Raw genomic sequence first — 461,373 nt, forward strand, 5'->3', positions numbered from 1 at the left:
TGCAAGAGGAGCTTCGGAAAGGAAAGCTAATACCATGAACATGCATTTGCGCACGCTGACCATCCGGCTTGCATTAAGCCAGTATGGCGACGCTTTAATATACGGAATGAATGAAAGAGAAGATCTCTTGCCCGGTTTGCAGCTTAAACAGCGGTTATTCGCCTGGCATGAGGCGTCTTTTTATGGAACGGAGTTAACGGTTCAATCAGCTGGCGAAGGTGTAGAGCTAGTGATTCTACCTGCAGAGCAGGTCATCCCTTTCTTTACAGAGCAGAAGCTGCTGGCGCATATCGAATGGAACTGGGAGGGCGATGCGGCTCACCTGACTGAACTGGCGCCACTTCTGACTATATGTCTGGAGAACAAACAGTATATTCCAGATATCTCCGCTTATCGCGCCGGGAGGCTGCAATGGACCTGGGATGAGGGCGCTTTGGCGCAGGTGGCAGTGGAGAATGACACTGCCAAAGGGGCTCTTGAGGCGCTAAATGGCGGCAGCGAATTTAGCCGTGGGCTATGCGCGGCGTTCTCCGCCGCCGTATCGCAGAGGTATTACAGCACGGAGGCCGAGGCAGGCGACCTCCGGAGCGAATTCCCGCTTCTATTCGATAGAAGCGGGGCCCTTGCAGCGGGCATGGATACCGCTGCATGGCTTATCGCCATTGGCTGGAAGGCGGATACCGCGCCTTTCCGGCCTGCACTTCAGCTGCTGGAGCCGGAAGGGGATGAATCCCCTTGGCGGCTCCAGCTGATCCTTCAGGACAAGCGCGATGAATCCGCGCTTGTTCCCATCAGGCTCGCCGATGATGGCGAGCCGCACGGCTTGTGGCCAACAGCATGGTCGGCCCACGTGCACGAACGCGCCGCGGGATGGCTGGAGCGCCTCCGCGGCAGTCTGCCGCCCGAGCGCTTCGCGGCGGGCGGCGACGTGCTGGCCGAACCGCTCAGCGATGCCATCGCTTGGCGGTTCTTAACCGCCGAGAGCCAGCGGCTGCTGGAAGCAGGCTGGCAAGTGCTGCTGCCGGCGTGGTGGGAAGCCGCCAGCCGGAAAAAACCGCGCCTCCGCGCCAAGATCAGCTCCGGCGAGGACAAACGCAGCGGCGGCGAGTCGCTGTTCGGCCTCGATTCGATCATCGATTTCGATTGGCGAATCTCCATCGGCGACGTCGACCTCACCGAAGCTGAATTTGCCGAGCTGGTCGCAAGAGGGGAACGACTCGTCCGCTTCAAAGGCAAATGGGTCTCGCTCGATCCCGCGCTGCTGGCGCAAATCCAAAGAGCCATGGCTGGTATGGACAAGTCGCAAGGCTTGTCTTTCCAAGATGTGCTTCAGCTTCATTTGCTGCAAGCGAGTGAGGAAGCTGATGCTGAGGCTACAGAAGAGCAGCTTCAAGAGGATGCGGCGCGCCTGCGGCTCGAGGTAGAGCTAAACGAGCATTTGATCAGTCTCATTGGTCAGCTCGGCCAGCGCTCACAGTGGCCGAAGCCTCCAGTGCCCGCAGGACTCCAGGCAGAGCTACGCACCTATCAGCATGAAGGATATGCTTGGCTGACTTTCCTGCGTCAATTCGGCTTGGGGGCTTGTCTAGCCGACGATATGGGGCTTGGCAAGACCGTCCAACTCATCGCATATTTACTTCATATCAAAGAAAATACCGATCCTAGCTCATCCCGTCGCCAGACCGACCCTCCGGGTTGGCCTGCTCTGATCATCTGCCCTACCTCCGTGCTGGGCAACTGGCAGAAGGAATTGCAGCGCTTCGCGCCTTCTTTGAATGTGATGCTGCACTACGGAAGTCGCCGTTTGGACGCAGGATTCTTCTATGGCGCTGCGTCGCAAGCTGACGTGGTACTCACCTCTTATGCGACTGCAGCGCTTGATCAGGAGTTGCTGAAGGAATTCACTTGGGCGGCGATTTGCCTGGACGAAGCACAGAACATCAAGAATGCTCAAACGAAGCAGTCGGTAGCTGTGCGCAGCTTCCCGGCTTTACACCGGATTGCGCTGACAGGAACACCTATAGAGAACAGATTATCCGAGCTGTGGTCCATTTATGATTTTATAACCCCAGGTTATCTGGGTAGTGCCAAAGCCTTTAACGACCGATTCAGTAATGCCATTGAGAAGGAACGTGACGAGAAACGTACAGCGGACCTACAGAATCTCGTGAAGCCGTTCATGCTACGCCGTAAGAAAAAGGATCCTAACATTCAGCTCGATCTTCCAGATAAAAACGAGATGAAGACCTATGTCCATCTGACAGCTGAACAAGCTGCGCTCTATGACCAGACCGTAAACGGACTGCTCGACCGTATGCAGAAGTTGGAAGGTATTGAGCGTAAGGGCGCCATTCTTGGGGCTTTGACCGGACTTAAGCAGCTATGTGATCACCCGATGCTTGTGACTAAGGAGGCCCTCCCTGAAACGGATTCGGACAACAAACTGGATACCAGTCTACTCATTAACCGTTCCTCTAAACTTGAAAGACTGCTGGATATGGTTAAGGAACTGCGTGCAGAGGATGAGCGCTGTCTCATCTTTACGCAATATGTCGGGATGGGAAAAATGCTTCAGGCTGTTCTACAGCAGGAGCTGGGAGAGCCTGTCCTTTATTTGAACGGAAGCACCTCCAAACAGGCGCGTGACCGAATGATTGAGCGATTCCAGACGCCTGCACCTTCCGCGGACGAAGGGTCCAGACGTCCAGATGCACCACCGTCTGATCAGCCGAATGTATTCATCCTTTCTCTCAAAGCCGGAGGTGTCGGTCTGAACTTAACCGCAGCCAATCACGTATTCCACTTCGATCGCTGGTGGAATCCGGCCGTTGAGAATCAGGCGACAGACCGAGCCTATCGGATGGGCCAGACGCGTGATGTACAGGTGCATAAGTTCATCGCTCTTGGGACGCTCGAAGAAAAGATTGATGAGATGCTGGAGAGTAAGCAGCAGCTAAGCGATAATGTCATCTCCAGCTCCGAAGGCTGGATTACCGAGCTGTCTACTGAGGCTTTGAAAGACCTCTTTACATTACGGCGAGGCTTAACAGACTAATCTTAACGCTTGCAACAACCATCAAAAGGAACATTCGCATCTACGCGGATGTTCCTTTTTTCAATCACTAGAATTTATCTTCAGTACTGGATTAAAGAACGCTCACCATTGCTCGGACATCTTAAAGGTGACTGCGAGATCATCATCACCTGAAAGTGAGTTAACCACCAGAGTAACCGGCTCATTCTGAAGCTCATAAGAGAGTCGCTCGTTAAGCAAATTAACAGCCAAATTCGCATAAGCACCGGAGATTCCCGATCCTGTACCTTGCATAATCACCTTTCCACCCGTGACCGTAGTGCAGGTGTAATTCACCAGCAGTGCCGTGTCCGTGACAGGAATATCCGTAGTTGGCGTTGGGAAATTTTCGAATGTCCCATCCAGAGTGCCACCTGCGACGACCATATATCGCACAGGTCTTTTGGATAGAATATCTAAAGCCGCCGGTCTAATCTCAGCCGCAAGTCCTTGTGGAATAGTAAAGGCAGAACTCCTCATAAAGCTGATTGCCGCGAAGTCAGTCGATGTAACGGATACGTTATCACGAATTTCCGAGGTTATACGGCTTACTTGAAACACTTCCAGATTAACAGCCGTCCAGACACCGTTCACATCCACAAGAAAAACCTGAATCTTCAATTGGTCCTGTGAATACACAAAATTAAATTGGAATAAATCCTCTACAATAGTGTAGGTCTTGCTTGACGTTTCCCGATATTGCAGCTCAAATAATTCTTCAATAAAGACTGTCTGAGGACTTGCACTATTGGCTAAACCCGTTAAATAACAAGCCGCGCCAGCTGATCCATTGTTAACCACTTTGATCACAACTTGATCTATTGGACGAGTACCGTCGACAGGTAAATTAATGATGGTGTTTGTAGAGAGGACAGGCAATGTCTTCACACCTCCTATTCATATCAAATTATATATATATGGTATGCAATCATTTTTTAGAATTCTTGGATTGATATTAAAATAGAGATGTGCTTCACCGAGCATAAAATACAGATTTGCCACCAAATAAAGGATGTGGTAAACTCGACTTAACTTTTAATGAACGGAGGGTTACGTGTGATAGACTTTATCCGAGTTAGAACTTTGCGCGGCTAATTGAATAGCGCTAAAGCTCTGCCCATGTGCAGAGGACTCAGGATAGGTCTACCCATTTAACTCCATAGAAGCCAATAAACCAACTGCTGCTCGTAAGGGATTAGGTTATCATTTCCCTACGCCCCAGCCGTTGTTTAATTCGATATATCTATGGAAGACCCTAATGTCGTAACGGAGATTTCTCCTTACACATTTGTTCTGACGTCCTCTAACGAACCGTAAGCACAGGCAGATGTCCTGTGTTTTTTTGCGTTTACTATTTACTATTGGAGGATGAATAAATATATGGAACAACTACGAGAAAAAGCTATTATAGTCGGTGTTCAGCTACAAAACGAAACAAACTTCGATTATTCGATGGAAGAACTCACTAATCTGGCAGCTGCCTGTGACCTAGAAGTTGTCGGAGAACTTAGTCAGAAGGCAAGCCGGATCAACCCTTCCCACTATATCGGCACAGGCAAAATCCAAGAATTATCTGCGCTCTTAGAAGCGCATGATGCTCCTATTGTTATTTTTAATGATGAGCTGTCTCCTTCACAGATTCGCAATTTGGAGTCTTCTCTAGGCCGTCAGGTCATTGATCGAACGATTCTGATCTTGAATATTTTCGCAGAAAGAGCGAAGACCAAAGAAGCACAGCTGCAAGTAGAAGTAGCCAAGCTGCAGTATATGCTGCCCCGCCTGACAGGTCTCCGAGAATCCCTCGGAAGACAAGGCGGTGGTGCTGGGCTGAAGAACAGAGGCGCTGGTGAAACGAAGCTGGAGCTGGATCGCAGAAGAATAGAAGAACGTATTTCAGCGTTACAAGTTGAGCTTCAACAGCAAGTAGCAAGGCGCCAAATTCAGCGGAAGCAGCGGCATAAGAATGAGGTTCCAGTCGTCTGTCTCGTCGGCTATACGAATACCGGCAAGTCCAGCTTAATGAATGTGATCGTGGAGACGTATCATCCCGGCTCTAATAAGCAAGTGTTCGCCAAGGATATGTTATTCGCTACGCTGGAGACATCCGTTCGGAGCATTGAGCTACCGGATCACAAAACCTTTTTATTAACAGATACCGTTGGATTCGTCAGCCAGCTTCCCCATCATCTGGTCAAAGCCTTCCGCTCCACGCTCGAAGAGGTGACCGAAGCTGACTTATTGATTCACGTAGTCGATATTTCCGATCCGCAGCATGAGCAGCATATGGCCGTCACTGATGAGACTTTGAAAGCGCTCGGCGCGGACCAAATTCCAACGGTTTATGCCTACAACAAGGCTGACCTAACTGACTTGCCTTACCCTCACCTTGAGGGTGACAATGTCTATCTCTCTGCCAAACAAAATAGCGGGATAGCTGAACTTACAGATCTGATTCGCAGCCATGTGTTTACGGATTATGTACAGTGTGAAATTCTGATTCCATTTGATCGCGGCAATGTGGTCTCCTATTTCAACGAGCATGCCCATGTTCAATCCACTAGCTATGAAGAAACAGGCACACGGCTTGCGCTAGAATGTAGAAAATCTGATTTCGAGAAATTCCGCAACGACTTTGTTGAGCTTTAGGCTATTAGACACAGCAAAGGGGCTGTCCCATAAGTCATAAATGACTCAGGGATAGCCCCTTCTTTTTCTTATTGGTGGAGCTGAATCCGGTTAACTACCCGAAACATTTCACTTAGTGTGCAAGTAATTTATCCAACAAACGAATGATCATCGCAACCGACTCCGCACGGGATGCAGCATCATTTGGTTTGAACAATTCGTTGCCTTTACCAGTTACTATGCCAGCAGTTGCAAAAGCATTGATTTGTTCTGAAGCCCAGTTCGTAGCTACATCCAAAAATAGATTGGATGCGTTAGGAACATAGTTTGTCAGACGAGCAAGCATTGCAACGATCTCAGCGCGGGAAATTTCTTGATTCGGATGGAAAGAACCATCACTGTAACCCGTAATTACCCCTTTAGCTTGTAATGCTGCAATCGATTCTGAAGCCCAATGCCCTTGCGTGTCAGAGAAAGATGAACCGCTTGAATTCGGTAGACCAAAAGCTTTTGCTAACATTGTGGCGAACTCGGCGCGAGTTACCTTTTGATTCGGATGGTAAGAACCATCACTATATCCCGTTACAATCCCCATCTTAGCTGCACGCTCCACTACAGAGGCACTCCACGATGATACCGGAACATCAGTAAAGTTTATAGCGGGAGCAGACTTCTCTTTTTCCACGATAGCTTTAACTGCATCTACATTTACCTTGTCGTTGAATACCGGCTTCGACGCTGTTGGCTTCGATGTCGATGTTGGCGGTGTTGGCATCGCTGTTGGCTTCGATGTTGGTATTGGTGGTGTTAGCGTTGCTGTTGGCGTTGATGTTGAATTCGGTGTTGGTGGCGTTGATGTTGGTGTTGGTGTTGGTGGCGATGTTGGTGGCGTTGATGTTGGTGTTGGTGTTGGTGTTGGTGTTGGTGTCGGCGTTGGTGTCTCAGTTTCCGTTGTTTTCTTGACAGAAAACTCATCGATTAATGTACCCGCACTTGTACGTGCCTCCACATGAATCGCATCCGCAGTAATTTTAATAGCGGAGTATACAGGAACGTCTTCATCAAAAATATAATTCAAATAATTATATTGGGTGCCATCATAGAATTTCCAGCCTGAAGCACCACCATCAAGGTATACAGTACCCTCATTGGTAGCTTTATTTGGCTTTCCATCCATCATTGGATAGGTACGCGCATATACATGATCATGACCAACCAGAACCAAATCGACTTTTTTCTTTTCTAATATGGGTGCAAAATAGGTTTGGGTGTACTCAACAAGGGATTCTCGGCCATTCTCTGTATGATAAGCTGGACGGTGGAACATAACGACAGTCCATTTTTTATCATTCTGATCCAAATCGTCCTTTAACCATGCTGCTTGATCAACCATCTGTTCCTCTGTGCCTTCTGAGTTCAATACGACAAAATGAGTATCATCGACTTCATAGGAGTAAGCATATTGCAGTTGGGATTCTGGTCCGTTTTCCGGGAAATTCGCACCTTTGGTGAACACATCCTTCCCTTCACTCTTCACATCATGGTTGCCCAGTGTTAGTGCAGTCGGGAGTTTTGTTGCATAAACAGAAGATGCTAGCCAGAACTTTTGCCATTCTTCGAATGCGCCGCCCACATCAACCATATCTCCACCATGCATAATAAACTGTGTTGATGGATATTGTGTCAAAGCGTTAGTCATTAGCTCTTGATAGATTTGTAATCCTGGCAGTTGATTCGTATGGGAATCCGTAATAAACAAGAATGAGGTCGGTGTTGATTTATCCTGATCGACAGTAGAATATTCATGCCACTCCGACCATTTGTCTTCATCGCCTACACGATATTTGTAAGTGGTATCTGCTTTCAAGCCCTTAACCAGGACATTATGAAACCGGATTTCACCCTTCGTTCCATTTTCCTTCATACTAAGCACCTGCAGCTCACTTTCAGCTTGCTGCTGCTTTACTTTATTGTTGTCTGGGCTTGCACCTGCTCCCCATTCACCAGTTTCGATGTATTGAATATACGTAGAGGTTTGATCTGGTTTTGTTTGCCAGGCAGCACTCAGTTGTGAAGACATATCCTCTGCGACATAGGTTTGAATATATTGCGGTTCATTCATACCATACTGCTCTACAACTTCATAATTGACAACCTTACTGTTCTGATCACCGATGACTGCTTGTACCTGATAGGTTCCAAGTGCCAATGTAGTGAGGTCTGTTATTAACTGTCCTTTAGCATCTGTTTTACCAAGGCTGCCGCTCAATAACTGACTACTAACATCAGCTTCAGAGATATAACCTGTTGTTTGTCCGTCTGCGAGAATAACCTCGTAAAATCCATTCTTAGCTGCTGTTGAAGCATAGTAACGTTCACCATCATTTGCAACCATGATTACATTAGAAGATGTATCATCATCCTCATATACACTAGACGTAACAGTGTTAACTGTAACGACTGAGCTTTGCTTTAATAATCCAGTGAAAACAATATCCGCACCTTCATACGGATTGCCTCCATGGTCTAACACTGTAAAGGTAGAAGGTGTACCCAAACCAACTCCCGTCATTTTTAGCTGATAAGGGAAACCGATTGTATAATGAATAGGCGCAGCTAATGGTGTACTCGTCTGAACGCCGCCAGCAGTAAGACTCGCATTACTCATTGTTATGGTTTTGTACGCTTCACCACGCTCTAAGACGGCATGAGAGCTCACTCTGAAGTTAACAGTAACGACATTTTGAGCTGCTACTATTACGTTATCAAGTGCTACTTGAACCATGCCGTGCTCATTATCAATATCTGAGGTTAGGGAGACTCCAGCCGCCTGAGTAATGCTTTCAACTTGAAGGGTGCTTGCATCATAATTCAAGGTGAATTTTGCCTGCTCTGCTTTCAAGTAATCTTTAATATTAATATGAACAGGATAGATTTCATTACTTACTGCTTCTTCGTCTGCAGTCATGAACAAACGCTCTCCTGCATTTATTGTGAAGGTGAGTTTTTTGGTTGCCGGGTTACCATTCTTGTCCTTCACTTCAATCACAAGCTCATGATAACCGCCATCTACATATTCTCCTGGGTAAGTTAATACATTTGTATCTGGAGAATAGTGCACTTCATCCGTGATATCCGTTCCATCTAACTGAACAGATAAGGTACCCAAATCCAGACCTGATCCGTTATCTGTCAGCTCAACCTTCAATTCATCAAGTGGAGTGTTTAAGACTTCATTTTCAACAGGGGCTATAGGTTTAATGGCAGGAACGTCCTTATCCTCATCAACTTCATCATAGATAAAGGTAATATCATCTACCCAAATAGAGCCTTTGTTTTTCTTGCTCATATTCGATTGTTTCAATTGGAAAAACAATTCAAGAACAATCGGACCCGGTTTACCCTGCGGAATATCTGCCTCGATATATTTCCAGCCGGACCAGTTGATACCCACTTGATTTACATCATAAAATTCTGCCTGGAAAGAAGATCCGCCTAGATCTCTAAATTTTGTCGTCAGCAAATGTCCTTCATTGTTTGCATAAACCCACATGCCTACTTTAGTAGGGTAACCTGTAACTGGGATATTCCCCGTTTTATACCCGACTTCAATTTGAGAGGGGTTATCTACTATGCCGATCATATCGTAATCAATTCTAGCCGAATATTGCCCATTTCTTACAAGCTTCTTGTTATCTTCCAAATGCAGCGTAGCATTATACATACGTTTAGGATTAAATTTCACATCATTGATTCCATCTTCAAAGTCTTCGACCAGGATGGATGGCGTAGTATCATCTGCTGCGTAGACATAATTATTTTGACTAAAGCCTGTATTAAACCCTCCTCCTAGCAACGTTATCGCTGATGCAATCACTATTGTCTTACGTAATGTATTCATGCGCTTATCCTTCCCCCTTGTTAGTAAAGCATTGATCAATGAGTACTATAACAGTTCAATGTAAAATTAAACCTTTGCTATTATTAAAGATTTAAATTGTATGCATGACGTAATATGCAAGAGTCACAAAGAGGTGGCAATACAGCTACTCAAGCTTTAATGACTACGAACTAGAACTATTGAATCCACACGAAAAAAAGACACCCTAGATGGTGTCTTTACTGAAACTACGTATGACGGACAAACGGATGGTGAAGTGATTTTTCAGGAAGATTACTCTTCTTGGTACCCTCTTAGCTGTTAAATCTTATAAATGTAGCTTCTAGTCCCTATTCTTGAAAACACAGTGCACTCAGAGCCTCTATTTTCCGCCATGGGTAAGACAGAACCTGTAGATAGTCGCTGTAAATAATTAAAATCAGGATGTATCGACTCATTCGTAAGAAAAGCTGAGGTATTGCTTCCGGGCGATCTTTCCTCATTAAGAGAGGCTATGATGACTTCTGCAGTGGTTATCCCAATGCCGTGGCCATAATACAGGTCTTCTTCAAGCTTAACAGCATTCTCACCCTGCCACTCTGGCTTGCTAGGCGCATGATCTGGATTCCTGAAATACACAATATCTCCCCGCAGCATCTGATCCTTATTATAGTTCGTAACTAAGCGCAGATTCTCGTCGTAGTTCCAATCCCATAAGAATAAATCCTTAAAATACCTATTAAAGGCTTCTTCACCTATAGCTTCAATTGTCGCCCTGTACATAACAATGACCATCGCTGTCGCACATTCGAAGGCATATAAATGTCCGTTCTGAAAAATGTCTTTAATCCCCACCGAAGGCGCCACACCAGCGTTCAGCTGTAGTCCTCCAATATCTGTACGCGTCCAAAACTGCGGGTTGCAGCGCGACTCATCAAATGTTGCAAAATCCGCTCCACTGTTATTTAAAGCTTCCGCCGATTCCACGATGCTGTCTCTCATTTTCCGTTCAAAGTCAAGGGCATCGGGTGAACGAACTTCCTTCACCATGCTTAGTCCCTCCAATATTATAGGTTCTAAATATAGGTTATTGTACGTGTTCGCTGCCCAGTTGGTGCTTAATTCATTTATTCCCCTGACTCAACAAACCACTGATTGAGCTGCCTGGTCTCTTCCGTCAAAATATCCAAATATATAGAAGTGCGGTATCCCGTATCCTTTAAGCTTTTTCCCGTAATCTCTGCTATGCGATTTAATCTGTACAGCAATGTGTTGGTATGAATATGTAAAAAAGCGGCGGATTCCTTCAAGTTTCCACTGAGTGATAAATAAACGGCAATCGTTTTTAGAAAATCACTTTTATGCTCGCGATCATGCTCTTTTAGCGGATACAGTAAAGGACTTTTACGGGTCCGACTACGTTTTTGCTCTATAATAGCCGGAACATACGCCCAAAATCCAATATCCTCATACAATAGTAACTCTCGGCCATGAAAAGGCAGCAGCTTCTTGATTTCCAGAATGGAACCCGCTTCCCAGTACGCAATGGCTGCCGACATATATTCAGTGTAATCCAGGCTACAGCCTGCAGCCAGCATACAGCTCTCACTCTTACGCATATCCTCGATAATTTTGTGCATGAACGAATACAGACCACCCGTCCCTTCCATGCGAAAGCTGAATGAAAACAATATAATTAACCGATTGTGCTCAGCAGTCAGAAACAATAATTTCAGCCCCGGATAGGAGGTCATAGTTTGCCGAAACCGAAGTACGAAGTGGTCATTGATGACCTTGTCACTCTCAAACACGCTAATATAATATTTGTCAGGCAAAAGAATCGACCAAACTTCCGCGTCCTGCTTGATATTCGCTTCATTGTCATAATGGGAGGTAAGCAGCTTCCAGAAAAAATCCTCCTGCGTTTTCTCCTGCTTCGTCTTCCAACCCCGTTGCTTCAATATATAACGACCAACGATGGCCGCCGCTTTCTCTACAATATTCTCTGCGTGACCTTCAACTAGATTGCCTGCATCCACTACCCATATGTACCCGAGTATTTCCTTCTGATGTTTGATGCAAATAGCGAGTCGGGGGCCAAGACCTACCTCCATGACCGCAGGAATCCGAATCGGACGTGTAGCGCTCTCAAGCTGCTGCATAATCCCCTTCTTGCGTAAGCCAATAATCACAGCGTTAGGTACACGCTTTCCAATAATGGTCGAAATTCTCGCGGAATCACTCTCAAATTGATGGGAGCTGTATCCGATCACATGATGATTGCTGTCCTCAATCGTAACTTGGGATTGAAGAGATTCACTAATCGCATCCGCCAACGATTCCATACTATCGAAGAAACGATCAAACAATGGATCCTTTTCCGTCACTAGCCCCACCCCTGCCTGAAAAAATAGCCGAACCTTGTACTCTAGAGTGATTTTATTATAGTATGCGTGCTCCCAGCTGACTATAAGATAATGGGATGGGGGCGAGATGGTGGGACCTTGAGATCGCCGGGTGGAGGAGTTACGAGGTTATAGAGTTGCGTGGGGGCGGAGTTGCTGAGTTACGGGTTACGTTGGTTACAGGGTTGCGGGTTTGCATGGGACGGAGTTGCCGGCTACGTTGATGCGGGTTACGGCGTGACGGAGTGGCGCGACAGTACATAAACCGCTACTTGATAGAGCCCCTTTAGAGTTTTTAGGGAATTCCTCCCTAAAATTCTGTATTTTAGGCTTGGTTTACTACTAATCAGGGAAAAACTCCCTAATATTCAACCGATCAGGTTATTATTGGGCATATTCTTCGTATTTTTAGGGAGAAATTCCCTAATTATAGCGTTTCAAGCTATTTTCGCGTAATTTTTAGGGAGGATTTCCCTAAAAATCATCACCAACACACATCCACCCGATCCAACCATCTTCATAACGCAGTCCTACAGCCTTTAACACCGAACTAGTAGATTTCTGCTGGATCTAGCCACACTGAAGCCGCTCCTAGCTACCTCCTAGATCAAACTAACAGACTTCTACCGGATCTCCCCACACCGAACTGAGCCGAAATTATTACTCCCAGAAACAACAAACAGCAAACTCCCATAGCGGGAATTCGCTGTCTATTGTCCCTAAATATCACCACTCATTTGGAACGCATCTATTCATCTCAATTTAGCTCTATTTAGCTCATCGTGAACGTCTGCTCCATAGCTTGTTCTACCGTAAAATGTTTCTCGCCAAGTGCTTCAGCCACGGCTTGGCAGGTGATTTTACCGTTGGCGACATTTACGCCGCTTCTTAGGCCGGCATTATCCTGAATCGCCTTAATCACGCCTTTATTGGCAATTTGCAGGGCGTATGGAACGGTGACATTGGTTAAAGCGATCGTCGAAGTTTTGGCCACAGCGCCCGGCATATTAGCAACAGAATAATGCAGCACGCCGTGCTTGATAAATACAGGATTATCATGTGTTGTCACTCTGTCGATCGTCTCTACGATACCACCTTGGTCAATGGCCACATCGACAATCACTGATCCCGGCTTCATGGTCTTGACCATTTCTTCTGTAACCAGCTTCGGTGCTTTCGCACCCGGAATCAACACCGCACCTACCAGCAGATCTGCCTCAGCTACCACTTTGGCAATATTGTAAGGGTTAGAGATCAGCGTATTGATCTGTGCCCCAAAAATATCATCTAATTGACGCAATCTTTCTGCACTGAGGTCAACAATTGTAACATCAGCACCCAAACCGATAGCCATTTTTGCAGCGTTTGTACCTACTACTCCACCGCCGATAATGCTAACTTTGCCACGACTAACCCCGGGAACACCGGAGAGAAGAATCCCTTGTCCGCCATAGTTTTTTTGCAAGAACTGAGCGCCAAGCTGAACAGACATCCGGCCCGCCACTTCACTCATCGGTGTTAATAACGGCAAGGTACGTTCATGAACAACCGTCTCATACCCGATGGCAAAGACACCTTTGTCTTTGAGCGCAGCGGCCAGAGAAGGTTCAGGCGCAAGATGCAGATACGTGAACAAAATAAGGCCTGGACGGAAATAAGGGTACTCGCTTTCCAGCGGTTCTTTCACTTTCATCACCATTTCGGCAGAGCTCCAGACCGTAGCTGCGTCCTGAATCAGCTTCGCTCCGGCAGAAGCATACTCTTCGTTCGGAAATCCACTTCCCACACCAGCCCCAGCTTCCACCAGCACTTGATGTCCTTCTTTAATAAGGCTAACTACACCCGCAGGCGTTATGGCTACACGATTCTCATTATTTTTAATTTCTTTAGGCACTCCGATAATCATCATTCATCTCTCCCGTCTAATGTAGATCCCTTATGTAAAGAATGATAACATACGTTTAGTATTCCCAATTTGGTAAAAAATTAAAATATTATCTATCATCATTGTGTTTTTACACAAAGGATTCGACTTAAACCGCCCAGTAACTTTATGTCATTTGGTACCCAACACAACCCTAATCATTATCTCATAAAAAAAGACACTGCTTAAAGTGTCTTTTTGACGATTTTGTATGAAATTAAAGCACTACTTCCATAATGGAATGTTATGTTTAGTGACGCGCATTACTTTGACAGTAATAACAACACCGTTTCTAGGATTACATTTACCCCTTTTTCACAGTCTTCATAGGAGGTAAACTCCTCTTCACAATGACTTTTTCCCTTCACACTAGGTACAAACACCATCGCGGATGGCAGAAAGCTGGCTACGAACTGAGCATCATGCCCTGCGCCACTTGCGATCTTCCGTTTAGAATAACCCAAGGTTTGTGCCGCTTGCTCTACTAAATCACATATCCCCCGGTCAAACCAAACAGTCTCTCTACCCCAAAGCTTGGTCTTACTTACTCCGCAGTCCAGTAGCATCTCCGGCAAGCTATGAATAATAGCTTCCACCTCACGAACAATCTCCATATCTTTATGTCTAGCCTCAATGGTGAAGATCACTTTATTGGGAATGACGGTATGAATATTAGGAAACACATTCATTCTGCCCATGGTATACACCAGTTCAGAATCGAGTCCACTAAGCTTGTTTCTAAGCTCCGTGATCAAATCCGTGGCAGCGAACAAGGCATCCTTGCGCATTGCCATAGGCGTGGTGCCCGCATGATCCGATTCCCCCGTCGCCTCAATCTCATAACAGGCCATGCCAACTACACAGTCCACCAGACCAATCGACAGTTCTTCTTGTTCTAGCACGGGACCTTGCTCGATGTGAAGCTCCAAATAAGCAGTGGCTTCGGTAATACGATTGCTCGCGTCTCCCTCATATCCACTCTCCTCCAGCGCTTCGCCAAAGGTAATGCCCTCCAGATCTTTTTTATTCAACATTTCTGCCTTGTCGAACTTACCGGCCAGCACACCAGAAGCCATCATCGAAGGCTCAAAGCGAGCCCCTTCTTCATTTGTGAAATTCATAATGGTCACCGATAGCTTCGGTTTTATCCCGTGATCCACGAGTGTGCGAACTACCTCTAGTCCAGCGATTACCCCAAGGATACCATCGAATCTGCCGCCTTTTTTCACAGTATCCATATGCGAACCAATCACAATAGGAGGCCCAGACTCTACACCCGCAAGCGTAGCGTACATCGTGCCCATATCATCCACCTTCACAGACATCCCCAATTCTTCACAACAGGATCGAAAATAATCCCGAACCTTAAGATCCTCTTCCGTCAGCGATAACCGGGTCACGCCGTTGTTATCTGTACGCCCATAATCCGCAAATGCCTCAATCGTATTCTTTAATCTCTCACCGTTCACGAATATTTTTTGCAGCTGCATCGTAGGTCCCTCCGCTTCGAGCGTTCATGATTTTATAGACTTTCTATATATGTTATACCAATCGATATGATTGTCATTTTACATACTGTAATAATTATTATTCACGTGATGTTACAACGAATTAGAGGTAGCAATAAGTAAACTAAAGTAGTATATACAATCTTTTGATACGAAGGGTAAGCTTAAGATAGCTATTTATCCAGTTCTACCAAGGAAAGGAGCCAGCACATGAATCTAAGCATTGTGGTCCCTGTATACAATATTGAACATTATATAACCCCTATGTTTGATTCACTCCTTACCCAAAGTGGACCGCATTTCGAGGTCATTATCGTGGACGACGGATCTACAGATAACACCTACAACGTGATAGCAAATATTCTCGCACTTCACCCCGATCTTTCTTGCAAAGTCATTCGAACAGAGAATCAGGGAGTTAGTGCGGCTAGAAATAGAGGCTTAACAGAAGCTACAGGGAAATATGTGCTGTTTCTGGATGGTGATGATTATATCTCTACAGACTTAGTACGAACCATTCATACCTATACTCAACCATCTGACCCCGAGATTATTTGCTGGGGATATAGCCATGTCACAGAGGATGGAGTCACTACTTTGAGCTACACCTCCGCTTATAGCCACATAACAGGCAGTGAAGCGCTGACTCATATTTTTGTGAACAAAAGCTTGCGAATATGGACAGGGAGCATAGCGTATAACCGGGAATTATTGCTCCTTCATGGGCTCCAATATACGGAACGCTGTGTGAATGGAGAAGATCAGGAATTTATCTACAAAGCCTTATCCAGAGCCACTACAGTCATCACATTGCCGGATATATTATCGTTTTATTTACAAAGAAACACGTCGATTTCCAACAGCTATAATGTGAAAAAATTTGATGTCGTTGGTGTATTCAAACGGGTAGATGCTTATTTCGAGGCCCATCCCTTTGAGAAGCTGGATATGATATCTCCTTATATAAGAAATCGCGAATTGATCGAGAATTACTTTTTCAACCTAAAAACCTGTCTAAATGGGACAGAAGGCGTAAGCATTCATAAGTTACTTCGCGACATCGATCATACCTATCCGGAACTAAACCAAGAAATGTATGAACTCATAAGACGTTATAGAGGGAATGATCGAAGATTAGCCCTTTATATCCGAGCATTCTTAATCTCCCCGCTTCTATATCACAGATTCATTTCTGTGGAGAGAAGCTTATCCAGGTTCAAGCGAAAGGAATCTAGAATATGAAGAAGATGCTGATCTATGCCTATACCGAATTTAATTTGGGCGATGATTTATTCATAAAGGTGCTATGTGAAAGGTATCCGGATACCGAATTCAGAATCTGTGCTCCACGCCTATACAAGCTATGCTTCAAAGAGATCAGGAACCTCAAAGTGTATCCTTCCGATTCCATTTTCTTAAGAGGCATTGCCTTTATTTGCAGAAGGTTAAAGATACATAATCTGGCGCAAAAATTCATGGCAAATCGTTCCGATGGTGTTGTTCATATCGGCGGCTCGATCTTTATGCAGGCAGAGCATTGGGAGGAGCATTTTAAGAACGCAGAAGCCATCCGGAATAAGAACAAGCCCTACTATTTATTAGGATCGAATTTCGGCCCTTACACAGATAAAGAATATTATGAGGAACACAGGCGGATTTTTAAGGACTATACAGACATCTGCTTTAGAGAAAAGTACTCTTATGATTTATTTGAGGATCTGAATAATGTCCGTTTAGCACCCGATATTATTTTTCAGCTTAACCCGTCAGATCTTCAAACCGAACCAGAGGATTATATCGTCTTATCCGTCATTAAGCCTTCTGTTAAAGGTCTGAACGGTTTTGACAACCTCTATTATGAAAAAATGAAAGAACTCGCAATTTATTTCATTGAAAAAGGCTACGCTGTTCATTTTATGTCATTTTGTGAACACGAAGGCGATCAGCTGGCGATTGAGGAAATCCGGAATCTTATGGGCCACTCCTATGAGGATGCCACCCAAGTGCATTTATATAAAACGAATATGGAAGAGGTCTTGGCCGTTCTAGCCCATTCCAGCTTTATCGTAGCTTCAAGATTCCATGCGATGATCCTCGGCTGGGTTTTGGGTAAACCAGTGTTTCCCGTCGCTTACAGCAAAAAAATGATCAATGTAATGGAAGATGCCCAGTTCAAAGGGCTATATACCGATTTCACTACACTGGAGCAGCTCCAGCCTGCGCAGGTTTTTGAAAGTATGACCACTCACTATATGGATGTCACGCCGCAAGCCAAACATGCCGAAAGGCATTTCGAGCATCTGGATACGTATTTATCGCTTTACGAAAGGAGGATACGTTATGAGAGCCAAGCGGAGCATTCTTAACTTATCTTTTGGACTCGGGAGTCAGCTCATTACGATCATCCTCGGTTTTTTTATCCCCCGACTGATTATGGTCAACTATGGCTCAGAGGCCAATGGTTTAATCGCTTCTATTGTACAAATTATTAGTTATTTGGCACTGCTGGAAGCCGGCGTAGGCGCCGCTTCGATCCAAGCCCTATATAAGCCAGTAGCTTCGGATGATAAGAACCACATCAACTCTATTTTGGCCGCCACCTCTAGCTATTATAAAAAAACAGGCATTTATTATTTCTTCGCCGTTCTTCTAATCGCCACCGTGTATCCATTAGTGATCACTTCTGACATCGATCGATTATCGGTTATGCTCATTATTTTACTTACAGGGATGGGCGGAGCGATCAATTATTATTTCCAAGGGAAATTCAAAGTGCTTCTCGCTGCAGAGGGAAAAAGCTATGTAGAGACTTCTATAGTCACCGTAGCTAATATTCTGAACAATGTAATTCGGATTCTGTTATTACTTCAAGGCGTTAACATCATTGCTGTGCAAGCTTCCTATTTCATATTGACCATACTTCAAATCGTCGTCTTCTATATTTACATCAATAAGCATTACAAATGGATCAACCTAAATCTTAAACCAGACTATGAAGCCATTGGTCAAAAAAATTCTGTCTTAGTCCATGAGATCTCCTACTTAGTGTTTAGAAATACTGACGTGCTAATCCTGACTATATTTACGAACTTAAAGATCGTCAGCATTTATGTCATGTACAACATGATTTTTACGATTGTAGATAACATCGTCCAAACCATAAACGGAAGCGTGAAGGCTGCTCTCGGTCAGAGCTTTCATGAGAGTAAAGAAGCCTTTATTAAATTTTATGATGCTTACGAAGTGTATTTTATGGGGCTCATTTTCTCGATTCTAACGGTAGCTTACATTCTAATTCTACCTTTTATGAAACTGTATACCGCTGGGGTAAATGACGTGAATTATATCGATATGTGGCTGCCGATCCTGTTCGTAGTCATCAAATTATTAACCAATGCCAGAGCTTCTTCTAATAATGTGATTACGATCGCCGGACACTTTAAGAACACACAGAACCGTTCCATACTAGAATCCACTATCAATCTAGTCGCTTCTATTGTCTTCGTTATCTTTATGGGGATTTACGGTGTATTGATGGGGACGATAGCCGCTCTCTTATACCGCTCCATAGATATCGTGATCTACGCTAGCAGACATCTGCTGAATCGGAGTCCTTGGGTCACCTTTAAAAGATGGCTAACGAATGCAGTGGTTTTTGTGGGTATTATTCTGATCTCTAGCGCTATCAATATCCCCATCCATTCCTATGCGGGAATTATGTTGTGGGGTGCACTGCTAGGACTTGTGATCTTGCCTGTCTATTTCGTAATCGCCTCCTTGATGGAACGGGAAGTATTCCTGTATACGTGGGGGCATCTCAAAATATACCGAACTAAGCTCAAAAATAAGGTTATTGCTAGACCTGAGGTAAGTAGTATATCCAAATAACACATCAGGAGGACCCCAAATGGATCATAGCGAGGTTTTGCAGCAAGCCTGTTACGTCTTTCTAAATGACCTTAATGATGAAATCAACCATTCATCTGCACTTCAATTGGATGATCAAGAGATATTCCAACGATGCCGCCTGATCATAGCTAAAGAACAAAATCCGCAAGTTAAAACCTATCTAGAAATCTTATCTGAGGTGATCCGTGCTTATCTCACAGGGAGAGCTTCAGAAGATGCATTAAGGTTCTATCTGTCAGAGCAATTCAGTATTGTGAACGAAGAAATTGACGGGTTAATCCATGGGATCGTTGCAATCAAACATCAGTCCTCCCATACGGATACTTCACACTCAGCACTCCTTTCCTTTGCCGATTATCCCAAGGTTAGTGTCATTATCACTACTTACAATAGAAAGGCATTTCTATATCAAGCGATCCAAAGCATCTTAAAGCAAGACTATCCTTATATAGAGATCACAGTTATTGATGATTGCTCTACAGATGGCACGGAAGAGTTAATGCATCAAAGCTTCGGAAGCGAGTCACGGGTAATATATATGCGGAACGAAAAAAATAGCGGCCCGGGTAATAATCGCCGTAAGGCTTTTGCTGCTCATGGTGATGGGGAGTACGTTCTTTTTCTCGATGATGATGACTATCTGATTGATATGAATTATTTAAGTAAGGCTGTGGACTTTCACAATCACCATCCCGAAATATCATTCGTGGCTGCTAATGTGTTTCTTGAATTTTCAAAGGCCAAGCAACTGAAGATCAGTAGCCTACAGCTAAGCAGGATTATTAAGAAGCAGGATTATTTCATGAATTTCGAGAAAAAAGGATATCCGAAGCCCTCCTCCACCTTAACAACTGTCTTTAAGCGTGAGGCTTTAATGGCTATGGATATCCTGAATATGAACATGGTTAACGATGCTTCTATTTATCTGCGTTCTTTGTTGGTCGGTGATGCTGGCTTCATAGATACCCTTGCCGGTGTGTACAGATTACACGGGGACAACATTACTTTTAATTTGAGTCAGCGATTCTTAATTGAGAATCTGGAGGAGAAGCTGTTAATTAAGAATATGGCCGTTCAGAAATATGGCTATCACGAGCAGGAAATGACGGAATGGTTTAACCATAATGCATATGATACGATCTCATACTATTTATTAAATTCTGCGAAAGACGCCACAGACTTTAAATTCATGTATCATTGGGCCCTTAACCATTGCCCGCCGATCTACAATCAATTAAGAAATGAATTCCGTACAAAGCTTATTAAAAAACAATTATTACGGATCTCGTTACTTCGAACGCTGCTCGGAAGATGATTCACGCATTAGCTTATCGAGCAGCAGTAAGAATCCTTTTACCTCTTCTTTTGGGATGTCTGCGTACTTGTCTCCAATACTGATCTCGCAATAAGAACTATGTTCTCCCGTTGGTCTTATCGCTGCGCTTAAACCGATTCCTGTTGCCTCATATGCAGAAGACAGGATCGGTTCAATGCTCTCCCTAGACATTTGAAAATGCATATGAAACATGTTGGAGACAGGCTCAGCAGGTAACGTAGTCACCGCATGACATTGATTAACTAAAACAGCAAGCTCTTTAGCCCCTTCATAATACTGCTGCATCTTATCTACTCTTTGCTGGTAGTAATAATCAGAGGAAATAATGTATGGATACAGACTGATTAGGTCGCCACCATGCCGCCGTTTCCATATCTTCGATTGCTTCGTAAACTCCTCACCGCCTGCAAGAATCGCTCCAGCAATTCCTCCGATTCCTTTATACAGTGAGATATAGACACTATCAAAGAGGGCGCAGATCTCAGCAGCTGTCTTTCCATAATAGGGAAGCGTCTCAAGCAATCTTGCGCCATCCAAATGCAGCTTAATTCCCCGAGCACGGCAATGTACAGAAATCGCTTCAAGCTCCTGATACTCTGGTAACTGTCCGCCAATCTCACGCTGTGGCAATTCAAGCAGCAGACAAGCAATATCATCCTTCATTTGTAATACATCATCCAAGGTAATTAGTCGATTCTTATCCGCAAGTAGGACAGGCTCGATATGATGCAATTCCTTCAACCCATCCTGCTCATGGATCTCTAAATGACATAAAGGGTGATAGGCGACGCTCTTGAGTCCTTTTTCATCACACCATATTCTTAAAGCAATTTGCTGTGCCATCGTTCCACTCGGAAAGAAGACTGCTGTTTCTTTTCCCAAAAGCTTCGCCATTTCCGACTGGAAATCCTCAATCACCTTTCCCGATCCATAAATATCAGATGGTGTACTATTCTCTACAGCTTCAAAGGCTTCCTTCAAGACTTGAACATCTCGATCCCCATGTCCTACGATTCGATAAGTCGTTTCATTAAACGCCTCTTGCACTGATTTTTTTCCGTTCATTGGTAGAATTGCCCCTTCCGTGTTTGCCTTGTCCCTAATATAGACGAATTTCAAAAAATCCCATCTTAATTTTACCCGATCTAAGGTGAAAAAACATGAGCGCTGTGCTACAATATTGGAATTGCAACGGCAATCTTAGGGAGGGTTATTGAATCACATGCTCATCATTGGTATCGCCGGCGGCACCGGCTCGGGAAAAACAACCGTAGCCCGCTCCGTCATTGACCGTCTTGGAACGGGAAAGGTAACTTTCATATCTCAAGATAACTACTATAAAGATCATTCACACCTCAGCTTCGCTGAACGTGAATCCATCAATTACGATCATCCTTTCGCTTTCGATAACGAGCTGCTTATTGAGCATCTTAAATGTCTGCGAGAAGATAGGGCCGCATATGCACCGGTGTATGACTTCACAGTTCATGCCCGCTCCACTACGGAGACTGTAGAACTGAAACCAAACAATATTGTAATCATCGAGGGACTCCATGTTCTATCCGACGAGAACCTCCGCGATATGCTTGATATCAAAGTCTTTGTTGATGCTGATCCTGATGTACGCATCCTCCGCCGGGTACTCCGAGATATCGAGGAACGTGGTCGGAGCATTCAATCGATCCATCACCAATATTTGAGCACGGTTAAACCAATGCACGAAGCTTTTATTGAGCCATCCAAAAAATACGCCGATTTGATCATCCCTGAAGGTGGCCATAATGAGGTCGGTATCCAGTTGTTGTCCATCCTAACTGAGAAACATTTATATAACGACTGGACGTCCTAAAGTTCTTAAATACCTAGTTCTAGCCCTAGCTGTCGAGATTCTCTCGACGGCTTTTTTTTGCATGCTCATCCCCAAATCTGCAGTTGATTATTCAAAGAATAATCCCACCGCATTTTGGTAATAGCTAATTTCACAGCAGCTTGCGGAAGAGGGATAACAACTATGGGATTTCTAAACAGAACCATAACAAAAATATTCAAAAACCCTACATTAGGGCACCCCAACCCCACTAGAGAATTACCTAAAGAACCTCTCAAAGAAAACCTTCAAGATAATATTGAACATATAAAAAAGGCGCTCGGCAATAGCACAGACCTTGTGATCAGAGATTTCTTCATTGGCTCCAAGCAACAAATGAAAGCCGCTATTTTCTATACGGATGGACTTGCTGACAGTAAAGCTATTCAAGATTTCATTCTGGAGTCCCTTGTCTTAGAAATTCCAGATTTGAGCTTAGAACCTGAGAAAGACAACTATTCCTTATTAAAAAATCACATGCTTACCGTAGGTGATATCAAAGATGCGACGGAGTTCCATTCTTTGTTAACCTCCTTATTATCCGGAGATGTGATCCTCTTACTAGATGGATACGCTAAGGGTTTCACGATTGGCATGCGTGGTTGGAAAGACCGTGGTGTCACGGAAAGTGCTACAGAAACGGTGATCCGTGGACCTAAGGAAGCCTTCACAGAAAGCTTGCGTACCAACACTGCATTAATCCGGCGGAAAATAAAAAATCCAAATCTGTGGTTAGAAACACAACAAATCGGACGTATGACCCAAACCGATGTATCCATTATGTATATCAAAGGAATTGTAGATGATGGGATTGTACAAGAAGTACATACACGTTTAGATCGAATCGACATCGATGGCATCTTGGAGAGTGGTTATATCGAGGAATTAATCGAGGATGAAACCTATACTCCATTTCCAACGATCCATCATACCGAACGACCTGATGTTATTGCAGCTGCGCTAATGGAAGGAAAAGTAGCTATTTTAGTAGATGGAACGCCTATAGTCATGACGGTTCCTACTACATTCGTTTCCTTCATGCAGACCGCTGAGGATTACTACCAACGTGCAGATGTTGGTACCTTAGTTCGGATGCTCCGTTATTTCTGTATATTCATTTCATTATTAGCCCCATCTTTATATGTAGCTATTACTACCTTCCATCAAGAGATGTTGCCCACAACGCTACTCATTAGTTTAGCTGCTCAACGGGAAGGCGTGCCGCTTCCAGCGTTTATTGAAGCCCTCTTAATGGAGCTTGCTTTTGAGATTCTAAGAGAAGCCAGTGTGCGTATGCCTCAAACCATAGCCCAATCTGTCTCTATAGTAGGAACGCTAGTCATTGGAACGGCTGCAGTAGATGCTGGCATTGTTTCTGCCGCCATGCTCATTGTCGTAGCTGTCACGGCAATCTCCAGCTTTGTACTACCAGCCTTTGATCTCGCCTTGACGGTCAGAATGCTTCGTTTCCCAATGATGTTTCTAGCGGCTTCCTTTGGATTGTTCGGGATCATTATCGGGATTATTGCGATTGTTCTGCACATGTGCAGTTTACGTTCCTTTGGAGTTCCTTATATGAGCCCGCTAGCTCCGTTTAATCTTGTTGATCAAAAGGACACCTTTTTTCGAATGCCTCGTTGGGCTATGTTTACCCGTCCTAAGCTAATTAATCAAAAAAATCTCGTTCGGGAAAAGAGTACACCGCCGGAAAAACCGGGAGATCTGACGGAGGAATAAATCTTGAAACGAAAATCTTTGTTAAATTCGCTTGTTTGGGAAAGTAACTAACTCTTTCTTGGAAGAAATGAAGTAATCATTAGGAGTGAACGAAACCATGTTAGAAAAGGGAAAAATAAGTGCCCGTCAGCTAACCATTCTTGTCATGCTCCTTACTATTGGCGATTCTATCCTTATAATTCCCTCTTCCACTACAGAATACGCCAGACAAAATGCCTGGATTTCCACTTTAATTGGGATGGTAGCAGGTTTATTAGCAGTCTATATGTACAGCAAGTTCGCAAAGTCATATCCCAATTTAACGCTTATTCAAGTGATTCAAAAGGCTTTTGGAAAATGGATAGGAACTATTATATCCCTTACATTTTTAATCTATTTTCTTATGGTTTCCGTTGGAAGTATGCGAGAAATCGGTGATTTTGTGACCTCTGAAATGTTACCTGGAACCCCTATTCCGGCCACTCTAATCTTGTTTATACTGATTATGATTATGGCAATACGACTCGGTATTGAGGTTATAGGGAGAGCTAGCGAGCTCTTCATTCCTATGTTCATTGTCTTATTCCTAATCCAGACGATTGCTATTATTCCCCAGATGGAAATTGTCAGAATACTGCCCGTATTGGAGGACGGAATAAAGCCTGTTCTAAGAGGGGCTATCTCCATCACTACTTACACCTTTTTAGAAACAGTTGTCTTTCTCATGATACTTCCTTATGTAAATCAACAAAAAATGATAACAAAGAGTTTCTTACTGGGTACGCTTCTAGGCGGTATTGTAATTTTTATTACGCTCACCGTCTCCATCCTGGTGTTAGGTCCGGATCTGACGACTAGAGATATCTATCCCAGTTATAACATCGCAAGGCGTATATCAGTTGGCGGATTCTTCGAACGGGTTGAAGCCATGATAGCTCTACAATGGATGTTAACTTTGTTTATAAAAGTAACTTTGTACTTCTATGCTTTCGTTCTGGGGTTGTCCCAATTATTAAAATTAAAAGATTATCGCGTGTTATCCTTACCCACAGGGATGATTTTAGTGGCACTCGCTCCAATCATTGCTCCGAATTTCACTTATTATAACGCTATTTTTGATAATTATTGGGTGTACTATGTTATAACCTTCGGTATTTTTGTACCGTTTGTGTTATTAAGTATGGGCATATTTCGTAGAGCACTCAGCAAAGACTTAACATCTCGGAACTAAAGATTGTTTGGGAGGTTGTGAACATTGGGTATAGTAGTGATCCTCATCATTGTAGCCGTTATTATAGCCATCGAAGTGCCTCTTATGCTGAGGAAAAATTTAATCAAGGAATTTTGGGTTTTTTTATTTCTTCTGTTGCTGGGAACTTTTTTTAGTCTGATTTACGTCATGAATATCTCGATCTCAGACCCGTTAGCCTGGATGGTGTTCATCTATAAACCTGTAGCCGACATGGTAAATGCCTGGTTATCTTAAAAATAATGGGACTAAACCCGAGAGATCTAACGGAGGAATACACCATGAAACGAAGATCACTTCTACTTTGTCTTCTTGTTCTCATACAAATTGGGTTAACTGGTTGCTGGAGTCGACAGGAAATGAATGATCTCGCGATTGCCGTAGGGATCGGCATCGATAAGATCGGAGATCAATATCAAGTTTCTGCACAAGTGGTTTTACCCAGTCAAATCGCTGGCTCAAAAGGGGGAAGTCCTCAATCACCCGTTAACCTTTACAAAGAGACAGGAAATACTGTATATGAAGCGCTTAGGAAGATCACAACCATTAGTCCACGTAAAATTTACATCTCTCATCTGCGGATCTTAGTCCTTAGCGAGGCTCTGGCTAAAGAGGGAATCAATGACGTTCTTGATTTCATGTCAAGAGATACCGAAGCGCGAAATGATTACTTTATTGTGGTGGCAAAGGATGCACGGGCAGAAGATACTTTGAAAATATTAACTAGCCTCGAAAAGATTCCTGCTGTGCGATTGTTTTCCAGCCTAGAAACATCGGAGAAAAAATGGGCACCTACATCTACTGTGACATTAGGAACACTGATTACAGAACTTGTAAGTAAGGGTAAGAATCCAGTCTTAACAGGGGTTGTCATCAATGGAAATGTAGATGCAGGAGAAACTCCGAAGAATGTAGAAACCGTAGATTCTCCAACAGAATTGAAATACTCTGGATTGGCCGTATTCAAAGAGGACAAATTGATCGGTTGGCTAAACCAAGAGGAATCAAAAGTGTATAACTATTTAACGAATAAGGTAAAGAGTACGATTTCCTTCATTAATTGTCCCCAAGATAAAGATAAAAAGATATCTCTTGATATATTTAAGGCCGAATCAAAAGTAAAAGGCAGCATGAATGGCAACAACCCAGAAATCAGTATCGAGCAACATATAGAAACAGATTTAGGAGAAGTTCAATGTAGAAATCTAGACCTCACCAATCCAAAGACCATCACCGAATTAGAACAAATCGCTAACGTGAAAGTAGAGCATTTATTCCAGACTACGATTAAAAAAGTACAACAAGAATACAAATCCGATATTTTTGGATTTGGCGAGGTCATCCATCGCTCTAACCCACAGGCGTGGAAAAAACTGAAGGATAATTGGGATCAAACCTTTGTTAACTTACCAGTAAACGTAAAGATGAACATAGAGATTCGCCAGTTAGGGAAAGTAACTAACTCTTTCTTGGAAGAGACGAAGTGATAAATTGGAGGGAACAAAGCCATGCTCGAAAAGGGTAAAATAAGTATTCGTCAACTTACCATTCTTGTTATGCTTCTTACCATTGGGGATTCCATTCTTGTAATCCCCCCTTCCACTACACACTACGCCAAACAAAATGCCTGGATTTCCTCCTTAATTGGAATGATCGTAGGTTTACTAGCCATTTTTTTGTACAGCAAATTCGCAAAGTTATACCCCAACCTAACGCTTATCCAAGTGATTCAAAAGGTTTTTGGAAAATGGATAGGGACTATTATATCTCTTTTGACCTTAATGTATTTTCTCATCGTTACCGTAGGAAGTATGCGGGAAGTCGCTGATTTCGTGACCTCGGAAATGTTACCCGGAACCCCCATTCCGGCCATTCTAATCTTATTTATACTGATTGTCATTATGGCAACACGACTCGGTATTGAGGTTATCGGACGAACGGGTGAGATCTTTACTCCCATGGTTATAATCCTATTTCTAATCCTAACGGTCGCCATTATTCCTCAGATGGAAATAGTCAGAATGCTGCCCATATTGGAGGACGGAATAAAGCCAGTGCTAAGAGGGTCCATCTCCATTTCGGCTTACACCTTCTTAGAACCCGTTGTCTTTCTAATGTTCCTCCCTTATGTAAATCAACAAAAAAAAATAACAAAAGCCTTATTACAGGGCTGTTTCCTAGGTGGGATTATCATCTTCCTGACAGTCACTGTTTCCGTATTAGTACTAGGTCCGGATTTAACGACCAGAGATATATATCCCAGTTATAACATAGCAAGACGCATATCGGTTGGTGGGATCTTTGAGCGGGTTGAAGCCATGATAGCTCTAATGTGGATGTTAACCTTGTTTATAGAAGTAACATTATACTTCTATGCTTTCGTCCTAGGGTTATCCCAATTATTAAACTTAAAAGAGTTTCGGGTGCTAACTCTGCCTACTGGGATGATCCTAATCGCACTAGCACCTCTCATTGCTCCGAATTACACCTATTACAATGCGGTGTTTGATAATTATTGGGTGTACTACATTATAACCTTCGGGTTATTTCTACCCTTGGTATTGTTAAGTGTGGGGATGTTTCGAAGTGCACTGAGCAAAGACTTGAAATTTCGGAATTAAATAGGAGCGGCCTTTTCTACCTAATAACAATCCGAATCCGAGTAGGGTCACCGAATGCGGTGAGAAACCGTGTGATGCTGCTGATATCATTAAGTTTAATCTCTTGCGGTTCTATCTCCCCACCCCGATTCGTAAATAAGCTTAAACATATGAACTTTTTGAAACTACAAAATAGATCTCGTAGATTCTCTAACGATTAATTCTGCAGGGAAAATCTGATGCGCATGATTTACCTTCTTATTAATGAGATCAAATAAAATCTTAATCGACGCTTCCGCAATTTCTACTACTGGCTGTTTGATGGTAGTGATAGAAGGATTATAATAGAAGGAAATATCCAGTCCGTCATAACCTGCCACAGAGTAATCTTCTGGCACTCGCTTGCCTGCTTCAAAAATGGCTTTACAAGCACCGATGGCCATACTATCTGATAAGGTGAAAATAGCGGTAAACTCTTCCCCTGACTCCAGCAGTTCTTTTGTAACCGCATACCCATTTTCCATACTATAGCTATCAATATCTTCTTTCATCCGCCGTACTAGCCGTTCATTATAAGCTATTCCATGATCAGAAAGAGCCTTTTTATATCCTTCATATCTTAATTTACCGATACTCACATCATCTTCAGGCGCGGTAATAACTGCGATTTTCTCATGTCCCAGATTACATAAATAGTCTACAATTTTGTAGCTCTCATTAAAGTCATCTACAGATACAGAAGAATAGTTACTTAGATCAAACTCTTCCGTCATCCCAATCGTGCTGAGGACAAATGGAACCGTCAATTGCTGTAATTTTTCTTGAGAGTGTGAGAATAACCCCCCCAGGAACACAATTCCCTTCAGGCGCTTTTCTTTCTCCAGCTCAATTGCCACTTCAATCTCATCTTGATTCTCATCGACTCGCTGTAGGATAAAGGAGTACTTCTTTCGCTGGATCTCTTTTTCAAATACTTTAATCATCGGGCTGAAAAATGGATTAGATATCCCTTTGATCAATACTGCAATTGTTTTCGAATCGGAACGTTTTAAATTTCTGGCACTGTTATTCGGTACATAATGGTTTTCTTTGATGACCTTCATAACCATCGCTTTTGTTTCTTCATTAATATCCGGATGATTATTTATAGCTCTAGATACTGTAGTCACGCCAACCCCACATAATTTGGCGATATCTATGATAGTCAATCTCTCCATTTCTACCTTTCCTTTACACGTTAAATAAGAAAGTAGGGGATTCTTGAAGAGAAGACTCAACAAGAAAAGCACCCTACTCGCTTCTACATACATATTCTATTTAACCCTTAACGGCTCCTGCAACGACACCTTCGATAATATATTTTTGGCAGGTGAGGTAGAAAATAATGATGGGTACAATAGCTAGAACTAGCATCGCCATCATAGCTCCCATATCAATCGATCCGTATCCACCTTTTAGGTACTGTATCGCAATAGGAATGGTTTTGTATTCAGTACCGATCAACAGGTCAGGCAACAGGAAGTCATTCCATACCCACATTACATTAAGAATCGCTACGGTTACAGCTATAGGCTTAAGGATGGGCAATACCACTTTAAAGAACGCCTGCGGTGGATTACATCCATCAATCATAACCGCCTCTTCAACCTCCAGTGGGATGGACTTCACAAATCCACTAAACATAAATACCGATAGCCCTGATCCAAATCCCAGATAGATCAAGATTATCCCAATCGGATTGTCGAGATGCAGTACATTGGCTGTCTTAGTCATTGTGAACATAACCATTTGGAACGGTACGATCATCGAGAACACAAATGCGTAATACATCAAGTTCGTGAATTTTGATTTCACCCGAGTAATATACCATGCGGTCATGGAAGTGAATAACACGATTACAGCAACCGAACACACCGTGATAAACAAGGACATTCCAAAAGCACTGAAGAAATCAATCTTCGCTATACCGCTAGTATAGTTCTTCAAACCAACAAAAGTAGTTCCATTAGGGAATAAGAAAGGTGTATCACTAATGTAGAACTTACCTTTAAAGGAGTTCATCAGAACAATAAAGATCGGAGATAAGAACGCAATGGCCAAGACCAACAAAATAGTGAATATGGAATAGTCTTTTGCTCTAGTCTGTTGCATTAGTTCTCAACCTCCTTTCTTCTAGTAATGACAAGTTGTACTAAGGCGATTAAGGCTACCAGTGCAAAGAATACGACGGCTTTCGCTTGACCAACACCTTCCCATCCTGTTTTTCCGTAGAAGGTATTGTAGATATCCAGTGCTAACATCGAGGTCTGCTTAGAAGGAGCACCAGCGGTCAACGCTAGGTTTTGGTCAAACAATTTGAATGAATTCGATAACGTTAGGAATAAGCAAATGGTAATGGATGGCATTACGAGTGGAATCGTCACATTACGTAAAATCTTTGAACGTGAAGCTCCATCAATTCTTGCGGCTTCTACTATATCCTTAGGCACATTTTGAATACCTGCAACATAGATAATCATCATGTAACCTATCAATTGCCAATTCATAAGGATGATTAATCCCCAAAATCCATAAGTTGCGTCAGAGGTCAAAGTAACTCCAAACTTATACAGAATTCCATTAAAGATCAGCTGCCAGATGTACCCTAATACGATACCGCCTATCAAGTTAGGCATGAAAAAAATAGTTCTAAATACATTAGTCCCTTTTAGCTTTCTAGTTAACAACATCGCCAGTATGAAGGCGAATACATTAATCGTAAGAACAGATAGAACTGTAAACTTAACAGTAAAGCCTAGTGCATTTAGAAATTCTTGATTTGAAAATGCTTTAATGTAATTTCCAAAACCTATCCATTTTGCATCATTGACGGTAGTAAACTCTGTAAAGGATAAATATATACCTAGAAGAAAAGGTACAACAAATGCGATCCCAAAGGCTATTATGGTCGGTAATGCAAAAAGAGCAAAATATTTTCTTATCGATTTTTCCATGGAGTCTTCTCCTATCTCAGTATGGAAAATGATGAAACAGATGAATTCACTCGAATTGTTGCTTAGTGCCACTGAAATTCCAAAGGGAATCCAGTGGCACTAAGCTTTTATCTTTATAACAACTGAGAGTTATTCAATCATTTTTCCATGCATTTATTATTTTGCCTTTTCAGCCTTCCAAGTGTCCTTAAAGATGGTTACAACTTCATCCCAGGTTTTATTGCCTTGAGCGTATTGCAAGAGCGCATCACCAAAGACATTTTTGAACTCTTCACTTGGGAATGCCGCAAATGTCCAAGCTACAGAAGTCAGATCTTTTTCCATCCAAGCGGATACTTCTTTAGCAAGTGGATCTGCTGGTTTTTCGCTGTCTTCAAACGTATTGAATGGAGCGATGAAACCTAAGTCGTTCGTTACATAAGCTTTACCTTTTTCACTGGAGAACAACCATTCCAAAAATGCGATAGAAGCTTGTTGGTTCTCAGCAGAGGCTTTGCTGTTGATTGCCAAATAGTTTTCTGTACCTACAGCCAGACCTTGTTTTTCTTCGCCTTCCATACCTGTGTAGATAGGCAAGAATTTGATGTCCTCAGCTTTAACTACGTTACCATCTACATCATTGATTTGTGACCAAGCCCAGTTACCGTTTTGAACCATCGCTGCGTTACCCAGTGCGAATTCAGCCATGGAGTCCGCTACAGATTTACTACCCAGAAGGGATTCTTTAGTCACAGAGTTTTTGATATAAAGATCAAAGATGTTTTTGAATTTATCGTTATATTTGAATTCAACTTCCTTAGAAGCCAGACCGGCAAGAACTGTGTTATCAAACTCAGTGTTGTCTTTGAATTCATAGTACAGTGGCAAGTTAGCCAAGTGAGTCTGCCATCTCCATTGTTCACCAGCAGCGAGGGAAGTCGAGGCGAATACACCTTTGATACCCAGTTGATCTTTTTTAGCGGTCATATCTTCTACTACTGCTTTCAAAGTCTCGAAATTATTGATTTCAGTTGTGGAAGAGATCGAAACAGCTTTGTCAGCTAAAGCAAAGTATTTCTTCATAATGGCGTCGTTGTAGATAATACCGTAGCCTTCAACTACGTAAGGGATACCATACACGCCTTCGCCTTCAGTTACAGCCAAGCTTTTGTCGGACAAGTAGCTGTATAGCTTAGTATCTTTCAAATCCAAGGTGTAATCTTTCCAAGCTTGGAAACCAACAGGTCCATTAATTTGGAAGATCGTAGGTGCATCGGACTTAGAAATTTCGGATTTCAATTTGGTTTCGTAAGTACCTGCTGCAGCTGTTACGACTTTTACTTTAACGCCTGTCTCCGCTTCGTAATCCTTAGCGATTTTTTCATATATCTCTGCAATTTCAGGCTTGAAGTTTAAAAAGTAAACCGATCCATTTTTACCAGATGAAGCGTTTCCACCATTGGTTGCTGTATTGTTCTCTTTATTCCCACACCCTGCTGCCAAGACTACAACCATAGACATTACCAACATGAGCCCTAGATATTTTTTAATATTCTTCATTTTTCTTCCCCCTCGAACTTTTTATTAAATTACCTCTCTTAAAGACGTCTCCGAGCTTGCTCACCGAGAATAATGTCAGCGTTTTCATTTCACTTAAATATTCTCCGCTTTTTTTCCGGTATCCTTATCGGTAACGTTTTCAATTGAAATATTAGCACACCGTTTGGAACATTTCAATAACCATTTTATTGCAGAAACTCGCCATTACAAATCTTCAAACGTTATAATAGACAAGTATAAACGCCTTCGACTTTCTTATATTTTTTAAAATAACTATGAATAGGTGATTGCATATCTTATCTCTGATCGAAAAGTATGAGTTACAATTCTCTAATAATAATTATTTTGGCGATATCGGGGTAGAGCCCTCTTACTCCATTGTAAAAGGTACTCTTCCTGTCCTTGTGTCCGCTCCGCATACCATTAACCACTATAGAGAGCATGCAGTAAAACCTGCGGACATGTATACAGGTTCTCTTGCGCTGCTGTTACAAAAGCTTACCAATTGCTACTGTATCTATTCCAATAGCTTCTCCAAAGAAGACCCCAATTACATCCTTGGCGGAGAATATAAGACTGCACTTGGAACAATTGTCAAAGAACATCAAATTAACTTTGTTATAGACTTGCATGGTGCCTCTAAGAATAGGGAATTTGATATTGATCTAGGTACATTACACGGAACTTCCATACAAGAAAATAATATAAATGAAGTCGTACGTATTTTTTTCAATAATGGTATTACCAATGTTCATCAAAACCATACATTTTCTGCATCTCATCCGGGAACGGTCACATCATATTCCGCCAAAGAGCTGTTAGTTCAAAGTATTCAAATTGAAATTAATCGAAATTATCGTAACCCGAAATCATTTGATTTATTCCAAAAAACCATTCATTCCCTCGAACAAATCATCAATCAATTGGGAGGTGCCTAACATAAATATCGAGCAGACCTTCACCCTATTGGACAAACAAAGCTATACTGCCCGGGAAGAACTCACGATGAACCCCGATGAGCTGGCTGAATTAGGCTTAGTCCACCATATCTTTGTCGAGCTTAAAGCAGAGAATGATGCTCAGGTTAGCTGTTTGCTTTTATCTAAAAGTGATATCCCTAGAGGCAGTATTCAATTATCTAAAAGAGCAAAGGACAAGCTAGGAGATTGCCCCATAACAGGATTAACCATTACTAAACCTGAGTACAACACGATCCTTCGGGGAATTCCTAAAGTGGACGAGATTGCCAAACCTTATGTCAAAGCTTGTCCAACGCTCGTCCGCAAATATTCGAACCATGTAGAGCTGATTAATCCTAAGAATGGCTTTCGGGTAAACTTAACGTTAAAAGAGGATGACACAGCCAAGCCGAATGCACTATATTTCAACAGATATATCATGTTGTTACTTGAGACTCATGCCACTGAGGATGATCAACTAATTATTACCCGTGCAAGAACAAGTCCTCAGTCCAAGCCAGGCATACATAAACTTATACATCTGGGAATCAAACGGCCCTTAACCGCATTAGGAAATCTTTTTATTGGCAAAAGAGAGCTTACGCTAAGAGTAGGACATCCCTATCCTTTTGATGAGCACCAAAATCTATGCCGAATTCACCCCAATGTTAGAAAGCTGCTGGGCATGGAAGAGACCGACAAAATCGTCATCACCTATAACAACAAAGAAATCACCGTCCCCATCTTAGATATAGACACTGAGCATATTGCCCAGTTGATCAAGCTAAATGAGGAGGATGATCAGCTCAAATTTATCGACAGCCACTTATTTATCGGAATCACCGCTTTGTCACGAAATGAACTAGAAATCCCCAGTATCGGCACATCGGTTACCGTAAAGAGAAGCATGAACTCCCTATTCTTAAAACACTTAAATAAGCTGGTCTTGCCTGTAATTGCTCTATTGTTTACAGTAGTACAGCTGTATAAGGATTTGAACTGGAGCATCGCTCTGACCGTTGCTATTTCTCTGATACTACTTCCGATAATCATCTACACGACACTATCTGAAGAACGAGCAAAAATTAACTAAATGGAGCGATGATCGTGGAATTCACTTCACAAGCCCAGGTAGAAGATATGATCTACAGCTCTTATCTAAGAGCCATTAACAACATCACAGAAACTTTGGATGGACAAGTTAGACGACCGGAATTAACCAGAGAATTGCTGGAACTAGTCGGAAATCCGGATCGAGATCAACAATACATACTAGTCACAGGCAGTAAAGGTAAGGGCTCCACCTCAAGGTTTATCTCTTCTTTGTTAAGTCACCTAGGCTATAAAGTGGGCTTGTTTACCTCCCCTCATCTGGTGGATTTCAACGAAAGAATACGGATTGACGGGCGGGCCATATCCAAAGAGGATTTTATACGATTAGGAAATGTGGTTCGCGAGGGATTTCAAACGATTGAAGATCAGCTTGCCGCTGATGAGTATCAGGGTCCTGTTGGGGTGGGTCTGGCGATTGCGACGTTGTACTTCAAGGAGAATCATACCGATTTCAATGTAATTGAATGTGGAAGAGGCGGAAGGTTTGATGACACGAATGTCCTGAAGAATGATTGGGCTGTCATTACTCCGATTATGGAGGAACATGTAGCTAATTTGGGACCTGACCTGAACAGCATTACACTACATAAACTGGGCATCGTCAAAAACAAGGCTACTAACGTCTATATCAGCAAACAGAAATCGAGCGTACTTGCGACTATAAAAGCGAACCTCACTTCCAATACTGTCCAGTATTATGAGGAGCAGTTCTGGGCTGACTCTATTGCAATAACACCCGTTGGAACTACTTTTAATGTTCAGACAAATCAAGCGGGTTACCCGTCCTTAACGATTCCGTTATTGGGGCAATTTCAAGCTCTAAATGCAGCCACTGCAGTCGCGCTATGTGAGGATATCACAAGTGGTCCTCTGAATAGGGAACTCGTTCTCAAATGCTTTGCACAATTGCAATGGCCGGGTCGCTGTGAAGTGATCTGCCATGATCCATTAACGATAATTGACGGAGCAATTCATAAAGAGTCGGCAGGCTATTTGGCTGAGCTTATTCAACTTGTGAATCCTGACCGCAGCCGAGCTGTAACTTCAATTATCGGTGTCCCAAAAGATAAAGATTACCCAGGGGTTATCGAAGTGATGAGTTCGGTCTCGGATCAATTAATCATCACAAAGCCCGATATTAGTCATCTTTCTTTTCCTACAGATGCACTCCATGTTGCCAAACGTTTTATCGAACAAAGTTACGAGTTCCCCTATTTAGAGGACGCTCTAATGCACATACAAACTCGCTCGTCTTCCGAGATTATTGTAATTGTTGGCACGCAAACCTTTATCGGAAATGCCAAAAGATTATTCGGGCAATCGCTGCTCGATATCGGCTTATAGCTTCTCAAAGCGCTGGAGAATGACTTCCTGATAAAGATCAGATAGAGCTGGCACTTCACTTGGATTCTGCTTACAATACTCATCTAGCATAACCTTATGATTCACTTCGATCACCCTGAGGCCTTGATCTGTCTCCAAAATATCCACGGAGCAGAAATCAAGGCCCATCGCTTTAGAGGTCTCGGAAGCAAGCGCCGCAAGCGCCGCTCGTTTGGCCTGATCGCTAACCTCAATAGCAACAGCCCCGTTAATCAAATTGTGCTTCCACGAGCGAACTCTTTTTTTGCCAAGGAATACACGCGCCTGGTGATTAAAAGTTACGATTCTATACTCAATCTCCGCTTCATAATAGGGACCTATTGCCCCATTAAGCTGTAAAGAAAATAATAAATCCAGCTTTTCGTGCAGATCGGCTATCTCATTAATTTTGTACACATGATTTCCCTGTGCCCCGTTATCCTGCTTCATAACTACTTCTCCATTGAACGCTTGGAAATAACGTTCAGCCAATGAATAAGGATTCAAGTTGTTAAATTTGGAGTCAGGATGTGGCAAATAAATATGTTCTACCGCGGGGATATTCGCCTTATACAAAACGTCATAAGTTAGAGATTTACTCATAGCAATGATCGTAGAAGCACTGTTGTTTAGTCCGATCTCAGCGTCTACCATCACAAATGATTTCAATCCATCCGTAGCTCTATATACGAAATTCGGTGTAACTTCCTCAAAGGTAATCCCTGAGGTTGTAACAGAATGCTGGATCATTTTTAAGTAAGGTCTAGTCGTCATTCAGTTTCCTCATTTCTCACAAAATATGACCAAACCTAATCATAGCATGAGAAATATCAATCGAAAATAACATTTATATGTTATAATTACTATCACAAAAACCTTAGAAATCTTGTTCGAGGGACTTTCCCAAAAAAATAACAGAGTTAATGTTATGTTTAATGACTGATAGCGCTCTTATAGTTAAAAATAAGTATTGATTATTTAGTGATCATCCTCTATGATAAGCTTATCAAGCGAACCAAAAAGTTAAAGCGGTTAAACTTTAATACCAAGGTATCTATTATTATTGCTACTTAATAGTATTAGCACGACCAAAAGTTAAAGCGCTTATACTTTAAAATGAGAGGTTGGTGTGTCATGATCAATCGCGAGAACAGGCGGCAGACTTTCTACATGTATCTGTTCATTTCTCCTTGGATTATCGGCTTCCTAGTATTCGCCCTTTATCCTATCTTATCATCGCTTTACTTCAGCTTTACTGATTATGACATCATACACCCACCTAAGTTTATCGGGCTCGCTAACTACACAGAGATGTTTCACAATGACCTATTCTGGAAATCGGTGGTTGTCACACTGAGATATACCTTCATCGGTGTACCTATCCAGCTTGTTCTCGGTCTTGGATTTGCGCTATTGCTTCACCAGACCATTCCCCTGCGCGGCTTTTTCCGAACGGCCATGTATTTTCCAAGCATGGTATCCGGCGTGGCCATGTCCCTCCTATGGTACTGGATCTTCAACCCGCAGATCGGGCTCTTCAATTACATCCTTTCCTGGTTCGGTATTCATGGACCGGCTTGGCTGATGAACCCGGACACTGCACTATATGCCTTGATCATCATGACCTTCTGGACAGCAGGCTCAGGAATGATTTTATTCCTCGCAGGTCTGCAAGGCGTACCGGCTAGCTTGATCGAAGCCGCTAACCTTGACGGTGCCGGACGCTTCAGAATTTTCTTGAACATTACCTTACCGATGATCTCTCCCGTGCTGCTTTTTCAACTAATTATGGGACTGATCGATTCCTTCCAAGTCTTTACCCAAGCTTTTGTTATGACTCAAGGAGGTCCAAATTACTCTACCTGGTTCTATGTCTATAATCTCTACACCAGTGCTTTCAAAGAATATCGTGCCGGTTATTCCTCAGCCTTGGCATGGGTGCTCCTCATCGTAGTTATGCTGTGCACCGCACTAATTATGAAATTGTCTAACCGTTATGTTCACTACGAAGGAGGCGGACGCAAATGAGTACAGTCAGAGCGCTAAGCCCCCAGACTAAAGGAACCAAACGCCGTCGAAAAGTGGAGCCTGTTAAGATTTTTAGCTTTATTACTTTAGTAGTTACAACATTTCTGATGCTGCTTCCTTTGTTCTTCATGGTCTCCACTTCACTTAAGTCCAAACGTGAGATGCTGAAGTTCCCACCCACCTTTCTTCCAGAGAGCTGGCAGTGGAGCAATTACACAGAAATATTTGATACCCTGCAGTTCGGTACGCTTTACAAAAATAGTTTAATTATCGCCGGTCTCAGCGTTGTAGGCACCTTGATTTCTTCAGCGCTGGTCGCCTATGGATTCGCCAGATTCAGAGGTAGAGGAAATCAGATATGGTTCATCCTATTGTTGAGCACAATGATGTTGCCTTATCCAGCCATTATGATTCCGCAATTCGTACTCTTTTCACAAATGAACTGGATTGACACCTTCCTACCCTTGATTGTGCCTGCTTTTTTCGGCTCAGCTTATAACATTTTCCTGCTGCGCCAATTCTTCTCCACGTTGCCTGAAGAGCTGTTTGATGCCGGACGCATTGATGGATGCGGCGAAATACGGATGTGGGCTACTATAGCACTCCCACTCTCCAAACCCGCCCTTGCAACTGTAGCTATCTTTGCTTTTATCTACAACTGGAACGATCTGCTTACACCGGTGCTTTACCTAAGCTCGTCAGAGAAGTTCACGCTACCCGTCGGGATGGCTTCTCTCACCTCATCGAGATTCCGCATTCCACCTTGGCATTTGCTGATGGTCGCTTCGGTTCTAGCTATGGTTCCTATCGTTACGCTGTTTGCTGTAGCACAGAAACAGTTCGTCGAAGGGATTGTACTTACAGGGATTAAGTAATAATCCGCCATCCGGGCGGCCAAATATACTTGAAATCATGGAGGGTTTAGCTAATGAACAAGAACAGGAAAAGTAGTGCGCTTTTACTTGCAACAACCATGCTTGTTGTTCTGGCATTGTCAGGCTGTAGTGGCGGCAAATCGGCGGGTAACACTCTATCTGAAGGAACTGGTGGCTCGACTAATTCAGGAGGCAAAGCAGAAACGGTAACCATCACCCATTACACAATAGATTCAGAAGACCGGACTTTTGTTGAGAAATTAATTCCTGATTTCGAAAAGCAGCACCCGAACATTAAAGTAAAAGTGGAAAAAGCACCTTATGAGCAGTTCGACAGCAAGCTGCAAACGCTAATTGCCGGTGGCAAATCACCCGATGTGACAAGTCACTGGGGTTATGGAGGTTTCGCAGAATACTACAACAAAGATATGCTGCTCGATTTAACCGACCTAATAAAAGAGGATGGTTTCAAGGCAGCCGATTACAACATCCCAGAGAACCTGATGAACATTTATAAGGTTAAAGATCACACATATGGTATCCCAGTTAATATGTATGTCACCTTGATGCTCTATAACAAAGACATGTTTGATGCTGCCAAACTGACTTACCCAACAAGCGATTATGAAGATAAGAGCTGGACGTTTGAAAAGATGGTCGACCAGGCTAAACAAATGACTCTCGTCTCCGATGATATTGCCAAAACACAATATGGCGTAGACTTCACCTGGTCTGAACGCGATATGCGGCCATTATATTTTGGAGCGCAGCCTTATTCAGAGGATACATGGACGAATGGCGGCGTGCCTTCCGAGACTTATTTTGATTCCCCTGAAGTGATTGCTGCCTACAACAAACTCTTTGATCTCGTCTTCAAAGATAAAGTCTCTCCTTCCTCCGAGTGGAGCAAAAGCGTAGCTGGACAGAACGGTGATCCCTTTGTTGCAGGCAAAATCGGGATGTCTATCGGTGGCTCATGGAACCTTGCAGGTGCGAATGACTTTCCCTTCAAAATCGGTGTAGCCGCTGTACCATGGGGAGGCAACGATAAGGTACGCAGCACACTTTACGTCGATCCGCTGCTGATCTTGAAGGACTCCAAACATCCGAAGGAAGCTTTGGAATGGATCAAATATTTGATCACTACCGAAGTGCAGGAGAAATCCATTGAGCTTAGTGGCGGTAACCCGCCAGTCAACACCGAAGCTGCTGAAGCATACTATAAACATTTTGACGGCATCGATCCACAAGATATCAAAAATGTCTACGAGGGTGCTGTGAACTATGGCTTCGAATCCTACAACCATTTGATCACCAACTACTCGCAAATTAATGACATGTTCATTAATGAATTGCAGCCAGTAGAAACTGGACATAAGACGGTGGAAGAGGTGATGACGACGATTCAGAAAAAAGTTACGGAGATCATTCATCGTTAATATTTGGCAGATATACCGTCCCTTTAGGGACGGTATACCTGTTTGAAATCATACGTTTAGCGGACAGTCTGCCAACCCTGTATACTAAAGGTAGAAAACAGGATCGGAAAATCTGCCGCGAGGAGAACTAGAGATGAAAGTGAGTATTTTTGATGTAGCCAAAAAATCAGGATTATCGGTTGTAACCGTATCCCGGGTCTTAAATGGGGCCGAATCGGTACGCGAGAATAATCGCCAGAAGGTGCTGGAGGCCATTAAAGAGCTGGATTATCGCCCTAATGCAGCGGCACGCAGTCTGGCAAGCGGTAAGACGGGAATTATCGGGATTATTGTCACGACCCTGCAGGATTCTTTTTTTGACGCAGTGGTCAAAGAGCTGAATGAAGTCTTAGCGATGCATGGTTATTTTTTGGCCATCTCCATCTCAGCAGGCATCGAATCGGATGATAGCCATTATTTAATCCAGGAGGATCGTGTAGACGGTTTGTTTCTACTCTCTCCGATGGAAGAGGATAATTATATTGTGGAATTAAAACGGCGCGGCATCCCCTATGTGCTGATTGATAACCAAAAGCCCGAGAATGACACCTACTCTATCACGATCGACAACTTCAAGGGTGGCTATATGGCTACCAGTCATCTGTTAGCGCTTGGTCATACGTCAATTGCTCATCTATGTGGACAGGAGATGTTCCGTAGTACGCGGGAGCGGCGTGCCGGATTCCTACAAGCGCTTGAGGAAAAAGGTCTTACTCCATTTGAGATTGTACATGGTGATTTCGAAATTGGAATGGGATACGAAACCTGCAAGCGTTGGCTGAACGAAGGACAATTACCTACTGCGGTATTCGCTGGCGATGACAATATCGCCCTTGGCGTCATCAACGCGTTAATGGAAGCTGGCATTCGGGTACCCGAACAAGTAGCTGTGATTGGCTATGATGATCATTATATTGCTTCACAGCTTCATCCATATTTAACAACGATCCGTCAGCCTTCGGACAAAATTGGATTAGCAGCTGCCGAAATGCTCTTAAAACGTATCTCTGGAAAGATGAAGCGCGGAGCTGGAGTAAAGATTGACCCAGAGTTAATTGTACGGGAATCTACTACTTCCAATTAATTAAATCATATAAACAAGGAGTGACAACCATTGACTTACTACTTGGGGATCGATGGTGGAGGCACCAAAACCTATGCTCTGCTATGCGATGAACATGGCAATGTTCTCGGTAAGGGCAGGAGCGGTAACGGCAACCACCAGACAGGCGCACTTGAGGCAGCCAACAGCATTCGAGAGGCCACATTCGGGGCACTAGATGAGGCTGGACTCCGATTGGAGGACATCCAACATACCTATCTTGGGCTTGCCGGTGCTGACCGAGAGGCCGATTATCTCATTCTCCATCCAATGATTCGCGAGATCGGATTTATCAATTACACCATTAACTGTGACACCATGATCGGATTACGTGCAGGGACGACTCGCCCTTATGGAGTTGCACTAATCTGCGGCACAGGCACCAATTCGGCAGGCAGAAACACGCGAGGAGAGCACTATCAGTGTGGTGGCTTTGACTACATGTACGGTGACTTCGGCGGTGGCGGTGCACTCAACATTGAAGTCTTTCGTTCTGTCATAAGAGCTTGGGATGGACGGGAGCAACCTACCCTCTTGACCGGACTTCTACTCAACTTGCTAGGTTATGAGGAAGTTGCAGATATGTTTAATGATTTCCTCAATCATTGGAAAAGGGTCCCTGTTCATGCTGCTCGCTTGCTCTTCGAAGCAGCAGCTGAAGGAGATGCTGTAGCCTTAGAGATTCTAAATCGGCAAGGCGTTGAGTTAGGGAAGTCCGCTGCGGCAGTCATCCACAAGCTTGGGATGGAGCAGGACACCTTCGATGTGGTTCTGGCGGGAAGTCTGCTAACCCGTGGGGATCGCGGCTGGATTCGCGGACCTATTGAGAAAGCTGTACAAGCCGCAGCTCCACAAGCAACTGTGGTGACTCTTGCCACAGAGCCTGTAGTAGGTGCCGTATGGTCCGCGATGGATCAAGATGGTTTGACCCTTAGTAATGAAGCGTATGAGACCATGCGGCAATTTCAAGATTATGAATCGATCCAACAAACAAAAAAGACAGGAGTGGTTGATCTTGGCAACTAATCAAGGATTAAAGATCGCAGTTATCGGTGGGGGTTCTTCGTATACACCCGAATTGGTAGAGGGATTTATTCTTCATTACAAGGAGCTTCCTGTTCGTGAACTATGGCTCGTAGACATCGAACCTGGACTTCGCAAGCTGAATATCGTTGGAAATCTCGCTAAACGCATGGTTGAGAAATCCGGGCTTCCGATTGAAGTTCATCTTACAACAGACCGCCGGAAGGCTATCGAAGGTGCAGACTTCGTCAGCACTCAGATGCGTGTCGGTATGCTTGATGCCCGCGCACGTGATGAATCGATTCCTCTTAAATATGGTGTCATTGGTCAAGAAACGACAGGTCCTGGCGGAATGATGAAAGCACTGCGTACGATCCCTGTCATTCTGGATGTATGCCGGGATATCGAAGAGCTGGCTCCTAACGCATGGCTGCTCAATTTCACCAATCCTGCAGGAATGGTCACTGAGGCTGTTCTGAAATACTCCAAAGTAAAGAGTATCGGTCTCTGTAATGCACCTATCGGTCTGATCAAACAAGTATCCGCCAAATATAACGTAGCTGCCGACCGTGTTTATGCCGAATTCGTTGGTCTGAATCACTTACACTGGATTACTCGAATCGACGTTGAAGGTGAAGATAAGCTGGATGATATGCTCACAGAGGGCTACAGTGCCAAGAACGTGCCAGCCCGAGAGTGGAATCCAGAATTCCTAAAATCTCTTCGCGCCGTGCCTTCCTACTATTTGAAATATTTCTATATGACGGATGCCATGCTCGAAGAGCAGATGGAATCGTTTAAGCAAGGTATCAACCGTGCTGAAGTCGTCAAACGCGTAGAAGAAGAGCTATTTGAGTTATACGCCAACTTAGAGCTGAGCGAGAAACCGAAACAGCTAGAACAACGCGGTGGTGCTTTCTATTCAGAAGCAGCAGTTAATCTCATGAGATCGCTCTATAACGGTTCAAACGACATCCAGACCTTGAATGTTGCTAACCGTGGCATACTGGACTTTTTGCCAGATGATGCAAGCATTGAAGTGAACTGTGTTGTCACCAAGAACGGACCACTACCTCTACCACTGACTAAGATTCCACCGATGGCCAAAGGGCTTATTCATGCTGTCAAAACCTACGAGCAGCTAGCCATTGATGCCGCTGTGACCGGTGATCGTGCGCTTGCCCTTCAGGCAATGGTGCATCATCCACTCGTTCCATCTGTAGATGTGGCGGTTCGTATGCTGGATGAAATGCTGGAAGCAAATAAAGAGTTCTTGCCGAACTTTTTTACTAAATAACCATAGAGATGAGGCGTCAATATGTCAGCTAAAGCGGTTTGGAAAGGCGATGTGAACCAAGCCATCTGCGCGTTTACATTTGATGATGGGCCTTCCCAGCTTCCCGTTGAATTATGGCTTGATGTTTTGGAGGAGGAAGGTGCTGTCGGCACCTTTTTCTTCACTGGGGAATGGATGGATCGCTATCCAGAGAAGGCGAGATTGATCCTGTCCCGTGGTCATGTGCTTGCTCCGCATACGTACCATCATCGGCGAATGGCCCAAGTGCCAAAGGCGGTATTCTTAGAGCAATTGAAGCTGACTGAGCTGGCCTATCAGGACGCAACGGGTCTCCCTTCTCCCAATTTCATGCGTTTTCCATATTGCTCATTCCGGGAAGAAAATCTCGAGTGGCTGACAGAATGGGGCGATTATCTAGATATTGAAGGCGTTGACTGCGGAGATTGGTCTGGTATTTCTGCTGAAGAGATCGTTGCCAGAGTTGAACCTACGCTTGAGAATGGAACCATTGTAGTCATGCATAGTAATGATGTTGCAAAAGGTTCACCGGATGCACTGAGAGCACTTATTCGGATCGCCAAGCAAAGAGGCTTGGAAAGTGTCGGCGTACCTGAGATCCTTGGGTCCATTGGCGTAGAAGTAAACCACAGACCCTGGAAAATAGTCGTAGACGTTCCCGCAGAGTTAGATCATCCCTTGGAAAATTGGATCCCTTTAGAAAATAGTAAGCAGCTTGCCGACCTCGCGACCCAGACAACTGAGTGGAACATTCCGCAATATACACTGCATTTCACTTCTGAAAAGGAGTGGCTGGAGCATCTGGAGAGTCCACTAGAAGAGGTTGGAGTGACAGAGGATCGCGAGTTGTTTACCATACGGCAATTTGATGGCAGCTATTGGGGATATGTACGCGCGGGTGTCATAGACAATACCCTTGTATTATTAGATTATGCGGCTAAAGAAGCGCAGGCTGATACCTTGGTGTACTTGCTTCGCTGGGCTGCGGATACTTCGATCAGATTGGGCTTAACCCGGATCGATGCTAGGCTGAATATTCGCAAAATCAGCGAGATGTGCAGACAGTTAGGCTGGCAGTCAGAGATAGTAGAAGATCAATAAGAGACATCATCTATACTGATAAATAGTTGCGGTAAAAAACAGCGCTCCCCCGTTATTGGTGGATCGCTGTTTTGCGTTATGAGAATGGTAAACATCCCAGCAGTAAACGCCGTAATCCCAGTTTGCTCTACTATCATCCAAATGTAAGCTCTAATTGAAAGCTGTTGTTCCTTTCGGTACAATCAATTGCAACATCGTATTATTCCATCAGAAGGGGTGATTTCTTGCGTAAAGATACCAAAACCATCGGCGAGGTGGCTAAGCTGCTGGGCACAACCATTAAAACCATCCGTTATTATGACGACATTGATCTTTTGAAACCATCGAGTCACAGCGAAGGTGGACACCGGTTATATACTCCCGAAGATATTTCCCGCCTGCGGCTGATCACAACACTGCGTTATTTGGACTTTGGCATTGACGAGATCCGCCAAGTCATCGCTGGAGAGATTCAGCTCAATACAGCACTCAACTGGCAAATCGAAGCACTGGAGACGCAGGTTAATACGCTGACTAATATGATTTCGATTCTGCGCCAAGCCCAAGCGCATGATTCATCAGGCAATTCCATGGATTACATGAATGAGCTGGCTGACTCCTTGTCCATGAATACCGCTAAACGAAACGAGTTCATCTCCAGCAAAATAGAAGAAATACAACCGTTCAGTCAATTGCCATCCGAATGGCAGAATACTTTTTTATATTTGTTCAATAAATATATTATCAATGAAGTCAAAGTGACAGCTGGGCAAACCGTAGCTTGGAATGAGCTACAAGCGCTAATGAATGATGCGCAGTACATGGAGGAGCTTGTCCGATTCGAACTGCCCTTCCTCAATATGGTCAGACACCCTCGTGTTCCCGCTGCGTCCTGGATCAGAACGCTGGAGAGTATCCGAGTCCGGGTGGAAGCAGCCCTGCAACACAAATTATCAGCAGACAGCGCTGTTGTACAGGCTATTGTTGAAGATTTTGTGATGCTGTATGCAGATCCAGAGCAGTTCCGCGATAAAGCTGCCTTTTTCCGTCAATATGCTCAATGCATGCACACTGCTCCTACCGAACGGATAGAACGCTTTAATAAACTGTGCTTGCTTCTCAATCCCAAATGGGATGTTATTGTAGAAGGAAATACCTTGCTGATGCAAGGATTACAATGGAAACTCGGGCAGGAGAACTCTCACTCTGCGCCTTGTTGAAGTGTGAACTTCGGATGGTCTCCCAGGTTGATGTTCAAATATTGCAAGGGCTGCCCTTTTAAATAATGGTCAAAAAAATCAAGCGTGTACTCATTAATCAACTCATGCGTTCCGCTCACATCCACACCCTCCATCCATTTAAACAACGGGGTGAGCAGATATAGATCGGAGAAGCTCATATGAGTGCTTTTTTTGAATGTCATCCAATAGTTTCCACCTGCGGTTACCGGCTCATAACGGGCAAACAGCTCATTATAGTAGGCTGTAATTTCTTCTCTGTTCGTCCCAAGCGCGATGATTTCTGCATCAGTGGTTTGGTCTACTCCTTTTAATGTGTCATCGGCACTCATGAGCAGAAAAGGCTTCTTTAGGCCGTCTGTAGGAATCCGCTTTTCACCGTAAAGTACCCCATCCATATCGATGCCTGCTTGTATTCTCTGATCATCCAGCAGCATTTGCACCGTCGTGGCTCCCCCAAAGGAATGCCCGAACATGCCCATATGTTCAAGATCGATCCGGTCAGTAAACAGACCACTAGGGTCGTTCGCAGACAAGGCCTCCATTCGATCAAGCACAAACTTCGCATCTTCTACCCAAACTTCATTACGCCGATCCATAAAAGAATACTTCATTTGCTCATAGCCCATTTTTCCTTCTGAATCAAACTTCACCACAGGCTTATCTGGAAATACCGAAGCCACGCTGCTATAAGCATGTTCAATCCCTACGACAATATAACCGTGACTTGCCAATTGCTCGACTTGAAACATGTTCTGATTCTTGTAGCCCATAAATCCATGCGAAAATAGAAGCACAGGATATTTAGATTCTGTATCCGCTAATCCGGCATTCGCAATAGCATGGGTGTTGACCAGCTTAAACCCTGAGAATAAAAACTCCGGCAGGTGCAAAAATTCATGTAATCCTTCTATATAGGGAGCAGGATCAGATAAATAGGGCGCCTTTTTTCCAGTAGCCTCCCAACTTGCCGGATACCAGATTTGCACCGCTAATTCGCGGGAATCACCGGATGCTTTCGTAAATCTTTCTTCTCTTGCAGAATCGGTCCAATGGTAGGTAATGGTTCCTATCTTGTAAGGACCTGTGGGCTCCGCAAAAGAAAATACAGGGAATAGGAGCGGCAGCGCAATGGACACAGCAGCATAAACCACTCCAACTCCTCCAATAATTAGTGTCTTCCAGCGCTGTCGCGACTTTCTTTCTATCCTTGCTGTTGATCGGAAGAAAGTTCTTCCCCCTCCTACAATCGCCCATAGTGTGACCAGATACATTGGGATCATCGGCCACCGCAATCCTTCCACGAAAGCGTGGACAAGCAGTAAAACAGCAGAAATTCCGCCGCCTATCAGCCACCCGCGTTGTGATTTAGGGCGTCCTAGCATTAACCCACCCAACATCCATACATTAAATAAGACAAGCATGATCTCAATCCATCTCATAATCTATAATCCTCCTTGGATTTCTCTTCTGGCCGCCGACCTGAACCAAGTATAAAACCTCCTGTTAGAGGAGAATCAAACACCTATTTCATTCACTGAATGGAGGATAGAGAAAAACTATGGGTTACGAGAAATGAGGATTGGGGCATAATTGAGAGGAAGATAACAGCTTGGAGGTCGCCTCTCAACTGATGGATCTTATTAAGATAGAACATTCAAAAGATGCTACTTCAGCGTATTTCTCGAATCACCTGTGCAATGCCAGAAGAAATATCAGGCTCTTTTACACTAGATACATTGAGCTTTAGAATTCTCTCTTTTTTCGCAAAATAGGGAAGGTAACCGCTATCCGCCATCTCCACTCGAATGAACTTTTTTTGCAGCCGTTTGATCATCTGCTCTGCTCTAATACCATCCTCCAATTTCAGATACGTATGCACAACTAGCTGACTAGCTGGACGATAAGAAAAATGATGTGCAGAACCCCCTTCTACTTCCTTCCTAATTGAATCATGGAGAAGCATGGATCTTTTTCCGTAGCAGGAACGCATCTTTTTTCGGTGGCGCTCGAACATTCCACTTTTCAAATACAACTCCAAGGCAGCTTGTGACAGCATAGAACTATCTATATCCATCAGTCTTTTGAATCGGTTAAAGGACTCACAGAGCACCTCAGGAAGTACAGCCACACCAACGCGCAGACCTGGGAATATAATCTTGGAGAAGCTTTTTAAATAGATAACGTGTGATGTATTGTCATAGGCATAAATCGGATCTTGCTTCGTATCCTGCTCCAGATCTGCCATGTAGTCATCCTCAACGATATACACATCGTATTTAGCTGCAAGCTGGGCAATCGCCTTCTTCTGGTTGCGGGTATAGGAAACGCCAAGCGGATTATGAAACCGTGGTACGGTATAGAAGAACTTGAACTGGCCCGTCTTAAATAACTGCTCTAATTCATTCAAATCCACCCCGTCATCCGAACGCTGTATCCCCTCTGTCTCGATGTCGTACGTCTTCAAATACTCCATAAACAGTGGGTAACTCGGCTGTTCAATCAACACACGCTCCCTGCCATTCGGAAAAGGAATACGGGTTAAGAGTCCAAGTGCTTGCTGCACACCAGAGGTGATGAAAATCTGTTTGGAATCAGCAAATACCTGATAAGATGCCAGTTGCCGCTGCATTTCACGGATCAGAGACGGCAGCCCTTGCGGCGTTCCATAGATAAACAAATCCTTACGGTACATATCGATCGCCTTATTAATACAATGTTGAAAATCTAGATACGGAAAAATATCCGGGTCCGGTGCAGATGCTGTAAAATCAATCCAGTGCGCGCCCTCTTCTTTTCGCTCCCCACTGCGTTTCATGACATAATATCCACTCTTTGACGCGGCATAGATTAGATGTTTGTCCTGAAGGTCTTGGAGTGCTCGAATAACCGTGCTCTTATTGCAGTCATAACGTAGCGCTAGCTCTCGAATAGAAGGTAACTTGTCGCCCTCACGATATGTATCTTCAGCGATTTGTAATTCCAGATCGTTGATTAACTCCGAATACTTATATATGCCCTCCACCTACCTCCGAGTCTATTTTGTACCGGTACAGATGAACAATAATTACATTGTAGCACAGCTGTTCTAGCGTTAGAATAAAGAGCATAACAGGACCGGTCCTAAATGCGCGCAACACTTTGGAGGTCTTATAGATGAATACATTTTCTACTCAAAAAGCGATAGTAGCTGCTATCTTGAATGCTATTATTGTCGGGTTTTCTTTTATATTTGTAAAAATGGCTTTAACCGTCTCGGACCCATTCGATACGTTAGCTCACCGCTTCACATTATCTTTCCTTGCCGCTTCATTATTTACTTTTCCAGGATGGGGGCGGGTGAAGTTTGGTATTTCCAAGGCAGCAGTGGTAATCCCACTTGCTCTACTATACCCATCGTTGTACTTTACACTTCAAGCCTTTGGACTTCTGCATACAACATCTGCTGTAGCGGGCATTATTCAGGCGACCATGCCCATCTTCACCATCATTTTAGCAGCGATGTTCTTGAAAGAAACTACGAGCGGTTTCCAGAAGATCTCCACCTTAATATCGGTTGCAGGCATCATTCTTATCTTTGCCATTCCGGGCGTGAGTATTTCTTCCTCTAGTCTGTGGGGCGTCTTACTCATCCTAATCTCAGCGCTATCCCTTGCCGGCTATAATGTTGCGGCCCGAAAGCTGACACGAACTTGGAGTCCTAAAGAGCTCACTTATATGATTACTTTATTTGGATTTATATTTTTTAATGGATTGTCGATCATTAAACATGGTTCAGCAGGAACCTTGAATCAATATTTCACACCTTTTCAGGAGCCAAAATTCATATTCTCCATGATTTATCTCGGTGTGCTATCTTCCCTAGTGACCTCCTTCCTCTCCAACTATGCTTTATCCCGAATGGAGGCTTCACGCGTGAGTATCTTCGGCAGTCTTTCGACAGTTGTCTCTATTCTTGGTGGTGTACTCCTGCTGAATGAACAGCTGGAATGGTATCATTGGACCGGCACGGTGATGATCATTGCCGGGGTAATCGGAGTGAATTGGCGGAAAAGAGCAAGGGTTCAAGCAAAAAGCGAGATTGGGTTGGACTAGATACATTTACGTAACAAAAAGACACCCCTCGAGGTGTCTTTTTGCTTTTACCTTTTCATTCTCTCTATTCTGTATCAAGCTGCGGTTATCACTGTTACTTCGACGTTTCTAACGCCTTGATTTTTTCTTTATATTGATCCAATAGTTTAGTTAAAGCTTCCTTAATCACAGTGGAATCTTTGGTTTTAGCCGCGCTATTCAGATCCTCTTGGGCTTTGAAGAAGGCTTTATCAGCCTCACTAAGTTCTTGAATTGAAATCGTAGCTTCAGTTGATTCTACTGCCGCAATTGCAGCTACACCTTTAATTGAAGTAGAGGCAAAACTCTCCATCTTCTGAGCTTCAGGTAATTGGATATCAACGCTGCGACCCGCTTCAATGTAACTCACGGGCAGAGCTTCAGCTGATCCAATCTCTTTCGATAATTGAACTCCGTCCGCCTGCTCAGAAGGTACAAGCTCAGAAACTGCGGTAATGCTAAATCCAGCAGCCTTATAATATTGATCCAAGGTCTTCTTCCAGTCTTCCAGAGTATTAGGTGCGTATGTTTTAGCCAGTTCCAGGGGATCTACCCAATCAAAGCTTATTAAGCTTGCAGAAAGTGATCCACTATTTGCTGGAGTAACCACGGCTGCTGCTGTTGTCTTCGCACTTTGATCGTTAGCTCCACTTGCTGCGTTCACTGCAGTCGGTGCGGCAACTGCGGACACTAGTAGGGCGGACAACGCTAACTTTTTAAATATCATCTGTTGATTCATAAATACAACACTCCTCGTCGATTTGAATGATCTTACAAGTCCAAGCTTACAAAATGGGTGTGGCATAACATTGGTTAATTTGTGGAAAAACGATGGCAGACCCCTATACCTACCTATGGATTGATATAATTGTAGAAGAATACTCTGGAGGTAACGAAATGAATACCAACTATCTCATTGCCGTAGTAGACGATGATCAGCATATACGTAATCTTGTAGAAGCCTATTTACAAAAAGAAAATTACCGCACGATCGGCCTTGGCAGCGCTGAGGAAGCATGGACCTTATGGCAGACAAGCCCACCCGATATGTGGGTGCTCGACGTAATGTTGCCTGGCATGGACGGGTACGAGTTTTGTCGGCGGATTCGCAATGAAGCCGAGGTACCGATTATTATGATCTCTGCAAGAGATAATGAAGTGGATAAAATATTAGGCTTAGAGCTTGGCAGTGATGATTATCTGGTCAAGCCATTTAGCCCCCGGGAGCTAGTTGCTCGCATTAAACGCCAGTTACAACGCTGGTATAAAATGAGTAATCCCGTGGAACCCGCAATTAGTACCCCACACCCATCGACGCAAATTGAAGTTAGCCACCTACAGTTATTATTGGAGGAAAGACGTGTGTTCTGGCACGGAAATGAGATTGAACTCACCAGCAAAGAATTCACCCTTCTAAAAGTTTTTTCAGCTTCTCCAAACCGCGCATTTACAAGAGATGAGCTGTTAACCTATGTTTGGGGAGATGACTATTTCGGGAGCGACCGCGCCGTGGACCATTTAATTAAACGAATGCGGAAAAAACTAGACCTGCTGCCGATTGAAGCCGTTTGGGGACATGGTTATCGTATGCGTATTGAGGAGGGAATGGAGATCAATGAAGCTAGCACATCAGATTAATATAGCCTTTAGCATCGTATTGGTACTGCTCCTGTCTATTACCGCTGTCGTGATCCACTTTGTACTGCTCAATCATTTTGTCGGTACACAAAAGGCAGAATTGCGAACCATTAGCTCTGCCATGTCAGCCACTATGATTGAGGGGAGCACGTACAAGGGCGACATGGGGACTGAACTCCATGCGTTACCCGTGATCATGCCTTCTACTGTTGGTACTGCAGGCGTCGAGGCCATTCTTAGCGATGAGACAGGAAAAGTATTGTCCACCTCATCGAATATGAGTTCAATCGCGGTAAACTCCAATACGCAGTTTGTCGCAGGTCAAACCTCGGATCTCCAGAACATATGGAATGGAACAGATGCAAGATATATAACGGAAGTGAAGTCCACCCCGATAGGCACGCTAACTCTGCTTACACCTATGAGCGCAGTTACAACAATTGAACAAGCTCTGCTCAAAAGACTTCTAATCGTTTTCGGTGCAGCAGGGGCATTCATGCTCCTATTTGGCCTGTTTATCACGAAAAAGCTAATCCAACCTCTAATGAAGCTGCAGCAAGAGCTGAAAAAGGTAAAGGAACGCCACTTTTCAGCCGTTAAGCTAATCAAAGCTGGCGGAGAGATTGGCGCTGTCGCTAAGTCGGTATATGACATGGCTGGCGAATTGAATCGTTTTAACCACGTACAGAAGCAATTTTTCCAGAATGCCTCACACGAATTAAAGACCCCACTAATGTCTATCTCTGGGTATGCTGAAGGGATTAAGGATGGTATCTTCGAGGGGGAAGGGATCGATAAAGGTCTGGATATTATTATGAGTGAGAGTAGTCGTCTGAAGAAACTCGTTACTGAAATGACCCTGCTTGCAAAGCTAGATAGTGAGGAGGATATATTTAGAACTAGCGAGCTTTCTCTGGACGATTTAGTCGTAGAAACAATTGAACGCATGAACCCCCTTTTGATGAAAAAGGGACTGACCCTACATGTATCCTACGATGACTGTGAGCCACTTACGATCCGGGCCGATAGAGATAAGCTATTGCAGGCGCTGCTTAATGTAGTTTCCAATGCAACTCGTTATGCCAACCAGCATATCTACATTCATGCTTCGGTTAAAGATGATCAGGTTCTGCTCTCCGTTAGTGATGATGGCCCTGGCATATCAGAAGACCTGCTTCCATACCTGTTCCACCGATTTGTAAAAGGAAAAGATGGCGAATCAGGGCTAGGACTAGCCATATCCCGCGCGATCGTTGAGCGCTCCGGAGGTCTGATTTCGGCAGGGAACCGTAAGGATGGCGGTGCAGTGATCACCATGGGATTCCCTACACTCTCCCCTACCTAGACAGTTTTATGTCGAGCGAACACCAAAAAGCGACCCTCCTAAGCACCTCGAACTCAGTTCTTTCATTGTTAAAGAAGGCGGCAATGCACATGCATCTAGAATGAGTTCGATCGAAGAAATGACACAGTAAGATTCCGACTATATTACGGGTCAAACAATCATGATCGATGGCAGATCGATATTTACCATCAAGAGACTCCATTTAGAGGAGATCTCTTTTTCGTCTTCAAATCTCTTTATCGTTCGTTTAATGGCCTTCGGATTTAGGGTAATAATAAAGCAACATGCTATTTAATGCATAATTTAAAACATCCTGTGTGACCCGGAGGTATTAAAATGAACAAGTTCGACGCTATTATTATTGGTTTCGGTAAAGGCGGAAAGACCCTTGCCACAGAACTAGCTAATCGAAAATGGAAAGTAGCCGTGATTGAACGCTCTAAGAAAATGTACGGTGGAACTTGCATTAACATCGCCTGTATCCCTACGAAATCCTTAGCTTATCAAGCCCATCAAGGGGAAGATTATATAGAAGCAGTCCATAATAAGGATCAGCTTATTTCAAGTCTACGCCAAAAAAATTACGATAATCTAAATCAGAACGAGAATATAGAAGTTATCAATGGTGAAGCTTCCTTCTTATCGGATCACGAAGTTCAAGTAAAGGATGCCGGTGAGACGAAAATCTTAACCGCCGATAAAATCTTCATTAATACGGGCGCTGAAACCGTCATTCCTACTATTGATGGGATACAAGATAGTAAGTTCGTATATACCAGCACATCCATTATGGATCTTAAGGAGCTCCCAACTAAACTAGCCATCATTGGTGGTGGTTATATTGGATTGGAATTCGCTTCGATCTACAGTCAATTCGGCTCACAGGTTACGGTGCTGGAGGGTTCCTCGAAATTCATTCCTAAAGAAGACCGCGATGTCGCGGACGCCGTCCTCCAAACCTTTACCAAGAAGAACATTGAGGTCAAACTGAATGCAAAGGTTATAGGAATGAAGGATGTTAAAGATGGAACAGTTATCTCCTTTTCGATAGATGGTGCTATTCAAGAATTGAAAGTCGATGCTGTTCTGGTTGCGACAGGTAGAAAACCAAACATTGAGGGATTAAATTTAGAAGCAGCCGGTGTAGAAGTTACAGATCGGGGAGCTATTAAGGTGGACCCTTCCCTAAAAACCACCGTTCCCCATATATGGGCCCTCGGAGATGTCAAAGGCGGATTACAGTTTACCTACATCTCATTAGATGATTATAGAATTGTACGAAATGATCTCTTCGGCGATCATTCCCATACCACAAATGACCGTGACGTTGTTCCATACAGTGTATTTATTGATCCCCCATTATCCAGAGTAGGAATAAGTGAAGAAGCAGCCGTCGAACAAGGACTTGAAATTAAAGTCGCTAAGTTGCCTGCAGCAGCTATTCCACGTGCTCGCTTAATTAACGAAACCGAGGGCTTCCTAAAAGCAATTGTGGATGCAAAAACTAATAAAATCCTAGGAGCTACATTGTTCTGTGCGGAATCCAGCGAAGTGATTAATATCGTGAGCATGGCAATACAAACAGGGCAAGATTTTACCTTTTTGAGAGATCATATCTTTACTCACCCTACAATGAGTGAAGCTTTGAATGATTTGTTCTCACAGATCAAATAATAATACTACATGCATGGCAAACAAAAAGACACCCACACGGGGTGTCTTTTACTTTTACTATATAACACGATGCTGAACCCACTTCTTACCCATGAAACGCCGTAGAAATATGAATCCTCTTATTCCCCACTCACAGTTCATAGCTAACCAAACCCCAAGTAGACCGAAATCGAGAACAATACCTAAGATGTATCCGAGTACTACACGGAACAACCACATACTTAACATAGACACCATGGATGTGAACTTGGAATCACCCGCCGCTCTAAGCGCTGACGGTGTTATGAAGCTAACAGACCACAACGGTATTTGTACGATTGTATTGATAAGTACAATTATGAAAATATCCCTCACAATCTCCGCAGGTGGATGAAACATCGACACTAGCGGATGGAAGAAAGGCATAACTAACAATCCCATCACCACAAAGGAAAGGGAAGATGCTACGAGAAACGATTTAATAAATTTCCGAGCATCCTTAACATTATTGCTTCCCATACATTGTCCGACCACTGTAATAATCGTCAAAGACAACGCATTACCCGGAATTTGCATAATCCCCGCAAAGGAAGAGGCGATAGCATTTGTAGCAAGCGCGTAAGTACCGAGACTGACGATAAAGACTTGCGTCAGAATCTTACCACCATTAAAGAACATCTGCTCCGCCGCAAACGGCATACCGATGAACATTATTTTTTTGAGCATGGAGAATTGAACCACCAGTAAGTCACGAATTCGAATATGCAGTTCATTGTCCATCCGGAACAGATAATACAGAGCGCATATCGCGCCCAAATATCGAGCTATATTTATAGAAATGGTCATTCCTAGAACGCCCATATGCAAAAGGTTAATAAATACGAGATTCAAGAGGACGTAAACTAAATTCATAATGAGCGATAGCGCAAGCGAGGCTCTCGTCCTTCCGATTCCCCGAAGAGCACCACACACCGCCTCTACCACAGCTATACCAAGATAGGAGATACAGCTCCCAATCAAATAGATTCGGGCGTTGTGCATTACCTCGGGTGAAGCTGCTCCAAATAGTAAGTTCAACAGCGGATTATGAAAAAGAATACCAAACATACCAATAACAAAAGCCATAAGGGAAACCGATGAAGTGGCGCCTGCGGTAGCTTTTGATACCATAAGACTATTACCGCTTCCTTTATACTGCGCTACGACAACCGTACCACCTGTTGATACCGCGATAAACACACTAATGAGAAAAAGATTAAGGGAATCAATCATGTTCACCGCACTGATAGCCGCCACACCAGACGAACTGATCATAGCCGTATTCACTAGATTTAGCCCCACTATAAAGGCTTGATCTACCAGAATAGGGATAAATAAAGCAATCATATGGCGATAATCTAACGATTCTCCTGAAAAATATTTTTCAAGAAACCGCACACTTCGCTTCGTATTGACATTTACATTAGGTTCCATCTTCGCTTCACTTCTTTTACATTAGAGTTATCCAAATCTGAAATATCCTTATAAATAGAAAAAGGCTCTTCAGGTTGAAGAGCAATTCAAAAGTACAGCTAATTTATAAGCACTTAGGTATGCGGTCGAGAGGACTCGAACCTCCACGGGGATTAACCCACACGGACCTGAACCGTGCGCGTCTGCCAATTCCGCCACGACCGCACAAAATATAAAAGAATCATGCAGTGCAGAACTAAATTATCATATATTAGCGCAAAGGGCAATACCTAATGTAAAAAGAAAAAGTGTACCGAGTCCCTATTAGGGATCATCGATACACTTTTTAGAAGAACTATCGGATTATGAAGCTTGTTCAAGCATACGGTAGATAATGACTGCCGCTTGAGCGCGGTTAGCTATGCCCTTAGGTGCAAATTTACCACCCTCAACACCGTTAACAATCCCCAATTGGGTCAGTTGTGCTATAGCGTCCTGTGCGTAAGGAGCAATACTGGACTTGTCTGCAAACTTGCCCAGCGCTGCATTCTTATCAATCGGCTGTAGTTTATCTTTCAATGCATTAGCAATCATAATAGCCATCTCTTCACGAGTCACTTCACGACCCGGTTCAAATTTACCATTTCCAGAGCCTTGTACAAGTCCGGCCTTCACCGCAAGGGCGATAGAATCCGTGTACCAAACTCCTTGCTTAACGTCGCTGAATGAACTGGTTGTTGCCGAACCCGTCAGATTCAGTGCGCGTACCAGCATTGTAATAAATTCTGCTCTAGTCACTGTTTTAGTTGGCGCAAAAGTATTTGCATCCAATCCTTTTATAATGCCCTTAGCAGCCAATGCTTGAATAGCTTCTTGCGCCCAGACTACCTTACCCAGATCTTTGAAGCTTGCTGCTGGGGCAGTAGTTGGTGCTGGAGTAGCCGATGGAGCTGGCGTTGCTGATGGTTTCACGGTTGGAGTAGGTGTTGGAGTTACAACATTAGAACTTCCATCGCCACTGCCCGATCCCGTATCATCAGCCTTCTCTTTGTTAGTAATACGACCTTCAATTGCCGCCCTGATCTCTTTGCGATCAAACGTCTTCACAATGTAATCGTAGAATACGTCCAAATCAATCGGACCAGCCAGAGAATCACTCGCTTCAGTCAGAACCTTGTAGTTATCTCCACCCGCAGCCATAAAGTTATTCACTACTGCCGTATATTTCTGCATAGGATCAATTGGTGTTCCATTAGTCAAAGTAAGATTCGCAACACGATCCTTTACTGGAAGATACATATTCGCTGTATATTTCAGTCCGGAAATTTGCAGCGTTTTGATATCTGGTGTTCCATCAGCTTTCACATTCCATTGCTGTTGCAGTAACGTTTTAATTTGTGCTCCCGTCAGAGTCAGCTTCACAAGCGTGTTGCCGAACGGCTGAATTTTAGCAAGGTCTCCGAAGGTTACAGGACCCTTCGGAAGATCCGCACGGATACCACCCGGATTCATAAAGGCAAAATCAGCAGCCTTTGCACCATCACCAAAATCAGCAGTGCGCATAGAATCAGCAATTAGGTTACCGAGGGCAGCTTCTTTGGTATAAGCATCCGTACGAGTTACGGTTCCATCAGTTGTACCCACTGGTTGGGTAAGTTCAGGATGCTTCTCAAGGTAAGCATTTACCAGTGCCACACTTTCCGGATCTGGTGTTACACCATCATGGAAGGTGGAAGTTACCACAGCAGACTTACTCTTCACATCTCCTGTTTTATGGTCAATGACCAATTTGATATCTTCAAATGCTGTACCGTAAGAGTACGCCTGTACAATCAACTTGCCGTTTACCGTTCCGTTTGCCAGTGCATGGTTATCACCAGCAACGATAACGTCAACAGGGGAGTTCGCAGGGAGCGCATTGGCCAGATCAGCCGCTTCGCCTGTAGTTACTCCATCTTTAGTAGAGGCTGGATCATGTGCAAGCACGATGATTGTTTCTACACCTTTAGATTGAAGCTCCTTCGCATATTTCTCAACAGCCGCTACTTCCTCCTCTGGAGAGAGGAAGTGTACGCCCACTGTTCCAGAAGGTGCAACCTTGCTTGGTGTGGATTTGGTTACAAGACCTATAAAGCCGATCTTCACACCACCGACTTCTTTGATTACATAAGGATTGATAATGGGTTCGCCGTTTTTGGCATACACTGCATTAGCACTCACATAATCAAAATCAGATCCAGCATGGATAATTTTTTTGTTCTTTGGATCAGCACCACCATAAAGCTGTGTCATTAGCGCATCAACACCTTGGTCGAACTCATGGTTACCCAAGGAACCTACATCAAATTTCATCATATTCATCCAAGCATGAGTCGGCTCATCGCGCTCAAGCGAGGATACAGGTGCCGATGCTCCTACGGAGTCACCGTTATGGAAGAGCAAGGAGTTCTCGTACTTTGCACGAGCCTGTTTCAAGTAAGTCGCGAGGTAAGCTGCTGTGCCTACAGACTTATTGCTCACTGTAGAAACTGTGTCTAGTTGACCATGGAAGTCATTGATTCCAATAAGGTGAACTTCAACATCTGCAGTTGGTGCAGGAGTTTTCACACTTAGATCCAGTTCGAAAATTCCGAAGCCTTTATCGTTTTGCTGACCCATATCGTATATGTTCGCCGGAAGTACACTTGCTGCTTTAGGCGTTGTAGTGAACGTTACTTTCACACTACCCTTAATAGGTGCCAATGACCAGTTGCCATCAGCAGTAGGATCAATCGTTCCAGCTTCACTGATATAGTCCATCAAGACCTGACGATTCTCATCTTGAGAGTCCACTACCAACTCTGAGCCTTTAACGCCCGGGAAGTTACCACCACCGCTTGCACGGTAATTGTTAGTGACAACAATAAAATCCTGATCAAGATCTAAAGGCTGATCATTGTAAGTCACTTCCGTCACACGACTCGATGAAGCATCATTAATGGAGCCATCCGGATTGTACTTCGCGTTTTTCGTTACATCAATTTTATATTGGACCCCATCAATCACATCAAAATTAAAGACTTGGAATTCCGGATTCAACAGAGACTGCGGAGTCGAGATTCCAAGTTTGATGCGGTTAAATGCACCCGCGCTCATTTCCAACCACTCTTTAACAACAGAACCCTTAACCTTGATCGCTTTGAGCGTGTTATCGTATAGATAGAGGTCGCTTGCGCTACGGATAGTCAAGTTGCCTTCATCAATACTAGTGTATTCTTCTGGGCCGTTACGTCCTGCTTTAAATGGAGCGCCGACACTCAGAATCGGTAGGTCCTTATATTGAGGAACATTGACATCAATATACTTCTGAACATACCACTTCTGTGCATACGTTACGAGCTGAACCGTAGGATCATCCTGAACCATTGCAAAATAACTGTTCATTGGAGCCGTTGTCACACCCAGCTTCTGTTCAGTATAAACAATAGTAGCGTTATGCGCTGCCGCAGCAGCATCATCTACAGCTGGATCAGGTTCGACCGTTGGATAATTCACTTTATTCTCTGTCTTATAGATAGAACGAGTTAAAGCTTTTGAGCTTTTCTTATCTACTTCCCAGCCTTTATCACCGTATACAATATCCAGATCAATTAGACCTAAATAAGCACCGCCGTAGCCAGCTTGTACAGCAGGCGTACCGTTAATGTGACCATTCGCATTATCGATCACAGCCTTATCGTTATTGTAAGGCTTTTTAGTATCCGGATCTTTGAACATAGCATCCAGTGTGCTGTCGTTTCCCGTTGGGAATACCTTATGGGTATGTGAGAATGTGATCGCATCGATACCCGGAACCTTACTCAAGGCGTTAATGTCATTTTCAGAACCATCACCTATAACAGCGTTGATATCAAACCCAGTATGGGCCATAGCAACAATGACATCTGCTCCTTTAGCTTTCATTTCTGGAACAAACTCCGCAGCCGTTGCGGCAATATCTTTAACGGTGACTTCGTTCTCCAGATTAACCTTATCCCATTCCATGATCTGTGGAGTAACCAGGCCGATCAGTCCAACTTGAATCGTTTGTTCTGTACCATTACTGTCTTTTATTGTTTTAGGTATGATAACAAAAGGATCAAAGGCATTCGTGCCATCCATTTTATATATGTTCGCATTCACATAATCAAAATTTGCACCGGTAGTTGACTTCTTCTTGCCATCGCTACCATTTATAGTACGATCTAAAAATTGCAAACCATAATTGAATTCATGATTGCCAAAAGTCGCAGCATCATATTTCATAACATTCATAGCCGCAATCATCGGATGAATCTCATTTGGATCTTTCAGTTCTGATTTCTTCGCCACGTACGTACCCAGCGGGGTTCCTTGAATCAAGTCCCCATTGTCAAGCAGGAGGTTGTTGGGTTTTTCGGCTCTCGCTTGTTTCACCAGACTTGCTGTGCGGTCAAGACCGACGGTTACAGATGGTGCACCCTTAAAATAATCCCAACCATACACATTAGTGTGCACATCCGTTGTGCTCATCAAACGGAGCTCAACCTTGGCTCCAGAAGCAGGTGTAGCAGGTGCAGCAGCTACTTTGTCCGGACTCCAAACCGTACCCAAAACGACTCCACCTAGTACCTGTGCTGAAAGCACTGCAGTTGCTAGTACAGAAGCGAGAGGCTTGTTCCATCGTGTCTTCCATCCCATAAAGATTTATTCCCCCTAGTATTTTTTACATAATTTCGGTGATATTATATCACACAAACATGACGAAAAAGTATAGGATTGTAAAATTAATATAAATTCGTGTCAAATATATTAACGTGTGAAGAAAGACCTAGGTCACATTGTTATTTTATTAGATCAAGAGTCTCTAGACATACAAAAAAACACACCTTATACAGATACGTCCTAAGAAAGCGCATACATAAGATCAAAACACGTCGAATCTTTATCTGATAATAACTCTCTCAAGACCCACTCATGATGGCAGTAAACCCAAAACAAATTGCCGTGATTAAAGACAAAGGTGTCATCACAAGTCTTTCTTTTCTACTCTTCGATAATATATTCATTACGGTATTGAGAATTAGATAGACTGTAAAAAAGTAACATACGCCTCTATCAAAAGGTAATCCAATAGAAATCACGTTGCCTGCCTGCAACAAGTACAAGATTGCAATCAGTTGTATAACAACTGAGATCGCACACGCAATCCTCATCTGTGAGGGCATGATTCTATGTTTGCCACCCATTGCAAATTCACCATAAGGTAATCCTAAAGACAGTAATATGTAAAGAATCGCCGCTCCCGCAAAAGTAATACTCCCAATCCATGCAGATAACATCCTTCCACCCCCTTCACTAATGGGTATTCGAATCTTATAAGCCGAAGAACACCTTTATAAATGCAATGGGCTTTCACGAGAGATACTTGGAAATCGATATTTATGTATAACGTCGTTTCCTCATCCAATTTTTTGGACTTTCTTTTCATATTAATGATGAACCCGCACAAGCAACACCAGAATATCTGAGTAATATAGAATTAAATAGACCAATGAGGTGATCCACAAATGTCAAACAGAGCAAAAATTCGCAAGCGAGCTGAACAGCTCAAGGGTAGACCTGTGTGCGTTACGCTTCATGATGGACGTACGTATGTAGGATGGATAACTGGCCTCGATAAGGATGGATTGACCCTCTCCAAACCACGTAAAAATAAAAATAAAAACAAAAAATCAAAAAAACACTCTTCTTCCCGCTCCCGGAAAGCGAACGTATCAGGACTCATGCCGTTATTCGGCTCACTTTTTGGAATGGGAGGAGGAGCTGCAGGGGCTACCGAGGCTGCAAGTTCAGGCGCTTCAGGATTCGGTAGAATTATGGGCTTCGTAGGGATGATCCAAAGAACCATGCCGGTTGTGAAAATGGGCTATAATATGATTAAATCTATTTCTCCATTCTTGAATGGACTGAAGGGTTTAATGGGATAGTCAAAAGACACCCCTCAAGGTGTCTTTTTATTTTCCTCATGAACTTATCAGTTTCTTCAGCAGTCTCCCCGCAGATTTTACTCGTGGGCGCTTTAAATGCTCCTGTACATAGCGATAGTCCGTTAATTCAACACTAGCATCACGAATCGCATAGGTAAAATCATCATCAAAGGGTAGACGGTATTCCCAGACTCGCTTCTCCCAATGTGGTATATTTGCAAGCATCCACGGATCGTCGATTCCGGGATGAATATAGGTTTCACTAACACCATCAGGTAGCGAATACATCTTGGCAATAATGGATTGTTTGAAACGATCGTACGTCTCACCCTCTTCCACACCAAAAGGATGCGACAACAAGTAATCAGGAATCGGGACTCCAAGTGTATCGGCCAGCCCGGATCCAAGTGCAACAGGACGTTCAATATTTTTCAGCGATCCCAGAAGAGGATCCTCTGGATGGATGTATCGAAAGAACCGGGATGGCAATCCCCAGCGCGAAATTCTCCACAACGTCTGCGGGAGCAAGCTACGTCCCGTTTCCATGCCATATAAACTTCCCATATGGTTGTCTACATGACTAATCACTATTCCGGATTGTTTCACTCTCTCATACTGCGCAACAATCTCCTTCAGCACAGCTTTTGTCTGCGCCCCCTGCTCAAACTCTTTTACCGTCTTATATTGATGCCCGCCATCGTCATGTAGTGAAGAGTCCCCCGTCAGGCTGCTCCAGCGTAAAGCCTCAAACTCACTAGTCATCGTCAAATGAAGGCCCACATTTTGTTGTTGCCTACGGCTACACCATCTAGCTGCCTCCTCGAATCCAGGGGCCACCGCCATGATCGTCGCTGAAGATACTTTTCCCTCTTCTAATAGATGCATAATCGCCTGATTCATGGCAGGGCTTTGCCCAAAATCATCACAATTGATGATTAATCTTTTGCTCATAGTCAGCATCACCTCTCAATTGCCCCGTAAATGTAAATTTAATAGTAAAAGATATGACAACAGATATCGCTAGCAGACATAACGGCACCACGCTTATTAAATACCTGAACGTTGCTTCTGGATCAGACCCTGGGTCATCGCCACCCTTGTAACCAAAGATCATCCCTACAATGAAAAAAGCCAGCGCCGAGATTAATCCGCTCGAGCGAGTGATGAATCCACTTACCGCGGTATAGATGCCTTCTCTTCTCAGACCTGTCTTCTCCGCATCCTCATCAATAATTTTTCCACCTACGATTGCCGGGGTTACTAGAAATCCTGCTAGTCCGAAACCAACAACAATGCCAGCGGCCACACCACTTACAAGATCATAACCGAACCATAGCGGAATGACAGATAAAGCATATAGGATAAGCGATAGCCGCCATGCCTTGACCCCATCCATCTTACGAATAATCCAATACCACACGAACACTAATGGAATGACCGAGACAAAGACAGCCGCGAGCATAATAGATACCTGTGCTTCTGAAATATGTAGAACATATTTTGCATAAAAGGGAATCATCGAGCTTACAAGTCCATTAACCGTTTGGGCAAAAGAGTTCGAAATATTAAACACCCAGAACTTCTTATTCCGAATCGTTTCCCGAAAAGCCGGGATGAGCTTCAACGGTTCAGTCTTAGTGGTCTCTTTCTTCTCTTGGACATTCATCATACATAAAAACATAAACACGCCGAAGACACAGGCATACACAATAGCCATATTAGAGAAGTTAATTGCTGCGAAAAGTTTTGGCGTTAGAGCCGTACCGATTAACAGAGCAACCACTTGATACCCTTGCTGAATCACCGAGGCTTTTGCCCGAATACGATCTCCACGGAAGAGCTCCGGAAGCAGTGCGCCATAGTTCACCCACAAGACCGTAGCGACAGCCTCATAGAAAATAAGTGTCACTAGAAACCAAGTGAAGAGTCCATTCTCGGATAAACCGCCGGGTGGAGAGAACACCAGCACAAACGCCAGCATAAATAGCGGAATCGAGCCGAACACCCAGGGTCTACGCCGACCATAGCGGGTATTTGTGCGGTCTGACCAGTATCCAAACAGCGGATTATTCACCGCATCCCAGATCAGAAAGATTGTTCTGGCCAGTGTGGCAAGTCCAATGCCCAAGCCCAATTTCTCCACATAAAAATAACTGTAAAAAGAACTAAAAGCCTGACTGGGAACCATCATCGCAAACATCCCTAAAGCAAAGGTGTACGGCGAGTTCATCCATTTATGCTTCACTCACATACCTCCCATATGGTAATCGTCTAATTGTAATATATTACCACAATCTCTGGGAGTGTAGGGATAAAAAGTCTAAGAAATAGCGAAAGGGGATGTCCTAATAGCCATGAACATTGGCTATGGAACATCCCCTTCTGAATACTTAATGGAGCCAGAACAGCAGCTATGCTACGCCGGATATCCTAGTTATAAAAATACGATCATGGACAGGATGAACATAAAGACTACACCCACAAGCATTGGCACAGATGTGCGTTTTACAATCTCAATCGGATTCTTCTTAACGGAGCCAGCTACAATAAGAACAACGGCCGCGACTGGAGAAACTGCTCTAAACAGGTTACCTGCAAGACCCATTGGCACTGTAACTGCAATTGGGTTAATACCCGCAGCGTTAGCAAGAGGAACCAATAAAGGAATCATCGAATAGAAGAGCGCCGTACCGCTACCGCTCAAAATAACGATTAGAGCAGTCAAGGCAACGAGAATGAGTGGAAGAATAAATCCAAGGCTGGAACCGTGAATACCAGTCATCGCTGTTTCCAAGGATTCAATAAGTCCAATTGATTTCAATCCAGTAACGAATACAGAAGCCGCAACCAGCAGAACAACAATTGGAACCGCGCTGCCCATGCCTTTAAAGAAATGCTCTGTACCATCTAACACTTGCTTTGCATTCCTTTTACGGATTAATTCACAAACAATCGCAATAGCGAAAGATAATAAGGCAACTACCTCAACGCTTATATTAATAGTCATACTAGATGCAGATTGAAGTATAAATACTACGATCAAGAACAGGATAGGAAGCACTGGCAACAAAGCGTAAACCGTTGTAAACAGCTTTCCACCTTCCACTAGCTTAACATCCTTTAGTTCAACTTCTGCGTGTTCTGTGTCGACGCCCATCTTTTTATCCATACGTTTTTGCCAGAAATAATGTACAACAGCCATTACTAATAATGTAGGGATGGAGACTAACGCGTGGTAACGGAATACATAATCTGTTACGGTCAAACCTGCATACTCAGCATATTGTGCTAATTCAGTTGCAATTGCCACGTTATCCCCGCCCATTGGCGTTGGTACGATGGTCGCAGATGTAGCAATAATCGCAGCTGCGGATAACGTTGACATTCCAGCTTTTTTCAACACAGGGAATAATGTTGCAAGTAAGATTATAGCCAGGTTTGAGGCACTAGGTATTACAAGAGACAACAAATTTCCTAGCAAAAAGACTACTGGCACAAGAATATATACCGATTTAATTTTACCTAGTGGTTTCGTTAATACATTGACGGTCACATCATTCGCATTAATATAGGACATGTATGCTGTATATCCACCAAGAATAAGAATGATAAAACCAGCAGATGTGAGTGACGATTTAAACTGGTCCGCTATGGCTACCAATGGATCTAACCATACAGCACCCGAAGATTCAAACCCTTTAGCACTTATTCCATTACCCATTAGTATTCCAATGAACATTAGAACAATACCAATGAAGAATAGTGTAATCTTAATATCCATCTGCTTTATTAACATATATACAATAATAACAATCGCCAGAATCGCAGAGCCGTACATGATTATGTCCATCGCGCTGTCCCCCATTTAGTTGGTGTTAGTTCGTTAGTTGCACTTTCTCAAGCTATCTAATAGCCATTCTCGAAATAATTGCTGATCGATATCAAGACACACTTTGGCATTATTAGGTCTACCTAAATATCCTTTCAAATCAACGATTGTAGTTCCTGCTGTCATACTGCCGTTCAGTTCGATATCCACGTGAGTCTCAACCGTTTCAAACATTTCTGGTTTTAACAAATAGGCAATGGCACAGCTATCATACATTTTTAACCCGGTCTTCATGCTGCCGCCACGGTACCGCTGAAAGAGGCTGTGAATCATTTTCCCAACATCGTTCATGTTTTCTAATTGGGCAGAGTCTTCTGGTAATACAAGCGCTTTCCATCCAACGTCTAAACCAGCCATAACAATCGGAAGTCCACTATCAAACACAATTTTTGCAGCTTCCGGATCCACATGAATATTAAATTCAGACATTACCCCCATATTTCCTCTGGAGGCTGATCCCCCCATTAGAACGATATCTTGAATGTTATTCTTTACCTCGGGATAAATTTTCAACAATAATGCAATATTCGTAAGCGGTCCAATCGGAACAAGCGTAATCGGGGTTGTACTTTCTTTAATCACCTTATACATGGCATTAACTGCATTCTCTTCCAGCAAAAGATCATTTGTAGGTTCTTCAAAATCAAAACCTTCCATTCCGCTAACACCATGCACATTACTCGCATCTTGAGGTGTTCTAATCAGCGGGGCAGCCGCACCCATGGCAACGGGAACTTCCTTTTTAAAATATTTCAGCAGCTTTAATGCATTGTTTGTTACTTTGTCTACGCCCACATTCCCAGCTACAGTTGTGATTAGCTTGACATCAAGTTCTTCACTATACAAAGCAATAGCTATAGCTACTGCGTCATCAATCCCAGGATCTGTATCAATTATAATTGGTCTTTTTAACATATTATTTATCCTCCATCGGGTTATCAATTTTATATGATTTATCTACAAATTTAACCATTCCGTGGCCAAAATCCTGATTAGGACGTTGAATAAATCCGAATTTCTCGTAGAATTTCTCTGTATTCGGCGTAGCCATTAAACCTATATATGCGTTCTCGCACGCTTTTTCCTGAATGTAATTCATTAAGGAATGCATAATAGTATATCCAATTGATTGCTTCTGGTATTCAGGATCAACTACTACATCCTTAATGAAGAACACAATTCTATCGTCACCGACAATTCGACCAATACCAATTGGTTTATGATCATCGAATATAACAACTGAAAATAGCGTCTTCTCTAAGGCCTGTGCGACATCTTCTAATGAATATTCTTGAAAATCCACTTTTCGGCGAAGCTCAGCATACATCTGTGGTGTTAATGCGTTTGGTTCTTTTCTTAGCATTAAAGAATCGCCTCCTAGTATACCCTCAGCCCATGAATTGTTTCAGCTCTTTTAATAAAGGCATCCCTCCTTGAGCACCGACCCTGTACCCATGGTATCTACTGTTTGAACCTCTGGCGCTTTGATGAAAATATTTTCTCCATTTTTGTAATAAATAATTCCATCTTTTCCGTTTGTGACAATTAGCTTTTCTTTGTACTTTTCGCGAAAACCAAGGGACTTCATAAGCATTTCTGCTTCTTGCTCGTTTGGAGAAATAATGACGGATGAGACTCCTGTTGAGGTATGTGGAACCGGTTCCACATTCTTAAAAAAAATATGATTCCTCTTTAAGATGCGACAAGTATATGTGATTTTATGATTGTCCAAATCTAGGTAACCGGTTACATATATCATATGAAATCGCATTCATTCTGTCAAAGGTAAAAATTATCATAAAAAGTAAAAGACACCCTAAGATGTCTTTTACTTCACTACACCCGTTACACCATGTTTTTATTTCAGTGGCTTCCACACCCAGTTCTCTATTTCTGGTAAATCATTTCCCTCTTCACGAATGTATTGATGATGTTTCTTAAGGATCGCATCCATTTCATCCAAGATGGTCTTATGTTCATCCGCATCAGGCAAGCTGAGAATAGTCTCCTTCGTCAGGTCAAAGCGATCCATCTGATTCAATACACGCATATCGAATGGAGTTGTAATGTCCCCATTCTCACGGTATCCATGTACATGCAGGTTATGGTTATGACGCTCAAAGAAAAAGTCTCTAATCAGACCTTCATAACCGTGGAAAGCGAAGATAACAGGTTTGTCTTTTGTAAAAAACTGATCAAACTCTTCGTCAGATAAGCCACGAGGATCCTGTTTTCGACTTCTTAGTTTTAATAAGTCCACCACGTTGATATATCGAATCTTAAGTTCAGGCAGTTTCTCATGCAGGATGGAGATTGCTGCCAAGCTTTCAATTGTTGGTTCTGTACCTGCAGAAGCAATGACAACATCCGGCTCTCCACCTTGATCGGTGCTTGCCCAATCAATAATCTTCAGGCCTTTTCCAACCAATTCTTGTGCTTCGTCAGCACTAAACCACTGTAGTCGCGGTTGTTTGGACGTAACGATTAGGTTTATTTTTTGACGGTCGTTTAAGACAGTATCAAAGACAGCCAGCAAGGAGTTCGCATCCGCAGGTAAATACTCACGGATAAATTCAGACTTTTTGTCAGCTAAGTGACCTAATATACCTGGATCTTGGTGAGTGTAACCATTGTGGTCTTGTTGGAATACGGTTGAAGTTGCCACCACATTTAAGGATGGGATATCTGCACGCCAGCTTTGATCCTTTGCCTTACGCAGCCATTTGAAATGTTGAGTAATCATAGAATCGACTACACGCAAGAAAGCTTCATAACTTGCAAAGAAACCATGACGGCCAGTCAACACATACCCTTCAAGAAAACCCTCTGCCTGATGCTCGGACAATTGAGAATCGATAACACGTCCATAAGATGAGAGAAATTCATCATTTGGTTCCTTAATTTGATCCAGCCATTGCCGTTTGGTTACTTCAAAGATAGGTCCCAGACGATTAGACATCGTTTCATCCGGTCCGAAAATTCTGAAATTGCGATTTCCTTCGTTAAGAGAAATAACTTCCTTCAGGTATTTACCCAGAACGGACATATCTTGTGCAATAACTTGACCTGGTACGGAATTGTCAAGCGTAAAGTTGCGGTAATCTGGCAAATGCAGGTCTTTAATCAGGTTGCCGGCGTTAGTTACAGGATTCATAGCCATACGGCTGTCTCCTGAAGGCAGGATCTCGGCAATTTCAGCTTTCAAACGGCCATTGTCGTCGAATAACTCTTCCGGTCTATAGCTGTTCAGCCACTCCAGCAACGCTGGCGCGTATTTCATATTTTTTTGGTCAACCGGAATTGGCACCTGATGGGCACGGAACGAATTTTTAATGGGCACACCTTCCCATTGCTCTGGACCTGTCCAACCCTTAGGAGAGCGGAAGACCAGCATTGGCCAGACCGGACGAGTAAGATTATTGTTCTCACGCGCATTTTTTTGAATCTCTTCAATTCTTTCGACGATAGTATCGAGCACCTTGGCCATTTCTGGATGCATTAGATCAGGATCTTCACCTTCAATAAAGAATGGTTGCCACCCCATACCTTTAAAGTAGGCGGTAATTTCTTCTTTCGATTGACGAGATAAGATCGTTGGGTTACTGATTTTGAATCCATTCAAGTGCAAGATCGGCAGGACCGCACCATCGGTAACTGGGTTGATGAATCTGTTGGAGAACCATGAAGTAGCTAGTGGTCCAGTTTCAGCCTCGCCATCGCCAATCACAACAGCCGATATCAAATCGGGATTATCCAGTATGGCACCGACACCATGAGAAAGAGAATAACCTAATTCACCGCCCTCATGAATAGAACCAGGTGTTTCAGGAGCGGCATGTGAAGCAATCCCACCTGGGAATGAGAATTGTTTGAACAATTTCTTCATACCTGTGATATCTTGCGTAATTTCAGGATAAATTTCCGTGTAACTACCATCCAGATAGGAATTTGAAACCATAACCTGACCACCGTGACCAGGACCTTCAATATAGAACATGTTCAAATCATATTTAGTAATTACACGATTCAAATGGGCATAAATAAAGTTTTGGCCAGGAATAGTGCCCCAGTGTCCGATGGGCTTAATCTTTAAATCTGCATCCTTCATTGGCTCCTTTAACAACGGGTTATCTTTTAAATACAGTTGACCTACGGAAACATAGTTCGTAGCACGCCAATAGGCATTGAGTTTTTCTAAATAAACTTTTGATGAGTAATCACATTCCATGGATAATACCATTTTTCCACTCCCAAAATTTTATTTTTTTGCTTTTACTTTGCCGTATTTAAAATATCATAAAAAATATAGAGACACTTTTTTTCGATAAGGTTATGCTTGATCGCTTAACTCTATTTTGTACAAAACAAAAAAAATAAGACCGAGAAAAATTCCCCAGTCTTACTCTTAGTCACCGATATCTATAATGGAATTAGGGCATAATTTCAACCGGATAAATCGGATTCTAGAAATCTGTTCGTTATTTTCGACGGCGAATGTTCATGCGATTATACATCACTAAACCGGCTATGACCATGCCCAGCGTACCTATACTACTCGCTACTTCAGTCTGCATACCAAACAAAATACATACGTTAGTCACCAGGCTTCTCGTAAGCAACGCGACAATAATTAGCATGATCGGACGCCAAAAGTTATATCTTCTCATTTCAGTAACACTCCTAATCCATTTTTCTTAAGCGCTTAACCTAATTTATCTATATGTATTATAGCATAAGTAAGTAACCGCATACATTTTACGTAATCCTAACAATTATGATCTAATCAGGGTATAATTCAGCACCCACTCTCCTTCTTTGTTCGACTTTAGGTATAGACTTATCATTTTTTACGGATTATAATAACAAACGAACACCAAAAGACGAACATTAAGGCGGAAATCATGACTGAATATATGCAAATATTCCTAGGCACTTCATTTTCAAGCAAATCACCAAAGGAAATTCAAATTTTAAAAGACCATCTCTACTGCATTAATACAGATGGAATGATAGAAAAGATCGTTTCACCAGAAGAACCCGACTATCAAACTTTACTAGCTACTTATCAAGACCAAGACAACTTCCATCGATTAGCTGAAGGTCAGTATTTTTTGCCTGGCTTTATCGACTTGCATGTTCACGCCCCGCAGTGGGCTCAATCTGGAACTGCATTAGATATTCCACTCTATGATTGGTTAAATACGTACACCTTCCCACTGGAGTCTAAGTTTTCGGACCTGGATTTTGCTAAAAAGGTCTACTCTGATGTGGTTGATACTTTACTCGCGAACGGAACTACTACAGCCCTTTATTTTGCAACGGTGCATAAAGAAGCCAGTTTACTATTAGCCCAAATATGTGCGGATAAAGGGCAACGCGGACTCGTTGGAAAAGTGGTCATGGACGACCCTCAAGGAAATCCAGAAAACTATCGCGACACTGACACCGACACCGCACTTAAAGATACAGAAGAATTTATACTAGCGGTAAAAGAACTAGCCAAATCTACTAAGCAAGGCGTTTATCCAGTAGTGACACCTAGGTTCATTCCTAGCTGTACAAATGAGGCTTTGCAAGGTTTAGGAGACTTAGCCGCCAAATATGATACTCATATTCAATCGCACTGTAGTGAAAGTGATTGGGCACATGGTTATGTACAAGAACGATTCCAGAAGAACGATGCTTTTGCCTTGCATGATTTCGGTCTACTCCGTGATAAATCTGTAATGGCACATTGTAATTTTTTAGAAGAAGAGGATGTAGAGTTATTTGCGGAGACAGGAACGGCTATTGCGCATTGTCCGATATCAAACGCTTATTTTGCCAATAGTGTCATCCCTATCGCTCATTTCCACTCCAAAGGTGTAGAGATTGGTTTAGGGTCTGATATTTCTGGAGGTTTTTCACCTAGTCTCTTCGATAACATAAGACAAGCTGTAATGTCTTCAAGAATGCTAGAGGATGGCGTTAATCCTTCCCTTCCTGCACAAGAGCGTGGATTATTAGGATCACGGATTAAGATTGATGAAGCTTTCTATCTTGCTACTGCTGGCGGTGGTAAAAGTTTAAGCTTACCTATCGGTCGGATACTAGAAGGCTATACATGGGATGTTCAAATTATTGATACGAAATTACCATCGGCTAGATTGCCTATTTTTGATGGGAATGAAGATTTAGAGGACGTGTTTCAAAAGATGATGTATTTAGCTCGACCTGAGAATATCCGTGAAGTCTGGGTACAGGGTGAAAAGGTTCATTCACGTTAAGGATCGATAAAACTAGAAAATATAAGGTGGGCATCTGAGTGGAAACACAAGCAAACGTACAAGATCAAGCGCCATTGAAGTCACAACTATTAACCGTTCTACCTGATGAAAAAGTTTCCTTCGGTAAATCCATCATCCTAGGCTTTCAACATGTATTGGCAATGGACGTTTATGTAGTTCCTTTCCTGATTGCAATGTTAATCGGCTTACAACCGAATCAGTCAAGCGCGTTGATTCAATCTACCTTTATTGCTGCTGGACTTGCAACGATTGTGCAGACTTATTTCTGTATGAAGCTTCCTATCGCGCAAGGTCCATCTTATGTTCCGCTTGGTGCGATCGTCAGTATTTATGCCGCTAGTGGCGGCGGGGAGCTGGGTTGGAGTTCCGTATTAGGTGCCAGCTTAATCGGTGCGGTTCTAGTTATTATTTTGGGCTATGTCGGGATCTTTAATAAAATCGTTAAGAACTTTATCCCACCCATTGTAGGTGGTACGATCATATTCATAGTTGGTCTTTCTTTATTACCTGTTGCTATAAGAGACAATATCTATGGAGCTTCAGGCGCTTCAATCAATCAGAACGTTTTGTTAGCCCTTATTTCAGCAGGTACACTCCTTTTATTCGTGATTCTCGGTTCTATGTTCCGTAATAAAGGATCGATCTTCCGAATTATTTCCGTCATGATGGCGTTAGTAGTTGGATGTATCTCTGCTAACATGATGGGTGTGTTAGATTTCTCAGCGATTAGCAAAGCGAACTGGTTTAGCATGCCTCGTATCGCTTTTGTAGATTTCGGATTCTCGTTCAACTTTTCGGCTATTATCACCATGGTTATTATTTATCTCGTACTGCTAGCTGAAACAACAGGTACCTGGTTTGCTGTCAGCAACGTAATCAATAAACCTTTAACAGACGAACATATTAATAAAGGGGTTATCGGTGAGGGGATTGGCTGTCTTATTGCTTCTGCACTCGGTTCAACACCTGTAACAGGCTATTCTACCAATGCGGGCATTATCTCCATCACAGGTGTTGCCTCCCGCCGGGTTTTCCTCGCAGTAGGAGGATGGTTTGTCCTCTTCGGTTGTTCTGGTAAATTAGCTGCTCTGATCTCTTCCATTCCATCCGCTGTAATCGGCGGCGTCTTCGCTATCGTCTGCGGGATCATTGCAATTAATGGTGTACAGGTGATGAAGAACGTAACGATTGGCGAGAAAGAAATGTATATTATCGCAATACCGATGATTATCACGTTAGCTTTGGTACTCATTCCTGGCGACTACTTGCATTCCTTACCTTCATTCGTGCAATATTTATTGGGCTCACCTATCCTAGCGGCTTCATTGGCAGCGATCTTATTGAATAAACTACTGCCAAGTGGAAAATAGAACGTAAAATGCTAGATCTTAAAACGGGCATCAAATGATGTCCGTTTTTTACTTATTTCCTCAGCTTATTGGGTAATGGAATATGCCTAATTGACTCAATGGGATGATACAGTAACATCCATGGACCTGAAAAACGCATAACCCCTTTTATTCTTTGACGATACTCCGGTTTATAACAATGAATAGGGCATTTAGCACAAGCCGTTTTCACTTCCCCGAACTTACAATATGCTAACCTCTTCAGAGCATAATCGTTTAGATCCTGACATTCGTTGCAAAGCCCCTTATGGTGATGTTTTTTCTTACAATATATACGAATCATTTTCGTGACAATATCTTGTTCTTTTTGAATTTTAGGACCTTCATTTAACTGTCGGTTCACCTTTATTGTCATTTATGAGCCCCCTTGTAACTTATACAATAAGATCTCATCTAATTATAGAGGAAAAGCAGTCCTTCTTTTTTTACATTTTTAAGGATTTTTATCATACTACACACCCAAGGCGTTATTTCGTTATACTCATAATTATTTTAGAAAGGCTGTAACGTTTATAGCTTTTTACGGATATATAAAGTGAGGAGGTGAACGGATGCAGGACAAAGAGGAATTATACAGGGAATATTCAACCCAAGTATATAAATTCGTATTTAGCTTTTGTCATAATCACTTACTGGCAGAAGAAATCACCCAAGAAACCTTTTATAGAGCTATAAAGTCCATACACAAATACGATGGAACCTGCAAAGTATATGTATGGCTTTGTCAGATTGCTAAGCATGTGTGGTATCAGGAACTGGACAAGCAGAACAAAAGGAAGACTTGTGAATTAGAAGACCCTCCTTTTTCTAACGCAAACTCAACAGAAACTGAGTTCATTTTAGCTCAAGACAAAATGGAGTTATTTAAACAGCTTCATTTACTTGATCCAAATACCAAGGAAGTATTGTATCTGCGTTTGACCGGAGAATTCAGCTTTCGGGAAATTGGCGAAATTCTCGGAAGGGATGAAACCTGGGCAAGAGTTACCTTTTACCGTGGAAAACAAAAATTAATGAAAGGAAGATCTTCATGAAATGCGAGATCATTCAGGATTTATTGCCCTCCTATATCGAAAAGCTAACCTCTTTACATAGCAACGAAGAAATTGAAAACCATCTGCAAACCTGCGAAAGCTGCCTTCAGTCATATCATGAAATGACCGCAACAGCAAATCTAAACGTGCCTATTGTTGATAAAGAAGAGGTTAACAAACTTAATTATTTTAAAAAGGTGAAATCAAAAAACATAAAGGTAATCGTCCTTTCCATCTTATCGGTAATCATACTGGCTGCAGCTCTTATTGGACTTTTTGTGATTGGCTTCCCTGTGTCCTCTAAAGATGTGACCATCGATTATCAGAAGACAAAGACTCATTTGGAGGTTCATCTGACTTTGGAAAACGGTAAGGACTTGGTGTTCTCAGGAAAAACTAAATTTATCCGCGATGAAAATAATAATGTGATCGGTTCCGAAACTAAATATACCCCTAGAGGCTTGATTCATAATCCCTTTGATGATGTAGGGAAAAAAGTTATGTTGGGGACGGAGATTCAAACCGATCTGGATTTTCCAAACAAATTTATCCTTGAATTCAAAGATAAAACTATGACGTTCATTAATGGTGTTTTGGTGGAGTAGACATTGCCGTTAAAATGAAAAAAGACACCTTTTAAGGTGTCTTTACTGATACTCCATGTGGAACTTAGTATCTGTTCATACCTCTATGATGAGCGAAGGACTTGTCTTCTCATCCACATCGTTGCAACCCACTTTTCGCCTTTGATCACTGGCGTACCTGCATGCAAGGTGGACTCGTTTAATTCATGATTATCGTAAAAATATTCGAAGTAGACCGCCATACCTTTGTTAGGACTCACTGTTAAATTAAGCATAGGGAAAGCTGTTTCTCCACCCTCCTCCACATCATTCAAATACATCACGAGCGTACTAATTCGATTATTGCTACTTGCTCGACTCGTTTGTGTGAAGAAATCATGATGGGGTAAATACTCTTGGCCAGGGATATACAGCAGAACTTGCAAGCCATCACCATGCTCGATAGGAATATTCATAATTTGAGAGAATCGTTTCTCGATTCTTGTAACTGTCTCATTCTCCTCACAGAACACACCACTGCTCGTTCTAATCGGATTGACCGCATGGTCTTCACCAATTCTTGAACGTTGCAATCGTTGCCTGGAATATTCAATTAACTCATTACACTCCTCATCGCTAAGCACATTTCCTAGCAAGACTACCAGCGGTTCCTCATACTTGGCAAGAATTCGAATCTCTCGATCTTCTGTCTTAATCGTATTTCCAGCATGATCAAATATCGTCCGTTCTTTGTCTGTCGCATTCCCTGTCGTATTCCCTATCATCCTTATGCAGCTCCCAAGTTATAACATCCATCGCAAAAAACATACCATAAAATGGTTTTATTTGCTTGATTAACTTCAGAACATCAAAAGGCTTAGAAAATCAGCCTATTGTTTGCTTATATAAATCTACAGACTAATCAAATCCCTTTCGATACACAAAAAACCTTCAACCACATAGCTTGCGGTTGAAGGTTTTCGCTGTCGCTAGCTTAGTTTAGCTGCTTCGAGGAAGCGCTGTAGAATCACGGCCATTTCGGCACGTGTAATGACGTTGTCTGGGGTAAGCTGACCTTGATTGCCTTTAATGATTCCGTATTTAATGTTAAGCGCAGCAGCTGCTCTTGCGGACAAGTTAAGCAAGTGGTGATCTTTGAATGCGCTAAGCTGTTGGGTGGCTTCACGATCGGTAATCGTTGTTTCTAAACCGGCAAGCTTCATGGCTTTCGCCAGCAGCACCATCGCTTCTTCCCGACTTAGCTTCTCGTTGGGAATGTACTGACTGCTATTACTTGTCGTTACTAACCCATAGCCCTCCGCAATGGAGACCGTTTCATAATACCACTGACCACTTTTAATATCAGAAAAGCTTGCAGACTGATCGAATTCATGCAATCCGAGAGCCCGAACCAGCATCGCCGTGAACTCTGCTCGGGTAATTTGCTTGTTCGGCTGGAAGCTCGATTCGGAGATGCCTTGGACAATCAGCTTCGACGCCGCTTGCTCGATCTCTTTCTTCGCCCAATGCTTCTGAATATCGGCAAAGGTTTTAGAATTCTCTATTACGGCATAGGCGCTATTCGTCAGGCTGTAAATAACGGCAAATGTCTTGCCGTTCTCCTTCACTATTCGGGTTGGCACCGGCACGATGTTTCCGTCCTTCGTAATCGTAATGCCCGTCATGATTCTACTGTAGGGATCTGCCGAATTTGGGATAGTGATCGTCCGCTCGACATAGCTGAGAAACTTGTTGAGTTCAATCGTGATACCACCATGCATTGCCGATATGTAGAAATTGATCACCGGCGACAAGAGTCGGGCTTCCCCTAACTTATTGGAAACCTGCTCGATATCACTATCTGGCGCAGTATTAATCTCGACTTGAATCTCCATGTTGCGCAGCGCATCTTCCGATCCGAAGCTCTTCGCGACGAGGCTCCAATCAATCTGATTGGCGGCTAGGAGATAGGAAGCAAGCTCCGTTTGAATTTGAATATCCGCGTTTCGGTCATTTAGTGTTTTGATAATTTGACTGTTTAAGAGTAAAAGAACACGATCCGAATCATTGTGAACCGGTATGAAAATGAATGGTTTATTGGATAAGGAATCAAGGTAACGCGATAATTTTGCTTCGTCGAAGGTTACCGTTGTCACTTTCTTTCCGTTAATAACGGCAGTTGTTACTTTTCCTAAATCCTTCTGTTTCACTCCATTGATTTCAATCTCCAGCTCTGAACCTGAACTTAAGCTTGAAACTAAACTTGAAACTGAATCCGAGCCGGATTGAGCGGTCGGGACATTCAGCGTAAACGTAACACTCGTCTGATTGCCTGCTGCATCGGTGACGACGAGCGTATAGTTGGCGGAAGAAGTAATTGTCGCTCCATTTGTGAACGGCTGGCCGTTTAAGGTAGCCGTACCCTCATTGAATCCAATCGTTAACGGACTCGTATAGTTGCTTATTCCTGCAGTTAGGCCGGTTATCTTCGGGTTTGTTTTATCAATCGTGAAGGATACGGTAGTAATGTTGCCCGCCGCATCCGTGACGACGAGCGTATAGTCGCCTTCGTCTCTGACTTCAGATCCGCTTACAAATGAATCTCCGTTTAAGGTTGCAGTACCCATGTTAAAGGTGATCGTTCTGTCGGTATTATAGCTCGCTCCGTAAACAACACCGATTACGGATGGGCCAGTTTTATTCATCGTAAAGTTGACTGTCGTAACGTTGCCTGCCGCATCCGTCACAATGAGCTTATAGCTGCCTTCTCCGGAAACAGTCGCGCCGCTCGTAAACGAGTCTCCATTCATGGTCGCTGTGCCTTCGTTAAACGCGATCATTCTATCCACATTGTAGCTTTCTCCTTCAGCAACGCCGGTAACCGTTGGGGCAGTTTTATCGATAGTAAAGTTAACCGTCGTAACGTTGCCCGCCGCATCCGTGACGACGAGCGTATAGTCACCTTCTGCGGAAACGGTCGCGCCGCTCACGAATGGATCACCGTTCATACTCGCTGTACCTTCGTTAAATGCAGCTGATTGGTTCGTATTATAGCTAGATCCTTCAGTCACACCACTAACCGCAGGAGCAGTTTTGTCGATGGTGAATTGAATGTTTGTAACGTTGCCCGTCCCGTCCGTTACGATAAGCGTGTAGTTGCCTTCGTCTCTGACTTCAGATCCGCTTACAAATGAATCTCCGTTTAAGGTTGCAGTACCCATGTTAAAGGTGATCGTTCTGTCGGTATTATAACTCGCTCCGTAAACAACACCGATTACGGATGGGCCAGTTTTATTCATCGTAAAGTTGACTGTCGTAACGTTGCCTGCCGCATCCGTCACAATGAACTTATAACTGCCTTCTGCGGAAACCGTCGCGCCGCTCGTGAATGGGCTTCCGTTCAATGTAGCTGTGCCTTCGTTAAATGTGATCGTTCTGTCCACATTGTAACTCTCTCCGTCAGCAGCGCCGGTAACCTTTGGGATGGTCTTATCGATAGTAAAGTTAACCGTCGTAATGTTGCCTGCCGCATTGCTGACGACGAGCGTATAGTCACCTTCTGCGGAAACGGTCGCGCCGCTCGTGAATGGGCTTCCGTTCAATGTAGCTGTGCCTTCATTAAAAGTGACCGTTCTGTCCACATTGTAGCTCGTCCCGTCAGCAACACCGGTAACCGTTGGGGCAGTTTTGTTGATGCTAAAGTTGACTGTCGTAACGTTGCCTGCCGCATCCGTCACAATGAGCTTATAACTGCCTTCTGCAGAAACCGTCGCGCCGCTCGTGAATGGGCTTCCGTTCAATGTAGCTGTGCCTTCATTAAAAGTGACCGTTCTGTCCACATTGTAACTCTCTCCGTCAGCAGCGCCGGTAACCTTTGGGATGGTTTTATCGATAGTAAAGTTAACCGTCGTAATGTTGCCTGCCGCATTGCTGACGACGAGCGTATAGTCGCCTTCTGCGGAAACGGTCGCGCCACTCGTGAATTGGTGGCCATTCATAGTCGCTGTGCCTTCGTTAAACGTGATCGTTCTGTCCACATTGTAGCTCGTCCCGTCAGCAACACCGGTAACCGTTGGGGCGGTTTTGTTGATGCTAAAGTTGACTGTCGTAACGTTGCCTGCCGTATCCGTCACAATGAGCTTATAACTGCCTTCTGCGGAAACCGTCGCGCCGCTCGTGAATGAGCTTCCGTTCAATGTAGCTGCGCCTTCATTAAAAGTGACCGTCATATCTGCTTTATAAATTCCATTATTAATAATGCCATACACGGTAGGCGCGGTTTTGTCGATCTGAAATTCTATTGTCGTTGAGTTGCCAGCAGCATCAACCGCGATGAACGTATATGTTCCTTCCACACTCACGACGGTTCCGCTGGTGAATGGACTGCCGTTCAACATTGCGTAGCCTTCATTAAAGGAAATCGTCCGATTTGAATTATAAAGCCCGTCATTCGTGATGCCGCTCACTACCGGTTTAACGGTATCAAGCGTAATCGTATCACTTAAAGTTATGATATCTTTACCGTCTGTTATTTGATAATAAACGGTTTGGATTCCTTCTGCATTAAACAACGTCCAATTTTTGCTCGACAAAACGTCTTCCCATTTGCTCCATGTTAGCTGATCGTTCGAAAACCTCACTTGCAACACATCTTCAACATCTGGATCGGAAGCCGTTAAATTCAGCTTCACGCTGCTCGAATTCGTGTACAGTGCGCCGTTGTTAATCGCTATCGATCCAGTTGGAGGATCGCTTTGCGCATAGGTGACGATGAGTTTAGGATGATAGGCTGCGGTGAGATACTCTTTTGAGCTGACGAATGCGCGTGCGTTCGTTAAACTTTCATTGCCTTGGAGGATGAATGTAGCCTGCCGATCAACCGCACTCGTGATTTCGGCCACAATAGGCGTAACATCAAAGGTTACGAATCCGTCATTGGGTATCTGGTTATTGGATTTCCGAGTATAGTTAATCGAGGATTTTTGGGGAAAGACGGCTCTGTCCGTATTATCCATATCGTTATTGTCCGAACCGTACGCGTCTAAATAAAAATTGGCAAGATCGCTTCCTTCTTTGAAGTTCACATAAAGCTGAAGCTCATATTTGATCGGCCTACCCGGATGCGGGAGGTTAGAATCCAGATTGAAGCGTAAGGCTCCTCGGGCCGTATAAGCCCCTCCTTCAATACCTTTGCCAATATATATCCTGCCTTGCATGTCATTATTAAACACTCCAAAATCGCTGTCCCATAACAAATCACTTTCTGCCGATAACGATTGGGTCGTTATCGGCGGATCCGCCGCCAAAACCGGACCCGCCGCCGGTGCCAGCAATCCGACGAATAAAACGGCGATAATAAAAAAGATTGGTTTTCTTCCTTTCAATATGGTCTTCCCCCTTTGTAATGGACAAAAAATCTGAAGTTTTCGTTAGCTTCAGGTCGAGAAACGTAAAGGCCCCGTATTTCGTTATTATCGATACGGATATTCTGCGTCAACGTAGATAATGAAGTACATTGGAAAATAAAGTTACATATTATTGTGGGGTTGGCTACCTCCGGCTACCTGAAGCACCGCTAGATTCACTTGTAAGTTTTCTGCGGATCAGGGTCATGCCACCTTCAGTGACTATCTCCAATCTATATAATAAATCTTTTAAAATGCGATAAGTAGTGACGTCAGTCATCAAATTGTCATATGACATTTTCACATTTTATGGTGTAATAATCCATAACCTCATTCAGTTGTGGATCTATATGGTGGAGGTGAGCCGCAGCGATCCCCTGTCCGAAAATAACACATATCTGTATCCCCTTTATACCTGAACACTAATAAAAAAAGCCCCAAACATATTGTTTGGGGCTTCGAGCTCTATATTAGAGTTTTACGACATTCTCAGCTTGTGCTCCGCGATTGCCTTGTACGATATTCCACCGGGTTTAATATCCCACTTTTCCTTTGATACGTAGATAGCATAACTCCTGCTAGAATGAACAAAGACCCTAATATTTCTACACCTGTGATCGGTTTATGCAATAATATCAATCCCATGATCATGGCTACAAAAGGCTCTAAATTAGATAATACAGATGCTTTTGACGCATTGACATGTCGGATATTGTTATTCCAAATCAGTGTGGCTATGCCATGTACAACAACGGCAGTTCCAATCAGCAGAGCCCAATCCGTAATATTCGAGCTCATTCGTAAAGGTGTATCTAACGAGAAGGCAAATGGGATCGATACAATAAAGCCCACCAGATTTGAATATAAAGTTATCATGAGCGGATCTATTCTTTGTGAGAGTACCCTAGTCATAATAATCATAATGGCGAAGGTTATCATCGTTACAACAATCCACAGTAGTCCTTTATCAAAATGCAAAGAGGAGGATCCCCCTTTTACAACGACAAAATAAATGCCTATGATCGCTAGAATAGACCCCATCAACATACGGATCGTTAATCTTTCCTTTAAAAAAACTGCCGCTAACAAACCAGTTAAAATAGGAGTCATAGCTAAAATGATTGCAGATGTTGTTGGATCAGCTGTTTGCAGCCCTTTAAAAAAGGACCATTGATTAATAAACACACCAATAACACCTAGCGATAAAATTAGGAATACATCCGATTTACTCACCAGCTTAAAATTCTTTTTGTAAGCCGTTATTCCTACTAGACATAACACTATAAATAAAAGTCTCAGTGAAGTTAATAGACCGGGGGAGAAGTCCTCAACTAAGATCTTTCCAAACACAAAATTACTGCCCCATACGACTACACAAAAAGTGAGCCAACCATAAGCTTTTAACATTTAAATCACCTTTCAATAATACCGACTCCACAATTTTCCCATTACAGCCTTACGCCAAAAAAAATAGACCCCACCCATCGTAAGATACGGGGTCTATTGTACTGTTGGTTAGCAAACATCGGTTCTTCTTTGTATCTATTATAACCTCCATGGGTTTTTCATGCGCTTAATTTATAGAGGGAATAATATCCATAAGGCGCTGAATGCGGCATATTAAACCTCCATTTTTTTCTTAATACTCATCGACCCGGGAGCACCCGTACCAAACTGATAACGGTAAATCACAACTACCGCAATAATCACTAGGGACATGACGAGAAAAATATTACTATACACATGAGCAGTAGCGTTAGTATTCAAAGGATTGAACTGCACAACAGCAGTACCCTTGTCGAGCATTTTCCCGACTACACTCATGGCCATCGCGCCAGAGATAAAATTGATCATGGAGAGTAGTCCCATACCCACTCCTGTTTCCTGTTTTGGCAGCGTCCGCGAAATCGTATTGGACATCGAGATTTGCATGAAAGTCTGGCCCACGTTCCCTAATATTAAAATAATGGCAATGAAATATGCCGATAATCCAATAAAAGTAGAGAGTAGGGAGAAAGCAAGAAATAACAATACCGAAGCGACGAACACAAGCACGAAATTACCACGATCATCAGCCAACCTGCCTCCCTTGCGTCCCATGATAGCCGAAGCAATAGCAGCCGGTACTAACACGAAACCAATGGTCGAAGGGGACAAACCATTCACTGTCGCTAGAAATTGTGGTGTCATGAATGTCATGCTAAAGCTCATAGCTGTCGTCGTAAAAGCAAGCAACAACCCAATCGAATAGGTTTTGTTACGGAACAAAACGGGTTTAATAAAGGGCTCCTCAGCTTTCCGAATCCGAATGATAAATAAAGCTAGCAAGACAAGGCCCCCGAGGAACAACCACAGTTGCATCTGTGTGATGGCAAGCAAGAAGATTGCGACTGCTGCAGCTAGTAACCCGCCACCAAGGACATCAATACTTCCTGCCTTCCCTCTCGCATTATCTAAATACTTTCGGAAGAAAGGAAGCGTCAGTAGCGGAAGCAAGGAAAGGACGAACATGAGTCTCCAGCTTCCAAAGCTGGTGATGAGGCCTGCAGCGACCGGCCCCAAAGCATTACCAAGCGCTAACCCAACCGCAGAAGTTCCAAGCGCTCTCCCCCTCTTCTCGGGAGCAAAATAACGGATTGGAATGATCATTGCTGTTGCAGGAAGGACGGAAGCACCGGCAGCTTGAATTACACGGCCCAGAATAATAATCCAAAACTCACTAGCAAGCAGACCTATTAATGAACCGAGAGCGAATATAAGCAGTCCATACGTTAACAGATCCTTCAACCGATATTTATCCGCCAATTTCCCCATGACGATGGAACCTACCGCGTAAACCACCATATAACTGGTCATAATCCAACTAACCTGCGAAGGAACGAGATTAAACTCTTTGCCGATCTCAGGAAGAGCTACATTGAACATCGTACCGTTCATAACCGAGAATATTAGGGTAACTACAAGTATTTTCAGCAGCTTATCTGCATTTTGTGATGATGTATCCGCCATAATCTAAACCTCTTTTCTGATTAAATTCATAATGAACTATAAGTAAAAAGATAAATAATGAGTATACTCAGTATTATATATTACTGAGGATACTCATTATTTTCTCACCTGTCAAGTTATATCCTTTACATGGAACTATAGCTGGATACGCCTTATCATAGTATAATATAAAGAGTGTACTCATTAAGAGTACACACATATTCACCGTTGCCATGAAATTGAGAATGAAAAATTGACAATAAAGTCAAGGAGGAACTACATCCATGAACACAGATCATCCCAAGGCGATAGACGTCATTCACATATTAATGAGATCAACCAACTACATTAAAACAGAATTTCAATCCCAGTTATTAGCGCTTAATACGCCTTATCATCTCTCCGGTCCCAGGTTACGTCTGCTTTCAGTCGTTGCCGAAACAGGCAATATCCGTATGAATGAGTTAGCTGTTAAGTTAGGGATCAAAGCACGCACCGTTACCGATTTTGTTGATGCACTTGAGCAGGATAAGCTCCTCGTTCGAATTCCTGATCCAACCGACCGACGAGCTACACTGATCCAGCTTACGGAGCTTGCACAATCCACGATTGAGGAAGTTCTTACTTTCCAGGATACAGTCGCTGACAACATGCTGGAGAATCTTTCAATGGAGCAAAGAAAGCAATTCTATGACCTTCTATTGCAACTAACCAAAAACAAAGCAATCTCCGATTTATGTGAAGAAGCTAAGTGAGTCGCAGCCACATCGAGGAACAGGAACTCACGGCACCCGGAATTCATCCCTCAGCAATCTGCGGTTTCGCCCTTGGCTGTCGATCCGGGAGCAATCGCTGGTTGTTTGTTTCGGAATACGTACGTTTGGCTCGTGAATAGAAATCAATTCTGGTTTTACCCGGTTTCGTAGGACGCACCTCGGTTGCGGGGTTTCAGTGGAGTGGAAGATTTTGGGTCTACACTGGATTGAGCTTGCAATCCATCCAATCCTTCACATGCTTCTAAATAAACACGTAAAAAAGCTCCGTTCCTCTAGGAATGGAGCTTTTGGATCTACGTCAGAGTTAGTTATCATTTAACCCTTAATGCTTGGCCACAGCGTGCACAATAGCGGGTACCCTGAGGAGACAATGACCCGCAGCCTTCACAGTAAAGCTCCTGCGTCATGGGCTTCACTTGATCGTCATGCCTTATCGCCTCATGCGTGGTTGGATTCAACATATTCAATGCATGGAACTCCTCTTTTCTTCCCCTACGAATAAGTGAGAATAATAAATAGAGTCCTATAAACCCGACTACAGCCATAGCTCCCGCCTTCATCAGACCCGATTCAAAGTGATAATTCCATAGTGCATGCATCACGACTGCTGCCAAAAACATCCCCATTGCACGTAGCCCTCTCGTCCACGGTCTACCGTCCGCCAAATTCGAGTGCTTATGCATACTGCTTGCATACCAGATACCCACAGTTGCAATCGCAGTCCATGTTCCATGACCGAATGGCGATAATAATGCTCTCATCCATAGGACGGCGAGCATCCCAAGTGAAGAGGCTTCGTCTATATGCACCCATCCATAAATAATACTTTCCACTGCAGCGAATCCCATTCCTGCTGCGGCACCAAACACCACTGCATCCATCAGAAAATGGATTTTTCGCGTTCGAACGAGCATCACACAGACTAATAATTTTGCAGTTTCTTCTATTAGAGCTACAGACAAAGGCACGTAAAACTGCGAAAAGTCAAAGGAACTTGCTTTGACTTCAAAAAGCCAAATCCGCTCTAAATACCAAGCCAGAGGGATAGCAACAATTGCGGTAGACACAAAAACTAAACCAAGCCTCCTCTGACGAAAGCCTATTAACTGCTGATTTCTCACAAAAGCTACGAATGCTAGGGGACCCACCACACCTCCAACAATTAAGGCGGCGATCTTCCACCATTGGCTATGAAGGAACAGTGCCAAGAAGGATAAGACAAGGAATCCACCGACCAACCAGAGTAATTGCTCCATCCACTTGTCCTTGGCCTTAGGTAGCGATTTATTATCCTCTGCAACAGACTCCCCGCCGAAGGCGATGGTCACTTTCTCCAACATATGGGGGGTTCGCATATTTAGAAACTCAATGAGTTGTTGACGAACCGGAGCGTAATAATCGAGTATAGTTAAGAATTCTAACTTGCCCATGATTAGCAATTCACTATCTTCTATCGCGATCAACGTGTGTGAGGAAGCCGTGTCTGTTAGTAACTCTGTCTCTCCATAAAAATCCCCTTCACGAAGAACAGTCTTGCGCCGCTTTTGACCGTGAAGTTCGATACTCCCGCTACTAATCATGAGAAATTGATCCATTACCGCACCTTCTACGATAATCTCTTCGCCCTTCGTTACTTTCTTGATCATTGTAATCTCTGCAAGACCCCGAAGTTCAGCATCAGGGATGACCGACCAAATTGTCGCTTTGCGAAGCATACTATGGATCATTCGGATCCGTGTATTCACAAGTACACTCTCATAAAATAGCGGACTCAGCTTCGCCAAATATTCGAACGAGGAACGGTCTAGACGCAAAGCTTGTACTGGCCCGATTGCCGTAACACTAGCTGATCTTTGTACGTTCCGAATAAGACCGATCTCTCCTACTAACTCTCCCGGTCCAAGTTCAGCTAAGAGCAGCGCCTTTCCAACTAAGTTCACCGAGGTGACTTGCACTTTCCCTTGCCATATAATGAAACAGTCCTTAGAGGTGGACTCTTCCATAAGAAGTCGTTGTCCATCCTCTAAAGACATAAGTTTTATAGCGTTAATTACATTTCGTAGCTCATCATCAGGAATACCTCGTAATAACGGATGATCACGTAGAAAATCGACTGCAGCACTTGGTATCATAGGTTTAACTCATCACCGCATATTTCCAATAACACTACTTCTGGAATCTTGCATTTTTTTAATAAAATTTGTCATTGTATCAAAAGCTTCGTTACGTTTATTCGTTAGACTTTGCAGGCGCAGCATATCCATTTGCTGACTATTACTTGCACTATCAATCTGTGATTTGATTTGTCCCAACAGATTCTCAAGTTGCCCTTTTGTTTGCGGTATAGCCATACTCATAGCAGTAAACATGGCCCCCTTGTCATCTGCCAGCTTTACAGCAGCGTTGGCCTCGGCACCTGAAGGAAGCTTCGCTAGCTCTTCATTGATCACTCCTAGCAATTGATTCAGTTTTGAGATTGTTTCATTCTTGGCTTGTACGGATGCGATTTGATCTTTCAACTGATCCTCTAACATACTTGCACGACTCGACTGTACAGCCATCATTGCTGCTTCAAGATCCATGCCCTGAATGTTAACCTGTGTCATACCACTCATATCAACGCTACCTACCGAATTTTGCGTGGCATTTCCATTCAGGGCATCCTTAACAGAGTTATACACCGAATTGTTATACAACAAAGCCCCTCCTACAATGATCCCCAGTACAAAAGTACCTGACATAGATAAAACTAATTTTTTCACGCTCATTTCATTTCCTCTTTTCATTTATGGATGATCATTGCGTCATTTCGATTAACAAATCCAAATATGCGCTTTCTTTGTTAATATTGTTATATCATTTTGGATGATTAATGGTCTGTAACCCCAATTACAATTTCCAAATAGTCGGACTCAAATTACATCAAGTATGTTTCTAAGTCTATCTATGTTGCACACGAGTATTTTCCTCTGATCAATACGTATTAACTGCTCATCCTGTAATCCAAGCAATGATTTTGTCACGGTCTCGCGCGCCGTTCCTGTCATATCCGCCAGGTGTTGATGCGTCAGCTTCAAATCGATTAGAACACCCTCATCAGAGGGCACTCCATGCTGTTCTGTTAGACGCAACAACACGCGAGCAATGCGCGTACGCACGTCAATAACGGTCAAGTCTGTTATTAATTTATTGGCATCACGTAGACGATCTAACGCTGTTTCCAAAATGCCGATTAGTATTTCCGGATTACTTTTTAATAAGGGTATGAAATCGCGTTTTTTCAGAATACATAAGGTGGATTTCTCAATGGTTCTTGCAGACGCAGAACGTGCTCTTTCATTTTGCAATAAAGCCATCTCTCCAAAGAAATCACCTTCTCTAAAAATAGAAAGGATTACATCCCTAGAGTGGTTATCTTGATAGATTTGAACAACTCCAGATATAACCAGATAGAGTTCCTCACCCTCTTCACCTTCAAAAAAGATGGACTCTCCCTTTATATAAGTACGCTCGCTACATAACTTGGCAATTTCAGCTAAATATTCATCATCAAGATGTTCGAAGAACGGGAAGTCTCGTAACAGTTGTGGGTTCATCTTCAAGAGCAGCCTCCAGTGTATCATTTTATAATTTCTATTAGGCTTCAACTCTAGCAAAAGTTAAATCTTTAGGAGCATCCTTTATTGTAATACTTTTAAATTAAGATAAATAGTGACTGTAGTCATCAAATTATTATGTGACATTTTTACATTTTCTGGGCATTTAAATAAAAAAGAATCAAACGCATGGATCATCGAAAAGATGCTCATGGCTTGACTCTTATTTTCTACTTAAAAGCTCTTCGTAAGGCCTCAATTCTTCTTGCTACACTCTCCTGCACAATTTCACTTTTTTCCGCTATATCATACCCATGAATGGTCCCCTTGGTATAATACACTTCAACCTCAATCCAGGTTCAATTATCGTTAGCTCGACTGTTCCGTCTTTATAGCCTGCAATAACTTGTTTCGTTACATTCACACCTTCAGGTGAGTTGAATTTATTCACACTTCTCGCAATGAGTTTATTCAAAATTGGTAATAACAAAGGATTTAATGGGAGTGTCGTCTTCGCGTAGGGTTCAAAGTCGCTATGGATATTATATTTATCCATTGGATTCCTCCTCTAATAAGTTATTTACTTAAGTACATATTAGCAAATCGTACTAAACTGTCTAGCAATCGTAAGATCAGCGTTAGCGCATCCGACCACGGCTGCGTCGGCATGATTCAAGTAATAAGATCACAAGAAAAGCGACCCTTTAAGGTCGCTTTTCTAATGCTCCTTTTGAAGCTGAGGCACGTCGAACCGCTGCTTGAAAAGTTTACGAAGCACGGTTTAGAAAAAAACTATCTATTCCAACTTCATATAATACAGATTCGCCGTACTGTCCTTCGTAATGGTATGTGCGCCCGCCGTAAGGGAGACAGTGGCAATGCCATTCGTTATAGGATAATTTGTTCCATCCACTTTTATTTTGGTTCCTTCTGTATTGAACACTAGGGTTAGGGTTGAAGCTTTAGCAGCTGTGAACTGAATACTGGTTGCACTCTCGATTTTTAGACATTGGGTTAGGGTTAAACCCTGATATGTCACATTTCCCTTACTTGTTGAGAGATTTCCTTGGATATTGAAGAAGCTGCTCGTTGTTCCATCAGTGGTAAAGTTATGAACGGTTGCTCCCGCTGTCGGCACTGGCGTTGCCGTCGGTGTCGTTGTCGGTACAGGTGTTGCTGTTGGTGCTATTGTTGGAGATGGAGTCGCTGTTGGCGTTGGTGTCGGACTTGTTGGGTTTGAATTGCCCCCTACAGAGACAAGCCCCGTTGTGTAGCTTCTGATTGCAGACATCAGTGCAGTATTCAGCGCATACGATGCGTCATCCACGGAATCATTAAATGCCCATGTGAAGTCTCCGCCATTCAGACGTCCGGCTTTTGCCGTAACAACCTGTTCCACATTGCTTACGTTGTCAATATTCGATACGTTCACTCCAGTTTGGACGCTCGTGTCGAAGTTATTATAAGCTGTTCCGCCTTTTAATGCTTTGTATGAGCTTGGGACGGTTTCATTTCTCGACGAGACTAAATAGGCATCAAATGAGGTTGCATTTGCCGGAGCTGTCCCTGTATTAGAGTTAGCGTAAATAAGACTTGAAGCATCAACAACTAGATTGTTATAAGCTTTAATCACCCCTCCATTTTCACCCGAGAACGTACCCTCACCTAAAGCATCTGTACCCTGTAAAGAACTAAGCATTGGGTCTTTAGTATTTCTAAAAACATTGGATTCCACAAAAGCCGAAGCTCCGGTTGTAACGCCGACACCATATTTCGAGACTCCATCATAGAAGTTATTATAGACGTGGACAGAGGCCACTCTGATCCGCGGATGACGGGAGTCCGAATGATCGAACCAGTTATGGTGGAAGGTAACAAAGAATTCTGCAGACTCACTAAGTCCGACTAGAGCAGCTTTTCCGGAATCAAAGTAATGGTTGTACGAGATGGTAATGTACGTTGATCCTTTTTTGAGGTCCGTAGATCCGTCGCCTTTGGCTTGGTCCGCATCGCTCCCTGCAGATCCATAAAAAATATCATTATTATGCACCCATACATTCGCATTGCCTGTGTCCATTGAAATGCCATCGTCAGGAAATAACATCACACCCAGATTTCTTACTTCCAAATTACCAACATATCTAAGCAGCAATCCCCAACCGTATGCATAAGCATCTTTTCCGATACCTTCGATTGTAATATTCATTTCCGAATAATTATTTTTACCTTTGACTTCAAGATATCCACTGCTGTTAAGCTGTCCACTCAGGTCAGCAGCTGTAACTTTACCGATAATTCGGATGGCAAGTGGGGTTGTATCATAACCCTTTTGTCTCAGAGCCAAGATGCTACCAAGACCAACGCCTGTTTGTACAGCACCTGAGCTGTTGATTTTCACATCAAGTGTTACGGTTTTCGCATTCTGAGATGTTATATACAGCACTTGAGCACCATTCTTGAGGGTTCCATTCTCATTATAAGCGCCAGAACCCGTACCAAATGGCGAGCTTGCCGAAAAAGCAAACCCAGATCGATCATATGACGTTACGGATAACGTATTTGATACCGAACTTGCCGTTCCTCCCCCTGATAGGGTAGCTTCAACCTTCATTACATAACTTCCAGCTGCAAGCCCTACAGCATCCGCTCTCCAATAGGAAGAATATTTGCGGATCAATTCATTATCAATCTGTTGGTACCCCGAATCTGATGCGCTTGCCTGTTTAACATATACGTTATATCCTGTCGCATTACTTACAGGTGACCATTCCACATATGCCGCTTCATTCCAGCCTCCACTACCTGTTATCGAAAGACCAGCAGCATGCACTACTGTATTTGTCCATCCACCTGCTATCAAAGAAAGTGCAAGAGAAAACAACACACCAATACTGATTACCTTGGCAATACTTTTTTTCATTTTATTCCCTCCTGATTCTAATTTGTTGCAGATAGAATTGTAACCGTTTGCAAGAAGATATAAAGTTTCCTTTTCACCTCCTGAAATATTACATTTTATGGGACTAAAACATCCTCAACATATCAGAACAGAAATCAGTTCCGATACAATCATTTCCTCATATTTTTCACATCTAACAGTATTCTGAGTTAATGATTATAGGACAGAGCATTGATACACCCGTACTTTCAGCAATGTATCCTGTGCTCTTGTGAAAATACAACACGAATAACCACACAGTAGCCAGCACATAATAAAATTCACAACCATTAGATAATCAAGGGAGGAGCTTTCAATTGAGTGCAAATCAACCAGATAAGAATCTAATCAACACAGTAAAAGAACTGGAAGCCACGCCCGTAAACAGCCTGGAGGCCCAACAGCAGCAGCAAGCCCGTAATGATCGCCGCAAACAAGCTCTGCATGACAGCGATGGCAAATTCTCAGAAAATGAATCTGGGAACTTCCATTAGAGTCTTCAGCTATGTCCGCACCCCAATAAATCGCACGTTTTATGATCCTTTCCAAAATGAAAAAAACGTAAAAAAGCGACCACGATGGTCGCTTTTTTACTGATATTAAGAAATGCCTTCTCCTGCAAATCATTCTTATCTTCAGTATCCAGACGAATACTCTTTGCTTTCTTTTAAGCGAGCAATATCATGGCCCGTCGGGTTTTGGAAGACACGAAGCCCAAATATCGGTACAACTGCAAAAATGTGATCAAAGATATCAGCTTGAACCGATTCATACACCACCCAGTTAGTATCATTGCTAAACGCGTAGATTTCTAAGGGCAGTCCATTATCCTCTGGTGCTAGCTGTCTGACGATCAGCGTCATATCCTTATGAATTTTAGGATGATTCCTCAGATATTCATGGATATATTCTCTGAATACACCAACATTCGTGAGATGTCTTCCATTTACTTTACTCTCCGTATTGATTTGATGTTCGATATTATAAATGCTAATTTCATTTAATCTTGCCCTTATAAAATCGGACAGGTAGTGAATCTTCTGGAATTCCTCCATCATTTCTTTTGTACAAAAACATATGCTGCTTGTATCGATATGAACGCTTCGTTTAATCCTTCTGCCTCCAGAAACTTGCATGCCCCTCCAGTTTTTGAACGAATCTGAAATAAGGGCGTAGCTAGGAATCATGGTGATTGTTTTATCGAAATTCATAACCTTTACCGTATTCAATGTAATGTCAATTACATCACCATCCGCATTATATTTAGGCATTTCGATCCAGTCACCTACACGAACCATATCATTAGATGATAATTGAACACCTGCCACCAAACCCAATATAGAATCTTTGAAAATCAGCATAAAAACAGCTGATAATGCACCTAACCCACTAAGTATAATCAGTGGATTCTGACCAATGAGGTTAGAGATCACCACAATAACACCAATGATAAATAGAATAATCTTTGCAACCTGAATGTACCCCTTGATCGGCCTAATCTTGGAGACCTCGAATGAGCGATAAATAGCATCAATGGCATTAAGTAGTGCATTAAACACCGTGATAGTTACGATAATCATATAAGTTAAGGCGGATTTTTCAATAAAGGCCTGATATAGCGGAAAGATAGACGCAGAATAATAGATGATGAAGGCTGGCGCGAGATGCGACAGCTTGTGAAACACTTTTTTCTCCAAAACGATATTATCCCATGCATACCGATCCTTACTAATGAAATGAATAATTATCTTCAGCACGATTTTTTTGGCTATTAAATTGGCCAGTACAGAGAGTAGTGCTATAAATAAGACCATGATTATATTCGAAAGATAACCTGTCATTTGTTCGTTTACACCGTATCCTGCTAGTTGATCTTTTATAAAATTCATCATTTCCTCCTGCTGCGTGTTACTTAAATTGTTTGATGAAATGGTCTAGCACTAACATTCGACGTATCGATCGTTGCGGGTGAACTATTATTGCCTAGTTTCAACTAATTGTATTAACCTGGTTAACGCGCTTGAGTAAATTGTGTCATGTCTATGCACAAACCATACCTGCAAATCTCGATACTCTTCAGGCAAACGGTGGGAAGTGATTATGCCCTGTTCTTCCGCCTTGGCAATCGATGACTGTGGCAGCATAGACACACCAAGTCCAGAGGAAACGCCATCTAGAATAACTGCTAATGTGCCAAATTCCATAATCTGATAAGTGGTCAGGCCAGTGCCTCTCAGAAAACTCTCTGCTTTTGCCCGATGCGTACATCCAACGTCAAAGAACAACATCGGTTTCATAAGTAGCTCATACATTCCGTTTTGTCCCGGCTCAGAGATCAACACCAACTCCTCTTCAAAGGCCGCGATATGTTCTATATCTGGCTCATCAACAGGACCATAGACGAACGCTCCATCAAGCTCGTAATCCAACACCTTTTGTAAGAGCGCATGTGTCACACCCGTAGTGAGCGATAAATTAACATCCGGATATCGTGATTGATACTCGGCCAATAAAGGAGTCAGATGAATGACTGCTGTCGCTTCAATGGACCCTATCCGAAGAGGCCCTGCAGGATGGTCCGAGTATTGTGTTGTTTTCACAGCCTCGTCCATCAGAGTCAGTATTTTATCCGCATATCCCAGTAAATTCTCGCCAGCCAAAGTTAGCGTCATTCCTCGATTGGATCTCCGAAAAAGGGGTGTTTTCAACTGAGCCTCAAGATACTGAATTCGAGTCGTCACATTAGACTGTACATAGTTCAACATTTGCGCAGCCTTGGTTATGCTCCCCTCTCGAGCCACAGCCTGAAATATTCTTAAATCTCCGCTTTCCATTTCTATGTCACCTGCTTGGTATGATCATTTATGATACTCACAATCGGTTTTGTTCATTTTACTGTATGATTCCCACTCTGTACAATTCAATATAGATTCATTGAAATACGAATTACTGGAGGATTAGGATGAAAGCAATCGTACATGCTGGGATGAACGGCTTGAAGAGCCTGACATATGAAGACGTTGTTGATAAACAGCCAGGCTTCGGTGAAGTAAAAGTAAGGCTGAAAACCGCAGGGTTAAATCATCGAGACTTATTTCTCATAGCGGATCGAAAAAATGAGGATGCTCCCCTGATTATGGGCTCTGATGGGGCGGGTATAATTGAAGCGGTAGGTGAAGGCATAACATCACTTACAGTAGGTACCGATGTAATCATTAATCCGTGTATCGGATGGGAAATCACCCACGATGTCCCGAACGTTCCGGCCATAGTGGGCGGCCCTTCAGATGGTACATTTGCCGAGTCTATCGTCATCCCTGCGCAAAATGCCATCAGCAAGCCAGCTTATTTGTCTTGGGAAGAAGCGGGCGTGTTGCCCTTATCTGCCTTGACAGCCTATCGGGCTTTGTTTACGAGAGGCCGCTTACAGCAAGATGAACATATCCTTATTCCGGGTATTGGTGGCGGTGTGGCTACTTATGCCATGCTTATGGCTTCAGCAGCGGGTGCAAGAGTCAGTGTCACATCACGAAGTGAAACAAAAAGGCAAGTTGCTCTTGCACATGGGGCAGATCATGCCTTTGACAGTCATAGTGATTGGAAGGAAAGTATGAAAGGAGAAACAGTGGATCTCATCCTGGATAGTATCGGGCCAGCGACGTTCCAACAGTACTTTGATATCATTAAGCCAAATGGCCGGATCGTTACGTTTGGAGCAAGCTCAGGAGATCGAATGGAAATAGCAGCACGATCCATATTTTACCCCCAAATCAGTATCATCGGCACCTCAATGGGAAGCAGTGAGGAGTTTGTTGCGATGCTTCAATTTATGGAACTCCACTCGATACGCCCTATCATTGATAGTGTGTATCCTTTACAAGACACCCTTCAAGCCTTTCAGCGAATGCAACAGGGGGAGCAGTCTGGGAATATTGGAATAAGAATTGATTGAAAAAAGACACCTCACAAGGTGTCTTTTATTTACTCTATATGGAACCGAGGCGTGGCACAGTAAATCCATTAGCCGCCCTGTGTTCAATGCATGCAAGTATTCCACCGCAACATGCCAAGAGTCAGCAACCATCTATCCTTTTACGTGGCGCTAACACGTCGTTTAGCAAGCGCCATCGCGGCAGCATAGCCGGAGCTCCAGGCCCATTGCAGGTTATAGCCGCCGCAATCTCCATCGACATCCATCACTTCACCTGCCAAATACAGCCCAGGGACTAACTTAGATTCTAACGTTCCTTCGATTAGCTCCGTCGTATCGATGCCACCGGCTGTTGTTTGTGCATTCGTGAAGCTATTGGTATCGGTCACTTTAAATTCCCAACGTTTCAAGATTCGATAAAATATTTTCTTGGTTTTCCATGATAAATCCATACAAAGCAAGTGCGGCTGTTGATCAATTCCAGCCTCCTTCAGCAGAACTGGAATCAGTTTCTTGCTGACGATGCCCACAAAAGAATCGGCAACCGTCCGGTGTCCGAAGATCCCCCAGTGGATCTCCAGAAAATCAATTAACTCTTCCTCCGTGCGCTCCGGCATTAAATCAACCGACAATGTCACCGATTCTCCTATTCCGAGATTATACGCAGCCTTTCTGCTGAGCTGAAGTATGGGCGGGCCCGAGATACCATAGTCCGTAAAAAGAATCTCACCAGACTCAGTGCGGATGACTTCATTGTTTACGATAACATGGGCCTCTCCCTCAAATTTGATGCCCGATAGTTCCTTCAAATACGGATAATCCAGCTTCAATTGTACAATGCCTGGCACCGGGTTGATCAGGGTGTGCCCCAGACGTTGGACAAGCGTATAACCGGAGCCGTCCGTTCCCGTTTTGGGAGCGGTAAGGCCGCCTGCACATAGAAAAAGATAGTCGCTAGTATACACAACCTGTTCCTCTGTCTCCGTCTGGCAGGTTATCGCGAACCGCGGATGTCCCGCCGAAACGGTAACATCCAACACTTTATGTTTATAATATACGGGAACATTCCGATCCTCCAGCGCCAGCTTAAATACACCCGGCACCGAAGCCGCCTGCAGCGACATCGGATACATCCGGCCATTCTCCAAGCTTACAAAAGGAAGCCCGAGCGAGGAGAAAAATTCGATCGTTTGGCGGACACCGAATTGCCGCAATACATGTATTGGGAATCCTTCCTGATTACTGTGATACTTGCGTGATAAAGCGGCCGCTTCATCCGTACCGGTGGCGGTGGATTGGTTCGTAATGTTGCAACGCCCGTTACCCGTCGTTATTATTTTCTTCCCAAGCCGGTCATTGCTTTCAATAATTGCTGTATCAATACCTTGATCCCTCGCTGTAACTGCAGCCATTAGACCTGCAGCACCCCCACCGATAATGAACAGCTCGTGGTGCTTAGAAGTCTGATCCTTATACATGTTAATTGATGCATCCCTTTTCCTAATAAATTTATTGAATTGACTTAGCTAGCGCCATCGCGGCCACATATCCGGAACTCCAGGCCCATTGCAGGTTATAGCCGCCGAAATCTCCGTCGACATCCATCACTTCGCCAGCCAAATACAGCCCAGGCACCAGCTTGGATTCCAGCGTTCCTTCGATGAGTTCCGACGTATCAATGCCGCCGGCTGTCACTTGCGCATTCGTAAAGCCATTGGTATCCGTCACTTTAAATTCCCAACGCTTCAAGATTCGATAAAATTTCCCCTTGGTTTTCATCGATAGATCCTGGCAAAGCAGCTCTGGCTGTTGATCTAAGCCAGTCTCTTTTAGTAGGACAGAAACAAGCTTCTTATTGAAGATGCCAACAAGGCAATCCGCCACAGTCCGGTGTCCAAAGGTCTCCCAGAGCCTTTCTAAAAACTCAACTAACTCTTCCTCCGTGCGGCCCGGCATCAGATCAACCGACAATGTTACCTGTTCTCCTCTTGCAAGATGATACGCAGCCTTCCTGCTTAGCTGAAGAATTGGCGGGCCGGTAATACCATAATCCGTGAAGGCAATTTCACCCTGTTCACTGCAGATGACTTTACCGTTCACAATGATATGGGCTTGTCCCTGAGATTTGATAGTGGACAGTGCCCTCATATTCGGATATTGCAGCTTCAATTGCACAATGGCCGGCAAAGGCTCAATCAGGGTGTGCCCCAGACGTTCGGCAAGTGTATACCCAGGAGGTTCTTTTCCCGCATTTGGACCGGCAAGGCCACCCGCAGATAGAAGTAGATAGTCGCTAGTATAAACAACCTCTTCCTCTGTCTCCGTTTGGCATTTTATCTTGAAGCGCGGATGATTCTTCGAAACAGTAACATCCAACACTTTGTTATTGAGGTATACCGGAACATTCCGATCCTCCAGCGCAAGCTGGAAAATATCCAGCACCGCTGCTGCCTGCAGCGACATTGGATACATCAAGCCCTCCTTCAATCTTGTAAGCGGAAGCCCGAGAAAGGAGAAAAAATCTATGGTCTGACGGATGCCAAATTGCTGCAATACCGCAAGTGGAAATCCGGCCTGATTACTGTGATACTTGTGCGATAAAGCAATTGCTTCATCCGTACCCGTTGCAGTCGATTCATTTGTAATGTTGCAGCGGCCATCACCTGTCATTAATATCTTCTTTCCAATCCGGTCGTTACCTTCCAGAATGGCAGTATCGATACCCATATCACGCGCAGTAACGGCGGCCATTAGTCCGGCAGCACCTGCGCCGATAATAAACAGCTTGTGGTGCATAGAAGTCTGATTCTCATACATGGTTGGTCAATGCATCCTTTATCCAATTTTTCTAAAAGCACAGAGTCACTTTATTAAATTATAGCATAAGTATACTGGTTTTCATTTATATCTCCCTATTAACTCTTCCTATCTTATGTTTGCCTTTTTTATCCCTATATAGAACCTTAAATTTTTCTTCACGCCTTCTTCACTGCAATCTTTAATTCCACATACGAAAGTACTGGATCTAGCAAGATACTCATTTTTTTGAACCGCCACGTATAGTCCAGATCATACTCTGAAAATATGAAAAAAGACACCCTTCATGGTGTCTTCAATAATACTCCATATGGAGCCGAGGGGAGGCGAACCCCTGTCCGAGGATAACGGCACATAAGCTTTCAAATTATAGAATCGTATAAAAATTACTTATCTATGGTTAAAAAAGGAGACTGATCATAGGAATAACTCCTTAGTATAGTGATGCAATTATATAAGTTAATACGCAGAAAGTACCTTTGACGCTACAGATGATGGCTGGATTCGGCTGGATTCTTTTAATTTTTAGAAGTTGCTAATTCCCTGCAGAATCAAGATACGTTTCAGCTTCTTCTATCGATTCGTACAAGTTTGCAATATCTTTAAACATACGATGCATTTGCGTTTTGTAGAACGAGGTAGGCGCAACATACACCCATTTGTGTTTTGTAGAGATTCCAGCTTTTACAGCATCTTCACTAGTTGGAGCAAGAATTGCCAACACTTCTTGCTTAAATACCAGGCCACCAGTAATTACAGTCATACCTGTAAACCCTCGCTTAGTTTTCTTCAGTACTTTCGGAAATTGTTCCGCGTACGCAAGGGCATCCTCAACATCCATACCGTCCGATGTTACAATAATTCTGTTTTTGTTTTTAACATAATCAATAGTAAAACTCATGATAGTAATTCCTCCGAATGTTTTTGTTTTTGGATGCTTAATACTATAATTTTATATCAGTTCGGGCTCTTATAGATATTAATAACTTCAAAGTGAATGATCTAATTTTAGATGTAGACAACATGTCTACAATAATGAACACATTTAGTTCCCACAACTTCTTGTCTACATTCGGTCTACAATCCAACCACTAAACAGCAAAAAACCCGCTATTTTAGCGGGTTTTTCTTATGGAGCCGAGGGGAGTCGAACCCCTGTCCGAAGATAACGGCACATAAGCTTCTACGAGTGTAGTCACAGTTTTGATGTCACCCGAGTATCGCCCCGTAACCGGCTATACGTTGGGTCAGCCTGATTATCTTCTTCCGTTGACCCCAGGCGGAGACCAGACGGCGTATCCCACTACTTGTTAGCCCCTATCCCTGTCACATGGGCGATGCAGGGTAGAAGCACGCGCGCAGTTTCTTAGGCTGCGAAAGCGTAGTTGTTTTGTTGTTTGCCGTTTAATAGGCTTTAGCGTTGATGAAGCGGACGCGTCCCCACTACTCGCTACTCATGCTCGAACTACCCCCGTCGAATCCAAGAACGGCCCCTCATTAAAAAGGGCGCTTCGGATCAAGCGGATCTTCCAAGCAAGAGAGATCCTATCCACAGCTTCTTCTTCAAGAAGTCTGTAACGAAGCAATAATCTTACTTACTCAGTATATCACATTTATCAATACTTTAACACGTAGGTTAAAGGAATTGAAGGTGGAAACTGGTACTCATTTGAATCGTACATTCATCCTAGATTATCTGGCGATCTTTTGCTTTTCACGCAATACACGCTGGATATCACGCTGAGCATCACGCTTAGCAGCAGAGTCACGTTTATCGTACTCTTTCTTACCTTTACCAAGACCAATTAACAGCTTCGCGTAGCCATTTCGCACATAAACCTTGAGTGGCACAATCGTAAATCCATCTCGCTTGGACAAGCCCAGCAGTTTATGAATTTGCTCCTTGTGCATCAGCAATTTACGAGTACGCGTCGGGTCAGTAGGGTTAGCACGATTACCTTGTTCAAAAGGGCTGATATGCATGTTGTGAATGTGAATCTCACCGTTACGGATCGTAGCAAAAGCATCTCCAATATTAGCGCGGCCATTACGCAGCGACTTGATTTCTGTACCTGTCAGCACCAAGCCAGCTTCATAAGTATCCTCGATAAAATAATCATGGGAAGCTTTTTTGTTCTGGGCAAGTACTTTCCCGTCTGCTTTTTTACCCATGAGAATCACTCCTTGAATCATATTCATAAGTTAAAGTAACCATGTCTCTCTAATCTTAAACGACATAGTCATCGAACGTCTGATCTATATTGTAACAAATGGAATCGATTGTGCGCAAGGAAGGATCAGGTATTCCTTTCCCAGCCATTTTGACAACTAGTTGTCAGTAAGTTTACCCAATAGTTAACTTTAATTACATTTTTTATAAAAAAGGTGTTCATGTTTCTATATTCACTCATTCCAGTCAACTCATACCCTTTTCTATTCACTCTCTCCCTCCGACGCTACGCTAAAGCTAGATAAATGCACTTTATACATCTATTTAATATATTTAGACGCTCGATGGTTGTTTAGTTGTACTTTCTGCAGTTAATAACTCAAAATCATGCGGTTTTGAAGATACTGATCAGATTTAGATGTACAAAGTGCAATTAACCTCAATCTCTACTGAATCGCCGGAATTTCAACTGCACATTATGCAATTAAAAAATAAGCATCGTGATAGCACTGGTTACTTTGCTTCAACTCAAGTGTCATAGTTACAAAACGACGCTGTCACATAGCTTCTTCTGATTATTACTCAACAAACTTGCGGCAACCAATAGTCTCGGTCAGAAACGAGAATTTCACACTTGAGCAGCGAAAAAGAATTAAAAAAGCACCGCCCCCAATCAAGGGAGCGGTGCTTTATCTTTCGTCATAGAGCTACGAAACGTAGCCCAATAACGTTATTTATTTCTTCTTTCTCTTACGAGGAGCTCCGTCTGGTGCGTTACCTGTAGTGTCGCTACGTTTAGAAGCGGCTTGTTCCGACGTCTGAACGTTGCCCGGTGTCACGGATTGACCGATGAACACACCGCTTTTGTTCTTCTTTTTCCGGCGACCTTTACCTGTTGGAGCGCCGCTACGGCCTTCTCCACCGCCAAAGTTACCGCCGCGGTCCTCACGGCTACGGAACTTCGTGCTGCCGTCCAGGCCGCGGACTTCGCCGCCGGAAGAGTCAGACGCAGGAGCGCCGTATCCGCCTTTGCCGGAACCAAAGCCAAAGCTGATGCCGCGTCCACCACCGGCACCGCCGTTGTCACCGCCGCGGCCTCGCCCGCCGCTGCGCTCACGTGGCGCGCCTGCGTTGCCGGCTTCGCCCCCGCGCTCTGCGCCGGTGCTTCCGCCCGGCGCCGCAACTACCCGGCTCGCATCCTCGCCGGAATCACGCCCGCGCTTCCGCTTTCCGCGTCCGCCCGGTGCTCCAACACCGGCCGCTTCGCCGGCGCGCACACCAGCGCCCGGCTTGCCCTTGCCCGCACCTACAGCAGCGCCGGGCTTGCCTTTACCGCCGCGGCCCTTACTGCCCGCGCCGCCTTTACCCCCGGCTGGCGTCTTGAAGCCGCCGCTACCTGGACGGCCGCCTTTGCCACCGCGGCTGCCTCCAAAACCACCGCCGCGATGCTCACCTGGCGCGCGTGGTTTCATGTCGACCAACTCGAAATCGATCGTGTGGTCATCCATGTTTACCTTGGCGACTCGAATTTTCACCTCGTCGCCAATACGGAACACCCGTGATGTGCGCTCGCCGATGAGCGCCATATGGGCCTCGTCAAAGTGATAATAATCGTCGCTCATAGCGCTGAGACGAATAAGGCCTTCGACGGTATTGTCCAGCTCGATGAACATTCCGAAGCTGGTCACACTGCTGACCATTGCCTCGAATTCCTCGCCTACTTTATCCTGCATGTATTCAGCTTTCTTCAGCTGCTCTGTATCGCGTTCTGCTTCTACCGCTACACGCTCACGCTCCGAGGACTGCTGAGCAATGTCAGGCATCCTGCCGGCCAAATAATCATGTCGTTTCTGGCTCAGCGCCCCTCCATTCTCAATCACTTCACGCATTACGCGGTGAATGACCAGATCGGGGTAACGGCGAATCGGCGAAGTGAAGTGGGAATAGTATTCCGCAGCCAGTCCGAAATGGCCTGTGCTCTCCGCATCATATTTCGCCTGCTTCATGGAACGCAACATCATTGTGCTAATAACGGTCTGTTCTTTAGTCCCTTGGATTTGCTCCAACAGATCCTGCAAAGCACGTGGATGAACTGAATTGCCACGTCCCTTCACGTGATATCCGAAATTAGCCGCAAAAGCCATAAAATTCTGCAGCTTCTCTGGATCTGGATCTTCGTGAATCCGGTAAAGGAACGGAACCTTCAACCAGTGAAAATGCTCCGCGACTGTTTCATTCGCCGCGAGCATAAATTCCTCGATAATCTGCTCAGCTACAGAACGCTCACGCTTCACAATATCTACAGCCTTGCCGTTCTCATCTACGATGATTTTGCTCTCTTCAAAGTCAAAATCAACCGCGCCCCGCCGCATCCGCGCATCACGCAGCTTCATCGCCAATTCTTTCATGAGACGAAAATCATCAATTAATGGACTATAGCGCTCCAGCAATTCTGGATCTTCATCCTCCAAAATTTTGCGAACATTGGAATAAGTCATTCTTTCCTTGGTGCGAATCACACTTGTAAAGACATCGTGCTTCACGACCTTCATGTGTTCGTTAAATTCCATCTCGCAGGACATCGTTAAGCGGTCGACCTGTGGATTCAAACTACAAATCCCGTTAGACAAACGGTGAGGCAGCATCGGAATCACCCGATCCACCAAGTACACACTACAGCCCCGATCATAGGCTTCTTTATCGAGCTCAGAGCTCTCACGTACGTAATAACCTACATCCGCAATATGCACGCCTAGCTTGTAATGTCCGTTCTCCAGTCGCTGAACATTAACCGCATCATCCAGGTCCTTAGCATCCTCACCATCAATCGTGACAATGTTTAGTCCGCGCAAATCGCGACGTCCCTGCTCAGCAATTTCCTCTTCTGTGATTGAATCCGGAGCGTTGTCCGCTTCGTTCATCACTTCAGCCGGAAAGGCCTCTGGCAGCTGATGCTTACGGATAATAGATAGAATATCGACTCCTGGATCATCCTTATGTCCGAGGATCTCAATAATTTCACCCTCTGCCGCTGATCGGCCTTCTGGATAATTCACGATACGTACAACGACCTTTTGACCGTCTACCGCCCCCATGAAGGATTGCTTCGGAATAAAAATATCGCGATTAATCCGTTTATCATCAGGCAGCACAAAGCCATAGGTCTCCAGATTTTGAAATACGCCAACCGTCTGCAATACTCCCCGTTTTACAATGCGCTCAACTTCGCCTTCCATACGTCCGCCGGACGGACTTTTAGAGGTAATACGGATAAGGACGATGTCACCATTCATAGCTCCCTTAAGATCATTCGCATGGATATATACGTCAGGATGATCACGATCATCCGGGATAAGAAAAGCGAAGCCTTTCGCATGAGCCTGTAACCGGCCTCGCAGTAAATCCATTCGTTCCGGCACGCCATAACGTGCATTACGAGTTAATACAATTCTTCCGTCCTGCTCTAATTCAATTAGTAGTTCCTCGAACTTTTTAAACCCTGTGCTATCTTCTAGAGCAAAATGGCTCACCAGCTCTTCATAAGTCATTGGTTTATATGCAGTTTCCCGCATGAAATCGAGTAATATTTCTTGTGTTATCATGTTCGTCACCCCAGCCCTCCGCGGCTCCAAGCCGCTGGCAAATATGTATGTCTTGTCCTGCTCTGTAGTAATGCCAAGTAAAATTTACCTTTACCTACTTCATACCCTAGTATACACGAAATCAATCCTGCGCATCCCTGTTACTGTCATCCAAAGGTAAACGCAGTACGAAATTTCATTCACATCGAAGGAGAAAGTTTATTTATTAAGGCTTTACCGTATCGAATCTTATTCTTTCTGCTATGCAAAGAAAAGCACCTGCAGGTGCTTTATCCCCTTTTTATTATAACAAAAAAGCCTTCGCTCCATTCCATTCAGAACAGAGCGAGGGCTTACTGTAGGTACTTCAGTCAATGAAAACAGCAGCTAGAATCGCCATAATGAAGAATCCTGCAGCAAGTCCAACTGTTACACGTTGTAGTACGAGTTCCATACCACGAGCTTTTGTTTTACCAAAGAGATGCTCAGCACCACCGGAGATGGCACCGGAAAGACCCGCGCTTTTCCCCTTTTGCAGAAGAACGACCGCAATAAGACCGACGGAAAAAATCAGGAGCACAACTTTCAAAAAGATATCCATTCACTTCCACCTCCTACGCCTAAGCATCACTATCTATGGTAATTGAGGTTATCACGATACATAAACAGTATTCTTATTTTATCATAGCAGTGCCGGTAATACAACCGCCTAGACTGTTAAGTCGTAGCTTTTCTTGAAAGATTAGGATAAACATATATTAAAAAAAGACCCGCCATATGGCGGGTCTTCGTACTCTGCTATAAAAGCAGATTATCTTTTAAGGTTGTAGAAAGATTTCAGGCCGTTGTATTGAGCCAATTCACCCAACTCGTCTTCGATGCGAAGCAATTGGTTGTATTTAGCAACACGGTCTGTACGGGAAGGAGCACCTGTTTTGATTTGACCAGCGTTAGTCGCAACAGCGATGTCAGCGATTGTGCTATCTTCGGATTCACCGGAACGGTGAGAGATAACTGCTGTGTAACCAGCACGTTTAGCCATTTCGATAGCATCGAAAGTTTCAGTCAATGTACCAATTTGGTTAACTTTAACCAAGATGGAGTTACCGATACCTTTTTCGATACCTGTTGCAAGACGCTCAGTGTTTGTAACGAACAAGTCGTCACCAACCAATTGAACTTTGTCTCCCAATTTTTCAGTAAGCAATTTCCAACCATCCCAGTCGTCTTCGGACATACCGTCTTCGATTGTGATGATAGGATATTTTTCAACCCATGAAGCAAGAAGGTCAACATACTCAGCGGAAGTGTAAGATTTACCTTCGCCAGCAAGGGTGTATTTACCGTCTTTGTAGAACTCAGTGGAAGCAACGTCCATACCCAAGAATACGTCAACACCTGGTTTGTAACCAGCTTTTTCAATAGCTTCGATGATTGTAGTGATTGCTTCTTCATTCGAACCAAGGTTCGGTGCGAAACCACCTTCGTCACCAACAGCTGTGTTCAGGCCTTTGGATTGAAGTACGGATTTCAAGTTGTGGAAGATTTCAGCACCTGTACGAAGAGCTTCTTTGAAGCTTGGAGCTCCTACAGGAAGAACCATGAACTCTTGAACGTCGATGTTGTTGTCCGCATGCTCACCACCATTGATGATGTTCATCATTGGTACTGGAAGAGTTTTAGCGTTGAATCCGCCTAGGTATACGTACAAAGGAATATCCAATGCTGCTGCAGCTGCGCGAGCTACGGCCATCGATACAGCTAGGATTGCGTTAGCGCCCAATTTACCTTTGTTATGAGTTCCGTCCAAAGTGATCATCAATTTGTCGATGCCCACTTGGTCAAGAGCGTCCATACCAATAACTTCTGGAGCGATGATTTCATTTACGTTCTCAACAGCTTTCAGAACGCCTTTACCCATGTAACGGGATTTGTCGCCATCACGAAGCTCTACAGCTTCATGAGCGCCAGTGGAAGCGCCGGAAGGAACGATAGCGCGACCTTTAGCACCGGATTCAAGATAAACGTCAACCTCAACAGTAGGGTTACCACGGGAGTCAAGGACTTCGCGAGCATAAACATCAGAAATAATAGTCATTTTAGTTAATCTCCTTTAAACAATGTTTTGGTTTTGATTGTTGAAGCTTAATCTTAGGTATTGTTTCCTTATTTGCGACTAGCGATCATGGATTGACCAGTCATTTCCGCAGGTTGCGGAATTCCCATCAGATCCAGAATGGTTGGTGCTACATCAGCAAGGATACCGCGATCGCGCAATACAACATTTTCATCCGTAAGGATGAACGGAACCGGGTTAGTGGTATGAGCTGTGAACGGACGACCGTTCTCATCAAATACCATGTCTGCATTACCGTGATCGGCGATAATGATCGCAACGCCACCCTTGGCAACTACTGCGTCCACTACTTTACCTACACACTCATCAGTTACCTCTACAGCCTTGATTGTTGGCTCCAACATACCGGAGTGTCCAACCATATCAGGGTTTGCAAAGTTAAGGATAATAGCATCCTGTCTTTCCGCTTCGATTTCTGCTACGCAGGCTGCAGCCACTTCGTAAGCACTCATCTCAGGTTGAAGATCATAGGTTGCCACTTTAGGAGAGTTGATCAAGATACGAGTTTCTCCTGGAAGTTCCTCATCACGTCCACCACTGAAGAAGAACGTTACGTGCGGATACTTCTCAGTTTCCGCGATGCGCAGTTGCTTCTTGTTGTGTTGCACAAGTACTTCACCCAATGTGTTATCCAGGTTCTTCGGTGAATAGGCTACATAACCTTGTACCGTTTCACTGAAAGTAGTCAGGCATACGAAGTGCAAGTCTTGCGGGAACAAAGGACCCCGGTCGAAACCGCGGAAATCTTGATTCGTGAACACTTGTGACAACTGAATAGCACGGTCAGGGCGGAAGTTGAGGAACACGACAGAATCGCCGCTCTCTACTGCCGTTACCGGCTTGCCTTCACTGTCTACAATCACGCTAGGTTCAACGAATTCGTCGAACACGGAATTTGAATAAGATGCAGTGATAGCTTGCAGAGCATCTGTGTATTTCGGTCCTTCGCCATAAACCATAGCACGATAGGCTTTTTCTACACGATCCCAACGTTTGTCACGGTCCATTGCGTAATAACGCCCGGATACCGTTGCAATTGTACCTACTCCAACTTCTTCAATCTTAGCAACCAGATCTTGAACAAACTTCTTACCACTATCTGGAGGTACGTCCCGGCCATCCATGAAAGCATGGATATACACTTCGTGCATATCTTCTTTCTTAGCCAGGTCAAGCATAGCAAACAGGTGATTAATATGGCTATGTACCCCTCCGTCGGATACAAGCGCGTAAAGATGAAGCTTTTTACCTGTGTTCTTAGCATTTCTAACTGCGGCTACCAGTGTTTCATTATCGAAGAATTCGCCCTCACGGATCGATTTATCGATACGAGTCAAATCCTGGTATACAATCCGTCCTGCACCAATATTTAAGTGCCCTACTTCAGAGTTGCCCATTTGGCCTTCTGGAAGACCAACAGCTTCACCACAAGCAGTAAGGGTAGTATTAGGATATTGTTTCAAGTAACGGTCATAGTTAGGTTTGTTAGCTTGAGCAACGGCGTTACCTTCAGATGTTCCACGCAAACCGAAACCATCCATGATGATCAAAGCTACAGGTCTTGGAGCTGACATCTTACTTCGCCCCCTCAACCAATTGAACGAAGGAAGCAGGCTGCAAGCTGGCACCGCCAACAAGCGCACCATCGATGTCGCTTTGGCCCATGTACTCAGTTACATTCTCAGGCTTCACGCTGCCGCCGTATTGAATACGAACAGCTTCAGCTGTTGCAACATCATACAAATCTTTTACAAGACTGCGAATGTAAGCAATAACTTCGTTAGCATCTTGGGAAGTGGAAGATTTACCTGTGCCAATAGCCCAGATAGGTTCGTATGCAATGACAACTTTTGCTGCTTGCTCGGCACTAAGTCCTTGGAATGCAGCTTCAGTTTGTACTTTACATACTGCTTTAGTTTGATCAGCTTCACGCTCTTCGAGCTTTTCGCCAACACATACGATTGGAGTGATACCGTGACGGAATGCAGCATGCATTTTCTTATTCACGATTTCATCTGTTTCGCCAAAATAAGCACGACGCTCTGAGTGACCAATGATTACATAGTCTACGCCAAGATCGCTAAGCATTACACCACTGATTTCTCCTGTGTAAGCACCGTTATCTTCAAAGTGCAGGTTCTGTGCGCCAATCTTGATGTCTGTACCTTTTGCAGCTGCTACAAGTGCAGGCAGGTTAGTAAATGGGGCGCAGATTACAGTCTCAACGCCTTCTACTTCTGCTTTGCCTTTGATGTCAGCAATAAAGCTTTCTGCTTCAGGAACTGTTTTGAACATCTTCCAGTTACCCGCAATAATTGGTGTTCTCATGAATTTAATTGCCTCCTTCTATACGTCTTACTTGTCGTTCAGTGCTTCTACGCCAGGAAGCGCCTTGCCTTCCATGAACTCAAGGGATGCACCGCCACCAGTGGAGATGTGATCCATTTGATCAGCCAGGTGGAATTTTTCTGCTGCTGCTGCGGAATCTCCGCCGCCAATAACAGTGTAACCTTCAGTTGTTGCACAAGCTTTTGCTACTGCAAGTGTACCTTCAGCGAATTTATCGATTTCGAATACGCCCATAGGTCCATTCCAGACAACCAGCTTGGAGTTCTTGATAATATCGGCATAAAGTTCACGAGTCTTAGGTCCGATATCAAGTCCTTCCCAACCTTCTGGGATTTCATTGTAATTAACGATCTTAGTGTTAGCATCAGCACCGAATTTATCAGCAACAACAACATCAACAGGAAGCATGAAGTTTTTGCCAAGTGCTTTAGCTTTTTCGATGAATCCAAGAGCAACGTCAAGTTTGTCGTTGTCTACAAGTGACTTACCGATTTCAAAGCCTTGTGCTTTAGTGAATGTATAAGACAATCCACCGCCGATCAGGACGTTATCAGCCAAAGACAACAAGTTATCAATAACATCAATCTTGTCTTTAACTTTCGAACCACCGATGATCGCAGTGAAAGGACGTTCTGGGTTAGTAAGAGCTTTACCAAGAACGGTCAATTCTTTCTCCATCAAAAGACCGGATACAGCTGGTAGGAAATGAGCGATACCTTCTGTCGATGCATGTGCACGGTGAGCCGCACCAAACGCATCATTGACGAACAAATCAGCCAGTTCAGCGAATTGTTTAGCCAATTCAGGATCGTTCTTTTCTTCGCCTGGGTAGAAACGAACATTCTCAAGTACAAGTACGTCGCCTTCGCCTAGCTCAGCAATTTTTGCTTTGACAGCTTCGCCAACAGCTTCGTCAGCTTTAGCTACTGGTTTGCCGAGAAGCTCGGACAGACGTTCAGCAGCAGTAGTCAAACGCATGGAATCTACGAATTGACCTTTAGGACGACCCATGTGACTCGCAAGAATGATCTTTGCACCGTTCTCAATCAAATATTTAATGGTTGGAAGGGTTTCGCGAATACGAGTATCATCAGTAATCTTACCGTCTTCTACAGGTACGTTGAAATCCACGCGTACAAATACGCGTTTACCCTTTACTTCTACATCACGGACGCTCTTTTTGTTCATGATTAATTCCTCCACACCCAAAGTTGTTTCTAGCAGGAAACAAGAAATACATTTAGAAAGAGCGGAAACAAGGAACTTCTGTTTCCGCTCTATAGATGTTACTTATATCAAGTCAATTACTTAGCGATTTTAGCGAATTTCTCCAAAGTACGAACCAATTGTGCAGTGTAGGACATTTCATTGTCATACCAAGCAACAGTCTTAACGAGTTGTTTGTCGCCAACAGTCAATACTTTAGTTTGTGTAGCATCGAACAGGGATCCGAAAGTCATACCTTTGATATCGGAAGATACGATTTCATCTTCAGTGTAACCATAAGTGTCTGGATCGGAAGCTGCTTTCATTGCTGCGTTGATTTCTTCAACAGTAACGCTCTTATCAAGAACAGTTACAAGCTCAGTCAGGGAACCAGTTGCAACTGGAACACGTTGAGCCGCACCATCCAATTTACCTTTAAGTTCTGGAATAACAAGACCGATTGCTTTAGCAGCACCAGTAGTGTTAGGAATGATGTTTTCAGCTGCTGCACGAGCGCGTCTGAAGTCACCTTTAGCGTGTGGAGCATCCAAAGTGTTTTGGTCACCAGTGTAAGCGTGAATTGTAGTCATCAAGCCTTCAACGATACCGAACTTGTCGTTCAATACTTTTGCCATTGGAGCTAGGCAGTTCGTTGTGCAAGATGCGCCGGAAATAACAGTCTCAGTACCATCAAGAATGTCATCGTTAACGTTGTAAACGACAGTTTTCATGTCGCCAGTAGCTGGAGCGGAGATAACTACTTTCTTAGCTCCACCTTTCAAGTGTTTTTCAGCTGCTTCTTTAGTTGTGAAGAAACCTGTGCACTCAAGTACGATATCAACGCCTAGGTCGCCCCATGGCAATTCTTCAGGGTTGCGGTTAGCAAGAACCTTAACTTCTTTGCCATTGACTTTGAAGAAGCCATCATGCACTTCAACATCACCTTGGAATTTACCTTGAGTTGTATCATATTTAAGCAAATGAGCAAGCATCTTAGCGTCAGTCAAGTCGTTGATTGCTACCACTTCGATACCTTCTACATTTTGAATACGGCGGAAAGCAAGGCGTCCAATACGTCCAAATCCGTTAATTCCAACTTTTACACTCATTGAATAGTTCCTCCTAGAATTCGTTTTATTTATTCAAAACAGACCGTGAAGCCTGTCATGACAACAATGTTAAGTATGATGCAAGATATATGTTCTAGTGAGTTACGAGGATATCTGTAACTGATTATCAATTTCCTTGCCGATTTCCACAGCAGCAGCCTCGTCGGTGACGAGTATATTCTCCTGCCCGAAACGCAGCATGGCATGAATGGCTTTGGCCTTTGGTTTGCCTCCAGCAATACCGATGACTGTCTCCGTCCGAACAATATCTTCTAGACGTAGTCCCATCGTAAGCATCGTATGGACAACCTGACCATCTTCGTTAAAGTAATACCCAAAGGATTCAGCCACGGCTCCCTCACCCTGGATTTCTGAGACAGTTGCCTCATCCAGCTTGCGGCGGCGAGTCATTTCAATGGCATCCCCAATCCCATGTACAATAATACGCGAACTGCGGATGATTTGTACAATCTCTCCAATATTAGAGTCAAGTGCTAGTGACTGGTAGGCATCCCCACTAAGTAAATCAGGTACATGCAGCAACCGGTAATTCGCTCCTACCCGTTTTGCCATTGTTGAGGCAATCGTATTGGCTTGAATCTCCATACTCTCTCCTAATCCACCACGCGCCGGAACAAACCAAGCGTTCTTATAGGAAAGCGATAACGGCGGTGTCAGTTGATCAGCCATATCGGCAAGCGTTGATCCACCTGTGACAGCAACTATATCATCTGTACGAAGTACACTGAGCAGCGCTTTTGCACCCGCTCGGCCAAGCTCACGTTTGGTGAACGGCGATGACTCACAATCACCCGGCACCACAATAACTTTATCCAGACCGTACGTTGCCCGAATTTTCTCTTCCAGCTCATCCAGACCAAACAGGCTCTTAACGACCGGCTCTAGCAAATCAAGCAGTCTACGTCCAGCAGCGCTAATGCGCATGCCAACACTCTCGATCTCAATGAGCCCTTGCGATTTCAGAAGATCCGTCTCGGCACGCAGTACCCGCTCAGTCATATCAAGCGAAGCGGCAAGCGTTCTGCGCCCAATTATATCGGACAGCATGATCTGATGAAGAATCGTGTACCGTCTCTTAAGGGTTTCCATGAGATCAGGCAGAAGCTGCTTTTGGATATCTAATAAATTACGCATACTTTCACTCCTGCAACTTCGTCTTCCTCTATTCCCTTGTTCATGGTCTCAAAATGTCCCGGGTAAACTTTTTAAGTCCCACTCATATTCTAACCAAATATTGCTCGAAGTGCAAGTCTTCCGAGAGTAGAATTCTCAAGCGCTTGTCTTCTTATACATTTATAAGATTGGGAAAGAGGTTCAGCTCCAAAAAACCTGTCATTAACAATCCAGATTCTTACGCTGAGTGAAACACAATGTACGCTTGTCCGCCTTGAAGACTAGGGATAGAGCCTGTGTACAGTATTATTAATTCATTGCAATTGCACAGAAATTGTATTATAATCATTTTTGTTGCGCCCGTGGTCCAATGGATATGACGTAGGCCTCCGAAGCCTGAGATCCAAGTTCGATTCTTGGCGGGCGCGCCATTAATTTCACTTTTGTACATAATTTAGTAGTGCCTATACTACTACTTAACCAAAGAGCCGCGTGTCGGCTCTTTTTTTTGAATATAAGTTTGACTTTCTTTGACTTTTTGTTTGAATTTGTTTATCATGTGGGTAATACGGCAAGAGTAAAAATGAATACATTTGAAGAACCAATATCAAGGAGGTTTTCCACGTGAGTTATATTCCTATGGTAGTAGAACAGAGCAACCGCGGTGAGCGCGCTTATGACATCTATTCCCGCCTGCTGAAGGACCGCATCATTTTCCTTGGAACGGAGGTTAATGACGTGGTAGCCAATTCTATCATCGCACAAATGCTGTTCTTGGCTGCCGAAGATCCGGAGAAGGACATTCACCTTTACGTGAATAGCCCCGGCGGTTCCATTACTGCAGGTATGGCTATTTTTGATACAATGCAGTACATTAAACCGGATGTTTCCACCATCTGTGTAGGTATGGCAGCTTCCATGGGAGCTTTCCTACTTAACGCTGGCGCTAAAGGCAAACGCTTCGCACTGCCTAACAGTGAGATCATGATTCACCAACCTCTGGGTGGTGCTCAAGGTCAAGCAACGGATATCGAAATCCGTGCCCGCCGTATCCTCAAATTGCGTGATAAGTTGAATCGTATTCTTGCAGAACGTACGGGTCAACCGCTAGAACGTATTGAGAAGGATACAGATCGTGATTACTTCATGACTGCTGCAGATGCGGCAACTTACGGTATCGTTGATAAAGTCATCGAGAAAACACTGCCTAGCGGTGTGTAAGCTATAAAACAACACAAAGAGGCTGTGCCCTATCCACTTGATGGTTAGCGCACAGCCTCTTTACTTTTCAGACCACCACTTCATACGAATCTCAGTTAAATCAAACCGCCATATCCAAGCGCATCGAGTTTCTCAGCAATCACACGGTAGCCTCGGCCATTCGGATGTAAGTGGTCAATCGATAATAGCCCTCTCTCATTTCCTGCAAACTCACTATAGATAGAAGCAAACCCACATACTCGGCTACTATACTGTGAGGCATAGCGGTTAAACTGCCGCACCCACTCTGTAGCACCCACTACCTGAGGATAAGGATTATACAGTCCCACAATCCGAATGATAAAAGGTCTACGCGTTCCCGTCTTCAATTGGAAGAGGATACTCATAATTGCAGCAAAATTTTGTTTGCATTCTTGCAATGATCTTCGCAGCTCTTTAGATAAATTTTCAGGTTGTCTAGCTGCAGCCTTCGCAGCATGGATTAAATCGTTGCCACCGATGGATAGAGTGATGATGTCGGCTGCTCGAATGGCTTCGCGAGTCATTGCACTCCCCCGCAGCCGCTGTTCCAGTTCAGAAGTAGTCAATCCATTCACGCCCAAATTCGTAGAGGCTACATTAGAACGCAGTCTCCCTTCCGCCATTCTACGGTACACCGGTACAAAACCGTTCCCTGGCAGAGCGCCAAATCCAGTCGTCAAGGAATCGCCAATTGCAGTGTATTGATAGCTCATAGCTCTCCCCCGTTCATAAACTAGTTACTCCATTTAGCATATGAATTCGAGGTGATTCTGGTAAGGGGGAGATGTCCAGTGGTGACACTAGCGGGTACGACTTCTCTATTTATTTTACAGCAGCAAATGGGCTACCGCCTTCCGGCAACAATTCTTTGAAAGTAAAGGGATATTCCGGGAACCCCGCAGCATAAGCTGTGTATTCATACAATTGGAAGAACAGAACGACCTGATCATCCTTCAGATAAAAATACTTTTCCGTATTCAATCCGTTGAACCCTCCCAAATAACTTTCCTCCGCTTTTACTAGCTTGTTCAACTTAGCATTCAACTCTTTTTTGTAGTTTGGGTTAGCTCCGAACAGGTCGCCCAACAGTAGACGTTTGCCATCCTTGAGCGAAAAGGTAAACGCCTCCCGATTGGTCATACCATGAGCGCCGCCCGTATCGCTATACTGTGACATCACTAAGCTGATCACACCATCCTGATTGTAGGTCACCACATAATCTATATCATAGGTATACTTAGGTTCTGACCCGGATCGATTCGAGATATCCTTCTCTGCGCCTGCAGCGAATTTCATGGCACTTTCTTTCAAAATATCATTCATGGCCTGCTGTTCGTTGGAATTGCTTAATCCACTAAACTTCGGATAATCAAGCTGGATCAAAGCCTCTTTTCGATCCTTAACATAGGTCTCCGTAGTTACTATCAACGCATTCTGTGATCTATTCACCACATTCAACCTACTAGAGCCCCGACTCCAATCCACTTTATAGCCCAAATAATCATTTAACAGACCGGATGGAACATAAAGCCGGTTGTTTATTAGCTTTCCTTCATACTCTCGAATGTAATAATTGTTCACCCAAATTGAAGTACCATAGCTAGATAACAGCAACTTGGCCTTAGTCGTTCCCTTTCCGATCGTGTATGCATTTTCTTTTTTATCATAAGTTAGAGGTAATTGCAGCACATCACGCATAAAGGTAATCGGAATCCAGACCTTCCCTTCCTGCAAAATACCTGTCTGCTGAGAAATTACCCCGTTCGCCTTTAAAGCTATACTTGCAGCAATAGCCTTGCTCTTCGTCTGATCAGACGCTGCATAACCCTTATCACTAGGCAGCAATCCTCCACCAAGCAATAATCCCGCCGACATCAAACCTATGCCCCATTTGCGTACTGTTTCTTTTGAAATATTCATCATCTTGTTTTCCCACTCCTTTCCAGTTTATTAAACCTAATCTTGGAGAATTTACACAAAAAAAGAGGCGCCCCCCACTATTACTAGTGGAAGATCACCTCTCCTCTCTGCAATCATCTTGTTCTGCTACTATTTCAATTCATACATTACGCTCAGCTGTGTTGTAACTTTAACTACTCCCGGTTGAACGGATGTGCTTGCACCAGCATCTGCTGCAGCCATTTCCATTTTTAGATTTTGTTCAAAATAAACCGGAGTGACATTGCCATCATTTTGGCTGACCGTGATTACTTGACCCAAGCTACGTTTAGCTGCCTTAGCAATAGCACCTGCTTTAACATCTGCGTTCGCCATCGCCTTTTCAATCACCTGAGCTTCAAAGGCAGAAGTATCTTCCACGGAAAAACGTGCATTTCCGATATTATTTGCCCCCGCCGCAGATGCAGCGTCTAGCAATTCACCAACCTTGGTCAGATCTCTATAGGACACTAACAGTGTATGATTCGCGTTGTATCCTTTCACTTGCTGTCCTTCTTTTTCGCTATAACTGTAGTTGGGTTGCACATAGAATTGGGTACTTTGAATATCCTTATCTGCGATTTTCCAAGTCCCCTTCAGTAGTGTAGTGATCTTTTGGATTTTAGCAGCATTTGTTTTTTGCGCTTCTTGCGCAGTTGTAGCCGTAGTATCCACACCGATGGACAAGTATACAATATCCGGCTTGATGGACAATTCACCTTTACCTACTACACTAACGACATTTTTCTGCACTTCATCTGCGTAAGCCTTTGCGGGACCTTGGAAGACTCCACTCATGCTAATCCCTCCAATTAACAAACTTCCTACAATCAACACTGAACCAATCTTTTTTACCAAACCTTTCATATTTGCCAGCCCCTTTCATCTTTTGTGATTTGTTATTATCCTCTAGACGAGTCTTTTTGGTAAATGTTGCACAGTTAAAATCTATTTTTTGGTATAAAAAAAAGCCCCTGGGGGCTTTTTAGTCATGCGATAGAAAGTCATTTCAAAAGATTATTGGTTCTCAAGCTCTTCTTTGCTGACGAGACTCGTCAAAGCGTTTACAGCTTGATCCGCGTCTGCACCATCCGCGCTGATATAGATCTCCGTGCCGGAACTGATCGCTAGGCTCATAATACCCATAATACTTTTGGCGTTTACTTTTTTATCGTCTTTTTCCACGAAAATCTCCGACGAAAACTTGTTAGCTTCTTGCACAAACAATGCTGCCGGTCGAGCGTGTAGCCCTGTCTTCAACCGAACAACTACCGGGTGCTTTGTCATGAAACGCTTACCCCCTAATTGAGTTCTCCCCAAAAATTTCACATTAATTTTATATTATTATATCATTATAACGTAAACCACACTAGAAAAAAAGTGACTAGCCGCCTCGAACCTTGTCCGCCAGTTCATCAATCTTACGAAGACGATGATTTACTCCGGACTTACTAACCGTACCTTTCAGCATTTCACCAACCTCTTTAAGGTTGATATCTGGATGTGCCATTCGAATTTCTGCAACTTCCCGCAGTTTATCCGGTAGGCTCTCCAGCCCCACTTCTCGCTGCAGCAGTTTGATATTCTCAATCTGCCGCACCGCGGCACTTATCGTTTTATTGAGATTCGCGGTCTCGCAGTTCACGATCCGATTCACGGAATTACGCATATCACGCATAATTCTTACATCCTCAAATTTGAACAACGCTTGATGCGCCCCGATCAGACTTAAGAATTCGATAATCTTCTCGCCTTCTTTAATGTATAGAATGAACCCTTTTTTACGTTCAATGCAGCGTGCGTTTAGGTGAAATTCACCAGCCAGATCGACCAGCGCCTTACAATGCTCCTCATACATCGAGGAAATCTCCAAATGATAAGAGGAACCCTCCGGATTATTAACGGATCCGCCCGCCAAAAAGGCACCCCGCAAATAAGCACGCTTACAGCAGTTATTCCCAACAATCTCTTTATCAATACCGTCGGTAAAAATAAATCCTTCGGACACAATTCTGAGATCATTTAAGATTTCCTGTACGCGACTAGGGATTCTAACGATATAAACGTTATTTTTCTTCAAACGCATTTTTTTACGCACGAGTAGCTCAATATGGACCTGGTAATATTTCTTAAGTAAAGAATATACCCGCCTTGCAATCGCGGCGTTCTCCGTCGAAATGTCGAGAATCACCTTTTTGCTTGAAAGCTGCACAGATCCATTCATACGGATAAGCGCTGACATTTCCGCCTTCTCACAACAGGGCTCACTCTCCACCATCGTCAGCTCTTTTTTTGTAAGGGCCGCAAAAGACAAGGGTCTCACCTCTTTCTGAAAATAAGTACGTCATTCATATATACAAGCATTAACGCCTTCGGCGTCCTTTTGAGGACGGTAAGCGTTTAAGCGAGAAATATAAGAAAGTATAAGTGTAAAACTTATATTTTCTTATATTTTAAGTTATACCCTAGGGTTTCTGTTTATCCAATCTTGCACAAGCTGATAGATATGATGACTAAGCTTATCGGTATCATGCCTTAAATAAGTTCGGAATAACACTAGCTTATCCGCTATAACTTTATATGCACTGCCTTCTAGTACATCCTTATCGAGCTGTACCGGACGCGCACCCTTCTCAGCGTACTTCGACTGCACCTGCTCAGGAATTTCACCGTCATTCACAATAATATAATCAAATAAATGAATCCCAATATGATCATAAACGGCTTGTAGATGGTCATTTACAGTATAATTATCCGTTTCACCAGGCTGAGTCATTACATTGCAGACAAAAATTTTGATTGCATCAGAAGATACAACTGCTTCTGCTAGCTTCGGAACAAGTAGGTTCGGAAGAATGCTCGTATATAGACTCCCTGGACCCAAAAGAATTGCATCAGCATTTCGAATCGCTTCAAGTGCTTCAGGCAACGGTTCCACATCAGCAGGCTCCAAAGAAACCCGTTTAATGATCCCGCCTGCTTCCGGTATCTTAGATTCACCCGTGATAATCGTACCGTCCGACATTTCTGCACGCAATACTACGGCATCCCCCGCAGCGGGTAATACCCGTCCGCGAACAGCAAATAATCGGCTAAGCTCACGAACAGCTGTGACAAAATCGCCAGATATATCTGTAAGCGCGGCAAGAATTAAATTGCCAAGACTATGACCCGCCAAGCCTTCGCCCGTGTTGAAACGATATCTCATAATATCCGCCATGAGCGGCTCTACATCAGCCATAGCTGTTAATACGTTGCGGATGTCCCCAGGAGGCGGCATTTGCAGTTCACTGCGCAAAATGCCCGAGCTTCCTCCATCATCTGCTACGGTAACTATAGCTGTAATATCTAGCGGCTTTTCTTTTAAGCCGCGAAGCATGACAGATAGCCCCGTGCCACCGCCCATAACGACGATACGTGGACGCTGTCTTTGTTCTTCAGCCACTATGGACCCCTTCTCTCATTAGTGCCGATCACGCTCGGAATCCCGATGACTAACGGCTACGGATTCCGTTTCGCTGACGCCCAGCATTTTGCCCAAATATTCAGAAATGGCTACTGAACGGTGTTTCCCGCCTGTACAGCCAATGCCGATAATAATCTGGGATTTACCTTCCCTACGATATTGCGGAATTAAGAAATGAAGCATATCGAGCAGTTTGGTCAGGAACACCTGTGTTTCAGGCCACTTCATTACATAGTCATAGACATCGCTGTCCTGACCTGTTTTTGGCCGCAGGTGATCCACATAATGTGGGTTAGGCAAAAAGCGAACATCGAAGACGAGGTCTGCATCAATAGGAATACCATACTTAAATCCGAACGATGTAATGTTGACGGAGAGTGTACTTTTTCCTAAATGCGAGAACCGAGAAACGATCTTCTCCTTGAGCTGCACTGGTTTCATACTGCTAGTATCCAGACATAATGTAGCTGAATTCTTTAATTCCTCAAGCATTTTACGTTCCAGCTTGATACCATCAAGCGGAAGTCCCTTAGGCGCTAGAGGATGATGACGCCGGCTTTCCTTGTAACGCTGCACAAGCACCGAATCCGTAGCATCCAAGAACAAGATTTCACAGCCAATGGTTGACTCATCTTTAATATAGGCTAGAGACTCGGACAAAGCAGTGAAGAATTCCCTACCGCGCAGGTCAATCACAAGCGCTACCTTGGCGATCTTACCCTTCGACTGCTCAATCAGTTCTGCAAACTTAGGGATCAGCACCGGCGGCAAATTATCGACACAGAAGAACCCTAGGTCTTCCAGACTCTGCACAGCAATTGTCTTACCCGCACCTGACATTCCAGTAATAATGATCAGGGTGGCTCCAGCCGTTGGAGTATTGTCCAATTCGGTCATTAAAGCGTCCCCTCCCTAAATTAGTATATGAATACTCCCTATCTTTTAAGAACGAAGCAGAAGACCTGCTGCACCCACAATACCTGCATCATTACCAAGCTCTGCAGGAATAATCGAAACACCAGTCTGAAGCGGAGCCGGTGCGAGCTTAGCAAACACACGACGAACTTCATCAAATAGAATATCTCCAGCCTTAGACACACCACCACCAATGATGAAGACCTCAGGGTTAAGCACGGCTGCAACAGAAGCCATAGATTTACCCAGGTAGTATGCTGCACGGTTTACTATGCGAATCGCTACTTCATCGCCAGCCTTAGCCGCATCAAAGACTTCCTTCGCAGCAATCTTCTCTACCATTGAGAGGGAAGTACGATCACCACGAGCTACTGCATCGTTAGCCATACGAATAATTCCTGTAGCGGAGGAAACGGTTTCCAGACATCCCATATTACCGCAACCACATTGAATGGCTTCCAAATCCGGCACTACAGTGATATGGCCAAGCTCACCTGCTAGACCTGCAAAACCTTGATAAATCTTTCCGTTAATAATGATTCCGCCACCAACACCTGTTCCTAGCGTATAGCAGACACAATTTTCAATCCCGCGTCCTGCACCACTCCAGGCTTCACCCAGTGCAGCCACGTTCGCATCATTGTCTATTTTGACAGGCTTGTTCCAGCGATCTTCCAAAATGGAGCGAATCGGCACATCTTTAAATCCTATGTTGGGCGCAAGGATAATGATTCCTTCACGAATATTTGTGAACCCTGCTACGCCCGCGCCTACACCTGCAAGCTGATCCCAAGAGTACGGGGAATCCTCCACAATTTGGCGTACATACTTCTCGATATTATCGATAACAGTATCGACACCTTCTGCAGTTCCTGTGGGTCCCTCATAAGTATGCAGTAGCGTTCCCTCAGCATTGCAGATTCCAACCTTAATTGCAGTTCCACCCAAATCCACGCCAACGTAGATATTCTCAGACATGTAACAAGCCACCTTTTTTTATACTAAAATAGTTAATCCTAAGTACCAACTATAATAGAAGCCCCCTCTGTGGTCAAGGAAAGACAACACACCCGGGAATTCCTTATTTTAATACTATACTCTATTATATTCTAAAAAGACCCCCTTACGACTAAGTAAGAGAGTCTTCTGACTATATTATTATCTGGAAAATAACCTAAATCACCCATTTATTCTGACAAAATACGCTTTTGCCCCTCCAGTGCACGGATAGGTGCGATATTCTGTGTAAACTCCAGCGTACCCATATACCGACCAGTCTCGTCTCGGACGGCGAAATAACGGATATAGATAAATTTATCCTTGATGTTGATCCAGAAGTCCTCAGCATCCTTACGACCTGCCTTAAAATCTTCCAGAAGCTTCTCCACCACATGAACACTTTGAGGCGGATGACAGTTCTGTACCGTGCGGCCGATAACTGCCTTAGTTCGGGCAAAGATACGTTGCTTCCCGTGTGAAAAATATCGAACGACATCATTCTCATCAATGAATGTCAGATCTACTGGCAGGTGATTGAGTACTGTTTCGAGCTGATGCAATGACAACAGCCCTGTCTCAAAACGGATGAACCCTTCTTGCGGAGCGGCTCCCACTGCTTCACCCTGCAATGCTGCACCTTCCGGCTCTGCGGCACGTTCGGGTATCCACTCCTGCTCCGGCGCCGTTAGGCAGAATCCGATCTCATCGCTCTCCCGAGCGATTTTGACCCATTCGTCTTCCGTCAATTTATCCAGCGACATAGGCAATAAAATATTTTCTTCCTTAAAAATCATTTCATTAACTTCCTTGATGATCTCCGTAAGTTGAACACCAATATCTGCTGCATTTCCGCTGTAGCCGCTGAGCGCTGCTTTTGCATCTTTAATCATACGACGGATATGATCATCCACGCCCCACATTACCTTGGTTGGTCCATAAATGCCGTATTTTTCAAGGTAAGGGAACAACAGATTTTCTTTTCGACTATAGTGTTTATCTAGATCCAGCAGTAAGCTAAGATCCTCCAGCAGCTTAAAGATCAGCTCCTCGCTGTCATTCTTCTGGAATTTGGTAGCATGCAAATCTAAACGGAAGTTCACAAGTCTTTCAATCTCACGGTTTTCTAGCTTGAAGGTGTGGACTGGGTGGCCGGGTTGTTCTTCAGGCTTTGAGGAACGGTGAATTTGCTCAATAGAGCCTTTGAATATTGCTGTATGCACCGAACAAAGCCGCTGTACCTCGGATACTGGAATTCCCTCTTCAGTCATTAACGAATGCTCCATTGCAGAGATTTCCGCAACAGTAACATCACCTACAGCTTCCTCGAAGCGTGCCTTAACCTCTTCAACACTTTTGCCTGCATGCAGTTCTTTAATAATCTCCTTGAGCATGGCTTGGCGACGAGTTAGCTCCGGTACATCAACCTCGCGGTTATTTATCAATTCACTCATTATTGATCTCTCCTTAATGAAAATTTTGATGATAGATTCCTTTATTTCATAATCTCGAAGCCGTGTCGTTCAAATGCTAACTTCACGGTATCGAGATCCATTTTCTTCAGCTTGATTCCTTTGGATAAGGTCATGAAACGGCCAGCGGTCTGCAGCATACCTGGCTTAGCAATGTCCTTAAAGCCCAGCTCTACCATAATCTCAACGACCTCCGGATGCCGGGATACCATCTCGAAGATAGACTCATCCATTCGCAGCATTTTTTCCATTGGACTCTTCTCCTTTATATGAGAACTATTCTCAACAACAGATTAGCATAGGCCGTACAAAGCAATAGTGATTGCAATCACTAAATCAGAAGAAAGCAAGGACCGTTCTTTTAAAGATGGATTATGTAATGTGAAATTAAAAAAACTGCCCCCTACGCTAAATAGCATAAGGGACAGTCTAATTCGTAATAAATTATTTATTATAGCGTTACTCCTGTTTTAAATATGGATATCTCGCGGAAGTTATTCTTCTCGTTATTTACCCATTCCCCACTAGCCACGCTGATAATGTAGTTAATGAAGTCACGCAGAACCTCATCTGGAGAACCATCTTCAACCAACACACCTGCGTTAAAATCGATCCAGTGACGTTTGCCTTCATACAATGGGGTATTGGTAGACACCTTCATTGTTGGCACGAATGTACCAAAAGGCGTCCCCCGTCCGGTCGTAAAGATCACCAATTGGCAGCCAGCAGCAGCCAGAGCCGACGAAGCTACTAGGTCATTGCCCGGCGCGTTAAGAAGATTTAAGCCTTTGTTAGTGATAAGCTCTCCATACTTGAGTACATCCATTACCGTAGAATTACCGGATTTTTGAGTGCAACCCAGCGATTTATCCTCAAGCGTAGTAATTCCTCCGGCTTTATTGCCTGGCGAAGGATTTTCATATACCGGCTGTTTATAGTCCATGAAATACTGCTTAAAGTCATTGATGAGATCAACAATTTTGTGGAAAATAGCTTCGTCTGCAGCACGTTCCATCAGAATCTTTTCGGCGCCAAACATTTCAGGTACTTCAGTGAGTACAGTTGTGCCGCCTTGGGCAGCCATATAGTCAGACAGACGTCCAAGAAGCGGATTCGCTGTAATCCCGGACAGGCCATCCGAGCCTCCACACTTCAGACCAATCTTCAGCTCAGAGAGTGCGACTTCTTCCCGATGATCGCCCTGTACGTTATTGTAGAGTTCCTTCAGCAGCTTTACGCCTTCTTCAATCTCGTTTCCAACCTCTTGGGAGACAAGAAAACGCACTCGATCGTCATCGTAACTACCCAGCATGTCTTTAAAAATATGCAAATTGTTATTCTCACAACCTAGTCCGAGCACAAGAACGGCGCCCGCATTTGGATGCTTAACCGCGTTAGCAAGTATTGTACGGGTATTGTCATGATCATCACCCAGCTGGGAGCAACCATAGTTATGCTTCAGTACGAGCACGTTATCGAACGGCGCAATATCCCCAACCTCTGCCTTAAAAATATTGATGATCTGCTCCGCCACTCCATTCACACAACCAACCGTAGGGACGATCCACAGCTCATTACGAATACCTACAGATCCGTCAAAGCGACGATACCCCTTAAAGGTCAAATTCTCCGTTTTAAAAGGATTGGGGGTCAGCTTCTGCTCAAAAGTATATTCCTCAACCCCTGTTAGGTTTGTCTTCGTATTATGGGTATGCACCCACTGGCCCGGCACGATAGGCGCTTTAGCATGACCGATGGGATAACCATACTTCAATACATTCTCGCCTTCGCTAATGCTGGTTAGTGCAATTTTATGACCTCTAGCAATATCTTCCGTAATTTTAATTTCTTTTGAACCAATCACAATGGTGTCGCCTGCTTGATAGTCTTTAAGTGCAACTGCCACGTTATCAGCCTCGTTGATCTGCAGTACCTCTTTCATAGTCTTAATCATGTCGTTATCCACCTCCTGTGTATTAGTTGTGTGCAGGTCTCTTCACGTACGCTTGCAGCGCTTGCTTCATACCTGTTCTCTCAATCGCAATGAGCCCTTCTGTCACCTTGTCATTAAGACCAGCCACTTCATTCAGGTCACAGCCCCAGCGATTTGTCGCTGCTAATACCTCGACAGCCAGTGCCCGTAACCCAGTGTCTGTGCCATCCCATCCTCCCCACAAGGAGGCGAACCATTCCAAAATATCCGCATCATCCGCCAGCTGAATCTCTTCTTCCCCTCTACGTCCTTTATAGAAGGCAATTAATGCACTCATTGAGAAAACAAGCTTCTCGGGCAATTGTCCTTTGGAATCTACATATTGCAATAAAGAAGGCAGATCTCTTGTCTTAAATTTCGAGATAGAATTAAGGGAGATGCTCATCAAGTAATGCTGCACATAAGGATTCAGGAACCTTTCCAATACCGCGTCTGCAAAAGAATTCAATTCCTCTACCGGCAGATCCAGCGTCGGAATGATCTCATCGTAGATTAAGGACTTCACGTACGCCCCAACCTCTTCGTGCTCAATGGCCTCGGCAACCGTATCAATGCCGTACAAATACGCTACTGGTGTCAATGCGGTATGAGCTCCGTTTAGAATTCTCACTTTACGCGTCCGGTAAGGGGTCATATCATCTACCACGACCACATTAAGACCTGCTAGTTCAGCCGGGAACTCCTTTTTAATCCACTGCGGTCCTTCAATCACCCAAAGATGGAATTGCTCGCCGATAACGACCAGCTTATCCTCATAGCCCAATTCTTCCGTAATCTCAGCAATGGTGTCTCTTGGATATCCAGGAACGATGCGATCTACCAAACTACAGCAGAAGGTGTTGGCTTCATTCATCCAGTTTACAAAGCCCTCTCCCAGATTCCACAGGTCAGCATATTTCAAAATAACCTTCTTAAGCTCATCCCCATTTCGGTCAATCAGCTCGCACGGAATGATGATAAAACCTTTAGAAGCATCACCGTTAAAAAATTCAAAACGCTTATACAATAAGGCCGTCAGTTTACCTGGGAAACTGCTCTGCGGAGCATCGGTTAACTTGTCGCCCGCTTCAAAAGCAATTCCCGCCTCAGTGGTGTTGGAGACGATAAAGCGCAGCTCTGGATTCTCGGCAAGCTTCATATACTCCTCATGCTGGGCAAAAGGATTAAGCGTTCGTGTAATACAGTTGATGACCTCATGTTCTTTTACCGCTGCTCCATCTTTGATTCCTTGGAGATACAACGTGTATAAACCGTTCTGAGCATTTAGCATTTCTGCAAGTCCGTTACCCAGCGGTTGTACAACCACCACGCCACCATTGAAATCCGTTTTTTGATTCATGGTATGAATCTGCCAATCTACAAAAGCGCGCATGAAATTGCCTTCTCCAAATTGCAGAACCTTCTCAGGATATTGTTTGTAAGCTCTCCAACTATCACTATTTAATCTGTTCATATAAACGCCTCCTAATTTATAAATGCACACGTAAAACTAATTAAATATACTTTATAAGAAAATGTTTATATTACTATTTTATTAATTTATGCACACGTGAAAATTTTAGTTCAAAATCCTTCACAAGTGAAAGGATCATGCTGCTATGCGCAGCTTTTTGCTTCTACAGTTTCCTAACCGATTCTCTCGCAATAAACTTCGTATCAATGGAGGTTAGCCCGTCATTCTCCAAAGGTTCTTTAATTAAGCTTAGCAGCTTGCGGGCTCCTTGCTCGCTGATCTTCTCAATAGGACGTTTAACTGTGGTAAGCGAAGGATTCGCAAAGAGCGAAAATCCAATATCATCAAAACCAACAATAGAAACATCGTTCGGCACCTGCAGCCCGCGCTCAAACACAGCTTTCATAGCCCCGATCGCCATATCGTCATTGGAACAGAATACTGCCGTCGGCGGTTTTTCCAAATCTAGCAGCTTGCCCATCGCCTCATATCCACTTTGCATATCGTAATTACCATTTCTCATATAATCGTTACGAACAGGGATATTATGGTCAATCAAAGCTTTTATAAAACCGTCTCTGCGTTCCTGCGTGGATTTAAAGCCCTCAACACCTTCAATGATCGCAATGTCTTGATGCCCCGACTCAATCAGGTGTTTGCCTGCATGATAAGCGCCTTCCCGATCATTCGAGATGATATTAATAATGGAGCGATCATCTATCTGCCGATTCAGCACAACGATTGGAATGCCTTGCTGGACAACATGGTAAATGAATTTATTATCTGCTTCACTCTGGCTCATTAGAATAATTCCATCAAAGCGTTTGTGATGAATAGAGGAATATTCCGCATAATCGTCGATCCCACGGATGAACAGATTATACTCTACATCTATGACACTATTTACACCACGAATCGTATCAGAGAAGAAACCAGACGTGGTGCCGTTGGCGATACTCGTGAAGAACAAGCCAATGGTGTATGACCGCTGCATCACAAGGCTTTTGGCATTGTAATTGGGGACATAACCCACTTGCGCAGCGATCTCGGCAATTTTTTTACGTGTAACTTCTTTAATTAGGGGACTGTTGTTAAGTGCTCTTGATACAGTTGTATGTGAAACATTCGCCAGTTTGGCGATATCCTTGATTGTAGGTGCCATGGGTCAACCTTCCTTATCAAACGGGTTTGGCTCTTCCATGTAAGGATATCATAACGATTACCTAGTCACCAATGCCTGTTTCGAGAAATTGAAATAATGATCAGCGTTATTGTAACAGATATTCTCAATCATACTACCCAGTAGCTCCATATCCTCCGGAGCTTCTCCATTCTCTACCCAAGAGCCTACAAGATCACATAGGATTCTTCTAAAATACTCATGTCTGGTATATGATAAAAAACTTCTAGAGTCTGTTAGCATCCCGACAAACTGGCTAAGCACACCGAGGTTAGCGAGCGTCTTCATCTGTTCCAGCATGCCATCCTTATTGTCATTGAACCACCATGCCGTTCCGAATTGAATTTTCCCTGGAATACCGCCCCCTTGGAAGCAGCCCATTAAACCAGCAATGACATGATTATCATTAGGGTTCAGTGAGTACAAAATGGTCTTAGGCAGCGCATTCTCACGGTCCAGCGCATCTAACAGACCTGCCAGCGGTTTAGCAATCACGCCATCATTAATCGAATCATAGCCGGTATCAGGGCCGAGTCGTCCGAACATTACGCTGTTATTATTGCGTAGCGCATGGATATGGAATTGCATCGCCCAATCCAGCTCGTTGTACAATTTGCCAAGGAATACTAATGTGAACCCTTTATATTTCTTTTCTTCTCTCTCACTTATAGTGCCTTCACGAAGAGCTTTGTTGAATATAGCCGTAGCTTCCTCCAAGGTAGCAGGCTCAAACATTACTGCATCCAAAGCATGATCGGATACACGGCCCGCTCTGGCATGGAAGAATCTCACTCTGCTCTCCAATGCTTCTAGAAACTGACCATAATTCTCAACATCCATTCCTGAGACTTCGCTTAGCTGGGCTACCCAAGGCTTGAAGGTAGGACGATTAATCTCAAGGGCTTTATCTGGACGAAACCCCGGAACTACGCTGGCATCGAATCCACTCAAGCTGCTGATTTTTTCATGATATTCCAGAGAATCTACTGGGTCATCGGTGGTACATACAACAGTTACTTTCGATTTAACAATTAGATCTCTCGCTCCATATCCTTCACCTTGCAACTGTCTGTTCACTTCATCCCAAATCTTCGGAGCATTAGCCTCATTTAGCAAATCATATACTCCAAAGAAACGCTGCAACTCAAGATGTGTCCAATGATAGAGCGGATTCCCGATAATCTTAGGAACGGTTCTAGACCATGCCAAGAACTTTTCATAGTCACTAGCATCACCAGTAATGAACTTCTCCTCTACACCATTTGCCCGCATCACTCTCCATTTGTAATGGTCGCCATACAGCCAAGCTTCGGTAATATTGTTGAACGTCTTGTTCTCATAGATCTCTTGAGGACTGAGGTGGCAATGATAGTCGATAATAGGCATATCTTTCGCATGATTATGAAACAGCTTAATGGCGGTCTCGCTCGACAACAGGAAGTTCTCATCCATGAATTTTTTGCTCATGAGGTTTGCTGCTCTCCTTTATAATCATAATGGGAGTTACGATTAGTTTAACGTGAACATTTTTCAGATTATGATATTTTAACTTATTTATTTCTTTAAATTATAATAATTTGGTTGCTAAATATGTTCGAATTGTTTACGTTAACATTATCTCTTATTGTAAACGTATTTTTAAAATGCGCAAGCCCTTTTCGAAAGACATTGTTACAGTTATTTTAACAGCACCCAGCTTCCTGCTACAAAAAAAGCAGGCGCCCCTTTAAGATAAGGATCACCTGCTTGAATTCATTCCGATTAAATTTAGTTATATTAACTACCCAAGTTTTCGCTCCAGTCATGTACCATTGTGCCCTCAAGATATTTCTCAGCGTCCATTGCTGCCATACAGCCAGTCCCTGCTGCGGAGATCGCTTGACGGTAACGGGTATCCTGTACGTCGCCGCAAGCGAATACACCCGGAATGTTCGTCTCGGTAGTACCTGGATTTACTACAATATAACCATTGGTATCGGTCGTAATCTGACCGCCCAAGAATCCGGTATTCGGCGTATGACCAATAGCGACAAACACGCCGTCCGCTTCGATGAGTTCTTCAAGCCCTGTAACATTGTTGCGAACCGTCAGTCCCTTAACTCCAGACTCGCCGGTTGTTACTTCAAGCGGTGTACGGTTAAGTGCCCACACAACCTTACTGTTATCGCGTGCGCGGTCCTGCATAATTTTTGAAGCTCTGAGCTCATCACGACGATGAACCACGGTTACGCTAGAAGCAAATCTTGTTAAGAAGCTGGCTTCCTCCATCGCAGAGTCTCCACCACCGACCACGATAATCTTCTTGTTCCGGAAAAAGAAGCCATCACAAGTAGCGCAAGTGCTGACCCCACGGCCCACATTCTCCTGCTCCCCTGGTATTCCTAAATATCTGGCAGAAGCACCGGTAGAGATAATTACCGACTCTGCCTCTAATACACCCAAACCATCTACTGTCACTTTAAATGGACGCTGTGAAAAATCCACTGAATCCACCCAACCATTCTTGAATTCAGCACCAAAACGTTCAGCCTGCTTCCGCATGTTGTCCATTAAATCCGGGCCGAGAATCCCTTCGGGAAAACCTGGAAAGTTCTCCACTTCCGTTGTCGTTGTCAGTTGTCCACCTGGCTGCATCCCTTCAATTACAAGTGGGTTAAGGTTGGCACGTGCCAGATAAATAGCAGCAGTAAGCCCGGCCGGGCCTGTTCCGATTACAATCGTTTTGTACATAACAGTGGCCTCCTCACAATAGGGTTTATGCATCAAGAATTTAGATATTTTCAGTAAACGGGGGAAGACTGTCGCTCACACTTCCCTGAAAACTACATTCATCATCGATACGCCGAGCATAACGACTGACCATCGACACGGATACGTCATAACGCTGAGCTACCTCGCGGTAGGTGACTGGAAGGTTATGCATTTTTGCGATCAGATATTCTAAAGCAGCACACCAGCCTTCCGTTTGACGGATAAAAGGAACATCTGGATATATGCTACTCACGAATTGCTTCCAAAGTAATTCAGCATCTTTTTTCTGAACGGCATCAAATCTCCGGTCCATCATACTTACCGTCTGGTCGATGACTTTTTGCCAATCTTCTCTCCATTCTGGTAATCCCTTCAGACGTGCATTAGAAGTTTCTTTGGCTTCCTGAAGTACATTTTCCTCCGGAACACTACCAATCAGTCGTTGCAGGCTCAGAAGCGCAGCTTCCTGCAGCTTTTCTTCCTGCAATGGCTGTTGTTTCAGAAGTCCTTGTAGAATCTCGGACATTTCTTCATCCTCAATCCAGCGCAGAGCTTCCGTAACCTGAAGCTTCGTATTGGCATCACCGTAGCGAAGTGCCCAGAAGAAGGAAGACCGAAGCAGTGGATTGTTCCGCACCTCTTCAGCAAAACTGCCTTTGTTGTCTTTCCACAGCTTCAGCTGCTCTTGAAAGGGGAGCTGATAGTTGTAACTGATTGGAGACAACGCCTTGCCTTCCCCCTGCGCTTGCTGCAGTTGGGCCAGAAAAAATCTCGGCACAGCCGATTCCGGATCCAGCTTAGCAGCTTTTTGCCAGCAACGCTGAGCCTCTGCATAGAGACCGCTATTACTTGCTGCTGCCGCACAGTAATGGTACAAACTGGCGTCACCGCCGACTTCCTCATCTTTCAGCAGGCGCCGAAAATGACCATAGGCGGTTCTATGCCGTCCCAGAATCCCCATCGTAGTGGCCATCTTGAATAAATGCTCCTGGTGAAAAGGAATAGTCGTCTCTAGCAGACGTAATAATCCAGCCAGTTGCCCGCGGTCACCTTCATACTGCAAAAAGATCGCCAAGTTACAAAGTGCGTGCAAATTCCCAGAGTCCTGTTCAAGCACCCGCATAATGCATTCTTTGGCTTTGGTAAAACGACCCATATAGAAATACGCAAGGGCTAGGTTGTTATGCGCCGCCAAGAAGTCTGGCGTATTGCTCACAATCTCTTCAAGCAAAGTTACGGCTTGTGTAAACTTGCCTTCCTCCAACAGCGCTCGGGCCCGCTCATGCTCTATTACCCCTTCCCGGCTTCTAATCCGGATAAGTGGTGCAGGACGATCCAGCTCATATTGCAGTAGTTCCATCAACTCTTCCGATTCGGCCAGAAATTCACCGTTCACATCTTCTTCGAGATAAGTAACAAGTGAGCGTTCTGCCTCCTCATAGCTTTCCATATTGGCGAAGTTGTTAGCCATATAGAAATAACATTCCGTCATTCCAGGATCAATATTCTCCAGCACATGGGTCAAAATGTCGTTAGACGCCTCATAATTACCCATCTCTGATAATACGCCTGCTACGTTACAATGATTTACCGGGTTCTCCGGTTCGTACTCTACAGCTTTGCGAAAATTCTTTAATGCCTTATCATATTGAAAGCGATCCAAGGACCGAACGGCTCTTTCAAAGAAAAAATTGGCATTCAGAGTGACAGGAATAACATTACCATTCTCCTCATACTCTGAAGTTCTCTCCATCATGGAAGCAAGGCACCCCCTTATAAGAAGCTTCCTTTTATACTAACGAAAAAATAGGAGGACGGCGCCCAATGGGGTATACCGGAGCTCCAAACTTAATCGCTATTCCGTTCCCTTTATGGGTGCGGCTATCTTCACACAGTATACCACATGTGACCGCGAGATTCTCAAGTTGAGAAAGACTCTACCACTCCACAAACAGCAACTTTTTCACATAAAAATAAAAAAGACGGGGAATTAAATTCCCGCGTCTCTGAAAAGCTTATCGATCGAACCGCCCTCAAGAATAATACGTGTAGCTTGTGCAAGCATCGGTGCCACCGATAAGACCGTAAACCGACTTGAATGATCATCTGGCAGCGCAATAGAGTCCGTAATGACCACTTCCTGAACAGAGGGATGGTCAAGCCGCTGCAGCGCAGGTCCTGAGAACAATCCATGCGTTGCACAGACGATACTGTCCTTCGCACCTCTCTCTTTCAGACCCTCAACCACATTCACGATGGTAGTCCCTGTATCAATCAGGTCCTCGATAATGATCGGTGTACGTCCCTCGACATCACCAATGACATGAGTGATTACAGATTCATTATGGGCTGGACGCTTCTTGATCATAATGGCAAAAGGTGAATCCAGCTTATTTGCCAGCTTCTCAGCCATTGATGCACGTCCGGCATCCGGAGAAACAATGACCAAATCAGACATAGCCTTGGCCTTCAAATGGCTGCTGATCAAATCGAGAGCAGTCAAATGATCGACCGGAATGTTGAAAAAGCCTTGAATTGCCGCTGCATGCAAATCGATAGTGATTACACGGGTTGCGCCCGCGGTCGTAAGTACATCAGCTACCATCTTAGCCGAGATCGGTTCACGAGGTGCAGACTTACGTTCCTGTCGAGCGTATCCATAATACGGCACAATAATGTTAACTGTACGTGCTGATGCCCGTTTAGCAGCATCTATCATCACGAGCAGTTCCACGAACATCTCATTAATGGGATGGGATAGGGATTGCACCAAAAATACGTCGCAGTTCCGGATGCTCTCTTCGTAATGCACGTAAATCTCGCCGCTCATGAAACGGGTCAGCTTAATCTGCCCCAATTCAACACCAAGTCGCTCTGCAATATCTGCCGCCAGCTTTGGATTCGACGAACCGGAAAAAATACGTAATTGTTGATGATGCATAATACCCTCCTGCGGATTATAAATTATAGTTTGAACGGAACAGTGGTACGACGGCGTCCCTCAAATACAGCCAGCTCACGGAAGCCTGTGTGCCAAAGCATGCTACGTGCCTCTTGCAAGCCGTCACCAAGCTTGGCAGGGTCATGTGCATCCGAGCCGAGCGTAAGTGGTATACCGAGCTTAAAAGCCTCCTGTAGCAGATGTTCCGCCGGGAACATCTCAGCACATGGCTTGGTAAGTCCTGAAGCATTCAGCTCCATGGCGATTCCGCTATCCGCTATAACCTTTAAGGTTTCCAGCTCCTGCGTTCTCACCTCTGCTTTACCTTCTGGTGTCTGAGGACCATAGCCGAACCGTTTAATAACATCCATATGTCCTATAATATCATATAATCCTGATAACGCCGACTTCTTTACAGCATCATAATAAAGGCGATATACCTCTAGTTCATCCTTGCCTTCCCAGCCATCAACCTGTCGATAATCCGTGATATCCCACTCCCCGAGAAAATGCACAGAGCCTATCAGATAATCCCATGGGTAAGGAGATAAAATCTCACGAATTTGATCCTCGTAGCCTTCAATATAATCTGCTTCCAGCCCTACCCGCAGGTCTATGACTCCGCGGTAGCGTTCCTTCAGCGTCAGGCATTCCTCCACATAACGAGGCAGTTCAGCCATTGGCATGGCCATTTCAGGGTAATAGCTAGCGGGATCAACATGGATGAGCGGCAAGTGGTCGGATAACCCTAGCTGCTGAAGACCAAGCTGTATCCCACGCTGCACATACTCCTCAAGCTTGCCCACGGCATGACCGCAGCGCTCATGATGCGTGTGGTAATCGATATGCATCCGTCAGTTCCCTCCCTAGTACTGGTCCCGGCGTGGGCGCTCGTGGCGGGTACTCAACTCTTCCATGATTTCATCCAGCGGAAGCTTGCGCTCCTGTAGCAGTACTAGTAAGTGGTAGATCAGATCACTAACTTCAAGACGCAGCTCGGCATTATCTTTATTTTTGGCGGCAATAATCGTTTCAGAGGCTTCTTCGCCTACCTTCTTAAGGATCTTATCGACACCTTTATCAAACAAATAAGTTGTGTACGCGCCTTCCGGACGCTCTACTTCCCGCTCAGCAATCACGCGCTCCAGCTCACCAAGAACAGCAAAACGCTCACCATCCGTAAGGCTAGTAGCTACCGATTTCTGAGACTCCTCGGCTTGGTTATTCAAAGGAATGTCACGGAAAAAGCATGACGTAGCTCCAGTATGGCAAGCTGGTCCTTCAGGGACAACCTTCACGAGCAGTGTATCACTATCACAATCATAGGATATGGAAGTAATCGCTTGTGTATTGCCTGAGGTTCCACCTTTGTGCCAAAGCTCGCTGCGTGAGCGGCTCCAGAACCAGGTCTGGCCACTTTCCAACGAGAGCTGCAACGATTCCGAATTCATATAAGCAACCATCAAAACTTCTAGTGTGTTAGCATCCTGCACAACGGTAGGCACCAACCCCGCTTCATTCCAGCGAATGCCGGCCAGCGCTTCTTTTTGGCTAATGGATGTATTCTTTTCTGTTTCGCTCATCGGATCTCTACCCCTTTTTGCTTCAAGTCAGCCTTTAAGTCGTTAATGGCAATCTCTTTATAGTGAAAAATGGTCGCCGCCAGTCCCGCATCGGCTTTCCCTTCCGTAAATACATCGTAAAAATGCTCCTTCTTCCCAGCGCCGCCAGAAGCAATCACAGGAATACTAAGTAAATCGCTTACTGCTGAAGTCAGCTTCAGGTCGAAGCCATCTTTCGTCCCATCTGCATCCATACTTGTGAGCAAAATTTCACCTGCACCCAGCTTTTCAGCTTCCTTGGCCCAGGTCAGAGCACGGATGCCAGTGGGCTTGCGACCACCATGCGTATACACTTCCCATTCACCAAATGCCTCGTTATATTTAGCATCTATTGCTACCACAATACATTGAGAGCCAAAACGGCGTGCACCTTCCAAAATTAACTGTGGATTAGTGATAGCAGCCGTATTAATGCCGATTTTGTCTGCACCTGCACGAAGAATCCGCTTCATATCATCAGGTGTAGAGATCCCGCCACCCACTGTGAAAGGAATGGCGATTTCACCTGCGGTCTGCCGCACAACATCAATCATGGTCGCCCGGCCTTCTACGGAAGCCGATATATCGAGAAACACAAGCTCATCTGCACCCTCACGGTCATACAGCGCTGCCAGCTCTACCGGATCTCCGGCATCACGCAGATTCACAAAGTTAACGCCTTTGACTACCCGTCCGTCCTTAACGTCAAGACAGGGGATGATACGTTTTGCTAACATTATTAATCCCCCTTTCCATGTGTTTCCCTAAAACATTTTGATCCCCCTAAATCCCGCTCCACTCACTCTATAATCACTATGTTCCCACGATTCTTGCTCTAGCAGGACGACGGGCTCGCGACAACCGCAAGACCACATTCATATAGGCGATATGTGGGCTTGCGCTCATGAAATAATAAGCATAATTAGTTGCACAATATGCAGTTATTTCACCGTCCGTCCAGCAAGCCCTCCGTTAGCTAAAGGATTCTGAATTGGAACAATAGTTGTATGAAGTACACTTATACTATCAGAGGAATAATGCCCAACCTGCCGCTTAATTAACTTATTGCAGCAGATTCCACAGCAGGCTTTAGCTGAAACCACCTTAGTCGCTCAATAGCTTAGTGGCTTATTAGCCTAGTTCAACGTTCTATTGCATTCTGTACAATAGAATCGACCTCAAACAATCTAATTGTGCCGCCTGTTGCATTTCGTGCAATAGATTCCTGAGAAATCCACAAAAATAAGAGCTTTGAACTGTTTGGATTGTACAAAGTGCAGTCAGATAAGCATTCAGCTTCTTTAAGCAGCTTTCTATTGCACAAAATACAACCAGCACCCCTAAATATGATTTTCACAGAGTAAGAACGAGTTAATTAGTCAGGTTCGTCAACTAACGCACATACTCAGCACTACTTCTGCCCGAGCGCCTGCAAAGCTTTGGAAAGATCAATATTGCCCGTGTACAACGCCTTGCCAACAATAGCTCCGCCCACACCGCTGCCGCTGTGTACGTTCAGACGTAACAGATCATCAAGACTGGTGACTCCGCCGGAGGCGATCACCGTTTTACCGCTGACCTTCGCCATGGACACAATGCCCTCCACGTTCGGACCCTGCATCATCCCGTCGCGGGAGATGTCGGTGTAAATGAACGTCTCGGCTCCTTTTGCAGCCAGTTCCTTAGCCAGATCCTCAGCACGTACCTCAGAGGTGTTCAACCAGCCATGTGTCGCAACATAACCGTTGCGCGCATCAATGCCGATAGCTACTTTATCACCGTATTTAGCCAATACCGCTTCAGTAAAAGCATGATCGTTAATCGCAGCAGTTCCGATAATAACCCGACTAACGCCAAGCCCAAGCAATTTTTCCACGTCCGCAAGATTACGAAGGCCACCGCCCACCTGAACAGGCACATTAGCATTAGCAGCAATAGCGCCGATAATCGCATCATTCACAGGATGACCTGCTTTCGCGCCATCTAAGTCCACCAAATGAATGAACTTTCCGCCCTGCTCTTCCCATGATTTTGCCACCTCCAGTGGGCTATCATTGTATATCGTTTCCTGACTGTAATCCCCCTGCTGCAGCCTGACACATTTTCCATCCCGGATATCAATCGCCGGATATACAATAAAAGAAGACATTTGGCGCTCCCCACTTTCGTTACATTATATTTATAGCGCGGCTTACGCCCGCTCTCCCTTTAATTTCAAAAAATTGCCCAGCAGCTTGATTCCCAGCTCCCCACTTTTTTCAGGATGGAACTGCATGCCGAACACATTATCTTGCCCCACAATAGCTGTGACTGGGTAACCATAATCGGTGATAGCCAGCAGATCACTCTCATTCGCTACAAGCGCGTGATAAGAGTGCACAAAGTACACATGACCCTCATCAAGATCTGCAAAAAGCGGACTTAGCGGCTGCCTAAAGCTCAGCTTGTTCCAACCCATATGCGGTACCTTATAGCCATCTCTAGGAGCGAAACGCACCACTGAGCCTGAGAGAATATCAAGTCCCTCATGGCTGCCATGCTCTTCACTGCTGCTAAACAGTAGTTGCATACCAAGACAGATTCCTAGCAGCGGCTGGGTTCCGGCAGCTACCTGTTTGACCACACGATCCAAACCACTTTCCCGCAGCTGCTCCATCGCATCGCCAAATGCACCGACACCAGGCAGAATGACACTATCAGCAGCGAGAATTTGCTCGGCTTCCCCCGTCACTACACACTCATAACCGAGACGTTCTACCGCCTTGCTCACACTGTGCAGGTTGCCCATGCCATAATCGACGATTGCAACAGTCATGCTACAGCACTCCCTTCGTAGAAGGCACACCCTTCACACGTGGATCAATCAGTGTCGCTTCATCGAGTGCCCGTCCGAGCGCCTTGAATACAGCCTCAATCATGTGATGTGTGTTAGAACCGTAGTGTACGATCACATGCAGCGTAATCCGAGCTTCCAGCGCGAACTTCCATAAGAATTCCTGAACAAGCTCCGTCGAAAAGCTGCCCACCTGCTGTGAAGGATACGTTGCGCGATATTCAAAGTGTGGGCGATTGCTGATATCGATCACAACCTGCGCCAACGCCTCATCCATCGGTACAAAAACACTCGCATAACGTTTGATTCCCTTTTTATCACCCAGTGCTTCGTGCAGCGCTTGACCTAGGCAGATCCCGATGTCTTCAACCGTGTGGTGATCATCAATTTCGATATCTCCCCGCGCCTGTACTGACAGGTCAAACTGGCCGTGCTTCGTAAATAGGTCCAGCATATGATTCAGAAAAGGAACGTCCGTCTCCAGCTCGGAAACTCCACTTCCATCTACGTTAAGAGACAGCTTGATATCCGTCTCGTTTGTTTTACGGCTTAATCCTGCTTGGCGCAAGGCCTGTTCATTATTGTTCTCCATATCCGTCTCCACCTTTTCCTTCGTTCTTGAGTCGAATCTCAATGGCTCGTGCGTGGCCTTCTAACCCTTCGCGACGCGCCAGCTCTATAATGGTCTTTCCATCCCGCAGGAGTGCTTCTTTACTGTAATAGATCAGACTTGATTTCTTTATAAAATCATCCACATCCACTGGCGATGAGAAGCGTGCCGTACCATTGGTCGGGATAATATGATTCGGTCCGGCAAAATAGTCGCCCACGGGCTCCGAGCTATACGCTCCCAGGAAGATCGCCCCCGCATTCTCGATGCTGCCCACAAGGCCCATTGGATCCTCGACAACAATCTCTAGATGCTCAGGTGCCAACCGATTCACTACGGAGATTCCCTCCTCCATAGATTCCACAACAATGATCGCCCCGTAATTTTCTACGGATGAACGGGCGATCGCCTGTCGCGGTAGCTCCTGTAGCTGACGCTCCACTTCAGCAGCCACGCTATCCGCCAAGCTCTGCGATGGCGTGACTAGAATCGCCGAGGCCATCTCGTCATGCTCGGCCTGCGAGAGCAGATCCGCTGCGACATAGGCCGGCTCAGCGGTCTCATCTGCGAGCACGACAATTTCGCTTGGTCCCGCGATACTGTCGATGTCCACGGCACCATATACCTCGCGTTTCGCTAGCGCAACGTATATATTGCCGGGCCCACATATCTTATCTACCGGCGCTATGCTCTCCGTCCCAAAAGCCAAAGCAGCTACCGCCTGCGCTCCGCCCACACGGTAGATTTCATTCACCCCTGCTTCTGCAGCAGCAACCAGGATGTAAGGATCAATCCCTTCTTTGCCGCCGGTGGATGGCGGGGTTACCATAACGATCTCCGGCACGCCTGCGATCTGTGCAGGGATCACGTTCATCAGCACCGAGGAAGGATAAGCTGCCTTACCACCAGGAACATATACCCCTACCCGCTTCAGCGGACGAATAATCTGTCCCAGAATCGTGCCATCGGGCTGAAGATCCATCCACGAATTCCGTTTCTGTCTAGCATGAAAAGCCCGGATATTTGCTGCAGCCGCTTGAATAGCGGATACGAAAGATTCTTCTACCCGGCCATACGCCGCCTGAAGCTCTTCCGGCGTTACCCGCAGCTGATTCGGCGTGAGCGTGACCCGATCAAATTGCTCCGTGTAGCGAAGAAGCGCCGTGTCTCCTTCTTTTTTAATCGCGAATACAATTTCCTTTACCGCCTGATTTTGCTCTGGCGTTCCATACTCGACTTCTCGCTCTAGCTTAAAATCCTTGCTCGATACAACCTTCATCGCCGGTTCCTCCCTTTACCCCTTAACATCTGTCACCTACCGCAAATTTGGTTCCCCTATAACCGCCTGTAGTCGGTCACACAGCTGCTGTATCTCTTCATTTTTCATCCGATAGCTCACACGATTGGCCACAAGACGGCTCGTAATTTCGAATATGCTCTTCATTTCAATTAATCCGTTATCCCGCAGCGTTTGGCCCGTCTCTACCATATCCACGATACGATCAGCGAGACCAATCAGCGGCGCAAGCTCAATTGAACCATTCAGCTTCACGACTTCAACCTGCTGTCCCTGTTCCCGGAAATACTTTGATGCCACATTCGGATATTTCGTAGCTACACGCTGCTGAATCCCCGGCTGCCAGTTCGGCAATCCAATGATCGACATCCGGCATCGAGCGATGCCAAGATCAAGCAGCTCATATACATCACGATCTTCCTCCAGCAATACGTCCTTGCCCACGATTCCAATGTCGGCCACACCATATTCTACATATGTAGGTACATCTACTGGTTTAGCTAATATAAACTCCATGCCTGCCTCAGGCAGCGGAATAACAAGCTTGCGGGATGCCTCACCATCCGGTGGAATCGGGAGACCTGCCTGGCGGAACAGCTCAGCAGCCTTTTCATAAATCCGACCTTTTGGCATAGCGACCTTCAAAATCTGTGCCATCGTTAAGTTGCCTCCTTTTCCATTTCCATACAAAATTTATCTTAACCGCTCATTCTTGCTAGCGATATCTCAGCCATGTTCACTTACAAAAGATACAAAGGTATAGATTTCGCCGTACCGCATACCATCTGCTTCGATCGTATCCGTATCTAGACGCTTCACCGTTTCAAGCTCTTCTGGACCTGCTGCTAGTCTAGTCACTACTGCGTGCCCTTCCGACCGTAAGCGTGTTGCCTCTTCCAGACCTTCTTTTCTGCGAGTAGCATCATATTGGATCAAGATAGGCAGCTCTTCCTCTTCGCTCGATCCAGCCACACCATCGAGAATACGATTCGTTTTTAAAGAAAAACCTGTAGAAGGGATCGGACGTCCAAACTGCTGAAGGAGATTATCATATCTGCCTCCACTACATACCGGAAACCCTAATTCCGCTGCATAGCCTTCGAAAGTCATCCCTGTATAATAAGAGAAGTCCCCGATCATCGTCAGATCGATCAGCACATGCTGTGATACGCCGTAAGAGACCAGTACCTCCCACACCTTGCATAAATGATCTATTGAATGACGGGCAAGCGGATGATCGCTAAGCTCCAGCGCCTGTCCACAAATCTCCTTGCCTCCACGCAAACGTAACAGTCCATCCAGTTCATTCTTCTGAGCTTCCGTCAGATCCAGCCGGCGTAATGTCTCCCGAAAAGAGACGTAGTCACGGCCCAACAAATGGCTTTTGAGCTCCTCCTGAGCCTCCGGCAATTGTGGAAGTGCCTCTTGAAATAATCCATTCAGAAAGCCTACATGCCCCATAGCGATTTTAAAAGATTTCACACCCGCAGCCTGCAAAGATGAAATTGCGAGCGCCACTACTTCAGCATCAGCCTCAGGTGAATCGTCACCTACCAGCTCGACCCCTGTCTGGAAAAACTCCGCTTCCCGCCCTGCTTCTTCCTCAATGGCACGGAAAACATTAGCGTGATAGGACAACCGCAATGGCAATGGCTCATCCTTTAATAAAGATGCCACAACACGGGCAACCGGAGCTGTCATTTCAGAACGAAGCACTAGCGCCTGACCACGATTGTTGAGCAATTTATAAAGCTTTTGGTCGGACGTAGAGCTAGCCACGCCAACTGTATCGTAATATTCTAGCGTCGGAGTCATCATTTGCTGATAACCCCAGCGACTCATGCAATGCAGTACATCATTCTCAATTTTGCGTAATTTCGTTACGGCCCGGGGCAGATAGTCCCGAACGCCAGACGGCTTCTCAAATCCCTTTGGTTTGGACATCTTCATTGTTCACCTCGTCAGTTATCATTAGATACTGTTTATATTTACTTTACTATGGTAAAGTGGTAGCAAATTAAAGTATTTTCAATATCGTATCATGGTCACTGCTTTTTCGTCAATCTAACGGGGTAAAGCTATGACTTCCATTCTAATGCTTGTATGCTTAAAGCTTGTCTACCTAGGTTGAATTGTTCACAAAGAAAATCTAAATCAAACACTTATGTACTTCGAACCAATACTTGGGAATCCCTTTATTTTGCCTCCACGTTTATCCAATACTATAATGAGCTAATATGATTGTACTTCATAATTCTGTAATTAGTGTTCTAAAAATCTACTTACAACTAGAAAGAAGGGCTAATGCGTGACTAAATCCTATATGATTGGCGTTGATATTGGAACTACAAGTACCAAAGCAGTTCTCTTCGAGGAAAAAGGAGACATAGCTGCACAAGCTAATGTAGGATATCCCTTACATCAGCCCTCACCCTCAATAGCGGAGCAGGACCCAGAACAAATCCTGAGTGCAGTCTTCCATACTATCTCTAAAGTTATGCGGCAAAGCGGTGTATCTGCGGATGAAATCCTATTCGTCTCCTTCAGTTCAGCCATGCACAGTGTCATTGCAGTTGATAAACTGGGTAAGGCCCTAACTGCCTGCATCACATGGGCTGATAATCGCAGTGCCGGATGCGCACTTCGTTTGAAGGATGAGCTAAACGGTCATGAATTGTATCTACGCACAGGTACACCTATACACCCAATGTCTCCGATCACCAAGCTAATGTGGCTTCGTGAAGAGCAGCCTGACGTATTCCAGCAAACCTATAAATTTATTTCCATTAAAGAATACATATTCGCAAGATTGTTTGGCGAATACGTCATCGATCATTCCATTGCCTCTTCCACAGGCATGCTCAATCTAGAGAATCTAGAGTGGGATAAAGAAGCTTTAGAGATTGCTCATATTACAGCGGATCAACTCTCGCGGCTTGTTCCCACCACACAGATCATGCAAGGGCTGCTCCCTGGTCTAGCTGAGGAACTTCTGCTGCTCCCTACAACCCCATTTGTTATTGGCGCCAGTGACGGCGTCCTGTCCAATCTCGGCGTAGGTGCAATTGAACCCGGTGTAGTGGCCGCTACGATTGGTACGAGTGGAGCAATTCGTACCGTGGTGGATCACCCGCTCACCGATCCCAAAGGACGGACCTTCTGTTATAACTTAACCCCAAAACATTGGGTGATTGGAGGACCCGTCAATAATGGTGGCATGCTGTTCCGCTGGGTACGAGACGAGTTCGCGGCCTCTGAAGTTGAAACCGCCAAACGACTAGGCATTGATCCTTACGAGGTTCTGACTCGCATTGCAGCGCAGGTTCCTGCGGGAAGCGGGGGACTTTTATTCCATCCTTACTTGACCGGGGAACGGGCGCCGCTGTGGAATCCGGATGCTCGCGGCTCCTTCTTTGGCCTTACTATGAACCACCATAAGGAGCATATGATTCGGTCGGTCTTAGAAGGCGTGATCTATAATATGTATACGGTTCTCCTCGCGATGGAGGAGCAAATCGGGCGTCCCAACAAAATCCTAGCCACAGGCGGCTTCGCCCGCTCCTCGTTATGGCGACAGATGATGGCTGATATCTTTGATCAGGAGGTTGTCATTCCGGAGAGTATCGAGAGCTCCTGCCTCGGTGCGGTTGTACTTGGCCTTTATGCTACGGGTCGTGTAGATTCCTTTGATGTGGTGTTTGACATGATTGGTTCAACCTATAAGCATGAGCCAATTGATGAACATACCAAAATATACAAGCAGCTGCTGCCGATCTATATTTCTGTCTACCGTAGTCTCGAAAGCCAGTATCAAGCCATTGCAGAATTTCAGCGAGAACAAGCTGGAGAATAAGGCAAAAATAAAAAGCGTCGGTCTACCCACATATGTGAGAAAACCGACGCTTTTATATTTCCTTGCAATAGACTATGCACTTTTGGATCCTGCTTTTGCTTTCTGTGGACCCGATCCGAAGATGATCCAAGCCGATTTAATATATCGGAAGGCAAAGGCGACTACCACCCATGAACCTAACAACGCAAAGAGCCAACCCCCAGCAATCGCTGCGGTATATGCAAGAGAACCCCCGTGAAACGGTAATTTTCTATAGAAAAATAGCAGTAACGGATGCAGTAAATAGATTCCAAAAGAGCAAGCTCCGGCAGATAACAACAGTCTTGTGAGCAAGCCTCGGCCCGCTCCGTACAATAAGAAGGAGACTTGTAACAACACCACACAAGAGAGTAGCGCATGAAGGTTAGAGAATCCCTCATACCATAAACTATTGATGACTGTTTTCTTCGTATAGTTGTTAAACCATAACTCTACATGAACAACCCCTGCTACGATCCATAACAACCACAACGTAATCCATACCGGACCTTTACCGGCGCGCCAGCCTTCACGTGAAGGTACCAGCCATTTTTTCAAAGAAGGATAATATACTGCAATCCCAGCACCCAGCAAGAAATACGAGAAATAAGTGATTGCCAGACTGCCCTTGGACAACTGCCAATACCCGTTATTAGTCATGTATTTATTCAGCAGCACAAAACCCCATTGTAGAATCAATCCGATTAGCGGTGCCCAAGCCGCCAGACGACGAACCTTTTGCAGACACCACAGAATAAGCGGAAACAATACGTAGAACTGAATAATGATAATAATATAATACAAATGCGTGTATGCTGTTCCTGTCCACAAATACTTCCAAAGCTTAGAAGCCATCTCCCCTGGAGGTAAACTCCATGTATGTCCCGCCGTCATTTTTAATGCAAAATACAACAGTGAAAATAGTACATAAGGCACGATAATATAAAGCAGCCTTCTACTGTAGAACTTCCCCAGCGTCTTTCCGCCCAGAGGACGATCAATATAGTTATAGAACAGCACGAACCCACTCAAAAATATGAATGAAGGTACAGCAAACTGGCTGAATTTATTAATAAATAAGAACGGATGAAACATGTTTGTACCTAGTGTCTCCGCCAACGTTCGTGAAGTAGCATGAATAGCTAGCACTGCAAAAATAGCAATCGCTCGAAAAATATCCAGCTGCGGAATTCTTTCTTTTTGTCTCATTATCTTTCCTCCTGTTAAGCTCCGCATCAAAATGATGCCAAATCAAGTATTAACCTTCCTCATCTCCTCCGAGGCATGTCCTGACTTTACCTTCCAACTAGACTCTAGAGACCGAGGAATACTCCCCAAAAAGATCCATGACTTAGGAATTCGGCGAAAAGCAAACTGCACCATGAACCAGCTTCCTCCCAGTGCAACTACAAGTCCTCCATAGATGAAGAAAACATAAGTTAGCGACTCTAGGGGAATATGATATCGGAACCTACGATATATCGCCAGCAATAGCGGATGAATCAAATAAATTGCAAATGACAACTCACCTAAACGAGTCAAGAAAGCAACGATCACACGAGGGGCCTTACGATAAAGCAAAAATGTAGCGTACAACAGAACCAATGCCGATAACATCGTATGAACATTCCATAACAGCTCGTACCACAGCGAATCCGTCCACACCCCAAAATGGCGGGCTACATACCATAGCTGCACATGGATAAAGGCTGCAATTAACCACAAGCTAACTAATAAGGCAGTCCATCTCTTTTGCTTGTCAGCCAGCTCACTCCATGGCTTTATCAGCCACAGCTTCACCTTCTCAAAGTGAATGGCGAGATAAGCACCCATCATATAATAGGCCAGGTAGGAGATCGCCAAGCTCCCTTTTTCAACAATGTGCAGTTCGTACTTATTCCAAAAAATAAAACCCCACTGAAGCGCCAAACCCACCGGTATCGCCCATTTCATTAAGAAGCGGGAACTCTGCAGTAGCTTAAGCAGCACTGGAAAAAGCAAATAAAACTGAATGCTAATAAAGACAAAATACAAATGCGCATATGCAGAACCCGAGAATAACGCTCTAGAAAAGCTTAACAAGTTATCTCCAAGGCTCTGCATCAATCGTCCGTTCACATATAGAGTTAGTGCATAATAGCCCATAGAAGCTAGCAAATAAGGCAGTAAGATATACTTTAATCGCCGACGGTAGAAATTAATGATCAAGCTACGTGTCACAGGACGACCATAATAATTATAAAACAATACGAAGCTGCTAAGGAAAATAAATGAGGGCGTACCGAATTTAAAGAAAATGTTAATCCAGTTCAGCCAGTAATAATAAGGTGAATGCAGTGCCTGCTCTCCAGCAGCAAAAGATGAGGCATGCACATGCAGCACTCCTAATATAGCTAGAGCTCTGAAAATATCCAGCTGGGGCAGCCTTTCCTGTCTCACAGTATTCATATTAAATTCCTCTTCTCTACTATGATGGTTGTTCATAGAGACGCTAAGCGGAATGTGGAAACTGAACATACCAGGAAGTCTGCACTTGCTGAATTTACATTCTGATATTTGACGCTGAATGCCTAGCGTGGGATTTACGTGATTACTAAGGTTAATTATACCGCCTACATCCGAATAAAAAACTTAAGAAGATCTTAAAGTTTTCTTAATATGCTTCTCCAAGACGCAAGAAACCCTGCAGATCCTGCGCTAAAAAAACGCAATATGAAACTGCAGGGTTTACGAAGCATCTTTTACACTTGTTCCGAAGAATGTTCCGATGAAGCTGGGCGTAGCTCTCGCAGTGGATTGCCTCCTACAAAAGAGCCAGCCGCCACGTTCTTGTGTACTACTGATCCTGCGGCAACAACTGCCCAATCACCGATGGTTACACCGGGAAGAATCGTTGTATTCGCGCCAATCAATACATTTTCACCAATCACTACTTCTCCCAGGCGATACTCCTTGATTAAATACTCATGCGCCAGAATCGTCGTGTTATAACCGATAATAGAGTTCTCACCCACCGTTATTTTTTCCGGAAAAAATACATCTACCATCGCCATCAGACCGAAGGAGGTATGCTTGCCTACCTTCATCCCGAGAATCCGACGATAGATCCAGTTCTTTAACGGTAGAATCGGGCAATAACGGGCAATCTGAATAAAAATAAAGTTGCGGACACCCTTCCACGGGCTGACCGTACGGTAAATGTACCAAAGTGAGTTATGACCTTCTACAGGATATCGGGTTACGTTTCTCACGATTCACTCGTTCCTCGCTCCACAATTTCTATAATATCCTTCATGTTATGGATGATATAGTCGGGATCATACTTGCGGAGAGTCTCTTCGCCTTTTAAAGACCACGATACTCCAGCCGCATATACACCAGCAGCTTTTGCTGACTGAATATCAACCGTACTGTCACCCACCATAAGAGTTTTACGAGGATCAACGCCAAGGTTATTGACTGCTGTCAGAACAGGCTCTGGATGTGGCTTTGGTTCAGTAACATCGTTCACCGTCACAATCGTATCCATGTACTTTAGCAAATCAAACATCTCAAGCGACTTAATCGTTGTTGGACGAATTTTTGTAGTCACAATCCCCATTTTAATTCCACGACGTAAGAGCTCTTCCATTGTTTCATTCACTTGAGGAAAGGGACGTACTAACTCATCGTGATGTTCATAATTATAAGAACGGTAGGATTTCTCAAGCGCACCACTTACATCCTCAAGTCCAGAGAAGACTCTCATCTGTTGCTGAAGGGTTGTGCCCATATGCGGAATAATCTCTTCCCTAGTGAGTGGAGCTAGACCATTATCCTTCAGCGCGTACATAAACGAACTAATAATTAGCTCATTCGTATCGACAATCGTTCCATCTAGATCAAAAAGAACGCATTCTATCATAAGCTTTACTGCTCCTTCTTATCTCCATCCGCTGGCTGTCCTTGCTCAGGTTGAGCCCCGTGACGAGCTTTCTGCGGTGTATTTACTGCGCTTTCAGGCACTATGGTATCTGCTTTGATTGGTTTAGTACATACGATAGGATCAGAATAATGTGCTTTAGGCTCTCTGGTGACCCTACGAATAATGATAAGCAGTACAGCTGCGACGATGATCAGTAGAGCAAGCAGCTGAGAAATACGAATATTTCCATAGCTTGGGTCTAAGTATCCTTGCTCAAAGCCTAACCATTCCATCGGTTTCCACAATCCGTTCATAAAGGATGCCAAGCCTGCACTTCCATTAAAGGCCAAGCTGTCCGTACGTATGGCTTCAATGAAGAAACGACCGATGGAATACCATATAAAGTAAGACATGAAGATCTCACCGGCTCGCACAAACTTCTGACGACGAAGTAGCATTAGTAGCGCGATACCCAGTAAGCTCCAAAGAGATTCATACAAGAAGGTCGGATGATGAAAAGCATCCCCTATGTACATTTGGTTCACAATGAAGTCCGGTAAATGCAGTTTATCCCGTAAAAAAGACTCTTCAACCACGCTGCCGTATGCCTCTTGGTTGACAAAGTTTCCCCAGCGTCCAATCATTTGACCCGCAAGTAGTCCAGGTGCACAAATATCAACGATACGCCAGAAGGGGTAGCCTTTATAGCGGAAATAAATAATCCCGCAAATAATGGCTCCAATTAACGCACCGTAAATGGCGATGCCACCATTCCAGATCTTAAAGACATCTATTAAATTATCCTTATAATCCTCCCATTTAAACGCTACAAAGTAAATCCGTGCCCCAATAATGGCCGAAGGCACACCTAGCAGCAGCATATCCATAAAGAATTCTTGTGGTATACCAAACCGTTTGCCCTCGCGGATCGCAAGAAATAACCCCGCGAGTGCACCGAAACCTAGTATTAATCCGTACCAGTGTACTTGCAGTGATCCAATTGAGAAGACAATAGGATTTAGTGCTAATGGGAACATTCTCTCACACTCCTAATCGAGATCATCCATATCTTCAGATATGGTCGCAGTTAGCTTATTCGTGAACTGCAGGGCTGCATTAAAGCCCATTTGTTTCAGGCGATAGTTCATCGCTGCAACCTCTATAATAACTGCAAGGTTACGTCCTGGGCGTACGGGAATCGTTACAAGCGGAACATCTGTGTCAATAATCCGTGTCGTTTCCTCATCAAGTCCAAGTCGATCATACTGCTTGTCTTGCTGCCAAGCTTCCAATCTAACAACAAGTGTAATCCGTTTATGATTACGAATGGCACCCGCACCAAAAAGTGTCATTACATTAATGATACCTACTCCACGGATCTCCAGTAAATGACGGATTAACTCAGGGGCTGTACCATGCAGCTGGTTATCTGAAGTCTGACGGATTTCTACGGCATCATCAGCAATCAATCGATGACCGCGTTTTACAAGTTCAAGGGCTGTTTCACTTTTACCAATCCCACTACTACCCGTAATTAGCATACCTACACCATATACATCACAAAGTACGCCATGAATAGTCGCCGTAGGGGCTAATTTTCCTTCTAGGAAGCTCGTCAAACGGCTGGAGAAAATAGTCGTAGCCATCGAGCTGCGAAGCACAGGAAGAGCCTTTTCATTACTTATGTCAATTAACTCCTGAGGCACTTCCAAACCACGTGTAATTACAATACAAGGTGTGTTATCATTGCAAATTCCACGAAGTCGACTTTTCCGCTCAGCTTCGGGCAGCATGGAGAAAAAAGCGAGTTCTGTTTTGCCTAGCAATTGAACACGTTCTTCTGGATAATATTCAAAATAACCAGCAATCTCTAGTCCAGGGCGATTCAGGTCATCGACCGTAATGGGTCTCTTTAGACCTTCCTGGCCGGAAATAACCTCTAATTGAAAATGCTGTACCAATTCAGATACTTTTACTTTCTTAGCCATGTAATTTCGTCCTTTCGTCACCTGCGGTATTTGTCCGCTTACTGCGTCCGGTTGGCAGCGATCTCTTTACATTCCGGAGGTAATTCTCCTGCTATCTTAATTGATAACGCTTATGAATGCAATCTTAGCGCCTAACCAAACAGGGGCCATCTAAACAATAAAGCCACCCTTTCGGGTGGCTTTATCAAGAGAGAAAAGATCTTTACAATCTTATCCCAACAAAATGTTAGCTTCGGATTCTTTATCAAAGAAGTGAATTTTGTTCATATCAATAGCCAATTTAGGCTTGCTGCCTTCGCGAGTAGTGGAACGTCCATCTACACGAGCGATTACAGTAGATTTACCAAGGCCGCTCAAGTAAAGGAGCATTTCGTGACCAAGGTTTTCAGTAACATCAACCAATGAAGTGAAGATTGTGTTCGGGGAAGCTTCCAAGAATACTGGCTCTTCATGGATATCTTCTGGACGAACGCCCATGATTACTTCTTTACCGATGTAACCTTTGTTGCGGATGATTTGAGCTTTTCCGCCTGGTACTTCAACATCAAGGTTCTCAGCACGGAAACGGATAGAACCGCTCACTTCGGACAAAGTACCATTGATAAAGTTCATTGTAGGGGATCCGATAAATCCAGCTACGAACAAGTTTGTAGGTTCATTGTACAACTCTTCAGGGGAAGCTGCTTGTTGAATGATACCATCATACATAACTACGATGCGATCACCCATTGTCATAGCTTCTGTTTGGTCATGCGTTACGTAGATACAAGTAGTTTCAAGGCGCTTAACCAGTTTAGTGATTTCAGCACGCATTTGACCACGAAGTTTAGCATCCAAGTTGGAAAGAGGCTCATCCATCAAGAAGACTTGTGGATCACGTACGATAGCGCGTCCCAAAGCGACACGTTGGCGTTGACCACCGGAAAGCGCTTTTGGTTTACGATCTAGCAAATGCTCGATATCAAGAATTTTAGCAGCTTCGCGAACTTTCTTGTCGATTTCATCCTTCTTCACTTTACGAAGTTTCAAACCGAAAGCCATGTTTTGGTATACGCTCATATGCGGATACAGGGCGTAGGATTGGAATACCATCGCGATATCGCGGTCTTTAGGTGCAACGTCATTAACTACACGATCGCCAATGTACATTTTACCTTCGGAGATTTCTTCCAAACCAGCGATCATACGCAAAGTTGTGGATTTACCGCAACCGGAAGGTCCAACCAATACTAGAAATTCCTTATCTTTAATATCAAGATTGATATCGATTACTGTTGCTTTATCTGAACCCGGGTATTTTTTGAAAATATGCTCTAAACGTACGCCTGCCATTGTATTTCCCCCTCGAGTTAATTATTAATTAGTTAATATAAAAATTCTGTTTCCTTGTACATTTATATTACCCCAGTCGGGACACTATGGCTATTTGTAAGGTTCACAAAAAACCTATTTCCTTTTCGTCACTTTATACAAAAGCATAGTAAGCTTAACAATAGCAGCGTCCCCAAAGCTTCGTACATCTGCTCCGGTCTCTTGTTTTATCTTATCCAGACGGTAAAGCAGCGTATTTCGATGGATATACAACTTCTTGGCGGTTTCACTTACATTACAGTCCATCTCAAAAAAGGTCTCCAAAGTCAGCAGCATTTCTTTATCTGATAGTACAGAGGAGTAGTCACCAATTTGTCCAAGTAACTGTTTGCGGCGTACATCAGGAATGCTGTTAACCAGACGTTCCAAATGCAGTTCCCAAGGTAAATGAATATACTCTCCTACTTGAAAAATACGACCGAGTACAATCGTCTCCCTGAGCAAAGCTACAGATCCAGTCAATCCCTTAACAGGGACTATAGCCGGAGCTACTGCCAAATGGAATACCCCTACCCATTCACTAGCTATCAGCTCATGTAACCCCATACTAGTCTGTGCTAGAAGATCATCTACACTCTCTTCTTCATCATCCTTATCATCCCCGCCCGTAAGTAATTCTTTACGAGCTAAAATTAACCATTCCTTCTCTTGAAGGGGAATGAGCAGAATTTCGTTCTCAAAATAGCTACGCAGTAATTTCATCAGTGAACGATAAGAGATCTGTGGACTATGGGCAATCTCACTACTTAGGAGGAATGGAATCATATCTCCGAACAGACGTCCCTTTAGGGTGATCTCATCGGGAATTTCAGTGTCATTCTTCTCTTGCTCTAGCTCCGTGTTCAACCAAGCGCCAAGCTGCCGTGCCTCCACTTCACCTTCTTCTCTAAGCCCTGTAGCTTTAAGTGCAATAGCAAAATTTCGAACTGCATAGTTGACCAGTTGTACTTCCAGAGAGGTGAGCCCCTCCATTTCTACCCAGACAGCGGTTATACGTCCGTCACTCTCATACAAAGGTGCCCAGAGATGACCCTCATGGATTACCAGCTGATCCTGTCCTTCTAATCCCATGCTAAAAAGAGAAGCTGAATGCTGCCTCCCTAACTGCTTGATTCCGGTTCTCTTTCCGGTGAGCTGCTCTAATTTTTTCCGCAATGTCTCACTATCCATAGTCACCATGCTCCACCACTTTTGCTCTTTTCGCCTATTTTAGCATATTCTCTTATATTATGTTAATCGCTACAGTAGCGCGCTACTATAATACAACCATAAAACACAAAAAAAGCCACCACCATAAGGTGATGACTTTCTGTTTGGGATGAGCCATGAAGGACTCGAACCTTCGACACCCTGATTAAAAGTCAGGTGCTCTACCAACTGAGCTAATGGCTCATAAATGGTGGGGGATGATGGATTCGAACCACCGAACACGTACGTGAGCAGATTTACAGTCTGATGCGTTTGGCCACTTCGCTAATCCCCCAGGGAAAAGTGGCTCGAGACGGATTCGAACCGCCGACACGAGGATTTTCAGTCCTCTGCTCTACCGACTGAGCTATCGAGCCATATTAAATTGACATAAAAATAAAGTGGTAGCATTAAACTTCCCACCCTAGTCTTGTGGAAAAAAATGGCGGAACCGACGAGATTCGAACTCGCGATCTCCTGCGTGACAGGCAGGCATGTTAGGCCAACTACACCACGGTTCCGCATTGATAATAATGGTGCCGGCGAGAGGACTTGAACCCCCAACCTACTGATTACAAGTCAGTTGCTCTACCAGTTGAGCTACACCGGCACGGTGTAAAAAGTAAATCTAAAAAAGTAATAATGGTGGAGGCTGAGGGGATCGAACCCCCGACCCTCTGCTTGTAAGGCAGATGCTCTCCCAGCTGAGCTAAGCCTCCAGGTATTATGGTAGCGGCGAAGGGGATCGAACCCCCGACCTCACGGGTATGAACCGTACGCTCTAGCCAGCTGAGCTACACCGCCACAATAATTAGAAATGCTATGGATTGAAAATGGCGGAGAGAGTGGGATTCGAACCCACGCACCGCTTACGCAGTCTAACCCCTTAGCAGAGGGTCCCCTTATAGCCACTTGGGTATCTCTCCAAACGATATCAGTACCACAGCAATCCAAACAGGAATTTGACTCCCTGAAAACTGAATCCGAATTGAATTTGCGTTCTAAGTATAGGATAAGCCCTCGACCGATTAGTATTGGTCAGCTCCATGCATTACTGCACTTCCACCTCCAACCTATCTACCTCGTCGTCTTCAAGGGGTCTTACTAATTGGGAAATCTCATCTTGAGGGGGGCTTCACGCTTAGATGCTTTCAGCGCTTATCCCGTCCGTACGTAGCTACCCAGCCATGCTTCTGGCGAAACAACTGGTGCACCAGCGGTACGTCCATCCCGGTCCTCTCGTACTAAGGACAGCTCCTCTCAAATTTCCTGCGCCCACGACAGATAGGGACCGAACTGTCTCACGACGTTCTGAACCCAGCTCGCGTACCGCTTTAATGGGCGAACAGCCCAACCCTTGGGACCTACTTCAGCCCCAGGATGCGATGAGCCGACATCGAGGTGCCAAACCTCCCCGTCGATGTGGACTCTTGGGGGAGATAAGCCTGTTATCCCCAGGGTAGCTTTTATCCGTTGAGCGATGGCCCTTCCATGCGGTACCACCGGATCACTAAGTCCGACTTTCGTCCCTGCTCGACTTGTAGGTCTCGCAGTCAAGCTCCCTTATGCCTTTGCACTCTTCGAATGATTTCCAACCATTCTGAGGGAACCTTGGAACGCCTCCGTTACTCTTTAGGAGGCGACCGCCCCAGTCAAACTGCCCGCCTGACACGGTCCCCGTACCCGGTAAGGGTACTAGGTTAGAACCTAGATACGATCAGGGTGGTATCCCAACGGCGCCTCCACCGAAGCTTGCGCTCCGATTTCTACGGCTCCCACCTATCCTGTACAGATCGTACCCAAATTCAATATCAAGCTGCAGTAAAGCTCCATGGGGTCTTTCCGTCTTGTCGCGGGTAACCTGCATCTTCACAGGTATTAAAATTTCACCGGATCTCTCGTTGAGACAGCGCCCAAGTCGTTACGCCATTCGTGCGGGTCAGAATTTACCTGACAAGGAATTTCGCTACCTTAGGACCGTTATAGTTACGGCCGCCGTTTACTGGGGCTTCGGTTCATAGCTTCGGGTTACCCCTAACCACTCCCCTTAACCTTCCAGCACCGGGCAGGCGTCAGCCCGTATACTTCGCCTTGCGGCTTCGCACAGACCTGTGTTTTTGCTAAACAGTCGCTTGGGCCTTTTCACTGCGGCCCCCTCGTGCTATTCACACTACCGGGGCACCCCTTCTCCCGAAGTTACGGGGTCATTTTGCCGAGTTCCTTAACGAGAGTTCTTCCGCGCGCCTTAGAATTCTCTTCTCGCCTACCTGTGTCGGTTTGCGGTACGGGCACCTTCTCCTGGCTAGAGGCTTTTCTTGGCAGTGTGAGATCATGACCTTCGCTACTGTAATTTTCGCTCCCCATCACAGCCCAGCCTTAATGATGTGCGGATTTGCCTACACATCAGCCTCACTGCTTAGACGGACATATCCATCAGTCCGCGTCACTACCCTCCTGCGTCACCCCATCGCTCATAGCGGATTACGGTGGTACAGTAATTTCAAACTGTTGTCCTTCGACTACGCCTTTCGGCCTCGCCTTAGGTCCCGACTTACCCTGAGCGGACGAGCCTTCCTCAGGAAACCTTGGGCTTTCGGCGGATCAGATTCTCACTGATCTTTTCGTTACTCATACCGGCATTCTCACTTGTATGCTGTCCAGCGCTCCTTACGGTACACCTTCAACCCACATACAACGCTCCCCTACCCCAGATACATACGTATCTAGCCATAGCTTCGGTGGTGTGTTTAGCCCCGTTACATTTTCGGCGCAGAGTCACTCGACCAGTGAGCTATTACGCACTCTTTCAATGGTGGCTGCTTCTAAGCCAACATCCTGGTTGTCTGTGCAACTCCACATCCTTTCCCACTTAACACACACTTGGGGACCTTAGCTGATGGTCTGGGCTGTTTCCCTTTTGACAATGGATCTTAGCACTCACTGTCTGACTCCCGGCAATAAGTATATGGCATTCGGAGTTTGACTGAGCTTGGTAATCCTTGCGGACCCCGCACCCAATCAGTGCTCTACCTCCACTACTCTTATACCGAGGCTAGCCCTAAAGCTATTTCGGGGAGAACCAGCTATCTCCGAGTTCGATTGGAATTTCTCCGCTACCCCCACCTCATCCCCGCATTTTTCAACATGCGTGGGTTCGGGCCTCCAGTGCGTGTTACCGCACCTTCACCCTGGACAGGGGTAGATCACACGGTTTCGGGTCTACGTCCACATACTAAGTCGCCCTATTCAGACTCGCTTTCGCTGCGGCTCCGTCTTCTCGACTTAACCTTGCATGTTAAACGTAACTCGCCGGTTCATTCTACAAAAGGCACGCCATCACCCATAGATAGGGCTCTGACTTTTTGTAAGCACACGGTTTCAGGTTCTATTTCACTCCCCTTCCGGGGTGCTTTTCACCTTTCCCTCACGGTACTGTTTCACTATCGGTCGCCAGGTAGTATTTAGCCTTAGCAGATGGTCCTGCTGGATTCATACGGGGTTTCACGTGCCCCGCACTACTCGGGATCCGTCTCGGAGAGAACACAGTTTAGGTTACAGGGCTTTTACCTCTATCGCGGGCCTTTCCAGACCTCTTCACCTACCATATTCCTTTGTAACTCCATGTGAGACGTCCCACAACCCCTAAGAGCAAGCTCTTAGGTTTAGGCTGTTCCGCGTTCGCTCGCCGCTACTGACGGAATCACTATTGTTTTCTCTTCCTCAGGGTACTTAGATGTTTCAGTTCCCCTGGTCTGCCTCTACATCTCCTATGTGTTCAGAGATGAGTAACTGCGAATTACCACAGCTGGGTTTCCCCATTCGGACACCCCCGGATCAAAGCTTGCTTACAGCTCCCCGAGGCAGTTTCGTTGTTCGCCACGTCCTTCGTCGGCTCCTGGCGCCTAGGCATCCTCCGTGTGCTCTTATTAGCTTAACCTCGATTTTCCCTAAGAAAAATCTCACTAATAACATTTACTTGTTTGCACAAGTTGCTAAAAGATGTTCTAAAACGCAAATTCGTTTCGGTATCCAGTTTTCAAGGATCAAGTTTAAAGAAGGTATTGAATTAAAAATTATGGTGGAGCCAAGCGGGATCGAACCGCTGACCTCCTGCTTGCAAGGCAGGCGCTCTCCCAGCTGAGCTATGGCCCCATAAAAGGATATAATGTCATATGGTGGGCCTTGGTGGACTCGAACCACCGACCTCACCCTTATCAGAGGTGCGCTCTAACCAACTGAGCTAAAAGCCCATATAACATATATAATATTGTGAATCAACCAAAGAATGGTTGTCCGCTTGGCGGCGTCCTACTCTCCCAGGACCCTTCGGTCCAAGTACCATCGGCGCTGGAGGGCTTAACGGTCGTGTTCGGGATGGGTACGTGTGGAACCCCTCCGCTATCGCCACCAAACGCATACGAAAGAGACTTGCTCTTTCAAAACTGAACACGAGTGAGTGTTCGAACCCGAAGGTTCTATTGTGGAAGCTTAGCTTCCGATTTGAATGTCTTCATTGCAGAAGACGATTCTCCATAGAAAGGAGGTGATCCAGCCGCACCTTCCGATACGGCTACCTTGTTACGACTTCACCCCAATCATCTACCCCACCTTCGGCGGCTGGCTCCCTTGCGGGTTACCCCACCGACTTCGGGTGTTGTAAACTCTCGTGGTGTGACGGGCGGTGTGTACAAGACCCGGGAACGTATTCACCGCGGCATGCTGATCCGCGATTACTAGCAATTCCGACTTCATGCAGGCGAGTTGCAGCCTGCAATCCGAACTGAGACCGGCTTTGATGGGATTGGCTTCACCTCGCGGTTTCGCTTCCCGTTGTACCGGCCATTGTAGTACGTGTGTAGCCCAGGTCATAAGGGGCATGATGATTTGACGTCATCCCCACCTTCCTCCGGTTTGTCACCGGCAGTCACTCTAGAGTGCCCAGCCTTACCTGCTGGCAACTAAAGTTAAGGGTTGCGCTCGTTGCGGGACTTAACCCAACATCTCACGACACGAGCTGACGACAACCATGCACCACCTGTCTCCTCTGTCCCGAAGGCCGCCACTATCTCTAGTGGATTCAGAGGGATGTCAAGACCTGGTAAGGTTCTTCGCGTTGCTTCGAATTAAACCACATACTCCACTGCTTGTGCGGGTCCCCGTCAATTCCTTTGAGTTTCAGTCTTGCGACCGTACTCCCCAGGCGGAGTGCTTACTGTGTTAACTTCGGCACCAAGGGTATCGAAACCCCTAACACCTAGCACTCATCGTTTACGGCGTGGACTACCAGGGTATCTAATCCTGTTTGCTCCCCACGCTTTCGCGCCTCAGCGTCAGTTACAGCCCAGAAAGTCGCCTTCGCCACTGGTGTTCCTCCACATATCTACGCATTTCACCGCTACACGTGGAATTCCACTTTCCTCTTCTGTACTCAAGTCACCCAGTTTCCAGTGCGACCTCAGGTTGAGCCCAAGGTTTAAACACCAGACTTAAATGACCGCCTGCGCGCGCTTTACGCCCAATAATTCCGGACAACGCTTGCCCCCTACGTATTACCGCGGCTGCTGGCACGTAGTTAGCCGGGGCTTTCTTCTCAGGTACCGTCACTCCGATAGCAGTTACTCTACCGGACGTTCTTCCCTGGCAACAGAGCTTTACGATCCGAAAACCTTCATCACTCACGCGGCGTTGCTCCGTCAGACTTTCGTCCATTGCGGAAGATTCCCTACTGCTGCCTCCCGTAGGAGTCTGGGCCGTGTCTCAGTCCCAGTGTGGCCGTTCACCCTCTCAGGTCGGCTACGCATCGTCGCCTTGGTGGGCCGTTACCCCACCAACTAGCTAATGCGCCGCAGGCCCATCCCTCAGTGACAGATTGCTCCGTCTTTCATTCTTTCTTCAGGAGAAAAAAGAAATTATCCGGTATTAGCTACCGTTTCCGGTAGTTATCCCAGTCTAAGGGGCAGGTTGCCTACGTGTTACTCACCCGTCCGCCGCTAAGTTATTTTGAAAGCAAGCTTTCAAAATAACTCCGCTCGACTTGCATGTATTAGGCACGCCGCCAGCGTTCGTCCTGAGCCAGGATCAAACTCTCCAATTAGTATTGAAAAGAGCGATATGCTCATTTTGAAACATCTGACGAGAAAATTAATTCTCTAATTCCGGATTTCACTTTCGTGATTTCCCACTCACTCGTTGTTCAGTTTTCAAAGATCAATGTCTCATCTTTCGTTGTCGTTGCTTGTCAGCAGCGACCTTTATAATATATCACAGCACCTTTGTTTTCGTCAAGCGTTTTTTTAATTTCTTTTTTTCGCTTACCGTTTCAGCAAGTTGTTAATCAACATCTTGTCCAAAGGGGCGAGACTTAATGTATCATATTTTTCAAACTCACGTCAAGCATTAAAACAAAATAATTCTTAATCCTATTAACATTACTACGCCTGGAAGACCAAGAACCGTTACTGCGCCTATGGTTGCGGGATTCAGGGGAATATGAACTTGTGTGATTAAACCCGAGAAATTCACTACATATATCGCGAGCGCAGCCAGTACCAAATGAGCTCCGAACAGACTAAGCCATCCAAAGCCAAGTTTTTTCCGGAATACAATTACACTTAACAATACAACCGATATGACCAGTACTCCTATAGCTAACATTCTTAGCATGTTGATCCCTCCTATATCTCCATTTGGTTAGCGCCTACATCTGACTGCTATTTAATCCAATGCTCTTTGCATGTTTGAGATGTATCTGATACTTACGCTCTGCTGCCTCTAAAATATAAATAGCATAATCAATTTGATCTTGACCCAACGCTTCATCAAACATTAGGTACGCTCTCTCCCACTCAGATTGCGCCTTACGAACCTCCAGCAACGTTTCCCAGCCCTCCGTATCTTTTCTACCCTGTTCTTCATCTGCTCCCCGCCACAATGAGGTCCACCATCCCATTACTCATTCCTCCTCAGAATAATTTCGATGCAAAATTACATCTCGTTATTCTCATTCATATCGGGATAGGGACAAACTTAGAACAAAAAAAGGAGGCCCAGGGGGCCTCCTTTTGAAAAACACGACTTTAGAGCTACTAGAATAGCTCACGACGACCTTCCAACGCTTTGGACAAGGTAACCTCGTCGGCATATTCAAGATCGCCACCAACAGGTAAGCCATGGGCTATTCTGGTGATTTTAATCTCAAAAGGCCGAACTAGACGAGAAATATACATCGCCGTTGCCTCACCCTCAATGTTGGGGTTGGTCGCCATGATAAGCTCACTCACTCTTTCATCACTCAAACGAGTCAATAATTCCTTCAAGCGAATATCATCAGGGCCTATACCTTCCATAGGTGAAATCGCACCCTGAAGAACGTGATAATACCCATTAAACTCTTTGGTTCGTTCTATTGCCACCAAATCCTTGGAGTCTTGGATCACACAGATTACTGAAGGATCTCTAGTTTTGTCCTGACATATCTTACACGGGTCCGTATCCGTAATATTACAGCAGACGGAGCAATAATGAAGATTACGCTTGACACTTACTAGCGCTTTAGCAAAATCAATGACGTCATCCTCTTTCATGTTAAGCACATGAAAAGCTAACCGGGCGGCTGTCTTCGGCCCAATCCCGGGCAAGCGCGTAAAAGCATCGATCAGCTTGGCTAGCGGTTCGGGATAATACAAATTAATAATTCTCCTTTAGACGAAAGTGGAGTGAGTGAATTAGAACAAGCCTGGGATCTTCATTCCACCAGTAAATTTACCCATATCATTGTTCGCAAGGTCTTCAGCTTGAGTCAAAGCATCATTAACTGCAGTGATTACCAAATCCTGTAGCATTTCAACATCTTCCGGATCAACAGCTTCTGGCTTGATTTGGATAGAAAGCAACTTTTTGTGGCCATTAACTTGAACTGTAACTACTCCACCACCTGATGAGCCTTCAATCACCTTGCCACCTAGTTCTTCTTGAGCCTTAAGCATTTGCTCCTGCATTTTCTTAACTTGCTTCATCATTTGGTTCATATTATTCATACATCATCTCTCCTTTGGAATGCGCAATTTGCGCTAGTATGCTTACATTACTCTTTTATGACAACAAGGTCTTCTCCAAAAAGCTGGATAGCCTCATCAATCCAAGGTTCAGATTTCGCATCTGCAGTATCATGTTCATGCTCTAGCCGCAACTCTTCTTTGCTAGGCTGTCCCACTGACTTTTGAGCGGCTTCGTTCCAATCGCGCTGCATTATAGTTACCAGTCTATAAGGTTTACCAAGACGCGCTGCAAACACATTCTCAATGACCTGTCTGTTTGCTGGCTTCTCCGTTGTATCACGATGAATCGTGTTCTTAAACGCAACAAGCACAGCGTCGTCCATTACAGATACAGGTTCTCCGTCTACAAACCATGCATGAACCGTTACCTTCTCCTCTTTTACCCCTTGCAAGACAAGACTCCACTGTTTATAGATAGCTGCAAAATCAGGACTATCCTTACCAGCAATAAACTTATCAACATTTGGAGGCATTTTGGAGGTTGCAGAGATTCTAGGCGCAGAACTTGGAGTCGGATTCGATTTCGCAGAAGAGGCACCATCTCGCCCACCTCCGGAAATACCACCGGCCTGCAATGCCTGCTCCAGCTTTTTCTCCAGCGCAGTAATCTGTCTCTTGAGCAGATCCAGTTCACCAGAGTGGACTGCAGGAGCATTCGCCCCTGACCCAGCCTGCAATGCACCTAACGGAGCAGCTGATGCGGTCTCACTTTCCTCTTGCTGCAAGCTACAAAGCTTCATCAGTGCGACTTCAAACAAAGTCTGCGGATGAGTAGCATATTTCATTTCACCCAGGTACTTATTAAGTGTATCTACGATCTGAAACAGACGATCCCGGGAAAATGCGGTGGCCATATCTTTAAACTCGGCGGGATTAAGCACTCGCTCCGTCAGTTGATCGGCCCCAGGTACCATCTTAATCATCAATAAATCACGGAAATAATACATAAGATTCTCTAGACATTTATCAGCACTCTTACCTTCATGCATAAGCTGTTCAACAAGCTCCAGCAGAAGACCCATATCACCTTCCAATATGGCAGTGGCAAGACGTGCAAATTGCTCAGAGGGTATCCCTCCGGTCATCCCCAGCACTTGTTCGTACGTAACTTTGCCATCTGTAAAAGATGAAATCTGATCCAGCAAACTCACTGCATCGCGCATACCCCCATCAGAAAGGCGGGCAATATACTGCAATGCGTTAACATCGGCTGTAATCCCTTCCTTCTCACAGATAGCACTTAGATGTGCCGTCTGCTCTTCCAAAGCTACTCTGCGGAAGTCAAAACGCTGACAACGAGAAATGATCGTCGCTGGCAATTTATGAGGTTCCGTAGTCGCAAGGATGAACATTGCATGTGACGGCGGTTCTTCCAATGTCTTTAATAGCGCATTAAATGCTTCTGTTGTCAGCATATGCACTTCATCAATAATATACACTTTACGGCGCACCTCGGTAGGTGCATATTTCACCTTGTCCCGGAGGTCGCGAATCTCTTCTACGCCCCGGTTGGATGCCGCGTCTATTTCCTGCACATCCATCACATTACCCGCAGTGATTCGCAAGCAGGAAGGACACTCGTTGCAAGGCTCCGGACCTGGCCCACGTTCACAATTGACCGCTTTCGCTAAGACTTTAGCAGCACTTGTCTTACCAGTTCCCCGCGGACCACTGAACAGATAGGCATGCGAAACCCGCTGTTCACGAATTGCGTTCTGCAGCGTTTGGATAATGTGCTGTTGTCCAACCATGTCTTGAAACGACTGCGGCCGCCAAGCACGGTACAGCGCGATATGTTCCACTATGCATTACCCTCTCTTAGGCTGCCTCTTTCCCGGCATTTGTCGCAAATTTATTATACTATATTCATCGGCTATTGACCAAAAACAAAAAGCATCTTTGCTTGTGGCAAAGATGCTGTTATAAACAGAATTATAAACCGTGCACCTGTTATTGATGACTACGATCCAAGCGGCAACCCTACATGACTGCTCGGGCTAGGCCACCCTCCGGCACAAGAGTAAACTTACTTATGGCTGCTTCCTTCCGGACCTGACCAGGTTCATAAGCACTCATTGCGGAGGACCCAACCGTCAACACAGCCCGTAGGAACCAAGGCCTCACATCGATAGCACCTCTAACAGGAATTCAACCTCGCTACAGCGGATTGCGAGTTACAGGGCACCGCTACCTCCCCGTCTAGCACGGCGAAGATAAGTATAGCTCACGCTCGGACAAAAATCAACTCCAAGACATAAAATGAGCCCCCAGCGAGAAAGCTGGGAGCTCGATCTAACCATTAAGCCGCTAAGCGGCTATTCCAATTAGATACCGTATTTCTTCTTGAATTTATCAACGCGACCGCCGGCATCCAGGAACTTCTGCTTGCCAGTGAAGAAAGGATGGCAGCTGGAGCAAATTTCAACACGAAGCTCTTGTTTAACAGAGCCAGCTTCGAAAGAGTTGCCACATGCGCAGGTTACCTTAGTTAAGTTATACTTTGGTTGAATTGCTGCTTGCATTTTGAATTTCACCTCTCATGCCCTAAGCCTCATGCGGACCCAGAGTTATATGATTACACTGTGGTATTTTAGCACGAAAAATTCAATTGATCAATATGTTTCATTGGTAATTCATTGGTACATTTAATCTATTAAATGTTGAGTTGCCGTTGCTTTACCCGAGCCATATTTGCTGGTGGTACATGTGTGTAAGAACCAATAACAACATCCGGCAATTCGTCCCGGAAAATTTCCAGCATCGTCTTCATGCCGAGAATTTCACCCTTAGCAGGAGGAATTAACTCCAGATAACTCTCTGGATCAATGTTCAGATTACGCATCTGAATAAGCTTCAGATCCGTACGTCTTACAAACTCCACCATCGCCTCAATCTCTTCTTCGCGATCAGTTACTCCAGGGAAAATCAGATAGTTGATCGATGTGTAAACACCTTGCGAGGCAGCATATTTCAAAGACTTCTCTACATTAGCCAATGTGTAGCCACGTGGTTTGTAATAAGCATTGTAATGATCATCTAGAGCACTAATCGTGCTGACACGCATCAAATCCAGCCCAGCATCGACGATTCCACGAATATGATCGCTTAAGCCAGCATTGGTGTTGATATTAATGTAGCCCATGTCAGTAATCGAGCGCACTTCACGGATTGCTTCTATAATAAGTTTTGCCTGCGTAGAAGGCTCACCTTCACAGCCTTGTCCAAAACTGATAATCGATTCAGGCGTCTTCAAGTGCTCCAACATAACTTGTGAAATTTCATTGACCGTTGGTCGGAAATTCATACGAGTCTGCGGAGACACAAAACCACTATCATCAGGTTGCTCAGAAATACAGCCAAAACATCCAGCATTACATGAATAAGAGACAGGTACACCGCCCTCCCAACGCCCTAAGAAGGTGTTGGAGGAAGTCAGGCATTCATAACCAAGCGCACAGTTAGAAAGATGCTCATAGAGACGGTTATCAGGATATTTGGCAGTCAACTCGCCAACGCTTACCTCAAGATCCTGTTTATCACAGTTCAGTGGGTTCCACTTCTCCGGATTATCGGTTGGATCCGCCGCAACATAGAACCCGCCATCCTTCCACACTACAGCCGAATACCCAAACAGAGGAAGCTTGTAAGACTTATCTGTCTTTACATACCCAGGAAGACACAAGCGAGTATAGCCCTGAGGCAGCAGCGCGCCTACAGCCTGTGAGCCATCCGGCAACGCCATCATTTCACCTGTCTCAGGATCCATACCCACAGCCCGCGTACTAGGCAAGCCCACAAGAGTGGCGCCTTCAGGCAGCGGAATCAACTCTTCCTCCAACATTTCAACGATCATATCCCCACTACGGGCTAACCCGTACAGTTCTGGATGATCATATACGTTTCCTTGCCCGTCGGCATATACCAAATACATGTTAGTCTCCTCTTATTATCAATTCTCAAGTTGTAGGTACTGAAGAAGTCTTTGCCCGTGTTGTGCGACGAGCAGCCGTACCACTGTTGGAAGTTCCTCCGCTACTTGCAGTTCCATTTGGCGATTGTTTAGCTCCCGCAACGTCAAATGATGCTAAGAATTCAGCATTAGTCTTTGTATCACGCAGCTTTTTGATGAATCCCTCCACAAAATCGTAGGATTCATTCATATTTTTGCGAATCGCCCAGATCGTATCAAGCTCTTCTTTGCTCAAGAGCACTTCTTCACGACGTGTACCTGAACGACGAATATCAATAGCAGGGAATATACGGCGTTCCGCCAATTTTCGGTCCAAATGAAGCTCCATATTACCAGTACCCTTAAACTCTTCATAAATAATATCATCCATACGTGATCCGGTATCAATTAAAGCAGTTGCTAAAATAGTCAGTGAACCGCCCTCTTCTACATTCCGTGCAGAGCCAAAAAACCGTTTCGGCCGATGAAAGGCTGCTGGGTCAATCCCCCCACTAAGCGTGCGTCCAGATGGTGGAACCACAAGATTATACGCACGTGCAAGACGGGTAATGCTGTCTAAAAGAATAACTACATCCTTCTTGTGCTCAACTAAACGAAGAGCTCTTTGCAACACAAGTTCGGCCACTTTAATATGATTCTCTGGAAGCTCATCAAACGTCGATGCAACCACTTCGCCTTTTACTGAACGCTGCATATCAGTTACTTCTTCGGGACGCTCATCTATTAGCAATACAAAGAGTTCAATCTCAGGATTATTAGTGGAAATACTATTGGCAATTTCTTTCAAGAGGAGCGTTTTTCCTGCTTTAGGAGGTGCTACAATCAAACCCCGCTGCCCCAAACCTACAGGAGCGAGCAAATCCATTATTCGGGTAGACAAATGAGTAGGGGATGTTTCAAGCGGTAGCTTGTCTTGCGGATAAAGTGGTGTTAATGCTGGAAAATGTAGTCGCTCCGCTGCACTAGCAGGGTTCTCGCCATTAACGGCATTGACTTGAAGCAGGCCAAAATATCGTTCATTTTCTTTCGGCGTCCGGCATTTCCCAGATACAAGATCTCCGCTTCTGAGATCAAACTTCCGAATTTGTGAGGCTGAGATATAAATATCTTCAGCGCTAGGCAAATAGTTAATCGGCCTTAGAAATCCATAACCCTCGGGTAGAATTTCCAGTACGCCTTCCATAAACATAAGACCGCTTTGCTCTGCCTGTGCCCGAAGGATCGCAAAGATCAGTTCCCGTTTCTTCAGCTGTCCGTAATAAGGGATCTGGTATTTCTTGGCCAGCTTATACAACTCGGTCAGCTTCATTTCTTCCAAATCGGAAATTTGAAGATCCATGTAATAACCACCTATTCAATTTTTAAATGAGTTCGCCCTAGTCTATCTACTAGGCAAAATGATGAGTCTATTAAAATGCCCATTAGGATATTAATACCCAATTTGGAAGGATATATGCGGTAAATAAGCAAATAAACCTCCTTCCAAACGGGATATCCTAATTTTATTCGTTCTCACGCCAAACATGAGCACCAAGTTGTCGAAGGTTGCTCACTAAATTATCATAACCACGGTCAATATATTCTACGCCGGTCACCTCGGTGATCCCATCCCCTACTGTCAATCCAGCAATGACAAGAGCAGCGCCTGCCCGTAAATCAGTCGCTTTCACCTTTGCAGCGTTAAGCTTACCACCCTCAATAATTGCAGAACGGCCTTCAACGCGTATTTTCGCGCCCATTCGCACCAATTCTGGCACATGTTTAAAACGGTTACTGTAGACGAAATCACTAAGCACACTAACGCCTTCCGCCTGTGTCAACATACTTGTCATAGGAGATTGTAAATCTGTAGGAAAGCCAGGATAGGTCAACGCTTTGACATCTGCGTGCTCATATTTAGCTCTACCTATAACGCGAATACTTTCGTCAAGCTCTTCAATATCAACGCCCATCTCTAAAAGCTTGGCCGTTAAAGCTTCCAAGTGCTTAGGAATAACGTTATCTATCAACACATTACCACGCGTAGCCGCAGCGGCAATCATATAAGTTCCTGCTTGAATCCGATCGGGAATAATGGAGTGACGGCAACCGTGCATCTCCGATACCCCTTCGATTCTGATGGTTTCTGTACCAGCGCCTTTAATAACAGCGCCCATAGAGTTCAATAGGGTTGCTACATCTATAATCTCAGGCTCTTTAGCCGCATTTTCAATAATTGTGGAGCCTTTGGCACGTGAAGCCGCCAGCATGATGTTAATAGTGGCACCTACGCTTGATACGTCTAAATAAATCTTCGCACCGCGTAGCTCTTTAGCATATAAGTGGATAGAACCATGTTCGTTGGTAACTGTTGCTCCCAGTGCCTCGAATCCTTTGATATGCTGATCGATTGGACGAGGTTCGAAGTTACAACCACCGGGTAGACCTATTGTCGCTTCTTTGAATCTTCCAAGTAGAGCTCCCATCATATAATACGAAGCTCGAAGTTTCTTAACCGGACCATTAGGCATAGGTATAGATACAATACGCGAAGGATCAATTTTCATCTGGTTGCCTGACCAAGATACACTTGCGCCAAGCTCTTGCAAGATTTCGGAGTAAACGGCTACATCACTAAGGGACGGTAAATTATCAAGAACAACTTCAGATTCGGCCAAAATCGCCGCAGGAATAAGTGCAATAGCACTATTCTTTGCTCCACTGATGGTTACAACGCCCTCTAGCGGACGTCCACCGCCAATCATTAATTTTTCCATAGATTTATCAATTTCCCCCTACGTGTATTGCAGCTGTGTGGGCAATACGTGCTGTGGACTTTTAGTGATGAAAATGGAAAGACACCGGCTAAGCGGTGTGCTTTCCTCATCAAACTATTCAACTGGGCAGAGCTACACCCTGCCCTTTACAAATTGCTTGTCCACCTGTGGCGGAAGCTAACAATGATTAGGCTTTGTTGTTGGATCCAAATTCGCGGATTTTACCGATAACGGTTTCTTTGATCGCATCGCGACCTGGTGCGATGAATGTACGTGGATCGTAAGCATCAGGTTTAGCAGCTAGAACTTCGCGAACAACTTTTGCGAACACGATTTGGTTCTCAGTGTTTACGTTGATTTTGGAAGTACCCAAGGAGATAGCTTTCTTGATGTCATGTTCAGGAATACCTGTACCACCATGAAGAACCATTGGGATGTTAGTAGCGTCGCGGATTTCTTCCATTTCTTTAAATCCGAGGTTAGGCTCGCCATGGTAAGGTCCATGAACGGAACCTAGTGCAGGAGCCAAAGTGTCGATACCTGTTTCTTTAACAATACGTACGCACTCATCAAGCTTAGCATACATGATGCCGCCGATAACGTCGTCTTCTTGTCCACCAACAGTACCTACTTCTGCTTCTACAGAAACACCTTTAGCGTGAGCATATTCAACGACTTTTTTAGTCATATCAATGTTCTCATCGATTGGGTGGTGGGAACCGTCGATCATTACGGATGTAAATCCAGCATCAATTGCTGCTTTACATTTATCAAAGCTAGATCCATGGTCAAGGTGGATCGCTACAGGAACTGTGATATTCATATCGATAATTAGACCTTCTACCATTTTAACAACAGTAGTGAAGCCGCCCATGTGACGTGCTGCGCCTTCGGATACACCAAGGATTACTGGTGATTTCTCTTGTTCAGCGGCACCAAGAATAGCTTGTGTCCACTCCAAGTTGTTAATGTTGTACTGACCTACTGCGTATTTTCCTTCAAGTGCTTTGTTCAACATGTCTGTCATAGATACTAATGGCATGGTTTCATCCTCCTAAGAATGTTGGTTGGCTATGTTTTTAAACCGACATCACATACAGGCTTATTATAACACATCCTGAGTCAAATACTAAATAGGATAAACAAAAAAATGTCCCGGTGGGACGATTTTTATCCAGCCCGTATAGCATTTGCACTCAAACTGTTTATAATCACCATAACCAAATAGAATCGATACAGAAAATATCACTTTAACTGCATTGATCTACAGACTTATTATGAAGATGCATATTGACCGCTACCCGCATTTCATCGATGTCAAATGGCTTTGTGAAATGCATCAATGCGCCTAGCTTGGTTGCTTCCTTAATCATATCCAGCTCCCCATAAGCGGTCATCATTATGACCTTAATGGATGGATTTAGTTCCTTCAGATGCTTCAGAATCTCGAGTCCATCCATTCCCGGTATTTTCATATCGAGCAAAACCAAGTCAGGAGACTCACTGCGAACAATGTCTAAGGCCAATTTTCCGTTAGCTGCTTGAAATGTCGTATATCCTTCGCTATTGAACACTTCCATAAGAAGAATCCGAATCCCATTCTGATCATCGACAATTAACACTTTCTTTTTTTCCATATAATACCCTCCCAGAGATTAAGCCAGATTGACTATACCGCGCTCTCCACAGCTAACGGCCCCTTCAGAAACTAACCCATACGAAACCTATTATTCGTGCTTCACTGCTCAAATCCTGCTAATTGGATAAAATGGGTAAATAAAGAGTCTGAATTACAGTGATGTCATTTACGGAGCTCTTCAAAATGGACAAACAGGCATAAACACCTTCGGCGTCCCTATAAGGACGGTAAGCGTTTAAGCGAAAAATATTAGACATATAGGATAGATGAACAACTTATACTTTCGAATAGTTAAAAAAAAAGAGCCTCCTATGGGAGGCTCTTCAGGTTTGATATAAAACCCGTAGGTTCCAATTATATTTACAAAATTACTGCTGTTCGGAATGAGTCAAAGAAGCTTTGACGAAATCACGGAACAACGGTTGTGGACGGTTTGGACGTGAAGTGAATTCCGGATGGAATTGAACCGACAAGAACCAAGGATGTCCCGGAAGCTCTACGATCTCAACTAAACGGCCATCTGGAGAGGTTCCGGAAATAACCAGACCTGCTTTTTCAATCTCATCACGGTACGTATTGTTGAACTCATACCGGTGACGGTGACGCTCATAAACCAGTTCATCATCGTAGCAAGACATTGCCAGGGAACCCTCAGCAATCTTACAAGGATACAAGCCAAGGCGCATAGTACCGCCCATATCTTCAATATCCTTCTGCTCAGGAAGCAGATCGATCAGTGGATATGGTGTGTTCGGATCGATTTCGGAGCTATTCGCACCTTGTAGACCTAGAACAGAACGGCCATATTCGATTACGGAAACTTGCATACCTAAGCAAATTCCGAAGAAAGGTATCAATTTCTCACGGGCATAACGAATCGCGGAGATTTTACCTTCAATTCCCCGATCACCGAAACCACCAGGAACAAGAATACCACCAATACCACGCAGCATTTCATCCACGTTCTCATCCGTAATTTCCTCTGCATTCACCCAGCGAATCTTAACCTCTGCATTAGCAGCAAAGCCTGCGTGTGAAAGTGATTCAACAACGCTCAAATAAGCGTCATGCAGTGCTACGTACTTACCAACAATCGCAATTTCCACTGTTTTTTCAAGCTTCTGAATCCGTTCAAGCATACTTTCCCATTCACGCATATCTGGCGCAGGTGTCGTAAGCTTCAAATGATTAACAACAATCTCGTCCAATCCTTCATCACGAAGATTCAATGGAACTTCATACAACGTTGAAGCATCGCGGCATTCCACAACAGCATTAGCATCAATATCGCAAAAGAGTGCGATCTTCGCTTTCATATCTGCGGAAAGCTCATATTCCGTACGGCACACGATGACATTCGGTTGAATACCGATACTGCGCAGCTCTTTAACACTGTGTTGTGTCGGCTTTGTCTTCACTTCTCCAGCAGCCTTGATATAAGGAATCAAGGTTACGTGGATATACATCACATTTTCCCGTCCGATATCACTCTTGATCTGACGAATGGCTTCCAGGAACGGAAGACTTTCAATATCACCTACGGTTCCACCAATCTCTGTGATTACAACATCAGAGTTGGTCTCGCGGCCTGCACGGAACACGCGTTCTTTGATCTCATTCGTAATGTGTGGGATAACTTGTACAGTTCCGCCCAAATACTCTCCACGACGTTCCTTGCTGATTACGGATGAATAGATCTTACCTGTCGTCACATTGTTGTTCTTTGACAGATTAATATCAATAAACCGTTCATAGTGTCCAAGGTCAAGGTCAGTCTCCGCACCGTCATCGGTTACGAATACTTCACCGTGCTGATAAGGACTCATCGTTCCAGGGTCTACGTTAAGATACGGATCAAATTTCTGAATCGTTACCTTTAGACCTCTGTTTTTGAGCAGCCTGCCCAGCGAAGCGGCGGTAATGCCCTTGCCCAGGGAAGACACAACGCCACCCGTTACAAAAATATACTTTGTCACTGTAAAACCCTCCTAAATAAAGTCCAGACATAAAAGCGGCGCATGGTGTTTATCGTAACCCGTTTTACTATCATCAAAACAGGGGAAATCAAAAGTTTGATTCACCGGGGAAAACATAAAACGTCGTCCCGCAAATTACATAAAACTACAGCTACTTTGCATCTAAAAAAACAAAAAAGTGACACCCGTAGAACCGGGGCACTTTTTATTTTAAGAAACGCGTTTATTAACTTACATGATAAGCCCATGCAATAGTTTACTCTGACGTTCCCCCACTGTCAAGGGAGGAATTATACCATCAGCAAGACTCTTTGAAATTATTTATCTTACTTGTCAGCTTCTGCATCGTCTTCATCTGAGTCATCTTCTGCATCGTCTTCATCTGAGTCATCTTCGTCTATGTCATCTTCATCGATCACGACATCTTCGTCGACTTCTTCTTCGCTGTCGTCGTCGGAATAGAGGTCGTCGCGATCTTCGTCGATAGCGTCGAAATCCTCTTCTTCAGCAGCGTAGTTTTCTTCTTCTTCAGCAAAGTCGTCATCTTCCAAATCATCGTCTTCATCGTTGATGATACGCACGCGTTTGGTGTTACCAACCGGATCATCAGAGCGCTCTAGAGGATACCAGCGTTTCAATCCCCAAAGGTTGGTTCCGACACAGGCAAAACGCCCATCAATGTTAATCTCGGTATATAACTGGGCAATAGTATCTTGGCTTTGTTGATCGGTCATGCCGCGCAACTTGGCTACCTCGACCATCAGATCACGGTAATAATACGGTGTATTGGCTGCCTTAAGCACTAGAAAGGCCAAATCCACCATCGGCATTTCTTTAACTTTCTCAGGGTCTAGCTTTAAATTGAGTGGCGTACTCACTAAAGGACACTTCCTCTCACGCATTGTTCACATTACGGTTTATTTCAATAATATCCATTAACAAAACTAAGTAAAACCTATTTGACAACAAATTGCAAGTCAAAAGCGGTAACAGCTAACAGAAAGAGCCTTCAGGCTGTTATCCATAGCAGAAACCTGTCTCCATCTTGAAGAAGGATAAACCCAAAACATATGTACCTGTGTGAAACTTACAATTCCTTTTAAATAAAAAAAGGCGGAGGAAACCCTCCGCGCATGACTGTATCCACGCCAAGGATCGGCTCCTTACGTGATGTTACAAAGAGAGTGTTAATCTCTTCTGTCTATTTTATGTAAAGCGCCGTCTTTTGACACGATGGGCAGCCCATTTCGTTAAAAAAGGGCAAGTTCCCATTCGGACCCCCTCTTCCACTCATACAATATGGCAGCAGGGCACCGAGGAGGGGACAGCGAAACCTATGGACTATTACAAATTTTGGCACATGCTTCTTGAAGAAATATCGGTTGCCCCCAACAATGGTGAGCGGCGTATTCTTACCTTCAATGATCCCCGCCAGTATGCCGGGGCATTCACACAATGGAAGGCGCTGAAAGCGAAGCAGCCTGAGCTGCGGCAAGTGCAGGTATCTCCGCTGATTCGGGCCTTTTTTGTGCCTGCTGCCGGAGCTGGAAAACTAATGAACCGATTTGCAGACCTCCTAAATATCGAAGAGGATCTACAAATACAAATCCATTCCATAGCTAACGAAAAGAGCGGTACCGCCACACTCCCTTGGGGAGTAAAAGCCATTCATGCTCCTCAGGCATGGTCCAAATCAACCGGAGTTCACGTCAAAATCGGCGTAATCGACACAGGTGCTGATTACCGCCATCCCGATCTGAAGCATTCATTAGCCTCTGGGGTCAACTTACTACACCGCGGAATGTTGCCGCTAGATGATAATGGACACGGGACTCATATCGCCGGCACTCTAGCTGCGGCAGGAGGAACACGCGGTATGATGGGAGTGGCTCCACGAGCGTTGCTATATCCAGTCAAGGCTTTTGATCATAGCGGCTCCGCGTATGTATCGGACATTGTACTGGGCATTGATTGGTGCGTACAGAATAAAATTGATATCATCAATATGAGCTTCGGAATGAAAACTAGAAGCAAAGCGCTTCACAATGTGGTTATTAAAGCGTACCGAGCCGGAATCGCTGTCATCGCCTCATCCGGGAATGATGGAAAACGTGGCGGAGACTACCCCGCACGTTATCCTGAGACGATTGCCGTGGGTGCCATCGATAAAAGACATCGTGTTGCTGGCTTCAGCAACCGCGGTTCTTATATCGATGTCTATGGCCCCGGCGAAGGCGTGACCTCCTGTTGGCTGAAGGAGGGCTACAAAGAGATGAGCGGCACCTCCATGGCGACCTCGCATGTCACGGGAGCCGCTGCACTGCTGCTCGCGGTGCGACCGGGGCTCTCGCCAAGGGAGCTGAAGCTGCTCTTGCGCCGTACCGCGTCCCCGGTGCGGCTGCGCAAGGGGCAGCGACGCGCATCCCTTGGCGGCGGCGCTGCCGATGCCCTACGCCTGCTGAAAGCAGGAGTGAGGGCCAAGCGGGCGGTATCCGCGAACGTATAGACCCTACCCGGGCACCGGGTGGGTCACTCTGACGTGAGCGCAGCTTGTGCCGGTGCGAAGAACGGCACAAAATAAAATCCGCCTCCCAGAGAACCGGAAGGCGGATTTTTTGTCGTTTGATGTTGAATTACATGCGGTCTGGTGCGGAAACACCAACAAGACGCAGGACATTAGCAATGGTGGTACGCGCAGCACCAAGCAGTGCAAGTCGTGCCACGGTTTGAGCGGCATCCTCAGTGATTACACGTTCAGCTTTGTAATAACTGTGGAACATCGCAGCCAGCTCATATACATAACGGATGAGGCGATGTGGAGCATAACCTTCAGCCGCAACAGCAATTTCTGCTGGGAGCTCACCAATTTTGCGCAGCAGGTCATATTCATGCACTGCTGTCAGCTTGGAGAAGTCAATCTCAGCGTAATCAGGAATGGAGATCCCTTGCTCCTCTGCCTGACGGAAGATGCTGCAGATACGCGCATGCGCATATTGAACGTAGAATACAGGGTTCTCATTAGAAGTAGAGATCGCCAAGTCCATATCGAAATCGAGATGGGAATCCATGCTACGCATGGTGAAGAAATAACGAATCGCATCGATTCCTACTTCTTCCATCAAATCTTCCATCGTAACCGCTTTGCCGGTACGTTTCGACATTTTAACCTTTTCACCATTCTGGAACAGGCTGACCATCTGAGCAATCAGAACCACTAGCTTCTCAGGATCATTGCCAAGTGCTGACATCGCCGCTTTCATCCGCGGAATATAGCCATGATGATCCGCACCCCAAATGTTAATCATTTTATCGTAACCACGGCCATACTTATCGCTGTGATAAGCAATGTCCGGTGTAAGGTAGGTGTATGTGCCATCGTTCTTAATCAGAACGCGGTCTTTATCATCGCCATACTTAGTCGTTTGCAGCCAGGTTGCCCCATCCTGCTCATAAACTTCTCCACGATCACGAAGCTCATCTAGCGAGCGTAACACTTCTCCGTTCTCGTACAGGGAAGTCTCACTGAACCAGATATCGAAGTTTACGCGGAATAGTCCCAGATCACGTTTGATTTTATCGAGCTCTTTATTAAGTCCATAAGTCCGGAAAAAAGCTGCGCGGTCACTCGGGCTCATTTCGAGTAGTGTATCACCCTTTTCAGCCACAAGCTCTTTAGCAAATCCCTTAATATCCTCGCCATGGTAACCGTCTTCAGGCATTTCTGCTTCTTGGCCCAGCTCCTGCAGGTAACGAGTTTCAATGGATTTGCACAGGTTGACCACCTGGTTACCGGCATCATTAATATAATATTCCCGTGTCACCTGATAGCCTGCATAATCAAGTACGTTGCAAAGCGCATCGCCGACAGCAGCACCACGAGCATGTCCTAAATGAAGGCTACCCGTTGGATTAGCGCTGACGAACTCCATTTCAACCTTCTGACCTTGACCGATGTTAATACGGCCATAATCATCACCCTGCTCAGCAACAAGGCTGATAATTGGATACAAATAATTCTTGGACAACGTAAAGTTAATAAAGCCTGGTCCGGCAATCTCAGCTTTTTCAATAGAAGCGCTGCTAGTATCCAAATGTTCTATAATTGCCTCAGCAATTTGGCGCGGGTTACGTTTTGCGATTTTGGTCAGCTGCATAGCAGCGTTCGTAGCCAAATCACCGTGTGCCTTATCTCTTGGTACTTCCAGTACGATATCCGGAACCTCTTCCGGTGCAACAATTCCTGCATTTACAATTGCATCGGCAATGGCTTCTTTTACCCGTTCATTCACTAGCTCCAACGGATTCTTTCTCTGTGTCATAATTTCGGTTCCTCCTGTATATGCAAACTAATAGCAAACTTTCCTGACAATTCCTCGTATACGTACAAATCATATTCCCATGCAACCGTTAGGGAGCGCCCTTCGCGCACCACGTCCAGCTTGTTCGTTTCTGTAGAAAGATTAAACTGTGTATATGGTGAACGATAGAATCCCGGCAGACGCCGTCCGGATTGAAAGCTCTGTTCCGACTGTATCCCACCGTGGCGGATTAGCTTTAGCTGTTTGCCTGCAATCTTTATTGTTGTACGAACAGAAATTTCCTCTCCTCGAGGGCCTTGCTCTAACTCTTCATATTGAATATATAGATGCGATCCTTTGGATACTACCTCTCCATTCGCTTTCATAACATTCCGCTGACCATCTTGAAGGCTCACGAGCGTAATAGAGACGTCATATTTGTTAGACTGTAATTCGGGCATCACACGTTCCTCCATTCTGCAAGCCTCTGCATTCTGCATAAGAAAAACGCCTGTCGTAAAACTTAAACATTTTTATATTCATTCAAAGGCCTATTCGCTTTCCCATTGTACACTATATCCAGTTCAAAGAAGCATTTCAATCTCAGAATCCATTAGATCTAGCTTAGCTCATAAAATTTTACCATATTGATGGATAAAAGCACACTTGGAACATGTAGTAAAACTGTACACAAGTGCAACCAACTTCATAATCACAAAAAAACGGTTCCCTTAGGAACCGTTTAGAAAACTAAAAGCTATGCTCGCTACCTTTACTAACCCGCCCGTTACAAGGACAAAATTTTCAACGAAAATCTAAGTTGCCAAGATGCGCCGCCATCTTTAGTTACATATAACGATGAATAATCGCGTTCGCGAACGGCTAGCCAGCCTTCTTTATTACTAGTGAACGAGATTACTCCTTCATACCCAGCAATCGCCGGAAGATTGGTCCACTGCTTGCCACCGTTATATGTGCGTCCTACCGCTACTTTTTCTGCTGCGTCGGAATAACCCACCAAGAAGGTCGTATTGTTCCCTATCAGCTCCAAATTTCCCGGTCTGCCAGACGCAGGCCCTTTATTTACTACAGCTCTTCCACTACCCGGAGCAGGCCCACCCCCAGCAGTTTCCTGAGCGATCACTCTATTCCAGCTTTTACCCTTATTCGTACTTGTATATAGGGAGTATGAGGTTTGACTCATCCCTGAGCCGCCATAGAGAACCACATCAACTTGATCTCCCTTTGAAGTAATTTGCCCATACTCTGGATCGGTAAAGGCTACCTTTAACGATAAACTCCAAGTTTTGCCACCATCTGCGGTCTTCATTACCCGGTAGCTGGTTCCAGGCACAGTTACAACGGCCCAGCCGGTATTACGATCACTGAAATAAGCACCGCGTGTATTGGATGGGGTTGAAATCTTACTCCAGCTAAGTCCCCCGTCCTTGGTGTAATACGTTGATGCCCTGTTATACCCGAAACCAATCTTACTGTCGATAAAATCGATTCTTTCAAAGCTAACAGCTTTATTCGAAAGTCTTTTCCATTCTGAGCCGCCATTAGAGGTACTGATTAAATATCGAGCTTGACCGTCTTCTACAGAAGCAAGGGCAAAACCATGCACGTTATCGGGAAAATCAATCTGTTTAAAGCTCCATTGGCCTTCATAAATTTCTTGAAAATTGCAGCCTCCATCAGAAGTGCCAATCATAAATCCATTGCCTGCTGCCCGTCCGATATCTCCATTCAGAAACTGAACATCAGAAAAGGTAAGCGGTGTGGATACGTCTCCTGAATGCTTGTTTTGCAGAGACTGTAGTAGCCCATGATCTCCAGTGCCGCACGCCGCTGGTGTAGCCGATGCCGCAGCATGTACAGAAGAAGCTGATGCACCCCAGCCTGAAACCATTATTAGCGTCGCCGAAAGGGCGGTTATTGTCGATCTGTGAATCTTTTTCGTCCAGTTCATAATGACACCTCCTATTGTATATATACCCTCGCTTTCAATCTCTACTCTTTTATACCTCCTGAAGCACGCATGATCCACCATTGAATAGTCACAAAATGGAAACAGTTTGTCATCTCCTATTTAAATCTCCTCCGGTGATAGTCCCTTTAACAGATCACCTAGTTATACAATGAATATCCTTCCAGTTCCTTTCCCATAATACAAGGAGAAGGGAGTCTGGTGTCATGTCACGTGAATCAACGAGTCCACCCAAACGAAAAAGCCGCTTCCGCCGTTTATTCCGGCTGCTGGTAGCCATGATTATATTGTTTCTACTGACCACGGGAGCTCTGCTCGGTTACCTATACCAAAAAGATCTCCCTCCCATTGGCGACGATGTGCGCTCCAAGCTACTCGACTCCAGGGGCAATATTCTTGCCACCTTTACCTCAGACGGGCGTAGCCGTGAACCGGTCAAATTAAGTCAAATTTCTCCCCTGCTCATTGAAGCCACACTAGCCGTGGAGGATCGTAAGTTTTACGAGCATTCCGGATTTGACATGAAGGGAATGGCTCGGGCCGTGCTCGTCAATCTGGAAGAGGGAAACCGAACGCAGGGGGCTAGCACGCTAACTCAGCAGCTCGCGAGAAATCTTTATCTCTCCCACGAGAAGACATGGACGCGCAAAGCTAAAGAAGCCTTGTATACGATGCAGCTCGAGATGAAATACAGCAAAGATGAAATCTTGAACATGTATTTAAATAACATCTACTATGGCCATGGTGCCTATGGCATTGAAGCAGCCTCTCAAATGTATTTTGGTAAATCTGCAGCAGACTTAGACTTGGCAGAGAGTACCATGCTAGCTGGAATTCCAAAAGGACCAACCTATTATTCGCCGTACAATCATTTAGACAACGCTAAAAAACGCCAAAAAATCATTTTGACTGTCATGACCAATTTAGGAGAAATCACACAAGAAGAAGCAGGACAGGCTGTTCAGGAAGACTTGAACTTAAAACCACAAGGCCAGAAGGATACCACTGTGGTTGCACCTTATTTCAGAGATTATATCCGCAATCTGGCCACAGAATCTCTTCACATCAGCAGTGATGAGCTGGAACAAGGGGGACTAAATGTTTACACTACCCTTGACCCTGACATGCAGCATGCCGCAGAACAAGCAGTCGACAAAGAGATGGATCAAAAGAGTGATCTGGAGACCGCTCTTGTTTCCATCGATCCTCGCACTGGCTACATTAAAGCTATGGTCGGCGGAAAAAATTATCGTACCAACCAATACAACCATGCTCTAGCCACCACACGTCAGCCTGGCTCGTCCTTTAAGCCGATCATGTATTTAGCAGCACTCTCTTCTAAAGAGATGACTGGTCTTTCCGTTTTCAAAAGCCAGCCAACGATGTTCCATTATGATAACAATCGCAAAACCTACCAGCCTCGGAACTTCGGGGATAAGTATCTGGGCGAAATCAATATGCGACAAGCCATTGCAGCATCCGACAATATCTATGCCGTGAATACGATCATGAAGATCGGCGCGGATAAGGTGAGCGAGATGGCAGGCAAGATGGGCATTGATAGTCCGCTTCAAAGCGTGCCGTCACTGGCACTCGGTACCTCACCGATCAGTCCGCTAGAAATGGCTGCGGCATTCGCTGTTATTGGAAACAGTGGTCAGAAAATGCCCACCACAGCCATTCTAAAAATAACGGATTCTAATGGTATGGTGCTGTATGAAGCACCACAGTCAAAGGGTGAAGCCATTGTAGAGCCTTCTGCCGCCTATGTGTTGACCCGTTTAATGGAAGGGGTATTTGAGACTGGGGGGACAGGAAACCGCGTAGCTTCTATAATCAAACGTCCGGTAGCCGGCAAGACTGGAACTACGGATACAGACGGCTGGATGGTAGGCTTCACCCCCGAGCTGTCCACTGCAGTTTGGGTTGGATATGACAAGGGGCGCGACATCACAACTACCGATGGCCGACGGGCAGCTCCAATTTTTGCGGAGTTTACTGAAAAAGCGTTGGAAAATATCCCGCCTAAGATTTTTCCCATTCCAGATGGCGTAGTCAGTGTATACATCAATCCGCAATCCGGTAAGCTAGCTACAGCAGACTGTCCCGAAAAAGAACTGGAGACTTTCATTAGTGGAACTGAGCCCACCGAATACTGTGATCAACATGGCAAAGCTCCCGCTGTCGATGATGTACAAAGCAAAGTAGATCCTGCTGAAGAAAGTCGTTCCCTGTGGAACAATATTAAACGCTGGTGGTTGAATTAACCTCTTCATTAATTGAAGAGGTTTTTCTTTTTTATTACTTATTTATTGTAGAATCCATAGGATGGCCAAACTCAATTTTCACTTCTCCCACAAAGGATGTAACCGCTTCATTAATTATATTCACCCCATTCTCTTAACTCACAATTACTGCTATAATAGTTAGTAGCAACCAAAATATAAAGATGTAAATGAGGGACATGGGATGAAGGATACAGGCATGATCCGGAGTTTAGACAGTCTTGGGAGAATTGTGGTTCCCGCAGAAATCCGTATGACTCGTAATATCGACATTGGTGATCCTATCGAATTTTTTATATTAAACGATAACACCATCATACTCAGGAAGTACACCTCGACAGAATGTACGTTTTGCAGAAGCCACGACCATGTCACCTACTATAAAGAGCAATTTATTTGCAGTAGCTGTCTAAAAGAAATTGCCGACCCTGAACGCATGTCTCAAGTGCCTGAGGCGCGCCAAGATTTTGCAGGCGAAGTGTCAGAACACAGCAGCACGATCCGGAAGACGAAGACAGAGGATATGTGCCAACGCCTGGAGCGGGCCATAGAAGAACATCCATATGCCAATCAGAAAGAGCTTGCTGAAATTCTTGGGATCAGTCAAGCCAGAGTAAGTCAACTCAAACGCAAACTTAGTACGGCAGGCAAATCGTAAACTAATTCATTGTGTTCAATTCAAAAAGGCTTCGACTCTCCTATTTCAGGATGTCGAAGCCTTTTTTCTGTATCAGGTAACCTTGTCCGGGTAATTCGTTCCTACTCGATCAGTGCAGCCTTAAGCTCATCGGAGGACGCAGTCCACCATGCCTCATTATGAGAGATCAAGAGGGATTTGAGGGCAGCTTTTTCAACTGCGCCAAGCCCTCCCACATCGATTTTGCGTTTTAGAGCAGCATCCAACTTATTGACATGCTCGGCGAGAATTTTCCAACCGCGACGTGCTTCCGTATCGATCCACATTTCACAGGCCGTTATTCCGCCATAGAATTGACTATCCTGTGTACGGTCCACTGCTACCCATACTACCCAAACCTGTCTACCGTTAGGTACATCTTCACGGTTCATGGAGAATTTAATCCCCTTTTCAACCTTACTCTTGGCATGCATGGCACCAATATCAATGACTGCTTCACCGCCATCAATAATGACAGGCGATACGTTATTGAGCTCTATAGAGCCCGCTCCAAAGCCTTTATGTTTACTTTTGGCATTCACAATATTTAAGGCAATCTGTTTCTTGCCCTCCGGTTGTATGTTGTCCACGAGTGCACACCCCTCCTCTTACGAATAATTTAATTTTAGCTAATAATGCGGCGATTGCAAACATATACATCCCGTAGATGCTTGTCACGGGAGGAATCACACTATGAAGTCACTGTCATTAAGGTACATCATCATCTTTGCGACCCTGGCCACCCTCGTGCTATTAGGAGGCATATGGGTCTATTCGGGGGATAACTCCACATCTTCTGTTACTAGCTTTGTTTCAAAAGAGGCCAAGTCCTCAAGCGGCATAGCTCCTGCAGCTGCACCACAGCAGACACTGCCTGAAAGCGCCCCCGTTCCAGCAGAAGAGGCATTAAGTCAACGAGTTGTCGAGTATCACATCGATGTTCAGCTTGTTCCTGATACAGAAACCTTAATCGCTTCTGAGACGGTAACCTGGACACACCCCGGTGTAAAACCGGTAAGTGATCTATATTTTCATATGTATCCAAATGCTTTTGCTTCATCAGATACTACCTTTATGAAGGAGTCCGGAGGAACGCTCAGAGGTGACACCATGCCAGAGAACGGCTTCGGAAGTATGACTTTAACCGATTTGCGCACAACAGAAGGAACATCACTAATGCAAAGAGTGCAATTTGTACAACCCGATGATGGTAACGTCAACGATAAGACACTCCTAAAGGTACATCTCCCACAGCCGGTTAATGGTGGAGAAAGTGTCACGCTTAAACTCCAGTACGAGGTCCAGCTCCCCAAAATATTTGCCCGTATGGGCGCATCAGGCAATTTCGTGATGGCTGGGCAATGGTTCCCTAAACTTAGTGTATACGAGCCTATGGGCACACGCGGGGTTAAGGAGGAAGGCTGGGATTTGCATCAGTACCACGGCACCTCTGAATTTTACAGCGATTTTGGCATCTTTAATGTAACGATTGCGGTTCCTTCCGACTACACGGTAGCTGCGACGGGATTTCCTGTGAAGAATGCCAAGCTAAAGCAAGATCAAAAAATATATCAGTTCTACGCTGACGATGTCCATGACTTTGCGTGGGCGGCATCCCCTGATTTTACAGTAGCCGAAGAAGCCTTCTCTACGCCAGAAGTGCCTGGTGTACGGATTAAGGTGTATCTCGATCCATTACACAAAGACTTAAAGGAACGATACCTTCAGGCCGCTAAGGCAGCTCTGACCTACTTCAGCAAATGGTATGGTCCTTATCCCTACTCGACTCTGTCTATTATCGTTCCGCCTAAGGAGGGGAATGGGGCTGGAGGAATGGAGTATCCAACACTCATTACAGCGTTTGGAGCCACAGACTCTTCTCCTGACACCTCACTTGAAAGAACCGTCGTTCATGAAATTGGCCATCAATACTTTTACGGCATGGTAGCCAGCAATGAATTCGAGGAGGCTTGGCTAGATGAAAGCTTCACTTCTTATGCTGAAGACAGACTCATGGAGCAAGAATATGGCATCAAAACGAATCTCCCTCTTCAGTCCAGCTTGGTGACCAAATCAGAGCCGCTAAATTTAGAGACATGGAAATATGCCGGGGCAGAATCCTATAGCCGGAATGTGTATATTCGCGGAAAGCTAGTACTTAAGGATATTGAACGCCAAGTAGGCACTAAGGCAATGAACAGCATCATGTCCACTTACGCACGTAAATTCCGTTTCCAGCACCCCACTACGTCTGATTTTCAAAAAGTCATTGAGAAGGTAACCAAAAAATCATGGCAGCCTTATTTCGAAGATTATATTTATGGTGGTGGTGCTCCTGATTTCTCAGTAGATACGATTACGATTAAAAAGAATGGCAACAGCGATGCTCAGAGCTATGAATCCATAGTAAAGATTACAAACAAAGGGAGCCATTACGTTGACGTTCCCATTAAATTCACATTCGCCGATGGCTCTGCTACAGAGCGGGTCTGGAGCGGTGAAGGAGCAGAGACTACCTTCCAATTGTTAAGCGATCAGCTTCTTCTCTCTGCTGAGGTTGATCCTGAGCATACCATTCTGTTAGAAAACAAACATCTTAATAACTTCAGACTGGCGGAAATAGAGCCCAAAACGCTCTCCCGATGGACATTAAGTGTAACTAAACTAGTTGAAACCGTGCTCGGAACTCTTGTCTGGTGAGGTGAATGATTGTGAGAACATCGATAACCCGCGGCTGGCAAAGCATGAAGGAGCAATTTTATATTCTGATTCTGCTCTTCATCTACCGACTGCTCTGGGGCTACTTTATGTACGGCTTCATCCGGTCTGCTATCGTTCCAATTCTACTGCGTTATCCAGATAAAGACGCTGGAGGCAGCGGAATGGGTAGACTACTCTATTATGTCGAAGGGCAGTTCAGCTTGAACACAGATCCTGCGATACGTACTTGGTTATGGATGTTCCTAGGGCTTGTTGTCTTACGACTGCTACTCTCCCCCTTCATAAGGGCAGGATTACTGCATGAACTCCATCAGGAGCGAAAAGGAGAGCGTGGCCTGTTCTTTTTTCCCGGTATGAAGCTTTATGGATTTCCAGTGTTTATCTTCAGTCTAATCGAATGGGTGCTGGCTCTACTTCCGTTATACTGGCTTGCTCCAAAAATGTACGGGCTATTCTTGTCCTCCTTTCTGAACTACTCTTTGTTACTTCATCTAGTTCCATACGTATTGGCATGGCTTATATACATCTTTATCGTGCGCCTGTTCCTTCTATATATGCAGTTTGGTTATACCAGCGGCACGGGGATGTTCTCCTCCATATTCATTTGCTTGAAGTCGCTGATTCCGGCAATAGGAATTTCAATCATACTTGGTGCAGCAGGCCTGATCCTTTTGCTAGTGTGCGGACTAACGGGTATCTTCTGTCCTGGCCTACCAGCACTTCTTATTCGTCAACTTTCATCACTGCCCTCAACACTCTTCAAAATGTGGGGAATTTCAGCTCAATATCATCTATGGCACAGTAAAGCATTTCCACAATAATTTGAAGCATTACAGAACATAATATAAGAGTCCCGGTTCCTGAATCAGGAGCTGGGACTCTTTCGCGTTATAGACAAATTATGAGGATTTGCAAAATCGTAAAGACTTTGTTACAATAAGTCCTGTTCCATTGGTAACAAGTTTGTAATCATTTGAAACGATTTCTACATAACTTCATGTATTTGTCGTAGTCATGTCGATAAGTCACTATCTGGTGCATAAAACGCCGAATTCCTTGCACCGGGAAGTGGGGGAACCATATTTTGGGTGAATTGATCTCGCTTTGCAGTGATCATAGGGGAACCTTCTACCGAATCCTTAAGCTAACCTCACAGGCATTGGAAGGGGTACAATTTTTTTGAAGAATTTAAGAAAAGCATGCGTCGCTGCGGCGCTAGGACTTGTGATGGCGTTCTCTATTGGTGGAGGAAGTGCCTTTGCAGATTCTAAGATGGACAGTGTTATTTCAAAGACAATTGGAGTTGCCTATAAAACCGGAGGCACTAGCACTGCCGGGTTTGACTGTTCTGGATTTACTACGTATGTATTCAAGAAGGTGGGTCTTTCTTTGCCCCGTACTTCAAAAGCTCAATATAATGTCGGAACTCCTGTAGCCAAAAGCAAATTGCGTTCAGGTGACCTAGTTTTCTTTAACACATTGGGCAACGGCGTATCCCATGTCGGCATTTATGTTGGAAACGGAAAATTCGCACAATCATCATCTTCATATGGCGTGACCATCACTTCACTTAGCCAGTCCTACTGGGCCAATCGCTACGTTGGTGCTAAAAGAGTAATGAGTACTTCCTCATATCAAGCTATAGCCTACGATTAATACTTCCCCACAACTATAACCTCACAATTACATTATATAGACCTGGGTTTGATTATTCACTTAATCGAATCCAGGTTTTCTTTTGCCTTATTATATTCTTTACACCTCTAGAACGGACTTTAAACACTTTTATTTGATAAAAATTTCAATAAATATAAAAATTAGTTTAATATTATCGCTTACATATGCATTTTGTCTTTAAAAAAACGAATTTTTCTGCATGATTATGTTAAAAACGATTGCCAAGCGGCACTCTGTTTGTTACAATAACTGCAGTAAGATTTTAGTAACATTTTTGTAATCATTAAGTTGTTATTTACAAAGGTTTTGTCATGTATTGATTACAAGCTATTCCTAATCAACAGTATCAGCCGAGTTTCCTAACTATTAGGAAAACGGGGGAACCAACTTTGGGTGAATTGACCTCCATTTTTAGAGGGGTCATAGGGGACCTTCAACCGAACCCTTAAGCTAACCTCGTAGGCATCCGGAAGGGGTATAAACTTTTGAAGAAGAAGCTAGCAGCAGCAGTACTTAGCTTTTCCATTATTTTCACCATCGGAGCAGGAAGCGCTTTCGCGGATTCCAAAATGGATAAAGTGATCGACAAGACCATCGGAACTAAGTACGTATCCGGCGGCATCTCCACAAATGGATTTGATTGCTCCGGATTTACAATGTATGTATTTGATAAAATTGGTATAAACCTACCACACCAATCAGGTTCCCAGTATCAAATGGGTACTGCTATCTCCCAAGATGATTTAAGATCTGGAGATCTTGTATTCTTCAATACAAGTGGTAAGGGTGTCTCCCATGTCGGTATTTATGTCGGTGAAGGCAAGTTTGCACACGCATCTTCCTCACGCGGTGTAACGATTAGCTCCCTGAGTGATAGCTACTACGTGAAACGCTACATCGGTGCTAAACGAATTATGAGCACGGATGCTTATCATTCTGTTGCTTCTGAGACAGAAGATAATGATGATGTTCAATAAGTAAATCGTACATAGGCTCTTTTCCAAGATGTTGATTCTTGGGGAAGAGCTTGTTTTTTGTCTTATTTAGTATTTACCCCTCTCAGAATTTGTAAAACAATAATCCTAATAAATTTCTGAGTCGACCATGCCTCTTTTTGTATATAATTAGTTACAAGCATAAACGCCTTCGATGTCCTTATAAGGACCATAAGTATTTTAAGCTAGAAATATAAGACATTTAAAGTTCCCCCGTGAAAGGAGGTCCTTGACCTTATGATAAATCCCTCTGTTACTTTTCATGTAGCGCCTATGGAGACCAGTCACGCGGAAGAGGTTTGCAACTGGGATTACACTGCCCCTTATAATATTTACGGCTGGATGCCGTGGGAGCAAATGCAGGCTCTTGGAATCGAGTTCGGTGACCCGCAGCTACGGAATGAGCAATATGTCTCCATACTAAATGGGCAAGGGATTTTGTGTGGATTCGCGCAGTTGTTTCCAATGGAAGGTGTTGTTCGCTTGGGGATTGGTATGCGCCCTGATCTATGCGGTCAAGGTCTAGGGAAAATATTCATGGATGCAATCGTGCAAGCAGCCTTAATTCGTTATCCTGAGCGTGAGATTGATCTAGAGGTATTGACCTGGAACCAGCGGGCGATCCGAACTTACCAAAAGTGTGGATTTACGATTACCGATACGTATGAGCGCCTAACCCCCACAGGAAACAAACCTTTTTATTGCATGGTCTATGATAAATAATATTAAATTCCATATTTTTCAATGATTTGATGGCATTATCGTTCATTTTTTTGTCACAAACCCTATGATAACGCTTCACCTTGAGCTATAATGTAGGGAGCAGCTTACATAGAAGGGACGAACTGGGATGCAGAAATGGATCATGAGCGGTTTGTTTTTTGCCGCCTGTGCCTTTGCGGTAGTACTTATGTTTACACTTCCAGGTAAAGAAGAGGTAGCTGAACAGAATAAGCCGACGATGCCGGAAGTCCAATTGGATGCGGCAAAGGCCGAAGCAACCGTGAAAGCCAGCTGTATCACCTGTCACGGCGATCAGCTTCAAGGTGGAGTTGGACCCAGTCTTCAAAATGAAGGCGGTCAGCATGATGCTGAAGAAATCTACAGTATCGTCACTAAAGGACGAGGTCAAATGCCTTCCTTTAAAGAAAAGCTAGCCCCTGAGGAGATTGCAAACGTCGCCCTCTGGCTCTCAGAGAAAAAGTAACAGTAACTACTACCTAAGCAACTAAAAACGCCCGTGCCAGAAGATAGTTCACTATCTTCGCACGGGCGTTTATTTATGAGTTTAGGTGACACTAACGATTTTTCTCAAAGGCTTCATTAAATTCATGTGCCTCTCGAATATCTAGAGCTGTAATACCGTCTTCCTCATTTGATTTCAGTCGTAAAGTCACTGTCTTATAATCAATCGTAATATGTGGATGGTGATCAAAGGCTTCTGAAATGGTGGCTACTTCATCAACGAAAGCAATACCCTTCATATATTGGCTGAACATATATTTTCGCACCATGGTATTCTCTTCCAGCTTCCAACCTTCCAGCTTGCTGATCTGCTCACGCAGTTCTTCTTCGGTAAATAACAATTCGTTTCCTCCCTTACTAAAAATTGCAGTAAAATCCGCAGGTCCCTTTACTCGTCTTATTCGTTAAACAAAACATCCCTTAGCTTCTGAGGTCCAAGGGATGTGCCAGGATAAAGGCAATATTTTCGATTAAATGTATTCAAGAATCCCAGCGATTATAACTCGGCTACACCAATTTTAACACGGGCTACTAACTACGGGCAAATTACGCCCCGCCGCCGCCTCTTCTTAAATCAAAACAACAGAGGCTAAATCCTCTTCTCCGACTAAAATATTAATGCGGTGCGTGTCCTTATCGTAAATGATAACGCCGCTCCCCACCTCAATCATAGGTTCATTACCCAGCGCGAAGAAAAGATCCTCAGCCAGTGCCTCCCATACCTCCATCTTGGATTCCTGCGGCAATTCTTGCCACTCTTCTGGATCCATTTCAAAAAATAAGTACCCATCGGAAATTCTTCCGACAGCCTCAGTCAAATCCGTTAGGATTTCACCGTAATCTCTACCATGCTTTACACCCACATGTATCACTCCGTTTTCTCCACAGATGAATAATTACTTACCTTATCCATTATAGCCGAAAAAATGACTTCACAAAAAACGGAATGATGTCGATAAATAAGAATATACGTTATTCGGTTTCGAACAGAGTGCCTTGCCGCTGTTTCAAGGATGATATACGCGGCTTTGTCGGAACACATCTTATAATCTCATGGACGAGGTGCATAATGGAAATTTCAACAATACTTGGTTTAATTTTTGGTCTAGTTGCAGTTATTTGGGGTATGATCCTCAAGCACGCTCCTCTTCACGCTTTAGCCACACCTGCTGCTTACGTTATTATCTTAGTGGGTACGGCAGCTTCCATCTTTATGGCCTTTCCGTTCTCGGAGGTCAAGAAGATTCCAAGTCTGTTTAAAATGATTTTTGTCAAAAAGAAATTAATCAGTAAATCCGAATTAATTACTATGTTCATGGAGTGGGCTTCTATTACACGGCGTGAAGGTCTGCTGGCTCTTGAGTCGAAAGTCGATGAAATAGAAGATAACTTCCTCAGAAATGGCATGCGGATGATTATTGATGGAAATGATCAGGATTTTGTCCGCGATGTTCTCATGGAGGACATCCACGCCACAGAGGATAGACATAAAGCAGGCGCACTCATTTTCTCACAAGCGGGTATGTATGCTCCTACACTTGGCGTACTCGGGGCCGTTATCGGACTTATAGCCGCTCTGGCTGATATGAGTGATATGAACAAATTGGCTGCAGCAATCGGGGCTGCCTTCATCGCAACACTACTCGGTATCTTTACAGGTTACGTATTATGGCATCCTATTGCCAATAAGCTAAAACGACTTTCCAAACGTGAAATTGAAGTTCGAATGATGATGGTCGAAGGTCTTTTGTCCATACAATCCGGTGTATCCACTATTGCCATCAATCAGAAGCTTGCTGTCTTCCTGACACCTTCGGAACGAGCTAAGTTAAATGATGAGAAGGAGAGTGGATCGGGTGAGCAAAAAGACTAGACGACACGAAGAGCATGAAGAACACGCCGATGAATCGTGGCTACTGCCTTATTCTGATCTTATGACCCTTCTGGTAGCCTTGTTCATCGTAATGTATTCTATGAGTGCAACGGATGCCAAAAAATTCGAAGAGATGAGTCAAGCCTTCAGTTCTGCTCTTAATGGCGGTACAGGTGTTCTTGAAGAGCGGGCGGCAATGCCATCTAAGAGTCAAGAGGATTTAGGAAAAAATGATCAAATGGATAAATCAGTAACCAAGAAAAATGAACAAACAGAAATGGCTAAGCTGCGGCAAAAGGAACAAGAGGATTTAGAGAAGCTTAAGAAGCAGTTTGATCAATATATCAGCAAGAACGGCCTTACCGATCTACTCAGTACTAAGCTCAATCAATCCCAGCTTATGATTACGATAAGTGATAACGCGTTGTTCGCATCCGGACAGGCAGTAGTTAAAGATGATTCTCGGCAATTAGCAAAGTCCATCTCAACCATGCTGCAGCAATTCCCGGATTATGACGTAGTCGTGCAAGGACATACCGATAATATCCCTATCTCTAATAGCGACTATTCTTCCAACTGGGACCTGAGCGCCGATCGCGCCCTTCAGTTCATGAAGATCTTGCTAACAAATACGAACCTGAATCCACGGAAATTTAGTGCGATTGGATACGGGGAATACCACCCCATTTCTGAAAATACAACAGCTGTTGGACGAAGTAAGAACCGCCGGGTTGAAGTATCCATTATTCGTAAATATCAAGAAACCAAAGAGTTCTCAGGTATTGCTCCTTCCGATGAATAATGGTTATCCTATTACAAACATAAAGAGCTGTCCCAAGGTCTTAGACCGATGGAACAGCTCTTTTTTGATACATTGTATTCAAATCTAGGCTTTTCTAAGTTATAGAAGTTCGTAGTTCAGTGTAGCTCCAAGTTCTTGCTTCTCTTCAGCAGACAGCTCACGCCATTCTCCTGTTTGTAATGCCCCTAGACGAATATTCATAATCCGAATGCGTTGAAGCTTTCTAACCTCGTAGCCAAAAGCGCTGCACATACGACGGATCTGACGATTCTTACCTTCCGTCAAAATAATACGGAATACACGCTCTGTAATACGAGTGACCTCACAAGGTAGCGTCTTCTCACCTAATATCTTTACGCCGCTTGACATCCCGGTAATAAATGATGGCGTAATCGGTCTGTCTACAGTAACAACATACTCTTTTTCATGCCGACCTTCGGACCGTAAAATCTTGTTAACGATGTCCCCATCGTTGGTAAGCAAAATCAATCCTTCTGAATCCTTATCGAGTCGCCCAATCGGGAAGATTCGCTCATGATGACCTACAAAATCAACAATATTCCCCTTAATATGCTGCTCTGTAGTTGAAGTGATACCCACTGGCTTGTTTAACGCAATGTAAACCGTCTGGCTTGATGTTTCAAGTGCAACACCATCTATTCTTACATCATCGCCTGGAACGGCCTGACTGCCAAGCACAGCAGGTTGTCCGTTGATCGTAACTCTACCACCTTCCACCAGCTTATCTGCTTCACGGCGTGAACAGTACCCTGTCTCACTGATGAATTTATTAATTCTCACGTTGTCCTTCACTCCGTTCATCCTTAATATTAAGCCAAGGGGTATCCGTACCAGCTGCAGGCAGCTTGATCATAACAGTTGTCCCTTGACCCACTTCACTTTGTATTTCCAAATGACCCTTATGAGCCTGAATAATACGTTGGCTAATCATTAGCCCTAAGCCTGTTCCCGACTCCTTATTGGTGAAGAAGGGCTCACCCAGCTTAGGCAGCATATCCTTAGGAATTCCTTCGCCTTGATCTGAAATAAGAATGAAGACAGAATCCAAGGTATTTCTTAACTCCATTGAAATCACACCACCATCAGGCATAGCTTCAATAGCATTTTTGACGATGTTAATAAACACCTGCTTTAGCTGGTTCACTTCACAATGTACGGTGGATGGATATTCAGAGAATGTCGCACTAAACTGAATCCCAAACAAATGAGCTTGACTGTCTAATAGAGAAACCACATCACCAAGGATATCCCGCACATCTTTTTCCTGAAAATGAACAGCTTGAGGCTTGGCCAAAATTAAAAATTCACTTACGATCAGATTAATCCGCTCGAGCTCGGACAACATCAGTTCAATATGGAGGGGGACCAAAATCTGCTTTTCTTGTTGAAGCTGCAAAAATCCTTTTAGCGTCGTAAGAGGATTACGAATCTCATGAGCTACTCCCGCGGCTAATTGGCCAACTGTAGTCAGCTTCTCAGAGCGTCTAAGCAGTTCCTCCATTCGGTTACGTTCCGTCATATCACGTGAGACGTGAATAAAGGAATGTGGATACCCGTCTTCATCACGAATCACTGAGGTACTAACACTAACTTCAACAATTGCTCCATCACGTTTAAGTCTTACGGTTTCAATTGGTGGTAGAACCGCACCACTCTTTAACGCATCAAGCCGCTCTTCCTCCTGCTTAAGCGCTGTGGCAGGCACAAGGTAAGGCTTATTCCCTAGCACCTCTTTGGCACTCCATCCATACAGTTCTTCGAAGGCTCTGTTCGTACTAGTAATTCGGCCGTCCATATCGATGGTATGTATCGCATCAGAGGTTCCATTAATGACCGATTCCAAATGCTCCTTAACTGCTCGGTTCTCTTCCAGTGTCTGTTTGAGTCGATTAGTGCGCTGCATGAGATGAGCCGTCATAGCGTTGATTCGTAGTGCCAGTTGCCCTAACTCATCCCGGCTAGTTACCTTAAGTGGAGGCTCGAATTTCCCTTTGGCTACATCGTTCACTTTGGCAAGTATCGCCTGAATAGGACGAGTAACAAATCCAGACAGTATGTAACTACATAACAAGAATAATGTAAGTAATAACAGTGAAGTTGTCAGATTATTAATTAATTGTTCATGAACCACAGATGAAATCACGGAGTAATCCAAAACGACTCCAATCACATAAGCTTTCAGTCCAGGAGATTGGATAGGGATGAAGCTTTTGAGCACTCTTTTTCCAAGCACTTTCGTCTCCAGTGTAACCGGCTTCTGCTTCTCCTGAGCCAATAGAATCGCTGTTCTATCCTGCTCCACATTACCATAAGTATAGGTGCCGTACTTAATGGGACGGTTACCAAGATTCTTATTCAATGTGTCAGTTCCGTCAGCCTTCATACTTGCTGAGCCAAATGTTACTGGGTTAAATCCTGTGAGTTCTAAGATCCCTGGATTAGCTTCTTTAGTCTGCGCTGCGATTTGATCGGGATTGGTAATCTTGACATAGTCGCTGGCTGCAGTATTGAGAATAACAGGATTTATGATGTAGTTGCTCTCTTCATCATGGTAATATCCCCACTTTTCAATGAAATCGAGATTGTAGGTTGAATAATCAAAAGGGCCTGACCAAAAATGGTCCATGGCCTGCCCCTGACCCACGGATACCTCCTGATTATCGAACAACTCCAAAAAGGCCAGATACCAGTACCCCCAGTCCTTTGTGGACACCCCAATATCACTAGGTAGCGAAGACCTCGCTATTACAATATCGTTATCAGTCTTTACCAGAATTGAAATATTAGACACGCCCACCTTGGAAGTTAGGGCCTTAAGTTCTTCATTCGTCACATTCCTATAGTCGGGGTCCAGCTCCTCGGAGGCAAAGATAGCCGCCATCCTTAAATTATGCGCAATTTGATATTCTACATAGTTAGAGCTATAGTTACTTTGTTCTACAGAAACGGCCATTTGCATAGCGGTTAGTTGCATATTATTAATGCTTTCATTCCGTAGATTATTTTGGGCGGCATAAAGGTTAAATGTCAGGTTCAGTGCTAAAATTAGCAACACCGCCCCAAAAATAATAGCAGATAGTTTTGTCTTTATGGACAAACTGTTTGTTCACCTCTTATCCACTGGTAAATCCTTGCGGGGCCTACAATAAACATCATACCTTTTGCCCTCACATTTGAAAAGACATTTCAATGTAGCGTTCCAATTCAAGAATATTGAAATTCAAAAGGTCTTTCTCTACAATATACAAGTATAAATGCCTTCGGCGTCCTTATATGGACGGGAAGCGTTTAAGCGCGAAATATAAGGACAAAGTATAGCGTGAAACTTATACTTTCTTATATTTTAAGAAACCATCCACAGCTTATGCACATATAAACATTTTATTATAAAACGATGTGTACAAAAATGTGTATAAGTAGGCGGTTATCCACAGAGTTATGCACATTTTGTTAAGAACGAATATTTGTTCGTTGTACAATGGATATAAAGGAAGGGAAGATGATCTTGAATATTAAAGCAGGTGAATCGCTAGATGATATGCGAGCGGTTCATGAACACTGGATGAGGCAGGCGATAGCAGAAGCCCGCAAGGCTGAAGCATTAGGAGAGGTTCCCATTGGGGCGGTCATCGTACGGCATGGTGAAATTATCGGACGTGGATACAATTTAAGAGAAACTACAATGGATTCTACAGCTCATGCAGAAATGGTTGCCATTCGTGAGGCCAGCAATGTCATGAACTCATGGCGACTGCTGGATTGCCAGCTGTATGTTACTTTAGAGCCTTGTCCTATGTGTGCGGGAGCGATTGTACAATCAAGAGTACCCCTCACTGTATATGGCACTCCTGATCCTAAGGCTGGATGTGCTGGGACCCTCATGAATTTGCTTGAAGAACCGCGTTTTAACCATCGCACCGAAGTGATTCAGGGGATTTTACAAGAAGAATGTGCAGACCTACTGACCTCATTCTTTCGTCGTTTACGTCAAAAACCATCGAAACAAGCATAAACGCCTTCGGCGTCCTTATAAAGACGGTAAGCGTTTAAGCGAGAAATATAAAACATAAAGTATAGGTGCTAAACTTATACTTTCTTATATTTAAAAAAAGGAGAGACCTGAAATGACGCTTACTTTATATCATACCTCACATGGTATCTATATTTCTCCTCTAGAGCTAAAGGATACAGAGAACTTACTGGAGCTACGTTTGAATAATCGATTAACACATGAACCATTTGAACCAAAACGCGATGAGCAATTCTACACTTTGGAGAGTCAACAACGGATCATCAATCAGCGTATTGAGGACGCCCTACAGGACAGAGCTTATATGTTCGGCATTTATCTGCTGGATGGACAGCTAATAGGTCAAATCACGCTATCTAACGTCTCAAGAGGTATAGCTCAATATGCTGATTTAGGCTATTTAATGGATTATCGGATGCAAGGAAAAGGTTATATGACGGCAGCGGTCGGATTAATTCTAGGCTATGCTTTTCGAGCTTTAGGTCTTCATAGGGTTCAGGCAGCCATCTTATTGCATAATGAGGCTTCCCGGAGGGTGCTGGAGAAGAGCGGATTTAAACCTGAAGGTATCGCCCGCCAGTATCTCAAAATAAACGGTCAGTGGCAGGATCATCAAACCTACTCAATATTGGCCGAAGATGTATTACCGGATGAACATAAATAACTTCCTACTGACTCGTTCAGAATTAAAATCTTTTTTTCTAATAAAAAGACCCGCATGGGCGTATATCATACGCAACATGCGGGTCTTTCTCTCGTAACTTCTTATTAATAAGTCCCCAAGCTACCGAATTGCTCCTCTAGTTGATCCATTGTAATTACATCATCGCCCTGAGGAATACCAATCTTGAACTCTGGCTTCTCGTTAATCTTGCCATATTGACCTGTTCCGTTTACAGAGAAGGCTACGTTCGTGCCATCTTCCGGATCATTTACTTTAATGTCCATCAATAAATCCTGATACACAGGGAATCCGTCTTTATTGATCGCTGTATTGTAGTGGAACTGATTAATTGTAAGATACTTATCAAGATCCGCCAAACTCTTATCGAATTCAGTTCTAGTTTCACTTGATGTGATCTCTTCTTTAGCCTTAGCCAGATCAGCATCATTAATCTGCAGCATATCCTTGTATTCTTCCTTGCTCACAATATCAATGATTTTAGGCAGGGCATTATTCACAAAGATGGTGATTGCTTCTTTAACATTATCGTTTGTCACTTGGAACTGAACGACTTGTTTAGCTTCAACACCTTCTGGTAAATTTGCTTCCTTTGGACTAAGCTCTTTGAAATACTTTCCTTCATCATATTCAGCTAGTACAGTGTCCATCACTTCATTAGAGAACTTTTGCATTTTCTGCGTATCCAGAGAGCTTGGATTAAACTCAGCACCCTCTTGCTCTGCCAACGCCTTCAGATCCACCTCTACAAACTTGTTAACGATTGTCTCCGGAATCGGGAAGAACGGAATCGATGGAATCTTAACATACAACTTCTCAGTGGTCATCACCATAGGGACATTGAAGCTCATGCTCATATCGCCCTTGAGATTCAGAACCATAGTTAGCTCTGTCTGCATTGGATCAGCCTGATAAACCCCGTCGACGGTAATATCAGCATTCTTGAGCATGCTGAGTACCTGTGTGGTCATTGCAGCAGATTCAGCATCAGCAGTCTCGATGGTTAGATCATTGATCGAGAATTTACTCTTCATCTCATATGAAGACATCGTAGTCGCTTTTGACGCGGCTGATTTTAAGGCCTCTTTTGGCGCCTCCTGTTTACTTGCACATCCTGGCAGAATTACTGCTGCTGTAAGCAACAGTGCCGCGGCCGATAAACCCCATTTTTTGTTCATTATTTTTCTCCTCTCCCATGTAAAAAAAATCTCCCCCACTTATCATAAACTATTTGTAAAAATCAAGAAACACTTCTTTATAATTCTTATTGTTTTTATTTGTTATCCTTGCGGATTATGATGGTCTACATGATTAGCCTGCTTCACCTTTTTAGAGCCAGAAAGTGGTTCTGGTGCAGAAGAATTATGCTCCTTTCTACGCTGGCCATCGTTGGGCTGTGCCCCGGGAACTGGAATACTTTTTGGCTTTGACATTGTTCATTCCTCCTAAGGATTAGTTATATTCTGTAGAGCCTGAGCACATTCGTGAATTTGCCGTGAATACTGCTGTGCTAATAGCTGTACTGCATCACTATGCTCATCAATATGAATTCCACTCTGCTCCACATCAAGCAGATCAACAGCGACCTCCCTGCTATCTACATACCTGCAACGAAAATCAAGTGAGTACCCTTGACGTCCTGCTGCATTAAAATGAATAAGCAGACTATTCGGATCACCATCATCCGCTAGTACATTGAAACTGTCCCCATCCTCCATTAACGCAGGCAGGCGTTCTTGCCAGGCCGAGACAAGATTATGCTGATCTACTTCCAATTGTCTGTCCATAATTATGATCATCCTCCTTCTCTAATACATTGCGGAGAAATCAATCTTTTTATTCTCAATGGAACTAGGTTCATCAAACAATAACTAAAACTGTACCAGTTCAAGCACAACAAAAAAACCGCCTCCAAAGGAGACGGTTTCTATCTGCTTATTTCTTAAAGTTCATAAAGGAATGGCGGAGAGGATGGGATTCGAACCCATGTGGGCTTGCACCCTAACGGTTTTCAAGACCGCCCCGTTATGACCGCTTCGGTACCTCTCCAAATGCATATAAATTTCACATGCATTAGTAATTGTACCATATGGTGCGAAGAAAAAGCAACTATTTTCTTAAATAGTTTTAGGTTGGATCGATTTTACATTGCGCATATACGGTTGTAGACATTCCGGAATCAGAACACTACCATCCTCTTGCTGATAATTCTCAAGAATTGCTGCAACAGTACGCCCAACAGCCAAAGCAGATCCGTTCAGTGTATGAACAAATTCAGGTTTGGATTTCGGATCTTTACGGAAACGAATATTTGCCCGACGCGCTTGGAAGTCCTCCGTATTTGAGCAAGAAGAGATCTCACGGTACATTCCACTCTCAGGCAGCCATACTTCCAAATCGTACGTCTTAGCCGATGTAAAGCCCATATCAGCTGTACATAGCCCAAGTACGCGATATGGCAATCCAAGAAGCTGCAGCACACGCTCAGCATCTGCTGTCATTTTTTCTAACTCCTCATAAGAGGATTCAGGTGTAGTAAGCTTCACCAGCTCTACCTTGTTGAATTGATGCTGACGGATCAGACCGCGAGTATCACGGCCAGCTGAACCCGCCTCAGAACGGAAACAAGAGCTGTATGCTACATGATACTTAGGTAGATCTGCTGCTGTCAAAATCTCTTCGCGATAGTAGTTGGTCACAGGTACTTCCGCTGTAGGAATCAAATAGTATTCAGTGTCACGTAACTTAAACAGATCTTCCTCAAACTTAGGAAGTTGCCCCGTTCCGTACAAGCTGTCTTTATTCACAATGTAAGGCGGCAGCATTTCTTCATAGTTATGCTCACCACTGTGCAGATCCATCATAAAGTTAATAAGCGCCCGCTCTAAACGTGCTCCCAGTCCTTTATAAAAAACAAACCGAGATCCCGTAACCTTCGCTGCAGCTTCAAAATCAATAATATCGAGCTGCTGCGCAAGCTCCCAATGTGATTTCGGAGTAAATCCGAATTCTTTTGGCTCCGACCAGCGACGCAATTCAACGTTATCATCCTCAGATTTACCAACTGGAACTGAATCATGAGGAATATTCGGAATACTCATAGTAAGTTCAGCAATCTGAACTTCCAATTCACGCACTTCGTCATCAAGCTCTTTAATTCGGTCAGATACCGTACGCATTTCTGCAATTAGGTCATCTGCTGGCTCACCATTCTTCTTCTTCTTCGCTACTTCACCAGAAACCGTATTACGACGGTTCTTAAGACCTTCTGTTTCTTGCAGTAATTCACGTCTGCGTAGATCAAGTTGTGGAAAATCAGCAATTAAATCCAGTGATTTACCCCGTTTCTCTAAGGCTTGTTCAACTCGAGCGTAATCACTGCGTAATACTTTTACGTCTAACACAAAGTTTCCCTCCTGAAAACAGCCTAAACTCTTTCAAATTGCTGCTTACAGCTTTGAAAGAGTCAGGATGTTCTTATATGCGATTCTGTTGTTGCACTTGCCTAGTAGCCTCTACCATATCAGCAAAATATTGATGCAGTCTGAAATCATCGGTCAATTCTGGATGAAAAGAAGACACCAGCAGGTTACCCTCCCGTGCAGTTACAATCTCATCATTATAGACTGTAAGCACTTCTACACCGGGGCCTACCTCGTTGATAAGCGGTGCACGTATAAAAACAGCACGAACCGGCTCATCAATTCCTTTAACCTCCAGATCACATTCAAAGCTTTCCCGTTGACGACCGAATGCATTCCGAGCCACCGTAATATCCATTAGCTCCAAATGCCCTGGTTCGCCGCCGGCAATTTGTTTGGCCAGAACAATCATACCCGCGCATGTTCCAAAAATCGGCTTGCCCTGATTGGAGAAATCACGTATGGCTTCGATGAAGCCATATTTTCGCATCAGTTTACCGATCGTTGTACTCTCACCACCAGGAATAATTAGGCCATCAACCTCCTCAAGCTGCTCTACTCGCTTGATAGGTACGCCCACTGCTCCGGTCTTCTCTATACTAACAATATGCTCCGTAACTGCGCCTTGAAGCGCCAGCACTCCTATTTTCATCCGGGCAACCTTCTCTCTATTAACGGCCACGCTCCGACATACGTTCAGCCGGGGTTAGAGTTGCAATATCAATCCCCTTCATTGGTGCGCCAAGGTTCTTAGATACTTCTGCAATCAGTTTGTAATCAGTATAGTGTGTAGTGGCTTCAACGATCGCACGGGCAAATTTCTCAGGGTTGTCCGATTTAAAAATACCTGAGCCTACAAACACACCATCCGCACCTAGATGCATCATCAGGGCAGCATCGGCAGGAGTTGCTACACCGCCAGCAGCAAAGTTAACAACCGGCAGCTTACCAAGCTCATGCACTTCAAGCAGTAGCTCGTAAGGAACTCCCAGGTTCTTAGCTTCATTATATAGCTCATCCTTGGACAAATTAGTTACTTTGCGGATTTGACTATTGATAAAGCGCATATGACGCACTGCTTCAACAATATTTCCTGTTCCTGGTTCACCTTTCGTACGGATCATGGATGCACCTTCGTTAATACGTCTCAAGGCTTCACCCAAGTCTTTAGCTCCACATACGAACGGAACAGTGAACTCACGTTTATTAATATGGAAAACTTCATCAGCAGGAGTAAGAACTTCACTCTCATCCAAATAGTCGACACCCAAGGATTCCAGAACCTTTGCTTCTACGTAATGGCCAATACGAGCCTTAGCCATAACAGGGATACTTACCACTTTGATAACTTCTTCTACAATTGTAGGATCGGCCATCCGTGCTACACCGCCAGCTGCGCGAATATCAGAAGGCACGCGTTCCAATGCCATAACAGCTACTGCACCCGCAGCCTCAGCAATTTTTGCTTGTTCTGCATTCATGACGTCCATAATGACGCCGCCTTTTTGCATTTCTGCCATGCCTCTTTTAACTCGCGATGTTCCAGTTTCCATGTCCTAGCCCCCCGAATGATCTATCTTAATCTAACTTGTAATTTTACCCCAATGAAGGGAAATATACAATCCACTTACTCGGATTTAACGCAATTTTCGATGCTAAATTCATTAGAACAAGTTCTTGATCCCTGTAAATAAATCGCCGAAGAAATCTCCAATGGCTCTAAGGAATAAACTGAACCAACCGGCTTTCTCCGCTTCTTCAGCAGTAATCAGATTAACTGTCTTCTGCTGAACATCAGACATGCCTTCAACTTGGTAGGAATAAGTAACCTTACCCACTTTAGCAGATTGTTCTATAGGAGCAACTAAGGTTGCTGGATCATTTATTTCAACAGTTGTTTTAATTTGAGGGGAGGTTGTTCCCTTAGGGACGATAAACGAAACAGCTTCATCCGTAACTACAGACACCTTTTTATTTTTCCCTTTAAGAACTGGCACGGTTTCGTTGCCGGCTATCACTGCTTTAGGGGCCACGACCTGTTTGATTTCAAAATTATTAAATCCGAAATCAAGTACTTTCTTCGTCTCTGTAAAACGGTGTGGCTCTGTATTAGCCCCCATTACTACACTTATCAGACGCATGCCATCACGAACAGCTGTACCTGCAAAACAATATTTTGCTCTAGCGGTATGGCCTGTTTTCAAACCATCCAATCCCTCATAAGCATAAGCCTTAAAATTCTGGATACTCTTGTTAGCTTCCAACATCCAGTTAAAGTTAATCATTGGTGCGGTATCACGTTCACGGAACTTATACGACTGAACCGTTGTAAATCTATTAAAATCAGGATGATCAGTAACGATATATTTGGCAAGAATAGCAGCATCCATCGCTGACATTACGTTTTCTTTCTTATCAGTTGAGCGGTACTTCTTAGGCATGTCAGCTTTGTCTAATCCAGTAGAATTAACAAAATAGGCAGTTTTCATCCCCATCTTCTGGGCAGTCTGATTCATTAGCTCTACGAATTCCAATTCTGATCCGGAAACTAGTTCTGCCAAAGCTACTGTAGCATCATTTGCAGATCCGACAGCCATTGCTATGTACAGCTCTTCAACCGTATGCTCGTCATTTTCCGCTAGAAAAATACGTGATCCAACCTGTTTAGACGCATTTTCCCCTACTATGACTTTTTGATCCCATGAAAGCTGTCCAGTCTTCACCGCTTCTGCTACAAGATACTCTGTCATCATCTTAGTCATACTAGCTGGAGGCAAAGCCTCATCTGCATTCATAGATAAAAGAATTTCACCTGTTGTTGGTTCTATTAGAACCGCTGATTTCAAATTTAGACCCAGTGATTCCACAGAAGGGATCTTTACTGCTTTCTGAGTCGTCTGAGTTGCAGTACCAGCTTGTATTGTCGTTGTCGTACCTTCCTCAGCGAATGCCGGAAGTGGAGTGGAAACTAACATATTTAAAAGTAGACCTACTGTGACTGTCTTAATCATAAATTGCTTACCGTTAAATTTCTGTTTGTGCTTCAATGATTACTACTCTCCTTTAAACCTCATATCAATAGCTTGTTCTATTCTAACACAGGGGTACACGCAAAAAAAGACAGACAGGACGAAATAGTCCTGTCTGTCCAAAAAATAGTCTTTCTAGTCCATTACACGGAATAATTTGGCGCTTCTTTCGTAATTTGCACATCATGTGGATGGCTTTCGCGAAGTCCAGCACTTGTGATGCGAATGAAAGAAGTGTCATTCCGAAGTTCTTCGAGTGACTTGGTCCCACAGTAGCCCATACCCGAACGCAGTCCGCCAATCAATTGATGAACGGTATCCGAAAGAGGCCCTTTAAAAGCGATACGACCCTCAATTCCTTCAGGAACAAGCTTCTTATCGTCATCCTGGAAATAACGATCCTTACTACCTTGTTTCATGGCACTCATACTGCCCATACCACGATATACTTTAAATTTACGGCCTTGATAAAGCTCCGATTCTCCTGGGCTTTCTTCTGTACCCGCAAACATACTTCCCATCATTACTGCATGAGCACCAGCGGCAATAGCCTTAGTGATTTCACCGGAATACTTGATTCCACCGTCAGCGATGATAGGAACTCCGTACTCACGAGCAACCGTTGCACAATCATAAATGGCTGTAACCTGCGGAACACCGATACCAGCGATAACTCGTGTTGTACAGATAGATCCAGGTCCAATACCTACTTTAACTACAGAAGCTCCAGCTTCAATAAGTTCACGGGTTGCTTCACCTGTAGCCACGTTACCAGCAACAATCGTAAGATCAGGATACAACTCACGAATTTGGCGAACCGCTTCAATAATATTAATGTGGTGACCATGTGCAGAATCGACGACGATCAAATCGACACCTGATTTCACTAACGCTGCAGTACGCTCGAATGTATCTTTAGAGATACCAACAGCTGCTCCAACCAGTAAGCGACCCTGTGCATCTTTCGCTCCGTTAGGGAACTGAATCGCCTTCTCAATATCTTTAATTGTGATTAGGCCCTTAAGAACGTTATTCTCGTCCACCAGCGGCAATTTCTCAATTTTATGACGTTGTAAGATGCCTTCTGCTTCTTGAAGTGTCGTACCTACAGCAGCAGTCACGAGATTCTCATGTGTCATAACTTCTTTGATTGGAATATTAAAGTCATGAATAAAACGTAAATCTCTATTAGTTAGAATACCGACCAGTTTGTTGTCAGTGTCTACAATCGGTACTCCGGAAATACGATATTTACCCATCAGCAGTTCAGCATCGGATACCAGATGTTCTGCTGAAAGAGAGAATGGGTTAGTAATAACTCCGCTCTCGGAACGTTTTACACGATCCACTTCTTCCGCTTGCTGCTCTACAGGCATATTCTTGTGAATAATCCCGATACCACCCTCACGAGCAATAGCAATGGCCATAGCCGCTTCTGTGACTGTGTCCATACCTGCACTCATAAGTGGGATGTTCAACTTCACATTCTTACTTAGAACTGTAGTCAAATCTACTTCCTTCGGCAGTACCTCAGATTTACGCGGAACCAGCAGCACATCATCAAAAGTCAGACCTTCTTTACCAAACTTATCTTTCCACACCTGGGTCATTCCTCCTCGGTTGTTTTTAAATTATACCCGCCTACAAACTTTATAAAAGAAGAACCTTCGACTTTAAGTCCATACACGACAGACAACTCTGTACATCTGGAAGTTGAACAAGTTCATGTCTTCAATTTAGGTTTGAGATGCTTATCCAAAAATATATTATTGCCATCTTAGCAAAGGGCATTTGGACTGTCAAGAACATTACATCATCAGAGTAGGTATTCAAAAAACGACTCCCACGTAAGCGAATTATTGGACTATTGTCCGCACAGAGTGGACATTTAGAGGTGAATTTATACAATCCACCATACCCATCACCAATGCTTACACCTATCTCTAATGTAGTATCTCAAAATAAACCCTAATGAATTCTTCAATAATACAACAAAAAGACCACTGTCGATTACTCAACAGTGGTCTTGCGTGCTTGGCAACGTCCTACTCTCCCAGGACCCTTCGGTCCAAGTACCATCGGCGCTGGAGGGCTTAACGGTCGTGTTCGGGATGGGTACGTGTGGAACCCCTCCGCTATCGCCACCAAACATGCGTCTGTGAAACAGACGCTGCCGCGTGAAATTTCGTTCATCACCAGAAGTGAGAATGAATTTCTAAGCGTGTTACAGGCTTGAGTCGCCTGAAAACTGAATCCGAATTGAATTTGCGTTCTAAGTATAGGATAAGCCCTCGACCGATTAGTATTGGTCAGCTCCATGCATTACTGCACTTCCACCTCCAACCTATCTACCTCGTCGTCTTCAAGGGGTCTTACTAATTGGGAAATCTCATCTTGAGGGGGGCTTCACGCTTAGATGCTTTCAGCGCTTATCCCGTCCGTACGTAGCTACCCAGCCATGCTTCTGGCGAAACAACTGGTGCACCAGCGGTACGTCCATCCCGGTCCTCTCGTACTAAGGACAGCTCCTCTCAAATTTCCTGCGCCCACGACAGATAGGGACCGAACTGTCTCACGACGTTCTGAACCCAGCTCGCGTACCGCTTTAATGGGCGAACAGCCCAACCCTTGGGACCTACTTCAGCCCCAGGATGCGATGAGCCGACATCGAGGTGCCAAACCTCCCCGTCGATGTGGACTCTTGGGGGAGATAAGCCTGTTATCCCCAGGGTAGCTTTTATCCGTTGAGCGATGGCCCTTCCATGCGGTACCACCGGATCACTAAGTCCGACTTTCGTCCCTGCTCGACTTGTAGGTCTCGCAGTCAAGCTCCCTTATGCCTTTGCACTCTTCGAATGATTTCCAACCATTCTGAGGGAACCTTGGAACGCCTCCGTTACTCTTTAGGAGGCGACCGCCCCAGTCAAACTGCCCGCCTGACACGGTCCCCGTACCCGGTAAGGGTACTAGGTTAGAACCTAGATACGATCAGGGTGGTATCCCAACGGCGCCTCCACCGAAGCTTGCGCTCCGATTTCTACGGCTCCCACCTATCCTGTACAGATCGTACCCAAATTCAATATCAAGCTGCAGTAAAGCTCCATGGGGTCTTTCCGTCTTGTCGCGGGTAACCTGCATCTTCACAGGTATTAAAATTTCACCGGATCTCTCGTTGAGACAGCGCCCAAGTCGTTACGCCATTCGTGCGGGTCAGAATTTACCTGACAAGGAATTTCGCTACCTTAGGACCGTTATAGTTACGGCCGCCGTTTACTGGGGCTTCGGTTCATAGCTTCGGGTTACCCCTAACCACTCCCCTTAACCTTCCAGCACCGGGCAGGCGTCAGCCCGTATACTTCGCCTTGCGGCTTCGCACAGACCTGTGTTTTTGCTAAACAGTCGCTTGGGCCTTTTCACTGCGGCCCCCTCGTGCTATTCACACTACCGGGGCACCCCTTCTCCCGAAGTTACGGGGTCATTTTGCCGAGTTCCTTAACGAGAGTTCTTCCGCGCGCCTTAGAATTCTCTTCTCGCCTACCTGTGTCGGTTTGCGGTACGGGCACCTTCTCCTGGCTAGAGGCTTTTCTTGGCAGTGTGAGATCATGACCTTCGCTACTGTAATTTTCGCTCCCCATCACAGCCCAGCCTTAATGATGTGCGGATTTGCCTACACATCAGCCTCACTGCTTAGACGGACATATCCATCAGTCCGCGTCACTACCCTCCTGCGTCACCCCATCGCTCATAGCGGATTACGGTGGTACAGTAATTTCAAACTGTTGTCCTTCGACTACGCCTTTCGGCCTCGCCTTAGGTCCCGACTTACCCTGAGCGGACGAGCCTTCCTCAGGAAACCTTGGGCTTTCGGCGGATCAGATTCTCACTGATCTTTTCGTTACTCATACCGGCATTCTCACTTGTATGCTGTCCAGCGCTCCTTACGGTACACCTTCAACCCACATACAACGCTCCCCTACCCCAGATACATACGTATCTAGCCATAGCTTCGGTGGTGTGTTTAGCCCCGTTACATTTTCGGCGCAGAGTCACTCGACCAGTGAGCTATTACGCACTCTTTCAATGGTGGCTGCTTCTAAGCCAACATCCTGGTTGTCTGTGCAACTCCACATCCTTTCCCACTTAACACACACTTGGGGACCTTAGCTGATGGTCTGGGCTGTTTCCCTTTTGACAATGGATCTTAGCACTCACTGTCTGACTCCCGGCAATAAGTATATGGCATTCGGAGTTTGACTGAGCTTGGTAATCCTTGCGGACCCCGCACCCAATCAGTGCTCTACCTCCACTACTCTTATACCGAGGCTAGCCCTAAAGCTATTTCGGGGAGAACCAGCTATCTCCGAGTTCGATTGGAATTTCTCCGCTACCCCCACCTCATCCCCGCATTTTTCAACATGCGTGGGTTCGGGCCTCCAGTGCGTGTTACCGCACCTTCACCCTGGACAGGGGTAGATCACACGGTTTCGGGTCTACGTCCACATACTCAATCGCCCTATTCAGACTCGCTTTCGCTGCGGCTCCGTCTTCTCGACTTAACCTTGCATGTTAAACGTAACTCGCCGGTTCATTCTACAAAAGGCACGCCATCACCCATTAATAGGGCTCTGACTTTTTGTAAGCACACGGTTTCAGGTTCTATTTCACTCCCCTTCCGGGGTGCTTTTCACCTTTCCCTCACGGTACTGTTTCACTATCGGTCGCCAGGTAGTATTTAGCCTTAGCAGATGGTCCTGCTGGATTCATACGGGGTTTCACGTGCCCCGCACTACTCGGGATCCGTCTCGGAGAGAACACAGTTTAGGTTACAGGGCTTTTACCTCTATCGCGGGCCTTTCCAGACCTCTTCGCCTACCATATTCCTTTGTAACTCCATGTGAGACGTCCCACAACCCCTAAGAGCAAGCTCTTAGGTTTAGGCTGTTCCGCGTTCGCTCGCCGCTACTGACGGAATCACTATTGTTTTCTCTTCCTCAGGGTACTTAGATGTTTCAGTTCCCCTGGTCTGCCTCTACATCTCCTATGTGTTCAGAGATGAGTAACTGCGAATTACCACAGCTGGGTTTCCCCATTCGGACACCCCCGGATCAAAGCTTGCTTACAGCTCCCCGAGGCAGTTTCGTTGTTCGCCACGTCCTTCGTCGGCTCCTGGCGCCTAGGCATCCTCCGTGTGCTCTTATTAGCTTAACCTTGATTTTTCCGCAGGAAAATATCATACAATGACATTCTCTTTGGAATCATCTCACTAATAACATTTACTTGTTTGCACAAGTTGCTAAAAGATGTTCTAAAACGCAAATTCGTTTCGGTATCCAGTTTTCAAGGATCAAGTTTAAAGATGAGAGCTTAAACTCTCAAAACTGAGCAACGAGTGAGTAACAGGCCTAAACCTGAGATTTTGGAAGTTTAACTTCCGATTTGAATGTCTTCATTGCAGAAGACGATTCTCCATAGAAAGGAGGTGATCCAGCCGCACCTTCCGATACGGCTACCTTGTTACGACTTCACCCCAATCATCTACCCCACCTTCGGCGGCTGGCTCCCTTGCGGGTTACCCCACCGACTTCGGGTGTTGTAAACTCTCGTGGTGTGACGGGCGGTGTGTACAAGACCCGGGAACGTATTCACCGCGGCATGCTGATCCGCGATTACTAGCAATTCCGACTTCATGCAGGCGAGTTGCAGCCTGCAATCCGAACTGAGACCGGCTTTGATGGGATTGGCTTCACCTCGCGGCTTCGCTTCCCGTTGTACCGGCCATTGTAGTACGTGTGTAGCCCAGGTCATAAGGGGCATGATGATTTGACGTCATCCCCACCTTCCTCCGGTTTGTCACCGGCAGTCACTCTAGAGTGCCCAACATTACTTGCTGGCAACTAAAGTTAAGGGTTGCGCTCGTTGCGGGACTTAACCCAACATCTCACGACACGAGCTGACGACAACCATGCACCACCTGTCTCCTCTGTCCCGAAGGCCGCCACTATCTCTAGTGGATTCAGAGGGATGTCAAGACCTGGTAAGGTTCTTCGCGTTGCTTCGAATTAAACCACATACTCCACTGCTTGTGCGGGTCCCCGTCAATTCCTTTGAGTTTCAGTCTTGCGACCGTACTCCCCAGGCGGAGTGCTTACTGTGTTAACTTCGGCACCAAGGGTATCGAAACCCCTAACACCTAGCACTCATCGTTTACGGCGTGGACTACCAGGGTATCTAATCCTGTTTGCTCCCCACGCTTTCGCGCCTCAGCGTCAGTTACAGCCCAGAAAGTCGCCTTCGCCACTGGTGTTCCTCCACATATCTACGCATTTCACCGCTACACGTGGAATTCCACTTTCCTCTTCTGTACTCAAGTCACCCAGTTTCCAGTGCGACCTCAGGTTGAGCCCAAGGTTTAAACACCAGACTTAAATGACCGCCTGCGCGCGCTTTACGCCCAATAATTCCGGACAACGCTTGCCCCCTACGTATTACCGCGGCTGCTGGCACGTAGTTAGCCGGGGCTTTCTTCTCAGGTACCGTCACTCCGATAGCAGTTACTCTACCGGACGTTCTTCCCTGGCAACAGAGCTTTACGATCCGAAAACCTTCATCACTCACGCGGCGTTGCTCCGTCAGACTTTCGTCCATTGCGGAAGATTCCCTACTGCTGCCTCCCGTAGGAGTCTGGGCCGTGTCTCAGTCCCAGTGTGGCCGTTCACCCTCTCAGGTCGGCTACGCATCGTCGCCTTGGTGGGCCGTTACCCCACCAACTAGCTAATGCGCCGCAGGCCCATCCCTCAGTGACAGATTGCTCCGTCTTTCATTCTTTCTTCAGGAGAAAAAAGAAATTATCCGGTATTAGCTACCGTTTCCGGTAGTTATCCCAGTCTAAGGGGCAGGTTGCCTACGTGTTACTCACCCGTCCGCCGCTAAGTTATTTTGAAAGCAAGCTTTCAAAATAACTCCGCTCGACTTGCATGTATTAGGCACGCCGCCAGCGTTCGTCCTGAGCCAGGATCAAACTCTCCAATTAGTATTGAAAAGAGCGATATGCTCATTTTGAAACATCTGACGAGAAAATTAATTCTCTAATTTTGGATTTCACTTTCGTGATTTCCTACTCACTCGTTGTTCAGTTTTCAAAGATCAAGTTCTCGTTGGCGCCGTTTAATGTCTCAGCAGCAACTCTTATACTATATCATGTTCAGCCGTTTAATGTCAAGCTCTTTTTTTATTTCTTTTTCGAGCTCGGCATGTGTGTTTCTCGGCCAGAAATAGAATATATCATGTATAGAGATTCATTGCAACACTTTTTTTCAAACAAATTAGTATTAAGCTATATATCCTCATAACGATACCAGAATCTTTACCTTCTGATCAACAGTAGCCAAGGAGAACCGCCGCTAGACAGCTCCCCTGTGCTCATTGTTGTATAAATACTATTCGTTTGTACGGTTGCGCATATGCGGGAATAGCAGTACGTCACGAATAGATGCAGAATTGGTAAGCAACATGATCAAACGGTCTACACCGATTCCCAGTCCACCTGTAGGAGGCATACCATATTCCAAAGCACGGATAAAGTCATCGTCCATTTCATGGGCTTCGTCATTACCTTGCTCTTTCTCCTGGATTTGCGCTTCAAAGCGTTGACGCTGGTCGATCGGATCATTCAATTCACTAAATGCATTCGCATGTTCACGACCCACAATAAACAATTCAAAACGATCGGTGAAGCGTGGATCCTCATCGTTTTTCTTCGCGAGTGGTGAGATTTCAACCGGATGTCCCATTACAAAGGTAGGCTGAATCAGAGTTTCCTCTACAAATTGCTCGAAGAAAGCATTAAGGATATGACCGAAAGACATGTGCTTCTCTACAGGTACACGGTGCTCTTTTGCCAGAGCCTGTGCTTCCTCATCTGTCATATGAACACTGAAATCAACACCGGTTACTTCTTTAACGGCATCAACCATAGTTACACGACGCCATCCTGGTGACAGATCTACCGGCTTGCCTTGATAGTCGACCTGTTGAGTTCCTAATACCTCTTGGGCAATATGAGCGATCATATTCTCCGTAAGGTTCATGATGTCCTTGTAATCAGCATAAGCTTCATACAGCTCAATCATAGTAAACTCAGGATTGTGACGAGTCGAAATTCCTTCATTACGGTATACACGACCGATTTCGTATACTTTTTCCAGTCCACCAACAATAAGACGTTTCAAATGAAGCTCAATAGCAATACGCATATAAAGCTGCATTTCAAGCGTGTTGTGGTAAGTAATGAACGGACGCGCTGCAGCTCCACCGGCAATCGCATGAAGTGTAGGTGTCTCAACTTCAAGATAGCCAAGTGAATCCAAATAACGTCGCATAGATTGAATGATTCTTGAACGAGCAATAAAGGTCTGTTGAACTTCCGGATTAATAATCAAATCAACATAGCGCTGACGGTAACGCAGCTCTACATCTTTAAGACCATGATATTTCTCAGGAAGCGGCAACAAGGACTTGGACAAGACTTCGAGATTATGCACTTTGATGGAGGTCTCGCCTGTTTTGGTTTTGAATACTGTTCCGCGAACGCCGATAATGTCTCCTAGATCGAGAACATTGAACGCTGCGTATTGCGTTTCAGGAATGCTGTCTTGACGAACATAAAGCTGAATTCTTCCACTGAGATCTTGGATATGCGCAAAACTGGCTTTACCCATAACACGTTTTGCCATAATGCGACCCGCTATGCTGACTTCAACAGATAGCTCGTCCAATTCTTCTTTAGAAAGTCCATCATACTTCGATACTAGGTCGCCAGCGTTAGCTGTACGCTCATACTTTTTACCGAAAGGATCGATACCAAGTCCTCTTAGCTCGTCCAATTTGGCACGGCGGATTTGCAAAAGCTCACTAAGTTCGTTCTCTGCATTCTCCACATTATTCATTTCCTCGGTCATGCTATTCATCCCCTTGCAGATATAAATCCCTTATATTTTGAAAAAAAGCTTCCCTAAGGAAGCTTTCCCAAACAATGTTCCCTTATCTGCCTGCGTACAACAAAACTACTTATACATTCGGCAGCACATCTATTTACAGACTATAAGATCTGTACACTACTTCATTCTGATATCGAGAATTTTATATTGAATAACGCCTGCAGGTGTATTAACGTCAACAATCGTGCCTATTTTCTTGCCGATGATGGCTTTGCCTACTGGACTTTCGTTGGAGATCTTATTATTCAGTGGATCGGACTCCGCTGTACCTACGATCGTGTATTCCATAGTGTCACCATATTCCAAATCTTCAACACTTACAGTAACACCGATACTTACCACATCAGTAACGATCTCGTCGCTATTAATGATGCGCGCGTTGCGAAGCATCTTCTCCAAGGTGATAACGCGTCCTTCGATAAAAGCCTGCTCATTCTTCGCGTCTTCATACTCCGAGTTCTCACTGATATCTCCGTAGCCAATCGCTACCTTAATCCGTTCAGCAACCTCGCGGCGTTTCACAGATTTGAGGAATTCCAGCTCATCTTCCAGACGCTTTAGCCCGTCCGGCGTAAGGATGACTTCTTTATCGCTCATCTCAACCGATTCTCCTGTCGTATACATTTATTGAAAACACCATACTATATGCTAATCTAGGAGGATAAGAACCCTCCCTGCTGCATTGCTCTTACTGTAACGGCGATTTTATACTGTGAAATTATATTGGAACCGCTACAAAATGTCAATGACACCACATATAAAGTAGGATGTGTTCAAAAAGCGTAAGGAAAACAACGTTTATACTGCGGAAGCAGACATTTCATTACCCTTATTCTCTTCTTCATGCTTTAGTTGAACGACAAAATCATTCAAAATCTTCACCATTCCATCACGTTCTGTCTCTAACATGAGCACATCCTTTACTCGTGCAGCAGACTTCAGGCCTTTTAAATACCAAGCCATATGCTTACGCATCTCCCGAACGGCTACTGCTTCTCCCTTAAGTGCAACCAGCCGATCCATATGAAGAATGGCAACCTTAATCTTCTCATCCAATCCAGGTTCAGGCATCAGTTCCCCGGTGCTTAAATACTGAATCGTACGGTACAGCATCCATGGGTTACCTAGCGCACCGCGCCCGATCATCACGCCATCACAACCGGTCTGATCAAGCATAGCCCGAGCATCTTCAGGTGTATTCACATCACCATTGCCTATAACCGGAATGGAGACCGCTTCTTTTGCCATCTTGATATAATTCCAATCCGCACGCCCCGTATAGAGTTGCTCCCGTGTTCGTCCATGTACACTGACAGCCTTGCCACCGGCACGTTCTACTGCACGTGCATTATCTTCGACAAAAATATGCTCGCTATCCCAGCCAATCCGCATTTTCACGGTTACGGGTTTATCAACAACATCGACAACCGCAGAGACCATTTCATAGATTTTGTCGGGATTCAAAAGCCAGCGGGCTCCTGCATCACATTTAGTTACTTTAGGCACTGGGCATCCCATATTGATATCGATAATATCAGCATTGGTTTCTTTATCAACTACTTTAGCTGCTTGCACCAGTGATTCTCTATCCCCGCCAAAAATCTGCAAACTAAGCGGTTTCTCCCGTTCATCTACAAATAACATTTCGCGAGTACGCGTATTTCCGTGAATAATAGCCTTGTCGCTCACCATTTCCGCACAGACTAAACCTGTACCAAACTCTTTAGCGATTAGACGAAAGGCCGGATTGCACACCCCAGCCATAGGTGCCAGAACAACTTGATTTTTCATCTCAATGTCGCCAATCTTCAGCATTCGTATCACTTCCATTATTCCTATTTAAATTGCTTAAAAATTATGAGTCAGGGTTTACCAATTCTTCGGTTGTAACCCCTAGGACATTCGCAATTTTATCTAAAATTTGATCTTCCAAACGTCTATTGCCCCTCTCGACTGCGCCAAGCACAGCCAAGGAAATCCCAGTGAGATCCGCAAGTTCCTGCTGAGTATAGCCTTTTAGCTTGCGGAATGCCCTGACCCTCCGTCCCATACGCTTGTTGTCCACAACCGAATTCCTTCCTTCCCGTCTATGTCTTGAAGCGCTGCTGTAATCAACTTGCGGAGTCCGGAAGACTGTTCATTCTGTGGAACGATATCACTGAGCGGAAGCATTACAAATGCACGCTCAAACATACGCGGATGCGGTAACGTTAAATGCGGAGTATCAAGTGTCTGGCCCTCTACCCACAATAAATCTAGATCTACCGTTCTCGGTCCATAGCGAATATCCCGGATACGACCCAGTTGCGTTTCGATCCCCAGCATTACTTCCAGCAAGGTCTCTGGCGCAAGCGTCGTGCGCAAAGCTGCTGCCATATTAAGAAACTGCGGCTGATCTAAATAACCTACTGGCTCTGTCTCGTAGACTTTGGAGCAGCGAACTACCGATATTTCATCATGATTATTCAGTCTGTTCAAAGCCTCTGACAGCGTGCCCTCACGGTCGCCCAAATTAGCCCCTAAAGCAATATAAGCCTCTGATTCTTCAGAGGTGGAATGTATATTCATGGACTTTGTTCTCACTTTCTAGTTCTGCGCAGCTCCACAGTCACTCCCTGAAAATGAATGTCGAATGGCGGATGCGGTTTAGTTACCTTTACCGTTACTGCATTGATAACAGTATAAGTGTCCAGTACGGAGGATGCAATATATTCTGCCAGAGCTTCAATTAACTTAAAGGACTTTATTTCGACAATGTTTTTGACCAGTTCATGCACTTCAGCATAGTTTACGGTTTGGTTCAAATCATCGTTCTGGCCCGCTCCCTGTAGATCAAGTTCCAGCTCCAAATCAATGTAAAAACGTTGGCCCAGCTTACGCTCTTCTTCAAACACACCATGATATCCGTAATATTCCATTCGATGCAGTGTCATTTTATCCATCTTTAAACCCGCCCTTTTTATAAAATATCTTTATTCACGCACCAATGGAGGTGCAGCATACAACATCGCATCACACATCTTAACCGTTCGTTTTATTAGGGACACATCATGCACTCGTACGATCTGGCAGCCCTGAGCAATACCAAAGGCTACTGTAGCTGCGGTACCTTCCACAACATCATCAGCGGGCAAATCAAGTACGGTCCGGATGAATTTTTTGCGTGAAGTCGCCAGTAACAGTGGATAGCCAAACTCAGTCAACCCGTCCAAAAGCATCATCGCCTGCAAATTTTCATTAAAATCCTTCGCAAAGCCGATCCCTGGATCCAAGATGATATTGGCCGGCTTCACTCCTGCGGCTAAAGCAAGATCAATACTTTCCTTAAGGTCTGCCGACATATCCGCACTTAGATTCGTATAATCACGGTCCTGCCGGTTATGCATCAAAATAATGGGACAGTCCGCAGCAGCTGCCACTGCCGCCATTTCCGGATCAGCTTTACAGCCCCATATATCATTAATGATATGGGCACCAGCAGCAATAGCTTGGCGTGCCACTTCAGCTTTATAGGTATCTATAGATAACGGAATATGCGGTGCCGCTCGATGAATACTCTCGATGACAGGCAATACACGAGCTAATTCCTCTTCAAGCCCCACTGGTTTATGACCAGGACGGGTAGATTCTCCACCAATATCTATAATATCAGCACCGTCTGCGGCCATTTGTAGCGCATGTTCTACTGCTTTGTCCGGATCATCCCAAAGTCCTCCATCTGAAAAAGAATCCGGGGTTACATTCAGGATGCCCATAATCAGCGTTCGCTTTCCCAATTCCAAATCAGTATTTCCACAGCGGTATGTCCGCTTGAATATGGCTGGTCTCATTTCGATATTCCCGTCCTTTCTCTATAGAATGAAATCAAATCCGAAGTCATTCTGCCGCAAAGGCCATCGCCTACGGTAAATTTTTTATCTTTTTCCCAAAGCGTTGTGACCGGGACAATTTCTTGTACGGAATTAGTAAGAAATACTTCGTCGGCTATTTTTAACTGCTCCCAATGATATGCGCCCTCTTCTACCCTAATCCCAGCACTACGAGCCAGCTCCATTACCATTTCCCGGGTAATTCCCGGTAGAATCCCAGCTGAGATATCTGGAGTGTGGAGAATATTGTTTTTTATAAAAAAGATGTTACTGACAATGCCCTCTGCTATGATCTCTTGTGCAGTCAACATCAGTCCTTCAGCACCATTCGCCGCAGAGGCATAGCCCCTAAGCTCACGCTTGGCCAAAATATTATTCATATAATGCAGAGACTTGAATCGCACTGCTCCCTCCGGAGTGTTACGCCTTAAGGACAACAATTGCAGGTCTTTGCCTTCGCTATATATCTTTTCGGATACTTTCGGCAGCGCTTTGATGTACAGCAAATGATTGGGTTCGCAATAGTCGCCCGCAGGTAATCCGAGAATATCCTCACCAGCGGTCACGGTATAGCGTATATAAGCTTCTTTTAATTCATTTTTGTCCATAACACGCTGGATCCACTCCTGCAGTTGTTCAACATCCTGCGCAAATGGAATACCAAGCTCCTTGCAGCCCTCTGCCATACGCTTCAAATGACGCTCCAGCAGAAAAGGCACTCCCCCATACGTCCGAAAGGTCTCGAACAATCCTATGCCGTATAAAAAACCGTGATCCAGGGCGGAAACCACGGCTTGTCTTGCATCAATGACACCATTGTTAAATCCTATATATTTCATGCCGTTTCTCCGGCTCTCCGTTTCAAGAAATTACGCAGCATCGTATGACCATGATCCGTAATAATCGATTCCGGATGGAATTGCACACCTTCGATAGGGTATTCTTTATGGCGCAGTGCCATAATCTCCCCTTCTTCGGTCTCCGCTGTAATCTCCAGACAATCCGGCAGACTCTCGCGCTCTACAATCAAAGAATGATATCTCGTTGCCGTAAAAGGAGACTCCAGACCTTCAAAAACCGACGTGCCCTTATGATGAATCGGGGATGTCTTTCCATGCATCAAACGCTCTGCACGAATAACATTTCCACCAAATGCTTGGCCTATCGCCTGATGCCCAAGGCATACGCCGAAGATCGGAATAATACCTTTGAAATGATGTAACAATTCCAAACTGATCCCCGCTTCATTAGGTGTACATGGTCCTGGAGAAATTAAAATATGATCGGGAGCCATTTTTTCAATCTCTTCAATGGTAATTTCATCGTTGCGGTGTACTTTAACCTCTTCCCCAAGTTCACCCAAATACTGTACGAGGTTATACGTAAAGGAATCATAATTATCGATGACCAAGATCACAGTGTTTCTCCCCCTTCGGCGCCGCTGGTAGTTTGGGATTCCTGCTGTAACTCACTACAGAGTACTGCCTTCACTACCGCTTTGGCTTTATTATGGCATTCACGGTATTCACGGTATGGATCAGAGTCGATCACGATGCCCGCACCTGTCTGAATATATCCGACCCCATCCTTTACAGCCAGTGTTCTAATAATAATATTTAATTCCATATTTCCGTTATAGTCAATAAAGCCCATGGATCCTGTATACGGCCCACGCCGAACCGGCTCCAGCTCTTCAATGATTTCCATTGTTCTTACTTTGGGCGCGCCTGTAATCGTTCCCCCTGGGAACAATGCTGCGATTACAGCATAAGCATCCTTATCCGGTGCGACCTGGCCCTCTACCTGCGAAACGAGATGCATCACATGAGAGTAGCGCTCCACCGTCATCAGCTCAGGCACGCTGACGGATCCATATGCAGCGACACGCCCGATGTCGTTGCGCTCCAGATCGACAAGCATAATATGCTCGGCGATCTCCTTTTCGCTCCCGCGAAGCTCCGCCTCCATGGCGGCATCCTCCGCGGGAGTCAGGCCTCGCCGCCGGGTGCCGGCGATTGGCCGTGCGCTCACTTTGTCCCCGTGCAGCTTGACGAGCAGCTCCGGTGAAGCGCTGGATAGCGCGAAGCCGGGCGACCGCAAGAGCCCCATGTACGGGGACGGATTGAGCTTGCGCAGCCATTCGTAAACATCCTCCGGCGAGGACTTCAGCTGCGCCTCCTGGCGCAGCGAGAGGTTCACTTGAAATACATCGCCTTGGCGGATGTATTCCTGAACGTCCAGCACGGCCTGCTGGAACTTCTCAGGCGAGAAGGCCGAGGTCATACCCGGCCACTCTCCTGAGGAATCTGTGAGGGCCTCAATGCTACCTTTGACCTCTTCGTTCAATCCCGAAGCAGCGGATACCAACTGCCACTGCTCTACCATTCGTCCAGCCTGTTCTATAGCACCGAGATAAAGGTTCTGCAAATCCTCCATCCCACATTCTGCTGGAACCGGGACGTGAACAGCACAATAAAGCACATGCTCTTCGTGATCATAAATCCATACCTCATCCATCCTCATAAAGAGATAATCAGGAAAACCGGGATCATCTTGTGCGAGAGACGGTAAACGCTCCAATGAGCGAACCACATCGTAACCTAGAAATCCAATACATCCACCGGTAAATGGAGGAATGCCCTGAACGTTTAGACTTGGCGAGGTGAAGCCTGACATCCACTGCTGTAGCAGCTCTAGCGGCTGACCTATCAGCGTTGTAGTCTCATGTGAACCCTCATCGGCTGTATGACCCAATGATTCGGGAGAAAGGCTAAACACCTCAGCGCCTTCTCCCTTGCCTTTTAATATTGATACAGGATTTAAACCTAAGTACGTATAGCGGCCACCCTTGCCACTCTCCAACACTACGGAGTATTCGGAAGCTAGTTCCCAGGCCTTCTTCCAGGATGCGGGCAATTCCCCCGAGCACTTGGGTGATTTTATAATCAAGGGGAACATGCTCCAGTCTTCAGCTGCCCATTGTTCCCACTCATTCCATGTCGTTATGATTTCCAAAGCCATCCTCCTAAAAGTTTTATGGAGCCATTACATCGTAGACATCACTTCGCAATAAAACTCGCTTCGTAAGCATTTGCTTAAGTTTTGTCTAGCATAATCCTACAGTTTAATCTTCGGGACAAAACTTACTTCGTAAGCATTTGCTTAGTTTTATGAAGCCATTACATCGTAGACATCACCTCGCAATAAAACTTACTTCGTAAGCATTTGCTTAGTTTTATCTAGCAATTACTTATTATTAATCATCAGTAGTATATTGCCTGTCAGTATACTGTACTTAAGGCATTATTGAAAAGCCCCCAGCTATAGGAAATTAATATGGCTTTTGAGTCTTCGGTAAAAACCTTAGCATTTTTCAAAAATATAAAATTAACACGTCTAGGGTGTAGTATATCCACAGAACCTTTTGCCCATATAATCAACGAAAAGAGTCTCCATCACCACCAGAAAAGTGGTATGAAGACTCTTATAAATTACGTTATTGCAAACAATTACGCTTCGAAATTGTAAAGTGGTGTACTCAGGTAACGTTCACCATTACTTGGGATGATGACAACTACCTTCTTGCCAGGACCGAGGTCTTTAGCAACCTTAAGTGCTGCAAATACTGCTGCACCGGAAGAAATCCCAGACAAGACGCCTTCTTCTTTAGCTACACGGCGTGCAGTTTCGAATGCTTCATCGTTCTCAACATGGATGATCTCATCATAAATGTCCTGGTTCAGGATTTCAGGAATGAAGTTTGCTCCGATACCCTGAATTTTGTGAGGGCCTGGTTTGCCTCCTGCCAAGATTGGAGAAGCAGCAGGTTCCACAGCATAGATCTTCACGTCAGGATATTTGCTCTTCAGCACTTCACCCGCACCCGTGATCGTTCCACCTGTTCCGATACCTGCAATAAAAGCATCCAGAGGGCCTCCGATGGACTCAATAGCTTCAACGATTTCAGGTCCAGTGGTCTCACGGTGGATCTTCACGTTCGCTTTATTCTTGAATTGCTCCGATGGGAAATAGCTTGGGTTCTCTTTCAGAATTTCTTCCGCTTTCTTAACCGCACCATTCATGCCTTCCGATCCTGGAGTCAGAACCAATTCTGCTCCGTATGCACGAAGTAGATTACGGCGTTCCAAGCTCATGGTTTCCGGCATTACGATAACTGCCTTATAGCCTTTAGCCGCAGCCACAAGTGCCAAGCCAATACCAGTGTTACCACTAGTTGCTTCTACAATTGTACCTCCAGGCTTCAGTAGACCTTCACGTTCAGCTTCTTCAACGATGCTGATTGCGATACGGTCTTTTACGCTTGATCCCGGATTCTGATATTCCAATTTCAAATAAATATCTGCGGAGCCTTCCTGTGCCAGACGATTCAAACGAACGAGCGGAGTACCTCCGATCAATTCTGTTACGTTGTTAACGACTTTAGCCATGAGCAAAAACCTCCTTAGAATGATAAATGCGATATAAGAACGTAAATTGTGACTTTACTCTTCTGTATGTGTGTCCCTATTATGCAATAATAACTGCTATAAAGGGGTATAGATATTGGACCACCGTTAGTTATTTCCGACTAAAACGGTAGGTTTTACGTTAATATCATATTATCAATCTTGCAGGCTGTTGTCAATATTTATTGCCACATCATATTTCGTGCGCAAATCACTCTCCACTTGCTGTAGAGGGGGTGCTTGCTCCAACGCCAGCTCTTGACGTATCAGCGCCCGAATTTCCTTTTGGTCCGGAATATTTTGTGTGTGAATACTCTCTAGTCGAATGATAGCGAATTCGTCCTCCGCCTGAATCGGCCCCGCTATATCACCCTCATCCAAACTAGCAGCGGTCTTAAGCAGCCCCTCAGGCCAAAAAGGATCGTCTTCCTCTACTTTACCCAAACGGCCTCCTTGCTGCCGACTCTCTGTATCAATGGAAACTTCCCTAGCTAAATCAGCAAAATTCTCGCCCTGTTCCAAGCGATCCATTACTTGCTCGCCTTCATCATAAGATGAAACCTTAATCATGGAGAGTTCCAATTCCCTTTTGGGAGTGAAACGCTCCGTGTTTTGGTCTAAATAAGTATCGATATCAGCTTCCTTAATCGTAATACCATCAGTGGCTATTGCTTGTAAGGTCAGACGATAAGCCGTTTCTGCGAACACTTCCTGACGAGATAATCCCAGCTGAGACTGCATTTGTGCATAATACTGTTCTTCCGATCCGTATCCAACCATAGTTCGTGCAAGTTCTTGCTCAACCTCATCGTCGGTCACGGTAATCCCTAGAGCCTTTGCTTCCATCTCCACAACAATATGATTGATCATTCCAACCAGCACTTCGTGGCCATGCTTTTTTTTGAGCTCATCCATCCACTGCTTATCTGTTATCGGTTGTCCGCCTGCAGTCGCTGCATCCGGTGTTTCGTTTTCTGTTGTATCCCCTTTTAGAAGAGCCATGGCGCGTAAGCTCCAGAACAATAGGCCCCCGAGCATTAAAGTTGCGACAGCCAGAATAACAACCGTATTGCGAAGTGCACGTTCCTGTCTCGTCATCATCCCATGCCCTACGATTTCGCTTGTTCTAAAATGACCTGTAATTCGTCCTTATTAAAAACATAAGCCTCGTTGCAAAAATGACATACAACTTCAGCCTGCTCATCTTCTTCAATTAATCTCTCCAGTTCATCTTGCCCTAAGCTAACCAATGTCTGCTCTACCCGCTCACGCGAACACTGACAAGCAAAGTTAATATCCAGTTCATCCATAACTACCGCATCCGGCAAAAGAAAACGCAGCATTTCTTCTGGCTCTAGACCCTGATCAAGAAGTGTTGTCACGGAAGGCATAGCCCCTAGAGCTTTTTCGATCTCCGTAATCTCCGCATCCGTCAGTCCTGGAAGAAGCTGTACGATAAACCCTCCGGCTACAATCACTGACTCATCGGTATCCACTAATACACCTAAGCCAACTGCAGCTGGGGTTTGTTCAGAAACAGCGAAATAATAAGTGAAATCTTCCGCAAGTTCTCCGGAGATGATAGGAATACTACCTCGATAAGGTTCCTTCAAACCTAAATCCTTTATAATATCAATGAACCCTTCAGTTCCTACGGCTCCAGCAACATCCAATTTGCCCATACTATTGCTAGGTAAGTGAATGTGAGGATGGTGTACATAACCGCACACTTCTCCCAACGCATTGGACTCCGCAACGATTTGCCCGATCGGTCCATCCCCTTTGACCATGATACATAGCTTCTCTCTTCCTTTGAGCATAGCGCCCATCATGGCTGCAGCGGTAACTGTACGTCCAAGTGCGGCTGTAGCCGTTGGATACGTATCGTGTCTGCGCCGCAATTCCTCGACCAATTCTGTTGTGCGGACAGCAAACGCTCTCACTTTACCATTCATAGCCGTTCCACGGATAAGTCGATCCTTCTTTTTTTCCATTGGGTGCATAGCCCTCCTATCTCTTCGCCCTTTAGGCTTCTTTATCTTTATTGGTTACGGTCATAAATAATTCGTAATCCTTCTAGTGTTAACATAGGATTTACTTCGTCGATACAATCCGTCTCCCCCGCAATTAGCGAAGCGAGGCCTCCAGTAGAAATAACCTTCAGTTCCGGAGCGTTCATCTCGATTTTGATACGCTTTACAATCCCCTCGACTTGGCCTGCATACCCAAAAATAATACCAGCCTGCATAGCGTGAACTGTATTACGTCCGATAACCTTTTTAGGCTTCTCCAACTCAATTCGTGGCAGTTTCGACGCCCGCTGGTATAAGGCCTCTGTAGAAATAACAAGACCCGGAACAATCGCTCCTCCAAGATAATTAGCCCCTGCATCGATACAGTCGAAGGTCGTAGCCGTACCAAAATCAACAACAACAAGCGGACATTTATATTTTTCAATCGCAGCCACAGCATTAACAATCCGGTCTGCGCCAATCTCACGCGGATTCTCATAGCGAAGATTAAGTCCCGTTTTTATCCCTGGTCCTACGAGTAACGGATCTTTGCCTATATACTTTATACACATATCCACGATAGTCTTAACCAGAGGTGGAACTACCGAGGATATAATTACACCTTCCACATCTTTAACAGAGATCCCTGACATCTGAAAAAGATTGTGTATCAGCACTCCATATTCGTCCACGGTGGATTGGCGCGCAGTACTTAGCCGAAAATGATGTAACAATTCGCGCTTTCTGTATACACCGAGAACAATATTGGTATTACCGACATCGACAGCAAGCATCATGATGAGGACCCTTCCTTCTTGGCATTAAGGTCTAGACTAATATCCAGACTGGAAAAGGAGTACGTAAGGCGTCCTACAGAAATCACATCCACACCTGTTTCTGCGATCCCACGAACCGTTTCTAACGATACATTGCCGGAGGCCTCTGTCTTGACATGTGGAGCTTTAGCTTTAATCCTAGCCACCGCTTGCTTCATCATCTCGTTAGACATATTATCAAGCATAATAATATCAGCACCTGCTGCCAGCGCCTCTTCGACTTGCTCTAAGTTCTCAGTCTCTACTTCAATGCTCATCGTATGTGGAATGTTCTTCCGCGCACGACCTACTGCCTGCCTAATACCACCTGCACCTTTGATATGATTGTCCTTGATCATAACCGCATCATATAGACCAAAGCGATGATTAAAGCCTCCACCAACACGAACTGCATATTTTTCCAGCATACGATGTCCTGGTGTAGTCTTACGTGTATCTACTAGACGAGTCGTTAATCCATCGAGCACCTGTACGAAAGATGACGTACGTGATGCTACACCGGAAAGACGCTGCATCAAGTTGAGTGCAAGCCGTTCACCCGTAAGAATTGCATGTGTGCTTCCCTCTACCTCAATAATTACAGTCCCTTTTGTCACTGCCTGACCTTCTTCTACAAGGGCTGTAAAGCTAAGCGTAGGATCAACAATTTCAAAAACCAACTCTGCAATCGGGATACCACAAATTACGCCATCTTCTTTAGCATGAATAATCCCTTTAGATTCATGGCCAACAGGTATTGTCATTTGTGTTGTTACATCACCGGAACCGACATCTTCCCGCAGCCAAGCCTTAATGGATTGTACTAATTCTTCATTGTAACCATTAAACATCATCGCTTAATTCCTCCACTATTCCCAGATCGCGAATTTGAAGCAGGTGCTTGCGCCACTGATCATCACTTCGCTGCGGGTAATCCTCACGGTAATGTGCCCCGCGACTCTCTTCCCGTGCTAGAGCAGACTCTGTCACGAGCAAACAGCAGGTCAGCATATTAGCGAACTCGTATTCCTCGCGTTTAGTCAATACGGATCCAAAGATGGGTAGCTGCCGTTTCAATTCTTCTATTCCCTTAGACAAGGTCTGTTCATTACGCCGTAATCCGGCATATCGAACCATTACCTTTTGTAGCTTCAAACGGCGTTCCACAATAGCTTGAGTTGGCGAATCAACACGCCCTTCGTTGCTACTAACTGATGTAACATCACGACCAAGCGGAGATATTTGGCGAATCCGCTCAATAATACGATGTCCAAAAACAACTGCTTCTGATAATGAATTGCTTGCTAATCGATTAGCCCCATGTACGCCTGTGGAAGAAACCTCCCCGCAAGCAAACAAGCGAGGAATCGTACTCTCCCCATTCAGATCGGTCTTAATGCCCCCCATCATATAATGCGCAGCTGGAGCCACTGGAATCCAATCACTTGTAATATCCAGTCCATAGCCCATACAGGTCTCATGTATTGTAGGGAAACGATGCTTCACCATTTCTGGGGATTCATGCGTAATATCCAAATAGACAAACGTTGACTTTGTAAGTTCCATTTCACTTACAATAGCCCGAGCTACAATATCTCGTGGGGCTAGCTCAAGTAACTCATGATATCGTTCCATGAACCGCTCTCCATTAATATTGCGCAATACTGCTCCTTCCCCACGAACTGCTTCGGAGATTAGGAATCTAGGAGCTCCAGGATAACTCAATGCTGTAGGATGAAATTGAATAAATTCCATATCTCGTATATGAGCCCCGGCACGATAAGCAATGGCTACCCCGTCGCCTGTAGCTACTTCAGGGTTGGTAGTGTATCTAAATAATTGTCCTGCACCGCCAGAGCACAAAATAGTCGCATCCCCTTGCAGGAATAACCGTCCGCCGCCGGGACGCTGCAACAATGCGCCTACACATTCTCCACCTTCAGTGATGAGATCAATGACATAATGATCATCCCACACCTCAATGTTCTCATGTTCAGCTACCTGTTCAGCCAAGGCACGAACAATCTCATAACCTGTAGCATCTCCATTAGCATGCAAAATACGACGGTGACTATGCGCTCCTTCCTGCGTCAAAGCCAGTACCCCATCTTCCTTATCAAAAAGAGTACCTAAACGAATTAGCTCATGAACTCTATCTGGTCCTTCATTAACAAGTGCATCGACAGCTGTGGATGAGCACAGACCTGCTCCCGCCATTAATGTATCCTGCCGGTGGTAAGCAGGGGAATCGTCCTCAGCTATTACAGCTGCGATCCCCCCCTGTGCATAGCGAGTATTACTCTCCATTACTGATTTCTTTGTGATCATAATGACACGCCGATCTTCACTAGCTTTAATAGCTGTGAACAATCCGGCAATCCCTGAACCGATAACAATACAATCTGTCTTTACTTTAGGAATATCCCGAAGATCAAAATCAACCAAATATTGTGGAATCATGACCGCGTTTCACCTGTTTCAACGAAAGAGTAGCGCATACTACCGGACTTGTAGCATGCGCTCTAGGGAAGTTCTGGCTTTGTCGGCGACAGCAGGCGGTACATAGATTTGTGGCTTCATCGTCTCCAGGCATTTCACCAGTTTTTTTAGATTGTTAACTTTCATATTAGGACAAACAAGAAATTTTGTAGCAAAATGGAATTCTTTATCCGGACTATCTTTACGAAGCTGATATCCTGTACCATCCTCAGTTCCAACGATAAATTGCTTACGGTCAGATTTCCGGCAATACTCGAGAATGGATGTAGTACTACCTACATAATCACCCATGGCCACTACTTCCGGACGACATTCTGGATGAACTACAAATTCTGCTTCTGGGTATTTCGCTCTCATTTCTACTACATCTTTAACAGTCAACATATCATGAGTGTTGCAATAGCCTTCCCAGATAATCAGTTTTTTGCCGGTCTGATCTTGTACGTATTGACCAAGATTCTTATCGGGTACCCAGATAATTTCTTCAGCATCGAGGGATTCGATTACTTTCACGGCATTGGCAGAGGTACAACAGATATCAGTTTCCGCTTTAATCTCTGCAGACGAGTTGATGTAAGTCACCACTTTAGCATTTGGATGTTGCGCTTTAAGCTTACGCAAACCGTCTACATTGACCATATCAGCCATTGGGCAGCCTGCACGTTCATCAGGAATAAGGACGGTTTTGTTTGGAGCCAGAATTTTAGCACTTTCCCCCATGAAATGAACACCGCAGAATACAATAACCTCTGCATCAGTCTCTGCAGCCTTCTGAGCGAGTAAAAAAGAGTCTCCCCGGAAATCAGCAACCTCCTGAATTTCATCACGTTGATAATAATGAGCTAAAATGATTGCGTTTCTTTCCTTCTTAAGCTGTTCAAGACGTATACGAAGTTCTCGATTCTGTTCCTGCTTACGCTCAAGTGCCAGAGCTTCCACCGATTGTTCTCCCCCTTAAATCTTCGCGGCTTTACGCCGGTGCGATGTAATCAAATGGCATGAGCCATCATCCGAAAAAATGAATAAGCTGATGTTAATAGTAAGTAATATTAATCACTAATGTACACAACGTTCCAGCCCCTGTCAATGTGACTAGACAGGCTTCTAAGCATGAAATTACCTAAAAATTAAAATAAAAAATCCGGAGAGCAATTACGCTCTCCGGATTAATTTACATCTTATGAATAGTGATCCTGCTTAGGTAAGGCTAGTTCCGCCGCCTTTATTGTCATCATCAGATCCGTCATTACCCTCAGATTCAGGTTTGTTCGGGATTTCCTTTGATAGGTTCGGAGGCGTGGAATCAGTATCTTCAGACTTGCCTTGAATGCGGACACGCACATCACCGATATTATCAATGACAGGTTCGCCAACTTCAAGCGCAACGCCTTCGCCACCCTCAGCCTTACCATCTTCAGAAAGGAATCCTTGTTCAATCAGCTCTTTAATCTGATCAAGCTCAAGTGTTTCCTTCTCAAGTAACGTATTGGCAATCAGGTGCATTTCTTTAGAGTATTTGAGCAACAGTTCTTTACAACGTTCGTAGCTCGAAGTAATAAAGTTCTGCATTTCTTGATCAATCTCATAAGCAATGGAATCACTATAATTCTGTTCATGCCCAATATCACGACCCAAGAATACTTGGCCTTGAGAAGAGCCGAACTGCATAGGTCCAAGCTTATCGCTCATACCGTACTCCATGATCATGGCACGCACGATGCGCGTAGCCTGTTGGAAGTCACTGTATGCGCCCGTACCGATCTCACCAATAAACAATTCTTCGGCAACACGTCCACCAAGTAATCCAGTAACCTTATCCAAAAGCTCCTGCTTGGTAACGATCATCCGATCTTCCTTCGGAAGCATAATAACATATCCGCCGGCACGTCCGCGTGGGATAATTGTAACTTTATGCACCATATCAGCATGCTCAAGGAAATAACCAGCTATAGTATGGCCTGCTTCATGGTAAGCAACAATGCGTTTCTCACGGTCACTGATAACCCGACTACGTTTCTCAGTACCCACGATAACACGGTCAATGGCTTCATCCACTTCAATCATGGAAATATCTTTGCGGTTACGACGTGCAGCTAGCAATGCTGCCTCATTTAGCAGATTCTCTAGATCAGCACCCGTGAATCCAGTTGTGCGTTTAGCAACAACATCCAGTCTTACATCTTTCGTAAGTGGCTTGTTACGAGCGTGAACCTTAAGTACAGCTTCACGGCCTTTTACGTCAGGGCGGTCAACCGTAATTTGACGGTCAAAACGTCCTGGACGAAGTAATGCAGGATCAAGTATATCAGCACGGTTAGTTGCCGCAACAATAATAATGCCTTCGTTACCACCGAATCCATCCATCTCAACCAGCAATTGGTTAAGTGTCTGCTCGCGCTCGTCATGTCCGCCGCCGAGTCCGGCGCCGCGTTGACGACCCACAGCATCAATTTCATCAATGAAGATAATACATGGCGCGTTCTTCTTAGCGTTCTCGAACAAATCACGTACCCGAGAAGCACCGACACCCACGAACATTTCTACAAAATCGGAACCGGAAATACTAAAGAAAGGAACACCGGCTTCACCTGCTACTGCACGTGCAAGCAATGTTTTACCTGTTCCCGGAGGGCCTACAAGCAGTACGCCTTTAGGGATACGTGCACCGACAGCTGCAAATTTGCGCGGATCTTTCAGGAACTCAACGACTTCGACAAGCTCTTGCTTCTCTTCGTCCGCCCCTGCAACATCCTCGAAGCTGATTTTCTTCTTCTCTTCATTATATAACCGAGCCTTGCTCTTGCCGAAATTCATGACTTTACCGCCGCCACCTTGCGCCTGGTTAAACAGGAAGAAGAACAAGATGAACATAATGACTAGCGGGATAATAGAAGAAAGGAATGTCAGCCAAATGCTGGTACCTTCCATTTTCTTCTGAGTTAATTCAATCCCATTAACATCACTGGCTTGAATCAGTTCATTAATAGCAGCATCTGTTGGAGGAATATATGTGGAGAAGCTTTTCGATTTAGTATCGGCAGGCAACTCTCTATATTCGCCTGTAACTAAAAAGGCATTACCCTCAAACTGAACCGTCAAATCCTTCACATTGTTGCTCTTGATCTCCTGCCGTAACTCGTCGTATCTAGGGAAATCGGCGGCTTCATTTCCATTGCTCACAAACTGGACAATACCCACCACGACTAAAAATAAAATCAAATAAAAACCAGAATTCCGGATGAACCGATTCATCCCCTACCTCCTCTCGCAACACTCAAGTTATTGTACCATAGCCTCTTGGGACACCTCAAATAAAGGAAGCCAAGGGTGCCCGATCCGTATGATCAAGGCAATCAATAGTTCAATTGGAATAAATCTCAGGCTTCAGTACTCCAACATATGGGAGGTTCCGATACCGCTCGGCATAATCCAATCCGTAGCCTACTACAAATTCGTCTGGCAACACGAAGCCTGTATAGCTGGCTTCCAGATTAACCGTACGACCTGAGGGCTTATCAAACAAGGTAACCACATTGATAGAAGCAGCATTGCGGTTGCGGAGTAGCTCAATCAAATAGCTGAGCGTAAGGCCACTGTCAATAATATCTTCAACGATCAAGATATCGCGGCCTTCTACCGATACATCTAAATCCTTAATAATTTTGACAACACCAGAGGACTTGGTGGATGCTCCATAGCTAGATACTGCCATGAAATCCATCTCAACAGGTACTGTAATGGCTTTAACCAGATCTGCCATAAATATAAACGCGCCTTTTAGTACACAAATGACTAAAGGGGTACGTCCTGCGTATTCTTCGCTCAGTGTTCGACCGAGCTCCTTAATTTTCTGCTGAAGTTCCTCTTCGGTGATCAAGACTTCTTGAATATCATTTTGCAACTTGCGAAACCTCCTAAGTTATACTATGAAAGACTTACATCGACCATTACGTTTCTTCACGGTCATCCAGCTCTGCTAGAGACAATAGAAGTACCGAGGTCGTTTGCCGCCCTACTGCGGCATGCATCGAGCGTCTTACGCCCGGAATCCAGACGATATTGCCCAAACCATCACAAACGAGGGGGATCATTGAGCGTTCAGCAGCAGGTATTTTATCATCAATATAAATATCTTTTACCTTTTTGCTTCCGTTTAATCCCATGACTCTTATGGTATCTCCAGGCAATCGGGAACGTATCGTTAGTGGAAAGACCAATTCATCACGGTCAAACCAAGCCGACATCTTCCCATAATCCTCCCCCTGTACAAAAAAGTTTTCTCTCTCCAGCACCGCCATCGACATCACCTTACCTATTTCCTCCAGCTTAAGCTCGGAATCCGGTAAAAACAGACGATATGTATAGCTTGCCTGTTGCTGCGCGGGCTTGGACGAGAACAAGATGATATCATATTGCCGCACACAAGTCAGGCCTCCACCTAAATCCAAACTCCAGGTGGTGGGATAGCTCTGCAGCGTTCCCCGACGTACAGATTCAATCTTGGAGAAATCAAGGGCAGATAGATCCGCCGACAGATAATTTAATATTAGTTTAATCAAACGCCGTTGTAAAGCGGAGGGTATGGCCGCAAATGAAGCTCTGTTAAAGGTATATTTCCCTTCCCCTTCCGAAACCAGCTCCTCAAAGCATTTTACCGCAGATGCCTCCATATATTCATCCTCAGCTCCTGCAATTTCCGCAAGCTGCACAAGTGACTGTCTCACTCTGCCGTTATACCTTTCCAGAAAAGGAAGAACTTCCAATCGAACAGCATTCCGCTTGTATTTCGTCAGCAGATTAGTGGCATCCTCGGCATAGGTGAAACCTTCATTCTGACATAACCCAAGAAGAGCCGTTTTGTTAATACGTAGGAATGGACGAATGAGTTCCACCTTTTTTTCTGTTCTTTTCCACTTGATACCGGACAGCCCCGATAAACCGCTTCCTCGCAATAGACGCATAATCACCGTTTCTGCCTGATCATCCGCATGATGAGCCAGAGCAACAGAGCGCGCCCCATAACGGTGTGCGGTATCAATCAGAAATTCGTATCGCTTCTCGCGTGCTGTCCCCTCAGGGCCGAGTCCACTCTCTTTAGCCAAAGAGGGAATATCGAATTCTGCCAACTCAAAGGGCAGTCCCAATTGTTCAGCCATACCACGTACTAGCTCTGCCTCTTCCTTAGACTCCGCTCTAAATCCGTGATTCACATGAGCGCATATTAAGGTAAGTGGCATAACGTTTAAAGCTATTTCATGCAAAACATGCAAAAGAGCCACAGAATCCGGGCCGCCGGAAACTGCGACTACAATGGTGTCATGGGGCGCCCACAGCTCGTGCTCGGCTGCTGACTCCAATACTGACTCCACCAGTCCATTCATTTGCTCCATATGCGGCCCCCCTTCTCTCTAACTATATGTATAAGTTCAAAACCGAAATACCCAATAAATTGTAAAGGCAAGCACAAACAAGGATACCCCAAAAGCATTTTTGAGCCAGCGAGGTGTGTCCATACTATCAGGACGCTTTCTACGCGAATTGTAAATATGGTTTCGCCAGAGCTCTGTAGCATCAGCGGAACCGGTGAAACCTCCTTTTAACGCCAAACAAATCCAAGAGGATAGTTTCTTGTCGGGTAGATTTCTAGCCAGCTTAAACAGCTCATCTACACTTCTTGTCTGCGGCAGCTGTAGCGCAGCTTTCTTGAGCCCCTCTTCATTCAAAAGACGGAGGCACAGTACAGCAAAAGCGAATAGATCATAACCCTCATCACTCGTGCGGCTGCCTGCATTCCAAAAGCCACGGTCATGCCATTCGGTAAACTGCTTCACACTGCGACCAATAGGACTTGTGCCCCCAAAGTCGATCAGCTCCACTTCGCCGTACTTTGATACCATGACGTTCTCCGGCTTCAAATCCCCGAACACAAAACCGCATTCATGCAGTGTGCGCAGCTTATCAAGCAGACCAAGCCCTACCAGGCCTAACCAGTCGGGACCGTTTTTCGATAAAAAATGATGCAGAGGTTTGCCTTCAACATACCTCATTACATAGAAGGGGACATTATCCCCATTCGCAAAATCATCCGCTTCCAAAAAATAAGAAGACAATGGATTCTCACGACGAGCACGATGCTCATTCCGCTTTCGCCGTGATTGCAGCGAGGTTAGTACATTGATCTCCGATTGAAGTTCAAGTGTATCGTATCCGATTTTTAGCGCGTACTTTTCCCGTCTGCCTTCTCTTTGCACAAGATATACGGTTCCGTTCGCGCCCCTTCCCAGCATCCGCTCAACGACATAACGGTTACCCCGCCATTTGCCGTTAATTAAGGTACCAGTAGGATAGGACGGATTAGACGACATACCCACCAATCATCCCTTCTCTTTCGTCGTGGTCATCACTTAGTCGGCGTCCACGATGTTCATCCAGTGTATCATAACGATAATGTTCAAGCACCTTGAAAATAGCTGGACCCGTCGGTGTCGCGCCTCTCATGTGTAATTTAGAGAATAACGTACGAATACCTGACATGTCATGGGTCCAATCTAGATCAAGCTTGGCATCTTCGCTGCTGTTATTTCCAGGATAATGGAACACAGCAATCTCACTCTTACCTTCCCGTGCTTCCAAACTGAGCGCCAAATCGCGGATAGCATCTTCCACAGCACCCAGTTTAGGTTTCATACTAGCACTGGCATCGATAAGAAGTGCAATGCGCAACGGTGTTGTTTCTGTCAGTTCATCTACAACTGTAACAACCTGTGAACGTTGAACAGGAGGTAACTGATCCAATGAGCCATCGCCTAGTATCTTTTTTACCTCTTTATTAACCGCCTGCTGGATCGTCTGAACCACGGTCTTGCGTGTCATCATCTGAATCGTCTGCGCCAGTTGTGGCGTTCCGACTATTCGGCTAAGGCCTCCCCCGGCCTTGGCAATGTCGGCAATCTCCCGGCTTCCGAGCTCGCCGATCGTACCATAATCAACTACACCAACCACATTTACGGTGATTCCCTCCTGCAGGGCATGCGCCGCTGCCAACACCGGACTTTCTCCTACATTCGAACAACCGTCAGTAATGAGCATAATTTGCTTCATAACCCTCAACTCCCCCTTTGTTTGAACCTCTGTTTCTAGCATATCCAGAAATGAGAGATTTCAAACGGTCGCTTTTGTTGGGGAAATTTGTGATCTGAACTAAGGGGATAGTGAATAGGGGAACTGCGAGAAATGTTTGGGCTTTCGATCGCTGTTATTATTTGATTTCTCTATTAAAACCGCCTTCTGCGGTTGAAATCAAATAATAAAGGCGAACGCTCCGCTTCTACAGCTCCAAACTTTCTCTCCGTTCCGTACCTTCACTAGTAAACAGTTTAGATCTAAAAAATTACGCTCCAAAGTCAGCGAACCTTTGAAACGTAAATAGTAGAGGCCGGCGAGTTTCACATCACAGACTCGCCTCGACTACCATTCAAGCACGGCACTATGCCCGTGCTTCAAACCTTTAACAATCAGCACGACGCCTTGCGCGTACTAAAACATACAAGCAACACGACGCTTCGCGCGTGCTAAAACATACAGGCAATACGACACTTCGCGCGTGCCCAACCATCTAACTCACCGTACGCGGACGCTCCATTCGGCCAACACCAGGCATATGCAGGCTGGACCACTCTGGGTGGAAATGATCTACACGACTTACAACAATCGTCATGTCATCATGGATCTCATTGCCCTGATAACGAATTACCTTATCTAACAGGCTATCCGCCAAATCTTGAGGATCATCCCCCTCGAGCTCTTGGATCAACCGTTTCATCCATATCTCCTTATTAACGGCATATCCTGGCGCATCATAAATACCATCCGTCATCATAATCAAAATATCACCGGCCCGAAGCTGCATGCTAATCAGATCCACATCGATATCTTTAATGATTCCTATAGGCAGATTGCTAGAGGTTATTGGAATGACCTCACTACCCCTCCGGATAAAGCTCGGTGCGGAAGCAATCTTCATAAAAGTTGTCTGCGCGGAATACTGATCGATCAAAGCCATGTCAACGGTAGCATAGAACTCGTCAGGAGAACGTAATAAGAGAATAGAGTTTACCGACTTTACAGCCAACTTCTCATCCATACCGGACTGCAGTAGCTTTTCTAACATACCGAGGGCGGCACTACTCTCCATTCTCGCCCGCTCACCATTTCCCATTCCATCGCTAATGGATACTGCAAAGGTGCCGTTTCCAAGCTCTACGGTACTGAAGCTATCGCCAGATAACATATCTCCTCCTTTAGAAACAACGGCCACTCCTGTGTTTATCTCAAAGGCTTTGGCTGAACCGAAGGTAACCATCGACAATCCTTCCCGAGGATGGACTGCCGTCTCGCTCATGACAGCAATATTCTCATCTAGTATGTCGGAAAGGAGCGGAGCGATCATTTTACGGCATTCATCAAAACCACGAGTATAGGCATGCACCACCTCTATTTCTACACGCCCAGGATCTAAGCTTAGGATTTCGATACTATGAATAGACAGCCCTAATTTCTCCAATGTCTCACGGATTTGAGCTTCCTGACGATACATAGCCTGTCCCTCACGTTTTATTTCACGCGCCAGGTCCTCCATAACCTGTGACACGCCCGATAACTGCTCGGCAACAAATTGACGACTATCGTATATTTGTCTTTTCCATCGCATATCATGTTGGTAAAGATCATATTGTCCTTTCATGACTTCAAGTACTTCACCAGTTTTACCGCAAATCCGGCTCCATTCCGGAGGCAGCTGAGCTGCCGTAATATCAGGGCATTCCTCAACAGTAGTCATCATATCTGTCATATATCTATACGTCTGATAGAATTTTGCATCCCAGCAGTGGGAACGCCGAATGCATCCTGCACAAGCACCCTCTGTCACCGTACTCATGAAATCCTCCATCTCACGGTCTGACTTCCCTACTTCTCCGGCACGTGGAATCTGACCAAAGCTGCTCGACAGCTGCTGGAATACCTGTGAGAATTGCGTCACCCGTTCTGCCGTTAAATCCCTGACCCTTCGCGCATATTCGTGTTGCGATCGGCTATGATCTGACGTGCCAGGAACATATTTAGCAATGGCAGATATCATCGCCTTAGGCGTTATAAGAAATAGCACTACCGCTACGCAGGTTTCCCATGTTGAGGCCATCATATCACCCGGACCCGTAAAATAGACGGAAAGGATCGTGGATCCTAGCAACATCCCGATAGATACTGCACCTTTTCGACCACCCTGCATCATTCCCGCTAGCATTCCAGAAAAAGCAAGCAGGCTCATCTGATAGATAGCACTAATGTCCGCCAAACTGAGAATCAATCCTGTCACCACCCCAACAGCAGCCCCAAGAGGAGCCCCCCCTGCCATGGCGAAGAGTAGAATCAAATATCGTGACAATATATGCTCCAAAGACAAACCATTAAGGGTCCAGCCCACAAGGCCCGTCATTACTGAGGCAAGTAAGATAATAAGGCACAGAATCTCCTCGTTCCTGAGCGCTCTACTCTTTTGCTTATAGGTTAGTAAAGGCAGCGCTTGAATGAACACCAGTGTAAGCACAAAACCTAGTAAAGCATCTAGTGTTGTCATCATAAGCGGATACCAAGAAAGAGAAGGTCCAATAACAATCTGGAACAAGCCAACCATAAACGAAGACACGAACACCATAAGTGGTGCATAGGATAAATCTATTCGTTCATAACTTTCCAAGCCTTTATAAACTAAAAAGAAAATAATCAGCTCAGCAGTAGTAACCAAAGCTCCAGGGAATGGAGTAAAGAGACTTCCAGCTATAATGGCTGCAGCTACAGGTAGAATAGAGTCGCGACGCATAAACACAATGACGGCAAAGTATGCGACAGCAAAAGGGGATAGTTCGTCCAGAATCATGGCTCTACCCAGCAGAAACCCCATGAAACTGAGCAATAGCATCCATTTCTTCGCTGCTATTAGCTGAATATACCGCTGCTTCTGACCCCAAGCTGTAATACGCGTGCGCAATGCTTGTCTCTGCTTCTTATCTTCACTTCCTACTCTTGTCCACTCTGGCAAATTTACCACGTTGCTTTTACTCATTCCCCTACACCACCCGTTTAAGAATTTATGGTACTCATTATATAACCGGGGAATTGAGAAAGTTTGTCAGAAATGGAGGGACACACACAAGAAATTTCCGACAAAAAAGCCTTCATTCATGATCTGTAAAAAAGTGGTTCTATCCCTTGCGGGACGGTAGGTTGATTGGTTTCAAGATTGTTTACAACGTAATTTCACGCGCTGACGCGGCGGTCTTTCGTCAGCGATTGCCCTAGAGTTATGTGAGAATGACATGGATGCTGTCGGCAATTTTATATGACATGACAAAAAAACCGCAAGGGCGAAATGCCCCTGCGGTTATTTATGATGTACAGGTATTGGATTACACGCGTTTAGCTCCACGGCCTCCGCGCTTTCCTTCTGTGTTCTTCTTAATCGAAGATATCCGTTCTTCGCTGTCTTTCAGGAATCGCGACATTTTATCCTCGAATGAAGGTTTACCGGCTGCAGGCTTAAATGGACGCCCACCCCGTTCACGATTGAATCCACCGCCGCCTCCACCACTGCCGCCTCCACCGCCGAAACGGTCTCCGCCGCTAGGACGTTCTGGTCTTGGAGCTCTAGGCGGACGTACTTCCGATGCTGGCTTGTCAACAGCCTGCTTAATGGAAAGTCCGATCTTGCCGTCCTTATCGACGTTGATCACCTTGACTGTTACTACATCACTAATCTTCAGATGATCGTTAACATCCTTGACATAATTATCGGCGATTTCCGAGATGTGAACGAGACCTGTGACACCTCCTGACAGATCCACAAATGCTCCGAAATGCGTGATGCCTGTCACTTTGCCTTCTAACTTGGTGCCCACTTCAATTGCCATAGAATAAAATGATCCTCCCTTAAAAATATACAGACGAATATTAAGGTCATCCTGTCTGCGGTGATTTGATTATACAGTAAAGAGCAAAGCAAGGCAACAGAGTAAAAGCCTCTTTTCGCCGCTATTATTGCTCTGATTGCTCTGTTCGAATAGGAGTTTCCCCTTGAGGATAGATATTGTACCATTTACGTGCTAATTGGCCAATATACTCGTCATCATTAAGTCTGGATAATTCATATTTTAATTGAGTTAAAGATGCCATGACATCCTCACTAGTCTCCTGTTTCTTTGCAAGTTCCTCACCCTTGTCCGCAATGACCGCACTTTGAGCGAAGTAAGTATAACCCGCCCAACCAAAAAATACTGCCACAAAGACAATCCACATAAATCTTCTTCTCTTCGCGCCTGCGGCCGAATTTTTGCTATGATTACTTTTCTCTTCCGCAGTAAATCTGTTCATGCAACGTACCCCCTAATTCAAGGTCAGCGTTTCCGCCATTTGGTAATCCATTCAGTGATCTTCACAATCCAGGCGCTATGTGTCAGCCGCGATAACTGTGGAGAGATCCACCTAACAGGTAATACCCAAATTGGTTTGGTCAGACGCAGCAGAAGCTTAAAGATGAACCGCAGAATACGACCTAGTAGCTTTAGCAGCCCTAAAATAAATCGCCAAAGCCAGAGAAGAGGTGTACCTATCAGGATCTCCACAAGTCTCCACAGCAACCTGCACATATACTGAACCGATTGAATTAACCTTAACACAAAACGCCGCACCGTAACACTGAAGATTAAAAAATAGATCCATACTCCTAGAAACAAACCTAGAAAGACATAAAACCGCAATTGTCCTTGATTTCCGGCATACAGCATACGAAAAACGAGCAAGGCGGCCCAAAGCCAATACAGTAGATCTAGCATGGCATTCAGCCATTTGGGAAAATTGAACTTCAGCGACAGCACCCGGTAGCTGTCATAGGCCAGTCCCATTGCCAGCCCGGCCATGATCATGTAGAACAGCGTCACCCACTGGACTGCAGGATTCATTTAAATAGCTTACCGAGCAGACCTTTATTTTTGCCCTGCGATCCGGGATCGAGATAAATCAGGGAATGTACATTGCCCTCTAAGGACAACATTCCGTTCTCCAGACTTAAATTTTTGATATGTAAATGATTCCCGCGAATGGTGAGATGGCCGAGTTCTGTACGAAGCAAAAATTCCTCGCTGTCGAAGCTCTCCACATTTTGCACGCCCGTCAACTCCAGCTGCTTCCGACTGCGCATGTGCAGATCATGCTGTTTGTTTACCTTTCCTGGCTCGATCATAGCATGTACCCCTCCTTCATACCTCTAATCTATGGCAGAGGTAGAAGTTATAGAACATCCCGTCCCTCTAAAAAATAATAGAAACAAAAAGAAAAAAGAAGGCACAACTCTACAAAATGTAAAGTTATGCCTTCTTCTATTACTCTTACCAGTCCAGTCCGCTGCTTTTGGCAACAGGCTCTTCCCGAACTAGAGTATACATACCAGCGGCCTCGTCCTTGCGAGTCGTTTCGACCAGCTTTTCTACTTTAACCGTTACAAGCTTTTGTCCAAATTGTACAGTAATCTCGTCACCGATCTTAACTGCACTACTTGGTTTAGATTCCCGCCCGTTAATCAGTACCCGGCCTTGTTCGGACACATCCTTAGCCACTGTACGGCGCTTAATTAAACGGGACACTTTCAGGAATTTGTCAAGACGCATTAGTTAACGGCTTCTTTAAGCTTGTTACCAGCTTTGAAAGCCGGTACAGTCGATTCTGGAATTTCAATCGTTGTGCCCGTTTGCGGGTTGCGACCAGTGCGTCCTGCACGTTTGCGAGTTTCAAAAGTTCCGAAACCGATCAGTTGGACTTTATCACCTTTTGCCAAAGCTTCTGTAATCTCACCCAAGAATCCGTTCAATACTGCTTCTACATCTTTTTTTGCCAATCCGTTTTTCTCGGAAATGTTGTTTACCAAATCTGTCTTGTTCATAATTTAAAGTTCCTCCTAGGATACGAAAAAATAAATGAAACGAGAATCACCACCATAATATGGGGCGAATCGCATTTCGTCTTTATGTTATTCTTGATGTCACCTTAAAATCCTGCCACGATTCGTCGTTTTTTTAAAAAAGAAGCAGTTATTTCTCAGAAATCGTCGCAGAATCTATTCTATAGCACTATTAAACTACTGGCCACATTCTAAATCAGAAAATAAAAGCTACATCCACAGCATTGCCCCATTTTTGAGTCCATATACCGTAAAGGGGCTGTGAATTACTAGACTTTTCGCTCCTCAGCCTTAGCCTCTTGCCATAGTTCTTCCATCTCTTCCAAACTACTATCCTTTACGCTCGTTCCCTTGCGCTGCAAGCTTTGCTCAATATATTGAAACCGGCGCACAAATTTACGGTTAGTCCGGGTTAATGCCTCTTCCGGATCTGCACCGATAAAACGAGCGACATTCGTAACTGCAAACAACAAATCCCCAAGTTCCAGAATTTGATCATCTGTCGCCGCATCTGTGTCAATCGCCTCCTGCAGCTCATCAATCTCCTCACGAATCTTGGCTATGCAATCCGTAGCGTTGTCCCAGTCAAACCCCACTTTGGATGCTTTTTTCTGAAGCTTGTATGCCTTCATAAGAGCAGGCAGGTCACGCGGAACACCACTAAGAACGGATAATTCCTCTGGCTTCACACCTTTACGCCGCTTCTCTTCTGCCTTCATGCCATCCCAGTTCTTCAGCGCTTCTTCGGCATCATTCGCATTGGTATCCCCAAATACGTGAGGGTGACGGAAGATAAGCTTATCATTCAGCCCTTCAATGACGTCATACACGTTAAACGTGCCAAGCTCCTCCTCCATTTGAGAGTGAAGCATAATTTGCAGTAAAAGGTCACCCAGCTCCTCTTTCATATGATCGGGGTCATCCTCATCAATCGTTTCAAGAAATTCATAGGTTTCTTCGATTAAATTTTTGCGCAGGGATTCATGTGTCTGCTCCCGATCCCATGGACAACCTTCCGGGCTTCGAAGAATATCGACAATCTCATGCAGACGGGCAAAGGTACGATTTCTTAGATTCTCGTCACGATTCGCAGGTACATAAACTAACGACAGGTTGCCATAACCATCGAGTCGATCCAGTTCGTACAGTGGGACTCTTACAATACTTTCTTCGTTCTCGACACCGAGTGCATGCCCCACAACAACTTCATATTCAGGCGGGTACAGCTCCATCAAACATAATTTTGTCTCCGAGGCTGTAAAGCTATCGTACACCTGACCAATCAGAGTATGTAGTTCAGGCTGAAGCTGAGCACTGCGAATGCCTGAAGCATCTAGTAACTGAAACCCTTCAATAGGGTCAAATCCCAGTCGAACAAACGCCTCGTCGAGAAAGCTCTCCCCACCCAATATTTGCAGTTCAATGCCTTCCTCAGGACACCGCTCGCGCAGCTGCGAAACCGCTGATTCCGCAACCATAGGATGACCCGGAACCGCGTAAACAATATCTGTACCGTTTGCTGCTGCTTGAGCCTCTTCAATCAGTTTTGAAGTAATCGCTGCATACACCTCTGGAAACGAGGATAAAGATTCATACAATCCATCAAAGGACTGTGAAGTTATTTCAAGCTCGGAGAGGGCAGCCATGACTGGATGCTCTTTTGTGCGGACATAGACAACGGATGCTGCCTTCAGCTTCTTTATAATTCCTAGCGTCAATCGATCAGGGTTGCCTGAACCCAGACCGACGACCGTTAATGTTGCACTCATGTCTGTTCCTCCTCTTAAGCGGCTGTCTCAGCAGACCGCATTTTTATATTATGATGTAAACGTTGATTAAGGGAATAAGCGCAGCTTCTTCAGCTTGTCCGCCAGGGACGGGCCGAAGCCTGGAAGCTGGCGAAGCTCGCTCTCGCTAAGGAGCCGAAGGACTATAGCCCCTACGGCAAAGACAGCGCAGCCTGCGAGCACCCCGAGCAGGCTCTGCGCCAAGCTGGCAGTGCGCCCGCCGCCGATGCCAGCGGCCGTAGCCACAGCGTCCACGCCCCAGCTGGTGGCTACAGCGGCAAGAGCCAGGCCCGCTGTGAGCAGCGCGGGCCGTGCCAGGGCATCTGCGAGGCGAAGCCGCAGATGGCCCTGGCGATACAGCAGCAGCACGTTGAGCGCTGCTGCGAACGAATGCGCGGCCACGCCAGCGATGGCTGCGCCGGTAATGCCCTGCTGCGGAACCAGCAGCAGGTTCAGGGCCGCCTTGAGCAGCGCGGCGGCCAAAAGGTGCAGGGCCGGGGCGCGAACGTAGCCGAGGCCCTGCAGGAGTGCAGCCGAGATGATACTGACCGTACCGCCAACAGCGGTTAAGGCCAGACAAGTCATAGTGCTGCTACCGGCGGTGTCGCCGTAAAGAGCCATATTAATCGGCTCAGCAAGCACTGCAAGGCCCGCTGACGCTGCCAGCCCTAGCAGCCAGAACCAACGCAGCGACAAGCTGCAACGGTTCTCGATCAGCTTCATATCTCCCTTGTACTTCGCCTCTGCTAAGGCTGGTATGAACACGACAGACAAAGAAGTGGCAATCATCGTTACAATCTGCACTAGTGGCAAACCACGATTGTATACACCAAACTGTGTCATTGCCTCCACTTCGCTTCCTAGAGAGGATAGCAAGCGAGGTACAGTGAATACATCTACAAGACCGATAAGAGGCATTGCCAGCGCGCCAAGCATCACGGGAATTCCATAAGCCAGCAAGGCCCCTGCTTTAACGCCCATAATCCGTTGATTCGAACGCCCCTCATTATCTGCATTGGGCAGCTTTAAACCCTGACTTTCGACAGAAGCAGCAGCATCTAAAGGGGCTCCTTGTCTTAACACCCGCCGATGACGTCGCAAAAATAGCAGCATAATCACAAGCCCTGCTGCCCCTCCCCCGGCTGATCCGAGCAATGCGCCAGCAGCAATGCTCTCAGCGCCTGCACCCAGTGAGGTCAGGTATAAGAGCAGTACAATCATTACTGTAACACGTACGGACTGCTCAACAATTTGTGACACAGCCGTCGGAACCATATTATGAAGACCCTGAAAATAACCCCGAAGAGCTGACATGATTGGAACAACCGCAAGTCCCCAAGCACTTGTCCGTAAAGCGGGCATCACATGCGAGTTTCCGACCCACCCAGCTATAATCGGTGCACCTGCATAGGTGATTGCTCCGATAACCAAACCGCTTATGGCTGTTATAATCGCAGATAACCGCAGAATCCGCCGACCCTCGTCATCCCGCCTTCCTGCAGAGGCTTCAGCGACAAATTTGGATATGGCCGCTGGCAGACCCAGCATCGCTACCGTCAACAACATCGTGTACAAAGGATAAACCGTGTTGTATATACCAAATACCGCATCTCCGCCTAGATTTTGCAGTGGGATTTTTTGGAGTGTACCTATAAGCTTTGAAATAATCGCTGCAGCACTTAGAATAAATGCCCCTTGCAGCAATCGTGATGTTTGTGAGTTAGATTTCATAAAGTACCTGCTTCTACAACTTTAATGGGATGAATTTCTATATTATAACGTATGTATACCCACAAGTAGAAACGGTTTTGTAAGAACGACAAAACCCCGTTTGCCCTTTGTATATCTTACCAAAAGGAAAGCGGGGTCTACATTACGGTTATTGCTCCATTTGCTTGCCAAGGAATGCGGCGGCGGTTTCGGCCATTTTCACTTCCATTGACGACATTTTCACTGAATCATCCTTACTTACCATCACTACACAACCAATAGGATCTCCACCGGAAATGATCGGTGAGGCTACATATGAGGACACCAAATCCGGATGATCTTTAGCGATTTCATAACTGCCTTCGTTGGTTTCCAGTACAGTCTTACGACTATCCATGACCTTCTCCAAAAGAATTCCTACTTGTTTTTCCAAATAGTCTTTCTTGGAACCACCAGCCAGTGCAATAAAGGTATCACGATCAGCAATCATCGTAATATGCCCAGTACCTTCGAATAATGACTCCGCGTACTCTTTTGCAAAGTCACCAAGCTCGCCAATCGGGGAATATTTCTTGAGTATGACTTCACCGTCCCGATCGACGAAAATTTCCAGTGGGTCGCCTTCTCTAATCCGTAGAGTACGTCTAATTTCTTTGGGAATAACCACTCGTCCGAGATCATCAATACGCCGAACAATTCCAGTAGCTTTCATTTCACATGTGCCCCGCTTTCTTAAGAAGTATGGTCTTACTACTGTCCATTATGGGAAAGGATAATCCCAGTGATTTATCGTAATATCTGACCATAGTATTCATCTCTTCCCAGATCCTTATACATAAGCTGACATGTATTAATATCTGCATCAAGATAAAGGCCGTTCTGAAGATGTTTCTTCGAAATAAAAAGCCATCTTCACATTAAGTGAGGATGGCTTTTCTAAGGTAAGCTTGTCCATTTTTACCGATGTTTATTCAGCAGCTTTTGTAGCACTTGGGGATGCGCTTGGCGCTGTAGTGGCTTCTGTTCCGCTATTTTTTGTTCCGGATTCATCTGCGGCAGCAGAGCTCTTCGGCAGATTGATGCTCTCAATAATGCCTTCAAGATCTTTCTCCATGAACGCTTCTAGGTTCTTGGACACAATGGAGCTCTTAATGCCTTCTTTTTGTTCATCCGTTAACTGATCAAAGGTTTTGTCGGTACGGGACTCCACCTTGATGATGTGGTAACCATAAGAAGTCTCTACAGGATCACTAATGGTATTCAAAGGCAAGGTTTGAGCAGCCTTCTTAAACTCATCTACATACGTTCCTACAGCTTTATCTTTATATTCTCCGCCTGTTTCCTTAGAGGCTGTATCGTCAGTGTATTCCTTAGCGATTGCCGCAAAATCAGCTCCGCCGTCCAGCTTTGCCTTAACTTCCTTCGCGATTTTCAGCGCTTCTTCGCTAGTGCGCTCTTTGTTGTTAGCATCGGTCAGACCGATTAGCACATGACGCAAATTTGCTACGGTAAAGTCACCTTTTGTAGCTTCAAATTCTTTGACAACCTGATCGTCTGTCACTTTAAGCAGCATATCCTGATAAACCGTCAGCACACGCTCCATATAACTATGGATATCGCCCTCTGTAACGTCAGCGTCTTTAAGTGTTTTCTTATAAGTGTCGCCCAGAGCTTTCTTCAAGTCAGCGATTTGGCTATCAGCCTCTTTCTTCGCCTGCTTCTTCGCTTCATCCGTTGCTTTGGAAGCCAAATATTCAAAGCCTACTTCCTGCTTCAAAATAGATTCCTTAAACGCCTCAATCTCTAAATATTGCGCTTGCTGCGGGGAGAGGAATTTCATGATTTTTTGATCCATAGCAAATTCCTTCTCTGTGATTGTTCCACCTTTATAAGTCGCAACTGCCTTGCTATCATCAGCACTACTACCGCATGCTGCTAGCATAGAAAAGGAAACCGCTGCTACCAATGAAACGAGCAGTACTTTCCATGATTTTTTTTTATTTAACGACATTGTGTAGTTCTCCCTTCGATTTAAAAGACTGTTTAGCTTCCTTAAGAAACTGTTCAAGCAAGTCAAGCAGCTGTTTATCACTTAAGTCTTTCGACTTTACTCGGATACTGGCTTTAGCATCTCTATCGAATTGTACACGTCTTTCGAAGCTATTTCCAACTTTGGCGAGTTTCGCCGTATCCAGAGCACCAAGACTTCCCTCATAGAAATTCAGGGTAACATCATCACCACGTCTGATCATGGAATCAATGCCATACATTTTTCCATACACTTTCAGACGAGCCACAGTTAATAGATTAACAACTGCTTCAGGCAGTTCTCCGAACCGATCCAAGAGCTCATCCTCAAGCTCAGAAGCATCATCGAAGGATGTTACTGCCGCAACTTTTTTGTAGATTTCAATTTTCTGGATACTGTCGTAAATATACTCGGATGGCAGATAAGCGTCAATCGACAAATCAATGACGGTATTGCCCTCTTTGAGCGAGGTGTCTTCCTCTCCAAGCACAGTAACCTTACGCTTGCGGATCTCCTCCGCCAGCATTTGTGAGTATAGATCAAATCCCACGGATGCAATAAAGCCATGCTGTTCTGCACCAAGTAAGTTACCGGCACCACGAATAGATAAATCCCGCATCGCTATTTTGAAACCAGAACCCAGTTCCGTAAATTCCTTAATAGATTGCAGCCGCTTCTCTGCCACTTCAGTCAGAACCTTGTCCCGCTGGTAGGTAAAATAGGCGTACGCAATCCGGTTGGACCGGCCTACACGTCCACGTAATTGATAGAGCTGGGACAAACCCATCTTATCCGCATCATGCACAATAAGTGTATTTACATTAGGAATATCTACACCCGTCTCAATAATACTTGTGCTGACCAGCACATCGTATTCTCCATCAAGAAAATCAAGGATCGTCTTCTCTAGCTCCGCTTCCGACATTTGGCCATGTCCGATGCCTACCCTAGCCTCAGGAACAAGCATAGAAATTTGAGCGGCCATTTCTTGAATGCCCTGCACACGATTATAGAGATAGTAGACTTGACCGCCACGAGCCAATTCACGCTCTACAGCTTCCCTCGTAAGCGTCTGACTATGCTCAACAACATAAGTCTGCACGGGGAAACGGTTCTCCGGCGGCGTCTCAATGACAGATAAATCACGCACTCCCAGCATCGACATATGCAATGTACGAGGAATTGGAGTTGCTGTCAGGGTAAGAACATCTACATTCGTTTTTAACTTCTTCAGCTTCTCTTTATGAGTCACGCCAAACCGCTGTTCCTCATCCACGATCAATAAACCTAAGTCCTTAAATACAAGGTCCTGAGACAACAAACGGTGGGTACCAATAACCACGTCAACCGTTCCTGCCCGAACGCCTTTAATCGTCTCATTCTGCTCCTTACGGCTGCGGAAACGACTTAGGACTTGAATATTTAGCGGATAATTTGCAAAGCGTTCCCGGAAGGTCTCATAATGCTGCTGAGCTAGAATCGTTGTCGGTACCAGCACAGCCACCTGTTTACCTTCAATCGCTGATTTAAAGGCTGCTCGTATAGCTACCTCCGTCTTACCATATCCAACGTCTCCACAAAGAAGCCGATCCATTGGACGATTCTGTTCCATATCCTTCTTAATCTCTTCAATCGCTCGAAGCTGATCCCGAGTCTCCTCGTAAGGAAACATTTCTTCAAATTCACGCTGTTCCTGTGTGTCTTTCTCAAAACCATACCCTGCTGCACTTTGGCGTTCAGCGTACAGTTTGATTAGATCATCAGCAATATCCTGAACGGAAGAGCGGACCTTATTCGTCACCCGCGTCCATTCATTACCGCCTAATTTATATACTTTCGGCTCTTTATCTTCTGAACCGACATATTTCTGAATCAAGTCAATTTGCTCAATCGGAACCGAGAGCTTATCGCCACCCGCATATAAAATATGCATATAGTCGCGATGAATACCGCTGACCTCCAGCGTGCCGATCCCCATATACTTACCGATACCATGGTTCTGGTGAACGACATAATCACCAATTTTCAGCTCAGTATAACTCTTGATCCGTTCAGCATTATCTATCCCTTTGGAGATCTTCCGTGCCTTCCGCTGCTTCTGAGAGAACATCTCTCCTTCAGTGATAACGGCTAAATGAATAGAAGGCAGCTCAAAGCCTGAACCCAGGTTTCCTTGTACGATCGTTGGCTCATCAATGCCGTAGTCGTAAAGGACTCTGCGCACACGTTCAATCCGTTCTTCACTGCTCGCAAGCATCATTACCTTTACACCAGACTTCTGCCAACGCTCCATTTCCGATTTAAGCACATTCATCTGACCATGGAAATCCTGCATCCCACGACTAATAAACCCAAGTATGTTCTGTGGTTGAATGTGTGGGACCTGGCGCAAAAAGATCGACATAAACAGGCTTTGGAACGGACGTTTGTACATCACAACATCTGTCTCAACAGAGAGATCCAGATCCGGCAATGTTTTGCCGTTTTGCATCAGATGGAGGTTCCATTCCGATTCATCTCTTTCGAGCTGTTTCGCCGTTTCGAGCAGTCTTGTCGGCTCATCGAGAATAAGAATCGTATCCTGGGCCATGTAATCAAATAAATGAGAGCGTTCAGGGTATAAAAGACTGATATATTTATAGATTTCAGGAAAATAGGTTCCTTCGCGCAGCATTTCTAGCTCGCGTCCAATTTCTTCTTTTAGACGCAACTTAGCCTGCCGATCCGCCATTTTCTCAAGCTGTCGTTCCAGCATAACAGATGCTTCAGCAGAAGCAGATTCCTGGCGAAACCTGCTCGCTATAATCTCTTTAGCCGGTGTAATCTTCACACTTCGTACTTTATCAATAGAACGCTGATCAACTGGATCAAAAGTTCTGATCGAATCAACCTCATCATCAAATAACTCAACACGATATGCCAAAGGAGAAGTCATTGGATAAAAATCAATAATTCCACCTCTTACACTCAGTTCACCGCGATTCTCAACCCGCTCTACTCTTTCATAACCCATTTCGATCATGGACATCAAGAATTCATCCAGAGCAAGCGTTCCATCCTGAGAAACCGTAACCTGTGCCTCTGCCATAACCTCTGGTGCAGGGAGCAGTCTGCGCACTCCCGAGTAGGGAACTACAACAATACCACGGAAGCCCTGGGCACATTTGGTCAGTACATCAATACGCTGGGCTAATGTCTCTGGACTTGAGACAGCCGCTTCCGCAGCCACAAGTTCATTAGCAGGATAGAGCAGAACTCGTTCCGGGGAAAGCGCTTCCTGTAAATCATCGGCCATTTTCTGAGCCGAAAACATATTATGAGTCACCACAAGCAAGGGACGAGCTGTCTCTTCATGCAGTGCTGCAAGCATGATCTGTCTAGCTGAACCTGTAAGCCCCGATATGAGCTGCTCTTTCATACCTGCAGCTACACCCTGGGTGATAGACTGGAAATCGGGATCCTTGGAAAAAGCTTCTATAATACCTTGTAACAACAGGCGCACCTCTCTTACTAAACAGGCTAACGGAAGCCAAAGCCACCGTCACCTATTATGATTGGAATCGAAAAGAAGCCTCAGCTGTAACGCCAAGGCTTGCGGATGACGATAGAGACAGGCGCTATCACCTACTGAAGCGGACTCGTCAGCAAGCTAAGCTCCGGATTATGCTCTAAAGCCTCCTTGCAATAGTCGCAAGTCACCTTTACCGTGATCTCACCTTCTGAATTATACGCTATTATATCTCTGCGCTCCGCAGGGGTCAAGGAATGAAGGCCCAACTGCATTTCTGTAACATCACTTCTATTAATGCTGCCTAGAGATGTCTTGCAGTGCCTACATACATAGTTTATTGCCATCTATATGCCTCCTGAAGGTACTATATACCTTCAGTATGTCCGGGGAGCATCATCTTTAGCCTCATAACCAACAGAGTTTACAGATCAACCATTGAATTTAGCCATCGTCTGTTCGAATGAATTCTGTAAGCTGAACTCCAGTGCATCACAAGTATTAAGGATCATCTGCTTCAGAGGATCGCCTTCCTTTTTAGGAAAAGAAGAGAGAACATAATCCACTATTGCAAAACCCGGTTCAGGGCGAGAAATACCCATGCGTACCCGATTAAAGCTTTGTGTACCTACATGCTGAATGATCGATTTAATTCCGTTATGCCCACCAGCACTACCTTGATAACGCAAGCGAATTTTTCCGATTTCGGTATCCAGATCATCGTAGACGACGATCATATCTTCTAGTTTAACTTTGTAATAATCCATATAAGCGCGAACGGCCTCACCGGACAAATTCATAAAGGTCATCGGTTTAATCAATACGGTTTTGACTCCCCCGATAACCCCTTCACCGATCACGGATTTACATTTGCTTTGGTTGAAGGAAATCCCGTTCTGAGCCGCAAGCTCATCCAATGCCATAAAACCAACATTATGCCTTGTTTTCGCATATTGTGTTCCCGGATTTCCCAATCCGACAATCCATTTCATTATCGAACCTTTCCTTTCCATCGGGCTCTCCGGCAAGAGAAGTCCGTTTTTGGTACAATAGATCTTATCTACATATCTCTGTGCAACCAGAGCGAAATTATACTCCGAAGACAGGTGATAACCTATGCTACATCAAAGTGGAATCTTAACACATCAGCGCGATTTTCAGTACCATATCCAATATGCTGTGCCTGTGGAAATATACAGAGGCGACGTGCACATTGACATTGGTGTATTGACAGCAGTGGACGAAGGATTCGTGGAGCTGCAAGGGACACTCTATAACCGCAGCATATTCACCTTCGTCTCCCGCGCCGGGTATTGAAGCCAGCGCTTCTACCTGCATCACGCCGATAAGGGTTACATCTCCGAGAGCGGAGGTGTAACCCTTTTGTACAATATAAGAATGTATAAGTTTCACGCTATACATTATCCTTATATTTATTCAATCTCAAACAATTTACTAATCGACAACTCTTCATGAACGCGGATAATTGCCTCACCCATAAGTGGAGCCACGGACAACACTTTTAGTTTAGAAGTTGGGTTCGCGCTGCGAATTGGAATCGTATCTGTCACGATAATCTCTTTAATTGGAGAATTCTCCAGACGTTCATGTGCAGGACCAGACAATACTGGGTGTGTACAGCAAGCGTATACTTCCTTCACGCCGCCTTCCATCAAAGCATTAGCACCAAGTACAATGGTTCCAGCAGTATCGATAATATCATCGATCAGAATGGCTGTTTTACCTTCAATATTACCGATAATGTTCATGACTTCGCTGACATTCGGCTCTGGACGACGCTTGTCTATAATTGCAAGCGGAGCGTTCAGGAAATCAGCAAGCTTTCTTGCACGTACTACACCGCCGTGATCTGGCGATACGACAACTGGGTTCTCGATTTGTTTGGAACGGAAATACTGAGCCAGTATGGGAACTCCCAGCAAGTGATCCACTGGAATATCAAAGAATCCCTGAATCTGCATAGCATGGAGGTCCATCGTAATTACACGGTGGGCGCCGGCTTTTTCAATCAAATTTGCTACCAGCTTGGCCGTAATAGGGTCACGGGAACGAGCTTTCCGATCTTGACGAGCGTAACCATAGTAAGGGATAACCACATTGATGCTTTTTGCGGAGGCGCGTTTGAGTGCATCCACCATAACTAAAAGCTCCATTAGGTTGTCATTAACCGGGCCGCAGGTGGATTGAACAATATACACATGACAACCCCGAACGCTCTCTGACAGCTTGACCTGAATTTCTCCATCGCTAAAACTTGTAGTATGCGATTCACCCATCGGAATTCCGATGTAATCAGCGATTTGACTAGCAAGCTTTGGGTTGGAGTTACAGGTGAAAATCTTTAATTTGGAATCACAATAAGTCATAAAATTTAAACCCTCCGTGACGGAATTTAGCTTTCCAAAGGCGCCGGCGCGGAAATGTAAGTCCGTCCGGCGCTTCTTAGCAACGCTTTACGATGGACTCGAGTGGTCTTTCTTCGCTTTTGCACGGGAACGGATCTTCTCTGCATATCCCGGTTTATTCTCCTGCCGCACTCTGGCAACAGCCAGATCGTTCTCTGAAACGGAACGCGTAATTGTCGAACCAGCTACAACAAAAGCCCCCTTGCCCACAGAAACCGGTGCAATAAGGTTAACGTTACTGCCGATAAAGGCATCGTCTTCAATTGTTGTCGTAAATTTATTATACCCGTCGTAGTTAACAGTAATCGCACCGCAACCGACGTTTACATTCTTACCCACAGATGCGTCGCCAATATAGCTAAGATGTGACACCTTAGAACCGTCACCAATCGTAGCATTCTTGATCTCGACGAAATCTCCAACCTTCACTTCTTCTCCAAGTATAGAACCTGGACGCAAATAGGCAAAAGGCCCAACGGTAGTCCGTGCGCCAACTTGTGCTTGATTCAATACGGACTGCTTAATCGTCGCGTCGTCCATGATCTGACAATCTTCGATTTCACTTGCCGGTCCGATCACACAGTTCTCACCGATTACAGTTTTACCCTTCAAGATGGTTCCTGGATAGATCGTTGTATCCGACCCAATGACTACATCTGCTCCGATATATGTGGAGGCAGGATCGATTATGGTTACGCCACCCAGCATATGTTTGCGGTTGATACGTTGACGCATAATACCTTCCGCATCAGATAAAGCTAAACGGTCATTAACACCAATAGACTCGTTAGCATCCTCAGTCTGGAATGCTAGAACAAGATCACCTTGCTCACGCAGAATACTGATAACATCTGTCAAATAATATTCCTGTTGATTATTGCTGTTAGTAACCTTCTCTAAAGCCGAAAATAACTTGATGTTATCAAAGCAATAAATTCCTGTGTTGATTTCATGAATAGCTGCCTGTTCGGCATTACAATCTTTCTGTTCTACGATCTTCATTAAGCCGCCATCTTCACTACGTATAATCCGTCCTAATCCAGATGGATCATCCATTACTGCGGTTAATACAGTCGCTGCCGCCTGACGCTCCTCATGCAGAGCCATCAATCCTATCAGCGTCTCCGATGTAATAAGCGGAGTGTCACCATAAGCAACAATCGTCGTTCCTTCTTCACCACCGAGCAAATCCTTAGCTTGTTTGACAGCGTGACCAGTACCGAGCTGAGTTTCCTGCAGCACGTATTCCGCACTTTGCCCTACATAGGCCTTAACCTTCTCTGCGCCATGCCCAACAACAACAACGGTGCGCTGGCATCCGGTCGCTTCTACTGTATCAAGCACGTGCCCTACCATTGGCTTACCGCAAACGGGGTGCAGCACCTTATATAATTTAGATTTCATTCGCTTGCCTTGACCTGCGGCAAGAACTACAGCCATTCTTTTCAAGAATGCCAACCTCCTACTCTTGAACTCACTACTGAATATATCTCATTCCGGGCAAAAAGAAAAGAGAACCATGAAGTCATGGTTCTCTTTTCTATAAACCCCATGTTAGAAAAGCATTTATCGCTGCCTTTCGAAGATGTCGTCAAATCCTTCACTAGCACTAGCTTTTCTTGCAAGATCAAGCTGCTTAAGTCATGAAGTATATTCGGTATGATCTTATCAAAAACGGCGGATCCTACGCCACCCAAAAGGTAGCCGTCTTCCGAGGCAGCCTAAGCTCCCTCTTCAATAACTTCTTCTTCTTCTTCAGTAGCGGCGCGATCGTACTCGGCCAGAACCGCGGATTGAATCTTCTCGCGTGTTCCCGAAGAGATCGGGTGAGCGATATCGCGGAATTCGCCATCCGGTGTACGCTTGCTGGGCATTGCAACAAACATCCCGTTATTACCATCGATGACGCGAATGTCATGAACAACAAACTCGTTATCGATTGTAATGGATGCGATTGCTTTCATTCTCCCCTCAGAGTTAACGCGGCGGAGTCTGACATCCGTAATTTGCATGTGTGTGTTCACCACCTTTTTCCATCAGAGACTTGGTGTATAATTCCACACAGCAAAGCGAATTCCTTCTTTTTGATTCCATAAAATACCTAAAAAAGAAATATATTTTTTAGGATCTGTTGTTTTCGACACGCATCGGGTGATTTTCTTAATATCCCTTACGTTTTCGACAATTTCCACGCTTTTTGAAAACAAAGAAACGGCAATCTATCAAGAGGAAAAGTAGTTACCCGGATGCGCGGAAATCCGCCGCTCTTTCGAGTCTACCTCGCTTAGTTTCACTAAAGAAACATAGTCATGCAACAGACGCTCTTCCGTCTCTACTGCGCCTGATTCGACCAACACACCCACTCCAGCAACTTCGGCATTGAACTCACCGAGTAAATCAACCATCCCTCGAACGGTTCCGCCTGCCTTCATGAAGTCATCTACAATGAGTACCCGTGATTTCTCCTTGAGTGCTCGTCTAGAAAGAGACATGGTGTGTATGCTCTTATGTGATCCAGATACATAATTAATGCTTACTGCTGAGCCTTCTGTAACCTGATGATCACGTCGTACCAGCACTACTGGCAAGCCGAGCTGTGCTGCCGTTGCATAGGCTAGCGGAATCCCTTTAGTTTCTACTGTCATCACCACATCGATTTCCGATCCATAAAAGGCCGTTGCGATGATCTTCCCTGCTTGCTCCATCAAAGATGGCAGTCCAAGCAGGTCCGACATATACAAATAACCACCAGGCAATATCCGATCTGTCTGTTCCAGCTGCACACATAAACGTTTAACAAAAGAGAGCGCCATTTCTTTAGGCATCACAGGAATATAACGTACTCCACCTGCTGCACCGGCTAAGGTCTGAAGCTCTCCAATGCCCTCACCTTCAAATACTTCTTTTATGATCGCCAAATCTTCACTGATGGAGGACTTAGCCGCTCCATACCGATCGGCAAATATAGACAGCGGCAGTAGGTCATGTGGCCGCTCAAGTAAAAACTGAGTCATGTCTACCAAACGTTGGCTTCTTTTTAATTTCTTCACGGAATGCTCCTCGCCAAAACCGAATATTTTATGAAAAATATATCACTTTTGTACGGGTTTACACAAGAGAAGCATACTAATTGAGTGATCTCACTGCATAGACTTCCTTGCAGAACCCTCGCAGTCCATTATAAATTCTTGCTACTTTAGACTGCTTGGACACTAAACCGAACACTGTAGGACCGCTGCCGGACATTAACACTCCGTCTGCTCCGAGCTTAACCATCGCCTCTTTGAGCTGCTGGACCTCTGGATGCAGCTTTAGGGTAACATCCTCAAGCACATTGCCCAGATGATTACACACGCCCCCAAAATCTCCAGCTTCGATCGCGTCCTGCATCTTTCGAGCCGAAGGATGAACAGCTATATTATTGCTCCGCACACGTCCGTATACTTCCGCAGTCGATACATTGATAGGTGGCTTAGCTAATACTACCCAGCATTGCGGAGGGTTCTTAATCGGCGTCAGCTTCTCGCCACGACCTGTTGCCAAGGCAGTGCCACCTGTAACGCAGAAAGGCACATCTGAGCCAAGCTCAGCGCCAAGCTCCTGCAGCTCCTGCGCAGGTATACCTAGGCGCCACAGTCGGTTCAGACCACGTAGGGTAGCCGCTGCATCACTGCTGCCGCCAGCCAGGCCAGCTGCCACCGGTATTCTTTTATCCAGATGGATATGTACACCACTCTTCACGTTATAACGCTCTTTAATAAGCCTAGCCGCTTGAAAGGCCAGGTTCTTCTCATCTAGGGGAATATAACCCGCTTGACTTGATATTATAATAGTATCCCTTGGCAGCTCAGACAGCTCTAAACGGTCTGCTAGATCTACCATGGTCATAATCATTTCCACCTCATGAAAACCGTCAGCACGCTTGTGCAGCACATCCAGCATCAAATTAATTTTAGCCGGTGCCTTCTCATACATTTTCAAGGCGTTCACCCACCTTCAGCTTTTCCCGTAAAAACAACTTAACATATTATATGAAAAACTTCTAATGAAGTCCAATAATAAAAGGGTGTCGCCAGTTAGACGCACCCTTTTTCGTTAAATAATTGTTCACACGCTAAAGATTAAGATTTCCGGGCAGCCTCTTCAGCGAGCTGAATCGCTCTTTTCACCATATTACCTGCATCCTTCGCCCGTATTCCTCCCCAGCCTTCACGTTCCACAGTTTCGTAAAAACCAAGCTCCTTGGCTAACTCTGTCTTTAGTTCTTCCGACATCATGCCTCGTTTTCTGCGGCTCATTACGGAATTCCTCCCTTATGAAAGAAAATGATAAACCGATTGCTCAATTAGTATGCTTGCTTAGAACAAGGATCATTCACTGAATATTAACGCAAAAAAAAAGAAACAGTCGTCCTTTATGAAGGACAACCGTTTCTGATACAAATAAAAAACAGCCTCCAAAGGAAGCTGCCCGTGAAACATTAAGCTTTAATATACATAATCCGCATCTGCCCATCGTCTTCACATACTGTGATTTCCACAGATTCAGTAAGAATATCGGCATAGCTATAGGAGACTCGCTTGAATGTTTGCTGCTCCTGATCCAGTTTGACAATAAATACAGAAGGGTACGTTTCTTCCAGGACACCGGTGCGTTCTACGGTTTTACGACGACCTCCGTTTGCACGCAACGTGATCTTATGACCGACGTGAGCTTCGAGACTGCGTTTGATTTCCAACAGCGCGTTATTAGCCATTGCCTGACGACCACCTCTTTTCTTGTCCATTATACAACTTCCCCAGGTGTTTGTCAAAGCAAATAAATAATTATAGATGATGAATATTTGGTTGTCAACGGAATTTTTTTGCGGGGAATCAGAGGCGAACTAATAGCCTTGTTATCTGTAATAGGTTTACCACAAAGCAAGAAAAATAACATTGTCGATCTTTAAAGATAACTACCATTTCACACAAGCATAATCGCCTTTGGCGTCGTCCCTATAAGGACGGTTAGCGTATATGCGGGAAATATAAGGATAATGTATAGCGTGAAACTTATACTTTCTTATATAAAAAAAGGGTTAAGCTCATCGCTCACCCTTTCTTCGCGTTACTCTATTCGGCCACTCCAAATTACCTATTAGCTTTGAAAATAGACCTGTACCTGTCGATTAAATTGCGGAAGGTGTCACTTTTAGTGCTGACAGGTTCTGCAGACGCGGCATCCCAATACGGAAGCTGCCACGGGTCTCAATACCGCCGATTCCCTGATTACCACTAATGGTGTTGTTCAAAACCTCACTCAGATTCACCGTATCCCTAATGGGCGTGAACGACGATTTTGCCGCTACATAAACTGGGTCTAGGGCATGGATCAATATCCGTCCAGGAGAACTGGCGAAATTCGCCCCTGCCCCCAGCAGTGCTTCAAAATGTGACTGACAAGCACCTGCAACAATCGTCAACGCATCAAAATTTCGCTCATAATCCCTAGCTACCCTAATAGCAGCTACGAAGTTTTGCGAATTTTTATAGCTGCTCAGACTGTGAAGATCGTAAGTATGCTGTTGCTTCAGCACCCCGTCATGACCGGTAATCACCACAATATCTGGACGCACGCGGGGCAGCAGCCGGTATAAAGTGTCAGCCATTGCGGACTCATGAACATGATGACCTTCAGCAGGGATCCGCAATTGCTCGTATAAGCTAAGGCTCTTATTCAAATACGCTGGATCGCCATCCAGATGCAGTACTTTCCCCGGTACTTCAAAATAAGCAGCTTCCTTGGGCGATGGAGCCCATGCTCCTTCTGATAGAGCGCTCCCGCTCCGCTGACTTTGCTCCTGTCGGTCTTTCCGCAGCTGTGTCAGTGATTCATTCGCTTTAATCTGTGCCTGCTGTCCTCGTTCCGTAATTCGGGTAGGAGGCACTTGAACCAAGTCATTCAGAGGAGAATCCGCCAACAGACGGAAATCTGTGCCTTTAATGACGGCTCTGTCCTGCACAATATGATCTACACGAAAAGTCAAATCTCCGCCATAAGATTTACGAACGACCAAGTCTCCTAAATTCATTACAACCACCACCTCTACCCCATCGTATGGGCAAAGGCCTCAGTTGGTTCATAACTAGCTATGTTTTTAGCTTATTCAATTCCAGCAGCTAACAGAACACCGCTCAATCGGGCGTATTCTTCTAGACTTAACGTTTCTCCACGACGGGTTGGTTCAATACCAGCTTCTGCGAGTAAAGCCTCCAGACGCTCACGTCCCTCTTCAGGGAAGTAACGAGCCTTGAGATTGTTAGCAATCGTCTTGCGACGCTGTGTGAAAGAAGCTTGGACGACCTCAAAGAAGTGCTTCTCACTCTCAACCTCTACCGGTGGACGCTCTCTTACCTTTAGACGGATTACAGCGGACTCCACATTAGGTTGAGGAATGAACACCGTACGCGGCACAATACAGACGAGCTCAGGCTCGCTGTAGTACTGCACGGCAATGCTAAGGCTCCCGTATTCCTTTCCTCCCGGAGAAGCGGCCATACGCTCCGCAACCTCTTTCTGAATCATTACAACGATGTTATCAAGCGGAAGCTTCTCTTCGAGCAGCTTCATCAGAATCGGAGTAGTTACATAATACGGCAGATTGGCAACTACGCTTACCTTGTTCACGGATGCAAAATCTTCTTTGAACAGCTCCTGCAGATTTACATTCAGAACATCATCATTACGAACCTTTACATGCGGATAAGGGGAAAGTACGTCCCTTAAAATAGGAATCAGCCTACGGTCGATCTCCACAGCAGTCACCGCACCAGCGGTTAGCGCCAAACGCTCCGTCAGGGCACCAATCCCAGGACCGATTTCCAATGCCCCTGATTCACTATCTAGCCCAGCAGCGTCAACAATCTTGTCCAATATATTTTGATCAATCAAAAAATTCTGTCCTAAGCTCTTCTTGAACTTGAATCCATAACGTTGAATAATTTCTTTCGTCCGTTTTGGAGTCGAAATTTCCTCTCTACCACTCATGAAGTAATGCCCCCCTGATCAATTTGGGCGAGAGCTCCGGCAAATTCCTCCCGCGTAATTCCAAACATCGCCAGCCGCTTGTACAGCTGCTTGCCATTACAATATCCGATTCCAAGCAAATTACCAAGTGCCATACGTCTTTCAGCTGCCCGAGGATGTACAAGCATTCCAGCGGCCATTAGATCATCAAGTCCAATTAAAGCAGGTGCACCTTCAAAAGAGGTATGTACATTCCGCAGCGCATGACGAATCGCCTCTGGAGAAGCGTTCTCCACACCAATATCTCCCTTGCGGGTTGCGTCCTTCTCCGGAATGAAGGCATGCTTGCAGCCCGGCACCTTTGCGGACACAATCTTACGAATTCGTTCACCCGCGTGATCCGGGTCAGTAAGGATAATTACTCCTCTACGCTCCATAGCAAGCGCGATCTTCGCAATTACGGTCCGGTCTACAGCCGAGCCCCCTGTTTCGATCGTATCTGCTTCTACAGCACGTTTAACAGCGACGGTATCACTCTTACCTTCAACGACAATTAATTCCTTAATCATATCTCTTGACTCCTTCCAAAAAAAGCAAAAAAGAAGAGGTTTCGCTCCTCTTCTTTTGGTTAAAGAATGTATAAGTGATGAGCGGTTGCTCTGCGATCAACGAAATGATCATCTGGCGTTCCTTAACGGTTATCATCACTATAGCTTATCAAAGAATAATTTGCAAAAGCTTCAGCCTAGTTTAACTCCGGCTTCACAGGTCCAATCACATAAACGGTACGTGATTTACGACCGAAATTACGGACATGGCTCAGTGAATCGTAATAGACATCTACTTTATTGCCTTTAATGGCACCGCCAGTATCTTCTGCTCGGCGGAATCCAAGCCCCTCGATATATACCCACCAGCCAATAGGGATTACATTCGGGTCTACCGCAATTGTACGACCTTCCGTTACGCGTGTTCCGGAGGCAGTTTTGGTACCAATACCTGGCTCTTCTGATGAATAAGCTGTCATGGAGACGTTCTTAATCATCTTCTTGTACTCAAAGTCTACGCCAGCCTTGCTTGTGACGTTATTAGTCTTGGCGCTAACCTTAGCCGTTTTTGAAGTGGTGTTTGATTTGGAAGTTGTTGTAGTCTTAGCTACAGCCGGCTTAGGAAGTGCTTTGGTACCAACGGCAATAATCTTATCTTTCGTTACCGTTTGTACTTCCTTACCAATCATGCGCATAGAGGCCAGTTCTCCGTCTTGGTAGATCTTTTCAATATGCTGAATCATGACGCCTGGTTTGCCTGCCTGTGCCACTCTAACTGTTCCCACAGTAAGGGAGGGGTCTGCTGTCTTGATGACTCTGAAGGGTAAGTTAGTTGATCGCTGTACAGTCTGTTTGTTGATGCGAACAATCTTAACCTCCATGTTTGCAGAAATGGTGGTGTCTAACGAAGGGAAAATCTTATCATGACCTTCTAGGGTAATGCCCATTTTCTCAATTGCTTTACCAATTGTGTCTTCGGTCGTATATAACGTTTTTGTTGCTCCATCCGCAGTAAGACTAATTTTCTGCGCACGATTGATAACGACACGGTCACCGTCTTTTATTTCATCACTCAGTCCTAAAGATAGTTCATCATGCGGCTGCAGCGAAATTTGCTCTTTCTCCAACACATCACCAAGAAGCGCTTCTCGCGTTTCAAGCGTCTGTGTTTGCCCGTCTATTACTAAAAATAATTGTTTGTTACTTTGACCGTGTACGTACAGCAGAATAAGTAGCGCGATAGCGACTGAAATCACGCCTGCAAGTAAAAGTACGCGAGTATTTACTTGCTCCCACCGTAATGCGAAAGACCTGCTGGATGACTGCGAATCATGGGATACTTCTGGTTGGAATACGCCCATTCTCTCCATCCTCCTTACATAGCCCCGTCGTCAATTGTATATCATGAGGACTGAATTCCTTTGACGAAACTATTTGAGATTGTCACAGGACACGCACGTAATAACTTAGCGTCTCCTGCTCATGGATCGCCTGCTCGGCACAGCTACTCCCACCTCTGTTATATAACAGTATGTGGGCAACATTCTATTTATTCAAAAATAAAAAAGCCTAAAAAGAGTTCAACTGAGGACTCTTTCGTGGCTTCTCCAATATCAGAATAGAGAATGCTTGTGCACGAGGTTGCCTCTCTTACTTGCGCTTACGGGGTTAGCTGTCGGGTTCGGACGAAAGAGAGACGCCCTATTTCAGGTCACCCGCTCATGGCGGTTGCCCTTAAATTCACCCCAAAGACCACGTGAAGAAATCAAATACTGTCCTACGGCACGTCTAAACCGTATTTAAAATACAGGCATGCGGCAGGTCAATATTGGTTCCCCCGTTCTCCATACGGAGACTCAGCGAGACGATCCATGAATCAATGGCTGTCACTATAACACAGCTCACATCACTGAAAAGATGATATCCTGTTTTGATGCATGTTGTAAAGGACGATTCAACCACGTTTACGCAAAAATATGGTTAAAATATTGTAATATTCAGCCGTTTTTATATTAAAAAAGTTTAATATATCGGCCATTCTCTATTTTTCGCCTGTTTTGCTCCCGTTTTCACTCAATCCCAAATCGTTCCAGTGCGTTCGCATACGTTATTTTAGCCAATTCTTCCCATGTTAACCCTTTAATTTCAGCTGCTGCCTCTGCTACAAGCTTCACATGAGCGCTCTCATTTCGCTTCCCGCGGAAGGGGTGTGGAGTCAAATATGGAGCATCGGTTTCGATCAATAATCGGTCTAGTGGGGTCTGCGCAAGCACTTCTTTTGGCACTCTTGCATTTTTGAACGTAATGGGTCCTCCAAAGGATAAATGAAAACCAAGATTCAAGCACATTTTAGCTGTTTCCCAGCTTCCTGAGAACGAGTGCATCACGCCTCCAACCTCATTTGCTTTTTCCTCCCGTAAAATCCGTACAACATCCTCATGGGCATCACGATCATGAATACAAATCGGCATATTTAGTTCACGGGCTAGTCCAATTTGCTTGCGAAAAACTTCATGTTGCACATCCTTGGGAGAAGTATCCCAGTAATAATCCAGTCCGATTTCACCAATAGCCACTACTTTTTTATGACTGCATAGAGAAGCAATCCAATCGAGATCTCCTTCTTTCATATCAATTGCATCCTGAGGATGCCAACCCACTGCCGCATAAATATAATCATAAGATTCCGCCAGCTTCATCGTTGAGGGAATCGTCTCCCGATTAAATCCGATATTAATCATCTTGCTAACTCCTGCTTCTACAGCACGAGCGATAACTTCTTCGCGATCCTCGTCGAATTGAGGTGCATCCAGATGCGTATGTGTGTCAAACAGAAACATTTTAACCCTCACTCCTTGTTCTTTTTTAAATATAAGACAATATAAGTTTCAAGCTATCCGTTATATCTTATATTTCTACTCTTCTTGTCAAAAATCCCATATTTTCTTGTATTATTTTGCAAAAATCTCTGCAATAGAAGCAGGCAATCGCGTAAGCGCATTTCTCAACTTATCCTGAGGAAAATAAAGATGATATCTTCCACGGTGAATGCCGCTAATAGAACGCACAATATCCGACACCTCTGAAATTTCCCGCAGATGATCATGCCGATCAAGCAGCAGAATTTGTTTATTGTCAAAAGCTTCTCCCGGACGGAACACATCATAGGGCAGATCTGTCGGAAAATCAATCTCCAAATCATATTCTGGGTGAAGTCCCGCTGCCGCAAAACTGCTGCGAATTTCAGAAATCATATCTGTATCGAGATTCTCCACCTCAACATATTTATACAGTTTACGATGAATAAAACGGGTACACAAGTCACTTAGTAGCTCATCTTTCTCAAGTGTCCACTGCATAAAAGCCGTCTGTACCAGTGCTTCATCTAGCATTAAATATTGCTTCACTGTCACCTCACCACGGAACAAATCCTCCAGCGGATTAATCATGAAACTAAAATTGTACCCCTCTTGGAAAAGCTCCTTTGCTCTACGGAAAATTTGTCGCAAAATAATCTCTGAGCTACGTGTCACCGGATGAAAATAGACTTGCCAGTACATTTGATAACGCGACATTAAATAATCTTCAATGGCATGCATTCCCGATTCTTTTACAACAATTCGACCATTATAAGGACGCAGCATTCTTAAAATCCGATCAATGTCGATCGTCCCATAGTTTACACCTGTATAGTACGCATCACGCAGCAAATAATCCATGCGATCAGCATCTAGTGGACTGGAAACCAGATTTACAACAATTTCGTGCTCATAAGTTTTAGCGATTACAGAGGCTACTTTACGAGGAAAATCCTCCTCCACATCACGCAAGATCTCAGTAATCTCTGTGTCCTCCAGAATAATTCGACAAGTCCAATCCTCATGATTCATTTCAAAAGCTTCTTCTATAGAATGGGAAAATGGACCATGTCCCAGATCATGCAGCAAGGCCGCACACAAGGTGAGCAGACTTTCTTCAGGAATCCAATCCTTATACCCGCTTCGTTCAAATTGCGAAATAATTCTACGTGTAATTTCGTAAACCCCTAGGGAATGAGAAAATCGACTATGCTCTGCGCCATGAAAAGTAAGATACGAGGTACCCAGCTGGCGAATTCGGCGTAAACGCTGAAATTCCTTTGTATTTATTAGTCGCCAAATAATAGTATCCTGCACGTGGATATAATTGTGAACCGGATCTTTGAAAACCTTTTCTTCTGTGAGCGGCTGCTTCATGAGATCAACTCCTTTATTAAATTTAATATGATTTTAACCAATATAAGTATATAATAAGTAATTATGTCGTACTTTGTCGAATAGTGACGTTTTTAGTCTTGGTAAATCGACAAAGTTTATTTTTTCACTTTTTTTAGAATTCGTGATTGTTATAGGGAATTCAAAGTTTTCGTGAAAAAGCACTTATTTAACAGATGAAAAAAGGTTGACTGTTTTGGGAATCGTTGGTATTATAAATATCATAAAACAGTGAACAATGTCGAATAATGACGTTTTTGGAACATTGAGAGGAGTAACGATTGTTATGATGAAATCAACAGGAATTGTAAGAAAAGTAGACGAACTTGGACGGGTAGTTATTCCCATTGAATTGCGCCGTACTCTTGGCATTGGTGAAAAAGACGCACTTGAAATTTACGTTGATGGTGAGCGCATTATGCTTAAGAAATATGAGCCTGCCTGCATTTTCTGCGGCAACGCTGAGAACGTAACTTACTTCAAAGGAAAAATAGTTTGTCATGAATGCATTTCTACTATCCCTACCCCTGTGACAAACTAAAATAATTAGTATATAATAGAACTAATCAAATTGTTAATTCTAACCTTTTCATATCTCCTTGACCTCCCGTGACCGCGGGAGGTATTTTTTTTCTGCAATCACCTGTGTTTCCCGCCCCAAAAGGTGTCTATAAGGATTTACTCCCCCATGACACCTAATAATGATGGGTAATGCGGTGAGAGCATGAAGTAAAACGAGTTTTCACCATGATCTGGTCTATCTTGGGCTTCCTTTTGGGAACCACCTTCAGGCTAGAATCTCGTCAGCTTCGTAATACCCCTCCGCACCTGGTTAACCTCTTAGAATTAGAATCCGTCAATGACACTTACTGCTGCTCCGCTTTATCCAGAAGTGCGTTATAAATATCCCGCTTTGACACACCACGATCAGAGGCTGCTTTTTTCATAGCTTCTTTACGCGGCATATCTCCTGCTTCGTAATGAGCAACATGTTCTTCAATACTTAGCTGGCGCCACCAAGCCGATTCCGCCATATCAGCATCTTCCTTGCTCTCGCCTTCAACGACAATGACATACTCACCAAGCGGTGGATGTTCAACGAGCCAATCCGTACATTCCTCGATCGTCCCACGTAGGAACTCCTCATATCTCTTCGTCAGTTCACGAGCAAGCACAATTCGCCGATTACCAAATGCTTCATGGAGATGAGCCAGTGTCTTCACCACGCGATGTGGAGATTCGTAGAACAGTATAGTCCCTTGCGCCGAACGAAGTGGACTTAATACCGCACGGATATCTTTACGTTCTCGAGGTAAGAAGCCGATAAAAGTGAACGTAGTCGTAGGCAGACCAGAGGCAATTAATGCTGACAAAGCTGCGTTAGCTCCGGGTATAGGAATTACTGGTATACCGTGACTTATGGCAAGGGCTACAAGGTCTGCACCAGGGTCGGAAATGGCTGGCAAACCGGCATCGCTGACGAGTGCCAAATTTTTTCCTTCTATTATATAGCGGATAAGTTCAGGTCCACTGGCAGCCTTATTATGCTCATGATAACTGAACAGCATAGAGGGTGTAATTTCAAAATGGCTCAATAATTTCCGAGTTTGTCTTGTATCCTCAGCTGCAATAATATCGCATTCCTGCAATGTACGGACAGCACGATAAGTCATATCCTCTAAATTACCGATGGGTGTTGCCACCAAAAAGAGTGAACCGGTTGATTCCTGCTTATGTGTATTGTTATTGTTCTGAAAACTGCTTTGGCATGATATCGTCATGATTTACCCTCTTTAGCACCATAGTAGATGTCCATAATTTCTGGACAGTATTGATTGTCCTCATTATATACAATGAGTGGTGGATGTAAGCGAACCTCCGGCTTACCATCACGTATCGCTTCAATTAATACCATATTAGCTTCCAGATGCGCACGTGGATGTACAAAGCGAATAATCTTAGGCTCGAGCCTATATTTTCTCATAAGACTAATAATATCGACCAATCGTTGTGGCTTGTGAACCATACTTACCTTTCCACCGGTGCGAACCAGTCTCACACAGGCTTGAATGACCTCCTCCAGCGTACACCCGATTTCATGACGAGCCATAGCCTGATGAGTGTTCAGCTTGAGGTCACTGCCGTTAAGCGGCATATAAGGAGGATTGACTGTTATTGCATCATATACGCCATGCCCTGCAACTTTATATAACTCACGTAAATCGCCTTCATGGATCACAACCTGATCCTGTAGCCCATTTAGAGCCACGCTACGCCGAGCCATATCCGCTAAACGGGGCTGAATTTCAATCCCTTCTATAGAAGCTTTAGTTCGGGTCGTCATCAAAATAGGAATTACACCATTTCCAGTACAAAGATCCAGGACTCTCCCACGAGGCGGAACGCTGGCGAAACGCGCAAGCAGTACAGCATCCATAGAAAAGCTAAATACTTCGTCACTTTGAATAATTCGCAAGTCATGCGTTAATAAATCATCCACCCGCTCCGTCGGCAACAAAGGAACAGATATATCGTTAAAAGAATTTGTCATGTAGTAATCTCCTAAATGTTTTGTTGAGCTAAATTCAAAAAAAACCGTAGGATCAATCTCCTACGGCTGGATATCCTCATTTATTAAGAAAAGAAAGACAGAACAGACAATCACCTTCCGTGCGTAAATGTCCAAAATAAACATTACAGATGTGAAAGCCTTCATGGTAAAGCCGGGCCAAGTTGTCATAACCTTCCCCAACAACCTCTTCTGTTCCCTCTCCGGCAGCTAAAAGAGCTTCCGCCTCCGCAGAATCTACGGTAGGATCCAAAGGTGCATCCCGCTTTAAAATTTTGCGAAGCTGTTCATTCTCCAGAGTTAACCTCTGATTAGCTTCCATCAGTTCTTTTACCGTCTGTTTCCATTCTCCAAGATTGGCGCGCATCGTTTCCATCTGTGCTTCCATATCCTGCATGTGTGCAAATATATTTTTCTTCTCCAAGTTTCCACCCCGAAAGTAACCTTATAATGGTTTACTTGACGACAACATCATCCATTGGAAGTTCCTTAACTTTGCCCACTTCAAACAACTGTACATGAACCGTACGGCTTCCGGCATTAAGTCCTACTACTTTGCCATCACCCAATGAGGTCACGACAATCTTGCCGACCGCTGGCATTTCTTCCTTTACACTCTCATAATTGTCATGCTCAAATTTCAAACAACACATCAGACGTCCACAAAGTCCTGAAATCTTCGTCGGATTAAGTGACAGGTTCTGATCCTTCGCCATTTTAATGGATACGGGTTCAAAATCCCCTAACCAAGATGAACAACAAAGTACTCGCCCACAAGGTCCAAGTCCACCTAGCATTTTAGCCTCATCACGCACCCCAATTTGCCGTAGCTCAATGCGGGTCCGGAAAATACTTGCTAGATCTTTAACCAATTCTCTAAAGTCGACCCGTCCTTCGGCCGTAAAGTAAAATATAATCTTATTACGGTCAAAAGTAAACTCTACATCGACGAGCTTCATTTTGAGACCATGGTCGCGTATTTTATTTAAACAGGTGGTAAAAGCCTCTTTAGCGGCCCCTTTGTTCTCTTCAACTACGCGTGCGTCGGTTTCTCCGGCAATACGCATCACTTTTTTGAGGGGCAAAACTACATCGGATTCTTCCACCTCTTTTTTGCCTACGACAACTTTACCGTATTCAACCCCACGTGCTGTCTCCACAATAACATATTGATCCCGTTCAATCGGAAAATCAAGTGGATCGAAATAATATATTTTACCCGCTTTTTTAAAACGGACACCTACTACGCTGTACAAAAATTAACCCCCTTGTTTGCCGGTAAAAGGAACCTATGGGCATGTCCGCTCCCTGATGATCCATGCTTGTCCTTCCTCGTCTGTTAAAACGATATTTCCAGGTAAAGCGACATCCGGAGGATATATCATAACTAATCCTTTAACTTTCCAGTCGGATTAAAAACTGCTCCAGACACAACTGGGCATTGGCATTGGATCGCAGCTTCTTAGTGCTCTCTGCAGCAAATCCCATATAAGCCACCCATTGTTCCGCACTCCGCTCACGGGCATGCCTGGAAATAAAGTCTAACTGATCTATGAAAACGATACTCTCATGCTTACGATACAGGAAGTAAAGCATATCTTTAAACCACAGATGGAACATGCTGAAGAAGATATCCAAATGTTCAGCGAGTCCGGTCTTGAACAGCTTCTGCCCAGCAGTTGCTACAGCGGAGCTGCCCTTGCCTAAGGACTCCTTAGCTAATTGTAACATTACATTTCTCATTTCTGCAAACCAATTCTGTTCCAAAAGTTTCCTGCAACCATCAAGTCCTGAACTAAGTGATACTGCACATCGAGCTAAGGGTATGGGAACGCCCTCACTTGCCAGAGCTTGGAGCATAATATCCGGGTTTAACGGACTAAATGGAATCCGCTGAGTCCGCGACTGAATGGTTGGCAATAAGGAACGGCTATTATCAGAAATTAAGATTCCAACAGCCGGAGCTGGTGGTTCCTCCAGAAATTTCAGCAGACTATTGGCAGCTTGTACCGTCATTTTGTCTGCTCCATCTATAATATAAACTTTCGGATTCACACCCTCTGACCGATAGGAAAAGACGCGCTGCAGCTCACGGATTTGATCTATTTTAATACTTGCTCCATCTGGCTGCAGCAGTGACAAATCAGGGTGGTTTCCATGCTCTACTTTGCGGCACTCCAGGCATTCCCCACAGGCATCGTCCTTGCTCTGGGTACAAAATATAGCTTGGGCAAACATCAGCGCCGTTTTCATTTGTCCACTGCCTGCCGGCCCTGTAAATAAATAAGCATGACTCACAGCTTCTTTGCGCAAGGCATTTTGGAGTAGCCGCTTGGCGTTCTCCTGGCCTACTATATCATGAAAAGGCATAATTTCCTCCCAAAACTTTCAAACATAAACGCCCTTAGCGTCCTTATAAGGACGGTAAGTGTTTAATCGAGAAATATAAGGCTAAAGTATAGTGTAAAGCATATACTTTCTTATATTTTAAAAAGAAAGGTTGATTAACAACCCACGGATTTCTCCAACGCGTCCTAACAGATCGATCCGGCCTTGCTCACTATTCAGCAAATCATCTGCCATTGATAGCAAAGCCGAATCAATTTCCTCAAGCAGCTTGTAACGCTTGCCACGTCCACGTCGATCCCATCCGCGTGTTTCCTTCAGAATGACGCCTCTTCGAGCCGTTTCCTCCAGAAATCTTTTGATCATCATCCGGTAGATGGTAAGCTCACGAATCGTCATAGACTTAGATAAACGATCGCCTTGAGACTGTATTTCTTTGATCTGGCGATTCAGTTCATCTTTGGTTTTCTGCTCACTTTGCTGCTGAAAAACATCAGAGAACGTTTTTTGCTGAACGGGTTTGTTAGCCCCTTCTGCATTTGGCATCTCACTCTTCAAGGGCCTATACCCCGGATTGATCTTCAAAGGTTATCTACCGCCCTTTTTATAAATGGCTTGCTAATCTATATTATACTTAATAATGTTCAAAACGATCTACAGGAAGTACGAATACAGTAGCTCCACCCACTTGTACCTCAACAGGAAGTGGCAAATACGAATCCGTTGTTCCACTCATCGGTGTTACAGGAGTGACTAACTGCTCACGCACTTTACAGCTGTTTCGGATTACGGTCAATACGGATTCAATCTGACTGTCTTCTACCCCGATCATAAATGTCGTATTCCCCGCTCGTAGAAATCCACCTGTACTTGCAAGTTTAGTAGCACGGAAATTGGCTTTGACTAGCTCGCTGGACAACCGGTTACTGTCTTTATCCTGGATAATTGCAATGATCAACTTCATCTTCGCATTCCCTCCCAATACTTTTATGGTGTATTACTACTTAGAGTTACTCGTAGTAACCCTTACTTCATAAGCACACGCCTAATTATATGTCACTTCTCTTAGTATATTAGACAAAACACCCTAAAAACCCTTTAATACTCTCTCTTCAAGAGTTCTCACGATATCTTGTTCTACCATATGAATGGGGCGATTAGCATCCAGAACTACTATTCTGTCCGGATTGGCCTGGGCTAATAATTGATAGCCTTCACGGACCTTCTTATGAAAAGAAAGGCTCTCCAGATCCAGACGATTCACTTCCCGTTCTTGATTCGCTGCTATCCGTGACAACCCTATCTCTGGGTCTACATCCAGATAAAAGGTTAGATCTGGCATACGGTTCCCTATCGCAAAACGATTAATACTCCATACCTCTTCTATTCCGAGTCCTCTCGCATGTCCTTGATAAACGAGGCTGCTGTCTACAAATCGGTCACAGAGTACAGTAAGCCCTTCTCTAAGAGCCGGTTCAACGACTTCGGCGAGATGTTGGCTTCTTGATGCAGCGTATAGTAATGCCTCTGTACGCGCATCCATAGCTGTATGGGCAGGATCTAGAATAATGGAACGAATCTTCTCAGCAATCTCAACGCCACCCGGTTCACGGGTAATTCGATAAGGCATGGACCGGTTCTGTAAATAGGCCGTTACTCTACCTAGTACCGTTGTTTTTCCGGAGCCTTCGCCCCCTTCTAATGTTATGAAGAAACCTTCTTTTCCCACTTATGCTTCTCCGCCCTTCTGAATGTTGTATACCTCAATACGCTGCAAGACCGGATCAGCACAAGCCTGAAATTTGGCGCCTCCTTTGGCTAAACCAGCCAGCCTTCTTTGGATCTGATCTGTGATCACTTCACCCGGATATAATACCGGGATGCCTGGTGGATAGGGAATAACCATCTCTGCCGCCACTCTACCCACGCAATGTTTAAGATCAATACTTTCAATCTCATTGGCCGACACCGGCTTCAATGAGAAGTGAACAGGATCTGAGATTTGTAAAGAATGGAAATTGTTCCACGTGGAAATATTGCGAGCGCCTGATAAGTCGGGGGCGTTCGGTGATTCGGAAGGTTCCTCCGAATCTATTTCCCGCAGCGCCTGCAGCAAATGATCTGCATCTCCAGCCTTCGATCCAAGGCTGAACAGCAGCACTACGTGCCGGTCATCGCTCATCTCCGGCACGCAGCCCTTTGCCTCGAGCTTGCGCTGCAGCTCGAAGCCGCTCAGGACCCCGGTGGCGTCATAAATGACGACTTTAAAGGGGTCCTGTGTCACATACGCCGCCAAAGAATCAGGCGGCGTATTCGGGTGCAGCGGCTCTGCCGGCTGCACTAGTCCGTAGCGCGGCAGCTCCGCGAGTCCGCGCCGCAGAACGTCCACGGCGGCCAGCCCCGCCGTGAAGGCACCCTTGCCCCGGCTGTGCAGCAGCCGCCGGGCAAGATCCAGCGACGCCATCATAGGATATGATGGGCTGGAGCTCTGCACCATGGCGAGCCGCTGCCGGAGCAGGGCGCGGTTAAGCCGCGGCCCTTGAACATGCAGCATAGCGCCCATGGTCATCGCTGTGAGCATCTTGTGCGTGGACTGCACGACGCCGTCCGCGCCACAAGCAAGTGCCCCGGCTGGCAGCGCCGGGTGCTGCCCGTAATGCGCCCCATGCGCCTCATCCACAAGCAGCGGTACACCGCTGTCGTGACAAATACTCGCGAGGGGCGCAAGATCACTACCCATGCCGTAATAATTCGGCATGGTAACAAGTACAGCTGCGGCTTCAGGATAGGCTGCAAGTGCAGCCTTAACAGCTTCGGCCGCCGGCGCCACTGCCAAGCCGCTGAGTGGATCAATCAGAGGCTCCAGAAAAACAGCATGTACTCCAGCCAACATCAGTCCATGAATGACTGACTTATGCACATTGCGTTGAACAATCATAATCATTCCAGGCTCGGGACAAGCGGTTAGAATAAGAGACAGATTGCCGGCTGTGCTTCCTCCAACCAGAAAAAAGCTTTCCTCTGCTCCAAAGCAATCTGCTGCCAACTCTTGCGCTTCCTTGATAACTCCCTCAGGATGATGAAGATCATCCGTTCCGGAAATTTCCGTAACATCATACTTCATTACCTCATCTAAAAAGCCAGCGCCTTCAACGCCATCATATGCCTCTCCATTCTTATGACCTGGCACATGATAAGATCTATTACCCATAATTCTATATTGTTCCAGCATTTCGTATATAGGCGCCCTACAACGTTGTAATTTATTCATATTAAATTCCTTCCCATAGGGTTCCTTCTATTTTAACGTAAATATTCGCAAACGCCTACGCTTCAGTGTAAAAGCGGCCCTTTGGACAACAAAACGGCTCCTCCCGCCTGAAGAACGAGGAAGCCGTGTATTGAATATCACTAATGCAGCCTTCGTATCTTTCATCCAGACCGCTCTCTTAATTGCATCATTTAACAGAGTTACTCTACTTAAGCGTTCTTTTGCAATCCAATCTTCTTCATCCGGCCGATAAAAAAACGGTACTTGGCATCTTCAGCCTCGGTACGTATCATCTCAGCCTCACATTCCTCACAAATAAAATGCGAGACAATCACAATACCTTCCTCTTTTACCTGTCCACAAATGATACAAGCTTGCCCGGTTTGCTGTTCCATAACCATCCCACCTTGACTCTTTTAAGAACAGTATGATACACCTTCTATCATTTTAAACCTTTTCATAGTTTTTTCATATCCTTCGTATCGTGAATTATATATATTCCGTTGCTGTTATATCGGTGAATTTTCGCCGCAGTTTAATAAAATACATCCAATCGCCGATATTAAGAACATACGAATTCACGAGGAGGTTAGACTATAATCTATGGAACCCACTACCAAAGGTGCAGCTACATTCTATCAATATAAACTAATTAAAAAAGTCAATCTAACGGCACGCCTGCTGCCTATTTATATTATGCTTCCCTTATTAGTCCTTGTGCTCGAAACCGTATTTCTTTCCTGGTGGAGCATTCTTTACATAATCATAGCAGCGCCTGTAGCCTTCTGGGTTCAATATGTCATTTCACGCTCAGTTCTTTTAATCTCAGGACACCCCATTTCAAAAAGATGGTCTGTCTCATTTAAACTGCCTTGGTTAGGGTTTATGCCTGATCAACATATTAGTTACCGTATATTTCGTAAAGTACAGCTACATAATTTCTATATCGGTCTTTGTATTGCAGCACTCTTTATTTTCTGGTCACCGCCAGCATTTACAGTATCACTGATCACTTGTCACTTATGGCTCCTACTGCCTCGTCTTTATACTCTGTTCAGACTGAATCGACAGGATCAGGGAGGCATGCTGAAATTCAATCCGACCGATGTATCCTATTACTCCCAATAAAGTGCAGCAGTATAGCTCATATTATTTTCATGTATTAAAAAATAAACCGCCATCCTTAGGGATGGCGATTCTTTATTTCGTCTTAAGGCCTTTAATGGAGGTCTTCTTTTCTTTAGGAATCATCACTACAAAATAATCATCGTGCACTGTTAAATGAACCGTTAACCCATCCTTCAGAAAAACACCCGAAGAATCACTATCATCATCTTCCTGTTCTGTCCATCCCCAGGCTTTAATAGCCTCCAAATAAGGATCCGGAATACCATTCTTCTCCTTTAATCCAGGTAAAGAATAACGTACATAATCCATAGCAACGTTAGTAGTGGTCTGGTCTGGTGAGTTTGCCTCATGGGGGACAGGGAAGCTTTTCTCATTCAGTGCACCCTCAAAAGTATCCCACTTAGGTTCTTTAGCCCCGCAACCTGCCAGTATTAAAGTTAAAATACAAGAAATCATTATTAACTTGAATATTTTTAATTGTTTCATGCCTTAAATCCTCCCTACCTCTACAATGCATCTAAAGACACAAGAAAATTCAAAGTTAGAATTTATGAGTAGTTCCTTCGTATTAAAGATCTGCTAACTATTAGCACTTTTCTATTATACTTGTATCCACCGCAGCGTCGGTAACAAAAATGTCATTCCACAGTAACCTATTCTACTGTTATTACTAGCCTTAAATACTTGCATAATAAAAAAAGAAAAAAAGCCACTGCTGATATTATCAACAATGGCTTAATCTGCTTGGCAACGTCCTACTCTCCCAGGACCCTTCGGTCCAAGTACCATCGGCGCTGGAGGGCTTAACGGTCGTGTTCGGGATGGGTACGCGTGGAACCCCTCCGCTATCGCCACCAAACGGGCATTTACAGCGTAAATGCTCAGGCTTGATGCCTGAAAACTGAATCCGAATTGAATTTGCGTTCTAAGTATAGGATAAGCCCTCGACCGATTAGTATTGGTCAGCTCCATGCATTACTGCACTTCCACCTCCAACCTATCTACCTCGTCGTCTTCAAGGGGTCTTACTAATTGGGAAATCTCATCTTGAGGGGGGCTTCACGCTTAGATGCTTTCAGCGCTTATCCCGTCCGTACGTAGCTACCCAGCCATGCTTCTGGCGAAACAACTGGTGCACCAGCGGTACGTCCATCCCGGTCCTCTCGTACTAAGGACAGCTCCTCTCAAATTTCCTGCGCCCACGACAGATAGGGACCGAACTGTCTCACGACGTTCTGAACCCAGCTCGCGTACCGCTTTAATGGGCGAACAGCCCAACCCTTGGGACCTACTTCAGCCCCAGGATGCGATGAGCCGACATCGAGGTGCCAAACCTCCCCGTCGATGTGGACTCTTGGGGGAGATAAGCCTGTTATCCCCAGGGTAGCTTTTATCCGTTGAGCGATGGCCCTTCCATGCGGTACCACCGGATCACTAAGTCCGACTTTCGTCCCTGCTCGACTTGTAGGTCTCGCAGTCAAGCTCCCTTATGCCTTTGCACTCTTCGAATGATTTCCAACCATTCTGAGGGAACCTTGGAACGCCTCCGTTACTCTTTAGGAGGCGACCGCCCCAGTCAAACTGCCCGCCTGACACGGTCCCCGTACCCGATTAGGGTACTAGGTTAGAACCTAGATACGATCAGGGTGGTATCCCAACGGCGCCTCCACCGAAGCTTGCGCTCCGATTTCTACGGCTCCCACCTATCCTGTACAGATCGTACCCAAATTCAATATCAAGCTGCAGTAAAGCTCCATGGGGTCTTTCCGTCTTGTCGCGGGTAACCTGCATCTTCACAGGTATTAAAATTTCACCGGATCTCTCGTTGAGACAGCGCCCAAGTCGTTACGCCATTCGTGCGGGTCAGAATTTACCTGACAAGGAATTTCGCTACCTTAGGACCGTTATAGTTACGGCCGCCGTTTACTGGGGCTTCGGTTCATAGCTTCGGATTACTCCTAACCACTCCCCTTAACCTTCCAGCACCGGGCAGGCGTCAGCCCGTATACTTCGCCTTGCGGCTTCGCACAGACCTGTGTTTTTGCTAAACAGTCGCTTGGGCCTTTTCACTGCGGCCCCCTCGTGCTATTCACACTACCGGGGCACCCCTTCTCCCGAAGTTACGGGGTCATTTTGCCGAGTTCCTTAACGAGAGTTCTTCCGCGCGCCTTAGAATTCTCTTCTCGCCTACCTGTGTCGGTTTGCGGTACGGGCACCTTCTCCTGGCTAGAGGCTTTTCTTGGCAGTGTGAGATCATGACCTTCGCTACTGTAATTTTCGCTCCCCATCACAGCCCAGCCTTAACGATGTGCGGATTTGCCTACACATCAGCCTCACTGCTTAGACGGACATATCCATCAGTCCGCGTCACTACCCTCCTGCGTCACCCCATCGCTCGTAGCGGATTACGGTGGTACAGTAATTTCAAACTGTTGTCCTTCGACTACGCCTTTCGGCCTCGCCTTAGGTCCCGACTTACCCTGAGCGGACGAGCCTTCCTCAGGAAACCTTGGGCTTTCGGCGGATCAGATTCTCACTGATCTTTTCGTTACTCATACCGGCATTCTCACTTGTATGCTGTCCAGCGCTCCTTACGGTACACCTTCAACCCACATACAACGCTCCCCTACCCCAGATACATACGTATCTAGCCATAGCTTCGGTGGTGTGTTTAGCCCCGTTACATTTTCGGCGCAGAGTCACTCGACCAGTGAGCTATTACGCACTCTTTCAATGGTGGCTGCTTCTAAGCCAACATCCTGGTTGTCTGTGCAACTCCACATCCTTTCCCACTTAACACACACTTGGGGACCTTAGCTGATGGTCTGGGCTGTTTCCCTTTTGACAATGGATCTTAGCACTCACTGTCTGACTCCCGGCAATAAGTATATGGCATTCGGAGTTTGACTGAGCTTGGTAATCCTTGCGGACCCCGCACCCAATCAGTGCTCTACCTCCACTACTCTTATACCGAGGCTAGCCCTAAAGCTATTTCGGGGAGAACCAGCTATCTCCGAGTTCGATTGGAATTTCTCCGCTACCCCCACCTCATCCCCGCATTTTTCAACATGCGTGGGTTCGGGCCTCCAGTGCGTGTTACCGCACCTTCACCCTGGACAGGGGTAGATCACACGGTTTCGGGTCTACGTCCACATACTAAATCGCCCTATTCAGACTCGCTTTCGCTGCGGCTCCGTCTTCTCGACTTAACCTTGCATGTTAAACGTAACTCGCCGGTTCATTCTACAAAAGGCACGCCATCACCCATAGATAGGGCTCTGACTTTTTGTAAGCACACGGTTTCAGGTTCTATTTCACTCCCCTTCCGGGGTGCTTTTCACCTTTCCCTCACGGTACTGTTTCACTATCGGTCGCCAGGTAGTATTTAGCCTTAGCAGATGGTCCTGCTGGATTCATACGGGGTTTCACGTGCCCCGCACTACTCGGGATCCGTCTCGGAGAGAACACAGTTTAGGTTACAGGGCTTTTACCTCTATCGCGGGCCTTTCCAGACCTCTTCACCTACCATATTCCTTTGTAACTCCATGTGAGACGTCCCACAACCCCTAAGAGCAAGCTCTTAGGTTTAGGCTGTTCCGCGTTCGCTCGCCGCTACTGACGGAATCACTATTGTTTTCTCTTCCTCAGGGTACTTAGATGTTTCAGTTCCCCTGGTCTGCCTCTACATCTCCTATGTGTTCAGAGATGAGTAACTGCGAATTACCACAGCTGGGTTTCCCCATTCGGACACCCCCGGATCAAAGCTTGCTTACAGCTCCCCGAGGCAGTTTCGTTGTTCGCCACGTCCTTCGTCGGCTCCTGGCGCCTAGGCATCCTCCGTGTGCTCTTATTAGCTTAACCTTGATTTTTCCTAAGAAAAATCTCACTAATAACATTTACTTGTTTACACAAGTTGCTAAAAGATGTTCTAAAACGCAAATTCGTTTCGGTATCCAGTTTTCAAGGATCAAGTCTTACTGAGAGCTTAAACTCTCAAAACTGAGCAACGAGTGAGTAACAGGCCTAAACCTGAGATTTTGGAAGCTTAGCTTCCGATTTGAATGTCTTCATTGCAGAAGACGATTCTCCATAGAAAGGAGGTGATCCAGCCGCACCTTCCGATACGGCTACCTTGTTACGACTTCACCCCAATCATCTACCCCACCTTCGGCGGCTGGCTCCCTTGCGGGTTACCCCACCGACTTCGGGTGTTGTAAACTCTCGTGGTGTGACGGGCGGTGTGTACAAGACCCGGGAACGTATTCACCGCGGCATGCTGATCCGCGATTACTAGCAATTCCGACTTCATGCAGGCGAGTTGCAGCCTGCAATCCGAACTGAGACCGGCTTTGATGGGATTGGCTTCACCTCGCGGTTTCGCTTCCCGTTGTACCGGCCATTGTAGTACGTGTGTAGCCCAGGTCATAAGGGGCATGATGATTTGACGTCATCCCCACCTTCCTCCGGTTTGTCACCGGCAGTCACTCTAGAGTGCCCAACATTACTTGCTGGCAACTAAAGTTAAGGGTTGCGCTCGTTGCGGGACTTAACCCAACATCTCACGACACGAGCTGACGACAACCATGCACCACCTGTCTCCTCTGTCCCGAAGGCCGCCACTATCTCTAGTGGATTCAGAGGGATGTCAAGACCTGGTAAGGTTCTTCGCGTTGCTTCGAATTAAACCACATACTCCACTGCTTGTGCGGGTCCCCGTCAATTCCTTTGAGTTTCAGTCTTGCGACCGTACTCCCCAGGCGGAGTGCTTACTGTGTTAACTTCGGCACCAAGGGTATCGAAACCCCTAACACCTAGCACTCATCGTTTACGGCGTGGACTACCAGGGTATCTAATCCTGTTTGCTCCCCACGCTTTCGCGCCTCAGCGTCAGTTACAGCCCAGAAAGTCGCCTTCGCCACTGGTGTTCCTCCACATATCTACGCATTTCACCGCTACACGTGGAATTCCACTTTCCTCTTCTGTACTCAAGTCACCCAGTTTCCAGTGCGACCTCAGGTTGAGCCCAAGGTTTAAACACCAGACTTAAATGACCGCCTGCGCGCGCTTTACGCCCAATAATTCCGGACAACGCTTGCCCCCTACGTATTACCGCGGCTGCTGGCACGTAGTTAGCCGGGGCTTTCTTCTCAGGTACCGTCACTCCGATAGCAGTTACTCTACCGGATGTTCTTCCCTGGCAACAGAGCTTTACGATCCGAAAACCTTCGTCACTCACGCGGCGTTGCTCCGTCAGACTTTCGTCCATTGCGGAAGATTCCCTACTGCTGCCTCCCGTAGGAGTCTGGGCCGTGTCTCAGTCCCAGTGTGGCCGTTCACCCTCTCAGGTCGGCTACGCATCGTCGCCTTGGTGGGCCGTTACCCCACCAACTAGCCAATGCGCCGCAGGCCCATCCCTCAGTGACAGATTGCTCCGTCTTTCATTCTTTCTTCAGGAGAAAAAAGAAATTATCCGGTATTAGCTACCGTTTCCGGTAGTTATCCCAGTCTAAGGGGCAGGTTGCCTACGTGTTACTCACCCGTCCGCCGCTAAGTTACTTTGAAAGCAAGCTTTCAAAGTAACTCCGCTCGACTTGCATGTATTAGGCACGCCGCCAGCGTTCGTCCTGAGCCAGGATCAAACTCTCCAATTAGTATTGAAAAGAGCGATATGCTCATTTTGAAACATCTGACGAGAAAATTAATTCTCTAGTTTTGGATTTCACTTTCGTGATTTCCTACTCACTCGTTGTTCAGTTTTCAAAGATCAAGTTCTCGTTGGCGCCGTTTAATGTCTCAGCAGCAACTCTTATACTATATCATGTTCAGCCGTCTAATGTCAAGCTCTTTTTTTACTTCTTTTTCGAGCTCGGCATGTGTGTTTCTCGGCCAGAAATAGAATATATCATGTATAGAGATTCATTGCAACACTTTTTTTTACAAAGAATTAAAAACCATAAATCATGTATTAATGAATACACTCTATGTTTATATACTGTTGCCTTATATACATTCCATAATATAAAAGAAAAACAACTGAAAAAGATATCAGTTGTTTTTAGAGGATAGCTTAGACGAATCTAAATTAATTCGGCTTCCTTCGCTCCAGTAATTACGGAAACGATACTGTTTCTAAGTATCTCTGCATTATACGCCTGGTATGGATCGACATTGAAAACAACAGCATCTGCAATAAAACCTTCTGCAATCTGCCCCAGCTCGTTACCGCTCCCTAGAATGTCAGCAGCGCTTTTAGTAGCTGACTGCCACGCTTCTCTGCGAGTTAAGCCATAATCAATCAACGTATCCAGTTCTTGAAGGTTATAACCATGTAATGAGGGTGTAGCATAATCTGTACCGAATCCAATACGAACGCCCTCTCTTTTTGCATAATTAATGGCTTTGGAATGTGATTCAGCAGCACGGGCAGCTCGTTCACAAATGATTGGATTCAACGCAAGAACACCTTTCGGATCTGCAGCAATACGATAGATGGATGTAGTAGGTACAAAAGCTACTCCCGAATTAGCAAGCCTTCCCGCCTGATCTTCAGTTAGAAACATCCCATGCTCTATAGATTTCACACCGGCCTGGATGGACCAGTCTATCGTCACTCCACCCCAGGTGTGAACCAGCACCTTCTTATCGTGGGCATGTGCATTACGAACAATGAACGCGAATTCTTCTTCGGAAAAGATCGGATCAACCACTTTCTCGGTAGGTGCTCCAAGACCACCTGTGGCCATGATTTTTATCCAACCCGCTCCTGTAGCAAAGATTTCTGCCATCCGTTGTTCCAAATGCTTAAGTCCACGGGCATCTGCTGCTCCAAGCATATCGCTGCTGGTATGCACTCTTAAAGGCTGCTGATACTGCTGAACAAGATGCTGCACTGTGCTTGGCACAATTCCGCCTGCATCCCGTACAGTCGTTACACCTGTCCTTAGAGTAGCCTCAAAAGCCTGTGCCTGCATGGCTTCGATCTGCTGGGAGTCGCGCTTTAATTGATCTGCATGGTCAAAGTCTGTCCAAGCCATATGCGTATGAAGATCTATAATACCTGGACTAATCCATAGATCTGTCCCTGTAAGAGTTAAATTATTTTGTTGCGGCTCTATTTCAGTTATAGATAAAAAATAACCATCCTTGATCACAACATCAAAACGTTTGCCTTCGATACCTGCTATATAAATATTCTTGAATGTATGCAGTTCTGGATGCTTGTGAATCATCTTCATTCCCCCCAAGCCAGCAGAACAGCATGTAATGCCTGATCAGGGTCTTGTTTCAATAACTCAGCAAGCGTTGATATGGCTTCCTCCACACTTTTCCGAGCAGCATTTGTTCCGAAATGATTGATCCGCAAAAGATGGCCAAATAATTCTCCGTCTCCTGGAGCCACAATGCCTATAGGTTTTTCGATCTGCAAATCTTGCTTTCCAGCAATCCGAATCGTTGTAGTCAGTGTAGAATAATGTCTGCTGTCCTTTTGCCAAGGCTCAAGCCCCAAGGATTCTATACCAGCTAATGTAGCAGCTGCAGCCCTTTCATGACGCTGAATGATTTGCTCCAATCCCTCTTCTTCAATTCGTGTCAAGGCCAGGATCAAAGCTCTAGCCTCTAATGTCGGAATATTTGGAGCAACTCGTAGTGGCGTGGCGCCATCCAGCGAAGGTTTGAGATCTAACAAGGACAGAATGGAGTTACGCGGTGCATTTTTATTTGACTCAAGAAATTGCCAGCCACGTGGTGAAATACTGACGGCGCTAACACCGTTAGGTCCAGCCAAGGCTTTTTGTGCGCCTATCACAGCAAAATCAACTCCCCATTCATCGACCAGTAACGCCTCTCCCCCAACCGCAGAAACTGAGTCCGTCACAGTAATGAGATTGAACTCCTTTGCAATCTTAAATATTTCTTTAGCCGGATTAGATCCACCTGTAACTACTTCAGCCTGAACAAAGGAAAGGGCACAAGGGCTAAACTCTTTAATTGCGGAAGCAACTTGGTCGCCAGTGACCACTTCATCAAAAGGAACCTTTACTTCAATAACCGTTGCTCCTCCCCGTTCAAGCCACTTTCCAAATAGACTTCCATAGGGACCTGTTACTATATTTACAATGGTTCGACCAGGTGCCGCTATTCCTGCAGCCACTGCCTCGATCCCCAGAATTGCCTCAGCTGGGATGATAACTGGTGGATGCTCAGTAAACAAGATTGTAGAAATCAATTGTGTAAGCTTATTGTACTCAGCCACTGAAAGTGGCACATGAACATTATGTTCTGGGCTCATAAGAAACCTCCTGATGTACTTGATTTTGGCATTTTCGGAACCGCCGACAACAGCTCGTAACTGTATTCATGTTTAGGCCGGATGAAGAATTGATCCTTCGGGCTCTGCTCCACGAGCTTTCCTTGCCGCATAACTGCTACCGTATCGCTAATTGCATTAATTACTCCTAGATCATGGGAAATAAAAAGCATGGTGAGATTAAGCTCAGCTTTCAGCGTATTGAACAGTTCGAGCACACTAAGCTGCACAGATACATCCAGCGCGCTTGTTGGTTCATCGGCGATCAGGATATTTGGTTCAACGCTTAATGCGCGAGCGATCGCTATCCGTTGCCGCTGACCACCAGAAAATTCATGCGGGAATTTATCTAAAGCCTTTTGCTCCAAATGAACCTGGTTCAAAAGCTCTTTACATCTTTGCTCAACGTCCGTACGTCCCACAATTTTATGAAACAATAAGGGCTCGGAAAGAATTTGCCTAATCGAATGCTTTGGATTCAGCGATGCATCAGGATTTTGGAAGATCATCTGGATTATCTTACGCTGCTCACGGCTCCTTTTCTTTTTTAACTCTTGGGTACCTAACAGAATCTTCCCCTCATGCGGAGCAATCAGTCCAGCAATTACTCGCGCCAGCGTAGATTTCCCTGAACCGGATTCTCCAACAAGTCCAAGAGTGGTGTGCTGCTCAAGATTCAAATTGATACAATCCAGTGCAGTAAATCCGCCGTAGTGAACAGTTAAATCTTTTATTTGTAAGGCTAGTTCCATGAGTCTCTACTCCCTTCAAGCTCTGGCAAAGGAAGCACCGAATCAATCAGCATCTGTGTGTAAGGGTCGGATGGATTTTGCAAAATATCAAGGGTAGCGCCATGCTCCACAATCTGCCCTTGTTTCATTACACATAGGCGTGAGCACAAGTTGGCTGCAATCGCGAGATTATGCGTTACAAAAACCATAGCAAATCCCAACTCCTGCTGGAGGTTCGTGATCGTTTCAATAATTTGTCGTTGAACCGTGACATCCAACGCCGTTGTCGGCTCATCACAGAGAAGAATACCTGGCTTGCACGCCAGTGCCAAAGCGATGACTACCCGTTGACACTGACCGCCTGACAGCTGACTCGGATATCGATCCTTTTTCTTTAAAGAGTCAGGGAGACCAAGTCTTTCGAGTAGCTCCAGCGCAATCATTCGCGAAGCCTTTCGACTAACTTTCTGTCTGTAATACACGACTTCAGCCAGCTGATTGACAACCATACAGAGTGGATCAAGCGCACCTCTTGGGTCTTGAAACACCATCGCACTGCTTACATCACTCTTAATGGTGCCACCTGTCTGTTCAACACCATTTGGAAGTAGTCCCAGAATTGCACGCAGCGTAAGCGATTTTCCTGAACCCGACTCACCTACTAATCCTAGACTCTCCCCTTTGCTCAGCGAAAAGCTAACATTGTTGACTAATCTCTCTTTTGACTTCGCTGCCAGCGATAGTGCGTTTATTTCTAAAATGGGCTCTTTAGACATCATTTTTTCCTCCATATGTCTGCCAAACCATCACCTAGGAGCGACAAAGCTATTCCGGTATACACCACTGCAAATCCTGGGACAGCTGAGAGCCACCAAGCTGTAGTGATGAATGGCTGTCCATCCGAGATCATAGTTCCCCAGTCTGGAGTTGGCGGTGTAATACCGATCCCAAGATACCCCAGTGTAACAATGGCAACAAGCAATCCAATCATGTCTGTCATAAGAACGACCACAGCTTGCGGAAGCACATTGGGCAGCAGATGACGCAAAATAATTTTCACTCCGGGTAGCCCTAAGGTTTGAGCGGATGCCACCCATTCCTGATTGCGAAAAGATGCGCTAAGACCTCTCACTACACGGGCAAAAACAATCCAACCTACAAGTATAAAAGTAATATAAATGCCTCGTTCACCTGCTCCACTGGCAAAAGCAACGATAATGACGATTAGATAAAAAGGAAAAGCGATCAACGTATCTGACAGCAGCGTAATAACTGTATCAATCCATTTGCCGTAATATCCTGCTAGCATTCCTAGGAACACACCTATGCAAAAGGGAATGATTTCTGCTAAGACCATGATTTTTAAATCAGTCCTCGCAGCATAAATCAATCTAGTAAACAGATCACGTCCCAGCTGATCGGTTCCTAGCCAGTGTTCAGCCGACGGAGGCTGCAGAAAGGCGCTCAAATTTTGCTCGGAGGGATCATATGGACTTATATACGGTATGAACACAGTCAAGAGAATAAGAGCTGCAAACATAATCAATCCCACTAGAAGTGAAGGGGTATTCCATATTCGTTTTAAGCCGCTAGTCATTTTACCAGACTCATACAATCGTGGTTCTAGTCTTATCGTTTTCATTGCTTTCCCTTCGTTCTGGGATCAAGCCACCAAGAAATGATTTCAATCAAGAGACTGATGATCACAACAGCTAGCGCACAGTAAAGTGCTATTCCTTGAATAACTGGAAAGTCCCGTTTCGAAATTGAAGTGAATAACAAACTGCCAATTCCCTTTATTCCAAACACCTGTTCAACGACCAATGTGCCGCCGATTAGATATGAAATATTCACACCCATCAGCATCAGTGTTGGAAGAGCCGAATTGCGCAGCACATGTTTAAATAAAATAACCCTGCTTGGTATTCCGGCAGCCTTAAGTGTAACTACAAAATCCGATTCTAACACTTCAAGCATCTGTGCTCTTAACGAACGGACCAGCGTAGGAATCTGTGAGAAAGCAACGGTAATTGCCGGAAGTGCAAGACTGTGCAAAGTTCCAATCCACCCTTCACTTACTCCCCCAACGGGGAACCAGCCAAGTCGGACACTAAAGAGCAAAATTAAAAGTAAGCCAACCCAGAAGATTGGCATACCCAAAGTTATTGTAGGAAAAATACGTATTAAATGATCCAGCAGTTTATCCTTATGCGTAGCTGCTACTGTAGCAAGCAGAAGTGATACGAAAACCGCCAACACACACGCCATTACTATGAGCAACAAAGTGACAGGGGCCCGCTGCATAATCAACTCTCTTGTTGATGTACCCATAACAATGGAGTTTCCAGTATCCCCCTGAGTAAATAGCGTCTTCAGAAATCGCATGAACTGCTCCCATAAAGGAAGGTCCAGCCCAAGAGTATGATGCATACTCTTGAGCGCCTCAGGGGTACTGTATTCTCCCAATATCATTTTAGCTGGATCTCCAGGCACAATTCGGATGATGAAAAAGACTGCTATCATTACGCAGCATATCACTGCCAGCGCCTTTATAAGTGATATCACAAGCCAGTTGTAAGAGTCCTTGCTTCCTCTAGGTTGATTTAACCCCTGCTTAAGATCCGTCATTGGCTGATGCGGACATCTTCGAAACGGGCGCTGCCGTTAGGTAGAACAACAAGACCATCAACAGAAGAACGAATACCTTTCAAGACATCTGGATAATAAAGCGGAATATAAGGTACTTCATCAGCAAGTGTCTGCAGTAGTTTAGTATAGATTTGCGCACGAGCATCGCCATCTGCAGTTTTTTGGCCCTCATATAGAAGCTTCGTTACTTCATCATTCGTATAATGCGTCCAATACGATTTGCTGAAGCCTTCCGGATCGGTTTGGAAAGCAATGATCGAGTTCGCCTCTGGGGAATCCGCTTGACCGCTGTTGAGCATTGCGGCGAAATCATATGCAAAGAACCGTTCACGAAAAGTAGCAAGCTCAATCGACTCAATCTCAATTGTAATCCCGATCGTTTGACCCGCTGCCTGAATAATTTGCGCCTCTTGCGCTCTTGTACTATTGCCGGAGGCTACAAGTAATTTGGTAGTGAATCCATTAGGGAAGGCAGATTTAGCAAGCTCTTCCTTTGCTGCCTCGACATTGAAGTTCAAAGCCTTGATTGTATCATTGGAGTTATAAGGAATCGTTGTTGGCAGCAATGAGTTTGCTGTTTGCGCATAACCAAAGGTTAAAGCCTTGGTCAAGCCTTCACGATCAAGCGCAAGAGCGAGAGCGCGGCGAACATGCACATCCGAGAAATGTTCATCCAGCGTATTAAAGAACAATTGCTCTGTCACCCAACTGCCGTTAGTAATCACTTTAGTGTCAGCTCCATCTTTGATCTCATTGGCATTTTGCAGTGCTAAAGATTCAATAGCATTAACTTCCCCAGCCTTCAGCTGGTTGATTGCTTGGCTATCGTCCTCAATCAACTTATAAACTAGCTTATCAATATATGGTTTACCTTCTTGCCAGTAGAATTTGTTCTTAGTGAAGCTCAGATCACCCGCTGTATCCCATGATTCAACCACAAAGGGTCCCGTTCCGATGGGCTTCTTAAAGAATTCTTCTTCGGAAACTCCACCAAAATTGTTAGGCAGGATGCCATTTGAGAAATTGGATAGCTCTGAGATAAATGGTGTATAAGGCTCTTTAAGTGTAATAACAAGCGTTTTGTTATCCTGCGCCTTAATTGTGCCGACCTTTGCCGATATTGCCAGCGGGCCGCCAACCTTCAAGTGCCGCTCAAGGGAGAATACAGCATCTTTTGCAGTCACATCCGTACCATTTGAAAACTTCAGACCATCGCGAAGTTCAAAAGTATACGTCAGGCCATCCTCACTGATACTATGTGACTTCGCAAGCCAATCTACAATTTCGCCCTTGCTGTCAAAAGCAACTAACGATTCAAATACTTTGTCGATTGCAAAAGCATTATTGGACGTAATCTGATTATGCAAATCCAATGAGGTTACAGAAGCAGGGCGTCCATAGACGAAGGTTCCTCCTACTGCAGGCTCAGCTGTTTGAGGACTCTGAGTTGCTGTTGCTGGACTCGCACTTTCCTGCGCATCTTTATTTGAAGCAGCCTTATTATTAGATCCCGAGCATCCTGCAATTACCATCAATAGCAAAACTGCTATTGCCCCCATCAGAACCGGTTTCTTAACAGATACATTAAAATATGACATAATCCGCTCCCCCTATAATTCTTATATGTTTAGTATGAATTGTATTATGGGTTAAACACTGTAGTCTGTCAAACATAATTTAATTTGCAACAATCCTTAAATAAATATACATAACAAAAAGACCACTGTCGATTACTCAACAGTGGTCTTGCGTGCTTGGCAACGTCCTACTCTCCCAGGACCCTTCGGTCCAAGTACCATCGGCGCTGGAGGGCTTAACGGTCGTGTTCGGGATGGGTACGCGTGGAACCCCTCCGCTATCGCCACCAAACATGCGTCTGTGAAACAGACGCTGCCGCGTGAAATTTCGTTCATCACCAGAAGTGAGAATGAATTTCTAAGCGTGTTACAGGCTTGATGCCTGAAAACTGAATCCGAATTGAATTTGCGTTTTAAGTATAGGATAAGCCCTCGACCGATTAGTATTGGTCAGCTCCATGCATTACTGCACTTCCACCTCCAACCTATCTACCTCGTCGTCTTCAAGGGGTCTTACTAATTGGGAAATCTCATCTTGAGGGGGGCTTCACGCTTAGATGCTTTCAGCGCTTATCCCGTCCGTACGTAGCTACCCAGCCATGCTCCTGGCGGAACAACTGGTGCACCAGCGGTACGTCCATCCCGGTCCTCTCGTACTAAGGACAGCTCCTCTCAAATTTCCTGCGCCCACGACAGATAGGGACCGAACTGTCTCACGACGTTCTGAACCCAGCTCGCGTACCGCTTTAATGGGCGAACAGCCCAACCCTTGGGACCTACTTCAGCCCCAGGATGCGATGAGCCGACATCGAGGTGCCAAACCTCCCCGTCGATGTGGACTCTTGGGGGAGATAAGCCTGTTATCCCCAGGGTAGCTTTTATCCGTTGAGCGATGGCCCTTCCATGCGGTACCACCGGATCACTAAGTCCGACTTTCGTCCCTGCTCGACTTGTAGGTCTCGCAGTCAAGCTCCCTTATGCCTTTGCACTCTTCGAATGATTTCCAACCATTCTGAGGGAACCTTGGAACGCCTCCGTTACTCTTTAGGAGGCGACCGCCCCAGTCAAACTGCCCGCCTGACACGGTCCCCGTACCCGATTAGGGTACTAGGTTAGAACCTAGATACGATCAGGGTGGTATCCCAACGGCGCCTCCACCGAAGCTTGCGCTCCGATTTCTACGGCTCCCACCTATCCTGTACAGATCGTACCCAAATTCAATATCAAGCTGCAGTAAAGCTCCATGGGGTCTTTCCGTCTTGTCGCGGGTAACCTGCATCTTCACAGGTATTAAAATTTCACCGGATCTCTCGTTGAGACAGCGCCCAAGTCGTTACGCCATTCGTGCGGGTCAGAATTTACCTGACAAGGAATTTCGCTACCTTAGGACCGTTATAGTTACGGCCGCCGTTTACTGGGGCTTCGGTTCATAGCTTCGGGTTACCCCTAACCACTCCCCTTAACCTTCCAGCACCGGGCAGGCGTCAGCCCGTATACTTCGCCTTGCGGCTTCGCACAGACCTGTGTTTTTGCTAAACAGTCGCTTGGGCCTTTTCACTGCGGCCCCCTCGTGCTATTCACACTACCGGGGCACCCCTTCTCCCGAAGTTACGGGGTCATTTTGCCGAGTTCCTTAACGAGAGTTCTTCCGCGCGCCTTAGAATTCTCTTCTCGCCTACCTGTGTCGGTTTGCGGTACGGGCACCTTCTCCTGGCTAGAGGCTTTTCTTGGCAGTGTGAGATCATGACCTTCGCTACTGTAATTTTCGCTCCCCATCACAGCCCAGCCTTAACGATGTGCGGATTTGCCTACACATCAGCCTCACTGCTTAGACGGACATATCCATCAGTCCGCGTCACTACCCTCCTGCGTCACCCCATCGCTCATAGCGGATTACGGTGGTACAGTAATTTCAAACTGTTGTCCTTCGACTACGCCTTTCGGCCTCGCCTTAGGTCCCGACTTACCCTGAGCGGACGAGCCTTCCTCAGGAAACCTTGGGCTTTCGGCGGATCAGATTCTCACTGATCTTTTCGTTACTCATACCGGCATTCTCACTTGTATGCTGTCCAGCGCTCCTTACGGTACACCTTCAACCCACATACAACGCTCCCCTACCCCAGATACATACGTATCTAGCCATAGCTTCGGTGGTGTGTTTAGCCCCGTTACATTTTCGGCGCAGAGTCACTCGACCAGTGAGCTATTACGCACTCTTTCAATGGTGGCTGCTTCTAAGCCAACATCCTGGTTGTCTGTGCAACTCCACATCCTTTCCCACTTAACACACACTTGGGGACCTTAGCTGATGGTCTGGGCTGTTTCCCTTTTGACAATGGATCTTAGCACTCACTGTCTGACTCCCGGCAATAAGTATATGGCATTCGGAGTTTGACTGAGCTTGGTAATCCTTGCGGACCCCGCACCCAATCAGTGCTCTACCTCCACTACTCTTATACCGAGGCTAGCCCTAAAGCTATTTCGGGGAGAACCAGCTATCTCCGAGTTCGATTGGAATTTCTCCGCTACCCCCACCTCATCCCCGCATTTTTCAACATGCGTGGGTTCGGGCCTCCAGTGCGTGTTACCGCACCTTCACCCTGGACAGGGGTAGATCACACGGTTTCGGGTCTACGTCCACATACTAAATCGCCCTATTCAGACTCGCTTTCGCTGCGGCTCCGTCTTCTCGACTTAACCTTGCATGTTAAACGTAACTCGCCGGTTCATTCTACAAAAGGCACGCCATCACCCATAGATAGGGCTCTGACTTTTTGTAAGCACACGGTTTCAGGTTCTATTTCACTCCCCTTCCGGGGTGCTTTTCACCTTTCCCTCACGGTACTGTTTCACTATCGGTCGCCAGGTAGTATTTAGCCTTAGCAGATGGTCCTGCTGGATTCATACGGGGTTTCACGTGCCCCGCACTACTCGGGATCCGTCTCGGAGAGAACACAGTTTAGGCTACAGGGCTTTTACCTCTATCGCGGGCCTTTCCAGACCTCTTCGCCTACCATATTCCTTTGTAACTCCATGTGAGACGTCCCACAACCCCTAAGAGCAAGCTCTTAGGTTTAGGCTGTTCCGCGTTCGCTCGCCGCTACTGACGGAATCACTATTGTTTTCTCTTCCTCAGGGTACTTAGATGTTTCAGTTCCCCTGGTCTGCCTCTACATCTCCTATGTGTTCAGAGATGAGTAACTGCGAATTACCACAGCTGGGTTTCCCCATTCGGACACCCCCGGATCAAAGCTTGCTTACAGCTCCCCGAGGCAGTTTCGTTGTTCGCCACGTCCTTCGTCGGCTCCTGGCGCCTAGGCATCCTCCGTGTGCTCTTATTAGCTTAACCTTGATTTTTCCGCAGGAAAATATCATACAATGACATTCTCTTTGGAATCATCTCACTAATAACATTTACTTGTTTGCACAAGTTGCTAAAAGATGTTCTAAAACGCAAATTCGTTTCGGTATCCAGTTTTCAAGGATCAAGTTTAAAGATGAGAGCTTAAACTCTCAAAACTGAGCAACGAGTGAGTAACAGGCCTAAACCTGAGATTTTGGAAGTTTAACTTCCGATTTGAATGTCTTCATTGCAGAAGACGATTCTCCATAGAAAGGAGGTGATCCAGCCGCACCTTCCGATACGGCTACCTTGTTACGACTTCACCCCAATCATCTACCCCACCTTCGGCGGCTGGCTCCCTTGCGGGTTACCCCACCGACTTCGGGTGTTGTAAACTCTCGTGGTGTGACGGGCGGTGTGTACAAGACCCGGGAACGTATTCACCGCGGCATGCTGATCCGCGATTACTAGCAATTCCGACTTCATGCAGGCGAGTTGCAGCCTGCAATCCGAACTGAGACCGGCTTTGATGGGATTGGCTTCACCTCGCGGCTTCGCTTCCCGTTGTACCGGCCATTGTAGTACGTGTGTAGCCCAGGTCATAAGGGGCATGATGATTTGACGTCATCCCCACCTTCCTCCGGTTTGTCACCGGCAGTCACTCTAGAGTGCCCAACATTACTTGCTGGCAACTAAAGTTAAGGGTTGCGCTCGTTGCGGGACTTAACCCAACATCTCACGACACGAGCTGACGACAACCATGCACCACCTGTCTCCTCTGTCCCGAAGGCCGCCACTATCTCTAGTGGATTCAGAGGGATGTCAAGACCTGGTAAGGTTCTTCGCGTTGCTTCGAATTAAACCACATACTCCACTGCTTGTGCGGGTCCCCGTCAATTCCTTTGAGTTTCAGTCTTGCGACCGTACTCCCCAGGCGGAGTGCTTACTGTGTTAACTTCGGCACCAAGGGTATCGAAACCCCTAACACCTAGCACTCATCGTTTACGGCGTGGACTACCAGGGTATCTAATCCTGTTTGCTCCCCACGCTTTCGCGCCTCAGCGTCAGTTACAGCCCAGAAAGTCGCCTTCGCCACTGGTGTTCCTCCACATATCTACGCATTTCACCGCTACACGTGGAATTCCACTTTCCTCTTCTGTACTCAAGTCACCCAGTTTCCAGTGCGACCTCAGGTTGAGCCCAAGGTTTAAACACCAGACTTAAATGACCGCCTGCGCGCGCTTTACGCCCAATAATTCCGGACAACGCTTGCCCCCTACGTATTACCGCGGCTGCTGGCACGTAGTTAGCCGGGGCTTTCTTCTCAGGTACCGTCACTCCGATAGCAGTTACTCTACCGGACGTTCTTCCCTGGCAACAGAGCTTTACGATCCGAAAACCTTCATCACTCACGCGGCGTTGCTCCGTCAGACTTTCGTCCATTGCGGAAGATTCCCTACTGCTGCCTCCCGTAGGAGTCTGGGCCGTGTCTCAGTCCCAGTGTGGCCGTTCACCCTCTCAGGTCGGCTACGCATCGTCGCCTTGGTGGGCCGTTACCCCACCAACTAGCTAATGCGCCGCAGGCCCATCCCTCAGTGACAGATTGCTCCGTCTTTCATTCTTTCTTCAGGAGAAAAAAGAAATTATCCGGTATTAGCTACCGTTTCCGGTAGTTATCCCAGTCTAAGGGGCAGGTTGCCTACGTGTTACTCACCCGTCCGCCGCTAAGTCATTTTGAAAGCAAGCTTTCAAAATGACTCCGCTCGACTTGCATGTATTAGGCACGCCGCCAGCGTTCGTCCTGAGCCAGGATCAAACTCTCCAATTAGTATTGAAAAGAGCGATATGCTCATTTTGAAACATCTGACGAGAAAATTAATTCTCTAGTTTTGGATTTCACTTTCGTGATTTCCTACTCACTCGTTGTTCAGTTTTCAAAGATCAAGTTCTCGTTGGCGCCGTTTAATGTCTCAGCAGCAACTCTTATACTATATCATGTTCAGCCGTTTAATGTCAAGCTCTTTTTTTACTTCTTTTTCGAGCTCGGCATGTGTGTTTCTCGGCCAGAAATAGAATATATCATGTATAGAGATTCATTGCAACACTTTTTTTTAATATAATCTATAAATAAGAGACTGTGCTATCAATCACCCTTTATATATTGGTGTATACCTGTTAGCACAGTCTCATTTATGCAGTCTCTTAATACTTCCTTCTCTAAGCAATGATCTCCTGAATATACAATTCTCGCTCCAACATTAGGTTAACAATCGTACCCTCTACCTTAATCATAGGACGTGTTGGATTAGCACGGTCAGTAAATATGATCTCTCCATGACGTCCATCGCTCAGACGTATTCTGGTTCCATTAAACAAATCGGTACTCTTCTGTATAAAGGTCTGTACAACGACTGGGTCGAGCTTACCGAAGCTTTCTGTCATTATCTGCTCTAACACTAAATAAGGAGACTGTGCTTTTCTATAGGCCCTTTCTAGGGTCATAGCATGGAATATATCTGCTACCGCAACTACTTTAGCGTAAAAATGAATCTGGCTACCTTCTAGCTTAAGTGGGTAACCAGACCCGTCAACCTTCTCATGATGCTGCAATGCTGTTAGTCTTACCCCTTCATTAATCGCTGTAACATTACGCAACAATTGATAGCCATATGTAGTATGTCTGCGAACCTCTTCTATTTCAGCACTATTAAGTGACTCCGGCTTATGTAAAAGAGAACTATCTACTTTTGCGTTTCCAATGTCATGTAGTAATCCAGCAAAAGCGATCTGCATCCAATCCTTTTGCGGATACCCGCACCACTGAGCGATCTTATATGATGTTAACGCGGACAGCACGGCATTGTGATAGTTGTAATCCTCGTCTTTTAGCGTACGTGGAGAAAACTTCAACACATGATAATCCTTCAAATGACTAATTAGTAACTCTAATTGACTCCGCAACTCAAAAATAGGAAGTGAAGCTGCCGTTACCGAACGATAGCTAGTCCTAATAAGTGCGATCATTTTTTCATATTCATCATGTAGTGGGGAATTGTTCTTGATCAGCATCGATTGATTTATAATCGCTCCAGCTTTAAGTGCTGTCTGCTTGGCGTTTTTTTTGACAGCATCAGAGTTGGCCTCTCCCTGAACACCTTCGATCTCCACTTGCCCAACCAAAAAAGCTTCTAAAATTTCTAGATCACGGGGGAGTAGTATTTTTCCCTTGGTGAACAAAATCCCCCCCAAAGGTGTAATTACATCTTTGGTTATCTTTGAGCCCGCTTTAATTTCTCCAGCCAATACACTTGGCATATACTCAGCCCCTTAATTTCTATAACAATAAGCTCAGGATTACCGAAATCTAATATGACAGATAATTTCTGAGAAAATAGTACTTTATATACTGATTTATACTCTATCGGCTAATTATAGTACGGATAAAAGGAAGCGACTAGTGAAATGAAAACTATTCTTATAAAAATCCTCATTACATTTCATTAAATAACTAGCTATTAATTAATCACAGCAAAAAGAGCAAGGGTCTCTGTAATAGAAGCCCTTGCTCTTTATTGAATATAACCTACTCTAAGTTATCTTCTTGATCCTCAGCGATTGTTTCCGGTTGATCAATATCACCAGATTCATCTACTGTTACTTGTTCCTCGAGGCCTTCCATATCTTCAGACAATTCGTCCTCTTCGTTCTTATCTGCTCTGCACAGAGTAGCCACAGCATCATCCTCGCGGATGTTAATTAGCTTAACCCCTTGCGCATAACGACCCATAGTAGAGATTCCATCCATGCTGGTACGAATCAAGGTACCGCTTGTAGTAATGATCATTAAGTCTTCATCGTTCTTAACGACTTTTAGACCAACTACAGGGCCATTCTTCTCAGTGAGATTAATGGTCTTGATTCCTTTACCACCACGAGTCTGGGATCGATAGTCACCGGCTGGTGTCCGTTTACCATAACCCTTGCTAGTAACAATCAGAACCTCAAGCTCCTTATCGACACAATCCATACCGATGACATGGTCATTACTATCAAGCGTAATGCCCTTCACGCCTGTCGCGCTACGACCCATAGAACGAACATCATTCTCTGAGAACGTAATCGACATTCCGCGAGCTGTACCGATAATAAGATTTTGCTGTCCATCTGTCAGCTTAACCTCAATTAGAGAATCCTCTTCACGAAGGTTAATAGCGATAAGTCCGCCTTTGCGGATGTTATTGTAATCCTCAAGTGGCGTCTTCTTCACGATACCTTCGCGGGTAGCAAAGAACAAGTACTTGTCACTATCGGTTTCTTCCACTTGGATTACGGCACTAATCTTCTCACCTTGTTCAATTTGAATCAGGTTGATGATTGGTGTCCCACGTGCTGTACGTCCCAGCTCTGGGATCTCATAAGCTTTAATCCGGTACACCTTACCCTTATCGGTAAAGAACATCAGATAGTTATGAGAGTTACTCACGAAGAGATGCTCCACAAAGTCCTGATCCTTGGTGTCCATCCCCATGACTCCGCGCCCTCCACGCTTCTGACTGCGGTAGGTGCTGACAGGTAGACGTTTGATGTATCCCGTATGTGTAATAGTGATAACAACCTCTTCACGCGGAATAAGGTCTTCATCCAGGATACTTTCTTCACCAACGGTAATCTCTGTCCGGCGTTCATCAGAATATCTATCACGAATATCCTGCAGCTCGTTACTGATGATTTCCAGTACAAGATGCTCATTCGCCAAAATTTCACGGTACTCTGCAATTTTAGCTAGCAATTCGTTATATTCATTCTCGATCTTTTCTCTTTCCAGACCGGTCAGACGCTGCATCCGCATGTCTAGGATCGCTTGAGCCTGCTCTACACTGAGGCTAAAGGTGCTCATTAATCCCTCGCGGGCTATATCCGTTGTCCGAGAAGCGCGAATTAACGCAATCACTTCATCCAGATGATCCAGCGCAATACGCAGACCTTCTAAGATATGAGCGCGTGCTTCAGCTTTTTTAAGATCAAATATAGTACGACGACGAATAACTTCAATCTGGTGCTGCAAATAATGATAGAGCACATCACGCAGATTAAGAATTTTCGGCTCGTTGTTCACGATGGCCAGCATGTTGATACCAAATGTAGATTGCATAGAAGTATGTTTATATAGATTGTTCAACACAACATTTGGATTCACATCACGTCTCATCTCAACAACTACACGCATACCGTTACGGTCAGACTCATCTCGAAGATCCGTTATACCCTCGATCCGTTTCTCACGTACTAATTCTGCGATTTTCTCAACCAGTCTCGCCTTATTCACCTGATACGGCAGCTCATGTACAATGATGCGAGCCTTACCGTTATTCTCTTCAATCGTTGCCTTTGCACGCATGGTCACTGAACCACGCCCCGTACGATAAGCCTGACGAATACCCTCACGACCCAAAATATATCCAGCCGTTGGGAAATCTGGGCCTTGGATATACTCCATCAATTCCATAGGTGTGATATCAGGATTCTTAATCATCGCCTGCACACCATCGATAACTTCACCTAGGTTATGCGGTGGAATATTAGTAGCCATACCTACAGCTATACCAGATACCCCATTAACGAGCAGGTTCGGATAACGAGCTGGCAATACAACTGGCTCATTCTCTTCACCATCATAGTTGGGTGCGAAATCAACTGTTTCTTTGTTCAAATCTCGAAGCATTTCGCCTGCAATCTTGGAAAGACGAGCTTCTGTATAACGCATCGCTGCAGCCATATCACCATCAATCGAACCAAAGTTCCCGTGACCGTCCACAAGCATATAGCGCATAGAGAAATCCTGAGCCATCCGTACCATTGTTTCATAGACGGCTGAGTCACCGTGAGGGTGGTACTTACCGATAACCTCACCGACGATTCTTGCCGATTTCTTATGAGGCTTATCCGCAGACATTCCAAGTTCCGACATCGCAAACAAAATGCGTCGGTGAACCGGCTTGAGTCCGTCCCGCACATCTGGCAAAGCCCGGCTAACAATGATGCTCATTGCGTAATCCATAAAGGATTCACGCATTTCCACGCCAATGTCCCGATCTTTGACTTGTGGGTTATTTTGTTCAGCCATGAGTTGCTGGACCTCCTTCAGTTAAAAAACCGCTACCCTTAATTATATTACTTTCACAAAAGTAGCACAATTAAACATGATAGCCTTTTATCTTCTAATATTGATTTCTTTTGCGCTGATTAGGGTATTCGCCCTTTCCGCAAATGTCTTTAGTACATAGACTGTAAAGACAAGAAACACGGTTTTATTATCCTAGTATCGTTCGATAAGGCATAACCCCATATCCTTATATTATACCATTGTTTAGGTAGCTTGTCCTGATTTTCAGCTGCCAAAGATTATGCTTCCACAGCAAGTTTTGTACAAGGGAATTCAAAAGAGCAAATGCTGCACAAAATTGTTAAGGAGGAAGATAATGAAGATTCAACGAGTCCCAAGTAAATGGGCTAAAACAAAAGTTATCCTTCAAAATCAATCTCTATCTCTATATGTGCCTGATACTCGTAAATATGATTTAAATGTTCTTAAAGAAATGCTTGCGTTATATGCCATGGTCTATATAAAACCTGATCGCGGAAGCTTTGGTATTGGTGTAATGAGAGCTGAGCAGCGTACGGTGATTTTAAGTCCTAGCCAGCAGAAGACTGAAATAAATGTCACCGCCAATAACGATGAGAGAGAACAGCAAGAAGCACAGGTCCTATATATTTTAAGATATGCAAAGACGGCAGAAGTTTTCTTCTCCCCCGAAGAGCTGCATGAGGCCTTACAGAAACGAATTCAGAACCGTACCTACCTCGTCCAAAAAGGAATTGATCTCCTGCGTCACCAAGATCGTCCTTTCGACCTTCGAGTTCTTGCCCAAAAGACTCCATCAGGTGCATGGGAAACAACAGGAATGCTCGGAAGAGTAGCTGCCCCTCAGAAAATCGTCACCAATTATCATAGTGGAGGTAGTATTCTGTCAGTAAATACATTATTAAAAAATCATATGAACCCTTCTGAAACACTCTCCACGATTAATCAATTAAAATCTTTAGGCGTACAAATTGCAGGCCAATTGGAAACCACCTATCCAGGAATTAAAGAAATTGGTCTGGATATTGCCATGGATCAGCATATGGATATGTGGCTGCTTGAGGTCAACACGCTTCCATCCATTGTTGTATTCAAGTTATTTCCTGATAAATCTATCTATCGTAGAATACACCGCTATGCTGTAGCATACGGACGTGTAAAAGCTAGAAAATCCCCATATACTACCCGCAATAGGCAATATACTAAAGCCTAAAAATCAGCTCTGAAACCAAAAAAACCTCCAGCATTCTCATTCCGTTAGGAACAGAAGCCGGAGGTTTTATTAAAATATAAGAAAGTATAAGTTTTACACCATACTTTATGTCTTATATTTCTCGCTTAAACGCTTATCGTCTTATAAGGACGCCGAAGGCGTTTATGACTAAATGTAATTCTTACACATCAAGGTATCTGACGCTCTTCGCATGCTCATGGATAAAGTCACGTCTTGGTTCAACATTATCGCCCATCAGCGTATCAAAGATACTATCAGCAAGCATCGCATCTTCAATCGTTACTTGTAGCATCATACGAGCCTCAGGATCCATCGTCGTGTCCCACAGCTGGGTAGCATTCATTTCACCCAAACCTTTGTAGCGCTGAACATTGACCTTAACATTCTCACCAAAAGAGGCGATAATCTCATCACGTTCCTTCTCGCTGCCTGCATAACGGATCACTTTGTTGCGTTCTATCTTGAACAATGGCGGTTGTGCGATATAGATGTAACCTGCATCTACTAGCTTCCGCATGTAACGGTAGAAGAATGTTAACAACAAAGTTCTAATATGAGCTCCATCGACGTCGGCATCCGTCATAATAACGACTTTATGGTAACGAGCCTTCGATAGGTCAAAATCATCACTGATTCCTGTACCAAGAGCAGTAATAATAGCCCGAATCTCGGCGTTGGATAAAATACGGTCTAAGCGTGCCTTTTCTACGTTTAGAATCTTACCACGCAGCGGTAGAATCGCTTGGAAATGACGATCCCGGCCCTGCTTGGCCGATCCACCCGCAGAGTCACCTTCGACGATATACAGTTCGCTGATAGACGCATCCTTGGATGAACAGTCCGCAAGTTTACCAGGTAGTGCACTGACTTCAAGCGCACTCTTACGGCGGGTTAACTCACGAGCCTTACGAGCGGCTTCTCGTGCACGTGAAGCTGAAAGCGACTTCTCAAGGACACGGCGTGATACTGCCGGATTCTCTTCCAGGAATTCCTGCAATTTCTCTCCGAACAGTGATTCTACTATTCCACGGACTTCACTATTTCCGAGCTTAGTCTTCGTTTGACCTTCGAACTGAGGCTCTGGAATTTTGACAGAAATAATGGCTGTCAATCCTTCACGCACGTCATCGCCAGTCAGATTTGAATTACCATCCTTCAGCACACCCGCTTTACGGGCGTAATCGTTGATAATACGTGTTAAAGCACTTTTGAAGCCGGATTCATGCGTTCCGCCCTCATGGGTATTAATATTATTCGCAAAAGAGTAGATGTTCTCTGTATACGAATCATTATATTGGAGAGCTACTTCAACCTGAATCATATCCCGTGAGCCTTCCACGTAGATTGGTTCCTCGTGCAGCGCTTCTTTTTTCTCATTCAGATATTTCACATATTCAACGATACCACCCTCATATTTGAACACGTTGGTGACATCGGTCCGCTCATCATGCAGTGAAAGCTCAATTCCTTTGTTAAGAAAAGCTAGCTCCCGAATACGAGTAAGCAGTGTCGCATATTCAAAGACCGTGGTTTCAGTAAAGATTTCAGGGTCCGGATGAAAAGTTGTAGTCGTACCTGTCTCTTCCGTATCTCCAACAACTTTGATCTCATACTGTGGTGCACCACGTCTGTATTCCTGCTGATAAATATGCCCATCACGCTTAACATTAACAACAACCTTCTCAGACAAGGCATTTACTACGGAGATACCCACACCGTGTAAGCCGCCTGATACTTTATATCCGCCGCCGCCGAACTTACCGCCTGCATGCAGTACTGTCATTACAACTTCAAGCGTCGACTTTTTAAGTTTTTCATTTTCACCTACAGGTATGCCACGTCCATTATCGATAACAGTAATCCCGTTATCCTCATGAATAATCACTTGAATCCGGTCACAATAACCTGCTAGGGCTTCATCGATACTATTATCTACGACCTCCCACACCAAGTGATGGAGACCTTTAGAACTAGTGGAACCAATATACATGCCCGGACGTTTCCGGACAGCTTCTAGCCCTTCCAGTACCTGAATCTGGCTCTCATCATATGTCGGTTGATTCATTGACATGCCTTCACCTACTTCTTTCAGATTATCTCTTTGTTACTAAACGCAAGTTATATTTCGAGCAAAATTTTGGCTCTTTTTTTAAGAGTGGAGGAGGAAATGGGGGAGTAATACACGATATTTTTAGTTACGACAATAGATTTTGCTTCCTCTTCACCAATCCGCTCAAGCTTCTTGTCCTGCTCAGAGTGAATGACGAATTGCTTAGACACCTTGGAAGATTTCTCAATCGAAATATCAAATATTGCAATTAACTCCGAAGAGCGAATAATCTTCTCCCCGCCCAAATGAATATACATGATCTTCCTCCGCTCTTTATAACTCCACTTTTCCATCATGAACATGATATAGGCTGGCGCCCTTTAATTTATCGGCATTCAGACCCTCAATCCCGGTAGCGGTAATGAATGTCTGTACCTTGCTTTGAAAGGTTTCAATAAGCTGGGTCTGTCGGTAAGGATCAAGCTCGGATAAAACATCATCAAGAAGCAGCACAGGATATTCTCCGATTTCTTCATGGATCAGCTCGATTTCCGCCAGCTTGAGCGATAAAGCCGTTGTACGCTGCTGTCCCTGAGAACCGTAGACCTGAGCTTCCCTTCCGTTGATAAAAAAGGACAGGTCATCCCGATGGGGACCCGTCAGCGTCATGCCGCGCCTGATTTCTTGTTCTCTCGTTTGTGATAACTTTAACATAAAATTGTCTAATAAGACAGCTTCATCTTCCTCATCCCGATCGCCGAAAGAGGGGACATAGAGCAATTTCAGTTCTTCTCCGCCGTTCGTAATCCCCCGGTGTATGCTTTCAGCCCATATTTGCAGCTTCTTTATGAATTGTTTCCTTTTTTTTACGATTTTAACACCGTGCTCCACAAGTTGAGCATCCCAGATTTCCAAAAGGTCTTTTCCCGCTGCCTCTTTCCCCCACAACTGCTTCAGCAAATTGCCCCTTTGTAAGAGAATCTTTTGATACTGCTGGAGGTGAAATAGATAACTGGGCTGGACTTGGCCAATCTCCATATCGAGAAAACGCCGTCTGATGCCAGGTGTGCCTTTGACTATCTCTAAATCTTCCGGTGCAAACATGACCACATTGAGTGATCCCACAAACTCACTAAGACGTCGTTGTTCTAAACCGTTAATCTTAGCTTTTTTACCTTTGGCAGATAGGGTGAGCTCTAGCTTGAGATCGCCGTACTTACGTTCTACCTCGGCAATGATCTGAGCAGCGTCTCCAGGGGCATCAAATGAGATAAGTTCGCGATCCTTCGAGGTGCGGTGGCTTTTGGTCATCGCCAGGACGAACAATGCCTCCATGAGGTTTGTTTTGCCTTGGGCGTTCTGACCCAGAATCAGATTCACATCGCCCAAGCTCTCCAGACGCAGCAGCCCGTAATTCCGATAATGCTGCAGACCGATATTTTTAACAAACACGAAATGGTTCCTCCCCTAGCCTACTCCTCTTTGACTCCTCCGCCTTCAACCTGAAATGTGCCGTTATCCTGCACTTCAATTTGATCACCCGGATAAAGTTTTCTTCCGCGCCGTTCCTCTACTTCTCCGTTAACAAGTACATGTCCTTCTTGCAGCAAAGCTTTAGCCATTCCACCTGTGGATACACAATCAGAAAGTTTCAGAAATTGATCCAGCTTAATATATCCACTGTGGATAAGTATTTTTTTCATGGTTTTTATCCTTTCAGCCACTTATCCACATGTTCATGAATGTTGGCATTAATTTGTTGTACGGTAAGGCAAAATAATATACAAGCTATTGGTTTGATCGAGCGGCTTCAAAATGATCGGACTCATCATTCCTGTAAATGCTATTACAAGCTGCTCACTCTCAATAACTTTTAGGACATCGAGCATATATTTGGAGTTGAAAGATATTTTGAGCGGTTCACCTTTGAAATCAATGACTTCAAGTTCTTCACGAACTTTACCAAGCTCAGAAGAGCTAGAAGAAATTTCAATACCACCTTGCTCAAGCGTCTGCATGCGCACAATATTGGTTTTTTCTTCGCGGGACAGCAAATAAGCGCGATCAATCGATTCGCTTAATTTTTTTGTGTCCAAAGTTAGTTCTGTTTTGTAGGTTGTTGGAATAATTCTAGAAGTATCCGGATAAATTCCATCAAGGATCCGTGAATAGAACAGTACTTTGTCGATTTTAAAGAGAACTTGATTGTCCGCAACCACAATATCAACGAGCATATTTTGATCAGGAATAATTTTGCTTAGCTCATTAAGGGTTTTACCGGCGATTACGATATTTGCAAATTGGACATTCTCCGTACCTTCTAGTCTTGCTGCTCTTGTAGCTAAGCGGTGACGGTCTGTCGCTGTAAACTTAAACTCATTATCAGCCAGATTCCACAGTATACCTGTTAAAATCGGAGTTGTCTCTTGGGTAGAAATAGAAAAAGCGGTTTGTTTAATCATATTTTTCAGCAAATCACCTGGCAGGGAGATAGTATCGTTCTCCTCAATACTCGGTAGCACCGGGAATTCTTCAGGGTCTAAACCTACGATCTGAATCTCAGTGGATCCAGAAGAAATATATGTTTGGAATCCTTCTTTAACTTCCATGTGAATCTCTTTGGAGGGCAGCTTCTTAATAATCTCGACGAAAAATTTAGCGGGAAGAACAACACTTCCTGGCTGATCTATCTTCACGATCGTATGGCTGTCATTCTCTGCTGGAATAAACGATTGAATCGAAATATCGGTGTCGCTTGCAGTTAATGTGACGCCTTGATGGCTAACTTCCAGCTTAATACCGGTCAGAATAGGGATGGTTGTTCTACTGGAGATAGCTTTGGATACGTGTTGAATGGATTCGTTGAGTTCATTTTTAAGAATGCTTATTTTCATGATTTCACTCCTAGCTGAAAAATTGGGAATTTCGTTGTATTGGTAGCTCTTTATTACGCGTCTTTACATGATGAATTATTATAGTTATTTAATAGTATTAGTAGTAGGGGCGTCTAATATGTGGATAACCCTATCAAATAGCATAAAATTAAGCCTACCCACATGTGTATAGATTGTGTATAGGCTCTTTGTTCCTCTTAGGAAGGATTTTTAATTTTCTCCGCAAGATTATTTACCACTTTGTACAACTCCTGATCGACCTTTAATGACTGTGTAATTTTATCATGCGCATGAATTACGGTCGTATGGTCACGTCCTCCGAATGCCTCACCAATCTTAGGGAGCGAATAATCGGTTAGTTCACGGGAGAGATACATTGCGATTTGACGTGGAAAAGCTACGGCTTTCGTACGTTTTCGCGCTTTGAAGTCTTCAAGGCGTAAATTGTAGTATTCACCGACTTTTTGCTGAATATCAGCGATGGTAATCATCTTAGGCCGGCTGGAAGGAATAATATCCTTGAGTGCTTCAGCTGCCAAATGAGTAGTTACATCCTGGTTAGTTAGCGATGAGTAAGCAACAACCCGGATTAATGCACCCTCCAGCTCACGAATATTGGTGTCAATCTGGTTAGCAATATACATCATGGCCTCATTAGGGATATCAAGGTTCTCTGCCTTCGCCTTTTTGCGCAAAATCGCAATTCGGGTTTCTAGATCGGGTGGTTGAATATCCGTAATCAAGCCCCACTCGAACCGGGAACGTAGCCGTTCTTCCAGTGTGGGAATTTCCTTTGGCGGTCGGTCGCTGGAGATGATAATTTGCTTGCGTTCTTCGTGGAGCGCATTGAACGTATGAAAAAACTCCTCCTGCGTGGACTCTTTTCCAGCGAGGAATTGAATATCGTCAATAAGCAAAATGTCAACGTTACGATACTTATTGCGGAAGCTTTCACCGCGGTTATCACGGATTGAATTGATAAATTCATTCGTGAATTTCTCTGATGAGATGTAAATAACCTTGTTATTCGGGTTATGTTCTAGAACATAGTGCCCAATGGCATGCATTAAATGGGTTTTGCCCAGACCTACACCACCATATAAAAACAAGGGATTGTATGCTTTGGCCGGCGCTTCGGCTACTGCCAGTGAGGCTGCATGCGCAAAACGGTTGCCGGAGCCGATTACAAAAGTGTCAAAAGTGTACTTGGGATTGAGTAGATGCGTTTGCGCTTCTTCTCGTGATACTACGGGAGTGGGAGCGGATTGTTGAACCACAAGCTCAGGCGGCTTGCTTTCTTCAATCACGAATTTTACATCCACTTGTTTCCCAGTGACTTCGTAGACCGTTGCTCCTACTAGTTTGGTGTAGCGACTTTCCAGCCATTCTACTGCGAACGTTGTAGGTGCCGAGATAATGAGAACCTGGGAGTTGAAGGTTATCGCTTTAGTAGCCTTAAACCAGGTATCAAAGCTCGGCTTGCTTAATTTGGTTTGAATAATCGATAAAATTTGCTGCCATAATTCGGAAGTATGGCTGTCCACAGACTGTCACTCCTTTAAATCTTCCAAATGTGGCATCAGCCATGAAGTGGAAATGTCGAAGAAAATAGGTTGGTGCTGATATTTATCCCCAGTAGGCAATATGAAGAGACAAAAAAATATGGATAAATTTGATTTGTTCACAACTTTATCCACAGCTTGTTGATAATTAAGAGAACAAACAAATCTATTCACATTCAAAAGTAATACCATCATAGCAAAACGCCCCTTATTTTTCAATGAGCAGGGCTATTTTATCCACAAATTCAAGCACTTGTGTACAATTATTAGGAACACCACTACATATTGTTGATAATTTGTTTACGGTTCGACACTTTACGCCAAAGCTTCGATAATTTTATACACAGGTTGTGCTCATCTGTGAGTAGTCGACTTTATTTTTTGATCACAGGTGGATAACTGTCATATCTTGTGGATTACTTTTTTTCTAATGGGAGTTGTGGATAAGCGGCTTGAATTAGAGGGAGGGTCTGGAGCCAGCAGTAGGTTGACTTTTGCGCATAAAATATGTTTAAATATATAAAGGTGTTTTCTGTAAGGATATGTCTCGATAATTAAATGATGATTCATGTAGATACTGTCCCTACTATAAGGACGGCTTAGACCGTTTCTGCTTATATGACAGTAATTAAGTTCCTGTAAGGGAGGTGCAATTATGAGACCGACATTTAGACCAAATGTGAGCAAACGCAAGAAGGTTCACGGTTTCCGTAAAAGAATGAGCACGAAAAACGGCCGTAAAGTGCTGGCAGCTCGCCGCTTGAAAGGCAGAAAAGTTTTGAGTGCGTAAGTTAGGCCACTAAGGGACCACTCCGGTGGTCTTTTTTTACTGCTTTTTATTATTATTTGCTCTGCAAACGACTAGGATCTCGCTTAATGCGCTAGCTACACTTTGCGGGGCTATTTAACGTATATACAGAATTATTTTGTGAGAAGTTGAGAATATTTTTCTTTCTATAATATAGAAGGGAAATTTCAGCGTTGTAGTCGCGGTCGTTTATGGCGACATCCAAATGACTATACTATTAGAAGAAAAAAATTCGGAACGATACTTTTAACCGGATTTATGAAGGAGATTCCCGTGCACAAAAAGTTACGATTACGAAACCGTGCCGACTTCAGTCGTGTATATCGCCATGGGAAGTCATTTGCGAATCATCAATTTGTAGTGTATTGGTTTAGCAAAAAAGAGGTAGAGCGATTTAGAGTTGGGGTATCGGTCAGTAAAAAGGTTGGAAACGCGGTTGTCCGTAACCGAATGAGAAGATTGGTGAAGGAAATCGTTCGTCATCATGAACCTGAAATTGCAGGTGGACTCGATATGGTGTTTATCGTAAGAAAAGGAGCGCTTTCCATGGAATACGCAGAGCTCGAAAAAAGCGTGCTGCATGTACTGCGCAAAGCCAAGCTACTCAAGGCTTCCCGCAAATAAAGGACGCATAAGAGGCTTGTTTATTTGTATTCATAATTATGGTATGATTTACGGTGGAATGGAATGTTCAAGAGAGGGGTTTTGAAGTGTCTCTAATGAAGACTAGACGGGGAAAATGGTTTCTCCTCATCACAGTGATGGTGTTGTCGTTAGCTGTTCTGTCGGGATGCGCTCCGTCAGCTGCTGTTACGCACACTACGGAGGATTTAAAGAATGGAGGCTTCTGGCAAAGTAATGTAGTGTATTATTTCGCCATTGCCTTGGACAAGTTTGCTGATTGGTTTAACGGAGAATATGGTTTAGCCGTACTTGTGATGGTTATTATTGTCCGCACGTTGATTCTTCCGCTTACGATTAAACAGGTGAAGAGCTCGCGGGCAATGCAAGCCATTCAACCGGAACTCCAAAAGATCCAGAAAAAATATAAAGACACACCTGAAAAGGTGCAGCAAGAAACGATGCGTTTGTTCCAAGAGAATAAGGTTAATCCAATGGCGGGTTGTTTACCGCTGATTGTACAAATGCCTATCTTTATCGCTCTCTACAACTCGATCTACTATAATCCACATCTACGGGAGCACTCCTTCTTATGGCTGGAGCTAGGTAAGCCGGATCATCTGTTTATCTTACCAGTGCTTGCAGCATTAACAACATTTATACAAACTAGAATGATGACTAAAATGAACCCGATGCAACAACAAGGGCCAATGCAGTTCATGATGATGATCTATCCAGTTCTGATTTTCGTTATGTCCTACAACTTCCCAGCAGCATTGCCGCTATACTGGGTTTACAGTAACATTTATACTATTGTTCAGAACTATTTCTTATATCGCAACAACGATAAACATAAATTGGCAATCGCAAGTGCTGTGAAAAGTACAGATGACTCAACTGCTGTGAAGAGCAAAGGCGGCAGTAAAGCATCGAAGGGAGCCAAAAAGTCAAAATGAGCAAAGTCGTCGCAACAGGGAAAACCATTGAAGAAGCTGTAGAACGGGGACTAACCCAGCTTGGAGTTCAAAAGGACCGGGTAACGGTCAACGTACTTGAGCAGCCATCAAGAGGATTCCTGGGATTGATCGGTGCGAAAGGTGCCAAGGTTGAGTTAACCTTGATAGCCGAAGCCGCACCGGCATCAGCGGCGAGTGCTCCGTCACTGCCTCAGCAGTCAACAAGAGAGAGCAAACAGGAGGCTAACGGCGGTGTGCCACGCCAAGATTCCGGACAACCGGTGGAGGAAGCTTACCAAGAAGCCGTTCATTTCATTGTGGATGTCGCTAAGAGCATGGGGCTCGAAGTGGAAGTCGAAATCGTCCACACTAAGGAATCCACGATTCTGCAGATATCAGGTCCAGATTTGGGACTGTTGATTGGTAGAAGAGGACAAACTCTCGATGCTCTGCAGTATTTGGCTAATATCGTAGCTAATCGTTACTCCGACAGTTTTATACGGCTTGTGCTAGATGCGGAGAACTTCCGTGAGCGGCGTAAAAAAACTCTCGAAGAGCTGGCTGATCGTTTAGCCAGTCGTGTCATTCGGACTCGTAAAGAGGTAGTACTGGAACCGATGTCACCTCAGGAGCGGAAAATTATTCACTCCAGATTACAGGATCATCGGCAAGTGAATACCCTTAGTAAGGGCGAAGAGCCAAATCGCCGCGTCGTTATAACTTTGAAGTAAAGACTATATGATGCAATGACTCCTTGACCAATGTAAGGGGTCATTGCTTTTTTAACAATATAAGACCGTTTATGATCAAAAAAATATAGGTTTTGGGGTGAAAAACAGCATGCTTAGTGACACCATTGCTGCCGTATCGACGGCATTAGGCGAGGGAGGAATTGCTATTATTCGGGTAAGTGGCCCTCAGGCTATTTCCCAAGTGGCGCCTTTGTTTCGTAGCCGAGTTCCGTTAACTGAAGCGGAATCGCATACCGTTCATTATGGGCATATCGTTAGTCCGGATAACGGAGAGAAGATGGAAGAAGTACTTGTAACCGTAATGAAGGGCCCACGTTCTTTTACGACCGAGGATGTAGTAGAGATCAGTGCTCATGGTGGTGTAATTTCTGTAAGAAGGGTGATGGATTTACTTCTTCAGCAGGAGATAAGGTTAGCCGAGCCAGGTGAGTTCACCAAGCGTGCTTTCTTGGGTGGACGTATTGATTTATCACAGGCTGAGGCGGTTATTGATCTCATTCGCTCGAAGTCGGATCGTGCGTTTTCTGTGGCTTTAAAGCAGGTTAGTGGATCCTTGTCGGATCGAATTCATGCTTTGCGCCATACACTTATTGAGATGCTGGCTCATATCGAAGTAAATATAGATTATCCAGAGCATGATGTAGAATCCATGACAGCTGAATTTATTAAAGATAAAAGCAGTGAAGTGATGGAAGGAATCACAAAGCTTCTTAAGACTTCTAATGAAGGAAAAATTCTTCGTGAGGGGATAACGACAGCTATAGTTGGTCGTCCCAATGTTGGTAAATCTTCTTTATTAAACGCGTTAGCACGTGATAACAAAGCGATTGTAACAGATATTCCCGGAACAACACGTGATGTCATCGAAGAATATATAACGATAAACAACATTCCGCTTAAGCTGCTTGATACGGCGGGAATTCGTGAAACGATGGATGTAGTGGAGAAGATTGGCGTAGAACGTTCCAAGGCGGCAGTTAGTGATGCGGATCTGATTCTACTTGTGCTAAATGCTAACGAAGAGCTGCATGAGGACGAATTGGCATTGATGGAACAAATCCACGGTAGACAATGCCTAGTGATCATGAATAAAATGGACTTACCGCCCAAACTAGATAAGGATAAGTTGCTCTCGTTCTTTGAGGAGTCCAACATCGTACCGATGTCCGTTCTGGAAGAGGAAGGTCTAGACAAACTTGAAGATGCCATTTCGACACTCTTTTTTGGTGGAAAGCTGGAATCGGGTGACTTGACATATGTAAGTAATGTGAGACATATTGCACTGCTTAAAAAAGCCTATAAATCACTACAGGATGCATACGATGCGGCGGAACAGTATATTCCAGTTGATATGATTCAAATTGATGTACGGCTAGCATGGGAACAACTCGGTGAAATTATTGGCGATACGGCAGCGGACTCGTTGTTAGATCAAATATTCTCACAATTTTGTTTAGGAAAATAGGTTTTACATTTTAATATAACATTAGGGGGAAACAGGACATGAGTTATGATGGAGGCAACTATGACGTAATCGTCATTGGCGCCGGTCATGCCGGTTGCGAAGCAGCTCTAGCGTCAGCACGAATGGGCTGCAGCACGTTGATGATCACAATTAACCTGGATATGGTTGCATTCATGCCCTGCAATCCGTCCATAGGCGGACCTGCCAAAGGACATGTGGTGCGTGAGATTGATGCGCTAGGCGGAGAAATGGGCCGTAATATAGATAAGACTTTTATTCAGCTTCGTATGCTTAACACAGGGAAGGGACCTGCGGTGCATGCATTGCGTGCACAAGCTGATAAGTTCTTGTACCAACATACAATGAAGGAAACGATGGAGAAAACGCCTAATTTGACGCTTCGTCAAGGGATGGTTGAGCGTTTAATCGTTGAGGATGGACGTTGTGCGGGTGTAGTTACGAAGACAGGAACGGAATACCATAGTAAGACTGTTATCCTGACTACAGGTACTTACCTGCGTGGTAAAGTGATCATGGGTGAACTGACATATGAGAGTGGACCTAACAATCAACAGCCATCAGTGAAGCTATCTGAGAATTTGCGGGAGCTTGGTTTTGAATTGGTACGTTTTAAGACAGGTACACCACCACGTGTACATCGCGATACGATCGATTTCTCGAAGACAGAAATTCAACCCGGCGACGATGAGCCTAAATTCTTTTCGTTTGAAACGAAATCATCCAACAATGAACAGCTTCCTTGTTGGTTAACTTATACCTCTGAGGTTACTCATCAGATTATTAATGACAACCTTCATCGTGCGCCGATGTTTACGGGTATTATTGAAGGAACAGGTCCACGTTATTGCCCATCTATTGAAGATAAAGTAGTAAGATTTAGTGATAAATCTAAGCATCAGATCTTTTTAGAGCCAGAAGGAAAAAATACATCGGAATACTATGTACAAGGTCTGTCGACTAGTCTTCCTGAGGATGTACAGCTGGCGATTCTGCGTTCCATCCCTGGTATGGAAAAGGTAGAGATGATGCGTAACGGCTATGCTATTGAATATGATGCAATGGTTCCTACACAGCTATGGCCATCTCTTGAAACTAAACGTTTACCAGGTCTTTTCACAGCTGGACAAATCAATGGTACTTCCGGTTATGAAGAAGCAGCTGGCCAAGGTGTAATGGCTGGAATTAATGCAGCGCGCAAAGTGCAAGACAAAGAACCCGTAATCTTAGATCGTTCACAGGGATACATTGGTGTACTCATTGATGATCTGGTGACTAAGGGCACTAATGAACCTTACCGTCTGCTTACTTCACGTGCAGAATATCGTTTGTTGCTTCGCCATGATAATGCAGATCTAAGACTTACACCTATCGGTTACGACATTGGTTTGATTACACAGGAACGTTTCGATAACTTCACGGATAAAAAAGAACGGGTGGAGCGTGAAATTGTTCGTCTGCAAGAGACAAAGGTTAAACCTGTTGAGGTAAACCATGTACTAGCGCAATATGAATCGGCACCTATTGTAGACGGCAGTAATTTGCTTGTTTTGATGCGGCGTCCAGAGCTTGTATATAGCTTCGTAGATCAAGTCTCGCCATCACCGGAAATGCTGGATGCAGAAATGAAGGAGCAAGTGGAAATCCAAATCAAATATGCCGGATATATTGAAAAACAGCTCCAACATGTGGAGCGCTTGCAAAAGATGGAGAAGAAGAAAATTCCAGATGACATTAATTATAATGAAATCCATGGATTAGCGATGGAAGCGCGGCAGAAGCTGACTAAGATCCGTCCAATCTCTATCGGGCAGGCCTCTCGGATTGCGGGAGTCACACCTGCCGACATTTCTATTCTCCTCGTATATCTCGAGCATTACAACCGGGTAACCGCGGCGAAAGGATAATCTATGGATAATACGGAAGTTCAATTCACACAGCTTTTACAAGAAAGAGGCATTACACTTACAGCAGAACAATTGGAGCAATTCGATCTTTACTATAAGGAACTCGTATCCTGGAATGAAAAAATGAATCTCACTGGAATAACAGAGCGTGAGCAGGTTTACACGAAACATTTTTATGATTCGATCTCTCTAGCCTTTTTCCTTAATATCAATGAGATAAACAATTTGGCAGATATCGGTTCGGGAGCCGGGTTTCCAGGTATTCCGCTTAAGATTTGTTTTCCACATTTGAAACTTACGATCATTGATTCATTAAGTAAAAGAATCTCTTTTCTGCAGCATGTCTGTACTACGTTGAAATTAACTGATGTGCAATTGATTCATGGGCGTGCGGAGGATATTGCCCGGCAATTCAAGCATCGTGACGCCTATGATTTGGTGACTGCGCGTGCGGTGGCAAGATTATCCTTGTTGAATGAGTTTTGCCTTCCTTTCACACGTAAGGATGGAGTTTTCGCTGCCATGAAGGGAAGCGATCCTTCTGAAGAATTAGATGAGGCAAAGTACAGCTTAAAGGAACTTCGTGCTCAACTCGGCAAAGTAGATTCTTTCAGCTTACCTGTGGAAGAGTCGGCGCGACATATTGTCATTATTCGTAAGACAGGTGCCACTCCTGCTAAGTACCCACGAAAAGCGGGAATTCCTGCCAAAACACCACTTATCAAATAATGTTTCACGTGAAACATTATAGATTGGCAAATATATTTAAGGTCATCTTCTTTTTAGAGGATGACCTTTTTTTGAGTGGAATTGCGATAACGATCTTAAATGAAGTTTAATTAAAAGACAAACTAAATTGATATGTTTATTAAGCAGCTATCATTATGAAAATGCAGGAAAAATAGGTCTTTACGGAGAATATGATTATGTAGAGAAAAGTGATAGAATAGCATAGTAGACTTTTAATTTTGTATATAACTCCTTCTCTGTACTCTTGTTCGAAAGAAGGAGAGATTATGATGCCTGATAGCTGCAGGCATTTCATAATATCAGAATGTTTTTTATTGCTGTACGATACGCTTTCCGAGAAGAAGGTCAAGAAGATCGTACTATAACGAAATTAGGTGGTTATGAACGGAATGAAAGAACAATTTACCAAGCTATTTGGATTTACCGAGCGGAGCAGCGGAGAAGAAATTAAACAAATACCAGTTCATGAGGTCATTAGCAGTCCTTACCAACCACGGACGATATTTGATGACGACAAGATCGATGAGTTGTGCCAGACGATTAAAACTCATGGGGTCATTCAACCCATAGTTGTACGCATGCGAGATTCCGTGTACGAGATCATCGCAGGTGAACGACGCTGGCGTGCGGTCAAAAAGCTTGGTTTAGAGACGATTCCAGCCATTGTTCGTGAATTCAATGATTCACAGGCCGCATCTATTGCGCTTATAGAAAACTTACAGCGTGAGGGCTTGACCTCTATTGAAGAAGCTGTTGCTTATCAAAAGTTAATTGATCTTCATCAATTGACACAAGAAAGCTTAGCACAACGACTAGGTAAAAGTCAGTCTACCATAGCTAATAAAATTCGCTTACTTAATTTACCTGAAGAGGTTAAGACGGCGTTAATGGAGCGTCAGATTTCTGAAAGACATGCACGTTCATTATTATCACTCGATAGTGTGGAGATGCAACTGAAAGTGTTGGCAGAAATCATTTCAAAAGGCTTAAATGTTAAACAAACAGAAGCTCGTATTGCTTTCTACAAACAAGTCTCACAAACTAAAAAATCAAAGCGGGTCTCCTATACCAAGGATGTTCGTCTAGCTCTTAATACAATTCGTCAATCTATTGATATGGTGTCAGGCTCAGGGATGGAAATCAAAACGTCAGAAAATGACCGTGGTGACCATTACGAGATTGTAATCCAAATCCCCAAAAGATAAATTGTTTCAAAAGCTGAAGGCGGCCTTGAGGAGATTGGCCGCCTTTGGTGTGGCTAGAACCGGGATGTGTTGGTCAGGCCTGTAATTTAAAGTTCCAGTATATAATAGTTGTCTATATTCTTCATAAAGTGTGACGCTATATCAGCGTCAGGAACATTTGTACTTGCGATCTACGAGAAGATTCTTCCTAACTATTCGAGGTGAAATAAGTGTCCAAGATTATTGCCATAGCAAATCAAAAAGGCGGTGTCGGTAAAACAACAACCTCCGTGAACCTAGGTGCCGGTATGGCTACATTAGGAAAAAGAGTGCTTCTAGTTGATATCGATCCTCAAGGTAACACTACTAGCGGCGTTGGCGTCAACAAGGCGGACGTGGCGAATTGTATATATGACATTCTTATAAATGAGGTAAATCCTCTAGAAACCATACTGGAAACTCAAAATGAAGGACTGCATATCATTCCGGCGACCATTCAATTAGCGGGTGCGGAAATCGAGTTAGTATCGACGATTTCCAGAGAGCTAAAGCTAAAAAAGGCGCTGAATGCGGTTAAAAACAATTATGATTATATTATCATCGATTGTCCTCCTTCACTTGGCATTTTAACAATCAATTCCCTTACGGCGGCGGATTCGGTAATCATCCCGATCCAGTGTGAATATTATGCGCTTGAGGGTTTGAGTCAGCTCTTAAACACCGTTCGTCTGGTGCAAAAAAATCTTAACCCGCATCTGAAGATAGAGGGAGTATTATTGACTATGCTTGATGCCCGGACCAATCTGGGAATTCAAGTGATAGAAGAGGTTAAGAAGTATTTCCAAGAAAAAGTATATAGAACGATTATCCCTCGGAATGTCCGGTTAAGTGAAGCGCCGTCACATGGACAATCCATTATTACTTATGATCCTCGCTCTAAAGGAGCGGAAGTGTATTTAGAGTTGGCAAAGGAAGTGATTTCTTATGAGTAAACGATTAGGAAAAGGTCTGGATGCGCTAATTCCATCTTTATCAATTAATGAAGATGATAAAGTAGTTGAGATCCCTTTAGCTCAACTTCGGGCTAATCCATATCAACCGCGCAAAGATTTTAATGAAGAGGCCATTCAAGAACTAGCAGAATCTATCAGACAACATGGCGTGATTCAGCCGATCATTGTTCGTAGCGTATTGAAGGGGTATGAGATCATTGCCGGCGAACGCAGATTCCGTGCCTCGCAATATTGTGGCAAAGCTACAATTCCAGCAGTCGTTAGAAATCTTAGTGATCAGCAAGTCATGGAGATTGCATTAATCGAGAACTTGCAACGTGAGAACCTAAATGCAATGGAAATTGCAGTGGCTTACCAAGGCCTAATGGATCAGTTTTCACTTACGCAGGAAGAACTCTCGCTCAAGGTAGGAAAGTCCAGATCTCATATCGCCAACTTCCTGAGATTGCTTTCTTTACCTGAAGAAGTAAAAGAATATGTTTCACGTGGAACAATGTCAATGGGGCATGCGCGGGCAATTGTTGCTTTAAAGGATCCAGAAGTGATTAAACAACTGGCCGAACAATGCGTGGAACAACAGTGGAGTGTAAGAGAGCTAGAAGAAACAGTGAAGAACTTGGACCGAAAACCTACTAATGGAGTTAAAGTCAAAGTTGTTAAACGTGATCCCTATATTGATAATGTAGAGGAAGTATTGCGTGAACGTTTTAAAACAACAGTGAAAATAAAACAGGGTAAGGAAAAAGGGAAGATTGAACTGAATTACTATAGTGCTCAGGATTTAGAAAGATTGTTGGAATTATTGGGTAACTAAATGGGTATCTATGCCAAGAACATATCCTGAGATATCCTTAATCGGATAATTAGGGGTATGTTTTTTTGAATAAGTTGATTATAAAAGGGTAATAGACGAGGAGCGAGGTTATGGAAGACTTCGTATATCTGGATCATGCAGCTACTTCCTGGCCTAAACCACCAGAGGTTGCAACTGCGATGTTGAATGCTCTGCAGTCAGGGGCAAATGCTGGTAGAGGTAATTACTCGCTAGCGATAGGAAGCGGTCGAGTGTTAGTAAAGACGCGGAGTGTGCTGGCGGGATTGTTCGGTGTATCTAATGCGCAAAATATAGCTTTTACCCATAATACTACGATGAGTTTGAATATGGCGATCAGAGGGACGCTTAAAGTGGGAGATCACGTGATTTCAACGATGACAGAACACAATTCTGTGAGACGGCCGCTGGAATACTTGCGTAAGACACTAGGGATAAAAGTTGATTATCTAAAAGTGGATCGTGAAGGGCAATTGGATTTAAAAGAACTCAAAAATGCTTTCCAGCCGAATACCAAAATGGTGATCTGCAATCACAGCTCTAATTTACTAGGAAGTATACTCCCTATCGGTGATATTGGCGATATCGTTAAATCGCATGGTGCTGTATTTCTGGTGGATGCTGCTCAAAGCGCAGGTTCAATTGATATTGATGTTAAAAAAATGAATATAGACTTGTTGGCATTTCCGGGGCATAAAGGACTACTTGGACCACAAGGAACCGGCGGACTTTATATATCACCTGAATTGGACCTGGAACCCCTGATGCATGGAGGAACTGGTAGTCAATCGGAAAACAGTGAACAGCCCTCTGTTCGTCCAGATCGGTATGAAGCGGGAACGCAAAATACGGTAGGGATTGCCGGTTTACTAGCAGGTGTTCAAAAGGTACAATCTTTAGGGACGAGCGTTATTCATGAGAGAGAGTGGGCGTTAACTCAAAGACTGATGGAGGGGTTGTCCCACATCCCGAACATTAGACTATTAGGGCCCTCACTAGGGGCGCCAAGAACCGGTATTGTATCGTTTGTAGTGGATGGAGAAGAGTCAGCAAATATCGCTCATCGCCTAGATCGTGATTATAAAATAGCGGTTAGAGCGGGCATGCATTGTACCCCTTTAGCACATAAGGCGGTTGACACGATAGAGAGTGGTGCTGTTCGGGCGAGTGTAGGTGTAGATACGACAGAGCATAATATAAGCAGAATGCTGGCTGCTATGGATGAGTTATATGGCAATGCCCGCAGCAGATGAATAAAAAGGATGGTCCATTCATGTCTGAATTAAATCAATTAATTAGTGAGCAGTTGCAGTGGTTTGTGTTTGGTTTTACAGTAATTATGTTGGTGCTGATAATCACTGTGATCGCCCAGGGGGCTAAGCTGCGTGCTATGCGGCGTAAATATGAGGCCATGATGGCTGGGAGCGGTGTGGAGGATCTGGAAGGCCTTCTAATTGATCTGAAGAACCAAAGCGACATGCTGGAAGAAGAACAACGTGAGCAAAAAACCGTATTAGAAGCAACTCAAACTAGAATGCGTGGCATGAAGTCCAATATTGCGCTGAAGCGTTATAATGCCTTTGGTGAACGTGGCAATGATCTGAGTTTCTCAGTGGCTATACTGGATGACAACAGTAGTGGTATTGTATTAACCAGTCTTCATAATCGTGAGAATTCTTACATTTACTCTAAACCTATGCAGAATGGCGAATCACAATATGTCTTATCACCTGAAGAAAAAGAAGTAGTTACTCTCGCGTTGCAGCGGACCTAGCATGAAGATTCCATTGCTTTAAGGCAGAATATAGACTCGTAGCTATAATATCAGATAATCGCATAACTAAACTTAATCGCGTGTTCTGTAATACAAAATACTCCATAAAGCCGCCGACATTAACGATTCCCGTCAAATGGATATCACCTACCGGCGGCAATTGTTTATTTACGCCAGCACCTGGTCTCAAAGGCCCTTCAACGACTTGGATGCATCCTACACTAGTAGAGTGACCTAAACAAGCATCTATACCGATGATAAAGGGGTTACTATATCTTTCGTTGATTAGGGATAGAGTTTCCTCAAGGTTAACAGCATGGACAGGCTCCTCAAGAGTTCCATATAAATGAAACAGCGGACTATGAAAACGTGACAATGCAGTGCCAACAAGAGGGCCAAGAGAATCTCCTGTGGATCGGTCCGTACCTACACAAATGACGACAATCTGTGTTTCCGGGCGTGTACGTGCAAAGTGAAACAGTAGCCGGTGGGTAATAGCAGAATAGATATCGGGATCGGTATGTGATATTTTTAAACAGGACGTTTCTTGCGCTGATGTAGCTTTCGATGAAAAATTCATACCATCTTCCTTTCTGAAGCTGATTCTATTTGATGGTATCTAGTATATGGATAGAAGAGGGGTTTTATACTACAGCGGCAAGAGATAGGACGATAAACCTATGGGAGGCGTAACGTATATGCAGGAAGAGATGTTGATCGCGTTTGACTCAACCCAGCAGGCGCTTCGTGCTGAAATGCTGCTTGAGTATGCGGAAATTGAAATTGATATATTTCCAACCCCGAAAGAGATCACGGCAGGATGCGCGATATCGATTCAGTTTTATCAAAGTGCACTGGAAGAGGTACAAAGGATAGTAACGGAACAGAATATCGAAATACGCGGTATCTACGGAAAACACAACGAGAACTACATACTGATTGAGAGGTAGGGAGGACTATACAATATGAATAGGTGGATATTAGAGGCTACTACTCCCGGTGATGCTGTAAAAGATGCCTTGCGTTTTAAAGATAAGGTGTGGAATTGGTTTACCGATGCTGATATGTGGGCCAATGTCTTATTCTCAGGACTACGAATTCTTATTATTTTTCTCTTAACTAGGGTTATTATTAAGATTGTTTCTAATATTATTGATCGTTCACTTGAACGTAAAACGGGTGGCAGAATTCTGTCTAACACACGAAGGTTTACTACGGTAGGGGAATTGATGAAAAATGTAGTAACGGTTATCTGTAATTTTGTGATGATCATGCTCGTTCTTTCAGAGTTCCACTTCGATTTAGCACCCTTGTTGGCCGGAGCGGGTGTACTTGGTCTGGCAGTAGGTTTTGGAGCACAAAGTCTGGTGAAGGATGTTATTACAGGGTTCTTTATTATTTTGGAGGACCAATTTGCGGTTGGTGATGTAATTCAGACAGGTACTTATAAAGGGACTGTAGAATTAATCGGATTGCGAACAACAAGACTGTTAAGTGCAACCGGAGAAGTATTTATTATCCCTAATGGACTAATTACGAATGTGACGAACTATTCTCTTTCCAATGCATTGGCTGTAGTTGATGTTCCTGTTAAAATGGAGCGAAGCTTGGAAGCCACGTTAGGATTAATTGGCGAGGCGCTAAAAGGAATAGAACAGCGTAACTTCAATGTGCTTGCTTACCCTAACGTGCTCGGAATACAGTCCATGAGTACCTCGGAATATGTGATTCGTATAGCTGCCAGCTGTGCTCCTAATGCAAGAGATGCAGCGGAAAGACAAATTCAGAACGACATAAAGCAGGCATTAGAGAAACAGAGCATGCTGGAACTAGCTCAAGCTGAAGAAGAAGCACGTAAGAAAGCAGAGGCAGAGGCGAAGGCTGAAATAGATCTTGCAAAAACAGAACATGCACTAGAAGTTACAGGGTCGGCAAACACTGGATCAAGACGGCAAATTGCAGCTACACAAGAAGGAGAAGAGGGGGAAGAATAGTGGAACGTAAAGTTTTTCAGCTTGGGGATATAGTGCAAATGAAGAAGCAGCATCCTTGTGGATCTAATGAGATGGAAATCATTCGCATGGGGATGGATATCCGAATTAAATGTACAGGCTGTCAGCATAGTGTTCTGATTCCCCGTGCTAAATTCGAGAAGAATATGAAGAAGGTACTGCGCTCTGCGGAGGAAAATACAGACAATAATTAAGCTTGCAAATGGCATGTCTGCATGATACAATTATTTTTGCTGCGGAGAGGTACCCAAGAGGCCCAAGGGGGCTGACTCGAAATCAGTTAGGCGTGTCAAAGCGTGCGTGGGTTCGAATCCCACCCTCTCCGCCACTTCAGCATATATAACATTTAATGAATCCTTCGTTCCTGTAACGGAGGTTTTTTTGTGTCTATAATTGCCGATATACAAAATAATATATAACGCAAAAAGAAGGGCCCTTTCGGGTCCTTCTTCAGGAGGCAGTACATCAATGATGTTTGGAATTTCTCTGTTTATAGCGACTAAAGTGATTTAGGCGTTGCTGAGGCTAATGCTTTTTTAAGGCAATAACCCACTACTCTTCCCAGCTTACAATAGATGCTGAATCAGATCTCCTGTGATTGTGTTCGTCTACGACGGCCAACGGAACCACACCTCTCTTTTGTACTGCCTGAGTATAGTATGTGTAATGTCGGGCTTTTTATACACATTTATTTTTAAAATATTTTTGAATTAGTGGACCCGTGCTTTTTCAACCTTTTTCCACTTTCGATTTTTGTTGGTGGTCTCAGGGAAGGTGTCCCCTTTTTCCATTTTAATGTGCTGTGGATTCGAAATCTCAGTATGGAAGCTTCGGGCTTCGCCTACCTCTGTGTACATGCCTGGATTGGGGGCCTTGTCGCCTTCTTCATATTCCGTTTTCTCACCCATCATTATTCCTCCTTTTTTAGTGTAGATGAATTCGTAATTATTGTGCGCAGGTAGTGATTTTTTCATGTAAAAAGAGGGGGAGGAGTTGTCCTGTATTAATATTGCTTGCACTCTGCTGTTCATTTTGGTATATTAATCAGGTGCGAGTTTATGTTTGTGCTCGTTCCTTGCTCCTGACGTGATTAGGGGCCTCAGACCATAAGGAGGTGAAAATTATGCGCAAATATGAAGTGATGTACATTATTCGTCCTGACATTGAACAAGAAGCCGTTCAAGCAGCAGTCGATAAATTCCAAGGCATCATCTCCAATGGCGGGGAAATTACAAAGCACGAAGTGCAAGGTAAACGCCGTCTTGCGTATGAGATCAAGAAATTCCGTGATGGCGTTTATGTTTTGGTTAACTTCAATGCAGAACCTGCAGTAGTTACTGAATTAGAACGTCTTATGAAGATTTCTGACGAAGTTATTCGTTATCTCATTACGAACGACGTTGCTTAAGATCTTGACAAGCTTTGTAATGAATCGCTCTAAAGGAGGGGACCAGAATTGTTGAACCGTATCATTTTGATCGGACGGTTGACCCGTGACCCGGAACTTCGTTATACTCCCGCTGGTGTTGCCGTAACGCAATTTACGCTAGCCGTAGATCGTAACTTTACGGGCCAGAACGGTGAACGTGAGGCAGACTTCATCCCGGTTGTAACCTGGAGACAGCTAGCAGAAACCTGTGCCAATTACTTGCGCAAAGGTCGTCTGACAGCAGTGGAAGGACGCATCCAAGTGCGGAATTATGAGAATAACGAAGGCAAACGTGTATACGTAACTGAAGTTATTGCTGATAATGTTCGTTTCCTGGAATCTTCACAGAGCCGTGAAGGTGGAAATACTTCAAGTGGTGCAAGTAGTATGCCTGAAGAGCCAGCATATGGTGGCGGTGGTAACGCTGGACGCGGAAATAACAACAATAATTTCTCGCGTAACAACAATACTCAAGATCCTTTTTCGGGCGATGGTAAACCGATTGATATATCGGATGATGATTTGCCATTTTAATTAGGAAGGACTGAAAAGAATATGGCTTTTAAACCAAGAGAAGGCGCTGACAACGACAAAAGACCAGCACGTCGTGGTGGACGCAACAAGCGTAAAAAAGTTTGCTTTTTCACTGTGAACAAGATTACTCACATTGATTATAAAGATACCGAACTTCTTAAGAAGTTCATCAGCGAACGTGGAAAGATTTTGCCACGTCGTGTAACAGGTACAAGTGCAAAATACCAACGCGCTCTTACCATTGCTGTAAAACGCTCGCGTCAAATCGCGTTGCTTCCTTACACAACGGAATAGGACGTTTTATAAAAGCAGTCGGGAAACCGGCTGCTTTTTTTGTATGCAGAAAAGGAAGCATTAATAGTAGGGTAAGCATGAAATCGAATTATTTGGGCGTTGAATCGTTTGACGTTGGCACTTTATTATGTTAAATTACAGCTATCCTATAACTAAAGGGGAAATTTTGATGTCGGTGACCGTTCTTAACTAGCAATTTCATAACACTTGATTAGGAAGGCTTTAGCAGGCTCGTCATGAGGCGATTACGTGCTCTATTTGAGTTCGTATTACGCAGCAGTCTGTTGTTCCTTACGGGTGGATGATTTAGTTAAGAACACACGAAGCGTCAAATGGCCTCTTTACGGCTGTTGTTCTCTTTGTAATGAACCGTGCTCTTATTGCACGGTTTTTTTGTTTTTCGGCACCTGTTCTCATTTCGGGGCCTTAGGACGATAGAGGGCATCAGTATAAAAAGAAGGGCAAGGACTGCCATAGTGGCATTCTTTGCCCTTCTTTGCGTTATGGAGAATTAGGTCCAAACCAATAGAGATTTGAAGGAGGATTTGCTGTGAATTTACAAAGTCTAAACACGCTGGAATACGAAATCATTAAAACAGAGCTTGGGCGCCACGCAGTATCTTATGTAGGAAAAAAAGCTGTAGAAGAGCTTATGCCAATGACCTATTTGCCGACGATTCAAAGAGCAATGGAGGAAACTTCTGAAGCTAAAGAACTGCTGGAACGAGGGTCGAGTGTACCCATTCCTTCATTAGAAGGTATTGAGTGGATCATGTCATTAATGGGGACTGGATATTTGTACAGTGAACAAGATTTCACTGCGGTCGCTACATTTCTTAAGAGCTGTAGTCAACTGCGAAAATATATGGCCTCTAAAGAACAGAGCGCTCCACGGATTGCTGCATATGCATCCTCGTTAATGGAGTTAAATCACGTGAGGGAGGCTATTGATCGCTGTATCCGTTTTGGTGCGATTGATGATGGAGCAAGTAAGGGGTTAGAGCGAGTTCGTAAACGGATTGTAGTGGCTAAAGAACGTCTTCATAAAAAAATCGACGGAATTATGTCACGCCATCAATCGATTTTGCAGGAGAATATTTATAGTCAGCGAGGTGGGCGTTACGTTATCCCCGTAAAACGGGAATATCATAAACAAATAAAAGGATCGGTGCTTGATCAATCCACAAGTGGACAGACGGTGTTTATTGAACCAGACGAGATCGCTGCTCTCCAAATTGAGCTTGATTTACTTTTGGGTGAAGAGGCGCGAGAAGAAGCCGTAATCCTCAGCATGCTGACTAGCTTGGTAGAACAGGAACAGGCTGCCCTGCACCTTAATATTGAAGCTACGGGCACGTATGATTTTATTTTTGCTAAAGCTAAATATGCACGAACGCTGGGGGCATCTTCTGTTACGCTGAATGCGAAAGGCTTTGTAAAGATGAATGGAGGCAGGCATCCCATGCTGAAGGGGATGATTCCGATCAATCTGGAGGTTGGTAAGGGGTATAAATCCCTCATCATTACAGGCCCAAATACAGGTGGTAAAACTGTGGTCCTTAAGACACTAGGGCTGCTGACGATCATGGCTCAATCGGGGCTGTTGATTCCGGTCGAGGAGGGTAGCGAATTCACTATTTTTACGGATGTAATCAGTGTAATTGGCGACGGACAAAGTCTGGCACAATCACTCAGCACATTCTCGGCGCAAATGAAGAGTATTGAGGGAATGCTGAGAGATGCATCTAAAGGGGTGCTGCTGCTCATTGACGAGCTGGCGGCTGGTACGGATCCCGGGGAAGGCATTGCGCTCTCTATCGCGATTCTGGAAGAGCTGAGCCGTAAAGGGGCGAATATTATTGTTACTACACATTTTAATGAGCTAAAAGCCTTTGCAGCCGCAACGACGGGCTTTCAAAATGCGCGAATGGAATTTGATAAAGAAACGCTACAGCCGTTGTATCGATTGACGATTGGAGAAGCGGGGGAAAGTTACGCTCTGCAGATCGCTAAAAAGCTGGGGATACAGGATAACGTTATTAAGAGATCATGGGAAATCGTAGAGGCGCAGCAACAAAGGCTACAGAAAGGCAGCGGAGAGGCATGGGGAAGTTTTTTGAGCAAAGAAGATGGAGAGCAAGAATATGCTGCACTTCCAGAAAAGGAACATGGCAACGCAGAAGAAGAGGCTGCTCCATCTGACCGCAGCAAGGAGAAGCTGATTCAATTTGAAATTGGAGATGCAGTTGTGGTAACGTCACTCGGCCGGACAGGGATCGTATATGAGAAGAGAGATCATTTAGGAATGGTTGGGGTGATGATCCAGAAGCAAAAAATGAAAATTAACCATAAGCGGTTGAAGCCCTATCTTTCAAAAGAAGAGCTATACCCGGAGGAATATGACTTTGATATTATTTTTGAGAGTAAGGATACACGTAAAAAGCGCAAGTTGATGCAGCGTAAGCATGTTGAGGGTTTAACGATTACGCACAGAGATGAAGAATAGATTCAATGAAGATCTGTCCACGAGACAGGTCTTTTTTTATAGATATAACGAAATAAGTGAATTTCAAGCAGGAGTAAAGGCCTAGGGCTTAGAAGTTATTGTAACCACCATAAAACTTTGTTACAGTAAAAATATTTATGTTCCATAACTTAAATGTAGATATACGTTCAACTAGAGAAGGGAAGAAACACATGAATAATAAGAAAATATGCAGGTTGTTGTTAACACTGCTCGTGATGGCAACTCTATTGTCAGCATGTAGTAGAACAACTTCTAGCAGTAATCCATTATCTTCGCGCCATAATGTAGTAGACGATAAGCCACAAGCTGGTGGAGTAGTTACCTACGGATTCTCCTCACCATTTACGGGTTTGTTTGAGCCTGCTTTTTATGAAGGTGAAGATGATTTTCATGTGCTGGAGTTTATTACTGAGCCGATGTTTCAGGTAAATGATGAACTAGTGACGGTTCCTAATATTGCCTCTTGGCAGGAATCTGATGATCATAAAGTATTTACCTTTAAAATTAAACCGGGAATCCGTTGGCATAACGGTGATGAATTAACGGTAGAGGATTGGAAATTCGCAATTGAAACTATTGCTAGTCCAGATTATACGGGCTCGCATTATTATAGTGTTGAAATGATTCAGGGTGCAGAAGCCTATCATGAGGGAGAAGCGAAGGGCATATCCGGATTGAAGGTTATAGATCCTTATACTTTGAAAATAACTGTAACTGCTGCACGGGTAAACACCATCGATAGTCTGTGGCCCTATCCGATGAATAAAAAATACTATACTGGAATTGCTGTTAAAGATATGCCTGAAAGTGACCAGATGCGAAAATCTCCTATAGGTATTGGCCCTTTTGAGGTTGAACATATTCAGCCTGGCCAGAGGGTAGAAATGAAACGTTTTGATCAATATTACAAGGGCAAAGCGCTATTGGATGGGATAGTGTATAAGGCATTTGACGATAAGGAAGTGGCTGAACGCTTTCAAACAGGAGAGATTGACATAGAGTCAGCCCCTCGGGATGCTTATGATGATCTAAAAGAACTGGATAATATTAACATCCTGCAAACTGCTGAGCTAGGCTATGAATATATAGGTTTTAAATTCGGGCATTGGGATACGGAAACCGAGACCATCGTAATGGATAACCCTAAATTTGAAGACAAAAGATTACGGCAAGCTATGTATTATGCTTTAGATCGTGAAGGGATCATCAAAGCATATTCCCACGGTTTAGCTGAGCCTGTAGAGACTCCAATATCTAGCACTAGCTGGGCGAAGATCCCTGATACTGAGATTAATGCTTATCTGTATAATCCTACAAAGGCCAAGGAACTGCTGGATGCTGCTGGGTTCTTGGATCTAGACGGTGATGGATTACGGGAAGATCCAAAGGGCCAAAAGCTGATGATCCATTTTGATTCTATGCTAGGCAGTCAAACAGCAGAGCTACGTACTAATGCCATTTTAAGAAATTGGCGTGATGTTGGACTCGATGTACAGCTGAACGGTGGAGCATTAAAGGAATTCCATGCTTTCTACGACGCAGTGGAAGCCGATGATCCGTCTATCGAACTATTTTACGGAGTATGGGGGTTAGCGAGTGATCCCGATCCAACAGGTCTATGGAGAGAAAATGATCTATGGAACTATCCCCGTTGGTCTTCCGAGCGGAATGAAGAGCTGATTCGTGAAGGCGTAAGTATGAAGGCATACGATATGGATTATCGTAAAGAAATATATTATGAGTGGCAGAAGCTGGTTAATGAAGAGGTGCCTATGATCTTTTTTGCCGAACGAAAAGCGATAGTTCCAGTAAATAAGCGCCTACAGGGCGTTCGCGTGAATTCAATGAGTACGATTATTGACCCTTATAAATGGTGGATTAAGGAAGAGGAAGAAAAATAAAATAATAATTTTTTGTGAAAAGTGAAATCAAATTGTAGTTTCATTCGTCATATATAGTATGGAGGATGACGACGATGAAGAGACGGATAGTAGTGGGGGCAATCGCAGCTGTATTAGTCGTTGTCTTAATTGCGGTATGGAGGCCAACTGGGCTTGGTTTTAAACCGAATATTGACGCGGAATCAGCAGTGCTTCTAGATATGGATACCGGAGATATATGGGTGGATATTAATGGTGATGTACCCATGCCACCGGCCAGTGTATCTAAATTAATGACAGAAATGATTGTGCTGGATCAAATCTCCTCTGGAATGATTAGATGGGAGGATAGAGTCCCAATTAGTGCCTATGCAAGTAAAATGGGCGGCACAAGTCTCTCATTGAAGCGGGGAGAATTCTATACTATAAGAGAATTATTGGAAGGAGTCACTATTTATTCTGCCAACGATGCTACTGTTGCATTGGCTGAGTATATGGCTGGTTCAGAAGCCTCTTTTGTGCTCATGATGAACGACAAGGCACATAGTCTAGGCTTATCTTCTCGTACAATATTTACTAATGCAACGGGCCTATCAGGTAAGGATCTTGGTTTCACTGATCCGAATATGCATATCAGCGGTGAGACTATGATGACAGCTCGTGATACCGCTAAATTGGCTGCCGCACTAATCTATCATCATCCGGATATTCTCAATATTTCCAGCCGTACACAAATGCATTTGAAGAATAAGGGGCTATATGTAAGTAATAGCAATTTCATGTTGCCAGCTATGGGTGGCATTTACGCTTATGAGGGTACAGATGGTTTAAAGACTGGACATAATAACCGGGCAGGATACTGTATTGCAGGCTCGGCTCAGCGGGATGGGCATAGGCTTATTGCAGTCGTTATGGGGGCAAAGACTTATGAGAGCCGATTTGAAGGGGCAGCAAAATTATTTGATTACGGATTTTTCCGTGGTTTACAATCCGGAGATCGGGTTAAACATATGATGAATCCGCTCAGAATTAGGAACTAAAGTCGGAGCGCCATACCAGTATTTATTACTTGGTTTGGTGCTTTTTCCCTATTCATGTCGTTATTTGTGGTTTCTTTTTATCCATTTAGTGATTACAATAGAAATATTGTTTTAGTCCACATTATTTTAGAACCGCAAAAAACTTTTTTATATAATTTTGAATGACCTGAATTTCTTGAAAGGGGGGACAATAAGATAATGGAATAAGGGTCAGTTGATCGCCGTGAGAAATAAAGTCATGACTGCCTGATAAAGATTCAGGAAGCATTATATATATGGCAAGCAATTATTCTACAATAAAGAAGGAATCAAAAATGAAGGAATCAAAGATGAAAAAAATAAAGAAAAGATATATCGCCCTCATTGTTCTTGTTGTTATTATAGCGGGAGGCTTTCTGTTTCGTAATTCCCTGGCTGTATTAGCCTTCGACCTCTTTTTGTCTGATCGGGTTGAAACTAAGCTAAAGGAAGAATCTTACCAGCCGCTTAAGGATGATAATAAGGTTAAGCCAGAACCGGTTGTGTACAAGAGCGATCCGTTCTCAATTATGCTCTTAGGTACCGATCAACGTGATAATGAAACGGCACGTTCAGATACCATGATGTACGCTGTTGTTCGGCCTGAGGACTATAAGATCCTGCTCATTTCTATTCCGCGTGATACGTATACGGAAATTATAGGTCATAAGGATAATAAAAAGGATAAGATTACACATGCCTATGCTTTTGGGGGGCAACAGATGGCCAAGGATTCTCTAGAAGCTCTGCTTGGTCATGATATTCAATATTATGCGACAATAAATTTCCAAGGACTCAAGGATGCTGTAGATGCTATTGGAGGCGTTCCGCTGCCGATTAAGAAAGACATTGTGAACAAGGGTAAGGATCATGAAAAGTTTACAATTGAAGCTGGAAAGTCGCTTTATAACGGACAAGAAGCATTGAACTATACGCGTTATCGTGAAGATAGTGACTTTAACCGTACCAAACGCCAACAGGTTTTTATTGATGTTGTAGCGAATAAAATGTTATCGATCAGTCAAATTGGCAACATTCCGAAGTTGCTGGATATTATGGGAGATAATTTTAAAACCGATATAGAGCCTTCGATGATCATTAGTCTAGCCAAAAAATTCATGGGCGGAAAAGGCATGGATATCTCAAGCTTCACAGTTATGGGTGAAGGTAAACGTATGGATGGTGTTTACTATGATATCGTTGATGAAGAGGATTTGAGTGAAGCTAAGGCGATGATCGACAACTGGATGAGTGCAGCAACACCTGTAGATCAACTAATTGAGCCGGGAAAAGCAAGTAATGCACTGGAGCCTAAATCAACAGCAGTTACGCAATAATTCTAAAGTGGAGTTCAAACTCATATAATTAATTGCAGCAGCCATTCACATTCTTATGGCTGCTGCTTACTGTCTTCATGCTATAATGTATTGGAACGATTATTAAGCTGCCACGTATTAATAATTTTGCATGGTAGTAAAAGGAAGTTAAAGAACCGTAATTCCTTCGGAACTCTTTGAGGAGGATCAAGAGATGAATATTGCATTTTTTTTACTTCCGAAACAGGAAGTCGCTTGCGTAACGATCGATTCAACGCTACGCCAAACGTTGGAGAGGATGGAGTATCACCGTTATACTGCTGTCCCTATTCTGAACCGAAATGGAGAATACGCTGGTACGGTTACAGAGGGTGATCTGCTCTGGTATATGAAGGAATCCGAGGGCAAGGTTACTTTCGAGAACGCTTCAAAATTCTTGCTTAAAGATTTGCCGTTGAGGATGAATAACAGACCTGTCTCGATTGATGCGGATATGGAAGATCTGATTAATTTGGCTAAGGTACAGAACTTTGTTCCTGTAGTCGATGATATGAACCGGTTTATTGGCATCGTTCGCCGGAGTCAAGTCATAGAATATTGTGAGAAATTTGTATCAAAACAATCTCAAGAGTCATTATAGCCCAATTTATTCGCGGTAATAGAAGCAATCGGAACAAGGCCTGTATTTCCGGCGATAACGGAAAGCAGGTCTTTTTTAAAAATGTAAGAAGTACTAGTTCATCCCTTGTTGAAGCATACTTAAGGTGCGCGGGGCGCCTTGTGTGACACGGAATTTTTTATGCTATAATGGAGAATAAAGCTTTTTGCCGGAGGTAGAGAGACGTGTCCAATGTGCCGAAGGATCTGGATGTCGCTAAACGCGCCAAGGTAATTGAATGGTTAAAAACAGAAGTGATTGACCAAGTTTCACGGTTATTTAAAGCGTTATGGGAAGGCAGTACTACCCGTGTGGGCGACAGCCTGGCTAGTTTGATTATGAGCTCTTATATTTTGGGCCGCAGACTAGGGATTCCCTATCGTCAATTAGATGACTTGCTACTCGAGAAGCTCAGAAAGCATAAGCAGGAAGGGCATCAACTGGAAGAATGGTATCAAGATATATCTGCTTTAGAAGAACATATGCGTAAGAGGTGAATACTGTTGAAATTTCGCTGGTCATCTGTGGCTTGGAGCGTAGTATATTTACTTTTGCTGCTTAGTTTAACGACTCCACTGCTCATCATCACTACCCTATTTATGATTGTTCCGGCAGTAGTGTTATTCACTACGCTGAACACCAAACAATTCGTTCTACACGTATTGCCGGTGTTGCTGATTGTTGGTCTGATTACACCTATTTATGTGCTGATCGCGGCGTATTTCTTAATACCTGCTCTGGTTATGGGACGTTGGTATAAAAGACATGCTTCAGCAGTATCTACCGTGATTGCAGGTACGGTTACGATTCTTGGAGAATTCCTGTTACTCTTATTACTCGGTACGGCGTTATTTAACTTTGATTTGTCTAACTATGTGAACGATGTGCTGCAGATGGTTAACTCGCCTCTGTCTGATCTTGGTACTGCTAATCCACTGTTTACTGATCTTGGATTTACGACTGAGGATGTAAACAAGCTAAGTCATATGACGGTTCAAATGATCCCAATGACTCTAATCGTAAGCTCTTTTATGATAGCTGTCATTACGCATTCTATTGTTCGTCCGATTCTGAACAGTATGAATTATGCAGTGCCTAAGATGAAGCCTGCTCGTGAATGGAGACTTTCGAGATCGTTTATTTGGTATTATTTGATTGGTGTGGTTCTTCAGCTCTTCTTCTCAGGATCAGAGAATAATTACATCCTCATGATTTCTGCCAATCTACTGCCGTTGTTACGAATTGGCTTTATGATTCAGGCGATTGGATTTTTCTTCTTCCTGGCGCATGAACGCAAATGGAACAAGATGGTTGCCATTCTGCTAGCAATACCGGTCATTTTGCTGCCGCCGCTACGCATTATCGGTATCATTGATCTTGCTTTCCCACTGCGGGAGTATGTGACGAAATCGAAACGATAGGGTGAGAGTTCATGCCTAAATTTCTGCAAAGACGCTGGCACGGCTATCATACCGTATGGGCGTTCATGCTGCTGTTGGCCCTTATTATAATTGTTAGTATTTATAACTGGGCTCTTGGGGTCGTTAGCCTGTTTCTGGCAGGTACATTATGCTTCTATATGCTGAAGACGGAAATTTCGTTCCGCCGTAATCTGGTGGAATATATTAATGGATTAACTTTTCGTATTAAGCGAGTGGAGGGAGAAGCAGTGAGTATGCTGCCCCTCGGAATCATTCTGTTTAGCGAAGATCGAACAGTAGAATGGAATAACCGCTATGCTGGTGATATTTTTGCGCGCAAGTCTTTAGTTGGGGAACCGCTACTGGAATTGCTGCCGGATATGCAGTCTTTTTTTACGACGAATGTATCGGGAAAAAGGGATGTTCACAAAGAAGGCGTATTGCATGACACTCGCCTTGAGCTCACTGTGGATGAACGATTTTACCAAGCCGTCATTATTCCAAGTGAACGTATTCTTTACATGTATGATATCACTGAGCTTGTGGTGCTACGTGAACGTTATGAAGATGAGAAGCTGGCGATTGGCATAGTGATGATGGATAATCTAGATGAATCTGCTCAAGGAATGGATGATCAACAGCGTACTTCTCTGATCGCTAAGGTAGCGAGTGAGATCACCGAATGGAGTAAACAGTTTGATGTTTATCTACGTCGTCTGTCGTCTGAGCGTTATCTAATGCTACTTAATCATCGTAGTCTGCAAGCACTGGAAGAAAGTCGATTCGTTATTCTCGATGAGATTAGGGAAATGACGGCCGACCTTAAAGTGCCCATGACACTGAGTATTGGTATGGCATTTGGAGCGGACTCTGCAAGCGAGCTAGGTGCCTTAGCACAATCCAGTTTGGATATGGCGCTCGGCCGAGGTGGAGATCAGGCTGCTGTAAAAGCAGGTCAGAGGTTGTCTTTCTACGGTGGAAAGAGTAATGCTGCGGAGAAGCGTACACGAGTGCGGGCACGAGTCATTGCGCATGCGCTGCGTGATTTAATGCAGGAGAGCGACCGTGTGCTGATCCTCGGCCACCGCACACCAGATATCGATGCTGTTGGTGCTGCGATTGGCCTTCTGAGAGCCGCACAGATGTATAATGTAGAGGCTAGCATTGTGATGGAGACTCCTAATCCTTCCATAACGAACATGATGGAGCAGATTCGGAAAGATGATGAATTGTTTAAGTCGTTCATCACAACGGAGCAGTCTTTACAAGTGATGACGGAGCATACACTGCTTATTGTTGTAGATACCCATAAGGCATCTATGACAATGGAACCGCGGCTTGTGCAATATGCGAGTAGAATTGTGGTGGTGGATCATCACCGTAGAGGCGAAGAGTTCATCAACGATGCTGTACTTGTCTATTTAGAGCCTTATGCTTCATCAACCTGTGAGCTGGTGACAGAGTTGCTTCAATATATCCATGAGAAGGTAAAGATTAGTCCATTGGATGCTACAATGCTCTTAGCGGGAATTACTGTAGATACGAAGCACTTTGCACTGCATACAGGCTCACGTACATTTGAAGCTGCAGGGTTTCTGCGCCGAAATGGTGCGGATACCGTTCTTATTCAGCGTATGCTGAAGGAGGATTTACAGGAGTATATTTCAAAAGCCGAAATTATCAAACATGCGCGTATGATTTATGATCAAATCGCATTGGTCGTTACGGCACCAGGTATGAAGATTCCACAGCTACTTATCGCTCAGACTGCGGATACATTACTTGGGATGACGAACGTAGTCGCTTCATTTGTCATTAGTGAGCGACCAGACGGCCTGATAAGCATTAGTGCTCGATCACTTGGGCGTATGAATGTACAGGTCGTGATGGAAAAAATGGGTGGCGGTGGGCATCTATCGAACGCCGCGGTACAGCTAGAAGGAACATGTAAAGAAGCAGAAGCCAGACTGCTGCAAGTGCTGGCTGAAATCGAATCGAAAGAGGGTTTATTCGAATGAAGGTCATTTTCATAAAAGATGTTAAGGGTCAAGGTAAAAAAGGTCAGGTTAAAGAGGTATCCGAAGGCTATGCTTCGAACTTCCTATTACCACGTGGATTAGTTCGTCCGGCAACGGAAGGCAATGTGAAGACGCTTGAGAATCAAGCAGCTGCTGAACAACGCCGTAAAGATAACGAAAAAGAAGAAGCTCAGCAACTGGGCAAGAAGATAGATGAGCTTACTCTTACTATGAAAGCAAAAGCAGGTGAAGGCGGCCGTCTATTCGGCGCAATCACGAGCAAACAAATTGCTGAAACGCTAGCTTCCACTCAAAGCATTTCCATCGATAAGCGTAAGATTGAGCTAGGAGAGCCGATTCGTCATTTGGGAGTGTTTCAAGTAAGTATAAAACTACACACTGAAGTAAAGGCTACCCTTAAGGTTCAGGTAACGGAGGAGTAACATGGGTGGAGATCTCTTTTTCGATCGGGTTCCCCCGCAGAATCTTGAGGCGGAGCAAGCGGTAATTGGTGCTGTTCTGTTGCAGGATGAAGCGCTCATTACTGCAATGGAACGGGTGAATACCGAAGACTTCTACGATAAAGCGCATCAAATGATTTTTGAGGCGATGGTGCAGCTCGGAGAAGAGAGCCAGCCGATTGATCTTGTTACGCTTACTTCTAGACTGCAGGACAAGGGAGAGCTCGAAGATATTGGTGGTGTTAGCTACCTAGCTAAGCTGGCGCATGCTGTGCCTACTGCGGCTAACGTAGAATACTACGCGCAGATTATTGAAGAAAAGGCTATGTTACGGCGTTTGATTCGTACAGCGACGCAAATTGTAAGCGAGGGTTACACCGGCGGTGAAGATGTAGCCGATATGCTGAGTGATGCAGAACGGCGAATTCTTGAAATCTCTAACCGGCGCAGCGGCAGTGGATTTATCGCAATCCGCGATGTTTTGATGGAAGTATTTGATAAGGTTGAACTCCTCCATCAGAATAAAGATAAGGGCGGCATGTCAGGTATTCCAACGGGATTTGTGGATTTAGACCATATGACTAATGGATTCCAGCGCAATGATTTGATTATTGTTGCAGCCCGTCCTTCTGTAGGTAAGACAGCATTCGCGCTAAATATTGCTCAGAATGTGGCCGTACGTGCCAAAGAGACGGTTGCCATATTTAGTCTGGAAATGTCTGCGCCGCAGCTAGTACAGCGGATGATTTGTGCCGAAGCTAATCTGGATGCGAATACTATGCGTACCGGTGACTTTAAGAGTGATGATGATTGGTCGAAGCTGACTATGGGCATTCAGTCCCTATCGGAGGCGGAGATTTATATCGATGATACAGCAGGGATTACTGTAACGGATATTCGTGCGAAATGCCGGAGGCTCAAGAAGGAAAAGGGCCTGGGGATGATCGTCATTGACTACTTGCAGCTCATTCAGGGCCGCGGTAAAGGCGGGGAAAACCGTCAACAGGAAGTATCGGATATATCCCGTACTTTGAAGCAGATCGCTCGTGAATTGGACGTGCCGGTTATCGCCCTGTCGCAGCTTAGCCGGGGTGTGGAACAACGTCAGGATAAACGACCGATGATGAGTGACTTGCGTGAATCCGGTTCTATCGAGCAGGATGCCGACATTGTTGCGTTCTTGTATCGTGACGACTATTACAATCAGGACACTGAGAAGAAAAATATTATTGAAATTATTATAGCTAAACAGCGTAATGGTCCGGTTGGGACAGTAGAGCTTGTCTTCCTCAAAAACTTCAACAAGTTCGTTAACTACGAGCGAGCACATGCAGAACCATTTGCTGGGTAACCTGTCATGTATGATATCCGAACGATTGCACATTTCTTTGTGTAATCGTTCGTTTTATTTGACTTTGAAAAAAACGGCTGTTACACTGAGTATTGTCCTTTAGTGGGTAAATCCGCTTGGAGTCCGGAGGGCTACGTACATAAGAATGACGTACAGGGCCCATATTATGAAAAATAATGGTGCTTGCTAGCACCTACGGAGGAATGAACATGTCAACGGTAGTCGTCGTGGGAACACAATGGGGAGACGAAGGTAAAGGGAAAATCACTGACTTTCTAGCGGAAAGTGCAGATGTGGTTGCCCGTTATCAAGGGGGCAATAATGCCGGTCACACGATTCTGATTGACGGTGAGAAGTTTAAGCTCAGCTTAATCCCTTCTGGTGTATTTTATAAAGAAAAGACTTGTGTAATTGGTAACGGGATGGTTATTAATCCAGCTGCCTTGATCCAAGAAATTAATTATATTCACGAGAACGGCTTTGACACTAAAAACTTAGTGATCAGCGACCGGGCTCATGTTATTATGCCTTATCACATGGTACTGGATGCTCTGGAAGAAGACCGCAAGGGTCCGAACAAGATTGGTACAACACGCAAAGGCATCGGTCCATGTTACATGGATAAGGCTGCACGTAACGGTATCCGTATTGCTGACCTGATGGACGCTGAGGAATTCGAATTGAGACTTCGTCACTTGATGGAAGAGAAGAACCAGGTGATTACTCAAGTATATGGCGCGGAAGCTCTTGATGTTGAAGAGATTCTGACTCAGTACCTGGAATATGCGGAAGTGCTACGTAATTATGTGACAGATACGTCGGTCATTCTTAATGAAGCTATTGATGCAGACCGCAAAGTATTGTTTGAGGGTGCACAAGGGGTAATGCTTGATATCGATCAAGGTACGTATCCGTTTGTTACTTCTTCTAACCCTTCTGCAGGTGGCGTATGCATAGGTTCTGGTGTTGGACCTTCTAAGATTAAACAGGTTATCGGGGTTGCTAAAGCCTACACTACTCGTGTTGGAGATGGCCCGTTCCCTACAGAACTGAACGATGCAACTGGTGATTATATCCGTGAAACAGGTCATGAATATGGAACAGTTACAGGACGTGCTCGCCGTGTAGGTTGGTTTGACAGTGTTGTTGTAAGTCACGCTCGTCGTGTAAGTGGAATCACAGGCTTGTCTCTTAACTCGCTGGATGTGCTGAGTGGACTTGAGACTGTGAAGATCTGCACAGGCTACAAATACCGTGGTGAAATAATCACGCATTACCCAGCTAGCCTTAAGATGCTGGCAGAGTGCGAAGCGGTATATGAGGAGCTTCCAGGTTGGAGCGAAGATATTACTTCTGCAAAAACATTGGACGATCTGCCAGCAAATACACGCAGATATGTTGAACGTGTATCTGAGCTTACAGGGATTCCGATCGCCATCTTCTCAGTAGGCCGTAACCGTGAGCAGACGAATCAAGTAATGCCAATTTATATCTAAATATATTTAGTCATTTATAAGGGACCTCGCGAGAGGTCTCTTTTTTATGTTTACTTTTATGCGTATGTTTCCCGAAGCCGGTTCTAGTCAATACTGGGAGTATAGAAAAACATGGAAAAAATATACCAGATAGACTTGAACATAGGTGAGAGGAGAGAAGAAATGAAGATCGTGAAGCGTGCACTGGGAGTATGTCTAATTGTAGTACTCGCAAGTACACTTTCAATTCTAACTACGGGCGTGGTTGTAAATGCTTATATTCAGTCGGTTCTGGCGAGCTTCGATATTAAAGTGGATAGTCCAGGCCCAGGTTTAGGTGGGATGGTCAAGAGCATTATTGGCATGGATAGCCAATCGGACTCCAATAAAGCGAATAAAGAAGCGACGACAACAGGCAGCGCGGTAAACAAGGATAAAGATAACAGTAAGGATACACCTGAAAAAGGGGAGCCGGTGGAGGAAAAAGCACCCGAGGATGCTTTACCGGTTATGGGCCAAGCCTCAAATGAGTCTTCTACTAACGAAAGCCAGAGTGGAATTTCAGAGGACCAGAAATTGGTAATTACACCTGAGGCAATAGGTGACTTAAAAGATAATCTCCCTTCGGCGGAGAAGGTAAATATATTCAATATCTTGATGTCCAAACTACCGCAGGATGAGATGCAGAAAATCTCCACGGCGATGGAGGATGGTCTAACGGAGGATGAGGTTAAGGGGCTGCAACAAGTCATTGCCAAATATGTTGATCCCGATGAATACGAGAGTATAATGAAAATGCTTACACCAACTACAGAAACTCTACAGCAGCCATAGTAATTGTCAATTTCTAGACACAAGAAAAAGGCTAAATTTTCATATTTGCGCAAAAAACCCGCGTATTTCGTGGGTTTTTTTATGTGTACAAAGTTGAAATTTTTCGCTCAGCTATGGTACATTAGACAAGGATGTTCAAAGGGTTAATTTTTTGTAACCAATTGTAACCTTTTTGAAGGTCCATTAGAAGCAGGAATTTAGAACTAGGATAAGCAGAAACATTCATGGTCGTAATCTATATAATCGAGATCGTACAACTAGCTTGGCCGTTCATATCAGATGACAGAGCGGACTGAAAGGGAGAGTTTCATGAAGGGATTTAAGTTCATGCGCCGGATGGGGAAACTGCGGAATAGTGACACAGCAGAATCCGGAGCAGATGTTCAGCAGAGCCACAATTTCGATCACGACTCCACACACTTTCATCAAGAAAAAGGGACTCGTAGATTCCGGCGTTCTTGGATTTTGGGAGCTGTTGGCCTAGTACTTCTAACCACTGTATTGATCGGTGCAGAGAAAAAGTATGTAGCAGCCAATACCGAAACCTACTATCAAGTGTTGGTGAAGGGTAAGGAGATCGGGAAGCTTAACGATCAGGCACAGCTTAACCAGCTGTATGATAAGAAGCAACAGGAATATCAGGATAAGTATCCAGATTCAACGATGGTGCTTCAGACAGAAGGCATTACAATTAAACAGGAGAAAGCGTACAAGCCGGAAGTTGATAGTGAAGCAACGCTTAATAAATTAGATGGTATGCTGAAGGCCTACGCCGTAGGTGTACAATTAATGGTAGATGGCAAAGCCGTTGGCATTGTTAAGGATCAAGAGACCGCAAATGCGGTACTTGAAGGGGTAAAGAATCATTATGTTCCGCAAACTGAAGTAGCAACGGCTAGTAAGCTCACAAGAACAGCTGCCTCAAGTTCAAGTGCTGCGAAAGCGAAAGCTGCCAAACAAGTGGAGTCAGTTAAGATTAGTGAAGAGGTCTCTATTGTTCCTGTGAAGACAGACCCTAACAAAGTGTTGGATGTGAAGGAAGCGGTCAAAACTCTTACCGACGGTAAAGAAGCACCACTTCTTTATACCGTTCAAGAGGGCGATACGATTTCGGGGATTGCCAAACGGTTTGAAATTACACAAAAAGAGATCTATAGTAACAACCCGGATGTGAAAGAGCTAACGTTGAAGATTGGAGATACACTGAAGCTGAAGGTACCACAGCCAGATGTTACAGTTGTTACTGTAGAGCAAGTGTCAGAGCAGGTGGTTACTGAGCCTGAAGTGATCGTGCGGAAAAGTGACCAGTTACCAGCAGGTAAAAGTAAGGTCGTTCGTCCAGGACAAACGGGCCTTAAAGAAATGCAGTATCGGTTAACAAAGAAAAACGGAATGGTCGTACAAGAAGAGTGGTTGGGTCAGACCGTTATTAAATCTTCTCTCCCTGAAGTGGTTTATCGGGGTACGAAGGTAGTTGGTGAAGGAACAGGCATGTTCAGTTGGCCAGTAAGCGGAGCAACCCTTACTAGTAGTTTCGGTGAGCGCTGGAGCCGTGCTCATAAGGGTCTAGATATGGTATCTGGCAACCGGAGCATTAAAGCCTCTGATGCCGGAACTGTAATCTTTGCTGGTGTGAAGAGTGGATATGGAAATGTGGTTATCGTGGATCACCGTAACGGATACGAAACCTATTATGGCCACTTAAACAGCATCTCCGTTTCTACGGGACAGCGTTTGGAGCAAGGCGCCAAAATTGGCGTAATGGGCAATACTGGACGCTCGACGGGAACACATCTGCATTTTGAGATTCGGAAGAATGGCACTGCAGTAAATCCAATGAAGTATTTGCGATAATTCATACTTTAACCTCAACTGCTCGATTAAACTCGAGCGGTTTTATTTTTTTTAATATAGGAATGACGATATAGCTGTTTCTTTTTGCTGGGGAAGCCGATTCCTTATTTCGTAGGATGTGACGGTAAGACAGGTATGTTAAAATAAAGGAATGATCTTTAAGTAGGGATAGGAAGGTGAAGCTGAGACATGCAGATGGGAACGATTCTGGTAGTAGACGATGAACAACCTATTGCTGATATATTGAAGTTTAATCTAGAAAAAGAAGGCTACGAGGTTATTTGTGCTTTTGATGGTAACAGTGCAGTAGAATTGGCATTGTCCAAAAAGCCTGATCTTATGCTACTTGATCTTATGCTGCCTGGTAAGGACGGGATGGATGTTTGTCGTGAGGTTCGTTCTGCACATTTGGACATTCCTATCATTATGCTTACTGCCAAAGACGGAGAGATTGATAAGGTGCTTGGTCTAGAGCTTGGTGCGGATGACTATGTGACCAAACCTTTTAGTACACGTGAGCTACTCGCCAGAGTGAAAGCCCAAATGCGGAGACAGCACAAACCGTCACCGCCGGGAATGGCGAATGAACCTGCAGAGACCAGACAGGGTATTTACCATTTTGATCTATTTATTGATACAGATATGTATCTGGTATATAAGGGTGGGGAGCCGCTTGATTTGACCCATCGTGAATATGAGCTGCTCTACTATATGATTAAACATGCGGGTAAGGTGATGACCCGGGAGCATTTACTGCAGGCTGTGTGGGGATTCGAGTATTTCGGCGATGTGCGGACCGTAGACGTGACGATCCGTCGTCTAAGAGAGAAAATTGAGGAGAATCCCAGCAAGCCGGAATATATTTATACTCGGCGCGGACTTGGCTATTTGATGCATAGCCCTAAAAGCGGAGGACTGTGATGAAGTGGTGGTCCTTTTTCCGGACAATTCAGGCCAAGCTTATTATTATTTATGTGCTGCTGATTCTGATAGCTATGCAGTTAATTGGAGTCTATTTTGTCAGCTCGATGAAGAACTCGTTAACGGATAACTTCACGAAGGATCTTAAAGCACGTGCAGAGATGCTATCCATCCTGACTGCTGATAAATTCGGTAGTGAGGCTGGTACCGTTGACGAGGAAACGGCTGTAGAAAGTCTGCGTGGTATGGTTAATAATCTTTACATTAACGGGGCCGAGATTCAGGTGCTTGATGCCAGCGGCAAAATCATCACCACCTCCGTGCCCTCACAGAATGACTATGTCGGACAGCGCAACACTCAGACCGTAGTCAATCGCGCCTTGCAGGGGATCAGCGATAATGAAGAATATATTATTGCTGATGATAATGTGCGGAAAAAGGTTGTGGCCAAGCCGGTACTTTCCGGTGACAAGGTAGTAGGTGCAATCTATATTGCTGCTGACATGAAAGATTTATATGCGACCATGGGCAGGATCAACAGTGTATTCATCTCTGGTTTGCTGTTAGCCTTGGGACTGACAGTTGTCCTATGTGTTATTCTTGCACACACCATTACGCAGCCGATTAAAGAAATGACTAGGCATGCAACAGCTGTTGCTGAGGGTCGGTTCAATCGAAAAATGCCCGTGCTCGGCAACGATGAAATTGGACAACTCAGTCAGGCATTCAATTATATGACCGGCAGATTGCGTGAGGCGCTCTCTCAGAATGAGGAAGAGAAAGAGAAGCTTACCTCTATTCTGACGAATATGAGTGACGGTGTGGTAGCCACGGATGAGAATGGTGTAGTCATTCTTATGAACCTTCGAGCAGCACTTATGCTGGGAACAGAAGGTCCGTTGCCGGAAGGTGCGCCACTGGATAAATTGCTAGGTCTTGATTATGAGCAGAGTGGTTCCTTGGCTAAAGGAAATGCCCAGTCTGCAATGCTTCATCTGACACATATGGGTGGAGAAGATTCTAATATCGTGAGAGTTACGTTTACTCCGATTCATCGCCGTGAAGGTGGGATTGCCGGTACTATTGCCGTGCTGCAAGATGTAACTGAGCAAGAGAACCTGGAGGAATCACGCCGAGAGTTCGTCGCGAACGTTTCGCATGAGCTAAGAACACCACTTACAACGATTAAAAGCTATGTGGAGGCACTTGATGATGGAGCGCTTGAGGACCCGCAGTTAGCGGTTCGTTTTGTTGGGGTTATTCGTAACGAAACCGAGCGTATGATTCGTCTGGTTACGGATCTACTGCATCTGTCGCGTCTGGATTCCAAGGAGGCACTTCTCAGAATTCAGCAGACGGATATTACTGAAATGCTAGAGGATGTAGCAGACCGCTTTTCTTTTCAGATTCGGCAGAAGCGGATCGACATTAGTACAAGGGTCCGTAGGGATGTCAGCACAGCATGGCTCGATCGTGATCAAATTGATCAGGTCTTGGGGAATTTGGTCTCCAATGCATTAAAATATACGCCAGAAGGCGGTACGATTGAATTGGAAGCTTTGAAAAGTGAGGATGGAATGCTCTCCATTTCTGTACGTGATTCCGGGATTGGTATTCCGAAGAAAGACATCGAGCGGATCTTTGAACGTTTTTATCGGGTGGATAAGGCGCGCTCACGGAATATGGGAGGCACCGGACTTGGCCTTTCCATTGCCCGGGAAATTGTGAAAGCCCATGGAGGCTCTATTTCCCTGCAATCCGAGCTTAATGAAGGCTCTAAGGTAACCTTTACGCTACCTCTGAATGCGCAAAGGGGGAGTGAGGCATGAAGGAGAGATTGAAGTCATGGATTCTAGCCTTGCTCGTGCTGGGAAGTCTTGTTGAGAGTTACTATTTGATTTATCGCTTGCCTGGTGCAGACTCAGCGGTACTCTCCGAGAATCTATATGTGAAGACAGACAATATGGGACCGGAGGAAAAGGTCGAGAACCTGCTGTACCCTGATAAAATGATCATCCATATGGGCGATAACAAGCATACGCTTTTTTATCCAGACTCAACGTTCTATAGCTTGATTATGAATCGGTTAAAAGGGCGTGGATTTGAAAGCTTCCAGCGGCACTCGGTACAGGATTATGATTGGGATAAGATTCGAAATGAGAATCCGGGGATTGAGCTTTCGTTCGGATCCGGCATTCCGGTAACGTTACTTCAGCGGGTTATGCAGCTGTCACCAGATTCCCTATTTGAAGGAGAAAGCATTGATCGCATTTGGATCTATAACATTAAGAATGACTCCAAAGCGCATGCCATTTTCTTCAGTACGAGAGGCGACATTATATATGAAGCGGCAAAAGCGGATTTAACTGTGCAAGACGTGCAGCAGCATGTGGATTTCGGCAAGAACTGGACGCCTTACAAGTCCGTAGATGGTGATTATTATGTGCCAGACAGCAAGATTTCTCTGGTTCAGGTTGAGATGCCTTCAGGCATGTATACCATAGAACAAATGCAGAACAATCTTTTCTTCGATGTTGGAAGCACTAGATATATTCGCGAGAAAAATGGCTCGGAGATTTATACGGATAGCAAACGGAGTCTTCAGGTCGATAAGGAACGGAATTGGATGAGCTATAGCGATCCTGCCGCACTTCCAGCCGGAGACAGTACACCTGCCAAGGATGCGCTTGAAGCTGTAGAATTTGTGAACCAACATGGTGGATGGAATGGAACCTATCGTCTTGAAGCCACCGAGGAGGGGAGACAGGAGAGAAAGGTCTCTTTTCAACAATATTATGGTTCCTATCCATATGGCTCCTATCCGATCATGAGTAACTCGCAGCTGCAGTATGGTGTAATTAATCTGGAATTGCAGCAAGGCACCGTATCCTCTTATGAACGCTCGTTAATCTATATTGATGAGAGTAAGGCAGAGAAGAAAATCGTAGAGCTATCTGGAGGCGTGGAGCTAGAGAATCAATTGTCTGCGGTTAGCAAAACTTCGGCAGTGAAGGATTTAACGCCTGCGTATGTACCTGTAGTGAAAGAAGAGAAGCTGCAACTACTTCCAGTCTGGAAGGTTACGCTTATTGACGGCAGCGTTCTTACATTAAATTAATGTACAAGTTGTTCATATAACATTTAGGAGGTAAGGGTATGGATTGGGGAAGAGCCAAAAATGTACTAATTTGCGCCTTTTTAGGTCTAAATCTGCTGCTATGTTATCAGCTGTGGATTGATTTGCGCGATCAGGTTAGTGCCAATCTCGATTTCACTTCCCTGTCCGAAGAAACCCAGGCGGTCATGGAGCAGAAAGGGATTCGTGTGTTGTGTCCCATTCCGGCTTCTACCCCGCAGCTTCCTAATATAACTTATCGATATTCTGCTGAAGAGCAGAATGAACCACCCATTAAATTAGATGTTCCTATAGACAGCAAGCTGATCTATTCTTCCTTCACTGACCTTAGCAAGGCGCTTGAGAGTCAAATACCGGATATCGCAAATTATCGTTTTGATTCTCAAGAAAGTGAAGTTGGGAAGTTCGTGCTTCACCCGCTAGTTCAGAATCAGTGGTCGCTATTCCGAGTTAGGTTAGAGTTGATTAATAGTGATCAGAAGATTGTAGCTTTCCGCTCACCTAAGATTGAGATAGGGGCAAGCAGTAGCGATAAGGAACAGAAGGTACTGCCGGCATCGCAAGCGCTTAGCAGTTTGATTGAAAAATATTTTCCGGCAGACTCTGTAGTAAAGGAGATTGAGCTTGGTTATTATGGTGAGTTGTTCAACTCCGAAAGTCAGGTAGCGTCGCCAATGTGGCGGTTCATGCTGGAGAACGGCAATGCCTATTATGTGGATGCTATAAGTGCGGACATCATCAGTCCGAAGACAACAGATTAGAAGGAGTAAGGAAAATGGGGATTTCATTTACAGTACTGTCCAGTGGTTCTACCGGAAATGTAACGGTGGTTCGGAACGGGGAGACAACACTTATGATTGACGCGGGACTAAGTGCCAAGCGGATCGATGAGCTGTTGGCCATGCGCGAGCTAACGGGTAATGATATAGACGGGATTCTAGTCACACACGAGCATTCCGATCATATTAAAGGACTCGGGGCAATGGCCCGTAAATACGATCTTCCGATTTATGCGAACACCAATACCTGGAGAGCCATTGAAAAAGGCATTGGAAAAATACCCGACTATAACCGAATCATTATGGAGTCGGGACAGCATAGGGATTTTGGTAGTCTGCGTGTAGAATCGTTTGCAATTTCTCATGATGCGGCGGAGCCGGTGGGTTACAATTTTTATGATGGAAAAGAAAAACTGTGTGTAGCTACAGACCTGGGGTATGTTAGCGACAAGGTAAGAGATGCAATTTCAGAGGCCGACGTATTGGTGCTGGAGGCGAATCATGATATTGAAATGCTGAGGATGGGACGTTATCCGTGGAATACGAAACGACGCATACTTGGCGACATGGGTCACCTTTCTAATGAAGCAGCGGGAGCAGCACTAAGTGAAATTCTCACAGGACGGACTAAACGTACCTATTTAGCGCATTTAAGTCGAGATCATAATATGATGGATTTGGCTAAAATGTCGGTACGTTGCGCAATGGAGGATCGGGGCTGTTTCTTTAAAGATAGTGAGTTTAAGCTTTGCGATACGTATTATGACCAACCTACGCCATGGGATAAGTTGAGCCAGTTGTCATAAGCTGATCAAGCTCAGCAGTCTTTCGTTCTAATTCTTGGCGGGAGATCAGGCCTTTATCGATCATCAATTCGATCATAGCACTGAAGGCAAGGGTCATATGGTAGTGTTCATCCTTCAAATCGCCAAGCTTACCGATAAACTCCACCAGATCCATACTTGTGGAAAAAGAATTCATAATTTTATACCTCCTTATGTAGTAAAAGCGGAACTGGAGTTGTAAAAAATTCGCAGGCTTTTTACCTCAGGAAAATCACGAATTGAGGGTTGCCTGTGATACAATTATAGACGTGATAAGCAAACTCTAAATTTATGGAACCTTTCTATTAGTGTAGTCTTTTAAGTTGCAAAATATTCCTAGTAGAGAAGATATATTGAAAGATTCTAAAATTCTTTCGATTAACTGAAACTATTGTGTGGTTAATGGATAAAGTGAAACTTTTTAGTGATTGTTGGAGTCTAAAGGATGCAGAGGTATATGCTTGGAACGTGATTGCTAGAGGTTCAGGTTTTAGATACTGTGAACGGTTGGCAATAGAAGGGGGAGATTTTCGGTGGGATTGTTTGATGACGATTTCTATTCAACTAAAGTATCACGGTCCAGAGGGGATGAAGCATCAAAGGGATCATTTGCTAACCGCAAGCATTCTGTGCGAAGATCGCGCAAGGGCTTATCCACTTGGCAAATATCCGCCGTCTGCTCCTTAATCAGTGCTGTGGTGGCAGTGTTTTTATTCAGTATGCTTACTGGACAAATGAGTCACGAAACTGCCCCGAAGTCGGTAGTAACAACTGGGGAGGTTGCCCCAAGCAGAGATCCGTTTGACCGTATCATTCAAGCCGCTGCTACGGTTCGTCCTGCAGTAGTAAGTATTATCAATCATAAAGAAGATAATAAAGAATTGAACATTCTGGATGAGTCAGCATTAGGCTCTGGAGTGATTTATAAAAAGGTAGATAATAAAGCATTTATCATTACTAATAACCATGTCATCGAAGACTCTAGCAATCTTGAAGTCGTAACAGTAGATGGCGAGACACGTAAAGCTACACTTGTTGGAACGGATAAAGTGAGTGACATCGCGGTGCTTTCGATTGATGCCAAGGGTATCAATACAATCGCAGAGCTCGGGGATTCCTCGAAGCTTCGTCTAGGTGAAACGGTCATTGCCATCGGAAACCCGTTGGGACTTGGTGACACATTGACTTCAGGAATTGTCAGCTATACTGAACGGAAGGTTCCCGTATCCTTGAATCAGGACGGCGTATATGATTGGGAGCAAGAGGTCATTCAGACCGATGCAGCAATTAATGAAGGCAATAGCGGCGGGGCGCTTGTGGATCTGGATGGTAAAGTCATCGGTATTAACACGATGAAAATCTCCGATGCAGGTGTAGAAGGGCTGGGTTTTGCTATTCCAGCTAACCATGTGATAGATACCGCTAATGAACTGGCTGAGAAAGGGCGGATTGCCCGTTCCTACTTAGGCGTATATTCGGTAGATTTAAACAATCCTTACATTCCTCTCGCAGAGGACCAACGCAAGGAACTGAACCTACCGAACAATGTTAAGGATGGGGTTGTCGTTCTGGATGCTGTTGGACCTGCACAAGAAGCGGGAATACAGTTCAATGATGTAATTACGAAATTTAATGATGAACCGATTACATCCACGCTTTCCCTTCGCAAGTATTTATATAATCAGACGAAGATTGGTGAGGATCTGAAGATTACCTATTATCGAAATGGGAAAGTCAATCAGACTACAGTAAAACTTCTTGAAAAACCAGAGGAATAATATGCTGGAAGTCGGCATATAATGATATAGCAGTAATGACAAGTAGAGCGGACTACCCCTTCGGTTGAGAAGGTAGAGCTTCCTGAAATAGCGATACTCTGTATCGCTATCGGGGATCTATTTCTTCTAAATTTTTGATAAATATGGCAATTATAAGCTGATTTAATCAATTTTGGGCTGACTGGCAACCCTTACATTGGAAGGTAATACTTATTAGGGTAGAAACGGATATATACGGATGCCAGCTTGCCTTTGCTAATCAGGTGTGGTAATATGATATCAATCATACATTTAGTCCCTAATTTTCGCATTGAAAAGGGCTGTTATATTCGGTAATACAACCTTTTTCAATGTGTGAATTTTTTCTTTGTTTGAAGATAAAAAGAACATATTAATTTAAATTTGTGGAGGTAACACACATGCAAACAGGTACAGTTAAATGGTTCAACGCAGAAAAAGGATTCGGATTTATCGAAGTTGAAGGCGGAAGCGACGTATTCGTTCACTTCAGCGCAATCACTGGCGACGGCTTCAAAACTTTGGACGAAGGCCAACGCGTTGAATTCAACGTTGTTCAAGGCAACCGTGGACCACAAGCCGAAAACGTTGTAAAACTGTAATAATAGAAGAAACCGTCCCAGCTTGTGAAAGTTGGGACGGTCTTTTTATATCTAGTTAGTCACTATTGACTTACAGGATGGGAGGAACGGCAATGAACTACCGGAAGAAACCTTTGGAAGAAATACCGGAAGAAAATACCGCGATTTGGGCGTGTACCAATGATGGATGCAACGGATGGATGAGGGATAATTTCGCATTTGAACATGCGCCTTCTTGCCGTCTATGTGACTCTCCAATGGTTCGCAGCACGAAGATGCTACCACAATTGCTTAATTCGAATGGCGATCTCAAATCGCTGAAGAAGGGTATTTCCATTACCTAACCAATGCCTTTATGAGTCAAGCTTGTTATAGAGCAGTGAACAACTTCAAGACGGTCAAACCGTCTTATTTTTTTTGCTTTTTTTAAGGTAAATTGTGATTTTTGTCACAAATCATTTGAATTTCACCGTTAAAAGTACCCCTTTGTGTGACATTTATCACAAAATGACGTCTAAATTTTTGACACAATATAATTAACGAAAAGGGGAGAAGGAAGGGAAAAATATGGATACAGTAATGCTGTCGCGTATACAATTTGCGTCGACGACAATATTCCACTATTTCTTTGTACCGGTATCAATCGGACTAGCGCTCTTGATTGCGATCATGGAGACCATGTACGTTAGAAAAGGCAATGAAGAGTACAAAAGAATGGCACAGTTCTGGGGAAAGCTGTTTCTCATCAACTTTGCAGTAGGGGTAGTTACAGGTATTTTGCAGGAATTTCAGTTCGGGATGAACTGGTCTGATTATTCACGTTTTGTGGGTGATGTCTTCGGGGCTCCGCTTGCAGTTGAAGCATTGGCAGCCTTTTTTCTGGAGTCTACTTTTATTGGGATCTGGATATTCGGCTGGGACAAAGTGTCCAAAAGAGTGCACTTGTTATCCATCTGGCTGGTAGCATTCGGTACGATGTTATCCGCTTTTTGGATTCTGGCAGCGAACTCCTTTATGCAGCATCCTGTGGGCTTTGCGATAAATAATGGACGGGCAGAAATGAATGATTTCTTCGCGCTCATTACGAACGGACAATTGCTGGTTGAATTCCCGCACACGGTTCTTGCTGCGTATGCAACAGGCGCCTTCCTCGTAACGGGTATTAGTGCGTATAAGATATTGAAGAAACAAGATGTATCTTTCTTTAAGAAATCTTTTCAAATTGCAGCAATCGTAGGTATCATTTCTTCTATTGGTGTAGCCGTGGCAGGCCATGCGCAAGCACAGTATTTGGTTGAGACTCAACCTATGAAGATGGCGGCTTCCGAAGGACTGTGGGGTAAGAGTGGTGACCCGGCGCCTTGGACCGTATGGGCAAATATTGATCCTGAGAAGCAAGAAAGTACTGGAGAATTTCAAATTCCGTATATGCTGAGCTTCCTTTCATACAGTAAATTTTCCGGTGAAGTTAAAGGTATGCTTGAGCTGCAAGCTGAGTATGAGCAAACCTATGGCCCCGGCGACTATATCCCGCCTGTACGTACGACATTCTGGAGTTTCCGGATCATGGTTCTAGCAGGAACATTGATGATTGTACTGGGTATGTACGCAATGTATTTAATGTGGCGCAAAAAGATGGACCGTCCAAATACTTGGTTTATGCGGTTTATGTTATGGGGAATATTGCTTCCTCCAATCGCGAATACAGCGGGTTGGGTCATGACCGAATTCGGGCGTCAGCCATGGACGGTATTCGGACTGATGACAACGGAAGACAGTGTGTCGCCTAATATTACGAGTGGTCAGGTTCTATTCTCTGTTATTTCTTTTACAGCGATTTACGCCATTCTCGGATTAGTTCTAATTGGTTTGTTTATGAAAGTGATTAAAAAAGGTCCTTATGCGATGGATAACGATCACGGGGATTCGCATGATCCATATAACGAGGAGGGCGCCCAATGATGTCTCTTAATGAATTGTGGTTTGTGCTCATTGCAGTTCTGTTTATAGGGTTCTTCTTCCTGGAGGGTTTCGATTTCGGCGTAGGGATGGAAACACAAATTCTCGCTAAGAATGATACAGAGCGCCGGATTCTGATTAACTCGATCGGACCCTTCTGGGACGGAAATGAGGTATGGCTAATCACAGCCGCGGGTGCAATGTTTGCGGCTTTCCCTGAGTGGTATGCAACATTATTTAGTGGATTTTACATTCCCTTTGTCTTTGCTTTATTAGCTTTGATTGCACGTGGTGTTGCTTTTGAATTTAGAGGTAAACGGGATTCCGTAGCTTGGAAAAAAACTTGGGATGTGTGTATCTTTTTCGGCAGCTTCCTCCCACCGTTCCTCCTAGCTGTGGTGTTCGCCAGCTTCATCAAAGGTTTGCCGATTGATGGGGATATGCAAATGTACGCAAGTTTTACAGATATCGTAAATGTGTATACCGTAGTAGCTGGTGTGACTGTTGTCCTTCTTTGTTTGGTACATGGTCTCATGTTCACAACGTTGCGTACAGTGGGAGATCTACAGGCTCGCGCTCGAAAAATGGCGCAAAGATTGCTTTTGCCACTTGGGGCTTTATTGCTTGCTTTCGTGGTAATGACTTATTATATGACTGATATTTTCGAACAACGTGGTTTAGTTCTTATGATTATAGTAGCGCTGGGAATTATCGCGTTTATATTATCGGGTTATTTCATGACGAAGAAGAAGGATGGCTATGCTTTTGGTATGACAGGAGCGGTAATAGCATTGTCCGTAACTTCTATCTTTGTAGGATTGTTCCCACGTGTTATGATTAGTTCAATCGATCAAGCCTTTAATTTGACAATCACCAATGCGGCCTCGGGACATTACTCTTTAAAGGTAATGACGATTGTGGCACTGACCATCCTTCCATTCGTATTGGGATATCAAATTTGGAGTTACTTTGTCTTTCATAAACGCGTTCACGAGAAGGAGCATCTTGAATACTAATGGATAAAAATTTGCTTGGGTATAAAGGAGTTAAGCCGGTATTTCTGATCGTTGGCCTCCTTACCCTGGTGCAAAGCATGTCCATACTTCTGCTGGCCAAATGGCTGGCAGAAGTCATCTCTGCGCTATTTGCAGGAGAACCTCTGAAGGAACAATGGGCTACTTCGCTATTGTTCCTTCTTGCATTTCTAGTGCGCCATGCTTGCGCCATGCTGATGAGCCGTATCTCTTACCGCTTTGCGGAAGCAACAGGCAGCAACATGCGGAGGGAAATGATGGATAAGCTCTTCCAGCTTGGACCCAGAATGGTGGGCGGGCGTGGAACCGGGGATCTTGTCACACTTGTGCTGGAAGGCGTAACAAAGTTCCGCACATATTTAGAAGCGATTATCCCTAGAATGGTAGGGATGTCAATTACACCGATTTTGGTGCTTATTTATATCTACAAGATGGATACCGCGAGTGGGATAATTCTAACGATCACTATGCCGATTATTATTGTTTTTATGATCTTGATCGGGATGACGGCTCGCAAGCAGATGGACCGTCAGCTGAAATCTTATCGTACCTTATCTAATCATTTCGTAGACTCCCTCCGTGGGCTAGAAACGCTGAAATTTCTGGGCCGCAGTCGTAGTCATAGCACGAGTATTGCCACCGTCAGCGATCGGTATCGCTCGGCGACGATGCGTACACTGCGAGTAGCCTTTTTGTCTTCGTTCGCGCTGGACTTCTTTACGATGTTATCCGTTGCTTCCGTCGCGGTAAGTCTCGGCCTGCGTCTGGTCAACGATCAGATGACACTGGTTACGGGCTTAACCATTCTGATCTTGGCACCGGAATATTTTTTGCCTGTACGATTGGTAGGTTCGGATTTCCATGCTACTCTCGATGGTAAGGAAGCCGCTGAGGCAATGAAAAGCATTATAGATCAGGATGAAGTGAAAGCTGAAGTAGTAGGTTCTAATGGTGACCAAGCATTGAGATCAGCATCGAAAACACCAGAAGAGATATTCACTTGGCATAAAAATAGCATACTTACATTAAATGATGTCAGTGTGAAATACGAGGAAGCTGGTCTTTCTTCGCTGGAAGCGGTGAACCTGCAATTTAAAGGAGCAAGCAAAATTGGGATTATCGGAGAGAGTGGGGCCGGTAAATCTACACTAGTCGATATCTTGGGTGGTTTCTTACACCCTACTTCAGGAAGTATCACAGTAAACGGTACAACGGTTAGCGCATTAACGGATGAGGCTTGGCGAAAGCAGACCTCGTATATCCCGCAGCGCCCTTATATTTTTAGTGGTACATTGGCTGATAATATTCGCTTCTATTACCCTGAAGCTTCTATGGAAGCTGTGGCTGCAGCTGTGAAAGCTACTGGATTATCAGAGCTGGCGGCAACCCTTCCGAATGGCTTGGATGAGATGATCGGCGGGGGAGGTCGTTCGTTCAGTGGCGGGCAGGAGCAGCGGGTTGCGCTGGCTCGAGCTTTACTCAGCAGTCGTCCGATTATGTTATTAGATGAGCCAACGGCACATCTGGATATTGAGACGGAATATGAGCTGAAGGAGACGATGGTGCCTCTTTTTGAAGGAAAGCTGGTCTTTCTGGCTACACATCGCCTGCACTGGATGCTTGATATGGACATTATTGTAGTAATGAAACAAGGAAAAGTGGCAGAAATCGGTACCCATCAGGAATTGCTTGCCCGCAAGGGTGCGTATTATGAGTTGATTGGGTCGCAATTGGAGGGAATCCATTGAAACGTGAAGGATGGTTTGCTCCGTATGTATCGTCGTATTTTTGGCGTTTTTTGCTTATTATCGTGCTTGGGGCGTTGACGATTTTTACAGCCTCATCATTAATGTATACTTCAGGATTTCTGATCTCAAAAGCGTCTACACCCGTCGAAAATATTCTAATGATTTATGTACCGATTGTAGGTGTGCGTACGTTCGGAACGAGTCGGGCTGTCATTCATTATGTAGAACGTTTAGTTGGGCATGACACGATTTTGCGAATTCTATCTAAGATGCGTGTGCGTCTGTACAATATTTTGGAGCCACAGGCTTTGTTCCTGTCGTCACGCTTCCGCACTGGGGATATTCTCGGGATGCTTGCGGATGACATTGAATATTTGCAAAATGTATATCTGCGCACCGTTTTTCCAAGCATTATTGCTTTGCTGATTTATGGAGCAGCTGTGATTGCACTGGGTACTTTTGATATCGCCTTTGCGCTATTGATGGCTCTGTATATATTGGTGTTAGTAGTGGTGTTGCCGTTCTTATCTCTATTGTTCACACAGAAGCGCCAACGTGAAGTGAAAGTAGAGCGTAATCGTCTCTATCAAAAGCTGACTGACGCCGTACTTGGTATGGGTGACTGGGTCATTAGTGGACGACAAAGCCAGTTCGTAGACACTTATGAAGCAGATGAGAGAAAAGTAGCCAAAACCGATGCAGCGCTGCGTAGCTGGGCACGTATTCGTACGTTCATTGGGCAAGCGGTAATTGGGATTGGCGTGCTTTCTATGCTGTATTGGGCCGCTGGAGAGTTTGCAGATGGTGCTATTGCGGGTACATTGATTGCGGCGTTCGTACTGGTTGTTTTTCCTGTAGCAGATGCCTTTCTGCCGGTGTCTGAAGCAGTGGAGAAAATTCCGCAATACCGTAACTCCTTAGAGCGATTGTCTGGTGTAAATGGAACTGAGCAGAACATCGTCTCTGAAAAAGCAACTGTAGTCGATGCTCTACCTCAGGCCATGAAGAGTGCTCACATCAAGCTCGAAAATGTAGGTTACCACTATGGTTCAGAGGCTAACTGGTCGGTTCGCGATCTCAGCCTCGATATTCCACAAGGTAAAAAGATTGCGATCATCGGCCGAAGTGGTGCGGGTAAATCGACGTTATTAAAGGCTATTCAAGGTGTTATTGAACCTTCTGACGGCTCGGCTACGATTAATGGAATCGCTGCAGATGCCTATGGCGAGCATATTCCTTCTATTATAGCGGTGCTTAATCAGAGTCCACATTTATTCGACACTACAGTAGCTAACAATATTCGTATGGGTGATCCGAAGGCTTCCGAACAAGCCATTAAAGAAGCTGGCGCCTTAGCCAAAATGGATACGTTGATCTCCTCGTTGCCAGATGGATATGATACCTTTGTCCGTGAAGCAGGGCAACGATTCTCTGGTGGAGAGCGTCAGCGGATAGCGTTAGCTCGTATTTTGCTGCAAAATACACCTGTTGTCATACTCGACGAACCGACTGTAGGGTTGGACCCGCGGACGGAACGTGATCTTTTGAAGACAATGTTCGAAGCCATGAAGGGTAAGTCACTAATTTGGGTAACGCATCATTTGGTCGGTGCGGAGCAGATGGATGAAGTGATTTTTATGGAAAATGGCTCAGTAGAAATGCGTGGAACCCATGCGGAGCTGATGAAAAAAGAACCACGTTACCGCAGATTGTATGAGCTGGATCGTCCGGTGGAGTTTCTAGGGTAGGATGGAGAGTTTAAAATAATATTTATAGATAATAGAGAGAGAGAAGTGATGAGATTCCTTTTGCCCTTCGGGGTGGGAGGAATCTTTTTTTGGTGAAGGGCAAGAATATAGACAATGGATGAACAGATCGCTGGAATGGATAGATAGGAGTTCCATTTTCGTGGGAAGTATGGTAGAACAATAGAAGGAGTATTAGGCCGTAGCGGCACAGAAAGGGATGCTTGGTTGAATGTATGTAGTATGTAAAGAACATGTAGAATTAGCTATTGATTTGTTTGTGGACGAGTATGAAGATGCACCAGATGTAGTGGATTTGAAGGAAACGGAATTCTCTGACTGGGACCCGCCGGCAAAGTGCACCCAATGTGAGAAGAACGCTGAATATTTGGTGGTCTAAAGGACCTTTAAGACTTATAAAAAAACACCTTGCAGTCCCGGAAATGGGCCGTAAGGTGTTTTTGCGTGGAATAATTATAGGTGCATTGGAGGATTAATCTTATGCATCTGCTGCATCTGCCATATTGGTCAGGGAGCTACCTCGGTTGTTCTTGCGGTAGACAATGGCTGAGATGATGGCAAGCATTGCTGCAATAGAGAGTCCCCAGTAGATGTTTGAGTAAGCGGCCCGGAGCGGCAGCCCACGCTGCCATTCCAATGCACTTGCGGCCATAGCTACGCTGAAGGCACCACTAAAGAATTGCAGTAGCTGGAACAGTCCCATCCCCGAGCCGATTTGTGAGGAAGGCAGAATCCGTGAGATTTCATTGGATACACTACTGGACAATGTCGTGAAGGCAAGACTCATAATCATATAGATAAGCATAACGGCAATCCAGGACCGCCCAGCGAAAAATGCGAACAGGACAGTAGCAGTCAACACAAGCAGTGGAGCGAAACGCAATATCCCCGCATTGCCATAACGGTCGATGATTCGTCCGACGGAGCGGGAAACGAAAATGGCGAGCAGCGAGCCCGGAAAGATCACAAGCCCGGCATGACTTGCACTGAAGCCAAAGCGATGAGTCAAAATCTGTGGCAGCAGGAACAAGGTGGCGAAGCTGCACAGATAGGAGGCGATTCCGACCACCGCCAGTACGAGATATGAGCGGTTACGGAAAAGCGCGGGCATTACAAATGGGTCGGGCGTGCTGCGGATGCGGCCAACAAATAAAGCGATGGCGACAAGTCCGGCGACCAAGGCCACCCACAGCCCACTAGTCAGGAACAGCAGCAGACCGGTGGTGCCGACGCCCAAGAGCAGCCCACCAAGCACATCAAAGGAGCCTCGGGTGGGTACCTCTTTAGGCAACAGGATAAGGAACAACGGCACGAGAAGCAAAATAGCTGCCGTTACAGCGAACAACCAGATCCAGCCGAGATATTCGACGATGGCTCCGCCCGCGACCGGACCAAGGCCTAGGCCGAGTGAAACGGCTGACATAATCGTCGCCATCGCTTTACCGCGACGGGCTTGCGGGACATAGCGGGTAAACAGAACAAGAGATAAGGACATTACTGCGCCCGCGCCCGACGCCTGTAGAATGCGCACGATAAGCAGAAAGATAAAGTTGGTGCTGAAGAAGCCGGCCACAGCCGCAAAGCCTAGCGTCAACAAGCCTATCACCAGCAGGCGGCGGATCGGCAGAAAATCAGAGAGCCGGCTGTACGTGATTGAGGCAATCGAAAACATAATGGAATACCCGGTAACTATCCAAGAAGCAGATGCAGCTGTAATGCCGAAGGCTTCGGTTACATCAGGCAGTGCCAGATTGAACATGGCTGTATTCATAATGACGAGAACCACAGCGATGCTGAACAGCAGAGTCAGCAGGCCTTCCCGTGGAAGAGTCGCTTCCGGAGCGGAGGCTTCATGATCCGCATTCGCGGAAAGGTTATTTACAGAAGTCATGTGCGAAGCACTCCTTTTTATTGTTTAATAGTTCGATTACTTACGAACAATTGAAATATAGCATGCGTTGATATAAAATGCAATTAGGAACACCAATATTTTTTTCGCATTAAAAGTAGGACAAAGGGGATAATCATCCATGAAAATATTATTTCATCCGGATCGCAAGGACATTCAGCTTGCTTCCGTATTGTATGCGCTCAGCGATCCAATTCGCCTCCATATCGTATCGGATATTCATAGAAATGGAGAACAGGCTTGCAACGGCTTCAACGTTCCGATCGCCAAATCCACCATGTCTCACCATGCCCGTACGCTGCGCGAGTCAGGGGTTGTGTTTACGCGGGTGCAAGGAACCCAGCGCATACTGTCGTTGCGGACGGAGGATCTTAACGCAAGGTTCCCAGGTTTGCTGGATTCTATATTGAGTGCTTACGAAGCTGGGGAAAAGCCGGATTTTGCGATGGAGGAGCGGGAGGAGAGTAAGTAGGGGATGGATTGTCTGAAGAATAGGACATTTAAGGAATGCGAAAGATTAGGAAGCTACTTACTAAAACTACAAGGGACGCCCAGTGCGCGTCCTTTTGCTATTTCAATAGAGGACTATAACAGGAGGCACTTATGCTTATTCAAATTATTGGCGTAGGAAAATTGAAGGAAAAGTACTTGATCAATGGCATCGCGGAGTATGCTAAACGGCTGACACCGTACCTGAAATTTCAGGTGATTGAGGTGGCAGATGAAAAAGCACCCGACTCTCTAAGCGAAGCAGAGGTCGGTATTGTTAAGGCACGCGAGGGGGAACGCATCCTCGCGCACATAAAGAGCGAGGCGCATGTCATTGCGCTCGCGATTGACGGCAAGCTGTGGAGCTCGGAAGAGCTTGCCGCAGAAATTGACCGGCTCGGCACCTACGGGACGAGCCATGTCGTGTTCGTCATCGGAGGGAGCCATGGGCTCTCCGATGAGGTCATGCGCCGCGCGCAGCAGCGCATGAGCTTCGGGCGCATGACGCTGCCCCATCAGCTCATGCGCCTGGTGCTGGTGGAGCAGATTTATCGCGCGGTGAAGATCAATCGGGGGGAGCCTTATCATAAGTAACGGCGAAAAGCTTTGGACTTGACCGCTCACGGGGCGCAGAAAGTTGGGTTACTTGTGCGAGAAGCTTAAAGTCAAATAGGATGGTGAACAAGCCATTGCGCTCTGCAAGCAAGTTCAACCTCAACTGGTCCTTATGGATTTGGACATGCCGAACATGGATGGGATCACCGCATCTCGTACCATGAAGGAAATGTGGCCCCAGATACGCATTCTGATTCTTACCTCGTTCGAAGATACTAGGCAGGCTCTGGAAGTGTTGCGAAGCGGAGCTGACGGATATTTATTAAAATCCATCAAGCCGGCAGAACTTGCTGAGACGATACGCACGGTTTATCGTGGAGGCACCTTGATCGATCAAGAAATGTCACACAAATTGTTCACACAGCTGGAGGCGGATAAGACCGGGGACGATACGTCACCAACCCAAATGAGAGCCGCCTATGATTTAACGCTACGGGAGATTGAGGTACTGAAGTTCGTGTCGAAAGGTCTACGATATAAAACGATTGCCTCCAAATTGTATTTATCCGATGGTACTGTTAGAAACTATGCATCATCGGCCTACATGAAGTTGGGGGTTCGCAACCGGGAAGATGCGGTGCAAAAAGCACTAGAGGCCGGGCTGCTGGAATAAACCTTATCGCTAGGAATAGAATGCCGTTGGACACGGCAATAACTAAAAACAAGCGGCAGCCATAGGCAGCCGCTTGTTTCTTACTATACAAGCCCTTCAACTTGGCTAGAGTTCATGAATCGAATTAATTAGTGACGGATTGGTAAAATATAATTAAATGCTTGATCCAATAAGGCACTAGCTTCTTGACGTAACAAAAGTTCTTTTGAACGGAAGTTTACGGAGCCATCAGATTTAACCTTCGTATCCGGGTCCATGATCCCTTGGGATACAAGCGCTTTGATGGCTTCAACTGCCCAAGCATCCGTTGTGCCACTCAGTTTAACCTTCGTGCTAGGCTCTACCTGTCTCAGGTTTTGGATCATTACCGCCGCCATTTGTCTAGTGATCGGAGAATTAGGATAAAAATTAGGCAGTCCGGCTTTCATCTGCTTCTTATTGGCTGCAAGCAAGAAAGGCATTTTATGCCACCCCTGGGCACGAAGTAGCACTTCTGAGAATTCAGCTTGAGTCATCGTTCCTTTTGGATCAAAGATATGGGAAGACTTCCCGCTCATGACTTTCAAAGCGTTGAGATTGTTAATATATGATTTATACTTACTATTCGCAGGTACATCAGAGAATGGTGAATCAAGGTTAACTTTTTCTGAAAATGAAGCTAAGTCTGGTAGAGTCGTAGAATACATATATGCAATCTGGCCAGCTGCGTTTTTCTTAAACGTCACTTTATTACCTGATTCATCTTCGAACAATAAAGGGTGGATCATTTTCAGCGTATGCTTGCCCGAAGGTGTTTCCAAAACTAACTTCCCGTTCGAATAAGAAACCTTATTCCTCAAAGCATCCATACGAATGTTTTTATATAATCCGACATACGCTTTGGCTTGCTGCTCACTGATTGCCGAATAGGTTGGCTTTGAAACTTCTGTCTTTCTCGGATAATAGTGATTCATAAACGCTTCATACACGTCAATGCTAAACTGGGCGTTGTCGTCATTGTTGGACAGATAAAAGGCTGCATTTTTCTCAGGCAGAATAACAATCAGGGATGAATGCCCTGTAACATTCCCTCCTTTTAGAATCACATGTTGACCATTCATCTTCTCAGGGAAGTAGGCTTCGAACCCGATTGTTGTAATAGGAATCGTTTTATCAGCAAAAAACTGGTATGTGTGCATTTGCTCTATGCTTTTTTGGCTCACAATTTCGTTGCCATCATAATTTCCTTTGTTCAGATGCATTAAGAGATACTTCGCCATGTCATCTGCAGTTGAGATGATACCACCTTCAGGTTTTTCTGTAGGCATAGTTCCATCCATGGGGATCTTTTCACCGTTCGGTCCATAGTGAGCAGCCATTCTGCCTAATAGTTCAGGCGTAATCCGCACATTCGTTGAGGTCATGCCTAACGGGTTGAAAATGTTTTTCTCCATATACTTCGAATAGGGCATTCCCGAGGCGTTCTCTACCGCATACCCCGCTAGCAAAAACCCAAGATTGTCATAAACGTATGCTTCTCCCGGAGGCCTCACAACCTCTGACATATGTGATTTGAGAAAATCCTTTATTGGATAGTCTTTATTAACGTATTCCGTTGAATAATACGAAGCGATATCGGGAAATTCAAATCCGGTTGAATAGGTAAGCAGATCATACATGGTCAGTTTTTTTCCCGTTTTATTCGGAATCTTCAATCCTCCTAAGTACTTTTGAATGTCGCCTCGCAAATCGATCTTCCCCTTATCGACCATCTGCATAGCAGCCAAGGCCGTGAATTGCTTGGTAACAGAGCCGATCTGGAAAACGGTGTCTTTATCAACGGGAATTTTCTTTTCTTTGTCGGCATAACCGTAACCTTTGCTTAGTAACACTTTCCCATCGCCCACGACCGCAAAATTAGAACCGACGGTGTTATACTTCTTCATCACGTCTGAAAAAACGCTATCTGCAAATGCTTCAAGCTCCTTGGTATCGCGGGGCCCCTCCAAGCTAGGCTGTATAGATGCAATGGGTGTGGCAACTGCTGTGGCAGCTGGCATACCACTAGCTGGTATACACGCGGTCGTTGCGGTAGCGGATAATAGTAGAAATGCGAGGGTACGAATCTTTTTTTTCATGAATGGTGTCTCCTCAAAATGTATTTGCCCTCATAACAACTGGCTAAACCGAGTATGGCAAAAGACTTGTCATATCAACAAGTTTCATTTCGTCACCAATCAACAAGTTTCATTTTGTCGCCCACATGTCAAGACACTTCAAAATGTCATATGACAACTAGGCACTAGGATTTATGACCATAAAAGAATTAAGATTCCCTAAAACGGCCGAATAACCATTTCTTTGCCTAGGGCCATTAGAGACGGAGCGTGATCATCATAGCCTTATTACAGGACATCATTATAGAACACGGGTACATCTCTATTTTCTTCTGTTTGGCGCTTGGTATTATTGGTTTGCCTGTGCCTGATGAAATCTTAATGACGACTGTCGGTTATTTTTCTTCACTTGGACTGCTTTATTTCCCGTTATCTTATTCGGTTAGCGTCTTTGGGGCAATGACTGGAATGCTGTGTAGTTACGCCTTTGGGCGGAAATTCGGCAAGCCGCTGCTGTGGAAGTATGGGAAATGGATCAGGCTCACGACAAAAAGATTGGAGAAAACAGAAAGTTGGTTCGAACATTATGGCCCCTGGGCAATATGTATAGGCTATTATATTCCGGGGTTCCGGCATCTAACTTGTTATCTGGCAGGGATGAGCGCTATGAGCCTCAGGAAATACCTACTCTACTCGGTCGTAGGGGCCCTGTTCTGGTGTGCCTTGTTTATATCCATCGGCTATTTCCTTGGAGCCTCGGTCAATTTCTCCGATGTTCATGCTTCTGTTCTCCGATGTTCTTCTGATGACATTATTCTGAAGGAGGGTAGCCATCATTTCTAACATCTAGATCATTTATTGAGGAGAAATTTATGAAAATTATAGTCACCCTAAAGAAATGGACACTAGAATCCATTAAATTCAAGCTAATTTTCCCCATCGTGCTCGTTCAAATTCTCGGTACGAATATTGGTAAGTTCGTTAACTTCATCTTGGATACCGGTAAGGAGGTTATCGTCAAAGCAGGAATCCAAAACGATTTTATGGAGGGCAACATTGGCTTATACGTATCTTCTATTTTCAGCATACTAATATCGGTTCTAATAATTGTATTCATGTATGATCGACTAATCCTAAGGAGAATTCAATCGGTTGCGAGATTTACAGATAAGCTTGGAGCAGGCGATTTGTCTTCTGAACTATGCTTCAAGGGGAACGATGATATAAGCAAGTTAAGTAAATCTTTAAATACAGGCTCAACAAGTATCAAGAATTTGGTGTTGGAAATTGATAACGCATCGAATAACATACAACAATCTAGTTCGGCAATGTTGGACGCAACACGTAATTCAACAGCGAGTATTGCAAGGATTCAATCGAAGTCACATATTCTTGCGCAAGACGCGACAAATTTGTTAAATGATACACAACGCGCTAAGTTGTCCCTTCTTGAAATGACTAGATCCAATGATGAATTATCACATAAAGTAAAGGCTTCCTTAGAAACATCTAGCGCTATAAAGACAAGAGCGACGCAAATGGAAGTCGAGGCCGTTCATTCCCTTGAGAAGGCTATTCGAACGTATGAAGAGAAGCAGCAGAATCTTCTGAATGCCATTGAGACCGGACGCATCGTGGATGAGATCCATGTTATTTCTGCAAGCATTAAGGAAATTTCTTCACAGACCAACCTATTAGCCTTAAATGCTTCCATTGAGGCAGCGAGAGCCGGTCAACAAGGGAAAGGATTTCAGGTTGTAGCTGAAAGAGTAAAAAAATTGGCCGGCGAATCGACTGAAGCCATATCTCATATTGATGAAATGGTCGTTCAAGTGAAAGATGCATTCCTAAAGCTGGGGAAGAGTTCACAGGACATATTGGACTATATGAACAATGATGTAAAAGCGGATTATGAGCTGCTTATCCAAACTGGTCAACAATACCAGCGAGATACACAAGCGATTCTGTCGCTTTCTGAGGAAGTACATACTTCTACGGAATTAATGGGTTCTGCCGTAACGGATATTAAGGAAGTCATTGAAGGCGTCTCCGAGAGCTCTTCTAGGGCTGCAGGTTACACCAGTGAAATGAAGGAAAGCCTAGGTGAAATGAATGAGGTGATGAGTAAAGCCACTGATTCCATGGAGGGACAAGCCAAAATGTCCGTACAATTAAGGGAATCGATTCAGAGGTTCAATTTGTAGGAAATGCAGCGGGGATAATATAAGATGGATGTTGAATAGATCCCGACGATCAAATTCCTTTATTCGTCAGAAGTTACCTAACTCGTTGTCCAATCTGCATTTTGCAACTTGCCGTTACAGACAGCGAGGCGAACCGTATCATAAATAGAGCGAAATTTTCAAAAATATTATATACGCTTGGGGATTCCAAACGCATATTTCTTATAATATGGCATTAATCAACACCGAGGCGGAGTTTTCGCCTTTAGACATAATGGTAAAACTTATTTGGGCGAAACCAAAAGGGGCAGGAAATAAAAAAACACTAAGAATTAACTTAGTGTTTTTCGTTATACAAAGGGAAGCCTCAATTGCCCTCAAGAATCCACTTGCTTAGCTCTTTGTCAAAGGTTTGAGGTCTTCAAACATCGGATTGTGACCACTATGCTCAAAGATCACTTTTTTACGTGCTCATAGGTCTCATCAACAGAATTCCAAAGTGAAACAGGCGCTACCAAATAATCATAACTACCTAAACCGATAAATACTGGTTTGTTGAATTTAGCGAGTGATTGTATAAGATTCAGTTCTCCGAATGCTTCTCCCCACAGATGATCGATAATTGGCATATTCGTATATACATCTTCCCACATGTAAGCTGCGTCAAATGTATAATCATAAAAGCTTTGGGCTCCCATCCGTATACACATGTGAACGAATCGTCGTTCAGAATCTTTCACAATGTCACTTTCTAACAAAGTAATATCCATCTCGAACTGTCTTTTTCTCTCTGGACTTACCCTTATTCACCACGATCCGGCAGGTGGTTGGAGAACGTCTCTCTGGTTAAATTTAAAAAGGCATCAATCGCGGGCGAGATCCATTTTTCTTCATGCCAGAACATTTGCGTTGCAAAGGATACAGCTGTCAAATCCCAGGGTAGCGGAATCAGTTCTCCCCGATTCACCTCTGCTGCTACAGCCATATCAGGCAAAATGGCGATACCCATTCCCATTTTGGCACATTGCTTAATCGCCTCCGCACTATTAAACTCTAATTCTGTAATGCTTCCCATCGCCTTCTGGGAAAGACTCCGCTCAAAAAACATCCGATAGGAGCATCCCTGCTCCGTTAGTAGGAAGGTCTCGCCATTAAAGTCCTCAACCGTCAAAGCTGTCTGCGAAGCAAGCCGATGCTCTGGTGCAACCAATAAATAGAAGGGCTCGTCAAGTACCTTTTCCCCACAAAGTCCTGCCTCTCCCTTGATCTCATCCAGCACAAAAATAATGTCTGCACTGCCTTCCCGCAAGCTCTGCTTCAGGTTTGGCTCCGAGAGCGGGCGAAACATCAACCGGACTCCCGGATAGCGTAAGCGAAATCGCTTAAGCACTGCCGGAATTCGGTACGTACACAAGGTATCATCTGCACTTATAGTTAGCGTACCTGTCATTTCACCCGTTTGCTTGACGGCATGCTGCGCCTCTTCCAGATCACTCAAAATGTGATCCACATAACCCAGAAAGCTTCTGCCCGCATCGGTCAGCGCCACCTTTTTCCCCATTCGATCGACCAGCTTGACCCCAAGCTCATCCTCTAATGCTTTCATCTGCATCGTAATGGTTGAGGGGACGTAGTTCTGCGCTTCCGCTGCGCGGCTAAAATTGAGGGTAGAGGCCAGGGTATGAAACGTTTTAAGTTGACGCAATTCCATCGTAAATACGGAGAGGAGAAGATTACTTGAGAGATTATGAGATTTTTGAACTTGGGGATATCACACTGCAATCCGGAGAAATACTTCCTCAAGCGTTTCTCGCCTACAAAACCTATGGGACGTTGAATGCAGCCAAAAATAATGTGATTTTTTATCCTACCTGGTTTGCAGGTCAGCATGCCGATAATGAATGGTTGATCGGACCGGATAAGGCATTGGATCCGAATAAGTATTTCATCATCGTACCGAATATGCTTGGCAACGGGTTGTCCTCATCACCGAGCAACACGCCCCCTCCTTATGACCGGGCCAACTTTCCAGAGGTTACGATCTATGACAATGTGCGACTCCAGCATCAGCTAGTAACTCAGAAGTTCGGTATTAACAAAATTGCTTTAGTCGTCGGCTGGTCACTCGGGGCCGTACAAACCTTTCAATGGGGAGCAAGCTATCCTGATATGGTGGATCGGATCGCTCCATTCGGAGGAACGGCCAAGACCCGGCCACATGCGAAGGTTGTTTTTGAAGGACTTATCGCAGCCCTTCAGGCTGATTCTGCTTGGAAGCAAGGCTTTTATACCGAGCAGCCCAAGGCAGGATTGGCTGCAATGGGGCGGGTTTATGCCGCATGGGGGTTCTCTCAGGCTTATTATCTGGAGCAGCTATTTCAGCAGGAAGGTTACCTTACGCTCGAAGAGTATCTCGTAGATTATTGGGATGAAGTATTCCTAACCTTCGATGCCAATGACCTGATTACCATGTTGCGAACAGGGATACATGGAGATATTAGCGCAAATCAACGGTATCAAGGAGATTTTGAGCTTGCGCTAAGCAAGATAACATCTCGAGCGCTTGTTATGCCGGGGAGTACGGATCTTTTCTTTCCTCCTGAAGATAATGAGTATGAGACTCATCATATGCATAACGCAATCTTTCTCCCAATTGAGTCCAAATGGGGGCACTGTTCCGGGATTGGACAGCATGAACCAGATTCAATATTCATAGACACACAGCTAAAACAATTTTTACTGGAATGAGATCAGGATGTTGCAAAATAACAGGGACGTTTTCGTTGATGAAATCGTCCCTGTTTTCATTTTATCTGTCGACTCCATCTGCTGAGCCGTGTCCTCTGCTTGTTTATCTGCTTGACTTTCCCCTGCACAGGAAGCTTTATACTCTGAATATCATCTAGATTGGAGGCGGAATTTTGTTCAAAATCAGTGAATTTTCCATTAAGCAAGGTTTCCTTAAAAGCATTGCGATACTATGACCACATTGGCATGTTAAAACCAAGAACCGTTGACCAAGACACAGGATATCGATATTATTCAGCTGATTGAGAAAGAGGGATTGTGGAGAGAGAGTGGGAAGTCGTGATTAAAGCAGTAGAACATAAGCTATTTCTTTCACTTAAAGCACGCGGTAAGGAACAGGATATTCCGGGACTTTTTCGAACGTTTAATCAATGGATAAGAAAAGAAAACCTGAATCTGGTGGAGAGTCCCAAAATCGTTATATGGAGTGAATTGGATGAAAACGTGGATGAGTTTGAATTTGAAGTAGGCCATTTTTTAAAGGGCGAGCTGTCAGTACTTACTGATGAACTTCAAATTCGTTCTCTTCCCCCAGAATTAATGGCGATACTGACCTTCCACTCAGATTCAGCCTTTGCTTGTACCGCTTGTGTGGATTTAGCCACATGGATCGAGAACAATGGTTATCAAATCAAAGAGGATCAACCTGGCAGAGAGATTTATTTGCCGCTCCCCACGGAACAAGATATCCAATTGATAGAAATTCAAATTCCGATAAAAGGTGGTGGAGAGGATTGAAAAATAGTACAGTGATCTATATTCTGGCTCTGGCTGTTTTCTTGATCGGAACCATTGAATATATTATTACAGGAGTCATCGAAATGATTGCGTTAGACTTGAAGGTTTCTACTTCGGTCGCAGGATTATTAGTGACTGCGTTTGCTCTCTCAGCTGCCATTGGTGCCCCAATTTTAATTGCAACGACCATTAATATGGACCGTAAGAAAGTATTAATGAGTGCACTTAGTGTGTTCATCCTTAGTAATTGGTTAACATTTTTCAGCTCTACCTTTGAGGCCGTTCTTGTTTCTCGTATTTTGCAAGGGTTAAGTGGCGGTGTCGCAACCGTTGTAGCTATGGCGGTGGCGACTAGGCTGGCAGTTAAGGAAAAAAGGGGCAACGCCATCGGTATTATTTTAATGGGCCTCAGCAGTTCACTCGTATTCGGTGTTCCCATCGGCACTTACTTTAGTGATTGGCTTGGCTGGAAATCCTTGTTTATTTGGATGGGGTTTATAACTATTTTTCCACTGCTCGTGATCTATAAAAAAGTTCCTGCCATTAAAGAAAAAGAAGCCGTTACCATTGGGATGCAGCTCTCTATATTAAAAGACAAAAGAATTCTGGTAGCCTTAATCATCACCTTGCTTTATATCTGTGGCTATTCAACATTGTTTACCTATATTACACCGTTCCTGCAGGCGACATCGCCTCTTTCGATTACCAAGATCAGTGGAATTTTATTTCTTGCTGGGGTTTGCAGTTTCGTTGGTTCGAGGGTGGGGGGATTATTGGCAGATTCGAAAGGGCCAAAATTGACCATTTTCCTGGGGCTAACCTTGCAAGTAGTCATGTTTCTCTTTTTATCTCTTGTTGGTAATAATCTGGTATTGTTAATCGGTGTCTTAATGATCTGGATGCTGGCGACCTGGAGCATTTCGCCGGCTCAACAATTAAATCTTGTCACCTTAGTGCCCCATTCACCTGATATTGCCTTAAGTGTGAACACCTCTTTTATTCAGTTTGGATTTGCGCTTGGCTCTGGTTTAGGTGGCCTTGTGATTAGCCATTCCTCCATCCTCCACTTGAATTGGTTAGGACTTGGGGTTGTAAGTATAGCTTTACTGCTGGCCCTTCTGCTGTTCTCGAAGATGAATAGTCATGTCGGAAATCATGCCAATAGAGGTTGCGGTCAAACGTCTCATAAGTAATGGCGAAAAATTCGTAAGGAGATATATGCGATGATTCGAACCTTTGAACCAATAAATAGCTTACATAGGATAGTGGACTATATCTGGGTAGTAGACTTTGACTTTCTCGCTAATGACAACAGAGAAGATATTATTATGCCGCTGGGGTATATCAATATCATTTTCAATTACGGGTCTGCTTACAGTCTGGTAAGAGAAGATCAGGAAGTGGTGATCCCTAATACGGTTGTGATTGGTCAAATGAAAAGCGCGAAATATGTTCGATATGGACAACAGTTGTATCAAATCGGGATTTCTTTAACTCCGTTAGGATTTATACACTTGTTTCAAGTGCCCGGCCTCGAATTGGAAGAGCGAATCCTACAAGCCACCGATGTGGACCCTGATCTAGATGAACTGTACCGGATGATGAGATTTAAAGATGTGGAACAAAATATCACAGCAATCAATCATTATTTACTCGATAAGATGGTGTTGAATAAGAAGGATACTGGCCGCATAGAGGAAATGCTTACTTATGTAGAACGAGAGTATGAAAACTTGAATATTGTGAGTATGGCAAAATTTTTTTGCATTTCAGTAAGTACGTTAGAGCGTTTCTTCAAAAGGCATGTCGGGCTTACCCCAAAGACCTATGGGGATATTGTGAAGTTTAGAAAACATGTTGAGGATGAAAGATTGAGGGAGGAGATGCAGTATCGTTACTATGATCAGTCTCACCTCATCAAAACATTCAAAAAGTTTGCAGGCAAAACCGTCAAAGAGTTAGAGAAACTTCCACATGAATTAACCCTTCGATATGTCTGGCATGGTCAGAAGTGATGAACGCCAGATCATATAGATGCTGATTTTTTACAATACACTGTTATTCCTTCCTGCTAATCTTGAGACACTAACAGATGAGAGGAAGGAATAACGATGCAGGATATTATGATCATAGCAAGTTTACTAGTGTTTTTTAATGTAATGTTGTTGGCGATATTGGTTCCGGGAGGGCCGATTGAGAATAGAGATTTTTCAAAATTAAAAGGGGTTGTATTTTGGGGATTTAATCTGTTTCTTATCTTACTTGGTGTTATGTCGTTTATCACGTGTTATCTCTTGTTGATTGCACATCCTAATGCGATTTTCATCACGAAAATTATCGCTGTTTTATACTTTATCGTGTACATTATCGATTTAGCTGGTATTTTTCCTAAATCACCGACTAAAATGTCTAAGCCACTTATACTTTTTGAAATCATTAATGGATCAATGGCTGTCTTCCTCTTCCTCTTTGTGACGGCGATTGGGCATATCGGTTCATGAGGACGAGAGCCCGTATCACAAGTAGGGCAAAATTTTTAGAAGCCTTGCGAAATATGAGTAATAGCGTTCGCTGATGGAGGGAGGGCTATGGTAAAAAAAGATTGCTCGTATTCTGAATGGGTTGTTCCTCATCCTCTGCGCATTTACGGCACTTTTTCCGATGCTCCATGTGCTTGCTGTATCATTCAGCAGTAGCCGATCCGTTCTGGCGGGAGAAGTGTTCTTGTGGCCGGTCGAGTTCAATATTAAAGCATTCACGAAGCATTTCGAGACAGGACTGCTGTTTATTGCGATGAGAAATACGATCATTATTACCGTGGTTGGTACAATACTGCAAATGGCAGGGACGACACTTATGGCGTACCCTCTGTCAAAGAAACGTCTCCGGGGACGCAGTGTTTTCCTTCTAATGATTTTATTTACGATGCTGTTTGGCGGTGGTCTGATCCCGATGTTTCTTCTATTGAAGAATTTGCACATCTTGGATACATATTGGGCGATTTGGCTGCCAGGATTAATAAGTGTGTATAATCTGTTTGTAATGAAATCCTTCTTTGAGGGGCTTCCTTCAGAGGTCGAGGAGTCCGCGAAGATTGACGGCGCGAATGATCCCATGATTTTGTGGAAAATCGTATTACTTCTCAGAAAGCCGATCCTAGCAGCATTATCGTTGTTCTACCCTGTAGGATTATGGAACGTATATTCACAAGCTTTGTATTTCTTAAACAACTCGAATCTGATGCCGCTTATGGTGAGATTGTACCAGTTAATTCAGGTAACTTCACTTGACAGCTTGTTGGATAATTCCGAATATAATTTACTCCAACCGGAAAGCATCAAGGCCGCAGCCATCGTTATATCTGTTTTTCCGATCTTATGTGTGTATCCGTTCCTACAAAAATACTTCGTAAAGGGGGTATTGTTGGGGTCTGTGAAGGGATGACGACATTGAATTTAGAACTCACGCAAAGAGGAATCCGCGATATAGGATAATTTTATGATTAGCTAGGTGTCTTGGGGGCGAGTTTTTTACTGACTTTTTCGTGCAGCAAATGCACGGCATTTATTTCTTATCTGCACTAAAATTTATCTCGAAGGGAGGGAATACGATGGATTGGTTGGAGAGAATGAACAGCGCCATGGAATATATAGAAACAAATCTAGCAGACAAAATCTCATTTGATGACATAGCGCAGATCGCCTGTTGTTCTAAAGTCATATTTAGAAGTTTATATCCCCATTGAATAAGGTTGTTTAAGTGATGTATTGACCTTGGGATGGTCCCATAGTTTAAGATTTAGAAGGATTAAATTATTGGGGGAACAGGATATGAATAACGAAAATGAGATCAGAAGCATATGGAAGCTTATAACACTTCACTTATTTCCAGGAATGGCGTTAAGTCTACTTTATCTGTTTTTATTACAAGTGGACAGTTTAACAGGCTATCCTAAGATTGTTGCGTTAGGAATAGCCGGTTTTTTCTCAATAGTGCCTATAGAACTAGGGTGTTTATTTTATGTTGCCAAAAAGGAAACAGGGAATTTCAATATCTTTAAGGTACTGGGCCTAAAAAGTAAGATGAAGGTTAAAGAATATATTGTCTACACTCTTTTATTGCTTTCATTGGTAGGAATACTTATGAAGGCATTAAAACCTTTTTCAAATTACATATTAAATACAGTATTTCATTGGCTTCCAAGTGAGTACAATTATGTCCAGGACATGAGCCTATTCAGTGAAAACTATATCATAATTGCAATAGTAGCAAGCTTTTTCATTATTACACTTATACTACCCATAACGGAGGAACTCTAATTTCGAGGATTTCTACTGGCTCGTATGAAATGGATGGGCAAGCATAGTGTACTGGTCAATCTCGCATTATTTGCGGTTTATCATTTCTGGTCTCCTTGGCTAATAGTCGCAAGAATTGTAGCATTTTTACCACTATTTTATTTGGTATACAAAAAAGATTCTTTGAAGTTGGGAATATTTGTACATTGTTTGGCTAACTTTACAGATGTAATAGCTTTAGTGATGTTATTGTAAACCGTGCCGCAATCCCTTAGACCGCGGCGGTTCGAAGGTTCTGAATGCCAATTCGGCTATGAACTAGTTATCAAAGCATCACTACTAGGAGAATAAATTTACGTACTCTAGATGCAGATTGGTGGATGTAGACTATGGAGAAAATATTGGAGTGAACGGGGGACTTCATATGACATTAGGACAGTACGGAAATAACAGTGAAGGTTTTATCAAAGATATAATGAATATGATGGTACGGATTGAGGGTGGGGTTGTTGAATTACGCGATTATATTAATACGAATAAATGGCTTAGTTCTAACTACACGTTATCAGACCCTGGAAGAGGAAGTGATAGAAAGGTTATTTTATTGAATGAAACAATTGAACCTTTCTATGTAATGAAGTATCCAGTAACACGGCAGTTGTATCATTTTATCATGGATGAAGAAGAAGTAGAACCTGATGCGAGTAACCTGCCAATTACGCAAGTTTCATGGCTAGATACTCTTGTCTTTTGTAACAAATTATCTAGAGTGCTTGACAGAACTGAATGCTACACAATAACAAGGGAAAGTGAGAGCACAATATATAACAAAGAAGCGAATGGATTTCGATTACTATCGGACGCTGAATGGCAGTATGCATGCAAAGCGGGAACCAAGGGATATCGGTATGAAAGAATCGATAAGATTGCGTGGTATAAGGAAAATTCCAACGGTTCAGCCCAGGAAGTTGGGAAAATGCTTTCTAATCCATGGGGACTTTACGATATGATCGGGAATGTTTGGGAATGGTGCTGGGATCTCTATGATACAGACCGATATGGCAACTATAGGGTCTTCCGAGGCGGGAGTTGGGCAGAAGTTGAAAACAACTGTGGTTCTACGGTTAGAAGGAAAAGCATGCCTGATTTCAAGATAGATGACCTTGGTTTTAGAATAGCATTCGGAGCACGAATAGATTAACGAAAATTGCCCTTACTGACAGCGCAGAGAACCGTATCATAAGGAGCAGTAAGTTTTTTTTAGAAAAACTCGCAGGAGCCTGTATTTACAGTATGCGGACCGTAGGAGTGGGGTAGGTCACTCTCTATGGAAAACAATGTGTAAACAGGCTTATGCGAGCTTTTTTATTGTCTACACAATAATTGGATTTGAGTGTGGATGATTAATTCCTATAATCGTGTATAAGCAGAAACTTCTCAGGTAGGAAGCCGAGAAAGCGGCATTTGATTTACTTTATCAGACTAGAGATCAAGAACAGAATCGACAATATCATTGAAGAAATGTCCTTCTATCTGATCCCCGCCAGCCTGGGTCAGCTACACCGCAGTGGGCGGCTCTCCGGCTCTCAGCTTTTGCTGGGCCAGCTGCTGCGGATTCACCTGCTGCTGAAGTTCGATTAGAGAAAAATTGTCGTCGTAGACAAAATCCGTACCTTCATGAAGACGAAGCAAAAGCTGCTGGAGACCATCCATAAGGATATCGGGCGGTACCAGGATGTATGTATTATGCATGCCAACAATATGGAAGAGGCGCTGAGCCTGGAGTCGGCTATTAAGGGAATGTCGCCTTCCGTGCGGACAGAGATCATGACTTTTGTCCCTTTGGTAGGCGCTCATATGGGCGAGGGAACGCTCGCGCTGTCATGGATTAATCGTACAGCCCTGAATAGTATCGCTGTTCAGGATTTAGTACTGGAGCCTGTGCTCAAGGGTTGGTCTCGCCCGGTGAAATTGCTTGCATACACAAACAATGATTGGATTTAGAATTGAGTTGTATGCTAATGATTAAGACAATTGAGAGATCAAAGAAAGGCCCTCACGATTCATTGATAGACGCTTGGACACTTTCGCATGTATTTTTTGGGGACAAGCGTCTTTTGCTTTTGGGACAGACTCCGGAAAAACAGCCGTATGCCTCGCTATTCGCATCCTTATCTCATCCGGCAACACCTTGTTGACAGCGCTAGCCGTATTCGTTATTGTGTTTAGAAACATGATTCAATTGAGAATGATTATCTTTTAGATAATTTAGAGGGAGCTTGCGAATCAGCTATGGACGTTCTGAGACTTATACAAATATGGAACCAGGTGATTATGCGCGTGCTGGATGTGCGGCTAATGCAGACCGGAATCGACAACGATTTGAATCAATACCGATTGCCGGCAAGCGCGTTTTTATTCGCTTTCCAAGGACAAGGTGAGTTGTGGGTTGACGATGAGGTGTGGCTGTGCGATCGTTTTTATGTACTGCACGCCGGCAAAGGCTCTCAGGTGACGGTTCGGAGCCGAGAAGCACTGAACGTATATATCGTACTCTACAAAGCGTCTCTCCCCGCTTCGGCCTCGCACGAATTTCATATGATGATGGAGGAATCCGACCCGTTTCTGGAAAGCTGGGGGTTCCCGCCTGGCGAGCCGCTGGCCATGCTCGAGCTGCTTCAAACGATACGCGACGGTTGGCTTAAATCTGACGACGGATTGACCCGGCTGTCGGCCAAGGGAGACTTTATCCGCTTCGTTCACGCTGTTCTGAGGGAGCGCCTGTTCGGAGCCGGCGAGCCATCCTTATCTGAGCAAGTTATTCGGCATTTGTCCAGGAATTACCGCCAGCCGATCTCGTTTGAAGAGCTTGCTCGGCAATTGAATTACAGCCAACAATACATTTCGCGAAAATGTAAAGAACAGACGGGGCTCAGTCCGCTGGACTACGTCATTCGTTTCCGAATGGAAGATGCGAAGGCTCTGCTGGCTGGCACGATAGCAACGCAACAGGAAATAGCATCGCATGTCGGTTATCCCGACCTCATTTACTTCAGCCGCATGTTCAAAAAGTATGCCGGCATAACGCCGGGTCAATATCGTAAACGATATGGCCAGTTCGTTTCAGATTATGCAAGGAATATGTCACAATCGTCCGTTGTTCCAAGCCGGTTATTACGCTATCCTTTTCATGTGAGTGATATTGATTATCAATTTCAACAGGATGAGGCGAATAAAATGACTAGAGCAACCAGAAGTTTTTATGCAGTGATGCTGTTATGCTTGACCGTGATGTTAACGGCTTGCGGTGGGTCGGTGAACAACGGAGGCGCAACGCACAGCCAGGTTGCCGTCAGCGCTTCTCCAACCGTGATCGCCCAAGAGTCAGAGGCTTTGACATCTTCGGAGATCAAGATCGTCAAGACTGCTTTCGGCGATGTCGAGGTTCCTGCACACCCTCAGCGCGTAGCGGCAATTTCTTATCTCGGCACCGTACTTGCGTTGGATGTCCAGCCGATCGCAGCCGAATCGTTCTTGATGTCGAGTCCTTATCTCGAGGGAATGCTGGACGTGGTGACGGATGTAGGCGACTCGTTAGAGAAGCTGCTGGAACTCAATCCGGATTTAATCATAACGCATAATCCACAGCCTGAGGTAGTCGAGAAATATCAGATGATCGCACCTACAGTATCTGTTCCTTACAATCAGTTTGCATCCATTCAGGAAGAAATGCTGTATTTCGGCGACTTGCTAGATAGACGCGAGGAAGCGGAGAAATGGAACGAACAATTCGAGAAGGAAATTGCAGACATTCGGGAGAAAGTCCAACAAGCCGTTCCCGAAGGAGAGACGCTTTCGATTATGCAAGAGTACGATGGAAACGTGAGCCTTTTTGGTCCGAAGTCGGGACGGGGCGGCCGGCTGATGTATGAAATAATGGGGCTGAAGCCGACGACGACGGTTCCAGGATTTATGCTGGAGGAATCCTACTATGAATTTTCGCTGGAGAAACTTTCGGAGTACATGGGTGATTATTTGATTCTGACGACGGAAGTCAGCTTGGAATCGCTGCAGGCTGATCCGATCTGGGGGTCGCTAGAGCCGATTCGCAACAATAAGGTATTTATATGGACGGAGAACCAATCCTGGTACCGCGACCCGATCGCCGTGAAAAGACAAATCAACGAATTGACCGACTGGATCATCGAGGCAGCGAGTCGGTAACTGCCCAAAGTATGGATTGATCGAACAACGGTAATATAAAATCAGAACTTGCCGGTTCGAAAATTGTGATCGGTGTACAAGATGAAAGCTGAGGACTCAACAAGAGCCATCCCAAATGGGATGGCTCTAAAACTTGCCGTTACAGCCAGCGCGGGGAACCGTATCATAAATAAGGGCAAGTTTTTTGCTGATTTTTTCGTGCAGAAATTGCAAGGTATTCATTTTTTATTTCCGATAAAATTACCTTGAAGGGAGGGAATACGATGGATTGGTTGGACAGGATGAATAGTGCCATGGAATATATCGAAACAAATCTAGCGGACACTATTTCATTTGATGAAATAGCACAGAGAGCCTGTTGCTCTACCTATCATTTTCAAAGAATGTTTCCATTTATTACTGGCGTATCGTTATCGGAGTACATTCGACGTCGACGGTTGACATTGGCGGCATTCGAACTGCAGACAACAGACTCAAAGGTTATTGATGTAGCTATGAAATATGGATATGATTCGCCGGAGGCGTTTGCACGGGCCTTTAAGAATCTTCATGGTATTATGCCGACATCTGCGCGCGATACAGGCGTTTCTCTAAAAGCCTATCCTCGAATGTCCTTTCATATTTCAATAAAAGGGGATGTCGAAATGAATTACCGTATTGAGCATAGAGGTTACCTAAGGGTCTTGAAATTCCGGAGAGATTCACAAAACTTTCTGTCCCAACATTAACGTGGGCGATTTTCCCGGAGCCGTAATGTGATATGCAAAAACTATGGCAACGAATCTATTCTGAGTGGTTTCCGACATCTGAATACGAACAGGTTGAGGGCCCTAGTTTCGAAATGTATTATGGAATGGCGCGGCATGGGAATGTTTCAGGAGAAATCTGGATACCAGTGAAGAAAAAATAACGCTCTTATGTGAGCGAAATGTAGGCGTTAACGAAGATGACAACTGAACAAATCTAGATTAATAAAGGGTCATCCCCACAAAGGATGGCCCTATAACTTGCCGTTACAGACAGCGCGGTGAGCCTTATCATAAGTAGGGCGAAAAAAAGGGAGTGACCACTTAATTTGCCGTCTTATTGACAAAATCAATCTCATTTCTGATCGCTTTATGGGCGTCATTCCACAGGCCCTTTGTCAGGCGAATGCGCAGCAGGCATTTGTTAGGGTCTTCGTCGTTATTGGCTTCGTTATACCAATCGGCGAATATTGTGCGCAGCTTTGTCATCATCTCCGCGTTCTTCTCCCAAATCCATCGCTATTTATAGTTTGGTATTTATTCATTGTTATCATCCTTTTTCATTTTTATTTTACACATCACTCCTTCCCTTCACGGATTCCATTACATTCTCCATGGAACGTTCTAACATTCCGATCACCTCAAATTTTGTGGCTTGTAATAAATATTATGGTAGCATACTTTTTATTATTGATCATTTCGTCATATCAAGGACGATTCGACCATTGATTTTGCCTTCTAACATCAGATCGTAGATCTCATTAATATCTTCTAGTTTACGTGTCTCAATAATGGTTTTGATTTTTCCTTCTGCAGCGAATTGTAATGTTTCTTGTAAATCTTTGCGAGTGCCGACAATCGAACCGACTACCTTTGTTCCGTTTAATACTGTATCAAAGATTGGGACATCCATGGATTCAGGAGGCAGCCCAACCATGACGCAGGTACCGCCGCGGCGAATGGCCCGGTAGGCTTGGTCGAATGCTTTTTTCGCAACCGCTGTACAAACGACACCATGCACTCCGCCGATTTCTTTTTGAATCCAGTCTGCCGCATCTTCTTTTAATGCATTTACGGTTTTGTCTGCGCCAAGCTGTTTGGCAAGCTCCATCTTTTCATCCGACGTGTCGATGGCCACTACGTTCATTCCCATCACCTTTGCATATTGTACACCAAGATGACCCAATCCTCCGACGCCGAAAATGGCTACCCATTCACCTGGCTTTACACCTGATACTTTCAAAGCTTTATAGGTCGTAACGCCAGCGCAAAATAAAGGTGCCGCTTCGATGAAGCTTAGATTATCAGGAACCTTCACTACATAATCGGCAGCTGCCACACAATATTCTGCATATCCGCCATCTACGGAATATCCGGAATTTTGCTGATCGAGACAAAGAGTCTCTCTTCCTGTAAGACAATACTCACAATGACCGCAGGCTGAGTACAGCCATGGAATTCCTACTCGGTCTCCTACCTTTAAGTGTGTAACTCCTTCACCTATTTCTTCAATAATCCCAACGCCTTCATGTCCGGGAATAAGAGGGAGTTTCGGTTTGACGGGCCAATCGCCATGAGCAGCATGCAAATCAGTATGACACACTCCGCACGCGTGAATATGGACAAGGATTTCTTTGTGTCCGGGTTTTGGTTTAGGTACGTCTTGTAGCTCTAACTTTTCTTTGAATTTCTTTACTATAGCGGCTTTCATTAGCATACTCCTTTAGTTTTTTGCTTTTCAAAAAGTAGTATGTTCATGAGGCTAACTTTAAATTCTTGAGACTTTTATCACTGATTAACACTCACATCACAAGTAATATGTTAGAATATCAGAACAGCTTTACTGCGTTACCGCTTTATCAACTTCATAATTCACGAGCTATGATGGCTAAGGATTACACTTTAGCTGGAGCAGCTTCTGGAGAGACTGCGGAAATTCCGCGGCGCCGAAGGGTTCACAATCTCAGGCAAAAGGACAGAAGAGTACTGAATATGTATTTGTCATGCTGATCGCCATCAGTAGGGCGAATATTATTTGATATTCTTACGATCTGGGAGATTGGATGACATCCAATCTCTCTTTTTTTATTCCAATTTATTGTACTCACAAGGGGGAACTAGGTATGGCACAACCAGAATTAAAGAGAGAGCTGGCTAATCGGCATGTTCAGCTTATTGCTATTGGCGGCACCATTGGTACAGGATTATTCTTGGGATCAGGCAAGGCGATAGAGAAGGCAGGCCCATCCATTATGATCACGTATTTAATCGTGGGTATTGCTGTGTTTTTTGTGATGAGAGCACTGGGAGAACTCCTATTATCTAAAGCGGGCTATCAATCGTTTACGGATATTGCTGAAGACTACCTTGGATCACGGGTCGCATTCATTACTGGTTGGACCTATTGGTTTTGCTGGATCATGACGGCTATGGCTGATGTCATTGCTGTTGGCGTATATGTACAGTACTGGTTTGATATCCCGCAGTGGGTTCCTGCCATCGCCTGTCTAGTCGTGTTATTAGGACTTAATCTATTAACTGTAAAGAGCTTTGGGGAACTCGAATTTTGGTTTGCTTTAATTAAGGTAATTACGATTCTCGCCTTGATTGGTCTTGGGGTCATTTTACTGATCATAGGGTTTAAGACGGATGCAGGATCGGTGACGGTACGAAACCTATGGGAGCATGGGGGATTTTTTCCGAACGGCATATCAGGCTTCTTATTTTCTTTTCAAATGGTTGTATTTGCTTATGTCGGTGTGGAATTGGTGGGGGTGTCGGCAGCGGAAACAGCGGATCCGGAGAAAAATATTCCATCGGCAATTAATAAAATTCCTTTACGGATTCTATTCTTCTATGTTGGTGCGCTTTTCGTCCTGCTATGCATAAATCCTTGGACGGAGCTCAGTCCGGCAGAGAGTCCTTTTGTAAAAACCTTTACTTTAGTAGGGATTCCAATTGCCGCAGGGATTATTAATTTTGTCGTATTAACTTCAGCCGCTTCTGCTTGTAATAGTGGGATGTTTTCGACAAGCCGAATTCTCTATAATTTGAGCAGAAACGATCAGGCGTCACCTAATTTGGGTAAACTAAATAAAAACCATGTACCAGCCAACTCGTTATTCATTTCTACAATTGTCATATCTGTAGGGGCTCTTTTGAGTAAACTTATTCCGGAACAGGCTTTTGGAATCGTGACAACGATAAGCGCCATTTGTTTTATATGGGTGTGGGGCATTGTTCTCATCTGCCATATTAAGTACAAGAAAACCCGGCCAGACTTACAGGCGAGATCGAAATTCAAAGCACCGTTCACACCGGCTATTAATTATATTGTCTTAACCTTGTTCGCTGGGATACTGATCATCATGTTATTCGCTGGAGAGACACGCCCGGCTCTATTATGTACTCCGTTATGGTTTATTTTATTATTCATCCTGTATTCGATTAGAAGTAAAAAGGGGAAAAGTAATCAAGCTTGAGTGAGACCAACATTAAGTAGCGGCAAGCGAAGACCTTTCACAAGTCTAGTGTTGATCGCAACTTAGGGTTGCGGGGCTGCAACTAAAGCGTTCTTTACTTCTGCATACGATTAATCCAATATAGGCTTAAGAATTGCAGAAAGGTAGTTGCTGCTATGATCTTTGGGGAGAAGTTAAAAGCGGAAAGAAATAAAAAAAGTTGGTCACAAGAAGAACTGGCCGAGAAGCTGTTTGTAAGCCGACAGTCGGTTTCGAAATGGGAGAATGGTCAAAACTACCCAAGCATTGAAATCATTATTAAAATAAGCGATCTTTTTGGGGTAACTATCGATGAGTTACTAAGAAGTGACGAGGAGTTGACCAAAAAGGTGATAGAAGAAGGGAAGAAATTAGCTCACCCGAAATTAAAGTTTGTATTTGATGTCTTCGTAATAGCAGGCATTGTGCTGTTAGTGATTAAACTCTGTGTTCTCTTTCTGAACAAAGTAACGGCGCTAGGGATTACCTTGAATGGCGGGTCATTCTTTTGGAACTTCGGTTCTTTGATTTTAATGGTTGTCGGGGGAATCGGCTCCAGCATTCTGAAAGAAAAATATAAACAAGAGTAAGCCGGTGAGCCGGGAATAGCTATTAATAATGTAAAAGGACAGCTGATCGCTGTCCTTTTTACATTCCACGTTATAAGGTTATTCCTTGTTAACTAGGTTTGCTTTCTTTTCAAACATGATCTTGCTCTTCATCGGCATAAATAATGTTATAACAAACGCGGCGACGGATAAAATCATCATAAAGTAATAGGCGTCACTTGCCCCAAGAATGGATGCAAGGGATTTAAGGATCCCAGGAGTAGTAGAGGGATTGCTCTGCATCACTGTGGCCGCATGACTTGTTGCCTGCACAGTATAAATCGTAATTACGACAGCAGTTCCGATGGCTCCGGCAATTTGGCGAACGGTATTGTTCACTGCTGTACCATGGGTGCCGAGTTGTTTGGGCAGTGCATTTAGTCCAGCCGTATTGAGTGGCATAGTGATGAAGCTTAATCCAATTCGCAGGCCAATGGTACGAATCATTAGATACGTATACGTTGTAGATTCAGATAGATCAGTTACCGCCCACATAGATGGAATAATAAAGAGTAAACCAATAATGAACAGTGGTTTAGCACCAAAACGGTCGTATAATTTACCGGTGACGGGTGACATGAACGCATTTACGAGCGCCCCTGGCAGCAATAGTAGTCCTGCATCAAATGCTGTAAAACCACGGCCATTCTGCAGATAAATAGGCAATAAAATCATATCTGCGTACATCATCATCGTGATTAATACGTTAATAAGAGAAGTCATCGTAAAAACTTTATTTTTGAAGACAGACAGGTTCAGCAGTGGATCATCAGACTTGATTTGTCGAAGACAGAATACGGCCGTAACAGCGATCCCGATCCCTAAGGTCAGAATTACTACTACATCGTCCCAGCCTTTACTGCCTGCACTACTGAAGCCGTATAAAATTAAGCCAAATCCAACGGTTGATAAAAGAACACTTACTACATCAAGCTTAGACTTAGACGTCTCGGATACATTCACTAAATACTTGAATGCCAACGCTATAACAATGATGACGAGTGGAATGAGGCCGATAAATAACCAGCGCCAAGAGTGATATTCAACAATAAATCCTGCGAGCGTTGGCCCAATAGCAGGAGCAAATATCATCGCCAGTCCAAGCAGTCCCATAGCACTGCCGCGTTTTTCAACAGGGAAAATAGCGAGCACAACGCTCATCATGAGCGGCATTATAATACCGGCACCTGCAGCTTGGATCATCCGTCCGACTAAGAGTAGACTAAAGCTCGGCGCTGCTGCACAAATGATTGAGCCAATTAATAAAAATGACATGGCACTTAGAAATAATTGACGTGTTGTAAAACGTTTCATTAAATAGGCTGTAATCGGAATCAATATCCCGTTGACCAGCATAAAACCCGTTGAAATCCATTGTACAGTTGTTGCCGTGACATCAAATACATCCATCAGACTACTTAAGGCGACATTTAAAAGCGTCTGATTGAGTGTAGATAAGAAACAACCAAAAATTAGAATGGTTAGTAGGATTCCTTTATTTATTTCCTTAATATCTTCTTGCATGGTGCAGGCCTCTCTTCATTGCTTTTTCGACACAGTGTCGATAAAATAAATCATATCAGCATTTAAACGGTATTCCTATTTGCAATTTTATTGAAAATGTCGACTAATCGACAGAATGGGTAAATTAGTTGATGAAATACTATATAAACGATAATAGAGGGATGAAATGTCCGAACATAAAAGAGTTGATCCACGAGCCATTCGCTCAAAAAAGATGCTGAAAAATGCTGTTTTTTCATTATTGGCCGAGAATGTGGAGATTTCTCAATTGACTGTCCAAAAAATCGCCAACCGTGCTGAGCTGAATCGTGCAACGTTTTATTTGCATTATGAGGATATTAACGATTTATTGCGCCAGATCGTACATGAAATCTTTGATGACCTGTCCATGAAGGTTGAACCGTTATTACAAGTGAAGAGCAGTATCGAGCAGGAGCAGTTGGTCACATTTTTAAGTTATTTTTATGAATACCGGCAAATCTTTGCTGTATTGGTAGAGCACAAAGGCTTCAAAAACCAATTAACCAACCTATTAAAAAATACTATCGAAAAGCGAAGAAACGTGAGAAACATAGATTCCACTAAGGAGGTTGTCTCCCTTGATATTATTGCAGCATCACTATTAGGGATTATTATGTGGTGGATTAAGGATGGCAGCCAATATAGTGCGGAATACATAGCAGGTCAAGTTACCTTGATGTATAAAAGAAGGTATTTATAATCGCTAGACTATGCTACAGGAGGATATGGGTAAAAACCGTTGTATGATGTAGAGAGACAAATTTCAAGATAACGGATATTCTCCGCACCAACCTTAGGTAAAACTATAAAAAGCGGCAGTCTAGGGCGGTAATTCTCGTCCAAAGGCTGTCCGCTTTTTTTTATAAATCATTCTATTTAAAATCAACTTTAATTAGTGCTATCTCACTATTCGTTCCAATGCGTAATGGCGGTCCCCAAGTCCCTGCACCAGATGTGACGATGACGTTAGGGCTGTTCTGATTTTTCTGATAGTGCCCGTAATCTACTGTAAACATAGCGTTGGTGATTAGATTTGCAGGAAATACTTGTCCTTGATGCGTATGTCCGCTAAGTATTAAATCGACATCATCTCCGTACTGAATCATATTCGTGGGTTGATGATCCATTACGATAACGGGCATAGTTGTATCAATGTTACCCATCACTTCAGAAGTAACTGCTCTAGCATTTCCTTGATCACCAATCGGTGATGAATCTCTCCTGCCAACTACAACGAATTGATTATCAATAACGACATGCTCATCATTTAGAAGTTTAATATTACTCTTATCTATAAAGTTCACAATCTCATCGTATGATCGTCCTGCATCATGGTTACCTAAACAAGCATAAACCCCATAGGTAGACTGAATAGTATTTAATAACTCTATTCCTTTGGAAGGATTAGAGAGCGCATAGTAGTTACCATTAAATATATCTCCTGACATCAACACAATATCCGGCTGCATGTTATTAATACGATCAACAACGTCTTCAATAAACTTTACATCATTTACGTAGCCTAAATGTAAGTCGCTGATCAGAACAATATTTAAATGATCTAACGACGTGCTTTTATGTATTTGGATCGGATAAGTAACTTCTTTTATCTGATTCGCATTATAAATCCCATAGGACACCAACCCTATGACTAGAATTAATACTACTGACCTTGTATGAAAAATAACACGTTTTGGCGCAGGGGAGGGGATGATTTTGATCCATTTAATAATAAGTAAGATTACATCGGAAAGGAGTAACAGCAAGAACAAATAGAAGTAGATCCCCATCCAATAGTCCCCGAATTGGCCAATAAAATTAACAATACTTGAATCGGTCGTCATAGCTGAAGAGGACAATAGTAAATTAATAATGATTGTTACCGCACACAAGCTGTAGATGACTCCGTATATAATCCCATTAATACTTGGAAATACATGTTGTAACCATTTAAAAATTTTTCTTGCGATGTAATAGTTACTTGCCGCGTACATAGCGAATATAAACAGAAATGCAAATACCATATGATGCACCGTCCTATTTTTTTAGATTTCAGAGAGCAATCGTTTATAATCAATAATTATGAGCAAATGGTCAGGTACTCAGTAACAGTAACATATTTTTTCATGTTGGAAGAGGAGATTGTTGATTTTGAATAAGAAGAAAAATGGATCAGATCAAATCGTACTGGCCGCAATCGAAACGATTGAGGAAGTGGATTTTCTACTTATGACGGAGTTAACGGCATGGTTTGTTCTTTCTGGTTATCTGGAAATTATGCGAAACGGTTCGGATATTTTGATTCGGACAGGCGATATTTTCGTTTTCAATAAAGGTGATATTGTTCGTGTAATTGGCAGTGAAGAGAATGCGACGCTCTCGGTAAAGTTTCTAACCAATGAGTATCAAGAGGAGTTTCCGGCATTTAAGCTTAACATTCCACTATCGATGGTGTACAAAAAAGATGGATATGAGCTTGTGAAGAATTGTATGGCGTACTTGTACGTCGAAAGGATATATCCGGGAGCCGGTTCTGATTATATCATCGAAGGGTATTCGAAACGTTTAATCGGATTGCTGTACCGATATCTTGGGCCAGAAGATGAAAAGAAGCAAGTTCATACTGCTTCGGATAAGGTAAAAGAAATTGTATCATATATCAATGTTAATTATGCGGACAAACTCAGCCTGGATGAGATTGCTGAAAAGTCTTATAGTAGCAAATACTACCTGGCACATTCCTTTAAAAATCAGCTAGGGATTTCAATCGGAAATTACATCAAAGAAGTGCGATTGTTTCATAGCTTACGTATGCTGGAAAATACGAACGAGAAGATTGTCACGATTGCTTTAGCTAACGGCTTTCCCAATGTACGCTCATTTAACGAGGCATTTAAAATAAGGTATGAGCTTTCACCTGCTGAATTTCGTGAACAGCGTCAAATAAGAGCGGTGCAGAATCGTGTCGATGCGGAGCTGTCCCAAGATGTATTAGCCTTACTATCGCCGTATGTGCCGTTAGGTGAATTACCGGCTGGCCCATCTATTGCCCCCAATCGCATCGAGGTTCAATTAGATTTGCATAAAACGATCGGCCAGTACTCAAAGGTGAATCATGTTCTTAAAATAAAAGGTAAACTTATGGATAGCCGTTTGCTCGAAGTGCGTCAGCGTCTAGGGGTGAAGTGGGTAGCGGTCAATCGTATTTTTAAAAAAGTGGATATACGGTTGAGCGAAGGGAAGCTGGTCTGTTCATTTAGTGAGTTGGATCGAATATTGCAGCAGATCGTGTCTGTTGGCATGATTCCCTACCTTCAATTTCAATCTATAGATTTGGATGATTGGGAGAAGCGGGGATTTCATAACAATGAATGGTTTCAAACGGTAATGACTGAATTGAATCTCCATCTGCAGCAAAATTATATGACAAGTCAGGATTGGATGTACGAGTTCCGCTGCTTCTATGAAATGAAAAATAGCAGGCAATTGCGTCTGTCGCTAGTGAATGCCATTTCAATTTTTAAAAACTATATGAACGTGGTCATTCATTTTCCCATCCCGCCAGAAGATGCGGTGTTGCTTGATATAATCTGCCATAATGCCGTTTATTGCATTGATGACTGGACCCGTATGCGCAAGATTCCACTTGAAACTGCGCTTAATTATCTATTTGATGAAGACTACATTCGGGTCATTGGTGAGAATACAAACATACAAGATCAGAATCGTATTTTGGATCGAATGCTGATTTACGATCAGGATGATTATCTACACGCCTATTCGGATCTAGCGCAAGCAAATGCAAGCATTTGGCAATATATAAACCTAATGAATCAAAACGAAATTGCAGGTCACTATTTCCCCCCCTTATCACTCGATTCTGCGAAGTTGTTTGAGTATTTTCCAGATGAGCTGGCAAGTAAGCTTTCATTACTTACACCGGATGGTCGTTACAAGGACAATTGGTATGCGACAGAGTTTGTGAGTCGCTTGTTTGATGAGATTGTGTTCAAAAACAACTCATGTATCGTGACAAAACAGCAAGATAATTACCGCATTTTAACTGTTTATCCAGAAGAAGAGCAACATCTGTTTATCAATGAAAATAAGGAAAAACTGGAACTAGCTTGGCATAAGGCAAAAAGTCCCTATGTCTTTGTGAAGATGGAACTTACAAACCTTGAAGGGACATACCGATTGATCAAGCAACGATTAACAACTGAGCAGATAGATCAGCGATTAGACCTTGCTGATTTAAGAAAATGTAAAAAGTTGTCCTTCGAAGATATTGCGTATTGGAATGCGATTAATCGACCTTCGAGAAGCGTAGAGCAACTGAAAATAAAGGGAAATCATACACTTGAGTTCGAAGTCCCGATATTCGGAATCTTTATGATCGACCTAGAAAAGACTAATGATTAATGCTAAATATTGCTCACTCGATTTCTTGATAAATCGAATGAACGCAATATTTAGCTTTTTTTTCGACAAGATCCTCATAGTTAAAATGTAAGCGCTATATTATGATTGTGAAAAAGAAAGACGATACCGGAGGGGGTCGCCGTGGTGGACAATTTTAATACTAAACGCGTTAAAAAAAGTGAAATCGTGCAAAAGGTGAAGGAAGATAAAGCTAAGCTGCGAGCGCGAAAGCAAGAAATTAAAGCGCTACCGGAAGCAGAACGAACAGCAGCGATTGAACAGGACAAACAATTAAGAAAAGAGCAAAAGCAACAAACAAAAATGGAGTTGAAAGCTCTAAGTCGCAAAGATCGTAGAGCGATGAAAAAAGAAGCGAAACGCTACAAGAAAATTAAAAATAGACCAAGACGTTTCACCGGCTGGTCGATCGTAGCGCTTGTTGTCATATTGTTGTTCGTACAATTCGGTGCAACCGCTTCTAGCATCATCGATGCGCTGACAGGAAAACACATTACAGCCGTAACCGATTCCCCTGAGGCGCTTGCAGCACGTGAACAAGGTGGAAAAATAGCTGAAGAAATTGCGAATGAAGGCATTGTTCTATTGAAGAATGATGATAAACAGCTACCTTTGAAAGATAAAAAGGTTAACGTCTTCGGATTAGCTGCATTAGAGCTACGTTATGGCGGCGGAGGATCGGGTGCGGGGGATACTTCCCGTGCGGTTAATTTATTTAAAGGTCTAGAAAATGCAGGTATTTCATACAATACCGAGCTTCATGACTTGTATCAAGAGGTTGGTGCAAAAGCAGGAGTGGGCAGCAAGGCGAGTACCGGAGTCATTCAAGTTGTAAAAGGCATGTTAGGCGGAAACTCTAGCGATGAACCTAAAATCGATTATTTATCGGACGAAGCCATAGCACAAGCGAAATCCTATTCGGAAAATGCAATTATTGTCATTGCTAGTGAGAGTACAGAAGCTAGTGATGCGACCGCTGAACAGTTGAAATTGACAGCAAATAAACGCGCTTTGATTGAAAAGGTTGCACAGTCATTTGAAAATGTCACAATCGTTGTAAATGCGGGGAATGCCTTAGAGCTTGGTTTCGTAAATGAATTTAAATCCATTAAATCTGTCTTGTGGATAGGAACACCTGGTCCTTACGGTGCCAACGCATTAGGAAATATTCTTGCAGGAAATATCAACCCATCAGGCCGTATCACGGATACGTACGTGTATGACAATTCATCGGCTCCAGCAAGTGAGAACTTTGGAGACTACAAATACGATAATTTGAAGTATTCATTCCTCAATTATCAAGAAGGGATCTATGTCGGCTACCGTTTCTATGAAACCTTCTTTTTAAATGATGAAGCAGGCTATCGAGATACCGTGTTATATCCTTACGGACATGGATTAAGCTACACGGATTTCGAGTGGAAGGTTCTGAATCAGTCATTGTCGGAAGACAAGATTGAACTACAAGTCGAAGTGAAAAATGTTGGCGACAGAGCCGGAAAAGATGTTGTTCAAGTATATTATTCAGCTCCGTATATTGCAGGCGGCATTGAAAAATCGGCGATCGAACTGGCCACTTATGCAAAGACGTCTCTGCTGGAAGCAGGTCAATCCGAGGTGCTTACCCTTTCGTTTGCTACCGAAGAGATGTCTTCTTATGATATGAACGTAGAAGAAGCGTATGTACTAGACCAGGGCACCTATTCAATTAAAGTGGCTCGCAATGTCCATGATATCGTGGCAAGCTATGACCTTGAGTTGGCTGACAAGAAGGTTTTCAAACAAGATAAGGATACCGGAACACCTTACGAGAATCGCTTTGAATTAGCAAAAGGTGAAGTTACGTATTTGTCCCGGAATGATTGGGAGAAGACTTACCCTTCAGATGAAAATATTAGTCATAAAGCACCGCAAAATGTGGTCGACGCATTCTCAAAAGAGCCGGAAGCTTCAACGATGGAAATGCCAACGGTTGGCGCTAATAATGGCTTAGTACTGGAGGATTTGAAAGGTTTAGCCTTTGATGATCCGAAATGGAATGAATTCATGGATCAGTTTACATTGGACGAAATGATTGATTATGTAGCAAACGGCGCCTATAGAACGATGGCAGTAGAGCGTTTGGGTGTTCCTAAAACGTTGTTGATGGACGGACCGGCTGGATTTAGTTACTTCTTTAAGCCAATCGAAGCCGCGTCATATCCGTCTGAAATCGTCATTGCAGCAACATGGAACAATGATCTAGCCTATCAAATGGGAGAAGCGGTTGGTAAAGAAGCGCGTGCGTATGGCATTCAAGGCTGGTATGCACCGGGGATGAATATTCACCGTACAGCACAAGGCGGCCGTAACTTTGAATACTTCTCAGAAGATCCTGTGCTTTCAGGAAAAATGGCGGCATCTATGATAAACGGCGCAGAAGACCAAGGCATTATTGCCTTTATGAAGCACTTCGCGCTGAACGATCAAGAAACCAATGCTCGTTCAGGAAATCTGATCTGGGCCAACGAGCAAGCGATTCGCGAAATCTACTTGAAGCCGTTTGAGATTACGGTTAAAGAAAGCAGCCCTCTAGGCGCAATGTCCAGCTTTTCGATCATCGGGACAAAGTGGGCAGGAGCGAATTCCGTCTTGTTAAATGATGTTCTGCGTAAGGAATGGGGCTTTGATGGATTTGTTTCCAGCGATGCAGTCTTTGGGTTTATGAAAGCGCCGGATGCGGTTGTAGCTGGCAATGACCTCATGCTTGATATTATGACACCAAGTAAAAACGAGAAATTATTAAAACAAGCATACAAGAAGGATCCTGCAGGAATCACAAACGGGGTTCGCACAAGTGTTCAGCATGTGTTGTACACGATCCTGCAAACCTACTTATTCGAAAAATAGGCGTAAGCATGCGGGGTGAAGAGATTGAAGTATAGAGCATTAATCGAAAGTATGACCGTAGAAGAAAAGGCATCTTTAATGTCTGGCGCAAACTTTTGGAATACAAAAGCAATCGACCGGGTGAAGATTCCCAGCATTATGCTGACAGATGGACCGCATGGTTTGAGGAAGCAAGGCGGAAAGGCAGACCACTTAGGCTTAAATAAAAGTCTGCCTGCCACTTGTTTTCCGACGGCGGCAACCTTGGCTAATAGCTGGGACAGACAATTGATCTATGAGGTTGGTCAAACGATTGGAAAAGAAGCAGCTAGCGAAAAAGTGAGTGTGTTGCTTGGTCCTGGATTGAACATCAAGCGGAATCCGTTATGCGGACGAAATTTTGAGTATTTTTCCGAGGACCCTTATTTAACGGGAGAATTAGCGAGTGAGATGGTCAAAGGCATTCAGGTGAACGGCATTTCTGCATGTCCTAAACACTTTGCGGTCAATAGCCAAGAACATATGCGAATGACGATTGACGAAGTCGTGGATGAACGCTCGTTAAGAGAATTGTATTTAGAAGGATTTAGACGTGTAGTTGAGAAGGGTCAACCGAAAACCATCATGACCTCTTACAACAAAGTCAACGGCACGTTCGCCAATGAAAATAACGATTTGTTACAGGATATTCTGTACGGTGAATGGGATTTTAATGGCGTAGTCGTTACGGATTGGGGCGGTAATAATGACCGTGTTGCAGGGTTGAAAGCAGGCAATCAATTGGAAATGCCTTCAACCAATGGAATTACGGATCAAGAAATCGTGCAAGCCATTAAAAACAATGAGCTAGACGAAGAAGTGCTGGATGACGCCGTCGATCGTCTGCTCGGATTAGTCTTTACTACCCAGCTCCATGATCAAGATACATCGCGTATCGATTATGAGGAGCACCACAATAAAGCGATAGAAGCTGCCAAACGTTCGATTGTGTTATTGAAAAATGACGATAAGATATTACCGCTTAAACACGGCAATAAAGTTGCAATTATTGGTGATTTCGCCAGTAATCCTCGCTACCAGGGTGCTGGAAGTTCGCTTATTAATCCTGCCAAGCTATCCAATGCCTGCGATGTGCTCGGTCAATCTGGCTTATCGATTGTGGGATATGCGAAAGGCTTCAAGCGAATGGGTGGAAAAAATGACCGTCTGTTAATGGAAGCTGTTACGTTAGCTCAGAAAGCAGATACCATTTTGCTGTTTTTGGGGCTGGACGAAGGCAGCGAAGCCGAAGGTGTTGACCGCGTAAACCTTAGCTTACGTGATAACCAGCTCGAACTGCTTCGTTCATTAACAGAAGTCAATTCCAATATTGTGGTGATTCTCGCTGGCGGTGGTGCCATTGAAATGCCGTTTATAAAGAATGTCAAAGCTATCGTTCATACCTATTTATCTGGACAAGGAAGCGCTGAAGCGTTAAAGAGTGTTTTACTTGGAGAGTACAACCCAAGTGGTAAGCTCAGCGAGACATTCCCGATTAAGTATAGTGATGTCTCTTCTGCTCCTTATTATCCAGGTAAGGAGGCAACCGCAGAGCATATCGAAGGCATTTTTATCGGTTACCGTTATTTTGATACCGTGAATAAACCTGTGTTATTTCCGTTTGGTTATGGGCTGTCCTATACAACCTTTGCATATACGGATTTAACGGTTAATCAGCATCAGGTTTCATTTACCATCACCAATACAGGGGCAGTCGCAGGGGAAGAGGTTGCGCAGCTCTACATCCAGAAACAAGATTCATCGATATTTAGAGCCAAACGAGAATTAAAAGGTTTTGAAAAGGTGAGCTTAGAGCCGGGTGAAAGCAAACGTGTCACAATGATTCTGGAGGAACGTGATTTTTCGTATTATAATCCGACGATTCACGATTGGGCGGTCGAGCCTGGCGCTTACGACATTCAAATCGGAAGTTCAATCCAGTCTATTCTTTTGAAGGAACATGTTATGCTTACGGGCGATTCGGTTTCTTGTGAATATACAAAGGATCAATTCCCACATTATTTTAGCGGACATGTTCATGAAGTAACGGCAGCGGAATATAAGGGGCTCTTGGGTTATGAACCTCCTTCTCCTTATTGGGATCCAAAGCAGGACTTGGGGTTAAACGACACCATTGCTCAAGCTAAATATAAGAACGCACTTGGAAAAACAATCTATCATATGGTCCTTTTCTTTAACAAGTTTTTTGAAGCAGTCAATAAACCTCTGCTAGCGAATAATGTCTACTTTGTTCTGAATATGCCTTTTCGTCAAATCGACCGTTTTACTGGCGGGAAAATTAGTCGAAAGCAAATCTTGAAGGTATTGAAATGGATAAACCGATAGGAAAATAGTAAGCGAGGAAAAGGGGATACTACGGTATCTCCTTTTTCTAGGCTTCAAAGGAGAAATAGAAGAGTATGAGCGAAGTAAATATCGAGAAAAATACAGGAATGATGGGTGTTTGGAATAAATTCAAGGGACAACATCCGAATATTGCACAATTCATAGTATTTTTTATACTGAGTGCTGGAATGACGGTATTACAACTTGTTCTAATGCCTTTATTTAAACTCATATTTGCACAGACATCATTACTATCTACAAGCTTTCAAGTTTTTCAGTTAGGACATAACTTTGATGGAAGTGCTTATTATATATTCGATTATGCGGCTGGTTCGCTTACATCAGGAGGTGGAGGAGGACTTGGCTATTTTCTTGCCGTTCAAATCACGCTCGGCATTGCACAGATCATTAACTTTTTCGCACAGAGAAGCATTACATTTAAATCAAACAGTAACGTTTGGAAGGCTGCTTTCTGGTATGTATTAGCGTATATTCTTATAACCGTTGGTGCTGCCGCGGCGCAAGGATTTTACAAGGCTCCTATCTATAACTTATTAATTAACACATGGGGAATGGGTTCAATGGGGGAGACAACAGCGGATATTATTACAATGATTATCAATAGTACAATTTCGTTCTTGATATTCTACCCTATCTTTAAAATCATTTTTAAACAGGAGCCTGCAAAATAGGCTTAGTAAAGGTACACCTTTCCTGATTTATGGGGGAGGTGGTTTTTTTATTTAAAGCGTTTATTTATCTGAGAGCTTTATAAAAATGTAAACAATAACATTTTACGACAATATTCACCTTACTTTTACATGGGAGGTATGATATATTCTGGTGGAATATGGATAATAGGAAAAACGAAAGGGAGAATGCGTATGGAAGCGCTGGTGTGGACATCCAATGATAAGCTAGAGCTCTGCGAATGGGAAGAGCCACAGATTGTAACCCAGGATGAAGTTAAGATTCGGATTGAGATGACAGGCATTTGTGGAACAGATCTAGCGGTCATAACCGGTAAAGAGGAAGGAGTTCCAGGAATCATTCGCGGTCATGAGGCTGTAGGGACCGTAATCGAAATTGGCAGTAATGTTGACCGTGTTAAGGTGGGGGACCGTGTAGTTATCGATCCGAATCAAAGCTGCAATGAGTGTTATTTTTGCTTGAAAGAAAAGCCGCACTTATGTATAGGCTCCGATGGAAATGGGATGCCTATTGCTGGTTTGAATCGAAATGGGACATTCACTTTTTTTTTCTCAACTGTACAAACGTTTGCACACCTTTTACCTGATCATATGAGCTGGGAGACGGGGGTATTAATCGAGCCGCTTGCCTGTGTGCTGCACAATTTCAAAGAAGCTAATGTCACGGCTGACGATAAGGTGCTCATTCTTGGATCGGGTCCAATGGGGCTGTTAAGTCAAATGGTGAGTAAATCAAAAGCTGCGCTTACGGTAGCGACGGAAATTAATCCCTATCGGTTGGCATTTGCTAGAGAAATCTCGGATTTTGCTCTAACACCATCCCAATTAAATCAAGCTACCGTAGATGAAATCTGCGCGGGACATAAGTTTGATGTGATTATCGATACGGTTGGCACTCAGCTCGAAGTAGCGGAGGAATGGATTGAGCGAGGAGGGCGCATTGTTCCTTTTGGAATTAATGCGAAGTATCGGTACACCTTTTCCCCTACCAGATTCGTACAGCATGCAATCAAAATTATCGCAGCGGGCGAATACCGCTACATGTTCGAGGAGGCTTTGCGGTTTGCCGCTGAGACACCTGAACTGGAGAAATTGGTGACCAGAAAAGTTAAGCTCAATCAGCACGAGGCAGCAATAAACGAGTTGATCGGCTATGAATTGAACTCTTTGAAGGTGGTTGGGAGTGACACCGTAAAGACGGTTTTTGTTCCCTAAACGTAGAACTGCAATCAACGAGAGGTGGATCTGTTAATGAGCAAAGAAAGCAAATTTAGACTTGTTCAGGATTACTTGTCTACACACAAAGATAAAGACGTCGCGCCAATTTGGATTCCTGCTGTGTGGAATGAGTGCAAATATGAGTGTGTTCTTTTGGAAAAAGACGGTGAAATTTGTGTACATCCGTATGATTTTTTGACTGAGCATTTGAAGTATGTAGACAAGCTATCGTGGAGATATTCTCTCAAGGAACGCACGAATTTAGACGACAGCGCGATCTATTCTTCATTAATTCGTTATTCGACGGCTTGGGATTACAACCATGATGGAACAATTGAATCCGGCACTTTTTTAAGATTCCTTATTCTTCTGCCGCTGTTAAAAAAAATGGGCATCAATATTCTGTATATGCTTCCAGTGAACCAGTACAGCAAGTTGAATCTGAAAGGAGATATCGGGTCACCTTACGCTGTGCAATCGTTATTCCACTTGGATCAGAACCTACACGACAGCCTGCTGGATGGTATGGAGGAGTTTACGATCCACGATGAGCTCAGCGCTTTGGTAGAAGCTTGTCATTTGCTTGATATTAAGACTGTTGTTGATTTCATTCCCCGTGTAACGGCGAAAAACAGTGCGTTCATTACCGAACATCCTGAATGGGTGTATTGGATCAAAATGCAGGAATTAGAAGGCTTTGCACCGCCATCGATTCCTGAGCTTGGATTCTTTGAGGAGTGTACGCCTGACAAATTGGAGACGGTCTACCACAGCCAGGAAACCGCAGCATTTCTGCGGAAGTTCTCGCCGCCGCCCAATGAACTTCATCCAATCCTTTGGCAGCAGTTAAAAGAGAGGGCTGCTAAAACTGGAGATGAGCTATTAACTTTGGTGGAGCAAGAGATGGGGATAACGACTGCTCCCGCGCATTCGGATTGGATTAACGATGTGCAGCCGATTTGGACAGACATTACGTTCTTGCGCCTCTACAAGGACTTTTCTCCGCAAGTGAGACATCTTATAAGTTCGGATCAGGCACCATATGTTCTTTTTGATACGATTAAATGCAATGACTACCCGGGTGAGGAGCCGAATCTGGAGCTGTGGGATGTGCTGGAGGAGGCCGTACGGTTTAATCTCGAAAAGTATGGGATTGATGGCTTCCGCATCGATATCGGACATGTACTTCCTATTCCGCTGTTGACTCGTATTTTTGACACGATTAAAGAGTTGAATCCGAATGCAATCTTGATCAGCGAAGATTTGTTCAATCGTAATCACAAGAAGGCGGCGAGCACCGGCTACAACATTATGCTTGGCAGCGGATGGAATGTCATGACGCAAATCAATAAGGACAATCTCGTTTCATTCTTAGAGGAGCTGCCTGAGTTAAACATTCATGTGTTCGCCTGTGCTGAAACAGCAGATACGCCTCGGATCACGAGCCGTGGCGGTGTTGAGGTGGCTCGGATGATTGCAGTATTTAATCAATTTCTTCCGAATGCAATTCCATACGTGACGACTGGCTATGAAATGAATGAGGAGCAGCCCCTCAACTGTGGTCTTGGCGACAACACGAACGGAGAGGAGATTTCCCGCGCCTTTTTTAACGTCATGCAAATTAATTGGACTAATCCTGCACCGATGCTGCCGCTGCTGACGGAGCTGAGTGAATTCAAGAAAGATTGGCCTCAGCTAGTGAAGCCAGAAAACTTTTTCGTGGCTCAATCCCCGGAAGGTACAGTTCTGTACGGGTATATGCATGGCGAACAGACGCTGCTCTGCTGCTTTAACTTGAGTGCTGATGTTTCCTGCCAAGTTGATTTGAAGGCTGCGGTACCTGGGCGGTGCCCAATGACCGTGACACTGGATAGTTCCTTAACGGGCAGCATCGCAGGTCAGACGTTAGACAGCTTACTGCTTGCACCAAATCAGGCTTTAGTGCTCGTAAACAATCATAGACAAGTTAGTTAAGGGAGAGAGGCAGCGATGGAAAAGAAGAACAAAGAAATTGTGTTATGGCATGAGTTTGACGGTCCGGGAGATACCTCGATTGAGGTGTTGGAGGGAATTTGCAAGCTGTATACAGAGCGCTTCGGCGTACAAATTACGCCACAAGTGATGAACATTACGGAGTTGACTGCGCGCCTGAACCAAATTAAGGACACCCATCAAGGTCCGCATCTGGCGATGGTTCCTGCGGATATGTCCTCCTACGTTGAGAATGGCCTTTACTCTGAAGTACCGGGCTGGCTATTCGATGATGCACTCACTGAAGGGGCACTTTCAACGATGCAACTGGATGGTGTTCAGTATGGTATCCCGGTATTACGGGGCAATCATCTGGTTGTGTATTACAATCCGGAGATTTACGCCAGTGCGCCGACGACATGGGAAGTGTTCGAAGAGGCAGCAGAGAGGTTGTCCGCTCAAGGCATCATACCGATTGGAGCAGATTTACAGCAGGGTTATTGGTTTATTCCGTTTCTTACAGCTTTCGGTGGTTGGCCTGTTCAGGATGGAAAGCCGAATATCGTAACCCCTGAAATGAAGCGAGCACTTGAGTTCATCCATGACAAGATGGATCAAGGCGTGCTCGTCAGTCTCGACGGTTCCACAGGACTGTTAGAGCAGTTTATTGACGGTAAGATTGGCGCCATTATTTGTGGAGAGTGGATTTATAACCATCTGGACAAGCAGATGAACAACAGGCTTGCGGTCTGCCAGCTTCCGGTCATAGAAGGCCAGCAATCGCTATCCATGTCTTCTTCTATCGGCTTGATTTACCCGAATCATTCGTTAACATCGGAGGAGCGGGAAGATATCTTGTCGTTCACGCATTTTATGCTGAGTGATGAGTGCCAAACCATGTGGACGCTGGGTGTACAGCGGATTCCAGCTCAGGAAGAGGTGCTGAACCGTCTAGCTGCCTCTGCTACGCCTAACAAAAAGATGATTATATCGCTGTTGGAGCACGCACGGCCGATGCCGACTTACCCCTTCATGATTCATGTATGGGAGGCGCTAAATGCGGGTCTAACCGAGCTGCCCTTAAGCAATTCTGAACAAGCATTGAAAAAAATTGAACAGACCATCCAAGCATTCTGGGGCGCATATAAAAGCTAAAAAGAGACGGGGAGAAGACAAATGAAAACAACGATATTCAGCCAAATTTCGATTGACGGTAAGCTCACTATGGGAGCTGGTAATTCGAGTAAGGAGCTTTTTTCTTTGTTTTCCAGTGAGGATATGGAATTCATTCATCTATTCCGGGGGAATGTGCAGGGCATTATGGTCGGCAAAAATACAATTCTGACGGACAATCCCTTTCTTACTAATCGGTATGAGGAGAACAAAAATCCAATCCGGATCATTCCGACGACCACCTTGGATATTCCGCTGGATAGCAATGTGCTTTCGGATGAGGGGAGGACGATTATTGTCACAACCGAGAAAGGACGGGATGAATATAAAATCAAGCAGATCCGGGAAAGAGGGAAGGAGTGCCTCATCTGCGGTGAGGATAAAGTCGATTTCGTGGAGCTTGAACGTCAGTTGGAAGACAACTTCGGGATTACCAGCTTGATGGTCGAGGGCGGCGGCTTTTTGAACTGGCATATCTTCGATCAGGACATTGTCGATGAAATTATTTTGATGCAGCTTCCGATCATCATAGGGGGTTCCACGAACATTACTTTAGTGGATGGAGACGGGTATCAGCAATTGTGCTTTGCGAAAAAGTTCAAGGTTGTAGAAATTCAGCCAAAAGATAATTATACGCTCATGCGCTACAAAAAAGTGATATAACCTCACACGAAGTCATAGACTGCGAATGGTTATGGACGCGGTAAAATCGAGAATATGGGGGTTGTGAATGATCCATGTCAGAGAAAGAGAACTTCTACAAAAGTGTGTATAAAATCGCTGTACCTGTTACGCTTCAAAGCTTACTGATGGCATTGCTCAATTTGACGGATCAGTTGATGGTCGGGCAGCTTGGAGATGTGGCGATTGCCTCGGTGGGAATGTCCACCAAAATATATGGGATCATCGCGGTTGTCTTGGCTGGTCTATCGACGGGTGTGTCTATTTATGCAGCCCAGTTTTGGGGGAACAAAGATTCCAAAAGCGTCTCCCAGGTGCTGGGCCTTGGACTGATCGTCGGCTTCGCGTTCTCGTTCTTATTTTCTGCGGCTGTCTTCATCGATTCGCCGCTTTTCCTGAGCATGTTCACGACAGATGCGAATGTAATAGATAATGGGTATATTTTTCTGCAGATCATGTCGATCGGCTTTGTACCTGTCATGCTCACGATGATGTATTCCGCCATTTTGCGTAGTACGGGCCATGCCAAATGGCCGATGTATGTAAGCTTAATTGCTGTTGTGTTGAATATTATACTGAATTACGTACTTATTTACGGGAACTTCGGCGCTCCAGCGCTTGGTCTGAAGGGCGCAGCTATTGCAACCCTTATTTCCAGGGTAATAGAATGTTTGTTGATCATTGGTGCCGTGTACCGATATCGTTTACCAGGCGCTGTTGGGTTAAAGAACTTGTTCATCATTCCTAAACCGCTCATCCGCAAGTTTTTTGGAACGACGTATCCGCTGCTGCTGACTGAATTGATCTGGGTATTGGGTGAAACGGCATATGCGATCATCTATAGCCGCATGGGGACGATGGAGATGACGGCGATGACCATTACCTTCCCATTGCAAGGGCTTTGCATCGGCTTATTGTCCGGTCTGGCTAGTGCAGCTGGGGTTTTGGTTGGCAACCGTTTGGGCGCGAACGAAACGGATATCGCACTCGATCATGCGAAAAAGTTCATTCGTCTTGGCATTATCATCTCTCTAATTGTCGGGGTTATCATTGCGGCAGGCTCGAAGCTGTATGTCTCCGCATTCAATATCTCCGAGGATGCTAAACAGATGAGCATATATATCGTTATCGTATTCGCTGGATTTCTTTGGGCCAAAGTTTCCAATATGATTATAGCAGGCGGCATTCTAAACAGTGGGGGAGACAGCAAGTTCGTGTTCAGCATGGAATCGACCGCGACATGGCTGATAGGTGTCCCCTCCGGACTGTTGCTGTCATACGTCTGGAAGCAGCCAGTCTACCTTGTATATCTCGTCATATCACTTGAGGAGGTTGTCCGTTTTGGCTTCGGCTACGCCCGGATTTACTCCCGGAAGTGGATGAGAAATTTAGTTAACGATTTGGCTGAAAAAGCGATGTAAGGGCTGATTGGATCGCTCAAGGCTCCCGTGTATTTCCGCTTAAGGGAATGTCACGGGAGTCTTTTTATAACTAATGATATGATTGTCGTATGGGGTGGCTTTGAACGGGTGATAATTAATTAAACATGTCTAGTCAGAAAGGAACTGCTATGCAAGAAACTTCTAGAAACCATAGGTTCAATTATTTTTTTGAAATGATTCTCTACCTCATTTGCGGAGTATCAATTGTTTATTTTGGCCTGAATGGAAATGATGATAAAACATTTCAAGCGGCCCTTATCATTCTAGTCCTGTTACTCTTTAAGGGCTTAATCACAAGGACCAACAGCGAACTGCCTCCCGCACTTCAATTTTCGGTGATGGTCTTTATCACAATCACGATGATGCTCGCCAATTTATTCAATTTGTATGGTGTCATCCCTTATTTAGATAAGATTGAACATCTGCTGTCTGGAATTATTTTATTCTTCGTAGGACGATTCATCTTGATCAAGATGGCTAAGCGTAAAGGGCTGGGCGGTCTGCCTTCCAACATCATCATTTGGTTCGCGTTCCTGTTTGCTGTTGCAATGGCTGGAATGTGGGAGATTTATGAGTTTACGGTGGATCATCTCTTTGAGCTTCATTCGCAAAATGGTAGTTTGACCGACACGATGATGGATATGATTTGCGGAACATTGGGCGCTCTCGTCGCCTCCTTCTATTTATTCGTAGAAGCACGCAGAAAAACGTAGCTTTGATCAACGTTAATTTTCATGTTCACTAGGAGACTTCTTAGGAATTCTAATCTGAAAAATGGTTTCCGTCACGGCTTCGTCCAGCAAACGCACGCTGCCATGGTGCAATTCCGCGATTTCCTTGACGATCGAGAGCCCGATGCCAAGTCCCTCGCCTTTTCTTCCACCGTCGGCGCGGTAGAAACGCTCGAAGATACGCTCGCGATCCTCTCGTGCGATCCCTTTACCCCGGTTTTTGACCGTGAGAAACACTTCCTCTTGTTCCTCCGTCAATCCAATTCCCAGATAGTGTCCTTCTTCACCGTAACGAACGGCATTGTCCAGCAAGTTGCGCAAAGCACGTTCGATCAGCGGTGCGTCGATCATAACCTCGATATCCGTATCTTGGATGTCTGCCTTCAACACGATGTTCTTATCGTCCAGGAATAAGAGGTAATCGGCTGCGATCTTTCGCATTAATTCCGACAGGTTATGCGGAGCAAGCTGAAGCCGAAGTAAATGCTCTTCTTGACGGGTAATGTCGAGTAACTGATCAAGCAGCTTATCCATGTAGCGAGAACGCTGCAGGATGATTTTGGCCCCGGACTGAAGCTCGTTCTCATTCTTGTACGCACCGGTACGGATCATCTCGGCATAACCCAAAATCATAGTTAACGGCGTTCGCAAATCGTGGGACAGGTCCGATAAGAGCAGTCTTCGCCGATGTTCTAACTGTTCAATTTGGGCAGACTGGCTCTGGATACGCATTGCCATTGAATTGTAGTGTTGGGTCAGCTGAGCGATCTCGTCCCTCGACGTATCTTCCAGCACGATGACATCGCTTCGGATTCCGACTTGGTTCAGCGCGTTGTTCAGTTTTGTAATGCGACGATCGGTGGAAGAGAAGAACCATAAGGAAAGGAGATAGGGAAGCAACAACGCCAGTAACAGAGGTAAAATAAATGTTAGTAAAGCTTTATACGTTCGGAGAAAAAAATATATTTGTCCAGATGTCATGTCTTCGCTGGATAAACTCAATAACATGTAATAGGATCGATGGTCATGGGCAACGGAATAAGTAAGAGTGATCGGAGTATTTTCACCCCAAAGATTATTTGGCATATGGTCAACACGGTCGGCTAATTTGCGGAAGTCGTAGGAATTATTCTCGCCGGCGGAATCATACAGCGTCGAACCGTCCTCAGCCAGCCACTCTAGGCGGATCTTGGAATGCGGGCGTAGTACTTCTTCCAGAATGGGTTGAACCTCTGGTCCCGAGTAGGCGTCTTGCCGTTCTATAACCGTAAGTGCTTCTTGTGAGATGGCGTTTAACGTCTTCAGATCATATCCCGGGGTCCAAGTCTTCCCGGTCATTAGGGTAATCGTAATAAACAAGACGATGCTTCCTGCGGCACTGGATAGCATCATCAGCCATAGCTTAGTTCGTCTCTTCATCGTCCGTCACCTGAGAGGCGGTAGCCGATGCCGCGAATGGTATGAAGATGAGATTGGGACCCGGGTGCGCTTTCAAGTATTTTTCGGATGCGGCTGATGAAGACGCTGAGGTTGTTGGCGTCATAGTTTTCATGCTGCCAGACTTGTTTGTAGATTTCTCCTTTTGTTAGTACGCGATCAGGATTGAGCATGAACACTTGCAGTAGATGGCATTCGACTGGAGTCAGTCCATGTTGTTGCCCATCATTATGTAGTACATAATTGTCGATATCCAGAATAAGTTTATTCAATTGAATCACATGGGGCCGGTTGGAGGTCTCAGGATGGCGCCTGCGGAAATGGGCCTGTATCCGCGCCAGCAGCTCCATTGGACTGAAAGGCTTGGTCATGTAATCGTCGGCTCCCAGTCCAAGTGCGTCGATTCTGTCTTCCACTTCTCTTCTCGCACTAAGCGCAATGACCAGCGTTTCCGGACGATGTTCCCGCAAGTAGCGTAGAACTTCGAAACCGTTACCGTCGTCCATCATGATGTCCAGAACGATCAGTGAGAAAGGCTGCGCTCGTAGCTGTAAGATCGCCTGCCGTCCAGACTCCGCTTCGGAGATGTCCCATCCCGCGCGTTCCAGATGTAAGCGAATAAGCTCACGAATGTCGGGTTCATCATCGACGATCAGAATCCGGTCCATGTTTTCATCACTCTCCATTTTTTGCTAACTATGATTTCATTATTATAGCAAAATTAGGTAAAATTAGGATCGGAATATCGGATGGGGATTTTGATAAGTAGAAGTCGGTTCTTAGATAAACGTATAATGGGTACATTGAAAAGGAGAAAAGAGGGAGCTACATACATCGTAACTTAGGTCATAACTGAGGAGTGGTAGGCATGGCACGTGTCTTATTTATTAATGCTGGATCAGAGGGACATATCAATCCAACGATTGGCGTTGTACAGGAGCTCATTTCTCGTGGAGAAGAGGTAGTGTACTTCACTATAGAAGCTTTTCGGGAGCGTATGGAGGAGACAGGTGCTATAGTACGGACATTGGACGCTCAACAATTTATAAAAGCCTTTATTTCAGGTGGGAGAGATTATCTGCTTGAAAGAGTCAATGGGCTTTTACTTACGGCGGATATCGTTATACCAAGCGTTCTTGAACAGATTAAGGGGGAGCATTTCGATTACATCATCCATGATTCGATGTTTGGTTGTGGACGTTTACTGGCTCAAATTCTTAATCTTCCTGCAATCAACTCTTGTACTTCTTTTGCACAGACAAAGGAATCATTTGATCAAGTCATGGAACGATTCTACACAGAAGCCCCTGCAGAAATAGTAAAAGCTGTAGACGATAGATTTCAAAGTCTGACCATAAAAATAAAGGAACAATATGGTGTGCAGATTCACTCTCCTTACGAAGTGTTCTGTAATCCTGCACCACTTACAATCGTGTATACGACAAGGGAGTTTCAACCTTATGGAGAAGCCTTCGACCCATCGTATAAATTCGTTGGTCCTTCCATCTCTTCACGATTAACGCCAGATCATTTTGATTTTTCTGCAATTAAGGGAAAGGACCTAATTTACATTTCAATGGGTACGGTCTTCAACCAAGCAAGTGATTTCTATAAGCTTTGTTTTGAGGCATTCGGGAATACGGATTATACGATTGTTATGTCCATTGGGAACAAAGTGCAAATCTATGATTTGGGAGAAATTCCTCCCAACTTCATAGTTAAAAACTATGTTCCACAGACGGATATATTACAGTACACAAAAATATTCATTACACATGGTGGAATGAATAGTGCGCATGAGGGTCTCTACTATGGGGTTCCGCTAATTGTAATCCCACTAAGTGCGGATCAGCCGATCATTGCGGAGCAAGTCGTCAATATTGGAGCGGGCATTAAATTACAAATGCAAGGATTAACTGCAACTGAACTGCGTGAAGCTGTAGAGCGTGTGCTCACCCTTCCGTCATTCCAAAAAGCTGTTGCAACGACTAAAGATTCCTTTCAAACATCCGGTGGATCTCATCAAGCTGTTGATGAGATTTTCAAATGGAAGTGTCAATATCTTGGTTAGTGTGCATGGCCATCCGTTGAAGGATGGCCATATTTGTTTAACTTTCGAGACAAGCCTATCGCGTACTCTCCACATAATTAAAAATAGCATCTCTCAACTCAAACTCGTACGTCAAACCATTCACAAGTCCCACCACATGATTGCTGTCATACAGATCAAGCATGAATCCAGCCATTTCCTTCGCGGTATGGAATTTCCGCACAGCGCCGTGATATTCGAAATTCGTGATATCGAAAGCACGTTTCGCGAATTCTGTTTCTGTTGCGGCAGGTGCCAACACTTTAACCTGCATAGGTGCACCTTGACTCTTCAACTCATGAGATAGTCCTTCAGTAAATGCACTTACATAAAACTTGCTCGCACAGTACGTTATAGCATTGCCCACAATCGTATAACCGCCACCAGATGAAACGTTAATTAATTGCGTGCCTTCAATAGTGGAGTAGTCTCGAACGAATAAAGAGGAGAGTATAGTCAACGCTTCTATGTTCAGATGTAGCATTGTAGTTATTTTATTTAAATCTTGCTCGGCCACTGAAGCAAAGTTCCCAAATCCGGCATTGTTGATCCAGGTTTCGATGGAATATCCTTGCAGGCTTTCATACAATGTATAAGCATTCTCGATAACGGATAAGTCAATCGTTTGAATGACAACCTCTACATTAGGATGAATACCAGCGATTTTAGACTGTAATTCCTCTAGCTGTTCCTTTCTGCGGGCCACAAGGATTAAGTTTTTTCCACGAGAAGCAAAAGCTAGGGCAGTTTCATAACCTATCCCTGAACTAGCGCCGGTAATTACAGTGTACTTCATGTGAGTTCCTCCTATTTTTTCTACGAGAATGTAATTCGATCTTACAGCGATTTGATTATATAGGTTAGAGTTTACTCTAAGGCAAATGTTTTTTATAATCAGGGTGACTTTCAAAATAAAATAGATTAGAGGATTTGCATGTACACGATTAGCGAGGTATCCAAGTTATTGGAGATAACCACATATACACTGAGATATTATGAAAAAGAAGGGATCGTTGCTCCGTTACGCAATGCCAATGGAGAAAGGGTATATGATGATACTCATCTTGCTTGGCTGCGATTTGTACTGAGGTTGAAACAAACCCAAATGCCCATCTCACAAATCCGGCAATATGCCCAGTTATATTTAGAAGGAGAACATACAAGCCAAGCCCGCTTGAATCTTCTGGAAGATCATAGAAGCTCAGTTCAAGATCAAATCAGACATTTAACAGAGACAGAGAAGATGCTGAACGACAAAATTGCTAATTACAAGGTCTTCATTAGTAAAGGGAATACACTGGATTTGTCTATGGATGATTAGTTGTAAAATTACGCTTCATCCATGAAAAAGGGGATTACCTCAGGCCTCACGGCCAACAGGTAATCCCCTTTTCCTCATACATATGGATCTGTTGCAGCGTTTATTATTTCAGAGGAATTTTGATCTCTAGTTGCTTGTTGTAATTTTTAACTACATTACCTTTGGCATCTACTTTATAAGCCCCTGCAGTGCCTTTTTCAAACACCGCTTGATAAGGTCTGATAATGAGATATTCTGCGGCCGGGCGAAGCGCCTCGAACAATAAATCTTCAGAAACAGTATTATGGGTTGTTGCAACAGATTCCCGTGCAATATATTCTAATTCGTTTCCCAGATTATCATAAATATCATATCCTAAAGCCTGTGCTTGGGTAGCAACCCCTTTAACTGCTAAAGCAATGCGCACAGAAGTCTCTCCCACAGCAACACGATTAGTTTTGATTTCAAATTGGTTGTCTTTCTTTAAAGCTGGTAGCTGAATGTTACGCGCTACTCCTGCTTGCTTAAGAGAAAACTTTAGTACATACGGATCTTCGATTCCGTTAAGCTTCACATGGATGCTCAATTCAGAGGAAGCCAGGCTTGCCTTTTGCTGCTCAGTTAGCCATCCGGTCTGCAATACAACAACCGCCTTGTTGGCGTCACCATCACTGATCCAGCGTGGTGATTTAAAATCAATTCCACCTGAATTAGTGAGCTTGGCGTCTACTGCCAAAATGGTTCCTTCTGCAAGGTAAGGCTCACCTTTATCGTTCAAGGTTACACCTGCGAGCATTCCTGAGAACAGGGATCCCTCACGGCTCAGATCGATCTTAATATAATTACCGTCAAACTGTGCACTGCCCTTTAAAGTAAGCTGATCGTGTGAATCGGCGACTTTTGTTGTATTCAGGGAAGCTTCAGCGGCGGTTTGAACACTGGCTGCTTGGGTTAAAGCCGGCATTCCCAACGCTCCAAGGCATACAGCAGCACTTAAAATTACAGACAATTTCGTTGTCATTTTCTTCATGATATCATTCTCCTTAGTGTTTATTTAACTAGCACGTTTATTTCCAGACCATCGATATAATGCTTCACAGGATTTCCGGAGCTGTCTGTTTTGAATGCGCCACTCTTACTTTTTGGATCCTCGAACTCATAAAGATAGCCACGGATTGTGAGCATATTGGGATGTTTCTCGAACGGCTCTACAAGCAGATTCAGATCCTGTGATCTATTGGATGAAAGGAGTGCTTTTTGCGATATATTTTCCAATACCAGTCCCTGTTCATCCGTCACTTCAAAGCCCAATGTATTAAAATCTGCGTAATCCCCGTCAGTCCCTTGTTCAATGTTGAGTAACAGGCGCGTGGTTAATGGGCTATATTCCAGCTTTTGCAGCGTCAGACTCCATCCCTCTGCTTGTGCGCGCATATCAGGTACGACAATACTATTTTCTGTAACCTTACGTGCAGGAATCTCCAGAATGTATGGTGTATCTATACCGTTTAAATGAAGGGTTACAGTCAGTTCAAATTGATCAGGGAAAGGCTTGGTGATCCCCAAATTCGAAGAATCCACCAGTTGAAAAATAGCTGTACTCTGCTCCTTGCCTTCCATCCAGGTTAGAAAAGGAACAGCTTCCCAATGACCATCTGAGAATTCCTCCATTGAAACCCCATCGATCAAAACTTCTGCGGACATTATTGAACCTTTGCCTAGAAAAGGCTTCCCATCCGCTCCAATCGTCACGCCGGTGAGCTTCCCGTCCAGCCCTTCTCCCTCGCGCTTCACTGAGAATGCCAATCGGTTGCCATCAAATACAGCCTCTTCGGCAGACAAGGTGATTCCATCATGCGTATCACTACTATTCGGTCGGGTAATCAGACCCAGACGCTGAGCAGCTTGCAATCCTATATCATCTGCCCGTTCAAAAATTCCGCCTATCCATGGAAGCTGCTTGAGTGCATTGGCCAACGTTGGCGGATAGACGGCCGTTAGCATAACACTTAGCACTATCGCTGCAGATACAGCAGCTGCGATTTTTGGATATATCCGTTTTTTCTTTTCCTTTTCCACAGGATCCTGGACAATTGTGGCGAGTGATGCATAAATCGAATCCTGCCGCGACCGCAGTAAAGGTGGAAGCTCCTGTATATTAGCCTTTCCTAGCTCCCTGATCTGCTTTTCTAAATTGTTATTATTCATTAGCAAGACCCTCCTCCCGCACAGGATGTATCTGTTTGGACAACAATCTCCGTGCGCGATGAAGTCGTGCCCTGACCGCTCCTTCGGAGATGTCGAGCACATCTGCAATCTGCTTAATGGATAAATCGTCATAATAAAAAAGCACGATAGCAAGCCGCAGGGATTCGTCCAACTGATTAATGAAGCTTTGCAGGTCTACGTTGCCTGAATCTTCAAAATGCACATAGGAATCGACCGGTTCTTCGGGAATTTCCGCCACAGCTATAGTTCGCTCTCGCATACGAAGTAACTGATTGCATTCATTAATCAGGATGCGTATAACCCAGGTTTTAAAAAACTTAGGCTGCTTAAGGTTGGCCAACCCTTTATACACCTTCAGTGTCGTCTCCTGAAGAGCATCCGCGCAATCTTCATCTTTTAGCAGAATGGTTTTGGCTAATCTGTACAACTGGGATTCCAGTTGCCTAAAAAGACGGGTAAACGCCTCGTGGTCGCCTTTCTGCGCTTTTTTGATATCCAGTTCGTTTTCCAGCAAATGATTTTTCCTCCTTGAGGGCCCTCTGTATGATTAGATGGAGAAGGCATACAAAAAGTTATATTTGGATAAAAAAATCTGAAATCTATTTAATATCATCTATTCCAGAATAATGGAAAACGAAGATTAAAGCCTATAAAGCTTGCTTAAGCATACAAAATCTTATCTTTTCATCCGTTACTAAATATTTTAACTATTGGTATATTGATTTGTAAGTGCTTACATAGCTTAGGACGCACACATATGCATCTGAAAATTTAGAATGGAAGGTGATCAGAACGTGAGAGTTAATCAAAAGGGTATCTCTGCATTTTTAGCAGTGTTATTGCTGCTAAGTTCATTCTCATTCAACATGAGGAGTGCTTTGGCTGCAGATTCGAACAGTTCTTTAATAGTAAATGGCGGTTTCGAGGACAATTTCTGGGAAGATGGATCATGGAGTGTCGATTCGTCAGATTGGAATCAAGTAGAAATTAAGCATTTTGCATATGCCGATGATACTTGGCTAAATCCAGATGAAGGAGCTCATGCTTTCAAATATTGGATTAACAAAGTCGCTACTGGAAACCAGACCATCTCGCTTAAGCAGACTATAACGAACCTCCCTGCGGGAAGTTATGAGCTCTCAGTCAAGTCGATGGGCGGTACTGACAATGAAACGGGGAATGTTGAATTGTTTGCGGGAGACGAGAAGGGGGCTGCCATTACCACCACAGGCTATAATGCTTGGGGAACGCTCAGCCTGAAATTTATCTTGAAGCAGGATACCCCGAGTCTTGAGGTTGGTGCGAACATAAGCGGCGCTCCAAGCGCATATGGATTTCTGGACAGCTTTGAGTTGAAACAGTTGAGTACGGATACGACCCAGCCGGTGGCTGCGGATATTTTTGTAAAGAAGGTGGAAGGACTCCAGCCTGATTTTATTAAGGGCGTGGACATCTCCAGTATTATTTCTTTAGAGAATAGCGGAGTCGAGTTTTACAATGAAAACGGAGAGGTGCAGGATATTTTTACAACCGTACATGAAGCCGGGGTTAATTACGTTCGGGTACGGATATGGAATGATCCTTTTGATACAGCTGGAAAAGGTTATGGTGGTGGCAATAATGATCTGGCCACCGCGATTGAAATTGGGAAAAGAGCGACCGCAAACGGTATGAAGCTGCTAGTGGACTTCCATTATTCCGACTTTTGGGCCGATCCGGCCAAGCAGCATACGCCTAAGGCATGGGCCAATCTGAGTTTCGAAGATAAGAAGACTGCACTTTACGAATATACCAAAGTAAGCCTGCAAGCCCTGCTTGATGCAGGTATTGATATTGGTATGGTTCAGGTAGGCAATGAAACGAATGGACAATTCGTTGGTGAATCTAATTGGACGAAGATGAGCCAATTGTTCAATGAGGGAAGCAAAGCCATTCGGGAGATCGATCCTAATATTCTGGTTGCTCTGCATTTTACAAATCCGGAGTCGGCAGGCAGATATGCCACTATAGCTAAGAATTTGCAAGATAACAATGTAGACTATGATGTGTTTGCAAGTTCTTATTATCCATTCTGGCACGGTACATTAAGCAATTTGACATCCGTGTTGAAGCAAGTCGCTGATACTTATGGGAAAAAAGTAATGGTAGCTGAAACCTCTTACGCGTATACCGCAGAAGACGGGGATGGACACGGAAATACAGCGCCGCAAAGCTCAGGTCAAACTTTAAACTACCCTATCAGCGTTCAAGGTCAGGCTAACTCAGTTAGAGACGTGATCGAAGCGGTTGCGAATGTGGGTAACGCGGGAATTGGCGTGTTTTATTGGGAGCCTGCTTGGCTTCCGGTAGGTCCGAAAGACAATCTGGAGCAGAATAAGTTGATATGGGAACAGTACGGTTCCGGTTGGGCATCCAGCTATGCGAAGGAATATGACCCTGATGATGCAGGGGAATGGTATGGCGGAAGTGCCGTTGATAACCAGGCTTTGTTTGATTTTAACGGACATCCGCTTGCCTCGCTGAATGTGTTCAAATATGTGAATACAGGCGCAGTGGCCCCTATTGCTGTAGATGAAATTAAGGATGTTTCGATAACGGCGATTGCTGGGGAGCCAATCCATCTGCCAACAGACGTAAGTGTTACTTACAATGATGGAAGTTCCGGCAAGATGTCAGTGGTTTGGGATCAAGTTGCGCTTGAGCAAGCCATTAGCAAGGGCGCGGGCAGCTATGTGATCGGTGGAACGGTGGAAGGCGGTCAGGTGGTAAAGGCTCTTCTAGTTATTAAAAAAGAGAACTTTATCGTCAACACAGGCTTTGAAAATAGCGATAGAAGCATGTGGAAAATCACCTATGCTGACGTTAATGCTCCACATACAGACTACCAAAATAAAGTTACAGATGCCAAAACAGGCAACTATTCACTACATTTCTACTCTGCGAAAGCAGTGGATTTTAGAGTAGAGCAGACTATTTCTGGTCTGAAGCCGGGATATTATAATCTTTCGATGTTTATTCAAGGGGGAGATGCTGCCAACCCCAATATGAATCTGTTTGCTGTAACGGATGGTAAGGAAGTAAAAGTAAACACCGGTGTGAAAGGATGGGCACAGTGGAATAATCCTGAGATCCAGGATATTCTCGTTACCGATGGAACCCTTACAATCGGAGCTAATATCAAAGCAGACGGCGGCGCATGGGGATCGATTGATGATTTCTATCTAAGCTTTGTCAAAGGTATTGAGGAACCTGCTATTGTTGATACGGATGCAGAAGTACAAAATATCACTTCTATGACAGCTACGGTTGGAGGAAATATCACTTCGGACGGTGGCGCTAAGGTTACAGAGCGAGGAATCGTATATTCTACTAGTGCCAATCCGACAATTGAGGATGGTAAAGTTATAGCTGAATCAGGTGGAATAGGTGCCTTTTCAGTAAGTCTTGCAGGACTTCAATCTGGATCTATCTATCATGTACGTGCCTATGCAGTGAATGCAACCGGAGTAAGCTATGGACAAGAGATTACGTTTACAACATTAAGTTCTAGTGCAAGCTTGAATAGCTTGAATTTGAGCGGCATAACATTGGATCAAACAGTGAGCGGAAGTGTATACGACTATACAGCGAGTGTACCGTATTCTTTATCTAACTTCACAGTGACGGCAACGGCCAGCGATGCTGTTTATGGTACCTTGACAGTGAGTATGTACAATAGTGCCAATACACTTGTGGCCGGTCCGATAAGTTTGGCAAGTGGGGCAACAAGCATAGAGCTTCCCCTTGAAGTAGGTAGTAACCGATTGGAGTTATTCGTAATTGCCCAAGATGGCACAGGTACGAGATACACAGCAACAATAACGAGAGCTGCGCAAGATAACGGTTCTGATGGTAATGGAAACGGTGGTAATGATGGTGGTAGTACCTCTAATGTCGTACTTCCGGTTATCTCCTCCAATGGGAAACTGACGCTTCCTGCAGGTCAAGCGGGTGAAGTCAGATTGGATAATGGGCTTGTGATTTCAATTCCAGCTAATGCTTCAGGCAAGCAGTTGGTATTAACGATTGAGAAAGTGCTTGATTCGCAGAATCTTCTCAGCAATCATGAGATTTTCGTAAGCCCGATCTATGAAGTTCTAAAAAACTTCGCGGAGAACTTTAGTAAACCAGTCACGCTAACCTTTGTGTTCGATTCAGGACAAGTGAAGAGCGGCCAAACTGTAGCGATCTTTTATTATGATGAAGTGAAGAAGAGCTGGGTGAAAGTTAATGACGGCAAAATAGATGGAAATCGCATTGCTGCAGATGTGGATCACTTTACGAAGTTTGCTGTACTCGTAGTGGATCAAGCGACTGGATTACCGGTAACCAATGTATCTACTGAACCGACGACAGAGGTTCAATTTAGCGATATCTCGGGACATTGGGCACAGGCTAATATTAAGAAAGCGGTGAGCGAAGGGATCGTCAAGGGTTATGCCGACGGAACGTTCAAACCGAATGGTGCGGTGACACGCGCTGAATTTGCGGTGATGCTGATGAATGCGCTGAAGCCAACTGGAAACGGTGTGGAATTGGGCTTCACAGATACAATCCCTGCTTGGGCTGAGAAGTCCATTGCACAAGCCTTAGAGGCGAAGATTATACGCGGCTATGAGGATGTTACCTTCCGTCCGGCAGCGAGCATAACACGTTCGGAGCTAGCAGTTATGATCGCTAGAGCAGCAGGGGTAGATTTAACAACGGCGGCATCAACAGGCTTTGCTGATGATAGCCAAATTCCTGCATGGGCAAAGGATGCGGTTGCAGCCGTGAAGAAATCAGGCATTGTGAGCGGACGTAACGGCAATGTATTTGCACCAAATGAGACCGCAACAAGAGCAGAGGCAGTAACCATCATTATGAATCTGCTGCAAACTAAATAGTAAACCTACTGTAGTAAGAAAAAAGACCGTCCTTAGGACGGTCTTTTTGTCTATTCTCTATGTGCGCCCAAGCTTGGCATTCAAAAAAAGAAGAACCAGCAGAGTCTGCTGGTTCTTCTTACTTATATAAATAATTTGCATGCAAAGAAAGATCGTGATATTATAAAATAATCACTGTTGATTTCACGAATTTACACATAAGTGTAACATCTTATCTACACTATTATAATACCATGTGGATTAACAGTTTGTCAAATTTTAATTTTTGCTTCTTTATAACAAGAATGAAAAGGAGCGTGTTCGTGAAGATGGTAAACGTAATGGATTGGCAGCAAGAACAAGATCGGCTTGATTTGGTTACGGAAAAGCTGCAATCAAGAATCGCAGAACTAGAACCAGAAGTGACTGGGCTACGTGATCAAGTGGTGGACATTCGCAAGCGGTTTTGGGAAGAAGTCACGGTCAATACGAGCACAGACGAAGATTTCGAAGAGACCTTCTACAGTATAAAGCAGCAAGAAGCATTGTTGTCCGAGCGAGAGCGCAGCCACCGGCAGCGGGTGCAGCGTTTTAAGAATATGAAACGGCTACTGCCGTCTCCCTATTTTGGGCGAATGGATTTTCAAGAAGATGGTTTGGGCTTGAGTGAGAAAATTTATATCGGAGTGGCTTCTTTCGTTGATGCAGACGGTGTGGACTTTCTGGTGTATGACTGGCGAACGCCTATTGCAAGCATGTATTATGATCATTCCCCAGGGCCATCTACTTACGAAACGCCGGGAGGACAGATTACAGGTGAGATGATGCTGAAGCGGCAATATCAGATCCGTTACGGTCAGCTCCAGAACGTGTTCGATACGAGCTTAACGATCGGGGACGAATTGCTTCAGCAGGTGCTTGGCAAAGGCGCAGATTCACAAATGAAGAGCATTGTGGCGACCATCCAGAAGGAACAGAACGCCATCATCCGCAATGACAAAAGCCGTATGCTTATTGTGCAAGGAGTGGCTGGCAGCGGAAAAACGTCCGCAGCGCTGCAACGGGTAGCGTATTTATTATACAAACACCGCGATAGGCTCAAGGCAGATCAGATCGTTCTTTTTTCGCCAAATCCGATGTTTAACAGTTATGTATCGACGGTGCTCCCTGAGCTCGGGGAAGAGAATATGCAGCAAACGACCTTTCAGGAGTACCTTGCCTATTGGCTCGGATCCACGATGAATTTGGAGGACCCCTTCGAGCAGATTGAATATGTACTGACGTCACAATCCTCGCAGGGGTATGAAGCACGGTTAACGGGGATGCAATATAAGGCTTCTGAGGCTTTCCTGCATGCTCTTCAAAGCTACGCGTTATGGTTAGGCAAAGAAGGTATGCTGTTCCACAGTATCCGTTTCCGGGACCGCGAGTTGATTACTGCGGAGCAAATGAAGTCGCAATTTTACAGCTACGACAGCTCTATACGATTGGCTAATCGCGTTGCTTTACTACGTGAATGGCTGCTGCGTGAGCTGACTAAGCTAGAGCGTCAGGAAATGGAAGCGCCCTGGGTTCAAGATGAAGTCGATTACCTCGACAACGATCAATATGCCGAAGCTTACAGTGAGGTGCTTAAGAAGTACCGGCGAGAGGAAGCTGTCTTCGATTTTACAGAGCAGTATCTTGAAATCTATGGCGATTTTCGTACTCAGAAGGACGGGGAAGAGAATGTCTTTGACTTTAGCTCGCAGGAAGATGAGTTGCTGCGTCGTATGATCGTGAAGGAGCACTTCAAACCGCTAAGACGGGATGCCAAACGGTTGAAATTCATAGATACGATTGGATTATACGAGCAGTTATTTAGGGATGAAGCCACTTATCAGAAAATGACGGGTGAGACCGAAGTACCTGATCAATGGCCAGAAATCTGTATGCAAACGAAGGAAAAGTTGAGCCTTATCGAACTGTTTTATGAAGATGAGACCCCATTCTTGTATTTAAAAGAGCTTATCGAGGGTTCTCGTACGAATACAATGGTGCGGCATTTATTTATTGATGAAGGACAGGATTATTCGCCGTTCCAATTCGCGTTCCTCAAGCAATTGTTTCCCCGCGCCAGCATGACAGTACTCGGCGATTTCAGTCAAGCGATTTTCCCGCAAGCGACGAATCTGCAAGAGGTGGATTCTCCTTTGATCCGGCTTTATGGTGAAGAGGAAACGAACCTATTTCGTTTAATCCGAAGCTATCGTTCGACTCGCGAGATTGTGGAGTTTACGAAGGCGCTGCTAACTAATGAAGAGATCGTGCCTTTTGATAGGGGCGGCAAGAAGCCGCACCTATTGAAGGCTAGCAATGAGGTGGAGCGGGCGGTGCGGATAAAAGAGGATCTTGCGGCGCTTATGGCCGAAGGTCTCGACTCCATCGCCGTTATTACTAAGACTGCTGCGGAAAGCCGCGAAGCCTATGAAGCACTGCTTGCACAGGGGGGCGAGAATCTAAGGCTTATTACGAAGGAGACGCTCACCTTTGAGAAGGGAACGCTAATTATTCCTGCGTATCTTGCTAAGGGCGTAGAATTCGACGCCGTGCTAATTTACGATGCTTCTACGCAGACTTATCATCGGGAGAGCGAACGTAAACTCTTTTATACAGCTTGTACGCGCGCGATGCATCGACTTCTGCTGTACACGACAGGCGATTGGTCGGGCTTTATTCAAGCCTTGGATGCATCTTTATATGAAGTAGTGTAATTAGACATATCAAAATCAACCTCTTCAAGAAATTCGATAACTTCCCCATTGGGGCTGTGAACGATCGCGTTCTTGATCAGAAGAGGCGGTTCACCAAGAGAAATAGAATCTGGTGCTATAAAAGCCTTTGCTCCATGAGCAAGGGCTTTTTGGTACATTTCATCGACATTATCGACGTAGAAGGCGAAATGTAAGAGTGCTCCGTGAGCTATATCCTCTTCAGACAAGGCTTTTTTCCCTTGGGCGGCAATGACTGCATCGTTATCAAAAATCTCTATGCAAGTTCTTTGATCAGGTGAAATAAGCATCGAAGCTTCTTTGATTTGAAAGGAGGGCAGACTCCAATGATGACCTAACTTAAATCCTAAGACGTCAATGTAAAATGAAATTGTTGCTTTATAATCTTTGGCTTGAATCGCTATATGTGCAAGACCTTTTACGCTCATTATTAATCACTCCTATATCTAATGTACTATTTATTATAGTTGGATTAAAATAGGAGATACATATATAAGATAAGTGTTTTATCCTGACATGGTTATTGAATATAAGGTATTTTAGTTGAATGGGTTTATTTATTAAAAAGAGCTAGGAGGCGCTTGATATGGAACATCTTATGGATGATATTGATAAAAAGATTATGCAATTATTGCAGTACAATGCTCGAATGCCCATTTCACAAATCAGCAAAGAGGTTTCGATGTCACAACCATCCGTTAAAGAAAGAATCATTAAGTTGGAGGAAAGGAACATCATATCGGGGTATCATACAGCTTTTAATTTGCGGGATCTGAACCGGGGTACGACTACTTTTATTCTAATCAAAACAGAACATTGCCAAGAGCTCACCGATTTTTGCAACGATGCTATGGAAGTTACCGATTTGTTCCGCATTAGTGGAGAATATAATTATCTCATTAAGGTACAGACCTCAACGATTGAGGCGCTTGCTGAATTTCAAGATCACCTTATAAAGTTCGGACCTTCCAAATCGCATATCAGCTTGAAAAATATTTTGGAGAACAGAGTGCTACTCTAAAGCGAAGTTTCCAAATACAAGATATAGTAACCGCTTTCTTTTCATTGTAAAATGGGTCAAAATAGCAGTCGTATGGATACGTATATAAGGGAGCATGCGCATGGAGAGGAAACTGTCTAGTAAAAAGTATATTCCATTCACATACAAGATGATGATTCCGTATCTCATTCTTGTATTGCTGACAGATGTGCTGGTTGGCTATATAGCCTATACAATGCTCGTAGAGTCCAGGACTGAAATGGCCGAAACGAATGTCCGGACCGCATTAAAGCAGACGAGGAACAACATCGAATACCAGACAGATGAAATCAAACGTATGACCAACTCGCTGTTTCTAAATACGAATTTTCAGAATGCCCTTCAGTTCAGGGGAGATCCTTTGGAAAATATGCTCAAAATGAGAGATGATATCGTTCCTTATATGAAGGCCCCTCTGCAACTGTATGGGAACAAGCTGAGACTTGCGCTTTTTACGGTCAATGAGACGATGCTTGAAATTACTGGTGATGATATGTCGACACCTATCGGTCGAAGTGATTATTATGTTCTTTCTGATCAGGTGATTGAGAATACGGAGTGGTTTAAGTCGATTGTTGCGAATAATCAAGACAGTTTGTGGCTTCAAGCGGATACCGACCGTGAGCTAGGTAATATTTCATATTTCCGTAAGCTCGTTTCTTCCAAGGCAGCACCTGCGATTATCGGATATATTCGCGTTACGGCGAGGATTGATGAGCTATTTGGTAATTTTGATACTTTTCCGATTGAACAGGGGATTGAACTTCGTCTGTTGGATAGGGCTACAGGAATGACTTTGTATGAACAAGGTGTTGCTGCTGAAGATACGAAACAAGATGCTTATTTAATTATTAGTGAAGATATTCCGGTATCAAGCTATGTCATTGAGGCGCGCGTACCTCACTCTTATTTGAACAAAGATGCTAGTAGAATGCGGAAGGTGATTAGTACCGTTTGTTCCATCAGTTTTTTGGTGATGGCTATTATCGGTTTTCTAGTTGCACGTATATCTGGCAAGAAAATCAAGCGGATTGTGTATTTGGTTCGATCGTTTCAGGAGGGGAATTTTTATAAAAGAATCGGATTTCCAGGGAACGATGAATTTGTCTATATCGCTAATAGCTTCAACCAAATGGCGACCAGCATTCAGGAACTCATCCGGAACGTCTATGTGCAGGGCATTCAGAAAAAGCAAGCGGAGCTGGATGTGCTTCAAGCCCAGATCAGTCCGCATTTCTTGTACAATACGCTGTCGACCATCGGCAGTCTGGCCAATTTGGGGGAAGTGGAGAAGGTTACGCAGATGGTACAAGGCCTCTCCAAATTTTATCGACTCACATTAAACGATGGGCATGTATATATCTCCCTTGAAAATGAGCTGGAGCAGGTGAGGATGTATCTGGAAATTCAGAGAGTGAAGTATGCGGACGCCTTTGAGGTTTATTATGATGTCGATCCGGAAATTTTACAGGTGCCTATTATTAAGCTGATTTTACAGCCGTTTGTGGAGAATATATTCAAGCACGCCTGGTTCGGGGAGACTATTGCGATTCGTATTACTGGAAAGCGGCTGGGTGACCGCATCGAACTCAAGGTCATTGATAACGGGATCGGCATGCGGCCGGAGACACTTCAAAACATGCGATCAAGCGCATATCAACCAGGCAGCTACGGTCTGAGAAACGTGGAAGAACGAATTAAACTGCGATACGGTAGCGATTTCGGCATTCAAATCGGTAGCTATTTTGGAGCGGGAACGACAGTTCAAATTATTTTACCGGTGGAAAATGCAGAGATCAGGGAAGTGATGGGGGAGTGAGGAGTATGGCGATGGAGATCAATGTTCTGTTGGTGGATGATGAAGTAATCGATTTGGAATGGCTTAGACGGCGTGTAGCCGGCAGTGATCATTTGCCTTTACATAGCGTGAGAACGGCAACAAGCGGGTTTGCCGCTCTGAAAATGATGGAGCAGCACCCTGTTGATATCATTCTCTCTGATATCGGTATGCCGATTATGTCAGGCGTGGAATTTGCACGGAAAGCGAAGGAGATTAACCCAGAGGTCCATATTCTATTTATTAGCGGACACCAGGATTTCAATTATGCCAAGGAAGCGATTCAATTGAACGCATACAGTTATTTGCTTAAGCCTGTGGATGATGACGAGCTGAACGAGACGCTGACCGAACTCTGCACAAAGATTGAGAAAGAGAGGACGCAGCGTACTTCCTTGTCGGAAACGCTGACGCTTGTTAATCAGGAGCTACTGCTGCGTTGGTTTAATGAGGCTGCACCGGGACAGGTTGAAACGCACATTCATAACGTTCTCACGCCATACTTACAAGGTGCATCAGCGGTTGCCATCATTGAGATCGACGACATGGCGCGAAAAATCCAAACCTGGACGGAAGAAGAGCGGAGTTTATGGAGCAGCACTGCCAATCAGTTTATCCGAAAGTTTGCTCAGGATCAAAATTTGGGCATGGTGATTACGACTTATGACTATCACTTTGTGATCCTTGCTGCGGTTCAGGAACAATATTTTACAGCTTTGCTGGAAGAGTTGATTCGGGCGTTCTATCAGGAGTTCTCCTGTTCGATTACGATCGGAAGAGGAATGTACACAACCGACCCGGTCAAGCTACATGATTCCTATCGGCAGGCGCAGGCCGCGCTAAGCATTAAATGGATCGTAGGGAAGAATAGGTTGATCCAAGATGCCTCGGAATGGTCTCCAAAGGAAAAGATGGCTTCGGACTTAGAGGTTATTGTGGATCGTATGCTTAAAGCTATGCTCGACTACGACCTTACCACTATTGATGATTGCTTGCTTCAGCTATTTGCCGGAGACAGCCCGATCTCCCAGAAAAACGACATCTACGATATCATTATCCGGATTACCTCTAAGCTTCATGCTGATCTGCAGCAAATGAATGAGCATTTGTACGAGATTTTGAATTGGGATTCTCATCATCCTTTTGTGCTGTTTCAGTTTGAAACGGTGCATGATATCCTTTCGTGGCTGAGAAGAAGATTCTTTGAACTGTCGGAGCTGCTTTATTTGAAACGCCAAAGGCAAAAGCGCAAGTTAATTGATGAAATTACGGAGTATGTGAAAGAAAGATTAGATCAAAAAATAACGCTAAACGAGGTCGCCGCACATTTCGACTTTACCCCTAACTATCTGGGGCATCTGTTCAAAGTCGAAACCAATAGTCTCTTCAGCGATTTTCTAAGTGAATTGCGTATGAAGCGGGTATGCGAGCTGCTCGAGGATCCTACGAAGAAAGTATACGAGATTGCGGAACAAGCCGGATATAAAAATATTATTTATTTCAATAGGCAGTTCAAGCAATATATGGGCATGTCGCCCGGCGAGTACCGGAAGAAAAATAAAATCTGAATCGATTACTTATTGAGGAGGCCCATGTTCTATATGGAACAGGGCTTCTTTTTTATCGAAATTGTTTATGAATCGTTGAATTAGTATTATGTTTAGTTGTTTCGCTGAATTATCTCACCGCCGCCGTCCTTTTATAATGAGAGATATAGAGAAGAAAGGGGTGCAAAGATGAAAGGGCATACATTTTGGAGCGATTTAAAAAACTATAGGGTTCTGTTGCTGATGCTGGCTCCGGCGGTTGCTTTTTTTCTTTTGTTTGCCTATGTCCCAATGGCGGGCATTATTATTGCCTTCAAGCATTATGATTACGCGGGCGGTATTTTTGGAAGTGCCTGGAACGGGCTCGATAACTTCCGCTTTTTCTTTGAATCAGGAGATGCCTGGCGGGTAACACGGAATACAGCATTGTACAATATTGCATTCATCGTTGTAAATAACTCTTTGCAAATTTTTGCAGCCATTATGTTGTTTGAGGTCGGTGGCAAATGGTTCCGCAAAATTACGCAATCGGCGTTGTTTCTTCCCTACTTTATTTCATGGGTAGTTGTCGGCGCGATTGCCTATAACCTGCTCAATTATGATATTGGTACTGTGAACGCACTCCTTAGAGGGCTCGGGCTAGAACCTATTGATATTTACAATACGCCTGCCTACTGGCCGTATATCCTAGTTCTCGTTTCCGCCTGGAAAGGCCTTGGATACGGAACAGTAATGTACTTGGCCGCGATTACGGGCATAGATACTGAACAGTATGAGGCAGCTGAAATCGATGGCGCCAATATTTTTCAGCGGATCCGGAAAGTGACGATTCCAAATCTTTACCCGACGATTATTATTTTGGTGCTGCTGGCGGTCGGGAATATTTTCCGCGGTGATTTCGGGATGTTTTATAACATGATCGGCAATAACGGTTTGTTGTTCTCTTCGACGGACGTTATCGATACTTTCGTGTTCAGATCGCTGATTACTTCGAATGATATCGGCATGTCGGCTGCGGCTGGCGTTTTCCAGTCCGTTCTTGGCTTCGCAACGATCATGACTGTGAACTATGCTGTTCGTAAATACGATAAAGACCGCGCCTTATTCTAACCGCATCAGAGGTACAGTTTTCATAATGGAGGTAACGATATGAAGCAGCTCGATCGTAAAATATTCTCGGGTATTGGTTATGTATCCCTAATCTTTCTCGCAATTTTATGTATATTCCCGTTTATACTTGTCGTATCTTCATCGCTGACGGAAGAGTCAAAAATATTAACTGATGGCTATCAATTTATACCTACGGCCTTCTCAACAGAAGCCTACAGCATTTTGTTTAAGTATCCCGACCAGATGATTCAAGCCTATATGGTGACCATAGGCGTTACTATAATAGGCACACTGTTTGGTTTGTTTCTGACTTCGATGACGGCTTATGCGCTATCCAGAAAAGATTTTAAATGGCGTAATAAATTTTCGTTCTTCTTTTTCTTTACAACTTTATTTAACGGGGGTCTGGTTCCTTGGTATCTGCTTATGGTCAATTACCTCCATATCAAAGATACATTGCTGGCTTTAGTGATTCCGATGATGCTCAACGTCTTCTACATCATTGTTATGAAGTCGTTTATGGGCAGCATTCCGGAAGCAATCGTAGAATCAGCTAAAATTGACGGTGCAGGCGATTTTAAGATCTACGCTCGTCTAATTCTGCCTCTTTCCAAGCCGGCGCTAGCGACTATTGGTTTGTTTCTGGCTCTTGCCTATTGGAACGACTGGTACAATGCCCTTCTATTTATTTCCGATGAGAAGCTGATGCCGCTTCAATATTATTTGTACAAAATGCTTGGCAATATGGATGGCATGCGAAAAGCCATGATGGGTGCAGGAGCAGTCGTAACCACATCGATCCCAAGCGAGAGCTTGAAGATGGCAATGACGGTTGTAGCTACAGGTCCGATTCTGCTCGCTTATCCATTCGTTCAGAGATATTTCGTTCAAGGCTTGACGATTGGCGCTGTAAAAGGATGAACCCGGGGAAATCCGGTTTATCAATATAATTAATACAAGGGGGAAGGCTTGAAATGCTGAGAAAAAATAGATTCATTATGCTCGCACTCGTTTTAACCTTCGTAATGATTTTAAGCGCATGTGGTGGTGGCAACAACAACGCCAATACACCCGCTAAGGCTACCAATAATGCCGCTGAGGTAACAAGTGAGCCTACAGAAACAGCGAGTGCAACGAATGCAGCCGAAACTTCAGATACCATAGACACCTCTAAAGAAGTAAAGCTGAAAATGATCTTCGTTGGGCCTAAACCGATAGACTATGATAGTGTTTTTGCTGAAATTAATAAGAAACTGAAAGAAAAAATTAATGCGACCCTTGAGGGCGAGTTCTTGGACTGGTCTGACTGGGCTCAAAAATATCCACTGAAGCTGGCGGCAAATGAAGATTTTGATCTCATCTATTCGGCAAACTGGGCTGGTTATAATGATCAGGCGCTGAAAGGCGGATTTCTAGAATTGACCGACGAGCTGCTTACCAAATATATGCCGCAAACTAAGGAAGCTATGTCAGATGTGAGCTGGGATCAGGCAAAAGTAAACGGTAAGCTGTATATGGTTCCGCAAAACAGAGGAGAGTCTGTTGAAAAGCTGATTCTATATCGTGAAGATTTGCGTAAGAAATACAATCTTCCCGAAATCAACAGCCCGGAAGCATATGCTACTTATTTGAAGACGATAGCAGAAAAGGAAAAAGGAATTACACCGTTCACTCCGGAAACGGGAGACTGGAAGTATCATAACTTGGACCGTGTATTATTGAAGCAGCAAAACGAATGGAATATGTTTGATCTAGATCTTCCGTTTGCCTTCAAATTGACCGATGAAACAGGCAAAGTCTTTAACGTCTATGAAACGCAAGAGTTCAAGGATCTACTCGTGTATTACAAAGATCTCGCTGATAACAATGCCTGGTCGAAAAACGTTCTGAACAGTAAAAATGATCATCAGGCGGATTTTAAAGCAGGTAAAACCGCCTCAATTACGCACAATAACGGAACACTTGGGGCACTCATGGCCTTGATGCGCCAAGAAAATTCTCCTTATGAAGTAGCATTGGCTGATATTAACCAAGGGAAGAAAAAATCAGTGGCGATCTCTACACAAAACGGTACGTCGATTCATGCGACTTCCAAAAATGTAGAACGTTCCTTGATGCTGATCGATCTGATGCAGAATGATAAAGAACTGCACGACCTGATAATGTACGGAATTAGTGGCGTGCACTATGAACCGGTTGGCGACACCAAATATAAAGCACTCGACAAAAATCCGAACTTTACCGGCTTCTCTAATTGGAACTTCAACTCGCCACTCAACCTTGACAATGAAGCATTCCCTCAAGAAGCTAACGATCTGGCTAAGGGCTGGGAAGCTAACGTCTACCACTATGCCCTTGAAACCTTTGTATTCGACAATAGCAAAGTGAAGACGGAAATTGCCAATGTGGGTAATGTAATGCTCCGCTATGCCATTCCGCTCGAGTACGGCGTAATTAAAGATATCGACAAAGGCCTTGCAGATTTGAACAAACAGCTGAAATCAGCTGGCATTGATAAAATCCAGGCTGAGCTGCAAGCGCAAATCGATGCTTTCTTAGCGAACAAGTAAGATACAGGATAAGGGAGGCCCAACAGTCATGAAATGGCTGTTGGGCCTCCCTGTTTTGGGGGATCGTCCGAATATGAGGCTCACTAGTGGACACAGCTGTGCGGCGTATGAAGAGTTGAAAGGTTGGATTTATCTTTGTATGAGCTAGTATAATAAGGCAAGAAGCTCCCTCTCGGGAGCCTAAATAGCTTCAAGCGCATCATAAGCGGGCCATTAGCTTCGGAGATTGGAGAGAGATATGAAAAACATATTGTATAAGTACATGAGTAAATTTACATCTCTTAACGAAGAGGATCAGCAGGATATTGTTGAAGGTATCCTTATAGAGGAATTTAAAAAGGGGACAGTGCTCCTTAGACAAGGAGATGTTCCCACAAAATGTTTTTTCGTGCTAAAAGGTTGTGTTAGGCAGTACTCGATAGATGAATCGGGAAAAGAAGTCACATCTAATTTCTACACAGAAGAGCAAGCGGCTTCGATTTTTAATCGACATCAAGAAAGCAAGCCCTCTGCGTACACCTTAACCTGCCTGGAAGATAGCACATTGGTGGTTGGTGAACTTAATGCGGAACAAGACATGCTTCACAAACACTCGCAATTGGAAACGATGATCCGCAAAATGGTAGAGGAAAACTTAGGTGAGGTACAGGACGAATTAACTTCATTTATCGCTTCCAATCCTGAAGAACGTTATAAAGCCTTGTTGAAAAAAAGACCTCACTTACTCACTCGGGTCCCTCAGCATCAATTGGCCAGCTATCTGGGGATGACACCAGAGTCATTGAGCAGAATTAAGAAGCGTGTTGATTCCAGTGAGAACTAATAAGAAAGTCATACACTTTTGTGGAGTTTTCCTCCTCTAAGCAGCAGCCATATCCCAAAGCCTAGTTCTCCTACAATCATAGGAATAGTGAAAACGTAATTTAATATTGTAATGACCCCTTCGTATTGTGGGAGAAATATTTTGCTTAGATGAATGATCATATAACCTATTGAAGCAAGCAGCAATAAGATGCCGATTACTTTAGGAATGATGTCAGATTTTAAAGCCACATAGCCCACAATTAACAGATGCCCGCCAAAAACGACTAACCCCATAGACCAAATCCATTGAAATGCATCCAGAAATAACATCATAAATGCTTGAGTCTGTTGAATTTTTAATGAGGAAAAGTCGATTGTATTTCCCGTGAGCAGCAGCACAACTATCAAGTTAAGTATAGAGACTCCCAATATAGCGGAATAGGTTAGACGAAGCCAGGCGCCGAGTAATGATAGCTTTTGGTTAATCGGTTCTAGAAACACATAAAACGCCCAGGCGACCAGGATGTCAGTAATCATAATGATGATCCAACCCAAAATTTCACCTTTGAAAAGGTTAGTGGATGACACGAGGTTATTGAATGTGACGCTGGCATCGCCCTGAACAACAAGATTCCCATGGACAAAGCCATACGAAAAAAATGAGGCAAGGGTCATGATAATAAGTGAGATTCCAGCAGTTAAAGCCGACTTTCGCTGATTCGATAGATCTTTTTCTGAGATAGCCATAGATAGCCTCCTAAAGGACTTTTTATTTTCATTGTAATTAGGAGTAGTATGGCGGGCATTGACTTAAATCAAGAGTGCATCATCAGACAGAAAAAAATGCTTATTATCACAATAACGGAAGTTCATCCAGCCGTTCGTAAATCAACAATCCTTTCTCTTGCGCAACCTGTACCATTTCATCGGCACCCTGAGATGATCCTCCAACTCGAAGCACGGCATCACAGTAATTAAGCAGGCGAATGGAAGACGGATGGAAAATCCGGTTGAAAACGTCGTCTCCTAGATTAGTGGAACCGGCTGTAGCAATAAGAGGCAAAGCATACCACTCCCCCAGCACTGGCATATGCCCAGCCCCGTAAACTTGAAGAGCAATTTTATTCATGTATTTGACATTTTCCTCGATTAATACTGGATCATCATTGGTTCCAGAACGATACGGGCCAGCGATAAGGATATGCAGCGGTTTTGATTTTACCTTCAAGAGACCTTGGATCTGAGCGTATTGGAGCAGCATTACCGTCTTAGCATCACGAATCTCGCCACTTTGGACCATGTCAAGCGCTTGAGCAAACGGAAGTTCCACTACTTCAATATTTTCCTGTTCCTCCTCAAGTCCCCCACCTGGACCTGTTGTCATGACGTCACTATACTCAGCTACAAAGAAGTGCAGGGTTTCGGTAACAGATCCTGGTGACATATAGACCTCGCCAACTTTCTGCACTCGGTCGATACGGTACCCCGTCTCTTCCTCCGTTTCCCTCAGAATACTTTCTTCTGGTGTTTCTTTATCGAGTAGCCCCGCGCAGGTTTCGATAAGCATTCCAGTCACATTGCCGTTTAGATAAGTAGGCATTCGGAATTGTCTCGTAAGTACGATGGTTTGTTTGTGTCGATTATAGAGTAGAATGGTCGCTCCGTTGCCTCGGTCATACACTTCACGGGATTGTGTCTCCCATTGTCCATTTTCTTTTTCATACTTGAATGTGATCTTCTTTAAGGTGTACCAGTTATCCGATAGAAGTTCCTCTTTTATGATCCGTACTCTTGGGTTGTAATGCTGTGCCTTCATCTCATTTCCTCCCTAGAAAAATCCCATTTTCTTTAGTCATTTCGAGGGCTCCATTCTCCTGTAGAAGCCGATTGACGTGGTTTCGAAATTCGTCTATAGCCGCACCGACAAGTCGCTCTTTTGCGTTCATCGGGGTCGATATCATATATTCAATCAGGGGTTCAGCTTCGTCGACTAACAGACGGTCGTCGTAACGTAGTAACCGAAGATCGGAGAAGCAAGAAGACAGCAGGTCTCCTCCGTTACCCAGATTAAATCGTTTAATAGCTTGATCCAATACATGAAGGTCGGGGTCGAACGAGACCGCCAATTGTTCAATCTCTTGTAGGTGTTGAGTGCTCATTGTAGAGGTGCATATTATACCTCCTCGCTTTAGTACGCGGTGTATCTCGTGGATCGCTTTAGGGATGTCCGGCACGTGATACAGCATGTTGTTAGCGATAACCACATCGAAATGCTCATCGTGGAAGGGGATTTGTTGCGCGTCAACAGATAAGAGCTTAAACTGTGAACTTTTACTTCCTAAGCGGCAACGTGCTTCTTCTACCATCCCGCTCGAAATATCAGTAAGTGTGATGCGCCAACTGCTTGGAATTCGTTCGGCGTTTCTTATCCAAAAGGTTCCATCGCCGCCACCTAACTCTAGAATGTGGGCTCCAGGGTGCACCTCCAGTTGTTCAAACACCCAATTATGCCAGCCTTGCGGATTTGTACTGAACTTGTCATAAAGATGTATCCGCGTTTGCAAGCGGCTCGCCGTCCGATACTGTTCCCCCCAATCTTGCTTACTCTGCAAGGTTTGAATAACATTTGCTAAGTGGTTCCAATCAGACCGATTGACCGACATTTGCATAGCATCTCGTATTGCATGAACTACATGCTCCGTATGAGTGATTTTTCTCTGTAGAACATCGAGCTGTGCTTGTAACGAATGTCTGATCTCCCCTATGGATAGCGACTCTGCATCTAAGATGTCTTTTATTTCTTGAAGTGATAGCCCTAAGTATTTCAACGTTTGAATTTGCTGCAATTTTTCTAGGTCTTTCATGTTATAAGATCTTATCGATCCCGCATGATGATTTTCTGGAATTAGAAGCCCAATCTGATCGTAATATCGCAATGTCCTGACCGTTATTCCTGTACGCTTTGCAAGCTGCCCTGTCGTTAAATAGTTATCTTTGTACATCCTTTCTCACATCCAATCGATTGCTCCAGCGTGTTGTTCTCAGTTAGTATAGCAGGTGACGTAACGTCACCTTCAAGCAAAATTTATGCATAAGAAACAGAGGGCAAGCACCCTGACAGCAGTTGGCCTTTCAGCGCCCTCTTGGAAATAATCGGAGCAAATCAACAGGGGTGGAGATTTCGTTTTCCGGGCATGTTACTTAAAACATGTTAGGAGGGGATAAGGGATGTCCAGAAGAAACAGGAAATATGCAGTGCCGGGAGTCAATCGCGGAATGCAAACGTTTAAAGCCGAGGTGATGCGGCGCGAGGGTTATGATGTAGATCCGGAGCGGCCTGATGATGTGAAATATGAAGTAGCAAAAGAACTTGGTATCCCATTGGAACACGGTGAGAATGGACATTTGAGTACAGAATCAGTGGGTCAGATTGGCGGAAAAATTGGTGGATCGATGGTCCGCGAGATGATTCGTCTTGCACAGCAGCAATTGGTGGATCAGGAAAGGGAGTAGCATTTTTTCTAAATCATAAAGTTGCAGAAAATATAGGAGGCGGCTTTAGTCCTGAATTGCCTGGGACTGAGACCGTTTTCTTTGTGTTTTCCCAAAACAACCTAATTAATGGTAGAATTTTACCGATGTTCCACGGTATAGTGAAGAAGGCTATAACACCATTCAATTCTGTATTGGGAGAGGAATCGTCGGATGAATCAGAGGTATCGTAAACGCAACACAGCTGCTTTCACAGGGGTATCGTATTTTGCATTGGCTGCAGGTCTTTTTCTATTCTGTTTGGGGGTGTACAACGACGATTGGGAATTGAACGTGAAAGGGTATTATTTGCTTTGCATGGTGTTAATTACGATTAGCTGTATCGTTGTGCAAAAGGTCGTTAGAGACAACTCAGAGGATAAAGAAATTAAGCTAGAAAATCCGAAACACAGGATGAGAAATACAGGGGCTTTCACAATTATGGCTTTTGCAGGCTTGGTTATTGGGTATGTAATGTTCTTTATTGGTCTGTACAATGCTCCATTTCAATTGAATGTAAAGGGGTATTATATAGCTGTTATTCTGTTGATTTCATATAGCGCCGTTGGCGTTCAGAAAGTGACGAGAGATAACGCGGAGGACAATGAGATTCTCGCCGAGCAAGATGCCAGGAGGGACATTCAAGGGTAAAGAGGGACCTAGATAAGGAGTAGTGAGATGAAATTTTTAAAAGAAAATCTTTTTTGGCAGTATCCAGTAAGCACTTTTTCTATTACAGATGAGAAGATTGAAATTGTAACTGAGCCTAATACTGATTTTTGGCAACGTACCTATTATGGATTCAGAAATGATACTGCACCTGCGCTGCTAATGAGGACTGACGAGAAATACTTTTCTTTAATAGTGAAAACTGATTTTGACAGCGCTCATAGATTTGACCAGTGTGGAGTCATTATTTATCAGGACAGTGACAATTGGTTCAAGGCATCGATTGAATATGAGAATGAAGAATATCAAAGATTGGGTAGTGTAGTTACGAATCACGGATATTCGGATTGGGCAACCACAGATCTCGACGCAACAATAAAAACAATGCATTACAGATTAAGTCGGCGTGAGAGTGACTTCTGTGTTGAAAATTCTCTTGATGGGATTACATTTAAGCAGATGCGTATTTTTCATTTGTTTGAAGGGAGTGAGCATATCAACTTTGGTTTATATGCTTGTAGCCCAGAGGATTCGTCATTTAAAGCAACATTTACAGAAATAGAAATCACAGAATGTCAGTGGTTGGAACATAAATAAAGTTAAGGAACTAAGAATAAGTTAAAGGAGCCTCGTGAGTAGTGACGAAGCTCCTTTTTATTTTAAAATCTTTGTATGTTAAAAAAGTTTTGAATGAACTAACTAGGTTCGCGTAGGCACTCTTTTTTTAAATAAGCAGCAAAGCTCTTGATATTCATCCGTATATGCCGATTATTGCCCTCGAGCTTACTCATCATGATGCCGCCTTCCATGATGGAAAGGGAGAAGGTAGCTAGTGCCTCAATGTCGAGATCTGCTTTGAATTCACCACTTTTTACACCTTCAGAAATGATTTTCTTTTTGAATTCCAGTGTGCCTATTAGGGCTTGCTGGGCTTTTTCACGTAAGCCTGGATGACTGTCGTCGCTTTCAATAGCCGTGTTGAGGAGCGGGCACCCCCCAATAAAGGGTGGCGCTTCAACTACTTTCTCGTACACATGTAAATAAGCTAATAGCTTGCCAGAGGCCGTTTCTTGCTGACTAATGGCATGAGCTAGTTGGGCCCCCACAATACTACCCGCATAGCTAAAGGCTTCATATGCAATCTCATCCTTACTGGAAAAATGACGATAAATGCCACCTTTCTTAATGCCTGTCAATTCAGTTATATCAGATAAGGATGAGCCCGAATATCCTTTCTGGTTAAACAGTTCAGCGGCTTTAGCTATGATGTAATTGCGAGTCTTCTCACCCTTTTCCATTGTCATCCTCCGTTCTTGATTGTATATGTACACGTAGTATATCAAATGAAATAATTCTGTTGCAAAGAAAAGCATCTATGCTATTATAAAAGATACCGATCGGTATCTTTTATAATAGACAGGGGTGGAAACCATAATGGAAACGACATGGTTTAAGGAATCCAGGTATGCATGGATTGGATTAGGATCTCTCTGGGTTATTGGATTTATTGGTGCATTGACTCGCTTCAGCTTGTCTTTTTTTCAGGTGCAAATATCGACGGATTTACAGATTAGCAGGGGATTCATCTCAATGGCATGGTCCACCAATTTATTCATCGTAGCCGTATGCGCGCCTTTGGGGGGCTGGCTCGTGGATCGTTATGGCACAAAGAAGATACTAATGTTAAGTGCAATCATGAGTACTTTGGGTACTGGTATTGTCGTGTTAGGCCACCATCCTATTGTCTTTTTTATTGGATACGGTGTTATCTCTGGTTTGGCAGGTATTGGGGCGACGACAAATTATATATTGATGTTTGAATGGTTTCGGCATCATCGGGCTAAAGCAATGGCCTTGCTGGCGAGTGCCTCTTCTGTAGGATTAGCGATTATTACACCCATTTTCGTATCCATGGACTGGCTGACTTGGAAAAACGCCTTTATGGCTTCTTTTACCCTAGGTGTTTGTGTAACACTTCCCGTAATTTGGTTAGGAATTAAGAGTTCACAACAGAAAAATACGGAGAGAGCTCCTTCGGATTGTTCAATAGAAGTCGAAGGTCAAGATACATCACCTAGAGTAACTCCACCGTCCAAGAAATTTATTTCTCTTCCTATCTTTGTCGTAGTCGCGATTGCGCTGTTCACCTGCGGTATCAATATGGGATCCGTCGAGATGAATTTGGTAGCCATACATCAGTTGGCAGATGTATCACCAAGCATGATCGCCTTATCTATGAGCATCCTTGGTATTATGGAAATCACGGGGGCACTCATTTGCGGCTATTTTCTGGACCGATACAATAAATTAATGATGATGTCTCTATTGTATGGCATTCGTATTATAGGTTTTGCTTTCCTCTTTATGCACTTGGGAAGTTCACCTATTCTTTTTGCTATAGCGTTCGGAATTACCTACTTAAGTGCATTACCAGGTGGAATGCTTGTCATTAATGAGTTTGCAAAGGGTAAAGGAAAACATACCGGTGTTCTACTTCTCATGCACCAGGGCGGCGGTATAGTAGGTGTATTAATCGGAGGCCTATCCTTCGATTATTTTGGGAATTATCAGAACTTAATTGTAGTTGATGTTATAATCTGTATCCTCGTAACGCTAGGGTACTTCGGATTATTCACGACACATAGAAGGAATCTTCGGATTCAAAATAAGAAGGTTGCAGTAAGTGAGGCACTTTGACTTAGATATGGAGGGATGTAAATATAACTGCGTGCATAATTGGCTATCTTGTCCTTCATATTATAGAGGGTACTCATCTAAGAACAAAGGAGAATATAATTTGCAGCAGCAACCACAGTTAGGAAGTATAACGATGGGCGGACAGCAGCTAGGTCATGGCGCTCACGAAATGTTCGATGTGCACGAGGTATTGTCCTGCCAGATCAATTTACTGGACCAGTTCATTATGTTCAGAACCTTTGTACAGGATCAAGAGCTACTGTCTATCTTGGATCGGCAGTACAATTTCATGCTGGATCAGTACAACTTGACCTGCCAATGCTTTAAGACAGGGCAAAAGCCAAGCCAGGAAACGGCTACCTATCTTATCCCGAATATGACACAGCCGGTTTACGGCCTCCAACCGGCCCCGCCCAAGAAGCCTAACTCGTCACTGGCGGATGTGAAAGATGCGGGCGTCAGCGGGTATATGCTGGGTCTAATCAAATCCCATGCCTCACTGCTGGCCATGTCTTCACCGGAAGTGACGAACCCAGCGCTGCGTCGGGTGCTGGCTTCACAGGTGCAGCATTTTATTGAAATGGGATATGAGTTGTTCCTTTATCAGAACAAACATGCCTATTATCAGGTTCCGCAGCTTCAGGTTTCAGTAATACAGCAGATGCTGGATGCCTATGTTCCCGCTGCCGGATCTCCTCAGATGCCCGTAAATAACTAGGGCGCTGACCATTCTAACTGTAGAAGACCCGACTCGCTTGTTGTTGAACAGGAAGTCGGGTCTTCTTTTGCCTGCCTAAGCCTATACCAGAATAAAATAACACCCGATAACGCATAGTAACACCAGACGGAGGGGATATACATATGGGTACTCCAACTGGCAAGCTACCTTGGTGGCAGCTTACTTTATTTGGTGTAGGCTGCACGATTGGCACGGGATTCTTTCTTGGTTCTAGCATCGCTATCCGTAAGAGCGGATTATTGGTGTTGGTTATTTTTGTGTTGGCGGCTGTGGCAACTCTGTTCGTCTATGAGGCGCTGGCCCAAATGACTATACAGAATCCTCAAAAGGGCTCTTTTCGTAGTTATGCCAAAGAGGCTTTTGGCCGCTGGGCCGGGTTTGGCATGGGCTGGATCTATTGGTGCTCAGAAATTCTAATACTCGGCAGCACCTTGACTGCTTTGGGTCTGTTCTCGCGGGTCTGGTTTCCGAGTTGGCCGCTTTGGATTTTTACCGCAATTTATGCTGTACTGGGTCTGCTGGTCATTATTCTAGGTAGCCAGGGGATTAACAAAGCGGAAAATCTATTCGCCATGATCAAAATCGCCGCGGTACTGATGTTCATCGTGGTCGCCGTGGTTGCCCTTTTGAGGGGAAGGGGGAATTGGGATACGGTTCACAGTTCGGCAGCTTGGTTGAATAAAGGATGGATGGGTGCTTGGAAAGGGTTACTTTATGCGTTCTATGCTTTTGGGGGTATTGAGGTAATGGGCTTTATGGCGATGGACCTACGCGACTCAAAAGAAGCTCCAAAAGCAGGCAGGTTTATGCTGCTGGGCGTGACCCTGCTCTATGTACTGTCGATAGGACTCGCCCTATTATTCGTGAGCCCTGAGAAAGTGAGATCTGATCAAAGCTCAATTATTGCTGCACTTGAAGCGATGGGACTACCTATTCTTGTATATGTACTGAACGGGGTAATGATCGTGGCCGGGTTCTCTATTTTAGTGGCTTCATTGTATGCGGTCTCGACTATGCTGGTAACCTTGGCCGAGGATAAAGATGCTCCTTCTTGGCTGGCGGTGACCAAAGGAAAAAGAAAGATGCCGCTCTACGCGCTTGGTATCAATATGCTGGGCCTGTGTGTGACAATTGTACTGAGCTTGTTTCTGCCAAAGCAAATTTTTGAGCATATCACCACGGCGGCCGGTCTAGTTATTTTGTACACATGGCTATTTATCCTTGCCTCTTTCCTTAAGTTATTGAGACCAAAGATGGGCGGTTGGATTAGATCCATGGTCGCTATGGCGCTGATCATTACTGCCGTGGCAGGTACACTTTTTGAAAAAGGGGGCCGTCCCGGCTTCTGGTCCAGCCTTCTGATCATCTGTGTCATTGCGTTGATTACCTGGTTTAGGGAGCACCTCTTGAAAAAACGCGGACAAACCTCATAAGCGCTTAAGAGTGAAATTTAATTCCTATTGCTTTGAACTTGTTCTTCATATAAGTATATGGACATTTAGACGGCGCACTTTCGTCATCTCGCAGAAAATATTGCTTCCATTCTAAATTGCTCTCCTGCCCATACCATTGAAGGGAGGGATGTGCGGGAACACTGTCGTAGTCAGCAAGCTTCTTGCGGATCTGCTTCTTCATATTGCGGCCAAATGCGGTAGAATCGTTAATATTCTCAAATACCCAACGCGGCTGAAAGGCAATGACAAAATAAGGGGTATGGCGGCTTCTCCGCAGCTCATGTGCCGGGGTTGCGCAGAACGCGAAATACGGGTGCCCATCAAAGCAGAACTCCCACGAAGGATGGGAGGGATCTGTAGAAATTTCATTCGGCCAAGGCACCGTGTCTACCGCGCTGACGCGGCCCAGAATGGACCAGAACAAATTCTCATATTCCTCAATGGAGAAACCTTCCGCCAAATCTTCCGGAGTTTCAAAAAATAGAACAAGGGAAGCATATTTGCCGGTATCCCGCGAGCATTCCCCATATTGATGAAGTAATTGAGCGACCTCTATTGCAGACTCTTCACTTCGTGGATCAGCTACGAAGCCAAAACGCAAATGATTGGACAGAAACCCCTGACGTCCCGGAATACAGGGATATTTGCCTTCGGGATCTGCAATCATAGATGTAAATTGACGAAAAGCATCCTGCTGCCAGTACGGCAGCTCAGCCAGATGTTCATCCAGCCAGACTTTTGTGTTCAAATGGGCCATCCAAAAACACCCTCCTCGTTAAGTTCAAAACATCCTATGCGAAGGGAGGGAGATGGGTGAAGGCCTAGGAAAGCTCTTGCTGGTTGAACCTATTAGCCAAACAACTGTATAAATGCCTGAGAACCGAAGTAGATGCCAAAACCAAGAAGGCAAATCCCCGCGGCAAGGGAAATGAACCGGAGCATAGAAGGGCCGGTGAACCGATGAAAGAAGCTAGACAGCATCGCCATCACCACATCCCAGAGTAGGATGCCGACAAAAATACCCATGCTGTTCCACAGCACCTGATCGAAATGTTGATTTTCTATGCTTTTGGCCAGAATGGAGCCGTAGATACCTAACCAGAACAGAATGCTGAGTGGGTTCATTAGTGCCATCAAAAAGCCTGAACGGAAGGCGCTAGTGCCGGTCTGTGCACCTCGTGAGGCGGATCCAGGCACGGCATTGATATTTTTTAAGGTGTCAATTCCGGTATAAAGGAGAACGAAGCTGCCGAATGTCCACAGGAAGGTTTTCATAAACGGGGTATTCAGAAAGTGGGCTAGTCCAAAGTAAATGAGTAGCATATACACTAAATCCGCACACATAGCCCCCAGTCCGATCATCCAGGATTGGAAAAATCCCATCCGCGCTCCCCGGTCGAGCTGGGCTGCATTGATGGGACCAATCGGTGCAGATAACGATATTCCGAGTACGATATAGGTTAAAAAGCTATTCATGGTCATCGCTCCTTGAATGAGATGTTAACTTGTACAAGTCATTCTATTCAAGAAGTAGGTAAGTTAGAAGACGAGCCATTTGGCACGAACCTCTTTGCGACATACTCTAAAGGATCTCCACGGCAATCGGTGTACATTTATACCCGTTGCAGACACTTTCGGAGCAGGGACAAGCCGATATGGCAATGATCAGATCCATCTCAGCCCGCAACTCAATATAATCCCCAGCTTTAGAAAGCGGTCGCTCCACGCTGACTTTTCCAGAAGGATCAATGACAGTATTCATAAAAAGATTAAACGGATAATGCTGATCGGGAGCGGGCAGGCCAAACTCCTCCAGCGCCTCATTCAGGTTATTGTAGCAGCTGTCGTGTTCCTTTTTGTTATACAGCACCTCATACATCTCGGGACGGCAGGCAGAGTTAATGAAATCATGGCGGCCCACAGTATCCTTAATAATCGTAAGCAGTGGTCTGTATTGGTTGGAATAGAGGATGTCCCCCGGAAGCACATTCATCTTGCCTAGAGCATCTATCGTCACACCAGGGTCAATTCGCTCATTAGGGCGAACGGCGTTATAAGCAGCGAAATCTGCTACCTGCTCTCCTTCTACATCGGTTACCCGGACGATCTGCCCTTTGTCCAACTTGAAGCCCAATCCCTTGGTTGCTGGAATCAGCCATTGTTGTTCGCTCATCAGTACTCTCCTTCGGGATAGTCATAGTCTGTGAGGGTTAGTATGGCTCTTTGCCAAAAAAGTCATACAAAGTATAGAGCTGTCTGGCGGCATCATAGAAAGAGTTCGTATTCGATTCGATGACAGTCTTTGAGGATCAGAATGACATTTATTTTGAAGGAAAACTCATTCGAAAGATAGCTCCACCATGCTCTCCGTTATGAGCGGATATAGTACCGTCGCACCGTTCAACAATTGCACGTGAAATGGCGAGTCCAAGTCCCGTTTCTCCATTCTTACCTTTAATAAAACGCTGAAATAGCTGAGGCAGTAATTGATCAGGAATACCTTGACCATCATCTATGACATCGATCTGCACTTGTCCATCCTGCTCCGAAATTTCTATATCCACGGCTTGTGATGCATGCCTGATCGCATTGCTCATAATATTTAGTACTGCTTGTAATAGTTTTTCCGAATCTCCATGAATATGAAGTTTTCTCGGGTTATCCACTTCGTACTTTACTTTGATGTCAACTCTCTCATTTATAGCTAATGGACGTATTCGATCGGCGGTTTTATCGATTAATTGTTCTACTGACACTTCTTCTTGATCAAAAATACCATCTTCACTTTCAAGCTTGGCTAACAAGATCATCTCTGTAACAATTCCCTTAAGTCGTTCACATTCACTTGAGATGACATCAAGACCATTGTCAGCACGATCCCCGGTGAAAATACCATCTCGTATTCCCTCTGCATAACCTTGAATCGTCATTAGTGGGGTCTTAAGTTCATGAGAAGCATTCTGGAAAAATTGTCTTTGAGCATGATGGTATTGTTTAAGTTCTCCTGCGAGATGATGGACACTTTGGGCTACCTCACCAATTTCCCCGCCAGTTTGAATGAGCTGCACCTCATCGAATTGGCGTTTTTCAACTTTTTTGAGCTCAAGCTTTAATTTCTCAAGAGGAGTAACGAGACGTTTGGTAATAAATAAACTTAGGCCAAAGGCAATAGTGCCCCCAATCACCATAATGAACATCATTCTTGTAAAAAGCTCTGATTGATATGATTTTACTTTGCTTAGCGGTGTAGACAAGACAAGGGTGGCTGCGGTTACAGCACTAGTTGGATCAAGATTCTGTGGATTAGAAGTTAAGGTCTCAACAATATATTTCTCCTGTCCATTTTCCCATAAATCCTGCTGATTGTGACTTGAATGCTGTTCAATGAGCGGTAGCCATGTCTTTGTCTGCGCTTCAGTCATTGTACTAAATAATATATTACGATTCGGCTCTATGAGTAACGCATCGACGGATCTATTAATTTCTTGAGCCGGCTGTACGATAGCTGCTGCTGACTGAGAAGGTGTTAGGTCTTGAACAGGTAACGAATTGACCAACTCCATCATTGCACTGCCTTGTGATCTTAGCTCTTCTCTTTGATTATTGATTAGTGTGTCCATTAGTAGAGGATAAACGAATGTAGCTGTAAGCACGAGTACGCATACCAGTAATATTCCAAATGATAAATGAAGCTTATAGATTAGTTTCATGTTATGTCTTCACTCCATCCACGCGCATTCGATAACCATAGCCCCAAACGGTTTCAAGAGGCAGGTCTTCCATTTTACGACGAAGTCTTTTGACTAAATCGTCAATTGCCCGATCGCTACCGAAATAGTCATCCCCCCACACTAATGTTAACAACTCATTGCGAGAAAAAGCTCGATTCGGTTGCGCTGCTAAGGTATGAAGCAATGAAAATTCCTTCACCGTCATTTCAATTTCTTTAGACCTCCAGTAAACCAGACGACTATCTAATACTAGACGAAGCCCATCGATGATGAGGTCGTTTGATTTAGAAGAGACTATACTCTGTTCTGATCTTTCTGTAAGGCAGTTAAGCCGATGGAATAAACGATTTACTCGTGCGACCAGCTCACGTGGGCTGAAAGGCTTAGTTAAATAATCATCGCTTCCAAGCTCAAGTCCAAGTATCTTATCTACTTCCTCATCACGAGCAGAGATCATAATAATAGGAACTTCGGCTTCCTTACGAATTTGTTTGCAGAATTCATAGCCATTCATACCTGGAAGCATGATGTCTAGAATCCACATATCCGGGCGCTCTGTGTTCCATAACATGAGCGCTTCTTCTGCTGAACCTAACGATAGGGTGCTATAGCCTTCCTTCTGTAAATAATTCTCAACGATATCTCTTATATGACAATCATCTTCAACGATTGCGATTTGATAGTTCTTCATCAACAGACCTCCTGACCAATACATCTATTATTCTAACAAACTTGTCCTTTCAAGCGGGCTTTTCCATACTTTTTCCACAATTGCTCCAAATTAATACCGAAGCTGATCTATAGAATAGTTATTTGTACGGTAAACATGTTGCTTGTATGGAACAAGCTCGAAAGGAGGTTGAGGCTGTGAGAATTTCATATTTGGCTCGCAAGGAGATTCTTGTGGCGTTCTGCTTTCTTGCTCCGAGTTTGATCGGGTTTGCGCTATTTTATTTGATTCCGTTTGGTCAAAGTGTTGTATTTTCATTTGAGAATCCAAGTGGTGAGGCAGGGTTATCGTTTGCCAATTATCAGAGCCTATTAGCTAGCTCGTCCTTTCAAAAGGCGGCAGGGAATACATTCTGGTTCACAATAATTGGTGTTCCGATCCTTATTCTGTTGTCACTTGCTCTTGCCATGCTGCTTAACAAACGAGTCTACCTTCGGAATTGGCTGCGTACCTCTTATGTACTGCCACTGGTTGTTCCAGTAGCGTCAATTGTGCTCGTATGGCAGATCCTATTCGACTGGAATGGTTTTTTCAATCATGCATTAGAGTGGATTGGAATTGAGCGGATCGATTGGATGAAATCAGAGTGGGCGCAAGGGGTCATTATTTTTATCTATGTATGGAAAAACATTGGCTATAATGTGGTTCTATTCTTGGCTGGACTGCAAAATATCCCAGATCAATATTATGAGATAGCAAACCTGGAAGGTGCAAGCTGGGCTCGTAAGCACCAGATCACCTTGATTTATTTAATACCGACAGGATTTTTAGTGATGCTGATGTCGATTCTGAACTCATTCAAGGTATTTCGGGAAATTTATTTAGTTGCGGGTGACTATCCTCATGACAGTATCTATATGCTTCAGCACTATATGAACAATATGTTCTTATCGCTCGATATTCAGAAGCTGTCGGCTGCAGCTTTCTTAATGGTGCTCTGCATTTTAGTCATTGTGTTGATGCTCTTCCGAGTTGAACATAAGTTCCGTTCATTTATGGAGTAAAGGGAGGGGTGTAGATGAACAAGAAACAGATAAGAACACTGCTACTTACTATTTTCTTAGCCGTAATCGCGCTGGTAATGCTATTTCCAGTTGTGCTCACAATGGTAAGCTCCTTGATGACGGAGAAGGAAATTATGCTGAATTACGGCATGTTAGGTAATACACAGATGAACGATTTTGTGAATTTGAAGCTGATTCCAGATTGGGTTTCGCTGGAGCAATTTTATAAGGTGCTTATTTCAACCTCGCAATTTCTTCGTATGTTCTGGAACTCTGTATTTATGGTGTTTCCAATCATTATAGGTCAGGTCGTGGTGGCAACATTAGCGGCATTTGCATTTGCTAAGCTGCGATTTCCTGGCAGAGAGCCCTTATTTATTGTGTATCTGATCACGATGCTCATGCCGTTCCAGGTCACGCTTGTGCCGAACTATATCATGTCCGATCGGCTAGGGCTGATTAATAGTCCAAGCTCCATTATTTTACCAGGGATATTTGCGGCGTTTGGTGTGTTCCTGCTCAGACAATTTATGCTCCAAATTCCAACGGCATATATGGAAGCAGCCCAAATGGATGGGGCAGGTTACTTCCGATCCTTTATCAGGATTGTCTTGCCTATGGTGAAACCCGGCATGGCAGCGCTAATTGTTCTGCTGTTTGCAGATTACTGGAATATGGTGGAGCAGCCACTGATCTTTCTGCAGGATGCCAATTTACAGCCCTTGTCCATTTTTCTATCTCGCCTGCAGGAAGATGCGCTTGGGGTATCCTTTGCGGCTGCGGTCTTGTATATGATGCCTATGATTCTCTTGTTTCTTTTGGCGGAACGGTATTTTATTGAGGGCATAGAGCTTTCTGGAATTAAAGGATAGGGGAAATGAGATGACAAGCACATCTAAGCGACAACGATTAACGGCTGCTTTGTTTGTATTATTCTTTGCGATATTGGCTGGTTTGACTTTCTTTAGCAGCACACTCGAAACGATGACGCTGCCCAAAGTAGTTACGGAGAAACTTACCTCGAAATCATTAGTTCATCAGGTTAAAGGGAGTGGAGTCTTAACACCTCGGAAGCAGGTGGATTTGTTGAATGAGACTGGCTCTAAAATTGTGAAGGTTCATGTAAAAGAGAATGCTGAGGTTAAGAAGGGTCAAAAGCTCGTGACATTCGACAGCTCAGATCAGGATGATCAGATAGACCAAGAGGAAACGGCGCTTAAGAAACAAAAGCTAAATCGGGAGATTCTTGAGGAGGATATGCTCAATGCATTGATAGGTGGTGATGAGCAAGTGATTGCCAAGGCTGAGCGAGCTCTTGAGCTGGATAATATGGATCTTGAACTGGCGCAAAAAAAATTGAATAAGCTGCGTAAAGAAAAAGTGGATAAACAAACGCTGACAGCCCCTTTTGATGGCAAAATCACAAAGATTACAGCAGAGGATAGCATGGCTGCTTCACAAGGGGGGACAATCCTGACCTTAATGGATAGTGGTAAGGGCTTCGAATTTTCATTTGCTGTCGAGTCGGATAATACGGCATTATTCGAGATTGGATCTAAGGTTTCTGTTCGATTGCAGAAAGACAATACACTGGTTAACGGTGTAATTGAAGAGATTAAAGCTGCATCCCAAGAGAGCAGTGAAGAAGATTCATCCGATAAATCCAGTTATCAGGTTGTCGTTTCTGTCTCCGATGATGGTATTAAAGGCGGCGAACAAGTCAGTCTAGATATAAAGAAGGAGTCAAATGAAAAAGGTTATGTGTTACCAAAGAAATGGGTTCATAAAGATACAACAGGGAGCTATGTCTTTGTAATTGAGGAGAAGAAAAGCTCACTCGGCAATACGTTTAATGCACGCAAGGCTTATATTGTAACGGGTGATTCAACCGAGGATGAGGTTGTAGCTGTGAGCGGGTTAAGTCCTGATGATGAGATCATTATTGAATCAAGTGAACCATTACAAGAAGGTAATAGAATCCGAGTATATTGAAGGGGATGAATGAATTTGAATAGAAGATGGGTATTGACCTTATTAGCAATGATAGTCGTATTATCGGGATGCTCTAGCAGCAGCGTGGGATCAGGTACAGAAGGAACATCTAATGAACAATCAGGTCAGGATGGCAAGAAGATTGAGATTGCGACTATGGCGGTAACTCCTTATTTAGAGGAGGCGGTTAAGCAATACAAAAAAATTCGTCCAGATATACAAATTGATATCAAAGAGTATCTAGCTAGACCCCAAACGAATGAAGATGGAATGAGTCAATCAGGAGAAGCATTCTCAAAGGGCGATGTTGAGAAGTATATACAAACAGTGAGCACACAGATGATGTCTGGCAAAGGGGCGGACATGATCGTAATGAACGATCTACCACAGGACAAATATGTCGCCAAGAACATGCTGACTAATTTCTATGATCTGATGGATAAGGATGCTGACTTTGATCGAAATCAGTACTATCAGAATATTTTTGAGGGCTCCCAAGATGGTAATGGTTTGTATGCAATGCCATTCTCATTTGTCATCGACGCGCTAACTGGGAATACAGAGTTGTTAGAACAAGCTAACATTAAAATCGATGATCAGACATGGACATGGGATGAGTTTAAAGATATTTCCAAGAAGCTTAAGGGAAAAGTTGGTGAGGATTATTTCGCATTTGTTAATCTATTCCCGATTCAAATGTTAGCGGAGTATATAGAAGCTAATTATGATAAGCTCATTGATCAAGGTCAAGCGAATTTCGATTCCGATCTGTTTCGAGATATGATGAAGCAAATCAAATCGATGTATGATGAGGGCGTACTTAGTAATGATTTTACGTACGACTATACCAAAACCTTGTTCAACAATGCTAACCTTTTCGATCCAATAGGAGGCCTGTCCCAAGTCCTTGATCCAAAGCTTAAAATATATCAAAAGCCAACAGTAAATGGAAAATATAGTGGAACTTCATTTAAGTCATATTTCACTTTAGGTATTAACAGCAAATCTAAGGTTCAAGATGAAGCTTGGAACTTTATTAAGTTCATGCTTTCCGAGGAAATGCAATCTTCATCAGTTGTACAAGGGTTTGCGATGCATAAGGGAGCTGTGGAGAAACAGCTTAATGATGCTAAGCAGCAGGCAGTAGCGGGAACACTACCTCTTCTAGAACAGAAGTTTGATACTGAGACTGTAGAAAGCAAAATCCAAGAATTACATCAGCTTCTAGATGGTGCAAGCAGGAATTTATCTAGTGATCATAAGGTTGTTTCAATTGCAATTGAAGAGTTTGATTCATATATGAGTGGTCAGAAATCCGCTGAAGACGTCAGCAAGCTGATTCAAAACCGAGTCAACACTTACATTAACGAGTAAATAGGTCCTATTCGTAAGGCGTTTAATCATTTAACGGTGATTGAACGTCTTTTGTTTATTTTGCAGGAATCATCCCATTTGTCGTTGAATATATCCCGGTAACCGTATTGCGTATTCAAGATACGCAGCCACAGGAGGAGAACAACCTTGAAATCGACTACCGTTCAAAGCCTTACGGAAACGTTTAAGCTGGAAGTGCTCGCAGGTGCTAGCTGCATGGATCGTGAAATCACTCGTTCAAAGACGCATAGACCTGGACTGGAGTTCGTGGGTTACTTTGATTTTTTCCCAACGAAGCGGGTACAAATATTGGGCTGCAAGGAAATCAACTATCTGTTAACCCTAAGCGTTGAAGAGCGTAAGTTACATATTGGTAATATCGTCAAATATCATCCACCATGTTTTATTGTGACGACAGGTCAGCAGGAGATTCCCTATTTAACTCTTTTCTGCGAAGAAGAAGGTATCCCGCTGCTTCGGACGCAGGAAACGACGACAGAGATTATCGCAAAGATTGACACTTATCTGATGAAGGCGCTGGCGCCAGAGCTTTCAATTCATGGGGTATGTGTAAACGTGTCCGGCATAGGCGTTCTACTCAGGGGCAAGTCGGGGATTGGTAAAAGCGAAACCGCGCATACGCTCATTAGAAGAGGCCATCGGTTTGTAGCAGATGATATCGTGGTGCTGAAGAAGCTGGGACCAGCAACTCTTCTCGGCACACATAACGAGACGACCCGCGAGTTCCTAGCGCTGCGCAGTATTGGTCTGATTAACGTTGTGCGCCAGTACGGGCGTAGAGCCTTTCAGGATGAGACGCGAATTGTGCTCGACATCGAGTTGTCTCCTTGGCGAGAGAATTCCTTGAATAATGAGCTCGAACTTGAACCGAAGTTCACAGACTATCTTGGCGTCCAAATTCCGCATATTGAAATCCAGCTTCAGCCCGGCCGCGACGTAGCCGGCCTGATCGAGGCTGCCGCCAACAACTGGTATCTGAAGCAGCTTGGCTATAGCGCCGTTGAAGAGTTCATGCAGAGGATTGAAAACAAGCAATGAAGGGTGCTCATGAATTTGTGTATACGTAACAGACCGCAGAAGAGCTATGTGGTCTGTTTTTTTAACTGAATTTCGCCTTTAATGCGTGATTGGCTGGGCATAGGCTATAAATGGTATAATTTCTAATAGGTATTTTGAGTGATCGTTACTAGGAGGTATTAATGATGAGTGATGAGCTATTGGAAAAATTGGATACTTGGCATGAAGAGGATGAATTTCAAGAAATCGTGGATGCAATAACGGAAATTCCTGAAGAGGAAAGAGATTATGTTCTAACTAGTCATTTGGGCAGAGCGCTTAATAATCTCGGGCAATATGAAGAAGCTTTAGAGCAGTATTTGAGCATTGAAGAAGAGGGTGAAGGTGACCCGCTTTGGCATTACCGTATCGGAGTTTCCTATTATTATCTGAAGCGGTACGACGAAGCTTTAAAAGCATTTACAATTGCAGACGAGCTAGAGCCTGATGATGAGGACACCTTGGAGTTTTTGGGATGGATCAAACGAAAATTGGCTAAGAAAGCTACGAAAAAGCCTGTGAATAAACCTGCAAAGAAGCCTGTAGTAGCGATCGACACCACCAACTTTTGGGATGACAGCGAGTATGCGTTCTCAGAATATATCTCTGAATCGCCTACAGATGCAATGATTGCTTCAGTAGAAGAAGAGCTGGTTTTTAAGCTGCCAAAATACTACGTTGAAATGATGAAGCTACATAATGGGGGAATTCCTCATAACACTCGGTACCCAATTCCGGGAACAGAAGAATTTATTACGATTTCAGGGATCCTTGGAATTGGACGAGATAAGAATAAGTCGCTGTGTGGAGCTTCAGGCAGCCGGACTGTGATTGAAAATGGACGTTATCCTGAGGTTGGTGTGGTGATTTGTGATTGTCTTTCTGAGAATGAAGTAATCATGCTGGATTACCGCGAGTTTGGAAATGATGGCGAACCCGAGGTTATTCATGTTGATCGTGATAACAAATACAAGATCACACGCTTGGCTGACAATTTTGAGTCCTTTATCGGCGGACTGGTGAAATAGTGGATTCGGCGATTTAGCTGAATGTGGGGCTGATAAATCAGCCAAATAAACGACCGAAAAAAACAGAGCAACGGTTCTCCTATAATGGAGGCAGCTGCTCTGTTTTTTAATCTGCTCAATTGTCACTATTAAACACCTTGGACTGAAGCACATCGAGTGCTCGGTTGATTTCTTCTAGTTCTTCAGTAGAAGAATCCTTGATCCGGTCCAGGAAACGTTCGCCGATCTGCCCAAAAGCTTTGTTCATCATCGCTTGTCCAGCGTCAGACAACCGAATCATTTGTTTACGCCGATCTTCTGCGACATCCAGCTTTTCGCAAAGATTCTTTTCTGTTAATTTCTTGAGCTCACGGCTCGTGTTCGGCATAGAGATATTCTTACAATCACTAATTTGACTGAGAGTAACAGGCTGGCTGACCGCAATATACTCCAGAATACTATATTGAACGGGCGTAATACCTTCCGGTCTAACATCTTTGGTTAAGTCGAATGTTACTTCATGGACTGCCGTCGTAAAGGTCACTAATTTATGAAAAAACGCTTCTTTGTCCATAACGATCACCTCTTAGTGTAAACTTTAACAAAATAATTATCATAATACAATTATCATTTGACAACTAAATGAAGGTTATGATACGATTTTGTTATCAAATGATAATTAAAGAGGTGGAGCAATGAACGTTTTAGTCATCTATACTCATCCGAATCATAAAAGTTTAAGTTATGCTTTTCTCAATAAAGTCATTCAAGGAAGTAATGAAAATCGAAAGATCACGAACATCGAGGTGCTTGATCTATATGAAGAGCAATTTGATCCGGTGCTAGTCTTTAACGAAAATAAACGTAGAAGAGACATGCATATCGATCCCAAGTTTGAGAAGTATCGTGAGCAGATTCGTCAGGCAGACAAAATTGTGTTTGTGTATCCGATCTGGTGGGGCCGGCCTCCAGCCATGCTGCTCGGGTATATTGATCAAATGTTTGCCTCTAATTTTGCTTATAGAGAAAAGGGCGGCCTTATCCCCGAAGGGCTGCTGAAAGGGAAGTCCGTGGTTTGTATTTCCAGCATGAAGGGGCCAACCCTTTATCCTTTATATTGGTTAAACAATTCCCATAAGGTGCTGATGAGAAAAGCATTATTTCAATATTGCGGTATGAAAAAAGTGAAGTTTTTCGAGTTTGGGAATATGGAGAGTCCAAAAGGTAAACATGACAAAAAGCTAAATCAGGTCTATCAATATTTCAAAGCTGTGGCTAATTAATTCTCAAAGATAACGGATCGATGATTATTTGGACTCGTTATAAAGATAGGCAACATAATCCTGCAGCACTGAGGTATGGTCCATTTGTCGCAGCATAGTCCCGATATTCCCACGGTGATAGCTGCCATGGTTTACTACGTGGAAGATAGCACCGGAAATGGATGTCTCAAGTGATCCCATAGTTGGATGATCTAACACAACGGTGGGGTCCTTATCTATTTGACTAGCCAACACCATTTTATTTTTGCTGGTTAGCTCACGATAGAGGACATCCATTTCTTCAATATCTTTTATTGCTAACAAGGGCTCTAATTGGGCAGCTGATGCTTTAGCTTCATTCCTAGTTCGCCCTGAAATCAAGTCAAACCAAATGTTCTCCACGACATAAATATGCGTCACAACCTTCGCTACCGAAGAAAAACCGCTCTGGATATCCTTATGATAAATGTCTTTAGGCAACTCCTTTAAGCGATGGATGATCGTTTGATTAGCCCATACATTGTAGTCATACATTTCTAACGTCGGATGTTTCTCCATGAGTTTCTCCCCCTAAGATTATAGATGCTTTAATTATACCCATTCCAAAAATGTTCGGTACAATTTAGAGATGTTTATTATAGGATCCTTTGTCCAAAATAAACCAAAATACAGACGACAGCGATAAAGCAGAGGAGTAACCAATTCGCTAGCTTCATTCCCATCTAAACCGTACCTGCCTTGATCATTGTTAAATCCTCGCCGCTTACTTGTTTGATTAAGTTCATTACCTTATAGGCTCCTCTGCCGTTCTCATAAGGCTTCATCTTATCTTTGTAAGTAGAGCGGTTCTCGTATAGCGTCATAATCGAATGAACAAAGGTTTGATTAGTCATCTCTTCTTCAAGTAACATTTCAGCGAGTCCAGTTTGTTGAAAATACTGCGCTTGGGCAAGTTGACCAGAGCGGCTGCCACCATTCGTGTGAGGAATTAATAACATTGGCTTTTGCATAGAAAGAAGCTCCATCATAGAATTTGAGCCTGCACGCGATACGGCAACATCCGCCATAGCTAATAAATGCGGCAACTCACAGCTTGTAATGAATTCATACGATTTGTAGCCTGACATCGAGAGGTGATAATCAACCTTTCCCTCCCCGCAAATATGAACCACTTGAAATTTATTTATCAACTCAGCGAGTACATTGTTCACCATTTGGTTAATGCTGTGTGCCCCTTGGCTTCCTCCCATAATAAGAAGAACAGGCTTAGCAGAGGTGAATCCGCAAAAGGCTAAACCACGTTGTTTATCAGCTAATTTGAATTGCTCCTTCAAGAGCGGTCCCGCATGAACGGCCTTGAGAGAAGCAGATTTGGTTACAGTATCCAGAAAATTTGTACACAGATGAGTGGCAAACGGAAGTGATATTTTATTAGCTAGTCCAAGATTTAAGTCTGGTTCATAAATAATGATGGGCACTTTGTTAAGTTTGGCTCCAATCACGACCGGTACAGAAACAAATCCACCTTTAGAAAAAATCACACTTGGTTTGATGGTTCGTAGGAGTCGGTAAGATTGAAAGATGCCCTTCATGATTTTGAATACATCGGTCACATTCTTCCAATCGAAATAGCGTCTCAATTTCCCTGTGGAAATGGGATGGTAGGTCACTTCCTCCTTGTAGTCAGACAAAAGCTTACGCTCAATTCCTTGTTCGGAGCCTATATAATGGACGTCCCAATCCTCTGCTAAACACTTAGGGATCAACACGAGGTTGCCGGATACATGTCCAGCGGAGCCTCCACCTGTAAATACGATCGAGGTACTCATGCTAGAAACCCACCTTGTTGTAACATTTCTTTTATCGCAGGTTTGCTCATCAACACATGATTCGAATCATAGCTCTGGAAGTCCACAGGCGGGCAAGAGGCATAGGCTTCTTGTAAACCTTCTATAGGAAAAGGGGGGAGAATCACATAATAGTGATCATCCAGATGAATAGAAGAAGCACTCTCAAATTCCGATATCAGGGCCTCACTTAAGCTTTCACCGGGACGTATCCCCGTTTCCTTGATTTGGATCGTGCTAGTTGATAAGTCGTCAATTAAGACCTGGGCAAGATCCTTAATGCTGCAAGCAGGCATTTTGGTCACAAAGACTTCTCCGCCTCTGCTTTCTTCTGTTGCTTTAAGGAGTAGGGTAATTGCATCATCTATGGTTAAGAAAAAACGAGTCATTCTAGCATCTGTAAGGGAAATGTCTACTCCATCCACAATACTTTGTTTGAAAATAGGCACCACGCTACCCGTTGAGCCAAGTACATTGCCACTTCTCACACATACAAACTGAGTTTTGGTTTGTCTGAGATTGGCATGGACCATTAGCTTTTCACCGAGTGATTTTGTCATTCCGTAGGTGCTCGATGGTTGCGCTGCTTTATCGGTTGAAACATAAACTACTTTTTTTACGCCGTGTTTAATAGCGGCTTGAATCACATGCTGAGTTCCGAGTACGTTAGTCTTCATCGCACTGTCTGGTTGTTGTTCGCAGATCGGGACATGCTTCAAGGCCGCTAAATGATAGATATAATCTACCTGATGGCAAGCTTGCATCAGTTCTTGCTTATCACGTATATCACCGATGATGAACGTTAGTTTGGGATTATGATGATATTCCTGTTGTAGTTCTACTTGAAGTGACTCATTGCGGGAAAATATTCTGATTTCTTTTGGGTCTCTTTCCAATAACCGTTTCACGAGTTGTCGTCCCCAAGATCCGGTTCCACCGGTAATTAATATGGTTGTATTTTGCACGGTTTGTTCCTCCTATGATCTTAGCTACACAATAATCATAGTGTTCATATGTTACGTGAATATGGCAAAGCGAAAGCTCTTAAAATCAAAAAAAGGTTAAAGAACCCTTATAACAGGTCCCTTAACCCTTCATTTAACTTCTAATAGCCATCGGTTTGTTTACCGGATTGCTCCGCAATTTCCGCGCCGTCTCGATTCTCTGAAGTACCTAGATGCTTGTGGTCAGCTTTGGCTTGAGCAAGACCTTCAGCCACTCGGCGACCGTAGTCTGGATCAGCTTTTGTAAAATGTTCAATCATATTGGTTTGAATCACAGGCGCACATATTTTTAGGGCATCGACCAGGTTATGAATCAATTCATCCCGTTCCCAATCCTCGAACTTGCGATAGGTATCACCAGCTTGCCCGAAGTCATTTGTCCGACTAATTTTGTCGCGAACTAGTCGATCATTATACATCGGTTGATGATCTTTGCCAGAAGGAGCTGCCTCCTTTAACCCACCAAGCGAGGAAGGTTCGTAATTTACATGTGGGTTTTGCTCAGGCGCCTTATCCACATGATAAGTCATTTGCCCATCCCGCTGATTCGTCGCTACCCTTGTCTTTGGAGCATTGATCGGTAATTGAATGTAGTTGGCGCCCACCCGGTGCCGCTGAGTATCCGAATAGGAGAACGTCCGGCCTTGCAGCAGCTTGTCATCCGAGAAATCCAGACCGTCTACTAGAACTCCAGTCCCGAAAGCGACCTGTTCGACCTCGGCAAAATAATTGTCTGGGTTTCGATCCAGAACCATCTTCCCTACAGATAAAAATGGAAAACGTTCATGATCCCAAAGCTTAGTAGGATCGAGTGGATCAAAATCGAGCTCAGGATGCTCATCGTCACTTAGGATTTGCACACAAAGCTCCCATTCAGGGTAATCCTTACGCGCAATAGCCTCATATAGATCCTGCGTAGCATGGCTGACGTTTTTGGCTTGTATATCCTCAGCGGCTTGCTGAGTTAGATTCTTAATGCCATGTTTCAGCGGCTCCCAATGGTATTTGATTAAGACGGCTTCGCCGTTTTCATTCACCCATTTATAGGTATTAACTCCAGACCCCTGCATCTGCCGATAGTTGGCTGGAATCCCCCAAGGAGAGAACAGGAATGTAATCATATGAGTAGCTTCAGGAGAGTTCGATACGAAATCAAACATCCGCTCTGGGTTTTGCAGATTGGTCACGGGATCTGGCTTGAAAGCATGCACCATGTCAGGAAATTTCAGCGGATCACGGATAAAGAAAATCTTCAGATTGTTGCCGACCAAGTCCCAGTTGCCATCCTCTGTATAGAACTTTGTGGCGAAGCCACGTGGATCACGAAAGGTCTCCGGAGAGTACACGCCATGAACTACCGTTGAGAATCGTACGAATACAGGTGTTTTTTTGCCTGCTTCTTGAAAAAGCTTAGCACGCGTATATTTCGAGACGGGTTCATCGCCTACTTTTCCATAAGCTTCAAAATACCCGTGGGCTCCTGCACCCCTAGCATGCACAACACGTTCCGGAATACGCTCTCGATCAAAATGAGATATTTTCTCGATAAAGTGGTAGTTTTCGAGCGTCGATGGCCCCCGATTTCCTACCGTTCGTATATTTTGATTATCTGTAATTGGATGACCTTGTCGATCCGTTAAAATCATATCTTCTTTTTCCTTATCCATATGGCAAAGCTCCACCTCTTTTCAGATATGAATAGTATTTTCTACCAGAATTCTGAAAAGTATGCGAAACCCACTGACAAGAGATGTTATGAAAGTTACAATTTTTATTGGCATTTGAAATAATGACTGTTATATTTGAAAATACTATGTGTTATAAGCTTAGCAACTTGGTATCGACAGAATGGAGAGGCGGAATTACATGCAACAATTTTTAGATAGTATGATTAGCGTAACAAATGATTTTTTGTGGTCGAAAATATTGGTGATCCTTCTTATTGCTTGTGGACTTTATTTCACCGTAAGATCGAAATTTGTACAGTTTGGTATGTTCAAAGAAATGTTTCGGGTTCTTAAAGGATCCAATGAAAGGTCAAAAGATAGTATTTCATCCTTCCAGGCCTTCTGCATTAGTATGGCGGCGAGGGTAGGGACAGGTAATATAACGGGAATCGCAATTGCTATTGCCATAGGTGGTCCAGGGGCTATTTTCTGGATGTGGGTGATTGCCATTATTGGATCAGCGTCCGGTTTTATAGAAAGCACTTTGGCACAGGTATATAAAGTGAAGGATAAGACCGGATTTCGCGGTGGGCCTGCCTATTATATGGAGAAAGGCCTGAACAAGCGCTGGATGGGTGCGATATTCGCGGTTCTGATTACATTATCCTTCGGGCTTGTATTTAACGCGGTCCAATCGAATACGGTCACAGTGGCCTTTGAGAATTCATTTGGCACCAATCGGGCCATTCTTGGGCTTGTAATGGCTGCTGCCTTTGCACTGGTTATCTTTGGCGGTGTTAAGCGTATCGCAAGAATGTCCGAATATATTGTAGTGGTAATGGCAGGAATCTACATTGGGGCTGCTCTTATTATTATGCTGATTAATATTACAGAACTCCCAGGAGTTTTCGCACTCATTGTGAAAAGTGCCTTCGGATTTGAACAAGTCGCTGGTGGCTCTCTTGGTGCAGTCATTCTACAGGGCGTGAAGCGTGGTTTGTTCTCTAACGAAGCGGGTATGGGTAGTGCGCCTAATGCTGCGGCAACGGCAACTACGAGTCATCCGGTGAAGCAAGGGCTAATGCAAGTGCTAGGCGTACTCACAGATACGTTACTTATTTGTTCGAGTACGGCGTTCATTATCTTGTTGTCTGATGCCTATAAGCAGCCAGGGCTGGACGGAATCAAGCTGACACAAGCCGCATTAAGCGAGCATATTGGTTCGTGGGCATCCGGATCACTAGCGATTATGATTTTTTTGTTTGCTTTCAGCACGTTAATTGGAAATTATTATTACGGTGAAACCAATATAGAATTTTTGAATTCCAACAAAAAGGTATTACTATTCTATAGATACAGTGTTTTGGCAATGATTATTTTTGGTTCCGTAGCAAAGGTTCAATTGGTATGGGATTTGGCCGACTTATTTATGGGCTTCATGGTTATCGTGAATTTGATTGCCATCCTGCTATTATCTAAAGTGGCCTTTGCCGCCTTGAAGGATTATAAAAAGCAGAAACGTGAAGGGAAGGATCCTGTTTTCTATAAAGACAGCATTCCGGGGCTCGAGAACGTTGAAGGTTGGGACAATTCTTCAGATATAAAAAGATAGAAATGTATTTGAAGGGCTCAGGAGACTGAGCTCTTTTTGCTGTCAGATTACAAAAACGAGCCTTTAGAATTGCTTCTAAGGCTCGTTTTGCGTACAGTATTTTAAATTAGTCCTGCTTAATATAGTTTATCCTGCAGCCCAAACATCTAATTCGATTTTCAATTCAGGTAAACCTAATCCTTTAACATAAGCAATGGTCATTGAAGGAGGCGTCATCCCGAATACTTTATTCCAAATTCCATAGAAATGATCCCAATCGATTTCTTCTGTGGCCCAAATGTTGATTTTGATTACGTTATCGGGAGTCAGCTTTTGAGAAGAGAGGACTTCTACAATATTACTCATCGTATTTGTTACTTGTTGATTAAAATCTGTAGGGATATTACTGTTTTGATCGATTCCAATTTGACCAGAAAATACATACATTTCAGCGTTTCTGCTTATTTTTGTTACATGACTGTAGTTACCAACGGGTTTCGCAATATTTTCTGGATTATATCTTGTGATCACATGATTATTTAAGTTCATTTTTATGAAGTCTCCTTTAAATAGAAGATACATAACGATAGCTAGGTTATATATCTCCACTGTTTTTTAGTTTTAATTTTTGACAGACTTATCCTATCAATCATTAATTCTAGAAAAAAACAGCAGTAGAATACCCAATACCAAAAGATAAATATTTTAGGGATCTCTTTTTCATCAGGTATTCCTCCTTCATATTTAAAGTAAAATAACTTCATCAGAATGATAACATTAATCCATGTGCGACGGCAACTTTGCCTCCTCCGGCACAACATGATTAGGGTCTTTTTTTGCTGTATTTCATGAAAACTTCAATGCTTTTTTGAAAAAAAGCAAAAAACACTTACATTAACGGATATTATATTGTTATAATTACAAACAGACCGGTTGGTATGTTAGGGGGAAATACGTAATTATGGATACAAAATCACTAATGATTGAGAAGGCGACACTCCTTTTTCAACAAAAAGGTTATAAGAGTGTAGGCGTTAGTGAAATTTTAAAAGCTTGTGATGTTACCAAAGGAGCGCTCTATCATCATTTTCCAAATGGAAAAGAAGAGCTATTAATTGCTTGTCTAAAAAGCCTAAAGGAAGCAATAACAATAGATATGGAGGACATTTTCAAAAAGCATTCTTCTACACAAGAGGCCACACAATTCATGCTTAATAAGTTAATTCACAACCTGGAAACCGAGGGCAAGCTTACAGGCTATACATTTAGCAGTATTGTCAGTGAAATGGCTACGGTCAGTGAGCCTGTCCGCCAAGCATGTAACTCACTTTATGAGAACATTCAGACTATTTACTACACGAAGCTTGCAACTGAAGGTTTCTCGAATGAACTAGCTTCTGATATTGCTTTATTGCTGACAACCTCGATTGAGGGTGCGATCATGCTGTGTCAAACACAGCGATCTACCGCACCTTTAAAGACTATTGCGAAACTATTACCGACAATTTTGAAAGGAAGAACATCATGAATCTAGAAACAAGATTACCGAGAAACGGTAAAGAGGGCGCATTATACGGTGCAATTATTTGTACACTAACCGTTCTGTTTATGTCTTCATTAAATATCATTTTAGCGGTTGGAGAATTCAATGGGGAAGTTGCCTTATCGATCCTTAAGGTGTTTCCGATCATTTGGGTCATTGTTATGATTTTAGAGCCTGTTGTTATTGGGCGTATCGCAGAAAAGCTGACAGCTAAATTTACACAACCTAGCGATAGCTTCAACGCCAAAATTCTATTTCGCATTCTTTTCACCGTACTAGGAATGTCATTTGTGATGACCTTTATTGGAGACATTATCGGAAACGGATTGAGTTCTGAAACGTTTAATCACTTCTTAGCGAATTGGCCAAGAAATTTCCTAATTGTACTGATCGCTGAAAGTATAGTGATCCAACCTTTTGCACGATTTGTGATGGTAAAGCTGCATGCTTCTCAGGATAAAAAGAAGTCCAGCGCCGCTGGTATAACTGTAAATGGATTACCGGAACAAAACTCATAACATAAATATGCTCTCAGGCGATGCGTTTCGTTTGAGAGCTTTTCTATTACCGTATATAATGATATTTTAGTTGAATCATTGAAACCCTCCTATATAACAAAGAAAACTTAACAATGAAAGGTAATATCGAACATGATGATCTATAGTCGTCTTGCCATAATGATGCCCCCATTTCCCTAGCTAGGCTCATATTCTTGTTGTTGTTCGAGGATATAAGCTTGTAGGAGGGCGAATTTAATATGAAAAAATATGCAGCACCATCTTTACTGCTAATGATTGTTCTTGTGGCTTTTCCGCAAATTAGTGAGACGATCTACACTCCATCGTTGCCGGATATTGCGGTAGCACTTGGGGTCTCTAATAGTTCTGTACAGTTAACATTAAGTATATATTTTATCGGATTTGCTTTAGGTGTTTTGTGTTGGGGTTGGCTCTCTGATTTCATCGGACGGAGACCTGCCATGCTGGGTGGCCTCATTGTATATGGTGTTGGAAGCTTGATGTGTTTTTACTCGGAATCCATTACTCTACTTCTGGTCAGCCGTTTCATCCAAGCATTTGGAGCAGCAACTGGCTCTATCATTACGCAAACCATTCTTCGGGAGAGTGTATCCGGGAATAAGCGGCATGCCATGTTTGCCCAAATCTCGGCGGTGATCGCTTTTACTCCAGCAGTAGGGCCGCTTATTGGCGGATGGGTGGATCAAGCTTTTGGTTTTCGAGCGGTTTTCTTTACATTAGTGATGATGAGTGTGTTGTTATTTGTGTATGCTTTTTGGAAGCTGCCAGAAACGACTGATGTTTCCGCGAGAAAAAAGGTGGCTATTCTACCTATCGTTAAAAGAATGCTCTCATTGCCACGTGTACTAGTGTTTGGGTTACTGATCGGGGGCATCAATGGAGTTTTATTTAGCTACTATGCGGAAGCACCCTTTATATTTATTGAACACTTTAACATTTCACCGGGAGTATATGGTTTTCTAGGCATTGTTGTGGCTTTGGCATCGATAGTGGGAGCAATGATGTCCAAGAGATTATTGAGTCTCTATGCCGCAGAAAAAATAATTCACATCGGCTGTTTAGTGATGACCAGTGGGGCTTTGCTATTAACAATCGTAAGCAGCCTTGCCTCGTTGCCGAATATAATGTTGATGGTATGCATTCTAATAACCCTTTTTGTCATGTTAATGGGGGCCGGTATCGCTTTACCTAATTGTCTAAGTCTTGCGCTTGTCAATTTTCAGGATGTTGTGGGAACAGCAGGTGCGATCTTCAGTTTGGGATATTACTTATTAGTTAGTTTGGCGACATGGGGAATGAGCGCCCTGCATAATGGTTCATTACTGACGATGCCCATCTATTTCTTAGGGATTAGCGGCGGAATGTGGTTATTAAGTAAAAAGTTTATTGTAGCGGAATAGAATTTACTTCTTAGTTATTTGATTAGAAGGAGATATGGAACGGGGTATCCATAAATGAATGGCAGTCTGGAACTTTTTGAGTTCCGGACTGCTTTTTATTTGTTAGTCTACTTCCGGCACAATGACTTGGATATGACGAGGGAGAACACTTAGAGTAATGGGTAAAATCGGACCTTCTTCACCATCCACATTGGTTCTTACGGCTTCTGGAGAGCTCACAGTCACATTCTGGGCCGTGAAATAGACAACGTCTTTATGATCCTTAAGGCTGCCAAGTAGTAAAGAAATACTGGCTGTAATGGTATTGAGTATACTGAGGTCTTGAATAATAAAACAGTGAAGCAGTCCATCGTCAACCGCAGCATCAGGTATCAGATTCTCGAAGCCGCCAACGGAGTTGGTTAACACGGCGAGAAAAAGCGGGGAATCGCCTTGCCATGTCTTCTCGTCATAATGAATGACAAGAGGGTGGGGGGAAGTGCTGGTAAGTTGTTTTAGGCCCTCTTTCAAATATGCCAATGAGCCGAGCTTGGTTTTCTCTTCGATTGAAACGGAGGATAAAGATCCGGCGATTGAACCTACAGCAACAACATTTCCGAATAAGCGGTCATTCAAGCAACCAATATCTACTGTCTTTACGTTAGAGGAAGCAAGGGTTTGAATGGCTATTTCGGGATTCAATGGAATCTGTAACGCGCGGGCAAAATCATTAACCGTTCCTAAAGGGACTACACCTAACTTTGGGTGTTGTTTCTGATTCATAAGACCATTAATGGTCTCGTGAAGCGTGCCATCCCCGCCAATGGAGACGACTAGATCGTAACACTCCTCACAGGCAGTGATACAATAACGAGTTGCATCTAGTTCTTTTGCCGTCTCCTTAATCGTAACCAAGTAGCCTTGATCAGCTAGAACTCTTTCTGCATATCTGACATATTCGCCAGCTTCTTCTTTACCAGATGAGGGGTTAATAATAATCATAGCTTGCCGCATAGGGATTATCCTCTCTTGTTCAATCTAATAGCCTATTAGATGATTACCCCAAAGTGGTATAGCAGAAATCATAACAACCTAAAAAAAGGTGAGCAAGAACGACCTAAGTCGTCTTACTCACCTCTTTTTTAAAATATAAGAAAGTATAAGTTTCACACGATACTTTCTTATATTTCTCGTTTATGCTTATTAATAGACCTTGTCACCATTAAAAATGGAATTCTTAACGATAACATAATCTACTTTACGAATAGCTTCTAATTTATTGCCTCCAGCATAAGAAATCGAGGACTGAAGATCTTGCTCCATCTCTCTCAAGGTTTCTGCTAAAGCACCTTTGTGCTCGACAACTATTTTTTTGCCCTCAACATTCTTCTTTTCACCTTTTTGGTATTCAGAAGCGGAGCCGAAGTACTCTTTATACAGCTTTCCATCGATCTCGATGGTATCACCAGGAGATTCTTCATGCCCAGCAAATAGGGAACCGATCATGACCATGGAAGCACCAAATCTAATGGACTTGGCGATATCACCGTGTGTCCGAATACCTCCGTCAGCGATAATAGGCTTACTTGCAGCCTTGGCACACAAGCGCAGTGCGGCTAATTGCCAGCCACCTGTTCCGAATCCTGTCTTAATCTTCGTGATACATACTTTCCCTGGTCCAATTCCCACTTTAGTAGCGTCGGCCCCAGCGTTCTCTAATTCTCTAACGCCTTCAGGAGTTCCCACGTTTCCAGCAATAACGAAACTAGCAGGTAGATATTGTTTAATATGTTTGATCATTCGAATGACAGCCTCGGAATGACCATGTGCAATATCGATCGTAATGAATTCCGGAATCAACTGTTCGTTAGCTAATTGTTCAACGAAATCGTATTCTTCTTCTTTGACTCCGACACTAATGGATGCGATTAATCCGCGGGTGTGCATGTCCTTGATGAAAGACGTACGCTTCTCCGGCTCAAAACGATGCATAATGTAGAAGTAGCCATTTTGAGCTAAGAAGCTGGCGATCTTCTCATCTATGATGGTTTGCATATTTGCAGGTACCACAGGTAATTTAAAAGTATGACCACCTAAGGTGACTGTTGTATCACACTCAGAACGGCTATTTACAATACATTTTGCAGGAATTAACTGAATATCTTCATAATCGAATACTTTTTTCATTATATACACCTCTAAATGCGAACATTATAGTATTTTGGTTTGATTATTGTTCGTCCACTTTGTAATGTACAGCATTCCGAACAAGAAGTCAAAATTCTAGTACATTATGGTGTAAATTGGACTTAATTATACGACGATTTGGTGTACGGCTTATGACTCTCATATAGTGAACTGAATGTAGGGACAAGAATATGTATAGATATTAACAAAAGTCCATCCCTATAGGGATGGACTTTCTTTTATTACATCTGAAAAAGCTTGTAAGCAATATATGCTGCAACGACCCAAATGATAATCGCAGAGATCTTATTAATGATCAGCATGATTTTGCCGCTTGAATCTATTTGTCCTACGGTCTTTCCTGCTACAGCAAGCCCAAAGAACCAAATCCAAGAAACAAGGATAGTCGAAACGGCGAATGTAACTTTGTCTATGCCAGTGTAACTAAGGGAGCTGGTGCCGATAACCCCAATCGTATCCATGATCGCGTGTGGATTTAATAAAGAAACGGAAATCGCAAATAAGATCTGTTTTTTTGAAGATAGAGGTGCTGCGTCTTGGGATGAAGAGGTAGGTGTGCTTCTCCAGATGGACCATCCCATATACAAAAGGAATACAAGTCCCACAGCAAATAAAGCGGTCTGCAGAACAGGGATGGCAAACACAAGAACGGAAACACCTAACACGGCTAATAAAATAAGAAGGGTGTCACATAAAGCGGCCGTAATAATAACTGGGATGGCTTTTTTAAACTGTGGCTGTGAGGCACCTTGGTTAAATACAAAAACATTTTGTGCGCCAAGCGGAAGAATTAATCCAAAGGCTAAGGCGATTCCGTGAAGTAGTGCGGCTAACATAGTTGTGTCCTCCGGTGATGAGTAATGCGTTATAAAATTTGCCTTTGAATATGGTGCTCCATATGTTCTAGATAGTCTTGAATTCCTGCGGTAATTTAATCACCCATTCGTTTAATGAATCGATTACGTGCTGTAGGCTGTTCTCCTCACTCATCTTATATCCCAACTCCTTTATCTGTAATATCTGGCTAAATAATATGTACTATCATACAATGAGGGCTTTCATTTAAAAAGATGATTAATATAATCTTGTTGTCCCTTAAAAAAGGTAGTAAAGTAACATGATACATACTATTTATGGAAAGAAAGGTTGATATTTTTTGAAAAAAGGAATATTTACAGGTCTTCTTGCGCTCTTGCTGATTACCGCCAGTATGCTATCTTTTAATGTTGTAGAGGCCGCTGGAACAGTAACGAAATTACCTAGCCCCCAATGGAGTCAGCTGAATGCTGTGGGAGCATTAGAAAGCATAGAAGGGGGTCCCGTGGAACTTCCATCATTAAATACAGTGTATCTCCACACTAAGGAAGAGCATGCTACCCAAACTAAGGTATGGTTGGTTGATACGCTGAAATCTTATGATACACAGACAGGGAAGCTAAAGTGGTCAGTTAATTTTGCAGACCCTGGCACAGCGATGTTTCGTGAATCGAAAGATTATTTAGTGGCGCCGGATGGAACGGTATACATAACCTTTACAGATAATCTTTCACCTGACGCAACTCAGATCTATGCGGTGGGACCAGACGGAAAACGGAAATGGAAAGTGAATTTGTCTCAGACAGAGGGATACTTATATAGACTTGATAACGGGAGTTTAGTCTTTGCATCCCAAGGTAACTTTGATAACAATGGGAATTATACCGGGTCACTAACTTTAATTAATAAAAGTGGTACCAAAGTAAAAAATATTTCTTATAAAGGAACGGTATTGGCGCAAGGAAATCGTGTCTTAATTCAAACGAATTACGGTGGTGGGAAAGGCTCACGCATCCAGGCACTCGATTCTTCCTTAAATTCAGTGTTTACATATCAAATGCCAGCCGATTCGTACACTGAAGTGTCTTACAATCACGTACTTTCTGATGGAACAGTATTAGTCCGTGCCAATATACCAAAAACAGGAAATCGATTGTTCGGATTTAGCTCTAAAGGTAATCTACTGTGGGGGAGAGATATCGCAGGTGATGCTGTCGTATCCTCACTTGGTGATGTTTATGGGGTTTATGCCAATGGCAAGCTGTCTCTATATAATGTCAAAGGATTGGTTAAGTCGGTAGCTCTTAAAGATGTGACAGAATTTTTTATATCGTTGGACCGATTACAGGATGGTAATATTGAGCTTGGCTTCCCAGGTTCCGCCACATATGTTTTAAATCCTAAAACGCTCGCAGTAGATTATACTTTTAAGCTGAAGGATGATTTTAATTTCAACTATGTAGGCAATGGCGTGGGGTATGTAATGACAGACAATGGATTTTCACGAATTAAGTTTTAATTCCAGAAATCGATTAGGATTGATCAAGGGATGCTGCCCCTAAAGGGATGGTATCTTTTTTTCTATTCTGTAATTACACCCCTAGCATAAATGTCATCCCATCTCATGACCTTTTGTAACTAGTAAGGCCTCAGGGGGTTACACTATAATAAGGGTCTAGTCAGCAGAATTTATAGGGGGAAATGTCTTGTTTAATCTGGTCAAACAGTGGTTCTGGTACGATTGGCTCGTCCTCCTGATTCGGATTTGTTTTTCTACTTCTTTATTGATCACCATGTGTTATCTTTCGGACGATTTTACGATTCCTTTCTGGATCGCGTTTGTTTGGGGTCTGATCGCTTTTTCAGTACCTTGGTTTTGTTTGCAGCTGCATTATAAATATTATCTGATTGCAGAGATCCTTATTTCGGGTGGTCTATGCTTATATTTGGCTGCGCTATTTCCGGAATCCTATGTAACTTTTTTACCTACTGCTTTTATGATTGCCAGCAATAGTGCACAGAAGTCTTATCGTTGGTCAGCACCGATTACGGTTATTTTGATTCCAATTCTGTTGTCTAGGTTGTCGCAGCAAGTGGATGCTGTATCGATGATCTTGAACATTGGTTTGGTGTATACACTTGGCTTCGCCTTTCATTTACTAATGGTCAATCACAAGCAGAGCGGAATCATTAAGGATCAGAATGCGGTCTTGGAGCAGTATATCTCACAAGTCGAGCGTATGACACTTCTGGAAGAACGAGATCGGTTGTCCAAAGATCTGCATGATACGGTGGGGCATTCTTATACATCCATTCTTATGGGGTTAGAGACTTTACGTACGGAGGTGAACACTTCGGACGGGGCGCAAAAGATAGATGCCTTGTTAAAACTAACTCGCAATGGCCTAGATGACGTTCGTCGATATTTGCACCATGTGGGCTCTTCGCAGGATTCGTTGACGCTTATGCAGTCCCTGCAGAAATTAGTGGATGATTTTCAGACCTTCTCGAAGGTTAAGGTTCGCCTACGAACGTTCGGAGAGGCCTATACAGTATCCAAGCAGGTCCAAATGACATTATACAGATGTCTCCAAGAGTCAATAACCAACGCTGTACGTCATGGTCAAGCCAGTGAAATTGTCATTAGTCTACATTACGAAGAGAAGTTGATCCGGCTGGATGTGCAGGATAATGGATTAGGCGCAGAGGATTTAACAGCAGGATTTGGTCTGAACGCGATGAAGGAACGAGCTTCTAACCTGCAAGGGCAAGTGTATGTTTATTCAAAGCCAGGAGAAGGGACCTTAGTGACCTGTAGTTTGCCGAGGCTTGAAGAGATACAGGAGGAAACGGTTCGCTTACTACTGGTAGATGATCAACCTTATATCCGGGATAGTCTGCGAATTATTTTAGAGCAGGAACCCGATTTTGAGATCATAGGTTTAGCAGAGAATGGTGAGCAAGCAGTAAGCTTCTGCGAACAGGATCAACCTCATGTGGTGCTAATGGACTTAAATATGCCAGACATGGACGGTGCGGAAGCAACGAAGCTTATTAAGCAAAAGTGGCCAGGGGTACGAGTGCTGATCCTGACTACTTTTCAAGAACCGGATTTGGCAGTCGAAGCACTGCAAAACGGGGCAGATGGCTACTTGTTAAAGTCTACTGAACCGCAGGAGCTATTCGAAGGGATACGTCTCGTACAACGGGGTGTGAAGATGATAACACCAGCTATTACGAATGTATTAATTGATCATTATGAGATGCATCCAACTTCTGAAGCGCAGACTGAGCAGAGTAATGAGTATGGGCTGACCCCGCGCGAGCTGGAAATTCTAGAATGCCTGTCAAAGGGCATGCGTTATAAATCCATTGCAGCTAAATTGTATTTGTCTGATGGAACGGTGAGAAATTACGCTTCTACCATCTATGCTAAGCTGGGTGTACGGAATCGCGAAGAGGCTGTTGAGAAAGCCTTTGGCACTTTGGAATAACTAAAACCGAATGATCTGAAATTGTAGAGCGAGCATCTTGTTGTCTACTTTCCCTTGTGGGAGTAGGCGAAAGGTGCTTTTTTGTATGAAATAACTGTCATATGACATTATGGCACTGGTCGATTTTACATCAGGAGCTCTAACATAGGATTTACAAAGATGAACAAATTTTTAGTGCAGAGAGGAAGAGGAGAATATGAGTCAAATGATCCGGAAGCATGTGAGGAATTTCTGTTTCTTATTAATTACTTTTGCCACAGGGCTATTTTACTTTTGCTTTTATTTGGTAGGCATCACTTTTGGGGTCGCGATGTCCTTCACCATAGTAGGGATTCCGATCCTTTATTATGTTTTGCGTTCTACCGAAACCTTTTTACAACATGAGCGAATTCGAACGAAAGTCTATACGGATATCTCCGTTCGGACGCTTCCAACTCGATCTCAAGAAGAAGGAAACATATGGGAAAAGGTTAAAGTGGAGTTGTTCGATGAGCATAACTGGAGAGCAATTATAGGGTTGATGCTGCAACTTGGAGTTGGAATGCTCAGTCTCATATGTGCAACTCTTTTTTATTTGTCCCCTATTATTCTCTTGTTGTCCCCTATCTTGTATTTCATCGATATCTCTTCTATATCGTTATTCGGGATTGAAAATAAAACACTCAACACCTCACTTCTGTTCATGCTGTTAGGCGCGGTATCTCTTTGGATAGGTGCTTATCTTGGCAACAGTTTAGTTAAGATGATCGGCAGGTATACGCGGCGTTTAGTGAAAGATTTTGCTAGAAGATAAACTTTTACACGAAAGAAGGAAGATTAATGGTAGCCTCAGTTTCATTTATAAAAGTATTCTCGCAATCTCTTTGGATGATGTGGGAGAACCTATTTGCTATTGTCACCAAATTCCGCAGCCAGTCTGTGTGGAGATATGGGATATGTAAATTGGTCGTGTTAAAGTATCACGGTGAAAGTATAGTCTGCCAAGATGGACATCAGATTCTTCCCGGAGATTGGGTGGGGGAGCTTCATCTGGATAATCGTCAGGTAGTGCAGCTTACGCGTACCCTGGGCGCTGATCGGGCCGGAATTCGAATTGCACGTATGCTTCGCGAGGCCATGAAGGAGATTAGTCGTGAACTAGATAGCAATCCAGAACTAAGCAAAGTGCAGGCGCTAACGGGGATTACGCTACTTCACCGGGGGATCATTCATGGAATAGGGTTTGAGCAGCATCCTATCAAGTCCAAATGGCAGCGGCGATGGTTCGGAATCTATCTTCGGTTCTTACTTCGGATGCTGCATCCGGAGGGGAAACATCGCGTTGAGGACAGCACGGAGAAGTTGTCTCCTAAGATGCTCGTGCTTAGTAAGCAGTCTTTGAAAGCGCGGTTTGCTCCTCGAAGGAAAGAGGCGGTTTCCTAATGTGGACGCTCCTTATTTTAGCTATAGATGCGATTATTCTTTATATGATTGTTCCGTTTGTGATTACTCGAATATTGGGATGGGGAGTTGTATCCAGAGGAAATGCCGCGAAGGAAGTTGCCTTTACTTTCGATGACGGGCCAGATCCATGCTATACCCCTGAATTATTGGACTTGCTGCATGAACATGACGTTAAAGCAACTTTTTTCGTATTAGGCAAAAAGGCTGAGCAATTCCCGGATTTAATCCAGCGAATGCACCGTGAAGGACATCAGATCGGCATTCATAATTATACACATACGCCTAACTGGATTTACTCTCCATGGACGAATAGACGGAAGCAAGTAGATCGAACAGCTGATATTGTCGAGCGGATTACAGGAGAGCGGCCTATCTTGTATCGACCACCATGGGGGCTCCTTAATTTAGGCGATCTTGTCTTTCTTAGACGTTCTTATCGGGTAGTGTTGTGGTCTGTAATGGTGGGAGACTGGAAGGCGTCTGTTAGCGCAGCCCAAATAAAGCATGACTTATTGAAAAAGATAAAACCCGGTTCTATCATCGTTCTGCACGACAATGGTGATACACCGGGGGCAGATCGAGAAGCACCGCTGAACATGATCACCGGACTGGAAGAGGTCTTAAAGGAGATTTCTAGAAGGGGGCTGAAGAGCCAGCGAGTGGATGAGCTACTGAACAAGGAAGCTAGTCGCATTGGAGAAGCTAGGTCCAGCGTCAAACATCACGGTCAGATTAATCTGTAGCTATGGATGACATGATGTCACTAGATTGGAAGGGAATTCAGACATTGAAGAAGAAAACCGTTCGAACCATCGTTATGACCGTTTCTGTAGTATACATGGTGTTGATTTTTGCAGGTCTATGTATGTACACATTTTCTAAGTTTAATGAAATTCTCAGTCATGAAGTTGAACAAAAGCTTAACTATAAGGTGGAGCTTACTTCTACTAAACTGAATAGTCGATTGTCGAATGATTTTCAGAAGAGCTTGGCTGAAATGAGTGAGGAGGATGCAGGTTATTATTTTGTCATAGATAAAGCTGGTCGATATGTAGCAAGCCAGAACCCTAAGCAAGATATAGGTAAAGCTATATTTGATGAACCGGACATACAGTTGCAAAAGGTTGGTCAGGTCATAGCACAATCTGCGGGAACTAGTGGTACGGAAGACTCGAAGAATGTTTATGCTTTTACAAGGATCGGCGATACAGATTACAAGCTAGTGCTGGTGACGCCTGTAGAACAGATCTTGGAGCCAATGATGAACAACCAATATTTAATTATTGGCGGTTTTGTTATCGCTTTGATTATTTTTATTGTCTTACTCTTCATTATCTTAACCCGACTTATTGTACGACCGCTGCGAAGAATCAATGAGCATGTAATGGAACTTGTTGAACACGGAGGCGATCTGACTAAGAAGCTGGACATGAAGCGTAATGATGAGATTGGGATGTTGGCGTATTCCATGAATCAGTTTCTGGATAACATTCGGGCCATCGTCGGGAATGTTACTTCACAGGCCAATCATCTGAATGAAAATGCAGAAATACTTCAAGTTTCAGCAGAGCAGACAAATGAGACATCCAAGCAAATTACCACGATTATTACGGATATGGCTGTGAGGTCGACGGAGCAAGCAGAACATGTGCGGCAAGTACTCACGATGATGGAACGGACAGGGGAAATCTCTGAGGAAATTATGCAGGAAACGGTAAAGACAGTTAGCGATTCCAATCATTTAATAAAAGCGGTGCAAACTGGCCAGCGTGCAAACCGGGCATCTGTAGATCACTTGGAAACTATGGTTAGTTCCATTGAGCGCTCAACAGAAACCATTGCACAGCTGAACAGCCGATCCAGCCAAATCGGTGAGATCATTAACGTGATTTCCGAATTGGCTAGTCAGACGAATCTACTCGCGCTAAATGCAGCCATTGAAGCGGCCCGCGCTGGAGAGCAAGGGAAAGGTTTTGCAGTAGTTGCAGGAGAGATCCGTAAGCTTGCTGAAGGTTCCGAAAGAGCAGCCGAGCAGATTGCCGAGCTTGTTGGCGCAATTCAAGCGGATACGAATGCAGCGGTTAAAACGATGGAATCGAGTCAACAAGTGGTCAATCAACAGAATGATTTAGTATTACAAGGGCAACAATCTCTGGAGGAAATCGTTCAGAAGGTTGATCTAACAACCCAAAGCACGCTGCGAATTCAAGGCATATTTGGTGAGTTGTCTACAATGTCACATCAATCATTGAAGGCTCTAGTGCAATCTTCGCAACTCATTGATCAGTCGGCATCGTCCTCACAGGAAGTAGCGGCTTCCACGGAGGAGCAACTTGCGACTATCGATGAGATGACGACCAAACTTAGAGAACTCAGCGAGTTATCTGTATTTTTAAAGTTAGAAGTTGGGATATTTACGATATAGTCTTATGCTAAAAACCTTTCAAACATTTTTTATATAGGAAGGGCTATGGTACCATTTAGGATAAAGTGGTTCGCACCTATATTAAATCGTTGAGAAAAGGATGGGGTAGCATGTTGAATGCTTCTTACTGGTTAACCAATATAAGATTAGAGCAGGGTTATGTTATTGAGGATGGACAAGTGGTTGGTACAGATACGAAGGTTTGTCATATCCGAATTGACGGGGATAACATTTCAGAAGTGGTTGGAGCGGACGTAGAGCTTCGGAGTCATCTACCTAAATATGACTGCAAGGGGTTATTGATGCTTCCTTCCTTTGAGGAGGCACATATCCATTTAGATAAAACATATTTCGCTGGACCATGGAAAGCGGTAAAGCCTGCTGCCGGTGTCTTTGATCGCATTGAGGAAGAGAAGGTATTATTGCCTAAGCTGCTGCCTATGGCGAGACAACAAGCGGAGAGCATCTTGACGCTTATACAGCGTTTCGGTGCCACACATGTGCGTAGTCATTGTAATATTGAGCCTGTCAGCGGTCTGAAGCGTTTAGAGGCAACCCTGCAAGCATTGGATACCTTCTCCGGCAAAATTTCATCTGAAATTGTAGCCTTTCCGCAGCATGGTCTGCTTCGCTCTAATTCTGTTGAATTAGTAAAGCAATCCCTGGCAGAGGGGGCAACCTATGTAGGTGGTGTCGATCCATACTCAGTGGATGGAGATATCGAGAAGTCACTCCAGACCATGGTCGAGCTAGCGGTAATGAATAATGCTGGCATTGATCTTCACTTACATGATGGAAAAGAAGCAGGAAAGCAGACGCTGTCGCGTTTGGCTGATCTCACAGAAGAAGCTGGCTTACAGGGCAAGGTGACCGTTAGTCACGCATTCTGGTTCGCAGGTGCATCGCAGCAGGAAGCAGAGGAAATGGCTGCACGGCTGGCATCACTTGGTATGGGTATTGCATCCACAGTACCTATTGGAAGAATGATGATGCCACTACCGATGCTGCACAGCCAAGGTGTACAAGTGAAACTGGCAACAGACAGCCTTACGGATCACTGGTCTCCTTTTGGAAATGGAGATCAATTGGAGAAGGCGGGACGGTACGCAGAGTTATATGGGTGTAGTGATGAACGGTCATTATCGCAATCCCTTAGATTCATAACAGGAGGAATAACGCCTCTTAATCTAAAAGGTGAACAGGTATGGCCAAAATTAGGAGACACTGCAAGCTTTGTGCTGCTGCATGCCAGCTGCTCGGCCGAAGCAGTAGCAAGAAGAGCGGACCGTCAAGCGGTATGGTTCGAAGGGCGTCTCGTGAGTGGATCATTATAGGGACATGAGAGGTGGATGACATGCTCATCTCTAACCATTTACAACAGTATAAAGCAGCGATGCTCTCTCTTCCGAAGGGGACCGTGCTATCGAAAGATGATCTGCAGGTGGATAAGCTTCTAATGAAGCGAAGCGGGAAGCTTGAAATGTACTATGCACCGCACAATGAATACATTAATCCATCTGCAAAGGTGATTATTATCGGACTAACACCCGGTTTTACACAAATGAGAATAGCCATACAAGAAGCAGTCATTGGGTTGAAAGCCGGGCTTTCAGATGAAGAGGTATGCAGAAAAGCAAAAGAAGCGGCGAGATTCGCAGGCTCCATGAGGAGTACGTTAATTCACATGCTAGATACACTTGGGCTTCATCAGTACTTGAACCTTACCTCTTGTGACCAATTGTTTCAGAAGCAGCAAACAAACCTGCATACCACCTCTTTATTGCGTTTTCCTGTATTCGTAGAGAAGAAAAATTATAATGGGGCATATCCTAAGCTACGTTCAGATCCGTTCCTTAGTGAATGTGCGCTATTGTCGTTAGAGCAGGAGCTGGGCATCCTGAGCCAAGCTTTAATTATTCCCTTAGGAAAAACGGTGGAGGAAATGCTTCAGCTTATGGTATCTGAGGGTAAGCTCGATGATCACCGCTGTTTATGGGGATTTCCTCATCCTTCTGGAGCGAACGGACATAGATTTAAGCAGTTTGCCAGCCAGCAAGAGGACATGACAAAGACGCTCCAAGATCATTTATGGAACGTCTGAGTGATTGATCTTATCGCAACGATTAATTCTAAGGAGCAAGGCAGTGGAGAACCTATCGGCCAAGCGACCAAAATGGTTGTAAAAAACTAATTTACATGAAATCGAAGAAATAACGGATGACATGGAAAAAGACCGGCGAGGTGTAGGCCAAGCTATCCACACGGCTTAAATAGCTTTCTTTTAAAGCTACGAATTTATCGCCATCACCGATGAGCAAATCTCGCTTCAGCACGGAAACCGTTAAGCTACCCAAGAAGCCGCTCAAACTGATTAGCATGCCTGACAGGAAACCGAAGATCGGGTTGAGCGGCGTCAGGTAGGGATAGATCAAATAGGAGACCCCGGTTGTTACGACAAACGCACAGGCAAAACCTTCCCAGGTCAAATACGGGTTGGCGGTTGGGACCACTTTGCGCTTTCCCATATAAAGGGATGCGAGATAGTGGACCACATCATTCAGCTGTGTTAGCACTACTAGGAATAATACAAGCCCCGCTCCATACTCCGGTGTAGCAAATTGAAAATAAGCTAAGTGACTAAGTCCGAAAACCATCAGCATTAATCCCCACTGGGTTGAACTAACACTACGCAGGAAGCCAACTGTCCCTTTATTAATGAGCCTAGGTAGCGGTAGGAGTAAGAATACATAGACTGGAATAAACACAATAAACATCCCGTACCACTCGATATAAATCCAGTAGAACTGTAGAGGAATGGATAAGTACGCCCACAGAAATAATCTGCGGTCGGATTTTCGTGACTTTATCATGGAGAAATATTCTTTAAGTGCGAAGAAGGTCAGAACCATGAGTGCCAATAGTGAGACGACTGGATTAAAGAGAGTAGCCAAACAAAAGATAAAAAGCATTCCCCACCAGGTTTTGATGCGGAAGCCGATCCCTGTATAGTCTTTACTGGGCTGTAATTTGCCTATAACTACATACATCAAGTGAATGGCCGATAAGGCCGCAAAAATCAGGATTACTGTTAATAGAGAGCGGTCGATAGCTAATCACCAACTTGTCGTAGAGTAGATTCCATTAATGGGTTCATATGTTATTATGAAGGAAACGTTCAATCTTGATAAGGGGAAAATTGTAAATGGCAGATGATCCATCGGTCTTTATCTTGCTTACGAATACCGGAACGCTCTTTACGAAGCTTATTCAAGGCTACACGAGAGCTCCTTATAATCATGCCTCGATCTCCTTTAATCGGGAGCTTTCCGAGTTATATAGCTTTGGCAGAAAGCACCCGAGCAACCCTCTAAACGGAGGATTCGTGAAGGAAGATATTAAGACAGGCACATTCAGCAAATATCCAAATACGACGTGTGTTCTATATGAACTTCAAGTTACAGCCCGTGAAGTGGAGAAAATGGAGCGGGTACTCAAAGTCTTTATCCGAAGCCGGCAAAAGTATCTCTATAATATTCTCGGCGTGATTGGTATCGCTCTGAAGGAACCTGTTGAATTCAGCAACTCTTATTTCTGCTCACAATTTGTAGCGGAAATTCTGGAGAGGTCCGGCATTAAGCTATGGAACAAGCTGCCTGCGCTCGTAACGCCGGATGATTTTCGGCAAAGCGATCGGCTGAAGCTGATCTATCAAGGCAAATTAAGTGAGTACGAACCTAAAAGCTAAGGGAGAGTATTTGGATGAATAACAAAGAACGGTTCTCAAATCGGGTAGATTCGTATGTGAAATATCGCCCGAGTTATCCTAAAGAAGCCATTGATTATTTATACAATACGATTGGGCTAAAATCGAATTGTGATATTGCGGATATTGGCGCAGGAACAGGAATATTCTCAGCACTGCTTCTGGAGCGCGGGTGTCGCGTGACTGCCGTTGAACCAAATCCGGAAATGCGTACAGCTGCGGAGGAGAAGTTCGCAAAGGATAACCATTTCCGCGCATTGCCTGGCTCTGCCGAGAAGACAGAATTGCCAGACCAGTCTGTAGACTTTATCGTGTGTGCCCAGGCGTTTCACTGGTTTGATAGGGATGCAGCGCAATTGGAATTCAAGCGGATTCTTAAACCGGGTGGAAAGGCAGTTCTGATATGGAATTCTCGGCGTACTTACGGTACCCCATTTCTGGAGGAATATGAGCAGCTCGTGCAAACCTTCGGCACCGACTACACTCAAGTTAATCATAAGAATATTACCCCTGAAATCCTCAGCTCCTTTTTTAAGGCAGGGCAGATGCAAGTAGCGCACTTTAGCAATCAGCAGGTGTTTGATTTCGAGGGATTAAGCGGACGGGCGAGATCATCTTCCTACATTCCGGCCCCCGGAGATCCACGTTACGAGAATATGATGACGGAGCTGAGGAACCTATTTGAACGAAATAAACAGGATGATAAAGTGTTTTTTGAATATGAGACCGAGGTCTATTGGGGCGAAGTATAGTAAATGAAATCAGCATATTAAAAAGACTCAAATCCTAGTGATAACAGGGATTGAGTCTTTTTTTACTTTTAGTTACGAAAGATGAACGTAAAAGGTGGTGGATTCGCCCACCGTGCTTTTGGCGTAAATTTTTCCTCTATGAGGTTCAACGCTGTATCTATCTTCAGCATAAATGAGACTGACCGTTCTGGAGGTTGTTAGAAGTAATCTAGTTTCTATTCACTGGGGTGGAACCCAACTCAATCGGTTTATTAGAAGTGTTGATAACTACATTGTGTGAATTAAAAGACAGAATTTGAATCAGCTGCTCTGCCATATGGTTCGCAGTATATTTGAACCCTCCCTTTACCCATTCCATGATTAATCCAAATAGAGCATAGGCCGTATAGCTAGAAAATAATTCGATATTTATATTGTTATTAGTATTATTAACCGCGACTAAGTCCTGCTTGGTTAGCTCCTTTAAGATGTCACAAATCTTATTTTGAAACCCAGGCAGAACATTGGAATTTACAATGATAGTATAAAAATTAGAGTAGGAAACGACATGTTCAAAAATTTTGATGCTAGAGGTAGTAAGCTCACTCACTATGAATTTATCGGTATGGAGATAGGGATCTTTATAAGCCTTAATTAAATCCTCCAGCACATCATCAATCAGCTCATTCAGAAGTTCTTCTTTGGTTTGATAATGCTTATAGAAGGTTCCACGGTTTAAATCGGCTAGGGTCACAATATCGGTTATCGTAATGGTGCGGAAATTCTTTTTTTCCATGAGTAATATCAATGCATTTTTTAGTTCTTTCTTCGATTTACTCGTTCTTCGATTTTTAAGCAACAGAAGACCACCTAACTGTCTATTTTCTATTCCTATTTCAACACAATTCCAAGTTATATATATTTATGAACATTTGATGTCTCATCTGTATATTGATAGTTAAATTGCAGAAGATTAAACTTGAGTAGAATAAATTTTAAGTGATTTAGAGATTTTATAAAATATAAGGAAGTATAAGTTTCACGCTATACTTTATCCTTATATTTCTCGCATATACGCTTACCGTCCCATTAAGGACGCCGAAGGCGTTTTTGCTTGTATTAATACTTACATTATAGATAAACGTAAAGGAGACTTCCAACATGAAACTTCAAGACAGAGTTGCAGTTGTTACCGGAGCAGCCTCGGGTATGGGGAAATCTATCGCAGAGTTGTACGCTAAAGAAGGTGCTAAAGTAATAGTAGCCGATCTTAACCTCGAAGGTGCGGAACAAGTCGCAGCAGGAATCGTTAGTAATGGTGGAGTAGCTAAGGCGTTGAAAGTAAATGTTGCTCTAGTCGAAGATATCAATAACATGATTGATACCGCAGTAAATGAATATGGAACCCTAGATATACTAGTGAATAATGCGGGTATTATGGACGGCTTTGAGCCAGTTGGTGATATTAATGATGAGAGATGGGATCTTATCTTTGACATCAATACCAAAAGTGTAATGCGGTCCACACGTAAAGCGCTACCTATTTTCCTCGAAAAAGGAAAGGGCGTTATTGTGAATACCGCTTCTACCGGTGGCGTAAGTGGTGCTCATGCTGGAGCAACTTATACTGCCTCCAAACATGCAGTAGTAGGCTTGACGAAAAATACAGCTTTTATGTATGCCAACAAAGGCATTCGTTGTAATGCCATCGCACCAGGAGCTACTGCCACTAACATTAGTGCTTCTATGAAAAATATTAATGAGTTCGGCATGAGCCGCACTCAACTAACACAGGCTGTAATTCCTCGTGTAGGTTCACCTGAAGAAATCGCACAAGTTGCGTTATTCCTGGCTTCAGATGATTCCAGCTTTGTAAACGGAGCAGTCCTCGCTGCCGATGCGGGATGGACTTCAGCATTCTAAAATTAGATATCATAAAAAACTCCGCTAGAGATTACTCTAGCGGAGTTTTTTATGCTCTTGATATTTCCAGGTTAACCCTTCAAAATAGAGAGAATGCTAACTATAGAGGGAGTTATATGAAATGAACGATGTTAAGGCGCGGAATCATGTAAAAGTGATTGGAGAAGGAGAAAGAACCATCCTTTTTGCACATGGATTTGGGTGTGACCAGAGCATGTGGCAGTTTATCACGCCTTCTTTTGAGAAGAAATATCGAATCGTTCTATTTGATTATGTAGGTTCAGGTAACTCAGATTTAAGTGCATATACAACAGATAAATATCATACGCTCCACGGCTATGTACAGGATGTATTGGATGTCATCGAAACGTTGGAACTCAAAGATATTATTTTTATAGGTCATTCGATTAGTTCTATGATCGGGATGCTTGCTTCGATTGAGCGGCCGGATTATTTTGATAAAATGATTATGATTGGTCCTTCTTCATGTTATTTAAATGAGGGGGATACTTATTTCGGAGGCTTCGAGAAGAGCGATATTACCGAGCTTCTGGAGATGATGGAGATGAATTTTGCTGGCTGGGCTAGCTTTATGGCACCTCTTGCTATGAACAACCCTGACCCAATGTTAACGAAAGAGCTGGAGCGCAGCTTTATCTCGGCAGATCCTGTTATTGCAAGGGAATTTGCAGAAGTTACGTTCTTTTCAGATCATAGGGGAGATCTACCTAAGGCTACAATCCCTACACTTATTCTACAATG

389 protein-coding genes, 14 tRNA genes, 12 rRNA genes, 2 other RNA genes, 10 pseudogenes and 4 riboswitches (2 of these 431 cut by a window edge) are annotated in these 461,373 nt (G+C 44.3%); of the genes and pseudogenes, 173 read left to right on the forward strand and 254 right to left on the reverse strand.

Going from position 1 to position 461,373, the window contains the following annotated elements; translation table 11 throughout:
- Both MKX35_RS02025 and MKX35_RS02030 read left to right on the forward strand, forming a co-directional pair.
- Positions 1-38, forward strand: the 3' end of a protein-coding gene (locus MKX35_RS02025; RefSeq protein WP_076299932.1) for an SWIM zinc finger family protein. The gene continues 1,606 nt to the left of window position 1, outside the view; the window shows 38 of its 1,644 coding nt (coding positions 1,607-1,644); the start codon falls outside the window, past its left edge; it ends in the stop codon at positions 36-38.
- Positions 35-3,055, forward strand: coding sequence for a DEAD/DEAH box helicase (locus MKX35_RS02030; protein WP_076299933.1), 3,021 nt, complete (start codon positions 35-37; stop codon positions 3,053-3,055). The genes MKX35_RS02025 and MKX35_RS02030 overlap by 4 nt, the downstream gene beginning before the upstream one ends.
- Before the next feature lie 102 nt (positions 3,056-3,157).
- Here MKX35_RS02030 and MKX35_RS02035 read toward each other — a convergent pair whose 3' ends face one another.
- Positions 3,158-3,961 carry a hypothetical protein gene (locus MKX35_RS02035; protein WP_143759505.1) on the reverse strand — a complete coding sequence of 268 codons (804 nt, stop codon included), beginning with the start codon at positions 3,959-3,961 and terminating at the stop codon, positions 3,158-3,160.
- A 492-nt stretch (positions 3,962-4,453) separates the two neighbouring features.
- Here MKX35_RS02035 and hflX point away from each other — a divergent pair, with 492 nt between their 5' ends.
- Positions 4,454-5,719 carry a GTPase HflX gene (hflX, locus tag MKX35_RS02040; protein ID WP_076299935.1) on the forward strand — a complete coding sequence of 422 codons (1,266 nt, stop codon included), beginning with the start codon at positions 4,454-4,456 and terminating at the stop codon, positions 5,717-5,719.
- Between the two features lie 112 nt (positions 5,720-5,831).
- On the opposite strand, the gene MKX35_RS02045 is transcribed toward hflX, so the two are convergent.
- The 5 genes from MKX35_RS02045 to MKX35_RS02065 all read right to left on the reverse strand — a co-directional run bounded on the left by MKX35_RS02045 (position 5,832) and on the right by MKX35_RS02065 (position 15,397).
- Positions 5,832-9,599, reverse strand: a complete 3,768-nt coding sequence (locus MKX35_RS02045) for an S-layer homology domain-containing protein (protein WP_076299936.1) — start codon at positions 9,597-9,599, stop codon at positions 5,832-5,834.
- Positions 9,600-9,899: 300 nt separating this feature from the next.
- Positions 9,900-10,628 (reverse strand): protein-glutamine gamma-glutamyltransferase, encoded by a 729-nt coding sequence (locus tag MKX35_RS02050; protein WP_076286645.1) that lies wholly within the window; start codon positions 10,626-10,628, stop codon positions 9,900-9,902.
- Positions 10,629-10,705: 77 nt separating this feature from the next.
- On the reverse strand, positions 10,706-11,965 hold the full coding sequence (locus tag MKX35_RS02055; protein WP_081382945.1) for a PucR family transcriptional regulator: 1,260 nt from the start codon (positions 11,963-11,965) through the stop codon (positions 10,706-10,708).
- A gap of 790 nt (positions 11,966-12,755) precedes the next feature.
- Positions 12,756-13,889 (reverse strand): alanine dehydrogenase, encoded by a 1,134-nt coding sequence (gene ald / locus MKX35_RS02060; RefSeq protein WP_042184149.1) that lies wholly within the window; start codon positions 13,887-13,889, stop codon positions 12,756-12,758.
- A 281-nt stretch (positions 13,890-14,170) separates the two neighbouring features.
- Positions 14,171-15,397: a Zn-dependent hydrolase gene (locus MKX35_RS02065; protein WP_076299937.1), complete on the reverse strand. Its 1,227-nt coding sequence runs from the start codon at positions 15,395-15,397 to the stop codon at positions 14,171-14,173.
- Between the two features lie 228 nt (positions 15,398-15,625).
- Between MKX35_RS02065 and MKX35_RS02070 the strand changes: the two genes are divergently transcribed.
- The 4 genes from MKX35_RS02070 to MKX35_RS02085 are packed head-to-tail and all read left to right on the forward strand — an operon-like array spanning position 15,626 to position 20,639.
- Positions 15,626-16,657 (forward strand): glycosyltransferase family 2 protein, encoded by a 1,032-nt coding sequence (locus MKX35_RS02070; protein WP_076299938.1) that lies wholly within the window; start codon positions 15,626-15,628, stop codon positions 16,655-16,657.
- The gene (locus tag MKX35_RS02075; protein WP_076299939.1) at positions 16,654-17,781 is read left to right on the forward strand and encodes a polysaccharide pyruvyl transferase family protein; all 1,128 of its coding nucleotides are present in this window, start codon (positions 16,654-16,656) and stop codon (positions 17,779-17,781) included. Before MKX35_RS02070 ends, MKX35_RS02075 begins: the two co-directional genes overlap by 4 nt.
- Positions 17,756-19,303, forward strand: coding sequence for a sugar isomerase (locus MKX35_RS02080; protein ID WP_076299940.1), 1,548 nt, complete (start codon positions 17,756-17,758; stop codon positions 19,301-19,303). Before MKX35_RS02075 ends, MKX35_RS02080 begins: the two co-directional genes overlap by 26 nt.
- A gap of 19 nt (positions 19,304-19,322) precedes the next feature.
- Positions 19,323-20,639 (forward strand): glycosyltransferase family A protein, encoded by a 1,317-nt coding sequence (locus MKX35_RS02085; protein ID WP_076299941.1) that lies wholly within the window; start codon positions 19,323-19,325, stop codon positions 20,637-20,639.
- Here MKX35_RS02085 and MKX35_RS02090 read toward each other — a convergent pair.
- The gene (locus tag MKX35_RS02090; RefSeq protein WP_076299942.1) at positions 20,613-21,725 is read right to left on the reverse strand and encodes a threonine aldolase family protein; all 1,113 of its coding nucleotides are present in this window, start codon (positions 21,723-21,725) and stop codon (positions 20,613-20,615) included. The genes MKX35_RS02085 and MKX35_RS02090 overlap by 27 nt on opposite strands.
- A gap of 157 nt (positions 21,726-21,882) precedes the next feature.
- On the opposite strand from MKX35_RS02090, the gene udk reads away from it, so the two are divergent.
- From udk to MKX35_RS02120, 6 genes are all read left to right on the forward strand, one after another.
- Positions 21,883-22,509 (forward strand): uridine kinase, encoded by a 627-nt coding sequence (udk, locus tag MKX35_RS02095; protein WP_042123429.1) that lies wholly within the window; start codon positions 21,883-21,885, stop codon positions 22,507-22,509.
- A gap of 162 nt (positions 22,510-22,671) precedes the next feature.
- Entirely contained in the window at positions 22,672-24,264 is a 1,593-nt protein-coding gene (locus tag MKX35_RS02100) for a spore germination protein (RefSeq protein WP_076299943.1), read from the forward strand.
- 97 nt (positions 24,265-24,361) lie between these two features.
- The gene (locus MKX35_RS02105) at positions 24,362-25,474 is read left to right on the forward strand and encodes a GerAB/ArcD/ProY family transporter (RefSeq protein WP_076286653.1); all 1,113 of its coding nucleotides are present in this window, start codon (positions 24,362-24,364) and stop codon (positions 25,472-25,474) included.
- Positions 25,475-25,498: 24 nt separating this feature from the next.
- Positions 25,499-25,729 (forward strand): hypothetical protein, encoded by a 231-nt coding sequence (locus MKX35_RS02110; RefSeq protein ID WP_076286654.1) that lies wholly within the window; start codon positions 25,499-25,501, stop codon positions 25,727-25,729.
- Positions 25,730-25,773: 44 nt separating this feature from the next.
- The gene (locus MKX35_RS02115) at positions 25,774-26,979 is read left to right on the forward strand and encodes a Ger(x)C family spore germination protein (RefSeq protein WP_076286655.1); all 1,206 of its coding nucleotides are present in this window, start codon (positions 25,774-25,776) and stop codon (positions 26,977-26,979) included.
- A 21-nt stretch (positions 26,980-27,000) separates the two neighbouring features.
- A complete protein-coding gene (locus tag MKX35_RS02120; RefSeq protein ID WP_076286656.1) occupies positions 27,001-28,113 on the forward strand; it encodes a GerAB/ArcD/ProY family transporter in 1,113 nt (370 codons plus the stop codon).
- 164 nt (positions 28,114-28,277) lie between these two features.
- Here the strand turns inward: MKX35_RS02120 and MKX35_RS02125 are convergent, their stop codons facing one another.
- The 4 genes from MKX35_RS02125 to MKX35_RS02140 all read right to left on the reverse strand — a co-directional run bounded on the left by MKX35_RS02125 (position 28,278) and on the right by MKX35_RS02140 (position 32,624).
- Positions 28,278-29,309, reverse strand: coding sequence for a LacI family DNA-binding transcriptional regulator (locus tag MKX35_RS02125; protein WP_076286657.1), 1,032 nt, complete (start codon positions 29,307-29,309; stop codon positions 28,278-28,280).
- 100 nt (positions 29,310-29,409) lie between these two features.
- A complete protein-coding gene (locus MKX35_RS02130; RefSeq protein ID WP_042184128.1) occupies positions 29,410-30,243 on the reverse strand; it encodes a carbohydrate ABC transporter permease in 834 nt (277 codons plus the stop codon).
- On the reverse strand, positions 30,243-31,085 hold the full coding sequence (locus tag MKX35_RS02135; protein ID WP_042184126.1) for a carbohydrate ABC transporter permease: 843 nt from the start codon (positions 31,083-31,085) through the stop codon (positions 30,243-30,245). Before MKX35_RS02135 ends, MKX35_RS02130 begins: the two co-directional genes overlap by 1 nt.
- 156 nt (positions 31,086-31,241) lie before the next feature.
- Entirely contained in the window at positions 31,242-32,624 is a 1,383-nt protein-coding gene (locus MKX35_RS02140; RefSeq protein ID WP_076286658.1) for an ABC transporter substrate-binding protein, read from the reverse strand.
- 287 nt (positions 32,625-32,911) lie between these two features.
- On the opposite strand from MKX35_RS02140, the gene MKX35_RS02145 reads away from it, so the two are divergent.
- Genes MKX35_RS02145 through MKX35_RS02155 form a run of 3 tightly spaced genes read left to right on the forward strand, consistent with a single transcriptional unit; the run spans position 32,912 to position 36,040 of the window.
- Positions 32,912-33,562 carry a hypothetical protein gene (locus MKX35_RS02145; RefSeq protein ID WP_076286659.1) on the forward strand — a complete coding sequence of 217 codons (651 nt, stop codon included), beginning with the start codon at positions 32,912-32,914 and terminating at the stop codon, positions 33,560-33,562.
- On the forward strand, positions 33,555-34,676 hold the full coding sequence (locus MKX35_RS02150; RefSeq protein ID WP_143759509.1) for a hypothetical protein: 1,122 nt from the start codon (positions 33,555-33,557) through the stop codon (positions 34,674-34,676). The genes MKX35_RS02145 and MKX35_RS02150 overlap by 8 nt, the downstream gene beginning before the upstream one ends.
- 14 nt (positions 34,677-34,690) lie before the next feature.
- Entirely contained in the window at positions 34,691-36,040 is a 1,350-nt protein-coding gene (locus MKX35_RS02155) for a bifunctional folylpolyglutamate synthase/dihydrofolate synthase (RefSeq protein WP_076286661.1), read from the forward strand.
- Here the strand turns inward: MKX35_RS02155 and MKX35_RS02160 are convergent.
- Positions 36,035-36,832, reverse strand: a complete 798-nt coding sequence (locus tag MKX35_RS02160) for an ATP-grasp domain-containing protein (RefSeq protein WP_076286662.1) — start codon at positions 36,830-36,832, stop codon at positions 36,035-36,037. The two genes, MKX35_RS02155 and MKX35_RS02160, sit on opposite strands and share 6 nt — an antisense overlap.
- A gap of 360 nt (positions 36,833-37,192) precedes the next feature.
- On the opposite strand from MKX35_RS02160, the gene MKX35_RS02165 reads away from it, so the two are divergent.
- From MKX35_RS02165 to MKX35_RS02200, 8 genes are all read left to right on the forward strand, one after another.
- Positions 37,193-38,086: a carbohydrate ABC transporter permease gene (locus MKX35_RS02165; protein WP_042184117.1), complete on the forward strand. Its 894-nt coding sequence runs from the start codon at positions 37,193-37,195 to the stop codon at positions 38,084-38,086.
- Complete coding sequence (locus MKX35_RS02170) at positions 38,083-38,961, forward strand: carbohydrate ABC transporter permease (protein ID WP_042184115.1); 879 nt, start codon at positions 38,083-38,085, stop codon at positions 38,959-38,961. The genes MKX35_RS02165 and MKX35_RS02170 overlap by 4 nt, the downstream gene beginning before the upstream one ends.
- Positions 38,962-39,014: 53 nt before the next feature.
- A complete protein-coding gene (locus MKX35_RS02175; RefSeq protein ID WP_076286664.1) occupies positions 39,015-40,400 on the forward strand; it encodes an ABC transporter substrate-binding protein in 1,386 nt (461 codons plus the stop codon).
- 133 nt (positions 40,401-40,533) lie between these two features.
- Positions 40,534-41,523 (forward strand): LacI family DNA-binding transcriptional regulator, encoded by a 990-nt coding sequence (locus MKX35_RS02180; protein ID WP_042184112.1) that lies wholly within the window; start codon positions 40,534-40,536, stop codon positions 41,521-41,523.
- Positions 41,524-41,553: 30 nt separating this feature from the next.
- Positions 41,554-42,567, forward strand: a complete 1,014-nt coding sequence (locus MKX35_RS02185) for an N-acetylglucosamine kinase (protein WP_076299944.1) — start codon at positions 41,554-41,556, stop codon at positions 42,565-42,567.
- On the forward strand, positions 42,557-43,861 hold the full coding sequence (locus tag MKX35_RS02190) for a 6-phospho-beta-glucosidase (protein ID WP_371915750.1): 1,305 nt from the start codon (positions 42,557-42,559) through the stop codon (positions 43,859-43,861). The genes MKX35_RS02185 and MKX35_RS02190 overlap by 11 nt, the downstream gene beginning before the upstream one ends.
- A 21-nt stretch (positions 43,862-43,882) precedes the next feature.
- Positions 43,883-44,980, forward strand: a complete 1,098-nt coding sequence (locus MKX35_RS02195; protein ID WP_076299945.1) for a polysaccharide deacetylase family protein — start codon at positions 43,883-43,885, stop codon at positions 44,978-44,980.
- Between the two features lie 224 nt (positions 44,981-45,204).
- The gene (locus tag MKX35_RS02200) at positions 45,205-46,179 is read left to right on the forward strand and encodes a MerR family transcriptional regulator (protein ID WP_256716338.1); all 975 of its coding nucleotides are present in this window, start codon (positions 45,205-45,207) and stop codon (positions 46,177-46,179) included.
- On the opposite strand, the gene MKX35_RS02205 is transcribed toward MKX35_RS02200, so the two are convergent.
- Positions 46,161-47,639: an alpha/beta hydrolase family protein gene (locus MKX35_RS02205; protein ID WP_076299946.1), complete on the reverse strand. Its 1,479-nt coding sequence runs from the start codon at positions 47,637-47,639 to the stop codon at positions 46,161-46,163. The two genes, MKX35_RS02200 and MKX35_RS02205, sit on opposite strands and share 19 nt — an antisense overlap.
- Before the next feature lie 230 nt (positions 47,640-47,869).
- The gene (locus MKX35_RS02210; protein ID WP_076299991.1) at positions 47,870-49,213 is read right to left on the reverse strand and encodes an aminotransferase-like domain-containing protein; all 1,344 of its coding nucleotides are present in this window, start codon (positions 49,211-49,213) and stop codon (positions 47,870-47,872) included.
- Positions 49,214-49,353: 140 nt separating this feature from the next.
- On the opposite strand from MKX35_RS02210, the gene MKX35_RS02215 reads away from it, so the two are divergent.
- Positions 49,354-50,292 (forward strand): DMT family transporter, encoded by a 939-nt coding sequence (locus MKX35_RS02215; protein WP_076299947.1) that lies wholly within the window; start codon positions 49,354-49,356, stop codon positions 50,290-50,292.
- A 94-nt stretch (positions 50,293-50,386) separates the two neighbouring features.
- On the opposite strand, the gene MKX35_RS02220 is transcribed toward MKX35_RS02215, so the two are convergent.
- A complete protein-coding gene (locus tag MKX35_RS02220) occupies positions 50,387-51,049 on the reverse strand; it encodes a hypothetical protein (protein ID WP_076299948.1) in 663 nt (220 codons plus the stop codon).
- Between the two features lie 158 nt (positions 51,050-51,207).
- Between MKX35_RS02220 and MKX35_RS02225 the strand changes: the two genes are divergently transcribed.
- The 3 genes from MKX35_RS02225 to MKX35_RS02235 all read left to right on the forward strand — a co-directional run bounded on the left by MKX35_RS02225 (position 51,208) and on the right by MKX35_RS02235 (position 54,967).
- The gene (locus MKX35_RS02225) at positions 51,208-51,948 is read left to right on the forward strand and encodes a response regulator transcription factor (protein ID WP_076299949.1); all 741 of its coding nucleotides are present in this window, start codon (positions 51,208-51,210) and stop codon (positions 51,946-51,948) included.
- Positions 51,926-53,293, forward strand: a complete 1,368-nt coding sequence (locus MKX35_RS02230; RefSeq protein ID WP_076299950.1) for a sensor histidine kinase — start codon at positions 51,926-51,928, stop codon at positions 53,291-53,293. The genes MKX35_RS02225 and MKX35_RS02230 overlap by 23 nt, the downstream gene beginning before the upstream one ends.
- Before the next feature lie 336 nt (positions 53,294-53,629).
- On the forward strand, positions 53,630-54,967 hold the full coding sequence (locus MKX35_RS02235; RefSeq protein WP_076299951.1) for an FAD-dependent oxidoreductase: 1,338 nt from the start codon (positions 53,630-53,632) through the stop codon (positions 54,965-54,967).
- 57 nt (positions 54,968-55,024) lie between these two features.
- On the opposite strand, the gene MKX35_RS02240 is transcribed toward MKX35_RS02235, so the two are convergent.
- From MKX35_RS02240 to MKX35_RS02255, 4 genes are all read right to left on the reverse strand, one after another.
- Positions 55,025-56,419 carry an MATE family efflux transporter gene (locus MKX35_RS02240; RefSeq protein ID WP_042184093.1) on the reverse strand — a complete coding sequence of 465 codons (1,395 nt, stop codon included), beginning with the start codon at positions 56,417-56,419 and terminating at the stop codon, positions 55,025-55,027.
- A 120-nt stretch (positions 56,420-56,539) separates the two neighbouring features.
- Positions 56,540-56,623 (reverse strand) — tRNA-Leu (locus tag MKX35_RS02245).
- 138 nt (positions 56,624-56,761) lie between these two features.
- The gene (locus tag MKX35_RS02250) at positions 56,762-61,096 is read right to left on the reverse strand and encodes a bifunctional 2',3'-cyclic-nucleotide 2'-phosphodiesterase/3'-nucleotidase (RefSeq protein WP_076299952.1); all 4,335 of its coding nucleotides are present in this window, start codon (positions 61,094-61,096) and stop codon (positions 56,762-56,764) included.
- A 263-nt stretch (positions 61,097-61,359) separates the two neighbouring features.
- Positions 61,360-61,737: a hypothetical protein gene (locus MKX35_RS02255; RefSeq protein WP_076286674.1), complete on the reverse strand. Its 378-nt coding sequence runs from the start codon at positions 61,735-61,737 to the stop codon at positions 61,360-61,362.
- Between the two features lie 228 nt (positions 61,738-61,965).
- On the opposite strand from MKX35_RS02255, the gene MKX35_RS02260 reads away from it, so the two are divergent.
- Positions 61,966-62,385, forward strand: coding sequence for a hypothetical protein (locus tag MKX35_RS02260; protein WP_076286675.1), 420 nt, complete (start codon positions 61,966-61,968; stop codon positions 62,383-62,385).
- Between the two features lie 36 nt (positions 62,386-62,421).
- On the opposite strand, the gene MKX35_RS02265 is transcribed toward MKX35_RS02260, so the two are convergent.
- The 8 genes from MKX35_RS02265 to MKX35_RS02300 all read right to left on the reverse strand — a co-directional run bounded on the left by MKX35_RS02265 (position 62,422) and on the right by MKX35_RS02300 (position 70,941).
- The gene (locus MKX35_RS02265) at positions 62,422-63,336 is read right to left on the reverse strand and encodes a polysaccharide deacetylase family protein (protein ID WP_076286676.1); all 915 of its coding nucleotides are present in this window, start codon (positions 63,334-63,336) and stop codon (positions 62,422-62,424) included.
- Positions 63,308-64,630: an MFS transporter gene (locus MKX35_RS02270; RefSeq protein ID WP_076286677.1), complete on the reverse strand. Its 1,323-nt coding sequence runs from the start codon at positions 64,628-64,630 to the stop codon at positions 63,308-63,310. Before MKX35_RS02270 ends, MKX35_RS02265 begins: the two co-directional genes overlap by 29 nt.
- Positions 64,631-64,819: 189 nt before the next feature.
- On the reverse strand, positions 64,820-66,235 hold the full coding sequence (gene dcuC, locus MKX35_RS02275) for a C4-dicarboxylate transporter DcuC (RefSeq protein WP_076286678.1): 1,416 nt from the start codon (positions 66,233-66,235) through the stop codon (positions 64,820-64,822).
- Between the two features lie 33 nt (positions 66,236-66,268).
- Positions 66,269-67,189 carry a ribonucleoside hydrolase RihC gene (gene rihC / locus MKX35_RS02280; protein ID WP_076299953.1) on the reverse strand — a complete coding sequence of 307 codons (921 nt, stop codon included), beginning with the start codon at positions 67,187-67,189 and terminating at the stop codon, positions 66,269-66,271.
- A gap of 1 nt (position 67,190) precedes the next feature.
- Positions 67,191-67,637 (reverse strand): GNAT family N-acetyltransferase, encoded by a 447-nt coding sequence (locus tag MKX35_RS02285; protein ID WP_076286680.1) that lies wholly within the window; start codon positions 67,635-67,637, stop codon positions 67,191-67,193.
- A 51-nt stretch (positions 67,638-67,688) separates the two neighbouring features.
- On the reverse strand, positions 67,689-67,940 hold the full coding sequence (locus MKX35_RS02290; RefSeq protein WP_076299954.1) for a PfkB family carbohydrate kinase: 252 nt from the start codon (positions 67,938-67,940) through the stop codon (positions 67,689-67,691).
- 192 nt (positions 67,941-68,132) lie between these two features.
- On the reverse strand, positions 68,133-70,514 hold the full coding sequence (locus MKX35_RS02295) for a phosphoketolase family protein (protein ID WP_218641861.1): 2,382 nt from the start codon (positions 70,512-70,514) through the stop codon (positions 68,133-68,135).
- Positions 70,515-70,752: 238 nt separating this feature from the next.
- Positions 70,753-70,941: a hypothetical protein gene (locus MKX35_RS02300; protein ID WP_042184077.1), complete on the reverse strand. Its 189-nt coding sequence runs from the start codon at positions 70,939-70,941 to the stop codon at positions 70,753-70,755.
- A gap of 234 nt (positions 70,942-71,175) precedes the next feature.
- Between MKX35_RS02300 and guaD the strand changes: the two genes are divergently transcribed.
- On the forward strand, positions 71,176-72,540 hold the full coding sequence (gene guaD, locus MKX35_RS02305) for a guanine deaminase (protein WP_076299955.1): 1,365 nt from the start codon (positions 71,176-71,178) through the stop codon (positions 72,538-72,540).
- 38 nt (positions 72,541-72,578) lie between these two features.
- Entirely contained in the window at positions 72,579-73,931 is a 1,353-nt protein-coding gene (locus MKX35_RS02310) for a uracil-xanthine permease family protein (RefSeq protein ID WP_076286682.1), read from the forward strand.
- A 52-nt stretch (positions 73,932-73,983) separates the two neighbouring features.
- On the opposite strand, the gene MKX35_RS02315 is transcribed toward MKX35_RS02310, so the two are convergent.
- Complete coding sequence (locus MKX35_RS02315) at positions 73,984-74,325, reverse strand: nitrous oxide-stimulated promoter family protein (RefSeq protein WP_076299956.1); 342 nt, start codon at positions 74,323-74,325, stop codon at positions 73,984-73,986.
- Positions 74,326-74,521: 196 nt separating this feature from the next.
- Here MKX35_RS02315 and MKX35_RS02320 point away from each other — a divergent pair, with 196 nt between their 5' ends.
- A complete protein-coding gene (locus MKX35_RS02320) occupies positions 74,522-75,004 on the forward strand; it encodes an RNA polymerase sigma factor (RefSeq protein ID WP_076299957.1) in 483 nt (160 codons plus the stop codon).
- On the forward strand, positions 75,001-75,609 hold the full coding sequence (locus tag MKX35_RS02325; RefSeq protein WP_076299958.1) for a zf-HC2 domain-containing protein: 609 nt from the start codon (positions 75,001-75,003) through the stop codon (positions 75,607-75,609). Before MKX35_RS02320 ends, MKX35_RS02325 begins: the two co-directional genes overlap by 4 nt.
- An 83-nt stretch (positions 75,610-75,692) precedes the next feature.
- Here the strand turns inward: MKX35_RS02325 and MKX35_RS02330 are convergent, their stop codons facing one another.
- From MKX35_RS02330 to MKX35_RS02345, 4 genes are all read right to left on the reverse strand, one after another.
- A complete protein-coding gene (locus tag MKX35_RS02330) occupies positions 75,693-76,349 on the reverse strand; it encodes a 2OG-Fe(II) oxygenase (RefSeq protein WP_371915751.1) in 657 nt (218 codons plus the stop codon).
- A gap of 207 nt (positions 76,350-76,556) precedes the next feature.
- On the reverse strand, positions 76,557-80,951 hold the full coding sequence (locus tag MKX35_RS02335) for an S-layer homology domain-containing protein (RefSeq protein ID WP_341043774.1): 4,395 nt from the start codon (positions 80,949-80,951) through the stop codon (positions 76,557-76,559).
- Positions 80,952-81,461: 510 nt separating this feature from the next.
- On the reverse strand, positions 81,462-82,379 hold the full coding sequence (locus MKX35_RS02340; RefSeq protein ID WP_076299960.1) for a DMT family transporter: 918 nt from the start codon (positions 82,377-82,379) through the stop codon (positions 81,462-81,464).
- A 213-nt stretch (positions 82,380-82,592) separates the two neighbouring features.
- On the reverse strand, positions 82,593-83,981 hold the full coding sequence (locus MKX35_RS02345; RefSeq protein WP_076299961.1) for an MFS transporter: 1,389 nt from the start codon (positions 83,979-83,981) through the stop codon (positions 82,593-82,595).
- 263 nt (positions 83,982-84,244) lie between these two features.
- Here MKX35_RS02345 and MKX35_RS02350 point away from each other — a divergent pair, with 263 nt between their 5' ends.
- Together MKX35_RS02350 and MKX35_RS02355 are read left to right on the forward strand one after the other, a co-directional pair.
- Positions 84,245-84,715, forward strand: coding sequence for a MarR family winged helix-turn-helix transcriptional regulator (locus tag MKX35_RS02350; protein ID WP_076286808.1), 471 nt, complete (start codon positions 84,245-84,247; stop codon positions 84,713-84,715).
- A gap of 33 nt (positions 84,716-84,748) precedes the next feature.
- Positions 84,749-84,981: pseudogene (locus MKX35_RS02355) on the forward strand (transporter); the annotation flags it as partial.
- A gap of 66 nt (positions 84,982-85,047) precedes the next feature.
- Here MKX35_RS02355 and MKX35_RS02360 read toward each other — a convergent pair.
- From MKX35_RS02360 to MKX35_RS02380, 5 genes are all read right to left on the reverse strand, one after another.
- Positions 85,048-86,868, reverse strand: coding sequence for a cyclic nucleotide-binding domain-containing protein (locus tag MKX35_RS02360; protein ID WP_081382948.1), 1,821 nt, complete (start codon positions 86,866-86,868; stop codon positions 85,048-85,050).
- A gap of 12 nt (positions 86,869-86,880) precedes the next feature.
- A complete protein-coding gene (locus MKX35_RS02365; protein WP_076299962.1) occupies positions 86,881-87,504 on the reverse strand; it encodes a hypothetical protein in 624 nt (207 codons plus the stop codon).
- Positions 87,505-87,648: 144 nt separating this feature from the next.
- Positions 87,649-88,332, reverse strand: a complete 684-nt coding sequence (locus tag MKX35_RS02370) for a Crp/Fnr family transcriptional regulator (protein ID WP_042184055.1) — start codon at positions 88,330-88,332, stop codon at positions 87,649-87,651.
- A 301-nt stretch (positions 88,333-88,633) separates the two neighbouring features.
- Positions 88,634-88,888 (reverse strand): hypothetical protein, encoded by a 255-nt coding sequence (locus MKX35_RS02375; RefSeq protein ID WP_076299963.1) that lies wholly within the window; start codon positions 88,886-88,888, stop codon positions 88,634-88,636.
- Between the two features lie 240 nt (positions 88,889-89,128).
- Positions 89,129-91,252 carry a pectate lyase family protein gene (locus tag MKX35_RS02380; RefSeq protein WP_076299964.1) on the reverse strand — a complete coding sequence of 708 codons (2,124 nt, stop codon included), beginning with the start codon at positions 91,250-91,252 and terminating at the stop codon, positions 89,129-89,131.
- A 335-nt stretch (positions 91,253-91,587) separates the two neighbouring features.
- On the opposite strand from MKX35_RS02380, the gene MKX35_RS02385 reads away from it, so the two are divergent.
- The gene (locus MKX35_RS02385) at positions 91,588-91,764 is read left to right on the forward strand and encodes a hypothetical protein (protein ID WP_179085866.1); all 177 of its coding nucleotides are present in this window, start codon (positions 91,588-91,590) and stop codon (positions 91,762-91,764) included.
- Between the two features lie 141 nt (positions 91,765-91,905).
- On the opposite strand, the gene MKX35_RS02390 is transcribed toward MKX35_RS02385, so the two are convergent.
- Together MKX35_RS02390 and MKX35_RS02395 are read right to left on the reverse strand one after the other, a co-directional pair.
- A complete protein-coding gene (locus MKX35_RS02390) occupies positions 91,906-93,159 on the reverse strand; it encodes a mechanosensitive ion channel family protein (RefSeq protein WP_076299965.1) in 1,254 nt (417 codons plus the stop codon).
- An 87-nt stretch (positions 93,160-93,246) separates the two neighbouring features.
- Positions 93,247-94,104 carry a LysR family transcriptional regulator gene (locus MKX35_RS02395; protein WP_076299966.1) on the reverse strand — a complete coding sequence of 286 codons (858 nt, stop codon included), beginning with the start codon at positions 94,102-94,104 and terminating at the stop codon, positions 93,247-93,249.
- Between the two features lie 128 nt (positions 94,105-94,232).
- On the opposite strand from MKX35_RS02395, the gene MKX35_RS02400 reads away from it, so the two are divergent.
- Positions 94,233-95,222: a zinc-binding dehydrogenase gene (locus tag MKX35_RS02400; protein WP_076299967.1), complete on the forward strand. Its 990-nt coding sequence runs from the start codon at positions 94,233-94,235 to the stop codon at positions 95,220-95,222.
- Positions 95,223-95,362: 140 nt separating this feature from the next.
- On the opposite strand, the gene MKX35_RS02405 is transcribed toward MKX35_RS02400, so the two are convergent.
- The 13 genes from MKX35_RS02405 to MKX35_RS02465 all read right to left on the reverse strand — a co-directional run bounded on the left by MKX35_RS02405 (position 95,363) and on the right by MKX35_RS02465 (position 111,725).
- Entirely contained in the window at positions 95,363-96,679 is a 1,317-nt protein-coding gene (locus MKX35_RS02405; protein WP_042184042.1) for a BaiN/RdsA family NAD(P)/FAD-dependent oxidoreductase, read from the reverse strand.
- Between the two features lie 31 nt (positions 96,680-96,710).
- Entirely contained in the window at positions 96,711-98,018 is a 1,308-nt protein-coding gene (locus tag MKX35_RS02410) for an aminoacetone oxidase family FAD-binding enzyme (RefSeq protein ID WP_081382950.1), read from the reverse strand.
- A 535-nt stretch (positions 98,019-98,553) separates the two neighbouring features.
- Complete coding sequence (locus tag MKX35_RS02415) at positions 98,554-98,919, reverse strand: hypothetical protein (protein WP_042184038.1); 366 nt, start codon at positions 98,917-98,919, stop codon at positions 98,554-98,556.
- A gap of 228 nt (positions 98,920-99,147) precedes the next feature.
- Positions 99,148-99,512, reverse strand: a transfer-messenger RNA (tmRNA) gene (gene ssrA, locus MKX35_RS02420).
- A 198-nt stretch (positions 99,513-99,710) separates the two neighbouring features.
- Positions 99,711-100,190, reverse strand: coding sequence for an SsrA-binding protein SmpB (gene smpB / locus MKX35_RS02425; RefSeq protein WP_042123338.1), 480 nt, complete (start codon positions 100,188-100,190; stop codon positions 99,711-99,713).
- A 732-nt stretch (positions 100,191-100,922) separates the two neighbouring features.
- Positions 100,923-103,790: a ribonuclease R gene (gene rnr, locus MKX35_RS02430; protein WP_076299994.1), complete on the reverse strand. Its 2,868-nt coding sequence runs from the start codon at positions 103,788-103,790 to the stop codon at positions 100,923-100,925.
- Positions 103,791-104,136: 346 nt separating this feature from the next.
- On the reverse strand, positions 104,137-104,370 hold the full coding sequence (secG, locus tag MKX35_RS02435) for a preprotein translocase subunit SecG (RefSeq protein WP_042123332.1): 234 nt from the start codon (positions 104,368-104,370) through the stop codon (positions 104,137-104,139).
- 210 nt (positions 104,371-104,580) lie between these two features.
- Positions 104,581-105,867 carry a phosphopyruvate hydratase gene (gene eno, locus MKX35_RS02440; RefSeq protein ID WP_042123330.1) on the reverse strand — a complete coding sequence of 429 codons (1,287 nt, stop codon included), beginning with the start codon at positions 105,865-105,867 and terminating at the stop codon, positions 104,581-104,583.
- Positions 105,868-105,935: 68 nt separating this feature from the next.
- Positions 105,936-107,480, reverse strand: a complete 1,545-nt coding sequence (gene gpmI, locus MKX35_RS02445) for a 2,3-bisphosphoglycerate-independent phosphoglycerate mutase (protein ID WP_042123328.1) — start codon at positions 107,478-107,480, stop codon at positions 105,936-105,938.
- Between the two features lies 1 nt (position 107,481).
- Positions 107,482-108,234, reverse strand: a complete 753-nt coding sequence (tpiA, locus tag MKX35_RS02450; RefSeq protein WP_042123325.1) for a triose-phosphate isomerase — start codon at positions 108,232-108,234, stop codon at positions 107,482-107,484.
- Between the two features lie 27 nt (positions 108,235-108,261).
- Positions 108,262-109,443 carry a phosphoglycerate kinase gene (locus tag MKX35_RS02455; protein ID WP_042184036.1) on the reverse strand — a complete coding sequence of 394 codons (1,182 nt, stop codon included), beginning with the start codon at positions 109,441-109,443 and terminating at the stop codon, positions 108,262-108,264.
- Positions 109,444-109,559: 116 nt separating this feature from the next.
- Entirely contained in the window at positions 109,560-110,570 is a 1,011-nt protein-coding gene (gap, locus tag MKX35_RS02460) for a type I glyceraldehyde-3-phosphate dehydrogenase (RefSeq protein WP_036687120.1), read from the reverse strand.
- A gap of 102 nt (positions 110,571-110,672) precedes the next feature.
- On the reverse strand, positions 110,673-111,725 hold the full coding sequence (locus tag MKX35_RS02465; RefSeq protein WP_042123320.1) for a sugar-binding transcriptional regulator: 1,053 nt from the start codon (positions 111,723-111,725) through the stop codon (positions 110,673-110,675).
- 335 nt (positions 111,726-112,060) lie between these two features.
- Here MKX35_RS02465 and MKX35_RS02470 point away from each other — a divergent pair.
- Together MKX35_RS02470 and clpP are read left to right on the forward strand one after the other, a co-directional pair.
- Positions 112,061-112,135, forward strand: a tRNA-Arg gene (locus tag MKX35_RS02470).
- A 193-nt stretch (positions 112,136-112,328) separates the two neighbouring features.
- Positions 112,329-112,925, forward strand: a complete 597-nt coding sequence (clpP, locus tag MKX35_RS02475; protein WP_060626469.1) for an ATP-dependent Clp endopeptidase proteolytic subunit ClpP — start codon at positions 112,329-112,331, stop codon at positions 112,923-112,925.
- A 95-nt stretch (positions 112,926-113,020) separates the two neighbouring features.
- Here clpP and MKX35_RS02480 read toward each other — a convergent pair whose 3' ends face one another.
- The 26 genes from MKX35_RS02480 to MKX35_RS02605 form a co-directional block, all read right to left on the reverse strand.
- On the reverse strand, positions 113,021-113,659 hold the full coding sequence (locus MKX35_RS02480) for a GDSL-type esterase/lipase family protein (RefSeq protein ID WP_076299968.1): 639 nt from the start codon (positions 113,657-113,659) through the stop codon (positions 113,021-113,023).
- Positions 113,660-113,768: 109 nt separating this feature from the next.
- Positions 113,769-114,869, reverse strand: coding sequence for a PdaC/SigV domain-containing protein (locus MKX35_RS02485; protein WP_076299969.1), 1,101 nt, complete (start codon positions 114,867-114,869; stop codon positions 113,769-113,771).
- 126 nt (positions 114,870-114,995) lie between these two features.
- Positions 114,996-115,751, reverse strand: a complete 756-nt coding sequence (locus tag MKX35_RS02490; RefSeq protein ID WP_042184030.1) for an SIMPL domain-containing protein — start codon at positions 115,749-115,751, stop codon at positions 114,996-114,998.
- 150 nt (positions 115,752-115,901) lie between these two features.
- Entirely contained in the window at positions 115,902-116,171 is a 270-nt protein-coding gene (locus tag MKX35_RS02495; RefSeq protein ID WP_036687106.1) for an HPr family phosphocarrier protein, read from the reverse strand.
- Between the two features lie 97 nt (positions 116,172-116,268).
- Positions 116,269-117,198, reverse strand: a complete 930-nt coding sequence (whiA, locus tag MKX35_RS02500) for a DNA-binding protein WhiA (RefSeq protein ID WP_042123310.1) — start codon at positions 117,196-117,198, stop codon at positions 116,269-116,271.
- Positions 117,199-117,342: 144 nt separating this feature from the next.
- Positions 117,343-118,290: a gluconeogenesis factor YvcK family protein gene (locus MKX35_RS02505; RefSeq protein ID WP_179085868.1), complete on the reverse strand. Its 948-nt coding sequence runs from the start codon at positions 118,288-118,290 to the stop codon at positions 117,343-117,345.
- Positions 118,291-118,347: 57 nt separating this feature from the next.
- Entirely contained in the window at positions 118,348-119,247 is a 900-nt protein-coding gene (gene rapZ / locus MKX35_RS02510) for an RNase adapter RapZ (RefSeq protein WP_042123306.1), read from the reverse strand.
- Positions 119,248-119,292: 45 nt separating this feature from the next.
- Positions 119,293-120,243, reverse strand: coding sequence for an ROK family glucokinase (locus tag MKX35_RS02515; RefSeq protein ID WP_042184026.1), 951 nt, complete (start codon positions 120,241-120,243; stop codon positions 119,293-119,295).
- 209 nt (positions 120,244-120,452) lie between these two features.
- Complete coding sequence (locus MKX35_RS02520) at positions 120,453-121,715, reverse strand: DUF438 domain-containing protein (protein ID WP_076299970.1); 1,263 nt, start codon at positions 121,713-121,715, stop codon at positions 120,453-120,455.
- A gap of 41 nt (positions 121,716-121,756) precedes the next feature.
- The gene (locus MKX35_RS02525; RefSeq protein ID WP_076299971.1) at positions 121,757-121,984 is read right to left on the reverse strand and encodes a DUF1858 domain-containing protein; all 228 of its coding nucleotides are present in this window, start codon (positions 121,982-121,984) and stop codon (positions 121,757-121,759) included.
- Between the two features lie 200 nt (positions 121,985-122,184).
- Positions 122,185-123,675 carry a UxaA family hydrolase gene (locus tag MKX35_RS02530; RefSeq protein ID WP_076299995.1) on the reverse strand — a complete coding sequence of 497 codons (1,491 nt, stop codon included), beginning with the start codon at positions 123,673-123,675 and terminating at the stop codon, positions 122,185-122,187.
- A gap of 34 nt (positions 123,676-123,709) precedes the next feature.
- On the reverse strand, positions 123,710-125,179 hold the full coding sequence (locus tag MKX35_RS02535; RefSeq protein ID WP_076299972.1) for a tagaturonate reductase: 1,470 nt from the start codon (positions 125,177-125,179) through the stop codon (positions 123,710-123,712).
- Between the two features lie 163 nt (positions 125,180-125,342).
- Positions 125,343-126,341, reverse strand: a complete 999-nt coding sequence (locus tag MKX35_RS02540; protein WP_076299973.1) for a LacI family DNA-binding transcriptional regulator — start codon at positions 126,339-126,341, stop codon at positions 125,343-125,345.
- Positions 126,342-126,398: 57 nt separating this feature from the next.
- Positions 126,399-127,826 carry a glucuronate isomerase gene (uxaC, locus tag MKX35_RS02545; protein WP_076299974.1) on the reverse strand — a complete coding sequence of 476 codons (1,428 nt, stop codon included), beginning with the start codon at positions 127,824-127,826 and terminating at the stop codon, positions 126,399-126,401.
- 309 nt (positions 127,827-128,135) lie between these two features.
- A complete protein-coding gene (gene trxB, locus MKX35_RS02550; RefSeq protein WP_076299975.1) occupies positions 128,136-129,089 on the reverse strand; it encodes a thioredoxin-disulfide reductase in 954 nt (317 codons plus the stop codon).
- A gap of 40 nt (positions 129,090-129,129) precedes the next feature.
- Positions 129,130-130,866, reverse strand: coding sequence for a tetratricopeptide repeat protein (locus MKX35_RS02555; protein WP_076286824.1), 1,737 nt, complete (start codon positions 130,864-130,866; stop codon positions 129,130-129,132).
- 234 nt (positions 130,867-131,100) lie between these two features.
- On the reverse strand, positions 131,101-132,051 hold the full coding sequence (locus MKX35_RS02560) for a ribose-phosphate diphosphokinase (protein ID WP_042123288.1): 951 nt from the start codon (positions 132,049-132,051) through the stop codon (positions 131,101-131,103).
- Positions 132,052-132,074: 23 nt separating this feature from the next.
- On the reverse strand, positions 132,075-132,902 hold the full coding sequence (hisJ, locus tag MKX35_RS02565; RefSeq protein ID WP_076299976.1) for a histidinol-phosphatase HisJ: 828 nt from the start codon (positions 132,900-132,902) through the stop codon (positions 132,075-132,077).
- Between the two features lie 15 nt (positions 132,903-132,917).
- Complete coding sequence (gene hisIE, locus MKX35_RS02570) at positions 132,918-133,634, reverse strand: bifunctional phosphoribosyl-AMP cyclohydrolase/phosphoribosyl-ATP diphosphatase HisIE (RefSeq protein ID WP_076299977.1); 717 nt, start codon at positions 133,632-133,634, stop codon at positions 132,918-132,920.
- Positions 133,631-134,389: an imidazole glycerol phosphate synthase subunit HisF gene (gene hisF, locus MKX35_RS02575; protein ID WP_076299978.1), complete on the reverse strand. Its 759-nt coding sequence runs from the start codon at positions 134,387-134,389 to the stop codon at positions 133,631-133,633. Before hisF ends, hisIE begins: the two co-directional genes overlap by 4 nt.
- A 674-nt stretch (positions 134,390-135,063) precedes the next feature.
- Complete coding sequence (hisA, locus tag MKX35_RS02580) at positions 135,064-135,801, reverse strand: 1-(5-phosphoribosyl)-5-[(5-phosphoribosylamino)methylideneamino]imidazole-4-carboxamide isomerase (RefSeq protein ID WP_076286827.1); 738 nt, start codon at positions 135,799-135,801, stop codon at positions 135,064-135,066.
- A 42-nt stretch (positions 135,802-135,843) separates the two neighbouring features.
- On the reverse strand, positions 135,844-136,467 hold the full coding sequence (gene hisH / locus MKX35_RS02585; RefSeq protein ID WP_076299979.1) for an imidazole glycerol phosphate synthase subunit HisH: 624 nt from the start codon (positions 136,465-136,467) through the stop codon (positions 135,844-135,846).
- Between the two features lies 1 nt (position 136,468).
- Positions 136,469-137,077, reverse strand: coding sequence for an imidazoleglycerol-phosphate dehydratase HisB (hisB, locus tag MKX35_RS02590; protein ID WP_036687073.1), 609 nt, complete (start codon positions 137,075-137,077; stop codon positions 136,469-136,471).
- Entirely contained in the window at positions 137,064-138,374 is a 1,311-nt protein-coding gene (gene hisD, locus MKX35_RS02595) for a histidinol dehydrogenase (RefSeq protein ID WP_076286830.1), read from the reverse strand. Before hisD ends, hisB begins: the two co-directional genes overlap by 14 nt.
- Before the next feature lie 36 nt (positions 138,375-138,410).
- Positions 138,411-139,049, reverse strand: coding sequence for an ATP phosphoribosyltransferase (gene hisG, locus MKX35_RS02600; RefSeq protein WP_042123270.1), 639 nt, complete (start codon positions 139,047-139,049; stop codon positions 138,411-138,413).
- Between the two features lie 69 nt (positions 139,050-139,118).
- On the reverse strand, positions 139,119-140,336 hold the full coding sequence (locus tag MKX35_RS02605; protein ID WP_042193089.1) for an ATP phosphoribosyltransferase regulatory subunit: 1,218 nt from the start codon (positions 140,334-140,336) through the stop codon (positions 139,119-139,121).
- A gap of 379 nt (positions 140,337-140,715) precedes the next feature.
- Here MKX35_RS02605 and gntK point away from each other — a divergent pair, with 379 nt between their 5' ends.
- The gene (gene gntK, locus MKX35_RS02610) at positions 140,716-142,245 is read left to right on the forward strand and encodes a gluconokinase (protein WP_076299996.1); all 1,530 of its coding nucleotides are present in this window, start codon (positions 140,716-140,718) and stop codon (positions 142,243-142,245) included.
- Between the two features lie 72 nt (positions 142,246-142,317).
- On the opposite strand, the gene MKX35_RS02615 is transcribed toward gntK, so the two are convergent.
- The 35 genes from MKX35_RS02615 to rpoE form a co-directional block, all read right to left on the reverse strand.
- On the reverse strand, positions 142,318-143,472 hold the full coding sequence (locus tag MKX35_RS02615; protein ID WP_076299980.1) for an acyltransferase: 1,155 nt from the start codon (positions 143,470-143,472) through the stop codon (positions 142,318-142,320).
- Between the two features lie 42 nt (positions 143,473-143,514).
- Positions 143,515-144,711, reverse strand: coding sequence for an acyltransferase (locus MKX35_RS02620; protein ID WP_076299981.1), 1,197 nt, complete (start codon positions 144,709-144,711; stop codon positions 143,515-143,517).
- 293 nt (positions 144,712-145,004) lie between these two features.
- Entirely contained in the window at positions 145,005-145,514 is a 510-nt protein-coding gene (locus MKX35_RS02625) for an acyltransferase (RefSeq protein WP_179086715.1), read from the reverse strand.
- Positions 145,511-146,167, reverse strand: a complete 657-nt coding sequence (gene ppaX / locus MKX35_RS02630) for a pyrophosphatase PpaX (RefSeq protein WP_076286834.1) — start codon at positions 146,165-146,167, stop codon at positions 145,511-145,513. Before ppaX ends, MKX35_RS02625 begins: the two co-directional genes overlap by 4 nt.
- A gap of 5 nt (positions 146,168-146,172) precedes the next feature.
- Positions 146,173-147,204 (reverse strand): prolipoprotein diacylglyceryl transferase, encoded by a 1,032-nt coding sequence (gene lgt, locus MKX35_RS02635; RefSeq protein WP_076299983.1) that lies wholly within the window; start codon positions 147,202-147,204, stop codon positions 146,173-146,175.
- 12 nt (positions 147,205-147,216) lie between these two features.
- Positions 147,217-148,155 (reverse strand): HPr(Ser) kinase/phosphatase, encoded by a 939-nt coding sequence (gene hprK, locus MKX35_RS02640; RefSeq protein WP_042183988.1) that lies wholly within the window; start codon positions 148,153-148,155, stop codon positions 147,217-147,219.
- 210 nt (positions 148,156-148,365) lie between these two features.
- Entirely contained in the window at positions 148,366-149,487 is a 1,122-nt protein-coding gene (locus tag MKX35_RS02645) for an ABC transporter ATP-binding protein (RefSeq protein ID WP_042123255.1), read from the reverse strand.
- Positions 149,488-149,601: 114 nt separating this feature from the next.
- The gene (locus MKX35_RS02650) at positions 149,602-150,696 is read right to left on the reverse strand and encodes a PucR family transcriptional regulator (protein ID WP_042183986.1); all 1,095 of its coding nucleotides are present in this window, start codon (positions 150,694-150,696) and stop codon (positions 149,602-149,604) included.
- A 149-nt stretch (positions 150,697-150,845) separates the two neighbouring features.
- Positions 150,846-150,918 (reverse strand) — tRNA-Lys (locus MKX35_RS02655).
- A 5-nt stretch (positions 150,919-150,923) separates the two neighbouring features.
- A tRNA-Tyr gene (locus tag MKX35_RS02660) sits at positions 150,924-151,009 on the reverse strand.
- A 9-nt stretch (positions 151,010-151,018) separates the two neighbouring features.
- Positions 151,019-151,091: transfer RNA gene (locus MKX35_RS02665), tRNA-Phe, on the reverse strand.
- 66 nt (positions 151,092-151,157) lie between these two features.
- Positions 151,158-151,235: transfer RNA gene (locus MKX35_RS02670), tRNA-Asp, on the reverse strand.
- Between the two features lie 13 nt (positions 151,236-151,248).
- A tRNA-Thr gene (locus tag MKX35_RS02675) sits at positions 151,249-151,324 on the reverse strand.
- A 33-nt stretch (positions 151,325-151,357) separates the two neighbouring features.
- Positions 151,358-151,433 (reverse strand) — tRNA-Val (locus MKX35_RS02680).
- Positions 151,434-151,441: 8 nt separating this feature from the next.
- Positions 151,442-151,518, reverse strand: a tRNA-Met gene (locus MKX35_RS02685).
- 30 nt (positions 151,519-151,548) lie between these two features.
- Positions 151,549-151,640, reverse strand: a tRNA-Ser gene (locus tag MKX35_RS02690).
- A gap of 82 nt (positions 151,641-151,722) precedes the next feature.
- Positions 151,723-154,651 (reverse strand): 23S ribosomal RNA (locus tag MKX35_RS02695).
- A 139-nt stretch (positions 154,652-154,790) separates the two neighbouring features.
- Positions 154,791-154,866: transfer RNA gene (locus MKX35_RS02700), tRNA-Ala, on the reverse strand.
- Positions 154,867-154,887: 21 nt separating this feature from the next.
- Positions 154,888-154,964: transfer RNA gene (locus MKX35_RS02705), tRNA-Ile, on the reverse strand.
- Between the two features lie 45 nt (positions 154,965-155,009).
- Positions 155,010-155,126: ribosomal RNA gene (gene rrf / locus MKX35_RS02710) — 5S ribosomal RNA — on the reverse strand.
- A 124-nt stretch (positions 155,127-155,250) separates the two neighbouring features.
- A 16S ribosomal RNA gene (locus MKX35_RS02715) occupies positions 155,251-156,808 on the reverse strand.
- The 16S, 23S and 5S rRNA genes sit together here with 10 tRNA genes alongside, the layout of an rRNA operon.
- A gap of 302 nt (positions 156,809-157,110) precedes the next feature.
- On the reverse strand, positions 157,111-157,368 hold the full coding sequence (locus tag MKX35_RS02720) for a pro-sigmaK processing inhibitor BofA family protein (protein ID WP_371915754.1): 258 nt from the start codon (positions 157,366-157,368) through the stop codon (positions 157,111-157,113).
- A 43-nt stretch (positions 157,369-157,411) separates the two neighbouring features.
- Positions 157,412-157,663 (reverse strand): DUF2508 family protein, encoded by a 252-nt coding sequence (locus MKX35_RS02725; RefSeq protein ID WP_052404100.1) that lies wholly within the window; start codon positions 157,661-157,663, stop codon positions 157,412-157,414.
- Between the two features lie 136 nt (positions 157,664-157,799).
- Entirely contained in the window at positions 157,800-158,399 is a 600-nt protein-coding gene (gene recR / locus MKX35_RS02730; protein WP_042123249.1) for a recombination mediator RecR, read from the reverse strand.
- Between the two features lie 39 nt (positions 158,400-158,438).
- Complete coding sequence (locus tag MKX35_RS02735) at positions 158,439-158,750, reverse strand: YbaB/EbfC family nucleoid-associated protein (RefSeq protein ID WP_042183982.1); 312 nt, start codon at positions 158,748-158,750, stop codon at positions 158,439-158,441.
- A gap of 47 nt (positions 158,751-158,797) precedes the next feature.
- Complete coding sequence (gene dnaX / locus MKX35_RS02740; RefSeq protein WP_076301044.1) at positions 158,798-160,573, reverse strand: DNA polymerase III subunit gamma/tau; 1,776 nt, start codon at positions 160,571-160,573, stop codon at positions 158,798-158,800.
- A 137-nt stretch (positions 160,574-160,710) separates the two neighbouring features.
- An RNA gene (gene ffs, locus MKX35_RS02745) (signal recognition particle sRNA large type) lies at positions 160,711-160,979 on the reverse strand.
- 116 nt (positions 160,980-161,095) lie between these two features.
- Positions 161,096-161,293, reverse strand: a complete 198-nt coding sequence (rpmE, locus tag MKX35_RS02750; RefSeq protein WP_042123239.1) for a 50S ribosomal protein L31 — start codon at positions 161,291-161,293, stop codon at positions 161,096-161,098.
- 131 nt (positions 161,294-161,424) lie between these two features.
- Complete coding sequence (locus MKX35_RS02755) at positions 161,425-162,702, reverse strand: radical SAM protein (RefSeq protein ID WP_042183978.1); 1,278 nt, start codon at positions 162,700-162,702, stop codon at positions 161,425-161,427.
- Positions 162,703-162,727: 25 nt separating this feature from the next.
- On the reverse strand, positions 162,728-164,080 hold the full coding sequence (gene rho, locus MKX35_RS02760) for a transcription termination factor Rho (protein WP_042123234.1): 1,353 nt from the start codon (positions 164,078-164,080) through the stop codon (positions 162,728-162,730).
- A 163-nt stretch (positions 164,081-164,243) separates the two neighbouring features.
- On the reverse strand, positions 164,244-165,497 hold the full coding sequence (locus tag MKX35_RS02765; protein WP_060623903.1) for a UDP-N-acetylglucosamine 1-carboxyvinyltransferase: 1,254 nt from the start codon (positions 165,495-165,497) through the stop codon (positions 164,244-164,246).
- Between the two features lie 187 nt (positions 165,498-165,684).
- Entirely contained in the window at positions 165,685-166,539 is an 855-nt protein-coding gene (gene fba / locus MKX35_RS02770; RefSeq protein ID WP_036679934.1) for a class II fructose-1,6-bisphosphate aldolase, read from the reverse strand.
- A gap of 208 nt (positions 166,540-166,747) precedes the next feature.
- Positions 166,748-167,134, reverse strand: a complete 387-nt coding sequence (locus tag MKX35_RS02775; protein WP_042123230.1) for a response regulator — start codon at positions 167,132-167,134, stop codon at positions 166,748-166,750.
- A gap of 370 nt (positions 167,135-167,504) precedes the next feature.
- A complete protein-coding gene (locus MKX35_RS02780) occupies positions 167,505-169,112 on the reverse strand; it encodes a CTP synthase (protein ID WP_042183974.1) in 1,608 nt (535 codons plus the stop codon).
- Between the two features lie 326 nt (positions 169,113-169,438).
- Complete coding sequence (gene rpoE / locus MKX35_RS02785; RefSeq protein ID WP_042183972.1) at positions 169,439-169,990, reverse strand: DNA-directed RNA polymerase subunit delta; 552 nt, start codon at positions 169,988-169,990, stop codon at positions 169,439-169,441.
- A gap of 458 nt (positions 169,991-170,448) precedes the next feature.
- On the opposite strand from rpoE, the gene MKX35_RS02790 reads away from it, so the two are divergent.
- Positions 170,449-171,618, forward strand: a complete 1,170-nt coding sequence (locus tag MKX35_RS02790; protein WP_076301045.1) for a S8 family peptidase — start codon at positions 170,449-170,451, stop codon at positions 171,616-171,618.
- A 127-nt stretch (positions 171,619-171,745) separates the two neighbouring features.
- On the opposite strand, the gene argS is transcribed toward MKX35_RS02790, so the two are convergent.
- The 3 genes from argS to MKX35_RS02805 all read right to left on the reverse strand — a co-directional run bounded on the left by argS (position 171,746) and on the right by MKX35_RS02805 (position 175,382).
- On the reverse strand, positions 171,746-173,431 hold the full coding sequence (gene argS, locus MKX35_RS02795) for an arginine--tRNA ligase (RefSeq protein WP_076121339.1): 1,686 nt from the start codon (positions 173,429-173,431) through the stop codon (positions 171,746-171,748).
- Complete coding sequence (locus MKX35_RS02800; RefSeq protein WP_143759598.1) at positions 173,428-173,871, reverse strand: DUF1934 domain-containing protein; 444 nt, start codon at positions 173,869-173,871, stop codon at positions 173,428-173,430. The genes argS and MKX35_RS02800 overlap by 4 nt, the downstream gene beginning before the upstream one ends.
- Positions 173,872-174,197: 326 nt before the next feature.
- Entirely contained in the window at positions 174,198-175,382 is a 1,185-nt protein-coding gene (locus MKX35_RS02805; RefSeq protein ID WP_076286899.1) for a hypothetical protein, read from the reverse strand.
- A gap of 224 nt (positions 175,383-175,606) precedes the next feature.
- On the opposite strand from MKX35_RS02805, the gene MKX35_RS02810 reads away from it, so the two are divergent.
- Together MKX35_RS02810 and MKX35_RS02815 are read left to right on the forward strand one after the other, a co-directional pair.
- A complete protein-coding gene (locus tag MKX35_RS02810) occupies positions 175,607-177,667 on the forward strand; it encodes a transglycosylase domain-containing protein (RefSeq protein ID WP_076301046.1) in 2,061 nt (686 codons plus the stop codon).
- A 202-nt stretch (positions 177,668-177,869) separates the two neighbouring features.
- On the forward strand, positions 177,870-178,343 hold the full coding sequence (locus MKX35_RS02815) for an AbrB/MazE/SpoVT family DNA-binding domain-containing protein (RefSeq protein WP_076286897.1): 474 nt from the start codon (positions 177,870-177,872) through the stop codon (positions 178,341-178,343).
- A gap of 101 nt (positions 178,344-178,444) precedes the next feature.
- On the opposite strand, the gene MKX35_RS02820 is transcribed toward MKX35_RS02815, so the two are convergent.
- Entirely contained in the window at positions 178,445-178,951 is a 507-nt protein-coding gene (locus MKX35_RS02820) for a YwhD family protein (RefSeq protein ID WP_076301047.1), read from the reverse strand.
- 103 nt (positions 178,952-179,054) lie between these two features.
- Here MKX35_RS02820 and MKX35_RS02825 point away from each other — a divergent pair, with 103 nt between their 5' ends.
- From MKX35_RS02825 to MKX35_RS02850, 6 genes are all read left to right on the forward strand, one after another.
- On the forward strand, positions 179,055-181,061 hold the full coding sequence (locus MKX35_RS02825) for a M1 family metallopeptidase (protein WP_076301048.1): 2,007 nt from the start codon (positions 179,055-179,057) through the stop codon (positions 181,059-181,061).
- A gap of 11 nt (positions 181,062-181,072) precedes the next feature.
- The gene (locus MKX35_RS02830; RefSeq protein ID WP_076301056.1) at positions 181,073-181,903 is read left to right on the forward strand and encodes a hypothetical protein; all 831 of its coding nucleotides are present in this window, start codon (positions 181,073-181,075) and stop codon (positions 181,901-181,903) included.
- A gap of 214 nt (positions 181,904-182,117) precedes the next feature.
- Positions 182,118-182,256: riboswitch (cyclic di-AMP (ydaO/yuaA leader) on the forward strand.
- A 53-nt stretch (positions 182,257-182,309) separates the two neighbouring features.
- Entirely contained in the window at positions 182,310-182,738 is a 429-nt protein-coding gene (locus MKX35_RS02835; protein WP_042193080.1) for a C40 family peptidase, read from the forward strand.
- A 359-nt stretch (positions 182,739-183,097) separates the two neighbouring features.
- Positions 183,098-183,239, forward strand: a riboswitch (cyclic di-AMP (ydaO/yuaA leader).
- 5 nt (positions 183,240-183,244) lie between these two features.
- Complete coding sequence (locus MKX35_RS02840) at positions 183,245-183,736, forward strand: C40 family peptidase (protein WP_042183954.1); 492 nt, start codon at positions 183,245-183,247, stop codon at positions 183,734-183,736.
- 255 nt (positions 183,737-183,991) lie between these two features.
- The gene (locus MKX35_RS02845; protein WP_076301049.1) at positions 183,992-184,477 is read left to right on the forward strand and encodes a GNAT family N-acetyltransferase; all 486 of its coding nucleotides are present in this window, start codon (positions 183,992-183,994) and stop codon (positions 184,475-184,477) included.
- Positions 184,478-184,604: 127 nt separating this feature from the next.
- A complete protein-coding gene (locus MKX35_RS02850; RefSeq protein ID WP_042183950.1) occupies positions 184,605-184,961 on the forward strand; it encodes a c-type cytochrome in 357 nt (118 codons plus the stop codon).
- Positions 184,962-185,052: 91 nt separating this feature from the next.
- On the opposite strand, the gene MKX35_RS02855 is transcribed toward MKX35_RS02850, so the two are convergent.
- Both MKX35_RS02855 and MKX35_RS02860 read right to left on the reverse strand, forming a co-directional pair.
- Positions 185,053-185,340 (reverse strand): 4a-hydroxytetrahydrobiopterin dehydratase, encoded by a 288-nt coding sequence (locus MKX35_RS02855; protein ID WP_042123209.1) that lies wholly within the window; start codon positions 185,338-185,340, stop codon positions 185,053-185,055.
- A 228-nt stretch (positions 185,341-185,568) separates the two neighbouring features.
- On the reverse strand, positions 185,569-185,862 hold the full coding sequence (locus MKX35_RS02860) for a hypothetical protein (protein ID WP_042131745.1): 294 nt from the start codon (positions 185,860-185,862) through the stop codon (positions 185,569-185,571).
- A 206-nt stretch (positions 185,863-186,068) separates the two neighbouring features.
- Here MKX35_RS02860 and motA point away from each other — a divergent pair, with 206 nt between their 5' ends.
- Both motA and motB read left to right on the forward strand, forming a co-directional pair.
- Complete coding sequence (motA, locus tag MKX35_RS02865) at positions 186,069-186,872, forward strand: flagellar motor stator protein MotA (RefSeq protein WP_076286892.1); 804 nt, start codon at positions 186,069-186,071, stop codon at positions 186,870-186,872.
- Positions 186,856-187,674: a flagellar motor protein MotB gene (motB, locus tag MKX35_RS02870; protein ID WP_042183946.1), complete on the forward strand. Its 819-nt coding sequence runs from the start codon at positions 186,856-186,858 to the stop codon at positions 187,672-187,674. Before motA ends, motB begins: the two co-directional genes overlap by 17 nt.
- A 99-nt stretch (positions 187,675-187,773) precedes the next feature.
- On the opposite strand, the gene rluF is transcribed toward motB, so the two are convergent.
- Both rluF and MKX35_RS02880 read right to left on the reverse strand, forming a co-directional pair.
- Complete coding sequence (rluF, locus tag MKX35_RS02875) at positions 187,774-188,475, reverse strand: 23S rRNA pseudouridine(2604) synthase RluF (RefSeq protein WP_076286905.1); 702 nt, start codon at positions 188,473-188,475, stop codon at positions 187,774-187,776.
- The gene (locus MKX35_RS02880) at positions 188,465-190,792 is read right to left on the reverse strand and encodes a sensor histidine kinase (protein ID WP_076301050.1); all 2,328 of its coding nucleotides are present in this window, start codon (positions 190,790-190,792) and stop codon (positions 188,465-188,467) included. The genes rluF and MKX35_RS02880 overlap by 11 nt, the downstream gene beginning before the upstream one ends.
- 402 nt (positions 190,793-191,194) lie before the next feature.
- On the opposite strand from MKX35_RS02880, the gene tadA reads away from it, so the two are divergent.
- The gene (gene tadA / locus MKX35_RS02885; protein ID WP_076301051.1) at positions 191,195-191,707 is read left to right on the forward strand and encodes a tRNA adenosine(34) deaminase TadA; all 513 of its coding nucleotides are present in this window, start codon (positions 191,195-191,197) and stop codon (positions 191,705-191,707) included.
- Between the two features lie 112 nt (positions 191,708-191,819).
- Entirely contained in the window at positions 191,820-192,389 is a 570-nt protein-coding gene (locus tag MKX35_RS02890) for a GNAT family N-acetyltransferase (RefSeq protein WP_076301052.1), read from the forward strand.
- Between the two features lie 104 nt (positions 192,390-192,493).
- Here the strand turns inward: MKX35_RS02890 and MKX35_RS02895 are convergent, their stop codons facing one another.
- The 48 genes from MKX35_RS02895 to pth all read right to left on the reverse strand — a co-directional run bounded on the left by MKX35_RS02895 (position 192,494) and on the right by pth (position 244,550).
- Positions 192,494-193,585, reverse strand: coding sequence for a hypothetical protein (locus MKX35_RS02895; protein ID WP_076301053.1), 1,092 nt, complete (start codon positions 193,583-193,585; stop codon positions 192,494-192,496).
- 102 nt (positions 193,586-193,687) lie between these two features.
- On the reverse strand, positions 193,688-193,840 hold the full coding sequence (locus MKX35_RS02900; protein ID WP_042183936.1) for a small acid-soluble spore protein P: 153 nt from the start codon (positions 193,838-193,840) through the stop codon (positions 193,688-193,690).
- Between the two features lie 12 nt (positions 193,841-193,852).
- Positions 193,853-194,194 carry a hypothetical protein gene (locus MKX35_RS02905; protein WP_042183934.1) on the reverse strand — a complete coding sequence of 114 codons (342 nt, stop codon included), beginning with the start codon at positions 194,192-194,194 and terminating at the stop codon, positions 193,853-193,855.
- A gap of 173 nt (positions 194,195-194,367) precedes the next feature.
- Positions 194,368-194,456 (reverse strand) — tRNA-Ser (locus tag MKX35_RS02910).
- 68 nt (positions 194,457-194,524) lie between these two features.
- Complete coding sequence (gene serS, locus MKX35_RS02915; protein ID WP_076301054.1) at positions 194,525-195,811, reverse strand: serine--tRNA ligase; 1,287 nt, start codon at positions 195,809-195,811, stop codon at positions 194,525-194,527.
- Positions 195,812-195,884: 73 nt separating this feature from the next.
- A complete protein-coding gene (gene pdxT / locus MKX35_RS02920; protein ID WP_076286886.1) occupies positions 195,885-196,481 on the reverse strand; it encodes a pyridoxal 5'-phosphate synthase glutaminase subunit PdxT in 597 nt (198 codons plus the stop codon).
- Positions 196,482-196,500: 19 nt separating this feature from the next.
- Complete coding sequence (pdxS, locus tag MKX35_RS02925; protein WP_042123186.1) at positions 196,501-197,382, reverse strand: pyridoxal 5'-phosphate synthase lyase subunit PdxS; 882 nt, start codon at positions 197,380-197,382, stop codon at positions 196,501-196,503.
- A 111-nt stretch (positions 197,383-197,493) separates the two neighbouring features.
- Positions 197,494-198,840 (reverse strand): D-alanyl-D-alanine carboxypeptidase family protein, encoded by a 1,347-nt coding sequence (locus tag MKX35_RS02930; RefSeq protein WP_076301057.1) that lies wholly within the window; start codon positions 198,838-198,840, stop codon positions 197,494-197,496.
- Between the two features lie 161 nt (positions 198,841-199,001).
- Positions 199,002-200,459 carry an IMP dehydrogenase gene (guaB, locus tag MKX35_RS02935; RefSeq protein ID WP_076286885.1) on the reverse strand — a complete coding sequence of 486 codons (1,458 nt, stop codon included), beginning with the start codon at positions 200,457-200,459 and terminating at the stop codon, positions 199,002-199,004.
- A 431-nt stretch (positions 200,460-200,890) separates the two neighbouring features.
- Positions 200,891-201,007, reverse strand: a 5S ribosomal RNA gene (gene rrf, locus MKX35_RS02940).
- 130 nt (positions 201,008-201,137) lie between these two features.
- A 23S ribosomal RNA gene (locus MKX35_RS02945) occupies positions 201,138-204,066 on the reverse strand.
- Positions 204,067-204,330: 264 nt separating this feature from the next.
- Positions 204,331-205,888: ribosomal RNA gene (locus tag MKX35_RS02950) — 16S ribosomal RNA — on the reverse strand.
- Between the two features lie 406 nt (positions 205,889-206,294).
- Positions 206,295-207,815 carry a lysine--tRNA ligase gene (gene lysS / locus MKX35_RS02955; RefSeq protein WP_179085871.1) on the reverse strand — a complete coding sequence of 507 codons (1,521 nt, stop codon included), beginning with the start codon at positions 207,813-207,815 and terminating at the stop codon, positions 206,295-206,297.
- Between the two features lie 156 nt (positions 207,816-207,971).
- Positions 207,972-208,451 (reverse strand): transcription elongation factor GreA, encoded by a 480-nt coding sequence (gene greA / locus MKX35_RS02960; protein ID WP_042183910.1) that lies wholly within the window; start codon positions 208,449-208,451, stop codon positions 207,972-207,974.
- 201 nt (positions 208,452-208,652) lie between these two features.
- Positions 208,653-209,669: a tRNA dihydrouridine synthase DusB gene (gene dusB, locus MKX35_RS02965; RefSeq protein ID WP_076300985.1), complete on the reverse strand. Its 1,017-nt coding sequence runs from the start codon at positions 209,667-209,669 to the stop codon at positions 208,653-208,655.
- Positions 209,670-209,709: 40 nt separating this feature from the next.
- Positions 209,710-209,919 carry a helix-turn-helix domain-containing protein gene (locus MKX35_RS02970; protein WP_076286863.1) on the reverse strand — a complete coding sequence of 70 codons (210 nt, stop codon included), beginning with the start codon at positions 209,917-209,919 and terminating at the stop codon, positions 209,710-209,712.
- A complete protein-coding gene (folK, locus tag MKX35_RS02975) occupies positions 209,871-210,422 on the reverse strand; it encodes a 2-amino-4-hydroxy-6-hydroxymethyldihydropteridine diphosphokinase (RefSeq protein ID WP_076286864.1) in 552 nt (183 codons plus the stop codon). The genes MKX35_RS02970 and folK overlap by 49 nt, the downstream gene beginning before the upstream one ends.
- A gap of 11 nt (positions 210,423-210,433) precedes the next feature.
- Positions 210,434-210,796 carry a dihydroneopterin aldolase gene (gene folB / locus MKX35_RS02980; RefSeq protein ID WP_042183904.1) on the reverse strand — a complete coding sequence of 121 codons (363 nt, stop codon included), beginning with the start codon at positions 210,794-210,796 and terminating at the stop codon, positions 210,434-210,436.
- A 30-nt stretch (positions 210,797-210,826) separates the two neighbouring features.
- The gene (folP, locus tag MKX35_RS02985) at positions 210,827-211,684 is read right to left on the reverse strand and encodes a dihydropteroate synthase (protein ID WP_076300984.1); all 858 of its coding nucleotides are present in this window, start codon (positions 211,682-211,684) and stop codon (positions 210,827-210,829) included.
- Positions 211,681-212,562 carry an aminotransferase class IV gene (locus tag MKX35_RS02990; protein WP_076300983.1) on the reverse strand — a complete coding sequence of 294 codons (882 nt, stop codon included), beginning with the start codon at positions 212,560-212,562 and terminating at the stop codon, positions 211,681-211,683. The genes folP and MKX35_RS02990 overlap by 4 nt, the downstream gene beginning before the upstream one ends.
- Positions 212,559-213,140 carry an aminodeoxychorismate/anthranilate synthase component II gene (gene pabA, locus MKX35_RS02995; RefSeq protein WP_042123170.1) on the reverse strand — a complete coding sequence of 194 codons (582 nt, stop codon included), beginning with the start codon at positions 213,138-213,140 and terminating at the stop codon, positions 212,559-212,561. Before pabA ends, MKX35_RS02990 begins: the two co-directional genes overlap by 4 nt.
- Positions 213,137-214,744: an anthranilate synthase component I family protein gene (locus MKX35_RS03000; protein ID WP_076300982.1), complete on the reverse strand. Its 1,608-nt coding sequence runs from the start codon at positions 214,742-214,744 to the stop codon at positions 213,137-213,139. The genes pabA and MKX35_RS03000 overlap by 4 nt, the downstream gene beginning before the upstream one ends.
- Before the next feature lie 488 nt (positions 214,745-215,232).
- Entirely contained in the window at positions 215,233-216,171 is a 939-nt protein-coding gene (cysK, locus tag MKX35_RS03005) for a cysteine synthase A (protein ID WP_042123166.1), read from the reverse strand.
- 174 nt (positions 216,172-216,345) lie between these two features.
- On the reverse strand, positions 216,346-217,290 hold the full coding sequence (locus tag MKX35_RS03010; protein WP_081383084.1) for a peptidylprolyl isomerase: 945 nt from the start codon (positions 217,288-217,290) through the stop codon (positions 216,346-216,348).
- Between the two features lie 8 nt (positions 217,291-217,298).
- Entirely contained in the window at positions 217,299-218,183 is an 885-nt protein-coding gene (gene hslO, locus MKX35_RS03015; protein WP_076300980.1) for an Hsp33 family molecular chaperone HslO, read from the reverse strand.
- Between the two features lie 47 nt (positions 218,184-218,230).
- On the reverse strand, positions 218,231-218,998 hold the full coding sequence (locus MKX35_RS03020) for a type III pantothenate kinase (RefSeq protein WP_076300979.1): 768 nt from the start codon (positions 218,996-218,998) through the stop codon (positions 218,231-218,233).
- Positions 218,995-219,870: a carboxylating nicotinate-nucleotide diphosphorylase gene (gene nadC / locus MKX35_RS03025; protein ID WP_076300978.1), complete on the reverse strand. Its 876-nt coding sequence runs from the start codon at positions 219,868-219,870 to the stop codon at positions 218,995-218,997. The genes MKX35_RS03020 and nadC overlap by 4 nt, the downstream gene beginning before the upstream one ends.
- Positions 219,860-221,476, reverse strand: coding sequence for an L-aspartate oxidase (nadB, locus tag MKX35_RS03030; protein ID WP_076300977.1), 1,617 nt, complete (start codon positions 221,474-221,476; stop codon positions 219,860-219,862). Before nadB ends, nadC begins: the two co-directional genes overlap by 11 nt.
- 39 nt (positions 221,477-221,515) lie before the next feature.
- On the reverse strand, positions 221,516-222,454 hold the full coding sequence (nadA, locus tag MKX35_RS03035) for a quinolinate synthase NadA (RefSeq protein WP_042183878.1): 939 nt from the start codon (positions 222,452-222,454) through the stop codon (positions 221,516-221,518).
- A gap of 258 nt (positions 222,455-222,712) precedes the next feature.
- Positions 222,713-224,767, reverse strand: a complete 2,055-nt coding sequence (gene ftsH / locus MKX35_RS03040) for an ATP-dependent zinc metalloprotease FtsH (RefSeq protein WP_042183872.1) — start codon at positions 224,765-224,767, stop codon at positions 222,713-222,715.
- A gap of 109 nt (positions 224,768-224,876) precedes the next feature.
- On the reverse strand, positions 224,877-225,416 hold the full coding sequence (gene hpt, locus MKX35_RS03045) for a hypoxanthine phosphoribosyltransferase (RefSeq protein WP_042183870.1): 540 nt from the start codon (positions 225,414-225,416) through the stop codon (positions 224,877-224,879).
- A 46-nt stretch (positions 225,417-225,462) separates the two neighbouring features.
- On the reverse strand, positions 225,463-226,905 hold the full coding sequence (gene tilS / locus MKX35_RS03050) for a tRNA lysidine(34) synthetase TilS (RefSeq protein WP_042183868.1): 1,443 nt from the start codon (positions 226,903-226,905) through the stop codon (positions 225,463-225,465).
- Positions 226,906-226,941: 36 nt separating this feature from the next.
- Complete coding sequence (locus tag MKX35_RS03055) at positions 226,942-227,880, reverse strand: serine/threonine protein kinase (protein ID WP_076300976.1); 939 nt, start codon at positions 227,878-227,880, stop codon at positions 226,942-226,944.
- The gene (locus MKX35_RS03060) at positions 227,870-228,616 is read right to left on the reverse strand and encodes a VWA domain-containing protein (protein ID WP_042183866.1); all 747 of its coding nucleotides are present in this window, start codon (positions 228,614-228,616) and stop codon (positions 227,870-227,872) included. Before MKX35_RS03060 ends, MKX35_RS03055 begins: the two co-directional genes overlap by 11 nt.
- A 514-nt stretch (positions 228,617-229,130) precedes the next feature.
- A complete protein-coding gene (gene spoIIE / locus MKX35_RS03065) occupies positions 229,131-231,638 on the reverse strand; it encodes a stage II sporulation protein E (protein ID WP_076300975.1) in 2,508 nt (835 codons plus the stop codon).
- 343 nt (positions 231,639-231,981) lie between these two features.
- The gene (locus MKX35_RS03070) at positions 231,982-232,482 is read right to left on the reverse strand and encodes a S1 domain-containing RNA-binding protein (RefSeq protein WP_036678766.1); all 501 of its coding nucleotides are present in this window, start codon (positions 232,480-232,482) and stop codon (positions 231,982-231,984) included.
- A gap of 124 nt (positions 232,483-232,606) precedes the next feature.
- Entirely contained in the window at positions 232,607-232,942 is a 336-nt protein-coding gene (locus MKX35_RS03075; RefSeq protein ID WP_042183861.1) for an FtsB family cell division protein, read from the reverse strand.
- Positions 232,943-232,965: 23 nt separating this feature from the next.
- Entirely contained in the window at positions 232,966-233,529 is a 564-nt protein-coding gene (yabQ, locus tag MKX35_RS03080; protein WP_076286874.1) for a spore cortex biosynthesis protein YabQ, read from the reverse strand.
- Positions 233,526-233,810: a sporulation protein YabP gene (gene yabP / locus MKX35_RS03085; RefSeq protein ID WP_042123140.1), complete on the reverse strand. Its 285-nt coding sequence runs from the start codon at positions 233,808-233,810 to the stop codon at positions 233,526-233,528. Before yabP ends, yabQ begins: the two co-directional genes overlap by 4 nt.
- A gap of 145 nt (positions 233,811-233,955) precedes the next feature.
- Positions 233,956-234,234 carry an RNA-binding S4 domain-containing protein gene (locus MKX35_RS03090; RefSeq protein WP_042183857.1) on the reverse strand — a complete coding sequence of 93 codons (279 nt, stop codon included), beginning with the start codon at positions 234,232-234,234 and terminating at the stop codon, positions 233,956-233,958.
- Positions 234,234-234,506, reverse strand: a complete 273-nt coding sequence (locus tag MKX35_RS03095) for an HU family DNA-binding protein (RefSeq protein WP_036678778.1) — start codon at positions 234,504-234,506, stop codon at positions 234,234-234,236. The genes MKX35_RS03090 and MKX35_RS03095 overlap by 1 nt, the downstream gene beginning before the upstream one ends.
- Before the next feature lie 287 nt (positions 234,507-234,793).
- Entirely contained in the window at positions 234,794-236,293 is a 1,500-nt protein-coding gene (gene mazG, locus MKX35_RS03100; RefSeq protein WP_076300974.1) for a nucleoside triphosphate pyrophosphohydrolase, read from the reverse strand.
- A gap of 66 nt (positions 236,294-236,359) precedes the next feature.
- Positions 236,360-238,042 (reverse strand): putative polysaccharide biosynthesis protein, encoded by a 1,683-nt coding sequence (locus MKX35_RS03105; RefSeq protein WP_076300973.1) that lies wholly within the window; start codon positions 238,040-238,042, stop codon positions 236,360-236,362.
- A 148-nt stretch (positions 238,043-238,190) separates the two neighbouring features.
- Complete coding sequence (gene spoVT, locus MKX35_RS03110; protein ID WP_076286877.1) at positions 238,191-238,733, reverse strand: stage V sporulation protein T; 543 nt, start codon at positions 238,731-238,733, stop codon at positions 238,191-238,193.
- 255 nt (positions 238,734-238,988) lie between these two features.
- Positions 238,989-240,032 (reverse strand): peptidylprolyl isomerase, encoded by a 1,044-nt coding sequence (locus MKX35_RS03115; protein ID WP_076300972.1) that lies wholly within the window; start codon positions 240,030-240,032, stop codon positions 238,989-238,991.
- Positions 240,019-243,543 (reverse strand): transcription-repair coupling factor, encoded by a 3,525-nt coding sequence (gene mfd / locus MKX35_RS03120; RefSeq protein WP_042123128.1) that lies wholly within the window; start codon positions 243,541-243,543, stop codon positions 240,019-240,021. The genes MKX35_RS03115 and mfd overlap by 14 nt, the downstream gene beginning before the upstream one ends.
- A 131-nt stretch (positions 243,544-243,674) precedes the next feature.
- Entirely contained in the window at positions 243,675-243,905 is a 231-nt protein-coding gene (locus MKX35_RS03125; protein WP_042123127.1) for an anti-sigma-F factor Fin family protein, read from the reverse strand.
- An 84-nt stretch (positions 243,906-243,989) separates the two neighbouring features.
- Positions 243,990-244,550 (reverse strand): aminoacyl-tRNA hydrolase, encoded by a 561-nt coding sequence (gene pth / locus MKX35_RS03130; RefSeq protein WP_042183849.1) that lies wholly within the window; start codon positions 244,548-244,550, stop codon positions 243,990-243,992.
- Positions 244,551-244,674: 124 nt separating this feature from the next.
- Between pth and MKX35_RS03135 the strand changes: the two genes are divergently transcribed.
- On the forward strand, positions 244,675-244,875 hold the full coding sequence (locus MKX35_RS03135; protein WP_042183847.1) for a hypothetical protein: 201 nt from the start codon (positions 244,675-244,677) through the stop codon (positions 244,873-244,875).
- Between the two features lie 116 nt (positions 244,876-244,991).
- On the opposite strand, the gene MKX35_RS03140 is transcribed toward MKX35_RS03135, so the two are convergent.
- From MKX35_RS03140 to MKX35_RS03200, 13 genes are all read right to left on the reverse strand, one after another.
- Positions 244,992-245,945 carry a ribose-phosphate diphosphokinase gene (locus MKX35_RS03140; protein WP_036678796.1) on the reverse strand — a complete coding sequence of 318 codons (954 nt, stop codon included), beginning with the start codon at positions 245,943-245,945 and terminating at the stop codon, positions 244,992-244,994.
- Positions 245,946-246,032: 87 nt separating this feature from the next.
- Positions 246,033-247,433, reverse strand: coding sequence for a bifunctional UDP-N-acetylglucosamine diphosphorylase/glucosamine-1-phosphate N-acetyltransferase GlmU (gene glmU / locus MKX35_RS03145; RefSeq protein ID WP_042183845.1), 1,401 nt, complete (start codon positions 247,431-247,433; stop codon positions 246,033-246,035).
- 272 nt (positions 247,434-247,705) lie between these two features.
- Positions 247,706-247,996 carry a septation regulator SpoVG gene (gene spoVG, locus MKX35_RS03150; protein ID WP_042123119.1) on the reverse strand — a complete coding sequence of 97 codons (291 nt, stop codon included), beginning with the start codon at positions 247,994-247,996 and terminating at the stop codon, positions 247,706-247,708.
- 210 nt (positions 247,997-248,206) lie between these two features.
- Positions 248,207-249,034, reverse strand: a complete 828-nt coding sequence (gene purR, locus MKX35_RS03155; protein WP_042183840.1) for a pur operon repressor — start codon at positions 249,032-249,034, stop codon at positions 248,207-248,209.
- Between the two features lie 76 nt (positions 249,035-249,110).
- The gene (gene ispE, locus MKX35_RS03160; protein ID WP_042183839.1) at positions 249,111-249,965 is read right to left on the reverse strand and encodes a 4-(cytidine 5'-diphospho)-2-C-methyl-D-erythritol kinase; all 855 of its coding nucleotides are present in this window, start codon (positions 249,963-249,965) and stop codon (positions 249,111-249,113) included.
- 140 nt (positions 249,966-250,105) lie between these two features.
- Complete coding sequence (locus MKX35_RS03165) at positions 250,106-250,282, reverse strand: small, acid-soluble spore protein, alpha/beta type (protein WP_042183837.1); 177 nt, start codon at positions 250,280-250,282, stop codon at positions 250,106-250,108.
- 182 nt (positions 250,283-250,464) lie between these two features.
- Entirely contained in the window at positions 250,465-250,740 is a 276-nt protein-coding gene (veg, locus tag MKX35_RS03170; RefSeq protein WP_019914493.1) for a biofilm formation stimulator Veg, read from the reverse strand.
- Positions 250,741-251,154: 414 nt separating this feature from the next.
- Positions 251,155-252,057 carry a sporulation peptidase YabG gene (gene yabG, locus MKX35_RS03175; RefSeq protein WP_042183835.1) on the reverse strand — a complete coding sequence of 301 codons (903 nt, stop codon included), beginning with the start codon at positions 252,055-252,057 and terminating at the stop codon, positions 251,155-251,157.
- A 71-nt stretch (positions 252,058-252,128) separates the two neighbouring features.
- Complete coding sequence (rsmA, locus tag MKX35_RS03180) at positions 252,129-253,013, reverse strand: 16S rRNA (adenine(1518)-N(6)/adenine(1519)-N(6))-dimethyltransferase RsmA (protein WP_042183833.1); 885 nt, start codon at positions 253,011-253,013, stop codon at positions 252,129-252,131.
- Complete coding sequence (gene rnmV, locus MKX35_RS03185; RefSeq protein ID WP_042183831.1) at positions 253,010-253,561, reverse strand: ribonuclease M5; 552 nt, start codon at positions 253,559-253,561, stop codon at positions 253,010-253,012. Before rnmV ends, rsmA begins: the two co-directional genes overlap by 4 nt.
- A gap of 176 nt (positions 253,562-253,737) precedes the next feature.
- Positions 253,738-254,901: a 3D domain-containing protein gene (locus MKX35_RS03190; RefSeq protein WP_076286881.1), complete on the reverse strand. Its 1,164-nt coding sequence runs from the start codon at positions 254,899-254,901 to the stop codon at positions 253,738-253,740.
- Between the two features lie 281 nt (positions 254,902-255,182).
- Positions 255,183-255,412, reverse strand: a riboswitch (cyclic di-AMP (ydaO/yuaA leader).
- Between the two features lie 197 nt (positions 255,413-255,609).
- Positions 255,610-256,380, reverse strand: coding sequence for a TatD family hydrolase (locus MKX35_RS03195; RefSeq protein WP_042183828.1), 771 nt, complete (start codon positions 256,378-256,380; stop codon positions 255,610-255,612).
- Between the two features lie 111 nt (positions 256,381-256,491).
- Positions 256,492-257,775 carry an HD domain-containing protein gene (locus MKX35_RS03200; RefSeq protein ID WP_076300971.1) on the reverse strand — a complete coding sequence of 428 codons (1,284 nt, stop codon included), beginning with the start codon at positions 257,773-257,775 and terminating at the stop codon, positions 256,492-256,494.
- A gap of 304 nt (positions 257,776-258,079) precedes the next feature.
- Between MKX35_RS03200 and MKX35_RS03205 the strand changes: the two genes are divergently transcribed.
- Positions 258,080-258,334, forward strand: a complete 255-nt coding sequence (locus MKX35_RS03205) for an AbrB/MazE/SpoVT family DNA-binding domain-containing protein (protein ID WP_042123095.1) — start codon at positions 258,080-258,082, stop codon at positions 258,332-258,334.
- Positions 258,335-258,659: 325 nt separating this feature from the next.
- On the opposite strand, the gene rsmI is transcribed toward MKX35_RS03205, so the two are convergent.
- The 10 genes from rsmI to MKX35_RS03255 all read right to left on the reverse strand — a co-directional run bounded on the left by rsmI (position 258,660) and on the right by MKX35_RS03255 (position 266,374).
- Entirely contained in the window at positions 258,660-259,574 is a 915-nt protein-coding gene (rsmI, locus tag MKX35_RS03210; RefSeq protein WP_076300970.1) for a 16S rRNA (cytidine(1402)-2'-O)-methyltransferase, read from the reverse strand.
- Positions 259,571-260,344 carry a tRNA1(Val) (adenine(37)-N6)-methyltransferase gene (locus MKX35_RS03215; RefSeq protein WP_042183822.1) on the reverse strand — a complete coding sequence of 258 codons (774 nt, stop codon included), beginning with the start codon at positions 260,342-260,344 and terminating at the stop codon, positions 259,571-259,573. Before MKX35_RS03215 ends, rsmI begins: the two co-directional genes overlap by 4 nt.
- 76 nt (positions 260,345-260,420) lie before the next feature.
- Positions 260,421-260,786, reverse strand: coding sequence for a DNA replication initiation control protein YabA (gene yabA / locus MKX35_RS03220; RefSeq protein WP_042123089.1), 366 nt, complete (start codon positions 260,784-260,786; stop codon positions 260,421-260,423).
- Positions 260,787-260,817: 31 nt separating this feature from the next.
- Entirely contained in the window at positions 260,818-261,618 is an 801-nt protein-coding gene (locus tag MKX35_RS03225; protein WP_042123087.1) for a PSP1 domain-containing protein, read from the reverse strand.
- A gap of 139 nt (positions 261,619-261,757) precedes the next feature.
- Positions 261,758-262,732: a DNA polymerase III subunit delta' gene (gene holB / locus MKX35_RS03230; protein ID WP_042123085.1), complete on the reverse strand. Its 975-nt coding sequence runs from the start codon at positions 262,730-262,732 to the stop codon at positions 261,758-261,760.
- A 117-nt stretch (positions 262,733-262,849) separates the two neighbouring features.
- The gene (locus MKX35_RS03235) at positions 262,850-263,293 is read right to left on the reverse strand and encodes a YaaR family protein (RefSeq protein WP_042183820.1); all 444 of its coding nucleotides are present in this window, start codon (positions 263,291-263,293) and stop codon (positions 262,850-262,852) included.
- Positions 263,294-263,342: 49 nt separating this feature from the next.
- The gene (locus MKX35_RS03240) at positions 263,343-263,672 is read right to left on the reverse strand and encodes a cyclic-di-AMP receptor (RefSeq protein WP_042183817.1); all 330 of its coding nucleotides are present in this window, start codon (positions 263,670-263,672) and stop codon (positions 263,343-263,345) included.
- Between the two features lie 123 nt (positions 263,673-263,795).
- On the reverse strand, positions 263,796-264,437 hold the full coding sequence (gene tmk, locus MKX35_RS03245) for a dTMP kinase (RefSeq protein WP_042183814.1): 642 nt from the start codon (positions 264,435-264,437) through the stop codon (positions 263,796-263,798).
- Complete coding sequence (locus MKX35_RS03250) at positions 264,438-265,979, reverse strand: aminotransferase class I/II-fold pyridoxal phosphate-dependent enzyme (RefSeq protein ID WP_076300969.1); 1,542 nt, start codon at positions 265,977-265,979, stop codon at positions 264,438-264,440.
- A 209-nt stretch (positions 265,980-266,188) separates the two neighbouring features.
- On the reverse strand, positions 266,189-266,374 hold the full coding sequence (locus tag MKX35_RS03255) for a sigma factor G inhibitor Gin (RefSeq protein WP_042123074.1): 186 nt from the start codon (positions 266,372-266,374) through the stop codon (positions 266,189-266,191).
- A 208-nt stretch (positions 266,375-266,582) separates the two neighbouring features.
- Between MKX35_RS03255 and MKX35_RS03260 the strand changes: the two genes are divergently transcribed.
- Positions 266,583-267,107: a hypothetical protein gene (locus MKX35_RS03260; protein ID WP_042183802.1), complete on the forward strand. Its 525-nt coding sequence runs from the start codon at positions 266,583-266,585 to the stop codon at positions 267,105-267,107.
- Between the two features lie 72 nt (positions 267,108-267,179).
- Here the strand turns inward: MKX35_RS03260 and MKX35_RS03265 are convergent, their stop codons facing one another.
- From MKX35_RS03265 to gyrA, 16 genes are all read right to left on the reverse strand, one after another.
- Positions 267,180-267,593, reverse strand: a complete 414-nt coding sequence (locus MKX35_RS03265) for a hypothetical protein (protein WP_076300968.1) — start codon at positions 267,591-267,593, stop codon at positions 267,180-267,182.
- Positions 267,594-267,849: 256 nt separating this feature from the next.
- A 5S ribosomal RNA gene (gene rrf, locus MKX35_RS03270) occupies positions 267,850-267,966 on the reverse strand.
- A 73-nt stretch (positions 267,967-268,039) separates the two neighbouring features.
- Positions 268,040-270,968, reverse strand: a 23S ribosomal RNA gene (locus MKX35_RS03275).
- Positions 270,969-271,200: 232 nt separating this feature from the next.
- Positions 271,201-272,758 (reverse strand): 16S ribosomal RNA (locus MKX35_RS03280).
- 426 nt (positions 272,759-273,184) lie between these two features.
- Positions 273,185-274,336 carry an amidohydrolase family protein gene (locus MKX35_RS03285; RefSeq protein WP_076301157.1) on the reverse strand — a complete coding sequence of 384 codons (1,152 nt, stop codon included), beginning with the start codon at positions 274,334-274,336 and terminating at the stop codon, positions 273,185-273,187.
- 2 nt (positions 274,337-274,338) lie between these two features.
- Positions 274,339-275,397: a pyridoxal-phosphate-dependent aminotransferase family protein gene (locus MKX35_RS03290; protein ID WP_076301156.1), complete on the reverse strand. Its 1,059-nt coding sequence runs from the start codon at positions 275,395-275,397 to the stop codon at positions 274,339-274,341.
- Complete coding sequence (locus MKX35_RS03295; RefSeq protein WP_076287055.1) at positions 275,394-276,167, reverse strand: ABC transporter ATP-binding protein; 774 nt, start codon at positions 276,165-276,167, stop codon at positions 275,394-275,396. The genes MKX35_RS03290 and MKX35_RS03295 overlap by 4 nt, the downstream gene beginning before the upstream one ends.
- Complete coding sequence (locus MKX35_RS03300) at positions 276,158-276,925, reverse strand: ABC transporter ATP-binding protein (protein ID WP_256716449.1); 768 nt, start codon at positions 276,923-276,925, stop codon at positions 276,158-276,160. Before MKX35_RS03300 ends, MKX35_RS03295 begins: the two co-directional genes overlap by 10 nt.
- Positions 276,922-277,788: an ABC transporter permease gene (locus MKX35_RS03305; RefSeq protein WP_143759610.1), complete on the reverse strand. Its 867-nt coding sequence runs from the start codon at positions 277,786-277,788 to the stop codon at positions 276,922-276,924. The genes MKX35_RS03300 and MKX35_RS03305 overlap by 4 nt, the downstream gene beginning before the upstream one ends.
- Entirely contained in the window at positions 277,785-278,774 is a 990-nt protein-coding gene (locus tag MKX35_RS03310) for an ABC transporter permease (protein WP_076301154.1), read from the reverse strand. Before MKX35_RS03310 ends, MKX35_RS03305 begins: the two co-directional genes overlap by 4 nt.
- Entirely contained in the window at positions 278,771-280,393 is a 1,623-nt protein-coding gene (locus MKX35_RS03315) for an ABC transporter substrate-binding protein (RefSeq protein WP_076301153.1), read from the reverse strand. Before MKX35_RS03315 ends, MKX35_RS03310 begins: the two co-directional genes overlap by 4 nt.
- A 154-nt stretch (positions 280,394-280,547) precedes the next feature.
- Positions 280,548-280,664: ribosomal RNA gene (gene rrf / locus MKX35_RS03320) — 5S ribosomal RNA — on the reverse strand.
- A gap of 128 nt (positions 280,665-280,792) precedes the next feature.
- A 23S ribosomal RNA gene (locus MKX35_RS03325) occupies positions 280,793-283,721 on the reverse strand.
- A gap of 264 nt (positions 283,722-283,985) precedes the next feature.
- Positions 283,986-285,543 (reverse strand): 16S ribosomal RNA (locus tag MKX35_RS03330).
- A gap of 389 nt (positions 285,544-285,932) precedes the next feature.
- Positions 285,933-287,030 (reverse strand): HD-GYP domain-containing protein, encoded by a 1,098-nt coding sequence (locus tag MKX35_RS03335; protein ID WP_076298109.1) that lies wholly within the window; start codon positions 287,028-287,030, stop codon positions 285,933-285,935.
- 268 nt (positions 287,031-287,298) lie between these two features.
- Positions 287,299-289,839, reverse strand: coding sequence for a DNA gyrase subunit A (gene gyrA / locus MKX35_RS03340; protein WP_042183783.1), 2,541 nt, complete (start codon positions 289,837-289,839; stop codon positions 287,299-287,301).
- Positions 289,840-290,194: 355 nt separating this feature from the next.
- Between gyrA and MKX35_RS03345 the strand changes: the two genes are divergently transcribed.
- Complete coding sequence (locus MKX35_RS03345; protein WP_076285064.1) at positions 290,195-291,070, forward strand: YheC/YheD family protein; 876 nt, start codon at positions 290,195-290,197, stop codon at positions 291,068-291,070.
- Between the two features lie 181 nt (positions 291,071-291,251).
- Here MKX35_RS03345 and gyrB read toward each other — a convergent pair whose 3' ends face one another.
- The 6 genes from gyrB to dnaA form a co-directional block, all read right to left on the reverse strand.
- Entirely contained in the window at positions 291,252-293,162 is a 1,911-nt protein-coding gene (gene gyrB / locus MKX35_RS03350; protein WP_042183779.1) for a DNA topoisomerase (ATP-hydrolyzing) subunit B, read from the reverse strand.
- Between the two features lie 47 nt (positions 293,163-293,209).
- Positions 293,210-293,458, reverse strand: a complete 249-nt coding sequence (gene remB / locus MKX35_RS03355) for an extracellular matrix regulator RemB (protein ID WP_036677731.1) — start codon at positions 293,456-293,458, stop codon at positions 293,210-293,212.
- 16 nt (positions 293,459-293,474) lie between these two features.
- The gene (gene recF, locus MKX35_RS03360; RefSeq protein ID WP_042123050.1) at positions 293,475-294,593 is read right to left on the reverse strand and encodes a DNA replication/repair protein RecF; all 1,119 of its coding nucleotides are present in this window, start codon (positions 294,591-294,593) and stop codon (positions 293,475-293,477) included.
- A gap of 20 nt (positions 294,594-294,613) precedes the next feature.
- The gene (yaaA, locus tag MKX35_RS03365) at positions 294,614-294,844 is read right to left on the reverse strand and encodes a S4 domain-containing protein YaaA (protein ID WP_042123047.1); all 231 of its coding nucleotides are present in this window, start codon (positions 294,842-294,844) and stop codon (positions 294,614-294,616) included.
- A 48-nt stretch (positions 294,845-294,892) separates the two neighbouring features.
- Complete coding sequence (gene dnaN / locus MKX35_RS03370) at positions 294,893-296,035, reverse strand: DNA polymerase III subunit beta (protein ID WP_042123045.1); 1,143 nt, start codon at positions 296,033-296,035, stop codon at positions 294,893-294,895.
- 197 nt (positions 296,036-296,232) lie between these two features.
- A complete protein-coding gene (gene dnaA / locus MKX35_RS03375; protein ID WP_042183777.1) occupies positions 296,233-297,579 on the reverse strand; it encodes a chromosomal replication initiator protein DnaA in 1,347 nt (448 codons plus the stop codon).
- A gap of 673 nt (positions 297,580-298,252) precedes the next feature.
- On the opposite strand from dnaA, the gene rpmH reads away from it, so the two are divergent.
- The 12 genes from rpmH (at position 298,253) to MKX35_RS03435 (ending at position 309,677) form a co-directional block, all read left to right on the forward strand.
- Positions 298,253-298,387: a 50S ribosomal protein L34 gene (gene rpmH, locus MKX35_RS03380; protein WP_039295761.1), complete on the forward strand. Its 135-nt coding sequence runs from the start codon at positions 298,253-298,255 to the stop codon at positions 298,385-298,387.
- A 291-nt stretch (positions 298,388-298,678) separates the two neighbouring features.
- Positions 298,679-299,029: a ribonuclease P protein component gene (gene rnpA, locus MKX35_RS03385; protein WP_042193070.1), complete on the forward strand. Its 351-nt coding sequence runs from the start codon at positions 298,679-298,681 to the stop codon at positions 299,027-299,029.
- Between the two features lie 86 nt (positions 299,030-299,115).
- Positions 299,116-299,982, forward strand: coding sequence for a YidC/Oxa1 family membrane protein insertase (locus tag MKX35_RS03390; protein WP_042193068.1), 867 nt, complete (start codon positions 299,116-299,118; stop codon positions 299,980-299,982).
- Positions 299,979-300,713, forward strand: a complete 735-nt coding sequence (jag, locus tag MKX35_RS03395; protein ID WP_042193066.1) for an RNA-binding cell elongation regulator Jag/EloR — start codon at positions 299,979-299,981, stop codon at positions 300,711-300,713. Before MKX35_RS03390 ends, jag begins: the two co-directional genes overlap by 4 nt.
- Positions 300,714-300,822: 109 nt before the next feature.
- The gene (mnmE, locus tag MKX35_RS03400; RefSeq protein ID WP_076285063.1) at positions 300,823-302,199 is read left to right on the forward strand and encodes a tRNA uridine-5-carboxymethylaminomethyl(34) synthesis GTPase MnmE; all 1,377 of its coding nucleotides are present in this window, start codon (positions 300,823-300,825) and stop codon (positions 302,197-302,199) included.
- Positions 302,200-302,237: 38 nt separating this feature from the next.
- Positions 302,238-304,124 (forward strand): tRNA uridine-5-carboxymethylaminomethyl(34) synthesis enzyme MnmG, encoded by a 1,887-nt coding sequence (gene mnmG / locus MKX35_RS03405; RefSeq protein WP_042193060.1) that lies wholly within the window; start codon positions 302,238-302,240, stop codon positions 304,122-304,124.
- A 3-nt stretch (positions 304,125-304,127) separates the two neighbouring features.
- The gene (gene rsmG, locus MKX35_RS03410; RefSeq protein WP_076298108.1) at positions 304,128-304,853 is read left to right on the forward strand and encodes a 16S rRNA (guanine(527)-N(7))-methyltransferase RsmG; all 726 of its coding nucleotides are present in this window, start codon (positions 304,128-304,130) and stop codon (positions 304,851-304,853) included.
- Positions 304,854-305,263: 410 nt separating this feature from the next.
- Positions 305,264-306,079, forward strand: coding sequence for a nucleoid occlusion protein (noc, locus tag MKX35_RS03415; protein WP_076285062.1), 816 nt, complete (start codon positions 305,264-305,266; stop codon positions 306,077-306,079).
- Between the two features lie 209 nt (positions 306,080-306,288).
- Positions 306,289-307,050, forward strand: coding sequence for a ParA family protein (locus tag MKX35_RS03420; protein WP_042131728.1), 762 nt, complete (start codon positions 306,289-306,291; stop codon positions 307,048-307,050).
- Complete coding sequence (locus MKX35_RS03425) at positions 307,043-307,885, forward strand: ParB/RepB/Spo0J family partition protein (RefSeq protein WP_042193054.1); 843 nt, start codon at positions 307,043-307,045, stop codon at positions 307,883-307,885. Before MKX35_RS03420 ends, MKX35_RS03425 begins: the two co-directional genes overlap by 8 nt.
- Positions 307,886-307,995: 110 nt before the next feature.
- Positions 307,996-309,156 carry an aminotransferase class V-fold PLP-dependent enzyme gene (locus tag MKX35_RS03430; RefSeq protein WP_076298107.1) on the forward strand — a complete coding sequence of 387 codons (1,161 nt, stop codon included), beginning with the start codon at positions 307,996-307,998 and terminating at the stop codon, positions 309,154-309,156.
- A 20-nt stretch (positions 309,157-309,176) separates the two neighbouring features.
- Positions 309,177-309,677 carry a DUF4446 family protein gene (locus tag MKX35_RS03435; RefSeq protein ID WP_042193049.1) on the forward strand — a complete coding sequence of 167 codons (501 nt, stop codon included), beginning with the start codon at positions 309,177-309,179 and terminating at the stop codon, positions 309,675-309,677.
- Here MKX35_RS03435 and yyaC read toward each other — a convergent pair.
- Positions 309,652-310,257: a spore protease YyaC gene (yyaC, locus tag MKX35_RS03440; protein WP_042131724.1), complete on the reverse strand. Its 606-nt coding sequence runs from the start codon at positions 310,255-310,257 to the stop codon at positions 309,652-309,654. The two genes, MKX35_RS03435 and yyaC, sit on opposite strands and share 26 nt — an antisense overlap.
- A 118-nt stretch (positions 310,258-310,375) precedes the next feature.
- On the opposite strand from yyaC, the gene MKX35_RS03445 reads away from it, so the two are divergent.
- The 4 genes from MKX35_RS03445 to MKX35_RS03460 all read left to right on the forward strand — a co-directional run bounded on the left by MKX35_RS03445 (position 310,376) and on the right by MKX35_RS03460 (position 312,017).
- Positions 310,376-310,627 carry a DUF3343 domain-containing protein gene (locus MKX35_RS03445; RefSeq protein ID WP_042193047.1) on the forward strand — a complete coding sequence of 84 codons (252 nt, stop codon included), beginning with the start codon at positions 310,376-310,378 and terminating at the stop codon, positions 310,625-310,627.
- Between the two features lie 15 nt (positions 310,628-310,642).
- The gene (locus MKX35_RS03450; protein ID WP_076285060.1) at positions 310,643-311,671 is read left to right on the forward strand and encodes a mechanosensitive ion channel family protein; all 1,029 of its coding nucleotides are present in this window, start codon (positions 310,643-310,645) and stop codon (positions 311,669-311,671) included.
- On the forward strand, positions 311,671-311,883 hold the full coding sequence (locus tag MKX35_RS03455; protein WP_042193044.1) for a DUF951 domain-containing protein: 213 nt from the start codon (positions 311,671-311,673) through the stop codon (positions 311,881-311,883). Before MKX35_RS03450 ends, MKX35_RS03455 begins: the two co-directional genes overlap by 1 nt.
- Positions 311,884-311,926: 43 nt before the next feature.
- Positions 311,927-312,017 (forward strand) — tRNA-Ser (locus MKX35_RS03460).
- 382 nt (positions 312,018-312,399) lie between these two features.
- Here MKX35_RS03460 and MKX35_RS03465 read toward each other — a convergent pair.
- A complete protein-coding gene (locus MKX35_RS03465; protein ID WP_042131720.1) occupies positions 312,400-312,597 on the reverse strand; it encodes a YjzC family protein in 198 nt (65 codons plus the stop codon).
- Positions 312,598-312,812: 215 nt separating this feature from the next.
- On the opposite strand from MKX35_RS03465, the gene rpsF reads away from it, so the two are divergent.
- The 21 genes from rpsF (at position 312,813) to MKX35_RS03570 (ending at position 336,441) form a co-directional block, all read left to right on the forward strand.
- Positions 312,813-313,097 (forward strand): 30S ribosomal protein S6, encoded by a 285-nt coding sequence (gene rpsF / locus MKX35_RS03470; RefSeq protein ID WP_036677776.1) that lies wholly within the window; start codon positions 312,813-312,815, stop codon positions 313,095-313,097.
- A 48-nt stretch (positions 313,098-313,145) separates the two neighbouring features.
- On the forward strand, positions 313,146-313,652 hold the full coding sequence (ssb, locus tag MKX35_RS03475) for a single-stranded DNA-binding protein (protein WP_036677780.1): 507 nt from the start codon (positions 313,146-313,148) through the stop codon (positions 313,650-313,652).
- 21 nt (positions 313,653-313,673) lie between these two features.
- On the forward strand, positions 313,674-313,946 hold the full coding sequence (gene rpsR / locus MKX35_RS03480) for a 30S ribosomal protein S18 (protein ID WP_036651767.1): 273 nt from the start codon (positions 313,674-313,676) through the stop codon (positions 313,944-313,946).
- Positions 313,947-314,496: 550 nt separating this feature from the next.
- Positions 314,497-316,452, forward strand: a complete 1,956-nt coding sequence (locus MKX35_RS03485; RefSeq protein ID WP_076285058.1) for an endonuclease MutS2 — start codon at positions 314,497-314,499, stop codon at positions 316,450-316,452.
- A gap of 191 nt (positions 316,453-316,643) precedes the next feature.
- Positions 316,644-318,374: an oligopeptide ABC transporter substrate-binding protein gene (gene opp4A / locus MKX35_RS03490; protein ID WP_076298106.1), complete on the forward strand. Its 1,731-nt coding sequence runs from the start codon at positions 316,644-316,646 to the stop codon at positions 318,372-318,374.
- Between the two features lie 74 nt (positions 318,375-318,448).
- Positions 318,449-319,393: a D-alanyl-D-alanine carboxypeptidase family protein gene (locus tag MKX35_RS03495; RefSeq protein ID WP_076298105.1), complete on the forward strand. Its 945-nt coding sequence runs from the start codon at positions 318,449-318,451 to the stop codon at positions 319,391-319,393.
- A 329-nt stretch (positions 319,394-319,722) separates the two neighbouring features.
- Positions 319,723-320,748 carry an LCP family protein gene (locus MKX35_RS03500; RefSeq protein ID WP_042194730.1) on the forward strand — a complete coding sequence of 342 codons (1,026 nt, stop codon included), beginning with the start codon at positions 319,723-319,725 and terminating at the stop codon, positions 320,746-320,748.
- Between the two features lie 193 nt (positions 320,749-320,941).
- Positions 320,942-321,367, forward strand: coding sequence for a CBS domain-containing protein (locus MKX35_RS03505; RefSeq protein ID WP_042193039.1), 426 nt, complete (start codon positions 320,942-320,944; stop codon positions 321,365-321,367).
- Between the two features lie 212 nt (positions 321,368-321,579).
- Complete coding sequence (locus tag MKX35_RS03510; protein WP_170880353.1) at positions 321,580-321,882, forward strand: MazG-like family protein; 303 nt, start codon at positions 321,580-321,582, stop codon at positions 321,880-321,882.
- A gap of 6 nt (positions 321,883-321,888) precedes the next feature.
- Positions 321,889-322,806 (forward strand): DUF2232 domain-containing protein, encoded by a 918-nt coding sequence (locus MKX35_RS03515; protein ID WP_076298104.1) that lies wholly within the window; start codon positions 321,889-321,891, stop codon positions 322,804-322,806.
- An 11-nt stretch (positions 322,807-322,817) separates the two neighbouring features.
- The gene (locus MKX35_RS03520; protein WP_042193037.1) at positions 322,818-324,824 is read left to right on the forward strand and encodes a DHH family phosphoesterase; all 2,007 of its coding nucleotides are present in this window, start codon (positions 322,818-322,820) and stop codon (positions 324,822-324,824) included.
- Positions 324,821-325,267 (forward strand): 50S ribosomal protein L9, encoded by a 447-nt coding sequence (gene rplI / locus MKX35_RS03525; RefSeq protein ID WP_042193036.1) that lies wholly within the window; start codon positions 324,821-324,823, stop codon positions 325,265-325,267. Before MKX35_RS03520 ends, rplI begins: the two co-directional genes overlap by 4 nt.
- A 1-nt stretch (position 325,268) precedes the next feature.
- On the forward strand, positions 325,269-326,636 hold the full coding sequence (gene dnaB / locus MKX35_RS03530) for a replicative DNA helicase (protein WP_042131710.1): 1,368 nt from the start codon (positions 325,269-325,271) through the stop codon (positions 326,634-326,636).
- Between the two features lie 209 nt (positions 326,637-326,845).
- Positions 326,846-328,132, forward strand: a complete 1,287-nt coding sequence (locus tag MKX35_RS03535; RefSeq protein WP_076285057.1) for an adenylosuccinate synthase — start codon at positions 326,846-326,848, stop codon at positions 328,130-328,132.
- 162 nt (positions 328,133-328,294) lie between these two features.
- Positions 328,295-328,945, forward strand: a complete 651-nt coding sequence (locus MKX35_RS03540) for a hypothetical protein (RefSeq protein WP_076298103.1) — start codon at positions 328,295-328,297, stop codon at positions 328,943-328,945.
- Positions 328,946-329,254: 309 nt separating this feature from the next.
- The gene (locus MKX35_RS03545) at positions 329,255-330,799 is read left to right on the forward strand and encodes a M23 family metallopeptidase (protein ID WP_076298102.1); all 1,545 of its coding nucleotides are present in this window, start codon (positions 329,255-329,257) and stop codon (positions 330,797-330,799) included.
- Between the two features lie 189 nt (positions 330,800-330,988).
- Entirely contained in the window at positions 330,989-331,720 is a 732-nt protein-coding gene (yycF, locus tag MKX35_RS03550; protein ID WP_042193032.1) for a response regulator YycF, read from the forward strand.
- On the forward strand, positions 331,720-333,549 hold the full coding sequence (walK, locus tag MKX35_RS03555) for a cell wall metabolism sensor histidine kinase WalK (RefSeq protein ID WP_042193031.1): 1,830 nt from the start codon (positions 331,720-331,722) through the stop codon (positions 333,547-333,549). The genes yycF and walK overlap by 1 nt, the downstream gene beginning before the upstream one ends.
- Complete coding sequence (locus tag MKX35_RS03560; protein ID WP_042193030.1) at positions 333,546-334,838, forward strand: YycH family regulatory protein; 1,293 nt, start codon at positions 333,546-333,548, stop codon at positions 334,836-334,838. Before walK ends, MKX35_RS03560 begins: the two co-directional genes overlap by 4 nt.
- A gap of 38 nt (positions 334,839-334,876) precedes the next feature.
- Positions 334,877-335,617 carry a two-component system regulatory protein YycI gene (gene yycI, locus MKX35_RS03565; protein ID WP_042193029.1) on the forward strand — a complete coding sequence of 247 codons (741 nt, stop codon included), beginning with the start codon at positions 334,877-334,879 and terminating at the stop codon, positions 335,615-335,617.
- Between the two features lie 14 nt (positions 335,618-335,631).
- A complete protein-coding gene (locus MKX35_RS03570) occupies positions 335,632-336,441 on the forward strand; it encodes an MBL fold metallo-hydrolase (protein WP_076298101.1) in 810 nt (269 codons plus the stop codon).
- Here MKX35_RS03570 and MKX35_RS03575 read toward each other — a convergent pair.
- The gene (locus MKX35_RS03575; protein ID WP_042193027.1) at positions 336,407-336,616 is read right to left on the reverse strand and encodes a hypothetical protein; all 210 of its coding nucleotides are present in this window, start codon (positions 336,614-336,616) and stop codon (positions 336,407-336,409) included. The two genes, MKX35_RS03570 and MKX35_RS03575, sit on opposite strands and share 35 nt — an antisense overlap.
- 376 nt (positions 336,617-336,992) lie before the next feature.
- Here MKX35_RS03575 and MKX35_RS03580 point away from each other — a divergent pair, with 376 nt between their 5' ends.
- The 8 genes from MKX35_RS03580 (at position 336,993) to MKX35_RS03615 (ending at position 345,722) form a co-directional block, all read left to right on the forward strand.
- The gene (locus tag MKX35_RS03580; RefSeq protein ID WP_042193026.1) at positions 336,993-338,237 is read left to right on the forward strand and encodes a S1C family serine protease; all 1,245 of its coding nucleotides are present in this window, start codon (positions 336,993-336,995) and stop codon (positions 338,235-338,237) included.
- Positions 338,238-338,656: 419 nt separating this feature from the next.
- Positions 338,657-338,857: a cold-shock protein gene (locus MKX35_RS03585; RefSeq protein WP_019914582.1), complete on the forward strand. Its 201-nt coding sequence runs from the start codon at positions 338,657-338,659 to the stop codon at positions 338,855-338,857.
- A 92-nt stretch (positions 338,858-338,949) separates the two neighbouring features.
- The gene (locus MKX35_RS03590; protein WP_042131698.1) at positions 338,950-339,180 is read left to right on the forward strand and encodes a cold-shock protein; all 231 of its coding nucleotides are present in this window, start codon (positions 338,950-338,952) and stop codon (positions 339,178-339,180) included.
- A 223-nt stretch (positions 339,181-339,403) separates the two neighbouring features.
- Positions 339,404-340,798, forward strand: coding sequence for a cytochrome ubiquinol oxidase subunit I (locus MKX35_RS03595; protein WP_076298100.1), 1,395 nt, complete (start codon positions 339,404-339,406; stop codon positions 340,796-340,798).
- Positions 340,795-341,811: a cytochrome d ubiquinol oxidase subunit II gene (cydB, locus tag MKX35_RS03600; RefSeq protein WP_076285053.1), complete on the forward strand. Its 1,017-nt coding sequence runs from the start codon at positions 340,795-340,797 to the stop codon at positions 341,809-341,811. Before MKX35_RS03595 ends, cydB begins: the two co-directional genes overlap by 4 nt.
- Positions 341,811-343,577, forward strand: coding sequence for a thiol reductant ABC exporter subunit CydD (gene cydD, locus MKX35_RS03605; RefSeq protein ID WP_076298099.1), 1,767 nt, complete (start codon positions 341,811-341,813; stop codon positions 343,575-343,577). Before cydB ends, cydD begins: the two co-directional genes overlap by 1 nt.
- The gene (cydC, locus tag MKX35_RS03610) at positions 343,574-345,325 is read left to right on the forward strand and encodes a thiol reductant ABC exporter subunit CydC (protein WP_076298098.1); all 1,752 of its coding nucleotides are present in this window, start codon (positions 343,574-343,576) and stop codon (positions 345,323-345,325) included. Before cydD ends, cydC begins: the two co-directional genes overlap by 4 nt.
- Before the next feature lie 229 nt (positions 345,326-345,554).
- The gene (locus tag MKX35_RS03615; RefSeq protein WP_076120603.1) at positions 345,555-345,722 is read left to right on the forward strand and encodes a CxxH/CxxC protein; all 168 of its coding nucleotides are present in this window, start codon (positions 345,555-345,557) and stop codon (positions 345,720-345,722) included.
- Positions 345,723-345,821: 99 nt separating this feature from the next.
- Here MKX35_RS03615 and MKX35_RS03620 read toward each other — a convergent pair whose 3' ends face one another.
- A complete protein-coding gene (locus tag MKX35_RS03620; protein ID WP_076298097.1) occupies positions 345,822-347,234 on the reverse strand; it encodes an MFS transporter in 1,413 nt (470 codons plus the stop codon).
- A 139-nt stretch (positions 347,235-347,373) separates the two neighbouring features.
- Here MKX35_RS03620 and MKX35_RS03625 point away from each other — a divergent pair, with 139 nt between their 5' ends.
- From MKX35_RS03625 to MKX35_RS03635, 3 genes and pseudogenes are all read left to right on the forward strand, one after another.
- Positions 347,374-347,724 carry an ArsR/SmtB family transcription factor gene (locus MKX35_RS03625; protein ID WP_060626266.1) on the forward strand — a complete coding sequence of 117 codons (351 nt, stop codon included), beginning with the start codon at positions 347,374-347,376 and terminating at the stop codon, positions 347,722-347,724.
- A 131-nt stretch (positions 347,725-347,855) separates the two neighbouring features.
- Entirely contained in the window at positions 347,856-348,335 is a 480-nt protein-coding gene (gene rlmH / locus MKX35_RS03630) for a 23S rRNA (pseudouridine(1915)-N(3))-methyltransferase RlmH (protein WP_042131690.1), read from the forward strand.
- A 79-nt stretch (positions 348,336-348,414) separates the two neighbouring features.
- A pseudogene (locus MKX35_RS03635) lies at positions 348,415-348,969 on the forward strand (response regulator); the annotation flags it as partial.
- 128 nt (positions 348,970-349,097) lie between these two features.
- On the opposite strand, the gene MKX35_RS03640 reads toward MKX35_RS03635, so the two are convergent.
- The gene (locus MKX35_RS03640; RefSeq protein WP_076298096.1) at positions 349,098-351,086 is read right to left on the reverse strand and encodes a serine hydrolase; all 1,989 of its coding nucleotides are present in this window, start codon (positions 351,084-351,086) and stop codon (positions 349,098-349,100) included.
- A 258-nt stretch (positions 351,087-351,344) separates the two neighbouring features.
- On the opposite strand from MKX35_RS03640, the gene MKX35_RS03645 reads away from it, so the two are divergent.
- Entirely contained in the window at positions 351,345-351,908 is a 564-nt protein-coding gene (locus tag MKX35_RS03645; RefSeq protein WP_076285084.1) for a DedA family protein, read from the forward strand.
- Positions 351,909-351,937: 29 nt separating this feature from the next.
- Positions 351,938-353,269: a methyl-accepting chemotaxis protein gene (locus MKX35_RS03650; RefSeq protein WP_076298095.1), complete on the forward strand. Its 1,332-nt coding sequence runs from the start codon at positions 351,938-351,940 to the stop codon at positions 353,267-353,269.
- A 346-nt stretch (positions 353,270-353,615) separates the two neighbouring features.
- On the opposite strand, the pseudogene MKX35_RS03655 reads toward MKX35_RS03650, so the two are convergent.
- Together MKX35_RS03655 and MKX35_RS03660 are read right to left on the reverse strand one after the other, a co-directional pair.
- Positions 353,616-354,045, reverse strand: a pseudogene (locus tag MKX35_RS03655) (alpha/beta fold hydrolase); the annotation flags it as partial.
- A gap of 5 nt (positions 354,046-354,050) precedes the next feature.
- Positions 354,051-354,959: a LysR family transcriptional regulator gene (locus tag MKX35_RS03660; protein ID WP_076298094.1), complete on the reverse strand. Its 909-nt coding sequence runs from the start codon at positions 354,957-354,959 to the stop codon at positions 354,051-354,053.
- 26 nt (positions 354,960-354,985) lie between these two features.
- Here MKX35_RS03660 and MKX35_RS03665 point away from each other — a divergent pair, with 26 nt between their 5' ends.
- From MKX35_RS03665 to MKX35_RS03715, 12 genes and pseudogenes are all read left to right on the forward strand, one after another.
- Positions 354,986-355,996: an alpha/beta fold hydrolase gene (locus MKX35_RS03665; RefSeq protein WP_076285046.1), complete on the forward strand. Its 1,011-nt coding sequence runs from the start codon at positions 354,986-354,988 to the stop codon at positions 355,994-355,996.
- Positions 355,997-356,169: 173 nt separating this feature from the next.
- A pseudogene (locus MKX35_RS03670) lies at positions 356,170-356,794 on the forward strand (MerR family transcriptional regulator).
- A complete protein-coding gene (locus tag MKX35_RS03675) occupies positions 356,791-357,987 on the forward strand; it encodes an MFS transporter (RefSeq protein ID WP_076298093.1) in 1,197 nt (398 codons plus the stop codon). The pseudogene MKX35_RS03670 and the gene MKX35_RS03675 overlap by 4 nt, the downstream one beginning before the upstream one ends.
- A gap of 30 nt (positions 357,988-358,017) precedes the next feature.
- The gene (locus MKX35_RS03680) at positions 358,018-358,809 is read left to right on the forward strand and encodes a helix-turn-helix domain-containing protein (RefSeq protein ID WP_076285045.1); all 792 of its coding nucleotides are present in this window, start codon (positions 358,018-358,020) and stop codon (positions 358,807-358,809) included.
- Between the two features lie 96 nt (positions 358,810-358,905).
- A complete protein-coding gene (locus tag MKX35_RS03685) occupies positions 358,906-359,295 on the forward strand; it encodes a hypothetical protein (protein ID WP_081382684.1) in 390 nt (129 codons plus the stop codon).
- A gap of 160 nt (positions 359,296-359,455) precedes the next feature.
- Positions 359,456-360,238 (forward strand): carbohydrate ABC transporter permease, encoded by a 783-nt coding sequence (locus tag MKX35_RS03690; protein WP_341043794.1) that lies wholly within the window; start codon positions 359,456-359,458, stop codon positions 360,236-360,238.
- 386 nt (positions 360,239-360,624) lie between these two features.
- The gene (locus MKX35_RS03695; RefSeq protein WP_218640861.1) at positions 360,625-361,113 is read left to right on the forward strand and encodes a hypothetical protein; all 489 of its coding nucleotides are present in this window, start codon (positions 360,625-360,627) and stop codon (positions 361,111-361,113) included.
- Between the two features lie 12 nt (positions 361,114-361,125).
- Positions 361,126-361,347, forward strand: a pseudogene (locus MKX35_RS31815) (CPBP family glutamic-type intramembrane protease); the annotation flags it as partial.
- 169 nt (positions 361,348-361,516) lie between these two features.
- Positions 361,517-362,293 (forward strand): formylglycine-generating enzyme family protein, encoded by a 777-nt coding sequence (locus MKX35_RS03700; RefSeq protein WP_076285082.1) that lies wholly within the window; start codon positions 361,517-361,519, stop codon positions 362,291-362,293.
- 263 nt (positions 362,294-362,556) lie between these two features.
- Positions 362,557-363,096 (forward strand): annotated as a pseudogene (locus MKX35_RS03705) (DegV family protein).
- A gap of 507 nt (positions 363,097-363,603) precedes the next feature.
- Complete coding sequence (locus MKX35_RS03710) at positions 363,604-365,316, forward strand: AraC family transcriptional regulator (protein WP_341043798.1); 1,713 nt, start codon at positions 363,604-363,606, stop codon at positions 365,314-365,316.
- A 263-nt stretch (positions 365,317-365,579) separates the two neighbouring features.
- Positions 365,580-366,226 (forward strand): annotated as a pseudogene (locus MKX35_RS03715) (AraC family transcriptional regulator).
- Between the two features lie 160 nt (positions 366,227-366,386).
- On the opposite strand, the gene MKX35_RS03720 reads toward MKX35_RS03715, so the two are convergent.
- Together MKX35_RS03720 and adhP are read right to left on the reverse strand one after the other, a co-directional pair.
- On the reverse strand, positions 366,387-366,554 hold the full coding sequence (locus MKX35_RS03720; protein ID WP_218641847.1) for a hypothetical protein: 168 nt from the start codon (positions 366,552-366,554) through the stop codon (positions 366,387-366,389).
- 202 nt (positions 366,555-366,756) lie between these two features.
- Positions 366,757-367,773: an alcohol dehydrogenase AdhP gene (gene adhP, locus MKX35_RS03725; RefSeq protein ID WP_076298090.1), complete on the reverse strand. Its 1,017-nt coding sequence runs from the start codon at positions 367,771-367,773 to the stop codon at positions 366,757-366,759.
- 197 nt (positions 367,774-367,970) lie between these two features.
- A riboswitch (glycine riboswitch) is annotated at positions 367,971-368,051 on the forward strand.
- Positions 368,052-368,185: 134 nt separating this feature from the next.
- Here adhP and MKX35_RS03730 point away from each other — a divergent pair.
- Positions 368,186-369,544 carry an amino acid permease gene (locus tag MKX35_RS03730; protein ID WP_076298089.1) on the forward strand — a complete coding sequence of 453 codons (1,359 nt, stop codon included), beginning with the start codon at positions 368,186-368,188 and terminating at the stop codon, positions 369,542-369,544.
- A gap of 155 nt (positions 369,545-369,699) precedes the next feature.
- Complete coding sequence (locus MKX35_RS03735) at positions 369,700-370,152, forward strand: helix-turn-helix domain-containing protein (RefSeq protein ID WP_076298088.1); 453 nt, start codon at positions 369,700-369,702, stop codon at positions 370,150-370,152.
- A gap of 78 nt (positions 370,153-370,230) precedes the next feature.
- Here MKX35_RS03735 and MKX35_RS03740 read toward each other — a convergent pair whose 3' ends face one another.
- Positions 370,231-371,694: a DHA2 family efflux MFS transporter permease subunit gene (locus MKX35_RS03740; RefSeq protein ID WP_076298087.1), complete on the reverse strand. Its 1,464-nt coding sequence runs from the start codon at positions 371,692-371,694 to the stop codon at positions 370,231-370,233.
- Positions 371,695-371,860: 166 nt separating this feature from the next.
- Between MKX35_RS03740 and MKX35_RS03745 the strand changes: the two genes are divergently transcribed.
- Positions 371,861-372,415, forward strand: a complete 555-nt coding sequence (locus MKX35_RS03745; protein WP_076298086.1) for a TetR/AcrR family transcriptional regulator — start codon at positions 371,861-371,863, stop codon at positions 372,413-372,415.
- A gap of 172 nt (positions 372,416-372,587) precedes the next feature.
- Here the strand turns inward: MKX35_RS03745 and MKX35_RS03750 are convergent, their stop codons facing one another.
- Positions 372,588-373,739 (reverse strand): metallophosphoesterase, encoded by a 1,152-nt coding sequence (locus MKX35_RS03750; RefSeq protein WP_076285036.1) that lies wholly within the window; start codon positions 373,737-373,739, stop codon positions 372,588-372,590.
- Between the two features lie 127 nt (positions 373,740-373,866).
- Here MKX35_RS03750 and MKX35_RS03755 point away from each other — a divergent pair, with 127 nt between their 5' ends.
- From MKX35_RS03755 to MKX35_RS03800, 10 genes are all read left to right on the forward strand, one after another.
- Positions 373,867-376,137: a helix-turn-helix transcriptional regulator gene (locus MKX35_RS03755; RefSeq protein WP_076298085.1), complete on the forward strand. Its 2,271-nt coding sequence runs from the start codon at positions 373,867-373,869 to the stop codon at positions 376,135-376,137.
- Between the two features lie 144 nt (positions 376,138-376,281).
- Positions 376,282-379,044, forward strand: a complete 2,763-nt coding sequence (locus MKX35_RS03760) for a glycoside hydrolase family 3 N-terminal domain-containing protein (RefSeq protein ID WP_076298084.1) — start codon at positions 376,282-376,284, stop codon at positions 379,042-379,044.
- Between the two features lie 15 nt (positions 379,045-379,059).
- The gene (locus tag MKX35_RS03765; protein ID WP_341043802.1) at positions 379,060-381,408 is read left to right on the forward strand and encodes a beta-glucosidase; all 2,349 of its coding nucleotides are present in this window, start codon (positions 379,060-379,062) and stop codon (positions 381,406-381,408) included.
- A 74-nt stretch (positions 381,409-381,482) separates the two neighbouring features.
- On the forward strand, positions 381,483-382,100 hold the full coding sequence (locus MKX35_RS03770; protein WP_042193008.1) for a hypothetical protein: 618 nt from the start codon (positions 381,483-381,485) through the stop codon (positions 382,098-382,100).
- A gap of 192 nt (positions 382,101-382,292) precedes the next feature.
- On the forward strand, positions 382,293-383,333 hold the full coding sequence (locus MKX35_RS03775; RefSeq protein ID WP_076285032.1) for a zinc-dependent alcohol dehydrogenase: 1,041 nt from the start codon (positions 382,293-382,295) through the stop codon (positions 383,331-383,333).
- A gap of 36 nt (positions 383,334-383,369) precedes the next feature.
- Positions 383,370-385,310: an alpha-amylase gene (locus MKX35_RS03780; RefSeq protein ID WP_076298082.1), complete on the forward strand. Its 1,941-nt coding sequence runs from the start codon at positions 383,370-383,372 to the stop codon at positions 385,308-385,310.
- A gap of 15 nt (positions 385,311-385,325) precedes the next feature.
- Positions 385,326-386,462: a sugar ABC transporter substrate-binding protein gene (locus MKX35_RS03785; RefSeq protein ID WP_076285030.1), complete on the forward strand. Its 1,137-nt coding sequence runs from the start codon at positions 385,326-385,328 to the stop codon at positions 386,460-386,462.
- 21 nt (positions 386,463-386,483) lie between these two features.
- A complete protein-coding gene (locus MKX35_RS03790; protein ID WP_042193005.1) occupies positions 386,484-387,143 on the forward strand; it encodes a dihydrofolate reductase family protein in 660 nt (219 codons plus the stop codon).
- A 74-nt stretch (positions 387,144-387,217) separates the two neighbouring features.
- Positions 387,218-388,582 carry an MATE family efflux transporter gene (locus tag MKX35_RS03795; protein ID WP_076298081.1) on the forward strand — a complete coding sequence of 455 codons (1,365 nt, stop codon included), beginning with the start codon at positions 387,218-387,220 and terminating at the stop codon, positions 388,580-388,582.
- 125 nt (positions 388,583-388,707) lie between these two features.
- Positions 388,708-389,316 (forward strand): hypothetical protein, encoded by a 609-nt coding sequence (locus MKX35_RS03800; protein ID WP_076298080.1) that lies wholly within the window; start codon positions 388,708-388,710, stop codon positions 389,314-389,316.
- Positions 389,317-389,328: 12 nt separating this feature from the next.
- On the opposite strand, the gene MKX35_RS03805 is transcribed toward MKX35_RS03800, so the two are convergent.
- The 4 genes and pseudogenes from MKX35_RS03805 to MKX35_RS31830 form a co-directional block, all read right to left on the reverse strand.
- A complete protein-coding gene (locus MKX35_RS03805; RefSeq protein ID WP_076298079.1) occupies positions 389,329-390,753 on the reverse strand; it encodes a sensor histidine kinase in 1,425 nt (474 codons plus the stop codon).
- On the reverse strand, positions 390,750-391,052 hold the full coding sequence (locus MKX35_RS31820) for a winged helix-turn-helix domain-containing protein (protein ID WP_443189888.1): 303 nt from the start codon (positions 391,050-391,052) through the stop codon (positions 390,750-390,752). The genes MKX35_RS03805 and MKX35_RS31820 overlap by 4 nt, the downstream gene beginning before the upstream one ends.
- A gap of 29 nt (positions 391,053-391,081) precedes the next feature.
- A pseudogene (locus tag MKX35_RS31825) lies at positions 391,082-391,181 on the reverse strand (DNA-binding response regulator); the annotation flags it as partial.
- Positions 391,158-391,457 (reverse strand): annotated as a pseudogene (locus MKX35_RS31830) (response regulator); the annotation flags it as partial. The pseudogenes MKX35_RS31825 and MKX35_RS31830, both read right to left, overlap by 24 nt.
- Before the next feature lie 182 nt (positions 391,458-391,639).
- On the opposite strand from MKX35_RS31830, the gene MKX35_RS03815 reads away from it, so the two are divergent.
- The gene (locus MKX35_RS03815; RefSeq protein WP_076298077.1) at positions 391,640-392,842 is read left to right on the forward strand and encodes a macrolide family glycosyltransferase; all 1,203 of its coding nucleotides are present in this window, start codon (positions 391,640-391,642) and stop codon (positions 392,840-392,842) included.
- A 55-nt stretch (positions 392,843-392,897) separates the two neighbouring features.
- Here MKX35_RS03815 and MKX35_RS03820 read toward each other — a convergent pair whose 3' ends face one another.
- On the reverse strand, positions 392,898-393,656 hold the full coding sequence (locus tag MKX35_RS03820; RefSeq protein ID WP_076298076.1) for an SDR family NAD(P)-dependent oxidoreductase: 759 nt from the start codon (positions 393,654-393,656) through the stop codon (positions 392,898-392,900).
- 138 nt (positions 393,657-393,794) lie between these two features.
- Here MKX35_RS03820 and MKX35_RS03825 point away from each other — a divergent pair, with 138 nt between their 5' ends.
- A complete protein-coding gene (locus tag MKX35_RS03825; RefSeq protein WP_076285022.1) occupies positions 393,795-394,181 on the forward strand; it encodes a MerR family transcriptional regulator in 387 nt (128 codons plus the stop codon).
- A gap of 103 nt (positions 394,182-394,284) precedes the next feature.
- Here the strand turns inward: MKX35_RS03825 and MKX35_RS03830 are convergent, their stop codons facing one another.
- The 3 genes from MKX35_RS03830 to MKX35_RS03840 are packed head-to-tail and all read right to left on the reverse strand — an operon-like array spanning position 394,285 to position 396,903.
- Positions 394,285-395,190 carry a DUF5643 domain-containing protein gene (locus MKX35_RS03830; protein ID WP_076298075.1) on the reverse strand — a complete coding sequence of 302 codons (906 nt, stop codon included), beginning with the start codon at positions 395,188-395,190 and terminating at the stop codon, positions 394,285-394,287.
- 20 nt (positions 395,191-395,210) lie between these two features.
- Positions 395,211-396,368 carry a DUF4179 domain-containing protein gene (locus MKX35_RS03835; RefSeq protein ID WP_076298074.1) on the reverse strand — a complete coding sequence of 386 codons (1,158 nt, stop codon included), beginning with the start codon at positions 396,366-396,368 and terminating at the stop codon, positions 395,211-395,213.
- On the reverse strand, positions 396,361-396,903 hold the full coding sequence (locus MKX35_RS03840) for a sigma-70 family RNA polymerase sigma factor (RefSeq protein ID WP_231573368.1): 543 nt from the start codon (positions 396,901-396,903) through the stop codon (positions 396,361-396,363). Before MKX35_RS03840 ends, MKX35_RS03835 begins: the two co-directional genes overlap by 8 nt.
- A 352-nt stretch (positions 396,904-397,255) precedes the next feature.
- On the opposite strand from MKX35_RS03840, the gene MKX35_RS03845 reads away from it, so the two are divergent.
- Together MKX35_RS03845 and helD are read left to right on the forward strand one after the other, a co-directional pair.
- Positions 397,256-401,314: a glycosyl hydrolase 53 family protein gene (locus tag MKX35_RS03845; RefSeq protein ID WP_256716194.1), complete on the forward strand. Its 4,059-nt coding sequence runs from the start codon at positions 397,256-397,258 to the stop codon at positions 401,312-401,314.
- A 308-nt stretch (positions 401,315-401,622) separates the two neighbouring features.
- On the forward strand, positions 401,623-404,046 hold the full coding sequence (helD, locus tag MKX35_RS03850; RefSeq protein ID WP_076298073.1) for an RNA polymerase recycling motor HelD: 2,424 nt from the start codon (positions 401,623-401,625) through the stop codon (positions 404,044-404,046).
- Here helD and MKX35_RS03855 read toward each other — a convergent pair.
- Positions 404,010-404,492 (reverse strand): VOC family protein, encoded by a 483-nt coding sequence (locus MKX35_RS03855; RefSeq protein WP_076298072.1) that lies wholly within the window; start codon positions 404,490-404,492, stop codon positions 404,010-404,012. The genes helD and MKX35_RS03855 overlap by 37 nt on opposite strands.
- A gap of 158 nt (positions 404,493-404,650) precedes the next feature.
- Between MKX35_RS03855 and MKX35_RS03860 the strand changes: the two genes are divergently transcribed.
- The 7 genes from MKX35_RS03860 to MKX35_RS03890 all read left to right on the forward strand — a co-directional run bounded on the left by MKX35_RS03860 (position 404,651) and on the right by MKX35_RS03890 (position 412,990).
- The gene (locus MKX35_RS03860; protein ID WP_076285015.1) at positions 404,651-405,085 is read left to right on the forward strand and encodes an Lrp/AsnC family transcriptional regulator; all 435 of its coding nucleotides are present in this window, start codon (positions 404,651-404,653) and stop codon (positions 405,083-405,085) included.
- A 100-nt stretch (positions 405,086-405,185) separates the two neighbouring features.
- Entirely contained in the window at positions 405,186-406,922 is a 1,737-nt protein-coding gene (locus MKX35_RS03865; RefSeq protein ID WP_042192986.1) for a sensor histidine kinase, read from the forward strand.
- A gap of 5 nt (positions 406,923-406,927) precedes the next feature.
- Positions 406,928-408,508, forward strand: a complete 1,581-nt coding sequence (locus MKX35_RS03870; RefSeq protein ID WP_305953466.1) for a response regulator — start codon at positions 406,928-406,930, stop codon at positions 408,506-408,508.
- Between the two features lie 168 nt (positions 408,509-408,676).
- A complete protein-coding gene (locus tag MKX35_RS03875; protein WP_042192982.1) occupies positions 408,677-409,597 on the forward strand; it encodes an ABC transporter permease in 921 nt (306 codons plus the stop codon).
- A 39-nt stretch (positions 409,598-409,636) separates the two neighbouring features.
- The gene (locus MKX35_RS03880; RefSeq protein WP_076285013.1) at positions 409,637-410,518 is read left to right on the forward strand and encodes a carbohydrate ABC transporter permease; all 882 of its coding nucleotides are present in this window, start codon (positions 409,637-409,639) and stop codon (positions 410,516-410,518) included.
- 53 nt (positions 410,519-410,571) lie between these two features.
- Positions 410,572-412,167 (forward strand): ABC transporter substrate-binding protein, encoded by a 1,596-nt coding sequence (locus MKX35_RS03885; RefSeq protein ID WP_076298071.1) that lies wholly within the window; start codon positions 410,572-410,574, stop codon positions 412,165-412,167.
- Positions 412,168-412,405: 238 nt separating this feature from the next.
- A complete protein-coding gene (locus MKX35_RS03890; protein WP_076298070.1) occupies positions 412,406-412,990 on the forward strand; it encodes a Crp/Fnr family transcriptional regulator in 585 nt (194 codons plus the stop codon).
- Positions 412,991-412,998: 8 nt separating this feature from the next.
- On the opposite strand, the gene MKX35_RS03895 is transcribed toward MKX35_RS03890, so the two are convergent.
- From MKX35_RS03895 to MKX35_RS03905, 3 genes are all read right to left on the reverse strand, one after another.
- Positions 412,999-413,718: a DUF4386 domain-containing protein gene (locus tag MKX35_RS03895; protein ID WP_076298069.1), complete on the reverse strand. Its 720-nt coding sequence runs from the start codon at positions 413,716-413,718 to the stop codon at positions 412,999-413,001.
- 106 nt (positions 413,719-413,824) lie between these two features.
- Complete coding sequence (nudK, locus tag MKX35_RS03900) at positions 413,825-414,787, reverse strand: GDP-mannose pyrophosphatase NudK (protein ID WP_076298068.1); 963 nt, start codon at positions 414,785-414,787, stop codon at positions 413,825-413,827.
- A gap of 1 nt (position 414,788) precedes the next feature.
- On the reverse strand, positions 414,789-415,973 hold the full coding sequence (locus MKX35_RS03905) for a MerR family transcriptional regulator (protein WP_076298067.1): 1,185 nt from the start codon (positions 415,971-415,973) through the stop codon (positions 414,789-414,791).
- A 226-nt stretch (positions 415,974-416,199) separates the two neighbouring features.
- Here MKX35_RS03905 and MKX35_RS03910 point away from each other — a divergent pair, with 226 nt between their 5' ends.
- The 4 genes and pseudogenes from MKX35_RS03910 (at position 416,200) to MKX35_RS03925 (ending at position 417,768) form a co-directional block, all read left to right on the forward strand.
- Positions 416,200-416,484, forward strand: coding sequence for an alpha/beta-type small acid-soluble spore protein (locus tag MKX35_RS03910; protein WP_076285007.1), 285 nt, complete (start codon positions 416,200-416,202; stop codon positions 416,482-416,484).
- A 192-nt stretch (positions 416,485-416,676) separates the two neighbouring features.
- Positions 416,677-416,859 (forward strand): annotated as a pseudogene (locus MKX35_RS03915) (YiaA/YiaB family inner membrane protein); the annotation flags it as partial.
- 57 nt (positions 416,860-416,916) lie between these two features.
- Positions 416,917-417,153 (forward strand): YiaA/YiaB family inner membrane protein, encoded by a 237-nt coding sequence (locus tag MKX35_RS03920; protein WP_305953467.1) that lies wholly within the window; start codon positions 416,917-416,919, stop codon positions 417,151-417,153.
- 27 nt (positions 417,154-417,180) lie between these two features.
- Positions 417,181-417,768 (forward strand): DUF1349 domain-containing protein, encoded by a 588-nt coding sequence (locus tag MKX35_RS03925; RefSeq protein WP_076298065.1) that lies wholly within the window; start codon positions 417,181-417,183, stop codon positions 417,766-417,768.
- 98 nt (positions 417,769-417,866) lie between these two features.
- Here MKX35_RS03925 and MKX35_RS03930 read toward each other — a convergent pair whose 3' ends face one another.
- Positions 417,867-418,469 (reverse strand): TetR/AcrR family transcriptional regulator, encoded by a 603-nt coding sequence (locus MKX35_RS03930; RefSeq protein ID WP_076298064.1) that lies wholly within the window; start codon positions 418,467-418,469, stop codon positions 417,867-417,869.
- Positions 418,470-418,605: 136 nt separating this feature from the next.
- On the opposite strand from MKX35_RS03930, the gene MKX35_RS03935 reads away from it, so the two are divergent.
- The 3 genes from MKX35_RS03935 to MKX35_RS03945 all read left to right on the forward strand — a co-directional run bounded on the left by MKX35_RS03935 (position 418,606) and on the right by MKX35_RS03945 (position 422,040).
- Positions 418,606-419,868 (forward strand): MFS transporter, encoded by a 1,263-nt coding sequence (locus MKX35_RS03935; RefSeq protein WP_076285004.1) that lies wholly within the window; start codon positions 418,606-418,608, stop codon positions 419,866-419,868.
- A gap of 133 nt (positions 419,869-420,001) precedes the next feature.
- Complete coding sequence (locus MKX35_RS03940) at positions 420,002-420,586, forward strand: spore coat protein (protein ID WP_076298134.1); 585 nt, start codon at positions 420,002-420,004, stop codon at positions 420,584-420,586.
- A gap of 143 nt (positions 420,587-420,729) precedes the next feature.
- Positions 420,730-422,040 carry an amino acid permease gene (locus tag MKX35_RS03945; protein WP_076298063.1) on the forward strand — a complete coding sequence of 437 codons (1,311 nt, stop codon included), beginning with the start codon at positions 420,730-420,732 and terminating at the stop codon, positions 422,038-422,040.
- A gap of 4 nt (positions 422,041-422,044) precedes the next feature.
- Here the strand turns inward: MKX35_RS03945 and MKX35_RS03950 are convergent, their stop codons facing one another.
- From MKX35_RS03950 to MKX35_RS03970, 5 genes are all read right to left on the reverse strand, one after another.
- On the reverse strand, positions 422,045-422,818 hold the full coding sequence (locus tag MKX35_RS03950; protein WP_076298062.1) for a YqcI/YcgG family protein: 774 nt from the start codon (positions 422,816-422,818) through the stop codon (positions 422,045-422,047).
- A 92-nt stretch (positions 422,819-422,910) separates the two neighbouring features.
- A complete protein-coding gene (locus MKX35_RS03955; RefSeq protein ID WP_076285001.1) occupies positions 422,911-423,537 on the reverse strand; it encodes a LysE family transporter in 627 nt (208 codons plus the stop codon).
- Positions 423,538-423,643: 106 nt separating this feature from the next.
- Positions 423,644-424,234: a DUF1989 domain-containing protein gene (locus MKX35_RS03960; RefSeq protein ID WP_076298061.1), complete on the reverse strand. Its 591-nt coding sequence runs from the start codon at positions 424,232-424,234 to the stop codon at positions 423,644-423,646.
- 148 nt (positions 424,235-424,382) lie between these two features.
- Complete coding sequence (locus MKX35_RS03965) at positions 424,383-425,771, reverse strand: sensor histidine kinase (protein ID WP_076298060.1); 1,389 nt, start codon at positions 425,769-425,771, stop codon at positions 424,383-424,385.
- A gap of 1 nt (position 425,772) precedes the next feature.
- Positions 425,773-426,483 (reverse strand): response regulator transcription factor, encoded by a 711-nt coding sequence (locus MKX35_RS03970; protein ID WP_076298059.1) that lies wholly within the window; start codon positions 426,481-426,483, stop codon positions 425,773-425,775.
- A gap of 146 nt (positions 426,484-426,629) precedes the next feature.
- On the opposite strand from MKX35_RS03970, the gene MKX35_RS03975 reads away from it, so the two are divergent.
- The 6 genes from MKX35_RS03975 to MKX35_RS04000 all read left to right on the forward strand — a co-directional run bounded on the left by MKX35_RS03975 (position 426,630) and on the right by MKX35_RS04000 (position 432,997).
- Positions 426,630-427,526, forward strand: a complete 897-nt coding sequence (locus MKX35_RS03975; RefSeq protein ID WP_076284997.1) for a carbohydrate ABC transporter permease — start codon at positions 426,630-426,632, stop codon at positions 427,524-427,526.
- A gap of 14 nt (positions 427,527-427,540) precedes the next feature.
- Entirely contained in the window at positions 427,541-428,398 is an 858-nt protein-coding gene (locus MKX35_RS03980) for a carbohydrate ABC transporter permease (protein ID WP_076298058.1), read from the forward strand.
- A 10-nt stretch (positions 428,399-428,408) separates the two neighbouring features.
- A complete protein-coding gene (locus MKX35_RS03985; RefSeq protein ID WP_076298057.1) occupies positions 428,409-429,518 on the forward strand; it encodes an efflux RND transporter periplasmic adaptor subunit in 1,110 nt (369 codons plus the stop codon).
- 15 nt (positions 429,519-429,533) lie between these two features.
- Complete coding sequence (locus tag MKX35_RS03990; protein ID WP_179086625.1) at positions 429,534-430,892, forward strand: ABC transporter substrate-binding protein; 1,359 nt, start codon at positions 429,534-429,536, stop codon at positions 430,890-430,892.
- Positions 430,893-431,039: 147 nt separating this feature from the next.
- Positions 431,040-431,951, forward strand: coding sequence for an HPr(Ser) kinase/phosphatase (hprK, locus tag MKX35_RS03995; protein WP_076298055.1), 912 nt, complete (start codon positions 431,040-431,042; stop codon positions 431,949-431,951).
- A 164-nt stretch (positions 431,952-432,115) separates the two neighbouring features.
- Positions 432,116-432,997 carry an SMI1/KNR4 family protein gene (locus MKX35_RS04000; protein ID WP_076298054.1) on the forward strand — a complete coding sequence of 294 codons (882 nt, stop codon included), beginning with the start codon at positions 432,116-432,118 and terminating at the stop codon, positions 432,995-432,997.
- A gap of 115 nt (positions 432,998-433,112) precedes the next feature.
- On the opposite strand, the gene MKX35_RS04005 is transcribed toward MKX35_RS04000, so the two are convergent.
- A complete protein-coding gene (locus tag MKX35_RS04005) occupies positions 433,113-433,550 on the reverse strand; it encodes a MarR family winged helix-turn-helix transcriptional regulator (RefSeq protein WP_076284992.1) in 438 nt (145 codons plus the stop codon).
- A 121-nt stretch (positions 433,551-433,671) separates the two neighbouring features.
- Between MKX35_RS04005 and MKX35_RS04010 the strand changes: the two genes are divergently transcribed.
- A complete protein-coding gene (locus MKX35_RS04010; RefSeq protein ID WP_042192931.1) occupies positions 433,672-434,259 on the forward strand; it encodes an NAD(P)H-dependent oxidoreductase in 588 nt (195 codons plus the stop codon).
- A 24-nt stretch (positions 434,260-434,283) separates the two neighbouring features.
- Here the strand turns inward: MKX35_RS04010 and MKX35_RS04015 are convergent, their stop codons facing one another.
- The 4 genes from MKX35_RS04015 to MKX35_RS04030 all read right to left on the reverse strand — a co-directional run bounded on the left by MKX35_RS04015 (position 434,284) and on the right by MKX35_RS04030 (position 438,756).
- Positions 434,284-434,796, reverse strand: coding sequence for a DinB family protein (locus tag MKX35_RS04015; protein ID WP_076298053.1), 513 nt, complete (start codon positions 434,794-434,796; stop codon positions 434,284-434,286).
- Between the two features lie 164 nt (positions 434,797-434,960).
- Positions 434,961-436,067 (reverse strand): undecaprenyldiphospho-muramoylpentapeptide beta-N-acetylglucosaminyltransferase, encoded by a 1,107-nt coding sequence (locus MKX35_RS04020; RefSeq protein ID WP_076298052.1) that lies wholly within the window; start codon positions 436,065-436,067, stop codon positions 434,961-434,963.
- The gene (locus MKX35_RS04025) at positions 436,064-437,050 is read right to left on the reverse strand and encodes an SDR family NAD(P)-dependent oxidoreductase (protein WP_042192925.1); all 987 of its coding nucleotides are present in this window, start codon (positions 437,048-437,050) and stop codon (positions 436,064-436,066) included. Before MKX35_RS04025 ends, MKX35_RS04020 begins: the two co-directional genes overlap by 4 nt.
- A gap of 140 nt (positions 437,051-437,190) precedes the next feature.
- Complete coding sequence (locus MKX35_RS04030) at positions 437,191-438,756, reverse strand: catalase (RefSeq protein WP_076298051.1); 1,566 nt, start codon at positions 438,754-438,756, stop codon at positions 437,191-437,193.
- A 199-nt stretch (positions 438,757-438,955) separates the two neighbouring features.
- Here MKX35_RS04030 and MKX35_RS04035 point away from each other — a divergent pair, with 199 nt between their 5' ends.
- Complete coding sequence (locus MKX35_RS04035) at positions 438,956-440,368, forward strand: alanine/glycine:cation symporter family protein (protein WP_076298050.1); 1,413 nt, start codon at positions 438,956-438,958, stop codon at positions 440,366-440,368.
- Positions 440,369-440,494: 126 nt separating this feature from the next.
- Here the strand turns inward: MKX35_RS04035 and MKX35_RS04040 are convergent, their stop codons facing one another.
- Positions 440,495-440,896, reverse strand: a complete 402-nt coding sequence (locus MKX35_RS04040; RefSeq protein WP_076298049.1) for a RidA family protein — start codon at positions 440,894-440,896, stop codon at positions 440,495-440,497.
- Between the two features lie 412 nt (positions 440,897-441,308).
- Here MKX35_RS04040 and MKX35_RS04045 point away from each other — a divergent pair, with 412 nt between their 5' ends.
- From MKX35_RS04045 to MKX35_RS04055, 3 genes are all read left to right on the forward strand, one after another.
- A complete protein-coding gene (locus tag MKX35_RS04045; RefSeq protein ID WP_076298048.1) occupies positions 441,309-441,875 on the forward strand; it encodes a TetR/AcrR family transcriptional regulator in 567 nt (188 codons plus the stop codon).
- Positions 441,872-442,408, forward strand: coding sequence for a DUF2798 domain-containing protein (locus MKX35_RS04050; RefSeq protein WP_076298047.1), 537 nt, complete (start codon positions 441,872-441,874; stop codon positions 442,406-442,408). Before MKX35_RS04045 ends, MKX35_RS04050 begins: the two co-directional genes overlap by 4 nt.
- 239 nt (positions 442,409-442,647) lie before the next feature.
- The gene (locus tag MKX35_RS04055) at positions 442,648-443,829 is read left to right on the forward strand and encodes a multidrug effflux MFS transporter (protein WP_076298046.1); all 1,182 of its coding nucleotides are present in this window, start codon (positions 442,648-442,650) and stop codon (positions 443,827-443,829) included.
- A 102-nt stretch (positions 443,830-443,931) separates the two neighbouring features.
- On the opposite strand, the gene MKX35_RS04060 is transcribed toward MKX35_RS04055, so the two are convergent.
- From MKX35_RS04060 to MKX35_RS04070, 3 genes are all read right to left on the reverse strand, one after another.
- Positions 443,932-444,822, reverse strand: coding sequence for a diacylglycerol/lipid kinase family protein (locus MKX35_RS04060; protein WP_076120369.1), 891 nt, complete (start codon positions 444,820-444,822; stop codon positions 443,932-443,934).
- A 189-nt stretch (positions 444,823-445,011) separates the two neighbouring features.
- Complete coding sequence (gene guaC / locus MKX35_RS04065; RefSeq protein ID WP_042192907.1) at positions 445,012-445,995, reverse strand: GMP reductase; 984 nt, start codon at positions 445,993-445,995, stop codon at positions 445,012-445,014.
- 242 nt (positions 445,996-446,237) lie between these two features.
- Positions 446,238-446,852, reverse strand: a complete 615-nt coding sequence (locus tag MKX35_RS04070; RefSeq protein WP_076298045.1) for a LysE/ArgO family amino acid transporter — start codon at positions 446,850-446,852, stop codon at positions 446,238-446,240.
- 320 nt (positions 446,853-447,172) lie between these two features.
- Here MKX35_RS04070 and MKX35_RS04075 point away from each other — a divergent pair, with 320 nt between their 5' ends.
- The 8 genes from MKX35_RS04075 to MKX35_RS04110 all read left to right on the forward strand — a co-directional run bounded on the left by MKX35_RS04075 (position 447,173) and on the right by MKX35_RS04110 (position 456,295).
- The gene (locus tag MKX35_RS04075) at positions 447,173-448,351 is read left to right on the forward strand and encodes a hypothetical protein (RefSeq protein WP_076284980.1); all 1,179 of its coding nucleotides are present in this window, start codon (positions 447,173-447,175) and stop codon (positions 448,349-448,351) included.
- A 187-nt stretch (positions 448,352-448,538) separates the two neighbouring features.
- Complete coding sequence (locus tag MKX35_RS04080) at positions 448,539-450,326, forward strand: helix-turn-helix transcriptional regulator (protein WP_076298044.1); 1,788 nt, start codon at positions 448,539-448,541, stop codon at positions 450,324-450,326.
- Positions 450,327-450,522: 196 nt separating this feature from the next.
- Entirely contained in the window at positions 450,523-451,119 is a 597-nt protein-coding gene (locus MKX35_RS04085) for a sensor domain-containing protein (protein ID WP_076298043.1), read from the forward strand.
- Positions 451,120-451,145: 26 nt separating this feature from the next.
- Positions 451,146-451,748: a YkoP family protein gene (locus tag MKX35_RS04090; RefSeq protein WP_076298042.1), complete on the forward strand. Its 603-nt coding sequence runs from the start codon at positions 451,146-451,148 to the stop codon at positions 451,746-451,748.
- The gene (locus tag MKX35_RS04095) at positions 451,748-452,512 is read left to right on the forward strand and encodes a polysaccharide deacetylase family protein (RefSeq protein WP_076298041.1); all 765 of its coding nucleotides are present in this window, start codon (positions 451,748-451,750) and stop codon (positions 452,510-452,512) included. Before MKX35_RS04090 ends, MKX35_RS04095 begins: the two co-directional genes overlap by 1 nt.
- A 2-nt stretch (positions 452,513-452,514) precedes the next feature.
- Positions 452,515-454,194: a methyl-accepting chemotaxis protein gene (locus tag MKX35_RS04100; RefSeq protein ID WP_081382679.1), complete on the forward strand. Its 1,680-nt coding sequence runs from the start codon at positions 452,515-452,517 to the stop codon at positions 454,192-454,194.
- Between the two features lie 110 nt (positions 454,195-454,304).
- Positions 454,305-455,528, forward strand: a complete 1,224-nt coding sequence (locus tag MKX35_RS04105; protein ID WP_076298039.1) for an amidohydrolase — start codon at positions 454,305-454,307, stop codon at positions 455,526-455,528.
- Between the two features lie 20 nt (positions 455,529-455,548).
- Complete coding sequence (locus MKX35_RS04110; protein WP_076298038.1) at positions 455,549-456,295, forward strand: uracil-DNA glycosylase family protein; 747 nt, start codon at positions 455,549-455,551, stop codon at positions 456,293-456,295.
- A 91-nt stretch (positions 456,296-456,386) separates the two neighbouring features.
- Here the strand turns inward: MKX35_RS04110 and MKX35_RS04115 are convergent, their stop codons facing one another.
- Positions 456,387-457,301, reverse strand: coding sequence for a phosphatidate cytidylyltransferase (locus MKX35_RS04115; protein ID WP_076298037.1), 915 nt, complete (start codon positions 457,299-457,301; stop codon positions 456,387-456,389).
- A gap of 95 nt (positions 457,302-457,396) precedes the next feature.
- Here MKX35_RS04115 and MKX35_RS04120 point away from each other — a divergent pair, with 95 nt between their 5' ends.
- Positions 457,397-457,939, forward strand: a complete 543-nt coding sequence (locus MKX35_RS04120; protein WP_042192886.1) for a hypothetical protein — start codon at positions 457,397-457,399, stop codon at positions 457,937-457,939.
- Positions 457,940-457,953: 14 nt separating this feature from the next.
- Positions 457,954-458,709 carry a class I SAM-dependent methyltransferase gene (locus tag MKX35_RS04125; RefSeq protein ID WP_076298036.1) on the forward strand — a complete coding sequence of 252 codons (756 nt, stop codon included), beginning with the start codon at positions 457,954-457,956 and terminating at the stop codon, positions 458,707-458,709.
- Between the two features lie 208 nt (positions 458,710-458,917).
- Here the strand turns inward: MKX35_RS04125 and MKX35_RS04130 are convergent, their stop codons facing one another.
- Positions 458,918-459,484: a TetR/AcrR family transcriptional regulator gene (locus MKX35_RS04130; RefSeq protein WP_076298133.1), complete on the reverse strand. Its 567-nt coding sequence runs from the start codon at positions 459,482-459,484 to the stop codon at positions 458,918-458,920.
- Between the two features lie 365 nt (positions 459,485-459,849).
- On the opposite strand from MKX35_RS04130, the gene MKX35_RS04135 reads away from it, so the two are divergent.
- Positions 459,850-460,611, forward strand: a complete 762-nt coding sequence (locus MKX35_RS04135; protein ID WP_042131593.1) for an SDR family oxidoreductase — start codon at positions 459,850-459,852, stop codon at positions 460,609-460,611.
- 121 nt (positions 460,612-460,732) lie between these two features.
- Positions 460,733-461,373: the 5' portion of an alpha/beta fold hydrolase gene (locus tag MKX35_RS04140; RefSeq protein WP_076298035.1), read on the forward strand. 154 nt of this gene lie beyond the right edge of the window; the window shows 641 of its 795 coding nt (coding positions 1-641); its start codon is at positions 460,733-460,735; its stop codon lies beyond the right edge, outside the window.

The sequence above is a fragment of the Paenibacillus sp. FSL R5-0923 genome, from assembly GCF_038009145.1.
GTDB lineage: Bacteria > Bacillota > Bacilli > Paenibacillales > Paenibacillaceae > Paenibacillus_AQ.

What these genes read in the sequence shown, in the direction of transcription:
- yycF (WP_042193032.1), top strand. Translation starts at nt 330,989, where the DNA reads ATGCAGATGGGAACGATTCTGGTAGTAGACGATGAACAACCTATTGCT.
- MKX35_RS02320 (WP_076299957.1), top strand. Translation starts at nt 74,522, where the DNA reads ATGCAGGACAAAGAGGAATTATACAGGGAATATTCAACCCAAGTATAT.
- MKX35_RS03730 (WP_076298089.1), top strand. Translation starts at nt 368,186, where the DNA reads ATGGCACAACCAGAATTAAAGAGAGAGCTGGCTAATCGGCATGTTCAG.
- MKX35_RS02045 (WP_076299936.1), bottom strand. Translation starts at nt 9,599, where the DNA reads ATGAATACATTACGTAAGACAATAGTGATTGCATCAGCGATAACGTTG.
- MKX35_RS02775 (WP_042123230.1), bottom strand. Translation starts at nt 167,134, where the DNA reads ATGGAAAAAAAGAAAGTGTTAATTGTCGATGATCAGAATGGGATTCGG.
- MKX35_RS03575 (WP_042193027.1), bottom strand. Translation starts at nt 336,616, where the DNA reads ATGAATTCTTTTTCCACAAGTATGGATCTGGTGGAGTTTATCGGTAAG.
- MKX35_RS02070 (WP_076299938.1), top strand. Translation starts at nt 15,626, where the DNA reads ATGAATCTAAGCATTGTGGTCCCTGTATACAATATTGAACATTATATA.
- nudK (WP_076298068.1), bottom strand. Translation starts at nt 414,787, where the DNA reads ATGAAGGCACAGCATTACAACCCAAGAGTACGGATCATAAAAGAGGAA.
- MKX35_RS03095 (WP_036678778.1), bottom strand. Translation starts at nt 234,506, where the DNA reads ATGAACAAGACAGATTTGGTAAACAACATTTCCGAGAAAAACGGATTG.
- cydD (WP_076298099.1), top strand. Translation starts at nt 341,811, where the DNA reads ATGGATAAAAATTTGCTTGGGTATAAAGGAGTTAAGCCGGTATTTCTG.
- MKX35_RS02990 (WP_076300983.1), bottom strand. Translation starts at nt 212,562, where the DNA reads ATGAAATATATAGGATTTAACAATGGTGTCATTGATGCAAGACAAGCC.
- dnaN (WP_042123045.1), bottom strand. Translation starts at nt 296,035, where the DNA reads ATGAAAATAAGCATTCTTAAAAATGAACTCAACGAATCCATTCAACAC.
- MKX35_RS02620 (WP_076299981.1), bottom strand. Translation starts at nt 144,711, where the DNA reads ATGAATACTGTGAGACAGGAAAGGCTGCCCCAGCTGGATATTTTCAGA.
- MKX35_RS03980 (WP_076298058.1), top strand. Translation starts at nt 427,541, where the DNA reads ATGAACAAGAAACAGATAAGAACACTGCTACTTACTATTTTCTTAGCC.
- noc (WP_076285062.1), top strand. Translation starts at nt 305,264, where the DNA reads ATGAAAGAACAATTTACCAAGCTATTTGGATTTACCGAGCGGAGCAGC.
- motA (WP_076286892.1), top strand. Translation starts at nt 186,069, where the DNA reads ATGGAAATTTCAACAATACTTGGTTTAATTTTTGGTCTAGTTGCAGTT.
- MKX35_RS03585 (WP_019914582.1), top strand. Translation starts at nt 338,657, where the DNA reads ATGCAAACAGGTACAGTTAAATGGTTCAACGCAGAAAAAGGATTCGGA.
- MKX35_RS04125 (WP_076298036.1), top strand. Translation starts at nt 457,954, where the DNA reads ATGAATAACAAAGAACGGTTCTCAAATCGGGTAGATTCGTATGTGAAA.
- MKX35_RS02495 (WP_036687106.1), bottom strand. Translation starts at nt 116,171, where the DNA reads ATGACAAAGCACCCGGTAGTTGTTCGGTTGAAGACAGGGCTACACGCT.
- MKX35_RS02120 (WP_076286656.1), top strand. Translation starts at nt 27,001, where the DNA reads ATGCTCGAAAAGGGTAAAATAAGTATTCGTCAACTTACCATTCTTGTT.
- MKX35_RS03265 (WP_076300968.1), bottom strand. Translation starts at nt 267,593, where the DNA reads ATGAAACAATTAAAAATATTCAAGTTAATAATGATTTCTTGTATTTTA.
- MKX35_RS02125 (WP_076286657.1), bottom strand. Translation starts at nt 29,309, where the DNA reads ATGGAGAGATTGACTATCATAGATATCGCCAAATTATGTGGGGTTGGC.
- MKX35_RS03520 (WP_042193037.1), top strand. Translation starts at nt 322,818, where the DNA reads ATGCCTAAATTTCTGCAAAGACGCTGGCACGGCTATCATACCGTATGG.
- MKX35_RS02535 (WP_076299972.1), bottom strand. Translation starts at nt 125,179, where the DNA reads ATGAACAGATTAAATAGTGATAGTTGGAGAGCTTACAAACAATATCCT.
- hisF (WP_076299978.1), bottom strand. Translation starts at nt 134,389, where the DNA reads ATGTTAGCAAAACGTATCATCCCCTGTCTTGACGTTAAGGACGGACGG.
- MKX35_RS03250 (WP_076300969.1), bottom strand. Translation starts at nt 265,979, where the DNA reads ATGAATAAATTACAACGTTGTAGGGCGCCTATATACGAAATGCTGGAA.
- MKX35_RS03465 (WP_042131720.1), bottom strand. Translation starts at nt 312,597, where the DNA reads ATGGGTGAGAAAACGGAATATGAAGAAGGCGACAAGGCCCCCAATCCA.
- MKX35_RS02405 (WP_042184042.1), bottom strand. Translation starts at nt 96,679, where the DNA reads ATGTATAAGGATCAGACTTCTAAGCACCACGAGCTGTTCATTATCGGT.
- ald (WP_042184149.1), bottom strand. Translation starts at nt 13,889, where the DNA reads ATGATTATCGGAGTGCCTAAAGAAATTAAAAATAATGAGAATCGTGTA.
- nadB (WP_076300977.1), bottom strand. Translation starts at nt 221,476, where the DNA reads ATGATTCCACAATATTTGGTTGATTTTGATCTTCGGGATATTCCTAAA.
- dcuC (WP_076286678.1), bottom strand. Translation starts at nt 66,235, where the DNA reads ATGGACATAATCATGTACGGCTCTGCGATTCTGGCGATTGTTATTATT.
- MKX35_RS03115 (WP_076300972.1), bottom strand. Translation starts at nt 240,032, where the DNA reads ATGTCGTTAAATAAAAAAAAATCATGGAAAGTACTGCTCGTTTCATTG.
- MKX35_RS02905 (WP_042183934.1), bottom strand. Translation starts at nt 194,194, where the DNA reads ATGGACAGACAATTGGAAGTAGATCAGCATAATCTTGTCTCGGCCTGG.
- MKX35_RS03975 (WP_076284997.1), top strand. Translation starts at nt 426,630, where the DNA reads ATGGAACAAGCTCGAAAGGAGGTTGAGGCTGTGAGAATTTCATATTTG.
- MKX35_RS04020 (WP_076298052.1), bottom strand. Translation starts at nt 436,067, where the DNA reads ATGAGTACCTCGATCGTATTTACAGGTGGAGGCTCCGCTGGACATGTA.
- MKX35_RS03685 (WP_081382684.1), top strand. Translation starts at nt 358,906, where the DNA reads ATGCAGGATATTATGATCATAGCAAGTTTACTAGTGTTTTTTAATGTA.
- rpsF (WP_036677776.1), top strand. Translation starts at nt 312,813, where the DNA reads ATGCGCAAATATGAAGTGATGTACATTATTCGTCCTGACATTGAACAA.
- MKX35_RS02765 (WP_060623903.1), bottom strand. Translation starts at nt 165,497, where the DNA reads ATGGAAAAATTAATGATTGGCGGTGGACGTCCGCTAGAGGGCGTTGTA.
- rsmG (WP_076298108.1), top strand. Translation starts at nt 304,128, where the DNA reads ATGGATAATACGGAAGTTCAATTCACACAGCTTTTACAAGAAAGAGGC.
- MKX35_RS03925 (WP_076298065.1), top strand. Translation starts at nt 417,181, where the DNA reads ATGAAATTTTTAAAAGAAAATCTTTTTTGGCAGTATCCAGTAAGCACT.
- gpmI (WP_042123328.1), bottom strand. Translation starts at nt 107,480, where the DNA reads ATGTCAGCTCCAAGACCTGTAGCTTTGATCATCATGGATGGTTTCGGT.
- MKX35_RS03985 (WP_076298057.1), top strand. Translation starts at nt 428,409, where the DNA reads ATGACAAGCACATCTAAGCGACAACGATTAACGGCTGCTTTGTTTGTA.
- MKX35_RS02165 (WP_042184117.1), top strand. Translation starts at nt 37,193, where the DNA reads ATGATCAATCGCGAGAACAGGCGGCAGACTTTCTACATGTATCTGTTC.
- MKX35_RS03905 (WP_076298067.1), bottom strand. Translation starts at nt 415,973, where the DNA reads ATGTACAAAGATAACTATTTAACGACAGGGCAGCTTGCAAAGCGTACA.
- MKX35_RS02400 (WP_076299967.1), top strand. Translation starts at nt 94,233, where the DNA reads ATGAAAGCAATCGTACATGCTGGGATGAACGGCTTGAAGAGCCTGACA.
- MKX35_RS04040 (WP_076298049.1), bottom strand. Translation starts at nt 440,896, where the DNA reads ATGAACTTAAATAATCATGTGATCACAAGATATAATCCAGAAAATATT.
- MKX35_RS03495 (WP_076298105.1), top strand. Translation starts at nt 318,449, where the DNA reads ATGAAGAGACGGATAGTAGTGGGGGCAATCGCAGCTGTATTAGTCGTT.
- opp4A (WP_076298106.1), top strand. Translation starts at nt 316,644, where the DNA reads ATGAATAATAAGAAAATATGCAGGTTGTTGTTAACACTGCTCGTGATG.
- yyaC (WP_042131724.1), bottom strand. Translation starts at nt 310,257, where the DNA reads ATGAATTTTTCATCGAAAGCTACATCAGCGCAAGAAACGTCCTGTTTA.
- MKX35_RS02835 (WP_042193080.1), top strand. Translation starts at nt 182,310, where the DNA reads ATGGCGTTCTCTATTGGTGGAGGAAGTGCCTTTGCAGATTCTAAGATG.
- MKX35_RS02515 (WP_042184026.1), bottom strand. Translation starts at nt 120,243, where the DNA reads ATGTCTGAGAATATCTACGTTGGCGTGGATTTGGGTGGAACTGCAATT.
- eno (WP_042123330.1), bottom strand. Translation starts at nt 105,867, where the DNA reads ATGACTATTATTTCTGATGTTTATGCTCGCGAAGTCCTTGACTCCCGT.
- MKX35_RS03445 (WP_042193047.1), top strand. Translation starts at nt 310,376, where the DNA reads ATGCAGGAAGAGATGTTGATCGCGTTTGACTCAACCCAGCAGGCGCTT.
- MKX35_RS03700 (WP_076285082.1), top strand. Translation starts at nt 361,517, where the DNA reads ATGACATTAGGACAGTACGGAAATAACAGTGAAGGTTTTATCAAAGAT.
- MKX35_RS02255 (WP_076286674.1), bottom strand. Translation starts at nt 61,737, where the DNA reads ATGTTATCTGCATGGATTGGGAGTATTACTTTTGCGGGAGCGGCGATT.
- MKX35_RS03535 (WP_076285057.1), top strand. Translation starts at nt 326,846, where the DNA reads ATGTCAACGGTAGTCGTCGTGGGAACACAATGGGGAGACGAAGGTAAA.
- MKX35_RS04035 (WP_076298050.1), top strand. Translation starts at nt 438,956, where the DNA reads ATGCAACAATTTTTAGATAGTATGATTAGCGTAACAAATGATTTTTTG.
- MKX35_RS03825 (WP_076285022.1), top strand. Translation starts at nt 393,795, where the DNA reads ATGTACACGATTAGCGAGGTATCCAAGTTATTGGAGATAACCACATAT.
- MKX35_RS03545 (WP_076298102.1), top strand. Translation starts at nt 329,255, where the DNA reads ATGAAGGGATTTAAGTTCATGCGCCGGATGGGGAAACTGCGGAATAGT.
- MKX35_RS03615 (WP_076120603.1), top strand. Translation starts at nt 345,555, where the DNA reads ATGTATGTAGTATGTAAAGAACATGTAGAATTAGCTATTGATTTGTTT.
- MKX35_RS02895 (WP_076301053.1), bottom strand. Translation starts at nt 193,585, where the DNA reads ATGAACAAAAAATGGGGTTTATCGGCCGCGGCACTGTTGCTTACAGCA.
- MKX35_RS02260 (WP_076286675.1), top strand. Translation starts at nt 61,966, where the DNA reads ATGTCAAACAGAGCAAAAATTCGCAAGCGAGCTGAACAGCTCAAGGGT.
- hprK (WP_042183988.1), bottom strand. Translation starts at nt 148,155, where the DNA reads ATGGCTAAGAAAGTAAAAGTATCTGAATTGGTACAGCATTTTCAATTA.
- MKX35_RS03950 (WP_076298062.1), bottom strand. Translation starts at nt 422,818, where the DNA reads ATGGCCCATTTGAACACAAAAGTCTGGCTGGATGAACATCTGGCTGAG.
- MKX35_RS02345 (WP_076299961.1), bottom strand. Translation starts at nt 83,981, where the DNA reads ATGGCGGATACATCATCACAAAATGCAGATAAGCTGCTGAAAATACTT.
- MKX35_RS04110 (WP_076298038.1), top strand. Translation starts at nt 455,549, where the DNA reads ATGCTCATCTCTAACCATTTACAACAGTATAAAGCAGCGATGCTCTCT.
- MKX35_RS03680 (WP_076285045.1), top strand. Translation starts at nt 358,018, where the DNA reads ATGATTCGAACCTTTGAACCAATAAATAGCTTACATAGGATAGTGGAC.
- MKX35_RS03970 (WP_076298059.1), bottom strand. Translation starts at nt 426,483, where the DNA reads ATGAAGAACTATCAAATCGCAATCGTTGAAGATGATTGTCATATAAGA.
- MKX35_RS03315 (WP_076301153.1), bottom strand. Translation starts at nt 280,393, where the DNA reads ATGTCATATTTTAATGTATCTGTTAAGAAACCGGTTCTGATGGGGGCA.
- MKX35_RS03885 (WP_076298071.1), top strand. Translation starts at nt 410,572, where the DNA reads ATGCTGAGAAAAAATAGATTCATTATGCTCGCACTCGTTTTAACCTTC.
- MKX35_RS03835 (WP_076298074.1), bottom strand. Translation starts at nt 396,368, where the DNA reads ATGAATAATAACAATTTAGAAAAGCAGATCAGGGAGCTAGGAAAGGCT.
- MKX35_RS03135 (WP_042183847.1), top strand. Translation starts at nt 244,675, where the DNA reads ATGCTACATCAAAGTGGAATCTTAACACATCAGCGCGATTTTCAGTAC.
- MKX35_RS03435 (WP_042193049.1), top strand. Translation starts at nt 309,177, where the DNA reads ATGTCTGAATTAAATCAATTAATTAGTGAGCAGTTGCAGTGGTTTGTG.
- spoVG (WP_042123119.1), bottom strand. Translation starts at nt 247,996, where the DNA reads ATGCAAATTACGGATGTCAGACTCCGCCGCGTTAACTCTGAGGGGAGA.
- MKX35_RS02350 (WP_076286808.1), top strand. Translation starts at nt 84,245, where the DNA reads ATGAACACAGATCATCCCAAGGCGATAGACGTCATTCACATATTAATG.
- rpmH (WP_039295761.1), top strand. Translation starts at nt 298,253, where the DNA reads ATGAGACCGACATTTAGACCAAATGTGAGCAAACGCAAGAAGGTTCAC.
- MKX35_RS02560 (WP_042123288.1), bottom strand. Translation starts at nt 132,051, where the DNA reads ATGCATCATCAACAATTACGTATTTTTTCCGGTTCGTCGAATCCAAAG.
- MKX35_RS02395 (WP_076299966.1), bottom strand. Translation starts at nt 94,104, where the DNA reads ATGGAAAGCGGAGATTTAAGAATATTTCAGGCTGTGGCTCGAGAGGGG.
- MKX35_RS02720 (WP_371915754.1), bottom strand. Translation starts at nt 157,368, where the DNA reads ATGTTAGCTATAGGAGTACTGGTCATATCGGTTGTATTGTTAAGTGTA.
- MKX35_RS02115 (WP_076286655.1), top strand. Translation starts at nt 25,774, where the DNA reads ATGAAACGAAGATCACTTCTACTTTGTCTTCTTGTTCTCATACAAATT.
- jag (WP_042193066.1), top strand. Translation starts at nt 299,979, where the DNA reads ATGAGCAAAGTCGTCGCAACAGGGAAAACCATTGAAGAAGCTGTAGAA.
- holB (WP_042123085.1), bottom strand. Translation starts at nt 262,732, where the DNA reads ATGCCTTTTCATGATATAGTAGGCCAGGAGAACGCCAAGCGGCTACTC.
- MKX35_RS02890 (WP_076301052.1), top strand. Translation starts at nt 191,820, where the DNA reads ATGACGCTTACTTTATATCATACCTCACATGGTATCTATATTTCTCCT.
- MKX35_RS03815 (WP_076298077.1), top strand. Translation starts at nt 391,640, where the DNA reads ATGGCACGTGTCTTATTTATTAATGCTGGATCAGAGGGACATATCAAT.
- MKX35_RS02505 (WP_179085868.1), bottom strand. Translation starts at nt 118,290, where the DNA reads ATGGGCGGTGGCACGGGGCTATCTGTCATGCTTCGCGGCTTAAAAGAA.
- MKX35_RS02265 (WP_076286676.1), bottom strand. Translation starts at nt 63,336, where the DNA reads ATGAGCAAAAGATTAATCATCAATTGTGATGATTTTGGGCAAAGCCCT.
- MKX35_RS02900 (WP_042183936.1), bottom strand. Translation starts at nt 193,840, where the DNA reads ATGTCAAAGCCAAAAAGTATTCCAGTTCCCGGGGCACAGCCCAACGAT.
- MKX35_RS03625 (WP_060626266.1), top strand. Translation starts at nt 347,374, where the DNA reads ATGAAAATATTATTTCATCCGGATCGCAAGGACATTCAGCTTGCTTCC.
- MKX35_RS02365 (WP_076299962.1), bottom strand. Translation starts at nt 87,504, where the DNA reads ATGAGCGTGAAAAAATTAGTTTTATCTATGTCAGGTACTTTTGTACTG.
- MKX35_RS03540 (WP_076298103.1), top strand. Translation starts at nt 328,295, where the DNA reads ATGAAGATCGTGAAGCGTGCACTGGGAGTATGTCTAATTGTAGTACTC.
- hisJ (WP_076299976.1), bottom strand. Translation starts at nt 132,902, where the DNA reads ATGCATATCGATTACCACACGCATCATGAGCGCTGCGGTCATGCCGTG.
- MKX35_RS03695 (WP_218640861.1), top strand. Translation starts at nt 360,625, where the DNA reads ATGAATAACGAAAATGAGATCAGAAGCATATGGAAGCTTATAACACTT.
- gntK (WP_076299996.1), top strand. Translation starts at nt 140,716, where the DNA reads ATGATTGGCGTTGATATTGGAACTACAAGTACCAAAGCAGTTCTCTTC.
- MKX35_RS04015 (WP_076298053.1), bottom strand. Translation starts at nt 434,796, where the DNA reads ATGGAGAAACATCCGACGTTAGAAATGTATGACTACAATGTATGGGCT.
- MKX35_RS02815 (WP_076286897.1), top strand. Translation starts at nt 177,870, where the DNA reads ATGAAGGATACAGGCATGATCCGGAGTTTAGACAGTCTTGGGAGAATT.
- MKX35_RS02140 (WP_076286658.1), bottom strand. Translation starts at nt 32,624, where the DNA reads ATGAAGAATATTAAAAAATATCTAGGGCTCATGTTGGTAATGTCTATG.
- MKX35_RS03650 (WP_076298095.1), top strand. Translation starts at nt 351,938, where the DNA reads ATGAAAATTATAGTCACCCTAAAGAAATGGACACTAGAATCCATTAAA.
- MKX35_RS02605 (WP_042193089.1), bottom strand. Translation starts at nt 140,336, where the DNA reads ATGTCCAAACCAAAGGGATTTGAGAAGCCGTCTGGCGTTCGGGACTAT.
- yabQ (WP_076286874.1), bottom strand. Translation starts at nt 233,529, where the DNA reads ATGAATCCTGCAGTCCAGTGGGTGACGCTGTTCTACATGATCATGGCC.
- MKX35_RS04030 (WP_076298051.1), bottom strand. Translation starts at nt 438,756, where the DNA reads ATGGATAAGGAAAAAGAAGATATGATTTTAACGGATCGACAAGGTCAT.
- MKX35_RS02205 (WP_076299946.1), bottom strand. Translation starts at nt 47,639, where the DNA reads ATGAGATGGATTGAGATCATGCTTGTCTTATTTAATGTATGGATGTTG.
- MKX35_RS04055 (WP_076298046.1), top strand. Translation starts at nt 442,648, where the DNA reads ATGAAAAAATATGCAGCACCATCTTTACTGCTAATGATTGTTCTTGTG.
- cysK (WP_042123166.1), bottom strand. Translation starts at nt 216,171, where the DNA reads ATGGCTAAAGTCGTTAACAACGTAACAGAATTGATCGGAGGTACTCCG.
- spoVT (WP_076286877.1), bottom strand. Translation starts at nt 238,733, where the DNA reads ATGAAAGCTACTGGAATTGTTCGGCGTATTGATGATCTCGGACGAGTG.
- MKX35_RS02520 (WP_076299970.1), bottom strand. Translation starts at nt 121,715, where the DNA reads ATGAGTGAATTGATAAATAACCGCGAGGTTGATGTACCGGAGCTAACT.
- MKX35_RS03215 (WP_042183822.1), bottom strand. Translation starts at nt 260,344, where the DNA reads ATGACAAATTCTTTTAACGATATATCTGTTCCTTTGTTGCCGACGGAG.
- MKX35_RS02360 (WP_081382948.1), bottom strand. Translation starts at nt 86,868, where the DNA reads ATGATACCAAGTGCTGCAGTCGATTTTCTACGTGATCATCCGTTATTA.
- hisB (WP_036687073.1), bottom strand. Translation starts at nt 137,077, where the DNA reads ATGGAGAACAATAATGAACAGGCCTTGCGCCAAGCAGGATTAAGCCGT.
- dnaB (WP_042131710.1), top strand. Translation starts at nt 325,269, where the DNA reads ATGGGTGGAGATCTCTTTTTCGATCGGGTTCCCCCGCAGAATCTTGAG.
- MKX35_RS03590 (WP_042131698.1), top strand. Translation starts at nt 338,950, where the DNA reads ATGAACTACCGGAAGAAACCTTTGGAAGAAATACCGGAAGAAAATACC.
- mnmE (WP_076285063.1), top strand. Translation starts at nt 300,823, where the DNA reads ATGCTTAGTGACACCATTGCTGCCGTATCGACGGCATTAGGCGAGGGA.
- pdxS (WP_042123186.1), bottom strand. Translation starts at nt 197,382, where the DNA reads ATGGAAACTGGAACATCGCGAGTTAAAAGAGGCATGGCAGAAATGCAA.
- MKX35_RS02100 (WP_076299943.1), top strand. Translation starts at nt 22,672, where the DNA reads ATGGGATTTCTAAACAGAACCATAACAAAAATATTCAAAAACCCTACA.
- MKX35_RS02845 (WP_076301049.1), top strand. Translation starts at nt 183,992, where the DNA reads ATGATAAATCCCTCTGTTACTTTTCATGTAGCGCCTATGGAGACCAGT.
- MKX35_RS02340 (WP_076299960.1), bottom strand. Translation starts at nt 82,379, where the DNA reads ATGTTAAAAGCTTATGGTTGGCTCACTTTTTGTGTAGTCGTATGGGGC.
- MKX35_RS02175 (WP_076286664.1), top strand. Translation starts at nt 39,015, where the DNA reads ATGAACAAGAACAGGAAAAGTAGTGCGCTTTTACTTGCAACAACCATG.
- rnmV (WP_042183831.1), bottom strand. Translation starts at nt 253,561, where the DNA reads ATGATTAAGGAATTAATTGTCGTTGAAGGTAAGAGTGATACCGTCGCT.
- MKX35_RS02085 (WP_076299941.1), top strand. Translation starts at nt 19,323, where the DNA reads ATGGATCATAGCGAGGTTTTGCAGCAAGCCTGTTACGTCTTTCTAAAT.
- MKX35_RS03860 (WP_076285015.1), top strand. Translation starts at nt 404,651, where the DNA reads ATGGAACATCTTATGGATGATATTGATAAAAAGATTATGCAATTATTG.
- MKX35_RS03640 (WP_076298096.1), bottom strand. Translation starts at nt 351,086, where the DNA reads ATGAAAAAAAAGATTCGTACCCTCGCATTTCTACTATTATCCGCTACC.
- MKX35_RS03735 (WP_076298088.1), top strand. Translation starts at nt 369,700, where the DNA reads ATGATCTTTGGGGAGAAGTTAAAAGCGGAAAGAAATAAAAAAAGTTGG.
- MKX35_RS02160 (WP_076286662.1), bottom strand. Translation starts at nt 36,832, where the DNA reads ATGACGACTAGACCTTACTTAAAAATGATCCAGCATTCTGTTACAACC.
- MKX35_RS03930 (WP_076298064.1), bottom strand. Translation starts at nt 418,469, where the DNA reads ATGGAAAAGGGTGAGAAGACTCGCAATTACATCATAGCTAAAGCCGCT.
- hslO (WP_076300980.1), bottom strand. Translation starts at nt 218,183, where the DNA reads ATGGAAAAAAAGAAGGATCGACTTATCCGTGGAACGGCTATGAATGGT.
- folB (WP_042183904.1), bottom strand. Translation starts at nt 210,796, where the DNA reads ATGGATAAAATGACACTGCATCGAATGGAATATTACGGATATCATGGT.
- MKX35_RS03300 (WP_256716449.1), bottom strand. Translation starts at nt 276,925, where the DNA reads ATGATGTCTAAAGAGCCCATTTTAGAAATAAACGCACTATCGCTGGCA.
- dusB (WP_076300985.1), bottom strand. Translation starts at nt 209,669, where the DNA reads ATGCTGAAGATTGGCGACATTGAGATGAAAAATCAAGTTGTTCTGGCA.
- guaC (WP_042192907.1), bottom strand. Translation starts at nt 445,995, where the DNA reads ATGAAAAAAGTATTCGATTATGAAGATATTCAGTTAATTCCTGCAAAA.
- yabP (WP_042123140.1), bottom strand. Translation starts at nt 233,810, where the DNA reads ATGATCGAGCCAGGAAAGGTAAACAAACAGCATGATCTGCACATGCGC.
- MKX35_RS04045 (WP_076298048.1), top strand. Translation starts at nt 441,309, where the DNA reads ATGGATACAAAATCACTAATGATTGAGAAGGCGACACTCCTTTTTCAA.
- tadA (WP_076301051.1), top strand. Translation starts at nt 191,195, where the DNA reads ATGATCTTGAATATTAAAGCAGGTGAATCGCTAGATGATATGCGAGCG.
- tilS (WP_042183868.1), bottom strand. Translation starts at nt 226,905, where the DNA reads ATGGAGCAAATGAATGGACTGGTGGAGTCAGTATTGGAGTCAGCAGCC.
- MKX35_RS02485 (WP_076299969.1), bottom strand. Translation starts at nt 114,869, where the DNA reads ATGATGAATATTTCAAAAGAAACAGTACGCAAATGGGGCATAGGTTTG.
- MKX35_RS04105 (WP_076298039.1), top strand. Translation starts at nt 454,305, where the DNA reads ATGTTGAATGCTTCTTACTGGTTAACCAATATAAGATTAGAGCAGGGT.
- MKX35_RS03305 (WP_143759610.1), bottom strand. Translation starts at nt 277,788, where the DNA reads ATGAAAACGATAAGACTAGAACCACGATTGTATGAGTCTGGTAAAATG.
- MKX35_RS03425 (WP_042193054.1), top strand. Translation starts at nt 307,043, where the DNA reads ATGAGTAAACGATTAGGAAAAGGTCTGGATGCGCTAATTCCATCTTTA.
- MKX35_RS03345 (WP_076285064.1), top strand. Translation starts at nt 290,195, where the DNA reads ATGAAGATTCAACGAGTCCCAAGTAAATGGGCTAAAACAAAAGTTATC.
- hisIE (WP_076299977.1), bottom strand. Translation starts at nt 133,634, where the DNA reads ATGAGCGAAACAGAAAAGAATACATCCATTAGCCAAAAAGAAGCGCTG.
- MKX35_RS02615 (WP_076299980.1), bottom strand. Translation starts at nt 143,472, where the DNA reads ATGAGACAAAAAGAAAGAATTCCGCAGCTGGATATTTTTCGAGCGATT.
- MKX35_RS03010 (WP_081383084.1), bottom strand. Translation starts at nt 217,290, where the DNA reads ATGATGACGAGACAGGAACGTGCACTTCGCAATACGGTTGTTATTCTG.
- MKX35_RS03720 (WP_218641847.1), bottom strand. Translation starts at nt 366,554, where the DNA reads ATGATGACAAAGCTGCGCACAATATTCGCCGATTGGTATAACGAAGCC.
- MKX35_RS03075 (WP_042183861.1), bottom strand. Translation starts at nt 232,942, where the DNA reads ATGAACAGATTTACTGCGGAAGAGAAAAGTAATCATAGCAAAAATTCG.
- MKX35_RS03690 (WP_341043794.1), top strand. Translation starts at nt 359,456, where the DNA reads ATGCTCCATGTGCTTGCTGTATCATTCAGCAGTAGCCGATCCGTTCTG.
- smpB (WP_042123338.1), bottom strand. Translation starts at nt 100,190, where the DNA reads ATGGGTAAAAAAGCAGACGGGAAAGTACTTGCCCAGAACAAAAAAGCT.
- MKX35_RS02325 (WP_076299958.1), top strand. Translation starts at nt 75,001, where the DNA reads ATGAAATGCGAGATCATTCAGGATTTATTGCCCTCCTATATCGAAAAG.
- MKX35_RS04010 (WP_042192931.1), top strand. Translation starts at nt 433,672, where the DNA reads ATGAACGTTTTAGTCATCTATACTCATCCGAATCATAAAAGTTTAAGT.
- MKX35_RS03890 (WP_076298070.1), top strand. Translation starts at nt 412,406, where the DNA reads ATGAAAAACATATTGTATAAGTACATGAGTAAATTTACATCTCTTAAC.
- MKX35_RS02805 (WP_076286899.1), bottom strand. Translation starts at nt 175,382, where the DNA reads ATGAACTGGACGAAAAAGATTCACAGATCGACAATAACCGCCCTTTCG.
- MKX35_RS04005 (WP_076284992.1), bottom strand. Translation starts at nt 433,550, where the DNA reads ATGGACAAAGAAGCGTTTTTTCATAAATTAGTGACCTTTACGACGGCA.
- MKX35_RS03595 (WP_076298100.1), top strand. Translation starts at nt 339,404, where the DNA reads ATGGATACAGTAATGCTGTCGCGTATACAATTTGCGTCGACGACAATA.
- MKX35_RS03745 (WP_076298086.1), top strand. Translation starts at nt 371,861, where the DNA reads ATGTCCGAACATAAAAGAGTTGATCCACGAGCCATTCGCTCAAAAAAG.
- hisA (WP_076286827.1), bottom strand. Translation starts at nt 135,801, where the DNA reads ATGTCTTCTTTTATTGTATATCCGGCGATTGATATCCGGGATGGAAAA.
- MKX35_RS02725 (WP_052404100.1), bottom strand. Translation starts at nt 157,663, where the DNA reads ATGGGATGGTGGACCTCATTGTGGCGGGGAGCAGATGAAGAACAGGGT.
- MKX35_RS03870 (WP_305953466.1), top strand. Translation starts at nt 406,928, where the DNA reads ATGGCGATGGAGATCAATGTTCTGTTGGTGGATGATGAAGTAATCGAT.
- gap (WP_036687120.1), bottom strand. Translation starts at nt 110,570, where the DNA reads ATGAGTGTAAAAGTTGGAATTAACGGATTTGGACGTATTGGACGCCTT.
- MKX35_RS03805 (WP_076298079.1), bottom strand. Translation starts at nt 390,753, where the DNA reads ATGAAGAGACGAACTAAGCTATGGCTGATGATGCTATCCAGTGCCGCA.
- MKX35_RS03785 (WP_076285030.1), top strand. Translation starts at nt 385,326, where the DNA reads ATGGAAAAGAAGAACAAAGAAATTGTGTTATGGCATGAGTTTGACGGT.
- MKX35_RS03920 (WP_305953467.1), top strand. Translation starts at nt 416,917, where the DNA reads ATGAGAAATACAGGGGCTTTCACAATTATGGCTTTTGCAGGCTTGGTT.
- walK (WP_042193031.1), top strand. Translation starts at nt 331,720, where the DNA reads ATGAAGTGGTGGTCCTTTTTCCGGACAATTCAGGCCAAGCTTATTATT.
- MKX35_RS02075 (WP_076299939.1), top strand. Translation starts at nt 16,654, where the DNA reads ATGAAGAAGATGCTGATCTATGCCTATACCGAATTTAATTTGGGCGAT.
- MKX35_RS03205 (WP_042123095.1), top strand. Translation starts at nt 258,080, where the DNA reads ATGATGAAATCAACAGGAATTGTAAGAAAAGTAGACGAACTTGGACGG.
- rlmH (WP_042131690.1), top strand. Translation starts at nt 347,856, where the DNA reads ATGCTTATTCAAATTATTGGCGTAGGAAAATTGAAGGAAAAGTACTTG.
- MKX35_RS02735 (WP_042183982.1), bottom strand. Translation starts at nt 158,750, where the DNA reads ATGAATAATATGAACCAAATGATGAAGCAAGTTAAGAAAATGCAGGAG.
- MKX35_RS03740 (WP_076298087.1), bottom strand. Translation starts at nt 371,694, where the DNA reads ATGCAAGAAGATATTAAGGAAATAAATAAAGGAATCCTACTAACCATT.
- MKX35_RS03260 (WP_042183802.1), top strand. Translation starts at nt 266,583, where the DNA reads ATGGAACCCACTACCAAAGGTGCAGCTACATTCTATCAATATAAACTA.
- secG (WP_042123332.1), bottom strand. Translation starts at nt 104,370, where the DNA reads ATGGATATCTTTTTGAAAGTTGTGCTCCTGATTTTTTCCGTCGGTCTT.
- MKX35_RS02490 (WP_042184030.1), bottom strand. Translation starts at nt 115,751, where the DNA reads ATGAAAGGTTTGGTAAAAAAGATTGGTTCAGTGTTGATTGTAGGAAGT.
- MKX35_RS03570 (WP_076298101.1), top strand. Translation starts at nt 335,632, where the DNA reads ATGGGGATTTCATTTACAGTACTGTCCAGTGGTTCTACCGGAAATGTA.
- fba (WP_036679934.1), bottom strand. Translation starts at nt 166,539, where the DNA reads ATGCCATTAGTATCTATGACAGACATGTTGAACAAAGCACTTGAAGGA.
- MKX35_RS03430 (WP_076298107.1), top strand. Translation starts at nt 307,996, where the DNA reads ATGGAAGACTTCGTATATCTGGATCATGCAGCTACTTCCTGGCCTAAA.
- MKX35_RS02380 (WP_076299964.1), bottom strand. Translation starts at nt 91,252, where the DNA reads ATGAAAAAAAGTATTGCCAAGGTAATCAGTATTGGTGTGTTGTTTTCT.
- MKX35_RS02135 (WP_042184126.1), bottom strand. Translation starts at nt 31,085, where the DNA reads ATGGAAAAATCGATAAGAAAATATTTTGCTCTTTTTGCATTACCGACC.
- MKX35_RS02295 (WP_218641861.1), bottom strand. Translation starts at nt 70,514, where the DNA reads ATGGTATTATCCATGGAATGTGATTACTCATCAAAAGTTTATTTAGAA.
- MKX35_RS03895 (WP_076298069.1), bottom strand. Translation starts at nt 413,718, where the DNA reads ATGGCTATCTCAGAAAAAGATCTATCGAATCAGCGAAAGTCGGCTTTA.
- MKX35_RS03295 (WP_076287055.1), bottom strand. Translation starts at nt 276,167, where the DNA reads ATGGAACTAGCCTTACAAATAAAAGATTTAACTGTTCACTACGGCGGA.
- MKX35_RS03770 (WP_042193008.1), top strand. Translation starts at nt 381,483, where the DNA reads ATGAGCGAAGTAAATATCGAGAAAAATACAGGAATGATGGGTGTTTGG.
- MKX35_RS03070 (WP_036678766.1), bottom strand. Translation starts at nt 232,482, where the DNA reads ATGGCAATTGAAGTGGGCACCAAGTTAGAAGGCAAAGTGACAGGCATC.
- MKX35_RS02195 (WP_076299945.1), top strand. Translation starts at nt 43,883, where the DNA reads ATGTCAGCTAAAGCGGTTTGGAAAGGCGATGTGAACCAAGCCATCTGC.
- MKX35_RS02235 (WP_076299951.1), top strand. Translation starts at nt 53,630, where the DNA reads ATGAACAAGTTCGACGCTATTATTATTGGTTTCGGTAAAGGCGGAAAG.
- yabG (WP_042183835.1), bottom strand. Translation starts at nt 252,057, where the DNA reads ATGAATTTAGGAGACTTGGTCGTTCGTAAATCTTATGGCGGAGATTTG.
- MKX35_RS02530 (WP_076299995.1), bottom strand. Translation starts at nt 123,675, where the DNA reads ATGAAAGAGGTACTGCAGATCAACGAGGCTGATAACGTGGCAGTTGCA.
- MKX35_RS03335 (WP_076298109.1), bottom strand. Translation starts at nt 287,030, where the DNA reads ATGCCAAGTGTATTGGCTGGAGAAATTAAAGCGGGCTCAAAGATAACC.
- folK (WP_076286864.1), bottom strand. Translation starts at nt 210,422, where the DNA reads ATGAATATACATTCCACCTCTGAAGAATCAGAGGCTTATATTGCTTTA.
- helD (WP_076298073.1), top strand. Translation starts at nt 401,623, where the DNA reads ATGGTAAACGTAATGGATTGGCAGCAAGAACAAGATCGGCTTGATTTG.
- MKX35_RS04060 (WP_076120369.1), bottom strand. Translation starts at nt 444,822, where the DNA reads ATGCGGCAAGCTATGATTATTATTAACCCCTCATCTGGTAAAGAAGAA.
- MKX35_RS03620 (WP_076298097.1), bottom strand. Translation starts at nt 347,234, where the DNA reads ATGACTTCTGTAAATAACCTTTCCGCGAATGCGGATCATGAAGCCTCC.
- MKX35_RS02800 (WP_143759598.1), bottom strand. Translation starts at nt 173,871, where the DNA reads ATGCCCGAATTACAGTCTAACAAATATGACGTCTCTATTACGCTCGTG.
- MKX35_RS03285 (WP_076301157.1), bottom strand. Translation starts at nt 274,336, where the DNA reads ATGATTCACAAGCATCCAGAACTGCATACATTCAAGAATATTTATATA.
- adhP (WP_076298090.1), bottom strand. Translation starts at nt 367,773, where the DNA reads ATGAAAGCCGCTATAGTAAAGAAATTCAAAGAAAAGTTAGAGCTACAA.
- MKX35_RS02225 (WP_076299949.1), top strand. Translation starts at nt 51,208, where the DNA reads ATGAATACCAACTATCTCATTGCCGTAGTAGACGATGATCAGCATATA.
- MKX35_RS03200 (WP_076300971.1), bottom strand. Translation starts at nt 257,775, where the DNA reads ATGAAGCAGCCGCTCACAGAAGAAAAGGTTTTCAAAGATCCGGTTCAC.
- MKX35_RS02390 (WP_076299965.1), bottom strand. Translation starts at nt 93,159, where the DNA reads ATGAATTTTATAAAAGATCAACTAGCAGGATACGGTGTAAACGAACAA.
- MKX35_RS03020 (WP_076300979.1), bottom strand. Translation starts at nt 218,998, where the DNA reads ATGATGCTTGCTGTCGATGTCGGTAATACCAATATTGTTCTCGGTGTA.
- rpmE (WP_042123239.1), bottom strand. Translation starts at nt 161,293, where the DNA reads ATGCAAGCAGCAATTCAACCAAAGTATAACTTAACTAAGGTAACCTGC.
- MKX35_RS03875 (WP_042192982.1), top strand. Translation starts at nt 408,677, where the DNA reads ATGAAAGGGCATACATTTTGGAGCGATTTAAAAAACTATAGGGTTCTG.
- MKX35_RS02850 (WP_042183950.1), top strand. Translation starts at nt 184,605, where the DNA reads ATGCAGAAATGGATCATGAGCGGTTTGTTTTTTGCCGCCTGTGCCTTT.
- gyrA (WP_042183783.1), bottom strand. Translation starts at nt 289,839, where the DNA reads ATGGCTGAACAAAATAACCCACAAGTCAAAGATCGGGACATTGGCGTG.
- hflX (WP_076299935.1), top strand. Translation starts at nt 4,454, where the DNA reads ATGGAACAACTACGAGAAAAAGCTATTATAGTCGGTGTTCAGCTACAA.
- MKX35_RS03560 (WP_042193030.1), top strand. Translation starts at nt 333,546, where the DNA reads ATGAAGGAGAGATTGAAGTCATGGATTCTAGCCTTGCTCGTGCTGGGA.
- MKX35_RS02315 (WP_076299956.1), bottom strand. Translation starts at nt 74,325, where the DNA reads ATGACAATAAAGGTGAACCGACAGTTAAATGAAGGTCCTAAAATTCAA.
- MKX35_RS03000 (WP_076300982.1), bottom strand. Translation starts at nt 214,744, where the DNA reads ATGGCTTTGGAAATCATAACGACATGGAATGAGTGGGAACAATGGGCA.
- hisD (WP_076286830.1), bottom strand. Translation starts at nt 138,374, where the DNA reads ATGAAGGTTGTATCGAGCAAGGATTTTAAGCTAGAGCGAGAAGTCGAG.
- MKX35_RS03255 (WP_042123074.1), bottom strand. Translation starts at nt 266,374, where the DNA reads ATGGAACAGCAAACCGGGCAAGCTTGTATCATTTGTGGACAGGTAAAA.
- MKX35_RS03955 (WP_076285001.1), bottom strand. Translation starts at nt 423,537, where the DNA reads ATGAATAGCTTTTTAACCTATATCGTACTCGGAATATCGTTATCTGCA.
- MKX35_RS03775 (WP_076285032.1), top strand. Translation starts at nt 382,293, where the DNA reads ATGGAAGCGCTGGTGTGGACATCCAATGATAAGCTAGAGCTCTGCGAA.
- tpiA (WP_042123325.1), bottom strand. Translation starts at nt 108,234, where the DNA reads ATGAGAACACCAATTATTGCGGGTAACTGGAAGATGTTCAAAACAGTT.
- MKX35_RS02555 (WP_076286824.1), bottom strand. Translation starts at nt 130,866, where the DNA reads ATGATGGAGAGAACTTCAGAGTATGAGGAGAATGGTAATGTTATTCCT.
- MKX35_RS02300 (WP_042184077.1), bottom strand. Translation starts at nt 70,941, where the DNA reads ATGAGAAGATATAACTTTTGGCGTCCGATCATGCTAATTATTGTCGCG.
- MKX35_RS03945 (WP_076298063.1), top strand. Translation starts at nt 420,730, where the DNA reads ATGGGTACTCCAACTGGCAAGCTACCTTGGTGGCAGCTTACTTTATTT.
- MKX35_RS02090 (WP_076299942.1), bottom strand. Translation starts at nt 21,725, where the DNA reads ATGAACGGAAAAAAATCAGTGCAAGAGGCGTTTAATGAAACGACTTAT.
- MKX35_RS04070 (WP_076298045.1), bottom strand. Translation starts at nt 446,852, where the DNA reads ATGTTAGCCGCACTACTTCACGGAATCGCCTTAGCCTTTGGATTAATT.
- MKX35_RS02170 (WP_042184115.1), top strand. Translation starts at nt 38,083, where the DNA reads ATGAGTACAGTCAGAGCGCTAAGCCCCCAGACTAAAGGAACCAAACGC.
- MKX35_RS03240 (WP_042183817.1), bottom strand. Translation starts at nt 263,672, where the DNA reads ATGAAGTTGATCATTGCAATTATCCAGGATAAAGACAGTAACCGGTTG.
- MKX35_RS02130 (WP_042184128.1), bottom strand. Translation starts at nt 30,243, where the DNA reads ATGCAACAGACTAGAGCAAAAGACTATTCCATATTCACTATTTTGTTG.
- MKX35_RS03820 (WP_076298076.1), bottom strand. Translation starts at nt 393,656, where the DNA reads ATGAAGTACACTGTAATTACCGGCGCTAGTTCAGGGATAGGTTATGAA.
- MKX35_RS03105 (WP_076300973.1), bottom strand. Translation starts at nt 238,042, where the DNA reads ATGAAATCTAACTCACAAACATCACGATTGCTGCAAGGGGCATTTATT.
- rsmI (WP_076300970.1), bottom strand. Translation starts at nt 259,574, where the DNA reads ATGACGATATCATGCCAAAGCAGTTTTCAGAACAATAACAATACACAT.
- MKX35_RS02415 (WP_042184038.1), bottom strand. Translation starts at nt 98,919, where the DNA reads ATGAGTTTTACTATTGATTATGTTAAAAACAAAAACAGAATTATTGTA.
- MKX35_RS02250 (WP_076299952.1), bottom strand. Translation starts at nt 61,096, where the DNA reads ATGGGATGGAAGACACGATGGAACAAGCCTCTCGCTTCTGTACTAGCA.
- MKX35_RS04000 (WP_076298054.1), top strand. Translation starts at nt 432,116, where the DNA reads ATGAGTGATGAGCTATTGGAAAAATTGGATACTTGGCATGAAGAGGAT.
- MKX35_RS03855 (WP_076298072.1), bottom strand. Translation starts at nt 404,492, where the DNA reads ATGAGCGTAAAAGGTCTTGCACATATAGCGATTCAAGCCAAAGATTAT.
- MKX35_RS03780 (WP_076298082.1), top strand. Translation starts at nt 383,370, where the DNA reads ATGAGCAAAGAAAGCAAATTTAGACTTGTTCAGGATTACTTGTCTACA.
- MKX35_RS03750 (WP_076285036.1), bottom strand. Translation starts at nt 373,739, where the DNA reads ATGGTATTTGCATTTCTGTTTATATTCGCTATGTACGCGGCAAGTAAC.
- MKX35_RS03660 (WP_076298094.1), bottom strand. Translation starts at nt 354,959, where the DNA reads ATGGAATTGCGTCAACTTAAAACGTTTCATACCCTGGCCTCTACCCTC.
- MKX35_RS02540 (WP_076299973.1), bottom strand. Translation starts at nt 126,341, where the DNA reads ATGGCACCTACAATCAAGGATATCGCCAAACTGGCGAATGTTTCACAT.
- MKX35_RS02105 (WP_076286653.1), top strand. Translation starts at nt 24,362, where the DNA reads ATGTTAGAAAAGGGAAAAATAAGTGCCCGTCAGCTAACCATTCTTGTC.
- MKX35_RS02650 (WP_042183986.1), bottom strand. Translation starts at nt 150,696, where the DNA reads ATGGATAGTGAGACATTGCGGAAAAAATTAGAGCAGCTCACCGGAAAG.
- folP (WP_076300984.1), bottom strand. Translation starts at nt 211,684, where the DNA reads ATGAGACCAGCCATATTCAAGCGGACATACCGCTGTGGAAATACTGAT.
- MKX35_RS02370 (WP_042184055.1), bottom strand. Translation starts at nt 88,332, where the DNA reads ATGAACCCACAACTGTTACGAGACTTCCCGTTCTTCGAACATCTTGAT.
- MKX35_RS03090 (WP_042183857.1), bottom strand. Translation starts at nt 234,234, where the DNA reads ATGCGTCTTGACAAATTCCTGAAAGTGTCCCGTTTAATTAAGCGCCGT.
- MKX35_RS02825 (WP_076301048.1), top strand. Translation starts at nt 179,055, where the DNA reads ATGAAGTCACTGTCATTAAGGTACATCATCATCTTTGCGACCCTGGCC.
- pdxT (WP_076286886.1), bottom strand. Translation starts at nt 196,481, where the DNA reads ATGAAAATAGGAGTGCTGGCGCTTCAAGGCGCAGTTACGGAGCATATT.
- argS (WP_076121339.1), bottom strand. Translation starts at nt 173,431, where the DNA reads ATGACACAGAGAAAGAATCCGTTGGAGCTAGTGAATGAACGGGTAAAA.
- rnr (WP_076299994.1), bottom strand. Translation starts at nt 103,790, where the DNA reads ATGATAACACAAGAAATATTACTCGATTTCATGCGGGAAACTGCATAT.
- rapZ (WP_042123306.1), bottom strand. Translation starts at nt 119,247, where the DNA reads ATGACCGAATTGGACAATACTCCAACGGCTGGAGCCACCCTGATCATT.
- MKX35_RS03055 (WP_076300976.1), bottom strand. Translation starts at nt 227,880, where the DNA reads ATGTCGTCTAATCCGTCCTATCCTACTGGTACCTTAATTAACGGCAAA.
- spoIIE (WP_076300975.1), bottom strand. Translation starts at nt 231,638, where the DNA reads ATGAGTAAAAGCAACGTGGTAAATTTGCCAGAGTGGACAAGAGTAGGA.
- MKX35_RS04135 (WP_042131593.1), top strand. Translation starts at nt 459,850, where the DNA reads ATGAAACTTCAAGACAGAGTTGCAGTTGTTACCGGAGCAGCCTCGGGT.
- nadC (WP_076300978.1), bottom strand. Translation starts at nt 219,870, where the DNA reads ATGATGTTTAATGGTTACAATGAAGAATTAGTACAATCCATTAAGGCT.
- MKX35_RS02220 (WP_076299948.1), bottom strand. Translation starts at nt 51,049, where the DNA reads ATGAATCAACAGATGATATTTAAAAAGTTAGCGTTGTCCGCCCTACTA.
- MKX35_RS03165 (WP_042183837.1), bottom strand. Translation starts at nt 250,282, where the DNA reads ATGAGCCGCAGAAAACGAGGCATGATGTCGGAAGAACTAAAGACAGAG.
- MKX35_RS02525 (WP_076299971.1), bottom strand. Translation starts at nt 121,984, where the DNA reads ATGGAAAAAATGCTGCGAATGGATGAGTCTATCTTCGAGATGGTATCC.
- MKX35_RS03450 (WP_076285060.1), top strand. Translation starts at nt 310,643, where the DNA reads ATGAATAGGTGGATATTAGAGGCTACTACTCCCGGTGATGCTGTAAAA.
- MKX35_RS02065 (WP_076299937.1), bottom strand. Translation starts at nt 15,397, where the DNA reads ATGCAGCTGCAAAAAATATTCGTGAACGGTGAGAGATTAAAGAATACG.
- MKX35_RS03505 (WP_042193039.1), top strand. Translation starts at nt 320,942, where the DNA reads ATGAATATTGCATTTTTTTTACTTCCGAAACAGGAAGTCGCTTGCGTA.
- cydB (WP_076285053.1), top strand. Translation starts at nt 340,795, where the DNA reads ATGATGTCTCTTAATGAATTGTGGTTTGTGCTCATTGCAGTTCTGTTT.
- rho (WP_042123234.1), bottom strand. Translation starts at nt 164,080, where the DNA reads ATGGATCTTCAAATTTCCGATTTGGAAGAAATGAAGCTGACCGAGTTG.
- hisG (WP_042123270.1), bottom strand. Translation starts at nt 139,049, where the DNA reads ATGGCACAGATTTTGAAGGTCGCTATGCCAAAAGGTCGGATTTATGAA.
- MKX35_RS03125 (WP_042123127.1), bottom strand. Translation starts at nt 243,905, where the DNA reads ATGGCAATAAACTATGTATGTAGGCACTGCAAGACATCTCTAGGCAGC.
- lgt (WP_076299983.1), bottom strand. Translation starts at nt 147,204, where the DNA reads ATGTTCCCATTAGCACTAAATCCTATTGTCTTCTCAATTGGATCACTG.
- MKX35_RS02080 (WP_076299940.1), top strand. Translation starts at nt 17,756, where the DNA reads ATGAGAGCCAAGCGGAGCATTCTTAACTTATCTTTTGGACTCGGGAGT.
- ppaX (WP_076286834.1), bottom strand. Translation starts at nt 146,167, where the DNA reads ATGATAGAATGCGTTCTTTTTGATCTAGATGGAACGATTGTCGATACG.
- MKX35_RS04120 (WP_042192886.1), top strand. Translation starts at nt 457,397, where the DNA reads ATGGCAGATGATCCATCGGTCTTTATCTTGCTTACGAATACCGGAACG.
- MKX35_RS03935 (WP_076285004.1), top strand. Translation starts at nt 418,606, where the DNA reads ATGGAAACGACATGGTTTAAGGAATCCAGGTATGCATGGATTGGATTA.
- MKX35_RS03790 (WP_042193005.1), top strand. Translation starts at nt 386,484, where the DNA reads ATGAAAACAACGATATTCAGCCAAATTTCGATTGACGGTAAGCTCACT.
- MKX35_RS02030 (WP_076299933.1), top strand. Translation starts at nt 35, where the DNA reads ATGAACATGCATTTGCGCACGCTGACCATCCGGCTTGCATTAAGCCAG.
- MKX35_RS03190 (WP_076286881.1), bottom strand. Translation starts at nt 254,901, where the DNA reads ATGGGCGTATTCCAACCAGAAGTATCCCATGATTCGCAGTCATCCAGC.
- remB (WP_036677731.1), bottom strand. Translation starts at nt 293,458, where the DNA reads ATGTATATTCATTTGGGCGGGGAGAAGATTATTCGCTCTTCGGAGTTA.
- MKX35_RS02480 (WP_076299968.1), bottom strand. Translation starts at nt 113,659, where the DNA reads ATGAGCTATCAATACACTGCAATTGGCGATTCCTTGACGACTGGATTT.
- guaD (WP_076299955.1), top strand. Translation starts at nt 71,176, where the DNA reads ATGACTGAATATATGCAAATATTCCTAGGCACTTCATTTTCAAGCAAA.
- mazG (WP_076300974.1), bottom strand. Translation starts at nt 236,293, where the DNA reads ATGAGTGCAACATTAACGGTCGTCGGTCTGGGTTCAGGCAACCCTGAT.
- MKX35_RS03800 (WP_076298080.1), top strand. Translation starts at nt 388,708, where the DNA reads ATGTCTAGTCAGAAAGGAACTGCTATGCAAGAAACTTCTAGAAACCAT.
- MKX35_RS04085 (WP_076298043.1), top strand. Translation starts at nt 450,523, where the DNA reads ATGAGTCAAATGATCCGGAAGCATGTGAGGAATTTCTGTTTCTTATTA.
- mnmG (WP_042193060.1), top strand. Translation starts at nt 302,238, where the DNA reads ATGAGTTATGATGGAGGCAACTATGACGTAATCGTCATTGGCGCCGGT.
- MKX35_RS04095 (WP_076298041.1), top strand. Translation starts at nt 451,748, where the DNA reads ATGTGGACGCTCCTTATTTTAGCTATAGATGCGATTATTCTTTATATG.
- MKX35_RS03960 (WP_076298061.1), bottom strand. Translation starts at nt 424,234, where the DNA reads ATGAGCGAACAACAATGGCTGATTCCAGCAACCAAGGGATTGGGCTTC.
- MKX35_RS02790 (WP_076301045.1), top strand. Translation starts at nt 170,449, where the DNA reads ATGGACTATTACAAATTTTGGCACATGCTTCTTGAAGAAATATCGGTT.
- MKX35_RS02645 (WP_042123255.1), bottom strand. Translation starts at nt 149,487, where the DNA reads ATGGCAGGCGTACGTTTAGAGCATATTTTCAAAAAATACCCGGGTTCA.
- MKX35_RS02050 (WP_076286645.1), bottom strand. Translation starts at nt 10,628, where the DNA reads ATGGTGAAGGAAGTTCGTTCACCCGATGCCCTTGACTTTGAACGGAAA.
- MKX35_RS02455 (WP_042184036.1), bottom strand. Translation starts at nt 109,443, where the DNA reads ATGAACAAAAAGAGCGTCCGTGATGTAGAAGTAAAGGGTAAACGCGTA.
- MKX35_RS02375 (WP_076299963.1), bottom strand. Translation starts at nt 88,888, where the DNA reads ATGGATAAATATAATATCCATAGCGACTTTGAACCCTACGCGAAGACG.
- MKX35_RS03795 (WP_076298081.1), top strand. Translation starts at nt 387,218, where the DNA reads ATGTCAGAGAAAGAGAACTTCTACAAAAGTGTGTATAAAATCGCTGTA.
- MKX35_RS04130 (WP_076298133.1), bottom strand. Translation starts at nt 459,484, where the DNA reads ATGGAAAAAAAGAATTTCCGCACCATTACGATAACCGATATTGTGACC.
- MKX35_RS03060 (WP_042183866.1), bottom strand. Translation starts at nt 228,616, where the DNA reads ATGAAGCAAATTATGCTCATTACTGACGGTTGTTCGAATGTAGGAGAA.
- MKX35_RS02930 (WP_076301057.1), bottom strand. Translation starts at nt 198,840, where the DNA reads ATGATTAAGACAGTCACAGTAGGTCTACTTTTAAATATGTTAGTTTCC.
- hisH (WP_076299979.1), bottom strand. Translation starts at nt 136,467, where the DNA reads ATGACTGTTGCAATCGTCGATTATGGCATGGGCAACCTGCACAGTGTG.
- MKX35_RS04090 (WP_076298042.1), top strand. Translation starts at nt 451,146, where the DNA reads ATGGTAGCCTCAGTTTCATTTATAAAAGTATTCTCGCAATCTCTTTGG.
- MKX35_RS02230 (WP_076299950.1), top strand. Translation starts at nt 51,926, where the DNA reads ATGAAGCTAGCACATCAGATTAATATAGCCTTTAGCATCGTATTGGTA.
- rsmA (WP_042183833.1), bottom strand. Translation starts at nt 253,013, where the DNA reads ATGAGTGGTAGAGAGGAAATTTCGACTCCAAAACGGACGAAAGAAATT.
- MKX35_RS04100 (WP_081382679.1), top strand. Translation starts at nt 452,515, where the DNA reads ATGGATGACATGATGTCACTAGATTGGAAGGGAATTCAGACATTGAAG.
- uxaC (WP_076299974.1), bottom strand. Translation starts at nt 127,826, where the DNA reads ATGAGCAAAAAATTCATGGATGAGAACTTCCTGTTGTCGAGCGAGACC.
- MKX35_RS02285 (WP_076286680.1), bottom strand. Translation starts at nt 67,637, where the DNA reads ATGCTAAGAAAAGAACCAAACGCATTAACACCACAGATGTATGCTGAG.
- MKX35_RS02180 (WP_042184112.1), top strand. Translation starts at nt 40,534, where the DNA reads ATGAAAGTGAGTATTTTTGATGTAGCCAAAAAATCAGGATTATCGGTT.
- MKX35_RS03290 (WP_076301156.1), bottom strand. Translation starts at nt 275,397, where the DNA reads ATGAGCCCAGAACATAATGTTCATGTGCCACTTTCAGTGGCTGAGTAC.
- MKX35_RS02410 (WP_081382950.1), bottom strand. Translation starts at nt 98,018, where the DNA reads ATGTATGAGAATCAGACTTCTATGCACCACAAGCTGTTTATTATCGGC.
- veg (WP_019914493.1), bottom strand. Translation starts at nt 250,740, where the DNA reads ATGGCTAATAACGCGCTGTTGGAAATCAAACGCAGTCTCGAAGCTCAC.
- MKX35_RS02240 (WP_042184093.1), bottom strand. Translation starts at nt 56,419, where the DNA reads ATGGAACCTAATGTAAATGTCAATACGAAGCGAAGTGTGCGGTTTCTT.
- MKX35_RS03865 (WP_042192986.1), top strand. Translation starts at nt 405,186, where the DNA reads ATGGAGAGGAAACTGTCTAGTAAAAAGTATATTCCATTCACATACAAG.
- MKX35_RS03500 (WP_042194730.1), top strand. Translation starts at nt 319,723, where the DNA reads ATGAAAAAAATAAAGAAAAGATATATCGCCCTCATTGTTCTTGTTGTT.
- yycI (WP_042193029.1), top strand. Translation starts at nt 334,877, where the DNA reads ATGGATTGGGGAAGAGCCAAAAATGTACTAATTTGCGCCTTTTTAGGT.
- rpsR (WP_036651767.1), top strand. Translation starts at nt 313,674, where the DNA reads ATGGCTTTTAAACCAAGAGAAGGCGCTGACAACGACAAAAGACCAGCA.
- MKX35_RS03940 (WP_076298134.1), top strand. Translation starts at nt 420,002, where the DNA reads ATGGGCGGACAGCAGCTAGGTCATGGCGCTCACGAAATGTTCGATGTG.
- trxB (WP_076299975.1), bottom strand. Translation starts at nt 129,089, where the DNA reads ATGTACAAAACGATTGTAATCGGAACAGGCCCGGCCGGGCTTACTGCT.
- MKX35_RS03140 (WP_036678796.1), bottom strand. Translation starts at nt 245,945, where the DNA reads ATGACTTATTGTGATTCCAAATTAAAGATTTTCACCTGTAACTCCAAC.
- MKX35_RS03195 (WP_042183828.1), bottom strand. Translation starts at nt 256,380, where the DNA reads ATGTTTCTGTTTGACACACATACGCATCTGGATGCACCTCAATTCGAC.
- udk (WP_042123429.1), top strand. Translation starts at nt 21,883, where the DNA reads ATGCTCATCATTGGTATCGCCGGCGGCACCGGCTCGGGAAAAACAACC.
- MKX35_RS03880 (WP_076285013.1), top strand. Translation starts at nt 409,637, where the DNA reads ATGAAGCAGCTCGATCGTAAAATATTCTCGGGTATTGGTTATGTATCC.
- ftsH (WP_042183872.1), bottom strand. Translation starts at nt 224,767, where the DNA reads ATGAATCGGTTCATCCGGAATTCTGGTTTTTATTTGATTTTATTTTTA.
- rihC (WP_076299953.1), bottom strand. Translation starts at nt 67,189, where the DNA reads ATGTTAAAAAGACCAATTATAATTGATACAGATCCTGGGATTGATGAC.
- MKX35_RS04050 (WP_076298047.1), top strand. Translation starts at nt 441,872, where the DNA reads ATGAATCTAGAAACAAGATTACCGAGAAACGGTAAAGAGGGCGCATTA.
- MKX35_RS02755 (WP_042183978.1), bottom strand. Translation starts at nt 162,702, where the DNA reads ATGTATTTGGTATATGCCGACGGGCAAGGAAACGTATATGATCATCCA.
- lysS (WP_179085871.1), bottom strand. Translation starts at nt 207,815, where the DNA reads ATGACCGAGGAAATGAATAATGTGGAGAATGCAGAGAACGAACTTAGT.
- greA (WP_042183910.1), bottom strand. Translation starts at nt 208,451, where the DNA reads ATGAGCGATAAAGAAGTCATCCTTACGCCGGACGGGCTAAAGCGTCTG.
- MKX35_RS02465 (WP_042123320.1), bottom strand. Translation starts at nt 111,725, where the DNA reads ATGCGTAATTTATTAGATATCCAAAAGCAGCTTCTGCCTGATCTCATG.
- yaaA (WP_042123047.1), bottom strand. Translation starts at nt 294,844, where the DNA reads ATGAAAAAAATACTTATCCACAGTGGATATATTAAGCTGGATCAATTT.
- MKX35_RS03845 (WP_256716194.1), top strand. Translation starts at nt 397,256, where the DNA reads ATGAGGAGTGCTTTGGCTGCAGATTCGAACAGTTCTTTAATAGTAAAT.
- MKX35_RS02215 (WP_076299947.1), top strand. Translation starts at nt 49,354, where the DNA reads ATGAATACATTTTCTACTCAAAAAGCGATAGTAGCTGCTATCTTGAAT.
- MKX35_RS03965 (WP_076298060.1), bottom strand. Translation starts at nt 425,771, where the DNA reads ATGAAACTAATCTATAAGCTTCATTTATCATTTGGAATATTACTGGTA.
- pth (WP_042183849.1), bottom strand. Translation starts at nt 244,550, where the DNA reads ATGAAATGGATTGTCGGATTGGGAAATCCGGGAACACAATATGCGAAA.
- MKX35_RS03910 (WP_076285007.1), top strand. Translation starts at nt 416,200, where the DNA reads ATGTCCAGAAGAAACAGGAAATATGCAGTGCCGGGAGTCAATCGCGGA.
- rplI (WP_042193036.1), top strand. Translation starts at nt 324,821, where the DNA reads ATGAAGGTCATTTTCATAAAAGATGTTAAGGGTCAAGGTAAAAAAGGT.
- MKX35_RS03830 (WP_076298075.1), bottom strand. Translation starts at nt 395,190, where the DNA reads ATGAAGAAAATGACAACGAAATTGTCTGTAATTTTAAGTGCTGCTGTA.
- MKX35_RS02810 (WP_076301046.1), top strand. Translation starts at nt 175,607, where the DNA reads ATGTCACGTGAATCAACGAGTCCACCCAAACGAAAAAGCCGCTTCCGC.
- gyrB (WP_042183779.1), bottom strand. Translation starts at nt 293,162, where the DNA reads ATGTCAATGAATCAACCGACATATGATGAGAGCCAGATTCAGGTACTG.
- MKX35_RS03310 (WP_076301154.1), bottom strand. Translation starts at nt 278,774, where the DNA reads ATGACGGATCTTAAGCAGGGGTTAAATCAACCTAGAGGAAGCAAGGAC.